A 443539-nucleotide genomic window follows, 5' to 3' on the forward strand; every position below is an offset into this window, starting at 1 on the left:
CGGCGTCATCGATGAGATCGCTTTCCAGACCAACCTGCTGGCGCTGAACGCCGGCGTCGAAGCCGCCCGTGCCGGTGATGCCGGCAAGGGCTTCGCCGTCGTCGCACAGGAGGTTCGTCAGCTTGCCCAGCGCACGGCCGATGCCGCCAAGGAGATCAAGAACCTGATCTCCGAAAGCTCCACGCAGGTGAACGAGGGCGTCAACATCGTCAGCAGCACCGGTGAGGCGCTGAGCGACATGATCAGCCGCATCGACATCATCAACAGCTTCGTTGCCGATATCGCCGCCGCCGCGCGCGATCAGGCGACCGGCGTCAACGAGGTGAGCGTGGCGATCCGCAATATGGACACCATCACCCAGCAGAATTCCGGCATGGTCGAGCGTACGTCCGCCGAAACCCGCAGGCTGAAGGATGAAGTCGAAAACCTCATCGAACTGCTGCAGCGTTTCCGCGCACGCGCCGAAGGCGGTCAGGCCGCGGGTGTCGCTCGCCGCGCAGCCTGACAATCCGGACAAAATCGGGCAGGCGCTGCAAAAAACCGCAATCCCTGCCCGGCGGATGATTCCCTAGTGTGAAAAGATGGGTTATGGGAACGCCATGACCATCAAGCCACTCATCATTCTTCCCGATCCGGTTCTCCGTCAGGTTTCCAAGCCGATCGAGCGAGTCGATGCCGATCTCCAGCGGCTTTCCGACGACATGCTGGAAACCATGTACGACGCACCGGGCATCGGCCTTGCTGCGATCCAGATCGGCATTGCGCGCCGCATGCTCGTCATCGATCTGTCGAAGGAAGGCGAGGATAAACAGCCGCTCGTCTTCATCAATCCGGAGATCGTCAGCTCCTCGGACGACCGGTCCGTCTATGAGGAAGGCTGCCTTTCCATTCCCGACTACTACGCGGAGGTCGAACGCCCTGCGAAAGTCACGGTCAAATATCTGGACCGCGAAGGCAAGGAACAGAGCGTAGAGGCCGATGGGCTTCTGGCGACCTGCCTCCAGCACGAGATCGATCACCTGAACGGCGTGCTCTTCATCGATCATATCTCGCGGCTGAAGCGCGAAATGGTGATCAAGAAGTTCACCAAGGCTTCCAAGTCCAAGGCGCTCTAGGCCGGCTGGCAGCGGCATATACGAAAGATTTCGAGCGGGCTTGATTGTGAGCCGGCAAACCCGTTTGAAGACGGTTGATCCTCAATTGGTGAGATAGAATGTCTCTTCGTATCGTTTTCATGGGAACGCCCGAGTTTTCCGTCCCGACGCTGCGCCTGCTTGTGGAGGCGGGCCACCAGATCGTCGCCGTCTATACCCAGCCGCCGCGTCCCGGTGGACGGCGTGGGCTCGATCTCCAGAAATCGCCGGTACACCAGGCGGCTGAGCTGTTCGGCCTGCCGGTCTTTACGCCGGTCAATTTCAAAGATCCCGAAGAGCGTGAACGTTTCCGCGCGCTTAATGCTGATGTCGGCGTCGTCGTCGCCTATGGCCTGCTACTGCCCGAGGCTATCCTGACCGGCACGCGTTACGGCTGCTATAACGGCCATGCCTCGCTGCTGCCGCGCTGGCGTGGCGCTGCGCCCATCCAGCGGGCGATCATGGCCGGCGATGAAAAGACCGGCATGATGGTCATGAAGATGGATAAGGGTCTCGATACCGGCGACGTCGCGCTGACCCGCGAAGTTGAGATCGGCGTGAACATGACATCGGGCGAACTGCACGATAGACTGATGCATGTTGGCGCAAAGGCGATGGCCGAAGCCATGGTCAAGCTGGAGATGGACGATCTGCCGCTCACCCCCCAGCCGGCCGAAGGCGTGCTCTACGCCGCCAAGATCGACAAGGCGGAAACACGCATCGATTTCAGCCGCGACGCCAAAGACGTTCACAATCATATCCGAGGCCTCGCACCCTTCCCGGGAGCCTGGTTCGAACTCGAGATCAACGGTAAAGCTGAGCGCGTGAAGGTGCTCGGCTCCGAACTTGCGGCGGGTGAGGGGGCGGCCGGCACACTTCTGACCGACGATTTCGTGGTAGCCTGCGGGGCGGGCGCCATCCGCCTTACAAGGCTGCAGAAGGCCGGTGGCAAACCGCTCGCCGCCGGCGACTTCCTTCACGGTACGCCGCTTGCCGCGGGCACGAGGCTCGCCTGATGCCGCGATACCGCATGATCGTCGAATATGACGGCGGCCCCTATGTCGGCTGGCAGCGGCAGGACAACGGCCCATCGGTGCAGGGCGCAATCGAAAAGGCGATCTTTTCGGCAAGTGGCGATACCGTTTCGATTCGCGGTGCGGGACGCACCGATTCCGGCGTTCATGGCATGGGTCAAGTCATCCATGCCGATCTTTCTAAGGACTGGTCGCCTTTCAAGCTTCAGAATGCACTGAATGCTCATCTGAAGCTTGCTCGCGAGAAGGTGGCGATCCTCAGTGTCGAGGTGACGAGCGCGTTCTTCGACGCCCGCTTTTCCGCACTCCGCCGGCACTATCTCTATCGCATCATCAGCCGTCGCGCGCCGCTGGCGCTGGAAGCGGGCAAGGCATGGTGGGTGCCGAAGCTGCTGGATCACGAGGTCATGCATGCCGCAGCCCAGAGGCTCGTCGGCAAGCACGATTTCTCGACGTTCCGTTCGGCCCACTGCCAGGCAAACAGTCCGGTGCGTACGCTCGACCGGCTGGACGTGACCCGCAATGGCGAACTGATCGAAATTCGCGCCACCGCACAGAGCTTTCTGCACAACCAGATCCGCTCCTTCGCCGGAACGCTCAAACTGGCGGGTGAGGGCAAGTGGACGTCAGATGATGTGCGGGCGGCACTCGACGCACGCGATCGCAAGGCCTGCGGTCCCGTGGCGCCGCCGGACGGGCTCTATTTCATGCAGGTGGATTATCCCGAGGTGATCACCGATCGCCGCAAGCCGATGGATGAAAACGATGACGGTGACGATCTGTCATAATCCGGTCTGCGGCGCTCCCGCAACACGCTGGCCACGATCCGCCACTCCGGCGAAGAGCCTGAGACCATCGAATATCTGAAGACGCCGTCGGGGCGAGAAGAGCTTGTCGAGCTGATCGCCGCCATGGGCATGTCCGCCCGCGATCTTCTTCGCCAGAAGGGAACACCTTATGACGAACTCGGGCTCGATAATCCCGAACTGACCGACGAGCGTCTGCTCGACGTAATGATGGCGCATCCAATCCTCATCATCGACCGATCGTCGTGACGGAAAAGGATGCGCGCCTGTGCAGGCCGTCCGAAGCGGTGCTGGAGATTCTGCCCAATCCGGATATCGGAACCTTCACCAAGGAAGAAGGCGAAATCGTCAATCCGCGCTGATCACGCCGGATAGATGCCGAGGAAGTTCTGGAGATATTCCGACAGCATCATCGATGGCACCAGCAGCACCAGCGTGAGCGCTCCGACCATCAGGGCATGGCCATGGCAGATCATCCTAAGGATCCGCGCCAGCACGAAGACCTGCGCCAGCATGAAGACGAGCAGCAGCAGCGATACGACACCAACCGAGCCCGGCAGGAAGAACACGAACGCCAGCAACAGCCCGTTGATATAGGCGAGCGGCACGTTGAGCCAGTTGACGCCGACGACGACAGGCGCGAAACGCTCGCCCATACGGACGGCAAGCAGCAGCAGACCGGCAAAGACCAGCGGCACGAACCAATTCGCAAGTTCTACAAGCCCAAGCCGGAAGTAGAAGGGAAATCCGACATCGGTTTCCGGCGGCATGGAGCGGAGATAGGCATTGCGCCACCAGAGCCACGAAATACCCATTGGTGGCAGGCACCAGATGATCGCCCAGAAGGATCGGTTGACGCCGCGATCCGATATGTCGAGGAAGCGGAAACCACGCGGATCGAGCTTGATCAGCAACCAGATGCCGGCGAGATAATATTGAACCTCTCTAAAGCCCGGCATTCTCAAACCCCGGCATTCTCAAACCAACGTTCGATGAAGGTTTCGTAGATCGCCGTCAGCGTCTCCAGATCCGCAATGGCGACGCGCTCGTCGACCATATGCATGGTCTGGCCGACGAGGCCGAATTCCACGACCGGGCAATAATCCTTGATGAAGCGCGCATCAGACGTGCCGCCCGTCGTCGACAGCGCCGGCGATGCACCGGTGACGCTCTCGACAGCCGAGGACAGTGAGGCGATCAGCGCATTGTTGCGCGTCAGGAAGACGTGGCTCGGCCGGTCGGCCCAGATGATCTCATATTTCACCGGCTCGCGGCCCGGCCGCAATATACCGTCCGCAGCCGCCGCATCGAGGCGCCGGATGATCTCGGCCCGCAGCGTATCTGCCGTCCAGGTATCGTTGAAGCGGATGTTGAAGCTTGCTAGAGCCTTGGCCGGAATGACGTTCGTCGCCGGATTGCCGACATCGATAGTCGTGACTTCGAGGTTGGACGGCTGGAAATTGTCGGTGCCGGCATCGAAGGGCGGATCCATGAGCGCCTGGGTCAGCTGCAGCATGCCGCGCACCGGATTGTCGGCGAGGTGCGGATAGGCGGCATGACCCTGCACGCCATGCACGACAATCTTGCCGGAGAGCGAACCCCGACGGCCGATCTTGATCATGTCGCCGAGCTTGTTCGGATTGGTGGGCTCACCGACGACGCAGGCATCCCACGTCTCGCCGCGTTCGGCGGCCCATTGCAGAACCTTGATCGTACCGTTGATCGACGGGCCTTCCTCGTCGCCCGTGATCAGGAAGGAAATCGAGCCCTTCGGTACGCCATGCTTCTCGACATGCCGGGCAACGGCTGCGGCAAAGCAGGCAATGCCGCCTTTCATGTCGACCGCGCCACGGCCGAAAAGCTCGCCACCGGCGATCTCGGCGGCAAAGGGCGGATGCGTCCAGGCGCCTTCGTCGCCGACAGGCACGACATCGGTATGGCCTGCAAACATCAGATGCGGTCCCTCGGTGCCGAGGCGGGCATAGAGGTTTTCGACGTCGGGCGTGCCGGCCTCTTGCGCAATCATTCGTTCGATCTTGAAACCGAGCGGCGAAAGCATCGCTTCCAGCGCCGAAAGTGCGCCACCTTCTGCCGGCGTCACGGACGGGCAGCGGATCAACTTCTGAAGATTGGCAACAGGATTCGTGGCGGTCATGGTGGTCGAATTATCCGGTGGGAATGGCAAAGACGTGGCAAGGCGCAGACCGCCTTGCCCAAAAAGACGCCGACTGTTTACCGGATCAGTTCCGGGCTGTCATCAATCCCTGAGCAGTTCGTTAATGCCCGTCTTGGAACGGGTCTGCTCGTCGACACGCTTGACGATCACAGCGCAATAGAGGTTCGGCGCCTGCTGACCGTTTGCCATCGTCTTGTCTGACGGCAGCGAGCCGGCGACGACAACGGAATAGGGCGGTACTTCGCCATAGGTGATTTCGCCGGTGGCGCGGTCGACGATCTTGGTCGACTTGCCGATGAAGACGCCCATGCCGAGCACGGAACCTTCACGCACGATGCAGCCCTCGACGACTTCCGACCGGGCGCCGATGAAGCAATTGTCCTCGATGATCGTCGGGCCGGCCTGCATCGGCTCCAGAACGCCGCCGATGCCGACGCCGCCGGAAAGATGCACATGCTTGCCGATCTGCGCGCACGAGCCGACGGTCGCCCAGGTATCGACCATCGTGCCTTCGCCGACATAGGCGCCGAGGTTGACGAAGGACGGCATCAGGATCGCATTCGGAGCGATATAGGCCGAGCGGCGAACGACCGCGTTAGGCACGGCGCGGAAGCCGGCGGCGCGGAACTGGTTTTCGCCCCAGCCTTCGAACTTCGAGGGAACCTTATCCCACCAGGTCGACTGGCCGGGACCGCCCTTGACGACTTCCATGTCGCTGAGACGGAAGGACAGGAGCACGGCCTTCTTCAGCCACTGATTGACTTTCCAGGCACCATCGGCGCCGCGTTCGGCCACGCGTGCCTTGCCTTCATCGAGCAGATTGAGAGCCGCCTCGACTGCATCGCGCACTTCACCCTTCGTCGACGTGTTCACATTGTTGCGATTGTCGAAGGCGGTTTCGATGGTCTTCTCGAGGGATGCTAGGTCGGTGACGCTCATGAGAATTCCTTAAACTTCGATCTTTATCGTGGAGACGACGGAGTCTCCGGAATTGCGGTTGGCGGGTTGTCACCCGATCTACAGCATGCGCCCGTAAAATGGAATGATTTTTCGGACAAGATCATATCTGGATTCAAGGCGTTATAGCGACATATCCGATCACTTGTGACCGGTAATACTGAAAGGCATTTCGATATGGCAAAGGCAAGAAACGGCGGCGGGCGGCGCAGGGACGGCGTCTGGGATCCGTTGAAGAGCAGTTCGAGCGACAGGCAGCGCGCGGAAGCGGTTCCGAAGACGCCGCAGACGCTCTCACCGGCTTATCGCCTTGCCTATGTGGACGAGGATTTCCTCTGCCGCGAGGAGCTGCGCCCGATCCGCCTGCAGCTCGAACTCCTGAAGGTCGAGATGATGATGGCCGAGCGCGGTATCACGTCGACCGTCGTCATGTTCGGAGGCGCCCGCATTCCGGCGCCCGGCCAGAGCGCCTGGGCTGCCCGCAACGAGACCCAGCGTGCGAACCTGGAAGCCGCGTCGGTCTATTATGACGAAGCCCGCAAATTCGCCCGTCTCTGCTCGCGTTACGCAGCCGGCTTCGACTTCCACGAATATGTCGTTGTCACCGGCGGCGGACCTGGCGTCATGGAAGCAGGGAACCGCGGCGCGGCCGATGAAGGCGCCCCCTCGATCGGCTTCAACATCGTGCTGCCGCACGAGCAGGCGCCGAATGCCTATGTGACGCCCGAGCTCAGCTTCAATTTCCACTATTTCGCGATCCGCAAGATGCACTTCATGGTGCGCGCCAAGGCCGTCGCGGTCTTCCCCGGCGGCTTCGGCACGCTCGACGAATTCTTCGAATGCCTGACGCTGATCCAGACCGGCCGCATGGAGCGCATCCCGCTGCTGCTCTTCGGCTCGAAATTCTGGCAGAGCATCATCAACTTCGAGGCGCTTGCCGAATTCGGGACGATCGCGCCTGAGGATGTGAAGTTGATCAGCTTCGTGGATACCGCCGATGAGGCCTGGAAGATCGTGCAGGACTTTTACGAGCATCCCGAATAAGGCAACTCCAGTGCGGCAACGAAAAACCCTCTCCCCGCAAGCGGGAAGAGGGTTCCAGAAGCAAACACCTCGCGATATCCAGGGAAACCGGTCAGCCCCTTATAGGAAGGGCCGGTCCGGCATGTCATCGATCGAGATCACGCCGTCCTTGTTGCGATCCATGCGATCGAAGAACTTGTTGAAGGCGGTTTCCGCCTCCTGCTTGCTGATCTGGCCGTTCTCATCGGTATCGATGCGGTGCATCATCAGCGAGGCGCCCATGATGCGCATGCGCATCCCGTGCCGACCGTCCCGGTCCGGGCGGCGATGATCCTTGTTGTCAGCCGTGTCAGGCGCGGCATTGTCATCCGCATTGTCTTGTTTGGCCGAGGCGGCTTCGCGACGTGCCTTGAATTGCGTCTGACGGTATTCTCGGATTTCGCCCGGAGTGAGAGAACCGTCATGGTTGGTGTCGATGGCAGCAAAGATCTTCTCCATGCCGTCGGTTGCCTCCTGCTTGGAAACCTGTCCATCCTTATTGGCGTCGAACTGCTTCAGCATTCGTACAAAGGCGATTTCGCGGAAGGCGGCGCCGTGCGGTCCGCCCATCATGCCATGCTCCATCTTCCCATGGTGAGGCGGACGATTAGACTGGTCGCCCGGCGCTGCCAAGCTGGCCCCGGTGGCTCCGCCGAGTAGAAGAACAGAAGAAAACGCCGTCAGGATAAGCTTGTTGCGGTACATATCAGTGCGTCCTTTCGTAGGATGTCCCTCGTTACGAAAGGTAGGGCCGAACGGCGCCGCGACCCAGTTAAACATCTGTAAGATGGATGAAACTTTGGTAAGTTAGCCGGTAATCTTCTTCAGGAAATCAGCGAGATCGTCGGTGACGAAATCGATGTGATCGTCCTCGCCGCTTGTCCTCTCCCACCATTCGACAATCGTCTCTTCCAGATTGCGCGGCACGAGCAGAACGGTCTGCATGCCGAGTGCCTTCGGCACCGTCAGATTTCGCGGCAGATCTTCGAACATGGCTGCCTTGCCGGTCTCGACCTTCTTCAGCGCAGTGAACTTGTCATAGGTCGCCTGCGCCGGCTTCGGCAGGTAGTCGGCCGCCACGATATCGAAGATGTCGTCGAAATGATCAAGGATGCCGAGCGCGCCAGCTGTCGCCTGCGCATGCTGGACGCTGCCATTGGTGAAGATGAACTTGCGCCCCGGCAGGGATTTGATGGCTTCGGCGAGCTCCGGCTGTGGGGTCAGTGCCGAATAGTCGATCGCATGCGCCTTTTCGAGAAAGTCGTTGGGATCGACGCCGTGGTGGATCATCAGGCCCTGCAGCGTCGTACCGTGATCATAATAGTACTGTTTCTGCAGCTTGCGGGCCTCTTCCTGCTCCATCTGCAGGAGAGCCGAGACATAGGCCGTCATGTTCTTGTCGATCTGGGCGAAGAGATTGACGTGATGCGGATAGAGCGTGTTGTCGAGGTCGAAGACCCATTCGGTCACATGCTCGAAATCGTGTCTGCTGGGCGTGCGGTCGATCTTTGTCATGGCCGCCCTTATGGCATGGTCGCGGCGCCAAGAAAATCACGAAGAGAAAATAGACGCCTGATTTTCGGCGGACGAGGCAGGCGCGGAGTGCTAGAAAGCGCATATGCTTTTCGAACGCCCCGATGACGATACGCTTTATGATGCCCTGATCGCCCGCAGCGCCGATTACGAGGGCCAGGCCTATGTCTGTGTGAAAACGACAGGCATCTTCTGTCGTCTGACCTGCCCGGCGCGCAAGCCGAAACGGGAAAACACCATCTTCTTCGATACGATCGCCGCCTGCATGCATTCAGGCTTCCGTCCCTGCCTACGCTGCAGGCCGCTGGAACAGCCCGGCCGCGAACCGATTGTCGATGAACTGCTGGCACAGCTCGAGAGTAAACCGGAACTGCGCTGGACCGAGGATGAGCTTGTGCGCCGGGGCCACGATCCCTCGACCGTGCGTCGCGCCTTCAAGCGGGCGCTCGGCATGACTTTCCACGATATTGTCCGCTATCGCCGGCTCGGCGAGGCGGCCCGGCAATTGGCCGATGGTGCGCGTGTCATCGATGCGCAGATCGACGCGGGATATGAATCTCCGAGCGGTTTTCGGGCGGCCTTCCAGCGCCTTGTCGGCAAGGCGCCGGCGCTCTCGCAGAACCGGGAACTGCTGTTTGCTGACTGGTTCGACACGCCGCTCGGACCGATGGTCGCCGTCGCCGACAAGACGCATCTGCATCTTCTCGAATTTCACGACCGCAAGGCACTGCCGACCGAACTCGAAGCCCTGCAGAAGCGTGTTCGTTCCTCGGTCGCGATTGGCCGCACGCCGGCGATCGACCAGATCGAAGCGGAAATCAGAGACTATTTCGAAGGGCGGCTGACCACCTTCAAGACGCCGCTGGCCCTTGGCGGCACGCCTTTCGAAAAACATGTCTGGGCAAAGCTCGTTGACATTCCGATTGGCCAAACGCGCGCCTACGGCGATCTGGCAAGGGAGATGGAACGCCCCGAAGTCGTGCGCGCCGTCGGTCGCGCCAATGGCTCGAACCAGCTCGCCATTATCGTTCCCTGCCATCGGATCCTCGGTGCAGACGGATCGCTGACGGGTTACGGCGGGGGGCTCTGGCGCAAGCAATGGCTGCTGCGGCACGAGGAGAAGATCGGTGCACATAAGATGGAGAAGACAGCATGAACCAGACTGAGAAGGCCGAGCTTTTCGGCACGCTGCATCGCGAGGGTACCCCTGTCATTCTGTACAACATCTGGGATGCCGGAACCGCCAAGGTCGTGACGGAGGCCGGAGCGAGGGCGCTTGCGACCGGAAGCTGGTCTGTGGCTGCCGCCCATGGTTATGGCGACGGTCAGAAGCTGCCGATGGAGGTGCTGATCGAGACCGCCCGCTCGATCACGGCCGTCAACGATTTGCCGCTCTCGGTCGATTTCGAAGGCGGCTATTCGACAGAGCCTGCCGGTGCCGCGGCCAATGTCGCAAAGCTGATCGACGCCGGCGCCGTCGGTATCAATATTGAAGATCAAAAGGTAGGCGGGACCGGCCTTCACCCTGTTGAAGCGCAGGCGGCCCGCATCCGTGCCATCAGGGAAATGGCTGAGGGAAGGGGCATCGACCTCTTCATCAATGCCCGCACCGATCTCTTCCTTCAGGAGGGCGATGGGTCCAGACATGCAAGTCTGGTCGACGCAGCGATCGAGCGCGGCAAGGCCTATGCGGCTGCGGGCGCCAGCGGTTTCTTCGTGCCCGGCCTCATCGAGCCGGCTTTGATCGAGAAGGTCTGCGCGGCTTCCACGCTGCCGGTCAATATCATGATGAAGGCAGGCGCGCCTGATCCAGCTGATCTCGCAAGACTTGGCGTTTCGCGTATCAGTTATGGTCCGGGGCCTTACCGGACCATGATGGCGAAGCTGAAGGAAGCGGCGGCAGCGATCTACACTGCCGCTGGATAGATCAGGGAACGATCAGCGTGCCAACGCCGTGCTCGGTGAAGATTTCGAGCAGCACGGAATGGGCCGTCTTGCCGTTCAGGATGACGACGCCCTGCACGCCCGCCCGGATGGCATCGATGCAGGTCTCCACCTTTGGGATCATGCCACCGGAAATCGTGCCGTCGGCGATCAGCGCATGCGCTTCGGCGACGGAAAGCTCCTTGATGAGCTTGCCCTGCTTGTCGAGCACGCCGGGCACATCCGTCAGGAACAAGAGGCGGGTGGCGTTCAGCGCACCGGCGATCGCGCCAGCGAAAGTGTCGGCGTTGATGTTGTAGGTCGCGCCATCGCGGCCCGGAGCAACCGGAGCGATAACCGGGATCATCTCGGAGCGGGCGAGAAGGTCGAGCAGCGTACGGTCGACCTCGACGACTTCGCCGACAAAGCCGAGATCGAGCACCCGCTCGATGTTGGAATCGGGGTCCTTGACGGTCTTGCGGGCTTTTTCGGCAAAGACCATGTTGCCGTCCTTGCCGCAAAGGCCGATCGCCCATTCGCCGGTCTGGTTGATCAGCGCGACGATTTCCTTGTTGATCGAGCCGGCGAGAACCATTTCGACGATTTCGACCGTCTTCTGGTCGGTAACGCGCAATCCGCCTTCGAATTTGGATTCGATACCCATCTTCGTCAGCATCGCGCCGATCTGCGGGCCGCCGCCATGCACGACGATTGGGTTGACGCCGGACTGCTTCAAAAGTGCGATATCGCTGGCGAAGGCCTTGCCGAGCTCGGGATTACCCATGGCATGGCCACCATACTTCACGACGATCGTCTTGTTTTCGTAACGCTGCATGAAGGGCAGCGCCTGCGCCAGAAGACGTGCCTGGATTTCGCTTTCGGACTCGTTCATGGGGGACCCCGCGGAATTGATCGCGGCCTTTTATCTCAAGTTTTTGACAGATGGAATAATCCGGCACGCAATAGTTTCTCGTATCTAAGGCCGACCTGGGAACCTGCCAGTTCATATTGAAACTATCGAACCGGAAATCGTTCATTAGAGGGCGACATGACTGGCGATTTTGCAGATTTAATCGGCCGCGTAGCGCTGGGTGACCGCAAGGCCTTTGCGGCGCTCTACCATCAGACCAGCCCGAAACTTCTGGCGATCTGCCTTCGTATCCTTGGGAACAGGAACGAGGCCGAAGAGGTGTTGCAGGAGGTCTACATCAAGATATGGCAGCGTGCCGGTGCCTTTACGGCGGGCTCCTCCACATCAGCCGCCTGGATTGCGGCGATTGCACGCAATCAGTCGATTGATGCGTTGAGGGCGCGCAAGCCGGTAGCCGACGAAATCGACAATGCGCTTGATCTCGCCGATGCCGGTCTCGATCCGGAAGCACAAGTCGTGATTAAGGATGAAGGAAGGCGGATTGACACCTGCATGGAAGAGTTGGAAGCTGATCGCGCGGTCGCCGTGAAACGGGCTTATGTCGAAGGGCTGAGCTATCAGGAACTGGCCGATCAGTTTGGTGTCCCGCTGAACACTGTGCGGACATGGCTAAGACGCAGCCTGCTGAAACTGAGAGAGTGCATGGAACGATGACATCGCCCGACAAAAGCAAGGGAGACCGCTCCCGGGATGAGGTTCTCGCCGGCGAATATGTGCTGGGTGTCCTCTCCCTTCAGGATCGCAGGATCGTTGAGGAGCGCATGCGCCGCGACCGGCAGTTTGCTGCCATCGTCAGCCGCTGGGAGGTCAATCTCTCCAGTTTCAATGATGAATACGGCACGGCCGCGCCAAGCCATGAAACCTTCAAGCAGATCGAGGCGCGCCTATTTGCCGATGCAGAAAGCACGCCGCGCTTTTCGCACGGCCTCTGGAATTCGGCCGGTTTCTGGCGCTCACTCACTTTTGCCTCGCTTGCAGTCACCCTGGGCGTCATCGCCTTTGCCTCGGGTCTCGTGCCCCAACCTCCGGCATCGCCGCCGCTGGTGGCCGAGCTCTCGGGACAGAACAACCAGGTCAATCTGACGGCCTCCTACGAAATCCAGAGCGGCCGATTGAAGATCGTGCCGGTTGCGGCCGGCAAGCCGGAGGAGAAATCTCTTGAGCTCTGGCTCATGCCCGGCAGTGGCGCGCCTCGTTCTCTCGGCGTTTTCCAGCCCGGCATGAACGGTGAATTGCTGATTCCGACCGATATGCGCAGCCAGATTGCAGATGGCGCGACGCTGGCCGTCAGCCTGGAGCCATTCGGCGGCTCGCCGACACACCAGCCGACTGGCCATGTCATCGCCAGCGGTTCGATCCACAGGCCGTAAAACAAAAATTACTGTCCTGAAACTCTTCTGCAGCACCTTCCGTAGTTGCTGATATCCGGGCGGCACAGGGCATAAAGCCTTCTGCTGCGACCGGGTGCAGAGGAGAAAATCATGTTCAAGTCCGCCTTGCGCGCAACCGCTCTCGCCGCCGCCTTTTCCGCAATTGCATTTGCCGCCCAGGCAAAGAACCCGATGGTCGGCGGTGCGGCCATGTTCGAAAACAAGAACATCGTCGAGAATGCCGTCAATTCCAAGGATCACACGACCCTCGTCGCAGCCGTGAAGGCTGCCGGGCTCGTCGGCACGCTGGAAGGCAAAGGTCCCTTCACCGTCTTCGCACCGACCAACGAAGCCTTCGCAGCCCTGCCGAAGGGCACCGTCGATACGCTGCTGAAGCCTGAAAACAAAAACAAGCTCGTCAAGATCCTGACCTGCCACGTCATTGCCGCCGATGCCATGTCGAAGACCGTCGCCAAGATGATCAAGGACGACGGCGGCGAGCACGACATCAAGACGGTCGGCGGCTGCGTGCTCAAGGCAAAGGAAAGCATGGGCAAGATCACGCTGACGGATGAAAATGGTGGTGTCGCCCACGTCACCATCGCCGACGTCAAACAGTCGAACGGCGTCATCCACGTCGTCGACGAGGTGTTGCTGCCGAAGATGTAAATTCAAATACTGGCTGTCAGGGGCGCCCTTCTGGGCGCCTCTTTTTATTTCCAGTTGCTGACGCCGACAGTTTCGGCAATCGCCTGCCGCAGCTCGTCCAACCCTTCGTTCTTTTCCGAGGAGGTCGAAAGCACGGCCGGATAGGCGGCGGGACGCTTGCGGATCTTCTCCGATGTTTCGGCCAGCAGCTTTGGCACGGCAGGCGCTTTGATCTTGTCCGTCTTGGTCAGCACGATCTGGTAGGAGACGGCCGCCTTGTCGAGCAGCGTCAGGACGTCATCGTCGTTCTTCTTGATGCCGTGGCGGCTGTCGATCAGCACATAGACGCGTTTCAGCGTCGAGCGGCCGCGCAAATAGTCGAAGACGAGTTTTGTCCAGTTATCCACCTGCTCCTTCGGCGCCTGTGCATAGCCATAGCCCGGCATGTCGACCAGCGCCATCGGCGGCAGGTCGTTGCCTTCGCCGGAATAGCCGTCCGGAACGAAGTAGTTGAGCTCCTGCGTACGGCCTGGCGTATTGGAGGTGCGCGCCAGACCTTTCTGACCGACCAGCGCATTGATCAGCGACGATTTGCCGACATTCGAACGGCCGGCGAAAGCGACTTCCAGGGGACCCTCCGGCGGAAGGAATTTCATGGAAGGCACGCCTCGGATGAAGATCCAGGGGTGGCCGAAGAGCGGCTTTGCGATTTCAGTCATATGAATTCTGCAATCTCCGGGTTCGGTAATGAAACCGGCTTCATGTTTTTAAGACCTATTGTCAAGGTTCGCCTACTGCATAATTCCTTAAATCGGGATCGATTTAAGGATGAAATTAGGCAGCAATTTAAAGTGCTACAGCGTCCTTTGCGCGTCTGAAAAGACGCGCGGCGCTGTAGTTGAGTGCTTCGGTGGCCCGAAACAAAAAGCCCCGCCGAAGCAGGGCTTTTCGACTATTTCGATGGCGCCGGTTTTCGCTTGAACAGGCCTTTCAGATTGTCGAAGAGCTCGATCTTCACCCCGTGACGTTTCATGATCACCGACTGCTGCAGTACCGAGAGTGTGTTGTTCCAGGCCCAGTAAATCACGAGGCCTGCCGGGAAGCTTGCCAGCATGAACGTGAAGACCAGCGGCATCCAGTTGAAGATCATCGCCTGCGTCGGATCCGGCGGGGTCGGGTTCATGCGCATCTGCACGAACATGGTGACACCCATGATCAGCGGCCAGACGCCGAGATGCAGCAAGGCCGGCGCTTCGAAGGGCAGCAGGCCGAAGAGGTTGACGATCGTCGTCGGATCGGGCGCCGAAAGGTCCTTGATCCAGCCGAAGAACGGTGCGTGGCGCATCTCGATAGTGATGTAGATCACTTTGTAGAGCGAGAAAAAGATCGGGATCTGCAGCGCCACCGGCCAGCAGCCGGCAATCGGGTTGATCTTCTCTTCCTTGTAAAGCTGCATCATCGCCTGCTGCAGGCCCATCCGGTCGTCGCCGAACTTGGCCTTCAGCTCCTCCATCTTCGGCTGCACGCGCTTCATGTTCGCCATCGAAGCATACTGCTTGCTGGCGAGCGGGAAGAACAGTGCCTTGACGACGATGGTCGTGCAGAGGATCGCCACGCCGAAATTGCCGAAGTAGCGGAAGAAGAAGTCCATCAGCTTGAACATCGGCTTGGTGATGAAATAGAACCAACCCCAGTCGATCAGCCGGTCGAAGCGCGGGATGTTGTAGCTCGCTTCGTAACCGTCGATGACGGGAACTTCCTTGGCACCGGCAAATACCAGGTTCTTGATTTCGATCGACTGACCCGGCGCAACTGTGAAGGCATCCTGCTTATAGTCTGCCTGGTAGCGCGGCTGCCCGTCGGTGAAGTGCGAGAAACGCGCGTCATAGGCTGATTGCTGCGGCGGGATGATCGTTGCTGCCCAGTATTTGTCGGTAATGCCGAGCCAGCCGCCCGTGGATTTTGCCGGAGCGACGGCTTCCTTCTCGACTGCCGTATATTTGCTCTCGATGAGCCCGTCGTCGCCGATCACGCCGATGAATCCTTCATGCAGAACGTAGACCGATGGCGTCGTCGGCTTGTTGTAGCGCGTCACGCGGCCATAGGAAGAAAGCGAGACAGGTGCCTCGCCGGCATTCAGGATCTTGTCCGTCACCGTGAACATGTAGCGTTCGTCGACGGAGATCGTGCGGGCGAAGGTGATGCCCTTGTCATTGGTATAGGTCAGCGTCACCGGCGTCTTTTCGGTAAGCTTTGCCCCTTCCGGTGCGGTCCAGACCGTGGACGGGCCGGGAACGGAGCCCGTCGCGTCGCTGCCGATATAGCCAAGCTCGGTGAAGTAGCCGTCTGTGGTTTCAGCCGGGGAGAAAAGGGTGATGATCGGGCTCGAGTCGTCGACGGTCTCGTGATAGGCCTTGAGCCTCAGGTCGTCGAGGCGGGCGCCGGCGAGGTTGATGGAGCCGGAAAGTGCAGCGGTGTCGATGGCGACACGCGGCGTCTTTGCAAGTGCTTCTTCGCGGGTCGCCGTTGCTGCGGCCTGGCCTGACGGGGCAGCACCATTGGTCTGGGCGCCCTGGCCGCCGGCGGCAGGCTGCTGTGTCTGCTCGGTTTGCTGCTGTGCCTTCTGGGCCTCCTGAGCCTTGCGCTGAGCTTCGATGCGCGGGTTCATATAGAGGAACTGCCAGCCAAGGACGATCAGCACCGAGAGAGCGATCGCAATGAAGTAATTGCGGTTGTTTTGCATCATACGTTCCTGGGGCGCTCGTCTTTCGAGCGCCGGTGTTTCGGCCTGGTTTCCACGCGGGCTTTCAGTTCCGCGGCCAGTTCATGAAAGGACGCCGTCAACACGTCCCTACGGGCGACAACCACATAGTCGTGTCCGGGCTGCATTGCAAACCCTGCATGAAGCCGCACCGCCTCTTTCAGGCGTCGCCGCATGCGGTTTCTTTCAACCGCGTTGCCATGTTTTTTGGTGACTGTGAAGCCGACGCGGGCTTCGCTCTCTTCCTTGCGGTCCAGAACCTCGAGAAGGAAGAGACTGCCGCGGCGCTTTTCGCCATCGCGGACTGCAAGAAACTGCGGGCGGCTTTTGAGCCGCCCGGCAATCATTTTGTCTTCTTTGGTCTTCGAACCGCCCGTCATTTCTATCGGGCACTTCCGGCCTTAGGCCGAAAGACGCTTGCGGCCGCGAGCGCGGCGAGCAACGATGACCTTGCGGCCGCCCTTAGTGGCCATACGCGCACGGAAACCGTGGCGGCGCTTGCGAACAAGCTTCGAGGGCTGATATGTACGCTTCATTTATTTAAACACCGCGGAGTGCGGCCCTTCTTGAATTGCATGATGCAAGGAGCGTTGTTTTTCGAACGGACGAGGTCGAAAAAGACCTTGAATGACCGGACGTGCGGCGGCTTATACGGATGAAGCCTGCCAAAGTCAATTATGACAGTCAGTTTCCCCGGATGCGCCAGGCAAACAGCAAGATTTCGCACTCAGGTGTTAACCAATGCGGCGCCTCGCTATCTGGTTGCATATTTCCGTAGAGGAGCCCGCAAGCTTGCCACTGCAGCCTCTATTCCCTGGAAATGCTCGATTTTGGACGAAGCAATCGGCCTATTGCGGCGAAATACGGGTAATTTCCTGTAGTTATTATTGTTAATATTCGAAATACAACATTAACGAATTTACCCGATCTTCTACCTATCGGCTGGGGTGCTTTCCAGGCGTTGTGTAAAGCGAGGGAGCGTTCGTTGAAAATCCGCGGCAAAATCAATCTTCTTGTTTCCGTCATGGGCGGCGTTGCGCTTCTGATCGGTGCCACCGCGCTCTCGGCGATGCGCGAATACAATGAGAAGCTCACAGCTTACGAACATGCGGCAGCCCGTGCCTATGCCGGCGAACGCCTTAACCGTTTTGTCACCGCCGTCGTCATGGAAGCGCGCGGCATCTATGCTGCAAAGAGCCTCGAACAGACGCCGGCTTTCGCCAAGGGCTTGATGACCGGTCTGGACGAGATCGACAAGGTCATCGCCGGTTGGGCGCCGCTTGTGCCGGACAGCCAGAGAGATTCCTTCACCAAGCTTGTCGACCGCGCCAAGGAATTTCGCACCTTCCGCACTGAGACGGTGCGCCTCGGCACAGAGGTCAGCCCGCAGGCGGCCAACGAGCAGGGCAACAACGACGCCAACCGTGCCAACCGCAAGGCCTTCCAGGCCGAGATCGACGCGATCGTCAACACCGACAAGGCCGAACTGACGGCCGTGCACGATCAGATCGAAGATTTCCGCAGCTGGATCCTGATGCTGGTGCTCAGCATCACCGGCATCGGCATCGCAGTCGGCGTCGGCATGGGTTTCTATATCGGCACCAGCCACCTCAGCCGACCGATCAAGAAAGTGACGCATGCGATCAAGGAAGTTGCCGACGGCAATTTCCAGGTCGACGTGCCCTTTGCCGGCCGCAAGGATGAAATCGGCGAAATGGCCGCCGCCGTCGCCGTCTTCAAGGAAAACGGTCTCGCCATCCAGCGCATGAGCGCCCAGGAGGCGGCGATGCGGGCAAAAAGCGACGACCTGCAGTCCAGCATGTCCGTCGTCGTGGCGGCTGCTGCCGCCGGCGATTTCAGCCACCGCATCAGCAAGGATTATGAGGACGAGAGCCTCAACCAGTTCGCCGGCAATATCAACACGCTGCTGTCGAGCGTCGATACCGGCGTCAACGAAACCCGCCGGGTCATTGCAAGCCTTGCTGAAGGCGACCTGACGCAGACCATGCGCGGTCAATTCCAGGGCGTCTTTGCCGAGCTGCAGAAAAACGTCAACAACACGTTCGTGACGCTGCAGACGACGATGCGCGAGGTGCGCGAGACGACTGAAGCAATCAACGGCAATACCAACGAGTTGCGCAACGCCAGTGACGATCTGTCCAAGCGCACTGAACAGCAGGCTGCAGCACTTGAGGAAACCTCCGCTGCTCTCGATGAGATCACCGCCGTCGTGCAGAACTCCACTGAACGCGCCCAGGAGGCCACCGTCATGGTCTCTGAGGCAAAAGACAATGCCGGCCGCTCCGGCGTCGTGGTTCGCAATGCAGTCGACGCCATGGGCCGCATCGAGCAGGCCTCCCGCGAGATCAGCCAGATCATCAATGTCATCGACGAGATCGCCTTCCAGACCAACCTGCTGGCGCTGAATGCCGGCGTCGAGGCGGCACGTGCCGGTGAGGCTGGCAAGGGCTTTGCGGTCGTCGCACAGGAAGTGCGTGAGCTTGCCCAGCGCTCGGCGACTGCCGCCAAGGATATCAAGGCACTCATCACCAAGTCGGGCGACGAAGTGCAGGTCGGCGTCAAGCTGGTTCAGGCGACGGGCGAGGCCCTGTCCGAAATCGAGACGCGGGTCATTGCCATCAACGACCATATCCATTCGATCGCAACGGCGGCCAAGGAACAGTCGACCGGCCTCAAGGAAGTCAACACTGCCGTCAACCAGATGGATCAGGTTACCCAGCAGAACGCCGCGATGGTTGAAGAAACCTCGGCTGCGACCCACAAACTGTCAGCCGAAGCCGATGGCCTCGTGCGCCTCATCTCCCGTTTCAAGGTCTCCACCGACGCACAGGCGGCGGTTGTCGTTGCCCGCCAACAGCATCACCAGCCGGTCGCCTCTCCAGCGCGCCGCGCAATCGGCCGCGTTGCCCGCGCCTTCGGCGGCAATGCCGCCGCGGCAGAGCAGAGCTGGGAAGAGTTCTGACAGCGTTCACAAACGTTAACGGAGCGCCGCCTGAGGGCGGCGCTTTCGTTTGTGACGACTTGCCGCTCCTCGCAAAGATTTGAAAGCGGAGCATTCTCGTCTAATATAAGAGCTCATTCTGATGGCGGCCTTTCGCCGCACGGACAAGACGAGATGCCGGTTCAGGACCAGGGCGAGACGTCCCAAACGGAAAATATCGCGGTCGGTGAGGCTGCCAAGGGCTCGTATCCGCGTGCCGGCAAGTTCGGCGGCCTTTCGGGCAAGCTGCTCTGGCTCACCGTCTTCTTCATCATGCTGGCGGAAATCCTGATCTTCTTTCCTTCGATTGCCAGCATGCGCATTCGCTGGCTCGAGGATCGGCTGAATACGGCTGCTGCGGCCGCAATCGTCATCGATGGGCTACAGCCGGTGGAGCTGCCGCGCGCGTTACAGAAGGAGACGCTGGAAGCGACAGGTACAAAAGCGATCGTGCTGCGAAAAGACGGCACCTCCCGGCTACTTGCCATGAGCGAGATGCCGACCTCGGTCGATGAATCCTACGACCTTACGGACATCCCACCGCTAACCGCGATGCGCGACGCGCTGGACACGATGATCTTCGGCGGCAACCGGATGATCCGCGTCTATGGCGCGGTCGGCGAGACCGATACCGGCGTTGAGGTCGTCATGAAAGACAGGCCGCTGCGCAAGGCCATGTTCGGCTATGCCCGCAACGTGCTGCTTCTGTCGATCCTGATTTCGCTTTTTACCGCGACACTGATTTTCTTTGCCATCAACCGCATTCTCATTCGCCCGATCCGCAGGCTGACGGGCAGCATGCAGCAATTTGCGTCCGATCCCGAAAATCCGCAGCATGTCTATGTCGGCGATGGCGGTCGCGACGAGTTGGCCGTTGCGGGGCGTAACCTGACCTCGATGCAGCTCGAACTGCAGAAAACGCTGAAGCAGCAGAAAAATCTCGCCGCCCTCGGTCTCGCGGTCTCGAAGATCAATCACGACATGCGCAACATCCTGGCATCCGCGCAGCTCATGTCGGACCGCCTTGTCGATGTCGACGATCCCATGGTGAAAAGTTTCGCGCCGAAGCTGCTGCGCACCATCGATCGCGCCGTCGGCTATACGACCGAAGTCCTCTCTTATGGCAAAGCAACCGAATCGGCGCCGCGCCGTCGACGCATCCACCTTTACGAGCTTGTGCAGGAGGTCAAAGACATCCTCGCCATCGAGCCACAAAGCGGCGTCGAGTTCATCGAGCAGATGGGGCCGGATCTGGAAGTGGATGCCGACAGCGAGCAGTTGTTCCGCATCATCCACAATCTCTGCCGCAACGCCCTGCAGGCGCTGACCTCGCCGGGCGAGGAGAGGGCCGGGATCGTCAGACGCATCACGGTCGCCGCCCAGCGCGTCGGCAGCGTCGTCAGCATCACGGTGGACGATACAGGCCCCGGCATGCCGCTGAAGGCACGGCAGAACCTCTTTGCGGCCTTCCGCGGCTCGGCCCGTTCCGGCGGCACGGGTCTTGGCCTCACCATCGCCCGGGAACTGGTGCTGGCGCATGGCGGCACCATCGCCCTTGTGGAAAAGCCCTCGGTCGGCACCCAGTTCCGCATCGAAATTCCGGATCGGCCGGTTTCGCTGGACGATTACCGCAGCCGGTCGCATGCCGAAAAGTGATGCAATTTCCGCAAGTGAGCTTTGCCGAACCAAAGTCGCGATTTTTTTCGAATTGCTATTGCATTGCCCGAAAAGACCCTTTAGAGAACCGCCCACGCAAGCGGCACGGCCGCCACTGCAGACGCACCCGTAGCTCAGCTGGATAGAGCACCAGACTACGAATCTGGGGGTCAGGAGTTCGAATCTCTTCGGGTGCGCCATTTCTTCCAATTGCTTTTGAATGCGACTTGTTACTTGGCAACTCTCGTTGTCTCCTAACGTCTGCGCCGCGGCTGGACGATGCGAGATAACCCAGCGCAAGCGCCATGGCGGCGACTGCGATTCCGGTGCTGATCACGCCCGCCGGCGTTATTCTGAAACCGGCGTGCAAGGTCATGTTCTTCCCCAAGCGAAGATCGAAGACCGACTTGATTTCCTCGGGATGCGAGGAGACTGCGGTCGAAGGTTCTTCTTCCTGAATATCTGTCATTTTGAAGCTCCTGTGCAGATGATGCCGCGGCCGGGCGCATATTGAGCCAGCCTCAAGTTTTGCTGAGCGCCACGATACCATGGCTCCGCACCTCCATGCCTAGTTTCGCGCAACCTTCGGCGTCTATCTGCGGAAGCGATGGATTGTGTCGGGCGAGAAGCCGGAGGGTTGGATGATGACGAGAATTGTTGGTGTCGTTGGTCTCGTCGCGATGATGGCTGCTCTGGCAGGCTGTATTGATCGTGCCAATGCGCCGGTGCTCGTGCCGGTCGCGTCACCCGTCAATCCGCCTGGTGTCACTCACAGCCTCTGTATGTCTGATGCCAATGCAATGTATGACGAGGCGAATAAGCAGTACGACCTGCGTGCGCAGATGACCGGCCACCGTGATGCCGTGGAGCGGGAAACCAACGCAAGTGGCGCCGCCCATCGGCAATACCTCTCCTGCGTCGCAAGCCAGGGCTACCGTCCTCTGTATGCCAACTGAGAACAGTGAATTCACATAGCCGATGAATTGTCGCAGCGCCTGCTTGCGCGGCTTTGCAAGATCGTAGTTTTGTTTTTTTGTGACTTCGAGTCACGCCGGATCGCCTGCAATCACGAGTGTAGGAAGCTGCGTGTGATAGCGGAACTTCACGCGCGTAGAGCGCGTTTTTCATGCGTAAATCCACGAAGGAGGGTTTATCATGAAAATGCCCAATCTAGCCCCATCCGCCGTTGCGCTCAGCGCTCTTCTCGCCCTCTCGTCTACCGTTCCTGCGCTGGCGGCTCCCGTTCAGCGGACCAACATTTCGGTCTCTTCGAACATGGAAATGGTGCAATATAAAAGACATGCCGGTTATTGGCATGGCTATCGCGGCTCCCGCACGGAACGTCCCGGTACCCGCCGTCACTCAGATGGCTACTGGTATCCGCTTGCTGCGTTCGGCGTCGAAGCCGGCACCACGGGCTCAATTGTCGCCAAGCCCATGAACCGTCCCGAACCCAAAACAATGTGCAACCCCACGTTTAATGGTTCGATCGGTCCCGGCAGCATGCCGTGTGATAACGGTTATTAAGCCGGCAAAGAAAAAGGCGGCTAAAACCGCCTTTTTCTTGCGCGCAATCGAATCTCACGTATTCGTGATCGTTATTGCAGCGCAGTAGAATATGACAAATCCGGCTCCTAGCTCCTTGGCGTAAATTCCAAACGCTTCCTCCCAAGGAGACAAGATGTGATCAACGTAGTGAAGAATGGCCTCGTGGCCGCAGCCTTTGGCGCAATCGTCAGCGTTTCTGCCTTCGCATCTGCCAACGCAGCCCCGGCTCAACAGCCGCAGCATCAGATCGTCAAGCAGCAGAAGAACACAAACACTCGCCAGGAGCCCCGCACGACCGGTTCGGTCAACGGTGCATCCAGTAGCTCCATGCCCTACCAGTACAGCCCGAAGAAGCCGCTCAACATGGCCTGCGGCCTCCGCTTCAATCCGACAAGCAGCTCGGGCTGCAACTACTAAACGCAGTTCGATAGCATAAGGCGAGGGAAAGGGGACCGGGGTCCCCACCCGCGAAAGAGGGCAGCCTCCACGGCTGCCTTTTTCGTTCCAAGTGTGCTTCGGTCACGCTGTCGAGGGAAAGGCCCGCCCATTTGGTCCAGCATGTCCCTCCCGCCCAGCCAGTCATGGAAGCTCCCATTGTGGAGTTGACGGTTCGCTCCGCTTGCGGGTCTATGCGATACATTGCATTAAATGCAAAAATGCAACAGATACAAAAATACACAAAATGTTGACGAGGAAGACCTGCGAAGAAACGATCGATTGACGGGCCTGCCTTGGAATTGCCATGCTGCGGGAGATCGTCGCATCAACCGTCAATCACGTTTCAGTCAGGTGGGATAATCATGATCGCAAAGAGCGCTTACTCCGATTTCCTGCATTTTTTCCGGTCCTGGTTGAACAACCCGTTGAGGGTTGCCGCGATTGCGCCCTCCGGCGACTCGCTCGCCCGGATCATGACAAGCGAGATCGCTGCGCTGGACGGCCCGATTATCGAGCTCGGGCCAGGCACCGGCGTCTTCACTCGCGCGCTGCTTGCGCGCGGCATCAGCGAATCCGATCTGACGCTCATCGAATATGGTCCGGAATTCATAGGATCGCTCCAGAAGCGTTTCCCCGATGCGCGTATCCTGCAGATGGACGCAGCCCATCTGGCGCAGGCTGATATTTTCGACGGCGAACCCGTCGGCGCTGTCGTCAGCGGTCTGCCACTGCTGTCCATGTCGCCGCGCAAGATCGCCTCGATCCTTGCAGGGGCTTTTGTCTATATGCGGGCCGGCGGCGCTTTCTATCAGTTTACCTACGGGCCGCGCTGTCCCGTGCCGCGCCCGATCCTCGACCGTCTGGGCCTGAAAGCGACGCGCATCGGCGGCACGGTCCGCAACCTGCCGCCAGCGTCCGTCTACCGGATTTCGCGCCGCAAGCCACTTGAGCTCTCCCGTGAGCGTTTCAAATATCGTGCCAGCGGAGTGGATATGGAGATCGCCGCTTTCTCCGAAGCGGATGACTGAATGACACCTGATGGAAATGACTGAGAAGGCCGAGGGCAGGCGCGAGCGCAAGCGGCGCGAGACTCGCGAGCGCATCGAGCAGGCAGCGATGAGCCTCTTTCTGGAGCGCGGGTTCGACGCCACCACCATTGAGGAGATCACTGAAGCTGCCGATGTTTCGAAGCGCAGCTTCTTTGATTATTTCCCGTCAAAGGAAGAGGTCGTCTTCGCCTGGCAGGATTCCTTCGCCGACCGCCTGATGGCGGCGATTGCCGAGCGTCCAGCCAGTGATTCCTCCGTCAAGGCAGTCGAGGAAGCCCTGATCGTCACTGTGACCGCTTCGGCTGACGAGCGCGCCATGGCGCTTGGCGAACTCATCCATCGCACGCCGACCCTCAAGGCCCGCGATCAGCTTAAATATGCCAAGCTGGAGCAGAAGTTGACCGAGGCGCTGATTGCCCGCAAGGGCGGCGATCCGCAGGCGCGGACGCGCATGCGTTTGCTTTCGACAATCGTCATCGGCGCGCTGCGCGTCGGCAGTGAGGTCTGGCAGGCGCGCGCGCCGGATGTTTCGATGGAAGGCTCTTCAATGGAAGCCTTCGCACGCGAGATCTTTGGCGAACTCTGGAAGATGCTGGCCGAATTCGGCGAAGAGACGAAAACCAGCCTCCAAGGCAATTCCATACGCTAGAGCAATTCCAGCAAAAGTGCGTAGCGGTTTTGCGTCCGGAATTGCGTGAAAACAAAGAGATAGAGCATTTCCGTGATTCGGAGATAAACGGAAATGCTCTAGATAATCGCGCTTTCCGTTGCCGGCGGCGCTTCGGATCGATGCTTTCTCAGGAAATCGATGAGCGCGCGCAGCTTTGCAGGCACCCGCCGGCGGTCCGGATAATAGAGCGTCAGGCCCGACAGCGGCGGGCTCCAGTCGGCAAGGATCCGTACCAGCCTGCCGTCTTCGAGAAAACGCTCGATGTAGCCGTTGATCATGTAGGAAATGCCGATCCCATCGAGCGCTGCCTGCGTCAATGCTGCGGAATCGTTGAGGATCAGCCGCGAATGGAGCGTAATATCGATGCGCTCGCCATCCTTCTCGAATTCCCAGCGCTCGACCTGGCCGCTGGTGACGAAGCGGAAGCCGATGCAATCATGCTGCAGCAGGTCGCGCGGATGTTTCGGCATGCCGCGTCGGCCGAGATATTCCGGCGAGGCGATCACATGGGCACGGATCGGCGGGCCGATCGGAATGGCCACCATGTCCTTGGCCACCGTCTCGCCGAAGCGGATGCCGGCATCGAAGCCTTCGGCAACGATGTCGCTCATCGAGGCTTCCATCTTCACCTCGACCTGAATGTCGGGATAGGCCTCCAGGAAATCGCGAAGCAGCGGCTGGATGGCGATCATATAGCCGGCGCGCAGCACATTGAGCCGCAGAAGACCGGCCGGCCGGCCGACATCTGCGTCAAGATCCTTGCTGGCGGCAGCAAGCTCACCCAAAGCGGGAAGTATCCGTTCCAGATAGCGGTTGCCAGCTTCCGTCAAACTCACGCTGCGCGTGGTCCGGTTGAAGAGAGGTTGCCGCAGACGGCTCTCCAGCTTGCTGATCGTCTGGCTGATGGCGGACGGCGACACACCAAGCCGAACGGCAGCGGCCGAAAAGCTCTTTTCCTCGGCGACGACGACAAAAGTCACCATGCCGTCAAGCATATCCTGGCGCATTCGGATCTCCGTTTTCAAGTCCTAGATTAATAAGTTTCTCTAAAAAGGCTATCGTCATTTAATGAGGTTATCGAAATTATCGGATGAGCCTACCTTCGCCTCCATCAAACAGCCCACGGAGTGAAGGCCATGACATCGAAGTCCAAAATCCTTTTCGTAACAGGCGTTTCGACCGGCTTCGGCCGCGCCCTTGCGGAAACCGCTCTCGCTGAAGGTCACAAGGTGGTCGGCACCCTTCGCAATGAAGAAGCTCTCAAGGAGTTCGAGGCGCTGAAGCCCGATTCTGCCTTCGGTAAGCTTCTCGACGTCACCGATACTGCCGCGATTGCGCCTGTTGTCGCCGAGATCGAAAGGGAGATCGGTCCGATCGACGTTCTCGTCAACAATGCCGGCTACGGCCACGAAGGTCTTGTCGAGGAATCGACGATGGACGAGCTGCGCCGCCAGTTCGAGGTCAATGTTTTCGGGCCGGTGGCTGTCATGCAGGCAGTGCTGCCCTATATGCGCAAGCGCCGCAGTGGCCATATCCTCAATATAACCTCGATGGGCGGGATCATCACCATGCCGGGCATCGCTTTCTATCACGGCAGCAAGTTCGCCCTCGAGGGTATTTCCGAAAGCCTCGGCAAGGAGGTCAAGAGCTTCGGCATCCACGTGACCGCCGTCGAACCCGGCGGCTTCCGCACCGACTGGGCTGGCCGCTCGATGGTGCGTGCAGAGCGTTCGATCGCCGATTATGACGAGGTCTTCGAGCCCCTGCGCCAGCGCCGCCTCGAACGCAACGGCAACCAGCCGGGCGACCCGAAAAAGGCTGCTTCAGTAATGCTGAAGCTCATTGCATCCGACAATCCGCCGGCCCATCTCTTGCTCGGGCGTGATGCGATCAGCCTCGTTCGCGAGAAGCTTGGGTCTCTCAAGACCGAATTCGACGCCTGGGAGCAGGTTTCCAGTTCCACTGATTTTGAGTGATTTTATTGACCAAGAGAGGAAAAGACGATGAGCGATTACAATGCAGCGAAATCGGGTACCTTCAAGATCGGCGGCGATATGGAGGTCAACCGTCTCGGCTTCGGCGCCATGCGCGTCACCGGCGACGGTATCTGGGGCAATCCAGCCGATCACGATGAATCGATCCGCACTCTGAAGCGGCTGCCGGAACTCGGCATCAACTTCATCGATACGGCCGATTCTTACGGTCCTGACGTTTCCGAATGGCTGATCAAGGAAGCGCTTCACCCTTATAAGAAAGGCCTCGTCGTCGCCACCAAGGGCGGTCTCACGCGCCACGGACCGAATATCTGGCTTCCGCTCGGTCGTCCGGAATATCTGATCCAGCAGGTGCACAAGAGCCTGCGCAATCTCGGCGTCGAGCAGATCGATCTCTGGCAGCTTCACCGCATAGACCCGAAGGTTCCGGCCAAGGAACAGTTCGACACCATCAAGTCGCTCCTCGATTCCGGCCTGATCCGCCATGCGGGCCTCAGCGAAGTCTCGGTGGCCGATATCGAAGCAGCCTCCAAGGTCTTCAAGGTCGCGACCGTCCAGAACCGTTACAACCTTGTCGACCGCACCAGCGAAGATGTGCTCGACTATTGCGCCAAGCACAATATCGGCTTCATCCCCTGGTATCCGCTGGCTGCCGGCGATCTCGCCAAGCCCGGCTCGCTGCTCGATACGATCGCCAGAAAGCACAATGCTGCCCCGAGCCAGATCGCGCTGGACTGGGTGCTGAAGCGCAGCCCGGTCATGCTGCCGATCCCCGGCACGTCGAAGGTCAAGCATCTCGAAGAAAACGTCGCAGCCGTTGATATCACGCTGTCGGACGAGGAGTTCACCGCCCTCGACGCCGAAGGCAAGAAGCTCTTCAAGGCTGCCTGATCGTCATAAGACAGCACACAACACGGCCGCGGTTTCAGCCTCGGCCGTTCTTCTTTCGCGCTCGTGTCATTTCGCGTGCGACATCCAGGAAGGCGCGCAATGTCGCCGGCACATGCCGGTGGCCGGAATAGTAGAGGCAAAGGCCGGGAAAGGGCGGCGTCCAGTCTTCGAGCACTGTGGTCAGCCGGCCAGCCGCAACATCGGCCTCCACATTCTGGTGGGTCATATAGGCAAGCCCAGCGCCGCCGACCGCCGCTTCCAGCATCAGATCCATGCTCTGCAGCGTCATCGGCCCCTTCACATCGAGCCGGATTTCCTCGCCGTGCCGCTCGAACTCCCAGCGATAGACCGTACCGCTCGGCAACCTCAACCGCAGGCAGGCATGGCGCAGAAGATCGTTCGGCGTCTGCGGCCTTCCATGTTTTTCGAAATAGGAGGGAGCGCCGACAACGAAGAAACGCTCCTCGGCCTTCAGCGGCACGGCGATCATGTCCTGCGGCACGGTTTCGATGAGGCGTATGCCGACATCGAAACTGTCGGCGACGATATCGATCATGCGTCCGTCGCTGACGATATCGACATGCACATCGGGAAAGCGCCTGACATATTCAAGCACGATCGGTATCAGGATCCGCCGTGCGCCGCCCTCCGACGTATTGATGCGCAGCGTCCCTGCCGGCGTGGCGCGCGCCTGCGTCGCCGCTTCCATCGCCGCCGCAATGTCTTTCAGCGCGGGGCCGATCTTGCCGAGAAACTGCTCCCCCGCTTCGGTCAGCGAAACGCTGCGGGTCGTGCGGTTGAACAGCCTGACGCCGATCCGGTTCTCCAATGCCGCCACCGCATGGCTGAGCGCGGAGGTCGACATGCCGAGTTCGGCGGCGGCCGCGCGGAAGTTTCGCGCCGCCGCCACGGCAACGATCGCATTGAGTTCAATCAGCCCAGTCTTCTGCATTATCCTAAATCCCGCAAGAGCTCATCCTTGAATATGTGGATTATAAGGACAATAGGTCGCAACTATCTAGCCTCCGGGATCAATCAAAACCCGTGAGGCAGATTATGAAAAAGACAGTTCTCATCACCGGCGCGTCCTCCGGCATCGGCAAGGCGGCAGGCAGGCTCTTCCATGCCAATGGTTGGAATGTCATCGCCACCATGCGCAGTCCGGAAAAGGAAAGCGAACTGACCGAACTTGCCGATGTCCTCGTTGTCAGGCTCGACGTTCAGGATCGCGGCAGCATCGATACCGCCATCAAGGCCGGCATCGAACAGTTCGGACGCATCGACGTGCTCGTCAACAATGCCGGTTACGGCCAGAACGGTATCTTCGAGGCCACCGCGCGCGAAAAGATCCAGCAGCAGTTCGACGTGAATGTCTTCGGCGTCATGGATGTGACCAGGGCGATCCTGCCGCATTTCCGGGCAAACAAGGCCGGCACGATCATCAATGTCAGCTCGGGCGCCGGTCTCTTTACCCTGCCGACCCTGTCGATCTATTGTGCTTCGAAATTCGCGCTCGAAGGCTTTACCGAGGCGCTGTCTTACGAGCTTCTGGCACTTGGTATTGGCGTGAAGTCGGTGATTCCGCACGGCGGCGTGGCGGAGACCAGTTTCCGTGAGCGCGCCGGCGCCGATTTTGCCATCGATCCCTCGGGCCTGCCTGATTATAATGAATTCCTGCAGCGTGCTCAGCGGGCCTTTGCAGCTATGGTCGCCGCGAAGATGATGACCTCTTCGGATGTTGCCAAGGTAGTCTATGAAGCTGCGACCGATGGCAAAGACCAGCTACGTTATCTCGTCGGTGATGATGCGCGGGGATTCGTGAAAGCGCGCCGGAGCATGGACGATCAGGGCTACGTGGACTTCATGCGGGCGCAATTTGCCGATTAATTTTGATCATCTGGTCAAAGGTGCTGCAAAATGAGGCGTCCCCGTGACGTCTATTAGGCAAGCATTGCGTCCAATGCATTGCTGCATTGCGGTAATTTCGCTATTCTCCATCAAATGAATTGGGTATTAATAATCCCGAAGGCAGCGCACTCCTCCTCCCAGCGCTTCCTTTCATCGGACTGACAACACTCCTCCTCCCAGTTGTCAGTCAGGATCAAGAGCCCGACGCACCTCCTCCCGCGTCGGGCTCTTTTCTTTTCCGGATCAAATCTCTCCTAAAGCATGTCGCGCAAAAGTGTGCAGCGGTTTTGCGACAACGACATGCGTAAAACAAAGACCTAAAGCGCGGCGAGCGGATCTGAAAGATCGCGATGCGCATTAGAACCTTCGTGAAATTGACTTGGCTCACGGGCTCGGACTAACTGGAAGCGCGCGTCAAGCGCATGTCGGTGGCTTGGCGCGATGACGCCTGAACCTGCGGAGATGTCATGATCGGCGGATGCGGCGTTTCTCGCAAAGCCCTCGCAACCCTGCTCGTCCTCTGCGTCGGCCTCGCTTCCTGCGGGCGGCCGATCGGCGTCATGCAGGCGGCCGGCACGGTTCCGCCGGGGACCTCGCGCGTCGACCTGCTGGTGGCGACGACGCGGGCTGCTGACGAAAATCCGGCCGTGCTCTTCTCCGGCGAGCGCGGCACCGGGCTGATGGTCGATGCCGTCGATGTCTCCATTCCGCCGGAAGCCAACCGCAAGGCAGGGCAGGTGCAATGGCCTCGCCGTCTGCCTGCCGACCCCCTCAAGGACTTCGTCACCGTCGCGGTCGATCCGCTGGATGGGGAGAAGGCGGGAGAGAACTGGCTCAGGACGCATATGCCGAAGAGCAAGCGCGTGCTCATCTTCGTGCATGGTTTCAACAATCGCTACGAGGATGCGGTCTATCGTTTCGCGCAGATCGTCCATGATTCGCATGCCGATGTCGCGCCCGTCGTGTTCACCTGGCCATCGCGCGCCAGCATCTTCGACTACAACTACGACAAGGAAAGCACCAACTATTCGCGCGATGCACTCGAAGAGCTGTTGCGGCGCACGGCCAACAATCCAGCCGTCGGCGACATCACCGTCATGGCTCACTCCATGGGCACGTGGCTGACAGTCGAGGCTCTGCGCCAGATGGCGATCCGCGACGGCCACGTTGCCTCGAAGATCAACAATGTCATCCTTGCCTCGCCTGATCTCGATGTCGACGTGTTCGGCCGTCAATTTCAGAGCCTCGGCAAGGACAAGCCGCACTTCACCATCTTCGTATCCCAGGATGATCGCGCGCTCGCACTCTCGCGACGCATCTCTGGCAATGTCGATCGCCTCGGCCAGATCGACCCTTCCGCCGAGCCTTATCGCAGCAAGTTGGAAGCGGCCGGTATCACCGTGCTCGATCTGACCAAGCTGAAGACCGGCGACCGCCTGAACCATGGCAAATTTGCCGAGAGCCCCGAAGTGGTAAAGCTTATTGGCGACCGGTTGATTGCCGGCCAGACTATCACCGATTCCGAAGTCGGGCTCGGCGAAGCGGTCGGTGCGGTTGCCATCGGTGCAGCCCAGACGGCCGGCAGCGCGGTCAGCCTTGCGGTTAGCACGCCGATCGCCATCTTCGATCCCCGCACCCGCCGCAACTACGATGCTCAGGTGCGCCGTCTCGGCCAGTCGATGAACAATACGGTCGGGTCCGTGGGTGACAGCGTCGGCGCCGGGCTGCCGGAAGAGACGCAGTAAAAAATCATAGGCATTCGCCTTGTTGTGATATATCACATCTTGAACGGCAATCGACTCTGCCGTGCGGTGGACAAGACATGGCGAATGAAACGAATAGGACGGTGGCCGTTGTCGGCGCCGGTGTGGTCGGCGCTTCGATTGCTTTCGAGCTGCAGCGGCGCGGCTTTCAGGTAACATTGATCGACAAGGGCGAGCCGGGCAGGGGAACCTCCTACGGCAACATGGCGAGCATCGCGCTCGACTTCGCTGCCGGCTCCGGTCCCTCGACCTGGAAGAAGCTGCCGCGCTGGCTGATCGATCCGGAAGGCCCGGTCTGGCTGCGGCCTTCCTATGCGCCGAAAATCCTGCCCTGGTTCCTGCGCTTCCTCGCCGCCGGCCGTCCCTCGCGCCTGCGGGAGATCGAGGATGCGGGCATGAGCCTCTCCAAGATTGCTCTCGGCGATATCAGCGCCATGCTCGACGCTGTTGGCGCTCCCGAACTGATGACTGAGGAAGGCTGCCTGGCGATCTATGAAACCGAGGCCGAATTCGATGCGGACCGTGGCCACCTCGAATTGATGCGGCGCTATGGCATGGAATTCGAGGTGCTGAGCAACGGTGCGATCCAGTATTACGAGCCGACCCTTTCGCCGAAAATCGCCAAGGCGGTGCTGCTGCCGGACAACAAGTCGATCCGCGATCCCTACAAGCTTGTCGTAAAGCTCGCCGATGCCGCGAAGGCCGCCGGTGCCAGCTTCGTTTCCGGCGAGGTAAAGAGCGTGGAGCGCAGGGCTGACGGGAAAAGCGCCGTCCTTCTCGAAAACGGCGGTCGAATCGAGGCCGATAACGTCATTCTCGCTGCGGGCGTTCATACCCGTTTCCTCGCCGAAGCCCTCGGCGAGCCGATCCCGCTCGAAACCGAGCGCGGCTACCATACGCAGATCATGCAGCCTGGTATTTCCATGCGTTATTCGGTGATCTGGCCGCATCGTGCCTTCATGGTCACGCCGACCGCAGGCGGCATCCGCGTCGGCGGCAATGTCGAGTTGGCCGGGCTCACGGCAGCGCCTGATTTCCGTCGTCCGCGTGTGCTGGTGCGCCATGCGCAACGCATCCTGCCCGATCTGAAGGTTGAGGACACAAGCGAATGGATGGGCCACCGCCCAGCTCTGCCTGATACGATCCCGATCATTTCGCCCTCCTCGAAAATATCAGGCGTTTTCTACGCCACCGGTCACGGCCATCTCGGCCTGACCTATTCGGCAACGACCGCGCGGTTGATCGCCGATATGGTGACGGGCGCCAAAACGCCTGTCGATATCAAGCCATTCCGTATCGATAGATACTAGCAGCAGAGTATCGGCGGCCCCGTCGCCGACCAGAATATCCGCGTTGATGACGGCATCACGCGTTAAGTCTGATGGGAGTTTGCAGATGAGATGGAAGCGCACGATCCAGCTTCTGGATGTTCATGCCGAAGGTGAAATTGGCAAGGTCGCGATTGGCGGCGTGCCGAAGATTCCGGGCGAAACGGTTGCCGCCCAGCTTCACTGGCTGAACACCGATCCGAAGGGCCAGGAACTTCGTCGCTTCCTATGCCTTGAGCCGCGCGGTGCGCCGATCGGCTCGGTCAACCTGCTCCTGCCGCCAAAGCATCCCGATGCCGATGCGGCCTTCATCATCCTGCAGCCGGATCAGGCGCATGCGAGCTCCGGCTCGAATTCCATCTGCGTCACGACCGCTCTTCTCGAATCCGGCATCGTCGAAATGAAGGAGCCGGAAACCATCGTCACGCTGGAAACGGCAGCCGGCCTCGTCAAGGCAACGGCCACCTGCCGGGACGGTCGCTGCGAGAAGGTGAAACTGACCATGGTGCCGTCCTTCGTCCAAGAACTGGATGTCGAGATCGACACGCCGCATTGGGGAAAGATCAAGGCCGACATCTGCTATGGCGGCATCTTCTATGCGCTGGTCGACGTCGGCCAGATCAATCTGACAATCGAGAAGGCCAATGCCGCAGCACTGGTGCAGGCCGGCATGATCCTCAAGGATCTCATCAACCGCAATATGCACGTCGTGCATCCGGAAATCCCGGCAATCTCGGGTGTGGCCTATGTCATGTTCCGTGATCTGGAAGCGGACGGCACGGTTCGCACCTGCACGACCATGTGGCCGGGACGGGCCGATCGTTCACCCTGCGGCACCGGCAATTCGGCCAACCTCGCGACCCTCTACGCACGCGGAAAGGCCAAGGTCGGCGATATCTTCAAGTCGAGGTCGATCATCGGCTCGGAATTCGAAGTCGGCCTGCAGTCGGTGACGCAAGTCGCCGGCAAGCCCGCCGTCATCCCGACGATATCAGGTCGCGGCTTTACCTTCGGCCTGTCGCAGGTCGCACTCGATCCCTTCGATCCGCATCCCCTCGGTTTTGCCCTGACGGATGTCTGGGGACCATCGGCCGGCGAGATCTGATCTCACGTCTCAATAGACGAAAGGATCGACCTCGGCCTTGGCGGGTGCGTCGCTGGCCGCGGGATAGATCACACCCTTACGCAGGATGATGTTGGCATAGAGCCGCGGCTCACCGGTCTGGATGACTGCATGGGCTGCGCGCACGCGGCCATAAAAATCCGGCCCGATCAGCGGAATAACCTGTCGGTCCGGTTCGTGTTTGGCGCAGCGGGCGATCATCTCCTCATGCACGGGGTCGAGCTTGTCGCGTTCGCTCTTCACCGTCGAGCGGAAGATCGCTTCCTCCACGAAGTCGTCGATCGGTAATACGCTCAAAACGGCATCGAGAACCGGAATGAGATGGTGCCCGTCGAGCCGGATCAGCCGCCGTGCATGTTCGATGCCCGGATAGTTGCCGTCGACGATGGCGATTTCGTCGCCATGGCCCATGCCGCGCAATGTCGCGAGCAGGTCCGGGCTCAGCAGCGGGTCAAGCCCTTTCAGCATTGTCGATCTCCTTGAAAAGTACATTCTGGTCGGTGAGATAGCGCGCGAAGATCGGCAGGCTGGCCCCGCCGATGGCGCGTGCCTGCGCGCCGACCATGCCTTCGACGATATCGGGCATGACGACGCCCTGCAGATCGAGCTTTTCGGCCTCGTGGATCGTCGCCTGCACGATGCGCCGGCGTACCCAGTCGGGAAAGCCGCCATCGATGACGGCGGCGCTGAAGTCGACGATCGAGGCCGCAGCTACGATCGCCTGTGCCAGCGCCTTGGCCGTATCCTGTATCCAGGCCTCCATCGGCTCACCGAAATCCACCCAGTCATCGGCCGAATACCAGAGGGGCGAAGGATCTATGCCACGCTCGCGCAGCATGTTTTCCAGCACGAAGATCGAAGCGATCTCGAGAAGCTGCAGTGTCTCGCCGTTCTTGCCACGCACCGGTAGCGGACCGATGGCGCCGGCAGTGCCGGTACGGCCGGAAAAGATCGACGAATTCAGCACGATCCCCCCACCAATGAAGGAGCCGATGAAGAAATAGACGAAGTCCGGATAGGACGGACCAACGCCGAAGACGAGCTCCGCACCGCAGGCGCTGGTCGCGTCGTTCTGCAGGAAGACCTGGTAGGATACCTGCGCGGCGATTTCCGATTGCAGGTCGAAATCACGCCAGACCTCCATGGCTCCCTCGGGCGCCCCCACCTCATCGGCCCAGTTCCATAGTTCGAAAGGGGCCGCGATGCCGAGACCGGCAATGCGGCTGCGTTCGCGCTCGTCGAGCTTTCCTTCCAGCTCCTTGATCCCATGGGTCACGAAGGACAGGATCTCGTCGGGCAGGGGATAGGCGTAGATCCTGTGCAACTGCAGCCGGATCTTGCCGACGAAATCCATCAGCACGAGGTCGGCGCTCCGCCGGCCGATCTTCACGCCGAAGGAATAGACGGCATCCGGATTGAGCCGCATCGGGATGGATGGCTGGCCAACACGGCCGCGAATGGGCTCGCCGCGCGAAAGCAGCCCTTCCTTCTCCAATACCCGCATGATGACGGAGACCGTCTGGGCCGAAAGCCCGCTACGGCGTGCGATATCGGCCTTCGACAGCGCGCCGTATAGGCGCACCAGCGACAGCACGAGCCGTTCGTTATAGGCGCGCACCCTGATCTGGTTCGCACCTCCCGACGGATTCAGAATTGGCGGTGGGACCGGCATGGAATCCGGACCATCCAAGGACGACATTGGCCACTCCTCCCAATCAACGGCCTATGCCCTAATTTTCCTCAGCATGCCACATCGAATTAATAATTCAATTGGATTTATTTATTGACAAGCCGTTTTCTTTCGCTCTTAATTGCCATTGTCAACGGCACGGGACGGCTTTGGGAGGGGCTCATGTCACATCCGCAAGTCTCGCCGTGCATGAATTCCGGCACCGCCTTGGGGGCGGGTCGGCTAATCTCTGGGAGGAGTTCATGAAGAAATCAGTTCTCGCTTTCGGCGCTCTCGCGCTCGGTGTCGCCTTTTCCGCTCCGGCGATGGCGGCAGATGTTTCCGCCTGCCTGATCACCAAGACCGACACCAACCCCTTCTTCGTCAAGATGAAGGAAGGTGCGACCGCCAAGGCCAAGGAACTCGGCGTTTCGCTGAAGTCCTATGCCGGCAAGATCGACGGTGACAGCGAAAGCCAGGTCGCGGCGATCGAAAGCTGCATTGCCGACGGCGCAAAGGGCATCCTGCTCACCGCTTCCGACACCAAGGGCATTGTCTCTTCGGTCAAGAAGGCGCGTGATGCCGGTCTGCTGGTCATCGCGCTCGACACACCGCTCGAGCCGGCCGATGCCGCCGACGCCACCTTCGCCACCGACAACCTGCTCGCCGGCAAGCTGATCGGCCAGTGGGCCAAGGAAACGCTCGGCGATAAGGCCAAGGACGCCAAGGTCGGCTTCCTCGACCTGACGCCGTCGCAGCCGACGGTCGACGTTCTGCGCGACCAGGGCTTCATGATCGGCTTCGGCATCGACCCGAAGAACCCGAACAAGATTGGCGATGAAGATGACAAGCGCATCGTCGGCCATGACGTGACGAACGGCAACGAGGAAGGCGGCCGCAAGGCCATGGAAAACCTCCTGCAGAAGGATCCTGGCATCAACGTCATCCACACGATCAACGAACCGGCTGCAGTCGGTGCCTATCAGGCGCTGAAGGCCGTCGGTATGGAAAAGAACGTACTGATCGTATCGGTCGACGGCGGTTGCCCGGGTGTCAAGTCGGTCAAGGAAGGCGTCATCGGCGCCACCTCGCAGCAATATCCGCTGCTGATGGCGTCGCTCGGTATCGAGGCGATCAAGAAGTTCGCTGATAGCGGTGAGAAGCCGAAGCCGACCGAAGGCAAGTCCTTCTTCGATACGGGCGTCTCGCTCGTCACCGATAAGCCGGTCTCCGGCGTCAAGTCGATCGACACCAAGGAAGGCACGGACAAGTGCTGGGGCTGAGCCCTGCCTGATTGACATCAGAACGGCCGGGGCTTGATCCCCGGCCATTTTGGGCGGACGATATGCCGTCGCCCGACAAACCGGCTGATTAAGACCGGAAGTATATCGGTCGCGGCTTCCGCGTGGGTTTGCCGCGGATGCGAAGGAGGAACAATGACCGGAGCACAGGAATTTGAACGCGTCCTCGACAAGAGCGACAAGAACGTCGCCTCGTTCGAGCACGAGACCGTCTCGCTGATCAAGCGCGCCCAGCATTTTCTGCACTCGACACCGGCCGCCGTGCCGCTGATCGTGCTGGTGCTGGCGATCATCGTCTTCGGGATAACGATTGGCGGACGGTTCTTCTCGTCCTACACCCTGACGCTGATCCTGCAGCAGATCGCCATCGTCGGTATTCTCGGCGCAGCCCAGACGCTGGTCATCCTGACCGCCGGCATCGATCTTTCGATTGGCGTCATCATGGTCATCTCGGCCGTCATCATGGGCAACGTCGCCATAACCTACGGCATACCGACGCCGATCGCGGTCATTGTCGGCCTTCTCGTCGGCGGCCTGTGCGGATTGCTGAACGGCTTTCTCGTCGCCTACATGAAACTGCCGCCCTTCATCGTGACACTTGGCACCTGGAATATCGTCATGGCGACGAATTTCATCTATTCCGCCAATGAGACGATCCGCGACACCGACGTCGACGAACAGGCGCCGCTGCTGCATCTTTTCGCCGCGAGCTTCAAGCTCGGCAGTGCCGTGCTAACGCTCGGCGTCGTCGCCATGGTCCTGCTCGTCCTACTCCTGTGGTATGTGCTCAATCACACCGCCTGGGGCCGGCATGTCTATGCGGTCGGCGACGATCCGGAAGCAGCCAAGCTTTCCGGCATCCAGGCGAAGAAGGTATTGTTGACCGTCTACACCATATCCGGCGTTATCGCCGCTTTCGCGGCCTGGGTCTCGATCGGCCGCAACGGCTCGATCTCCCCGTCCTCGGCCGTCACGGATTATAACCTCCAGGCGATCACCGCGACCGTGATCGGCGGCATCTCGCTGTTCGGCGGCCGCGGCTCCATTCTCGGCACGCTCTTTGGCGCCATGATCGTCGGTGTCGTGTCGATGGGCCTCAACATGCTTGGTGCCGATCCGCAATGGAAAGTCCTGCTGACCGGCGTGCTGATCATCGCCGCCGTCGCCATCGACCAATGGATCAGAAAGGTTTCGGTGTAACCATGGTTGTCGAACCCATTCTCACTGCCCGCGGCCTCGTCAAGCGTTATGGACGCGTGACAGCGCTCGACAATGCCGATTTCGACCTCTACCCGGGTGAAATCCTGGCGGTCATCGGCGATAACGGCGCCGGCAAATCCTCGCTGATCAAGGCGATTTCAGGTGCGGTCACTCCCGACGAGGGCGTGATCACGCTGGAAGGCCGGCAGGTGCAGTTCCGCTCGCCGATGGAAGCGCGCGACGCGGGCATCGAGACCGTCTATCAGAACCTCGCCCTTTCGCCGGCTTTGTCGATCGCCGACAACATGTTCCTCGGTCGCGAGATCCGCAAACCGGGTCCGCTCGGCTCCTGGTTCCGCATGCTCGACCGGCCGACGATGGAAAAGCAGGCGCGCAACAAGCTTTCCGAACTCGGCCTGATGACCATCCAGAATATCAATCAGGCGGTGGAAACGCTCTCCGGCGGCCAGCGCCAAGGCGTCGCCGTTGCCCGAGCGGCCGCCTTCGGCTCCAAGGTCATCATCATGGATGAACCGACCGCCGCCCTCGGCGTCAAGGAAAGCCGCCGCGTGCTGGAGCTCATTCTCGACGTGCGCGCCCGCGGCATTCCGATCGTGCTCATCTCGCACAACATGCCGCATGTCTTCGAGGTAGCCGACCGCATCCATATCCATCGCCTTGGGCGTCGTTTGACGGTCATCAATCCCAAGGAATACACGATGTCCGATGCCGTCGCCTTCATGACCGGCGCCAAGGCAGTCCCTGCGGAGCCCGTCGCTGCATGAATGCGAGAATAGACGACATTGTCGGCGAGGTCTTGAACCGCGCCGGCAACTCCAGGCGCTTCCTGATCGCGATCGCCGGCCCGCCGGGTGCCGGCAAATCCACCATGGCCGACAAAGTCGCCAGCGGCCTCAAGGCGAAGGGCGAGAGCGCTGCGGTGTTGCCCATGGACGGCTTCCACATGGACAATGCGGTCCTTATCGAACGCGGACTGCTGGCCCGTAAGGGCATTCCGGAAACCTTCGACGTGCGCGGCTTCCTCGACATCGTCAGAGCCGTGCGCCCCGCCGATCAGGAAGTTCTTGTTCCCGTCTTCGACCGTTCGCGCGAACTCGCCATCGCCTCTGCCCGGCCGATCGATCCCCAGGACCGCTTCATCATTATCGAGGGCAACTATCTGCTCTTCACGCAGGGCAAATGGGCCGAACTCGACGGCATCTTCGATTACACGATCATGCTCGCCCCGCCGATGGAGGTTCTGGAAGAGCGCCTCTGGGATCGTTGGCGCGGCTACAAGCTGACCGAGGAAGAAGCAAGCGCCAAAGTCTATGGCAACGACCTGCCGAACGGCCGTCTCATTCTCGAAAATCGCCGGCCTGCCGACATCACATTGGAAATCGCGCTGGCCTGAACAGTTGTTTCCGTACCGGTGTTGATGCTATCGAGGCGAAACCCGCATCGCTTCGGAGGCTTCCATGCAATCGATCACCATCCGCCGTCCTGACGACTGGCACCTGCATCTGCGCGACGGCGCCATGCTGGAAGGTGTGATCGGCGATACGAGCCGCACCTTCGCTCGCGCCATCATCATGCCGAACCTGGTGCCACCAGTCGTCACGACCGCGGATGCGACCGCCTATCGCGAGCGCATCATGAAGGCGCTTCCGGCCGGCCATCGTTTCCAGCCGCTGATGACGCTCTATCTGACCGAGGATACGAGCCCCGACGACGTGGAAGAGGGCAAGAAGAGTGGCCTCGTCACGGCCGTCAAACTTTATCCCGCCGGTGCCACGACGAATTCACACGGTGGCGTGCGCGACATGGAAAAGGCGATGCCGGTGCTGGAGCGCATGGCGAAGATCGGCCTGCCGCTCTGCGTCCACGGCGAGGTGACGACGCCTGACGTCGATATCTTCGATCGTGAAGCCGTCTTCATCGAGACGGTGCTCGACCCGCTGCGCAAGCGCCTGCCGGAACTGAAGGTGACGATGGAACATGTCACGACATCAGATGGCATCGACTACATCAAGTCGGCCAAGGCCAATCTCGCCGGTTCCATCACCACCCATCACCTGATCATCAACCGCAACGCCATCCTCGTCGGCGGCATTCGCCCGCATTATTACTGCCTGCCGGTCGCAAAACGCGAAAACCACAGGCTGGCGCTCCGGGCCGCGGCGACGAGCGGCGATAGCAGGTTCTTCCTCGGCACGGATTCTGCCCCGCATGTCGATCCGCTCAAGGAATGCGCCTGCGGCTGCGCGGGGATCTATACCTCGATCAATACGATGAGCTGCCTTGCCCATGTGTTCGAGCAGGATAGTGCGCTCGACAAGCTGGAGGCCTTTGCCTGCCTGAATGGCCCGGCCTGGTATGGGCTGGCGCCCAACGAGGAACGCATCACGCTGGAGCGGCAGGCCGAACCGGTGGTCTTCCCCGCCAGGATTGAGACCGGCGTCGGTCCGGTCACCGTCTTCGATCCGATGTTTGCGCTGCATTGGCGGATCAAAGCCTGAGTAAAGACGTTGCAGGCTTAAATATTATTCCCCTTATAGTTGCCGCCGAATGTGGAATTTGTAACGCTCGGCTGCGAAATCCATGTTTTTTAACGGAATGCGTAAGACATTCGTCAGCAATGACGAGATAGATTTTCAGAACGTTATCGGCGCGGCAGGAGCCGCGGAGATTTAAAGCATGATGCTTGACTATAATTCATTGCTGCTGGCGCTCGGCGTTTCAGCAACCTGCCTTGCCGTGACGCTCATGGGAAGCTGGCTCGTGCGCCGGGCCGAAACCTTTCTTGTCACCGGCGCATTCGGCCTCGTTCTCGTCGTCGCCGGCATTTTTGCCTACGCCTTTTATGTAGAACAGCCCGGGCCTGTGCTCGGCGTCGGCAACTTCGTGCTGTTCCATGCCGGTTTCGCGACCATCTGGGGCGCTGGCTATCAGTTCCGCACCGGCCGGCTCCCGATATCAGGCATCGTCGTCTGTGCACTTGTCGCCATGGCCACATCCGTTCCGCCGATGATCGCCGGGCTGGATGGTCTGGCCTTCATGGCCGATAATCTCGCCATCGCCTTCCTCCTGTTTGCCACCGCCTGGCAATACTGGCTCGACCGCGCCGAAGCACCTGCGCCGATATCAGGCATTACCGCTCTCTATACATTGACGGCGATTTCCTTCGTGCTCTGCGCTGCCGTATTGATCTGGGACGGCAAACTGGTGCTCGGCGCCGCACCCAGCAACTGGGCGGAAGATCTCAGCCTTGCCATATGCATCGCCGGCATGACCGGCATCGGCGCCCTGTCGCTGGCGCTGCATCAATGGCGGCTTGCCGCCCGCCACCGCATCGAGGCGATCACCGACCCACTGACCGGTCTGCTGAACCGCCGCGCCCTGTTCGATCAATATGGCGTCCGCGCCATGGGCGTTTCGACCGCTGTCATCGTCTTCGACATCGATCATTTCAAATCGGTCAACGACCGCTATGGCCATGCGGCCGGCGACCATGTCCTGAGGGTCTTTGCAGGCGAACTCTCGGCCAATTGCCGCAGCGGCGATACGGCCGCCCGCCTCGGCGGTGAGGAATTCGCGCTGGTGCTGAAGGAAATCATGCCCGGCCGCGCCGAGCTTGCCGCTGAGCGCATCCGCAAGGCCTTCGAGGAACGCGACATCTATATCGACGACGAGGTGCTGAAATGCACCGTCAGCGTCGGCGTCGCCCCCGGCCGCTCCAACCCGCTGGATTTCGATGCCATGCTGGGGGAGGCGGACAAGGCGCTCTATGTCGCCAAACGCGCCGGCCGCAATCGTGTCGAACTCGCCAGCCACCTTCATTCGGTGCCGGCAGGGGATGCGCGCTCGGCCTCTTGATCCCTCCCCCGACCTTTCGTAAGCTGACATCGGCCGGATGCAGCCAGCCGCCCCGCGATGCGCAAGCATTATGGTGAATGCATCCAAATCCACCTTCACGTCCTTGTCTCCCAGGCAATCGATGGCGAACGGGTCAGCAGACGCGGGCACTGATCTTCCTGTTTGCCGCTAACGGAGAAGGATGAACTCATGCGCGATTTTCGCGATGCCAAGCTTATGGCAAAAACCCTGCGGCAGGCGCTTGCCGACCGCGATATTTCCCTTACCCATAGTGAAACCCTGGAGATCGTCGCCAGACAATTCGGCTTCGACCAGTGGAATATTCTCTCCGCAAAGCTGGACGAGACGGAAGGGTCAAAGTCCGCAATCGGCATCGAGCCGCCGGTGCCGATCTTCCGCATCTTCTCGGTCGAGAAAGCCATGGAATTCTATTGCGGTTTCCTGGGCTTCACGCTGGATTGGGAGCATCGTTTCGGAGAGAACTTTCCGCTTTATTGCCAGGTCTCGCGTGAAAGCATGCAATTACATCTGAGCGAACATTCCGGCGATGCCAGCCCCGGCGCCCGCGCCTTCGTGCGGGTGAAGGATATCAGGGCCTATCAGGCAGAACTCGCCGCCAGGAACTACCGCTATATGAAGCCTGGCATCGAGGAAGCGCCCTGGGGCCTCGAAATGGGCGTCATCGACCCCTTCAACAACCGCATCACCTTCTGCCAGCAAAACTGATTGGAGGAAGGGCGGAGGGCATTTCCTCCGCCTTTCAGATCAGCATCAGCGCACGAACGAACGCAACCGAGGCCAGCAGCGAGGCGATGGTGCGCACATGGTTCCACCAGGTCCAGTTCCTGAGATAGGTGGTCCAGAACTGTGTCGCGCCCGGCTCGCTGCCGCTGACTTTCGCCAGCGCGTCATTCATCGGCACGTTGAAGACGATGGTCGAGAGAAAGGACGCGATGACATAGAGTGCTGCGCCGGCCAGCATCATCGAAGAGGCGCCGCCGCGCCAGTTCAGGAAGGCCAGCACGGCGATCACGACGCAGAGGAACGCCGTCGGCGCGAAAAGCAGCATGAAGGGCGAGCGGACGATGGTCACGTTGATGGAATTCATCGCAGCAATACCCTGCTCGGCCGGGATGCGCGAAAAGGCGGTCATGATGAAGGTCGAGAAGGCAAAGAAGATGCCGGCGACAAGGCCGCTGCCGATCGCAGCTGCGGTGAGGCATAGGACGAGAATGATCTGCATTTGATAATTCCTCCTCGAGAAATAAGAGAAACTCTCTCATTTGCAAAACGTGATAATCTCTCTTATTTTCCATGTCAATGGGCGAGGAAGGCAGGCCGATGGCGAAAGAGGCGGTTGTAAAACGCAGGCGAAAGCCGGAGCCAACCGGCCAGCCGCGCCGCATTCCCAGCCAGCAGCGCGGCCGCGAACGTTTCGAGAGAATCCTGTCGGTCGCCTCCGATCTCATCCAAAGGAATGGCAGCGACGCGCTGAAAATGAGCGAGATCGTTGAAAAGGCGGAGCTTTCTTTCGGCGCCCTCTATCAGTATTTCCCCGACAAGACCGCGATCATCCGCACGCTCGCCGAACGTTTCAACGAGCAGGGCCGCCAATGCGTGGCCGATGAACTGGCCAAGGTAACGGATGCCGATAGTCTCCGGGTGGCGCTCGGCGTGATCACCGACGAATATTACGCCTTCTTCCGCCGCGAGCCCGTGATGCGCGACATCTGGCACGCCACGCACACCGACAAGCTTCTTCAAGAGGTCGATGCCGAGGACATGGAATTCCATGCGCAGGCCCTGCTTTCGGTGCTGAAACAGCTGTGGCCCGATCGCGCCGAGACGGAGCTTTTGGCCATTGCCCGGCTGACAATGCAGCTTCTGGCGGCGGCTGTCCGTTATGCGGTTTCGCTCGACGAGAAGGAGGGGGCTGAGGCAATCGCGCTCTTCCGGAAGATGCAGGTTGCTGATATCGGCCGTCTGCTCGGCTGATGGCCCTCTTCTATCTGGAAACCGGCCGCTCTTGCTGCTATTGCCGCTAGAACGTCAGCCGAAGGAGAGAGCCGCATGATCCAGACCACATTTCCCGACCGCGCCGTCATGGCAGAGCTGCTGGCAAAGATGCTCTGGGAGATCAAGGCGGTGCATTTCAACGCCGAAACGCCCTATAAATATGCGTCGGGCATCATGAGCCCCGTCTATATCGATTGCCGCAAGCTCCTGTCCTTTCCGCGTGTCCGCTCGACCGTGATGGATTTTGCCGCCAGCACCCTGCTGCGCGATGCCGGGTTCGAGCAGTTTGACTGCATCGCCGGCGGCGAGACCGCAGGCATCCCCTTTGCAGCACTGCTTGCCGATCGCCTCGGCCTGCCGATGATCTATGTCCGCAAAAAGCCGAAGGGTCATGGCCGCAATGCGCAGATTGAAGGCGACATGAAGGACGGCGCCCGGGTGCTCGTTATCGAGGATCTGACGACGGCGGGCGGCAGCATGTTCACCTTCATCGATGCCATCAGAGCCGCCGGCGGCATCGTCGATCACGGCATTGCGCTCTTCTCCTACGGCATTTTCCCGGAAGCGCAGCAGCGCTTTGCCAATGGTAAGGTTCAGTTCCATCATATCGCCACCTGGCGCGAGGTACTGGCGGTTGCCAGGCAGCAGAAGCTCTTCGACGACAGGACGCTGCAGGAGGTCGAGGCCTTCCTCGATGCGCCGCTTGCCTGGTCGGCGAGAAATGGTGGCGTGAGTGAGCTTTCGCTCTAGCCTTTTGACAAAAGCTCGCTTAATCGATTGAAGAATGCGCAAGTTCTTTGGGAGGAATTCGATGATTTTGTGCTGCGGCGAAGCCTTGATCGACATGCTGCCGAGGGACACGACGTTAGGCGAAAAGGGCTTTGCACCCTATGCCGGCGGTGCGATCTTCAATACCGCGATCGCGCTTGGCCGCCTGGGGATTCCCACGGCCTTCTTCACCGGCATCGCCGACGACATGATGGGCGAAATCCTGCTCGATACGCTGAAGGCGAGCAATGTCGATTACAGCCCTTGCGCCATCACCCCGCGCCCTTCGACGATCGCATTCGTCAAGCTGGTCAACGGCCAGGCGACCTATGCCTTTTACGATGAGGGCACGGCCGGTCGCATGATCACCACCGACGACCTGCCAACCCTCGGCGACGACTGCGAGGCCCTGCATTTCGGCGCGATCAGCCTCATCCCGAGCCCCTGCGGCGAAACCTACGAAGCACTGCTCGACCGGGAAGCCGCTAGGCGCGTCATCTCGCTCGACCCGAACATCCGCCCCGGCTTCATCAAGGACAAGGCCGCGCATATGGCTCGCATCAAGCGCATGGCCGCCAAGTCCGACATCGTCAAATTCTCCGATGAGGATCTCGAATGGTTCGGCCTGGAAGGCGACCATGATGCGCTCGCCGCCCATTGGCTGAACCACGGCGCCAAACTCGTCGTCATCACCAAGGGTGCGGAAGGTGCCACCGGCTACACCAGCGCGCGCAAGGTCACGGTGCCGAGCGAGCGCGTCACCGTGGTTGATACGGTCGGCGCAGGCGACACATTCGATGCCGGCGTCCTGGCTTCGCTGAAGATGGATAACCTGCTGACCAAGACCCAGGTCGCCAATCTCGATGAGCAGGCCCTGCGCAATGCTTTGGCTCTTGGCGCCAAGGCGGCAGCCGTCACCGTCTCCCGTGCCGGCGCCAATCCGCCCTGGGCGAAAGAGATCGGTCTCTGAGACCTTGAGCCGAACTCGGCTCGCATCCCTTTCTCGCGCGTGCCGCTAGAGGAGTTGCCTTGAAATTCAGGGCAGTTCCTTCGCATCTTTCTCGCGGGCACGCGCCTGGCTTTCCTTCTTGATCGGCCGGCCGACAGGGCAAACTTCCTGCACGAAGCCGTTGAGCGTGTTGACCAGATTGTTCTCGATCAGGGAATAGTGGACAAACTGGCCCTGTTTCTCCCTTCGGATCAGCCCCGCCGTCTCAAGGACAGAAAGATGCTGAGAAACGGCCGGCTTGGACATGCTGAACCGGTCGGCGATCTCGCCGGCGGTCAGGCCCGATGCCGAGAGATAGGCAAGGATCTTCCGGCGCGGCGCACTGGAAAGCGCCTGGAACACCCGCTGGGCCGCGCTTACGGAGCCATCTGCTCCTGCATCATCGAATGTCTCTTCGTCCAAGTCCTGTCTCCATGGCCGCGGCAGTATCACATCGAGCCGTTAACGATTTAAGCAATTAATGCATTGCTTAATTGCTTCGGTTGATGCAAAGTAATTAGGTAATTCCTTAATTAATGAATTGGCGGGCGATGTTCAAGTGTTGAATGCGCCCGAGGGAAGGAGTTTGCCATGAGCAGTATTTCCACCGGACGCATGATCGATGACAACAGCGATCCCGTGAAGGGCAGGGTGGTGTGGATGCCCGCAAAGTCGATCTGGGTTGCCGCCATGACCCTGATTGCCATCGTCGGCGGGCCGTTGACCTTCACCTGGAGCGCATTCGCCGTCTTCATCCTCCTGACCGGCATCACGATCTGCCTAGGCCATTCGGTCGGCATGCACCGACTGCTGATCCATCGCTCATTCCGTACGCATCTCTGGATCGAGCACTTTCTCGTCTATTTCGGCACGCTGGTCGGCATGGCCGGCCCGTTCGGCATGATCTATGCGCACGATATTCGCGATTGGGCGCAGCGGCAGCGAGACTGCCATGATCTCTATGCCCACAGGCGGTCTTTCTTCGTCGACGCCTTCTGGCAGATGCATTGCGCGGTGCTGTTGGATCACCCGCCGCGTTTCGTTCTCGGAGAAAGGGAGGGCCGCGATCGTTTCTATCGCTTTCTGGAGGCGACATGGATGGCGCAGCAGCTTCCTCTGGCGGTGTTGCTTTTCACGGTCGGCGGAGTGCCGTGGGTGGTCTGGGGCATTGCCGTGCGGGTATCGGTGTGGCTGACCGGACACTGGCTGGTCGGTCATTTTGCCCATCGAGACGGCCATCAGGGCTGGAGTGTCGATGACGTCGCGGTGCAGGGCTATAACCTGCCGCATTTCGGGCTGGTGACCTTCGGCGAGAGTTTCCATGGTAACCATCACGCCTTTCCGGAATCCGCCCGTCTCGGCATCGAGCCGGGTCAGCTGGATCTCGGCTGGTATTTCATCCGGCTGCTGGAGAGGCTCGGGCTGGCCTCTGCAATCAAGCTGCCGCACTCGATCGAGCCGAGGCGAGGCCTGAAGCGCGTCAATGCATCGCAAACTGCCGCTGACGGCGCAGATCAGCCTTGGGCACGCGAAATCCGCCTCTAAGGCCTATTCCATCCGCTGCAGAAAAGCCCGGACCTCGCGATTGAAGAGGTCCGGCTGCTGCAGCGGCGCGAAATGGCTGACATCGGGCATGAGCACGAATTCCGCATCCGGGATCGTCCTTGCCAGATAATCGGCATGTTCCGGCTTGATGAATTCGTCATGCTCGCCGAGCACGATGGAGACCGGTACCTTGATGCCGGCCAGTTGCTCCGCCGAGTAGTTGGGCTCCGTCGCCATCATCTTCGACACATCCGCGACGAAAGCCTCGAACTGATCAGGTGTCGCCGATAGCGCCTGGTAGTCCTTCCTGTGGCGGCTGAAGCAGCGGTCGATAACGGGCGTCATCTTGAATTCCTTGGCGCCGCTGGGGTCCATGTTGCAGGCGAAGAAGAACACACCGCAGACGCGGTCCGGGTGCTGGTCGGCGAGAATCAGGGATGTACAGGCGCCATCGCTCCAGCCGACGAGAGCCGCTTCCTCGATGCCGGCATGATCCATGACTGCCAGCACATCGGATGCCATCAGGTGATAGGTATAGGGACGGTCGTCACGGGTGCTGCGGCCATGTCCACGGCTATCGATCACCACGACCCGATGACCGGCCTCGACAAGATCGGGAACCTGATAGCCCCAGTTGCCGCTATTGCCGAGCCCGCCATGCAGCAGGATGACGGCTGGACCAGCGCCATAACTCGCATACCAGATACGCGCGCCCTTGTTCTCGACGAAGCCCTGCTCGCTCGAGGGCGGCAATGGCAGCGCTCCTTCGGCTTCGAATTTCACCAGCTCATCATCCGTTGCAGTCATCGGCTCCTCCTCTGTCACTCTCTCTATAGACGACGAGATGTTCTGCAATTCGACAGGGTCAAATAAAAAAGCCCACCCGCAGGACGGATGGGCTTCGATAGCAGCGTGGCCGAGATTACTTGGCGAGCTTCGCCAGCGCAGCGACCAACCCCTGCGTCGAGGAATCGTGACCTGCAGCGCTTTCCTTGCCTTCGACGACGGGCAGCAGGCCGGTCGCCAGTTCCTTGCCAAGTTCCACGCCCCACTGGTCAAAGGAGTTGATGCGGAAGAGCACGCCTTCGACGAAGACGCGGTGCTCATAGAGCGCGATCAGGCGGCCGAGCGCATAGGGCGTCAGCTTGTCATAGACGAAGGTGATCGAGGGGCGGTTGCCGGTAAAGACGCGGTGCGGGGCGATGAAGTCGGCCTTCTTGTCGTCCATGCCCTTGTCGGTCAGCTGCTTCTTGGCTTCCGCGAAGGTGCGGCCCTTCATCAGCGCCTCCGACTGGGCGAGAACGTTGGACATCAAGAGCTGGTGCTGGTGGCGCAGTTCCGGCTCGAAGCCGTTGGCGGCGATCATGAATTCGGCCGGGATGATGCTCGTGCCCTGATGGATGAGCTGGTAGAAGGCATGCTGGCCGTTGGTGCCGGGCTCACCCCATACAACAGGGCCGGAATTGTTTTCGACCGGAGTGCCGTCGATGGTGACACCCTTGCCGTTCGATTCCATGTCGAGCTGCTGCAGATAGGCCGGGAAGCGCGATAGGCGCTGGTCATAGGGAAGCACGGCGCGCGTCGGATAACCCAGAACATTGCGATGGTAGAAGCCGATCAGGCCGAGCAGCATCGGCAGGTTTTCGGCAATCGGCGCGTTACGGAAATGGTTGTCGACGGCATGGGCGCCATCGAGGAACTTGCCGAAATTCTCCGGGCCGACAGCGATCATCAGCGGCAGGCCGATGGCCGACCAGATCGAGTAGCGGCCGCCGACCCAATCCCAGAAGCCGAAGACACGTTCGCTTTCGATGCCGAAGGCCGCGACCTTGTCGAGCGCCGTCGAAACTGCGGCGAAGTGGTGCTGAACAGCAGCTTCACCAAGCGCGCTGGCGATGAATTTGCGCGCCGTCTGCGCATTGGTCATCGTCTCGACGGTGGTGAAGGTCTTGGAAGCGACGATGAACAGCGTCGTTTCCGGCTGCACCAGCTTCAGGATGTCGGCAATATGGGCGCCGTCGATATTGGAGACGAAATGGGCGCGCGGGCCGTCATGGAAGGGGGCCAGCGCCAGCGTCGCCATGACCGGGCCGAGATCCGAACCGCCGATGCCGATATTGATGACATCGGTGATCTTCTTGCCGGTTGCACCCTTCAGCGCACCGGCGCGCACGCCGTCGGCAAACTTGCCCATGGCTGTCAGTACGGCGTTGACGTCAGGCATGACATCCTTGCCGTCGACCAGAACGGGCGTGTTGGAGCGGTTGCGCAGCGCCGTGTGCAGCACGGCGCGGTCCTCGGTGAAGTTGATCGCCTTGCCCGAGAACATCTCCTCACGCTTCTTCTCGACGCCGCCTTCTTCGGCGAGCTTCACCAGAAGCTTCAGGATCTCGTCGTTCACGGCCGTCTTGGAATAATCCATCAGCAGGTCGTCAAGCGATACGGAAAAACGCGAGAAGCGCTGCGGGTCGGTTGCGAATGCGGCGCGCAGATCGGTTGCCTTGGTGGCTGCCGCGGTGCTCTTCAGTTGTTCGACGATGGCATTCATGGAAGGCTCCTTTGGAGGCGGAGAGGGTCGCGGAAACTATTCTGTTTCCCGCAGCCAAATCAAGTTCAGCCATGTGTCGAAATATGAAAAAAGCCACCCGCGACAAGCGGATGGCCCTCAATTTCACGAGACCGTCAAATTCAGCCGCGCAGGTCCTTGCGCAGGATCTTGCCGACAGGCGTTTTCGGCAGTTCGGTGCGGAATTCGATGAAGCGCGGCCGCTTGTAATTGGTGAGATTGGCCGCGCAATGGGCCTTCACATCGGCTTCGGTGAGACCAGGATCCTTGCGCACGATGAAGAGTTTTACCGCCTCGCCGGAATGCCCGTCCGGAACGCCGATCGCCGCCGCCTCCAGGATGCCGGGATGCATGGCCGCCACTTCCTCGATCTCGTTCGGATAGACGTTGAAACCGGAGACGAGGATCATGTCCTTCTTGCGGTCGACGATCTTGGTATAGCCGCGCTCGTCCATGAAACCCATGTCACCGCTGCGGAAATAGCCGTCAGGCGTCATCACCTTCGCCGTTTCCTCCGGCTTGTTCCAGTAGCCGGCCATCACCTGCGGGCCGCGGATACAGATCTCGCCGATCTCGCCAAGCGGCAGCGAATTGCCGTCTTCGTCTCTGATGTCGAGTTCCGTCGAGGGTATGGGAAGGCCGATCGAGCCCGTGAACTCGGGCGAATCGAAGCGGTTGGCGGTGGCAACCGGCGAGGTTTCCGAAAGCCCGTAGCCCTCGGTGACATGCGAGCCCGTCACCTTCAGCCAGCGCTCGGCCACCGGCCGCTGCACGGCCATGCCGCCGCCGAGCGACATGACGAGCGAGGAGAAGTCGAGCTTGGCGAAGTCGGCATTGTTGAGCAGCGCGTTGAACAGCGTATTGAGGCCGGGGAAGATGTGGATGTTCGACTTCTGGAATTCCTTCACCAGCCCCGGAATGTCGCGCGGATTGGCGATCAGCACATTATGGGCGCCAAGCGACATGCCCATCAGCGAATTCACGGTCAGCGCGAAGATATGGTAGAGCGGCAGGGCGCAAAGGAAATTCAGGACGTCAGGCTGCTTCTTCTTGTCGAAGGCGGATTTCAGCCACAACTGCAGCTGCATCTTGTTGGCAAGCAGGTTCTGGTGCGTCAGCACCGCACCCTTGGCAATGCCGGTCGTCCCACCCGTATATTGCAGGAAGGCGATGTCGCTGCCGGTGAGGCTGACAGGCGCAAGCGTCTTCTTCGCGCTTTCCGCAAGCACCTGCCCGAAGCTCTTGTGCTGCGGGATTGACCAGGACGGAACCAGTTTCTTCACCCGGCGAACAACGAAATTGATGATATACCCCTTGGGGCCGAGCATTTCGCCGAGAGAGGTGACGATGACATGGCGCAGGTCGGTCTTGTTGATAACCTGCTCGACGGTGCGCGCGAAGTTTTCGAGAACGAAGATCGCCTTGGCGCCGGAATCGTTGAGTTGGTGCTCGAGCTCGCGCGGCGTGTAGAGCGGGTTGACGTTGACCACGACCAGGCCGGCGCGCAGGATGCCATAGACGGCGACGGGATTCTGCAGCACGTTCGGCATCATCACGGCGACACGATCGCCTTTCTGCAGGCCGGTGCTCTGCAGCCAGGCGGCCACCTTGCGGGTCTGCGCTTCGAGCTCCCGATAGGTCATCACCTTGCCCATGCTGGAAAAGGCTTTCCGATCGGCAAAACGCGCGCAGCTCTTTTCCAGTAGATCCGGCAGCGATGCAAATTCCAGTGGGGGAATCTGGGCCGGAACGACATCCGGATAGGTGGCAAGCCATGGTTTTTCCGGTTTCGCACCGCTTGGGTGGACGGAAATGCTGTTCATTTTCTCTCTCCCATTCGGCCGCCGAAACCGGGTTTGCACCGGCATCGATCGGGAGATTCCTCCATCTCCCGTCAAGGCAGCTTATGCCATTGCTTGAAGGGTTCAAGCGGATTGAGGCTACAATAACCTTGACGTAAACGTCAATATCCCGGCCGGTGCGTGCGAACATCGTGCGTGAGGGAACTTTGAAGCACAGGGTACGTTTTGTGGGTGTGGATGAACCACGAGGAAACGACAAAGGAGGTGCACATGCTCAATCAGGATACCGACGCCACTCGCCGTGACCCGAATGTGAAGGATACGCCGACGCTGATCGCCAGCGACCGCGTTGAAGGCACCCGTGTTTATGGTGCCGATGGCAAACATATCGGTTCCATCGAACGTCTCATCCTCGGGAAGCAGGACGGTCGTGTCGCTTACGCCGTCCTGAGCTTCGGCGGCTTCCTCGGCATCGGCAATGATCACTATCCGCTGCCGTGGGAAAAGCTGACCTACGATACCCAGCTGGACGGCTACCGCATCGATCTCACCAAGGACCAGATCGAAGGCGCGCCGAGCTACGCGGATGATGACGACACCTGGTACAACGATAATGGCCGCCGGGTCTATGACTACTACGGCGTGCCGCCCTACTGGATGTAACGTTATCCGCGAGGACGAGCCGGAAGAGGCCCCGCGAGAGCGGGGCCTTTCATTTTGCGGTCACGAGGTCGTTGGCTGAGCGCAGCACCGTGCCGACAACGATATCCTCGACCGAGATCTGCTTGTCGCTTGCCACGCGGAAGACATGGCTTTCGCCGGGCAGAAGAGTTACCAACATCGAATCCACCAAGGCCGCGGGATCAAGCCGATCCGCCATCAGACACAGATCCTTAAGGAAGCTCTTCGCCGCGACGGTAACCTCATAGCCGTCGGCCAACCTTGCCAGCGAAATACCAAGCTCCGGTGCGGGAAGCTTCAAATCGACATCCTCGACAAAATAATGGAAGGCGCGCTTGTCGAGCATCTGCACGACGATGACTTCCTCATTCGCCAAGCCGGCTGTTGCGATATCCTCAGGCAGAGCAAATTCCTTCGCTTCGAAACGATCGCAGAGCAGCCGCCAGAATTCGAATTCCGCCAGCACCGCGCCATCCAGCCGCATACGCTTGCCGCTGATCTTCGAGCGCCAGAACAGGGTCTGTTCGTTGACGGCGACGGCCGAAAGGCCTTTACCGCGTGGCTGGATCGTCAGCAGGCGAGGGTGAAAGGCCTGCTGCATCGCATACCAGAGCGGCTTGCGCCGACCGGCGGAATCGAGTGCTGCCCATGACGTGACCGGCCAGCAGTCGTTGAACTGCCAGACGACCGTGCCCTTGCAGATATCGCGATGCGAACGCATGTGCTCGACGGCGAAGCGGATGGCGCGCGCCTGGTTAAGCTGTGTTGCGAAATGCCAGTCATCCATCGTCTGCGGCACGGGCAGGTGTCCGGCAAGCCCCTTGATGAGCTTGTCATTGCCTTGCGTCGCCTTCTGGTGATGAAAGACGCCGCGCGATTCCGGCGTCAGCGGTTCGTCATGCACGCTCTCCTGGAGCGTCGCCCAGTTCGGCGGGGCCTGCCAACCGAATTCGGAGCAGAAGCGCGGAATGTAGTTGCGGTAGACTTCGTAACCGACATCGTTCCACACGTCCCAGATATGTTTGCAGCCGTGCCGGTCGTCATTGGGCTCGATATCCATGGAGCCGGAATAGGGACTGCCCGGATAATAGGGCCTGATGGGATCGAGTTCGGCGCAAAGCTTCGGCAGCACATCGAGATAATAGCCGAGCCCCCAGCTGACACCGTCCTTGATGATCGGCCGCCAGCCCCACTCGTCAAAGCCCCAGATATTCTCGTTATTGCCGTTCCAGATGATGAGCGATGCATGCGGCATCAGCCGCACGACATTGTCGCGAACCTCGGCGATGATTTCGCTGCGCAACGGCTCCTCCTCCGGATAGGAGGCGCAGGCAAAGAGGAAATCCTGCCAGACGAGCATGCCGGCGCGGTCGCAGGCTTCGTAGAACTCATCCCGCTCGAAGATGCCGCCGCCCCAGACCCGCAGCAGATTGATGTTGGCGGCTTTCGCCTCGTCGATCCGCGCTGCGTAACGCTCCGCCGTCACGCGGGACGGGAAACAATCATCCGGAATCCAGTTGGAGCCGCAGGCAAAGATCGGCACGTCGTTGATGATGAAGGTGAAGGCCGAGCCATGCGTATCCGGTGACGTATCAAGCCGCAGCGAGCGGAAGCCAATCTGCTTCGAATAACGGTCGAGCATATCGCCGCTCTCGTCTTCCAGCCGGATCTCCAGCGGATAGAGCCGCTGAGCGCCGAGATGATGAGGCCACCAGAGTTGCGGCGAGGGGACGCGGACCTCGAACGAAACCTCCTCTGCATCCGCTTCGACTATGACCGTCTGCGTTACGCCGCCGATCTCGGCCGTGAGCGTCGCCGGCGCGGCCTCGCCATGTCGCGCTATCAGCGCATATAGCTTGACCAGCCCATCGCCGCCCGCAAGCGTCGCCGAAACGCGTGTTTCTGCAAGCCGCGCCCGATCCCAACTCTCCAGCCGCACCGGTTTCCAGAGCCCGGCCGTGACCAGCGTCGGACCCCAGTCCCAGCCGAAATTGCAGGCCATCTTCCGCATCAGATTACCTGGCCCCGGATAATTGTTGGGGCGGTAGCCGTAATGTTTCTCCATCTCGGCGCCATAGGCATAGGCGGAATGGAAGGTAATACTGAGCTCGTTGGCCCCGGCGATCAGCAGCGACGAAACGTCGAAGCGATAGGTGCGGTGCATGTTGAAGGTGCGGCCGATCTCCTCGCCGTTCAGGCGGATCGTCGCGATCGTGTCGATCCCGTCGAAGACGAGTTCCTGAACCTTGCCGTCATCGGGCTCGGCTTCGAAGCTCAGCCCGTAGACCCATTCCGTCTTGCCGATCCAGTCATTGGTGATCTCGTTGATGTCGAGATAGGGATCGGGGATCAGCCGGTTTGCGAGCAGGTCGAGATGCACGCAGCCAGGCACCGTTGCTGGAATCGAAGCGGGCAGGCCGGTCCTTCCTGTATCGTTACAGGAAAGCGCCCAGCCGTTATGAAGGTCTCTCCTTCCAATCATGTCAGCCTCTTATGTTTATTGAAAACGGCCGTGGCGCTGCAGCACTTCGATCTTGTAGCCGTCAGGGTCGGTGATGAAGAAGAACAGTCCGAAGAGCTTGCCGTCGCGGTTGAGTTCCACGAGCTTGCCGGGATTGAGGCCGAGATCCGTCAGCCGCTTGTGCTCGACCTGCACTTCCTGGACGGAAACAGCCAGATGCCCATAGGCATCACCGAGATTATAGGGCTCGATACGGCCCTTGTTGATCGTCAGCTCCAGCTCGAAGCCGGTCTCTTCATTGCTCATATAGATCAGCGTGAAGGTCTCGAAATCGACGCGGTCGGCAACCTTCAGCCCGAAGACCTTGCTGTAGAAATCGACCGAGCGCGCCTCGTCCAACACGCGGATCATGGAATGGATCATCTTGGCCAAGGCGGGTCTCCCATTACGACTGTCTCCGCTGCCTTGGTAGCCGCCCTTTCAAGCCGGACGCAAGCCCATTCTGCGCGTGATTGCGCCTTCCAGCATGCCGATGACATCATAGATCAGCACCGCCATCAGGCCGACGATCAGACCGCCCTGCAGGATGAAGGCGGTATTGTCGGAGATCAGGCCGGCAATGATGACCTCGCCAAGACCCTTTGCCGCAACCGTCGAACCGATCGTCGCCGTGCCGATATTGATGACCGTCGCAACCTTCAGCCCTTCGAGGATCAGCGGCAGGGCCAGCGGCAATTCGACCTTGAAGAGACGCTGCGTGCCGTTCATGCCCATCCCGTCGGCGGCATCCAGCACCTGCGGCGACACCTGCTTGAGGCCCGCGACCGTATTCTCGAAGATCGGCAGCAACCCGTAAAGGAAGAGCGCGATCAGCGTCGGCGCAGCACCAAAGCCGGTGGCGGGGACGGCAAGCGCCAGAACGGCGACGGGCGGAAAGGTCTGGCCGGCATTGGCGATGGCGCGCGATAGCGGCAGAAAGTCTGCCCCACTCGGGCGGGTAACGAAAATGCCGCCGAGAACGGCCAACATTGCGCTGCCGATGATGGAGACGAAAACCAGCTCCAGATGGCCGAGCGCCAGCGAAGCAAGACTGTTCTGCATATAGACGGGCGGCGCATTGTTGTTGGTCAGCGGCACCAGCATGAAGGAGAGCCACTCCGTCCTGAAGATCAGGATGAGAAGCAGCACCAATGCCAGCGCGCGAAAGAGGTTGGCGATGATGAATTTCATGCCTTGCGGCCCAGTTCGAGCAGCCGTTCCATCGAGATCGAACCGACCGGCGCCTTGTTGGCGTCCTGCACGGCTGCCTCATCGACGCCCTGCCAGATCATTTCGGCCAGCGCATCGCGCAGGTTCAGCGACTGCGCCAGCGAATAGGGCAATCCGGGCTTGGCAGGCTCCATGCTGTCCTTCAGCGGCGTCAGCGACATCAGTTTCAGCGCCCGGTCGGACGTGCCGGTCAGTTGCTGCACGAAAGGATCGGCAGGCTCCGTCAGGATCTTCTCCGGCGTCGAGCATTGCAGCATCTTGCCGCCGCTCATGACGGCAATCTGGTTGCCGAGATGGAAGGCCTCGTCCATGTCATGCGTGACGAGGACAACGGTCGTCCCGAACTGTTTCTGGATCGCCAAGAGATCGTCCTGCGCCTTGCCGCGGATGACGGGATCGAGCGCCCCGAAAGGCTCATCCATCAACAGCAGTTCCGGCTCGGCGGCCAGTGCTCGGGCGACGCCGACGCGCTGCTGCTGGCCACCCGACAATTGATGCGGATATTTTTCCGCGAAACTGGCTGGGTCGAGATTGAAGAGGCCAAGCAACTCCTTCACTCGGCTGCCGATATGGGCCGTATCCCAGCCGAGAAGCTCCGGTACGGTTGCAATGTTCTGCGCCACAGTCCGGTGCGGAAACAGGCCATGCCCCTGGATCGCATAACCGATCTTGCGGCGCAGCTCCGTCGCGGGCACGTCCATGATATCTTGCCCGCCGACGAAGATCTGTCCTTCGGTGATGGGCACCAGCCGATTGATCATCCGCATCAGCGTCGATTTGCCGGAACCCGACGTGCCGACGATGACGGTAATCGAGCCCTTCTCGACACTGACAGAGACATTGTCGACGACGGTTGCAGAGCCGTAGCGCTTGGTGACGTTCCTGATCTCGATCATGCTCATGCGGCTGGCCCCTGGATGCTTTCGATGACCGCATCGAGGATGACGGCCGAGGAGAAGGCGAAGAAAACGGTCGGCACGGCGCCGAGCAGGACGAGGTCCATGGCTGTCTGGCCAAGCCCCTGGAAGATGAAGATGCCGAAGCCGCCGCCGCCGATCAGCGCGGCGATCGTCACCATGCCGATCGCCTGTACCAGCACGATGCGGATGCCGGTGAGGATGACGGGAAAGGCAAGCGGCAGGTCGATGCCGGTCAGGATCTGCCGGCGCGTCAGCCCCATGCCGGCGGCAGCGTCACGCACCGAGGGATCGACACCCTCGAGGCCGACCACGGTATTGGCGACGATCGGCAGAAGCGAATAGAGCACGAGCGCAATCAGCGCCGGCGCCGTGCCGATGCCGCGAATGCCGATATCGGCGGCAAGCGGTACATGCGTGGCGAGATAACCGAGCGGCAGCATCAATATGCCGAAAAGCGCCAGACTCGGGATGGTCTGGATGAGGCTCAACGTCTGCAGCACGATGGCGCGCAGTTTTGGCACCCAGAAACAGAGGATGCCGAGCGGCAATCCGAGAACGATGGCAATGGCGAGCGAACCGAAGGCGAGAAGCAGATGGGAATAGGCCTCGGTCCAGAACTGTGCCGAGCGCGTGGAGAATTCCCTGAGGATCGACAGGCTGTCGAGCAGGCCGGAGGAGAGGCAGATGGCGAGCAGGGCCGTATAGGCGACAAGGGCCGCAACCCGCATCCACGGCGTCAGCCGGATCTTCACCAGCGCGTCGGAGATGATAAGGCCGATGACCCCGAAGAGCACCCAGAAGCTGCCGCCGGGCGTCATGCGCGCGACGGTGCTGCCGGGCGGGGTTGCAGCCGTCGCTGTCAGCCCGATGGCGGCGATCAGCCCCGCAAGGCAAAGCGTGCCGAGGGCGAGCCGGATGAAAGCGTTGCGGAGGAAGAGCGTTGCCAAGGCTGTGGCAGCCAGCAGAGCCAGCAGGATGAGGACTGATGTCTGAGGAAGAAGCTGCGTCAGCAACATCGGCTTGCCGGCGGCGATCCGGTTTGCCTTCACATAGATGAAAGGCAGAAGGGCTGTTGCCGCAATGCCGCCTGCCACCAGTACCACGCCGAGCCGATCCAGCTTGCGGACCGCTAAGGTTTCTTCCATCGATCCAACCCTGTCCGGAAAGTGCCCCGTCCTGAACGGGCGGGGCGCATCAGCCAATTATTTCAGGAAGCCTTTTTCTTTGAGATAGGCTTCGGCAACGGACTTGGCAGGCTCGCCATCGACCTGGATCTTGGCGTTGAGCTTGCGCAGCTCGTCTGCCGTCAGGCTCTGGAAGATCGGAGCGAGGATCTCCTGGATCTTCGGGTTTGCCTGCAGCACGGCTTCGCGGATGATCGGCGTCGGCGCATAGACCTGCTGCACGCTCTTGTCGTCTTCGAGAACCGTCAGTTCGGCCGCTTCGATAGCACCATCGGTGCCGTAGACCATGGCGGTGTTGACGCCGTTGGTCTGGTCGGCCGCAGCCTTGATCGTCGCAGCCGTATCGCCGCCCGAAAGCACGACTTCCTGGTCAGGCTTCAGCGTGAAGCCATAGGTGGTCTGGAAGGCGGGCAGGGCGCCTGCCGAATTCACGAATTCGGCAGAAGCCGCAAGCTTGGCGGCACCGCCACCCGAAACCCACTTGCCGAAGTCGGACATGGTCTTGAGGTTGTTCGGGCCGGCAACGTCGTTGCGCACGGCGAGCGCCCAGGTGTTGTTGGCCGGCGAGGGCGTCAGCCAGACGATCTTGTTGGCGTCGTAATCGAGCTTCTTGGCTTCCTGGTAACCCTGCTCGAGGTTCTTCCAGGCCGCGTCGTCGGCCTTGTTGAAGAAGAAGCCGGCATTGCCGGTATATTCCGGATAGATGTCGATTTCGCCTGCGGTGATCGCCTTGCGCACGACCGGCGTTGCGCCGAGTGCGATGCGATCCTGCGTCTTGATGCCGTTGGCTTCCAGGGCAAGCGCGATAACATTGCCGAGCAGCGTGCCTTCCGTGTCGATCTTCGACGAAACGACGACGTCTGCGGCGTGGGCCGCGCCGGCCGCAAAAGCGGAAAGCGAAACGGCAAGTGCGATTTTCCTAAACATGATTATCCCCTTGGTTGAACACCGTTAAACGTCGCGAAAGCCCCGGACGCGAAGCCTGCGCGCAATGAATTCTGCCGGCACGTCAGCCATCAGGCCATCATGCCGGAAATACGTGCGTCATGGAAATAGTGTGCCCGCCCGAAAAATCGATGACCGAAAAATCGATGCCCGAACATCGAGGCAGCCCCCTCCAGTATTCGCTCTCGCGGCGCGATTATGGCTGTCAATGCAGGTCCATGCGCGGAATTGCATTCCCTTTTCCAAGGCCGGCGCGATTTGTTTTTGTCCCCTGGCGTGTTTCCACGGTGTTCCGGTGCTTTTGATCGGTTCTGCCGCCGCCCGGATTTCTTATGGAGCGAACGATAGCCTGCACCTTCATGAGCAGGGATATCTTTTTTCACGAACACGTCATATCCTCCGCCTTTTCAGTCGTTTCCGGAGAATGCCTTGCATCTCGGCGCCCTTTTCATCGCAAGTCATGTCCTGTCCTCCGGTTCCATGCGCGAGACGGCGCGCCGCTTCGATATCTCCGTCTCGACCGTGTCGGCAGCGATCGACAGTCTGGAAACGGAGCTGGCTTTGAAGCTTGCTGAGCGTTCCTCGGGCGAACTGGTCATTCTGCTCGCCGGTGGCAGGGTTCAGGAGGGATTGGCCCCGATCCTCGCTGCGACGGAGCAGCTTGGCAACCTGCTCGGCCATCATGAGCCGGAGGCTTACGGACGATGGGCCGCGCGCATCTCCGTCAAGCTCGTCACGATGGAGCGTTACCTGGAAGTCGCCGATCAGGGCAGCATCAACAGAGCCGCCCGCCGTCTGCGCCTCGGTCAGCCGCAGCTTTCATTGCAGATTGCCAATCTTGAGAAATTCTTCGGCCATCGCCTCTTCGAGCGCCAGGCGCAGGGCTCGGCAATGACGGAAGAGGGCCGCTTTGCCTACACCGTCTTTTCGACGATCAGCCTCGCCTGGAACGAGCTGAAATCGGCCGCAGACGAGCGTTATCAGCGCACCGCCCGTTCGCTGCGCATCGGCGCCATCATTCCCACAGGCTCGGAAAGCTGGGTCGCACGCTGCCTGGGTAGCCTCGTTGCCGAGTGGAATGCTGGCCGCAGCAAAAACGCCCTGTCGCTCGTTTCGATGACCGCCGACGATCTGCGCGAAGCGCTCAAATCCGGGCGTATCGACGTCGCAATCCTCGACTCCGTTTTCGGCCTTGAGAGTTTCCGCCATCGCGAATTGCTCCGCACCGAAATGGTGGCGATCGCCCCGCCTGATAGTACGGAAGCGACGGCCGCTGACCTCGTCGCCAGCCATCCGATCTGCACGCCAAGCCCGCGCACCGGCATCGGCCATGCCGCCATGACCTTTGGCTACGACCGCACCCTGCATCGTCGTTTGCGGGATCGCGACATTACCGCAGCGGATTCACTGCCCGTCATCGTCGACCTCGTCGCCAATCACGGCTACGTCTCCTTTCTCGGCCGTGCCAGTGCCATGCCGATCGCCGATAGGGTGCGTATCGTCGAACTCGCCGAGCCGATGCTGATGTCCTATCACGTGGCCTTCAATCATCGGAAAGCGGCGGCTGACGCTTGCGACCTGCTGATCGCGACTGCGGCAAAAATTGTCCCGGAGCCTGTCGCGCAAAATGCCGCCGTTGCATAAATAGGCTGCGACGGAAGAAGAGGGATTCGGGATATGACAGTTTTGCTGGAAGTATGCGTCGATAGCGCTCAAGGCCTTGAGGCTGCAATCGAAGGCGGCGCTGGCCGCATCGAGCTCTGCTCGGCGCTGGAGCTTGGCGGACTGACGCCATTGCCGAGCCTGATGCGAATTGCGGTGCAAGCGCCGATCCCCGTCTATGCGATGATCCGCCCGCATGCCGGCCCCTTCATCTTCGATGCGACGGATGAGAAAGCGATGCTGGCCGATATCGATGCTGTCAGGGCCGCAGGCCTCGCCGGTGTCGTCATCGGCGCTAACCGGCTGGACGGCACGCTCGACATGCCGCTCATTCACCGCCTGAAGGCGCATGCCGCCGGCTTGGGCTCGACCCTGCATCGCGCCTTCGATCTCGTGCCGGACCCGGATGTGGCACTGGAGCAGGCAGTCGAGCTCGGCTGCGAGCGCATTCTCACCTCGGGCTGTGTGCCGAAGGCGCTCGATGGACTGGAAACGCTGAAGCGCATCTCCGCCAAAGCGACCGGCCGCATCTCCATCATGCCGGGCAGCGGCGTGCGCCCGGCCAATGTCGTCGAGATCCTGCGGGCAACGGGCGCACGTGAAGTCCACGGTTCCTGCAGCTCGGTCGTTGCCAGCGCCGATCCGCGCGCCGTCTCCTTCGGCTTCGACGTACCGACCTCGAACCGGACGGACGTCAATGTCGTTCGCCAGATGCGCGCGGCAATCGAGAGTGTTTAAGCCGCGACCTTGATCACGGCCTTGATGAGGCCGCTCTTCTCATGCGCCCAGCGGGCGAGGTCTCGCGGCGCATCGGCAAGCGTTGTGCGGTGGGTTATCAGCTTGTCGACCGGCACGAACCCCCCAGCAATCGAATCCGCAACATGTTCGAAATCGACGCGCGTCGCGTTGCGGCTGCCGATGACCATCATCTCTCGCTTGTGGAATTCCGGATCGGAAAAGCGGATATCGTCCTTCACGACGCTGACCAGCACCAGCGCGCCGCCATGGGCGACAAAGTTGAAGGCTTTCTCCATCGACGGCCCATAGCCCGTCGCATCGAAGACGACGTCGAAACCATCGCCATCCGTTTTTGCCTTCACGGCATCGAGGGTGCCGTCATCAGCGACGATGCCTGATGTGAACCCGAAGCGTTCGGAGGCCATCTGCAGCCGTTCAGCGCTCGTATCGAGCAGGGTCACATCATGACCGGCAATGCGCGAGAAGATCGCCGCCCCGAGGCCGATCGGACCTGCGCCGATCACAAGCGAGCGCGAACCGGCAGGAGCCATGGAGCGGCGCACGGCATGTGCTCCAATCGCCAGGAATTCGGTGGTCGCCGCGGCCTCCAGGCTCAGTCCCTTGGCGGCATAGAGATTGCCGGCCGGCACCACGATCTCCTCGCAGAAGGCGCCGTCGGTATGAACGCCGAGAACCTTGATATTGGTGCAGCAGTTCGGCTTGCCCTGCCGGCAGGCAACACAGTTACCGCAGGAAAGGTAAGGATTGACGATCACAGGCGTACCGACCGCCATCGCCACGCCGTCGCCTGCCTCCAGCACAATCGCCGAGATCTCGTGACCCATGACGCGCGGATATTCGAGGAACGGGTGTTTGCCTTCGAAGATGTGGTAATCCGTGCCGCAGATGCCGACATGGCTGACGGCAAGCCGTACCCAGCCGGGTGCAGGTTTTTCGGGGGAGGGTCGCTCGACGAGATCGAGGACGCCGGGTTCGCGGCAAAGGACTGCTTTCATGACGGTTCTCGCATTGCTGACATGAAGAAAGCCGGCCCTTGGGCCGGCTTCGTTTTGTATCTCGCTTAGCCCGCCCGGCGCCGGCGAAGCTGATCGAAATAGACGATCACGATGATCAGCAGGCCGGTGATGATGCGCTGCCAGAACGAGTTGACGTTCAGGAGGTTTGCGCCGTTGTTGATGGTCGCCAGAATGAAGGCGCCGATCAGCGGACCATGCACGGAGCCGACGGCTCCGAAGAGCGACGTGCCGCCAATGACGGAGGAAGCGATCGCCTGCAGTTCCCAGCCGTCTGCCTGTGTGGCGTTGCCGATGGCGATACGCGAGGCGAGCAGCACGCCGACGAAGGCCGCAAACGAAGCCGAGAGGATATAGGCGAGGTAGATCATGCCCTTGACGTTGACGCCGGAAAGGCGCGCGGCCTCCGCATTCGAACCGACCGCGAAGAGATAGCGGCCCCAGCGGCTCAGATGCAGGAAGACGAAGGAGGGGATCGCCACCAGGATGACCATCCAGAACAGGCTTGGGACGCCAAGGAAATCCGCTCGGGCGAAATTGCTGAAGCTCTCATCGGTGATGCTGATCGTCGAGCCGTTGGTGATCAGCAGGCCGATGCCGCGCAGCGATGTCAGCGTCGCCAGCGTGATGATGAAGGGCGGCAGGCCCATATGCACGATGCCGAAGCCATGGAAAGAGCCGATCGCAACACCGATTGCCAGCGTCAGCAGGATCGCCGCCCAGAGCGGGACGCCCGCCTGCAGCAACCAGGCGATGATGACCGTGCAGAAGCCGACGATGGCGCCGACCGACAGGTCGATGCCGGCGGTTATGATGACGAAGGTCTGGCCGAGCGCCAGGATCGCCGTCATCGCGCCTTGGCGCAGCAGGTTGGAGATGTTGAGCGGCGTCCAGAAGCTGGCTGTCGAGAAGCCGAGCACGACCCAGAGGAAGATCAGCAGCCCGATCAGCGTCAGGCCGAACAGGATGTTCATCTTCCGGCGCGGCGGCGGCGCGACGATTTCGGTGGGGGTGACAGTCATGAATTTTCTCCCTCTTATTCTTCTGGCTCAGACGCCGATCGCTTCGCTGAGCACTTCTTCATGCGTCGCCGCGTGGAAATCATGGCTTGCAACGAGCTTGCCGCTGCGGAAGACGTGCAGCCGGTCGGCCAGTTCGTAGACCTCGGGCAGGTAGGAGGAGATCAGGATGATGCCTGCTCCCTCCTTCAGCAGCTTGGCGAAGAGCCGGTAGATTTCCGCCTTGGTGCCGACGTCGACGCCGACGGTCGGCTCGTCGAAGATGAACAGCCGGGCGCCGTGGCTCAGCCACTTGCCGATGACGATCTTCTGCTGGTTGCCGCCCGACATGCTGGAGGCCGGGACACGCCGGCTCGGCGTCTTGATGCTGAGATCGCGGATCTGCTTGTCGGCATTGGCCGATTCGCGTGTGTGATTGATGACCGGGCCGTTGCTGAGGCGTCCGAAGACCGGCAGGTTGATGTTGAGGCCGATCGGCAGGTTGAGGCAGAGCCCCTGGTCGCGCCGGCTTTCGGGCGCCAGCGCAATGCCGAGCTCCATCGCGGTTCGTTCGTTCCTGATGTCGACACGCTTGCCCATCCAGTGGATTTCGCCCGCGCTTGTCGGCTGGCGTCCGTAGAGCCCGAGCGCAAATTCGCTGCGTCCGGCGCCGATCAGGCCATAGAGCCCGACGATCTGTCCTGCCTTGACGCTGAGCGACACGTCTTCGAAGCCCGGGCCGGTAAGACCCTTGACGTCGAGGATCGTCTCGCCGATCGGAATCTCTTCCTTATGATAGATCTGCTCGATCGAGCGATTGATCATCAGCGCGATCAGCTCGGCCTCATTGGTCTCGCCGATGAGGCGCGTGCCGACATGCGTGCCGTCGCGCAGCACCGAGACACGGTCGGCAAGCTCGAAGACTTCCTCCATGCGGTGGCTGATATAGACGATGGTGACGCCTTCGCCCTGCAGGCGGCGGATCAGCTTGAACAGCTGTGCGGATTCCTGGCGGGTGAGATAGGCGGTCGGCTCGTCGAAGATCAGGAACTGCGTGCCGCGCATGGCCGCGCGCGCGGTGGCGACGAGCTGCTGCTGACCGATCGTCAGCGAGCTCAGAAGCGCACCGGCCGGCAGGCCGAAGCCGAGATCGTCGAGAACGGACTGCGCCATCTTCTCCATCTGCTTCTTGCGCATGATGCCGAAGCGATTGACCTCGTCGCCGAGGAAGAGATTGGCGGCCACCGTCAGGTGCCGGCAGAGCACGACTTCCTGATGGACGGCGTTGATGCCGCGCGCGATTGCCTCGTTCGGCGTCGACAGTCCCACCGGATGGCCGCACCACAGCACCTCGCCGGCCGTGCGTGTGATGACGCCGGTGAGCAATTTGATGAGAGTGGATTTGCCGGCGCCGTTTTCACCGACGATGGCGTGGATTTCGCCGGCAAGGAAGGTCATGGTCGCGGGCTTCAGCGCCTGCACGTGACCGTAATTCTTCTGCAGGCCTTTCAGTTCGAGGATGGGCGATCCGGTGGGAATTCGATTGGTTTCTTTCAGCGTCGTGCTGTCATCGTGGCGATGACTGACCTCTTCCAGTCCGACCATGGACCTCTCCTCCTCTTCTCGCTTCTGCTCCATCCCTGGTGAACAATACCATGGATGAAAAAGGCCGCGCCGGTTTTTGAAGCCGCCGCGGCCACCTGCCGTTTTACTTGATCTTCGGGTTCAAGAGCGCGTCGATCTTCGGATCGGCCATATTCGCCTTGGTGACGAGGTTTGCGCCCGTATCGACATTTTCCGGAACCTTCTCGCCCTTAGACACGGCAAGAGCGGTCTTGATGCCGTCATAACCCATGCGATAGGGGTCCTGAACGACGAGGCCGGCGATCGCGCCGTCCTTGAGGAAGCCGACCGTCTTGTCGTCGCTGTCGAAGCCGATGACCTTGATCTTGTCGCCGAGCTTGTTTTCGGCGATCGCCTGGCCCACACCCTGCGCCATGATGAGGTTCGAGGCGAAGACGCCGACGAGGTTCGGGTTTGCCGTGATCAGGTCGGTCATCATGTTGAGGCCGGTCGTTGCCTGGCCGTCGCCATACTTGTCGGCGATCACCTTCAGGCCGGGATGCTTGGTCTTGATCTGATCCAGGAAGCCTTCGCGGCGCTGTTCCAGGGAGCCGACGCCGGGAAGGTTGGTCAGGATGACGACTTCGCCTTCTTCCTTGCCGGTCGCTTCCTTGATGGCGGCGGCAAGACCGTCGGCAGCGATGCGGCCGCCCTGGACGTTATCGGTCGTCAGGAACGACTTGAATGCCTTGGAGTCGGCGCCGGAGTCGATACCGATGATCGGAACCGACTTGGCGGCTTCATCGATCGGCTTGCCGAGTGCCTTGAACTCGGTCGGCGAGATGACGACAGCGGCCGGCTTGCCGGCAACGGCGTTCTCGAGAATGCTGATCTGGCCGTTGATGTCGGATTCAGCCTGGGCGCCAAGCTCCGGCACGTTGACGCCGAGATCCTTGCCGGCCTTGCGGGCGCCTGCCAGAACGATCTGCCAGTAGAAGGACGTCGTGTCCTTGACGATGATCGGGATCGTCACCTCGGCGGCAAAGGATGCGGCCGGCATTGCCGTGGCGATGACGGCAGCGCCCGCAAGTGCCGTAAAGGCGCGGCGAGACAGAATGGATTTCACGATGCTCATAAGGGTTCTCCTCTCAGGGTGCGTTCTCCTCCAATGAAACCGGACCGCTGAACGCAGGCGGACGATTTTTTATCGATAAAAAACATTTACAGTGGGAAGCTAGCTGAGGCGCAGGCAAATTGCAAGTGTGCCTATTTCGCTTTTTTAGCCGCTAAATTGCCTCCCAAGCAGTTGTTTTCGTTTAAAATACATAAGGACCTAAAATAAGATCCTCAGTCGAATTGCACTTCGTGCGGATGCACGACACCCTTCTTCAAAATCAGGTTGCCATAGAGCCGGAACTCTGTGGTTGCGACGATGTAGGCGGCCTTCCGTGCCATCTCGTAAAAGGCGAAGCGTTCCACCGATGCGATGGAGAAACTACCGGCACGCCGGGTGACGATCTCCTGGAATTCGGCGCAAACCTCCGGCACGGCCTTGGGATCGCCGACCACTTCCATCCGCCATGCCGATTGCGGCACGAACGTATCGAGCGGCATATGGGTGAGGATCGCCTCGGCCATGGCAGTCGCGCTGACGCCATCGGCCCGGATGACGTCTGGTCCCATGCTGCTTGCCGGGAAATTGGCGTCGGCAATGACGATATCGTCGCCATGCCCCATGCTCTTCAGTGCATAGAGCAGATCGGGGCCGAGAAGCGGATGAATACCTTTAAGCATAGTGTCTCCTCAGACCCGTACGGCTTCGTCGCCGAGCGGCGCGGCAACCAGCGTATAGGGTTCGAATTCGGGATAGATGTCGGCGGGAAGCTGCGGTTCGAAGTTCTCCATGTTGCGAACGAGGCTCGAAGGCTTCGCCGTGCCGATCAGCACCGAGGAGACAACGGGGTCGTGCAGCGGAAACTGCAGGGCAGGGGCGGCAAGCGGCACGCCGTGGCGCTTGGCCACCTCTTCCATTGCGCCCACCTTGGCGAGTACTTCCTCGGTTGCCGGCATATAATCGAAATGCGAGCCCGGCACCGGGCCGGTTGCGAGGATGCCGGAATTGAAGACGCCGCCGACGACGAAAGAAGTACCCTTCTGCCGGCAGAGCGGGATCAGTTCGGCAACGGCAGACCGGTCGAGCAGCGTATAGCGGCCGGCCATCAGGATTGTGTCGATATCGGCGTTGCGCATCACGTCGAGGCAGACAGGCACCTCGTTGACGCCGAGGCCGAAAGCCTTGATCGCGCCCGAGGATTTCAGCTGTTCCAGCGCCTTGATGCCGCTATCGAGGAAATTCTTCAGATGCACGGCATTCTTGGCCGCACCATGCGTATAGGCGCCGATATCGTGGACGAAGAGGATATCGATGCGGTTCAGGCCGAGGCGCGCATAGCTGAATTCCACCGAACGCATGATGCCGTCATAGGAATAGTCGTAATCGGCATCGAAGGAGAGCGGATCGACATAGCTGTAGTCGGGAACGGTGCCTGTCGGTACCGGGCGCAACAGACGGCCGACCTTGGTGGAGAGAACATATTCGTTTTCCGGCTTGTCCCGCAGGAAATCGCCGACGCGTCGTTCGGCAAGCCCGAGGCCATACCACGGCGCTACATCGAAATAGCGGATGCCGTGGTCCCATGCGGTTTCCAGCGTTTCCATCGCCTGCTCGCGCGGGCAGGCACGATAAAGGCCGCCGAGGGCTGCGGCGCCGAAGCTGATTTCGGTCACCTCGAGCGCCGTCTTGCCAATTCTCCTCGTCTTCATCATTCCTCCTCGTGAAGACCCAATGTTTTATTTAGAGCGTGGCGCCGAGATGCCACGGGACGAATTCGTTGTCGCCGTAGCCGAAAATCTCACTTTTCGTCTTCTTGCCCGAGGCCGTGTCGACGATCAGGTCGAAGATCTCGCGACCCTTGCCGCTGATCGTCGCGTCACCCGTAACGATCGTGCCGCAATCGATGTCCATATCCTCTTCCATCGAGGTATAAAGCGCCGAATTGCTGGCGAGCTTCAGCGAGGGTGCGGGGCGACAGCCGAAGCAGCTTCCGCGGCCGGTCGTGAACGCAATCATGTTCGCGCCGCCGGCAACCTGGCCGGTAGCCGAAACCGGGTCATAGCCGGGCGTATCCATGAAGACGAGGCCGGGGGCCGTGACGCGCTCGGCATAACCGTAGACGGCGGTCAGCGGCGAGCGGCCGCCCTTGGCGACGGCGCCGAGCGACTTTTCGAGAATGGTCGTCAGCCCGCCGCGCTTGTTGCCCGGAGACGGATTGTTGTCGAGCGAAGCGCCATGCAGGGCGACATAGTCTTCCCACCAGGCGATCTTCTCATCGAGCTTCCTGGCGACCTCTTCGCTGACCGCGCGGCTGCGCAGCAGATGCTCCGCACCATAGATCTCGGAGGTTTCCGAAAGGATTGCCGTGCCGCCGGCAGCCGCCAGCAGGTCGGCCGCGACACCGAGCGCAGGATTGGCGGTAATGCCCGAAAAACCGTCGGAGCCGCCGCATTGCAGCCCGATGATGATCTCGCTGACGGACATCGGCACACGCTTCTCACGGCCGACATCGGCGGCGATTTCGCGCAGCACGCCCATGGCGCGCTCGACCGCGCGGCGCGAACCACCCGCGTCCTGGATGTTGAAATGCCGCTTGGAGGCACCCGCACCACTCTGGCCGTAAAGGGTGAGCTGATTGACCTCGCAGCCGAGGCCGATCATCAGCACGCCGCCGAAATTCACGTGGCGCGTATAGCCGGCAAGTGTGCGGTGCAGCACGTTCATGCCGTCACCTGTCGAGCTCATGCCGCAGCCCTGGTCGTGAACGATCGGCACGAAGCCGTCGATCCCGTCATAATGCGGCAGGATGGTGCGGTTGGCCTCGTCGGCGATTGCCCGACAGACCGTGGTGGAACAGTTCACGCTGGCAATGATGCCGATATAGTTGCGCGTCGCCGCCCGCCCGTCGGCACGGCGATAACCCATAAAGGTCCGCGCCCTGTCTTCAGCGCTCGCTTCTTCTGGCGCCGAGTTGGCGGTTGCAGCAAGGCGGTCGTTTTCGAAATGCAGGTTATGGCTGTGAACATGGTCGCCGGCTTTCACATCTGCCGTGGTGCGGCCGATCGCCTGGCCGTATTTCACGACCGGCATGCCCTGCGGAATATCGGTAAGGGCGATCTTGTGGCCGGGCTCGATCTTCTGCCGTGTCGTGACGCCGGCAACATCAGATCCTTCAGCAATCGGAGCCGTCGCGACCGCGACATTGTCTCCGGCCGACAGGATGATCCAATTCTGTCTGTCCAATTTCATCTCCCTGACGAAACGTTCGCTTCTGCGCCCGTTACATCGACGAATGCGCATTGATTTTGTTTTTTATCTACAATAAACATTTTCAAGTCAACGGGAATATTGATCCTGTGGACGAGGGAGGCAAACGGCCGCAGGCGATCGAAAAACAAGATAAAGGTCGCCTGAAGAGGCTCCTGGTCCGGCTGTACCCGTTGTTGGCAGCGGGGATCATCGCCGTATCGCTTGGGCGGAAAGCAGGGTCTGATGGCAAGGCAGAATACGGTCTTCAAGGAAGCCTATAATCGATATGCAGCAGCGTTGCGCACCGATACCGCGCTGCCCTCCGAGCCGGAGATTGCCGCCCAGCTCGGCGTCAGCCGCAGCACGGCACGCGCCATCCTGACCCGCCTCAGCGATGAGGGCATCATCCGCTGGAACAAGCGCCAGAAGATCGTCCTGCGCCAGCCTGTTGACCGCGACTTCTTCCCCTCGGAAGAGACCGATTCACTGCACGACATCATCGAGCGCAGCTTCATGCAGCGCATTCTTTCGGATGAAGCCGCACCGGGCATGCAGATCAACGAGCTGGAGCTTGCCCGCGAGATCGGCACGGGCACGACGAGCGTGCGCGAATTCCTCATCCGCTTCTCCCGCTTCGGGCTGATCGAAAAGCGGCCGAACAGCCATTGGACGCTGAAGGGCTTTACCCGCGAATTCGCGCTGGAACTTGCCGATGTGCGCGAAATGTTCGAGCTGCATTCGGCTGCCGAATTCGGCAGGCTGCCTGCCGAGCATCAGGCATGGGCCGATCTTGCTGTTATCAAGGAAGATCACCTCTCCATGCTTTCCGATATCAACAACCGCTTCAAGGAATTCTCTGTCCTCGACGAGCGCTTTCACCTTTTGATCCACCGCGCCTCGAAGAACCGCTTCATCGCCGACTTCTACGACGCGATCGCCATCATCTTCCACTATCACTATCAGTGGAACAAGACGGCCGCCCGCCAACGTAACGAGCGCGCGATCCACGAACATCTCGATTACATCGCAGCGCTCGAAGCCCACGATCAGGCAAGGATCGAGGCCGCCTGCCGCATCCACCTTCGCTCGGCCCGCCAGACGCTGCTGCAGTCCATTCCGCAGGCGGCTACGGAAAGTGTCTGAATTATCGTCATGAAGGGCGGATGAGGGGGCCACATCCACCGATCCCAACCGATCAGCATTATCTCTAATGCGAGGCGGCTTCGCTCGCCGCACCTCCCGCACCTTTGCTCTTCACCCCGCGGCCGATCGGAATGAGCCAGGTCGTCGCAAAGGTCAGCACCGCCACGACCACGACACCCCAGAAGCTCCAATGCAGCGCCGCATCGAAGATGCCACGCACCGTCGCATCGCCCGCGAGCTCCGAAAGGCCGGTCGGCTCGTTCAGGACATGATGCAGGCGGTTTGCCACATCCCCCGCCGCATAGTGACTGATCCCGGCATTGAGGATCGCGCCGAGCACGGTGGCGCCCAGCGTATTGCCGAGGCTGCGGGCAAAGATGATCGAGGCGGTGGCGCTGCCGCGCATCGACCATTCGACGCTGTCCTGCACCAGCGCGATGCTGGTGAGGTTGATGAGCCCCATGCCGAAGCCCATGAAGAAGGAACCGGCGCCGGCAACCGCCGGATGGCTGTCCGGCGACAGGAACAAGAGGAAGAAAGCCCCGAAGGGGAACATCAAGCTGCCGACCCTGAGCGTATTGCGGATGCCGAATGCCCTGAAGAAGCGGCTGGACAGCATCACCGACAGCGGCCAGCCGACCACGAGCATGGTCAGCGTGAAGCCGGCCACGATGGGCGAGCGGCCGAGCACGCCCTGCACATACATCGGCAGGATCGTCGAAAGGCCGATCAGCGCCATGCCGGCAAGCAGCATGCAGGCGTTGCTGGTGGCGACAAGCCGCCGGCTCCAGAGCGCGATGGAAATGATCGGCTCCGGCGTGCGCTTTTCCTGCAGCACGAAAAGAATGCCGGTCACGACGAAGACGATCGCCAGCGCGATGAGGATCCAGGCCGGCGCATTCGTTTCCGTCAGGATCGTCAGGAGCGCGATGATGGAAATCGAAAACAGGATGGCGCCGAGATAGTCGATCCTGGCATCTTTGTGCGCCACGTCCTCTTTCAGGAAGAGCAGGAAGGCGATGATCGAGAAGATGCCGATCGGCAGATTGATCCAGAAGATCCAGGCCCATGAGATGGTGTCGACGATGATACCGCCGGCAAGCGGCCCAACGACCGCCGAGGTCGCCCAGACGGTCGCCATCACGCCCTGCACCTTGCCGCGTTCCTCCAGCTTGAACAGGTCGCCGATGATGGTCATCGTCACCGGCTGGATCGCGCCGGCCCCCAGGCCCTGCACCAGACGGAACACGATGAGCGAGGCCATCGACCAGGCAAGCCCGCAGAAGAGTGAACCGACGAGGAAAACCAGGATGCCGCCGATCAGCACCGGCTTGCGGCCGAAAATATCCGAGAGCTTGCCGTAGATGACCGTGGTCGTCGACTGCGCCAGCAGGAAGGCGGAAAAGACCCAGCTGTAATAGGTGAAGCCGCCGAGCTGGCCGACGATCCGCGGCATGGCGGTCGCGACGATCGTGGCCTCGATCGCCACCATGAAGGTCGCGAGCATGATCGTGGCAACGACGAGCGTGCGGTTGGATTGCGTCGATGGTGCGGACATGATGAACCTTTCGGAGCTTTCTCCGTGGCGAGAAAACTGCTCTCGGCTGGCAGGGCAGCTGCAACGCGTGATGTCGGCAGTTCTTTTATGCTCCTGCTGATAGCAGGTAAAGCGCAGGTGACAGGCTTTCTTTTGCGTCGAGGCTTTTAACTGCTTCCGGCCCTGGCGAATTTAAAATACAAGGAGGAAAAGAGATCTGACAGGCTGCGATCCGGCAGTTTGCCGGGGCTCTCGGATGTCAGGATTGCATTTCCGCCAGGTTATTCCCAACTGAAAGCCTGATGCAGGCCTGTGAATCGCTCCATCGCGGGTGCGAAGGGTTCCGGATCCGGGCACGGAAATGGCGAGATATGATGGCGCATGTTTTGGCTGCGAGCGGAGGCGTTAAACAGGTAATCTGCATCAATTGGGGTACGAGATACGGGCCGACTTTCATCAACCGGCTCTATGCGATGGTGGCACGCAACATCACGCCGCCCTTTACCTTCACGTGCTTCACCGACTGCCGGGACGATCTCCACCCCGGCATCCTGTGTGAGGATCTGCCGCCTCTGGATGTCGAAATGCCCGTCAATACGAGGGGCATCTGGCCGAAGGCGAGGCTTTGGGGACCGAAGCTCGGAAGCCTGAGCGGGCCGGTCCTCTATCTGGACCTCGATCTTGTTATCGTCGCCTCCCTCGATGACTTTTTCGAAGTCGGAGGCCCTGACGACGTCGTCATGGCCCGCAACCAGACGACGCCTTTCGAAAGGCTCGGCCAGAGCTCGCTCTTTCGCTTTCCGGTCGGCAAGCTCCTTCCACTGCAGGAAAAGTTCAGGGCCGACCCGCAGAAAGTGGCTGATGAATATCAGTACGAGCAGCGTTTCGTCACCCGCAATGCGCCCGGCGGCGTGAAATTCTTCCGACGAAACTGGGTCCTGCATTTCCGGCAGGACTGCCACTGGGCCTTTCCGCTGAACTACTTTCTCGCCCCCCGCCTGCCGTCCAGCGCTCGCGTGGTCCTCTTCCCGCGCGGCTTCCACCCGCAGAACGCCATCGACGGGAAATTCGGCCCGAAAGGCCGCGCCGAAACGAGGCTCGCTCATATCAAGGGCGTCTTCGATGCCAGCAAACGCAACGGCAAGGCGCCCTTCCGCTACCTGCGCCACTATATATTGCCGACACCCTGGGTGGCCGACCATTGGCATGAGTAGGAACGTTAATTTCGGATCGCAGCGGAACAATTTCCCGCCTTGAATGTTGTCGGCTGAGGAAAACTCCCGGGTGCTACCATGCGTCCTCTTCTATGCGCAGCATTGCTCTCGCTCACAGGCCTCGCCGCCGGCGCAAGCGCGTCCGAGGCGGATTTTCTCAATTCGCTGGAGGGTGACTGGCGCGGAAGCGGCATGGTCCTGGCCAAGATCGGCGGCATGAAGGTCAACGTGTCCTGCAATCTGAAATCCGACGCGAGCGCCACGACAGTTGCGATGAACGGCAATTGTCGCGGTCTCGCCGTCCTTACAAGAAGCTTCTCGGCAAATGTGAAGGCGGCCGGTCAACGCTACACCGGCAACTACACGGGACCATCGGGCCAGCCTTCCAGGCTTGTCGGCAGCAGGAAAGGCGACGCTCTCAACTTCAATGTCACCTGGGCGCGCGTCACCAATGGCGACCGAAGCGCAATCATGATGATCGAAAAGGTGGGCCAGAACGGCCTTCGCCTGCAGACCGTCGATCGCGACCTTGCCTCGGGCCGGTCGGTAGTGACGAGCCGCATCGATCTGCAGCGGCAGTGACCCCTTGTCTCGGATTTGCGATGCGCCAGGCCCGTCGGGCCTACGACCGCTTCCTGATCGTGGCGTAGATGATGTTGCGGTTGGCACCGAACCAGACCGTCTTATCGGTGTCTTCGGCCGCGCTGAGATGGGAGATACGCCACATGTCGGCTTCGGAACGCTGGAGAAGCTCCCAGTTCATGTAGGATTCCATGTACCCGTCGTCGGCCATCTCGTCGGAAAAGTTGGCAAATAGGAAGACGCCGCCCGGCTTCAGCATGTCCATGCAGATCTGCGTCAGCCGGATTGCCACTTTGTCGGTGAGATAATCGTACAGTCCGGCTGCGTAGATCAGATCGAACGTGCCGATCTGATGCTTTCGCGCGAGCAGACCGCGCACGGATCCATTGATGGGTTCGACGGACGTTCCGTGGAACTGGCTCGAGATCGAGCCGATACTTTCCGGATCCTGATCAAGGGCGACCCAGCGTTTGAGGCGACCTTCCGCAAGTGCCTTCGATGCCTCCGCTTCGCGCAGGTGACCGGCAGCGATGGCCAGGACTTCGGTATCCGAACCGGTTCGCTCTGCGGTCTCGTCGACGTAGCGGGTCAGGATGTCGCGACGTTCCCTTACGGCGACCGGGCCGGGGGCGTTTATCGTGTAGTCGAAGATATCAAGACCGAGGCGGGTGGATCTGGCCACTTCATCGGCTACCGCCGGATGCCCATAAATGAAGTCGATGAGACTGGCATCACCGGAATAGCCGCGAGGTTTGTCAAAGGACCAACGGGTGAACGGGCACTGCTGGAGGATCTTTGCCGAAGGATGGGCCTGAATGATCGGGATGAGCCTCTGCCACACGGCAGCGCCGAATTTATGACGGACCTCATGGAGCTGGCCGATCAACCACCGGACTGCATCAGGCAGGTTCTTGCCCGCGGAAAACCTTTGCATTGCAATGTTGATGATGATCGCAAACTCAGCCTCGGCGGTTCGCAGGAGGTCTGTTTTGTCATCTCGGTTGGGTGAGGGAAGCTTATTGCTGAAGGACTGCGGCGTGATCAAGCTTTGGCCATCAAGAGAAAAGAGCGGCTGAGCCACGGAAACCTCGCTGGTGAATAAGAACTTAAAACATCGCGTAAAATCCTCATCATTTTCATCAAGGTCAAGCGTTAAGGTTGGGCAGCGGAGTTAATGCACGCCCTGGCTTTAGAAAATATTAGTGAACCCGAGAGATACCTCGCCCGTTTGGGGATCGTTTGGGCGTTATCGGTTGATGTGGAGTCTGCCTGCGGCTATCCAGCGTCAGTTGGCAGTCTGCGGAGGGCAGCTGCTGCAAGATGTTGGGTGGCAGGGGCATGATGCACGTGTTAGCCGAGACCGCAGCTGCTACCGTGCGGCCGACATTGTCGCCAGAAGAGTTGCGCTGCCTTTATGAGGAGAAGAGCGAGAGCGGCCGGAAGAGCGCGACGCGCAAAGGCCTCTGGACGGCGGTCGCCGCTTACCTTGCATATTCCTTCACGGACTATCTTTTTATCGGCGATGTCGTCCAGTACACGGTCGCCGGCCGGCTGGCGGTTGGCGTCGGTGCACTCTGCGTCCTCGAATTCCTGCTCTACCGCAAGGCAAAGGCCGATACGGTGGACATGGCCGCGGCGCTGTCCGTGCTCGCAGCCTATCTTGTCTGGCTTCTCACCGCCCGGATGACCGTGGCCGGGGATGCCTTCTCTTATTATATGGTGTTCGGCGCGATCTTCATGATGAGCGTCAACCTGTTCTTCAGTTTCCGGTTTCCGGTTGCTCTTGCGGCCTCCGCAACGAACGTGCTCATCTTCACCGGCGCCCTCTATCTGTTCGCGCCCATGTTGCTTCTCCACAAGCTCATCCTCGGCGCGTTCTGTATTTCCTGCTTTGTTTTCACGTCTTACGTGAATCTTCAGCTCAACAGGGAGCGCTACAAAGTCTTTCTCAACGCTCTTGAAGCCAGTTTGCAGCATGCTGCGGCCGACGAAAGAGGCAAGGCTCTTTTGCACCTCTCGAATACGGACTCGTTGACCGGCCTCGAAAATCGCCGGGCCGTCGATCAGCGTCTGCGCGATCATTGGCAGCGCTGGCAGGAGGATAGGGTGCCCTTTGCCGTCCTGCTGATCGATGTGGATTATTTCAAACGCTATAACGACTGCTACGGCCATCAGGAAGGCGACCGCTGTCTTATAGCTGTCTCCGAGCTTCTTCAAAGCGTGGCCGAGTCCTGGGGTTCGCTCATCGGGCGATACGGCGGCGAGGAATTCATCGTCATCACACCAATGCCGGATTCACAGCGTGCGGCCGAGCTCGCGGAAGCAATGTGTGCCGCCATCAGGGCTTTGGCCTGGCCACACGAACACCGGCGAGACGGGACCACTGTCATCACCGTGAGTGTCGGTGTGTCCTATACGCGGGACGAGAGCGGGCAGGTCGAGAAGGTCATCCACGAAGCTGACCGCGCGCTTTACGCCGCCAAGGCCGCGGGCCGCAACACCCTTGTGGTCTTCGATCCCGAAGATCCCGAAAGCAGCGACGACAGCGAGGATATAGCTGCGACCTTGAAGATCGCTCTCGAGCACGGCCTTGTCTCCCTCGTCTACCAGCCGATCCGCAACGTCCAGACGGGCAAGACGGACGCTGTCGAAGCTTTGATGCGTTTGAACATGCTGGATGGAACGCCCGTATCGCCTGATAAATTCATCCCGGTTGCGGAAAGGACGGGCTCGATCGTCGAGCTCGGCCGGTGGGCAATTCGCACCGTTTGCCGAGACTTGTTGGCGACCGACTTCGTGCAGGTTGCCAGCGTCAACGTTTCCCCGATCGAGCTCAAGATGCCGGGTTTCGCCACCTATGTGGCGGCAACACTGGCAGAATTCGGCGTGACTGGCGCTCGGCTTGCTTTCGAGATCACCGAAGGCGTGGAGCTGGAAATCGACCAGGACGTGGTTCGGTGCATCAGCGACCTGAGAGAGCTCGGCGCTCAGGTCTGGCTCGACGATTTTGGCACAGGCTTCGCAGGGCTCTCGTGGCTTCGCCTGATCGAATTCGACACCGTCAAGATCGATCGATCCTTCCTCCATGACTGCAACACGGAGAGAGGCAAGAGGATGTTGCTCGACATCATCAGCCTGCTGCGCAATCGCGGGGTGAGGATCCTCATTGAAGGCGTCGAGACCATCGAACAGCAGCGGCTGATGCAGCAGTACGGAATCAACCAGATCCAGGGATATTTCATTGGAAGGCCCGCGCCGGCAGCTCAGCTTGAAGCTGATAACGTGCTGCCGTTCAGCATGGTCCGGAACCTTGATTCAAAGCGCCTGTTCCGGAATGGGCCATAAGTCCGGCCGCGCATTGCCGCCGGCGCTGACGAGCCGCATTGATCTGCAGCGGCAGTGAAGGCCGCCTGGGCTCGGCCTGTATCGCGTTGAAATACATCGCGTTTATTATCAACAACTGTCGTCGCGCATTCTACCTCTGATCGGAAGCTTAGAGGAATGAGCATGACTGGCAAGACAATCCCCTACACACTTTTAAGTACGAGCGACGTTCAGAAGATTGCGCCGGTTTCGAACGTGACGCTCTGGCGCTGGGTGCGGGACGGCAGGTTTCCCGCTCCCATACGGGTGGCGAAAAACAATTTCTGGCGGTCCGACGAAGTTGGCGCCTGGATGGATGAAATGTCCTTGAGGCGCGCTGCGTCAAATCCGAAAGCCCCTTCTCAGGAACGCGAATAGGCGTCGGCCTCCCCAGTTTCATCGGAAAATCCATGGATAGAATCTCGCAATACGCGCCGTCGCCGGCGGCGGGCGTCTCAGGCTGCGTCGAACGGCTGCGCCGCGACGTGTCCCTGTCTTCGACAGCGGCGCAATACGGCTGCAGGCTCACCCGCAACGGGCAGGAGCTTTCCGCCTGCTGCCCCTTCCACACCGAAGACACCCCGTCATTCACGATCTTTGCCGGTCAGGATGGCGTCGAGCGCTTCCATTGCTTCGGCTGCGGCAGGAAAGGCGATGTCCTCGATTTCGTACAGGAGGTCAGGGGCGTCGATCTTGCCGAAGCGATCCGCATTCTCGGCGGCCGCGACGACATCAAGCCAAACGTCGCTCCCCGGCATGTCCAGGCAGGCAACATCTATGAGGGACTGGTGCCGCTTCCGCCGCCGACCGGTCTGCTTCAGCCCGGCGCCCGCATCACGCTCTATAATCCGAAACGCCGAGGAACGCCCTCGCAGTGGGGCACCTTCGCCCCATCGATGGTGTTTCCCTATCGACATGCCGACGGCTCCCTTCTCGGCTATGTCCTGCGCCGCGATCTGCCTGATGGCGGCAAGGAGACGCCGATGGTCATGTTCGTTCGCCTCCCCGATGGCAAGGAGACCTGGTCGCGTTTCCCCTTCCCGAAGCCGCGGCCGCTCTACCGCCTCGAAACGATCGGTGACCGGAGCCAAGTGGTGATCGTCGAGGGCGAAAAGTGCCGCGACCGCCTGCACATGATATCAGGGCAAACCGTCGTCTCCTGGCCGGGCGGAACCCAGGGCGCAAAGCACACGGACTGGTCGCCGCTTTCGGGTCGGCACGTGCTGATCTGGCCGGATTTCGACGGCCCGGGCCTGGCGGCTGCCGATGATGTCGCCGCCCGCCTGACCGCGCTCGGCGCGCATGTCCAGTGCGTCGGCTTCACGGATGCGGCGCACGCTTCCGATATCGAGCGCTACCGTTTCGACGATTGGCGGGCCGGCCTTTTTCCACGCCGCGGCTGGGACAGCGCCGATGCCGTCGATGCCGGATGGACGCAAAGCCAGCTCGACGCCTTCATGAGCGCCACGCTTCGCGACTGGAGACCGGAGCCCGTTGCGGAGCTGGAAGAGGGGGGCGTCGTGCAGTTCAAGCGGACAGTTTCTGGCGAGGCCTCCATAAGCGCACTTGCCGCACCGGTCCCGGATTCGTTCGAAGGCGATCAGCCGCTGGCGATCACGCCTGCCGGCGCTGCGCCCCGGCATTCCGGTCGGCCGATGGGCGTCGCGCGCTTCGATATCGAACTCGAACAATGGCTGGTCGATCGCCAATGGTTCATCAAGCTCAACCTGCTTTCGGGCGAGCTGGAGCTCCATCGTGAGAGCGGCATCGTTCGCATGAGCGACGCGCGGCTGGCGGAAATTCGCTTCGAGCTCGCCCGCGTCCAGGGCAGGGAGCCATCCAAGGACAACATTTTCGATGCCCTGGTGCTGATCGGCGAGCGGCGGGCCTATCATCCGGTGCACGACTATCTCGCCCGCGTCAAATGGGATGGAAAGCCGCGCATCGACACCTGGCTCGTCGATTATTTCGGCGCCGAGGACACGGCCCTCAACCGCGCCTTCGGCCGCAAGATCCTCTGCGCCGCCGTTCGCCGCGTCAGGGATCCGGGCTGCAAATTCGATCACATGCTCGTCCTCGAGGGACCCCAGGGCATCGGCAAATCCTCGGGGATCCTGGCTCTCTGCCATGACAGAGACTGGTTCACCGACCAGCTCGAAATCGGCGCCGACGCCAAGGTGACCATCGAAAAGACCGCCGGCCGCTGGATCCTGGAAATGCCCGAACTCGACGGCCTGAGCCGCCGCGACACCAACCGCGTCAAATCCTTCATCCCCACGCAGGAAGATAGCGCCAGGCTCTCCTATGGCCGCTTCAGGAGCGACCGCCGCCGGCAATTCGTCCTCTTCGGCACCACCAACGAAAGCCGCTACCTGACCGACACCACCGGCAACCGCCGCTTCTGGATCGTCCGCGCCACGGCTGCCGATCCCGCCGGCATTGCGGCGGCGCGAGACCAGCTCTGGGCCGAGGCTGCGGAGAGGGAGGCGGGTGAGGATATTTCTCTGGATGATCAGGCATTGCGGAAGGCAGCGGCCGGCGTTGCCCATGAATCCTCGGATTTCGGGCCGTGGCTGGAAATCCTTGGCGAGCGCATTCCGGACGGTCCGCTGAAGATCAAGGCCACCGATGTCTGGAAGCTGGTCGGCTTCGATGGCCCGGAAACCATCAACAAGCTGACGAAGGCTCATCACGCCCATATGCGTGCCGCGATGACCGGCCTTGGATTCGAGAAGAGGGACAAGGGTATCCGCTTCTTCGACGGTGAGAAAAAGACGGCCTATGTTCGCGGCGATCCGGACGAGGCTCGGGAATGGAGCCCTGGCAGGTCTGCGCCGGCATATGACTACGGCTCGATCTTCTGACCCACACCGACGTCAGCAAAACCCGGCCACCGAGCCGGGTTTTTTGTTTCCCGACGAATGGCGAACCTCCTCCAGGCAACCTCCTCCGGGCGTGGAACCTCCTCCAGTGAAGGCAGGTTTTGGAGGAGGTTCATAGCGGTGGAGGGGGTTATGGAGGAGGTAACCTCCTCCGGATCAAGCTATTGATTTTAAATTGTTATCAGCTGCTGGAGGAGGTGGAGGAGGTTGTTTGCTGAAAGGTGCCGGAAACGGGTTTTGCCGGCTTGTAAACGGCGAAATACAGGGGGTTTCCGGCTACTCTTGGAAAATGCGGTTTAACCTCCTCCACCTCCTCCACAGATGAATGGCGCGGTTTTTAACGATCCGCCGGATGTCTCGCTCTCGCCGCCTATTGCGGCACTTTATTATCCGAGGGTGGACGTGATCCGCCGCCCCCTCTGCCCAACAGAAAACAATAGCGCGATGGCGAATCTGTCACTTACTCCTTCTGCATTTTAAGTCTCGATATTGCGATAAAAGCCTCGAAGCGCCACTGGCCGGCTTTGTTATTGGATTTTGCAATATCAAGTACCTTTTCAATAATGGACGAGCCGGGGGCGAGAGACTCCATCACACCAGATTTGAACCACTGGATCGGCACCTGAACCAGATTTTTCGTTTCGACAAACTTGCGGATGCTTTTATCCTGAAGTTCGGCAATCTTAGCATCTACATCCGCCTCGATGTCAGCAATCTCTGCGTTACTTAATCGGCTATCTTGGTCGTCTAGCCATTTCCGAAAATGAACGAGGAGGTCGTCATGCCGCAGTTCTTCGATCGAAGGATGATATGGACCATTCTGTGAAATGTAATCGTGTGTTTTGTTTAATCTGATCAGTCGGCTAGCGAGATTCACGTTATCCATTTCGATGACATGGCGACTTTGATCAATTGATCCAAACGGCGCCGCGATCGATGATTCCGTGTTTGGGTTGACGGCAAGGCCAAAATTTAGGTGCGCGAATCGTTCGACCAGCAGTAGATCGGCTGCAATGGATCGAGCAACGAAGTTGTTAGCGATTGACTTACCAAAAAACTTCAGCCCCCGCCCGTGGTTATCAATTAGATACTGTCGATGATCGCCTACATAGCTGTCCATCAGTTGCGGCCAGTCTCCTAAGCCTGGTGTCGGGTCAGCGCCCTCAATCGCCTCAGTAAGAAGCTCAAGCTGATCGTCGAAATCAACGCCGAGTGCCCCGGCTTGCAATTCTTCGTCAAGAAATTTTGCGTACGGCAGGGTTTGCATCGCGCTCGGGCAAAGGTCTCGGGTGGCAAACCAAATTTCATCATATAGAAGAAACAGCCCCATCGACCCATATAGGAATGGGAGCGGCTTTGAATGGTCACGCTGGGAGTTGATATAGCTATACCCAATCGGACTACTGCTGCCGATAAGAACTCTTTTCATACCATCTACCCCTTTGCCATTTGCCGATTACATTATGCCGGTGAGGTTCTTTCGCAAATCGCAAATCATTCAGATTACCAGTAGAATGGGAGCTACCGGAATAGCTACCAACGCAATAATGTTGCTTCCTTAAAGCAATCCGGCAGCACGATCTGCTCTAAAGAACAATCTGAGTTCCGGACATAGCCTTTACTCGTCATGCAATACTCAAGGTGGAGGCCGCGATAGTCTTCACCGACATGCCCCTCGATCGCTCTAGCCTGGCATTCGGAATATGCTTGAAACCGATTTCTGCCCGTCCACGAAGAGTAGATTGCATATGTAATGAATGCCAGGACAACGACGATCGTAATACTCAGCACAATGGCAAGAACAATTTTCACCCCTTGTAAAAACGCCCTCATCTTAGATCTACCAGTGGCGCGATCTCGCGTTCATTGATGATCAGCATTGGGTGGCTGCCGCTGCGTCGAGACACCATGCCGTACCTTGAAATCGAAGCTCGGCGATACATTCAAGAGAATGCCAACAGCGTGCATCAAAGCTATAAAAGCACAGAACGCCACAGGTAGCAGGCTTGGTGCGAATGAAACTTTTAGGCCGAAGAAAATGATGGCCAAATGAAGAATGAGAATACCTGACCATGTCAAAAGCATCAGCATGGTCATCGCGGTATAGAACCCGATGTAGGATTTGCTTGGCTCAAAAAAATCAACACCCCAGACGTTCATCTTCCGGCGAAAAACCTTGAGATAGAGCTCGCTTAAAGAATCCGCCGCAACCAAGAAATCCGGATCAATGCCTTTTACTTTCGCGCGCCTAATCGCGAATTGCTCCACAATCGCAAGATAGAGCTGCGCATTCAGGAAAGACTGGGATAACGTAAAGAACGCTAGGGAAGCCAATGCCGTCAGAACTTGGATAGCCGCCGGGATGTCTTGAATCCCGATGGTTGTACCTGGTATCGCGATGTTCTTGCCGAATAGAAGCATGGCAAGTCCCGCATCTGCAAGTACCAAGGTTTTTAAGGTCGCATCCTGTCTTGAAAGCGCTTGCCGATGCATCCCAAGGTATTTCTGATACAGCTCCTCTGTAAAAATCTTTTCTTCGTCATCTAGCGCCATTTCTTCGGCGACAGTCAGACGCATCCTCACGTTTGGTGATAGATTCAAGAAGAAGTCGTCCATGCGGTTCCACATCCCAGATGAACTTTTAAAACACTATCGGTTCGTCGTCCTGGATGGCGTCCAGTCCGAAATATCATCGGAAATATGCAGGTCAGCAGGATTTGTGGTGCCCGGCCAATCGCAGCTTCCTCCTGCGACTTCTTCCACGGCAACGATCGGTGATGAGTAAATCCCGAGGCGGTCCCCATCACAGTAAGCAACCCACGCAGGCCCACGTGAAGTTTGTTGAAGGCGTATTATGAACGTGCCTATGCGGCTCGGATGTCTGTACTCAATAATCATTTTCGCCCCCGCGTCATTTAGCCAGTCACACGCTGTCCGGACGCGGATGTACGGAGACGCGGACGCCTTCAGCGATGATGCCGCTCGCAAGCTCCATAATTTTCGGGGCATACTTCGACACCTCAACCCTCTCGACAGAAAGGTGGACGCCTAACGTTGGGTACGCGTCCATCGGGACTGCCGAGCCTGTGGTTCCGGCTACCAACAGCACTACAATTCCAGCGTCCGTCATTTCCTGGAGTGGAACGACCAATGTCGCCTGCGCCTTCACCGCAATGTTCAATGCCTCATCAATGTCCATGTTTTATCCTTCATAGGGCGCTTGAGGGCGCGGTTCGCTTTATTTTCGATACCATGCGTTGTCGATTTGAGCCGCCTCGATCTTTACCGACTGAACTTCGAACGGCGCGCACGAGACGACCCTTACGGTTGAGACATCGAATAACGCGATATTCTTTCCAGCATCTCCGAACTGGCTCCGATAACTGACGCCATCAAACCCCGCCTCCCGGAAGAGTTCTGCCAAAATCTGAGTGGGTGCGTATAAAGCGACGTCGACGTCTTCCCTGGAAACGGGCCGGGAAAAGGCTTCATCAATAAAGGCCCAGGTTGCCTTCAGCGCCTCCGCATCTGAAGGCTCCGTAAAGAGGTAGGCGAGCTTCATCGCTTCCTGTCGGTCACCTTCAGCGAGGTCCACGATTTTGAGGGGGCGGGTCACTCGTAGCGTGGCCAGAGAAACTTGAGCTCCAATCCAAGGCCTAACTTCGGATATGGCAGTGATGGGCTGGGTGGCCACGTACAAGACAGGGATGCCCAGAGGGTTTGCTCTCCCCTCAGTGGCTCGGTCATTCCGCGGAAGCATGCGCGCCGTTCCGTACCCTGATATATAGATTCTACCGTCCGCTTCGTCTTCGCGCTCGTCAACGCCCTTCTGGGCGCGATAGACGATGGCGCCCTTTTTAAGTTGCTTGGCGCGGCTCGCTGCGGTTGTCTTCACAATTTCGAGGAACTGGCGGACTTCGGGGGTCCAGACATAGCGCCGCTCACGTGTGACAGCGCGGGCAAACGCCGAATAAGCGCGCCAGGTTAGAGGAGCATCGAAATCGTATGCCATGCGACCTTCCTCGTGCTTCCACTTAATTGCCCTTACCCGGCACAGGTGTTGATACCATCACGGACAACCAGCGCCCACTTCGGCCCGAGGGTATCTCTGGCAGAAAGCGCGTTCTGGCTCCCCGGTTCGCCCTCCTTGAACATGTGAACAGAGAGGTCCTGATTGTGCCCACCTGTCACGAATGTTGGACCGGGGTTATAGACCGTATTCCCGCTGTAGTATCCGGTGTTTCCGTAGACCGTTGCGGTTCCGGTCGTCGTATAGGAACCGGGCATCTGGACAACGCGAGTTGTATCAGCGCCTGCCTGGCCAACGATGATATAACGGTCATAGCCAGCTTTGATTGTTTCGATCGCAGCCTGCTTTGCTGCCACTTTCATCGCGCCGGTGTCGCCACAGATCGGCGCCGCGCGCGTTTTGATGATGATTTCATTCTGAGCCGTACGCATCGAGCTGGACGCCGCACACGATGACAGGGCGCCGGCAGCCAGCGCGAGCAATATCGGTAATCTCATGAGTCTCCCCAAACGTTTTTGGGCAGTTTAAGATCAGGTTGTAATTTGGCAACGGGAAAACATGAAAGGTTGAAAATAAGTCTGGAAAATCGGTGTTGTCACAGGGGAAGCTATGCTTCCTTCGCGATCATTTCGATGAATTCCGCGGCTTTCGTGATCCTTGCTTGCTCGGGTTTTCGTCATCCTTCTTGGTGACGAGCCGAACGCTTGGAATTCCCTGGCTCAGGAACCGATGCCCCGCGCCTCAACAGCTCTCGGCACATCCTGAAAACAAGTCATTGGGAGGAAAAATGGTGCCGCTTACGTGACTCGAACACGTGACCCCATCATTACGAATGATGTGCTCTACCGACTGAGCTAAAGCGGCAATCCGGCGGGAGAAGCGTGTCGCCCGCGATTTGCATGGGGCTGATACAGGCATTGTCTGAAGATTTCAAGCACCCTCTTATGCCCCCGGGCAAAAAAGCTGAAGCCTGTGGAAAGGCCGGCGGTTAGAGCGCCAGCCGGGCGCGGGCGGCGTGATATTCCGCTTCCAGCCGGTCGACCAGCTTTGCCACCGGCTCCACCGCCTTGATCGCGCCGATGCCCTGGCCGCTGCCCCAGATGTCCTTCCAGGCTTTGGCGCCGCCGGCCGCCTGCTCGAAATCCATCTTCGAGGGGTCGGCGTCGGGCAGGTTGTCCGGGTCGAGGCCGGCGGCGCGGATGGAGGGTTTCAGGTAGTTGCCGTGCACGCCGGTAAAATAGTTGGAGTAGACGATATCGGCCGCCGCTCCCTCGACGATCGCCTGCTTGTAGGCCTCGGAGGCGCGGGCTTCCTCGGTCGCGATGAAGGGGGTGCCGATATAGGCCATGTCGGCGCCCATCGCTTGAGCAGCCAGAACGGCGCCGCCGGTCGCAATCGAGCCGGCCAGCAGCAGCGGGCCGTCGAACCAGGAGCGGATCTCCTGCACCAGCGCGAAGGGAGAAAGCGTGCCCGCATGGCCGCCCGCGCCCGCCGCAACCGCGATCAGCCCGTCAGCGCCCTTGCGGATTGCCGAATTGGCGTGGCGGTTGTTGATGATGTCGTGCAGCACGATGCCGCCATAGGAATGCACCGCCGCATTCACCTCCGGCACCGCGCCGAGCGAGGAAATGACAACAGGCACCTTGTATTTCACGCAGAGCATCAGATCGTGCTCCAGCCGCTTGTTCGACATATGGACGATCTGGTTGACCGCGAAGGGGGCTGCCGGCCGCTCCGGATGCCTGGCATTATAATGGGCAAGATCTTCTGACATCATCGCCAGCCATTCGTCGAGCTGGCTTTCCGGCCGCGCGTTGAGCGCCGGAAAGGCGCCGATCACGCCGGCCTTGCATTGCGCCAGCGTCAGCGCCGGATGCGAGACGATGAAAAGCGGCGAGCCGATGACCGGCAGTCTCAGATTATCCTTGAGGATCGGGGGCAGGGCCATGCTTTCACCGTTTTTTGACGTTTACGAAAACGTCAATTTAATATCAGAGCCGGCGCCCGAGGAAAAGATCAAGAGGGGAACGCGCGCTCTTTTCCGTAAACCTGTCCAGTTTCGGACTATCTAGAGCAATCCAGCCAAAGTGTGCAGCGGTTTTGCGTCTGGAATTGCGTAAAAACAAGCAGATAGAGCACTTTCGTGTTTCGAAGAAAAACGAAAGTGCTCTAATGGAGCTCTGGAGCATTGCGCTGCATCGCTTTTCCCCGCCGATGCGCTCTGGAAGGGGTGCAAGGCTTGCGGTTTGCCGCACTTGCCGCTACCCAATTTTGACAGGCATTTTATCTTTTGCGGTGGATGTCTCTGGAAACGTGAAGGACTTGACGTGAGCGGACTAGAAACGGCCATCAGAACTGCCCTCGATAGTTCCGACCGCGACAATGCGGAAGTCCGTGCACGCATCTATCAGTCTGCCCGTCAGGCGCTGGAAGCCGGTCTGCGCAAGCAGGATATCACTGATGCCGATGTCGTGGCCTATCATCGCCATCGTCTGGAAACCACGATCCATACGATCGAGAGCGAGGAGCGCGCCCGTCTGCATCCGCGTCAGGGGCCTCCGGAGGTTCCGGTCCCGCCCGTTGTCGAGATGCCCGAGCCAAGCCATCCCATAGAAGAGCCCGTGCATCACGTGGAAGAGCCCGCCTATCGTGCGCAGGTGCCCGTCCATCGCGAGCACGAGGATGACAGCCTGGCCGTTACAGGTGAAACGCGCGGCTACAAGGCCACTTCCAGGCGTACGGACGATGCGAGCCTGGATGATGTACACGCCAGCAGCGCCGATCAGCTGGGGGCGGCTCCCGAGGCAGAGATGCGGGCAGAGGCGCGCGCGACGCCGGACAGGCGCGGCGGCATGGATTTCCGCCCGGAGCGGGCCGCCGTCCGCCGCAAGCCGCGCAAGTTCTTTTCGCGCCTGCTCGTCTGGTGCGTGGCTCTCGCCTTCATCGGCACGGGTGCCTGGTGGGTCTATACATCCGGCCTGCTGATGACGGCGGCCGAGCGCGACACCAGCGTCGCCAATCCGCCCGCCAGCACCCAGCCGGAAGATTTCAACGGCGAAGACGCAACCGGCAACGGTGCTTCGCCGCATAGCGATGAACCGGTCACCATCGACCCGCAAAACAGCTTCTCGGCAGACTGGATCGAGATCTTCAAGCCCTCGGATGCCGACAAGATCCAGGCTGGTCAGCGTGCGCGCACGGAAAATGTCACCGAAACCGAAGGTCCGGCCGTCCGCCTGACCTCAGAGAGCGCCAACTCGGATGGCAATGTCTCCATCAGCGTTCCCGCCAATGTCCTGCAGCAGCTTGCCGGCAAGTCCTCGACCATCGCGCTGACCCTGCAGTCCACCACCGACGAGCCCACGCAGATCACCGTCGAGTGCGATTTCCAGTCGCTCGGCAATTGCGCCCGCCATCGTTTCAACGTCACGCGTGAAAAATCGGACGCGCTGCTGCAGCTGCGCTTCGACCGGTCGCTGGCGCCGAATTCGCCCGGTCGGCTGATGATCAACAGCGATGTCGACGGCAAGGCCCGCGGCATCAATCTCTTTGCCGTGCGGATCCTGCCGGGCCAGTAAGCGGCCCGGCTGTCTCGGCCCCGGTTATCTCGTGAAGTTTACTTCAGGAAGCCAGGACCCGAGCCGATGATCTTGTCATCAAGCGTGCCGATGGCATCCTTGTCCTTGCCGTCATAATCCATGGTCTTCAGCATGTGGCGGATGAGGTTGAGCCTCGCCCGGCGCTTGTCATTGGCGCGGATCACGGTCCAGGGTGCGAACTGCGTGTGGGTTTCCTTCAGCATGCGGTCGCGCTTCTCGCTGTAGTCGCCCCATTTGGTCAATGCGGCTATATCCATCGAGGAGAGCTTCCAGACGGCGAGCGGATCGTGCCGCCGGTCGTGGAACCGCTTGATCTGCATTTCCCGGCCGATATCGAGATAGAACTTGAAGAAGAATATGCCTTCGTGAGCGATGATCTTTTCGAGCTGCGGCGCCTGGTGCAGAAAATCCTCATACTGTTTCGGCGTGCAGAAGCCCATGACCGGCTCCACGCCGGCACGGTTGTACCAGGAGCGGTCGAAGAGCACGAATTCGCCCGATGTCGGAAACTGCGCGATATAGCGCTGGAAATACCATTGGCCCTGTTCGCGCTCCGTTGGCTTGGAGAGCGCCACCACCCGGGCAAGGCGTGGGTTCATGTGAGCCGAGGATGCCTGGATCGAGCCGCCCTTGCCGGCCGCGTCGCGCCCTTCGAAGAGCGCCATCACCCGTTTGCCCGTCGCCTGCAGCCAGAACTGCACCTTCACGAGCTCGATCTGCAGCTTCCTGAGTTCCCTGAGATACTCGTCTTCCTCAAGCTTCTTCTTGTAGGGGTAGCCGCCGGATTCCAGCGCATGTTCATCCACCCAGTCGGGCAGGGCGGGGTCGTCAATATCGAAGACGTGCTTCTTGCCCCTGATATCCAGCTCTAAAGCTCTGCTTTCGACGTCTTTGGCCATCGTCCTCTCCCGCGCACAATGATTTCGTTTTTCGGCAGGCGAACATATTTATCATTGAAAATCAAATCCGCTGCGTAAGCAAAGCGCAATCCGGTGCCGCGCGGCTGCGGCTTTTCGCGCAAGTTTCTCAAACGGAAAACTTCTGTCATGAAAGCCGGCTATCAGGCAGAGTTTGAATATAAAGAAAACGAATCGATGCCGTGAGGGGCGCTTTGGAAGACGAAACGTCATGGACGAAAAGCCTGTTGGCGCGCATCCGGCGCGAACGCCCGGTTTTGCTGGCAACGCTGCTGAGCGCGCTGGTGGCGCTTGCTGCGGGCATGAACAAATGGATCGTGCTCGCCCTGCTGCTCGTGATGGTCGTCACCGCGCTTTTCAAGGAGGCGCCGGTCATCAGGGCTGATGTCGTCGAGCCGGTCGAACCCGAGCCTGAAGTGCCTCAGAGCCGCCTGCCGGAGGTCTCCGCCACGCTGGCCGGTCTCGATATCCCGGTCATGGTGCTCTCGCAGGATGCCTCGGTGCTGTTCCAGAACCGCGCGGCCGAAAAGGCCTTCGGCGAGGTGACGCTCGGCTCCCATATATCGGCGAGGCTGCGTTCCCCCGGCGTCCTGGACATGGTGCGCGAAACCATCGCCACCAACGCGCCGAACCAGATCGAACATTCCGAGCGCCTGCCCTCCGAGCGTGTCTATATCGTTCGCAGCGCTCCGGTCGAATTCAAGGATGATGACGGCCGCGACGAGCGCTATTACATCCTCTCCTTCCGCGATATTTCCGAGGTGCGCCGTATCGACCGCATGCGCTCGGATTTCGTCGCCAATGCCAGCCATGAGCTGCGCACGCCACTTGCCTCGCTGCGCGGCTTCATCGAAACCATCCAGGGTCCGGCAAAGAACGATCCCAAGGCGCAGGCGCGCTTCCTCGGCATCATGCTCGACCAGGCAACGCGCATGAGCAGGCTTGTCGACGATCTTCTGTCTCTATCCAGGCTCGAACTCAAGTCGCATATCGCCCCCGATGAAAAGGTGGATTTGGTGCCGCTTCTCGGCCATGTCAGGGATTCGCTTGTGCCGCTCGCAAGGGATGTCGGCGTCTCGATCAACCTGCACCTGCCGGAGGGCAGGGTCGAGGTGCTGGGAGATCGTGATGAACTCGTCCAGGTCTTCGAGAACCTGATGGAGAACGCCTGCAAATACGGCCAGGAAGGCGAAGTCGTCGATGTCTGGCTGAAGAACGGGTCGGGCCAGCCGGTGGAGGTCAGTGTCGTCGACAGAGGCCCTGGCATTCCGGCCGAACATGTGCCGCGCCTGACGGAGCGTTTCTATCGCGTCAGCATCGAAGACAGCCGTTCCAAGAAGGGCACGGGCCTCGGGCTTGCCATCGTCAAGCATATTCTGACGCGTCATCGTGCACGGCTGATCGTAAAATCCGAAGTCGGCAAGGGAACGGAGTTTACCGTGCGTTTCTGACGCATTATGTCGCACACGATTTAATACCGCTATATTTTTACGTTTAATATCAATGATTTATACTGTCATAAATGTTTCATCGATCTGACATAAAAGGACGGTGCTTAAGGCGCTAAGAGAGTCCTGCCGATGAAAAAAGGCAATGCGAGGGCCTCTTCGAGGCCGCACTCACACAAGCCCAAATGCCGGGAGATTCAAATGAACACCTTTAAACTTACTGTTGCCGCGCTCGCTGCAACCGCCGCTTTTGCTGGCGTTGCTGTTGCCCGCGACCAGATTCAGGTTGCTGGTTCCTCCACCGTCCTGCCGTACGCAAAGATCGTCGCCGAGTCGTTCGGCGAAACCTTCACCAACTTCAAGACGCCGATCGTCGAATCAGGCGGCTCGAGCGCCGGCCTCAAGGAATTCTGCAAGGGCGTCGGCGAAAACACCATCGACATCGCTAACTCGTCCCGCGCCATCAAAAAAAGCGAGATCGAAGCCTGCCAGGCTGCCGGCGTAACCGACATCCAGGAAGTCAAGATCGGTTATGACGGCATCGTCTTCGCAACCGACGCGTCTAACCCCGATGTCGCTTACGTTCCGGCCGACATTTACAAGGCTGTGGCTGCCCAGGTCGTCGTTGACGGCAAGCTTGTCGCCAACCCCTACAAGAAGTGGTCGGAAGTGAACCCGAAGCTCCCGGCTGTTGATATCGCTGCCTACATCCCCGGCGAAAAGCACGGCACTCGCGAAGTCTTCGAGGAAAAGGTCTTGGCAGCTGGCTGCGAAGCATCGGGCGCCGCAGAAGTCATTAAAACCGCCATCTCGGACAAGGCCGCTCAGGGCAAGGCCTGCATCGCAGTCCGCAAGGACGGCGCTGCAGTCGACATCGACGGCGACTACACCGAAACGCTGTCTCGCATCGCCGCCAACAAGACCGCGGTCGGCGTATTCGGCCTCTCCTTCTATGAAAACAATGCTGACAAGCTCAAGGTCGCGACCATGAGCGGCATCGTTCCGTCGACGGAAACGATCGCCAACGGCACCTACCCGGTTTCCCGTCCGCTGTTCTTCTACGTCAAGAAGGCACATCTCGGCGCCGTTCCGGGCCTGAAGGAATATGTCAACTTCTTCGTATCCGACCAGATGATCGGCCCTGAGGGTCCGCTCGCCGAATACGGCCTCGTTGCCGCTCCGGATGCAGAGCGCGAAGCGATCCGTAAGGACGTAGAGGCTGGCAAGACCATGTAATGACTTTGCCGGCGCGACGCTTGGGGTGTCGCGCCGGCATCGCCTTATCTGCCCGGCACCGTCAGGTGCCGTGCGGATAAAATTCTTCTCCATGATATTGAAGCCGATGGCATGCTCCTGGAGCTGCCGGGCTCTTTGGGGGCTGTGGGCCTGGGGACGTAACGAATGAGCACATCCATCATACTCTTGTGCCTGGTAGTGATCGGCGCCGTTGCCTATGTGGCTGCGCGCAGCCGCGCTGCCGCACTTTCCGGCGGCAGGTCTTCTGCCCTGCATTCGCGGCCGGCCTATTATGGCTCCTATGCCGCGATCTGGGCTGTTCTGCCGTCCCTGATCGTTCTGTGCGTCTGGCTGGCTGTCAGCCCGGGCATCATATCCTCCTCCGTTCGCGGCGCCTTTCCTGAAGACGTGAAGGCCCAGCCGGCCGTCCAGCAGGACCTCGCCTACAGCATGGTCGCCACGGTTGCCCGCGGCATGAACATGCTGACGTCGGATGAGGTTTCTTCCCTCTCCGGCGATCCCGCCGGCCTGCAGGCAAAGCTCAGCGAGAAGGGCGTACCGCTCGCCGGCGAGCCGCAGCCTTACATGATCGATGCCGCAAAGACCCTGAACGCGGAGAGCATGACGAGCCGCCTCTTCATGACGGCGATCGTGCTGCTTATCTCCGTTGCGGGCGCTTTCTACGCGCTTCGTTCCGTTGCTCCGCGTTTCCGCGCCCGTAACCGCGTCGAGCGCGTCATGCTCTGGGCGCTTCTCGGGGCATCCTCCCTCGCCATTCTGACGACGATCGGCATCGTGCTCTCGATGCTGTCGGAAGCGGCCCGCTTCTTCGCGGTCGTTCCCTTTGCCGACTTCTTCTTCGGAACGGTCTGGGATCCGCGCTTTGCCGGTGCAGGCAGCTCCTCCTTCGGCCAGTTCGGCCTCATCCCGCTGCTGCTGGGCACGCTCTATATCGGCTTCGTCGCCATGCTCGTTGCCGTGCCGGTCGGTCTCTTTGCCGCCATCTACATGGCCGAGTATGCCTCTTCGAAGGTCCGCTCGCTTGCCAAGCCGCTTCTCGAAGTGCTGGCCGGCATTCCGACCATCGTCTACGGCTTCTTCGCCCTTGTCACGGTCGGCCCGTTCCTGCGCGATCTCTCGGCGAATGTCAGCGGCCTCCTGAGCGGCAATTATACCAACTTCATCCAGGCGCAGAGCGTCATCACCGCGGGCATCGTCATGGGCATCATGCTGATCCCCTACGTTTCCTCGCTCTCCGATGACATCATCACCGCCGTGCCGCGCTCGCTCCGCGACGGCTCGCTCGGTCTTGGCGCCACGCGTTCCGAGACCATCAAGAAGGTCGTTCTGCCGGCGGCACTTCCCGGCATCGTCGGTGCCCTGCTGATGACGGCGTCCCGCGCCATCGGCGAAACCATGATCGTGGTTCTCGCAGCCGGTGTCGCCGCCCGTATCCAGATCAATCCCTTCGAGCCGATGACGACAGTGACCGTCAAGATCGTCAACCAGCTGACGGGTGACCTCGAGTTCACCTCGCCGCAGACCCTGGTTGCCTTCGCCCTTGGCATCACGCTGTTCTGCATCACGCTCTGCCTGAACATCTACGCGCTCTACATCGTGCGCAAATACCGGGAGCAGTACGAATGACGAATATTGTTTCCCCCGTCGCCGGAGTGACCGTTTCCAAGGCGCCCGCGCGTCGCGACATCGGCATCAAGCGCCGTTATGCCGCCGAGCGCCGCTTCCAGGCCTATGGTATCGCCGCGATCGCCTTCGGCCTGATCTTCCTGTTTATCCTCCTGTGGACGGTCATCGGTAATGGCTATACCGCCTTCCAGCAGACGGCGATCACGCTGCCGATCGAGTTCACTGAGAAGACCATCGACCCGGACAACAAGCGTGCGACCGATTCCTCGGTTCTGATCGCCGCCAACTACCCGGTTCTCCTGCGCGACGCGATCGTCAAGCAGCTTGGCATCAATGCGTCCAGCCGTCCTGACGTGCGCGACGCAACCGCCATGCTGTCCAAGGGCGCGCCGATCCAGCTGCGCGACATGGTCGTCGCCGACCCCCAGATCATCGGCAAGACCGTCAATGTCACGCTACTCGCCGATGCCAATATCGACAGCGCCAACAAGGGCCAGATCGACCTCACCGTCGATGAGAAGAACCGCAAGGTGAACGACAAGCAGCTCGGCTGGATGAACGAGCTGAAGGCGAGCGGTGCTCTCCACAAGCAGTTCAACACCGGCCTCTTCGTCAACGGCAATTCCAGCCGTCCCGAAGCTGCAGGTCTCGGCGTCGCTCTCATCGGCTCGCTCTACCTGATGCTGATCGTTCTTGTCCTTTCGCTGCCGATCGGCGTCGCCGCCTCGATCTACCTCGAGGAATTTGCGCCCAAGAACAAGCTGACGGACCTGATCGAAGTCAACATCAACAACCTCGCAGCCGTTCCGTCGATCGTCTACGGTCTGCTCGGCCTGTCGGTCTTCATCAACTTTGCCGGCCTGCCGCGTTCGGCATCGCTTGTCGGCGGGCTGGTGCTGGCACTGATGACGCTGCCGACGATCATCATCGCGACACGCGCGGCGCTTCGTGCCGTGCCGCCGTCGATCCGCGCAGCCGCACTCGGCCTCGGCGCCTCGAAGATGCAGATGGTGTTCCACCATGTGCTGCCGCTCGCAATGCCCGGCATCCTGACCGGCACGATCATCGGCCTTGCCCACGCACTCGGCGAAACCGCGCCGCTGCTCCTGATCGGCATGGTTGCCTTCGTCGCCCAGGCGCCGACCACGCCGCTCGATCCTTCCACCGCACTTCCGGTGCAGGTCTACATGTGGGCCAACGAAGCCGAACGCGCCTTCGTGGAAAGAACCTCGGGTGCCATCATCGTCCTGCTCCTGTTCCTGATCGTCATGAACCTCGGAGCTATCCTCTTGCGTCGTCGCTTTGAGCGCCGCTGGTAAACGGAGTAAAGATCATGAACATGTTGACGGAAGCTGCAGTCGAGAAGGCGCTGGACCAGAAAATGAACAACGTCCCGTATAAGATGATCGGTCAGGATGTCTCCGTCTATTACGGAGAGAAGCGCGCGCTTTTCGATGTCAATCTGAACATCCGCGAAAACACCGTGACCGCCCTGATCGGCCCGTCTGGCTGCGGCAAGTCCACCTTCCTGCGTTCGCTGAACCGCATGAACGACACGATCGACGGCTGCCGGGTCACCGGCAAGATCACGCTCGACGGCGATGACATCTACGATCCCGATATCGACGTCGTCGAACTTCGCGCCCGCGTCGGCATGGTGTTCCAGAAGCCGAACCCGTTTCCGAAGTCGATCTACGAAAACGTCTCCTACGGCCCGCGCATCCACGGCCTCGCCAAGTCCAAGGCAGACCTCGACCAGATCGTCGAGTCCAGCCTGCAGCGCGCCGGCCTCTGGAACGAAGTCAAGGACCGCGTGCATGAATCGGGTACCGGCCTTTCCGGCGGTCAGCAGCAGCGCCTGTGCATCGCGCGCGCCGTTGCCGTCAGCCCGGAAGTCATCCTGATGGACGAGCCCTGCTCGGCGCTGGACCCGATCGCGACTGCAAAGGTCGAAGAGCTGATCCACGAGCTGCGTGAAAACTACACCATCGTCATCGTGACGCATTCCATGCAGCAGGCCGCCCGCGTCTCACAGCGCACGGCCATGTTCCACCTCGGCAATCTGGTTGAGGAAAACGATACCGACAAGATGTTCACCAATCCGGACGATCCGCGCACCCAGGACTATATCATGGGCCGGTTCGGCTGATTTTGGCGATGTGAAGCCTTCCCGATTTTCGAGGACAAAGCCCCATGGCATCGACACATATTTTTTCCGCCTATGACGACGATCTGAAATTCCTGTCCCGGCGCATTTCCGAGATGGGTGGTCTTGCCGAACAGATGGTCGGCGAGGCCGTCCGTGCGCTGGTCAACGGCGATACGGCGCTCGCCCAGAAGGTCATTTCCGACGACGTCATCCTCGATCACGCCGAGCGTGAGATCAATGACAAGGCGATCGTCACGATCGCCCGTCGCCAGCCGATGGCCTCCGACCTTCGCGAGATCATGGGTTCGATCCGCATCGCCGCCGACCTCGAGCGCGTCGGCGATCTTGGCAAGAACACCGCAAAGCGCGTCATCGCCGTCCAGAGCACCGGCGTTCCCCGCAAGCTTGCCCGCGGTCTCGAGCATCTCTCCGAACTGGCGCTCGTCCAGCTCAAGGAAGTGCTCGACGTCTACACGACGCGTTCCGCTGACAAGGCCAAGTCCATCCGTGAGCGCGACGACGAGATCGACGCGATGTACACCTCGCTGTTCCGCGAACTCCTGACCTACATGATGGAAGATCCGCGCAACATCACGAGCTGCACGCATCTTCTCTTCTGCGCCAAGAACATCGAGCGCATCGGCGACCATGCGACCAATATCGCCGAGACGATCTACTACATGGCAACCGGCGCCCAGCCCGAAGGCGAACGTCCGAAGGACGACAGCTCCAACACCGTTGGCGCCGTCACCGAGTAATCCTGATCTGCCGATTGCATGCGCGCCCGCGCGGGCGCGCATGGGTGCAGCCAATTCCGAGTTCCTGCATGATCCCTGCTTAAATCACCCCCGGTTTAAGGATCATGCATTAGGAGACTGACACGCATGATCCCAAGAGTTGCAGTTGTTGAAGATGAAGAGGCGCTGAGCGTGCTTCTCCGCTACAACCTCGAAGCGGAAGGTTTCGAGGTGGATACGATCCTCCGTGGCGACGAGGCCGAAATCCGGCTTCAGGAGCGCACGCCCGACCTGCTCATCCTCGACTGGATGCTGCCGGGCGTTTCCGGCATCGAGCTCTGCCGCCGGCTGCGCATGCGGCCGGAGACCGAGCGTCTGCCGATCATCATGCTGACGGCGCGCGGCGAAGAGAGCGAACGCGTTCGCGGCCTCTCGACCGGCGCGGACGACTATGTCGTCAAGCCCTTCTCGACGCCGGAACTTGTCGCCCGCGTCAAGGCGATGCTGCGTCGTGCCCGTCCGGAGGTTCTTTCCAGCGTTTTGAAGTGCGGGGATATCGAGCTCGATCGCGAAACCCATCGCGTTCATCGCAAGAGCCGTGAAGTCCGCCTCGGCCCGACCGAGTTTCGCCTGCTCGAATTCCTGATGTCGTCGCCGGGCAGGGTCTTCTCCCGCTCGCAGCTTCTGGATGGCGTCTGGGGCCATGATATCTATGTGGACGAGCGCACCGTCGACGTCCATGTCGGCCGCCTGCGCAAGGCGCTGAACTTCTCCAACATGCAGGATGTCATCCGCACCGTTCGTGGCGCGGGATATTCCATGGAAGCCTGATCCGAGTGATCGGAGGTCCAGACGGGTCGCTCGCTTGCCGGGCGGCCCGTTTGTCTATTCGGCTGCGTTTTTAGGAGTAGGCGTTGCCTCGCTCACACTTTGACCGACATGTTTCTTGCATCGCGAGGGCTGAAGCCATGATGGGGAGGGCTGCTATGCGCCATCAGGAGACGTTGGCTTCGGCTCGCTCGTGCGGCCACCCTTGTCTCCCTTGATGTGATCATGGGGAGCTCAGGTCCAGACCGAGCATGCTGCTAAGGACAAAGGCGAGGAGCCCCACGCCGAGTAGCGCCAGCATGAAGACTGCGGCCATCTTGCCGCCCGTGCGCAGTACCGCTTGCCGCTCCCCCATCTCGCTTCGATCGTAATGCCACTTGATGGCGAAGAACATGGCCGTTCCCAACGCGAGAACCTTGAACGTAACAAAGACTACAGGGACCCAATCCATATCAGAGACTCTCATGTGCACCAGCTACGCGCCTTATGATCCCATCTTAGGCAAACGCATACGTCCTATTGTGCAAGGCTGATATGTAACAGCGGGGGCGGTTTCCTGGCCTGTATCGTCGGGTTCGGGAATGACCGCTTAGGGCCGCCAGAAGGCTTTGAGCACTTATTGCCCCACCGACCAGTTCCACGGCAGGAGTTCTGCGACGGGCAGAAAAATTTCGCCCCCCCTGCGCGTCAGCGAAGAGGGGCGACGAAATGCTGCATTTCTGGGCAAGGCGTGGATCAGGCGACCCGGACAGCCTTGCGGCGTTCGCTCATCGGCTGATAGGCGAGACGCTGGTGGTAGTTGCAATAGGGCGATGAATCCGGGGAGTCGCAGCCGCAGAAGTAGAAATCGTCCTTCATCGGATCGCCGACCGGCCATTTGCAGGTGCGTTCCGTGAGTTCCGTCAGGCCGAGGCGACGGGAGATAGGCACGACCACGTTTTTGGCCGGTACATATTCCATTTCCTCGACAGTTTCGATCTCGATCTCTTCCTTCAGGACAGTTGCGCCCTGCTGACGGGTAACGGTGCGGGTGGTGATGCGAGACGCATAGTTCGGGGCGCGGGGAGCCGAGGTATTGCGCTTCGGTGCACGCGCAGCGGTTGCCGTGCCGCCGGCCTTGGCGCGGCCAGGAAGACTGAGCCGGTGAACCTTGCCGATAACAGCGTTTCTACTGACGCCGCCAAGTTGCGCTGCGATCTGGCTGGCGCTCAGCCCCTCCGACCAAAGCTTCTTGAGCTTTTCGACACGCTCGTCTGTCCAGTTCATGCCCTGTCTCCACCTTTCGCGTTGGTGATGGCAGAATCCCTCACCGTTGCCTCGGAAACTTCCAAAGCAAGAAACGCCCGATCAATTTTGGTGACTAGTTCCGCCGCATGCAGTCTAGTAATTGAACTTTAACCTAGTGTGAGCCTGACTCTGTGACAAGAGTCGCAGGAATCCGATGAATCCGAATTCGTAGTTTTCCCCAACTTGCTTCCCGACAGAGTCATTTCTGCAACATTAGCTGTTGATAGACCTGTAAAGCCGATTACCGGCTTGACGCATGCGCTAAATCCTCAGTTTTGTTGACATTGCAGTGCGAAAAGTAAATAGTGGGCCGGGCCGCCGAAAGGCGGCATTTTTAATTTTTCGGACCTGGTTTTCTTAGCCGGAGTCCGGTGCCCCGGAACCTGATCAGGAGATCGCGCCATGGCTGAAGCCTCGCCGCTTTATGACACCTATTCTCGTGCCCCATTGCGGTTCGAGCGAGGTGAAGGCGTCTGGCTGATCACCGACACCGGCGAGCGATATCTGGATTTCGGCGCGGGCGTTGCCGTCACATCGGTGGGGCATGGCAACCCGCATGTCGTGGCCGCGCTCAAGGATCAGGCTGACAAGGTCTGGCACCTTTCGAACGTCTACGAGATCCCCGGCCAGGAGAAGCTTGCCAAGCGGCTGACGGATGCCACCTTCGCTGACAAGGTGTTCTTCACCAATTCCGGCGCTGAGGCTCTGGAATGCGCGATCAAGACGGCGCGCCGCTACCAGTTCTCCAAGGGCCACCCCGAGCGCTTCCATATCATCACCTTCGAAGGCGCCTTCCACGGCCGGACGCTGGCGACCATCGCCGCCGGTGGCCAGGAGAAATATCTCGAAGGTTTCGGTCCGAAAACCCCTGGATTCGATCAGGTACCCTTCGGCGATATCGAGGCTGTCCGCGCCGCGATCACCGAAAAGACGGCCGCCATCCTCATCGAGCCCGTGCAGGGCGAGGGCGGTGTCCGCCCCGCGACGTCAGAATTCATGAAGGCGCTCCGCCAGCTCTGCGACGAGCATGGCCTGCTGCTGATCCTCGATGAGGTCCAGACAGGTGTCGGCCGCACCGGCAAGCTTTTCGCCCATGAGTGGTCGGGTATCACGCCTGATATCATGGCCATCGCCAAGGGTATCGGCGGCGGTTTCCCGCTCGGTGCCTGCCTTGCAACGGCAGAGGCCGCGTCCGGCATGAAAGCCGGCACGCATGGCTCAACCTATGGCGGCAACCCGCTTGCCATGGCTGTCGGCAGCGCGGTGCTGGATATCATCCTGGCCGACGGCTTCCTGCAGCATGTGCGTGATGTCGCCCTCGTTTTCCGCCAAGGCCTTGCCTCGCTCAAGGATCGTTATCCTGACGTAATCGAGGATGTCAGGGGCGAAGGTCTGCTGCTCGGCATCAAGGCCGCTATTCCCTCGGCTGAGCTGTTACAGGCGATCCGCGCAGCACATCTTCTGGCAATCCCGGCGGGCGACAACGTCATCCGTCTGCTTCCGCCGCTGGTCGTAACCGCAGAGGAGGCGCGCGAAGGGATTTCCCGTATCGAGCATGCCGCCGAAAGCATCCGCGCCGCCAAGGTCAAGAAGACCGCTTGATAGGATATTGCCCCGCCCGCCGGCGGGCGTAGCAGGTAAAGAACATGGCTTCCCCGAAACATTTCCTCGATCTCTCCGCAGTCACCGCATCCGACCTCAGAACCATCATGGAGGATGCCAAGCTGCGAAAGCAGGCATTCAAGGCCGGCACCGCCGACAAGCCGCTCGCCGGCAAGATGCTGGCCATGATCTTCGAGAAGCCGTCGACCCGAACCCGCGTCTCCTTCGATGTCGGCATGCGCCAGCTCGGCGGCGAAACGCTGTTTCTGTCGGGCACCGAAATGCAGCTCGGCCGCGCCGAGACGATCGGTGACACCGCCAAGGTTCTGTCGCGCTATGTCGATGCGATCATGATCCGCACGACCGAGCACAGCCGTATGCTGGAGCTCGCCGAGCATGCCACCGTGCCTGTCATCAACGCGCTGACGGACGATACCCATCCCTGCCAGATCATGGCCGATGTCATGACTTTCGAAGAGCATCGCGGCCCGATCAAGGGCAAGACGATCGCCTGGACGGGCGACGGCAACAACGTGCTGCATTCCCTGGTGGAAGGAGCCGCCCGTTTCGGCTACCGCATGAACATGGCCGTACCCCTTGGTTCCGAGCCGAAGGATCACTATCTGAACTGGGCCCGCAATGAGGGCGCCGAAATCATGCTCTACCATGATGCTGACCGTGCGGTCGCCGGCGTCGATTGCGTGGTGACCGATACCTGGGTCTCCATGAATCAGGAACATCGGGCTCGCGGTCACAATGTCTTCCAGCCTTATCAGGTCAATGCGCATTTGATGGCGCAGGCCGGCAAAGATGCGTTGTTCATGCATTGCCTTCCCGCCCATCGCGGTGAGGAGGTGACGGATGAGGTGATCGATGGCCCGCAATCCGTGGTCTTCGATGAGGCGGAAAACCGTCTTCATGCGCAGAAGTCGATTCTTGCTTGGTGCCTGGGCGCGATCTGAACCATAATCGGATGTCGCGAGTCCAAAACTCGCGGCTGCGCAAGCAGCCGGTGCGCTAGCCGGCTGCTCTGACAAAACAGGAGTGAAAGCCATGGCAGAAGCTGCCGCCGCCCTCGGCGAGTTCGATTTCGCCGGCGATGATCATGTCGTCCCTTTCCAGGTCGAAGGGCTGGATGTGCGCGGTCGCGCCGTCCAGCTCGGCCCGATGCTGGATTCAATCCTCGAACGTCATCATTATCCTGCACCCGTCGCCCGCCTTCTGGCGGAAGTGGTGGTGCTCACGGTGCTGCTCGGCACATCGCTGAAGTTCGACGGCAAATTCACCGTTCAGACCAAGAGCGACGGTCCCGTCGATCTGCTGGTCGCCGATTTCTCGACGCCGGAAAACGTCCGGGCCTATGCCCGATTCGATCAGGCCTCGCTCGACAAGGCGATTGCGGCAGGCGAAACCGAGCCTGAACAGCTTCTTGGCAAGGGTGTGCTCGCCTTTACCATCGACCAGGGCAAGTTCAGCCAGCCCTATCAGGGCATCGTCGCGCTTGACGGTACCTCACTGGAAGATATCGCCGGTGTCTATTTCCGTCAGTCGGAGCAGATCCCGACGCGTGTGCGCCTTGCCGCTGCCGAGCTCTTCGATCGTGACGATCATGGCAAGCCGCGTCACCGCTGGCGGGCAGGGGGCCTCGTTGCCCAGTTTCTGCCGGAAGCGCCGGAGCGTATGCGCCAGGCCGATCTTCACGGCGGCGATGGCGACACGGGCGAACGCGCCCATATCGAGGACGATGCCTGGGCGGAAGCCCGCTCGCTCGTCGAAACCGTGGATGCCGATGAGCTGACCGATCCGCTGGTCGGCACGGAACGCCTGCTGTTCCGCCTCTTCCACGAACGCGGCGTGCGCGTCTACGATCCGCGCGCGGTCTTCGATCGTTGCAGCTGTTCGCGGGAAAAGATCGGCAACGTGCTGAAGGGTTTCAGCGCCGAGGAAGTAGAGGAAAGCCAGGAAAACGGCGAGATCGCCGTAACCTGCGAATTCTGCTCCACGACCTATCGCTTTCCGGTAAACGAGGTTGCACCGGCGGAGTGATCAGTTCAGCACCCTGAGCAGGCCGGGTGAATCCAAGGAGAAGGCGGGGATGTCGACATCGAACAACTCGCCTTCGTCCGTCTCCATCTGGTAGTGGCCGAACATCAGGCCGGATGGCGTATCCAGCGGACAGCCCGATGAATATTCGTAAGTATCGCCTGGCTGCAGCCGCGGCTGTTCGCCAACGACGCCGGGGCCGCTGACCTCGTCGATCTGCCCGTTCTGGTCGGTAATATTCCAGTAGCGGTTGACGAGGCGCACGGCTATGTCGGAGTTGTTGGCGATGACGACGCGGTAACCCCAGACATAACGATCATCGTCCGGATCGGATTGCTCCTCCAGATAAAAGGGTTCGACAACCACTTCGATGTCTCGTGTGAGGGCGCGATACATGCCTTACACCTTAGTCAAGATATGTTACCCGTATCTTATAAGAGGCCCCATCCGTCAAGAAATGGGACAGTGATCGCGGCCTCGCCACCCCGGTTGGGCGGTCTTTCGTTCATTAAGCCTAACTCTCGGTGTTAATTTCAAGGCAAATGCTGCTGTCGCGGCATGATCCCTGGCATTCTACTCTTTGAAACTCATGCATCGGCCCGAAAATCGATCCCGATTTTCGGGCCGATGCATGAAAAGATCAGGCCGAAACCTTGGACAGCGCGCGGGCGAAATCCTCAAGGAGATCGTCCGTGTCTTCGATGCCGGCCGAGAGGCGCACCGTGCCCGGCGAAATGCCGAGTTCGGCGCGGGCCTCATCCGTCAGGTTCTTGTGCGTCGTCGTGGCCGGATGAGTGATCAGGCTCTTGGAGTCGCCGAGATTGTTGGAGATCTTCACGATCTCAAGCGCGTTCTGCAGCGCAAAGGCCGCTTCCTTGCCGCCCTTCAGCTCGAAGCAGACGAGCGTCGAACCGCCCGACATCTGCTTGGCGATGATGTCGGCCTGCGGATGGTCCTTGCGGCCGGGGTAGATGACTTTGGCGACCTTGCCCTGATCGGCCAGGAAATCGGCGATATCAGCCGCGTTCTGCGTCTGCTGCTTGACGCGCAGCGGCAGCGTCTCGATGCCCTTCAGCAGTGTCCAGGCATTGAAGGGCGACATGGCCGGGCCGGTGTGGCGGAAATAGTCATGCAGGTTCTCGTCGATCCATTCCTTGTCGGAGAGAACCACGCCGCCGAGGCAGCGGCCCTGACCGTCAATATGCTTGGTCGCGGAATAGACGACGATATGCGCGCCGAGCTCCAGCGGCTTCTGGAAGAGCGGCGTCGCAAAGACGTTGTCGACCACGACCTTCGCGCCGATCTGGTTGGCGAGCTTGGCCACACCGGCTATATCGACCACTTCCAGTGTCGGGTTGGTCGGGCTTTCCAGGAAGAACACCTTGGTCTTCGGCGTAATCGCCTTTTCCCAGTTCTCCAGATAGCGGCCGTCGACCAGCGTGCAGTCGATGCCGTATTTCGGCGCCAGCGTCTCGACCACCCAGCGGCAGGAGCCGAAGAGCGCACGCGCTGCAACGATATGATCGCCGGCCTTCAGCTGGCAGAGAATGGCGGCGGTGACGGCAGCCATGCCGGAAGCCGTGGCGCGGGCATCTTCAGCGCCTTCGAGAGCGCACATGCGCTTTTCGAACATGTCGTTGGTGGGGCTGCCGTATCGGGCATAGATAAATCCATCCGTCTCGCCCTTGAAGCGCGCCTCTGCTGCCTCGGACGTATCGTAGACGAAGCCCTGCGTGAGATAGATTGCCTCTGACGTCTCGCCATATTGCGAGCGCAGCGTTCCGCTGTGGACGAGTTGGGTTGCCGGGCGCCAAGTCTTGCTCATGCCATCACCACTTTCAAACAACAAAAAAACCGGCCGCAAAAGCAGACCGGTTTCATACCCGGTCTTTTTAGCCACTTGTTTAACGTGGCTGCAAGCCGACCGGCCAAATCACCACGGGATAAATTTGCAATACTGCCGTTCTGCGCTTGCGTCAATTCCCCGACTTTGGTTTTGTCGGCGGCAGATTATGGATGGAGCATGATGGCTCGCGAAACTGGAATTCTGGCCGACCGCGCGATAGCAGCGCTGTTTGAAACGGGGCGTCTTCAAAGCGAACGCGAGCTGGATCGCGACCAGATCCAGCCCGCAAGCCTGGATCTGCGGCTGGGCGCCAAGGCTTTCCGGGTGCGCGCCAGCTTCATGCCCGGCCCTTCTCACCTTGTCGCTGATAAACTTGACCGGCTGAGCCTCCATGTCATCGACCTCTCCGAAGGCGCGGTGCTGGAAACCGGCTGCGTCTACATCGTACCGCTGATGGAGCGCCTCGATCTGCCGGCCGACATGTCGGCTTCGGCCAATCCCAAAAGCTCGACCGGCCGGCTCGATATCTTCACCCGCGTCATCACCGATTACGCGCAGGAGTTCGACAAGATCCCATCAGGTTATTCCGGCCCGCTCTATCTCGAAATCAGCCCGCGCACCTTCCCGATCGTCGTGCGTCGCGGCTCGCGCCTGTCGCAGATCCGCTTCCGCGTCGGCCATTCGGTTCTCGGCGAGCCGGAGCTTTTGAAGTTGCACGCAACGGAAACGCTCGTCGCCGCCAAGCAGCCGAACGTCTCCGGCGGCGGTATTGCGCTGTCGATCGATCTGACAGGCGACGAGGAAGGCCTGATCGGTTATCGCGGCAAACACCACACGGCCGTCGTCGATGTCGACAAGAAGGCCCAGCACGATATCTTCGACTTCTGGGAGCCGCTCTATAGCCGCGGCCGCAATGAGCTGATCCTCGATCCGGACGAATTCTACATTCTCGTCTCACGCGAGGCCGTGCACGTTCCCCCGCATTATGCGGCGGAAATGACGCCCTTCGATCCGCTCGTCGGCGAATTTCGTGTCCATTATGCCGGCTTCTTCGATCCCGGCTTCGGCCATGCGCCCGCCGGCGGGCGCGGCAGCCGGGCCGTGCTGGAAGTACGCAGCCACGAAGTGCCTTTCATCCTCGAAGACGGCCAGATCGTCGGCCGCCTGATCTACGAACACATGCAGGAACAACCATCGAGCCTTTATGGTTCAGGCCTTGGCTCCAACTACCAGGCGCAGGGTCTGAAACTGTCGAAGCATTTCCGCATCTGATATGCGGCGATCCGCGACTTGACAGCGACGGCCATCTGTTGGAAGTCTCAAGTGGTTGGCGGGTGTAGCTCAATGGTAGAGCAGCAGCTTCCCAAGCTGAATACGAGGGTTCGATTCCCTTCACCCGCTCCAGCTACCTTTCTCAGGAATCGAACTGATTTTTGCCCCTATAAGACCTTTTTCAAGACGCTGAAACATCTCTTCTGCAACATCTGGCGCAAACACCATAAGTCCGTTCGCGAACAGGAAGTCGTGAAATACCGGAAAGATTTTTTTACCCATCGCGATTTCTTCGTCTTCGGAAAGAGCTGATGCTCCGGCGCTTCTGGTAAGGTCTATGTATTTCTTCATAATATAGATAAGTTCTTTATCTTCAGAGAAATGTGATATGATATCCTCCAGTTTCTCTGATGATATTTCCACCTCTGTTAAGCCGTTTTCGGTAACGACGCGTTTTTTAAATCTTGGGATAAACGAACCATTATTTGACTGATGCATGTTCACGATCTCGAACTTATTAGAAAATATCTGTTGCTTGCAACGAGTATGCGCCACCCATGAACTTGGCGCCAGCGGCCTTCAGCAGCCGATCTGGAGCATTTAGGCTAATCGTCGATATATCCGGAGCGTATTGCCGCTCCCACGTTGTCATATCGCCGCTGACCGTGACCGTCTCGACCCGTCAGGTATCGGTCTGGCCGTCGCCATCCGCATCCGTCACGATGGTGGTGTTCCGGTGAACCGCTCCAGCTTCCCCTCTCAATCTCTTCCGAAAATGTTGATCGGCCGGTACTGGCGATGAGCAATCGCCAGCGAACGGTCCGGACGGATGATATAGGTCTCCTCGACCTGCCGGCCGTACTGGTCGATGAAATTGTGCGGGAAGGTCGATCCAATTGGCGACTTTGTCAGTTTCGTACGCGGCTGGCCGTTATAGGTGATGCTGCCCGGAATGGGCTCGATGCCGGGGCCGGTATATTCGACGGTGGTGCAGCCGGCGAGCGCCAGCGCGCCGATGAGGCTAAATGCGATCAGTTTCATATCCGGAGCCTTTCTGTCCGCGGCACGGTGTCATTGTACCGCAAATCGCGGAAAGCTCACGACACAAACGGCACGCATGTCTTCAACCCTTCGCGAAGAGCTTTGGTAAGGTCACCGCCGGTCTGACTTCGCTCCTCTGACGTCGCTCGGCCGGCCTTATTGCCGCTTTCGGCTCGATCTGCGGCGGCTGGCTGTTTTATTGCACGGCGCCCGGTAACGTGCTCATCGAGGTCGGCTGGTGGCCGCAAGCCTGAAAAGGCCTGAAACGAAAATGGGCGGCCGGAGCCGCCCATTCTCATTCGATCAGGTTGTCAGCTCAGAATTCCGTCCAGTCGGCTTCCTGGCTGGCGGCCGGGGCAGCACCGCTGTTCGCACCGAAAGCGCTGGCGAGCTTCTGGCCAAGGGCGCGTGCCGGCGAAGCCTTCGGGCGTGCGGTGCTTTCGGCAACGCGGACCGGGGTTCTGGCGGCCGGCCGTGCGGCAGCGCGTGGCGCGGTCGATGCCGTCGAGATCGGTGCGCTTGCAGTGAAGCCGCCGGTGCCCGTCAGGCGGAACTGGCCGAGCAGGTTGTTGAGTGCCGTCGCTTCCGTTGCAAGGCTGTGGCTTGCCGCGGTGGATTCCTCGACCATCGCGGCGTTCTGCTGCGTGCTCTGATCCATGCTGTTGACCGCGGTATTGATCTCCTGCAGGCCGATCGACTGCTCGCGCGAGGCTTCGGCGATCGCGTGGACGTGCTGGTTGATTTCCTGCACCTCGTGGACGATCGCATCAAGCGCCTTGCCCGTTTCGCCGACCAGCGAGACGCCGGTCTGCACATGCGTGCCTGATGTGGTAATCAGCGCCTTGATTTCCTTGGCGGCGTTTGCAGAGCGCTGGGCGAGTTCCCGGACTTCCTGTGCGACGACCGCAAAGCCCTTGCCGGCTTCACCGGCGCGCGCAGCTTCGACACCGGCGTTCAGCGCCAAGAGGTTCGTCTGGAAGGCGATATCGTCGATGACGCCGATGATATTGCTGATCTCGGTAGAGGACTGTTCGATCTGATGCATGGCAGCGACAGCCTTGCGGACGACGTCGCCGGATTTCTCGGCGCCAAGGCGGGTCCGGGCGACGAGTTGGCTTGCCTCTTCGGCCCGCTTTGCTGCGTCCTTTACCGTCGTCGTGATCTCCTCGAGGGCTGCTGCCGTTTCCTCGACGGAAGCGGCCTGCTGCTCGGTGCGCTTCGAAAGCTCGTCGGCGGACGACCGGATCTCGTTAGCGCCGGCGCTGATGGCGCGGGCATTGGAGCCGACCGTGTTCATGGTCTCGTTGAGCTTTTCGACCGAGTTGTTGAAGTCCTGGCGCAGCGCGTCGAGATGCGCGACGAAAGGCGTTTCGATATGCGAGACGAGGTCGCCCGCCGAAAACCGGCGCAGCCCGTCGCCGAGTGCATTGACCGCGCGTTCCAGATCGGCTGCTTCCGCGGCCTTCTGTGCTTCGCGTTCGCGGCGCTCGCTGTCGCTGAGGCTGCGATCGGCTTCGGCGCGGGCTTCGAGCTGGATGCGTTCGATCGCATTGTCGCGGAAGACCGAGACGGCCTCCGCCATTTTGCCGATTTCGTCGCGACGGTCGAGGCCGACGATTTCGCTGTCCGTGTCACCCTCTACCAGGCCGGTCATGCGCTCGCGCAGCTTTGCCATGGGGGTGGTGATGCCAATCTGGGCGACGACGATGCTGAGACCGATGGCGCCGATGACGGCTAGGCCGATCAAGGCAAAGCAGAGGTTGATGCGGTCGTTGACGGAAGCCGAAAGCGCGTCGCCGCCATCGTTGAGCATCGCCATCATCGCATCGTTGTTAGCGATCATCTTCGGCGTCAGCGCGTTGAGCTTGGCATTGATCAGGGCGACGCTCGCAAGGGCGCCGGCGCTGTCCTTGGCCTTGCTCTGCTCGATGATCTTGTTCGCCAGAGTTTCGATTTCATCGATGCCTGCCTGGATTTCATCGACCGCCGCCTTGCGGCTGGGCACAAGCGCCAGCGCCTGCTTCATGCGGTCGCGTGCCTGCGGCAGCTTGCTGGGTGTAGCGAGTGCCGTTTGGAATGCCGGCGTATCGGGTTTCATGTCGGCAAGCAGGCTCACCTGCAGCACCGAGGCGACGACCGATGCGCTGGCGCGCGCGCTCTGCATCGAGGCCAGCGCCTCATGATCGATGAAGGCGCCGTAGGCCGCGTCCGCTCGGCGAAACTCGGAGATGACATAGATCAGTCCGGCTATCGTGATGAGCCCCAGGAGCGCCACGACCGATATGATTTTTGTGCGGATTTTCAGATGTTTCAGCATGGAGTTACCCGATTGGCCGGGCGTGTTGCGAGCCCGGTGCTTTTGAAATCATTTGTTGCAGAACGATTCTTCGGTATTGCGCTGGTGGGGATACCTTAAGAGGTGCGACATGCGCATCATGCAGTCGGCCGGTGAGGTCGATGTCGTCGCGTCGAATAAGATGGGATATTGCTTAATTCCGCGCTAACGGGCTCGGTGGTTGCCCATGAATTTGGACGGGCACGGTAGTTATTTGTGCTCAGGTGTTCGAAGATGCAATTTATGCGGAATTTTTGTGGCTGGTACGGCATCGTACTCGGTGAAAGACCTTGCTTTAAAGGCCGATACGTCGTTCTGACCCCGCCGAGGCGCGGTCTGTCGCCTCGCCGGGCCATATTCCCCGACGGATATGATTCTGTTACATCTCGGCTGAGCGGCAAGCCCCGCGCGTAATCGTCAGGCAGATCAGAATGGTGCAATGTAAACCGGCGTTTCCGGCCTCCAGGTGGATGTCCATCCTCTGCCTGTTTTCAGTTGTACTGCTTTCGGCTTTTTCTTCTTTTGCGCAGCAATCCGGCCCGTCCGTGCCGCTGCTCTTCGATTCCCGTGAACGCCTGGCCAAGCCCGATCTCACTTCGCTCGTGCGCCTGCGTTTCCTGACCTCGGTGGACTTTCCGCCCTTCAATTTTACGGACCAGAACAGCAAGCTCTCCGGCTTCAACGTCGATCTCGCCCGCGAGATCTGTTCCGAGCTGGAGATTGCAGACAAGTGTCAGATCCAGGCGCTGCCCTTCGCCGACCTGCAGAAGGCGCTCGCCGGCTCGCAGGGCGATGCCGTCATCGCAGGCCTTGCCGTCACGCCGGAGCTGCGCCGCGAGTTCCTCTTCTCCCGTCCCTATCTGATGCTGCCGGCCCGCTTCGTGCGCAATACGGCGGCCGCCGTGACCGGAACGACGGCTGCCGGCCTCGCCGGCCATTCCGTCGGCATCGTCAAGGGCACCGTCCACGAGGCGATGCTCGCGGCCTTTTTCCCGGCCATCAAGGCTCAGCCTTTTGACAACAAGGAAGCGCTGTTGACGGCCTTGAAGGAGCGGAAGGTCGATGCTGCCTTTGCCGATGCGCTGCAGCTTTCCTTCTGGGTGGCTTCGCCCGCTTCGGACAAATGCTGTGCCCTGTTCGACGGTCCCTATATGTCGGAGCATTTCCTGGGCGAAGGGATGACGATCATGCTGCGCCAGAACGACAGTGTGCTGACGGCAGCAATCGACCATGCGCTGGCAACGCTCTCGCGCAATGGTCGCCTGCAGGAGATTTATCTGCGTTATTTCCCCTACGGTCTGTACTAAAGCGCGTCGCGATCTCCAAGATTCGCTTGTCGCGCTTTAGGTTCTTGTTTTCGCATGTCGTTATCGCAAAACCGCTGCACACTTTTGCGCGACATGCTTTAACCCTTGCGGAAACGGGCGATCGCGCTGCGCTCGATGGCAGCACAGGTCAGCTTGTCGAGGCCGAGACGGTCGCGCAGCAGGCTGAGCAGCCGCAATTCTTCGGCCTTGACGGAAAGGTCGGCGGAGGCGACTTCGACCGCCAGTGCGTAGGCGGTGTCGTAGAGACGGGCAGGCAGCGTATCGCGAACGGTCTCCAGCACCACATCCAGCCCTTCCGGACCGGCCAGCAGCGAAGCGCAGTCACGGGCGATGGAAATCAGATTGTCGTCGTCGAAATCGCGGAACACCGGCAGGAAGCCGATGAGCTGGCCGATCCTCTCCATTTCCCGGTCGTTCATGGTGCTGTCGACGGCGGATGCCATCACCATCACATAGATCAGCGCGTCATGGGCGGAAAGCGGCTTGTTCATGTCTGATTCCCTCTTGAATGAACGGAGATTAGGAATTGACAGTCGTCATTACAAGGGATCTGCGGGTTCAGGCCGGGGCGTCGCCGCCGGCCTGCGGCGCGGATCCTCGCCGTGAATGCCTTCCTTCGTTTGCTTTGCTTTTTCGCCGGCGGCGGCAAGCGGGGAGCCCGGCTGCGCTTCCGCCCAGCCATTTTCCACCAGCCATGTGCCGATATCCTGCTGCCCCAGCCGGCAGGCGGCGCTTGCCATGTCTTCCCATGCATCGGAAGGCAGGTCGCAATCGATCGCGCGATTGCGCAGGAAAAGCCGCAACGCCGTCTTTGCCATCATGCCGCACGGCCATTGTTTGCCTTCGGAGCCGCAACTCTTGTCTGCGGGCGTCGCAATGATGCCGGCAATCTGTAGCCGGCGTTTGCCGAAGGAAAGGAGGCCGGCGTTTTCCACCGTCGGCCGCAACAGCTCAACACTGTCTTTTCCATCAGCTGTGGCCGGCGGTGTCCCGGCGGGCGCCGGTTCGCTCTGCGCCGTTTCCTTCGCTGTCGCATTTTCGGAAGGAGGCGGGGAGGGGCCTGCCGCAGGCTCTGTTGCCCGGGCAATCAACGCCGCATCCTTGTCTGTGAGCGATGCGGGTGGCTTTGTCCCATCAGTATCCGCATCGGGCAACTCGGCGGTCACGCTTCCGGCATCTGCTCCAGGTGCCGCTCCGTCGCCGCTGTTGAGCCGCGCTTGCCCGGCCAGCAGCAGGCCGGTCACGATCGCCATCCCCGCGATACCTGTGATGAAGGCTGCAGGGCGCATGGATTATTTTCCTATTGGCTGGCCCAGATGATACGAGCAATCCATTCGACGTCGGAAAGCTCGATCGTCCGGTTGGGATGTTCGGGATTGAGAGACAACAGCTCGATGGAGCGCGGGCTCTGGCGCAACAGCACCTTGGCCATGACTTCGCCCTCGCGTGTCTTGACGACGACACGGTCGTTGCGGCGCACCTGCGCGCCGGGCTCCACGATCAGAACATCGCCGTCGCGATAGAGCGGCATCATGCTCTCGCCCTGCACTTCCAGCGCATAGACGCCCGCCTTCTGCGAGGGGCCAGCCGGAAATTCCACCACATCCCAGCCCTGGCCTGCCGGAAAGCCACCATCGTCGAAAAAGCCGCCGGCGCCCGCCTGCGCAAAGCCGAGCAGGGGAATGGAGCTTCCCTGCGACGCAAAAATACCGTCCGGTAAGCTGGCGGCGGCAGCGGCACCCGCCGGCCGCATGAAGCCCATGAACTGCTCCATGCTCGCCCCCGTCGCCTCCAGCACCTTGGCGATGGATTCCGTCGAAGGCCAGCGCAGGCGCCCATCCGCCGAAAGTCGCTTGGATTTATTGAAGGAGGTCGGATCGAGTCCCGCCCGCCGCGCAAGACCCGACGGCGTCAGGTCATGCCGTTCGGCAAGCCCGTCGATCGCCCCCCAGATCTGGTCATGTGACAGCATATGCGTCCGGTTCCGCGGTCCATTGGCCGCTTTCTATCGCCGGCAGATTAACCGAGGCATCTCCCCGAGTAAAGCGCAAATGAGGAATAAAATCCTGTCTGGTGGGTGCCTGAACTCAGGCGACCATCGCCATGTTGATCTTGCCAAGCTGGATCACCGCCTGCGTGCGGCTGTCGACGTTGAGCTTCAGGAGGATCGCCGAGACATGCGCCTTGATCGTCGCTTCGGAAACCCCGAGCTCATAGGCGATCTGCTTGTTCAGCAGGCCTTCACCGAGCATGGTCAGCACCCGGCTCTGCTGCGGTGTCAGCGTGTGAAGGCGGTGGATGAGGTCGGCGACATCGGGGTCCTGCTCCTGTCCGTCGCGATAGCTCTCCGGCGTGGCGATATCGCCTGCCAGCACCGTCTGGATGCCGCGGCGGATATCCTCGATACCTGAGGATTTCGAAATGAAGCCGGAAGCGCCGAGCTCCAGCGCCCGGCGGATTGTCGTGGTGTCATCGGTCGCTGAGATGATGACGATCGGCAGGCTGACGAATTCGGAGCGCAGCGCCATCAGGCCGGAAAAACCGCTGACTCCAGGCATGGCGAGATCGAGCAGCATCAGGTCCGCATCCGGATGCGCCGTCGCTGCCCTCCTTGCCGCGGCAAAATCCCCGGCCTCGACGATTGTCTGCCGGCCTTCCATGCCGAGCACCGCCTGCCGCAGCGCGTCGCGGAACAGCGGATGGTCGTCAGCGATGATGATGGTCTGTTCCTGCATCGAAAACTCCCTCCCAAGAGCTCGATCTCCTCAGTCCTGTCCGGCTCCCCCGCACGAACATGACCCTCTACTTATATGAATATAACCAGATCAACTCCGCTGCGGAAGGGGATTGGCCTCGTCTTCCGCCTGGAATTCCCGAACTATACCCATGAAACTGCGCATCATCCGCTCCATGATGCCGATCGAGCGGTCGACTTCCGCATCCGTCGGCAGGGCGGGTCGGGCGGTTGTACTCTTCTCCAGCGCGCTCACCCGGTCGGCAAGCCGGTCGAGTTCGTCCTCGTAGGCAGCGCGTTCATCGGCGGCCATGCGGCAGACCAACGCCCCGTCCTTCTCGGTGCAGAGCGACATGGCTCCCGTTTGCCGGTCCAAGCGCACGAAATGGTCGCCGCTGCGCTCGAGCTGGAAGCGCGTCGCATCGGGCTCCGCTGCCATCGCCGCAAGCGGCAGAAGACCGGCGGCAAGCGTGATTGCAAATGCCTTCATCGTCTCATCCTCCGCAAAGCATCGTGCCTGTCCGTTTTTGCGCCCTGAGGCGTGGACATCGCCGGCTCTTTGGGGCAAAGCCCTCATCAGGAAGGCCAGCCCCCTTCTCAACAAGACCACTAACGGGATCATCATGACCGCGACACCGACCCTTTACAAGATCGTGCCGGAGGCGCTCTGGCAGGAAGCCAGACAAACCGGCGTTTTTCATGGCGCGGGCATCGATCAGAAGGACGGCTTCATCCATTTCTCGACGGCAGATCAGGTTAAGCAGACCGCAGCCCTGCATTTTGCCGGTCAGACCGGCCTTGTCCTCGTTGCTATCGATGGCCGCAATTTCGGCGACAAACTGCTCTTCGAACCCTCGCGCGGCGGCGCGCTCTTCCCGCATCTTTATGCCGATCTGCCGCTTTCGGCGGTGCTTTGGGAGGCGGCCTTGCCGCTCGATGACGCAGGCGCCCACATCTTTCCGGAGCTCGCACCGTGATCGATCCTTTCAAGCGCATCGCCCGCCGCGGCCTCTTTCTCTTTGATCCCGAAACCGCGCATGGCATGTCGATCGCGGCGCTGAAATCCGGCGTCGTGCCTGCCTGCCGCTTCGCGCCGGACCCGCGCCTGCGCCAGACCGTTGCCAACATCGACTTTCCCAACCCGCTCGGCATGGCTGCGGGCTATGACAAGAATGCCGAAGTGCCGGAAGCCCTGCTGAAGCTTGGCTTCGGTTTCACCGAGATCGGCACCGTCACGCCGAAGCCGCAATCCGGCAATCCACGCCCGCGTATCTTCCGCCTTGTGGAAGATGAAGGCGTCATCAACCGCCTCGGCTTCAACAATGAAGGCCATGAAGCAGCCTTCCGCCGTCTCTCGCAGATCGGCCGCGCCGGCATCGTCGGCGTCAACATCGGCGCCAACAAGGACAGCGATGACCGTATCGCCGATTATGTCGCCGGTATCCGCCGCTTCTATTCCGTCGCCCGTTATTTCACCGCCAATATTTCCTCGCCCAACACGCCGGGCCTGCGCGATCTGCAGGCGCGTGAAAGCCTCGCCGCTCTCCTGTCGGCCGTGCTGGCGGCACGCGACGAGGAAGCTGGAAAGGCCGGTCGAAAAATCCCGGTCTTCCTGAAGATCGCCCCCGATCTGACCGAGGAAGGCATGGATGACATCGCCGCCGAAGCTCTCGCACATGCACTGGACGGTTTGATCGTTTCCAACACGACGCTTTCTCGTGACGGCCTGAAGGACCGGGTCCAGGCGAAGGAAACAGGGGGCCTCTCCGGCGTGCCGCTGTTCGAGAAGTCGACGGTCGTGCTCGCCAAGATGCGCAAGCGTGTCGGTTCGGCCCTGCCGATCATCGGCGTCGGCGGTGTCTCATCGGCCGAAACCGCGCTGGAAAAGGTCAGAGCAGGGGCCGATCTCGTACAGCTCTATTCCTGCATGGTTTATGAAGGTCCGGGCCTTCCCGGCACGATCGTGCGCGGACTGTCGAAACTGCTCGATCGCGAAAAGGTTGCCTCGATCCGCGATCTCAGGGATATCAGCGTCGATTACTGGGCGGCGCGAAACGTCTGAGCTGCGCGCGGCTTCACCAGCACCGCCAGGAAGAAACCACGAAACAGCAGGAAGGCGTTCATCGCCAGCCACAGGCCGTGATTGCCGAAGAGCGGCACGAAGACGGCGAGCATGGCGAGATACCCCGCGAACGACATCAGCATGCGGTTACGCATGTCGACGGACCACGTCGCGCCGATGAAGACGCCGTCCATCAGGAAGGCGAGCGCGCCCGTCAGCCCCGTCACCGCCGCCCAGGGCATATAGGTCTCGGCGGCTGCCTGTACCTCCGGCGAACTCGTCAGCCCGGCAATGAGGGCAGGACCGGCAAAATAGAAGAAGGCGGAAATGATTGCCGCGAGCCCGAAGGACCACAACGTCGTGAGCCTCAGACCGCGGTCGAAGGCCGGCCTACATTGCGCACCGATCGCCCGCCCGGTGATCTGCTCCGCGGCGTTGGCAAGACCGTCGAGATAGTAGCCTGACAACAGGAAGAAGTTCATCAGCACAGCATTGGCCGCAAGGGTAATGGCACCGAAGCTGGTGCCGATGCGGGTCATGATCGCGAAGGAGCCGATCAGCACGAAGGTGCGGATCAGGATATCGCGGTTCAGCGCGAAAAGCTCGGCAAGCTTGGCGCGCGAAAATACCTCCGTCCGATTTGGCCGGTGTGCCCGATCGAAGCTGCGCAGCACGATGAAGAGACCGGCAAGCGCGCCCGCCGTTTCGCCCGCCATCGTGCCCCAGGCGACACCGGAAACACCCCAGTCGAGCGACAGGCCGAGATAGATGGAAAGCAGGATGTTGATGCCGTTGATCAGCGCCTGCAGCAGAAGCCCGGTTTGACCCTGTCCGCGTCCGAGCACGAAGCCGAGCACCGCGTAATTGGCAAGTGCTGCCGGTGCAGCGAGAATGCGGATCGAGAAATAGGTGCTGGTCGCCTCGGCAATACGGCCCTCGGCCCCCATCAGCTTCAGTCCGACAAGGATCAGCAGCGGCGACAGCACGAGAAGGGCCAGGCCGGAGCCGAGCGCCGAGACGATCGCCCGCCAGAAGACGGCCTGCTGCTCATGCGCATCACGCCGCCCAAGCGCCTGCGCCGTCAGGCCGGTCGTAGACGCCCGCAGGAAATTGAAGCTGCCCATGATGAGGTCGAACAGCATGGCGCCGATGGCGAGCCCCGCCAGCGCTTCCGGATCACCCATACGACCGACGACGGCGGTATTGGTAATACCGAGCAGCGGCGTCGTCATGAAGCCGAGCGTCATCGGAATGGCGATCGACAGCACCAACCGGTGCGTCACGTCGAATGCCAATGCGTTTCTGGGTCTGCCGGTATCCATATTCGCCTCTTGGGGAGAGAGGCGGAATCGCCTCAGCTGGAAAGCACCATGGCCCAATAGGGCAGGTTCCTGGAAGACGTATTATGTGCAACGGCAACGCCGAGACCGCTATAGCGCCCGAGCATGTTTTCCAGATGGTGGGGCGAGTTGATCCAGGCGGTGACGACCGCATCGACGCTCTGCTGGCCCGAAGCGATGTTTTCGGCGGCCGGCAGTGCAACGCCGCTCGCCTTCACGCGGGCGCCGAAACTATCCGTCATGCCCATCAGATGCTTCATCCTGCCCGCACTTGCCATGCGCTTGGCCTGGAAGATCGCGGCGGCACTTGCATGCGGATCGACGCTGAGCGGCGGCAGGCCGTTCTTGGCGCGCAGCTGGTTGACGAGCGGCAGGGCCGAAGCGGTCTGGTCCGTGGCGTCGGACGGCGTGCTCGCGAGTTTCGGGGTGGTCGTGCAGCCGGCAACGCCGGCCACCAGTGCAAGACCTGAAAGCTGCAGCAAGCCGCGGCGTGAAAGGATGATTGAAGCCATGTTATTTTCGATAGCTGAAGAGACGGATGATGATGAAGATCGGGATGACGATGGTGGCGCCGAGGATCAGATAGTCGCCGACGCGGCCAAGCGCAGAGAAGCCCTGCTGCCATAGATGGATCACGAAATCACGAAAGTTGTAGATAAGTTCCCAGGGGGTCAGCCCGAAGATGGCCATGACGAAGCCGACGATCAGCGAAACCACCAAGAGCTTGATGATCGTGCGGCCAATGGAATCGCCGAGGAACCTGTTCACCTGATCGGACATGCGCCATCTCCTGTTTGCCTTGAGATACGGTCGCGGCGATTCGCCCGCAAGCCTTTTCCGCCAAGACAGCACCGCCTCTGAAATAGGACTTGAGTTTTTTTGTGGCCGAAGCCAAATGCCGCCAGCCAAAGGGTCCAATCATGCAGCCAAGCCAGCTTTCCTCCGGCGACGTCATCGCCGACCGCCGCGCCGATTACGCCAGGATGCTGGATGAGGGCGGCGAGCCGGAAGCGGCGGCCGAACTGATGGAGCAGGCACTGGAACTGACGCCGGCCTGGGCAGCAGGCTGGTATCGCCTCGCCACATACCGCGAAAAGGCAGGCAAGGCGGACGCTGCCGTCGAAGCCTACCGCCGCACGCTTGAACTCGACTCCGAGGATATTTTCGGCGCTGGCTTGAAGCTCGCCTTGCTCGGCGACACTGAGATGCCAGCCCAGCCGTCGAGCCGCTATGTCGAGCGCCTCTTCGATGACTATGCCGACCGTTTCGAGACATCCCTCGTGGAGAAGCTGGATTATTCCGTCCCGCAGAAGCTTGCAGCACTCGTCGCGTCCACCGGCCGGCAATATCAATACGCTGTCGATCTCGGCTGCGGCACGGGCCTGCTCGGCCCTGAAATCCGTACCCGGGTCGCACAACTCGAAGGCTTCGACCTCTCGCAGAACATGCTGGTGAAGGCTGCCGAAAAGCACGTCTACGATCATCTCGCGCAGGCGGACTTGTCGCTGTCGCCCGAAGCCTCCGGCCTCTTTGCGGATGGCGCCCGGCATCGCGCCGACCTCGTAACCGCCGCCGATGTGCTGATGTATCTCGGCAATCTGGAAAATGTCTTCGCGATCCTCGACGAGCTCCTGGCTCCTGGCGCCGACTTCGCCTTTTCCGCGGAGGACGGTGGCGAAGGAAATGGTTTTCATCTGGCGCCGTCGCTGCGCTATGCCCACTCCGAGACCTATGTCGAAGGGCTTGCCGTCGCCCATCGGCTCCAAATCCTCAAGACGGTCAAAACCACCATTCGCAAAGATGGCGGCAAACCGGTTCTCGGTATTCTATTCCTTACGCGCAAGACCGCCTGAGCGCATATTTCTTGCGATTTTGAAATAGGTCAGCATTGCTTACGTATTTCGCTTGCGCACCACCTTGGAAGGCCTGATAATACGGCCATTCAGCGAGAGGCGACGCGCTCCCCGGAGCGCAACACGCGCCGCATCCACCCAGACATTCCCTTCTCCTCCGGTCGGCCCGGAGCAGCCGCTATCGGAGATCGCGACATGAGCCAGCTCATCAATGCCCTCGGTTTCTGGAACACCACCGCGACACGTCACACGCCGGTCGAGGATGTGCAAGGTGTGTTCTCCGGCAGCCTCGTTTCCGCGCTCGGTCTTTACATTCTTGCCAGCGCCGGCCTTCTCACCGGCAGCACCGCCGGCATTGCCTTCCTGCTGCATTATGCCTTCGGCGTGAATTTCGGTCTCGCCTTCTTCCTGCTCAACCTGCCCTTCTTCTATCTCTCGTGGAAGAGTCTCGGCATGGCCTTCACGATCAAGACCTTCATCGCCATCGGTTTGACCTCGGCATTGACCAGCCTGCAGCCGAAGGTCATGGAAATCGCCGCCATTCATCCGGCCTGGGCAGCTCTCCTTGGCGGCCTGCTACTCGGTTACGGCCTTCTTGCGCTCTATCGCCACCGCGCCAGCCTCGGCGGCGTGGGCATTCTCGGCATCTATATGCAGGAGCGTTTCGGCATCCGCGCCGGCCTCGTACAGCTTGCCATCGACATGTGCGTCTTGGCGGCCGCATTCTTCGTCACCACGCCGCCGGTCGTCTTCTATTCCGTGCTCGGTGCAGTTGTTCTCAATCTCTTCGTTGCGATCAATCACAGGGCCGACCGCTACATTGCGCTCTAGGCAGCTCTAACCTTACAAATCGGTAAGCCATTATAAACAAAACGTAACTTGCCTGTGATCGGCCCCGGCGCGACACTTTTCCTTGCGCCGGATATGATGAGGTAAGCTATGTCAGATTTGGAAAAGCTTGTCAGACGCCGCATGCAGGAAGAATACGCCAAGGGCTCTTCCGCAAAGGAAATCGCCAAGGTCGTTCGTGACATATTCAACAGCATCGACCTCTCGGGCAAATTGCCTGAAGCTGTTGCCATGAGATCCGATACGCACCACGGACGATGAAATATTCAACCGACCCGATCTCTCGGGTCGGTCACCGGACAAAGCTCCCTATCAGCAAAGAGATATCAGGCTGCCTTCTGCGGCGCATCGATCGGATGCTGGCTGCGGAAGCCGACGGCAAGCCGGTTCCAGATATTGATCGTGCCGATCGCAACCGTGATCTTGGTCATTTCCGCTTCCGAGAAATGCGCCTTCAATGCTTCGTAATCGGCATCCGGTGCACCGGTCTCCGCAATCTTCGTCACCGCATCGACCCAGCCGAGCAGGGCGCGTTCACGGGCGTCGTAAACCGGAGATTCCCGCCAGACGCACATCAGGTTGATCCACTGTTCGGAAAGGCCGTGATGGCGTGCTTCCTTCGAATGCATATCGACGCAATAGGCGCAGCCGTTGATCTGCGAAGCGCGAAGCTTGATCAGGTGAATGAAGCGCTTATCCAGTCCGGATTCCTGCACATATTGCTCCAGCGCGACGACGGCCTTGTAGGCATCCGGAGCGGCTTTGCCGAAGTTGAAACGTGCTTGCATGATATGTCTCCTTAGGTTTGGAATTGGGGGTTGGGGTTTGTGTTGCGGCTCAGCGAGCCGTATTTCTCTCGTGTATTTCCATGAAGGCGCAGCCTCTGGCGGCGATCCCGCCGTCATCATCCGCGGAAAGTTCGGCCAGGATGTCGGCGATGCTGGTGTTTGCGAGTTCGGCGCGGTAGGCGCGCTCGGCCCTCAGCATTGCCGCCGTGATCTGGCAGGGTTTGGTGAAATAGCGCTGCGGCAGCGGGTTCGGTCCGCGCTGACGGATCTCCGAACAGCGGAAAGCCGGTGCCGGTCCCTCGACTGCGAGCACGATCTCAAGCAGCGAAATATCCTCCGGCTTCTTCGCCAGCCGGTAACCGCCCTTCGGCCCCGGTACCGTCTCCAGAATTCCGGCTCCCGAAAGCGCCTGCAGGTGCTTCAGCAGATAGCTCGTCGACACGCCATGGAATTCGGCAAGGGCCGCCGCCGAAAGCACGCCGCCAGCCGAAAGCCCTGATAGTACCGCCGTGCAATGAATGCTCTGTTCGACGCCGTCACCAAGTTTCACAGCTGATCTCCTTTAATCGTAGATATTATTTATCCATGATTATCGCGAGGAGTCAATAGCGCTTCTATTCGTCGGCGTTTGAACTACATTTGCCCTGTGGATCAGATCGAAACCGACCTCAGCCTTGACTTGCCCACTCCCTTTCTCCGCTGGTTTGCGGAAAAGGGCTGGCGTCCTCGCGCCCACCAGCTCGAGCTCCTGTCTCGTGCCGAAGCCGGTGAAAGCACGCTGCTGATCGCGCCGACCGGCGCCGGCAAGACGCTCGCCGGTTTCCTGCCGTCGCTGACCGATCTCACGCGACGCGGCAAGATCGCGCCGGGTTCGGCATTTACCGGCATCCATACGCTTTACATCTCGCCGCTGAAGGCGCTGGCCGTCGATATCGAGCGCAACCTCACGAAGCCCGTCACCGAGATGGGCTTGCCGATATCGATCGAGAACCGCACAGGCGATACGCCGAACGCCAAGCGCCAGCGCCAGAAGCTCAATCCGCCCGATATATTGCTGACGACCCCGGAACAGGTGGCGCTGCTCCTGGCAAACCGGGAAGCTGAACGTTTCTTCAGGGATCTGAAATACGTCGTCTTCGATGAGCTGCACTCGCTGGTCACGTCCAAGCGCGGCCACATGCTCTCGCTCGGCCTTGGCCGGTTGCGCCGGCTGGCACCCGATCTGAAAACGATCGGCCTCTCGGCCACCGTCGCCAATCCCCTGGATCTACAGAAATGGCTGGTGGCGCAGGAGGAGGGCAGGGAAAACCATGCCGGCCTCGTTCTCGTCGAAGGTGGCGCCAGGCCCGATATCTCCATTCTCGACACCGAAGAGCGCATTCCCTGGGCGGGCCATTCCGCCAAATACGCAATCCCGGATGTTTATCGCCAACTGATCGACCACAAGACGACGCTGCTCTTCGTCAATACCCGCTCGCAGGCCGAAATGCTCTTTCAGGAGCTCTGGACGGTCAACGAGGAAAACCTGCCGATCGCGCTCCACCACGGTTCGCTCGATGTTGCCCAGCGCCGCAAGGTCGAAGCCGCCATGGCCGCTAACCGGCTGCGGGCCGTTGTCGCCACCTCGACGCTCGATCTCGGCATCGATTGGGGCGATGTCGATCTCGTCATCCATGTCGGCGCGCCCAAGGGAGCCTCGCGCCTTGCCCAGCGCATCGGCCGCGCCAATCACCGCATGGACGAACCATCAAAGGCAATCCTCGTGCCCGCCAACCGCTTCGAGGTCATGGAATGCCAGGCCGCACTCGATGCGAACTATATCGGCGCGCAGGACACGCCGCCCGTCGGCCGCGGTGGGCTTGATGTGCTCGCCCAGCACGTGCTCGGCATGGCCTGCGCTGAGCCCTTCGACATGCTGGAACTCTATGACGAGATCACCAGCGCCTCGCCCTATGCCGACCTTTCGTGGGAAACCTTCGAGCGCGTCGTCGATTTTGTCGCGACCGGCGGTTATGCGCTCCGCACCTACGAGCGTTACGCCCGTATTCGCAAGACCAAGGAGGGTCGCTGGCGCGTCTCCAATCCGCAGGTCGCCCAGCAATATCGCCTGAACCTCGGCACCATCGTCGAGGATCCGATGCTGAATATTCGCATGGCCAAACGCGGCGAGGGCGGCAGGCTCGGTCGCCCCGGCGCCGTGCTTGGAAAAGTCGAGGAATATTTCCTCGAACAGCTCGCTCCCGGCGACACTTTCATCTTCTCCGGCAAGGTTTTACGCTTTGAGGGCATCAGGGAGAACGAGGCACTGGTAAGCCAGGCCTATTCCTTCGATCCGAAAATCCCTTCCTATGCCGGTGGAAAGTTCCCGCTCTCGACCTACCTTGCCGATCAGGTCCGCTTGATGCTGGATGATGCGGATCGCTGGCACCGCCTGCCGGACCAGGTGCGCGACTGGCTCTCGCTGCAGAAGGAAAAATCCTTGCTGCCGAAGCGCGACGAGCTGCTGATCGAGACCTTCCCGCGCGGCAGCCGCGGTTACATGGTCATCTATCCCTTCGAGGGGCGACTGGCGCACCAGACGCTCGGGATGCTGCTCACACGCCGGCTGGACAGGGCAGGGGCAAAACCGCTCGGTTTCGTCGCAACCGATTATTCCCTCGCCATATGGGGTCTGGAGGATCTAGGCCTCAGGATCGCCAATGGCCACCTCGGCCTCTCTGACCTCTTCGACGAGGATATGCTGGGTGACGATCTGGAATCCTGGCTGAACGAATCCTTCCTTTTGAAGCGTACCTTCCGCAACTGCGCCGTGATTGCAGGCTTGATCGAGCGGCGCCATCCGGGCAAGGAAAAGACCGGCCGGCAGATCACCGTCTCCGCCGACTTGATCTACGATGTGCTCCGAAGCCACGAGCCCGATCACATCCTGTTGCAGGCGACGCGGCAGGACGCAGCGACCGGACTTTTGGATATTTCCCGTCTTGGCGATATGCTGAGGCGAATCAGGGGCCACATCACCCACCGGGCGCTGGACCATATTTCGCCGCTCGCCGTCCCGGTCATGTTGGAAATCGGCCGGGAATCGGTGCCGGGTCAGGCCCACGATGCACTGCTTGCCGAAGCCGCGGACGATCTGATCGCCGAGGCCATGTCCTGAGAAATCGGGCCTGAATTATTGGGAATACGAGAGTGATGAACCGCTTGGCGCTCGCGCGCGACATGACTGGTCTTGCCGCAATACCGGGCGTCGAAACCGCCGTTCACGGTGTCGCTGCCGTCTGTGATCCCTTGGGCGCGCTCTATCTGCCGGATGCCGGCATTCTCGTCGTCTCTGACCTGCATCTGGAAAAAGGGGCAGCCTTCGCGCGCCGCGGCATGATGCTGCCGCCCTACGATACGCTGGCGACGCTCACCGTGCTCGCTGCCGTCATTTCCCGCTATGATCCGAAGATCGTCGTTTCGCTCGGCGACAACTTTCACGATCGCGTTGGCTCCGAACATCTGCCGGATTCTTTCCGCACGCTGATCGTCGAAATGGCCCGCAGCCGCGAATGGATCTGGATCAACGGCAACCATGATCCCGATGGCACCGTCGACCTGCCCGGCACCTGTTCGGACGAGCTCTATTATGCCGGCCTGACCTTCCGCCATGAGCCGCGTGACGGCCTGCAAAAAGGCGAGATCGCGGGCCATCTGCATCCTGCGGCTACCGTCCGCCGCCGCGAGAAATCCGTCCGCCGTCCCTGTTTCGCGACAGATGGCGACCGCCTGCTGATGCCTGCCTTCGGCGTCATGAGCGGTGGCCTGGATCTCGGCCATAAGGCCATGAAGGGCCTTTTCGACAAGACCTCGCTGATCGCCCACTTGCTCGGTCGTGATCGGATCTACTCGGTCTGCTATGGCAATTTGCGCGGCTGACACACGCTACCTTCTCACTTGGGGAGAAGGAAGAGGCTCAATTACATCCCTGCAATTGCTGCTGATAGGTCCCGGCCATCCTTGCGAACTTCTGTGCTGTCTGCTGCAACTGACCATTGCTGCGCCAATCGCCGCGCTTGTATCCGGTCGGGCCGGAATAATAGGCGAGGTAAAGGCTGTAGGCGTCGTTGAGCGGAATGCCCGTCGCCTGGGCGTTGCTGTAGTGGTACCAGCCGATGAAATCGATCGCGTCGGCGAAGTTTGTCCGCGTTGCAGACCAGTTGCCTGTGGCGGACTGGTAGTGATCCCAGGTTCCGTTCAGCGCCTGCGAATAGCCATAGGCCGTCGAAGGCCGCGTCCAGGGAATGAAGCCGAAGAGCTTGGTGCGCGGCGGCCGTGCATAGGGCTGGAAGCCGGATTCGACATACATGGTCGCCATCAGGATCGGCACCGGCACGCCGTATTTCTTCTCGGCACGCTCCGCAGCCCGCTGCCAGCTGGTGAAGAGACCATCCTTCTGATCGAAAACAGCGCAAATATTACGCGTCTGGCGCGGCGCCGTCGCACAGCCGGCAAGCAAAGCCAGCCCGACGACCGCAAGCACGGTGGGAGTACGCATGATACAAACCTCTCATTTCCGAGAGATTACTAACTCGTAAACGTTAAAGAGCGGTTTTTATGCAAATACGAGATGTTCCGGTGGTCTTTTGCCGGGCCAGGGATTGGTCCCGTCCCGCAGCCAGAGCAGGGTATCGAGCCAGAAACCGGTGGCGTGGCGCGCATGAAAAAGATCGAAATGCCCGATCCTAGGAAATCCGAGATCTTCCGGCCTCAGCAGCACCTCCTCCACTTGGGCATTGCGATAATGGGAAAACCCGCGGCGAATGGCCTGAACGGTGGCGATCTCGTCGTCCGAAACGGCGAGGCTGAGGACCGGCGCACGAAAGCTGTCGAAGCGATTGAACGCCACTGTCCATTCTCTCGCCGCGTGAGGATCTTTCCATCCCCGCTGAAAAGCCCAGTCGAGCGCGACGTCCTTCGGCAGATCCTCAAGCCAGCCAAGGCGCCGTCCGGGAAAGTAACCGAAGAGCAATGTGGTTGCCGGCATGACGACGTGCCATTTCAGGAACAATCGCCACCGGTGTGCTGCCGCATAGTCCCGCGGATTGCCATATTGGGCGCCGACCGCCAGCATGCGTGTGATACGGCCGGCATGCGCCGAGACACCCGGTAGGAACCCGCCGATACTGTGGCCGACGACGAGAAGCGCTCGACCGGGCCGCCGGCTTTCCATGAAAAGCAGCGCCGCATCGAAATCCAGCTCGCCCCAGTCCTGCCAGCGATAGGCCGATCCCTTTAATCGCTCCGGACGGGACAGGCCGATACCGCGATAGTCATAGGTCAGTACATCAAAACCATGTTCGGCGAGAAAGCGCGCATAATAGTGATAGTAGCGTGCCGCAACCCCGGTCGCCGGATTGATGACGACGCTCCCATTGGCACCACTACGGGCGCCGTTCCAGATATGACCGCGGAGTTCAACTCCGTCACGGCAGTGGATCGAGACGGCTTCCGCTTCTCGTGCGAACTCGCTCTGCCTCCGTTTGCTCTCCGGCATGCGTCATCTCCTCTGCGGATATTTCGGCAGGACGATAGGCAGATGCGTGCGTTGATGACACTCACTAGTCGGTATACATTGGCTGAATGGCAAGATCAGGAATCGATACGCGCGAACGCATCATCGCGGCCGCCGCAAAGCTCTTCTATAGCGAGGGTGTCAGGGCGGTCAGCGTCGATGCCGTGGCCGAGAAGGCTGATGTCACGAAGCGCACCCTCTATTATCATTTCGACAGCAAGGACGACCTGATCGCCGCCTATCTCGAAACCCGCGACCAGCCCAACCTTGCTGTCTATCGGCGGTGGTTTGTGGAGACGGATGGACATTTGCCGGCGAAGATAAAGGGCATTTTCGACAATCTGGCCCGCTCGGCCCGGCATCCGAAATGGAAGGGCTGCGGTTATCTCAGAACATCGGCCGAGCTTGCAAACATGCCTGGCCATCCCGCCATCAAGGTGGGGGCCGCACACAAGAAAAATGTCGAGCAATGGCTGGCGGCTCTCTTCGAGGAACAGCATCTCGCCGCGCCGCCAAAGCTTGCCCGCCAGATCGTTCTGCTGCTCGACGGCTCCTTTGCCGCCGTGCTCCTGCATCGCGATCCGACCTATATGGAAGCTGCAGGAGAAGCGGCCGCAGCCTTGGTGGCTGCGGCCAGCGCAGGCCAAAATGATCAGGCTGCCCTGACCGGCTCGTAGCGCAGGATCACCGCGCCGCTCTTCGTCACCGAGGACTCGAGCAGTTTCAGGGGTTGCTGCGCGTCCGCCGGCTTGAAATGCGGATTGCCGCGGCCGAGGATGACGGGCACCAGGCAGATGCGGATTTCATCCACCAGTCCCGCCTTCAGCAGGGTATCGGCAAGCTCGGCGCTGCCGAAGACGAAGATCGTCTTGCCGTCCCGCTCCTTCAGTCTTCTCAGTTCGGAAACCGGATCGCGAACCACGCGCGTATTGTTCCAGTCCGCCTTTTCCATGCTCCGCGAGACGGCGATCTTGGCAATGCTGTTCATATAGGCCTTGATCTTGTCTTCACTCTCGGCGCTCGGCCAATAGGCCGCCATGCCCTCATAGGTCTTGCGGCCGAAAACCAGCAGATCACCTTCTTCGCCGAACTGCTCAGCATATTTTTCAAGCTCCGGCCCCCAGGCCAGATTGTGGAATTCGATATCCCACGGCTTCGTCCCTTCGAAATAGCCGTCCAGCGTCATCAGGTTCCAGACAACAAGTTTTCTCATCTCCTCCTCCTCCTTCCAGGCCGCGCCTTCTTTAAAACCGGTTGCCATAAACAACTGGTTGTAAAGATAACCAGACTGATAGTGAAATGCAAGCGGTATTCGCGGAAGAAAGTGGAAGAGCCTCACGCTTCAGCTGAATCGAGTTTCTGGACAGGTTTTGCCGCCGGGCACGTATCCGTGCCCGGATATTCGATCGAAGCCTGTCTGAAAGTCGTCGCCGGACGACGGAAACCCGCCGATCAATCCTTGCGGAAGATCAGGCTGGCGCCCCATCCCGTCAGCACGGCCAGCAGCACCGCAAAGCAGCCATAAAAGATTGGCTGCTCATGCGCCGCATCGGTGATCGTCTGTTCGATACCCGTCTTGATGACGCGCAACGGCTGCGACTTCTGCGTCACGAACTTCCCGCTCTTGAACAGGTAGGCGCGTACGGTGTGCACGCCGTTCGGGATGTTCGCCGGCAACCGCAGGCTTGCCTTGAAGAGATTGGAGGAGACGAAGCGAACACCGCTCGGGTCACGCTCGTAAAGCCCGCCTACCTGCTGCAGGCGCCGGAAGGCAGTGCGGAATTCGTTGAGACTGTTGAAGTTGCCGGCAAAATCGATCGGTCGCAGCGGAATATGGTCGATGCCGATACCCTCGCCGGTCAGGTCGAGCGGCGTCGTGATATCGTCGATGGAGCGCGAACTCGACATCGAATAGGAATGCGGCACGTCGGCGAAGGTCATCGACGAGGCATTGATCCAGATGCCGAAGACCCGCTCTTTCCTGCGCACAGTGGCGTCTTCGCGTGGACCTTCCAGAACCACGACAACGTCATACTGGCCGATGGCGAGCAGCAGGTCGTCTGTGTTCGTCACAGCGCCGAAAATCGTCAGGTCCGCGCCGCGGAAATCGGAGGTGATGGCGATTTCGCTGGTAGAGGTGCCGATTTCCAGCCCCTCGCGCTCGACCTGTGTCCCCTGCCCAGGCAGCATCTGCGCCGCCGCCAGCGATGGCAGCAGAAGCGCAAGCAGCAAGGGCAGAACACGCCAGGGCATCAGTTCCCCACTCCCATGACCACCGAATAGATATCTTCCGGCGTCACGACCAGCGCGACGGCGAGACGTAGGCCCACCGCGAGAACCAGGAGACCGAGCAGCGCGCGCAGCTGTTCGCCGCGCAGCCGCTGCCCGACGCGCACGCCATATTGCGCGCCGATGACGCCGGCGAGCATCAGGAAGAAGGCGAGCACGATATCGACGGAGTAGTTGGTCGCCGCCTGCACGATCGTCGTATAGGCGGTCACGAAGATGATCTGGAAGAGCGAGGTTCCGACGACGACATTGGTCGGGATGCGCAACAGGTAGATCATCGCCGGCACCATGATGAAGCCGCCGCCGACGCCCATGACCGAGGTGAGGATGCCGATCGCAAATCCGAGCGTCACGATGGGGATGACAGACAGATAGATCTTCGATTTCTTGAAGCGCACCTTCAGCGGCAGCTTATGCACCCAGTGCTGATGGCCGGGCCGGCGCGGAACCGGTGGCTCGTTGCGGGCGGCGCGGCGCATGGCGTTGACGCTCTCCCACAGCATCAGCCCGCCGACCGCGCCGAGGAAGACGACATAGAGAAGCGAGATGAAGAGGTCGAGCTGGCCGATCGCACGCAGCAGCGAGAAGATCCAGATACCGACTGTCGCCCCCGACAGACCGCCGACGAGAAGCACCGAGCCGAGCTTCAGGTCGAGGGAGCCGCGCCGGAAATGCGTGATCGCCCCCGATATCGAAGAAGCCACCACCTGGTTGGCGCCTGTCGCGACGGCGACGACCGGCGGAATATTGTAGAAGATCAGGAGAGGGGTGATCAGAAAGCCGCCGCCGACGCCGAACATGCCGGACAGGAAGCCGACAGCTGCCCCCATGCCGAGAATGATGAAGATGTTCACCGACAATTCTGCGATGGGCAGATAGATTGTCAAAGCCGACCCCGATTATCGCCGCGCCCGCCGCGGCGGCCTGTGTCACGTTCCCGTTCGAATGGCGCATCCTACTGTGAAATCGTTGCCAGAGGCTTTCGAAGGAAAAAAGCGCGACCAGCCGGATGCAGGCCCCGATATGTCCCGCATAATCCGGCTTTTTTCAGGTTTTGTGACAGCCGGCTCCAAAAGCCGGAAAGCCCGGCGGCGGAGTGCCGCCGAGGTGTCTTAGATGGCCTTGGCGCGCGGTTTGTTGCGCTCCAGAAGCGCCTTCACAGTATCGTCGTTGACCTTGCCGGTCGGTTCCTGGCCGATCGACTTCTGGAAGTTCTTGATGGCGGTCACCGTCTTGGCGCCCATCTCGCCGTCGGGCGGGCCGGCGTCGAAGCCGTTATTGTTCAGGATCGCCTGGATGTTGCGGATCGCCTTCTTCATGTCGACGGTTGCCGTCTTTGGGGCAGCGCCGTTTGCCCAGGTGTCCGGGATTTCGATGCCGTTCGCCTTGTTGTCGAGCGGCTGCGGCTTCCAGAGGTCGGCCTTGGCGCGGGCGCGTTCGAGTTGGCCCGGCTTCATGGCATTGGCCACTTCGTCGCGCTTCTGGGCGGCGTCCTTGTCGCCTGCTTTGGCGGCGATCGCGAACCACTTGTAGGATTCTTCCAGATCGGCCGGAACGCCATTGCCGCGGGCGCAGAGGATGGCGAGGTTGAACTGGCTGTCGGTGATGCCGAGATCGGCCGCCTTCTGGAACCAGGAGGCCGCCGTCGCATAATCCTGCTGGCCGAGCGCGCCGGAGGCGTAAAGCACTGCGAGATTGTGCATGGCGCCGGCATTGCCCTGGCTTGCGGCCTGCTCGTAGAGAGCCTTGGCCTTCTGCACGTCGCGATCGACGCCGTTGCCCTTCTCATACAGGCTGCCGAGGCGGTATTGCGCCGGGGCAAAGCCCTTGTCGGCCGAAAGCTGATACCAGCTCGCTGCCTGCTTCTGATCGGCGGCGAGGCCGTTGCGGCCCTCGGTATAACGCGCGCCGATCTCGAAGAGCGCCAGTGCATCGCCGTTGCGTGCCGCATCGGCTAGCGGCTGTGGCTGGATCGTGTCGGGAACGATGATCGAGGCAGCCGCAGGAGCCGCTGGCGTATTCGCAACGAAGCCGGAGGCATCCTGTGCCGGTGCCTGGTCGAATCCTTCCGCACCTTCGCCGTCGAGCGGCGCGGTGTCGGTCAGGTGATCGGACACTGCGGGAGCAGCCGCCTCGGGAGGAATTGTCTCCGGTGCGATTGCCGGCGGCTGGACGGCCATTTCCGGTGGCGATGCTTCCGGCGCAACCGGCATTGGGGCTGCCATATTGGCCTGCGGTGTTTCGGTGGCGTCGGTCAGGGCCGAGACTTCAGCCGGCGGTGGGGCCTTTTCGCCTGTCGTCAGCGTGCGGGCGAGCGGGAAAGCCATGATGGCGAGCAATACGGCGCCGACTGCCAGCAGGATTGGCCGGCGGAAGCGCTGGAAGGTGCCGCCCTTACCGGTTTTTTCCGGCTTTGCGGCGCGGCGTTCGGCGCGCGTCGCCGGCTTTGCGTTACTGTCGATTTCCATGGCGGCGGCCTGCGCGGCGCGGCGCGCGGCGGCGATATAGTCCGCACGATCGTTCTCGGTGGCCGGCTTGCCGCGCTGGGCATTCTGGCTGGCGCGTACGCGCTCCAGGATCTTCTTCACGTCGGGAGCGCCGGAGCCGGGTTCCAGCAGCTCGTTTGCCGCTTCGGCCGGCACCACATCGACGGGATCGATCGATGGAGCCGGATCGATAACCGTGCGCTCGGCAGCTTTTGTTTCCGTTTTGCGGGCAGGCATCAGCTTGCGGCCGAGGCTTGCGAGCAGGCTGCCTTTGGCGGGAACGGCCGGCTTTTCCGGCTGGATGTTGGCTTCGATTGCGATCGCGCTGGTGCTGTCGGCCAATGCCGCTTCCGATACGCGCCCTGTCGGCTCTTCGGCGATATCAGCCGTATGCAGCACGGGCGAAGCCTTCGACGTTTGCATTACCGGAGCTCTGGCCGGCTCCCTGCCGGCATCGACCAGCGCGTAGGGATCGAAGTCGAAATCGGCATTAGCAGCCGGCATCCTCGCGGCAGGGCGCACCCGCTCTTCCATTGTGTCCAGCCGGTCGGCGATATGCACCAGTGTCTCGTGCAGGGCCTGGAAGGTCTTGTGAGTGCGCTCCTCGCCGTCCCGGCTCAAATCTTCCAGATGCCGCAGATCTTCGGCGAGCGCGGCCAGCGCCGACATATCGGCTGCCGCCGGCGCGGTTCCCTGTGCCCCGCCGTTGCGCGAATAGGCATCGACGACGGCCTCCGCCGCCTGTCGCGCGGCTTCGATGATATATTCGTCGTTCGTCGCGATATAGTCTTCGATAGCGCCCATGCGGCGGTCGAGATCCGCCGATGCCTCGGCGTTTTCGCGCGGCGCGCTCAATAGGTCGGAGAGATTGGCGATCTGGTCTTCGAGGTTCTTCAGCGCGCGCGCGTCGGTTGGCGCAGCCGCCGTGCTTTCCTCCAGCCGAGCGGCGATGTCGCTCAGCCGACCTTCGAGACGATGGAAGGCGCTGTCGTCGATTTCCACTGCCGGGGCAGGGCGGATTTCTATCTCGTCGATACGCCGTGCGAGATAATCGAGCCGCTTGGCGAGCGCATCGTTGACCGAGCCGCTTTCCAGCGCGTCGATCTTGCGGGAGATGTCGGAAAGCGCGCCGGTCAGATCCTGTTGCGGCGCAGCCTTCTGGGTACGCTCGAGCAGGTAGGAAAGATGCTCGAGCCGCTCATCGAGACGCGAAGTCGCCTCGGTCTTGGCAAGATCTTCGACACGCGCCGTCAGCGCCTCCAGCCGGCTTGCCATCTCATCGGCGGGGTTGGGGTGGCTCATGGCGGCCCTGCCCATCAGCTCGATCTGTTCGCCGAGTGCGGAGAGACGATTTTCCAGCCGCTGCATCAGCGCCGGGTCGGTGCCGGCGGAGACACGCCCGCTGGCGGCGATCGCGCGGCTGATCTCGTCGAGCCTCGTGTCCATGGCCGCGAATTGTTCGGACATGATCCGGTCGTGCGGCTGGATCATGTTGCCGAACTGCTCGACGGCAGAGGCAATCGTGATGAGCTTGTCTTCCAGCGCCCGCACTGCCGGGCTTTCGCCCATGCCGCCGAGATGGCGCTTGATGTCATCAAGCCGGTAGGCAAGCGAGACCAGCTCTTCCTGGAGCCCGACCGTATCGAGCTCTGCGAGGCGGCCTTCCACATTGTCCCAGCGCCGTTCAATGTGGCGCAGCGAATCCTCGCGCGCCAGCCCGTCCATCAGCGAACGCAGTTCTTCGAATTCGTTGCGCAGGCCAGCGGCTTCCGGCCCGACCGAGCGGCTGGTGAGCTGCGCGATGCTTTGCGAAAGGCGGCCCATGTCGGCGCGGAGGTCGTCGGCGAAATGCCGGTCCTGTGCACTGGTCTTGATCTCGCGCAGCTCGCTGCGCAGCGCGTTCATTTCGCGCGTCACGCCTTCGGAAATGTCGCGCTTCAGGTCCTGCCGCAGGTTGACGAGCGCCTGGGCGATTTCCGTCATCGTGTCGTCGGATGCGCGGTAGGGCGGTGTTACCGGCTGCGGCGCCGAAGCGCGCTGCGGGGCAGGGACCGATTCACGCAGGAGGGCCGCCGCTGGTTCGCGCGTATAGGCCCGCTCGCGGTTTTCTCTGGTGGCGTCGAGCGCGCGCTGGCGCTGGCGGATTTCCGCAAGTGGATCGGCTGCGCGCGGCGCGGGGGAGCTGGCATAGAGATCGCGTTCGGGCGCCGTGCTGCGTGGCCGCTGCTCGCGCCCGCTGCCCATCAGGCCTTCGATCCGCGCTTCGAGCCCCTCGATGGTGCGGTTCAACGCGTCGAGCGAGGTCCTGTCGGAATGCCGGGAAGAATGTGATCGCGATCCGTTCATGTTCTTGCTCGCTTCGATTGCCCGGTCAGGGCTCGATCAATGCCTTTCCGAAACGCACCAAGGCGCGCGCCAGAGCGCCGTTCTTAAGGAAATAATCAATTAGACTTTCCTCAAGCTGGACGGACTGTTAGCGGCACTCCTGAAACGCGAGACAAAGAAAAGGAATGCAGATCGCCAATGCTCACCGCGCACCTTTTACGAAACGTGGTAAAGAACTCGTTAACCTCGATGAGAATTTTTTAACTTTTGCTTTTTTGGGCCAATTGCGGGCGCCGAAACCTTTAAAGCGGCCGCTTGTACTGCAACTCGATCTTCACGCCCTCAGGCCCGTAGATGAATACCTGTCCGAGATCAGTATCCGGAATATCGCGATATTCGTAGCGATAGCCGCCGGCTTTGATGCGAGCGAGCGCCGGTTCGAATTCGAAGAGGCTGAAGGCCACATGATTGAAGATGCCGGGTGGAAAATCACCTGCCCGCTCTGTCAGGCTCAAATGGATCACCGGCTTGTCGTCGAGATAAAGCCAATGGCCGCGCGAGGAAAAGGGTGGCCGATAGCCTTCCTTCACGCCAAGAATGTTCTCGAAAAAAGCGATCATGGCAGGCGCATCGCGTGTATCGATCGTCACATGGTCCAGACGCAGCATCGTTCCCTCCCAGGCTGTCGAAGCCGGTCCGATCCTACCGGTTTCGACGCCTTCGGGAAAGCATGTATGCTCAATGAGACCGGCTGGATCAGAAGTTCTCCGTCCACGGCCGCAACTCCACCTCCTGCGACCAGGCGCTGCGGTGCTGCAGCAGCACGTCGATATAGGACTGCGCAATCGCATCGGGCGAAAGCGTACCGTCGGGCTTGTCTTCCCTATCCGGCCTTGTGGCGGAGCGCACGGCACCGTCAATGATGAAATGCGCCACATGGATCCCGAGCGGCCCAAGCTCGCGGGCGGCACTCTGCGCCAGTCCGCGCAACGCGAATTTCCCCATGGCAAAAGGCGCCGATTGTGCATAGCCCTTGATGCTGGCCGTCGCCCCTGTCAGCAGGATCGCGCCGCGCCCCCGGGGGATCATGCGTTTTGCAGCCTGTTGCGTGACGAGGAATCCGCCGAAGGCACTCGTCGCAATCGCCTGTTCCACGTCGGCAGGATCCAGATCGGCAATCGGCCCGCGCACGCGACCGCTGGCATTATAGATCACGATATCGGGCTCGCCGATCTCGGCATCGACACGTTCGAACAGTGCCGAAACTGCCGCCGGCTGCGCGGCATCGGTGGCGAAAGCCTTGGCTCCTGTTTCATCGAGCAACGGCCCAAGCTTGCCGATATTGCGCGCCGCAAGGCCGACCTTCACGCCGCGTTCTGAAAGCTTGCGGGCGAGCGAACCACTGATGCCGGAACCGGCGCCGACGATCAGCGCGCTGCGATAGGGAAACTCGGCCATGAGATCTTCTCCTTCGGATGAACCTTTGGGAGAAGTAGGCAGTCCCGGCCTTCCAAAAAACGGCCGGCCTGAAATATTTCACTCCTTGGGGGCGTCGATCGAAAGCCCGCAGATGCGCGAGAGATAGGCGAGCGGCAGTTCCGTTTCCCTGGCCCAGCGGTTGAAGGTCTGCTGGATCAGTTGCTGGTCCTTCTTGCCGGTTCCGGATGCTGAAAGCGGCACGCCCGCATCCCGCAGGCAGGCCAGAACATCTGATGTCATGATGAAGCCGTCGCGGCCGATGCCGCGCAGGAAATATTGACCGGTGGCTCCGCCCAGCCGGTTGCCGCGTTTGTTGAGTATCTCAAGCAGGCCAATATGATCCTCGCGCGGCCAGTCGGCGAAGAAGGCGCCGGCGCTGCCTGCCTCGTTCGCCAATTCTCGCACGAAGGCGGCGTTGGCGCGTACCGACATGATCTTCGCGCCATTCTTGACGATGCGGTCATCAACAGTCAGATCATGCCAGTATTCGTCGGGAGCAATGTTGAGCGCGGCGGGATCGAAGCCATCGAAGGCCTCTTCGAAGCCAGGCCATTTATTGTCGATCACCTTGTGCACGAAGCCGCTGTAGAAAATGCGCCTGGTCATCTGCGACAGTATGCGGTCGTCAGGCAGGACGCGCAGCGCCTCGTCGTCCGGCATTGCCGGCAGCATCGCTTTCAACGCATCGGCGCCGCCTTTTCTCTGCTCGGCACGCTGACGGATGATATCGAAATCGCTCAAGGCTCGGCTCCCGGAATAGAGGTTGCTGGCGCAAACCTATTCCGGGAACTGCCTTTTCTTCAAGATCAATGCTCAGGCGGCGACGGGTTCGCGCACGTCATCGAGCAGGAAATGCACGACCAGATAATCGGTCCTGTAGTGACGACCGCTATCGCCGACCTTCTCTTCTGAGCCGCCATCGGCGGGGTGCCAGGGGTGATAGTGCGGATTGGTGGCGATCAGCGTTATCGCCTTGCCGGCATAGGGGCCTTCGGCCGGCCGGAAGCGCATTTCGGCGAGCGGCCAGATACGCTCATAGGTTTCCATGGGAATGCGCACTCTCAGTGCCTTGCGCGGAGCAGGCGGCTCGTCATGCGCAACCAGCCTTTCGCCTTTGACCGGCTCGACCACCACGGGTTCGATCGTCACTTCCTCCGCCGCATCGAAAATGGAATTGAACTCCGCAGGCCACATTCTTCTCATGAAATAGCTCCTCCCAAGCTGTTTCTGCAGGTCTGGATGAATGTAGCGCGCTTAGCCGGAGAAGAAAACGGGGGCACTAGCATTCTGTTTGAAGCGCTTGCTTTCATCCACTTCACAAAATTGCGCGCATGCAGAATTTGACGTTTACGCAAACGTCAATATTTTGTAAGAGAGTCTCAAGGCCGGAGCAATCCGGTTACCGAATTGGAGGAATTCGAACCATGCCAGTCTACAAGGCCCCGGTGAACGACACGCTCTTCGTGCTGAACGACGTGCTGGGTCTCGAGCGATACAATAATCTCCCGGGTTTTGCCGATGCCACGCCTGATATGGTGGAGGCTATTCTGAGTGAGGCCGCGAAGTTGGCCGAGGAAGTTGCGTTGCCCGTGAATTATTCCGGAGATCAGGAAGGCTGTACGCGCCACGACAACGGCACGGTGTCGACGCCGAAAGGCTTCAGAGAGGCCTATCAGGCCTATCGGGAAGGTGGCTGGATCGGGCTTGCCGTGCCGGAAGAGTTCGGCGGTCAGGGCCTGCCCTATACGCTGCATACCGCGGTCGGCGAATATACTTCTGCCGCCAATATGTCGCTCATGATGTATCCGGGGCTGACGCAGGGTGCCATCGCCGCGATCCTCGCCCACGGCACTGATGAACAGAAAAACACTTATCTGCCGAAGATGGTGGATGGCACGTGGTCCGGCACCATGAACCTCACCGAGCCGCATTGCGGCACCGATCTCGGCATGCTGCGCACCAAGGCGGTGCCGCAGGGCGACGGCAGCTACAGGATCTCTGGCCAGAAGATCTTCATCTCCGCAGGCGAGCACGACCTGACCGACAATATCGTCCACTTGGTCCTGGCTCGCATCGAGGGTGCGCCTGAGGGCACCAAGGGCATCTCGCTCTTCATCGTCCCGAAATTCCTCGTCGGCAAGGACGGCGCGCTCGGCGCCCGCAACGGCGTTTCCTGCGGCGCCATCGAACACAAGATGGGTATCCACGGCAACGCCACCTGCGTCATGAACTACGACGAGGCGACGGGCTTCCTGATCGGCGCAGAGAATCGCGGCCTCAACGCCATGTTCGTGATGATGAACGAGGCTCGTCTGATGGTCGGCCTGCAGGGCATTGCCATTTCCGAGATCGCCTATCAGAACGCTGCCAGCTACGCCCGCGATCGCATCCAGGGCCGCTCGTTGTCAGGCGTCAAGGCGCCGGACAAGAAGGCCGATCCGATCATCGTCCATCCCGATATCCGCCGCGCATTGATGACCATCCGGTCGTTCAACGAGGCCGGCCGCGCTTTCCTGCTTTGGACTGCGCTCAAGTCGGATATCGCCCACCGGGCCACCGATGAGAGGGAGCGCCAGACGGCTGACGATATTCTCGGCCTCGTCACGCCGATTCTCAAGGGCGTCATGACCGACAAGGGCTTCGATCATGCCGTCATGGCTCAGCAGGTCTTCGGCGGCCACGGCTACATTGAAGAGCACGGCATGAGCCAGTATGTGCGCGATGCCCGCATCGCCATGATCTATGAAGGGGCGAACGGCATCCAGGCGCTCGATCTCGTCGGCCGCAAGTTGGCGCTGAACGGTGGCCGCGCTGCCATGGCGCTCTTCAAGGAGATCGGCGATTTCTGCGAGGAAAACCGCAATGACGAGCAGTTGACCTTCTTCACCAAGCACCTGAAGAAGGGCTTGAACGATGTGCAGGGTGCGACCATGTGGTTCATGCAGAATGCCATGGCCAAGCCCGACAATGCCGGCGCCGGCTCCACCGATTACATGCACCTCTTCGGCCTCGTCATCATCGGCTATATGTGGGCGCGCATGGCCAAAGCCGCCAACGAACGTCTTGCCGCTGGCGATGCGCGCGAGGATTATCTGAAGAACAAGCTGATCACGGCGAAATTCTTCATGGAGCGCATCATGCCCGAAACCGCATTGCGCAAGGCCCGCATCGAAACCGGCGCCGACACCATGATGGAACTGGCCGCCGAAGCGTTTTGAGCCGGTTCTCCCTCCCCCTTGTGGGGAGGGCTGGGGATGAAAGGCGGTCGGCGCAGCCGGCGAAACGATCCGGTGGATCGTTTCGAGCGCCGAACGCCCTGAGCTTGAGCGAAGGGCCGGATAGTCTTCGCAGATTTCATAGGCGCGTCTGCGCCGCCAGGGAGATGAGACAATGACCGAGGTTTTCATTTACGATCACGTCCGCACGCCCCGCGGTCGCGGCAAGAAGGATGGCGCGCTTCATGAGGTGCCCTCCGTGCGTCTCGCGGCAAAGACGCTGGAGGCGATCCGCGACCGCAACGGGCTGAATACCGAAACGGTTGACGACATCATCATGGGCTGCGTCGATCCGGTCATGGATGCTGGTGCCGTCATTCCCAAGGCCGCTGCTTTCGAAGCCGGTTATTCGACGAGGGCGCCCGGCATGCAGATCTCCCGCTTCTGCGCCTCAGGCCTGGATGCGGTGAATTTCGCCGCCGGCAAGATTGCACAGGGCGCCGATGACATCGTCATTGCCGGCGGCGTCGAGAGCATGTCCCGCGTCGGCCTCGGCATGTCCGGCGGCGCCTGGTTCATGGACCCCTCAGTCAACTTCCCCGCCTATTTCATGCCGCAGGGCGTCTCGGCCGACCTCATCGCCACCAAATACGGCTTTTCGCGCGATGACGTCGATGCCTATGCCGTCGAAAGCCAGAAGCGCGCGGCCAATGCCTGGAACAATGGCTGGTTCAAGAATTCCGTCATTCCGATCAAGGACCAGAACGGCCTGACCATCCTTGCCCATGACGAACACATGCGACCCGGCACGGATATGCAGGCGCTCGCATCCCTCAATCCCTCCTTCCAGATGCCCGGTGAAATGGGCGGCTTCGAAGCCGTCGCCATTCAGGCCCATCCGGAAGTCGAGCGCGTCAACTATGTCCACCATGCCGGCAATTCCTCTGGCATCGTCGATGGCGCAGCTGCCGTCCTGCTCGGCTCCAAAGCCGGGGGGACGAGCATGGGCCTGAAGCCCCGCGCCCGCATCAAGGCTTTCGCCAATATCGGCTCCGACCCGGCCCTGATGCTGACCGGCCCCGTCGACGTTACCGAAAAGCTCCTGAAACGATCAGGCATGACGCTTGCCGATATCGACCTCTTCGAATTGAACGAAGCCTTCGCCGCCGTCGTGCTGCGCTACATGCAGGCCTTCGATATCGAGCACGACAAGATCAACGTCAATGGCGGCGCGATTGCCATGGGCCATCCGCTCGGCGCCACCGGCGCCATGATCCTCGGCACCGTGCTGGACGAGCTGGAGCGCCGCGATCTCAACACCGCGTTGGTCACCCTCTGCATCGGCGCCGGCATGGGCACGGCAACCGTCATCGAACGCGTCTAAGGGAGAGAGACGATGAGCTACACCAACTTCACCGTCGAGACCGATGCGGATGGTATTGCCCTGGTCACCTGGGACATGCCCGGCAAGTCCATGAACGTCTTCACCGAAGAGGTGATGAACGAACTCGATGCCATCATCGATACGACCGTCGCCGACAGCGCCGTCAAGGGCGTCGTCATCACCTCGGGCAAGTCCGCCTTTTCCGGCGGTGCTGATCTGTCGATGATCAAATCCATGTTCACCCTCTACCAGAAGGAGAAGTCGGCAAACCCTGACGGTGCCGCGCAAAAACTCTTCGATCTCGTCGGCCGCATGACAGGCCTCTTCCGCAAGCTCGAAACCTGCGGCAAGCCCTGGGTCTCGGCCATCAACGGCACCTGCATGGGTGGCGCGCTGGAAATGTCGCTCGCCTGTCACGGCCGCGTCGCTTCCAATGCCAAGAGCGTCAAGATCGCTCTTCCGGAAGTCAAGGTCGGCATCTTTCCCGGTGCCGGTGGCACGCAGCGCATCTCGCGTCTGACGGATGCCCAGTCCGCCTTGCAGATGATGACGACAGGCCAGTCGCTGAACGCTTCGCGCGCCAAGGCCATGAACCTCGTCCATCAGGTGGTCGAGCCGGATCAACTGATCCCCGCCGCAAAGCAGATGATCAAGGATGGCTTGAAGCCTGTTGCCCCCTGGGACGAAAAGGGCTTCAAGGTTCCCGGCGGCGGCATCTGGACACCCGCCGCAGCCCAGCTCTGGCCGGCAGCGCCCGCGATCCTGCGGCGTGAAACATCAGGCAATTATCCGGGTGCCCTCGCCATCCTGAAATGCGTCTATGAAGGCCTGCAGGTACCCTTCGATACGGCGCTCAAGATCGAGCAGCGCTATTTCACGCAGGTGCTGCAGACCACCGAAGCCTTCTCGATGATCCGCTCGCTCTTCATCTCCATGCAGGAACTCAACAAGGGCGCCCGTCGCCCGGCAGGCGTTCCGAAGACGGAGCTGAGGAAGGTCGGCGTCGTCGGCGCCGGTTTCATGGGCGCCTCCATCGCTTACGTCACGGCAGCCGCCGGCTTCGAAGTCATCCTGATCGACCGCGATATCGAGGCTGCCACCAAGGGCAGGGGCGTTGGCGAAGGCCTCGTCAAGGATTCTATCGGTAAGGGTCGTCTTACACAGGACGAGGGTGCCGCGCTGCTTTCCCGCATCACACCCTCGGCGGACTATACCGATTTGAAGGATGCCGATCTCGTTATTGAAGCGGTCTTCGAAGACCGCGCCGTCAAGAAAGCGGTCATCGAACAGGTCGAGGCCGTTATCCCGGAAACCACGATCTTCGCCTCCAACACTTCGACCCTGCCGATCACGGGCCTTGCCGAAAATTCCAAGCGCCCGGAGCAGTTTATCGGCGTGCATTTCTTCTCGCCGGTTGAAAAGATGATGCTGACCGAGGTCATCCTTGGCAAAAACACCGGCGACCGGGCGCTCGCCGTGGCGCTGGATTATGTCGCCGCCATCAAGAAAACGCCGATCGTTGTCAACGATGTCAGGGGCTTCTTCGTCAACCGCTGCGTCTTCCGCTACATCCACGAAGCCTATGACATGCTGATCGAAGGCGTGCCGGCGGCAATGATCGAGAATGCTGCCAAGATGGCCGGCATGCCGGTCGGCCCGCTGTCGCTGAATGACGAAGTGGCGATCGATCTCTCGCAGAAGATCCTCAAGGCCACGGTCGCCGATCTCGGCCCCAAGGCCGTCGACGCGCGCCACCTTGCCCTCATCAACAAGCTGGTCGACGAACTCGACCGCCGAGGCCGCAAGAACGGCAAGGGCTTCTATGAATATCCAGCCAAGCCCGCCAAGAAGTTCCTCTGGCCTGAGCTGAAAACACTCTACCCACAGAAGCCGGCCGACGAGATCGACGTGAACATTCTGAAGCAGCGCTTCCTGGTAACGATCGCGCTCGAAGCTGCCCGCACCATGGAAGAAGGCATCGTCACCGATCCGCGTGAGGCCGACGTCGGCTCCATCCTCGGCTTCGGCTTTGCGCCCTATACGGGCGGTGCGCTGAGCTATATCGACGGCATGGGCGTCAAGGCCTTCGTAGACCTCGCCGAAAAGCTGGCCTCCGCCTATGGCGATCACTTCAGGCCGACACCGCTGCTGAAGGACATGGCCGCCAAGGGCGAAACCTTCTACGGCCGCTTCGATCCCTATCCGGCGACTGACCGGGCTGCATAAGCAACGAGGCGGCAAGGCTCGCTGCAGCCTTAGCCGCGCTCCCGTTCTTGTTAAATCCAGCCCCCTGTGCGATGAGGGGCTTAATGCTGGCAGCAGCGATGATGCGATCCACGCAGATTCGTATGCAGGCATATAAGATCCGTGGAAGTTCTGCCCACGTTGCTTAAACGGCGAGGCGGAAATCTTTTATCTGACTATCGTCAAACATCTGGCGCAGCATCTCCAGGATCACATGGACCTTGTCGGATTTGACCGAGTAGTAGATCGTCTGCGCATCACGCCGCGTCTTGACGAGGTCCTTGCTGCGGAGCTTGGCAAGGTGCTGGGAGAGGGCGGATTGGCTGATGCCGATTATATCGGCAAGATTGTTGACCGCGACCTCACGCTCCGCCAGGGTCTGCAGCACCCTCAGCCGATGGGCATTCGCCATGACCAGCAACAGCTCGGCTTTCTTTTCATAACTGTCGGTATTCATGAGTTTCCCTTCGCAATTGATAAACGGTAATTTCACATAACTAATACAGAATTATCTTAATATGGCAGAAAGGCGTAATTTTCCCTCTCTGCCTTCTAAACGCTTCCGGATAGGCTCGCTCTTTCGAGCAGGCGCTCCTGCCGCATTCATATTTCATCAGGCATTGCGGCTCACAAATCTCTCGCATAGCGCCTATATGCGTATCCGGAATCATGCAAAGAAAAGTGCCACCGCACATTTCAGTTCAAGCGATGGAATCATGAAGAAGATCGGTTTTCTCTCTTTCGGGCATTGGACGCCCTCGCCGCAATCTCAGACGCGCTCGGCAGGTGATACGCTGCTGCAGTCGATCGACCTCGCCGTCGCCGCCGAGGAATTGGGGGCGGATGGCGCCTATTTCCGCGTTCACCACTTCGCCCGCCAGCTTGCCTCGCCATATCCGCTGCTTGCGGCTGTCGGCGCAAGGACGAGCCGCATAGAGATCGGCACGGCCGTTATCGATATGCGCTACGAAAACCCCCTCTACATGGCGGAGGATGCCGGTGCGGCCGATCTGATTTCGCGCGGGCGCCTGCAGCTCGGCATCAGCCGCGGCTCGCCCGAGCAGGTCGTCGATGGCTGGCGCTATTTCGGCTACAATCCGCCGGAAGGCCAGAGCGATGCCGATATGGGCCGCCGCCATGCCGAGGTCTTCCTGGAAGTGCTGAAGGGCGAAGGTTTCGCCGAGCCCAATCCGCGGCCGATGTTCCCCAATCCGCCCGGCCTATTGCGCCTCGAGCCGCACTCCGAAGGCTTGCGTGACCGCATCTGGTGGGGCGCGGGCTCGAACGCCACGGCGGTCTGGGCTGCCAAGCTCGGCATGAATCTCCAGAGCTCGACGCTGAAGGACGATGAGACGGGCGAAGCGTTCCATATCCAGCAGGCCAAGCAGATCCGTGCCTATCGAGATGCCTGGAGGGACGCCGGCCATGCCCGCGAGCCGCGCGTTTCCGTCAGCCGAAGCATCTTCGCGCTGGTGAACGATCGCGACCGCTCGTATTTCGGCTATGGCAATGAAGGGCAGGACAAGATCGGCTTCATCGACGAGAATACCAGGGCGATCTTCGGCCGCTCCTATGCCGCCGAGCCTGATGCTCTCATCGAGGAGTTGAAGAAGGACGAGGCGATTGCCGAGGCCGACACGCTGCTGCTCACCGTGCCCAACCAACTCGGCGTGGAATATAATGCCCACGTCATCGAATCGATCCTGAAATATGTCGCCCCGGCGCTTGGCTGGCGCTGATGATACTGCGCGACGGCGTCATGCCGTCGCCGTTTCTCTGGTGTTCCGCACCGCCATCAGCCCGGCAAGGCTGACGAGGATGATGGCTGTGGCATAGATATCCGTCGTTGCTCCATAGCCGATCGACTTGACGAGGAAGCCGGCAAGGATCGCCGGCAGGCTGAAGGCGAGATAGCTCTGGATGTAGAAGGCCGACAACAGGCCGGCCCGCTCTTCCGGCTTGGCCAGCGGCATGATCGTCCCGATAGAGCCGAGAAAGTTTGTGCCGAAGCCGGCACCGGTCAAAAGCGTGCCGATCAGCAACAGCGGCACGCTGGCGAGATGCACACCTGCCACGACTGTCAGAATGCCGAGCGTCTGTGCACTCACGCCGAAGGCGAGATTGGCCTTCGGGCTGCGGCTGCGACGCAGGAACACGGATACTGCGCCTGACAGCATCAGCGCAGCAACCACCGACCCGCCCGTCAGTGGTGCACGGCTGCCTGTGGTGGAGGCGACCAGCGAAGGCACGAGCGACAGGTAAAAACCACCGAGCGTCCAGTTGGCGATATTGATCGGCGTCACCAGCGACAGCGACCGCTTCACCTGCTGCGGAATGGAAATGGCCGGCTTCAACGATCCGAAGACGCCAGGCCGCGTGCCGCCCGTCTCCCGCGTCAACCACAGCGCAATGGCCTGCACCGCAAAGGCGGCAAGCAGCAGGGCATAGACGAGATGCAACGGTTCCGGTCCGTACTGGATCAGCGCACTGGTGCCGATCGTTCCGATCGCCATGCCGGAAAGCGGCGCGATCGAATTGACGATCTGCCCTTTGGCCCGGTCGATATCGACAAGAGCGGCGCCGAGGGAGGCACCGGCTATACCGGTGGCGATACCCTGCACGATGCGTGCGGCGATCAGCCATTCCGGACCGCTGGCGATGGAAAACAGCGCCATGGCAATGATTTCGAGGATCAGCGCGCCGAAGATCACCGGTCGCCGCCCGAGATGATCGGAGATCGAGCCGGCAATCAGCAATGCTCCGAGCAGCGCGAAGGCGTATACTGCGAAGATGACGGTGATGAGGATGGGAGAAACGGCAAAGGCTTCCTGGTAGACGCGATAGAGCGGCGTGGGCGCCGCCGACGCGCCGAAGAAGACGGCAAGCGTCAGAGCGTGGAAGCTCATGGGCGACGAATTCTTGATGGATTCGGGAGCGGCGACCATATATAAGCCCCTTAAAGCTAAGTCGTTGCGTTAGCTCTATCTAGGCAAGGCAAAACATAAAAGCAAATAATTTGCGTTAATGGATATATGAAAGTTTCTGAACTGTTGATGCTGGAGCAATTCCAGCAAAAGTGTGCAGCGGTTTTGCGTCTGGAATTGCGTGAAAGCAAAGAGAGCAATTCCAGCAAAAGTGTGCATCGGTTTTGTACGACAGGCGAAAAAAACCTGGAGCGTGCCAGGCGAATCTGAAAGATCGCAGCACGCTTTAGGGGGAGGGGGTTGGGTTCGAAATGGCAGTGAAAGAGAATATCCGTCCCGGTGGCAGAAGTGCGCGTGTCCAGGCTTCGGTGCATGCGGCAGTCCGCGAACTCCTGGCAGACATGAGCCGCGCGGAGATCACTGTTCCGCTGATTGCGACACGCGCAGGCGTGACCCCGTCCACCATCTACCGCCGCTGGGGTGACCTGCAGGAATTGCTTGCCGATGTCGCCGTCGAGCGTCTGCGTCCCGACATGGAGCCGGTCGATACCGGCAGTGGCGCCGGTGACCTGGAAGCCTGGGCCGAGCAATATGCGGAGGAAATGTCCTCCGGCCCCGGCCGCGAATATATCCGGGACGTGCTCTCAGCCCAGACAGGTGACAATGCCAATAAATGCTGCAACTTTACCCGCCAGCAGATCGAGACGATTGCCGGCCGGGCGAAGGAGAGGGGTGAGGTCTTTCCCGATGTCGATGTCGTGATGGACCGCGTGGTCGCCCCTATCATGTACCGCATCCTATTCGGCGATGTCCCGACCGCCGCCCGTGTGCAGGAGCTTGTCGGCCACGTCTTCGGCCGGCGTAAGGCCGCCTGATCTTCACTCGGCGGCGGTGCGCTTCAAGCCGGAAATCTGTGTGATGTAGGCGCGCAATGCCGCCGGGCGCACCGGCTTGTGTTGTACCGCGATGCCGTGCTTTTCCGCCTCGGCCCGCACTTCCGGTGTCCGGTCGGCGGTAACGAGCAGGGCTGGAATATCGATGCCGAAATGCTGCCGCAGGTGCAGGATCGCTTCGACCCCGGTTCCGTCAGCGAGATGGTAATCGGCAATGACGAGATCCGGCGGCTGCCGCATCGAGAGCATCCGGACAGCGGAAAGCGAATCCACCGCCTGCGTTTCACAGCCCCATCCGTCGATCAGCAGCCGCATGCCTTCGAGGATCTTCGGTTCGTTGTCGATGCAGAGGATGCGCAGATCCTGCAACGGCTGCGCCGTCCGGTCGACGGGAAGTATGGCTGCAGCGGTTTCCGCACTCTTTGAGATATCGAGCGGAATGAGGATTCGGAATTCCGTACCTTTGCCATGGGTCGAATAAAGCTCGACTTTATGGCTGAGCACGCGGGCGATGCGGTCGACGATGGAGAGCCCGAGCCCCAGGCCCGATGCGGTTTTGGCGCCCTCATCGAGCCTCGCGAATTCCTTGAACACCGTCCGGAATTTCGAGGGCGGAATGCCGATGCCGGAATCCATCACCTGGATCACCACTTGATTGCCACGCCGCCGCGCGCCGACCAGCACCTTGCCGCTGACGGTATATTTGATGGCGTTGGAGACGAGGTTCTGCACCAGCCGCCGCAGCAGGTTCGGGTCGGAGCGAACGCGCAGGGACGTCGGCATCACTTTGAGCTTCAGCTTCTTCTCGCGTGCGATCGGCGCAAAATCGGTCTCAATGCGTTCCAGCAGGTCGGACAGCGGCACGGATGCCAGCCGCGGCCGCATGGCGCCGGTATCGAGGCGGGAAATATCGAGCACGGCGCCGAGAATGCTCTCAACCGATTCCAGCGCAGAATCGATATTGCGCACGATCGGGCTGTTTTCCGATTGCGCCATGCGCTCGACGAGAGCGGAGGAGTAAAGCCGGGCGGCATTGAGCGGCTGCAGGATATCGTGACCGGCAGCGGCAAAGAAGCGGGTCTTGCCGATGTTGGCCTCGTCTGCCGCAGCGCGCGCCTCGCCGAGTTCCCGGTTGACGCGGGTCAGTTCTGCGGTTCGCTCCACGACGCGCTGCTCCAGCGTCTCGTTTGCCTGCTTCAGTGCCCGGTCGGCGGCGACGCGCTGAGTGATGTCGGTAAAGGTCGCGACGATACCTTTGTCCGGCATGGCATTGGAGCGCACTTCGATGATGCGTTCGCCGCCTCCGAGCACGAGCGGGAAGGGCTTGTCGAGCGTCAGGAAGTGCCGCACGGCCTGTGACTGGTCGCCGGGTGCGATATCGCCGCGCTGGCTCAGGATGTTGACGATCTCCGAGAGCGGAAAACCGACCTGACCGGCATTTTCCGGCAGGTCCAGCAATTGCCGGAAACGTCGGTTCCAGATGGTCAGCCGATTGGAACTGTCGAAGACAGCGATGCCCTGGTCCATCTGTGAAAGTGCGGTCTGCAGCATGTCCTGATTATATTGCAGCGCTTCGCTCGCCTGATCGAGCAGCCATGCCGTATCGGACGAGGCATCCTCGATCTTCTGCAGGATCAGGGACAGCACCAGCCGCGCCGAGGAGGAGCCGATGGCGCTGCCGAGAAGCTGCTCGGTGAAATGGATAAGCGCCATGTCGGCCGGCTGGTCGTCCTCCAGTTTGCGCCCGGAACTCTGCTCGTAGGTCGCAAGCGAGCGCTGCATGCGCTCCTCGCCGAGATAGCGGGCGATCGCCGTCTTGAGATCGCCGACGCTGATGCGGGTCTTCCAGCCGCGCGTGGCAAATTGCGAGCGCGAATGCCGCTTGACGAAGATGCCGGCCTGGATGCGTTCCAGTGGTTTGGCGTTGCGTGTCAGCGAGCCGACGATGAAGGCGGCGGTGTTGACGAGCAGGCTCATCGCCGTCGCATTGACAAGCGGATCGGTATCCGGGCCGGTAAAGAGCGTCGTGCCGGGAAAGATGAAGCCGAGGAAGGTGCTTGCCACATAGGAATAATCCGGGCCTCCGAGGGACGGCAGGAACAGCAGGTAGACCCAGATGATGAAGCCCGACGATAGGCCGAGGATGGCGCCGCGCGCATTCGCCCGCCGCCAGATCATGCCGCCGAAGAGCGCCGGTGCAATCTGCGCGATGGCGGCAAAGGAGAGCAGGCCGATCGAAGCAAGCCCTGCCGTGCTGTCCGTCGAGCGATAATAGGCATAACCCAGCAGCAGCACGGCGAAGATGGCGCTGCGGCGGATATTGAGCAGGCTCTTTGCGAAGTCGTCGCGCTGGCTCGCAAGACCCGCGAGCTTCCGGCGCAGGAAGAACGGCATGACGATGTCGTTCGACACCATGATGGAAAGCGCCACGGAATCGACGATCACCATGGCGGTCGCCGCTGAAAAACCGCCGATGAACGTGATCAGCGAGACTGCAGGCATTTGCCCTGCAAGTGGCAGGGTAAGGACATAAAGATCGGCGTTGCCGTTGCCTCCGAAGATGAGCAGCCCGCCGATGGCGACCGGCAGCACGAAGAGATTGATGGCAATCAGATAAAGCGGAAAGAGAATACCCGCGAGCCGGAGCTGCTTTGCCGTGCGGTTTTCGACGACGGTGACATGGAACTGGCGCGGCAGCATGATGATCGCAAAGGCGGAGAGCAGCGTCAGCGTGATCCATCGGCTGAGCGGGGTCTGATAGTCGAGTGCGCCGGTGACCAGGGTGTTCTCCGATCCCTTCTGCCACAGGTCGCTTGGCCCGTCGAACAGGAACCAGATGACGCAGACGCCTGCCGTCAGGAAGGCAACGAGCTTCACCATCGATTCCATCGATACCGCGAGGATGAGCCCGTCCTGATGTTCGGTCGCATCGGTGTGGCGGGTGCCGAACATGATGGCGAAGCAGGTTAGCACCAGCGTGACGATCAGCGGCAGGTCGAGGAAGTAGAGATTGCCGCTGCCGATGCCATAGTCGGATGGATTGACCATGGCCGTGACGGTCGCCGAAATGGATTTCAGCTGCAGCGCGATATAGGGAATGGTGCCGATGAGGCAGATCAGCGCCACGATGGTGGCAACCGTGGAATTTTTGCCGTAGCGCGCGGCAATGAAATCGGCGACGGAGGTCAGCTTCTCGGCCTTGGCGAGTTCGATGATACGCCGGAGCAGCGGCATGCCGAGTGTGAAGACGAGGATCGGCCCGATATAGATGCCGGCAAATTCCAGCCCGTTATGGGCAGCTAAGCCGACGCCGCCGAAATAGGTCCAGGACGTGCAGTAGATCGCCAGGCTGAGTGCATAGACCACCGGCCGGCCGCCTTCCGGCACACCGAATTTCCGGCTCCGGCGATCGCCATAGCTTGCCACTGCGAAAAGCAGCAGAAGATAACCCAAGGCAAACGCAAATATGATCCAGCCTGGAAGCATTGACCCTCCGCCGGCGGACAATCCGCCGTCCTCCGGAACAGTTTGAAGATTAGGGCAATTCAGCAAGTTTGAAAATTGCCGCGGCCTTGGTCTTAAGTTCTACGCGGAAGGGGACAGTGTTCGAATATTTCCAATTGTCGATTGATTAATTGAGATGGAGGTGTAGCTAATGAAAACAACGGCATGTCTTTGAAAATGCATCAAGGGGAGACAGATCTGATGCTCAATGAGTTCAAAGCATTCATCGCCCGCGGCAATGTCATGGATCTTGCTGTCGGCGTTATCATCGGCGGCGCCTTCGGGGGCATCGTCAAATCTCTGGTCGACGATATCATCATGCCGATCGTCGGTGCGATCTTCGGCGGTTTCGACTTCTCCAACTACTTCATTCCGCTGTCATCCAAGGTCACTGAGACGAGCCTTGCCGGCGCCCGCGCTCAGGGCGCCGTTTTCGCGTATGGCAGCTTCATTACCGTCCTCATCAATTTCCTGATCCTCGCGTGGATCATCTTCCTGATGATCAAGGCTGTGAATATTCTGCGCGAGCAGGTCGAGCGCAAGGAAAAGCAAGCGCCGGCAGAGGTTCCGCCGCCGCCGGCGGATGTCGCGCTGCTGACGGAAATCCGCGACCTTCTCGCCAAACGCCCCGCCGTCTGATCTGGTCCCGAGCCCGTCCGCCCCGGCCGGGCTCAATCATCACGAAAATCGATATGCCATCACGCATTATCATGGGATTTGCGCCTGCAAATCCGCTATGAAGGCGTGAACTGGAGATATGCATGTCGATTGTAAGCAGCCTCAGCCCGCGCGCCATTGCAGCGCCAGAAAGCGGGATCGTCGAAGTCGTCAACTATGCCCGCGGCCGTGAAGGCCTCCTGCCGCTCTGGGTCGGCGAGGGTGATCTTCCTACCCCCGATTTCATCAATCAGGCCGCCATGCAGGCGCTCGCCGCCGGCGAGACCTTCTACACCTGGCAGCGCGGCATTCCCGAGTTGCGCCAGGCGCTGTCGGATTATTATTTCAGGCATTTTGGCATCCGCCTTCCGGTCGAGCATTTTTATGTGACCGGTTCGGGCATGCAGGCGATCCAGATTGCCGTTCAGGCAATCACCTCGCCCGGCGATGAATTTGTCTATCTCACCCCAGCTTGGCCGAACATTGCCGCTGCACTCGAAATCGCCGGCGCCCGATCGGTTGGCGTAGAGCTCCAGTTCGAAGGTGGCACCTGGGCGGTTGACCTCAACCGCATCGAGACGGCCATCACGCCGAAGACCCGCGGCCTCTTCATCAACACGCCGTCGAACCCGACTGGCTGGACCGCGACGAAGGACGATCTGGCCGATATCCTGGCGCTGGCCCGCAAGCATGATCTCTGGATCATGGCCGACGAGATCTATGCCCGTTATTTCTACGCTGGTGGCCGGGCGCCCTCTTTCCTTGATGTGATGGAACCGGGCGACAAGGTGATGTTCGTCAACTCCTTCTCCAAGAACTGGTCGATGACCGGTTGGCGCGTCGGCTGGATTGTTGCTCCACCGGAAGCCGGGCAGGTGCTGGAAAACCTGATCCAATATTCCACTTCGGGCGTTGCTCAGTTCATGCAGAAGGGCGCGGTCGCAGCCCTCAACGAGGGTGACGCCTTCGTGCAGACGAACATCGACAAGGCAACCCGCTCCCGCGATATCCTCTGCGATGTACTGATCGCCACCAATCGGGTCGAAACACTGAAGCCCGATGGCGCGCTTTACGCCTTCCTCAAGATCGACGGCGTCACCGACAGCCGCAAGGCTGCGATCGACATCGTCGACAAGACCGGTGTCGGCCTTGCCCCTGGCACGGCCTTCGGACCCGGCGGCGAACTTTTTCTGCGCGCCTGCTTCCTGCGCGATCCGGCGCAGGTGACAGTCGCGGCCGAACGGCTTTGCGACTATATCCTGAAGCTCTAGACGGAGCGACGCATCGCTTCCGGCAGTACTGGTAGCAGCGTCACATTCCGGCCCTCGACGACGATGACTTCGCCGTCTCTCAGCGGCTGAAAGGGCGTGCCGGCTTCTTCAAGGAAGTTGACCGTCTTTTCGGCAGCTTCGGCCTCATCATGGTCAGAGCGGTAATGCGGGACGATGGAGAAATCGACGAGTCCGAGACCGTCCCACAGGATTGCTTCGTCGTAATCAGGTGCAAGCTGCTGCGGATCGTCCATGATGTCGATACCCTTTAGCGATGGCGTTGCAACGACCGCCCCGGCGCTGAAGCCGCCATAGACGAGCGCATCCTGGCGCAGCAATTCCCCGATGATGCGATCGAAGCCGCTCTGCCGCATGGCCCGCCGCAGAAGAAATGCATTGCCGCCGACTGCCCAGACGAGGTCGAAGCCGGCGAGCGCCTTTCTGAGTGTATTCGGCCGTCCAAAATATTGCCGCAAATCCAGTTCTTCCGCCTGGATCCCCCAATCGGCAAGCTCTGCCTTGGGATCATAGATATTGGCCTCATAGGCACGCCGGGCCTTGGTCGGAATGAAGTCCAGCGCGTTCTGGATGACGGCGGCGCGCCGTCCGCCATTGAGAAGTTTCCTCAGCTGGAAGGCGCTGGCGCCGAGCCGGTAGGATGAGAGGTAGAGTCTCATCGTTGCCGCTCCCTGTTTTGGAGAAGCGGGTTACGAACCGGCATTGAGAGAAGATCTTGTGCCACGAGAAGTCCTTTGTATGGGGCGGACATCGGGGCAGAAACAAAAAACCCCGCGCGTGTCCGGCGGGGTTGGATCGGGTAAAGTGAACAGTTTCAGGTCACAAGCCGACACCCCCACCGCAAAGGGTGGTCGTCATGCCCATCGTCATAACCTGAAACGCATAGTTGTTCATGCACCTACCTTGACTTGCCGTGGACGCCTTGTCAACGCGATCGGAAAAGGGGTGGCAAAAGGCGTTTTTGTCCCGAAACCGGCTGTTCGATAAAATTGTAGAAATACCTGAAATCCGCCTCTAACCACATCTCCAAACATACTGGCTGCAAAGGCTTTCCGAGGCCGCTTGATAATAAAATCGGAAAGGAAAAGGCCGTTCTGATGCTCCCGAAAAAACATAAAACAGGGAATGCAGACATGGCGGTTCTGGTGACGGGTGGGGCTGGATATATCGGCAGCCACATGGTTTGGACGCTGCTCGATGCCGGGGAAGATGTGGTCGTGCTCGATCGGCTCTCCACCGGTTTTCGCTGGGCTGTGGCGCCGGCCGCGCGCTTCTATCTCGGCGATGTCGCCGACACGGACGTTCTGAAGAAGATCTTCATCGAGAACGATATCGAAGCGATCATCCATTTCGCCGGCTCTGCTGTCGTCCCTGTATCGGTTACCGATCCGCTCTCCTATTACGATAATAACTCGGGCAAAACGCGCGTGCTTCTGAGCGCCGCCATCAAGGCCGGCATCCGCAACTTCGTCTTCTCCTCGACGGCCGCCGTCTACGGCCAGCAGAAGAGCTCCGCTCCGGTGAAGGAAACGGCGCCGCTCAACCCGGAAAATCCTTACGGTCAGTCCAAGCTGATGACCGAAATGATGCTGCGTGATGCCGCCGCCGCCTACGATTTCGATTATGTGGCGCTGCGCTACTTCAATGTCGCCGGTGCTGATCCGCATCTGCGTACCGGCCAGTCGACCTCCGGCGCGACCCATCTCATCAAGGTCGCCTGCGAGGCAGCGCTTGGAAAGCGCGACAGCATCGCCGTCTACGGCTTCGATTACCCGACCCATGATGGCACCGGCGTGCGTGATTATATCCATGTGAGCGATTTGACGGCGGCGCATTTGAAAGCGCTCCAGCATCTGCGCCAGGGTAGGGGGCCACTCGTCGCCAATTGCGGTTATGGCAACGGCTATTCCGTGCTCGATGTCTTGAACATGGTCACCCGCCTGAACGGCCACTCCTTCAAGATCAATATGGCGCCGCGCCGGCCGGGCGACGCGGCAAGCGTCGTCGCCGATGCGACGCTCGCCCGCCGCGTGCTGAACTGGACGCCGAAACACGATTCGCTGGAATCCATCGTCCGCAGTTCGCTCGATTGGGAACTCTTCCTGATGAACAAGAGCGTCGACGATCTGCACAGCATTCATCGCGCGCTGGCTGCGGCCTCCTTCTGAACTTGCAACCGAGCATTTACCATCCTCGCGCAGATGCGAGGGTCTGACGTTAAGTGAATAAGGAATAATCAAGCTTTCTCTGGCTCTCTTCCGCCAAAGGAAAAGGGATCATGAAGAACTTCATAGCATCATTGCGGCTGCAAAAAGATAATCCGAAGTTTCTGGTGGCGCAGTTCAAGGCTTTGTCATCACAGATTCCGATTTTGTACGTTCTTCTCGTCATCAATGCCCTGGCTGTGGCTATCACGCATATCAAGTCGGCGCCTCTTTGGCTTTCGCTCTACATTCCCGTCAGTCTCAGCATCGTTTGCGTCTTCCGCCTCTGCTGGTGGGAGATAACAGGCAAGGAAAATGTCACGCCGGAGCGTGCGCTGAGGCTGATGAAGGTGACGCTGGTCGGCGCCGTTATCCTCACGATCGGCTTCGGCGGCTGGGCTGTTGCGCTCTATCAATATGGCGATGCCTCGCAGCAGGGTCAGATCGCCTATTTCCTCGTCGTAACCGGCATTTCCTGCGTCTTCTGTCTGATGCACCTGCCGCTCGCAGCGGCGATTACAACGGTCATCACGTTCACAGCGATGATCGTGACCTTCCTGTTTTCCGGTAACCCGGTTTTCGTCGCGACGGCAGTCAGCGGCCTTTTCCTCGTTCTGCCCTTTCTGCGCGTCATAAACAGCTATTTCCAGAATTTCGCCCATCTGGTCTGGCTTGCCGAGGAACTCAAGCAGAAGCAGGCGGAAGCCGAGGAACTGAACCTCGTCAATAGCCGCAATGCCATGCAGGACCAACTGACCGGTCTTGCCAACCGCCGCAGTTTCTTCCTCTCGCTCGAGAAGATGCTGCAGAAGAATCCGGCCGCGCCGCCCGTCATCGGCATCCTCGATCTCGACGGCTTCAAGCCTGTCAACGATGTCTTCGGCCACGCGGCCGGCGATCTCGTGTTGAAGGAGACGGCGCGCCGCTTCGTCTCGCTGGTTGGCGATCAGGGTATCGTCTCACGCCTCGGCGGCGATGAATTCGGCATCATTTTCCCGTCTGATATGACGTTGAGGGGCGTCTCCGACCTCGGTCTGGCGCTGTGTGCCGCCGTGCGTGATCCCTATGAAATTCCGGACGGTTCAGTGCGTGTCTCCGGCTCCTGCGGCATCGTTTATCCTGATGCGGGCGAATACAGCGCCGAAGATCTCTACGAAAAGGCGGACTTCGCGCTCTATCAGGTCAAGAGCAAGCGTACCGGCGGTGTCGAACTCTTCTCGCCGGAGCACGAAAAAATCCTGACGCAGCGCTATCTGATCGAACTGGAGCTGCAGGCGGAGAATTTTGCCAAGGAGTTGAAGCTCGAATATCAGCCGATCATCGAACTGCGCAGCGGCCGTGTCGTGGGTTTTGAGGCGCTTGCGCGTTGGGACAGCGCGCGCTTCGGCCGTATCAGCCCGGATGCCTTCATCCCGGCTGCCGAGCGCACTGCCGTGATCGGCCGCGTGACGCGCATTCTCTTCGGCCAGGCGCTCGACGCGCTGAAGATCATGCCGTCGCACCTGCGCGTTTCCTTCAACCTCTCGGCCCGCGATATCTGCGACCACGAAACATCGATGGTCCTGCTCGCCATGATCACGCGCTCCGGCGTCGATCCCAAACGCATCGAATTCGAGATCACAGAGACGGCGCTGCTGTCGGACTTCGACACCGCCGATCAGGTGATCGGCGTGTTGCGCGCTGCCGGCATCTCGATTGCGCTTGACGATTTCGGTACGGGTTACTCGAGCTTGAGCCACATCCACCGCCTGGCCTTCGACAAGCTGAAGATCGACAAGGCCTTCGTGATGAATTTCGATCGCGATGCGCGCTGCATGAACATCACCCGCTCCGTCGCCAATCTCTGCCAGAACCTTGGCATTGCCTCAGTGGCCGAAGGGGTCGAAAGTGAGGACGTGGCAGAGTCGCTGAAAGGCATCGGTGTGCGCCTGGCGCAGGGCTATTATTTCTCTCGGCCGCTGCCGCTGGAACTGGCAATCGACTACGCGGTCAGGCGCGATGTCAGCGTTTCGCAGTCTCTCTCGGCCTGATTGATCAGCCAGCCACTGGAACCTCGGCCTAACCCCGTTTATTGCTAGGGCAGGAGTGAGGTGGACCATGGACAACGGCAATCAGAGCGAAGTCATAGTTGAACGACGTGGTACGGCAGGTCTTGTCCGGCTGAACCGCCCAAGGGCGCTGAACAGCCTGACCATCCCGATGGTGCGTGCAATTGCCGCCGCACTTGACGATTTCGCCGGTGACCAATCCGTGGCAAGCGTCGTCGTGATGGGCGAGGGTGAGCGCGGCTTCTGCGCCGGCGGCGATATCCGCGCCATTCACCTCAGCGGGCGTACCGGCGACGGCTTGGCGGAAACCTTCTGGCGCGAGGAATTTCGCCTCAATTACCGTATCGCCAACTATCCGAAGCCTTATGTGGCGTTGATGGACGGCATCACCATGGGCGGCGGCGTCGGGCTTTCCAGCCACGGTCGCCACCGTATCGTCACCGAACGCACCCGCCTTGCCATGCCGGAGACCGGCATCGGTTACTTCCCTGATGTCGGCGCCACGTGGCTGCTGCCTCACATGCCAGGCGAAAGCGGTACATGGATGGCCCTGACGGGGCTCGATATCAATGCCGCCGATGCAATCCATGCCGGACTTGCCGATTTCTATATGCCCTTCTCGCGTCTCGAAGAGGCAATTCAGCGTCTCTCGGATCTGCCCGTGGGGAGCTCGTCAGACGATGTCGACGCGGCGCTACGCAATCTATCAGATCAACCGGGCGAAGGCAGACTGCAGGCCAATGCGGCGATGATCGACCGCGCCTTCCACTTCAACAGCGTTGAGGCGATCGTTTCGGCGCTTGCGAGGGAAGAAGGTGAATTTGCCGCCGAGACCCGCCGCGTCATTCTCACCCGCTCACCGACGAGCCTGAAGCTTGCGCTTCGTTTGCTGCGTGCCGGACGCCAGAGCCGTACACTTGCCGAATGCCTCGCCCGTGAGCTTGGCGCCTGCATGCAAATCCTGCATGGCCACGATTTCTACGAGGGCGTACGCGCGGCCGTGGTCGACAAGGATCGCAACCCGAAATGGTCACCGCCGACGATCGCCTTGGTCAACGACGAGATGATCGCCCGGTTTTTCGAACCACCCAAGCCGCCGCTCGCGCTTTAGCGCCATCTGGTCAGGAGAGGCCCTATCTCTTTGTTTTACGCAATTCCGGACGCAAAACCGCTGCGCACTTTTGCTGGAATTGCTCTAACGCCACATGCCGCGCATGCGCGCGCCGACATCGATGCGCACCTGCCGCGCCTGCTGGGCTGCTGCCGTATCGGCTTTCACCTGAGGCCAGCCGCAGACCTCGAAGAATTGCAGCAACGTGGCGGGAATGAAGCGGCTGCGCGACGCATAGACATGCCGGTCGCCCTGCGAATTCTGCCCATAGGTGAAGAAACGCTGCGGCACGACGAGATCGAGGCTGTCCTTGGCGCGTGTCATCGCCACATAGAGCAGCCGTCGCTCCTCCTCTATTTCGGCCGTCGTGCCGACCGCAAGATCTGAAGGAATACAGCCGTCGATGACGTTCAGCATGAAGACCTTTGTCCATTCCTGCCCCTTGGCCGAATGGATGGTCGAAAGGATGAGGTAATCCTCGTCGAGCAGCGGCACACCCGCCTGATCCGAGGTGGCATCGGGCGGATCGAGCGTCAGTTCCGTCAGGAAGCGTTCGCGGGAGGCGTAGCCGCCGGCGATCTGCTCGAGCTGTATGAGATCGGCAAGCCGGGCGCTCGCATCCTCATGCAGCCGTTCCAGATGCGGCTCATACCATTTCCGCACCAGTTCGATCTCGGCAGGCCAGCCGGCCTTGCCGGTTTTCAGTTCCTGCATGGTGGAAACGAACGAAGTCCAGTCATCGCCCGAGCGTGGCGGCGCCGGCATGGCGGCAAGCGCCGTCACCGGGCTCGCGTCTTCCGCCATATGGTCCAGCACCTTTTGTGCCGTGGAAGGGCCAATACCCGGCAAGATCTGCATCAGCCGGAAACCTGCCACCCGGTCGCGCGGATTCTGGGCAAAGCGCAATGCTGCCAGCATGTCTTTCACATGCGCACTGTCGAGAAACTTCAGTCCGCCGAATTTCACGAAGGGAATGTTGCGGCGGGTGAGCTCCACTTCCAGCGGACCGCTGTGATGCGAGGCGCGGAAGAGCACGGCCTGGCTTTTCAGCTTCACGCCCTCTTCGCGATTGTCGAGAACCTTATCGGCCACATAGCGGGCTTGATCATTCTCGTCGCGCACCGTGACCAACCTCGGCCGCTCCGGCGACTCCCGCTCCGTCCAGAGGTTCTTGGTGAAACGCTCCGAGGCAAGGTCGATGACCGCGTTGGCGGCGGCAAGGATCGGCTGCGTCGAGCGATAGTTGCGGTCGAGCGTGACGATGTTGGCGGCCGGGCTGAAGGAGGCCGGAAAATCGAGAATGTTGCGCACCGTCGCGGCCCGGAAGGAATAGATCGACTGCGCATCGTCGCCGACGACGGTCAGTCCGTGCCCGGTGGGTTTAAGGGCAAGCAGGATCGAAGACTGCAGCCTGTTGGTGTCCTGATACTCGTCGACGAGCACATGATCGAAGCGGCTGCCAATATCCTCGGCGATCATGGGCTCGGCCACCATCTGTGCCCAGTAGAGCAGCAGGTCGTCGTAATCGAGCACGTTCTGGCTCTGTTTCGACTCGACATAGCAGGCAAAAAGCTCGCGAAGCTGCTTTTCCCAGGTGGCACACCAGGGGAAGGCGTCGCGCAGCACCAGCGGCAGTTCCGTCTCGGAATTCACCGCACGCGAATAGATCGCCAGACAGGTGCCTTTCGTCGGAAACCGGCTTTCTGTCTTGGAGAAGCCGAGATCGTGGCGCACGAGGTTCATCAGGTCGGCGCTGTCTTCTCGGTCATGGATTGAGAAGGCCGGGTCGATGCCGATCTGTTCGGCATAGTCACGCAGCAGCCGCGCGCCGATGCCATGAAACGTGCCGCTCCAGGCAAGCGCATCGGCCATGATGCCGGAATTCTTGCCGAGAACCTCGCCGCAGATACGTTCGACGCGCCGACCCATTTCGGTGGCCGCCCGGCGCGAAAAGGTCATCAGCAGGATGCGGCGCGGATCGGCGCCCTTGAGGATGAGATGGGCAACGCGATGGGCAAGCGTATTCGTCTTGCCGGAACCGGCGCCGGCGATGACCAGCAGCGGCCCGGCCACATGGCTGCCGTCAGTGAGTGTGCCGTGCTCCACGGCCATGCGCTGCTGGGGATTGAGTCTTTCGAGATACATCCAGCCGTCCGGTTGGGCTTCGTGGGAGAATCAGCGCCCGCGAATAAAATCAGATGTTCCTTGGATGTTCTCGATTGGCGCCGCTGTCAAGCAGGTGCGGACTGCCGTGCACTGCAGCATCGGCTCGCAAATCGACCGATTTTCGGAAAGCCCGATGCGCCAGTTCATAGACGTAGAGCCTCCTCTTTGCGTCTGAATGGACGCACGGCGCTCTACTGCGGAAAGTCCGGTACGATCTGGCGTCGCACCAGTTTCAGGCTGCGGTCGGGCTGGAGGATATAGGTCTCGTAGACGTGCTGGCCCCACTGATTGTAAAAGTCGTTATAGACGGCGCTGCCGATCGGCGACTTCGTCAGCTTCGTGCGCGGCTGACCGCCATAGGTGATGCTGCCGGGAATGGGCTCCAGCGCAGGCGCGTCCGCGGCCGAGCAGCCGGCCAGCAAAGGCGCGGCCAGAAGGGTCGTGGCAAGAAGGGCAGGCACCAGCGCTTTCATCATCGGTTCCTTCGGCTGCAATTGCTTGCGGCGGCTCCTGACGTCTCCTGGCAAGGGCCGGCGTCAGGAGCACCACCACGGCGACTATGCCTCCAGCCGGCAGCCCGTGGCAACAAAACGTCGTGTTCATGCGTTAAATCCCTATTAGCCAATGTCAGGAACGGTCATGGTGCTGCGGTTTCACAGCTTGCCACCCCACGAGGAAGCCCGGATGACGGACCACAATGCGGCCGCCTTGCGCGCGTCCGTAGAAAGCGCCCTGCATGCCGCAGCCGATCTCGACGCGACTGACATCATCGTCATCAGCGTTGGTTCCAGCGTTATTCTCGAAGGTTTCGTTCGGCAATGGGGCGATAGCGTGCGAGCGCTGGCAATTGCCGAGGAGGTTGTCGGAAGCGGTTATGTGCATTGTCGCTTGCTGGTGAGATAAATCCAGGTTCCCTCCAGGAGTTTCCAAGGAACCAACTCTCCGTCTCGCGTGTTGAAAAGCTGATATCAATGCTGGAGACAATAATGCAAACGCTTATACGCCCGTGGGCTGCGGCCCTTCTTCTGGGGGGCGGCGCCTTTGCCGGCTCCGCCTATGCCTCACTCGAAACAGATATGAATTATTCGGCTCTGTCGAAGGACGAGATCGCGTTGAACGAATATACCAGCGCCGCCGTCTGCAACCCCGCCGAACCGCATTTTCTGCCGTCCTTCATCCGCGCCGCGGATGGCACAATCATCGGTGTAGGATATATTCAGGTGAAGGATGGGAATACTTCGAATTGCTGATGGAATATTCGAAGTTTCTTTCGGACGAGGCTCGTCTGCAGTCTCCCGTAGAGGGTGACGAGCCTCTAACCATCATCATGATGGCTGGCGTCGTTCTATGGATGAACAGATGAGCGGCGCAATCTCTTTCGAGACAAAGCCCCGCGCGAGCTCCGCGCAGGGTTACGTGAAAATTAAGCATTGCTCCGTTTCGGAACGGATGGGGCTCTTGTTGTCCGATATCGCCGCCGAAAGTTTAATGCACTTTAAGCTTTGCTTCTTCGGCCGCCGCCATGAACTCTGCGCGAGCCTCTTCGACGCTCTTTCGGCCATCGAGTGCGGCCCGGCAGGCGCTGCGTGCCTTCAAATATTTCAGTCCGCGCACGGCAGGCCAGTGTTCGGCAAGGCATGCCAGGGCATCGAACGGTCCGTTAACCGTGCGCGCCCCTGCCTCTTCGAAACCGACCTTGATCGGACCATTCCATCGTTCAGTCGCCATCGATGCTCCTCCAGCATGTCTCGATAGAAACATTGACGAAGCCTTCGAGTTCCCTCCGTGAAGACTTCAGAATGCTAATATTCTAGCGAGATTTTTACCGGCAGCAATGGCGCCGATTGGTGCAGTGGATAATGCTAAGGGAGAAAACTGGTGCTGCCGAGTGGGATTGAACCACCGACCTCACCCTTACCAAGGGTGTGCTCTACCACTGAGCTACGGCAGCAGGACCAGACGCGTGAAGCGGAAACGCTCAATTCGCGTGAACGGGGCGCCTATTGCCACAGCTTCGGCAGGAGCGCAAGCAGCAAATTCCAACTTCTCTGGGAATAACGGCTGGCCCACTTTTGGAACGGCGCGAATTCGGTTAATTCTGGTGCATGAACGAAGAGACTGAAAAGGGCCGGCAGAGCCGGAAAGAGGCCATAGAGGCCCAGGCGGCATTGCGCCGCGAACGGGCGGCCGAAAAGCTGAGAGAAAATCTTTCCAGACGCAAACAGCAGGTGCGCGCCCGCCGGTCCGGCCAGGTGGACGAGACAGATGGGCTGCCCGCCGCAAAAAAGCCCGCCGCAAAAATGGACGAATCGTAATGTTCGGTCCGCGTCGAATTGAAGCGTCGGGGGATTTGCTCTAAACACCCCCCACTTCTTGCCTTGCCCCCACAGGCAAAACTTTTTAGAAAGGCGGGCCTCGCCCGTAAGTGCACATGGATCGTATCAGAATTGTCGGCGGTAATGAGCTCAATGGCATCATTCCGATTTCCGGCGCCAAGAATGCCGCGCTGCCGCTGATGATCGCCTCGCTTTTGACGAGCGATACGCTGACGCTGGAAAACGTGCCCCACCTTGCCGATGTCGAATTGCTGATGCGCATCCTCGGCAATCACGGCGTCGACGTTGCCGTCAACGGCCGCCGCGAGCGACAGGAAGATTCCTACGCACGCACGATCCATTTCACCTGCCGCACCATCGTCGATACGACCGCTCCCTACGAACTGGTCTCGAAGATGCGCGCCTCCTTCTGGGTCATCGGTCCGCTTCTCGCCCGTGAGGGCCATTGCCGTGTTTCGCTGCCGGGTGGCTGCGCCATCGGCACGCGCCCGGTCGATCTCTTCATCGAGGGCCTGACCGCGCTTGGCGCAACGATGGAAATCGACGGCGGCTACATCAACGCCAAGGCACCGCAGGGCGGCCTCATCGGCACACACTATACCTTCCCGAAAGTATCCGTCGGTGCGACGCATGTGCTGATGATGGCGGCAACGCTCGCCCGCGGCACGACGGTGATCGGCAATGCCGCACGCGAGCCCGAGGTTGTCGACCTCGCCAACTGCCTGAACGCCATGGGTGCCAAGGTTTCCGGCGCCGGCACCTCGACCATCACCATCGAGGGCGTCACCTCGCTGTCCGGCGCGCGCCATCGCGTCCTGCCTGATCGTATCGAGACCGGCACCTATGCCATGGCCGTTGCCATGGCCGGCGGCGATGTCGTGCTCGAAAACACCGATATCGCCCTCCTGGAAACGGCGCTGGAAACATTGCGCCGCGCCGGCGCGGAGATCTCGTCGACCAACAATGGCATGCGCATCAAGCGCAATGGCGCCGGCATCCAGCCGGTGGATATCGTCACCGATCCTTTCCCAGGTTTCCCGACCGACCTGCAGGCGCAGTTCATGGCGCTGATGACCCGCTCTTCCGGTATTTCGCATGTCACGGAAACCATCTTCGAAAACCGCTTCATGCATGTGCAGGAACTCGCCCGCCTCGGCGCGAAGATCTCGCTGTCGGGCCAGACGGCAAAGATCGAGGGTGTCGAGCGGCTGAAGGGCGCCCCTGTCATGGCGACCGATCTTCGCGCCTCCGTTTCCCTCGTCATCGCCGGCCTTGCCGCCGAAGGCGAAACCACGGTTTCCCGCGTTTATCATCTCGATCGCGGCTTTGAGCGGCTGGAAGAGAAGCTGACCCGCTGCGGCGCCATCGTCGAACGCGTCAGCGAGTAAGAAAAGGGCGCTTATGCGCGCTTTATCCCGGTTGCGTATTTGGCCGCCGCGCCTTATTTCCGTTGTCTGACAGATCGCCGCGGCTGCGGCCGAAAGACATGGGATAGAGGCTGGATGACCGACCTGAAGCTCGTTGCGCTCGATAGTGAAGACCTTGCCGTCATTTCCGCGCATATGCAGGACAGCGTCTTCAAGGTCGCCGATATCGACTGGTCGTCGCGCGATAAACAGTTCGCGATCGCCGCCAACCGTTTCGTCTGGGAAGAGGCAGCCCGCAAGCGCAAGGGTTTCGAACGCCACCGCGCGGCCCTCGTTTTTAAGCGGGTGCTTTCCGTCCGCTCGATTGGCATCGATCGTTCGCGGCGCGACGATGTGCTGTCGCTGCTCGCTTTGCGTTTCGAGCAGAAGGGCGAGGGGCCGGAAGGTGCCCTCGAACTCTCGCTCTCAGGCACGGCCTCGATCGTCCTCGATGTCGAATGCATCGAGGTGCAGCTTGCCGATATAGGCGGCGCCTGGGAGACGGGCTCCAAGCCGCGTCATCCCGGCACCTGAGCGCAACAGTTTCGAGTAGAGAAGGAACACCGCCTTGGCAATCTGGCTCAATCAGGCATCCGACGGTTTCGAGCAGCGGTTCGCGGCCTTTCTGATCACCAAGCGTGAGGTCTCCGAAGACGTCAACGCCGTCGTGCGCGCCATCATCGATGACGTGCGCGCCCGCGGTGATGTGGCGCTCGCCGAATATTCGAAGAAGTTCGACAGCATTGACTACGCCACCGTACCGATGCGTGTCACCGAGGCAGAAATCGAAAACGCCGTCGAGGTCGTTCCCTCGGAAGTGCTTGGCGCCCTGAAGGTCGCCGCACTCCGCATCGAATCTCATCATCGCCGCCAGCTTCCGAAGGACGACCTCTACGAGGACGACATGGGCGTCGGTCTCGGTTCACGCTGGACCGCGATCGAAGCTGTTGGTCTCTACGTACCGGGCGGCACGGCGAGCTATCCGAGTTCGGTCCTGATGAATGCCGTGCCGGCAAAGGTCGCAGGCGTCGACCGCATCGTCATCGCCGTGCCGGCGACGGGCGGTTCTGTCAATCCGGCGGTGCTGGCCGCCGCCAAACTCGCCGGCGTGAGTGAAATCTACCGCGTCGGCGGCGCGCAGGCGATTGCTGCCCTGGCCTATGGCACGGAGACGATCGCCCCGGTTGCCAAGATTACTGGCCCAGGCAATGCCTATGTCGCCGCCGCCAAGCGCCAGGTCTTCGGCACTGTGGGTATCGACATGATCGCCGGCCCGTCAGAAGTGCTCGTCATTGCTGACAAGGACAACAATCCCGATTGGGTTGCCGCTGATCTGCTGGCGCAGGCCGAGCATGACGAGAGCTCCCAGGCCATCCTGATCACCGACGACGAGGAATTCGGCAAGGCGGTCGAAGCGGCCGTCGAACGGCAGCTGAAGACGCTGAACCGTGCAGAGACTGCTGCGGCTAGCTGGCGCGATTTTGGCGCAATCATCCTTGTCTCCGATCTCAAGGATGCCATTCCGCTGGCAAACCGTATCGCCGCCGAACATCTGGAACTCGCCGTTGCCGATCCCGATGCCTTCGTGGACAAGATCCGCAATGCCGGCGCGATCTTCATCGGCGCGCATACGCCGGAAGTGATCGGCGATTATGTCGGCGGCTCCAACCACGTGCTGCCGACGGCGCGCTCGGCGCGCTTTTCCTCCGGTCTTTCGGTTCTCGATTTCGTCAAGCGCACCTCGATCCTGCGGCTCGGCCCGCAGCAGCTTCGCGACCTCGGGCCGGCGGCGATTGCGCTTGCCGTTTCCGAAGGCCTCGACGCCCATGCGCGATCGGTCGCGATCCGCCTGAACCTCGAAAGGTGAGGGAATGGCGAAGGGCGACTTCCGGCTCTGCGACGTTGTCCTTGACGATACGATCGGCCGTTCGACACCTGACGTCGAACACGAGCGGGCAGTGGCGATCTTCGATCTGATCGAGGAGAATTCCTTTAAGCCGTCAGGCCATGCCGGCGGTCCCTATCGGCTGAACATCTCACTGGTCGATTCCAAGCTCGTCTTTTCCATCACCACGGAAAAGGGCGAGGATGTCGCGACCCACATTCTCTCGCTGACGCCCTTCCGGCGGATCGTGAAGGATTATTTCATGATCTGTGAGAGCTACTATGAGGCGATCCGCTCTGCCTCGCCAAGCCGCATCGAGGCGATCGATATGGGGCGGCGCGGTATTCATAACGAGGGCTCGCAGACGCTTATGGACCGGCTTTCCGGCAAGATCGACGTCGATTTCGATACGGCCCGGCGCCTTTTCACGCTGGTCTGCGTGCTCTACTGGCGCGGATGACCGCGATGGAGCCGGGCGTCAAAACAGAGGATAGAAAGCGGCCGGGCGCCATCCTCTTCATGTGCGGGCTGAACGTCATCCGCTCGCCCATGGCGGAAGTGATCGCCCGTAGCATTCTGCCTGCCAATACCTATATACGGTCTGCCGGCGTTCGTGCCGGCGAACGCGATCCTTTCGTCGATGTGGTATTGGAAGAAATAGGCCTGTCGCTTGGCCGCCGCCTGCCGCAGACGCTCGAGGAACTCGAAGACGACTATTTCGACCTCATCATCACGCTCTCACCGCAGGCCCATCACGCAGCACTCGAGTTGACCCGCTCCAGCGCCGTCGATGTCGTCTACTGGCCGACCATGGATCCGACGGTCGCAACCGGAACGCGCGAGCAGATATTGGACAGTTATCGCGAGGTTCGCGATCACCTGGCCGGCCTCATCGAAAGCCGGCTACTCAAGAGAAATGGCATCGCCGCGCAATCGGCGTGAAACAAAAGTCAGAAAGCCCGATCTACGAGGTTCACAAATCCCCGTTGATTGTGTAGTTTCCGCGCAAATTTTTGGGCGCCATGCGCCGCTTTATCAACACACAGGAAGAAAACCCTTATATGCCGAAAGAAGAAGTCCTCGAATTCCCGGGTATCGTGACCGAACTTCTGCCGAATGCGACGTTCCGCGTGAAGCTCGAAAACGAGCATGAGATCATAGCTCACACCGCCGGCCGCATGCGCAAGAACCGCATCCGCGTTCTCGCCGGCGACAAGGTTCTGGTCGAAATGACGCCCTACGACCTGACGAAGGGCCGCATCACCTACCGCTTCAAGTAAGCTTGGTCTGCGAAGCTCCCACGAGCTTCCGCTCCCGCCTGCCGATGGTCGAGGTTCCATGGCGCTGAAATACAAGCTCATTCTGGCTTCGGGCTCGCCCCGCCGCGTCGATCTGCTCAATCAGGCCGGCATCGAGCCTTCGCGCCTGATGCCGATGGATATCGACGAGGCGCCGAAGAAGTCGGAGCACCCGCGCTCGCTCGCCCGCCGCCTCTCGGGCGAAAAGGCAGAAGCCGCGCTGGCCGCCATTAAGGGCGACATCACCTGGAAGGGCAGTTATATCCTGTCCGCCGATACGGTTGTCGCCGTTGGCCGCCGCATTCTCGGCAAGGCGGAATTCGCCGATGAGGCATCGAATTCCCTGCACCTGCTCTCCGGCCGCAACCACGTGGTCTATACGGGCATCTGCCTGGTCACGCCTGATCGCAAGGTGCGCCAGAAAATCGTCGAGACGAAGGTGCGCTTCAAGCGCCTGTCGAGTTTCGAGATTGAAAACTACATTGCCTCGGGTCAATGGCGCGGCAAGGCCGGCGCTTACGGGATCCAGGGCCTGGCAGGCACCTTCGTGCAGAAAATGGTGGGGTCCTACACCAATGTCGTAGGGCTGCCGCTTTATGAAACCATCCTGCTTCTGACCGGCGAGGGCTTCGATGTCCACAGCCGTTGGCCCGAGGGCTGATCTCCTGCTAGAGCGCCGTGCGTCCATTCGGACGCACAAAAGACGCTCTACCTTGTTGAATCTACGCATCAGGCTTTGCGAAAATCGGAACGATTTTCGGGCCGATGCTGTAGGAGGAAACCATGTCTGATGAAATGAAGACCGGCGGCAAGGTCGCGCCGTTGCGCAAGACGCGCCCTTGCCCGGAATGCGGCAAGCCGTCGAACCGCGAGCACTATCCCTTCTGTTCCAACCGCTGCCGCGAAGTGGACCTGTCGCGCTGGCTGACGGGCTCCTACGCCATTCCTGTCGCCGACGATGAGACGAAGGCAGATTACCCCGACGAGGAAAACTAGGTTTTCCACCGCGAAGCCCTTATTTTTCCTCGCAAATCGCCAAAGTCAGCAAGACCGTCAAAAAACTATCATTTGATGCTTGCCATGGGCGAACAAGATGCTATAACCCCGCTCGCTTCCGGGGCGAACCAAGGCCCTGACATTCCAACCGGAATGTTTCCATGAAGCATGGCTAGCCCAGGTAGCTCAGTTGGTAGAGCAGCGGATTGAAAATCCGCGTGTCACTGGTTCGATTCCGGTCCTGGGCACCATCACTAAAAATCCACATTGATTTTGTTGATGTTTTTGCCTCTGAGTGTCCAGCTATTTCGCATGAGGCGTTTTCTCTGGACACATTTGTTCATGTTTTGACCGGGCTACTCTCCGTCATCCCCCTTCGAAATTAGCGTGATAGCACCCTTCGCAAGCCGCCTCTGATTGGCGGCTTTTGTGTATCGGTTGACCTCTTTTGAGGTCGTGTGGCCGGTCACCGACATGATCTGTTTCTCGGTCGCTCCGTTGTTCGCCATCCGTGTCGCGGCCACTTTGCGCAAGCCGTGGGCGGTGCAATGGAAAAGTCCTGCCGCATCGCATTGCTTGCGGAACCAGTTGCCGAATCCAGCTGCGGTAAAGGGCTTGTTGAATTCGGTCACCAGGTACGTGAGGTCTCCGCACGCCGTCGCGTCGATTGTCTTCTGAAGCTCGGGGTGGATAGGAAGCTCCAAGGTGACCGGCTTCTTGTTCCGCCCTTTGAACTGGGTGAAGCGGAAACTTCCCTTTGAGGCATGCTGGCGGCCCAGCACGATCGCATCGCTGCGGCGCTGGCTTGTGTAGAGCATGAGGTCGAGGGCCAAGCGGGCCTTTGTGCCGCGAGGGTGGCGCGTTTCATATGCCTCTACCTCGTCCTCGGTCCATGTGTGGAAGCCTTCGGACCCAGTCTTGAAATACGGTACGTCACGCGCCGGGTTTGTGTCAGCAAGCTCAACGCCCGGTTCCGTGGCCCACTTGAAGATTTGCCGAAGGGCCTTCACTCGACCATTGGCAGCCTCAGGGAGGTCAACCTTGCGATCGCGAAGAGTGCGCACGGCCTTGGCATTGAAAGCAGAGAGGGGAACGTCTTCAACAAGGCGATCAGATTTCGGGCTGACTTTTTCAGCCCACATATGCTCGATGATATGTTTGCGAACAAGTTGCGTGCGCGCGTCCAGCCGTTTGTATTCCCCCGACTGGAAATATTCCTGGCAGAGCCAACGAAATGAACCCGGCGCTGCCATCTTTGGGCCGACTGGCTTTTCCTCATCAGCTGGACCGTTCAAAGCTTTGTAGTAGGCTTCGTTGAACTCGTCAGTTCCGGGGATGCCTGGTAGGCGCACCTTCTTTTGTCCGCGCTTGCGGAAATAGAAGCGCAGAACGCCATCCGTCCAATCCTCGACGACATATTTCTTGGCGAACTTCCTGGGCATCAGTTCCCGAAATCCCATTCGCCGCCGGCACTATCGTCATCTCCACCGGGAAGGCGGTCGAAGGCCCGGTCGAGCTGCTGCCGGTCCCAGATCGTGCGTGCATTCGGGCGTTTCGGCTTCGGCATTCTGCCATCCTTGACCATTTCGTCAAACAGGGATGCGGAGACGCCTATGTAAGCCGCCGCTTGCTCACGGCTGAGGCCGCGCGGGGGCAGGGAGATCGGCAGAACTTCGGCGCGCTGAGCGCGGACCATGCTCACCATCTCACGCCTCCTCGCAAACCATCGCCGCGCGCCTGGCTTCCCACTGCCGCAGGATATTGCGCTTTCGGGTGACGAGCTGCAGATGCTCTTCCGAATCGTACCGGACGCAGAGCCGGTTCCTGCAGACGTGATCCAGCTCCTTCTTGCCAGGAATATAGCCGTGCTCGTTCGTCCATAGGACGATGTGCACTGCTACCGTCTGCCCCCCCAGGCTCATGCGCGGATAGCCGGCGCCGCGACCTTCCGTGCCGGAAGTCGGGCCGGTCCAGATCCAGCAGCCGGTCGTCTCGTCGACGCGGACTCGAGCCATGATCTTTTCGCGGATCTTGTCGCGGCGGCTCATTTGCTCTCCTTCGATGCGTAGAAGGAAAGCCTCTGCTCGATCCCCGGTATCAGTCCCTCGTTCAGCATCGCGGCGGCCTTGCGCGGATCGCCGCCCATGCAGGCGAGCAGCACGACAGCGAAGGCGTGCTCTGCGGTAACGAGGATTTTCGAATAATCTGGAGACGACGGATCGCGACCGTCAATGATCGCCTTTGCTGCCGCTAGGGCGCGCTGGGTGTCCATGACGTTGTTTTGGGTCATCGGTCAGCCTCTAGCTTGTCGCTCTCGATCGCCCGGCGGGTCGTTTTCTCGACCAATTTGTGTACGGCCCAGCACGGCCAAAACACGGGCCATACGACGATGCAGATCAGGTCGAGAGTATAGTCTCCCGAGAAGCAATCATCGTAGGTGTTGGGGTTTGCCCACCCGATTTCTCGTTGCGCCGCGTTCGATGCGACGGCGCCGATCAGCCAAACTAAGAACAGGATCGCCAACATCAACTACCCACCTCCCCCTGTGAGGGCGGCAGGGGGTCGCAACCGCGCACGTTGATGCCGGCGACCTTTGGCCCGCGCAGCCACAGTGACCAACTGGACTTGCCATTTCGCAAGCCGCCGATGCGGTGTTCGAAGCTCGGGGCGACAATGCCGACGCGGCCGGGAAACCACGTCTTCCAACGTCCGTCGCCAGTCTCTTCGACGTAGCCGCCCCAGAGGATGATGCGAACCGCCCATGCCGGATGGCTATGAAAGCAGCCGGCGGCATCAGCCTTGACGAACTTATGGATCTGAACGACGCAGCCGAACAGCGTCACGAGCTTCTTGATGAAGAAGACCGGCACGCCGTCGAAGTTGTGGCGGTACTCATCCCACGTCATCGACGCCCTCCAGACTGCGGCGCAGATCGGCCAGCCACTGGTTGCGCATTTCGGTGCGATGGATCTCGTCGGCGATATTCTTTTCGTGATAGCTGATGCTACGAAGAGCCTCGCGACGGGTGGCCGTCAGCCATTCCTCGCCGGTCATCTTCTGCGGCGGTGGCGAAACGTAGTCCGACATCGATATCCGCAGCTGGTCTGACATAAATTCTTTGATGCCCTCTGCCTCGGTGTGCCACGCACTGACCTTTTCCAGCATCGATTTCAGGCGGTCATTCTCGGCCCCGCGCTCATCTTCATACTTCTGGTGAGATGCTAGACGATCCGCGTAGTCCTGTTCGGCGCGCGCATTGCAATCCTCAGATGACAAGCGCTCGATCTCTGCGAGTGTTTCCTTAGCTTTCGCGAGGTTCTCTTCATGATAGCTGGTAGACGGCTCGAAGCGCTCCGGAATTGGCGCATCCCACGGTTCGTCACGCATCATGATTGTTGCGCCCATGCCGCGAGCGCAGCGCAAAGCAAACTGACGAAGAGTGGTGATTTCGCCCGATACAACATCGGCGGTGAAGCCTGTCGGCATTGTCAATTCTCCCGCTTTGTGAGGTTTAGGACAGCTCGAAGCTTGTCCTCGATAAGATCGTAGTCTGCGGCATGCGCAGATGGATGGCTTGAAAACTCGTAGGTATAACCGCGCACGCCATCGACGATTTCGACAGCAAGCGCGCGAACATCGGGCACCATCACATGTTCGGCGGGAGACACTGCTCGATCCCAGCATTCGGCACTGCATACCCATCGACCGTCTGCCAGTTCGCATTCGGTCCCGCCGTCACCTTCCGCCGTCGAGAGGTTTTTCTTGCCGCACATGCAGCACTGAGGACCGATCAATTGATTTGGAGGAGCTTGGCGAGCAGCGATCATCAGGTCGTGACACCCGTTTATGATGGTCTCTCGGTCCTCGCGGCTAACTGTCGAAGACGTTCCGTCTGACTGACGATTGCCAGCAAGACGAGAAAGCGCCACCAAAAGCTCTCCGTAAAACGCCCGCACATGTTCTTTGGGGGAGCCCGCGCCTCCTGGCAGCGTCCGATCATCGACGCGGGCTCCATGCCTCACCTCTGCGCTGTCCGGGATCTGGCTACCGGCAGAGTTTGGCATCTCGGAAAGAACCTTCATTACGGCGTCTGTCTGCCATGTGGTCAGATCACGATCGCCCTTGAAGCCCTCGGCTGCACCGGGGTCGAAGATGGCGAACATGACGCGCTTGCGCAGATCATCACCCCCAAGCACTTGTGACGAGGGCGGTGGGGTGGTACGATAGAACGGGATGACCTCAAAGCCTGAAAGTTCCCACTGCAGGGCGACTTCGGCACTCTCCGTGAAGTGCGTCAATGTCCCGTCGTTCGTGACGGTTCGCCAAGCTGCCGCATCATGTGAAGGCGGGGAGAGGTGACGATCCGCTCCCCTAGCCGTCTCTCCGGTTATGGTACGGGTTCCCGGCGACGGCTGGTCGATGATCGCAATCTCTCCGGCGCAAAAAGCGCGAAGCATCTGATTGCGGGTGTAAAGCGGGTTTCCATCCTCGTCGCTTTCGCAGTGCGGCTGGCGTGAGAGGTAGCGCTCGGCGGCGTCCACGACGTTCTGATTGGTCATGTGCGGATCTCCGGAAATTCGTCATGGGTGATGCCGTCGATCGTGCGGCCGCTCAACTTCTTGCCGACGCGCCTTACGGTCGCGCCGTCGTCGAAACTGAAATGCTCACCTGCGCCGGCGACCTCGGAGACGGAGACCCACTCGCCGTTTTGCTTGTGATGGAAGGAGACGCCGGCGTCCTCGCATTGATCGCGAAGGCTCCTGAACCAGCGAGGATTCGTAGGCCTTGACTTGTGTCCGCCCTGGTCGGTTTCACCGCCAGTGATCACCCAGTCTATTCTTTCGTGCTGCACGAAGGTGTCATCGTCCATGCCGATAACGCCGCGAAGGGCGTCCAGCCCATTCGTTCCGCGCAGGGCAATCCAGTGAAGGTTGATCTGTCCGAGCAAGGGCTCGCACGAGACAAAAGCAAACAGTGGCTTCGTTGCTCGTTTGGCGTTCAGAAGCGCGGGCACATTGATTTCGGTGCGAGCCTGATCCTCGATCGTCGTCCCGATCGCGGCGTTGCTCGGCAGGCCGCCAGCCTCGGACGCAAGCTTGATGATGTTCTGCGGCCGCTTTGTCAGAAGCAGGTAGACGAGGCGCGGCGTCTTGCGCATGACCTCGAAAGCATCGGCGCGCCACTGAGGATCGACCTGATTGTCGAAGATGTCTGCAAGGCTGGCGCAGAAGACGAACGGCCGATCGCCGTCCTGCTCGGCCTGGCGCTGCCAGCGGAACGGATCGTTCCAGGTGTGCTTGCTGGTGCGAACGCGGGGCGCGTTACCCCACTGAACCTTGTGGTAACGCTTGTCCATCAGTGCTTCGGCATAGCATCCATCGCACGCGGGGCTGATCTTGGTGCAGCCCATCCATGGATTCCAAGTGTGGCGGGTCCACGAAATTGCAGAGTTCTCAGCCAAGGGTTTCTTCCTTCATCTCGATCGTGCGCTCAAGCATGCGGCGTAACGGCCGATCGACTGTCCTGCACCCATTCGCGTCGATGACGCTGATCAGGGCGCTGCACAGGCTGATGACGACTTCGTCGCTGATGAGGTCGCCGGGATCTTTGCCATCGCCGAGCGCGGCAACCTTGGCGACCTGCAGGAGGAGGCCTGCGGACATGATGTCTTCGACGGCGTCATCGACAAGGCGGCGGCCAAGGGTGGCGGCTGCTTCGTCGGCAATGTCGCTGATCGCGTCGTGCTCGGTCCCGCCGACGATCTGCAGGGAGATCTGCGGACGGACCTGGCGCATGGGGAATTGGACGAGGTTGTCCATCAGAAATCCTTTCCCAGTTCTTCGGCCTCGGCGCGGTCGGTGCGCTTGAGGCCAGCGGCAAGGCCGGCCGCATAGATGACGGCCAAGAACGCTGCGCCGCAGACGAGCGCAGCCATCAAGCAGACGATGAAAATCGCCTGACCATCGGTGACGAGTGGGCTCGCGAATTCGCTCATGGCGCCATCTGCCAGGCTGTGGCGATCACGAGGCAGAACGGCACGGCAAACAGAAGCCGGATTTCCCAGAGCTGCTGCAACTCGCGGCGCATGCGGGTACGCTCCAGCAGCCGCGTTTCGATGTCGCCATAGTCGTGGCGCTCCTGGAAAGTGTGGATCGCGATCTCGGTCATCGGCAGAAATGGGGTGAAATGGTTCATCGGTTTGCCCTCTCGCATCCGTTTCGGAACCCGCTCCGTTCCTGGTCGGAGCGGTGACCGAAACCGGATCGCTTCAGGCGACGCGGCGGGTAGAAGAGTTCGCGAAAATGCGAGCGGCCTCGTCGGCGTTCCGCTCGATCTGCTCGTCGGTGTAGCCAAGGCGCTTGTATTCGCGATGCGTCAGGCCTTCGCCACGCTCAAGGGCGTGGTTGGCCATCTCGCCAGCGATGTTGCGAACGGTCACGGGGTTATAGGCGGTTGCTGTCTGCATGATCCTGCTCCTGAAAGCCTCCCAGCTCCTGCGCGGCCCGCCGCCGGCCACAAGAGCGTGGACCGGCGGCGTCTCTGCGCGCCTTGCCCCGATGAGGGAGGAGGATCATCGGGAACGAAGGAAGCATTATGCAATTGCGCATATTTGTCAAGCGTATGCGCATAAGGATTTTTGCGCATAACAAAAAAGCCCGCCACAAGGGGCGGGCTGAGTGCTGAAATTAGATCTTATTTTTAGATCGTGAAGCGTCCCACATAGGCACCGACGATCTGTATTTCCTCAAGATCGAGCTCGCGGTCGAGGTGCCGAGGATTGTCTGAAGATACTCTGACGGTGACCTTTTCTGCGCCTGGTCTGGATGTCACTTCAAGGCGCTTCACGATGACGCCTCCGAATTCATCAGCGAGCGCGTAAACTCCAGGTGGGGAAGGAACGCGGTGGCGAGTGTCCACAAAGACCACATCACCATCATCGATCGTTGGCGCCATCGAATCGCCACGGCATGGAAAAGCCGCGACATGGCTCGCTCTCACGTTCATCCGGTTGAGCATCCAATCTGGAAGTCGCCAATGATCGCGCACAACCTCGGTGGCGAATGTAATGCCGTTTGAACTAGAGACTTCTACCGCTGAAATCCCGCCGCCTCCTAATCCGGCAATCAGATCTATTTCCGGGATCTCGTTTTCTGCGCGTGCTTTCTTGAAGTCGGCTAGTGTGTTTCCGCCTTCACCAAGACCAATGATTCCAATATCTTCCGCGGCCCGACGTATCTTTTGGACGGTCTCGTAGTCCGGTTTTGAACCTTTCAGCCATCGAGAGATGGTGGATTGGCTGACGCCGAACATTTCGGCGAGGGTGTCTTGGTTGTGACCCTTGGCAATCAGGGCTTTGAGAAGGCTAACGTGATCCATAGGCATAGGGTTATGGCCGGTATTGGGTTGTGTAAAATGCGTACTCGGATCGAAGGGCTTGCTTTTTCATCCGCATGCGCATATGCAGTTATGCATGAATGCAATTTGGCACATTCGAAAGAACCTCCTGAAGGTCACGCAAGGCGCCATGGCGGATATCGCCGGCGTGCAGCAGACAACTGTGTCCAGATGGGAGTCTGGCGATGCCTCTCCAGATCTCCGGCAACTCACAGCTATCCGCGAAGAGCTTCTGCGGCAGGGCGTCGAATGGGATGACTCATGGTTCTTCAACGTTCCGGAGATCGCCGCATGACCAACCCGTGTCTGATGAGATTCGTTCGGAAGATCTTGCGGTCTCTGCGTCGCACCGACGTGCCGGACGTTGAACGCCTGGCGAAGCTGATGCGCCGCCAATTTATTGAGCGGTATGACGTCGGGGCGAGCCGATGATCTCAGGCATTCGACAATTCCTTGAGCGTTCCAAGCGTGTCCTCGGCGCCGCTCACGAATGCACTCAGGTAAAGATACTTGTCGGTGTCGCCGGAAGCGACGGCCGCATGCATGTCGTCTTCGAAGCGGCTGATCATGGTCTGTACCAGTTCCAGGATTGTTCGCCTCTCCGAAGATTCTTTCAGCAGCATGCCAACGACCAGTTCCAGTACCATGGCAATGCCGGGTGTTCGCCCGTCCGTGGGAAAATCGCTCATCAAGAAATGCTCCGTGTGTCTGACAACTCATCGGAGCATTGCGCGCACTTTGGGTCAAGATCCCGCGGTGCTCGCCAGCGCCGGACTGGCGGACTGCGTTTAGCGTCCGGCGCCTTCTTTCTTTCTGTCGGGTTGGAGGAGTTTGGACGTCCTCGCCGGTCTCATAAGCCGGAGATCGCGGGTTCAAATCCCGCACCCGCAACCAGTTTTGTTTGTGCACCGTCATGCGGTCCTCCGTGATCTGCTGACGAGCTGAGTACTCACATTTTCCGAACCCTTCTTGCGATGGGAAAAACAGCGCCGGTTTCCCGGCGATGACAGTCTTTTGCTTTTTTGAGGGCCCCATGAGTGACGCAATCCACATCCGCCTGAAGGCAGCGCAGCGCGACCTGATCGACGAGGTTGGCGGCATTGAGCGCGCGGCGAAGATCACGGACTATGCCAAGAGCACGGTTGGGCGCTGGCGCAACCCTCGCGATCCGGAGCTTATGCCGATCGTCGCCGTGATCCAACTCGAAGGCGATTGCGGCCGCGCGCTCGTGACGGAAGTCATGGCCGGTGCCAACGGCCGCGATCTGTCCGACAACATCCCCTCTGATGCGGCGATGGTCTCGGATCTGCTCTCTGCATATTCGGACGTGACGATGCGCGTCGCCGAACTCGGCCAGGTGACGGCGCGCGCATTTGCTGACGGCATTGTCACCCCTGCCGAAGCCGACGAGATGGATCGGATGGCGGCGCAGGTCGACGATGCAGTCGAGGAGGAGCGCAAGGTGCTCGCCAGTGTCAAGGCCAAGGGTGGCGCGGCTGCAGCCCTCAAGATCGTCGGGGGCAAGTGATGCGCGGCGTGAAGGCTGAAGGATATGTCGTCGATCCGCCGATCGGGCGCGATGCCCATAACCTGCTTTACCGGGCCAGCCGGTTTTACGGCGTGCACCGCGCTGCCTATCCGCTGGCGCTCGACAGCGATCGGCGGGGCGCCGAAGTCGCGGTTGCCGGCGGCTATGCCGAGCGTATTCCCGACGATCCGCATTTCGTGCGGGTCACGCAGAAGGGCAGGCTCTATCTGCAAGCTGTGATGAGGGCGCACTGATGGCCTCTCATCACCGCCTTGTCGGTATCACAATCAATGTTCCGGAAAAGGCCAAGCAGACGCTCGATCGTCAGGCGAAAGAGCGCGGCATTGCGTCGTCATTTTGGGCCGGACAGGTCTTCGATATGGGGTTTGCTGCCGTCTGCGCACGCGAGAAGAGCATGCCGGTCACGGACGGCGATCTCGACGCCATTGTCGGCGCGACGCTGCTGCTTTGGTCAGGTCACAAATGGTCGACTGCAGATATCGCCAAGGGCCTCGGCGTGCCGGAGCCGACGATCATCCGCATTCTCGACGGCTGGAAGGCATATCGGCGGGGGATGCCGCGATGAATGCTCTCGTCGTCCCCTCGGAGCATGAGCTTATAGCCTCGATCGAAACTGCGCGGGCATTGTTCAATGCAGGTGATCTCGATCTGGCGCTAAAGATCGCATCCGTCACCTACGATCAATCCAAGTCCGTCGCAGGTTCTGCAGAGCGCGTGAAGGCCTCGCGCGAGGTCGTCGACAAAGCGCGGCGAATGCAGGCGGAAGCCCTGAAGATCGAAAGCCTTTGCTATGTCGCGATGGCTGACGCCGTCGACAGCGCGCAGGCAAAAGGCGAGATCTCTCGCGGCGGCCGTCCGAAAACCGTTTCTCAGGAGAACGGTTTTACGCTCGAAGAAATAGGGATAGACCGCAGGCAACTGCATTCCGCGCGGCAGCTGCGCAATGCCGTTCGCGCCGATCCAGAACTCATCGACCGTGTCGTCGAGGCGCGTCTTGCGGAAGGGCTGGAGCCGACGCGGACTGCGCTGAAGAAAGAGGCCGGTCACGCGATCGGCACGAAAACCGCGACCAAGGAAGAGCGCGGCGACGATCTCTACGAGACACCGATCGAGGCCATGCGCACGCTACTTGCGCTGGAAAGCTTCAGTCTGGCCGTATGGGAGCCAAGTGTGGGTCGGGGCGCGATCATGCGACCGCTCGAAGCTGCGGGCTATGACGTGCTGATTTCCGATCTCGTCGACCGCGGCGTCGTCACGGAGCATGGCGAGTGCCAGGGCGTCGGCGACTTCCTCAAATCATCAGGGCCGTCGCAACTGTACGCGGTCGGGCCGGATATCGTCACCAACCCGCCCTACGGCGTCGCCAACGCCTACGCGGCGCATGCGCTGCGCGAGCACAGGCCGGGGAAGATGGCGCTGTTGCTGAACCTGAATTTCCTTGCTGGGTTCGAAGACGCTGACCGCTGCTTCGTCATGGACCGAAACCCGCCAAGCCGCGTGTATGTGTTCACTCGGCGCCTGCCCATGATGCATCGCGACGGCTGGACCGGAAACAAGGCGTCAAGCCAGATGAATACGGCGTGGTTCGTCTGGGAGCGGAACCGCGATGGGAGCTATGGGGACGGTTTCCCGGCGTTGGTCCGCGTGGATTGGGAGCAATACCAGGATGTAGATCCGCTTGCGCCAGGCGAAGGCGTGCACGCGGAGCCGCTCGCTTTCAGCGACCAGGAAGATTTCACGCGTGAGACGCCGCGCAAAACGCTCGACGAGCGGATCGAGGAAGAATTCTCCCGATCGCTGATCTGGATGAAGCACATGGAGCCTTTCGACGACATAGCACTGCGGCGTGGCGTGGGGCTTCGCCCGTCTGTCGCCTCTGCGCTCATCGACGCGTTCGCTGTGAAGGGCCTCATCGAGCGACAGGAAGATGGCAGGTTCCTGCCGACTGGCGCGGGCCTGAACATGATAGCCACGGTCGGCGCGGTCGAGATGACCAGGCAGCTCAAGGCGGGTGTGCCGCTGGAAGAGGTGCTCGCATGATCGAAGGCGCAGATTTCTCATCCGAGATGCTGAAAGGCTTCCTTCGCGCTCGTGTAGAAATGGCCGGATACAACGCTGTATTCCCCGGCCAGCACGCGAGCACCAAGAAACAGCGACCTGCCTTTGATGCCGCGCGCAAGGCGGAAATGGAGCGCATTCGCAAGCGGGCAGGCGTGACGGTCGTGCAGTTCGATCTCGCTTGGATGGGGCGGGCGCTCTCTGTCCAGCCGCGCGAGAAGCTGTGGCGGGCGCTTGGCGTTGATCTCGATCTCTACGGCGTCAAGCTCGTCGATTACGGCAAGTGGGAGAAGATCCAATGACCGGCCTTCAGAACGCACGCGACCCTTCCCGCGCCGACTACGACTTCCGCAAGTTCGCGGCGGCGCTGAAGCGGAAATTCTACTCCGAGCCGAACCTCGCAATGCGGCCGCTCGCCAGTGAGATAGGCGTGACGATCAACGATATTTCGCGCGCGATGGGCGGACAGATGGTTTCGGTGGGCAAGGTGATCGCGCTTTGCCGGTGGCTCGGTGTGCCTGTCGAGCATTTTTACTTGGAACCGGAATTGGATTTGAAATCAACGTGTTCCACTAGATCAAACGTGAAACACGAAGCGCGGGATGGGCGGCATTGAGCGCGCTTCTCCCGATAGTCGAGCAGCTTGCCGATGCGGTCAATCATGCTGAGCGGGCGGAATGGCTCTTTGCCTGCCCGTACGGCGTGATGAACCGAGAGCACATGAGCATACGGGTGATCCTTCAGAAGTCGGGGCTTCTGGCGGGTGTCGCCTATCTCGAAGCCGTCCTGTCGCTGACGAACGCGAAGCGACTGCCGGACGGCACACTTCCACAAACCATCGTCCTGCCGGTGCATATCGCCGCGCTGGATCTGAGGCAGGCGGCGCAGGCGGGCGCCGAGGGGGCGAATTGAGCGGGCCACGGTTCTCGATCATTCCAGCGTGGATCATCACAGACGGTCGGCTGAAGGGCAGCGACCTGCGTGTGCTGTGTCTGCTGGGGACTTACACGAATAAGGAAGGCTGGTGCCGGCGCAGTCAGGTCAAAATGGCCGATCAGCTCGGCTGCGGCCGCTCGACGGTGCAGGATTCGCTGAAGCGGCTCGCCGATATCGGCGTCGTGGAGAAACAGGAAGTTGCCAGCGCGGACGGCCGAGACAGCGCCCATTGGTATCGCGTGGTGCTTGATCGCGTCGTCGAGAGCAATGCATTTGCTGCATGGGACGACGAAGACGAAAAGGAATTCGGTCCTATCGATGGCATCGAAATGGGTACCCCCCCTGCCGGTATACCGGCACCCCCTGCCGGTCCTAGACCGGCACCCCCTGCCGGTTCTGGACCGGCACCTATTAACGACAGTAATTTAACTCCCCCTGTTGAACGAACGGAGAGAGAGCGCGAGCGCGAGGATGAAGGGGAAGAAAATCCCAGGGTGATAGAGCGGCGGTTTAGGGCGTGGTTTGCGAAAATGCCTGGATACCTTGATGACCACGAGGCAAATGCGCGCAGAGAATGGAACGCGCTGACGCCGGCCCAGCGGGCAGAGTGCGAGCGCATGACGCCGGTTTGGCTGGAAGAGCGCAGGAAGCTAGGGCGCACCAAGGCCGTTGCTGCTTCGACCTATCTGACCGAACGCAGATGGGAGCGACTGCCAGAGCAGACGAAGGTGGCTCACGAAAAGGCCAAGGCGCAGGAAGAGCGTGTCACGGTCGCACCTTTCGGCCACATCTGGTCGGCTATGCGCATGCTGTCATTGCTTGACGGGCCGAAGCCCATCGATCTGCCTGATGACCTTATCCCGCTCACTGTCCGCAAATTCGAGATCTACCGCCGAACGAGCGAGAGCACGGCAATGGCCTTCCTGGCTGAGCGTGGCATTCGGATCGACGGCAAGGATCTCATCTTCCCAACTGATTTTCGCCAGCAGGAGTACAGGCGGCGTGTTCAGCAGGAAGGATATCCGGAAGCAATCCGTTTCAATCGCATGGCGACCGAGCGCACCAAGGATCACGTCGACAAGCGCTTCTCGGCCTTGGCGGCTCTATGTGAGTTCGTCCCCTTGGGCTCTCCCACATTCGAGCGGTGGCGCGATTACCACGAGCAGATGCATTGGCCTCCAGTGCCGGAGCCAGATCCGAAGCATCTGGCTGGGGTGTGGTTTCCAAAGGGCGGGCCGGAAGGCCTTGGTGAATTCGAAATGGCCGCACGCGCGGCACTGGGCATGGAGCGGGGCGATGATGATGCAGCATGATAAGTTCGATGGAAGTCCCGTTGCAGTCGGCACAGGCGAGCGCTTTGACGATCGCATGAGGCGAATCAGGGCTGATATGCTTCACTTCGCTTCCAGGAAGGCACGTGACGATTCGCCATGGTTTGCTATCAGGGTGATGTCGGGTCGCGAAAAAGCTGTGAATTCCGCGCTTGAGGGTGCGGATATCGAGGCTCTTGTACCCATGCGAATGGGCCCGGAATATCGTCGTCGCGGACGTGTTATTCCGCCTGTTCCTATCCCCGTAATGACTGGTTATGTGCTCGTTCGGTTTGCCGCTTCAGATGAGGCCTTCCTAGCAATTCGCGGCCTGCAGCATGTCATTGACGTGCTTGGTGGGTGTTCTTCTCCGATGCGGATCGCTGACTGTGAGGTCAAGAGATTCAAGGCTTTGGCCGATGATGGAAGCCTCGATTGGGAGAAGCCGACGATAGTTTTCAGAAAGGGAGAACAGGTGCGTATATCTGCTGGACCTCTGGTATCGTTGCACGGGAGGATCATCACATGCAGGTCGGATGGCAAGGGTGATGCGGTGGTAGAAGTCATGATGTTTGGACGAGAGACGCCGACGCTTGTACCTCTTGCAAATCTCGAAAAGGTATGAATACAAATCTCCTCACGGATGAGCTGATGATCCTGCAGTGAGCCTCTGAGAACACACGAGAGTGTGGGGCAATAGCCCGAGGTCGGTACACCGGTCAGCCCCCGCCCTAAGCGCCTCGAAGCTAGGCGCCGATTCAGGGCAAGTGCTACTGCTATGAGATGACGACAGGCGGCCTTCGGGTCGCCTTTTTTCATCCAAGGGATATGGCACGCAAGCCCAAAGCCTTCCGCATCGGCGGACGCCCCACTGCAGAGCAGAACGAGCGCGAGTATGATCGGAACCGATACCGCAATCAGGCTGGTCGCGATCTCTACACCACTGCACGATGGAAGGCTGAGAGAGCCGACTTCTTGGCGCAGCCAGAGAACCAATTCTGCATAAGGTGCCAAGCAATAGGCATCCTCAATGCAGGTCACCTGACAAAGGATGGCCGACCGCAGACCAACCCGAGGCGCATGTTCCTCGTGGTGCACCACTCGCAGCGCCACTATGGCGATCCCGATGTCTTCTGGGACCGGAGCAAGTGGCAGTCGGTTTGCCCCGACCACCATGACGGCGACATCCAGGCCGAGCAGTCGGCGGAGGCCAAACGCCTGATCGAACGCATGCGGACGGGGGGCGGGTCGAAAGTCTAGGGGTCCGAGGGGCCTTACCGACGGGTGCGCAACCTTTTTTCTCCGCGAAATTGGCGGATTTATTTTTTTCTGGTGCCTGACAAAGGGAGGGCGAGCACATGACACGTGGCCGCAAGCCCGATACCGACGAACAGCAGGCTGCAAAGGGCAACCCTGGCAAGCGCATGTCTCAGAAAGAGGTGGAAACTGTTCGGCAAAAGCCGGCCGCGCCGGTCACGGTCGGCAAGGTGCGCCCGCCTAAGTGGCTGAAGAAGAGCCGCAAGGCCACAGAAGTGTGGAACGAACTGGCACCGCAGCTGGAGCGCCTCAATCTGTTGAGCAATCTCGATGCGAGCCCGTTTGCCCGCTACTGCCGTTATGTCGTCGAGTGGATCGCTGCTGACCTAGCCGTTCAGAAGGAAGGCACCTGGTTCAACGGCAAAGATACCAACGGCAACGACACGAAAAAGCGGCATCCGGCGTTTGTCGCCGTGCAACAGCTCGAAAGGATGCTGACGGATATGGAGGCCAGCTTCGGCATGCGCCCGGATACGCGCTACAAGATCATGCGCGACCAGGCTGCGGCTCACGGTCTCGGCAATTTGCCGCTCTGGGGCGACCAGCAGCCGCTTCAGCCGTCGTCGCCGGCTGCAAATGAGGATGCTCCTACCGCATCTCCTGAGCCGACAGATCTGATTGGCATCCTCCGCGGAATGAATTCGCCGCCGCCGGAGCGGATGAATTGACCGATGGAAAGTGTTTCCGCCGGCGCAATTCAGGCGGCCGCCGGTGCGCTCCTTTGGCCTAAGCCGGAATGGGTCAAAGAGGCGGTCGCGAAAGGCTGGGAATGGGTAGGAACTGCGTGGGATCGCTGTTCTCGTGTTCCCGGCGCATGGTTTGACGAGGCCAAGGCGGAGAAGGCGGTTCAGCTTTTCCCGCAGGTCTTCCGCTTAACCGACGACCGCTTCGCTGGAAAGCCATTCAAACTTGCCTCCTGGCAGCAATGCATCGTTCGTCTTCTGGTTGGTTGGAAAGCTCCGATCGATATCATAGACGAGCAGACCGGGGAGACTAAGTACGAGCATGTGCGGATCTTCCGCCGCCTCATGCTATGGATACCGCGAAAGAACGGAAAATCGGAGTTCTTGGCGGCTCTTGCGCTGCTGTTCTTCATTCTCGACGGCGTGATTGGCGGACAGGGTTTCGTCTTTGCGAAGAACGAGGATCAGGCCAAGATCATCTTCAACAAGATGAAGGCCATGATCAGCATGTCGCCGCAGCTCGGCGATACGCAGGTGTTCAAGAAGTCGATTTATATCCCGAAAATCCGGGCGCTCTTTGAGCTTCTATCAGGTAAGCCTGAGGGCAAACACGGCAAATCGCCTACCGTCATTGCCGGCGACGAGATGCACGAGTGGGAAACGCCGGACGTGGCGAACTTCCTGCGCCAGGGCACGGGTACGCGCCTAGAACCGATCGAGCTCTACGCATCGACTGCGGGTGTGAAGTCGAACCGGACAGGATGGGATCTCTGGGAAGAGAGCGTTTCGATACTTGAAGGTCGCATCGACGATCCTACCACCCTCGTCGTTATCTTCGCCCTCGATCCTGACGATGATTGGGCAGATGAAGCAAACTGGCTGAAGGCGAACCCGTCTCTCGGTATCTCGCCCACGGTACAGTTTCTGAGGCGCGAAGCCGCAATAGCGAAAGATAACCCTCGGGCAGAGGCGCATTTCCGTTGCTACCACGCCAATCAGTGGATTGATGCGGTTGTCCGTTGGTTGAACCTAAAGAAATGGGATGCCTGCGCCGCTGACAAGAAGATCTGGCGTCAGTGGCGAGACGGAGAAGGCCTCAAAGGCAGAAAATGCTTCGCCGCGCTCGATGTGTCGTCGAGCGATGACTTGACCGCCCTGGTGCTGGCCTTTCCGCCAGACGAAACGTGTGATCGCTGGATTATAACGGCTCGCTTTTGGGTTCCTGAGGACACCGTTGCGCGGCGCTCGAAGCAGGATCGGGTCTCTTACGACCGATGGGTCAAAGACGAGGCGCTGGAAGTTACGCCTGGCGACTACGTCGACCAAAGCTTCGTTCAACATGCGCTCGAAGATGCTGTGTCTAAGTTCGATGTGGCGCTCATCGGGTACGATCCGTGGAATGCGACTAAGCTCTACACCGACATGGTGAAAGACGGCGTTGACGAAGAACGTTTCCTGAAAATGAGACAAGGCATCCCCACCCTCGGCGAGCCCACGAAGCTCTTCGAGCGCCTGGTAGTCTCTGGAAAGCTCGATCACGGCGGCCATCCCATCCTGCGCTGGATGGCGGGCAACGTGGCCGTAAAGTTCGACGACAATCTGAACTATGCTCCGACCAAGAAAAAGAGCGCCGAGAAAATCGACGGCATTGTCGCCGGCGTAATGGCGGTTGGTCTGACCCTCGCCGACGACGTCTATGTGCCCGACATGGGCGAATACCTCAAGAAACCGGTGATGTCTGCATGACGATCTTCGACGGGATATTTGGCCGAAGGAAAGTGAAGCTCACCGAGCCCGCGAGCTGGCATACGGACACGGGAACATGGTCAGGAAAGGCTACCTCTCCTGACGCGGTTCTGCAGCTGGCAACGGCTTGGGCCTGCATCAGGCTCAACGCGAGAACGATGAGTTCTTTGCCGTTGAAGGTGCATTCGAAGAAGACAGGGGAGGTTGACACCTCTCATGTCCTCTACCCGCTGCTCCATGACACACCAAACGCCGACCAGACGGCAATGGAATTCTGGGAGGGCATCTACGCGTGTCTGAACCTTCGTGGCAATGCCTATGCTGAAAAGGTCTTTAGCGGAGATACGCTGATTGCGCTCGATCCGATGGACCCGGATTGCACGACGGTCTATCGCTCATATGACGGAGCAAGGCGATATCGCTACACCAACCAGAAGACCGGGGTGCAGTCGGACTGGGGTGAAGACAAGGTATTTCATCTGCGCGGCTTTGGTGCGGGCGGGATGATGGGGCTTTCGCCCATTGAGTATGGCCGGCAGACTTTGGGGACAGCTCTTGCCGCTGATGAAGTCGCAGGCCGAACCTTTGGCGAGGGACTTCATATTTCTGGCTTCGCTGAAGATCAGCCAGGCGCGAAAACTACGCAGGAACAGCGTGAGCAGCTGGTTTCGCTGTTTGACAAGTTTTCCGGCTCTAAGCGGACGGGAAAGGTTATGCCTTTGCCTCCCGGATTCAGCTTCAAGGCGCTGAACATGAACCCGGAAGACGCGCAATTGCTTCAGACGCGCGGCTTTCACGTTGAGGAAATATGCAGATGGTTCGGCACTTTTCCTATCCTGATCGGTCACGCCGCCCAAGGCCAAACGATGTGGGGAACGGGTGTTGAACAGATCAACCTTGCATGGTTGACGCTATACCTTGGCCCCGAGCTTCAGCGGGTCGAGCAGGCCATCGAAAAGCAGCTTATGACGCCTGAGCAAAGAACGAAGGCGTACGTCGAGCACAACGTTGATGCCCTGCTGCGTGCTGACAGTGCCGGCCGTGCCGCAATCATGTCCGTCCAAGCGCAGAACGGTCTCAAGACGCGAAACGAGCTGCGCAAGAAGGAAAACGATCCGCCACTGCCAGGCGGCGACATCCTGACAGTGCAATCGAACCTCGTTCCGCTCGAAATGCTAGGCAAGATTCCAGCGGCGCCGACACCGGATGGCTTTGGCACCATGAAGCCCAAGCCCAAGCCTCAACCTGCTGACGATAAGTAGGAGCCTTCTCATGCACTACCTTCGTATTTTGGCGGCCTTCGCGGGCCAGCCATGGGCGATGCAACCTGAGAAGTTGGAGATCGTCTCCAGTTTTCTCATGTTCAAGGCGCGCGGCGGATCTTTTACCGCTGACGAGGTTCAGGCCAGGATAGGCGATTCCCGTAATCCGGATCGCGCTGAACCGCAGGCCGGCATCGCGATATTGCCTGTGCACGGTGTCATCTCGCAGCGCATGGCAATGATGCAGGACGTGAGCGGTGGCGGTGGAACCTCGACAGAGGCTCTCTCGCAGCTCTTCAGGGCGGCTTTGGCCGATGAGAGTGTGAAAGCAATCGTGTTTTCACATGATAGCCCTGGTGGCGGCACGTACGGCGTTGATGAGCTCGCCACCGAGATCCGCAACGCCAGGGGCGTCAAGCCGATTATCGCTCAGGTGGACAGCCTTTCAGCCTCGGCATCGTATTACCTCGCCTCTCAGGCAGACGAGATTGTTGTTACACCAGGCGGTGAAGCGGGATCGATCGGCGTCTATTCTGTGCACGAGGATATCTCGAGGCTGCTGGAAAAAGAGGGCGTGAAACCCACGCTTATTCGAGCGCAGCACGGGATTTACAAGGCTGAGACTGCAAATATCAGTCCGCTTTCGACCGACGCGCGCGACTACCTCCAACAGCGCGTCAATCTCGCCGAGGAAGCATTCATCAATGCGGTGGCGGCCGGCAGACGCGTTTCGGCGGCCACGGTTCGCGATAACTTCGGCAAGGGCCGGATGTTTGGCGCGCAAGAGCTGGTGAAGCGTGGCATGGCCGATCGGATCGGTACGATGCAGGACACTTTGCAGCGCCTAGGTGTCTCGTCACCCAAGATGGGCGCGTCTGCAAATTCCCGGCGCATGTTTGCCGCTGGCGAGACGCCGCCGCTTTCACAGATCGAGGATGTCCTGCGTGAGGCAGGCTTCCCCAACGCACTTGCGACCGCATTCGTCTCTCGCGGCAAGGGCGCGCTCCAGAGTGATTCTGGGCCGGAGACGCGGACACTGTCACCCGATGCAAAAGCATCTCTCGATCAATTCCTCTCCCGACTGGGCAAATAGGAAACTCCACCATGGATAAAGAATTTCAGGATCTGCTCGCGAAGCTGACGGTTCGCGATGAAGAGCTTAAGGCGCTTGTCGAAAAGGCGAACAGCGAGGCCAAGGCGGCCGGCAGTGTCGCGGCCGACACCAAGAGCGCAATTGAAAAGATCGTCGAAGGCAACGCCGCCATGCATGCGCGGCTGCTCGAACTGGAGCAGAAGGCGGCGCGCCGTGCCGGCGGTGACTTTGACCTGCTGAAGTCGACAGGTGAAAGCTTCACCGACAGTGAAGCATTCAAGAAACTTGCCGCAGACCAGCGCGGCACGGCTCGCATGGCGTTCAAGTCCATCACCATGAACGCGGCGGTTACGAGCATTACCAGCTCGCCGACAGGTACTGGTGGCGTCGGAAACGCCATCGCTCCGGATCGCCTCGCTGGAGTTATCGCGCCTCCGAACCGGCGCATGACGATCCGTAGCCTGCTTATGCAAGGCCGCACGAGTTCCAACCTGATCCAATACGTTCAGGAAACGGGCTTCCAGAATATGGCTGCGCCGGTTGCTGAAGCCGCGCTGAAGCCGCAGTCGGATCTGTCGCTCGATCTTGTCGATACGCCGGTTCGGACCATCGCGCACTGGTTCAAGGCGTCGGTTCAGGTTCTCGCGGATATCCCTCTCCTGCAGTCCTATATCGATGGACGCGCTCGCTATGGCCTGGAATATCAGGAGGAAGTACAGCTTCTTGCTGGCGACGGCACTGGCCAGAACCTTGAGGGTCTCATTCCTCAGGCGACGGCCTTCGATACCAACCTCGTCAAGGCCGACGACCAGCAGGTCGACATTTTGCGCCGTGCTATCCTGCAGGTTCGCATCGCCGAGTACGCAGCATCCGGAATTGTGCTCAATCCGAACGACTGGGCTGATATCGAAACACTGAAGGATATGAACGGCCGTTACATCTTCGGCAATCCAGGCACCAATCTCCAGCCTCGCATGTGGGGCTTGCCTGTCGTCGACACCAACGCCATGCCGGCAGGACACTTCATGGTGGGCGCCTTCAACATGGCGGCGCAGGTGTTCGACCGCGAAGACGCGAACGTTCAGGTATCAACCGAAGACGGCGACAACTTCGTCAAGAACATGGTGACGATCCGCGCTGAAGAGCGCCTCGCGCTGGCGGTCTTCCGTCCGCAGAGCTTCGTCTACGGCGCGTTCTAAGCTGTGCTTGAGGGCCGGCGTGTGTCGGCCCTTCTTTCCCACGGGAGTTTTCGGCCATGTCCAAGACTATCGAGACCACTGTCCTAAAGCCACATCTGGCGCCTAACGGCGTGATCGTGCAGCGGGGCGAAACCATCACCGTTGACGAGAAGCGATACAAGCAGCTCGTCAAGAAAGGCTATGTTCCGAACCCCGACTCCCCTGACGAAGAGGAAGTCGACGAGCCCGAGGGCGAGCCTGGAGCAATCACCAACAAGAGGTTCGAGAAGCGGCGGTCGAAGATCGTCGGCAAGAGCATCGACGAATAACCCTCTCGCGGCTGTGGGCCGCCAATGGAGATGAACATGCGACGTTTTAAGGTTCCCGTCACGACCGACGGAAGCGGCAACGCCACGGCTTACAGCCCACGCATTGCCGGCAAGATCCATAGCATCCAATATGTGAAGGATGGCGCGAACGCCTATACGGATGGCGTCGACTTCGCAATTACTGCCAATGATACCGGCGAAAACGTTTGGACTGAGTCCAACGTCAATGCATCTGCCGTTCGCTATCCGCGTGCAGCCACGCATACGCAGGCCGGTGTCGCAGCTCTTTATGCGGCCGGCGGGACAGCCATTCTCGATAAGATTGGCGTGGTCGACAAGCTGAAGATCGTTCTCGCTCAGGGCGGGGCGAACAAAACCGGCCTGTTCCATATCCTCGTCGACTGAGGTCTTGCCATGCTCGTTCGGGTCGTTATCCCCCCAAGTCCGATTGTTTTGCCTGAGGACATTGCTGGTGTTGATGCCGGCGACACGTTCGTCGAGGCTATGATCGCTGCTGTGACGGGGGAACTCGACGGCCCGGACGGATGGCTTGGCCGCTGCCTCGGAGAGCAGACACTTGAGGTTGCGCTTGATTGTTGGCCGTGTGCGCCATTACGTCTTCCGTACCCTCCCTTCATAGAGGTTGAGGAAGTCCGCTATTTTTCCCAAGGCGGCACCGAAGAACTTCTCGCAGATGGAGACTTTCAGTCTTCGAATGGCCTCTTTTGGCTACTCGATGGCTTTTCCATGCCATCGCTCGCCTCGCGTCCGGACCCGATCGTAATCAGGTATCGAGCAGGATACGATGAAAACGCGGTTGATGAGGGCGGAACTGGAAAGGTTCCTGCTCAGGTGAGGCAGGCAATCATACTCTCCGTTCAGCATCTTCGCTCACTTGGCAAAGATGACCTATTCCTTCGCGCCGAAGAGGTCGAGGGCGTCGGCCGGACGGAATACACAGTTTCAGAGCAGGCTGGAAATATCATCCGGCAGGCTTCGGATCGGTTGCTCTCTGGCTTGCGGATTTACGCATGACGCCCGAACACGCCATCGTGCAGCTCGACGACCAGTTGCTGAAGCACGGGGAAGATATTCTCCTGCGTCGCAGGGTTAGCGGCGGTCCTGATGCGGAAGTGACGTGTCGCGCCTTGGTGCGTGGCGTGAAGGCGGAAAAGATCGTCGGGACGATCACGCAGCTCGACCTGGAGGTCATCATTTCGCCGACGCAGATCCTTGCGGCGGGTTGGCCTGGAGGCGGTCAACCCTCTGTGGCGGTTGATCCGCGGTTGCCAAAAGTAACGGATTTCATGGTGATTAAGGGTCGAGAACGCCAGGTGAAGATGTCCGACCCGATCTTCCTTCATGGGCAGTGGATTCGCTGCAATCTCGTGGTGGCGGGCTGATGGCATCGTCCTTCGACATCTTCGATCGCGAGCTGAAGCTTGCGACGCAGGATCTTGAGCCGGCGGCGATCAAGACGGCGCTGGCGAGCTTTGCCAAGCGGAGCGTTGCAGAAGTGATCGCTTCCGGGCGTGCCTCTCCGACTTACAACAGGTACGTCAATGGGCGGCCGGGGCTGAAAGAAGAGGCCGTCGAGCTGCCGGGGCCGATTGTCTATGAGTTTGCGCTCTGGGATGCGGTGATCAAGTTCGCGCTGAACGAGCTGCGCATGCGGTCGCCGGTGAAGAGCGGAAGGTTCCGGGAGTCGTTCATCGTCCTGGCAAATCAGAAGCCGGTCACCGACTTCGACACCATCGATCCTGACGCCGAGGTCATCATCACGAACTTTCAGCCGTACATCCGCAAGGTAGAGGCTGGCGTGATCGGAAATAGGAAGCGCAACCAGGTGTTTGATGCAGCTAAGCGCGCGGTCGCCAGTGCATTCGGCGCAGGCGGCGGCCGGAACTCGGCGGGCGCCTTCGTCTTCGAAACGCGGTGGCTCGATGTGCGTTCGGGCGTTCATGCCGGGATGCCGTATGTTCTGAGGGGCTCACAGGGTCGCCGCAAAGACCGGCAGGCCGGTCAGTCGATCACCTATCCGTCAATCATCATCAACCAGGCGGCCTGATGTCCAGCTTTGCCACGTTCGATGCGTTCCATACTCGGCTTGCCGACTGGACCGCGACGCCTGTCATATTTGAAAACGAGTTCGCGCAGGAACTGCTGGAAAATAACACGCCAGCTTTCGTCTATGTCGAGATCTTCGGCGACAGCTACGATCAGGAGAGTTTCGGCGCCGCAGGCAGCAATATGTTCCTCGAAGAGGGCGTCACATGGATGCATGTAATGACCCCGTCGGGGAAAGGGAGTGCGCTGGCGCGTCAATACGCCGACCAGCTGTTGAACCTGTTTCGCGAACAGCCGATCGGCGAGCTGTTCATGCCGCAAATGTCGATCGGCGCAGGTGATCCAGGGCAGGATTTTCCGAACTACTTTTCGATCGCGGCCATCATCCGGTGGCGTCGCCGAGACATCACCGGGTCATAGGAGCCTCAATGTTCGATAGATCAAATTACGGTCGCTCCGACGACTATAGCCCTCCGGATGCAGAATGGCGTTCCTGCACAAGGGCTGGTTCTTCCTTTGAGGAAGAAATCGACGTCCGGCGTGCGGATCATTTCCGGCACAGAAACACATTTGAGCGCGGACCTTGGAAAAGGGGGCCGGCTCCAGATCGCCGCACTGCTTAAGTCGGCGTCACGAATTCCGGCTCTGCCGGTTGCCTTATCCGCGCCTTAGGCAAGCGCGCCCGCCAACGTCTGTGACGTGGGCAATCCCTTGGATGGAGCCTTTAAAATGACGGTAGCTGACGGCAGTCAGGTACGGCTGGCCGATGTCTCGGAAGCGACCATCGGCACGACGCCTGCCAATCCTGTTTTCCAGATCATGCGCTATGTGAACTCAGAAGTTCGCATCAGCAAGCAGACGGATACGCCGAACGAGATCCGCGCCGACCGCAACGTCGCCTCGATCGTCGATGTCGGCCGCTCCGTGCAGGGTCCGATCAACACGTTCCTGTCGTTCGGCACGTTCGACACGTGGCTGCAGCGGCTGCTCTGCTCGACGTGGAATGCCGACGTCCTCAAGAACGGCGTGGTGCAGCAGGCGGCGACGCTTGAATTCTTCTACGAGCAGGGCGCGACGGACAGCTACATCCGTTACCAGGCCTGCCGCTGGGATACTCTGGCGCTCACGCTGCGCGCCCGCCAGTCGGTGCAGGCAAACTGGGGCATCAGGGGTATCCGTTCGCCGGACCCGACGAATGCGATCATTGCCGGCGCCACCTATACACCGGCGACGACAACACCCGTCTTCAATGCCGGCCTGAACGTCTCGGCGCTTTCGTTTACTGGTCTTGCCAATGCGCCGAAGGTGCAGGCGATGACCATGAACATCGCCAACAACGTCTATCAGAACGACATTCTCGGCGCGTACGAGCCCTACAGCCATGGCCTCGGCCGCTTCGAGGTGACCGGTTCGCTGACCACATATTTCGAGACGATCGACGCCTATCAGGCGATCCTCGATCATGACGATGTCGCCATCTCGACGACGCTCGCCGATGCGCTGGGCAATTCCTACGTCATCGAGCTTCCGAAGACGAAATTCCTTGACGGCGGCCCCACGGTCGCGGGCAACGGCCAGGCGGTCATGATCGATGTCCCCTATCAGGGCTACTTCGACCAGACGGCCGGCGCCTCGATCGTGATCACACGCGACGCGGCATAAGCAGATCGCCTGCGCCCCTTCCGCGCTGGCGTAACGAGCGGTGGGCAATATCGGGGCTGTCCACCGCTCACCTTCCCCGAAACCCCGATCCATGGAGACCCGAATGAGTGTTGTGAAGATTGCCTCCCTGCGCGCGGACCTGAAGCGCGAGGCAGAAGGCGATTGGGTACCTTTCCCGGACTGGGGCGGCGGTGTGCAGTTCAACGTGTCGTCTTTGCATCTGCCGGCGTTTCAGACGGCGCGCGACGACCTCCTGATGCGGGTCGCCCGGCAGGCCAACCAGCCGAAGCCGAAGGTTGGCGAGGAAGCCCCGCCGAAGCTCGATCTGAAGGTCGAGCTTGGCAAGCTCTACGCGACGCATATCCTCCATGACTGGAGCGGCCTCGATCTCGAATATTCGCCTGCGACGGCCATGGAGATCCTCTCCGATCCGGAATACCGGAACATCGTCGCCGCCGTCGAGTGGTGCGCAGCCAAGCTCTCCGAAGTGAATGTCGAGTTCATCGAGGACGAAGCAAAAAACTCCGCAAAGCCTTCCGCAGCCGCATAAGCGGGCCGAAGGCGCCACCTGAGATGCTCGAATGGCTTGCCGAGCTGTTCGAGCAGGAACCGGACAAGGAATGGCTGAGGCCACGCCAGCCGACCGTCTCTGACGATTTCGACCCGCAGGCCTGGCATGCGATGTACTTCGAGGCCTTCGACGCGCTGCAATATGATCGCTTCTACGGGGCGATGGGCGGTGAAGGGCCGATCTACTACACGGCGCTAAGCCAGTATGCTCGCGACCACGACATTTCAGGCGATCGGCTGAAGCGGTTCCATGTCTTCATGAATGCGATCGACGGCGAATGGCTGAAGATCCAGCGCGAGCGCTCCGAGGCGGCCGAAGCCGAGCGCAAGAAAAAAGCGGCGCAGCAATAGGGCTGCGCCACCCTTTCACGAGGCATTGTCTTGGCTAACGTTGAAGTCCGTACGCTGCGCGTCTCGGCAGAGATGGATGCGAGCAAGTATACTGCCGGCGCGCAGGAAGTCTCCAATGCCAATGATCGCTTGAGGCAGGCCGGCAAGGGCCTCGGTGATTCCTTCACCGAAAACGAGCAGAAGATCAGCAATTCCGGAAATGTGCTGTCGAAGCTCTCCCGGCAGTATATCGACGGCTACGCCAATGCGCAGCGCTTCAACCAGGCGATCAACCAGCTGACGCGCGGTGTCGAGACCGGCAAGATCCAGATGACGGAAGCATCCGCCATCCTCGACGGCGTCTATCGCAAATACGGCCTCATGGCTGATGCTGCGAGAATCGCCGAGCGCGGGCAGACGGATCTGGCAAAGGCTGTTCAGTTGGCGAATGCTCGCCTTGAACAGCAGACCAAGGTCAATGTGAGTGGCGCCGCCAACGACAATGAGGCGCAGTACCGCCGCCAGAACCTCGGTTTCCAGCTACAGGACATCGGCGTTTCGCTTTACGGCGGCATGCCGGTGACAACGGTTCTTGCGCAGCAGGGCTCGCAGATCGTCGGTCTCTATAGTGGCGCCGGTGGCGTCAACGCTGCCTTGCGGGATTTTCAGGCTATCCTTGCCGGTCTGGTGAGGTATGTCGCGCCGTTCGCGGCGGCCGGCGTTGTCGCCTATGGTGCTTACAAGATCTTCGCAGCCAACACCGTCGAGGCAAAGCTTGCCGTCGACGACATGACGAAGGCGCTTGCGGCGCAGGCGCAGCCCATGAGCGCTGTCGAGTCGCAGCTCACCGAATTGCAGAAGCTCCAGAGCGAATATGCCAAGGCGCTCAACACCACCGCGCGCACGCATGATGTCGCCTCAGCTGCGATCGTCGCCGGCACTCAGAAAGAGTATGAGGCCAAGCGCGCGCTTCTTGAGTTGGAGCTGAAGCGACAGGAGGCAGCTCGCGCCGTCGCGCAGTCCGAACTGGAAATCACGGGCCTGCGGCTCAAGAGCGCTATTGCCCAGCAGGTGACGACGAACATGGATCTGGAGCGGCAGGGCTTCTCCGATCCGCGTATCGGCCGTTTCGTCCAGGTGCCGGATAGCGTCACGGGTCTGGAAAAGACGCGTGATGTCCTGGCGAACAATGAACTCACCGACAAGGTGAAGGAGCTTCGGGCAAATCTCAGCCTGACCGATATCGCCCTGCAGAAACTGCGCGAAGGGCTTGGCTTGGTGGGGCCGTCCGCATCCGGCCAGGTCAGTGGGATCAATGAGCTGACCAAGGCTCTCAAGGAATTGCAGGAGGTCGGCAAGGCTGCGCTTTCGCCGGCCGATGAGGCGGCGCGCCGCGCCATGGCTGCAATTCCTGTCGTCAACGGCATTCTCGACGAGGAATCCCGCCGCAGGGTGCTTGCTGCGCAGCGTGCGGCACAGCAGCGGCTGGATAACCAGAACCCGACGATCACCAACGGCGACGGCGTTCGCGTCGGCGTTCCTGTGCCGACACAGCGGCCGAATGTCGAGCTTGAAGGCCTGCCAGGCGATGCCAAGACGCAGAAATCAAGCGCTGAGGCCTATCGCGACCTGGTGAAGAGCGCGAACGACCGTATCGAGCAAATGCAGCTCGAGGCGAAGGTTGCCGGCGAGACCGGTATTGCCGCCGAAAAGATGCGCCTGCAGTTGGACCTTCTGCAACAGGCGCAGGACAAGGGGCGCACTGTCACGGCGGCACAGCGGGCGGAGATCGAAAAACTTGCCGAAGCCTATGGCAGGGCGGCGACTGAGGCGGCCAAGGTTCGTCTGAATGCCGATCTGCGATTCGAGCGCGAGCAGCTCTTTCGATCCTCTGGCGATCAGGAAATAGCATCCCGCCTTCGTGGTTCTGGCCTGCCCGTCGATCTCAATTCGCAGGAAGCGCAGATCATGCGCGACAACATGCGGATCGAGGAACTGCGCGCAGGCGTGAAGGGCTTCTTCACCGATTTCCGTGACGGCCTGACGCAGGGTGACAGTTTCGGCAAGGCGCTCGGCGACGCTGTCATCAATGCGCTCACCAATGCCGTGAACAAGATGAGCGAGCGCTGGATCGATCAGCTGGTCAACTCGCTGCTTGGGGGTGTCTCGGGCGGCGGCCTGCTGTCGAAGATTGGCGTCGGCTCGCTGGCTGCGAATGACAATTTCACGGCCAATACGACACTGAGCAAGCTTCTCGGCGCGAATGACAATATTGGAAGGGCACCGGTTACTCCGGTAACCAGCGCGCCGCTCGGTGATGTCGCATCCTTCATCAGCGCGCGTGCGCCGCTATACGGTGTCGATCCGAATATCGCCTTGAAAGTTGCCCGGTCTGAAGGTGGTCTCAGCAGCTGGAACCTGCAGTCGGGCTATGTCAAAAATGGCATTCAAGAGCAATCGTTCGGGCCTTTCCAGCTCTACAAGGGCGGCGGCCTTGGCAATCTGTTCATGCGTCAGACAGGCCTGGATCCGGCGCTCGCGGCGAATGGGCCGGCCGCAACAGACTGGTCTCTCCGGTATGCTTCGCAGAACGGCTGGGGCTCGTGGTATGGCGCTGCCAAGGCCGGTGTCGGCAATTGGGACGGTATCGGCGGCAGAGGCACCAATGCGGCCGTCGAGGCTGTCAACAAGCTGGGAACGTCGGCGGATCTGGCGACGAAGGGTGTAACTTCCCTTGGCGGCGGCCTCGGGAACCTCACGCCAGCGGTCGGATCTGCGGCGCAGGGCCTCAATCAGTTTGGCAGCGGTGTCGGGACGTTTGGGCAGAAGCTTGCAAACGCGTTTCCCGCAGCACCGTCATCTGGCGGTGGCGGCCTGTTCAGCAAGCTATTCGGTGGCCTCTTCGGCGGCGGCCTGAACGCCTTCGGTACCTCGGTGCTTGGCTCGTCAGCCCAGTTTGCCGGCGCATGGGCGGGCGGCGGGATCGGGCTCTATGCCAGCGGCACGGACTATGCGCCTGGGGGTCTTGCAGTCGTCGGCGAAGGCGGTCGCGAGCTGGTCAACCTGCCGCGCGGCTCTCAGGTCATCCCGAACCACAGGACGGAAGCCATGCTTTCTGGTGTCGGCGGGGGATCGCCGACGACCGTCATTTTCAAGCCGAACATCATCAACAACAACGGATCGAACGTGCGGACAGAGCGGCGCGACACGAACGACGGACCTCAGTTCGATATCATCATCGACGAGGCAGTCGCCAACAATATGAGCACGCCCGGATCTCGCTCGCGGCGCGCGGTGAAGTCGCAGTTCGGCCTCTCTGAATCGTTGGCGCGCCGATGACCGTTCCCGTATGGCCCGCCACCCTGCCGCAGGTTTTCCTGCGCGATGGCTATGACGCGCAGGGCGCCGACAACCTGATTGCCTCCAGCGTCTCCATCGGTCCAGCCAAGGTTCGCCGGCGCACGACGGCGGCCGTTAAACCGCTGTCCGGGTCGATGATCATGTCGAGCGCGCAGTTTCAGGTGCTGATCGATTTCATCGAAAACGACATTGCCGACCGTGCGAAGGCCTTCACCTTCCCTGATCCGCATGGCGGCTCGCCGCTGCTGGCGCGGATGACGCAGCCGATCAAGGAGGCGTCTGTCGGCGCGGACTGGCGCATCCAGATCGTGCTGGAGGTGTTGCCGTGAGCCGTAATGTCAGCAACCGCTTCCGCAGTGCGGTCTACGCCCAGGAGACGGACGAGGTTCCGATCTGCCTGTTGACCGTGACGCATGAAAGCCTCGACGAGCCGATCTTCATCTCAAGCGATCCGACCACTCGGCTTTCCGATGATCCGTTGCTCTATGGGACGGAAAGCAGGGGTGAGCAGTATATCTTTCTGCCGTTCGAATTCACCCTCGCAGATGATGTGAGCGACAGCGCGCCGAAGGTTGCGTTGACGATGGACAGCATCGACCGGACGCTTGTTCCGATCCTGCGTTCCTTTACGACGCCACCCAGCGTCAAGCTGGAAATCGTCCTGGCATCCGATCCCGATGTTGTCGAGATCACCATGCCGGTGCTGCAGATGTCAGACGCGACAATCGAGGAAAAGTATATCTCGACGAATGTCGTTGCCGATGGCCTCATCAATGAACCGCATCCGGCCGGGCAATTCACGCCCGGAAGTTTTCCGGGGCTGTTCTGATGGAGCGGTTCATTGGCGTTCCCTATCAGCCGCACGGCCGGGATTACGACGGCGCGGATTGCTGGGGTATCCTCTACCTCTATTACCGGGATGTTCTCGGCCGGCAGATCCCGTCCTATTCCGCCGAAATGCGGGAACTGGAGTTTCACCGGCGCGAGATCTCGCAGTTGATCATTGCCGAGCGAGGCAACCACTGGACCGAGGTTGATGCGCCGGAGCCTGGTGATTGCGTGCTGATGCGCGTCGGGCGCGATGAAAGCCATGTCGGCGTGTTCATCGGTGGCGGGCGCATGCTTCATTCCGAGGGGCCGCACCCCTCACAGATCGAACTGATGAGCGATATGCGCTGGCGCAATCGCATCGTCGGCTTTTTCAGGTATCTCCCATGCTGACAGTCCGCAATGCGGATGCCCAGATCATCGCTCCCGGCGAGCGCGTCGATGTCTATCTGCGTCGATCGCCGCTCCGCCAGCAGCGCGATCACATTCAGGTACCGGCCGGCCTCTCGATCGACGAGATCATCGGCTGCTGCGGGATTGAGCCCGTGCGCCTGCATGTCAGTATCAACGGCCATGTGATCGAGCAGCACAATTGGGCGCGTGTGCGCGTCAAGCCTGGCGTCTCGGTGGTTATCGTCAGGGTGCCTGGCAAGGGAGCGCTGCGCGCGATCGCCGGCCTCGTCGTGGCGCTTTTTGCCGCGGTTGTCGCCCCATGGCTGGCGGCGACAGTGTTTGGTCTTTTGCCTGGAACCACCGCTTTCGCCGTTGCCACCGGTCTCATTGGTGCCGGTATATCGATTGTCGGCTCGCTGCTGATCAATGCGCTGTTTCCGGTCGCCAAGCCGGATTCCCTGCCGGACACGAAGCCGCTCTATTCGATCGGCGGCGCGCAGAACCAGGCGGCGCAATATGGTGCGATACCGGAGATATCAGGTGTTCACCGGATCTCGCCGCCCTATGCGGCCGGCGCCTATACCGAGCTTGTCGGTGACGACCAGTATCTCTGCATGCTCTTCGTCGTCGGCTATGGCCCGATCAGCATCTCCGACCTGAAGATCGGCGAAACCGCGATCAACAAGTTCGATGACGTCAAATACGAGATCATCGCCGACCATACGGTCACGCCCGTCACCCTCTACACCAAGCCTGTCTATCAGGAGGATGTTTCCGTCCTTCTCGATGGCCCGACCGGCTGGGTGCAGCGCACGACGGCCGACAATGTCGATGTCATCTCGGTGGATGTCAGCGCGCCGAATGGCGTCTACCGGGTGAAGGCGAAGGACGGCTCGCGCGTCAATTACACGGTTACCGTGGCGGTGCAATACAAACTCTCATCCGGCTCTGCCTGGGTGAATATGGGCACGATCGACCTGACGTCGAATTCGCCGCAGGCCGTTCGCCGCACGCTGGCTGTGTCCGTCGCTCGCGGCAAATACGACGTCCGTCTCAGCAAGTCATCGCCTGACGATAGCGGTGGCAAGGATACCGTGTCCGAAACCGTGTACTGGACGGCCGTTCGCGGCCGCCGCAACGAGCCGGTTATCAGCTTCCCGAAGCCGCTGACGCTGATCGCCATGCGCATCCGCGCCACCGGCCAGTTGAACGGCACGGTCAATACGCTGAATTGCATCGCCAGCCCAAAAATACGAGCCTGGAATGGCACATCGTGGGTTCCGGGTCAGGTCACGCGTAATCCGGCCGACCACTTCCGGCAGGTGCTGCAGGGCAACGCCAATGCTCGCCCGGTTGCCGATGCCATGATCGACCTTGCGAGCCTGCAGGATTGGCACGCTTACTGCGCGGCGAACGGTTTCACGTTCGACTTCGTCGCAAGCGAGCAGGTGTCGGTCTATGATCGGCTGACGCAGATCGCCGCGGCCGGCCGTGGCGCCGTATCGTTCCGCGACGGGCGATGGGGTGTTGTCTGGGATATCGCAGACTCGCCGATCGTCCAGCATTTCACGCCGCGCAACTCGAAGAACTTCTCATCGGTGCGGGCCTATGCGGATCTGCCGCATGGCTGGCGGGTCAAATTCATTAACGGCAAGAACGGCTACCTCAACGACGAGCGCGTCGTCTATGACGATGGCTATACGGTGAGCAATGCCACCAAGTTCGAAGGGATTGATTTTCCCGGTGTCACGGACCCGGACCTGATCTGGAAACACGGGCGATACCATATCGCGCAGCTGCGCCTGCAGCGCGAGACCTATACGCTCGATACCGATTTTGAACACCTTGTCTGCACGCGCGGCGATCGCGTGCGCGTCAACCATGATGTCGTGCTCTGGGGTGCCGGTGCGGCGCGCGTGAAATCGGTCATCGCTTCGCCTGCCGGCGTCGTGCTCGACGACACGATGACGATGCAGGCGGGAAAGACATACTCGATGCGGTTTCGTGCCGCCGACGGTTCCTCGATCGTTCGCCAGATCGCTGGCATTGATGGCGAATTCACGTCGTTCACCTTCGCTGATACGGGCGTGCCGCCCTCTCCTGGTGATCTTGCCCTTTTTGGCGAGAACGGGTTCGAAAGCGTGGTGCTGCGCGTCAAGAGCATCATGGCGCGGCAGGATCTTTCCGCGCGGCTGGAGCTGGTCGACGACGCGCCCGGTATCATGCAGGCCGACAAGGGAACGATACCGCCGTTCCAGACCGGCATTGCGCCGATACCGGACTATCGCGCGTCCGCGCCAACGGGCCTCACCTATTCGGAGACGATATGGACAACCAATCCGGCGACCTCGGAAATCGACCTCGTCTGGCAGGCGCCGGTGATTGGCGCCGCCGCCTCCTACATCGTGCAGTTTCGCCGGTCTGGCGATGATGTCTGGATTACAGCGCCAAGCGTCAGTGCGCCGGCCGCCAAGCTTGTCGATCTTGCGGCCGGCGTCTATGACGTGCGTGTCAGGGCGATCTTCGCCAACGGCGATCTTTCCGGCTTTGCGACGGGCTCGTTCGTCTGTGCGATCTTTGCGTCCAATCCCGCCGATGTCAGCGATTTCCGCGTTGCCATCAGTGGCGATGTCGCGATGCTGCAGTGGGCCGCGCAGACCGATCAGGCGGTTTCACACTTCGAGATCCGGTTCTCGCCGGCGCTTAGCGGCGTGACCTGGCAGGCCGCGTCGCAGCTCCGTGAGCGTGTCCTCGGTTCGCAGGCGCAGGTTCCTGCCATGGTCGGGACATACCTCATCAAGGCAGTGAGTTTTGCGGGACTGATGTCGATCAACGCCGCGCTGATCGTCAGCTCGGTCAATCCGCTGACCGCGTTCAACGCCATCGAGGCGCTCGATGAGGCGCCGACTTTCGCCGGCAGCAAAGACGGGGTTATCGAGGTCGCCGGCGAGCTGCGGCTCGACACGGCAACCGACCTGTTCGCGCTTGTCGACTGGTTTTCTGTCGAGGATTATTTCCTGTCTCTCGGCGGCTTCCTGAGCGAGGGCGTCTACGACTTCGCCGATATCATCGATCTCGGTGAAGTCTACACCTCGCGCGTCAGCGCAAGCATTTCCGCCGTTGGGGAGGTCGCGAGCCTCGATCTGTTCAATCGTGCCGACTGGTTCGATGTTCCGGATTATTTTGGCCTGGCGTCGGATGCCCTATGGAACGTGCGTGTCGAGGTGTCCTCGACGACGGACGATCCAACCGGTTCGCCGGTCTGGACCGATTGGGCGCAGCTCGTCACGGCTGACGTCTCGGCGCGCGCCTATCGTTTCCGTGCCCGGCTGATCTCGTATCAGTTCGATGTCACGCCTGTCGTTCATGGGCTGTCGGTGACGGTCGACATGCCGGATCGGGTGATCGCCGAAAACGACTTGGTCGTGACGACTGCCGGCCGCTCGATTGGCTTCTCGCCGCCCTATTACGAATTGAGCGGCGTGTCGATCGCCGCGCAGAACATGGCGACCGGCGACTATTACGAGATTACCGGCAAGACCAATGCCGGCTTCACCATCATCTTCAAGAACGCGTCGGGCGCTCCGGTTGAGCGGACGTTCGACTATGTTGCTAAGGGATACGGATACGTTCAATGACACAGGCGACAATCTTCAGTGTCCCTCTCGTCGGCCCGGTTTCACCGCCAGTCATGGCTGGGCGCATCGACGACAATTTCAAAGCCGCACTAAGCGCCCATTCGGGAACGGGGCGGCCTTCTTATGCCGTTGCCGGAACGACCTGGATTTCGACGGCGGAAGCCGGAAAGCTGAAGTGGTACGATTTCGACGGCACTGTCGATCACCTCTTCAAGACGCTCGATACTGCCACTGGTGAAATCACCTATGGCGACGGCACCAACGATGACGGAATTGCGGCTGCGATTGCGGCCGCGCTCGCCGATCCCTCCTATCTGCAGGTCATGAAGTGGCGATCGAAAGGCATCGGCGAACTTTACATCGTCGACACAAGCAAGGCCGGCGTCGATATACCGCCATCGTCTACCGCTGACACAGTCTGGATCGAGCTGACCGCAGGCCTGACGGGTGTCGGCGGCTTCAACAATGGCAAGCTGACGAGCGAAAGCATCTCGGGTGCCGCGCCGCTCGTCCTCGCCACAGCAGTTGTGACCTTCGGTGCATCCCCGATCAATGGGCGAACCATCGATCTGCTGAACACGGAAGGCCGCATCGTCAGGCCGTCGACGTCTCCTGGAACGAAACAGGACGATGCGATGCAGGGTCACGTTCACGTTGCTGGCATAGGCTCATCGGCAGGTAGCATTTATAACGTTTCACCTCGACAAGAGGGCGCAACAGGCAATACGGGCGTACCGATTTCAGATGGGACTAATGGCACGCCGCGCACTGCAGCTGAAACCCGCATGAAAAACGTCGGCGTCAAAGCCTACATGAGGATTGCCTAATGCCCTTTGCAGCAAATGGACGCGTCGCCCAGGATGCCTTTCCCGGCGCCATCGAAATCAACGAGCAGCAATATGCCGCCGCGATCGACGGCATAATCAACGGCCTGACAATCTCGATCGACGGCGGGTTCGCGGTCAAGCAGCCAGAGAAGCCAGCCGAGCCGGAGCCGCAGGAGCCTGTTCTCGCCGAGGTCAAGGCGCAACTGCGCGCACGGCTGGACTTTGCGGCCGAGGCCGAACGCCTCAAGTACATCACCCAAGGCGCCGGGCAGGCGATGACCTATCAGGCGAAGGCGGCCGAGGCGAAGGCCTTCCTTGCGTCCGGCGCAGGCGACTTCCCGCTGCTATCGGCCGAAGTCGGCATTACTGCCGACACTATCGAAGGCGTTGCCCAGATCGTCGCCGGCGCCTATGCGCAGTGGCTGCTGATCGGCGCTGCGATCGAGGCGGCCCGCCTCGGCGGAAAAGCTGCGATCGAAGCGGCCAATGACGCCGGCGCAGCGCAGGCCGCATTCGATGCCGTGACCTGGCCGTCGCCGGCAAGCTGATCGCCCAATCTGCGCCTTAGGCAAGCGCATCCGCCAACGTCTGACGACGTGGGCAATCCCTAGGAGATGGAGCCCTTCAATGACGGTAGCTGACGGCAGTCAGGTACGGCTTGCCGACGTCTCGGAAGTGACGGCCGGCACGACGCCACCCAACCCTGCTTTCCAGATCATGCGCTATGTGAGCTCCGAAGTTCGCATCAGCAAGCAGACGGATATTCCAAACGAAATCCGCGCAGACCGCAACGTCGCCTCGATCGTCGATGTCGGCCGATCGGTGCAGGGTCCGATCAATACGTTCCTGTCCTACGGCACGTTCGATACCTGGCTGCAGCGGTTGCTCTGCTCGACATGGAGCGGAAACGTCCTGAAGAACGGCGTGGTCCAGCAGGCCGCGACGCTGGAATTTCTCTACGAGCAGGGAGCGGCGGACAGCTATGTCCGCTACCAGGCCTGCCGGTGGAACACGCTGGCCTTGACGCTGCGCGCGCGGCAATCGGTGCAGGCGAACTGGGGCATCATGGGTATCCGCTCGCCGGACCCGACAAATGCCATTCTGGCCGGCGCCACCTATGCCGACCCGACGACGACGCCGGTGTTCAACGCTGGCCTCAACGTCTCCGACATTTCCTTCGACGGTCTCGACAACGCGCCGAAGGTGCAGTCGCTGGTGATGAACATCGCCAACAACATCTATCAGAATGACGTCGTCGGCCGATATGAGCCCTATAGCCACGGCTTCGGCCGCTTCGAGGTGACGGGCACGATCAGCACCTATTTCGAGAACAACGACGCCTATCAGGCGATCCTCGATCATGCCGACGTCGGGATCTCCACGACGATCGTCGATGCGCTCGGCAATTCCTACGTCATCAACCTGCCGCGCACGAAATTTCTCGACGGCGGCCCGACCGTTGGTGGCAACGGCCAGGCGGTCATGATCGAGGTGCCGTTCCAGGCCTATTTCGACGTGACCGCCGGCGCGACGATCGTCATCACGCGCTCCGGCGGCGGCGCGCCCGCCGCTCCTTCTCTCGACTTCTCTTCCTCCAGCAACTCCCAATACATCGGACAGGTGGTTTAAATGGCACAGGTGGATCAAGCTACAATTCTCGACGCCAACGGCAACCCGATTGACGTTGCGACGTTGACCGCGCTCATCAAGCTTATCGGCGACACGACGGGGAATCCTCCAGCAAATACGGTGCTCGATCGCCTGCAGACGATCGGCGACGCGCTGGCCGGGTCGCTCAGCGTCAACCAGGTGAGCGTCGCGCATGATGTCACCGCAACCTTCACCCGCCAGGCAAACGCGACGCCTTACAATGCCGGCGCAGTGGTCGGTGCTGCAGCGGCTGCTTTGACCTTCACGGCGGCCGGCAAGGCTGGAGGTGCTGCGGTGATGATCAACAGTGTTTCGCTTGAGATCGATAACTCGACCTCGCCGGCGACCGCGTGGCGGCTGCATCTCTATTCGGTCACGCCGCCATCTGCGCCGGCCGATGCGGCGGGGTTCGATCTGGTATCCGGCGACCGCGCCTCCTATCTCGACTACATCGATATTCCGGCTGCGGTCGACCTTGGCTCGACCTGCTTCGTCAGCGTCAACAATATCGGCAAGCAGCTGCTGCTCGCGTCCGGCAACTGCTACGGCATCCTGCAGGCCATCTCCGGCTTCACGCCGGGTTCCGGCGACGTCTACAAGATCAAGCTGCACACGATCGAGGTCTGATCCATGGCGATCAACAATCGAAAACTGCGCCTTATACAGGCCGCCGCCGCAAAGGGCGGTGGGGTACCTGTCGTCGATGAACTTGTCGCCATCGCCGGCCAAAGCAACGCGGGTGTTCAAGGCGTTTCCGGCACTCCATCCGGATGGACCGATACGCCGCGCGTCAAGATGTGGAATAATTCCACGAACGTTTTTGAGACCTACAGCCCTGCTGCTGCCACGGCATGGGGGCCGGAAGCAGGTTTTGCGCTCTCCTGGCTTGCTGACCACCCGAGTGGCACGCTTTACATCGTCAAGAATTATCTTGGTGGTTCGCAGCTCGGGGCGGCATCAATCTACGGCAATCTGGGCGGGGCCGCAAAAGATTGGTCACAGACTGCGGCGCAACTCTTTCCAGAGACAACGGCAATTGTCGCAGCGGCAAGAGCGGCGTGCGGCCTTCCACTGAAGTATGTGATATGGGCGCAAGGCGAGGCGGATGCGCAGAACACGTCGGCTACTGCTGACTATGCGACAAACGCCCTTGAGCTTTACACGCATATCCGATCCGACTGGGGTGACGCGAACACAAAGATTTGCGCTCACATGGTCAGCAATCGTTTCGGCGGCTATAACTTTGAAGCTATGGTTGCCAAGCAGCGCCAGGTTGTCGACAACAATCCGTTGAATTTCCTCGTCGACACCAGAGGGTTCGCTTACTACACGGATAACATCCACCTGGTGGCGGCAGGTTCGCTTGAGTTCGGGCGAGCAGCGTATTTCAAACTGACCACCGCCCAGACGTGGTTCGATAAACACGCAGTGCTCGATCTTGATTTCACCAACAGCCGCTTCTTTTATCGGAACCTCGTCTACAACAGCATCGCTGAATTGACGGCGGCAGGCTATTACATATCGGCCGCCGTCGAGAGCATGCCGGTTGATAGGCTTCTCTCATCGCAATTTTCCATCTTCGTGAGCGGTACGAATCCGAACGTCGACAGCGCTACAGCGCAATATGCTGTTTGCATTGATGACGGTAACGATGGCGTCCCGACAGACGAATTCGTTGCGGTATCGCGTGTGGGCACATCAACAAAGTCGTGGGGCATCGTCGTCTTCCATACGTCAACAGCCTCGGTGCCAGGTGGCTCAGGCTCCGTCAATGTGGGCGCCGCCAATGGGACAGACTTTAAAACGGCCGTCCGCGCTCGCACTAATGACATGAATGCCGGTTCTGGTGGTTCGGTCGGGACAACGGCCAGCTCCAGCGCCCCGATGGCAACGGGACTGACCAATTTGGTTCTGAAGAATAGAACGGATGGCACCCGACCATGGGCGGGGACGCTCAAGAGAGTGCAAATTCTGGATTATCTTCTCGATAATGCAGCGATTGCCAGCGTCACTGCATGACTACCAAGCGGTTCGCCGAAGATAGTCTTCGTACTCTTCATCGGTCATCGCTCGGTAAGCCCATCGGCCATCGATGATCTTGCACATGACGTAGCCTTTGATTGGCTGCCTGGTGTTAATATCTGTAACCCACGATGTGACGTGTTCAGGCTGCCACCAATCTTCGCTCCCGCTCAACAGATGAAGCATAAAAAAGCGCCGTAAAGACGCCCAAAGGGAGGTGAGAAAATATCGGGAAGCATCAGAAAAAGGGCCAGCGCGCATTCGTAACCTCCGAGCGTTCTGGCATCATTATCACAACCGAAGTTACTGCGCGATACCCACCGCCCCATCATCAAAGGATAGGGGCCTGATCCCCTTCTGAGCCGCCTCTCGCAGGCGGCATTTTCATATCCAACATCGGAGATAGACATGATCGTGCCTAACTGGCGGCGAGTGATCGCCCTTTCCTTGAGTTTCTGGATGCAGATCGCGGGGCTTTTCGTCCTGATCTATCCGGAGCTGAAATACCGCCTTACCGAGCAGGATTCCGACCCCGTCCTTTTCTGGTGGCTCGGCATTCTGCTCTTGCTGGCTGGCATCGCCGGCCGGCTTTACGAGCAGAGCGAATCCACGTGGCGCGAATGGGTGCGCATTGGTGGCGTGGTCGTCATCCTGTTCCTGCTGGCCTTCCTGTTTACGTCGACAGTCCGAGCCGCCGAGGCGGCTCCGCCGATCACTTCCGCCACCGAGCAGCAAACGCTTGATGTTGCGGTGCCCTTCATCCTAAAGAAGGAGGGTATCCGCCTCGTTGCCTATCTCGACGGCGGGGGCGTGGCGACGATCTGCGGCGGTCTTACTACGGCGTCCGGCATCAAGGTCTATATCGGCATGCCGCCGATGACGATGGAGGAATGCCTCCGCCACATGCGCGTGAAGGTGGCTGAGTATCGCCGTGGCCTGCATCGCTATTTCAACGCAACGACACGTCAGACCCGTCTCCCGGCGACCAGGGACACAGCCTACACCTCGCTCGCCTTCAACGTTGGGATCGGGACAGCGGGTAACAGCACGGCGGTGCGAAGGCTCAATGCCGGTCAGATCGCCGCTGGCTGCGAGGCCATCACCTGGTTCAACAAGGACGGCGGCCGGGTGATCCGGGGCCTATTCGAGCGGCGGAAGGAAGAGAAAGCCCTTTGCCTGATGGGGACGTAATGTTCACCGGATCTGCAGTGTTGAAAATTGTCGTCGAGCTGGTGAAGGCGATCGGAGCCGTTGGCATAACGATCATCGTCATGCTCGGCTACTACGAGGGTGTGCCAGGCCTTCGGGACATTCCCTTCATCAGCCACGTACCCGTCATCCGTGAATTCATCGTCGGACGCGTCCAGTCGGAACGGTCGAAGGCGGCGGAAGCGGCGGCGGAAGGCGTCGTCAGTCGATCAGAGCTGACGGCGGCGCGAGCCGAGGCTGACAGATACCGCAAGCAGGCAACCGAGAACGCGATCTTTGCCGCCGAAGCCCGCCAGCAGGCGCAGGACGCATCCACCAGGCTTGCCCAACAACTCGCCCAACAGGAGAAAGAGAGTGCCGATGATACGGACCCTGATGTCAGTCGCTGGCGTCAGTATGATCTTGACCGCCTGCGCGGGAAGGCAGGCACAGCAGCTCGCGCGCATTGACAGCGCGGCTGCGCAGATCGGCGCACAGCGCGCCGGCGACAATCTTCCCGACTATCCGCCTTACTGTCGCGAGTTAATGCCGGCGGTTGAACCCAAGCTCAACGAACCAATCGACGGCCCACAGAGGCGCTGGATGATCGTTCGTCAGAACATCAACGACAAGATCGAGTGGTGTGCCGACCACTACGATCAGCTTCAGAAATCGCGCCGGGCGGGAGGCATGCAAGGAAATGACGCCAACAAGGACGTCGAACGATGACATCATGCGTGCGCTCGGCAACATAGAGGCCAAGCTCGATGCAGTAGCAGACAGGCAGGATCGCGCCGACGAGATCTTCGCCGTCGAACAGCAACAAGCCCACCGCAGCCGGGCGACGATCCATCAGCGCCTTGATCAGCAGCAACAGCAGATTTCGAAAATGGAAACCACCGTTGCGATCAGCGGTCAGGTCGACGCGCAATTGCGCGACAGCATCGCGGCACTGAAGCATACCGTGACGAGCGAAATTTCTCCGACGATCGACGAATGGAAGCGTATCAAATTCCTCGGCGGTGTCCTTTCGGGCGGATTGATCGCGCTCGGCGTGACGGCGGCCACTGCTGTTGCGTGGCTTTATGACTGGCTGGCGATCGTCATAAGGTATTTTGGCAAGGGGCACTAATCCTCGCGCTCATGCGGTGGTCAATGCCGTCTATATTGTCACGTCGAATTGGACGGCATTGAAGCGATCGGCGACCATCCGGCCGGAATTCAGCCTCGGATGCACATAGATGCCGAGGAAGACAGAAGCGCTCTTCCAGTCGCCAGCTTCCATCGCTGTCCTGATATCGGCGCCCAGCTCGATCGCCGTCGTGGCGAAGGTGTGCCGCCCGCAAAGGTGGCTGGATTTATAGCTGATCTCCGCCCGCCGGCAGACTGCCTTGATCCGCTCGTTGACCGAATGGCGGTTCGTGAAGCGGAAAACACGGTCATCATCTCCTGCCTCTCCCCTCAGATCTCGAAGCCGCGCCGCCAGCTCGTCCGTGAGATGGCGCACCGAGTTGCGGCCAGTCTTGGTCTTCGCGAGCAATGCTCGACGAGACGCGAGATCGACATCTCTCCACCTTAATTCGATCGCCTCGCTCACCCTGGCGGCCGTCTGCGCCATGAACAGCACAAGCGCGGCTAGATGCGGCAGGCGGTCTTTTGTGCATCGCCGGATGAAGGCGTGCATCCACACGGCCGACGCCGGCTGTCTCGGCTTTGCCGGATCTTCCTTCAGCTTCTTGATCCTTATGAGGTTGCACCATCCGCGCTCGTAGCCGTGGTTGATGACGGCCCGCGCCGGCGTGAGCGCCTGGCGGTTTCGTGTCGCGTTGCTCTGTGTCGGGAAGAGCGTGAGCGCCATCTGCCTAACGTCGAACGGATAGATTGAGGCGAGCGGCCTGTTTCCGAAATATTCGATGATAGGATCGATGAAGCGGACATCGCCGCCATGCTCGATGTAGCTGGCGGCGGCTTCGGCGAACGTCTTCTCGCTGAGAATCGGCGCCGCAGTCGGCGCCCATGTCTGAACAGTCTGATGCGTCATGCATCCCTCCAACTCGCTACTTCTGGAGATTTTTCGGCTGGACACATCGCCGAAAAATATAACAAATACGTGGGAACGTTCGTGGTCCAGAGCGGACCTAACCATATTGATTTATAACGCTTTCCGCTTCCCGGTCCTGGGCACCATTCCTAATCCACGCTTATCAAGGACATTGAGTTCCCCAGCGCTGACGTCTTCGCCTGTCGGGTCACCGTGTTCCGCTTTTCCGGTCTGCATCATTCAGACGGGAATGTCGCGCGGTCTGTCAACTGGCGGAAATTCCGGTGGGTGAGGGAATGACGGAGGTCCGAGGTCGAAGCTTGAGAACCAGCCCGGTGACCCGTATTTGCTCTCGTCGTGCAGATCCGGTGGCGGAAATAGTCCGGTGAACTTTGCGTAGGATATGATCACGCCAAAGAACAGCGTGAGGATAAGAGCGAGTTTTTTCGCGCGCGATACATCTTCTTTTAGCATCTGATTGCCTGATAACTGCGACATCGAACCAGTTGGTACGAAATCATGTCAGTAAGTTGTCGAAACGGATATCCGCTTACCTTCCGTGGCTTCTAGCCATCACATCCCGTTGAAATCTGCGTGTCGGGCCCGGATTCCTCTCAGGCGAGCCGCACCGAGCGGAACCTCCCGCCTCAATCGTCGTTTATGGCGCATGGCCCGTCAAACATTCTGGAAAGGCTACCTCAAGCTCTCGCTTGTCACCGCGTCCGTTTCATTGACGCCGGCGACGACGGAGTCGAGCAAGGTGCGGTTTCATGTGCTGAACCGTGCGACGAAAAACCGTGTCGAAAGCCGGTATGTCGATAGCGTCACGCATAAACCTGTTTCCGAGAGGGATCAGGTGAAGGGTTACCCGCGTGGCGAGGATGACTATGTCATGCTCGAGGATGAGGAGATCGAGGAAGTGGGGTTGGAGAGCACCCGCACGATCGATATCGACAGTTTCGTGCCGAGCGGATCGATCGACTGGATCTGGTACGACAAGCCGCATTTCCTGGCGCCGGAAGACAAGGTTGGAATGGAAGCTTTCTGCGTGATCCGCGAGGCCATGAGAGCCAACAATGTCGTCGGCATTGCCAGACTGGTGCTCTACCGGCGCGAGCGCGCCGTACTCCTGGAGCCGCAGGGCAAGGGCATTGTTCTGTGGACGCTGCGCTACGGTGACGAGGTGCGCGAACCGGCAGCCGAACTGGACATGAAGGCAAAGGTCGATAGCGAGTTGCTGGCCTTGATGAAGAAGCTTGTCAAGGAAGAGACGAAGGAGTGGACCCCCTCGATGGTGCAGGATCCGGTTCAGAAACGTTTGAAAGCGCTGATCCGCGGCAAGGAGAAGAGCCTCAAGAAAGCCGCTCCGGCCCGTAAGCCCGCGCCGGTCAAATCGACGGGTAATGTCATAAACATCATGGATGCGCTGAAGAAGAGCCTGGCCGCTGAAGGCGGGCGCGGCAAGCCGCGTTGATCTCCGGCGAGCAGCGCACCAATCATCACGACTTCGACTTGCGCTTCTGCAACGGCTTGGCCGCTGCAAAGAACCCATCCCATGGATCCTTGCTAAGAGCATCGAGGCGCGCAGGCGTGTTGTCGACGGTGAAATAAGCAGGGCCGATCTCGGTTGTCAGTTCACTCCATTCCAGCGGCATGGAGACGGCGGCACCTGGCCGGGCGCGCGTGGAATAGGCGGCAACAGCAGTGTTGCCGCGGCCGTTCCGGAGGTAGTCGATGAAGATCTTGCCGCTGCGCTTCGCCTTGGTTGCGGTTGCAAGATAGCGATTGGGATCATCTTTCGACATGCTGTCGGCCAGCCACTTCGCAAAGCCTTTCACATCCACCCAACCGGCTTTCGGCTCAAGCGGAGTCACCACATGCAGGCCTTTGCCGCCGGAGGTCTTGACGAACGCCGCAAGGCCCTCGCCCTCGATACGCTCCTTCAGTTCGTAAGCTGCCGCTATCACATTTTCCCATGGCACGTCCTCGCCGGGGTCGAGGTCCATGGTGATCATGTCGGGCTTTTCCCAATTGTCGGTGGTCGTGCCCCAGGGATGGATTTCCAGCACCGCCGATTGCACCAGCGCTACGACGCCATCGAAATCGGTAACACGCAGCAGCTTCTCGCCGCTCTTGTCCTTGGGGTCGGTGATTTGCGCGATATGCTCGTTCATACCTTTCCAGGCGTGCTTCTGGAAAAAGCGCTGATGGCCGGAAATACCGTCGGGCAGGCGCAACAGGGCAAGCGGCCGATTGACCACATAGGGGGCCATGAAGCGCCAGACCTGCGCATAATAATTGGCGAGACCTTCCTTGGTGACGCCTTCGTCCGGCCAGTAGATGCGGTCGGGATGCGTTAGTGTCACAGCCGATTTCGGCAGGTTTTTCGCGGTCGTCTTTTCCATCTCGCGCACAACATCCTTTGCCGGCTTGTCCTCCCGCAATCCCCGGAAGGCCGCATGGCGCAGATTACCATCGGCCGACCATGCGCGGAACTCCACTTCGGCAACGAGCTGCGGCTTGACGTAATGCAGGCCGCGCCGCTCCTCGGCGGTCAGCTTGTCGTCGAAGGAATTCTCCTTCATCTCCATCGCCGACAGCCGCTCGTAAAGCATCTGCGCCGTCGCCACCGTGTACCCAGTGCCGACGCGGCCGACATGCTTCAGCGAGCCATCCTCGTAGTAGCCCATGGCGAGCGAGCCGATGGCATTCTTCATCGCGGTCGAGGGTACGTAGCCGCCGATCACGAATTCCTGCCGCTGCGAACATTTGGATTTGATCCATTCACCCTTACGGCCGGAGACATATTTGCTGTCACGCTGCTTGGAGACGACGCCTTCGAGACTGAGCCTGCAGGCATGGTTCAGCACCAGGCCGCCATTTTCATTGAAATGCGTGCTGTAGCGCAGCTTGGCGCTGTCTTTGGGAAGCAGCTTTTCCAGCAGGTGTTTGCGTTCGAGAAGGCTTACATTTAGCAGACTGTATCCATCGAGATAGAGCAGGTCGAAAGCATAGAAAACGAAGCGGTCGTAGCGACCTTGGCTGAGATCGTGCTGCAGGGCGGAGAAATCCGATGCGCCGGTATCGCGCTCCACCACGAGCTCGCCATCGATGATGGCCATTTCGGCCTGCAAAGATGCAAAGGCATCAACGACGTCCTTGCCGAATTTCTCTGTCCAGTCGAGACCGCCGCGTGTCAGCATTGTCACGCGCCCGTCCTCGATCTTCACCTGCAGCCGGTAGCCATCGAACTTAATCTCGTGGATCCACCGCTCGCCGGCCGGCGGTTTCGGCTTGAGCTTAGCAAGCTCCGGCTCGGTGAAGTGAGGCATGGGCGCCTTTTTTGCACCTTTCGGCCAATCCCGATCCGGTGCCGGGGGTTTTGCCTTCCGCGCCGCCGCCTTGGTCTTTGTGGCGATAGCCTTGCCGCCATCCGGTCTGGAGTGCCAGGTAGCGTCGGGATTCTCCGCCACTTCTTCGATTTGCCGACCGGTTTTGGCTGATTCGGAGCGCTCTTCGAGAATATCGGCACCGCCCTCATGGCGGGCTTCTGCGTCGTCGCCCTTGATGAGCAACCAGTTCTCGCGCTTCTCGCCGGGCTTTCCATGCATGCGCACCAAATGCCAACGTCCCTTCAGCTTCTCGCCGTCGAGTTCGAATTCCATATGCCCTTTGCGGTAGGCCTTGTGCGGATCGCCTGTTGGCGTCCAGGTGCCGCGATCCCAGATGATGACCGTGCCGCCGCCATACTGGCCCTTTGGAATGATGCCTTCGAAATCGCCATAAGCGAGAGGATGGTCCTCGACATGGACGGCCAGGCGCTTATCCTCGGGATTGAGGCTCGGTCCCTTGGTGACGGCCCAGCTTTTCAGAACGCCGTCCATCTCCAGCCGAAAATCATAATGCAGCCGCGTGGCATCGTGCTTCTGGATCACGAAGCTGTTGCCCTTGGCGCGGCCCTTCTTTCCACGCGGTTCCGACGTGATCTCGAAATCGCGTTTTGCCTGATAGGTCTCGAGCGCCATGATCAGCTCGCCTTCCTGCTGCTTCTATCGGAGGTCTTGCGTGCGGCAGGTTTTTTCGCGGGTGCTTTGCCGCCCATTTTCGCACTTTGGCGCAGGGCCTCCATGAGATCGACCACCTTGCGCTCGGGCTCGCGCTTGCGTTTCGGCGGTGCGCGACCTTCGATCTTGGCTTTCACCAGTTCGACGAGCGCGGCTTCGTAGCGGTCGTGATATTCACTTGGATCGAAACGGCCCTCTTTGGTCGCAATGATATGGCCGGCGAGATCCAGCATCTCCTTGTCGAACTTGATATCGGGAATGTCCTTGAAGACAGAGCTTGCTGAGCGCACCTCATAATCGAAGTTCAGCATGGTCGCGATGATGTGGTTGTCATGCGCGCGGATGAGTAGCGTGCGGTTGCGGCGGAAGAGCACGGCTTCGGCAAGGGCTGCCACTTTGCCGTCAAGCATGCCCCTGGCAATCAATGCGAGGGCTTCCGCATCATGTTCGTCGACTGGTGCCAGATAGTAGGGACGGTCGAAATAGAGCTTGTCGATCCCATCGCAGGGAATGAAGCCTTGTACATCAAGCACCTTGTCGCTTACGGGCATGATCTCCGAGATCTCATTACCTTCGATGAGGATGTAGTCGCCACTTTCCATCCTGTAGCCCTTGACCTGGTCGTCGCGTTCCACCGGCTTGCCGGTTTCGCTGTCGACGAACTGCCGCTCGACGCGATGGCCGGTCCTGCGGTTGATGATGTTGAAGGAGACACGGTCGGAAGAGGAAACGGCCGTATAGAGGCCAACGGCGCAAGCAAGGTCGCCGACCTTAAGATGGCCCTTCCAGCTCGCGCGTGCTCCCATCGTCTCCTCCTTTCAGAGCCTGCTGTTGCTTTTGTCGGTTTCGATCGGCTGGAATTTCCAGCCGCTTCCATCCGGCGCCGGATAGGCGAGCAGCGCATCGCCGCCGCCGATTTTCTGACGCGCAGCTGCGTTTCTTGCGCGATCCATTGCCTGTTCTGCCGTGGCGTAGGGTTCGGACAATGTATCGCCGAGCTTGTAGGCCCAGCCATTGTCGTGCGGAACGATCTGATAGGTGATGTCGGCCATGTGCTTCCTCCTCGTCAGCCGTTCTGGTCATTCATTGCCGGGGCGAGCGACTGCGCCCGTCAAGCGCGATGATCTTTTCAAGCGATGCGATATCCTCGCTGGTGACGACCGGAACCGGGTCGGCGGCGATCGCTTCCAGTACTTCCTTGGATACCGCACCGTTGCGGATTGCCCATTCCAACGTCTCGCGTGTCTCCCGCTCGGCCTTGAGCTGCGCATAGAGCGCGACGATCAGCCGGTCGCGGGCATCCATACTTTTGTGCTTGCGGTCGATGTGGCGGACATTGGGCATGAGAAAAACGTGCCTCTTCATGAGGTTGCTCACGAAAAAACCGCTGAAGGGTAGAAAGGTTCCGTTCAGCAGCGCTCAGCGAAAATCAAATCATCGCATTGCGGCTTTGAGCCGGAAACACTATCTGAAACCTCTATTCGATAGAGGATTTCAAATGGCCGATCTCAAGGCTCGTCCCCGTCCCACAGGTGCAAATGCCGTTCTCGGACGTACTGGTTTCCCGCACGTCACGTCGGTCACTGGCGGCGAGATCGATATCGTCACCAGCCCATCACAGCCAGGCTTTAACCCGCTCGACCTGCTGTATTCCTCGCTTTCGGCATGTCTTGTGCTGAGCGCCCGCATGGCGGCAAGCCAGCTCGGCATTCTCGACAAGATCACCGAGATCACCGCCGATGTAACCGGCGAGAAGGCAGCGGAAGGGCTGTCGCGTGTCGTGAAATTCAACATCGCTTTCTCCATCAAGGGCGATATCGACGAGGAAACGCGCCGCAAGATCGCGCATATGGCCGAAGACGAGATCTGCACGGTCAGCAACACCATCAGAGGCACGCCGGAATTCGCAACCACGATCTCCGGTTGATCGGGCCGCGGCAGGTCTCTACATAAAAATTAGACCATTGGATCGGAGCATTGCGTGGCCTTCATGCTCCACCTATGCTCCGGCATCGATTGAAATAACGCCGGCTGAGATGCAGTCCCAGACACAAGCTCCGACCGAACGGAAATCCCAGCGGCCGCTTGTCGCCATCATCGGCGGCGGCGTTTCCGGGGCGGGTGTCGCCTATCATCTGCTGAAGCTTGCCGGCGAGGATGCACCCGATATCGTGGTCTTCGAGCCGCGTCCCATGCTGGGCCGCGGCCTGGCATACGACACCGTCGATCCGGCGCACCGCATCAATGTGCCGGCCGCCAAGATGAGCCTGCAGCCCGATGATGTGGAAGAATTTCAGCGCTGGATCGAGGCGAACAATGCTGTGCGCGACGATCCCGAAGCCGCACGCGAGAACGGTCAGCTTTTCCCGCGCCGGCGCGTATTCGGCGATTACGTCGGATCGCTTCTCCAGCCCTTCCTGAAATCGGGTGCCATTAGCCATCGCCGGGCGACCGTGACCGGCATCCGCCGCCGGGGTAATGGCTGGGCGATCCTCGATGACAAGGGCGGGCTGACGGAGGCCGATATCGTCGCCATCGCCACCAGCCATCCGCCACCGGTGGCGCCGGGCAGGCTGGCGGCCATTCTTGGAGAGCACCCACGCTTCATTGCCGACACCACGAAATCGGGTGCGCTCGAAGTCGTGCGGCCGCATGACAGGGTTCTCGTCATCGGCAACGGGTTGACGGCGGCAGACGTGATCGCCTCCCTTTCACGAAACGGCCACGACGGCTCGGTTACCGCAATTTCCCGCCGCGGCCTTCGTTCGCGCGGTCATGCTGCCGTCCCGCAGGAGGCGTTCGGTGATTTCATCTCCGAGCCGGCATTGTCAGCCGTCACGCTGCTGCGCCTTATCCGGCAGACGATCCGCCAGGCGACCGAACGTGGCCAGAGTTGGCATGCCGTGATTGATCAGGTGCGCGGCCAGGGCCACGATCTCTGGCGTAGTTTGCCGGTTGTCGAGCGGCGCCGGATCGTTCGGCATCTGCGGCCTTATTGGGACGTTCACCGCTTCCGCATCGCGCCGCAGGTGGAGGAAGTGCTCGATGCCGCAATCGAAGCCGGTAGGCTGGAAATCCTTGCGGCATCCGTGGCCGATGCGAAGGCCGAGGGTGAGGCGATCCACATCACATTCCAGCCACGCCATGCACGCGAAAAATTGGAGAGGACGTTCGATGCCGTCGTCGTCACGACCGGTCCTGCGCATGGCGGCATTTTGCAGACGCAGCCCTGGCTCGGCGAACTCGCCAGGGAGGGCTATCTCGCCCTCGACCCGACCGGGCTCGGGCTTGCCTGCAGCGAGCACTCCGAGGCTCTCGGACCGGAAGGCAGGGTGATCTCGTCGCTGCTCATTTCAGGCCCGCTTGCACGCGGCACGTTCGGGGAGTTGATGGGGTTGCCGCAGATAACGGAACATACAGTCTTCGTCGCACGTGAGATCGCTGAGAAGCTGAAAGCGGCATCCGCGGGATAATTCGCGAACTATTTCTGATCGATCTGTCGTTCTCTGACTGTCATCGGCCCGCGACTCCTGATAATCGCAGCGTAGCGGCCTGACCGAAAGGTCGCGCAGAAAGCATCGAGATCATGTCGCAGGCTGCTTCCGCCGTTTCCGAAACTCCCTCTTCCAGTCGTCTTCCGCTTGTCGCCCTCATCCTCGGCGGCGCGGCGATCGGCGGATCACCGATCTTCGTGCGGCTTTCCGAAGTCGGGCCGATGGCGACGGCCTTCTGGCGTGTGGCGCTGGCGCTGATCCCGATCTTCATCTTTTCGCTTTTGCGCAAGGATACCGGCCCCAAACCGAAGAGCCTTGCCGATTACGGTATGCTGATCCTGCCCGGCGCCGTGCTGGCGCTTGATCTCTCCGCCTGGCATCTTTCGATCACCATGACCTCGGTCGCCAATGCGACGCTGCTCGCAAACCTCGCGCCGGTCTTCGTCACCGCCATCGGCTTCCTGTTCTTCGGCGCCAAGGTTACCCGCATCTTCGTGCTCGGCCTCGTCCTGGCATTGGCCGGCGTGGTCGTGCTGAAGGGCGGACCTACCGCATTCGGCAATGGCGACCTGCGCGGCGATGGTGTCGCCATGATCGCCGCCTTCTTCTACGCCTGCTACATCCTGGCGATCGGCGCGCTGCGCAGCCGTTTCGATACGATCCGCATCATGCTGTGGAGCACCGCCTCTGCCGCAGTCGGCGTCTTCCCGCTCGCTTTCTTCTTCGAAGGCCACATGCTGCCGGCAAGCCTTTATGGCTGGTCGGTGGTATCAGGCCTCGCCTTTGTCAGCCATGCAGGCGGGCAGGTGGCGATTGCCTATGCGCTTGCCTATCTGCCAGCGGCCTTCTCCTCGCTGACATTGCTCCTACAGCCGGTCGTGGCGGCCATTCTCGCCTGGGCTCTGCTCAACGAGCACATCACGATAATGCAAGCCCTGGGCGGCTTGATCGTTCTTGCCGGTATCATGATCGCAAGGCGAGGGTGATCCCGCTTAAAGGAAGCTTGACCATTGGCTGTTAGACCTGTCCCGCAGTTCGGACAGGATTGGCGATGGCGAACCTTGATCAGATATTTTCAACGGAAGTCCATAGGGCGGAAAAGCCGCAGGACGTCGTTGTCCGGCAGGCGTCGACGGCGCCTCTGCTCGTCTTCATGGTCCTTGTCGCCATCCTTGTCGGCCTCTTCAAATTTCCGCCGCTCCTCGATTATGCGAACCATTATGCCCGCATGTGGCTGCTCGCCGGCGGCATAGAGGAAGCACCATTCCCCGAAATCTACACGATCGAGTGGAACCGCACCTTCACCAATGTTGGCATCGACCTGCTCGCCCGCTGCATCGGTCCCGTCATCGGCGTCTCGCTGCTCGCCCGCGCCCTGCTGTTCCTGGCGATTGTCCTGCCTCCATCAGGCGCCATCGTGCTGCATCGGCGCCTGTTCGGCGGCAGCTACTATTGGCAGATCGGCATGCTGTATCTCGCCTGGTGCGCCACGCTGATCGGCGGTTTCATCAATTTCCAGATCGGCCTCGGCCTTGCATTGCTGTTTGCAACGGTGGATCACCGACTGCAGTCCGGGTCTGCAGTCAGGCTCTTCCTGTGGCGGGTGGCCGTGTCGCTGCTTCTCACCGTCGTCCATATATTCTCTGTCGGCTTCTTTCTGGCGATCGTCTGCGGGCTGGAATTTTCCTGGCGCTTTGATGTTCTCACATCCCGTACGGCGGTGTTGCGTCTTGTCGGCAGGCTTGCGGCCGCAATAATCGCCTGCCTGTTGCCACCGCTTGCGCTTGCGCTGACTGCTGCCGACCTTCCCGGAAGCCAGGCTGGTGATATCATGGCGGTCTGGAACGACAGCCCGATACTGCTGATTTCCAATCTGCTCTCGGCCGTCTGCACCTATGTTGCACTCGTCGATGTAATTTTCCTTGTGCCGATCCTGCTCGTTTGCAGCAGGGCGATTGCCGCAAAAAACCTGCGCATCCATGCAGGTCTTGTGGTCACGGCCGCAGGCTTGCTCGCCCTGTCCATCCTTTCGCCGCTTCATGCCTTTGGCACCGGTTGGATAAGCTGGCGCTTTCCCATTATGGCCGCCCTTGTTGGCATGGTGATGATCTGCCCTTTTCAAAAGGTCGGCCGGCGTCAGGCTGTCATCGTGTTCCTCGCGTTGAATGTCGTGGTCTTTGGCCGGACTGCCTGGATTGGTTTCAACTGGTGGCGGGGTCAGACCGATGTTGCGAGCGTCGAGAAGGTGCTTGAAGCCGTTCCCGCGGGCGCTGCGATCCTGCCGCTGCAGCACGAGCCTGCCCTTGGTGACATAAAGCCGGATCAGCGGCATTATGCATTCAGCCAGGATACGTTCCGGCACCTGCCGACGATGGCCGTCCCGCTGGCCCATGCCTTCGTTCCGACGCTCTTCAGCGCACAGGGCAAGCAACCGCTCGCCGTGCTTCCCGCCTGGTCGGAGAAATCGGTACCGGAAGGAAATCTCTTTTCAACCGGCGTGCTGTCCTGTCCAGGTCTGATGGCGGAAGCCGCCAGCTTCACGCCCTATCTGGTCAATTGGCGCAGCAAGTTCGATTTCATCCTGGTCGTCAACGCCGACGTCGTTGATCAGTATGTCGGCGACGTCATGCCGGCGGGTGCCCATCTCCTGAAAGACGCCGGTTTTGCAAGGCTTTATGGGATCGATCGCAACGCAACGCCGGTATTGGACGCCGTTCCGGCATCATGCCCAGATAGCTTCCACTGGTAGGCTATTGGGTTTCCTGCAGTTTGTTTTTCTGCAGCAGCCATTTTTGAATGATCGGCACGTCGGCATCGCCCAGATCGTGGCCGCCGGGGATGATGTCGGAATCGACGGTCGCCCCCGACGTCTTCAGCCGCTCTTCCAACTCGCTCGCATATTTGCCGTAAGCGTCCATCTTGCCGCTGATGACAAGCAGGTCCGTGCCTTTCAGGTCAGCATGCGGGTAAGCGGTGAGCACCGGCATGGAACGTAGCAACACGGCCTTGTGCACCAGGTTGGGGTGCAGGTAGAGCAGCGAATTCAGAAGATTGGCGCCATTCGAGTAGCCGACATAGACGACCTTCTTCGGATCGAGGCCATAGGATTTGACAGCGCCTTCAATGAAGGCGGCGAAAGCTTCTGCTTCGTTCTTGATGTCGTCCTGGTCGAAGGAGAACGGCGTGATGCGCTTGTACCAGCGCGGGAAGCCTTCCTCGGTCGCGCGGCCGCGCACGCCGAGAAGGGTGGCGCGCGGAGCAACCTTGTTCAGCAGCGGCATCAGCGTCGTCTCGTTGCCGCCTGAGCCGTGCAGCAGCACAAAGACGCTGCCGTCTGGATCGGGCGGTGTATAGAAACGATGGACGAAGGGCAGATCGCGATAATTGATGCGCGGTTTGCCGGGCATGGAAAACTGCGGCAGCACGACCTTCAGATCACTGAGATTGGTGATCGAATCCATCGGCGGCACGAAGAGCTTGGTTCCGAGTGTGGTCTTCGGCTCATCCACCATCATGCCCGGCTGGTTGGTGGCAAGCTCTATAAGCGTGCCTCCGGGCTCACGGGCATAGAGCGAGCGAAAGTATTTGCGATCGTGCAGATTGGTCGCCGAAGCGTTTTCGTTTTCAAGCGCCTTGTGAACGGCGAGCACGGCATCCTCATCATCTGCGCGGAAAGCCACGTGGTCGATTGTGCCGGTACCCGGAGCGCCGGACCAGAAACCGCGCGCATCGCGCACGTCGACGATGTCTCCTGACTGCGAGACGAGGCGGTCGATCGTGCCGCGATTTGCCTGGAACCGGTAGCCGAAATAGCTTTCGATGAAATGACGGCTTTCGGCCGGCTTTTCGGTCAGCATGGTCGCACCGCGCACGCGCTGCACGGCATGCTCGATCGGCACATCGCCGCCATCCCAGGCAGCCGGCGATTTCAGATCCTTGGCGCCGGCAAGCTTGACGATGATATTGTCGGGGTCCTTCAACCGCAGCACCGGCTCGCCGAATTCATCCGCGGGGCCTTCCGAGCGGAAGCCGAAGCGCATGGCACGCGTCAGCCAGTAACCGATACTGGTCGGATCGATCGCCAGCGACACTTCGTTGATCTGGCCGTAGCCGGCGCGGCCCGGCGCACCGTCCTCCCAGACGAGGAACGTGACGAGCGACCCCGGAGTGCCCTCGGCATCGCCATAGAAGAGATGAAGCTGTGTGGCGTCTTCGAACCCGGCCGTTTGTTTGACGAGCCGCATGCCGAGGAATCCGGCGTAGAAATCCACATTCGCCTGCACCTTGCGGGTGATCAGCGTGATATGGTGTATGCCTGAAGCCATGGATGAAAGCCCGAATTGAAAAGAGGCCAGGAGCGAGAGTATGAGGGTCGTTGCTAGCGTCATGCCGTTGCCAATGGTCTTTTCCCTAATTTTGTTCCGCAAAAAGCACAAGTGCGTCACCGCGCGGCAGGAGCTCCAGCGTGTCGACCTCCTCCAATGCTTCTTCGAGTTGTTGCCGCGTCGGCGGCTTGACCATATAGGCGAGCGCGCCGAGGTTTTTTGCCCGTTGCATGTCGCTTTCGTCGCTAGACGTGCTGAGCACACAGACCGGAATCCGGTTCAGCCGCTGATCGGCTGAGAGCGCATTCAGCACTTCGAAACCATCCATGATCGGCATGTTGATATCGAGCAGCATCAGGTCGATCTGCGGCTCATCCGGAACGCCGGCGCGCTGTTCCAGAAGCCGCATCGCCTCGCGGCCGTTGGTCGCCACATGCAGGTTGAAATTCACCTTCTCGCGCCGCATCAACTTGATCTTCAGAAGCTGGATGTCGGCCGGACTGTCTTCCACCAGCAGCACTTCGGCGAGCCTGCCGCGGCTCTCGTTCAGGTGGTCGGATGCCTTTGCCGTCTGCGGCTGTCCGCGAATGACCGGTTGATCGCCTGATATCGTCGCGAGCGGTACTTCGAGCAGGAAGGTCGCACCCCTTCCGGTCTTCGCCTCGCACCAGATTGAGCCGCCATGCAACTGCGCGATGCGACGGCATATGGCAAGTCCAAGCCCTGTGCCTTCGATGCCGCGGCCGACGAGACGCTTGAAGGGTTGGAAGATAAGCTCACGATGATCAGGGTCGATGCCCGGCCCGTTGTCACCGACCGTCAGGCGGCATATCCCCCTGTCTACTATGGCCGAAACGCGCACTTCCGGAACGGTATCCTCACAATAGCGGATCGCATTGGAGACGAGGTTCTGTAAAAGCTGGATCAGCAGCGTCGCGTCACCCATCACCTCCGGCAGCCGCCCGCGGATGATGATCGCCTGCCGGCTTTCGATCTGCTGGTGCAGATTGTGCTCCACCTGATCGAGCACGGCCGACAGCGAAACCGGCTTGAGCTCGAGCTCGCTCGAAACCTCCAGCCTCGTGAAGCCCGATACCTTGACGATCAGGTCTTCCATATGATCGGCGGCGCTCAGGATATAATCGAGCAGCTCGCGGTCTTCGCTCGGCAGTTCGGCTGAGCCGTGCAGGATGCGGCTGAAGGATTTGATCGTTCGCAGCGGCTCCTTGAGATCATGTGCCATCGCGCGGGTGAAGATCTCCAGCGATTGCCGTTTCTGCTCCAGTTTTGCCTCCAGCGCGCCATGCATGAGGGCGTTCTGGATGCAGCGATGCAGCGTCTCGGGTGACAACGAATCCTTGGTGAGGTAGTCACGCGCGCCGCCCTTCATAACCTCGACTGCGACAGTCTCGTTGCCCTGGCCGGTCAGCATTACGACATTGGTGGCGGCATCTTGGGCGAGGATCTCGGAGAGCACGCCAAGGCCGTCGCGGCCGGGAAGCGAATAGTCGAGCAAGATACAGTGAGGGCGCCTCTGGCTGATGAGGGTAAGACCCTCATCACCACTCTCGGCCTCGATGACGGTATAGTTCGTGCCGGAAACGCGCCCCAGCATGCGGCGATAGGCTTCCCGGTCGTCTATGCTGTCATCGATGATCAGAACGCTGCAGTCTTCCGCCAAACGTCAGTCCTCTAAAGGCAGGATCGCGATTTCGAACCAGTATTCCTTGAGCCGCTGGATGGCGGCAAACAGCCCGTCGAGATCGACCGGCTTCTGTACATACGTATTGGCGCCGAGCGCATAGCAGCCTTCGATGTCGCGCTCGTCGTCCGATGTCGTGAGGATCACGACCGGGATTTTGCGCCAATGCGCGTTGGACTTGATCGCCTCCAGCGTCTTGCGCCCGTCGAGGCCCGGCATGTTGAGGTCGAGCAGGATGAGGCCGGGTTTCGGCGCCATGGTTGCGAGTATATCGAGTGCTTCCTGGCCGGAAGCGGCCCGGCGGATGGGGTTGCGCAGATTGGTGCGCTTGAAGGCGCGCATCGTCGCTTCGAAATCGTCCTCGCTGTCCTCGACGATGAGGATCGGTTGCGTGTCACGCTGCTGCATTCTGACCCTCGCGCTTCCTTCCCAGAGTGAAATAAAATGTCGTGCCGATGCCGACTTCGGATTCCAACCATATCTCGCCATTGTGACGCCCGATGATCTTGCGCACGAAAGTGAGCCCAGCACCGGTGCCGTCGTCGGAATCCTGCGATTTTTCAAGCCGTTTGAAAATGCGGAAAATATCATCGTAGAACTGTTGGGGTATGCCTTTGCCATTGTCTTTCACATAGAAGACGTCGCGTGCCGTCGTTCCATCCTTGCCGGCATAATGTTCCAGATAGCCGATGCTGACGAGCGGCAGGGGCTTGTCGTTATATTTGACGGCATTTGTGATGAGGTTGCGAAACACCTCGGTCACACGAGGGGCATCGCAGATGACCTCTGGCAGCACGCCGCCGATGACGACTTTCGCATGCCGCTCCTCCAGAAGAAGCTCCATGGTGGACACGACGTCGCGGACGATCGAACCGATATCGGTTCGCTTGACGGCGAGTTGCTGGCGGCCGAGGCGCGAAAAATAGAGGAGATCGTTGACGAGCTTTTCCATGCGCTGGCTGAGGCGGACCAGTCGGTTGAGCCGGCGCACGCCGTCTTCGTCAAGCTTGTCTTCATAATCTTCCAGCAAGAAACGGGAATGATTGTGCAGGCCGCGCAGCGGCTCCTTGAGATCGTGCGAGGCAATATAAGCAAATTCGTCGAGATCGTGATTGGAGCGTTCGAGATCGGCCGTGTACTCCTCGAGCTGCGCAAGCGTCGTCTTCATCCGCTCTTCCTGTCGCACGCGTTCGCTGATGTCGCGCACGACGCCGACGAAAGTCTTGCTGGAGCCGGTGACGATGGCGCTGACCGAGAGGTCGATAGGGAAGACCACGCCGTTCTTGCGCCGGCCGGAAACCATGCGCGTCGTGCCGATAATGCGTTCCTCGCCCGTGCGCCGATAATTGCCGAGATAGGCGTCATGTTCGGAATGATAGGGTTCCGGCATCAGCATCTTGATGTTGTTGCCGATTGCCTCCAGCGGTGTGTAGCCGAACATGATCTCGGCGGCGGGATTGAAGCTCGTGATCCGCCCCGCCTCGTCGATGGCGATCACTGCATCAGGCGTATTGCGGACAAGCGCGCTGAAACGGATGCGCTCGGTCTCAAGATGCTGGCTGTTGCGCATGAAATAGAAAACGAAGATGGCAACAAGCCAGAGCGTCGCTGACGTGATCGAGCGGTTGGTGGCCTCCCGCCAATATTCGTCCTGTAAATGGTTGACGGCAAAGAAGCCGAGCAAGATCAGGACAGTGCAGACGAAAGCGAAAAAGATCGGCGCGTTGCGATTGCCGAACCAGAGTGCCGTCAGTACGAGCGGGACATAGAGAATGCCGTTTGCGACGCCGAGGGGCGTATAGAGATCAACGATGAGGCCGGTAAAACAGATCGTTGCCGGTATCCAGAGTGGGATCTGCGCCCTGTTGGTCGGCAACATCCACCAGGATCTGGCCAAAAGCCCGCAGCCGAAAGCTACCAGGCCGATAGCCGTATGCAGCGCCATCGCGGCATAGGGACCCCAGCGATACCCCTGTTCGGCATCGGTAATGTATCCGGCGAGCGCGATCATGCCGAGCGTGATCACGATATAGCTGGTGAGTTCCTGTACGAGCTGACCGCGCGACTCCCTCCCATAGAGGGCAAAAAGAATGGAAAGATTTGATATCAGGAAGATCAGCGCCGTGTTCGGCCCCATGCCGCCGCCGATCTGTTCGGCAAAGCTTGGAGAAATGAGAAACCGCGTCAGGAACACATCGACATTGTGAATCGTGCGACCGAGCGTGATGATCTCCATCAGGCGCACCGCGGAAAGAAGGGCCGCAAGGCTGCAGGCAATGACGGGCACGAAGCGATAGCGCTTGCCTTTCCCCATCGACGTGGCAAGCCCGATACCCGACAGCACGAAACAGATGGCAGTATTGAACGCCATGGACGGAAAGCCCGGCACGATCGAGATGATGATCTCGACCTCAAGCAGCCACCCGGTCAGCGCGGTCAGACCGAGCAGGACCAGCAGGCAGCCGATGACGAGCGCGACCATGCGGTAACGTCCGCTTTCGTTCCCGTCCCATCCTGATGTAGCGGTATCCCGCACGTGCACCACCTCCCGATCATGTCCTTCCTGGCGAGCCATCTTTTCCGAAATCGCCGAATACTCAATAGGCAGACTGTTGCGCGAAACGCGCTTTTTCGACAGCAAATCCCTGAAGGTCGGTATCGAATTTTAGTGAAGTGGCGTTAATGTCCCAGCGAAGGACAGTGCAGGACGAGCGAAACAAAATCCGGATTGTGGTGTCAGATGCCGACCTTGTTTTACGTCGACGATAGCAGGGATGACCTCTTCTATCTCGACTATATCCGAAAGAAACAGCAGGTGGATGTCGATCTATTCTGCTTTTCCACCGCGCAGGCTGCATTCGAGGCGCTCGAGGGGCGTCTGGCAGCAGGTGAGGGCGCGCCGGATATACTGGTCGCCGATCTCTACATGCCACTCGACAGCGGCAGCGGGCTGATCGCCCGTCTGCGGCGGGACGACCGCTTTTCAGCCATGCAGCTCGGCATCTGCAGCGGTTCGGATGCGGTGGAGGACCGTGAACGGGCGCTTGCTGCCGGTGCCGATTTCTATCTTGTGAAACCACTGGATTTTGTCGGAATGATCATCAATCTATGATTGCGGCAAATGCGACGTGAATGCACGCATGGCGCGTTATGTGCATGCAAGAAAGCGCAATTGACAAGCTTGACAGTGCATTTCAAGATGCAACCGAACAGAAGAAAACCAAAAAAAGCGCTGAGAGAGCCGGCCGATCCGTGTTCGCCGCCACGAACGTCAGCCAACCCCTTAGCTGAATGGGCCGACCGGCTCTCCGCGCTTACTTCTGGCACTGTCTTCCGCATCCATGGATGTTGAATACGGAAAGATTAGGACACCTAGGTAAGAGCTACTATTCGCGTAAACTGTCCTGTGCATCACCTGTAGTTGAGATGTTTCCGCCCGACATATCGGAAAGCCCCTGTTTCGTCGTCGGTCATCAACTGTCTCGCAATTTTTGTAACCGTTCGCGTTAAGGACGTATATCCCAAGATTTCGGGACCGGTGGACTGAGAATTGGGGAAAGAGGAAGATTGGGAATGACCAGTGCTGCCGCAGTTCCTTTTCATGCCGGTCCGGAACTTAGCCGGGCCATCAATCGCACGGATTTTTTTCGCCTGCTGAAGGCGGCCGCACAGCATTACAATTTCGATAATTTTACCCTGGCGCGCATCTCGGAAGCCGCAGCTCCCTTCGGAGAACGCGAGGTTGTCATCACCAATGTCGCCGAACGGCGCATGAGCCTCTTTGTCAAGACCCTCAAGGAAGCGCTCGGAACTGCCAAGGCACGGACGGCTCAGTTTTTGACGACCCCAGTTCATGGGAAAAGTGCTGTAATAGAAGGCTATCCGTCGGACCTCGTCTTCAATGAATTCAGCGGCAGCACATTCCTTTTCATCCCGCTGTTCACGCCGGAGGGGCGTCGCTACTGTCTGGTGCTCAGTGGCCAGCGCCAGGAGCCGGACCAGGGCGAGGTGGCGGATGTTCTGCTCGACGCCATGCGCATCTTCGATAAGCTGTATGAGGAAATCCTGACGCAGGAGATGTCCGGTCGGCTCACGCAGCGCGAAACCGAAATCGTCAAATGGACGAGCGAGGGCAAGACCTCCGCGGAGATCGCCATCATCCTCGGCCTCTCGGAACATACGGTCAATTCGCATATCACGGCTGCAGTCCGGAAACTTGATGCCGTCAACCGTGTTCATATGGTGGCGATTGCGCTGCGAAACGGTCTGGTTTCGTGAACTGGTTTCATTTCGGGGAAAGCTGAAACGATGAGTGCGGAAGCAACGCGCAGGAATGCGGTAAAGGTATTATTCGTCGATGACGAGTTTATCGAATTCCGTTCGCTCAAAAAAAAGATCGCCGATCTCTCCGAACCGCGTGTCGACGTCGAATATTCTCAATCGATCGGCGATGCGCTGGACAAAGTGAGGGCCGCTCGCTTCGATCTCATCCTTCTCGACAACCGCTTGTTGCCGAATGCGGATTTTCGTGAGACCGTACCTGAGCTCAGGGGCATCGGCTATACCGGCCCGATCGGTGTGGTCTCGACCGATATATCAGGTAACTATTTCCAGGAATTCCCCGATTACGGCGTCGACTTCCGCATCGGCAAGGATGAGATCGACGTCCAGACGCTACAGCATATCATCCGAGAATACGTGACCTATGATGTCCCGGATTTCTGGAAGGATGATTACAGCATCTGACTAGAGCCTTTCCTGGTTAGATTGAAGCATTCTGTTGGCTCAAACGGAGTCGGATGGTCGACCGGCCGGCGCGCGTCGTAGCCCAGATCTACGGCCAAGCCGGCCGGTCGATCAGGCGGCCCGTTTCAGCCAACCCCGGTGGTTTGCTTGCAAACCAGCTAGGGCCGGGCATCTTTGCGCCAGGATCAAAGGCGATCGGCTCGGACGTACCTTGGGATATGCCCTTCGCCAATCGCCTTTGCCCTGACACAAACCTGCGCCGGCAGAATGCTTCAATCTAACCAGGAAAGGCTCTAGGGCGCTCTAAGCCGGCAGGCGGATCGCAAAGCGACTGCCGCTCTCATCGGAATGGTCGAGCTTGATATCGCCGCCGAACGCGCCGAGCAGGTCCCGCGTGGTCGTAAGGCCAAGCCCTGGTCCTGGCACGCTGCCGGCTTTCGGCAGCTTCCAGAAGGCATCGAAGATCTTCTCCTGATAGGCAGGTTCGATGCCGCAGCCGTTGTCGGCAATGAAGATGCGCCAGTCCGCACCTTCCCGTGCGGCCGTCACGGTGACATGCGGCGGTGCGGCACCATGATATGTCAGCGCATTGGAGAAAAGATGCCTGAGAACAATGGTCAGAAGTGCGGCATCACTGCGGATGAGAGGCAGATTGTCCGCATCAAGTGTTGCGCCGCTCACCGGAAATTCCTCCAGTGACTGCTTCCAGGCCTCTTGCGCAATGTCGGTGAGGCGCACGTCGCTGATGGTGGTCTGCGGCGTCGTTCCCGCAAGGCTCATCAATGCCTTGGTCAGCCGCTGCGCCGTCAGGGCCTTGTCCATGATCATCCTGAGGCTCTGCAGTTGTTCACTGTCGAGCGTCGGCTCCAGATCGTCGAGCAGCATTTCCGCATACATGGCGATATGGCGGAGCGGCGATTGCAGGTCGTGCGAGGCGGTCGCGAGGAAGCGTTTGATACGCTCCTCCTGATCCCCAGTGGAACTGGTTTCCGGCTTTTTGACCGTCGGGTTGGAAGACATGTGGCTGTGCTCCCGATCTCTTTGAATTTAACATAGAAAGAGGGCGCCGGCTGTGCAACCGGCGCCCTCTCCAAGTCCACCTTAAATATAGACGGTTTAGCCTGCCGTTTTACGTGGCTGGCCTGCATCCGGCGGGATGATTTCCACGGCTGCATCGTTCGAAGCTGCCACTGCCTTGGCATGGCGGCGGCGCCAATCGCCAAGGAAGAGCAGGATCGGGGCTGCAATGAAGATCGAGGATGCAGCCGCAACGAGGATGCCGAATGCCATCGGAATAGCGAAGCTCTCGACCGCGCTGCCACCCCAGATCGCCATCGGCAACAGCGAGAGGAAAGCCGTCGCATTGGTGTAGAGGCTTCGAGCCAGCGTCTCGTTGATCGACTTGTCGATGATTTCGCGCAGCGGCATCGACTTGTAGAGGCGCATGTTTTCACGCATGCGGTCGTAGACGACGACCTTGTCGTTCACCGAATAACCGACCAGCGTCAGGATCGCCGCGATGGCCGTCAGGTTGAAGTCCAGCCCCGTCAGCGCGAAGAAGCCGATCGCCTTGGTCACATCGAGTATGAGGGTGACGATGGCGCCGACCGCGAACGGCCATTCGAAGCGGTACCAGATGTAGAACAGCATCGCGAGGCTGGCGATGACGACCGACAGGATACCGGCCCAGGCAAGCTCGCCGCTGACCTTCGGACCGATGACATCGGTGCCGGTGACGGTCGCCGACGGGTCGATCTTGACGATCTCGGCCTTGAGCTTGGTGACCGCCGCGGTCTGCGCCTCTTCACCACCCTCCTGGCGCTGCGCGCGTACCAGCATGGTGTTGTTGTCGCCGAAGGACTGAAGTGCCACTTCGCCGAGGCCGAGGCCGTTCAGGTCCTCGCGGAAGCGGCCGAGATCGGCAGCGTCCTGCGTCTTCACCGACATCTGGATACCGCCACGGAAGTCGACGCCGTAGTTGAGGCCCGGATAGATGAAGAGGGCGATCGAAGCGATCGACAGCAGCGCGGAGACGGTTACGCCGAAGAAGCGCGCCTTCATGAATTGGATATGCTTGTCGTAGGGGCTGAAGGGGATCAGCGGCTTGATGTTCAGGACCTTCATCTTTCGGCGACGGGTGATCTCGATCATCGTGACGCGCACGAAAGCGACCGAGGTGAACATCGAGATGATCAGGCCGAGCGCCATGGTCACGGCAAAACCGCGAACCGGGCCGGATCCGAACCAGAACAGGATGGCGGCAGCGATGAGCGCCGTCATGTTACCGTCGATGATGGTCGAGTAGGCGCGGCGGAAGCCGGTATCGATCGCCGCAAAGGCGCTCTTGCCTTTGCGGGTTTCTTCACGGATGCGCTCGTTGATCAGGACGTTCGCATCGACCGCAAGGCCGATGCCGAGTACGACGCCGGCGATGCCGGGCAGCGTCAGCGTTGCGCCGACGAGCGTCAGTGCCGAGAAGGTCAAGATCGTGTGGATAAGAAGTGCGATATTCGCCAGGATACCCCAGGTTCCGTAGAGCACGAAGATGAAGGCGGCGACGAGCACGAAGCCGACGACGCCGGCATAGAGGCCCATGCGAATCGCATCCGCGCCGAGGTCGGCGCCGACGGTGCGTTCTTCGATCACGGTCAGCTTGGCAGGCAGGGCGCCGGCACGCAGCATGGCCGCCAGCGTGTTGGCGCTGTCGGTGGTGAAGTTGCCGGAGATCTGGCCCGAACCACCGGTGATCGGCTCGCGGATGACGGGCGCGCTCAGCACCTTATCATCAAGCACGATGGCGAAGGGATTGCCGACGTTCTGGCGGGTGATATCGGCAAAGCGGGTCGCACCGGCGCTGTCGAAGCGGAAGGTGACGACCGGCTGCTGGCTCTGGTCGAAGCTGACGCGGGCATCCGAGAGACGGTCGCCGGAAATTTCGACGCGGTCGAGGACAGGATAGGAGTTACCTTCGGCGTCCTTCATGATCGTCACGCCCGGGCCGGCCTGTCCGTTCGGGGCGAGCATGTGGAAGGACATCTTGGCGGTGGAGCCCAGAAGTTCGCGAAGGCGGGACGGATCCTGCGCTCCCGGAAGCTGCACGAGAATGCGGTTGGCGCCGATGCGTTGGATCGTCGGCTCGGCAACGCCGACCTGGTCGACGCGCTGACGGATGACTTCAAGACTCTGCGCGACCGCATTGTCGACATTGGTTGCAATGCCGGCCGGCGAGAAGCCGATGGTGATATTCCCGCCGTCGGCCGTGACCGCGAGGTCGGACTGGCCGGCACTGATGCCGCTGGCGATCACATTGCCGAGCGTGCGAAGCTGGGTGACGGCCGCATCGCTCTGCGACGGATCGGCAAGCGAAACAACGATATTGTTATTGTTGCGGACAACCGACTTCGGCTGGATGTTCTTTTCGCGCAGCACGCGTCGTGTGTCCTGCAGGAGCGAATTCAGGCGCTCCTTGGTGAGGTCGGCTTCGTCCACCTCAAGCACGAGATGCGAGCCGCCGCGAAGGTCGAGGCCGAGGGAGACCTGGCTGTGCGGCAGCCAGGAGGGGATGCGCTGCAGCACGCTCTGCGGCAGCGCGTTCGGCAGGGCGATCAACAGGCCGAGCACGATGATCACCGTATAGGTGAACACCAGCCATGGTGAATTGCGCATGTTTTAAGTCCTTGGATAATGCTTGGCCGGCGCAACCGCGCTGCGGCATGTCTACATGTCTATTGGATCAGAAGCACCCGAAGGCGACGTGATTCAGGTAACCTGCGGCGGTGCGCGGGGCTGATGGGCCTGGGCAGCGACAGGGCGCAGCGGGGCCCCGAATTCAGGGGCCGGAGCGGCGTGGCGCCAGTTGGCGAATTGCAGTGCGGGTGCGGCATTCCACAATGCCGGGCCGGCATCGTGGAGCTGCTGCTTCGGCGCCACCTTGCGGTCGCTGATCAGCAGGCCGCGAATGGCATCGCGCGCAGTCACCTGCGTCTGCTGCGAATCCCGGCTGGAGGAAGACAGGCTGTTCGGCGCCGATGAAGGGCCGATGACGATATTGCCACCGAAGAGCAGGCCGAGATAGGCGACGATTGCAACGACGACGGAAGCGGCAATACGGCTTGCCAGACGGCGCTCTTCCAGCACCGTCTCCCCTGTCTCTGCGATTTCACTCCCAAATCGGCTCAAAGGCGCGGCAATCTCTCATTCTCTTCCAGGCGGAGGCTCCACCGACGGCACGATTGTACCAGCCGAAGGTCCGTCTTCATAGGGTCCACTGTCATGATGCACTTGAGCGAGCCGGTCAACCATGCCAAGCGCAATTTCCCGCTCGCCCATGATCACCGTATCGGCACCATATTCCTGCAGCTCATCAACCTCGGCATCGGAGTGGGCGCGTGCAACGATCAGGATCTGTGGGTTGATGGCCCGACCTTGCTCGGCAATACGGCAGGCTTCGAAGGCGTTTGGAATGGCGATGACAAGACTGCGGGCGCCAGCAACGTTGGCGAGATCAAGCGTTTCGCGCGCCACGGCATTGCCTGAGAGCACTTCGATGCCCTGGGCATGCAGTTCCGCAATGCGTTTGTCGGAATCCTCGATGACGAGGAAGGGGGTACCTGACGCTTTGAGGTTCTGGCCGACGATGCTGCCGACACGGCCATAGCCGACGAGGATCGCATGGCCGCTGAGTTCCGTCGGGTGAACCTCGTCCGCGTCAGCAAGTTCCTCCGTATGCGCTGGGACTGTATCCGTTGCCGGAACTGCCGTTTCCGCTGGTTCTTCTCGCTTCGCGCTCTCGAGCAGCGGTCGCAGACGGTCGCAGGCGAAGAAGAGCAGCGGATTGAGGATGATCGAAATGATCGCTCCGGCAAGGATCAGGTCGCGGCCTTCCTCGGGCAGCAGGCCGAGATCGACGCCAAGTGCCGCGAGAATGAAGGAGAATTCGCCAATCTGCCCGAGGCTTGCGGAGATCGTCAGCGCCGTTCCGACAGGCTTCTTGAAAAGAAGCACGATCAGGAAGGCGGCAACAGACTTGCCGATGACGATGATGAAGACGGTGGCAAGCACCGGCAGCGGCCGCTCGATCAGGATGTTCGGATCGAACAACATGCCGACCGAGACGAAGAACAGCACCGCGAAGGCATCGCGAAGCGGCAGGCTTTCTTGCGCGGCGCGATGGCTGAGCTCGCTTTCGGCGAGAACCATGCCGGCAAAGAAGGCGCCAAGTGCCAGTGACACGCCGAAAAGCTTGGACGCGCCGAAGGCAACACCGAGCGCGATCGCCAGCACGCCGAGGCGGAAGAGTTCGCGCGAACCGGTGTGAGCGATGCGGTGCATGGTCCAAGGGATGAGCTTGCGGCCGAAGACCAGCATCAGGGCGACGAACAGGGCCACTTTGACCAGTGTCATGGCGATAATGCCGCCGACGCCGAGATCGAGGCCGAAAAGCCGGTTGAGGCCCGCCGAGAGAGGCTCGACCGGGCCATGGCCATCGCCGGTAATGCTGGCGGCTGCCGGGATGAGAACCAGCGCGAGCACCATGGCAAGGTCTTCGACGATCAGCCATCCGACGGCGATACGCCCACGCTCTGTCTCGATGAGACGCCGCTCCTGCAGGGCTTTCAGGAGCACGACCGTCGAGGCGACTGAAAGCGCCAGGCCGAACACGAGGCTGCCGCCCGTCGGCCACCCCATGAAAGCGCCAAGACCCCAGCCGAGCAGTGTGGCAAAGCCGATCTGCACGACCGCACCTGGCACCGCGATACCGCGGACGGAAAGCAGGTCCTTGAGGGAGAAATGCAGGCCGACGCCGAACATAAGCAGGATGACGCCGATTTCCGCAAGCTCAGGCGCAAGGCTCTGATCTGCAACGAAACCCGGCGTATGCGGACCGACGAGAACGCCTGCGACGAGATATCCGACGAGAGGAGGCAGGCGCAGGCGATTGGCGATCGCGCCCAGGATAAATGCCAGCACAAGGCCGCCTACGATCGTCGAAATCAAAGGCGTATCGTGGGGCATCGCTCTCTCCCGATCTGGAAATCCTGTTCAAAACATGACATATATGAATTATATTGACCAATATGGGTGGTTTGAAATTATGGGTCAAGGCGCAAAAGAAACAATTCTGACGCCCGCTTTGTGCCGCGCGGCTCGTGGTCTGCTTGATTGGACGCAGGCGGACCTCGCCGAGAAGGCTGCCGTCTCCCGTAGCACGATACGCGACTATGAAGGCCGTCACCACGAAATCCATCGTGCTACGGAAGCGCAGCTGCGCCTTGCCTTCGAGGAGGGCGGCGTAAAATTTATCGAAATAGAAGGCGGCGGAACAGGCCTCTGCCTGCCTGGTCCCGTGAACTAAGCCGCCTTAGGGCTGCATCAGGCAGGCCGCACCGACCTTATAGACATAGATCGTATCGCCCCTGTAGTTGCCTTTTTCCGGCTGCCAGGTTTTCAGCATTTCCGGCGTTTCGTTCGCGCAACTCAGCGGCTTGGAGGTCAGGAACAGAACCTGCCCCGCGGTATCGGCCGGGAGAGCAAATTCCTGTTCGTAATAGCTGTCCGGCAGGCCGGCCGGCGGGCGGGCATAGATCCTGTAGGGTGCGGCTCTCAGCGTGTGGAAGAGATCGGCGACCATGTCCCTGTTGTCGGTGACGATGATGCCGGCACCAGCCTGTGCGGCAAGATCGGCAGCCTCGCGGCTTACTTCGGCCCGGCCGAGATAGCGTTCCATGACTTCCTTGCCGTTGGGCAGCACCAGTTGATGCGAGAAGACCGTCGCGAAAGGGAAGAGCAGGCAGGCGACGCCATTGATGGTGAGCGAGGTTCTAAGACCTTTTGGCCACAGGCGGTGAAGCAGCCAGACCGCCAGCACGATGCCGGCCACATAGGCCGTGACGGCCCAATTGGCATAGGCCTTGGCGACGGTCGCCTGCAGGGTAATGAGCAGCACGACCGGGATCGAGAGCCAGACGAGCATCTTCTCACGCGGCTCGCTGCGGCCGCGGATCATGTTCCAGACGGCCCAGAGCATGGCGAAGAAGACGATCGGGCCGACCACGCCGAACTGCGCGGAGAAGAATTCCAGCCCGCCGCGGATATTGCTGCCGAGATCATTCCAGTGGGCGATATCCTGCGTGTGGCGCACCGTCGTATTGTTGTTCTGGAGGTTCCACCACAGATTCGGGAACGCGATGACCGCGGAGGTGCCGACCGCGATGATGAAATCGCGCACCGAAATCCGCGCCGCCGGAATGAGCAGCATTGCGATCGCTCCGCCGGGCACAAGGAAGAGCACGGCATATTTCGTAAGAAATGCCAGCCCAACACCGACGCCCATGAGAAGTGCAAGCCCGACGGAGTGGCGCCGCGTCAACCCGAAATAGGCAGCGAGCGCAACGGCGATGAAGAAGAGCAAAATGACGTCGGTGGAGAAGAAGACCGAAGAAAGCGCGACTGCCGGCAGCGTGATATAGGTCGCGCCGACCCAGCCTTCGATCTCGGGTCCGATGAAGCGCTTCGCCATCTTCATCAGCACCAGTGCGGTTGCCATGTGGAAGAGGGGACCGGGAAGCCGCAGCCAGTAGATGTCGCTGGAGCCGGCAAGCTCTGTAAAAATCCTGAGCACCCACGCGATCATCGGCGGCTTGGAATAATAGCCGAAATCGAGATTCTGCGACCAGAACCAGTATTGCGCCTCATCGACGAACAGGTCCGTCGTATCGAAATGCAGCGTCACGATGCGGAAGATCGTAAACGCCATGATGATGATGAGGCCGGTCCGAGCTGACATAAATTGCTGACTTCCGCTGACACAGGAGCGGGTGTCGATACACCAACGGTACCGGACTCCCAACGGGAAAGGTAAACGGAGGCTTGAGGCGCGGTGGCCTCTCAGAAGACGCGAAGCGTGCGGTTGTCGCGATGTGCAGAGATCACATCGAGGAGGGCAACGGCTGCGGCGATCGTGATGGCGATCAGGCAGGAACCCATTCCGAGAACTATCATTTCTCTTTCCTTATTGACGTCATGTCAGGCTCTATAAAACGGGTCTATAACATAGAGCTTGCGCGTGCCTTGTAGCAGCGATGCAACTCCCCGCCAGTATTTACTATGTGAAGTCTGCCTAATTGTTTCAAAAGCTATCGGCAGGAACGGGTTATTAACCTTCAAGCAAGGAATTAACCATAAACATTGGGTTACACGTCGGAATGGGAAGATGCACTCGTTCCCACCAGGCATGACGCCGTCCCGCCGTACCGGGTTGATCCGGTATCCATCTCTTCAGGCAGCTCCGAAACAGAATTGCTGATCAGGAGGCTTTAGCCCATCGGTCGTGACCGATGGCGAAGACCGTCCCTGCGTCTTGCATTCTTCGGAAGCGTCAAAAGTTTTTGGCCGGGTTTCGCCCGGAACGTGGTTGGGGACAGGCGTTGAGGCAGGATATGCCATCAGATCAGGCTCGGGGGACACAGGCAGGCAGCCTGCGCGACCGCCTGCGTTTTGCCGGCCTCGATCCAGACCAGTGCGAGATGGTCCGCCGCAACCGGCCGGCTCTCGAAGCCTATCTGAAGGCGGGCCTGCGCGATCTTTTCCATCGTTTCCAGTCCTTTCCGGATGCCGCCCGTAATTTCGAAAGCGAACGCCAGATCGAGCGGCTGCACGACCTGCAATCCTCGCACTGGGATGTGCTGACGGATGCGCGTTTCGACAGCCTCTATGCGGAGCGGGTCAAGGTTCTCTCCGACACCGAAAGCAAGATCGGCCTTGACCCCCGCTGGCACGTGGCCGGCCACGGGGTCATGCTGGAACACGTGATTACCGGTCTGGTCGACGAGCTCGCCGGCCGCCCGGTACTGCCGTCGGCCAAGCGCCGCGCCCGTGAGATCACCGACCTTATGACCTCCATCATCCGCATCGTCATGGTCGATGTGGAAATCGCCGTCTCGCTGCGCTTCAACGCACTTCGCTCCACCCACCAGCGCGCACTCGCCGATCAGCGTGCCGAAGGCGAGGCGGAAGTCGCCCGCATCTTCAGCGATGTCATAGAAGGGCTGTCGGCCCGCGACTTGACGCCGCGCGCACCGGTCGATGGCGCTCATACCGAAATCGCCGCCGCGCTGAACGCAGCGCTCGACAATCTTCAGACGGAATTTGCCGCGATCGCCGAGCGCAACGCCAAGGCAGAGGCTGCAACGCAGTCGCTCGCTGGCGCTTCCCGCAATTTCGCCGGTAATGCTGCCGGTCAGGCGGATCGCCTGCAGCTTTCCGCCGCCACCCTTGCCGGCATCGCCGAGCGGGTCCGCGAGGGTGCAGCCGGCAGCCGTGCTGCCGAACAGGCCGCGGCCGCCACGCGTGCGGCCGTCGAGGAAAGCGGCGAGGTCGTCGGCCGCGCCATCAGCGCCATGGCTGATATCGAACAGTCTGCGGAGAAGATCGGCCAGATCATCGGCGCGATCGACGAGATTGCCTTCCAGACGAACCTGCTTGCTTTGAACGCCGGCATCGAAGCCGCCCGCGCCGGCGAATCCGGCCGCGGCTTTGCCGTTGTGGCGCAGGAAGTGCGAGCGCTCGCCCAGCGCTCCGCCGAAGCCGCCCGTGAAATCAAGACGCTGGTGACCACCACCAAGACGCAGGTGGATGCCGGCGTACAGATGGTCGGCCGCACACAGGATTCGATTGCCAGCATCGTCCGCCAGGTAACCGACATCAACGCCGCAATCGCGGGCATTGCGGGCGAAACGGGTGAACATGCCGCCGGTCTCGAAGCCGTGACAGCAGACGTTAAGGGCCTCGGCAGCGAAGTGGCCAACAACGCCGGATTTGCGGAGCGTTCGGCCGAGGGCGCCGATCATCTCCACACAGTCATTCTGGAACTCGGCCAGACGATCCGCGAATTCCGCATCGCGCGGGAAAATACCTACGCAACCGGGCCTCATCAGGTGCGTGTTTCCGCCTCCCGGACGGTTGCAATCGCAGCTCGTCCGGAAGCGGTCGATTACGAAAATGACGATTTCGGCATGCCTCAGCCTCTCGCAAGTGCCGGAGGTGGGCGGAATGTTTACTAACCTATCGGATTATGACGTCGGCTCGCTTTCGCGGGTCGGGGACAAGGGAACAAGGAAAAGCTGATGGCAGCAAAGAAGAGTGCCAAGACGCTGGAGTTGCCAGCGGTTCTTGATCTCAATGAGGCTTCCGCATTGCGCGACAAGCTTCTCTCGATGCGAGGAAACCCTCTGGCGATCGATGCTTCAGCAGTCGAACGCGTCGGCGCTCTTTGCGCCCAGGTTCTGATGGCCGCCGAGAAGACCTGGGACCAGGACAAGCAGTCGATCACGTTTTCGAAAGTGTCCGACGCATTTCAAAAAACCATGCAGCTGGTTGGCGTCGATATCGACCACCTGCTTGCCAAGGAGATCCGGCAATGAAGAAAAAAGTACTGACGGTGGACGATTCCCGCACCATCCGAAACATGCTTCTCGTAACGCTGAACAATGCGGGTTTCGAGACGATCCAGGCTGAAGACGGTGTTGAAGGCCTCGAGGTTCTCGAGGAATCCAATCCCGACGTCATCGTCACCGACATCAACATGCCGCGCCTCGACGGTTTCGGCTTCATCGAAGGTGTGCGCCGCAACGAGAAGTACCGTGCGATTCCGATCCTGGTGCTGACGACCGAAAGCGACGCGGAAAAGAAGAACCGTGCCCGTCAGGCCGGTGCCACCGGCTGGATCGTCAAGCCCTTCGACCCCGCCAAGCTGATCGATGCCATCGAGCGTGTAACCGCTTAAGCCCAGGATTTGCTCCTATGGATATGAACGAAATCAAAGAGATCTTTTTCCAGGAGTGCGAGGAACAGCTCGCTGAGCTGGAATCCGGTCTTCTGAAAATGAATGATGGCGATCGCGATCCGGAAACCGTCAATGCGGTATTCCGCGCGGTGCATTCGATCAAGGGCGGTGCAGGCGCCTTTGGCTTGGATGACCTCGTCGCTTTCGCCCACGTCTTTGAGACTACACTTGATTGCGTTCGTTCCAACAAGCTCGAGCCTACCCAGGACGTCCTGAAGGTTATGCTGAAGTCGGCTGACGTGCTCGCCGACCTGACCAATGCTGCCCGTGACGGCGGCAGTGTCGACGAAAGCAGGAGCCGCGGCCTCGTCAAGGAACTGGAAGCGCTCGCCAATGGTGAGCTGCCGTCTCCCTCGGCAGTCTCCGAGGCGCCCGCGCCGAAGTCGGCCCCGAAGGCCGCTCCCGCTGCGGTTGCCGCAACACCGGCTCCCAAGCCGACCGACGACAGCGGCTTCCAGCCAATTCCCTTCTCCTTCGACGATTTCGGCGGCGAAGAGAAGCCGGTCGATCTGCCGGCTTACGAGATCACCTTCAAGCCGCGCTTCGAGCTCTATTCGAAGGGCAACGACGCCACTCTCCTGCTGCGCGATCTCTCCCGCCTCGGCGAGATGAGCATCTATTGCAACACCGACGCCCTGCCGGGCCTCGACGAGCTCGATCCGGAAGGCGCCTATTTCTTCTGGAACATCACGATCAAGACGGACAAGGGCGAAGACGCGATCCGCTCGGTCTTCGAATTCGCCGAATGGGATTGCGATCTGACCGTGAAGCCGGCGGAGGACAGCAAGCCGGGCGAGACCAACGATGAACTGCCGATGATCCCGGTTCCGTTCGATCTCTCGATCCTGGACGATGGCGGTGCCGCCGAAGTGCCGGCCGCTGTCGAGACCAAGGCTGACGACACAGCTGCTGCCGTTGCCGCCGCTGAAACGGCGACGAATGTCACGCAGATGGCCGCCGCCGCTGCCCGCGTCGAAAAGAAGGAATCGGCCGCCGCCGCTGCCGCTGCCGCGGCAAGTGCCGCAGCCCAGAACAATGCCGCTGCCGGTGCCGGTCAGACGATCCGCGTCGATCTCGATCGCGTCGACCGCCTGATCAACCTCGTCGGCGAGCTCGTCATCAACCAGGCGATGCTATCCCAGAGCGTCATCGAAAACGACACGACCGGCACCTCCTCGATCAACATGGGTCTCGAAGAGCTGCAGCAGCTCACCCGCGAGATCCAGGACTCGGTCATGGCGATCCGTGCCCAGCCCGTGAAGCCGGTCTTCCAGCGCATGTCGCGTATCGTTCGCGAAATCGCTGACATGACCGGCAAGTCGATCCGCCTGATCACCGAAGGTGAAAACACCGAAGTGGACAAGACGGTCATCGACAAGCTGGCCGAACCGCTGACCCACATGATCCGCAACGCCGTCGACCACGGTATCGAAACGCCTGAAAAGCGTGCCGCCGCCGGCAAGAACACCGAAGGTACGGTCCGCCTCACGGCTAAGCATCGTTCGGGTCGCATCCTCATCGAGCTCGCCGACGACGGCGCCGGCATCAACCGCGAGAAGGTCCGCCAGAAGGCGATCCAGAATGACCTCATCCCGGCCGACGCCAATCTGTCGGACGAGGAAATCGACAACCTGATCTTCCTGCCGGGCTTCTCCACGGCGGACAAGATCTCGGACATCTCCGGTCGTGGTGTCGGCATGGACGTCGTCAAGCGCTCTATCCAGGCGCTCGGTGGCCGCATCAACATCACATCGAGGCCGGGTCAGGGCTCGGTCTTCACGATGAGCCTGCCGCTGACGCTCGCCGTTCTCGACGGCATGGTGGTCACGGTCGCCGGCCAGACTCTGGTCGTGCCGCTGACGGCCATCGTCGAAACGCTGCAGCCGGAAGCCGCCGCGATCCACTCCTTCGGTGCGAACCATCGACTGATTTCGATCCGCAACAGCTTCTGCCCGCTGGTCGATGTCGGTCGCATCCTGAACTTCCGCGCCACCCAGGCCAATCCGGTCGAGGGTGTCGCCCTTCTCGTCGAATCCGAAGGCGGCGGTCAGCGCGCGCTCATGGTCGATGCGATCCAGGGTCAGCGTCAGGTCGTCATCAAGAGCCTCGAGGCCAACTACACCCACGTTCCGGGGATCGCCGCGGCGACCATCCTCGGCGACGGTCGCGTGGCGCTCATCCTCGATGTGGATGCGGTCGTCGGCGCATCGCGCGGTCAGTCCCTCAAGGCGGAAATGTCTTTGGCGGCAGCAGGGTAAAGTGCAATGTCGTACACGGCAAAAAATCTGACCCTGGGCGGAAGCGAACTCATCGCATTTCGTGTTGGCGATCAGGAATTCTGCGTGAACATCATGTCGGTTCGCGAAATCCGGGGCTGGACCCCGGCAACCGCGATGCCGCACTCGCCATCCCATATGATAGGTGTGATCAACCTGCGTGGTGCGGTGTTGCCGATCGTCGATCTTTCGGGCCGACTCGGCATGAAGCCGACAGATCCGACTGCCCGCCACGTCATCATCGTCGCCCAGGTCCGTCGCAAGGTGGTGGGTCTCCTGGTCGACGCGGTGTCCGACATTCTGACCGTCACCGATGACGACATCCAGTCCACGCCCGAGGTTTCCTCCGACCTTGAGCGCCAGTTCGCTCGGGGCATTCTCGCCATCGATAAGCGAATGATCTGCCTGATCGAACTCGAAGCTCTGTTCCCCGAGACTGAAAGCGAAGCCGCATGAATGTACTGGGCGTAAAAGATCATCGGCAGTCGACCGATGAGGTGCTGGCGAGCGGGGAATACCCGCTGACACGCCGCGACCTCTCGGAAATCGCCGCCATGATCTATGCGGATGCCGGAATCTATCTCAACGAGACGAAAGCCTCGCTGGTCTATTCGCGTCTGTCGAAGCACATCCGCAACCTTGGCCTTTCAGGGTTTCGCGAATATTGCGAGCTTGTCGCCTCGCCGGCAGGTGCTGCCGCCCGGCGCGAGATGCTGTCGCACCTGACGACGAACTTCACGCGCTTCTTCCGTGAAAACCATCATTTCGAGCACTTGCGCGACCATGTGCTGCCCGATCTCCTGAACCGGGCACGCGCCGGCGGCCGTGTCAGGATCTGGTCGGCCGCGTCCTCGGATGGGCAGGAGCCCTATTCGATCGCACTCACCGTTCTGTCAATGATGCCGAACGTTGCCGACTACGACTTCAAGATTCTCGCGACCGATATCGACCCGAAGATCCTCGCAATCGCCCGGGCCGGCGCTTACGACGAGAGCGCGCTGGAAACCGTCTCGCCTGCCATGCGTAAGCAATGGTTTACCGAGGTTGAGATTCAGGGGCGCCGCAAGTTCCAGGTCGACGACCGCGTGAAGCGCCTCATCACTTACAACGAGCTGAACCTGATGGCCCAATGGCCATTCAAGGGCAAGTTCGACGTCATCTTCTGTCGCAACGTCGTCATCTACTTCGACGAACCGACGCAGATGAAGATCTGGCAGCGCTTCGCCGGCCTGCTGCCGGAGGGCGGCCATCTCTATATCGGCCACTCCGAGCGCGTCTCTGGCGAGGCCAAGCACGTCTTCGACAATATCGGTATCACCACCTACCGCTATACCACCAAGGGTCTCGGGAGGAAGGCATGAGCGCCCCGGCAAGAGTACTCGTTGTTGACGACTCGCCGACCATGCGCGGCCTGATCGCGGCCGTCCTGAGTTCGGATCCCGACGTCAACGTCATAGGCCAGGCCGGCGACGCCCTGGAGGCGCGCGAGGCGATCAAGCGGCTGAACCCCGATGTCCTCACCCTGGATATCGAGATGCCGAATATGAACGGACTCGACTTCCTCGAAAAGATCATGCGCCTGCGGCCCATGCCGGTGATCATGGTTTCGACCATGACGCATCGCGGCGCGGAGGCGACACTCGCAGCTCTCGAAATCGGTGCCTTCGATTGCGTCGGCAAGCCGCAGCCGGGCGAGCCGCGCCCCTTCGGCGACCTTGCCGAGAAGGTAAAGGCTGCCGCCCGCACGCAGCGCAACTTCGCTCAACCGGCCAAGCCTGCCGCCGTCACGCCGCCACCCGCCGTTGCCGACTTCCGCGTCGGCCGCAAGATCGTGGCGATCGGTTCTTCGACCGGCGGCGTGGAAGCCCTGATCGCCGTGCTGCAGAAATTCCCGGCGAATTGCCCGCCGACCGTCATTACCCAGCATATGCCGCCGACCTTCACCAAGAGCTTTGCCGAACGGCTGAACCGGCTCTGTGCGCCGGTCGTGGAGGAAGCGACCGACGGCGCCCGTCTGGAGATCGGCAAGGTCTACCTCGCGCCTGGTGGTGAGCGCCATCTGCAGGTTTCGAATACATCGGCGCCCTGCTGCCGATTGGTCGAGCGGGGGCCAGTCAATGGCCATCGCCCGTCGGTCGATGTGCTCTTCGATTCGGTTGCCGAACTCGCCGGGCGCAATGCCGTCGGTGTGATCCTAACCGGCATGGGTCGCGATGGGGCTGCCGGGTTGTTGAAAATGCGACACGCAGGGGCAAGAACGCTCGGTCAGAACGAAAAAACCTGCGTTGTTTACGGAATGCCAAGAGTTGCCTACGAACTTGGCGCAGTTGAGCAGCAGCTTCCGCTGGCTGCCATCGGCGAGGAAATATTGAAAATGACAGCCGCCCGAAAGGAAGGGACCGAATAATGTCGATCGCGGAGAAAATCAAAGTTCTGATCGTTGACGATCAGGTGACCAGCCGCCTGCTGCTCAGCGACGCACTGACGCAGCTCGGCTTCAAGCAGATCACCGCTGCCGGTGACGGCGAGCAGGGTATGAAGATCATGACGGAGCAGCCCCACCACCTCGTGATCTCGGACTTCAATATGCCGAAGATGGACGGCATCGGCTTCCTGCAGGCCGTGCGCAGCAATCCGAACACCAAAAAGGCGGCCTTCATCATCCTTACTGCACAGGGCGACCGTGCGTTGGTGACGAAAGCTGCCCAGCTTGGCGCAAACAACGTTCTGGCGAAGCCCTTCACCATCGAAAAGATGAAGGCGGCTATCGAAGCCGTGTTTGGAGCCCTGAAATGATCACTGAGGGTGCGGCCCGCCGCGTGCACATCATTCAGGGTGAATACAAGGTCTTGAGCGACCCGGATGCGGTGCTTTCGACCATCCTTGGCTCGTGCGTGGCAGCCTGCCTCAGAGATCCCGTCGCAGGTGTCGGCGGCATGAACCACTTCCTGTTGCCGGGGACAGGCAACACCCCGATGACCGGCGGCGATGCCACGCGCTACGGCGTGCATCTCATGGAACTGCTGATCAACGGCCTCCTGAAAAAGGGCGCGCGGCGCGACCGGCTGGAGGCCAAGATATTCGGAGGAGCGAAGACGATCTCGACATTCTCGAATGTTGGCGAGCAGAACGCGGCCTTCGCCATGCAGTTCCTTCGGGATGAAGGCATTCCGGTGGTCAGCTCCAGCACCGGCGGTGAGCATGGACGAAAGATCGAATATTGGCCGGTGTCCGGCCGTGCCCGACAATACCCCCTGACCGGTGCCGAAACCCAGAGAACCGTCGCTCTCGAGCAGCGTCCCGCTGCTCCGCAGAAGCCCGCCGAGACCAGTATCGAATTCTTTTGATGGCGAGGATTTTTATATGAGTTTTACACCGATCATCGAGCCGCCATCGCCTGTAGAGGCGCTAAGCGACGTATTGATGCGCATTGTCTCCGAGCTTCACGACGTTGCCTACCTGATCGAGCGGATCGAACCCCAGCTGATCGAACTGGGCGGCTCGGAAATCCTGAATTCCCCTGACAGCATGAAGGTGATGCAGGGTATCGATCTCGCCGTACAGAAATCGCGCGGTCTCGCCGAATTCATCGACACCATCACCGGTGAAATTCCGCAGAACTGGTCGATCGATGTCGCCACCGCCCTCAGCCTCGTCAAGCTTGCCGAAATGCAGAAAGCTCTCGGTGGCGGTACCCGCCACGGCCATTCCCAGCCGCTCAGCAAGGCGGCCGGCGACTTCGATTTCTTCTAGCATCGCAATTCATTCCCGCATGCGCCGAACGAAACGCTCGCACAAGTTTCGGCGTCTATTCGTCAAATGAGGCAATAAGCCTGCTTTGTCTTTGACGGATCGTGCGAGAACAGAATGAATCTGTTAAATCAATTAGTTCAGATTATTAAGAACTTTGGTTCACTTGGGCGGACGCGTTTGATGATCCTTGGTGGGGTCGGCGCCGCTTCCATCGCAATCATCCTGGCGGCGGCCATTTTCGTCAACAAACCGGCCCAGGAAACGCTTTATGTCGGCCTGGAGACGCCCGATCTCAACCAGATCAGCATGGCGCTCGCCGAAAGCAACATCGATTTTCAGGTCGGAACGGACGGTTCAAGTATCACCGTACCGGCCGGCATGACGGGCAAGGCCCGTCTGTTGCTTGCCGAACGCGGCCTGCCGAACAGCGCTAACGCCGGTTACGAGCTCTTCGACAATGTCGGTTCGCTCGGCCTCACCTCCTTCATGCAGGAAGTGACCCGCGTCCGTGCTCTCGAAGGTGAAATCGGCCGCACGATTCAGTCGATCTCCGGCATCACCGCCGCACGTGTCCACATCGTCATGCCCGAGGTCGGCAATTTCCGTAAAGCCGAACAAAAGCCCACGGCATCCGTCATGATTCGCGCCAGTGCCGCGACGGGGCGAAACGCTGCCACCTCGATCCGTCACCTCGTCGCCTCGGCCGTGCCGGGGCTTGATGTCGATGATGTGACGATCCTCGATTCCGCTGGCCAGCTTCTTGCTTCCGGCGACGAAGCCAGCAACAGTATGCTGAACCGCTCGCTCAGCATCGTCCAGAACGTCCAGCAGGAAGTCGAATCGAATATCGACAAGGCGCTCGCACCCTTCCTCGGAATGGATAACTTCCGCTCCAGCGTAACGGCCAACCTCAACACCGACGCCCAGCAGATCCAGGAAACTACCTACGATCCGGAATCCAAGGTCGAGCGCTCGGTCCGCTCCACGAAGGAAAACGCCCAGTCCCAGCAGCGTCAATCTGACAATGCGACGACGGTCGAGCAGAACATTCCACAAGCAGCACCTGATGCGGGTGGCGCGAATGGTCCGCAGTCTGAGGACAAGTCCGACAAGCGCGAAGAGCAGACCAACTACGAAATCAACAGCAAGACCACGGCCACGACGCGCAGCGCATACCGGGTCGAAAAGCTCTCGGTTGCCGTTGTCGTCAACAAGGGCCGCATCGCCAAGATGGTCGGCGAACCGGCTGATCAGGCCAAGATCGACGCCTACCTCGCTGAAATGCAGAAAATCGTTACTTCGGCCGCTGGTCTCGACACGAACCGCGGCGATGTGGTTACCGTCACGGCGATGGACTTCCTTGAGAACCAGCTTCTCGACGATGCGAATGGCGGCGTCCATGTCATGGATATTCTGAGCCGCAACCTCGCCGGTATCATCAACTCGCTGGCCTTCGTTGCAGTTGCCTTCGTGGTGGTCTGGCTGGGCGTGCGTCCCCTCATCCGCACCGTCAACGGCTCGGGCTCCTCCTCCGCAATGCTTGGCGACGCCACTCCCGAATCGGCGGGCCTCGAATTGCCGGACTTCGCACCGGCGGGCGCCTCCCCGGGCGGCGCGCTCATGGATGGCTTCGGCTCCGACTTCGGCTTCGACAGCACCGAGGATCTGCTCAGCCTCGGCGACGACGACGGCAACTTCAACCGCCGCGTCAAGGAAGGTCCGGAACGCAAGCTTGCTCGCATGGTGGAGATCAACGAGGAGCGTGCCGCGAAGATCCTCAGGAAATGGGCCATCGACGAAGCAGCATGATGAAAAGGCCGGGAAACCGGCCTTTTTCTTTCTTATCGGTGGATAGATCAATCGGTAACAAGAACGTGACCCATCGTCGCAGCCGGCTTGTAAAGAGCCGGTTTTTCATTGCAGAGAATTCGGATGTATAGATCGCCGGGCAGCGGGATGGCGTCGTGCGTCCGAGGCTCAAACCTTGCATAGGTCGGACGATATGAGTATTTCTATAGTAGAACGATAGTGCGTTGCTTTTGTGCGTTGGAGATTTGTTTTCCCCGGGCATTCGATTGCGGCACTTCCCTGGTCGGAACTGTGACAATTACGTCATTCAGACCGATAATTCCGCTCAGCATCGCTCGCGCATAAGGCGAGGAACGTTGCGGCCAATGCCAGAATCATCCTAGTTTATATATCTCCGCGAGAGTGGAGTGGTGATCGAATCACTGCATGGAAGGTCGCAAAAGTAAATCCCCAGAAGTCGGAGATGGTGATTTACGATGGTTGGCTTACCCTCAAGTGATTCGAAGTGGGATTCGCGTGGGGCATGTGTTTGAATCCCTTTCATAAAAACAGAACTTCTTTGCGAGAACCGACAGTTTCTCAGCCGCAGGTCACTGCCAATGGATATGGACATATTTCAGGCGAATAAAGGCGAGAAGCAGATGGCGAACTTCCTAGGCGCCAATGTGCCGGATCTTCAGCCGCGCGACGAACTGATCGATCGCCTGCGAGTCATCGCCGAAACCGGCAAGTTGCATGCCGGCTTGCGGGCGCTGACCGAGTATGTCGGCGCCATGCACTATCTGATGGCGCGCTGCGATCTCATCCAGGAAAGCGGTCTGGACTTTATCGTTTCGTCCGACTGGCCCTTCGATCTGGTGAAAGATGTCGCCAATGACTTGGTTGCCGGTTATGCGCGCTCGACGGAGTTCGAGAAGTGCATGCAGGTATTGCAGCCGGGCTTTGCGCTTCTGCCCGAGAGCGCCGAAGTGCCGCATGGCGCCAGCCGGCAATATTGCTCTCTGACCCTCAATGTCGGCCGCTCTCGCTTGGTGCTGATGTTCCTGTTCAGGGAAGGCGTCGTTCTGTCGCCGGAACGTCTTCGGGACGTAGGCCTCCTGGCGGGCTATTTCGCAAGTTTCCTTCGCTGCGGAGGCACGAAGGTCGATCGCGATTTCGAACTGACGGACCGAGAGTTGGAATGCCTCTTCTGGATTGCGGAAGGCAAGACGAGCGACGAGATCGCCATGATCCTCGGTATCTCCCGGAATACCATCAATAATTACATCACCAGTGTGATGCGGAAGACTGCAACGAAGACTCGTTCCGAGGCGATAGCCTTCGCCGTTCGCAACAATCTCGTTTGAGGGGAATTATGGGGCATCAACCAGGCAGGGTGATAAGCAATACGGACCAGATGCGCATGGTACGTGTGAACAGGATTTCCAGCCGGTCTGACCTTTTCCCGCGCCTGATTGCCATGCAGAAGCTGGCGGATACCCAGGGTTTCGCCGTCTTTCGTGTCAGCGGTTCCGGTGTGCCGGCAAAGCAGCGACTGATCTGCGAGTTGGAGAACTGGGGTCCCTCGAATGCCGGCTTCGGCAAGGCCTTCATCGACGCCTATGGTGAGGCGTTGCTCGACCATATCGATCGTTCGCTGCTGCCGTTGTTCTGGGCCGGTAGCCACGACAGCGCGGCTCCAGGCCCTACCGACTTCTCACCTTTCATGGTGAGGCTGAAAGATGGCATGGTGCCTTTCTCCGGTCTTGCTTTTCCGGTGCGCCTCGGCGCCATCGGCAACGGCTTTGTGCTCTTCACCGGCGATGAAATCGACCCCCCGAGTGATACGATCATCGAGCTGCACGGCCGGTGCTGCAATGTCATGATGGATCTGCTGTCGCTCGATGAGCGGCGTGCGGCGGCGAGTGAGGCACTGAGTGAGCGCGAGATCGCCTGCCTTCAGCTCGCTGGTGATGGTCGTATCAGCGAAGAAATCGCCGACAAGCTCGGCCTGTCCGTCCATACGGTGAACGCCTATCTCGGCTCGGCAACCATCAAGCTCGATTCGGTCAACCGCATCCAGGCGATCGCCAAGGCGATACGTTTGGGTTACATTAGCTGACACAGCAAGGCCCGGTGCCTTGCGGACCGGGCCTGATATTCGCAAGCGGAAAAATGCTTTAGCCGGCGAGCGCCTGCGGCTTCGCCACGATATAGCGCGCTTCGTGCAGGCTCCTTTGGAGAAAAGCCGTGTTTGCGTCCGGATCGCTGGAAGCGTTCTGGAAGGAAATATGATTGATCTCGATGCCGGCGTGGTCTTCTGCCAGCGTCAGTTGCGCATAGACGGTCACGCCGCGCGGCTTGATTTCGAGATCGAGCACAACTTCGGGCTTGCCACCCCATTCCAGCGTATAATTTCCACCCAGGCCGAAGTTGACGGTGCCGGGATGGAAAAACAGTTCTGCCGCGGAAGCGACGAGATCGGCGAGATTGCCGTAATACTCGAAACGCAGCAGAGAAATGAGATCGGATGCGTCCAGAAGCCTGAGCTCGGTTGCGACCGGGCTGATCGCTTCTGCAAGGATTTTTTCACGCTGGGCAGAGTAGGGGCATTTTTTCATTCGACTTATCTTACCCGTTTGTTCTTGGCCTCCGCGGCGTAAACCCGATGAATGAGTTCCGCGACGGCCTTATAGAAGACTGACGGTATGACACTATCCACCGAGACTTGCGCAAACATGGAGCGTGCGAGAGGTGGATCCTCGAACACGGGGATGTTGTTCTCTTCGGCGATCTCCCTGATTTTCAACGCAATAAGGTCCTGGCCCTTGGCAAGGACGACCGGCGCATCGTTTTCCTCGCGTACGTAACGCAGTGCCACGGCATAGTGGGTCGGGTTGGCGATGACGAGGGTGGCGCGCTGGACGCTGGAGATCATGCGTCGGCGGGCGCGGTCACGCATGACGGAGCGCTGCCTGCTCTTGACGAAGGGGTCGCCCTGCGACTGCTTGTTTTCTTCCTTCACCTCGTGCTTCGTCATCTTCAGCTCGGTGAACCAATGATACCGCGTCCAGAAGACATCGGCGATGGCGACGATAGCGGTGGCGACCAGCATGACGATGATGATCTTGCGCATCGCCGTCATCATGCGAACCATGATCGTCTGCGGATCGGAGAACATCGCATCGATCGAGCCGAAATATTCGCTTCTGAGGACGAAGAAGAGAATCACTCCGACGACGACGACCTTGAAGAGCGATTTACCAAATTCGACGAGGCCCTGGAGGCTGAAGAGCCGTGACCATCCCTTGATCGCTGAAATACGCGAGGCCTGCGGACGGATGCGTTCGAGAACCGGCGTCGGCAGGTTCTGAAAGACGGACGAGGCGATACCGAACGCCATGAACATGATGAAGGCTGGGGCCAGAAACGCAGCCACGGCCCAACCGAGCTTCGCAAAGAGCGAGAGGACGTCAGGCCCGGTTTCGATTTTCCACTGGTCCGGCTGCTCAAAGATGTCGCGCAGGGTTTCGGCCATGTGTGACGTTGCGTTTGGAAGGAAGAAGACGAGATAGATGAAGGTCGCCAGAATCGTCGCGAAAATCGAGATTTCACGCGAGTGGGGGGTATTACCTTTTTCGGCGGCATCCGACCGCTTCTTCGCGGTCGGGGCTTCTGTTTTGCTGTCCTTGTCTTCATCGGCCAAATGCGCGGCCCTCCGTCAAAGAAAAAGGCCGCTGCTGGAGTGCGGCCTGTTTCCATGAAGGGTAGTCTTGTGCCTGCTGCCGATCAACCGCTGCCTTGCCGGCGAAGGGTCTTGTCAACAACTGCGACGGCTTTAGGCAGCTGCCGGACCGCCTTCCTTTTCCTTGAGTTCGATCTGGCCGGCATTGGCCAGACGGATCGCTTCCTGCGCGACAGCGCGCCGGGCAATCGCGATTTCGCGCGGATTGACGCCGGCCATGCCGCTTTGCAGATCCGATTCGATCATGCGGCGCTGGCGCGGACTGATGGCTGACAGGACCGACTCGCGGATTTCCGCCGATGCGCCGCGCAGCGCGACGGTGAGAACGTCGGACGAGATATCGTTGAGCAGCATGACGCGGCTGCGCTGAGGCATGAACATGAGGTCTTCGAAGAGGAAGATCTTCGGACGGACCTTGTTGACCGCTTCGCGGCTGATCGATTCGAGCGAGGTGAGGAGCGTGTCGACCTGCGGCTTGTCCATTTCGTTCATCAGGTCGGCGACCTTGGTCGAGCCGGATGCGTTGCGTTCCGCATCGACCTCGGCAAGCAGCGTCATCACCTGGTTTTCAATGATCTGCGCAGCCTTCGGGCTGACGCTCTTCATGTTAACCGTCCGGTTCATGATGTCTGCGCGGCGGTTGTCGGGAAGCTGTAGCAGCACCTTCGCGCCGAAGGACGAGGGCATCATGGACAGAATATAAGCAACGGTCTGCGGATGCTCGCGCAGCAGGAACTGGGCGACGAAGGCAGGTTCCGCCTCGGCGAGACGGTCCCAGATGGAGGTCTCGTAGGCCTGGAAGGCGGTACGGCGGCCGAGCAGGCTGTCGACTTCGTCCGGCGTCAGGCCTTCCTCGAGGATGGCTTCGATCGCCTTGGCGTTGTCCATCAGACCGGCGCCTTCGGTGAAGAGATCTTCGAATTCGCCGACGAGCTGAAGAAGCTCGTCCGGCGGGATGGCGCGAAGCGCCTGGGCAGATCCGATGATGGTCTGCAACTCGGCCTGCGTGAAATATTTCAGCAGCCGGCCGGCGACCCCCTTCCCCATAGCGAGAAGAACTGCCGCCGCCTTTTCAGCCTGGGTCAACGGTTTCCCGGCAAGTGCGCCGCCGAAATCGTCAAAGTCCATCATGGTCTAACCTCTCCGTCCCGCACAGGGATCAGGCTTTTTTCGTGCTCAAAACTTCTATCAGTTTTACACCGAACCGCGTGTCGTCGTTATCAAGGACCGTAATCTCGCCGCGCGCAATCCTGCGGCCGTTCACCATTATTTCGACCGGCTCGCCGATCTTCTTGTCGAGCGCGATGGTGGCACCCTCAGTGAGGTTCATCAGGCCGGAAACCTGCATGCGGCTTGTCCCGAGCACGATCTGGACATCGATAGGAATATCCATGATCAGGTCGAAATTCGAGTTCAGTGCGCTGCCGAGCGGTGCCGGAGCGGACTGGAAGGAATTGCCGCCGAAGCCCGGCGCGGCGTCAAGGCTGGAGACGCCTGCCGTACCCATGCCCGCAGCATTGCCCCCGAAATCGTCGCCCCCAAAATCGCTGCCCGCGAAGTCGGTGCCGCCGAAGGAGGTTTCGCCGGCATCGCCGCCGAAAGGCGAGAGGTCCGTTCCTGCTGCGAAAGCATCATTCTGCAGGTCGTCGCCGAACTGTGGAAGGTCGCCGTCGGAATCTTTCTTCAGCACGCCGCGCAGGTCGTCGATAGCCTGATCCAGATCGGCTTCACTGCCCGGCATGTCCAGGGAGAGGTCACTGTTCTGCTGTGTCTTCTTCGTAGCCATGAAATCACTATTCCAGTTGAAACTTGCCTCAAACTGCCTTTGCAGCGCTGAAAGCGAGAGAACCGATTAATTCATTAAGTGCCGGATCAGCTCGTCATCCGAATTCATGGTGTCCTTCACGCGCACCATGTAGTTGTCGCCTGAACGCCCAAACTCGCACACATACAATTCCCGGCTGTTGGCGCTGACTTCGACGCGCACGTCGCCGCTGTCGCGGAAAGGAATGACGTCGCCGGCCATCAGCTTGGAAATCGTCCTGAGCGTCAGATCCTGCAGACGAATCTTCGCTTCGAGGGTCACCTGCGACCGGCGAACCTGGTCGCCGATCTGCTCCGTCCACTCCGGCGACTTGCTCGGCTGCTTCTTTGGCTTCGGCGCAGAAACCTTGGTCTTGAGCAGTGCGGCCTGAGGAACGATCAGACTGAATTCGGAAGCGATGCCGGCAAGCGTGATCGACATGTTGATCGCAGCCGCGAATTCATCCGGACGATCTTCCGGCGGACGGATGCGTGCTTCAAGAGCGAAGGGAGCCGACAGACTGGGCTCGAATCCGCCCGGCGCGTTGACGGCCGAACGTAGTACCTTGGCAATCTTGTCGAATACCATGCCGGCGAGATCGAGCTCGATAACGGAGAGAAGCCGGTCGGCCGGCTCCTCGATCGTTTCAGCGGTAGCGCCAAGCAGATGTTCCATCAGCGTAATGACGAAACCGTTGCCGCAGCCAATCGTGATGTTCTGGGACCAATTACGCAGCGTCGCATCGACCAGCGTCATGTTGGTGCTGAGATCGTCGATCAGATGATTCTTGTAGCCGATCTCGCAGCCGAGATAGCCGACTGTCACGTCGAGGCCGGTCTCGCTCTTCAGGATGTCAGGAAGGAATTCGCCGTAGATCTCGCCGAAGGAACTGCAGAGCTTGGCAACCCTGCCCTTGTCGCCAAGACCGCCGGTCAATTTGGCAAGGAGGGCAGGATCCATCGTCTGGTTGTCATGCGAAGCATTGCTCATAGTCATTTAAGCTGCCTTGTTTTCGCCACCTGGGTTCATCATTTCCTGCTCCACTGCGTCGATCGACGGGCGTTCATATGCCGAGATCGTCTTGCGGCCGTATTCGAGGGCGACCTGCGGCACCGAGCCGTTCATGTAGGCAAGCAAGGTCTGCTTGACGACGACGTAGAGGCGGTGCTGCTTGGAGCGGACGACCTTGATCTGCGAGACCAGGGGGGAGCAGACGCAGTAGGAAAGCAGAATTCCGAGGAATGTGCCGACGAGTGCCGAACCGATGAGGTGGCCGAGCACTTCCGGCGAGTCGTTGATGTGCGCCATGGCCTTGATGACGCCGAGAACCGCCGCAACGATACCAATGGCCGGGAACGAATCGCCCATGATCTGGATCGCGTGGTACGGCTTCATCTTGTCATGAAGGATGGTGTTGATTTCTTCGTCCATCAGCGCCTCGATCTCGTGGGAGCGGGCGTTGCCGATGATGATCAGGCGCACGTAGTCGCAGATGAAGGCCGTCAGTTCCTTGTTCTTCAGAACCGTCGGGGCCGACTGGAAGATCGTCGATTCGGCCGGGTTGTCGATATGCGCTTCGATTTCGTTGCGCGACTTCGTGCGCAGGTCGCGCATCAGCGAATAGAGCACGCCGAGCGTATCGAGATAGTTGCGCTCCTTGGGGACGGCGTGCTTGAAGGCCTCGCCGAGCGCCTTACCGGAGTCCTTCACAACCTTCATGGGGTTCGCCATGATGAAGCTGCCGAGACCGGCGCCGCCGATGATCAGAAATTCGAAGGGCTGAAAAAGAGCATCGACTTCGCCGCCCATGGCCATGAAGCTACCGACGATACAGCCGCAGACAACTACAAATCCGATAATAATATTCATCGTCAGCCCAATCTGAACGTTGCTTTTCTTTGCGACGGATAGGGTTTGTGCCTTGCGTGAGGCTGATGAAAGCGGCTTTTGCGCGTTCGTTTGCGCTGCCAGCTTCGCGCAAGGATTTGCCTTCATATTGAACGTGACGAGTGGGCCTATGCGCGCCCATGTCTGAGATGCCGCTCAGCGGAACCCCGTGGCCGAACGAAAAGGAGCCCGGTGTTTCGTCCCGTTTATCGCCAATGTGGAGCTTACCGACATGCAATCCGGTCTTTACGTTTCCCTGTCGTCGCAGATGGCCCTCGAAAAACGCCTGACGACGATCGCCGACAACATGGCCAACGTGAACACGACCGGGTTTCGCGGCACCGAGGTAAAGTTCGATGAAATGATGGCGAACAACCAGAACAAGACGAACACCAAGGTCGCCTTCGTCTCCCAGGGCAACGACTACCTGGACACCACCCATGGCGAAATGCAGCACACCGGCAACATGCTCGACTTCGCCATTAAGGGCGATGCCTGGTTCTCTCTGGACACGCCGGCCGGCCGCGTTCTGACGAGGGATGGCCGCTTCACGATACGCGATACCGGCGAACTGGTTTCCACCCGCGGCTATCCGGTTCTCGATGCAGGCGGTGCGCCGATCGTACTCAACGCCGCCGGTGGCGAACCGAAGGTCGGTACGGACGGCATCATCTACCAGAATGACCGCCAGGTCGCTTCACTCGGCCTCTTCGAAGCCGATATCGACAAGGGTTACCTCCGCTACGAAAACAGCGGCATCATGACGACCGAACCGCCGCGCGCCGTCGTCGACCGTTTCAATGTTGGCGTCGAGCAGGGCTATCTCGAAAATTCCAACGTCAATGCGATGCATGAGATGACCCAGCTTATCGAGGTGAATCGCGCCTTCGATAGCGTATCGTCGCTGATGCGCGATAGCGAAGACTCCTTCAAGGAAGCAGTACAGACGCTGGGCGGCAGCCGCTAAGGCATGTGTGAAGCATGAACACCACACTGTTGACCGAGGACGCGCTCTCGCCGAAGCTTACACATCTCGGCGACCTGGCAAAACGCTATGCCTCGCCAGAATTCTCGGTGACGCATGGCGGTCGTGTACACACGATCGCCGCCGGCCACTATACCGTGCGCGGCCTTTCCCGGCATGTGCGCCTCGGCGAGTTCGTCGCGCATAAATCCGCGACGGGCGTCCATCTCGGCGAAGTGGTCAGGGTGGAGCCGGATTTGGTTTATGTCTGCCCTATCGAACCGGGCGAGCCGATCGGCATCCATGACGTCGTCATCCGCAAGGGTGCCTTCCGTATCTCCCCGTCGGATAGCTGGTGCGGCCGAACCATCAATTCCCTCTGCGAGCCGATCGACGGTCTCGGCCCGATCGCCGAAGGCCTGGATCGCCGTTCGATCTCAAACACCGCGCCGCCTTCGATGACGCGTCAGCGCGTCGAAAGCGGATTCAAGACCGGCGTACGCGCGATCGATATCTTCTCTCCGCTCTGCCTCGGCCAGCGTCTCGGCATTTTCGCCGGCTCGGGTGTCGGCAAGTCGACGCTGCTGTCGATGCTGGCCCGCGCCGACGCTTTCGACAAGGTGGTGATTGCGCTCGTCGGCGAACGCGGCCGTGAAGTGCGCGAATTCATCGAGGATACGCTCGGCAGCAACATGAAGAAGGCGGTTGCGATCGTCGCCACCAGCGACGAGAGCCCGATGCTGCGCAAGATGGCGCCGCTGACGGCCATCACGATCGCCGAGCATTTCCGCGACAAGGGCGAAAACGTTCTTTTCATTGTCGATAGCGTGACGCGTTTCGCCCATGCGATTCGTGAAGTGGCGACCGCTGCAGGCGAGCCGCCGATCGCACGCGGTTATCCGGCCTCCGTCTTTACCGAGCTGCCGCGTCTCCTTGAGCGCGCCGGTCCAGGTGCGGAAGGGACTGGTACCATCACCGCGATCATCTCCATCCTCGTCGATGGCGACAATCATAACGATCCGATCGCCGACTCCACGCGCGGTATTCTGGATGGCCATATCGTTCTCCAGCGCAGCCTGGCGGAGGAGGGGCGCTACCCGCCGATCGATCCGCTCGCATCCATCTCGCGTCTTGCCCGCAAGGCCTGGACTCCGGATCAGGAGAAGCTGGTTTCCCGCCTCAAGGTGCTGATCCACCGCTTCGAGGAAACGCGCGATCTGCGTCTCATCGGCGGCTACCGTCCTGGCGCCGATCCCGATCTCGACATGGCGGTCAAGCAGGTGCCGATCATCTATGACGTCCTGAAACAATCTCCGGGAGATCGCGAATCGCTTGATGCCTTCGCCGATCTTGCCGGTGCTCTCAAGGCCGCCGCCGGCGTACCCACTCCGAGTGCGCCTATTCAAAGGAGGGCCTGATCATGGCCGATTTCGAAGACGAACGGATCGCCGCGCTGAAAGAGCGCAACAAGGGAGCGCTACTCGACCGCGCGCTGACCTTCTTGGGTCTGGCACTTGCCGGCGCTTCCGCCTTTTTCCCCTGGTACGTCTTCTTCAACGAGGACAAGTTCGGCATCAGCGTCGCCGATAGCAATGCCTCTCGTGAATTGCCGGACTGGCCGGCGCGCAACGTCTTCAGCGTTTCACCGCTCGCCATGGTCAACAAGAACGATGAAGGTAAGAAAGTCCCACCAATCGACAACATGACGACGGCAACCGTTTCCGAGCTCGGCAAGGAGCGCAACGGCGATGCCTCGATGGAGGATCAGCCTTTCCCCGGCAAAGGCTCTTTCCGCCTGCTGCATGTGGCCAACGGCCGGGCGCTGATCGAAGATCCCTCGGGCATGTATGTCGTGCGCGTCGGCTCGATCCTGCCTGACGAAAGCCGCCTTGCCACATTGGAACAGCGCGACGGCAAGTGGGTGATCATCACCTCCAAGGGTGAAATCTACCAGAACAACTAGTTGAGGTAAAAAGCGAATCGCTGCGAGGCCCTGTCCGAGAAACGGTTGGGCGACGGCGGTCGGTGTCTGCAAGTAATCTCGAAGAATGGCTTGTAAAGCCTGCATTTACCGTAAGTCCCACGCAAGATTACCGCCCTAGGTTCGGCGTAGTAAAAACGGAGAGTTCTCATGCAACCGATTCAACTTTTCGACTTGGCTTCAAAGCAGGCGGAATGGCTGACGATTCGTCAGGAGGTTGTTGCCGGCAACATCGCGAATGCAAACACGCCGAAGTTCCGTGCGAAGGACGTGACGCCTTTTCAGGCAGTGCTCGACCAGTCGGACGTGACGATGGCGCGCACCAATCCGATGCATCTGAGCGGCAACGATTTCAGCACGAGCGGCGACATCGACGTGAAGGATGCCGCGCTCGATCAGGAAATCGGCGTTCAGGAATCCGGCAACACCGTCGGTGTGGCCGAAGAACTTTCCAAGTCCGGCGAGATCAAGCGTCAGTACGACCTGAACACCTCGCTGGTCAGTTCCTTTCATCGAATGATGTTGATGACGGTAAGGAAGTAGCCTCATGGATCCGCTTTCAGCAGCAATGAAAATCGCAGGTTCCGGGCTCGAGTCGCAGTCGACACGTCTGCGTATCGTCTCGGAAAACATCGCCAACGCCCGTTCGACCGGCGATACGCCCGGTGCCGATCCCTATCGCCGCAAGACGATCACCTTCGGCCAGCAACTTGATCGCGCGAGCGGCGTCGAGACCGTCAACGTCAAGAAGATCGGGACGGACGAAGGCGATTTCACCAAGGAATACGACCCGAGCAATCCTGCTGCGGACGAGAAGGGTATCGTCAAGATGCCGAACGTCAACATCCTGATCGAGATGGCCGACATGCGCGAAGCCAATCGCTCGTATGACGCCAATCTGCAGACGATCAAGCAGACTCGCGACCTCATTTCCTCGACGATCGATCTCCTGAAGAGCGGACAATAATGATCAGCAGCGTACAGAATGTCAGCAATCTCTCGATGACCCGCGCGCTCGGCGCCATCGACACCGAAAACTCCGCTTCCTCCACGACCGCAACCTCATCTGCTGCGGCCGGTGCGTCCAGCGGCCCGAGCTTCGCCTCCGTCATGGGCAACATGGCGACCGAAGCCGTCAGCAGCCTGAAGGGCGCGGAAAACATGTCTTTCGCCGGCATCAAGGGCACGGCTTCCACGCGCGAAGTCGTCGATTCCATGCTGCAGGCCGAGCAGACCCTTCAGACTGCAATCGCCATTCGCGACAAGGTCGTCTCGGCCTTCCTCGAAGTCACCAAGATGCAGATGTAACTGATTTGAGGACGAACACATGAGAGCGCTCGCCATCGCAGCAACGGGCATGGATGCCCAGCAGACCAACCTGGAAGTTATCGCGAACAACATCGCGAACATCAATACGACCGGTTTCAAGCGCGCCCGCGCCGAGTTCACCGACCTTCTCTACCAGACCGAACGCGCCAAGGGTGTCGCCAACCGTGCCAACCAGGCTGTCGTCCCGGAAGGCGCCAATATCGGTCTTGGCGTCCAGACTTCGGCCGTGCGCAATCTGCATCTCCAGGGTGAATTGACCCAGACCGGTAACGACCTCGACGTCGCAATCGTCGGCAAGGGCTTCTTCCAGATCCAGTCGACCGATGGCACGACGCTTTATAGCCGCGCCGGTGCGCTCAACAAGAACGACCAGGGCCAGCTCGTCACCATCGACGGTTATGAAGTCATTCCGGGGATCACCATCCCACAGGGGTCGACCGAACTGACGATCAGCCGCTCCGGCGAAGTCACCGCCAAGCTGCCTGGCCAGACGGATCCGACGACGCTCGGCCAGATTACGCTCGCCGACTTCGTCAATGAGGCAGGCCTGCAGCCGATCGGCGACAACCTCTTCCAGGAAACGCCGGCATCGGGCGATGCAGTCGTCGGCAATCCCGGCGAAGACAACATGGGTTACCTCAAGCAGGGTTACCTGGAATCCTCGAACGTCGATCCGGTCAAGGAAATCACCGAGCTGATTTCCGCCCAGCGCGCATATGAAATGAATTCCAAGGTGATCACGACAGCTGATGAAATGGCATCCATCGTCAGCAAGAACCTGAAGTAAGAGGGAAGGGCCGAACATGACGTTTCGCCGGGCAGGACACATCCAAGGATGGGTGGCTGCGGCCACGATCGCAATCGCCGGCATGGTCGTGCCGGCAGCGGCGGATGCCGGCATGGGTTATGCCGTCGTCCCGACGACGATCATCTATCCCGGCGACACGATTTCGAGCGCCCAGCTTCAGGAAGTCGAGGTCACCAACCCCAACCTCTCCGGAGACTATGCAAAGTCGGTCTCCCAGGTCGAGGGGCTGGTCTCCAAGCGCACGCTCCTGCCGGGCCGGACGATTTCGGTCTCCGCCCTGCGCGAGCCCTACACGGTCACACGCGGTTCCAATATCCGCCTGGTCTTCCAGCTTGGCCAGATGACCATTTCCGCTGCCGGCTCACCTCTCGAAGATGGTGCGACCGGCCAGATGATCCGTGCACGCAATATGGATTCCGGCGTTATCGTCAGCGGCACCGTGCTCGCCGACGGTACGGTCCATGTGAGGGCAAAATGAAGTTCTTCTTTCGCATCCTCAGCCTGGTTGCGGTTTTGGCGATGAGCCTGACCGATGTCGCGCCCGCCTGGGCGCTGACATCCCGCATCAAGGACATTGCCTCGCTGCAGGCCGGCCGTGACAACCAGCTCATCGGCTACGGCCTCATCGTCGGCCTGCAGGGCACCGGTGACGGTTTCCGTGCTTCGCCCTTCACCGAGCAGTCCATGCGCGCGATGCTGCAGAACCTCGGCATCTCCACGCAGGGCAGCCAGTCGAATGCCAAGAATACGGCGGCCGTCATGGTCACCGCCAACCTGCCGCCCTTCGCAAGCCCGGGCAGCCGCATCGATGTAACGGTCAGTTCGCTCGGCGATGCGACCTCGCTGCGTGGCGGTACGCTCATCATGACCTCGCTGTCGGGCGCCGACGGCCAGATCTATGCCGTTGCCCAGGGCGCCGCGATCGTCACCGGCTTTCAGGCCCAGGGACAGGCGGCGACCTTAACCGAAGGTGTGACGACAGCCGGTCGCGTGCCGGGCGGCGCGATCATCGAGCGCGAATTGCCGTCCCGCTTCAAGGATTCGGTCAACCTCGTCCTGCAGCTCCGCAACCCCGATTTCTCTACGGCGATCCGCATCGCCGATATCGTCAACGGCTATGCCAAGGCACGCTTTGGCGGTCCGGTTGCCGAAGCCAAAGATTCGCAGGAAGTCATCATCGAGAAGCCGCGCGAGGCCGATCTGACGCGTCTGATGGCCGATATCGAAAATCTCGTGGTCGAGACCGATACACCGGCCAAGGTCGTCATTAACGAACGCACCGGCACGATCGTCATCGGCTCGGATGTTCGCGTCTCGCCGGTCGCCGTCAGCTACGGTACATTGACCGTGCAGGTCACCGAAACGCCGCAGATCATCCAGCCCGAGCCCTTCTCGCGCGGTGAGACCGCTGTTCAGCCGCAGACGGATATCCAGGCGCAGAAAACCGGCGGGCGGGTTGCGATCATCGACGGTCCTGACCTGCGCACTCTCGTAGCCGGTCTCAACAATATCGGTGTCAAACCGGATGGCATCATCGCCATTCTCCAGGGCATTAAATCTGCGGGCGCCCTGCAGGCGGAGCTTGTGCTGCAATGAGCAAGATCACGAACCCGATCGTCGAACTTTTGCGCCGGATGGCATTGCCGGCCGCAGGCCTCGTGCTGCTTTCCATTCCCGGCGCTTTCGCCCAGGAAGTGGTGCCGGCGGGCGACATCACCTCGACGGACGAGGTCAAGCAGTTCTGCACGAATATCGCCGATCCAGCCCGCGATCAGCGCTATCTCCTGCAGAAGCAGGAGCTCGAGAAGCTGCGCGCAGATATCGACAGCCGCATTGCCGAGATGGATAAGCGCAAGGCTGAATATCAGGACTGGCTGAAGCGGCGCGACGATTTCCTCAAGCAGGCTGAGGCCGGCCTGACAGATATCTACAAGAAGATGAAGCCGGATGCGGCGGCACTGCAACTGCAGGACGTCAGGCCCGAACTGGCCGCCGCCGTCATCATGCGGCTCGGGCCGCGCCAGTCGAGCCTGATCCTGAATGAGATGGATTCCACCAAGGCTGCCAACATCGCCGGCATCATCGCAAGTGCGTCTGATCCCAATACCTCGAAGGATCCTTCATGAATAAGCGTTTACCGGCTGCGATCGCCGCCGTCGCCCTCCTTGCAGGCTGCCAGTCCACGGCAGTCAACGAGATCGGCCGCGCGCCTGCCATGAGCCCGATCGGCAGCGGTCTCGCCTACGGCCAGACGCCGCAGATGGGACTCTATCCGAAGCAGCCGCGTGCGGTGGCCCAGGGTTATTCGCTGTGGAGCGATTCGCAGGCCGCGCTCTTCAAGGATGCGCGCGCGCTCAACGTCGGCGATATCCTGACGGTCGATATCCAGATCAATGACAAGGGATCCTTCGACAACGAGACCAATCGCAGCCGCAAGAATTCGAGTGGCATGGCCTGGGATGTCAACGCCCAGATCTTCGGTTGGACGCCACAATCCAAGACGGATCTGACCTACGGTTCCGACACGAGCACGGACGGCAAGGGCAAGATCGAGCGTACCGACAAGCTCAACCTTCTGGTTGCCGCCGTTGTCACCGGCATTCTCGAAAACGGCAATTTGGTTATCAGCGGTTCGCAGGAAGTTCGCCTGAACCAGGAACTGCGTATCCTCAACGTCGCCGGCATCGTGCGTCCGCAGGACGTTAATTCCGACAACCAGATCTCCTACGACAAGATCGCCGAGGCCCGCATTTCCTACGGTGGCCGCGGCCGCCTGATGGAAGTGCAGCAGCCGCCGCGCGGCCAGCAGGCCGTCGATCTCTTCTCGCCGCTTTGAGGCTGAACCAAGATGGCAGACAACGAAAAAGGCGAAGGCAAAAAGAAGTCGGGCGGCATGGTGATGACGATCATCGGCCTTGCCGTGCTGACGCTCGTCGGCGCCGGTGGCGGCTGGGCCGTCGGCAACATGGTGGCCCCGAATATCCGCAGTGCCGCGGAGGCCGAACAGGCGAAGGAGGCCGAGGCCAAGAAGAAGGCCGAGGGCGGTCTTCCGAAAATCGCCAACGAAGCCAACAACATCGTGCTGCTCGACCCCATCACGTCGAACCTCGCTTATCCCTCGGAAAACTGGATCCGACTCGAGGTGGCGCTGATGTTCAACGGGCCGCCGGATGTCAAGGTCGCCGAGGATATTCACCAGGATATCCTCGCTTACGTCAGGACCGTTTCCCTTCAGCAGATCGAAGGGCCGCGCGGCTTTCAATATCTCAAGGATGACATCCAGGAACGTGTTGACCTTCGCTCTCAAGGGCGCGTATCGAAGGTCATGTTCAGGACCTTTGTCATCGAATGATTCGACTTATAGCTTTCCTTGCTGCCATGATGGCGGTGCCGGAACTGGCGGTGGCCCAGCAGCTGCCGACTGACTTATTGAACATTCCGGTCGACGGCTCCGTCGCCGCCTGGATCATCAGGACATTCGGCCTCCTGACCGTGCTTTCGGTCGCGCCGGGCATCCTCATCATGGTGACGAGCTTCCCGCGCTTCATCATTGCCTTTTCGATCCTGCGTTCGGGCATGGGTCTCTCTTCGACCCCATCGAACATGATCCTTCTCTCGCTCTCGCTGTTCATGACCTTCTATGTCATGTCGCCGACCTTCGACCGGGCCTGGCAGGACGGCGTTCAGCCGCTGCTTGCCAACCAGATCGACGAGGCAACGGCAGTTCAGCGCATTGCCGAGCCGTTCCGCACGTTCATGTCGGCCAATACGCGCGACAAGGATCTCGCGCTCTTCGCCGACCTTGCCCGCGAGCGTGGCCAGAATATCCAGACGACCGAGCCTATCGACTACCGCATCCTGCTGCCCGCATTCATGATCTCGGAGATCCGGCGAGGCTTCGAAATCGGCTTCCTCATCGTCCTGCCCTTCCTCGTCATCGATCTGATCGTTGCGACGATCACCATGGCCATGGGTATGATGATGCTGCCGCCGACCTCGATCTCGCTGCCATTCAAGATCCTGTTCTTCGTGCTGATCGACGGCTGGAACCTTCTGGTCGGCAGTCTTGTGCGTTCCTTCAGCTGACGAGTAGAAGCCAGGCCACCGTCTCGCAGATTTCCTCCTCACAAACGCATAGCCCACCGGATCGCTCCGGTGGGCTATGCGTTTGTGGATGTGACTGAGCAGTCTTAGCTATTCGAACCGAAGGGCTCGGTGCGCGGCGGCAGCGCGGGAACGTCGATATGGTCGGGGCCGAGGCCCTGCTTGGCCCGCTCAGCCATCAGCTCGTAGGCGCGTTCGAGGTGATGGCAGAAGCGCTCGGCATCGAAGAGCGGCGCGATGTAACGCTTCTCCCGCAGATGCGCCTTGTAGCCGGCGACGCGTTGCGGGTTGAGCGCGAGCTCGACAGCCAGGTCCTCGTAGGCCTGCAGGTCGTCGGCGACGAGTTCCGGCAGATCGATTGCCCTGAGCAGGCTTTCGCTGACGCGGGAGGCGAAGTTGGTGCCCTTCACTGTCAGAACCGGCAGGCCGCCCCAGAGCTGTTCCGAGGTGGTGGTGTGACCATTGACGGGGAAGGTATCGACACCGAGGTCGGCCGCCTGCTGACGGCTGATGTGTTGTTCATAAGGCGCACGCGGGCAGAAGATGATCCGTTTCGCCGAGACACCATTGGCCTGGAAGCGCGCCAGCAGGTTCTCCTTGTTGCGGGATGTGTTTGCCATCAGCCAGAGCACGCTGTCGGGAGCTCGCTTGAGAATTCTGCACCAACTATCGACCACTTGCGAGGTAATCTTACGGTTACCGTTGAAGGATGCGAAAATGAAGGCATCCTCCGGAAGACCGAGCTGCTCGCGCGTGACCGGCTGCGGCCGAGGGCGGTTCGCCGGATCGTTCGGCTGATAGCTTTCCGGCATGCGCAGGAATTTCTCATGGTAGAAGGGCTTGGCGACATCGGGCAGCACCGAATGGTCGCCAATGACATAGTCGAGATCGATATTGACCGTGCTGCCTGGGAAACCCAGCCAGGCGACCTGGATCGGCGCGAGGGGCTGATTGAAGGACGAGGCGCGGCTTCCCGAGGTGTGACCCTTGAGGTCGACCATGATGTCGATGTTCTCGGCACGAACGGCATTCAGGACAGCTGCGTCAGACAGGCCGTATGTATCGACGATCTTGCCCCACCGGCTGCGATCGGTGACGTTCTTCTCCAGAAATTCGGGCTGGGTGTGATCGAAGAGCGTAATTTCGAACCGGTTGCGATCATGAAGCTCGAGAACCCGCTGCAGCAGCTTCATCGTCGCGTGACCGTCCCACAAGTCCGAGGACATATAGCCGATGCGGATCTTGTCGGACCAAGTATGCGGCAGACCGCGTCGATAGCCCACGCGCACCGGGTCCAGCGGCTGCGTACCGATCGTCGCATAGCGATTGAGGTCCTCGTTGCCGCACCAATGCAGATGATAAAACGGGTTGTCCTTCCTCAGCGTATCGACCTCGCCCTTTGCAAGGGCGGCGTCGATAGGCGCCTGATGTTTGTTCGCCTCGTCGAATTCGTTGAATTCGCGCACGCAGACGAGATACAGAAAACGGAAGGCAAGGTTGCCCGGGAAGCGCCGGAAGAGGTTGCGGGCAAGTTGCTGGTTCGTCTCGTCCATGAGGTCGTCGCTGAGCAGCAGCGCGGCGAGACGCATATGATCCGGGTTCATGCTTTCGGACAGGATCTTCTTGAAGGGGCGCAGCAGATCCCGTCGCTGCCGGCGTACATAGATCGTCGCGATAATGTACGCGAGTTCCGCATCCTCCTGCGCCTTGCCGAGATTGCGCATCGCGATCAGCAGGGCATCGTCGTCGTTGCCGGCCTCCAGATGCAGCTTTGCGGCAGTCTTCAGGAATTCGAAGGCGCCTTGGGGAGCGCAGTCGGCCGCCAGGCCAAAAGCCTTGGCCGCGTCGGATTTGAAGCCGAGTTGCAGCAGGTTCTTGGCCAGGAGACCATAGGTCTTGGCATCCTTCTGGGTATCGATGAGTTGGTTGAGTGTCGCGAGGGACTGTGTATAGCGGCCCGCCTGATAATCCCGGGATGCCGCCGAGAACGAAACTTTGCTGTTCAAAACCTAACTCCGTGAGGAAATGTTCCGGCATGAAATGGTGACCGACGGGACGCGTGCAATCAGGCCTTCCCGCAGAATGCAGGTTGCCCGATGATACTATCCCGGCTTCTGCCACATTGGCATTCGAAGCTTGCTTGAAACCGGTGCAGCCGAATGCCCGCTCTCCGGGAAAGCTGCGGCTTCGAAGACGGATTCAAGCAACGTTAACCATGCAATTGAAGCGACTTGGCCGGGAGCCCCGCTTTTAAGAAGTTGGCAAGTATTGGCTGCGAGATTGCCCTGGACATGACGGGTTTGGGCCAAGAAACAAAGGCACCGAGTGGCATGAAGCTGGTCCGTCATCGCCGGTATTTATAGTCCGGTATGTCCTCCTTTTTTGTATCTAGTTTTCTAGGGGACACACTTATGACGAGCATTAACACGAACTCTTCCGCCCAGGCCGCTCTCCAGACGCTGCGCAACGTCAACCAGGGCCTCAACAGCACGCAGAACCACGTTTCCACGGGTTACCGCGTCGGCAAGGCGTCCGACAACGCTGCCTACTGGTCGATTGCAACGACCATGCGTTCGGACAACAAGGCTCTTTCGGCCGTTTCCGACGCTCTCGGCCTCGGCGCTGCCAAGGTTGACACCGGTTACACCGCCATGGACAGCGCCATCGACGTCGTCGGCGAAATCAAGGCCAAGCTCGTTGCCGCGACTGAAAACGGCGTCGACAAGGCGAAGGTCCAGGAAGAAATCAAACAGCTGCAGGACCAGCTGGTAAGCGTCGCTCAGTCGGCTTCCTTCTCCGGTGAAAACTGGGTTGCCGGTGCTAACGGCACGACGAAGAGCGTTGTTTCTTCCTTCGTTCGCGACGGTTCGAACGGCGTTTCCGTCAAGATGACCGACTACGTCCTGAACAACACCTCGGTCGGCAACGTTCTGTTCGGCATGAGCGGTGGCCAGATCGAAACCTCTACGGGTATCCTTGGTACGTCCTACGGCGCGACCGGTTCGGTCTACGGCATGGACATCACCAACTTTACCCAGGGTCAGCTCGCAACGGCTCTGACCACTGTTGAAAACGCCCTGAAGGCCATGACCTCTGCCGGTGCAAAGCTCGGCTCGATCTCGACCCGCATCACGATGCAGGACGATTTCGTTTCCGCTCTGTCCGACTCGCTCGACTCCGGTATCGGCCGCCTCGTCGACGCCAACATGGAAGAAGAGTCCTCCAGGCTCTCGGCTCTGCAGACGCAGCAGCAGCTGGCGATCCAGTCGCTCTCGATCGCCAACTCCTCTTCGCAGAACATCCTGTCGCTCTTCCGCTAACAGCGGCTCAGCCACATCGCGAAAAACGTCGAGGCCGGGTAATTCCCGGCCTCGAATGTTTTAACATAAGGTTAATGGAAATGTTTCTAAGTATCAGATATTTTTACGAAATTTCCTTTTAGAATTTAGTTTTCCTTAACCATCTTGCTGTTTTCTAGGCCCATCGAAACGGCGAGTTAACCCTAACGAGAATGGTTAACAGGCATGATGCTGATCGCTGTGGGCCGGCCCAAATCCGGAATGTCCCTTCTTAACATCTGCCAAAAGGGGCAAGCAAACTATGACGAGCATCAACACCAATAACGCTGCAATGGCAGCTCTCCAGACGCTGCGTGGCATCAACCAGGGCCTCAACAAGACCCAGGATCATGTGTCCTCCGGTTTCCGCATCGGCAAGGCTGCCGACAACGCTGCCTACTGGTCGATCGCAACGACCATGCGTTCGGACAACAAGGCTCTTTCGGCCGTTTCCGACGCTCTCGGCCTCGGCGCTGCCAAGGTTGACACTGCCTACACCGCCATGGACAGCGCCATCGACGTCGTCGGCGAAATCAAGGCCAAGCTCGTTGCCGCGACTGAAAACGGCGTCGACAAGGCGAAGGTCCAGGAAGAAATCGATCAGCTGCAGGACCAGCTGGTCAGCATCGCTCAGTCGGCTGCCTTCTCCGGTGAAAACTGGGTTGCTGGTGTCAACGGCACCACGAAGAGCGTTGTTTCTTCCTTCGTTCGCGACGGTTCGAACGGCGTTTCCGTCAAGATGACCGACTACGTCCTGAACAACACCTCGGTCGGCAACGTTATGTTCGGCATGAGTGGTGGCCAGGTCGAAACCTCCACGGGTATCCTTGGTACGTCCTACGGCGCGACCGGTTCGGTCTACGGCATGGACATCACCAACTTTACCCAGGGTCAGCTCGCAACGGCTCTGACCACTGTTGAAAACGCCCTGAAGGCCATGACCTCTGCCGGTGCAAAGCTTGGCTCGATCACCACCCGCATCCAGATGCAGGACGACTTCGTTTCCGCTTTGAGCGATTCGATCGACTCCGGTATCGGCCGCCTCGTCGACGCCAACATGGAAGAAGAGTCCTCCAAGCTCTCTGCCCTGCAGACGCAGCAGCAGCTCGCGATCCAGTCGCTCTCGATCGCCAACTCCTCTTCGCAGAACATCCTGTCGCTCTTCCGCGGCTGATAGGATCGCCAAACATAACCCGTCGGGTAACCGGCGGGCCTATACAAATCGAGCCGCGCTCCGATGGAGCGCGGCTTTTTTAATTTACGTTAACGATTGATTAACCATATTGCTGTCATCTGCGTCTCAACGAGACGGCGAGTTAACCAAATTTAAGAATGGGTTAACAGGCATGAAAGCTGATCGCCGTTCCCGGGCGCTATTCCGGAATGTCCCTTTTATTAACGCCTGCCAGCAAGGGGCAATCATTTCATGACAAGCATTTTGACGAACGTCGCGGCTATGGCCGCCCTCCAGACCCTCCGCGGTATCAGCAACAATCTTCAGGATACTCAAGGTCGCGTATCTTCCGGCTATCGCGTTGAAAAGGCAGCAGATAACGCAGCCTATTGGTCGATCGCAACGACCATGCGTTCGGACAACAAGGCCCTCTCGGCCGTCTCCGACGCCCTCGGCCTCGGTGCTGCAAAGGTCGACACGGCTTATACGGCCATGGATAACGCCATCGATGTCGTCAGCGAAATCAAGTCCAAGATCGTCGCCGCAACTGAAAAGGGTGTCGACAAGACCAAGGTCCAGGAAGAAATCAGCCAGCTCCAGGCTCAGCTCATGAGCATCTCGCAGTCGGCTTCCTTCTCCGGTGAGAACTGGGTCGCAGGAAACTCGACCAAGAGCGTCGTTTCCACCTTCGTCCGCGACGGCAACGGCAATGTCTCGGTCAAGACGACCGACTACGTCCTGAACGCGGCTTCCAACGGTAACGTCCTGTTCGGCATGACCACGACCGGCACCATCGATTCGAGCACCGGCATCATCGGCAGTTCCAACGGTACGATCGGCTCGATCTACACCATGAACATCACCTCCTTTGGTCAGACGGAAATCGCTATGGCACTGACGGCAATCGAAGCGGGCCTGGAGGCGATGACGAAGGCAGCCTCTCAGCTTGGCTCCATCTCCAACCGCATCGAGCTGCAGGAGAACTTCGTCGCGGCTCTCGGCGACTCGATCGACTCGGGTGTCGGCCGTCTCGTCGACGCCGACATGGAAGAGGAATCGAGCAGGCTCACGGCACTACAGACGCAGCAGCAGCTGGCGATCCAGTCGCTCTCGATTGCAAACTCCAGCGCTCAGAACGTCCTCACGCTCTTCCGCAGCTAAGCCGGCGGTTGAAGCTGGACCAAACCTTGTGCCGCCAATTTGCGGCAGCCTGGAAACCGCGTCGTTTCGGCGCGGTTTTCCTTTTATTTCAATCATTTGCAAGGCCACCGGTGGCGTTGTCTTAATCCCTGTTTCCGCTCTTGCGAAACTGGTTGATATCAGGTTAACGTTACCGCGAGTTGATTTGTTTTGCGACGCACCGGTGTGGGGGACCCGCCGGAGGCATGAAGCCAGTTCAGTCGCTGCCGGTAAAAACCGGCCTGCCCCTTCATCTTTCCGAGACCATGTCGATGACCGTCAAGATTACCAACGCGGCCGCGGTGAGTGCGCTGGCAGTGCTGCGCAGCATCACTAAAGAATCAACCGACGTACAGCAGCAGATTTCGACGGCGAAGCGGGTCGCGACTGCGGCCGACGATGCGACCTATTGGTCGATCGCGAGCGTCATGCGCGCCGACAGCACCAATCTCGGCACCATCGGCGATGCCCTTGGCCTCGGCGCCGCAAAGGTCGATTCGACCTATACGGCGATGAATTCCGCCATCGATCTCCTCGGCGATCTCAGAGCCAAGCTGGTCGCGGCGCGTGAGCCCGGCGCCGACAAGGACAAGATCAATGCGGAAATCACGGAGTACAAGAACCAGCTGCAGACGATGGTCGAAGGAACGGCATTCGCCGGCGAAAACTGGCTGTTGAACGGCGAGCCCGCGGCACCCCCGCAGTGGAAGATCATCGGCAGCTTCGTGCGCGCCCCGACAGGCGAGTATCAGGCGCAGACCATCGACTTTCCGTCGTCCCAGACCATTCTGATAGACAGGAACAATGCCAATGGCGGCCTGTTCACCAAGGAGATCAACGGCAATGCCGATGGCACGCCCGTCCGCAATTATTATCTGCTGAACGTAAACTCCGCGACGCCGGCGACCGGCACGGAAATCTCCATCAGCAAGTCGACCACCGACTCGCAGCTTACGGATATGCTGACGGCAACGGACGCCATACTGAAGCAGCTTACGAATTCGGCAGCAGGGATTGGTATCATGAAGGCCCGTATCGACGATCAGATCGACTATACCGCAGACCTGTCCGACGCTGTCGACAAGAGCGTCGGTGCCCTCGTCGACACTGATATGGACGAGGCTTCGACCCGCCAGAAGGCTATCGAAACGCAGAAGCAGATGGCCGTTGAAGCGATCTCCATCCTCAATACATCCGCCAGTAAAATTCTCATCCTGCTCGAATAATGATCGGCGCGAGGGCGGCACCATTCATCCTCGCGCAAGTTTGGGTTTCTAGTTTCCGGCATGAAGGCAGCGTCCGAATCCATGCCGGCGACAGGCCCTGAGCCTCTCCCGAACCGGAACGGCATGCCGGCAGGACGATGGTCATTTTTCAAGCGGGGGCATGCCGCGTGCTTCCCGAATACTGGACGGTTTTTTATGAGCATTATGCTTTCCCGGTATTTGAAGGATTTCGGTGAGCCGAGTCCCTCGGCGCCGATCATCGATGTAGATGATTTCGCGGCCGAAACCGCCTCCGCATTTGCGGAGCTGCCGCAGGAGCCTGAAATCGATGTCGAGGCGGCGCGGCGCGAGGCCTATTCCGAAGGCTTCGCGGCGGCAACCATGGAACTGACCGAAAAATACGAAGGCGAAGCCCAGGCTGCCGCCGAAGCGCATGCCCGTGAGATCGAGGAGCTGAAACTCCGCTACGAGATCGAAGCGGCTGCGGTCATTGCTTCCCGTATCCGCGACATGGCCGAAGAGGTCGCCACGGTCGTCAGCGAAGTGACTGCGACGGCCATCGCACCCATCATGACCGAAGCGCTCTCGAAAAAAGCAGCCGAAAATCTCGCCGTCCTGCTGCGCGAGGCAATTCTCGACGGCGCTGCGGCCCCAATCACCGTGCGTGGTCCGGCCAAGCTTTTCGGTATTCTCAAGGATGAACTCGGAGAGCACGCCGCATTGGTCCGCCATCATGAGGCTGATGACGTCGACCTTGCTGCCGAGATTGGCGAAACTGTACTCGTGACCCGTATTTCCGCCTGGGCGGCTAGCTTGAAGAAAGTTTCCGAATGAGCGACGGCGAGAACCATCACCACGGTAAGAACGAGATCATCATCGTCAAGAAACATGGCGGTGGAGATCACGATGGCGCCCATGGCGGTGCATGGAAAATTGCCTATGCCGACTTCATGACGGCAATGATGGCCTTCTTCCTCGTCATGTGGCTCGTCAACGCCGCCAACGAGGAAACCAAGGCCTCGATCGCGACCTATTTCAACCCGATCAAACTGTCAGATGAAAAGCCGACCGAGAAGGGTTTGAAGAAGCCTGTCGATCAGGCCGAGGGCGAGCAGAATCAGGAAAAATCGAAGAACAAGGAAGAGAACCCGAACCAGGGCAAGTCTGCAGCCGATGGCGAAGACCAGACCTCGACCTCCGGCGACAAGACCAATTATTCGGAAGCCGATTTCTTCGAAAACCCCTATTCGGTTCTCGCTGAGATTGCCCAGGAAGTCGGCCAGCAGGCGAATGTCAGCGCCAAGGGTGATGGCGGAGCGGCGGATTCAGGCCCGGCGACCGGCGCCGATGGCGGCGAAGCCTATCGCGACCCCTTCGATCCGGATTTCTGGACCAAGCAGGTCGAGGTTACAACCGCCGGCAAGCCGCAGCAGCCTTCGACGCTCGATTCGCAGGCCGAGCCGAATGAGCTCGCCAACGCCGAAAATAGCCAGCCCTCCACTCTGCTGAGCAAGGATCCCAATAGCGCTGCCGTCGCCGCCTCGGCAGAAAAGCAGGCCGACAAGAAGCAGGACAAGACTAAAGACAAGCAGGCGGACAAGACCAGGGACGCCGACAAGGCCGAAGATAAAGAGGAAGAGGCCAAGCAGGCCGAAGAAAAGCAGCAAGCCAAGGAATTGCAGCAGGAGATTGCCCAGCAGATCGCGGGTGTCGCCGGCAAGCTCGCTGAAGGCCTGACGGTTACGGCGTCCGAAGGCGGCCTGCTGGTGAGCATCTCCGACCAGAACGACGACTCCATGTTCAACATCGGCTCTGCGGTGCCGCGGCAGGAAATGGTCCTCGCGATGCAGAAGATCGGTGCGATCCTGAAGCAGAGGGGAGGGGCTGTCGCCATCCGCGGCCATACGGACGGCCGGCAGTTCAAGGGCGATCTCAACGAGAACTGGCGTCTTTCGATGGATCGTGCCCAGAGCGCCTACTACATGCTTGTTCGCGGCGGCCTTGACGAGAAGCGTATTTCCCAGGTCTCCGGCTTCGCCGACCGTCGTCTGAAGCTGCCCGAGGCCCCCTACGACGCGTCAAACCGCCGGATCGAGATTCTCGTGCAGGCAGATCAAGGATAGTCGCATGACGCGCAGGCAGCATCGCTATTTCAGATATGCGGTCTTCGGTCTGGCGATGATGTCGCCCGCCGTCGGTCGTGCCGCGGATGCGGACGATCTCGCGCCATACAAGATGCTGCGGTCCCTGCAGTTCGTTCAGGACTCGGTTGTAACAGGCGATCACTCCGCCGGTGAAATGCAGCGCTTCATGCTTGGCAAGATCGATCAGCGCCTGCGAACCGTCGATCCGTCCGTCTACGACGACGACCGCAATGTCGATGCGGCATTGATCTACGTGATGAGCGGCGGTAATCCGCAGACGCTGGAATATCTCGTTTCTCATGACATCAACGGTTACTTCGACAATCGCGTCACCGACGTGTTGCGGAAATATCTGAGCGGCAAGGGCCTGCTCGTCTCCAGGACGCTGGAAGAAACCGCCAAGGAATATGACGGCAAGAAGATCGGCCCCTATCTGGCGCTGATCGGTGGCAACGTGCTGATCGCCACAAAGCCAGCCGACGCCCTAACCATGTATGACAGGGCGCGGCTCAATGCGCCCGGCACCATCGTGGAAGAGGCAGCACTTCGCCGCTCGCTTGCCATCTGCGTGGAAATCGGAGATGTCGACAAGGGGCTTGCCTATTCGCAGCGCTATGTCCGACGCTTTCTTCATTCGCCCTATGCCAGCCAGTTTGCTGATCTCTTCGTGAAGCTGATCGTCAGCCACGACCATGATGTCAATCCGCAGACGGTTGTCGATATTCTGTCCTTCATGGATGCGCCGCGCCAGCGCGAGGTCTATCTGCGTGTCGCGCGCGCTGCCGCGATTGCCGGAAAGCCCGATCTCGCCCGTATGGCCGCCCAGCGCGTTCAGTCGCTGGGCGAGGGGACGGACAATCCTTTCGGACCGCTCGCCGATTTCTACAACGGTATGGCGAACGTTCCTACCGACGACATCGATCAGGCTGCCAAATATATCGCCAACATCTCCGGGGCGTCGCTCTCGCCACAGGACCAGGCGCTGCAGGCTGCTGCAAGATCCGTTGCCGAGCAGATATTGCGGGCTCCGGATCCGGCAAGCCTGACACAAGGCTCCACCCCTAATAGTACTAATCAAGAAATCACTTCTGAACAGGCTGCAGCCGCCACGGCTGCGCAACCGGAAAGAGCGCAGGCCACTGCTCCGGAACCTGTTGTCGAAGGCACGGCTTCTGCTGGCTCGGGAGGCCAGGATGTCGATCCTTCATTCACCTCGTTCGTGACGACCAATCGATCCAAGCTCGACGAAATCGACGGTCTCCTGGCCCAAGAAGGCAAGTAAGATGATGATGGATATCAGCGTCTCGGGCGGAGCGCCCGGCACGGGTGCGTCTGCGTCCGTAGGAACCGGTAGGCAGGCCGGCAAGGGCGAGGTTGCCGATCGGAACGGTGGCTTCTCCGATGTCCTCTCCAAGGCCGGCAATGCCGATCAGGATGCAGATACCGTTGATACGTCCGACCCGCAGGCCGCTGACGAGACCGCCGCGCACAACCTGCGCGGCCGCAATCCGAAGCCGCTGATCGATCTGAACGACGCCTCGCTCAAGGGACAGGTAAACGTCCAGCCCGAAATTGTCGCAGACGCCGGCAAGATGCCTGTGAAGTCCGAAAAGGACCAGGGTAAGAACAATGCCGTCTTTGGGTTGGGCAAGCCGGGCGCCAAGGAGCAGGCAGCCGAGACCGTCGCGCAAACGGTGGTCAAGCCCGCCAAGCACACCAAGACTGATGAGCTTGATGGCGATACCGATATCGATGCAGGTGTGGCTAGCGAAGCCGGCGACGGCAATATCACCGATGTCCTCGGCCTTTTGAAGCAGGAGCCCGGTAATGCCGCGGCTGTCCTCCAGGCTTCCGCTCACCATGCCGTCGCGAAGGCGGACAACGCTGCGGCCGGCAAGAAAGACGCCAAGGCCGAAAGCGTAAACGGTGCCAAGGCTGATGCGCATGTGTCGGACGCATTGGCAGCCGTTGCCTCGCATGGCAATGACGTGCATCTGCCGGGAACGGAGAATGCTGAAGGTGTCGACGGCAAAACGTTCAGGATCAGCCGCGCCGATGGCCGTGGCCAGACGATGGACATGCAGATCGGCGCTGAACAGCCGGGCTCCGAGAAATCGACAAAGACGAGCGTTGAAAATGTTTCCGTTCTGGAATCTCGCCGCTATCTCGGCCTGGTGCAGAATCCGAATTCCGCAACCGTGACAGCGGCACTTTCGGGCGACAGCGAATGGGCGCACGCCATGCAGCCGAGTTCTGCCCTGTCGAACGCCGCCGAATGGACGAGCACCGGCAAGGTGGTGAACACCCTCAAGATCCAGATGAGCCCGATCGATCTCGGCCTCGTCACGGCCACGATGCGTCTGTCAGGCGATACGCTGAACGTCGACCTCAAGGTCGAAACCGGCCAGGCTTACCGCCAACTCAAGGAAGATCACGGCAAGATTCTCGAGGCGCTGCGCAGCCAGGGCTACGCGGTCGATAACGTGACCATCAGCATGGCCCCCGTCGAGCGAACCGATGCCGGTAATCAGGCAAACAGCCAGGGACAAGCTTCCCAGCAGCAATCGCTTGCCCAGCAGGGGCAGGGCCAAGGTGGCGAGGCGCGCGAGCGCCAGAACCAGACAGGACAGCAGACGGATGGAGGCTTCAATGGTGTGGGCGGGAACGGTGTTGAGAACGCTTCTGTTGTCGATGCTGGCGGCAGCCGCTCTGGCAGCGTCTACCTCTAGCGTATCGGCCTCCACAGGCGCCTGTGAGCGTGAAATTCAGTCTGCAGCGGCCAAATACGGGATTCCCGAGGGAATTCTCTATTCGGTCGGATTGACGGAAACCGGGCGCAAGGGATCGCTCTATCCCTATGCCATGAACGTGGAAGGGAAGGCTCTGTTTCCATCCTCCGAGCAGGCCGCGCTGCGGCAGTTCGACACCGCCAGCAGAGGCGGCGCGAAGCTCATCGATATCGGATGTATGCAGATCAATCACTATTTTCACGGCGAAAACTTCAGTTCCGTGGAGGAAATGTTCGATCCTCATCGCAACGTGGAATATGCCGCAAAGTTCTTGCGCAACCTTCACGACCGCCATGAGACATGGACGATGGCGGTAGCAAGGTACCACGCAGGACCGAACAACAATCCGGCGCAGAAGCAGTATGTCTGCCGCGTCATCGCAAATCTGGTTGCCACCGGCTACGGCAAGTGGACTCCCAATGCGAGCAATTTCTGCGAAAATTAATTCAATTAATAATTGAATCGGCCAATTATGACCGAACTGTGTCAGAGTGTGGCAGGAATTCGGCATGAAACCCGTTTGCAAGATGTAATTAAGTGGACGTTAACTTTTCCACGAACTTTTTGTGTGCATAACGACGTCGACCTACTACATCTAGATCAAATCGGCACCCAATTCTTAATCAATTATTAATTTCTGCCATTAACTTTCACGAGTAGCCGCTGATTCGCGCGATTCGTATCCATAGATCATCGATGTGCCACACTGATTCGGAGGCGGACGAATGATCGTAGTGGTTGATGAGCGTGAGCTCGTGAAGGATGGTTACACTTCTCTGTTTGGCCGTGAGGGTATTCCCTCGACCGGCTTTGATCCCAATGAATTCGGCGAATGGGTACAGACGGCGGCTGATTCGGATATCGCTGCGGTCGAGGCCTTCCTGATCGGCCAGGGCCAGCGCGCCCTCGAGTTGCCGCGCGCGATCAGGGATCGCTCGATGGCGCCTGTGATCGCTGTCAGCGACCAGCCGTCGCTCGAAAACACGCTTGCCCTTTTCGACTGCGGCGTAGACGACGTTGTACGTAAACCGGTGCATCCGCGTGAGATTCTCGCGCGTGCCGCTGCAATCCGTCGTCGTCTGAAGGCGATCGCCAACCATACCGACATCGGTGCCATCCGCGTCTTCTCCGATGGGCGCGATCCGGAAATCAACGGCGAGGTCTTTGCTCTGCCGCGCCGCGAGCGCCGCATCCTCGAATACTTGATTGCCAATCGTGGCCGTCGCGTCACCAAGACCCAGATCTTCAATGCGATCTACGGCATTTTCGACGAGGAAGTCGAAGAAAACGTCGTCGAAAGCCACATCTCCAAGCTGCGCAAGAAGTTGCGCAAGAAGCTCGGTGTCGATCCGGTCGATTCCAAGCGCTTCCTTGGCTATTGCATTGATTGGAATTGATTTTTTCGGCGCGGGTCGTGCCGCGCGGGAAAGCCGGAATATTTCGATCGGCGACCCGGCATAACAGACAGCTTCACGCAAGGCCCGCCAAATACTGTTGTATTTAACAGGTAAAACGAGGTTTTCAGATGAGCATTTTCGGCAGCATGAAGACGGCAGTATCGGGGATGAACGCGCAGGCAAACCGCCTCAGCACCGTCTCCGATAACATCGCGAACGTTAACACCACCGGTTACAAAGCTGTTTCGACCGCGTTCTCGTCGCTGGTCCTGCCATCAGGCGCCGGCAACTACAACTCGGGCGGTGTTTCAACGACGGTTCGCCAGGCCGTTTCCGACCAGGGTGATATCTCCTACACGACCTCGGGCTACGACCTCGCCATTTCCGGCGACGGCTTCTTCATCGTTCAGGGTGCCGATAACGTTCCGGTCCTGACGCGCGCCGGCGACTTCACCAAGGACGACAACGGCAACCTCGTCAACTCGGCCGGCTTCACGCTGATGGGCTATCCGTGGGGCGCTTCGGCTCCGGCCGTCGTCGTCAACGGCTTTGACGGCCTCGTTCCGATCAACGTTCTCGGCGACCAGAAGCTGGAAGCGGTTCCGACTGCGAACGGTACATGGACCGGCAACCTGAAGCCCGGCGCAAAGATTGTGACGGTTCCGGCCAACCTGCCAAGCGCAAACGCCGCTACGGCGACCACGGACACGCAGAAGTATTCGATAGTCACCTATGACAAGCTCGGCAGCAAGGTGATGTACGACATCTACTATACGAGGGTTCCCGATCCCGCAGCGGGCACGACCCAGTGGGAAATGGCGGTCTACCGCAATGCCGATAAGGCGACGACGGGCACCAGCTCGTTCCCCTATTCCTCGGCGGCGGTCAATGTCACCACTATCCAGTTCAACGACAAAGGTCAGATGACGGTCCCGGCGGCTCCGTCGACGACAAACATCGTCGATCCGACGACGGGCCTCACCATCAGCATGAAGCTCGATCTCTCCCAGGTCGGCGACAATTTCTCGGGTTCGGGTAATGTCGACGGACAGGGCGCGAATTCGCCGGTCGATATCACAATCGATGCCGACGGTATCGTCTACTCCAAGTATGACGATGGCAGCACCAAGCCGGTCTTCCAGATTCCGCTCGCCAACGTTCCAAGCCCGGACCTGCTGACGCTGATGTCGGGGAACGTTTACTCCGCCAACGGCAAGTCGGGCGTGACTGTCACCGGTTTCCCGCAGACCAGCGGCTTCGGCAAGATTCAGTCGGGCGCCCTCGAAGGCTCGAACGTCGACCTCGCCGGTGAGCTGACCGAAATGATCGAATCCCAGCGCAGCTACACCGCCAACTCCAAGGTGTTCCAGACGGGTTCCGATCTCATGGACGTTCTCGTCAACCTCAAGCGTTAATAAGGGTAGCGGGTAAGCCATGTCGCTCACTTCAGCACTTAACACCGCGCAGAGCATATTCAACAATACGGGCGCGCAGAGCAGCATCGTATCGAACAATATCTCGAACGCCGGCAACAAGGACTATGTGCGCCGGCAGGCGATGCTCTCCACCTCGCTGGGTGGCGCTCAGGTGGTCAAGATCAGCCGCGCGCAGGAAGATGCACTGCTGAAACAGTATCTCAAGGCGGCCTCACAGGACAGCGCCCAGCAGACTCTGCTGGGCGGCCTTGAAGATCTGAAATCGATCATGGGCGGCAACGATAACGAAACGTCGCCAGAAACTGCTCTCCGCACCTTCCGCGACAAGCTTGGAACCTTCCGCGCTACCCCCGGCGATCTGATCGCCGCCCAGGGTGCGATCACGGCGGCACAGGATGTTGTGACGTCGCTGAACAATGCTTCCAAGGCAGTGCAGCAGCAGCGCGCCGATGCCGACAAGCAGATCAAGAACCAGGTCGACTCGCTGAACAGCCTGCTCAAGCAGTTCGAGACGGCCAACAATGCCGTCAAGAAGGCGACGGCCGGCAACGAAGATCCTTCGAGCGCTCTCGATGAGCGCGAAAAGGTTCTCAAGCAGATTTCCCAGATCGTTGGCGTGTCGACAGTACAGCGCCCCAACAACGATATGGCGCTCTACACTGCTGACGGCACGACCCTGTTCGAGACGATCCCGCGCGCGGTGAGCTTCGAGCCGACGCAGTCCTATGCGGCAAGCACAGTTGGCAACAAGGTCTATATCGACGGTGTCGCGGTCAATATGGGATCGGGTTCGACGACCAATGCGCAAGGCAGCATGGCCTCGCTCCTGCAGATCCGTGACGACATCGCGCCGACCTTCCAGAGCCAGCTCGATGAAGTCGCCCGCGGTCTGGTCAACCTCTATCAGGAAGACGGCAATCCCGGCCTCTTCGTCTGGACTCAGGCGAACGGCACTGCTGGCGGTGTTCCTCCTGCCGGTACGGTGATCGACGGCATTGCGGGGACGATTGCGATCAATGATCGTGTCGTTACCTCCAAGGGCGGGGATCCGATGCGGCTGCGCGACGGTAGCATCAATGCGGCCAGCACGCCTGCGAACCCGACGGGTTCGAGCGGTTATACTGCGGAACTCGATCGTCTTTATACGGCGATGGATTCAGGGATCGCGTTCGATCCGACGACGGGTCTCGACTCGAATGTCAGCATTCTGACCTATGCCACCAATTCCCTCGGCTGGCTTGAGCAGAACCGCAGCAACGCGACGACCGCAGCGGAAAACACTTCGGCGGCCGCAGCGCGAACCGATGAAGCTTATTCCAATGAAACGGGCGTCAACCTCGATGAGGAACTGACGCTCCTTCTCGACATAGAGCAGTCCTATAAGGCGGCGACCAAGATTTTGAATGCCGTTGACGAAATGTTGAAAGCACTGCTGGATATTGCGAGTTAAGCCATGAAGAGCTCATTTATTTCAAGTTCGGCCATCCAGAATGCCATGCGGTTGACGATCCGCCAGGCGCAGAACCAGATGACGAAGGCGACGATGGAAGCGACCACCGGCACCTACGCCGATATTGGTGTGTCGCTTGGCGGTTACGCAGCCAAGAGCATCGATTTTACGCGCGAAGTCGACCGGATCAAATCGATCAAGCTGAGCAACGCTCTCGTTGATGCTCGCATGGAATCGGCTCAAACCGGGCTCGATAAAATGAAGAAGGCGGGCGACAGCTTCCTGTCCAAGCTGACCGCTCTGCAGAGCAGCCATGATCCGGGCAGCATCACGGTCGCAATCCAGTCGGCCACGAGCGCGCTTTCCACGATGATGGATACGTCGAATTCCATGGTGAATGGCGAGTATCTCTTCGCCGGCATCAACACCGACATCCAGCCATTGACCGACAAGACGACGGCAACGTCTGCAGCGATCGTTACCGAGCTGAACGCCTATGCTGTGACTCTCGGCAAGCCGGTGAAGGAGATCACCAGCGATGAGATGAAGACCTTCATCGAGACCAAGGTCGAGCCGATGTTCAGCGAAGCGGCCTGGACGGACCCGACGACCGGCTGGTCCAAGGCGTCGAGCCAGAACATGACGAGCCGTATCAGCAATTCGGAAGTCGTTGAATCCTCGACCAGTGCCAATTCCGAAGGCATGCGTTACTTCGCTCTGGCGACGGTAGTGACCTCCGCGCTGATGGGCCAGGATCTCAGCACGGACGCGATGAGCGCGGTCTCTTCAAAGGCGATCACCTACACGACCAGAGCCACCACGGGTATCGTTACCCAGGCGAGCCAGCTCGGTCTGTCGCAGGAGCGTGTCGAGAAAGCGAACGACGCCCTCGATGCCCAGTCGAACATCATGCAGACCAAGCTCGTCGATATCCAGGGCGTCGATCCCTATGAGGCCTCGACCCTTGTCAAGACTTTGGAAACCCAACTCGAAACCGCCTACACGATCGTATCGAAGATCCAGCAGTTGAGTCTCGTGAACTACCTTTGATGAGCAAAGGCGCGCAATATAAAGAAGGATGCATGAATGTATCAGTTCTCGTATGCCGAGGTCATGCAAGACTCGGTTGCCGACGCGAAAGAGCGGGAATGGCAGGTTCTCGAACGTTCGATCGAACTGCTTTCGGTGGCGCGCGACAAGGAGAAGTATACCCGGGAGGCTATTGAAGCTCTCTTCTATACACGCAGAGTGTGGATCAGCTTCGTTGAGGATTTGAAACATCCCGACAACCAGTTGGAAGTCGAGCTCAGGGCGAACCTCATCTCGATTGCGATCTGGATATTGAAGGAATGCGACAGAATTAGAAAACGTCAGTCGAATAACTACCAGGGCATCATCGACGTTACCACCATCATCAGGGATGGACTTAAATGAAAAGTACACTTCGCATTTCTCTGAAAGCCGGGGAAAGAATCTTCATCAACGGCGCTGTCCTGCGTGTCGACCGTAAGGTCGCACTGGAATTCCTGAATGATGTGACGTTCCTTCTCGAAAACCACGTGCTGCAGCCGGAAGGCGCGACTACGCCGCTTCGCCAGCTCTACTTCATTGCCCAGATGATCCTCATCAATCCCGAGGGCAAGGAACATTCGACGGCGATGTTCCGCAAGTCGATCACGATGCTGCTCACGTGCTTCAAGAACGAGGAAATCCTCGCCGAACTGAAGCGTATCGACGCACTCGTTTCGACCGGTCGCGCCTTTGACGCGCTGAAGGCGATCCGCGGTCTCTACGCGATCGAAGACAGCATTCTCAACAATCACGAGCTGCCCCCGACCATGGTCGAGCAGATTCGCAGGGAGATCGCACCATGGCGGTAGACGGAACCCAGAGCGTAGGCGGTGGCAGCAGCACGTATGGCTCGTCCAATACCGCGCAGCAGAAGGCGACGCTGAACTACGACAACTTCCTTCAGCTGCTGATCGCGCAGTTGAAGAATCAGGATCCGACCGATCCGATGGATGCCAGCGAGCAGATGTCGCAGCTTGCGAGCTTCTCGCAGGTCGAGCAGACGATCCAGACGAACTCGAAGCTCGACACGCTGTTGACGAGCTCCAGCCTGACCCAGGCGAGCGGTTATATCGGCAAATACATGGAAAGCGCCGACGGCAGCACCAAGGGTACGGTCGAATCTGTCAAGGTTTATTCCGACGGCCTCATTGCAACGCTGGACAATGGCGGTAAAATTCTTATCCAGCCGGGCATCTCCCTTGCCGATTCGGCGCCGACCAACACTTCGGGCGACGATAGCGGTTCGGATGATACCTGAAGTGACGACGGCGCCGACGTCGGGGCCTGGCGCTCTTGCGTTTGGATGATACCTGAAAATACCAGTCCGGTTAAGGGCGGGCTGGCTGCTTTCAAGGCGATATGAGGTTGCCTGAGGATGAATGAAGCTGATGCACTCGACCTGTTCCAGGCTGCGATCTGGACCGTTCTTATTGCCGCGGGTCCTGCGGTCATTGCGGCAATGGTCGTCGGTCTCGTGATCGCGCTTATCCAGGCGCTCACCCAGGTTCAGGAGGCGACGCTCACCTTCGTCCCGAAGATCGTCGCCGTGCTGGTCACGATCGGTATTTCCGCCCCCTTCGTGGGCTCCCAGGTTTCCATTTTCACCAATCTGGTATTCTCGCGCATCCAGTCCGGCTTCTGAGCCAACTTCGCGCAAGCTTCGCCATTTAACTGTCGATCCGAACTGGGCGGATTCTGATGTCCGCCTCCTCTCATGAAGAGACGGAATCGCTATGGCGCAACCTCCTGCACTACCCCTTCCGAAAGTCGCTCCGAGCCTACGTGATGTCGGCTTTGCCATGGGCATCATCGGCATCATCTGCATCCTCTTCCTGCCGATCCCGCCGTTCCTGATCGATATGGGACTGGCATTCTCGATCGCCTTCTCGGTGCTGATCCTCATGGTCGCGCTGTGGATTCAGAAGCCTCTCGATTTCTCGTCCTTCCCAACCATCTTGCTGATCGCGACGATGACGCGGCTGGCGCTGAACATCGCGACGACGCGCGTCATCCTTTCTCATGGCAACGAGGGGCATGATGCTGCAGGGGGCGTCATTGCCGGTTTTGCAAGCCTGGTCATGTCCGGTGACTTCGTTATCGGTCTGATCGTCTTCCTGATCCTCATCACCATCAACTTCATCGTCATCACCAAGGGTGCGACGCGTATCGCGGAAGTCGGCGCGCGTTTCACCTTGGACGCCATCCCCGGCAAGCAGATGTCTATCGATGCCGACCTCTCGGCCGGCATTATCGACGAGAAGGAAGCCCAGCGCCGCCGCAAGGAACTGGAAGAAGAAAGCTCCTTCTTCGGGGCCATGGACGGTGCGTCGAAATTCGTTCGCGGTGACGCGGTCGCAGGCCTTCTGATTACCGCCATCAACGTCTTTGGTGGCATCATTATCGGCTATTTCCGTCACGGCATGCCGATTGGCGAAGCGGCTGACGTTTTCGTCAAGCTGTCGGTCGGTGATGGTCTTGTCTCGCAGATGCCGGCTCTCATAGTCTCGCTCGCCGCCGGCCTTCTCGTTTCGCGCGGCGGCACCACCGGCTCCACCGACCAGGCGGTCGTCAATCAGCTGAGCGGCTATCCCCGCGCGCTCTCCGTCTCGGCCGTGCTGATGTTCGTCCTGGCCCTGATGCCGGGTCTGCCGTTTGTCCCCTTCGTGATCCTCGGCAGTCTTCTCGCCTTCGGCGCATGGTTCATCCCGCGTCAGGTCGAAGCGGAAAACAAGATCCGCCGCGAAGCCGAGGAAAAGAAGGTCGTCCAGACCAAGGAGCTCGAAAAGGATTCGGTCAAGTCGGTTCTCCGCACCTCTGAAATCGAGCTTGCTCTCGGCAAGATGGTTTCGACCCGTCTGCTTGGCGCCCATCAGGAACTCGCCTTCCGCGTCGGCAAGATGCGCAAGAAGTTTGCGACCCAGTATGGTTTCGTCGTGCCGGAAATCAAGGTGACGGACGATATCGGCATCCCCGAGAAGTCGTATCAGATCCGCATTCACGGCACGACAGTCGCCTCGAACCTGCTGCGTGTCGGCGAAGTCCTCGTCGTCACGGGGGCCGGTCGCAAGCCGAGCATTCCGGGTGACGAAATCCGCGAACCCGCTTTCGGCATGCCGGCAGTTTCGATCCTCGAAAACTTCGCCGAAGATTTGAAGCGCGAAGGCTTCCAGCCGATCGACAACGTCTCGGTTGTGCTGACGCATATGAGCGAGGTTATCAGAAACAACCTGCCGCAGCTTCTGTCCTACAAGGACGTGAAGATCCTGATCGATCGTCTCGACCCCGAATACAAGAAGCTCGCCGATGAGATCTGCTCGTCCCACATGTCCTATTCGGGCCTGCAGGCGGTGCTGAAGCTGCTTCTTGCGGAGCGCGTCTCGATCCGCAACCTGCACCTCATTCTGGAAGCGGTCGCCGAACTCGCCCCGCATGTCAGGAAGACGGAGCAGATCGTCGAGCACGTCCGCATCCGCATGGCTCAGCAGCTCTGCGGCGACCTTGCCGACAATGGCGTGCTGCGCGTGCTGCGGCTCGGCAGCAAGTGGGATCTGGCCTTCCATCAGGCTCTCAAGCGTGATGCCAAGGGCGAAGTCGTCGAATTCGACATCGATCCCCGCACGCTCGAAGAGTTCAGCGAACAGGCGACGAAAGTTATCCGTGAATTCATGGACAGGGGCCTGCCTTTCGCCCTTGTCACCTCACCGGAAACACGCTCATATGTCCGCATGATCATCGAGCGACTCTTCGCAACGCTTCCCGTTCTCTCGCATGTGGAACTGGCCAAGGGCATCGAAATCAAGATCTTGGGCTCGATTTCATGATTTCAGACCCGCAAGGGACAGTTCTGGCGCTGTTTCTGGTTTTCTGCCGGATCGGTGGCTGTGTGCTGACCCTTCCGGGTTTCTCTTCCGCCCGTGTGCCGGAGCAATTGCGCGTCTTCATCGCAGCCGGACTTTCGCTTGCGGTGCTGCCGGTGCTCTGGGACACGGTCTATCCTTCCGTTCACACCAGTTCCGGGACTTATATCGGCCTGATTTTCAGCGAATCGCTGATCGGTGTTATGTACGGCATGCTTGCCCGCCTCTATACGCTCGGGCTGCAATTTTCGGCCTCGATCGTGTCCATGATGGTCGGCTACACGCAGCCGAGCACGAGTGATATCGTCGAAGACTCGGCCGAAATCAGCCTGACGGCCTTCATCACTATGACCGGTCTGATGGTTCTCTTCATCATGGACTTCCATCACATCGTTTTCCGCGCGCTGATCGATTCCTATACGACCATGCCCTTCGGCGGCTTGATGCAGATGCGTTCCACGCTCATCACCTTCACTGATACGCTGGAGCAGACCACCTACATCATGCTGCGGCTGGCGAGCCCCTATCTGATTTACGGGCTGATCTTCAACATCTCGATCGGCTTCATCAACAAGCTCGCGCCGCAGATTCCAGTCTACTTCATCTCCACGCCTTATCTGCTGATGGGCGGCCTCTTCCTGCTCTATTTCTCGATCGCTGCAATGATCAGCCAGTTCGGCCAATCCTTCGCCGCAATATTCGTGGGGAGGTGAGGGGCGGTGATCGAGAAGAAGCGCTCCGACAAGCTCAAGCGCCTGGTCGCGGTGCAGCGGCATCTTGAAAAGATGGCCGAATACGATCTCGCCGAAACCAGCCGTCAGCGTGCTGAGGTCAATGCAGCCATGGATGTCGCCATTCTTGCGCTCGGCTCGCTGGACCCGATCCATCGTGCTTTTTCGCAGAGTTATGCCGACCGATTCGGCCGGCTGAGCATCAAGGACCAGCAGTTGACCGGCATGCAGCAGGTGCATGAAATGCGCCTGACGCGCGAGCGCGCCAAAGGTGACCGGCTGGAAGAAAACATGCTCGATGCCCTCCAGGCTGAGCGTCGCGAGGCAGATGACAACGCTGTCTACGACGTAATCGATCAGCAATTCGCAACGCCAGCCTCCAGCAAGCTTCAAAAATAATAATCGCCACGATCTTACATTAGAGGATTGTAACGTGGCTATTTCACCCCCCAGCGATCTGGTGATGGACGTCGTGAAGGCTGCCGACCCCATGGAGGTTCAGGCTGCCCAGGAAAAACTGAAGGCCAACCGCGCGGCCTTTGCTGCGACAAGCCTGGCCGACAGCGGTAACGGCTTTTCTTCCGCAGTCGACATTCTCGACCACGTCAAGCAGAAGACTGGCCTGCACAATATCCAGAACCGTACCAAGACCGAGGACGTGCCGGAAACCTACCGGAAGTTCGAGGCTATGGTTCTGCAGAACTTTGTGAAGTCCATGCTGCCGAGCGATGCCGAGAATGTCTTCGGCAAGGGCGCGACGGGTGACATCTGGAAGGGCATGATGGCCGAGCAACTCGGCAACGTCATGGCCAAGGGCGATGGCATCGGCATTGCCAAGCAGATGTATTCCGAGCAGTTGCGTCGCCAGGAAGGCAAGATCGTCAACGCCTCCACGGATGAAGACGACCGCAAGGCGGCCATCAGCATGATCGACGATTTTCAGCGCAAGACCTTCGGCACTCCGACTGCCGACAATAAGTCCGCAACAAGCGACGCATAATCGAGGATAAAATGGAAATAGTTTCGAACGAATACAGGATCAAATCCGTTCTCGGGCGCCTCGAAATGATAATCGACAACGAGAACAATCGGATCGGCAGCGATCCGCAGTTCGATCTCAAGGTCTCCAATGCGCATAAGAGCCGGTGCCTGTATGAGCTCTCGATGCTCTTTCGCGATACCGATCCGGCCGAACTTGCCGCTTCGCATCTGGACCAGCTTCACGGTCTCAAGAAGAAGCTGGTGTTGAACGCCCGTCGCGTCGAAGCGCATCTGGAGGCGGTTCGCGCCGTTGCCGATCTTCTAAAGAATGCCGTGCAGGATGCTGACGCCGATGGCACCTATTCCCAGGAACAGTTTGTCGCGCGGGACGCCTGATGATCAAGCTCGTCCTCACAGGTGTTTGGGTCTGCGCCGTCACGCTGGCATCGGTCTATTTCTCGGTGAACATGGCAACCGCGCCGGCGCCGGCTGTTGCGGATACTAAACAAAGCGCACTCGAGCTGGTGAAGGGCGAGACGATCACCGTACCTGTTATCGGCAACGGTGCGGTCAACGGTTATTTTCTCGGCCGCATCTCCTTCATGATGCACAAGGACATGATCGCGGGCCTCAATCTGCCGATCATGGAGATGACGACCGACGAACTCTTCAGCCTGCTCGTCGGCAACAAGATGATCGATGTTTCCAACATCAAGGCCTTCGATCCCGGTGCTTTCCGCCAGGAGATCAAGAAGGGCATGAACGAGCGTCTCGGCGGCGAATATGTTGCCGAAGTCATGCTGGAACAGCTTGACTACCTCCCGAAGGAAGATGTGAAGGAGACCGCCGGCGGCAAACCGGCAAAGGTCGGCGCGCCGGTCAAGATCGTCGAGACCGCGCCGGCTTCCGAAACGCCGGCTCCGCCCTCTGCTCACTGATTACCATCTGCAGTTATTTGAAAACGGCGCCGAAAGGCGCCGTTTTTGCGTTCTCGCCTTGGTTAACAAACCACTTATGCGAGTATGAAAATCCGCCCCTTTTTCCTAAGGGTTGTTTGAAACCGAACTGATACAAACACGGCACAAGCTTGGGAAGATACCGCCACGGGTTGGAGGAGGTCGTTCCGGGCAGGACGCTGCTGGTCTTTACAAGACCTCCGCTGCGGAAATGTGGGCTTATTTTCCGGGATGTCGGGCGCATGGCGCACCCTCGGCAGGAGGTAGGAATGAATCTGATTGCAAACTTCGCGGTGCTTGCATCGCGGCGGACGATTTTCGATCTGCCGGTCTGCGATCTCGGCTGGGACGATGCGCTGGTTTTCATCAACGAACTGGCTTCCATTCCCGTCGGGCAGACCGTGGTTTGCTTCGTCAACGCCCACAACATGCTGACGGCCCTGCGCGACGATGAGTACCATCAGATCATGTCGCACAACCTCGTGCTGCCTGATGGCATCGGTCTCAATATCGCATCCCAGGTCACGCATGGTTCGCCGTTTCCCGCCAATCTGAACGGCACCGATTTCGTGCCGGCCCTCCTGACGTTCATGGAAACGCCGCGTCGTATCGGCCTCATTGGTGGCACACGGGCGGTTGTCGAGAAGGCGGCCGAGAACTTTTCCAGGCACGCGCCGTGGCACGAGTTCTTCGTGATCTCCGATGGCTTCTTCGACAAGGCCAATCCAGAAGCCGTTACCGACGAGGTGGAGCGCCAGAAACTCGATATCCTGATCGTCGGCATGGGCACGCCGCTGCAGGAAAAATGGGTTTACCAGAATATCCGCGCGGATCATGCGCGGCTCGTTCTGACGGTCGGTGCACTTTTCGATTTCGTCTCGGGCACTGTGCCACGCGCACCGAAGACGGTGCGCATGATGCGTCTGGAATGGGCCTATCGGCTAGTTCAGGAGCCGGCGCGCCTCTGGCGCCGCTATATCATCGGTATTCCGGTCTTCCTCTTCCGCGTGTTCCAGTATCGCTTCAGCCGCCATGCGCGGATTCTTGGTCAGCCGGATGAACCGGCGGCTGCGGCGCACGCTGCGGGCGAACCGAAGAGAATCGAGCAGACGAAAAAAGCCGGTTGATTACAGATTTCTGCAGGCTCCGGTTAACCATTTCTTTGCCATGTATATTTAGAGTAGCTTAATCATCCGCGTCGGCGCGGTTGAACGAACTCGGCCATCATGCGCGTGAGATGTGACGCCAATGCACGATTCCAGGGCGAAAAACAGTTTCCATGATCGCGCAAACACCTCGTCGCGCGGCCAGCGGCAAAGTCATGCCGAAAAGAGCCCTCCGCCCGGAAAAAGCCCTCCGCCGGAGATGCGCCCTTCCGAGGCCGAACTGTTGCGCGCCATAGGCCGGCTGCTCGACGAACAGCGTGCGAAAACGCGGCTGACTGAACCGCTGGTGGACCGGATCGAGACGATCCTCGGCTCGCGTCTGCAGGCTGCAAACGATATCGCCGCCGCGCCCGCTCCTGAACCCTCTCGCCCTGCGCCGGAGCCAACGACGCAATTCGCCCGGGTTCGCGAAGTCGCTCCCGTTGAAAAAGCGTCCATTTCGACGGTTTCGCGCGAAGTTCGGCTCCCGAACTGGATCAGAAGCGCTCTCATAGTGGCTGTCCTCTCGTTCGGCGGTGCTGCCGCCCCCATCCTGACCCCATCCTCACCAGCGCTTTACACCGCAGAGGCGACACTTGCCGTGGATGCAGACGCAGGCAACCGGACCGCCCTGGTTGGCGATACCGTCAAAAGGCTCTCATCGGTACCTGTCATCGCCTCTGCCGTTACGGCACTGAAGCTGGACCGCGATCCGGAATTTGCCGGCAGCAGCGCCGATGCGCTTGGTGTTGCCTTCGATCTGCTCTCCGGCAATGGTGCAGCCGCCGATCCGGCATCGCGCGCAGAGGCCGCGCTGAAATCTGCCGTGGCGGTTATTCCCGACGACCGCACCGGCACGATCCGTCTGATGGTAACGACGGGCGATGCCGACAAGTCGACGCGTATCGCCATGCGGTTGTCCGATACCGTGACCGGCGGCAGCGCCGCAGGCAAGGCGGCCGAGACGGCCACCGCCCTGAGGAAGGAAAATGATCAGGCTCAGGCAGAGCTCACGGCCTTCAGTCAGAAAAACGGGGAGGGCAACGTCAAGGTTGCGACGCAACTGCAGCGCCAGATCACCGGGCTCGATGCCGATCTGAAGAATGCCGACGACAATATCCTGACCGCCAAGGAGCAAGCCGACAGACTGAAGGCCGCCAAGCTCGCGGACGTGCTGGACGGCTCGCTCGCTCCAGATATGATCTCGCCCGCCCTGCAGGATTTGCGTGACAGATACGCAATCGCCAAGACCGCATTGGCACAGCTCTCGGCAGACCTAGGCCCACGCCATCCGCGCCTGCTCCAACAGCAGTCCGAGGTCGATGGTCTGAAGGACAACATCGGCAAGGAGCTGGCGCGCCTCGCCCAGAACGCATATGCAGCAGCCAAGACTGCCGTCGATGCGCGCAAGCAGATTAGCGATCGTCGCAACGCGCTCATTGCCCAGAGCCGTGATACCGGCGTCGATCTCGCCAAGCTGACCGAACTGCGGGAAAAAGCGTCTGCCGCCCGCTCGCGCCTGGAAGAGGAGGTCTCCACGACAGGTGCCATCGGCGATGGCCGAGTCACGGTTCGCAAACCCGCCCTCGCGCTGCCGGCTTCCGGCGACGACGGTTTCGGTATCCATTCGCTGATTGGTGGCCTTGCCGGTTTGGCGGTGGGCCTCGGCCTCACTTACTTGTCGCGTCTCCTCCGCCGGCAGCCCGAACAGGCGCCGCTCCAAGTTTCCATCCAAGCTCCAATCCTCGCCCCTGTGCCCGAACTTGTGCAGGGTCCAGAGCGGGCGCCGCTCCCGCAGGCAGTTGACGAAGTTGATGTGCTGCGCTCGCAGATCGCCAGTTTGCGCGATCGCTTTCACGCTCACCAGACTTCACGGTAAGCGAACGTCCCGACCGCAGATTGCCCTTGCATTTGCCGTTTTTAAACGGGATAGGGCGTTATCGGGAAATCATTCCTGCCGCGGGCGAATAGACTGGCGCGAAATTGGGCGGAGAAGACGCGTGACGACAGTAATCGACGGCAAGCAGGTTGCCGCTTCCGTAATCGAAACCGTGAAATCGGCAAATGCTGCGCTGGAGGCCGCCAAAGGCATCCAGACGGGGCTTGCCGTCATCATCGTCGGCGATGATCCGGCGAGCCACACCTATGTCAGCTCCAAGAGCCGCATGGCCAAGGAATGCGGCTTCAAGTCCGTCCAGCACACGCTGCCAGGTGAGACCAGCCAGGAGGAGCTTGCAGCCCTTGTCGCGTCGCTTAATACCGATCCCTCGATCCATGGCATTCTCGTGCAGCTGCCGTTGCCGAAACATCTCGACAGCGAGCCGATCATCCAGTCGATCCTGCCGCAAAAGGATGTCGACGGCCTGAGCGTCGTCAATGCCGGCAAGCTTGCGACCGGCGATCTGAAGACCGGCCTCGTCTCCTGCACGCCGGCCGGCGCCATGGTGTTCGTGCGCCGCACCCATGGCGAGGACCTATCGGGCCTCAACGCTGTCGTCATCGGTCGCTCCAACCTGTTCGGCAAGCCGATGGCGCAGCTTCTGCTCAATGCCAATGCGACGGTCACCATCGCCCATTCGCGCACGAAGAACCTGGCCGACATCTGCCGCAATGCCGATATTCTGGTGGCGGCCGTCGGCCGGCCGGAAATGGTCAAGGCCGACTGGGTCAAGCCCGGCGCCACCGTCGTCGACGTCGGCATCAACCGCATCGCGGCCCCCGAACGCGGCGAGGGCAAGACCCGCCTCGTCGGCGATGTCGCCTTTGCCGAGGTCGCCCCGGTTGCCGCCGTCATCACCCCGGTGCCGGGTGGCGTCGGCCCGATGACGATCGCCATGCTGATGGCCAATACGGTGATTGCCGCCCATCGCTCGGCAGGACTGACGCCGCCGGCATTCTGATCAGCTTTGCGGGGCAGGGCCTGTTGAGGCCCTGACGATCAGCTCCGTCTTCCAGAGTTCCTGCTCCGGGAAGGGGCCAGCCTGCTTGACCGTGCCGATGAGCCGTTGCGCAATACGCACGCCCGCAGCGCGCAGTGACGACCGGGTGGTTGTCAGCGGCACCGAGAAGTTTTCGGGCTTCAGCAGCGGCAGCACGTCGTCGTGGGCGATTAGCGAGATATCCTCACCAAGTTTTAGTCCGGCCTGATTGACGGCCCGGATCGCGCCTAGCGCAAGCACCGTACTTGAGCATAGAACTGCGGTCGGCCGCTCGGCAAGCTGCAGGAAACGCTCCATGGCGATCAGCCCTTCTTCATCCGACATCACAGTATGACTCGTACATTCTTCCGTAAGCTCCAGCCCGCGTTCGCCAAGTGCGCCAATGAGGCCGTTCCTGCGGCGAATGGCGAAATCGAGATGCGCCGGCCCGTTCATCAGCGCAAAACGCGTGTGGCCGAGCTGCAGGAGAAGCCGCGCCGCATCGTAGAAAGCGGCCTCGTTGTCGATATCGAGATAAGGATAGTCGGGCTCGGTACCGAAGGAACGTCCATGCACCACGAAGGGCATGGAGAGCGACTTCAGCATGGCGAGACGCGGGTCGTGGCCGCGCATATAGGCTACGAAGAGTGCATCCACATTGCCGCTGATCGCGAGGCGCCGCAGTGCTGCGACCTCATCGTCCGGGTCCGCCGGCATGATGACGAAGTGAAAGTCATGGCGCACCGCTTCCTCGCCGAGGCCTGTCAGGAACTCGCCGAAATGCACGTCCGACTGATGGCCGGGCGCGGTCGGCATGACGAGGCCGATCGACCCGGCTTTGCCAGTCGCCAGCCGCTGGGCTGCCTTATTCGGCCGGTATCCTGTTTCCTTGACTGCCCGGAGCACGCGTTCCCGGGTCGCCTCGTTGACCTCGGGATAACCGTTGAGCGCGCGGCTCACAGTCGTCTGCGAAAGCCCCAGCAATTCCGATAGCTGTTTGAGATTCACCTGCTATGCTTCCTCCCGGCCTGCCCTGTGGCCGTCAAATAATGGCCGCCGCCTCCCAATAGCTCCCAAAGCGCTTTAAAGTATGTAGCATCTGCTGCGCTTGACTCAAGAAAAATCGCTCCATATTCCCCAGCAAGCCTTGCTGCAACGCGATATCAGGCCCGTATTCCAGCCGTTCTCGTGAAATGGCTTGACTTCATTCCACCGAAAGTGAATGAGTTGCGTTGTCAAAGCGCTTTGAGATTTCCTTTGAATGAAATTCTGCGCTATCGGATTGTGATGGGAGGTTGATCACATGAAAAAGTCATTCTTGATGGGTGTTGCAGTTGCTGCGCTTTTTGCCGGCGCTGCGTCGGCCGCGGATCTGAAATTCCCGCCCGGCCAGGATTCTAAGTTCAACTGGAAGAGCTATGATGACTTCAAGTCTGCCCATGCCGACCTGAAGGGACAGCAGCTGACGATCTTCGGTCCCTGGCGCGGCGAAGACGAAGCCTTCTTCCAGAGCATTCTCGCCTACTTCGTCGAGGCCACCGGCGTCGACGCCAAGTATTCCTCCTCTGAAAATTACGAGCAGCAGATCGTCATCGATACACAGGCAGGCTCCCCGCCGAATATCGCCATCCTGCCGCAGCCCGGTCTGCTGGCCGATCTCGCCAGCAAAGGTTATCTGACGCCGCTTGGCGACGATACCTCCAAGTGGGTCAAGGACAACTACGGCGCCGGCGACAGCTGGGTTGGTTACGGCACCTACAAGGGCAAGGACGGCAAGGACGCCTTCTTCGCTTTCCCTTACAAGGCCGACGTGAAGTCGCTCGTCTGGTATGTTCCTGAAAACTTCGAGGAAGCAGGCTACAAGATCCCGACATCAATGGAAGAGTTGCACGCCCTGACAGACCAGATCGTCAAGGATGGCGGGGTTCCGTGGTGCATCGGCCTCGGTTCCGGCGGCGCGACCGGCTGGCCGGCAACCGACTGGGTCGAAGATATCATGTTGCGCATGCAGAAGCCTGATGTCTACGACAAGTGGACCACCAACGAAGTGAAATTCACCGATCCAGCCGTCGTTGCTGCGATCGACGAATTCGGCAAGTTCGCCAAGAACGAAAAGTATGTTGATGGCGGTGTTGCAGCCGTTGCTTCGACCGACTTCCGCGACAGCCCGAAGGGTCTCTTCGCCGTTCCGCCGAAGTGCTACCTGCACCACCAGGCTTCGTTCATCCCGTCCTTCTTCCCTGAAGGCACGAAGCTCGGCGCCGATGCAGACTTCTTCTACATGCCGACCTATGCCGCACATGCCGATCTCGGCAAGCCGGTTCTGGGTGCCGGTACGCTTGTCACCATCGCCAAGGATTCTCCGACGGCCCGCGCCTTCATCGACTTCCTGAAGACGCCGGTTGCTCATGAACTCTGGATGGCGCAGTCGAGCTTCCTGACCCCCTATAAGGGCGTCAACGTCGATGCTTACGCCAACGAACAGATGAAGAAGGAAGGCGAGATCCTGACCTCGGCCACCACCTTCCGCTTCGACGGTTCGGACCTGATGCCCGGCAAGATTGGCGCCGGCGCCTTTTGGACCGGCATGGTCGATTTCGTCGGCGGCAAGTCCGCTCAGGACGCCGCAGCCGAAATCCAGAGCGCCTGGGACGGCATCAAGTAATCTCCTGACACTTCATGCCGCCGGGCAGCCGGCGGCATCACCTGAATCAGCGGCCGGGTTCCAGAGGGGGAGTCCGGTCGAGCCGGATCCTGTGGTCAAACACACAAGCTCTATTGACGATATCCGGCGTTAACCCTTCAAAATAAGACAGGGAAGCAGGGGAGGGACGAAATGCTGTCGCAGATAGTGTCCGCTTTGGGCGTCGTGGTCGCCGCCGTTTTTGCATGCTCGGCCTATTTCTTTTTCTCGAACAAGATCCTCGATCTCGCTTTGCCGGTGAAGGACGGTGATATCCGTCAGGCCTCGCGCAATCTGAACCGGCGCGCGATGATCCGCCCCTGGCTGTTTCTCTTCCCGGCGCTCTTCCTGCTGATCGTCTACCTCGTCTATCCTGTTGTCGCGACCTTCATTCTGTCCTTCTACGACCGGTCGGGCAACGAGTTCGTCGGCGCCCAGAACTACCTGTGGGCCTTGAATGACCGCGAATTCCGCCAGTCGATCTTCAACAACATTCTCTGGTTAGCCGTCGTGCCCGCCTGCTGCACCTTCTTCGGCCTCGTCATCGCCGTCATGACCGACCGCATCTGGTGGGGCAATATCGCCAAGAGCATCGTCTTCATGCCGATGGCGATCTCCTTCGTCGGTGCTTCCGTCATCTGGAAGTTCATCTATGAGTATCGTGGCGGCAACGATGTGCAGATCGGCCTTCTGAACGCTATCGTCCAGACATTCGGCGGCACGCCGGAGGTCTGGATCTCCGTTCCCTTCTGGAACAATTTCTTCCTGATGGTGATCCTGGTCTGGATCCAGACCGGCTTTGCCATGGTCATCCTCTCGGCCGCCCTGCGCGGCATCCCGGAAGAAACGATCGAGGCGGCTGTCATCGACGGCGCCAATGGCTGGCAGATCTTCTGGCGCATCATGGTGCCGCAGATCTGGGGCACGATCGCCGTCGTCTGGACGACGATCACCATCCTTGTCCTCAAGGTCTTCGATATCGTGCTCACCATGACCAACGGTCAGTGGCAGACCATGGTGCTGGCGAACCTGATGTTCAACTGGCTGTTCCGCGGCGGCGGCGATTCCGGCCGAAGCGCTGTTATCGCCATCATCATCATGCTCGCCGTCACGCCGATCATGGTGTGGAACGTGCGCCGTGCCAATGCCGAACTGAGGGGACGCTGAGATGACGACAGCCATGCGCTACTTCAAGATCGGACCCGCCCGTCTTTTCGTCCACTTCTGTGTTCTCGTCATTGTCATCGTGTGGCTTGTGCCCACACTCGGCATCTTCGTCAGCGCGCTCCGCGACAGGGACCAGATCACCGTTTCCGGCTGGTGGACCGCCTTTGCCGGCTCCACGCAGACGGTCGCCGCACGCCTCGGCACGCCCGACCAGCAGAAGCAGGAAGGCGATATCTTCGTTATCACGGGCAATGTGCTGGCAGACCAGCCGGGCCGCTCGGTCAAGGCCTTCGGCATACGCGTGCAACAGCCTTCGGCCTTCGAGGCCGGTCAGACCGCCGATCTCGGTGACGGCGCAAGCCTGGTCATCAACAGCGACGGCAGCTACCGTTACATGAAGAACGTCGCCTTCGCGCCCGACGAACGCCCGCGTCGCATCTATGTCGCGGCATCGGCTCCACCGGAATTCACACTGGCGAACTATAAAACCGTTCTGACGAGCGAAGGCATCGGTCAGTCCTTCATCAATTCGCTGACGGTGACCATTCCGGCGACCATTATCCCGATCCTGATCGCCGCCTTCGCAGCCTATGCGCTGAGCTGGATGGAGTTTCCGGGCCGCGCGCTGCTGATCGCACTCGTCGTCGGCCTCATCGTCGTGCCTCTGCAGATGTCGCTCATCCCGCTGCTGCGCCTCTATAACGAGATCGGTACAGCGATCGGCCAGCCGTCGAAGACCTATCCCGGCATCTGGTTGGCACATACGGCTTTCGGCATGCCGCTCGCCATCTATCTGCTCCGGGCCTATATTGCCGGCCTGCCCAAGGAGATCATCGAATCCGCCCGCGTCGATGGCGCCAGCGACTTCGAGATCTTCACTCGCATCGTATTGCCTCTGTCCTTCCCCGCGCTCGCCTCCTTCGCGATCTTCCAGTTCCTGTGGGTGTGGAACGACCTGCTCGTCGCCATGGTCTTCCTCGGCACCGACAAGGATCACCTCGTGCTGACGGGAGCGCTGAATGCGCTGCTCGGTTCGCGCGGCGGCAACTGGGAAATCCTGACGGCGTCGGCCTTCGTTACCATCATCATACCGCTGCTCGTCTTCTTCGGACTGCAGCGCTATCTGGTGCGCGGCCTGCTGGCGGGATCGGTCAAGGGAGGCTGATCAATCCCAAGACGTAGTTTCAAACAGGATATTCCATGAGTGTGGCTTCCCAATCCATTCTGACCGCCGACAAGGACTGGTGGCGCGGCGCGGTGATCTATCAGATCTATCCGCGCTCCTACCAGGATTCGAACGGCGACGGCATCGGCGACCTCAAGGGCATCACCGCCCGCCTGCCGCATATCGCAAGCCTCGGGGCCGACGCCATCTGGATTTCGCCCTTCTTCACCTCGCCGATGCGCGATTTCGGCTATGACGTTTCGGACTACGAAAACGTCGATGCGATCTTCGGCACGCTTGTCGATTTCGACACGCTGATTGCTGAAGCCCATCGCCTGGGTATTCGCGTGATGATCGACCTTGTCATCTCGCACTCGTCCGATCAGCATCCGTGGTTTGTCGAAAGCCGCTCAAGCAAGACCAATGCCAAAGCCGATTGGTATGTCTGGGCCGACGCCAAGCCGGATGGTACGCCGCCGAACAACTGGCTGTCGATCTTCGGCGGCTCCGCATGGGCGTGGGATCCGACGCGCATGCAGTATTACATGCACAATTTCCTGACCTCGCAGCCGGACATGAACCTGCACAATCCGGAAGTGCAGGATCGCCTGCTCGATGTCGTCCGTTTCTGGCTGAAGCGCGGCGTCGACGGCTTCCGCCTCGATACGATCAACTTCTATTTTCACGACAAGCTCTTACGCGACAATCCGGCGCTCGCTCCGGAACGCCGCAATGCATCGACGGCTCCGGCCGTGAACCCCTATAACTTCCAGGAGCATCTCTACGATAAGAACCGCCCTGAAAACCTCGAATTCCTGAAGCGCTTCCGCGCGGTTTTGGAAGAGTTCCCGGCCATTGCCGCCGTCGGCGAAGTGGGTGACAGCCAGCGTGGTCTGGAAATCGTCGGCGAATATACGTCCGGCAATGACAAGATGCACATGTGCTACGCCTTCGAATTCCTGGCGCCCGATCCGCTTTCGCCGGAGCGCGTCGAGGAAGTCATGAAGGATTTCGGTGCGGCGGCTCCCGATGGCTGGGCCTGCTGGGCCTTCTCGAATCATGACGTCATGCGCCATGTCAGCCGCTGGGGTTCGCTGGTCGCCGATCACGATTCCTTTGCCAAGCTCTATGCCTCGCTGCTGATGACGTTGCGCGGTTCTGTCTGCCTCTATCAGGGTGAGGAACTCGCCCTCACCGAAGCCGATCTCGCCTATCAGGACCTGCAGGATCCCTACGGCATCCAGTTCTGGCCGGAATTCAAGGGACGTGATGGTTGCCGCACGCCCATGGTCTGGGACAGCCAGGTCGCCCAGGGCGGTTTCTCGACGGTGAAGCCCTGGCTGCCGGTGCCGGTCGAGCACATCCTGCGCGCCGTCAGCGTTCAGCAGGGCGACGAGAACTCGGTGCTGGAGCACTACCGCCGCTTTATCGCCTTCCGCAAGCAGCACCCGGCTTTCGCCAAGGGCGAGATCGAGTTCGAGGATCCGCAGGGCGACGCGCTGGTCTTCACCCGCGAATACGGCAACGAGACGTTGCTCTGCATCTTCAACATGGGGCCGACGGAAACCAATGTGACGCTGCCGGTGGGCGAGTGGCAGGCTTTGACGGGGCACGGCTTTAACAGCAACAATTACGGCGACAAGATCGATATTCCGGCCTGGGGGGCGTATTTCGCCCGCCTCGCTTAAGGATCAGGAGGGGAGAGGAAAATGACTGGACTGACGCTTAAGGATATCCGCAAATCCTATGGCTCCGTGGACGTGCTCCACGGCATCGACCTGGAAATCAACCAGGGCGAATTCATCGTTTTCGTCGGCCCCTCCGGCTGTGGCAAATCCACGCTTCTGCGGATGATCGCCGGCTTGGAGAACATCACGGGCGGAGAGATGTATATCGATGGCATGCTCGTCAATGACGTGCCGCCCTCCAAGCGAGGCATTGCCATGGTGTTCCAGTCCTATGCGCTCTATCCGCACATGACGGTCTTCGACAACATGGCCTTCGGCATGAAGATCGCGGGCGAAAGCAAGCAGGAGATCGACCGTCGCGTGCGGGCAGCGGCAGATAGCCTGCAACTCACCAAATATCTCGACCGCCTGCCCAAGGCGCTCTCCGGCGGCCAGCGGCAGCGCGTGGCGATCGGCCGTGCCATCTGCCGCAATCCGAAGGTCTTTCTCTTTGACGAGCCGCTCTCGAACCTCGATGCGGCACTGCGCGTCGCAACCCGCATCGAGATCGCCCGCCTGAACGAGCAGATGGCCGATACGACGATGATCTATGTCACGCACGACCAGGTCGAGGCGATGACCCTCGCTGATCGCATCGTCGTTCTCTCGGCCGGCAATATCGAGCAGGTGGGAGCGCCGCTGGAGCTTTACGAACGGCCGGCGAACCTTTTCGTCGCCAAGTTCATCGGCTCTCCGGCCATGAACGTCATCCCCGCAACGATCACCGATGCCGGTGAGAACACAACGGTGACGCTGACTGGCGGAAAGTCTGTGACGCTGGATATTGCCACAGCGGCCTCCGAGAAGGGCAAGCAGGCAAGCTTCGGCGTTCGCCCGGAGGATCTGCGCGTAGCAGACCCCAACGAGGACTACCTGTTCGAGGGCGAAGTCTCGATCGTCGAGGCGCTCGGTGAAGTGACGCTGCTTTATATCGAGGGCCTGGTTCAGGGGGAGCCGATCATCGTCAAGCTGCCCGGCATCTATGATGTGAAGAGGGGCCAGAAAATGCATTTCGTGGCTGACAGGCAGAAGCTGCACCTCTTCGACGCGGCGGGCCACACCTATAGGAAATGACCATCCATTTTTGGTGGAATCCTTCTTCCTGAGGCTGTGGAGGGGACGGATTCTTACTTTCTGTTAAACATGCGGTGCTAGCCTTTTCCCGATCAAGACTGAGGGAACCAGGGCCGTGGCCGCATCCAATCCAACACCACCGAAATCGCATTTCCTGGCCAAGGAAGAGTCTTTCATGTACGACCGCGAATCGCGGTTCAAGATGGAAGACACGATGAACGCCGCGCGCATCGAATATACGGAAAAGGGTGTCATGCACGCCGCCTCGCGCCGCTGCGATATCGTCCGTATCTCGATGAGCAGCGCGATCCTCGCGATCCTCACGCAGTACACGCTGCCCAAGCAGTTCTATCTGGACATTCCGGATGCCCGCATCACCAAGGTAGGCTGCCTGCTGATGAAGACTTTCCCGAACAATACGATCGAAGTTCGTTTCCTGCGTCTGCTGACGCAGAAGGAACTGAACAAGATCTTCGTTTACAGCACGCACCCGGCTCACAAGGACTACGTCCTCGATATCCGCGCGTAACAGTCTCGCGTCTCGCTGGATATGAAAAACCCGCGGTTCACCTTGCCGCGGGATTTTCTTTTGCATTGATGAGGAGATGTCAGTAGGCGTGGAAGAGCACGCTGGCGCCCTGGTCGGAGGGACCGACCGCGTGGCGGAACGGCGCGAAGAGCTCGCGGCCCATGCCGAATTCATTGTCCGAAAGATCGATCGTCACAGGTTCGCGTTCGGCCATATCGGCGGCATCGACGAGAACTTCCAGCGTGCCCCTGATCGCATCCAGACGGATGATATCGCCATCCTTGATGCGGGCGATCGGGCCGCCGTCGACAGCTTCGGGCGTGACATGGATTGCCGCCGGAACCTTGCCGGAAGCACCGGACATGCGCCCGTCGGTCAGCAATGCCACGCGGAAACCGCGGTCCTGAAGTACGCCGAGTGGTGGGGTCAGCTTGTGCAATTCCGGCATGCCGTTGGCCTTCGGTCCCTGGAAGCGCACGACAGCGACGAAATCGCGGTTGAGCTTGCCTTCCTTGAAGGCATCCTGCAGCTCCTGCTGGCTATGGAACACGATGGCTGGCGCCTCGATGATATGGCGCTCTGCCTTGACGGCGGAGATCTTGATGACCGCCTTGCCTAGATTGCCGCGCAGCATCTTCAGGCCACCATTGGCCTGGAAGGGCGTCTCGATGCTGGCCAGCACCTTGGGATCGTGGCTCTTTTCCGGCGAAGGCTGACGGACGACCGCGCCGTTTTCGCCGAGCTGCGCATCGACCGTATAGGCTTCGAGACCCTGGCCGAAGACGGTGCGCACGTCGTCATGTACGAGTCCCTGCTTCAACAGTTCCTTGATGAGGAAGCCCATGCCGCCGGCTGCCTGGAAATGGTTCACGTCGGCAAGACCGTTCGGATAGACACGGGCGAGCAGCGGGATCAGTTCCGAAAGCTCGGCAATGTCCTGCCAGGTGAGCACGATGCCGCCGGCGCGCGCCATGGCGACGAGGTGCATCGTGTGGTTCGTCGATCCGCCGGTCGCATGCAGGCCCACAACGCCATTGACAACAGAGCGTTCGTCGATCATCTCGCCGGCCGGTGTGAATTCGTTGCCGAGCGCGGTAATGGCGAGCGCCCGCTTGGCTGCCTCGCGCGTAAGCGCTTCGCGCAGCGGCGTGCCGGGATTGACGAAGGAGGAGCCCGGCATATGGAAGCCCATGATCTCCATCAGCATCTGGTTGGAATTGGCCGTGCCGTAGAAGGTGCAGGTGCCGGGACCGTGATAGGACTTGGATTCGGCTTCCAGCAGCTCGGCGCGGCCGACCTTGCCCTCAGCAAAGAGCTGACGCACGCGCGACTTCTCGTCATTCGGCAGGCCCGAGGTCATCGGCCCGGCCGGAATGAAGATCGCCGGCAGATGGCCGAAGGAAAGCGCTGCGATGACGAGGCCGGGCACGATCTTGTCGCAGACGCCGAGGAAGAGGGCGGCATCGAACATGTTGTGCGATAAGCCGACACCGGCTGCCATCGCGATCAGGTCGCGCGAGAAGAGCGACAGCTCCATGCCTGGCTGTCCCTGGGTGACGCCATCGCACATGGCCGGCACGCCGCCGGCGACCTGGGCGATACCGCCGGCTTGCGCAGCCGCCTCGCGGATAACAGCTGGATAGGTCTCGAACGGCTGATGCGCCGAGAGCATATCGTTATAGGCGGTGATGATGCCGAGATTGGGCACGCGGTCGCCCGCAAGTGCATCCTTCTCGGCGGGGGAACAGACGGCGAAGCCGTGGGCGAGATTGGCGCAGCCGAGAACCGAACGGTTGACGCCTTGAGAGGCGGCGGCGCGCAGGCGCTCCAGATAGCGCTCGCGGGTCGGCTTCGAGCGTTCGACAATGCGATTCGTAATCGCAGCAATGCGTGCGTGAGCGGACATGGAAAATCCCTGCCTTGTTCTGGTTCGTCTGTATCTGTTCGCCGGCTCCGGCGGCCTATCAGGCCGTGTCAGGGAGCCCAGTAAATCTCGACCGGGGAAGTGGCCCGGCGCAGAATGGCGCGGATCGGCATCTCTGCCTCTTCGCCTGTACCTTCTGCCTTGGCGAGAACGTCTTTTTTGCCTTCGCCCTCAATGTGGAGAATGAGCAGTTTGGCATCTTCGAGAGCGGAAAAGGTGAAAGTCAGGCGCGGTTCGCCCGCTCCTTCCGCGTCCATGGTGATGATGCCACGCGGCGTCTTTGCGTCGAGCGCGACGCTCAAATTGTTGCCGCCCGGGAAGAATGAGGCCGTATGGCCGTCGCCGCCCATGCCGAGAATGACGACATCGAAGGGGATGCCGATCTCCGCACTCTTTACCGTCGCAAGCTTTGCAGCCTCCTCGACCGAGGCCGCCGGCTGGTAAAGCGGCACGAAACGCGCCGCCTTCGCCTTGTTCTGGAGAAGATTGGCATCGACCAGCAGATGGTTCGAGCGCGGATTGTCGGCAGGTACGAAGCGTTCGTCGACAAGCGTGATCGTCACCTTGGCCCAGTCGATATTGCGCGTCGAAAGCGCCTGGAAGAAGGCCTTCGGCGTGGAACCGCCGGAAACGGCAATGCTTGCCGCTCCGCGAGCTGCGATGGCTGCCGAGAGAGTTCCGGAAACCTTGTCAGCAAGGTTGGCGGCGAGTTCGGCGGCGTTCGCGAAGGAATGCAGTGTCGATGCCATATCTTCAGACCTCAGGCTAGATGTCGTCGTGCCAGGTGCGGCCGTCGCGTTCGATCAGCGCGATGGCCTGGCTCGGACCCCATGTGCCCGCCGTGTAGCCCTGCACCTGCTGGCCGGTCGATTCCCAACCCTTGAGGATCGGATCGACCCACTGCCATGCAGCTTCGACTTCGTCGCGGCGCATGAACAGCGTCTGGTTGGAGCGGATGACGTCCATCAGCAGACGTTCGTAAGCGTCCGGATTGCGGACGTTGAAGGCCTGGGCGAAGCTCATGTCGAGTGAGACGTTGCGCAGGCGCATGCCGCCCGGACCCGGATCCTTGATCATCAGCGACTGCTTGACGCCTTCGTCCGGCTGCAGGCGAATGATCAGCTGGTTCTGGCTGATGCGGCCGGCGGCCTGATCGAAGATCGCATGCGGGATCGGCTTGAAGGTGATGACGATTTCCGACATGCGTCCGGCGAGGCGCTTGCCGGTGCGGATGTAGAAGGGAACGCCCGCCCAGCGCCAGTTGTTGATCTCGGCCTTGATGGCGACGAAGGTTTCCGTATTGGAAACGCCGCCTTCGAGCTCTTCCAGATAGCCCTTGACCGGGCCGCTGCCGGAAGCGCCGGCGCGGTACTGGCCGCGAACGGTGGCCTGCTCGACGTTGGAGGCGTTGATCGGCTTTAGTGCGCGCAGAACTTTCAGCTTTTCGTCGCGGACGGCTTCCGAATCCATGGAGGAGGGCACTTCCATCGCGGTGAGGCAGAGGAGCTGCAGGATGTGGTTCTGCACCATGTCGCGCAGCGCACCGGCCGTATCGTAGTAACCGGCGCGGCCTTCGAGGCCGACGGCTTCGGCAACGGTGATCTGCACGTGGTCGATATAATTGGCGTTCCACAGCGGCTCATAGAGCGCGTTGGCAAAGCGCAGCGCCATCAGGTTCTGCACCGTTTCCTTGCCGAGATAGTGGTCAATGCGGAAGATCTGCTCTTCCTTGAAGACGCGGCCGATATTGTCGTTGAGCTGCAGGGCCGAAGCCAGATCACGGCCGATCGGCTTTTCGACGACGATGCGGGTCGATTTGGTGATCAGCTTGTGCTCATGGATCTTCTGCGAGATGTCGCCGAAGATGCCGGGAGCGACGGCGAGGTAGAAGGCGCGAACGCGGTCCTTACCGTCGTCGAGCAGCTTCTTCAGATGATCCCAACCGGTGTCGGTGCGGGCGTCGACAGAAACGTAGTAGAGACGGGCGCAGAACTTCTCAACTTCGGCTTCGTCATATTCGCCCTTCTTCAGGTGCTCCTTGAGCGCGTCCTTGGCGAATTTGCGATATTCCTCATGTGACAGCGGGCTGCGCGAAGCGCCTATGATGCGGGTCGGTTCCGAGAACTGGCCCTCGATCTGGCGGTGATACAGCGCCGGCAGAAGCTTGCGCTCGGCAAGGTCGCCGCTGCCGCCGAAGACGACACAATCAAAAGGATCAACGGGAATGATCTGGCTGCTCATGAGCTTGTCTCTCAATCAGGCTTGGTTGCGGCCGTTTTAATCTAATCGATTTAAAAAAGCCAGTGTGCGGTGCAATGAATCTGTCAGTCGTCGGTTTTAAAGCGAATTGCCTGGAGAGGAAATCCGCAATCGAATTAAAACTTGTCGCGAAGGGCAAACCACGACAAAGCAAGGAAAAGCAGCGGCGCCCGCATGCGCACGCCGCCCGGAAAGGCGGGAATATCGAGCGCCTTGAAGAGATCGAGATCGGCCGATTTGCCCAGCACCATTTCTGCGTAAAGCTTGCCACAGTAATTTGACAGCATGACGCCGTGGCCGGAATAACCGCCGATCGACGTGACGCCAGGCATCACCTCGCGCACGAACGGCTGGCGCGGCATGGTGATGCCGACCGACCCACCCCAGGCATGGGTGATTTCGATATCCTTCAAGGCGGGATAGATCTCGGCGATCTGCCGGCGGATATGCTGTGAAATGTCCCGCGGATTGTCCGAAGTATAGGCCTCACGCCCGCCGAAGAGCAGCCGCCCGTCCTTCGACTTGCGGAAATAGCGCACGACGAACCGCGAATCCGCCACCGCCTCGCCGCCCGGCAGCACATCGGGAAACCGCTCAAGCGGCACGGTCGCACCAATGAAGGAGCGAATCGGCATCACATGGCTTGCTGTGACCGGTTCCAGATTGCCGATATACCCGTTGCAGGCAATCAGCGCCCGGTTGGCGGTGATCGTGCCTCGTTCGGTCTCGATCATGACCTTGCTGCTGCCCTGGCTGATCGATTTCGCCTTCGTCATTTCGAAGATGTCTGCACCGGCATTGGCCGCCACCCTGCCAAGGCCGACCAGCAGCTTCAGCGGATGGATATGGCCGGTGCCGACGTCGCGAACGCCGCAGTAGAATCGTTTCGAGCCGAGGCGTTCCTGAGTCTCGTCACGGTCCATGAAACGCAGGTGCGGGTAGTCGTAGCGAAAGGCTGCGATTTCCGCATTCTCGTAATAGGCCCGCTTGTAGCTTTCCTTGTGGGAGACGTTGAGCTGGCCGGGCATATAGTCGATGTCGATCTGATGCTCGGCCGCAAAATCTAGAAGATGTCGCTTGGCACCTTCTGCAAGATCGAAGAGTGCCTTGGAGCGCTCATAACCGAACTTCTCCTCGATCTCCTCCGGCCACCAGCGCTGGCCGGTGCCGAGCTGGCCGCCATTGCGCCCCGATGCGCCGTCGCCAAGCCTGACGGCCTCGATGAGCGTTACCGAGACTCCCGCTCTGGCGAGATTATAGGCCGCCTGAAGGCCGGTATAGCCGCCGCCGACGATGGCGACGTCACATTGCCTCGAGCCGTCGAGCGCCGGATAATCCGGGCGCTCGTCAACTGTTGCCTGATACCAGGATACGCCGGGTGCGATGGGGCTCTGCCATGTCTCTTTCGTCATGGCGGTCCCTTATACGTTCAGAAGGAGGAATTCCCGCTCCCAGGGGCTGATCACCTGCATGAAGGTTTCGAACTCACCCCGCTTCACGCCGGCATAAAGCCCGATGAACTCCTTGCCGAAGACTTCCGCGAATGCCGGCTCGTCTTCAAGCAGCGCCACGGCTTCCAGAAGGCCGCGCGGCAAATCGATAGAGCCTTCATTGGCCGAATCCTCGGTCGGCGCCGTCGGCTCGATCTCTTTCTGGATGCCGAGTAGGCCTGAGGCCAGCGAGGCGGCGAGCGCGAGGTAGGGATTGGCATCCGAGCTTGGCAGCCGGTTTTCCACGCGCCGGGCCTGCGGATCGGAAACCGGCACGCGGAAGGCCGTCGTGCGGTTGTCGTAACCCCAGGCATTGTTGACCGGGCACGACATGTCCGGCTGCAGGCGGCGGTAGGAATTCACATAGGGCGCCAGCATGGCAAGCGCGCTCGGCACGTATTTCTGCATGCCACCGATGAAATGGAAGAATTCCTTTGAGGCAGAACCGTCATTGTTTGAAAAGACGTTCTTGCCGGTGTTGATGTCCACCACGGACTGGTGGATATGCATCGCCGAACCCGGCTGGCCCTGCATCGGCTTGGCCATGAAGGTGGCGTAGATGTCGTGCTTCAGCGCTGCCTCGCGGATCGTGCGCTTGAAGAGAAACACCTGGTCGGCAAGTTCGATCGGATTGCCGTGACGGAGGTTGATTTCGAGCTGCGCCGGTCCTTCCTCGTGGATCAGCGTATCGATCTCGAGGCCCTGCTTTTCCGAGAAGTGGTAGATGTCGTCGATCAGTTCATCGAACTCGTTGATGCCGGCGATCGAATAGCCTTGGCCGCCGAGGATCGAACGACCCGAACGTCCCTTGGGGGGATGCAGCGGATAGTCCGGGTCGTCATTCGTGGCGACCAGGTAGAATTCGATTTCCGGCGCCACGATCGGCTTCCAGCCGCGCTCGGCATAGAGGCTGAGAATGCGCTTCAATACGTTGCGCGGTGTATAGGGAACTTCCTGTCCGTCGGAGTTGACGATGTCGCAAATGACCTGCGCGGTCGGGTCGGTTTCCCAAGGCACCACGGACAGGGTGGAAAGGTCGGGCACGAGCTTCAGGTCGCTGTCGCGCGGCTCGTAGCGGAAGCTTTCGGTCTCCTCTGGATATTCGCCTGATATCGTGTGGCGGTAGATCGCCGAAGGCAGTGCGAGCGACGTGTTGGAGGTAAACTTGGAGGACGGCATCATCTTGCCGCGCGGCACGCCGGCAAGGTCCGGCGTGATGCATTCAATGTCTTCGATCCCGCGTGCCCTCAGCCACTGCGCCGCTTCCTTCCAATTCGCAACACCGCGCAGAGATCCGGGATCGGGAGGGGATTTCTTTGAGGCGGGTACGTTTCTGGCAGGCTTCAGCGTCGTCTTTTTTGGGGACATGACACACCGGTTTGTGTTGATCGTAACGCCATCATAACCGGAGTTTGGCAATTGGCGAGGGGGTGGAAGGCGTTGACATCAGCCCTTTGATGGAAAAAGAAGACGCGACTTCAGCGGGGGAAAATAGATTTTGCAGCGCAAGAGCGATGTGATCGTCATCGGTGCGGGTGCCGCGGGCATGATGTGCGCCATTCGCGCCGGCCAGCGCGGCCGTTCGGTCACCGTGCTCGACCATGCGCGCGCACCGGGTGAGAAGATCCGTATCTCCGGCGGCGGCCGCTGCAATTTCACCAATATCAATGCCGGCCCGAAGAACTTCCTCTCCGCCAATCCGCATTTCTGCAAGTCGGCGCTTGCCCGTTTCACGCCGGCGGATTTCATTGCCATGGTCGACCGTCATGGGATCGCCTGGCATGAAAAGACGCTCGGGCAGCTCTTCTGCGACAACAGCGCCAAGGACATCATCTTCATGCTTCTCGACGAAATGCGCGCGGCGGGTGCCGCCTGGCATCTCGGCGTCGAAATCTCGGGCGTGGAGAAGACCGAAAACGGCTTCCGTGTCTCCACATCGGAAAGCCTCTTCGAAGCTTCCTCGCTCGTCATCGCAACCGGCGGAAAATCCATTCCCAAGATGGGGGCGACGGGCTTTGCTTATCGCATTGCCGAGCAGTTCGGTCTTGCTCTCACCGAAACGCGCCCCGGTCTCGTGCCCGTGACGCTCGACCCGATCCTGCTTGAAAGCATTGCGCCGCTGTCAGGCATTTCCGCGCCAGCCGAGATCCGCCACGGAAAGACTGCCTTCCGCGAAGCCCTGCTCTTCACCCACCGCGGTCTCAGCGGCCCCGCCATCCTGCAGATTTCCTCTTACTGGCGCGAAGGCGATGCCATCACGATCGATATCGAACCGGATGTCGATATCGCCGCCCATCTGAAGAGGGCCAAGCAGGCGAACGGACGCCAGTCGGCGCGGACAGCACTCGGCGAAATCCTGCCGAAGCGCCTGGCGCAGTATATTGTCGAACGCGAAGCGATCGGCGGCAATATGGCCGACCTCTCCGACAAGCTGCTGACCAGGCTTGCCGACGCGGCGCAGAACTGGTCCGTCAGGCCCTCCGGTTCCGAAGGCTACCGCACGGCGGAAGTCACGCTCGGCGGCATCGACACGACGGCGCTCGACTCCCGCAGCATGCAGGCCAAGGCCGTTCCCGGTCTTTATTTCATCGGCGAATGCGTGGATGTAACCGGCTGGCTCGGCGGCTATAATTTCCAGTGGGCCTGGGCATCCGGTTTTGCGGCCGGTGAGACATTGTAAACGCTAATATTTATAGACGCGAAACCTCTGGGGCGATTCAAGACTTCTTAAGGTTGGCTGCGCCATCCTGTCTCAATGGCAGGTTGGCAAAGCCGTTCCTAAATTAAGCTTTACCGGCAAGCTGTTTTGTTGGATTGTTGTAGTTAGACAGAAGTGAGGTTTCGCAATGAACAGAAACACTCGACGCGCCCGCGCCATCGCAATCGCCCAGGCAAAGCCTGATGCAAAGCTCGTAACTCTGCGCTATCTGATGCTCGCCGCCGGCGCGACCGCCGCCAGCATTGCTGTTCTTCTTTCCCACTTCATCTGATCTTTCAGCAGTTGAAATGGAAGTTTTCGGTCTCGCGGCTGATCTGTCGCGTTCCGGCAGCGCGCAATTTGCAACTATTGCGCGGCATTGGCTAATCGAGTCTCACCGTTTATCCGAAAATTAACATCTAATCTGACACATTGTAGACTAATATTTGGGTGTTTCCGGTCTTGCCGGAAATGAACTGGCAATGATTGCCGCCCGCTCCAGGGTTTCCCCAACTGTCAGTAAATCAGCTCGATATGCACCCGGCTGGCGCCAGAAGGCTGCCGGCGGGAGGAGTGGTGTATGAAAGGCACGGCGCGCTATGTTCATTGACAAGATTCTTTCTCGTTTCAAGATCCAGACCAAGGTTCTGATTTTTGTCCTGCCATTCGTCATCACCATTTCCGCCGTTGGTCTGACCGGTCTTTATGCCTCCGGTCTGCTGCAGGGCCGGATGGAGATTTCCAACAGCGTTCTCCAGTCGCTGAGCGGGTTCAAGGATCTCTACGCGTCGATGGACGACTTCCTGCAGACGACCAACGAGCAGGCGCGCGATAAGCTCTACGCCGATATCAAGACCCAGGGGCAGACGCTGAACGCCACCATGGCACAGATCGGCGACAATGCCGGTCATGACAACCTGCAGGCTGCAATCGAGGGCACGAACGGCATTTCGGATACGGTCGGCAAGCTATGGACCCTGCACGAGCAGGAAGTGGCCCTCCGCAAGCAGATCGACGACGCCCAGAAAGTGATGATCACCAACCGCTTCAACGTCAGCTACGACGCCAAGCAGTTGGAAGAGAACGTCCGCACCGACGAAGGCAACGCGACGGCGACCCTGCGCGCAGCCGACCGTCTGCTGAAGGGTGGCGATACACTGGCAAATGCCATGAACGATTTCAGCAAGGCGCAGGCTCCGGCTGACAAGCTGAAGGTCGTGACCGATGCGCTTCCCGCGATCGTCAAGGCGCAGCGCATGATCGAAATCTCCGTGCCGCAGAACCAGAAGAGCATGACCCAGTCGATGGCGCAGACCGTCATCGATCTGAAGGCTCAGGCGGCAGCACCCGATGCCGGCACGGATGACGGCGTTGCCAATCTCGGCCGTCTCGTCTCCCGCTTCCGCCAGATGTCGACCTACACCCAGCTCACCGCCACGCAGATGATGCGTGAGGCAACGACGACTTTCGTGGAGCTCGACAGCCGTATCGCTCAGACCAACTCGGTGCTGGAGGATACGCGGCGGCTTGAAAGCTCCATCTATTCGCTGCAGCTCGTGCTTGCCGATTTCAATGCCAAGCCGAACAAGGAAAATCGCGTTCGCCTGAACCAGGAAATCGCCACGCTCAACACCATGCTGAACACCCTTCAGGCAAGTGCCAAGGGTATGAATTTCGCCGGTGACATTGTCGACGCGATCTCGCCGGCTCTCGTCTCGATGGATAAGGGTGCACAATCCCTCGTCGATGTGATCAATCAGCGCACGAGCGATTATGTCGCCGCGCGACAGCAACTCGACGGCGTCTGGCGCCAATTGACGAGCTTTGCGGAAGTGCAGAAGCAGACCGCCGGCACTGAGCGCGACCAGGCCAACAGCATCTCCGTCGGCACGACTGCGCTCGGCATCCTCGTGTCCATCGTCGGCGGCATCGCTCTGGTGCTGACGCTGCAGCGGCCGATCGCCCAGATCACCGCAGCCATGCGCCGTATCGCGGAAGGTGCGCTCGACACCAATATCTCCGGCGAGAAGCGTGCCGATGAAATCGGCGACATTGCCCGCGCGCTCGGCATCTTCAAGGAAAATGCCATCTCCAAGATCCGTATCGAGGAGCAGAGTGACGAAGAGCGTCAGGCGGCCGAGCATGAACGCCAGCGCAACGATGCTGAAAAGCGCGAGATGGACAGGCAGATCGAATATGCCGTCAACCAGCTTGCCGCCGGTCTTGAGCGCATGTCTCAGGGCGATATCTCGACGACGATCGATACGCCCTTCATCGGTCGCCTCGAACAGCTCCGTCAGGATTTCAACGGCTCGATGATGCGCCTGCAGGCCACGATGAGCCAGATCCGCGACAACGTCCAGATGATCCAGGGCAACGGCAACCAGATGGCCCAGTCCGCCGAGGATCTCTCCAAGCGCACCGAGCAGCAGGCTGCGTCGCTGGAAGAAACCGCCGCCGCCGTCGACCAGATCACCGTCACCGTCCGCTCGTCTGCCGAGCGCGCCAAGGATGCCGACCAGATCGTTCGTCAGGCCAAGCGCAGTGCCGATGACTCGGCTGTCGTCGTCAACAATGCGATCGACGCCATGGGCCGCATCGAGGATGCGTCGCGCCAGATCGAGCAGATCATCGGCGTCATCGACGAGATCGCCTTCCAGACCAACCTCCTGGCGCTCAATGCCGGCATCGAAGCCGCCCGTGCTGGTGAAGCCGGCAAGGGTTTTGCCGTCGTCGCCATGGAGGTCCGCGAGCTTGCCCAGCGCTCGGCCGCTGCCGCGCAGGAGATCAAGGGCCTCATCAACAAATCGACGAACGAGGTCAATTCCGGTTCGCAGTTCGTACAGGAAACCGGAACGGTTCTCGCCAAGATCAGCGCTCAGATCGTCACGATCAGCCAGCACGTCGAAATGATCGCCCGCGCCAGCCACGACCAGTCGAGCGCGCTGCAGGGGGTCAATTCCACCGTCAACCAGATGGACCAGATGACCCAGCAGAATGCTGCGATGGTAGAAGAGACCACTGCCGCAAGCCGCGAGCTGGCAAACGAGGCTGACGCGCTGCTGCATCTCGTGCAGCAGTTTAAGATCGACGGCGGCAGCGACATGCACATCTACCGCGCAGCCTGATTCCAGCCTTCCATCCGCAATGCAAATGGCCCCATTTTTCGGGGCCGTTTTTATTTGCCGATTAAAACATGCTGAGGTTGTGAAAAAGGAGACGGATTGAAATTTTTCCGCCTTGATGACGGATGATGCACGCATGAAGTCATACTAGATTTGAAAAAAGACAAGAAAAGAGGCAGCGCGAACCCTGTGTTAAGAGAAAATTTTCCCTAACGCAGTCTTATGAACGTCATAGAGGTTGTGTTCGCCAGAGGTTCCAGATGCGTTTCTTTTCGACATCCATTGTGCGGCAGATCGTTGCTATCACGCTGCTTCTGCTTGCGGTCAGCACCGCAGCGATTGTCGGCGTGACCTATTACAATCTCGGCAGCTATGTCATGGACAGCGCGGTATCCGACGCGAAGGATGCAAGCCGCTCGATGGCGGTTCTCTATGGCGCAAGCGATGCTGACGCCCGCATCGATCTGAAGGACAACGTTCTGTCCGGCGTCACCGAAGACAAGATCCCGGCCTTCGGCGACTATTCGCTTGTTGATCGCACGGCGCAATCGATCGCCGGCGTCGCCACCATCTTTGAAAAGCAGGGAGGCGATTACGTCCGCGTCTCCACCAATGTGAAGAAGGAAAATGGCGACCGTGCCGTCGGCACCAAGCTTGCCGCGGATCATCCCGCCCAGCCTGTGCTCGCACAGGGTAATGCCTATTACGGTCCGGCGGACCTGTTCAGCCGCAAGTTCATGACGGGTTATTTCCCGGTCAAGAATCCCTCGGGCGCCACAATCGGCATCCTCTTCATCGGCATACCCATGGAAGTCTATTACCAGCGTATGAACGAACTGCAGACGCTGGTTCTCAGTGTCGGCGCCGTGGTGATGCTGCTCGTCGGCGTGCTCGCTTTCTATGCGATCCGTCGTTCCGTCAGGCCGATGCAGGCGCTGACATCAAGCGTGCGTGCCATTTCGTCGGGCGATCTCGTCAGCGCCGTTCCCTGTGTCGAAAAGAAGAACGAATTCGGCGACATCGGCCGTGCCCTCGCTCTCTTCCGCGACAGCGCGGTAGCACGCCAGGAACTGGAAACGCAGGCCGCCGAACAGCGCGCCCTGAACGATGCCGAGCGCAGCCGCAACGATGCGGAGAAGCGCACGCTGGACGGCCAGATCGATTTTGCCGTCAATCAGCTTGCCGCCGGTCTCGGACGCCTGTCGCAGGGCGATGTCTCGCAGACCATCGAAACGCCTTTCGTCGGCCGGCTCGAACAACTCCGCATGGACTTCAACACCTCGCTGCTGCGCCTCCAGGATACGCTCACGCGCATTCGGGCGAGCGCTGCTTCTATTCAACGCAACAGCGGTTCGGTTTCGGCTTCGGCTGACGAGCTTTCCAAGCGCACTGAATCCCAGGCCGCGAGCCTTGAGGAAACGGCAGCCGCCGTCGAAGAGATCACCGTCACCGTCCGCTCCTCGGCTGAGCGCGCGCACGAGGCAAACAATGTCGTCGCCGCGACCAAACGGACGGCGGACAGTTCCGGTACTGTCGTCAATGATGCGGTTGCTGCCATGGGCCGCATTGAAGACGCCTCGCAACGGATCGAACAGATCATCGTCGTCATCGATGACATTGCCTTCCAGACCAACCTTCTGGCACTGAATGCCGGCGTCGAGGCAGCACGTGCCGGTGAGGCCGGTAAGGGCTTTGCGGTCGTCGCCCAGGAAGTGCGTGAGCTTGCCCAGCGCTCCGCAACCGCCGCCAAGGAAATCAAGGCGCTGATCGACCAGTCGACGCGCGAGGTCAATGCCGGTTCGGAGCTTGTACAGAAGACGGGCAGCGTGCTCGCCTCGATCAGCCATGAGATCATCGCGATCAGCGGTCATGTCGAAACCATCGCCACGGCAAGCCGTGACCAATCGGCCGCCCTCCAGGATGTCAACAGCTCCGTCAACGCCATGGACCAGATGACCCAGAAGAACGCCTCCATGGTTGCGGAAGCCACGCAGGCAAGCCGCCAGCTGGCGGAAGAGGCAGATATGCTGATGGCGCTCATCGAGCAGTTCCGCCTCGCCGAAGGCGCTGCCAGTCATGGCCGCGTGAGACAGGCGGCTTGATATTTGCATTCATTTTTGCCGGGCTGCACTTTCGTGTGCCCGGCGCCTCGATTTCTCGGCTCTGTTAGCCAGGCGGCAAATCGCACCAAGGGGCTGCTTGCGACCGTATTGTAAAACGCGTCTTCGTCTTTAATCTGGTCGCGTCTCGTTCGCTGCAGCAATCTTGCCCGCTGCATCCGGCCAGCAATGTCGGCGATCAGGAAACTTTCGATCATCGTGATGTCCTTTCGTTTGTGGACATCAATTGATCTACACATCAAAAAACGCTTCTTAAACAGGCGAAATCCCATTATGTTTTTCACTCATGAAAAACAGTAATTGGGATTCCTATCAACTTTTTCTGCAGGTCGCCCGCACTGGCGGCCTGACGGGCGCCAGCGCTACCACTGCTTTGAGCCCGGCTACGATCGGCCGGCGCATGCTTGATCTGGAGCAGGAACTCGGCCGCACGCTCTTTCACCGCAGCCAGACAGGCTACCGCCTGACATCAGATGGCCAGATCCTCGTCGATCATCTGCAGGAAATGGAGGCTGCCGCCCGCAAGGTCGACGCATGGCGGCAATCGTCCGAGGGTGGGGGCACCGTCAGGATCACGGCCGGCACATGGATCTCCTGGCTGTTGACGGAGAATTTTTCGGCAATCCGCATGCCGACGGACACGTTTGCCATTTCCCTTGTTATCGGCGAAGCGCGGGCGAACCTGAACTACCGGGAGAGCGATATTGGCATCCGCGCCTTCGAGCCGGAGGAAAGCAACCTCGCCGCCCGTCAGCTCGGCGAAGTCGCCTATGCCGTCTACATCAGACGCAATGCCAGCCAGGACGACACCAGATGGATCGCCGTCGGCGAAGAGGATGCGATCTCCGCCTACCTGCGCTGGCCATATCAGCATGCTCGAGCCGCGATCGTCGCGACGGTCAATCGCCCGCGCTCCCTGCCGGATCTGGTGCGCACGGGTGCGGGCAAGGCGGTGCTGCCTTGCTTCGTCGGTGATCTCGATCCCGAACTGGAACGGTGCGGTGGCGAACTGCCGGAGCTGCGTCACCGCCAATGGATCGTGATGAATGCGGAGGATCGCCATCGCCCCGAAATCCGCACGGTTGCCGACCGCATGACGAAACTCTTGAAAAGCTACACCGACCTCTTCGCCGGCAAGCGCGCCACTCGCGGATAGTCGGAAATGTTCTACGGCATCAGCCGCCGCACGAGCCCCACCTGGCTGTTCACTCCGAGCTTCGAATAGATGTTCTTGAGATGCGAGCGCGCCGTCTCGTAGCTCACATCGTTCGTCCGCGCGACTTCGCGCAGCGACAGTCCCGCCGCGATGCCGGCGGCGATCCGCATTTCCGCCGCCGTTAGCTGGTCGATACGCAGCAGGGCATCATTGAGATCGGGGCGCAACGGCAGGCTCGCCCGCTCAATGATCATCGCCACCGTCGGTCCCTCGAGAAATTCGGTGATGAAATCCGACTGCATTTTCACCAGCGTGCATTTGAAGCTGGTGTTCTTCATCCCAATCAGCGTGCTCGCCGGCGAAGCTGCCTGCAAGCGGTTGTGCAGCAGAGCAGACAGGCGGGAGGCGAGTTCTCCGTCATTGATCATGATCCGCCCGGTCGAGGTCGCACCGATCGCCTCGCCCTCGGCGATCATCCGCTCCGCCGCGCTGTTCATCGAGCGGATATTCTGATCCTCGCCGATATAGACGATACCAACGCCGATCGCATCGAAGAGTGCCAATCCGTTTTCATTGTTATGGGGGTCGCTGTGCTCGCGGCGGATGAAATCGAAGGCGCGGCGCAGATGCGGTGCGAGCTCGCTGAGCAACTCGGCATTGCTGCGGTTGAAATCCGGATCTGCGGACGAGGTCAGCGTCGAAAGATTAAAGGAGCGTCCGCGTTCCCGCATGATCGTCACGCCGACACTGCTTTCGCAGCCTATCCATCTGATGTAATCGTTGTAGAATTCCGTCTTCAAAAGCTGCTCGCGCGGCAGCATCTGATCAGCGATCACGCCAAGGCCGATCGGCCGGGTGGTGGCGCGCGGCATCCATGGATTGATGGCCGCGTAATAGCGGTTATAGGCCTCGGTTTCCGCGTTTTCGAGACCTGAGGACAGCGAGAGCCCGCCTGTTTTCGCGACGGCATCGTGGAAAAACAGCGTGGATTTGGCGTCCGGCATCGTCGCTGCCAGCGCATCGAGAAAGGCTTGCCACGACGTCTCGCCAAAAAGCGCGCCGTAGATCAGATCGGTCAGAACTTCGAGTTTTGCGTGCGGCGAACCGGGCATATGCAGTTCCGTTCGAAGAGATGCTCAATTATGCCGCGACTCCGCTGTGGTGACAATTGCGTCAAATAGCGTAGGTCCAGCGGCTTGTGCCGCCGGACCTACGGTGTCAGTTCCTGTTGGCGACGATCACGGGTATCAGCAGATCGCCCCAGTTTCCGTCACCACCGTGATGCCGGGCAGAGCGCACCAGCTCGACCGAAACACCGGCTTCGACCGCCGTCATCACCGACTGGTTCAGCCTGTGCAGGTCGTTGGCGAGCATGCGGATCACCGTCTGTTGATTGTCCGTCATGCTGCTTGCCTGTTCTTCCGTCCGTTCACGGACGCGTGCAATGGATGCCATATCGTTTCCTCCTCTATTCGGCAGCCGGTTTGAACTGCGCATGTTCGGTCGATTCCCCCATGGCCGTGGTCGAAGCCCGGCCGCCGGTGATTGCCAGCGACACGGCGTCGAAATAGCCCGTGCCGACTTCACGCTGATGCTTGGTTGCGGTATAGCCGCGCGCCTCGGCGGAGAATTCCGCCTGCTGCAGCTCGCAATAGGCTTCCATCTGCCGCTCGCGATAGCCGCTGGCCAGTTCATACATGCCGTAATTCAGCTGGTGGAAACCGGCGAGCGTGATGAATTGAAACTTGTAGCCCATGGCACCGAGTTCGCGCTGGAACTTGGCGATGGTCGCATCGTCGAGGTTTTTCTTCCAGTTGAAGGACGGCGAGCAATTATAGGCGAGCAGCTTGCCGGGATGCACCTTGTGTACGCCTTCGGCAAAGCGGCGCGCCTGCTCCAGATCCGGCTTCGACGTTTCGCACCAGATGAGGTCGCAATGCGGCGCGTAGGCAACGGCGCGTGCGATACAGGGCTCCAGCCCATTGCGTACCTGATAGAAGCCCTCGACCGTCCGCCCGGCATCATAGTCGACGAAAGGCTGGTCACGTTCGTCGATATCGGATGTCAGGAGCTTCGCCGCCTCGGCATCCGTGCGGGCAATCACGAGTGTTGCAACGCCCATGACATCGGCCGCAAGCCGTGCGGCATCGAGGTTGCGGATATGGGCTGCGGTCGGGATCAGGACCTTGCCGCCGAGATGGCCGCATTTCTTCTCGGACGCCAGTTGATCCTCGAAGTGAACGCCGGCTGCCCCCGCTTCAATATAGGCCTTCATGATCTCGAAAGCGTTGAGCGGACCGCCGAAGCCGGCCTCGGCATCGGCGACGATGGGCGCGAACCAGGTCGCGACCGAAAGCCCGTTGCCTTCAGCCGTCTCGATCTGATCAGCGCGCTGCAGCGTGCGGTTGATGCGCTTTGCAAGCTCCGGCCCGGCATCGGCCGGATAGAGCGATTGGTCCGGATACATTGATGACGCCGTGTTGGCGTCGGCAGCGACCTGCCAGCCGGAGAGATAGATCGCCTTCAGCCCGGCGCGCACCATCTGCATGGCCTGGTTGCCCGAGAGCGCGCCGAGCGCGTTGACGAAATTCTCCTCATGCAGAAGCTGCCAGAGGCGCTGAGCTCCCATCTCTGCCAGTGTGTGGCGTAGCGTCACCGAGCCGCGCAGCCGTTCGACATCATCAGCGGAATAGGGCCGCTCGATGCCGTCGAAACGGTTAGACGGTGCATTGCGGATGAGTTTGTCAAAATCTGTCATGTCAATCTCCTCATTGCTTTCCCAACGCTTGAGCGCTGATGACAGGATTTACAAAATCGGACGATTTATCCAGGAAAACCTTTGATTTAAGGCGAAGAAAGAGGTTAGGATGAGGAGAATTTACAGGCTATGTCTGTAATTTTGTAAAGGCTTGTCAATCGCATGGTGTAAAGGATGTGACATGGTGGAACGGAAGATATTTGCGGGGCCGAAAGTCCGGCGCATCCGCAATGCGCTGGCACTGACGCAGACCGCCATGGCCGAGGCGCTGGAAATTTCCCCCTCCTACCTGAACCTCATCGAACGCAACCAGCGCCCGTTGACAGTACAGTTGCTGCTGAAGCTCTCAGCCGTTTACCGTATCGACCTGGAGGAGTTGCAGGGCGAAACCGCCGGCGGCCTTGGCCAGTTGAAGGAGGTGTTTGCCGATCCGTTGCTGTCAGGTGAGCTGCCGGGCGATCAGGAGCTTGTCGAAGTGGCCGATGCCGCGCCAAATGCGGCAAGCGGCATGATCAAGCTCTATCGCGCCTATCGCGAACAGGCCGCCCGGCTTTCCGATCTGACGGCCCTGATGGTCGGGGAGGGGGGTGCACCTGTCGCTCCCGGCCGCTTGCCTCTGGACGAGGTTAGGGAGGTGCTGGAGCGCCGCTCCGCCTATTTCGCGGATATCGAGGCGGCGGCGGAAAGCTTCACCAACGGACTTGTCGCGGGAGCCAGTCTGAAGGATTGGCTGAAAAGCGAGCGCGGCATCAGTGTCCGCGTCCTGCCCGTTCATGTCATGCCGGATCTGCGTCGTCGTTTCGATCGCCACTCGATGCGTCTTTTCCTCTCCGAACGGCTTTCGGCGACCGATCAGGAGCAGGAAATCGCGATCGAGGTGGCAAGGCTCGCTCTGCGCCAGCAGATCGAAGCCGAACTCGAGGATCTGCCGCTGTCATCCGACGAGGCGCGGCGCATTGCCCGTTTCGAGCTGACGCGCAATGCCGCTCTGGCCTTGACGATGCCCTATGGCGCCTTTCTTCTGGCGGCGCAAAACACCCGCTATGATATCGATCTGATCCGCGCCCGTTTCAGCGTGTCCTTCGCGCAGGCTGCGGCGCGCCTCGTCATGCTGCAGCGTGCCGGTGCCGGCGGCATTCCATTTTTCCTCGTGGAGATCGATGCGGCAGGCCATGTCATCCGCAGGGCTGGAGCGCAGGGTTTTCCGCAGGCGCGCTTCGGCGGCAACTGTCCGAAGCTCAATATTCACGCGGCCTTTCTGGAGCCGGGCAGGATATTGTCCGAGACGGTCGCCATGCCTGACGGTTCAACCTTTCTGACGGTGGCGCGCACGCTTGAAGGGCCAGTTGTGGAATTCGGCGAACGGGTGCGGCGCACGGCATTGCTGCTCGGCTGCGATGCCGCCCTGCGCGACAGTCTGGTCTACGGCCGAAGCGATGCTTCGCCGATCATGGTCGGCCCCGCCTGCCGCCTCTGCGAGAGGCGTGGTTGCCTTTCGCGCGCCGAGCCGCCGCTCACCCGTCCGCTCGCTTTGGACGAGACTTCTGCCGGCCTTGGAGCCTTCGATTTTCAGTGATTGTGAAATCATTGACACTGCAGGATTTTGCGCTTGTAGGCGCTGAAAATCCTTCTTAGTCTGCGACGTAACCAGAGGGAAGAAGAGGCGTGCGGGCGCGCGATGCCTTTAAAAAACAGGAGATATCATGAGGTCAAGAATAGCCAATCTGACGGCGGTTGCCGTTGTTGCTCTCCTTGCCGCCGCGCCGGCTTTCGCCCAGGAGCGCGTCGTCAACGTCTACAACTGGTCCGATTATATCGACAACTCGATCCTTGAGGACTTCACCAAGGAAACCGGCATCAAGGTTGTGTACGACACGTTCGATTCCAACGAAACCGTAGAAACCAAGCTGCTTGCCGGTGGCACCGGTTATGACGTCGTCGTTCCGACCGCCGACTTCCTGCAGCGCCAGATCCAAGCCGGCGTCTTCCAGAAGCTCGACAAGTCCAAGCTGCCGAACCTTTCCAATATGTGGGACGTGATTCAGCAGCGCACCGGCGAATATGATCCGGGCAATGAATATGCTGTCGACTACATGTGGGGTACCGACGGTATCGGCTACAATGTCAAGAAGGTCGCCGAAATCCTCGGTCCCGATGTCAAGCCCGGCCTCGAAGTGATCTTCGATCCGAAGGTGGCCGAAAAGTTCAAGGACTGCGGCATCTACGTGCTCGACACGCCGAAGGATGTAATGACGACGGCGCTGCGTTATCTCGGCCTCGACCCGAACTCCACCAAGCCGGAGGATTTCAAGAAGGTTGAGGATCTTCTGACGGCCGTTCGTCCCTATATCCGCAAGTTTCACTCGTCCGAATATATCAACGCCCTTGCCAATGGCGATATTTGCATCGCCTTTGGTTATTCCGGCGACATGCTTCAGGCCCGCGATCGTGCAGCCGAAGCCAAAAACGGCGTCGAGGTGAACTATTCGATCCCGACACAGGGTGCGCAGATGTGGTTCGACATGATGGCGATCCCTGCCGATTCCAAGCATGTGGCCGAAGCACATGAATTCCTGAATTACATGATGAAGCCGGAAGTCATCGCCAAGGCGAGCGATTTCACATTCTATGCCAACGGCAACAAGGCCTCGCAGCAATTCGTCAGCAAGGACGTGCTGGAGGATCCGGCCATCTATCCGACGGATGAGGTGATGAAGGGTCTTTTCACGGTGCGGCCGTGGGATCCGAAGACCCAGCGCACGGCGACGCGAATCTGGACCAAGGTCGTCACTGGCCAGTAAGTCGATACCAGGCCCGGACGGAAACGTCCGGGCCTTTCAATTCCCGGCCCGGGTGGAGGCCGGCTGAAACCTGTATTCGGGGAATAATATGAAGTCTCTCGGCAATATCCGCCGCGCTTTTGCGCCTTGGACCGATCCGTCTGCAAAACCCTTTATCGCTTTCAAGAATGTCACCAAGCGCTTCGGTGATTTTACCGCCGTCAACGATCTGTCGTTGAATATCTATCATCGCGAATTCTTCGCACTGCTCGGCGCGTCCGGCTGCGGCAAGTCCACGCTGTTGCGCATGCTCGCCGGATTCGAACAGCCGACGGCGGGCGAGATCGTTCTCGACGGCACCGACCTCGCCGGTACGCCGCCCTACAAGCGGCCTGTCAACATGATGTTCCAGTCCTACGCTCTTTTCCCGCATATGACGGTCGAGAAGAACATTGCCTTCGGCCTGAGGCAGGACGGCATGCAGAAGGACGAGATCACTGAACGCGTGTCGCAGATGCTGAAACTCGTGAAACTCGAGCAATTCGCCTCCCGCAAGCCGAACCAGCTCTCGGGCGGTCAGCGCCAGCGCGTGGCGCTCGCACGCTCGCTCGCCAAGCGCCCGAAAGTGCTGCTGCTCGACGAACCGCTCGGTGCGCTCGACAAGAAACTGCGCGAGGAAACCCAGTTCGAACTGATGGACCTGCAGCAGAACCTTGGCCTCACCTTTGTCGTCGTCACGCACGACCAGGAAGAGGCGATGACCATGGCCGATCGTATCGCCGTCATGAGCCATGGCAAGGTGGTGCAGGTGGCAACGCCTGCCGAGATCTATGAGGCGCCGAATTCACGCTTCGTGGCCGATTTCATCGGCGACGTGAACATCTTCGACGGCAAGGCGACAAGCACAGGAAGCGGCGCACTTGAGATATCAGTCGAAAGCGGCTTCTCGATCCGCATCGCCACCACCGAGGCGCTTGCTGTCGGCGACACGGTCGGCTTTGCCATTCGCCCGGAAAAGATCCGCGTCACGCGCGCAGCACCAGCCAATGCCTCGTTCAATGCTGCCAAAGGCGAGATCTGGGATATCGGCTATCTCGGCGACATGACCGTCTTCCATATCAAGCTGCCGAGCGGCAAATTCGTCAGAGCTTCCTCTCTTAACGCACAGCGTTCCGTCGACGACCCCTTCACCTATGATCAGGAAGTCTGGGTCTCTTTCGACGAGGATGCCGGCGTGCTGCTGAAGGATTGAGCCGATGGAAACATTTGCCTCACGCTTCTACAGCCGTCTTGTCATCATCATTCCCTATGCTTGGCTGCTGCTCTTTTTCCTGGCGCCGTTCTTCATCGTCTTTCGGATTTCGCTGTCGACGACGGCGATCGCCATACCGCCTTACGAGCCGGTGTTTTCACTTGCCGATGGCTGGAGCGGTTTCTGGAGCAAAGTGGCGACCTTCTCCTTCGATAATTACGGCTATCTGACGGACGATCCGCTTTACTTCAACGCCTATCTGTCGAGCGTCATCATTGCTGGGATTTCCACTTTCCTGATGCTGTTGATCGCCTATCCGATCGCCTACGGCATGGCGCAGGCGCCGCGTACTATCAGACCAACGCTGCTGATGCTCGTCATCCTGCCCTTCTGGACAAGCTTCCTGATCCGCGTCTATTCCTGGATCGCAATCCTGAAGCCGGAGGGATTGCTCAATCAGCTTCTCCTGTCGCTACACATCATCGATAGCCCGCTGATCATCCTCAACACCAATACGGCCGTCTATATCGGCATCGTCTATTCCTATCTGCCCTTCATGGTGCTGCCGCTCTATTCGGCTCTCGAAAAGATGGATGGCACGCTGATCGAGGCGGCGCAGGACCTCGGCTGCACGCCGATCCGGGCCTTCTGGCGCGTCACTTTCCCACTATCGATCCCCGGTGTGATTGCCGGCTGCATGCTGGTCTTCATCCCGGCTGTCGGTGAGTTCGTCATCCCTGATCTTCTCGGCGGCTCGCAGACGCTGATGATCGGTAAGACACTCTGGAGCGAATTCAATTCCAACCGCGACTGGCCGGTCTCTTCGGCCGTAGCAACGATCCTGCTGCTGATCCTGGTGATCCCGATAGTCTTCTTCCAGAACGCGCAGGCCAAAGCCGAAGAGCGGGGGAGATAAGTCATGCTGAGGTGGACCCGCTTCAATATCATCTCCGTGGCGCTCGGCTTTGCCTTCCTCTACCTGCCGATCGTGCTTCTTGTCGTCTTCTCGTTCAATGAGTCGAAGCTCGTCACCGTCTGGGGTGGCTTCTCTACCAAATGGTATGTCTCGCTGCTCTCAAACCAAGCTTTGCTCGATGCCGCATGGGTGACGATCCGTGTCGGTCTGCTATCGGCCACGTTCGCGACCGTCCTCGGCACGATGGCGGCGCTGACGCTGGTGCGCTACACGCGCTTCCGGGGCCGCATGCTTTTCTCAGGAATGGTCTATGCGCCGCTTGTCATGCCCGAAGTCATCACCGGCCTGTCGCTGTTGCTCCTCTTTGTGGCAATCGGCCTTGACCGCGGCTTCTGGACCATCACGCTGGCGCACACCACGCTGACCATGTGCTTCGTTGCCGTCGTCGTGCAGTCACGGCTTCTGAGCTTCGACCAGTCGATCGAGGAAGCTGCTCAGGATCTCGGCGCCCCACCGGTCAGGACCTTCTTCGAGGTGACGCTGCCGATCATCTCGCCGGCCGTCTTTTCCGGCTGGGTCCTGGCCTTCACCTTATCGCTCGATGACCTTGTGATCGCGAGCTTCACATCGGGACCGGGCGCAACCACGCTGCCGATGAAGATCTACAGCCAGGTGCGTCTTGGCGTCACGCCCGAAATCAACGCGGTCTGCACCATCCTGATTGCAATCGTGGCGATAGGCGTCATCTGCGCATCTGTCGTCACCAAGCGCCGCGAAGTGCAGCGCGAGCGCGATGAGAGGGCTGCGGCCGCGACCGCATAGAACTGAGCGGGAAAGGTTTTAAGGCTGGAGTTTCGTCGGCGCGTTGAGCAGCGGCACCGGCGAAATGACCGGGTTCGGCCATGAACCGCCGATGAAGAAGGGCAGGAGCGGCAGATCGACCGCTCTTGCCGGATCGGTCGCTTCCAGCGAGCCGGAGAGCGCAAGTCCGTTCGACTGATAGGTGATGACGCCTGACAGCGTCAGTGTCTGGTCGGAGCCGGCAAATCGCGCATCGTGGATTTCCGCAGTACCATTGGCAAAATCGGCTTGAAGATCGAGCTTGCTGAAGGCGAAGGATCCGTTTGCGGCGGCACTTAGCGGGAAGAACGGCTTCTGCGCTGCCTGCGTGCGAAGTGCGTAGATATCGACGCCGGGAAGGGAGCCGGCTGTCGTCCAGAATCTGAGCTTGCCGGTCACATCGGCAAGTCCCGTCGTCCAGATCGCTTTCGGCGTTTCCAGCGAAAGATCGAGTGAGCCGCTCGCATGCGGCAGCGGTCCCTTGAGCTGCAGCTTTTCGGCAAGTGCATTGAAATCCGCATCACGGATCGAAAGCTGCAATTTGCCGCCACCATCGAAATCGCGGCGGGTCGCCTCCAGATGGGCAGTCATTTCGCCGCCCTCGAACTGGCTGTCGCCGATATCGAACTTCGCTTCCTCGCCGGCGACGATCACGCTGGCGCCGACATCCGCAAGCGAGAAGATACCCATCTGCGCCTGTCGCGCGGAAAGCCGCACATCGAGATCGAGAAGTTGCAGCGGTCCGAGAGGGCTCGGTAGCAGCATGTCGCCCAGGCCGCCGGCGGCAAGCCTGAGCGCAAAGGCATCGAGGAACGGCTTGAGGTTCATCTGGTCGAAGGCAAGCGTCCCGCCGATCTTCGGCCGCTTGCCGGGTGCGACGGTGAAATCCATCACACCGGTGGCGCTCGCATCGTTCAGCGTCATGCTGACGTTGTTGAAGCGGAAGCCGTTTGATACCGACGACACATCCGAGGTCATCGAGGCACTCTTCAGCGACTCGATCCCCGGGATCGATCTGCCGGACCATTTCAGAAGGGCCGGCACATCCGGAAAGCTGGCGTTGATATTGCCTGAGACCGAGGAAAGGCTCACCATGCTGCCGACACCCTGAAAACGCGCGGTCATCAGATTGGAAGCGATCGAGGCCTTCATCTCGGCATTCCTGCCGGCGAAGACGAGCAGTGGTGCGGCCGAGGCAAAATCGACCTTCAGGTCCTCACCGTTGAAACGGGCGATGAGGACAGCCGAAATTGGTCTCGACAGCTTCGGCCAGGTGATGTCGGCTGCGACGCTGTCGAAGTGGTAGATATTGCCCGTCCGTGTATCGGTCAGGGTCAGCGTGCCGTCTTCGACCGTCACGGCGCCGATATCGGCGTCGAACTTCGGAGCAAGAATCTCGGTGCCGTTGCTGTCCTGCACACCTGCGATGGCCCGCGCCAGAAGGCCGGCATAGCTCCAGTCGATCAGGCCGTTCTCATCGCGCGTCAGCGAGAGGCTGGGCCGCAGCAGGTGAAATTCGTGGAAGCGAGTGCGGCCGCGCAGCGCATCGATCAGGCTGAAATCGGCTGAAAGGCTCTCGATGCGGCCGAGCAGTTTGTCGCCGCTTCCGCGCGGCTGGCGAATGGTGACGTCGTTGAGCGTGATACGCGGTGTCGGCCAGAATTCGAGGACCGGATTACCCTTGATCTCGGCGTGATAGCCTGTCCACTTCGACAGGGCATCCTCCATGCCGGAGCGCACGAAGCCGGTTGAGATGAGATAGGGGGCGGCGAGCCTGAGCGAGAGGAAGAAGGCAAGCCCGATCAGCAGCACGATAGTGGAGATACGGGCAAATGCCGGCAGCCAGCGCGAGACGGGGCCGATCCTTTTTCGCCATCTGCCTTGTCTTGACGTACCCATGAGCTCCGCCGGAACTTCAGCCGGTTACCCGTTATTTTCTGATTTTGCCGGATATATGAAATACCGGGCATATGCAAATCCCACGCGTGGCGGATCGCGTCGCTGCACACTTTATAATGCAATGCAGCATGCTATAAGTTCCGCATTGGGGAGGAGGATTGAATGCAGGAAAATCAGCCGCTTTGGAAGCCCACGGAAGATGGGATCGAAAATAGCCCGATCCACGCCTTTATGCAGCACTGCAACCGGGACTTCGGTCTCGCCTTGAAAGGCTTTGAGGATCTGCATGCCTGGTCGATCGCAGATCGGGAGAGCTTCTGGTCGGCCTTGTGGAAGTTCTGTGGCGTGAAGGGAGAGCGCGGCGCGGATATTCTCGTGAATGGGAACCGCATGCTGGAAGCGCGCTTCTTTCCCGAGGCGCGCCTGAACTTCGCCGAAAACCTGCTGAGCGGAAGCGGGCCAGGCGATGCCATCGTTTTCCGCGGTGAGGACAAGGTCGAAGACCGCTGGTCGTGGGATCGCCTGCGCGCGCTTGTATCACAGCTCCAGCAGGGCTTTCGCGCCCTCGGCATCGGCGAGGGCGACCGTGTTGCGGCCATGATGCCCAATATGCCGGAAACGATAGCTGCCATGCTCGCGGCAACCTCGATCGGCGCCATCTGGTCGTCCTGTTCGCCCGATTTCGGCGAGCAGGGCGTGCTGGACCGCTTCGGCCAGATCGCGCCGAAGCTTTTCATCGCCTGCGATGCCTATTGGTATAACGGCAAGCTGCAGGACGTGAAGTCGAAGGTGGCTAACGTTGCAAAGAGCCTCGGTGTGCCGACCATTGTCGTTCACTATGCCGGCGATGCCGGAGAGGTCGCGCGCGAAACCGCCGGTGGCAAGACGCTTGCCGAATTCATCGCTCCCTACGAGCCGAAGCAGATCGACTTCGTCCAGCTGCCCTTCGCCCATCCGGCCTATATCCTGTTTTCCTCAGGCACGACAGGCGTACCGAAATGCATCGTGCATTCGGCCGGCGGCACACTTCTTCAGCATCTGAAGGAGCATCGCCTTCACTGCGGGCTGCAGCCGGGGGACAAGCTCTTCTACTTCACCACCTGCGGCTGGATGATGTGGAACTGGCTTGCAAGCGGCCTTGCCTCCGGCGCCACGCTCTGCCTTTTCGACGGATCGCCTTTCGCGCCTGATGGCAATGTGCTCTTCGACTATGCGGCCGCGGAGAAATTCGCGATTTTCGGGACCTCGGCCAAATATATCGACGCCGTGCGCAAGAGCGGACTGACGCCGCGCACGAGCCATGATCTGTCGAGCTTGCGGCTGATCACGTCCACCGGTTCGCCGCTGTCGCCTGAAGGTTTCGCCTTCGTCTACGAGGGTATCAAGGAAGATGTCCAACTTGCCTCGATTTCCGGCGGCACGGATATCGTGTCCTGCTTCGTGCTCGGCAATCCCCTGCAGCCCGTCTGGCGCGGTGAGATCCAGGGAGCTGGCCTCGGCCTTGCCGTCGACGTCTGGAATGACGAAGGCAAGCCGGTCCGTCAGGAAAAGGGCGAGCTGGTCTGCACCAAGGCCTTCCCGTCAATGCCGGTCATGTTCTGGAACGATCCTGATGGCGCCAAGTATCGCGCCGCCTATTTCGAGCGCTTCGACAATGTCTGGTGCCACGGCGATTTTGCTGAATGGACCGAACATGGCGGCCTGATCATTCACGGCCGTTCGGATGCGACGCTCAATCCAGGCGGCGTGCGCATCGGCACGGCGGAAATCTACAATCAGGTCGAGCAGATGGGTGAAGTCGCCGAAGCGCTCTGCATCGGTCAGGACTGGGATGACGACGTGCGCGTCGTGCTCTTCGTCCGCCTGGCGCCCGGCGTCACGCTCACCGAGGACCTGGTGAAGGCGATCAAGACCCGCATTCGCGTCGGCGCCTCTCCCCGCCACGTGCCTGCTAAGATCATTGCGGTTGCCGATATCCCGCGCACCAAGTCCGGCAAGATCGTCGAACTTGCCGTGCGCGAGGTCGTTCATGGCCGGCCAGTGAAAAATCAGGAGGCGCTCGCAAACCCCGAGGCGCTGAAGCTTTTTGCCGGGCTGGAAGAGCTGAAGGTTTGACAGAGGACGCTAAACTACAAGCTTTTGCCGTTGATCAATTCTGTCTCTTGGAAACCTTTCGTTAAGAAAGGTTTGTCAAAGGTGAAGCCAACTTGGAGACCATACATGAAGAGATGGTCTGGAACTGCGGTTCCCGAAACATGACGTTCTCAGACTAAGCTCTTGTTTTACCAGCACCAACTCTCGAAGGCAGCCACTGGCTGCCTTTTCTTTGGCGAGCAATTCCGGCAAAAATGTCCAGCGGTTTTGCGTCCGGAAGCGCCTGGAAACAAATGCCTTAGCCAGCAAGCACCCGCTGTGACGGAAAAGTGATCTCCACCAGCGTGCCCTCGTTCGGTGCCGAATTGATCGAGAAGATCGCCCTGTTGGCGTCGACCATCGCCTTGGTCAGCGGCAGGCCAAGACCGGTGCCGTCGCCGCGATGGCGTGACTGCGTGGACGACACCTGGCGGAATGGTTTCATCGCCTGGTCGAGCTCGCTGCGCGTCATGCCAATGCCGGTATCCCGCACCCGCATCGCCACGCTGCCGTTCGCCTCATAGGAGGTGGAAACGACGATTTGCCCGCCCGACGGCGTGAAGCGGATGGCGTTCGACAGGATGTTCAGTGCGATCTGCTTGATCGAACGCAAGTCGGCAACGACATCGGGCACCGACTGCGACAGGGCAGTGCGGATGATGACACGCTGGCTGTTGGCCTGCGGCTGCACCAGTGCAACCGCTTCCGAGATCGCCTCGTTGAGGCCGACGGAGGCGAAGTCGAGATCCATCTCGCCCGCCTCGATCTTGGAAATATCGAGGAGGTCGTTGACGATATCGAGAACATGCCGTCCGGAACGGCCGATGTCGTTTGCATATTCGATATAGCGCGGATGGCCGATCGGCCCGAAGCGTTCGCTCGCCATCATATCCGAAAAGCCGATGATGGCGTTGAGCGGCGTGCGGATCTCATGGCTGACACGCGCAAGGAAATCAGTCTTATGCGCGTTGGCGGTTTCAGCCGCACCCTTGGCGTTGCGCAATTCGTCTTCGGTGCGCTTCCACTGGGTGATGTCGCGGATGACAGCGCAATAGCCGTTGGATGACGTCAGGCGGCCCATGGTCATGAACAGCGGCACGAAACCGCCGGCAGCCTCGCGGCCGATCACCTCGCGTCCGTCGTTCAGCACGCTTGCCACACCATGACCGGAAAGCCCATGCAGATAGTCGAGCACCGCCTTCTGGCTCTCATGGGCAAACAGCATGACGAAGGGTTTGCCGCGCGTTTCCTGTTCGTCGTAGTTGAAGAGGGCGCTTGCCGAGCGGTTCATCGAGCGGATATCGCCTTCCGTGCCGATGACGACGACACCATCGGTTGCCGTCTCCAGAATCGAGCGCAATTCCTCCACCTCGACCTGCAGCTTGGCGACCTTTTCCACCATCCGGTCGGAGCGCTGGTCGAGCCGGATAACCTCGCCTCGGCCTTCTTCCCGGTTTTCGACTGGCATCAGCGCCAGCATGAGGGCATTGGAATCTTCCCAGCGAACCGATTGCAGGCGGGCCGTGACCGGCACAAGCCTGTCGTCGGCTTTGACGAGCATCATCGTGCCCGAACCGTTTTCGAGGTCGTGGCGCTGCAGCAATGCATCGATGCCGCCGACTTCGGAGAGGGCCTCGACGGAATCGTAGCCCGTCAGCCGCAGGAATTCCGGATTGCCATGGATCAGCTGATCGCCGGCATGGATCAGCACGGCAACAGGCAGCAGATCGACGGTCGCAGCCGAGAGCCCGTCCGTCATCTTCACGCGCGGCGGAATGAAACTGGTCAGAACCTCGATCTGGCTGACCGTCTCCTGCAGACCCTCGGTTACGTCGTCTTCGGCTAGGGGGATCTCCCCGGCCTTTGCATCAGCCTCCTCCGCGACCTCGAAAATCGTCTCTTGGGGAACTGTCTGCTCGGCGACAGGCGTTTCGGCAACGGTCTCTTCCGCGACCGGCGGCTTCTCGACATCAGATTCCGTCTGCGATGTGGCCGGCTCTTCGCCGCGCGCACCGAAGGCTTCGAGGCGTTTGGCGATCTCGCGGAAATTCGCCTGCTCGGCAGCCGTCAGGCCGTTGCCGGCGCCGTGAAGCTGCACGATCTTGTCGGTGGAGCGGCGGTTCGGCGTTTCGGAAATGCGAAGCGCCGGCGGTTCGTCCTGTGTGTCGCGCGGCTGCAGTTCTTCCTGCTGTTCAGCGACATCGGGCTCGAAGGCGGACTGCTCTTCGGCGACAGGTTCCGGAGCTATCGTCTCTTCCGGAACGGTTACTTCCGTCGCCGCTTTCACTTCCGACACGGTGTCGTCTTCGACATCCGGCTCCGGATTCACCGCTTCTTCGGCCTGCGGCGCAGCTTCAGTCTGCTCCTCCGGCTGTTCAGGCGGTCTCTGTGCCATTTCTTCCGGAGCGGTTTCATTGGCCGGGCCGAGATAGGAGGCATCGTGGCCGATGCCGTCAGGTCCGAGCGTCAGGCCGAGAGCAAGGGGATCTTCCTGGGCGTCCGACAGGCGCACCACGCCGAAGCCGCGGAAACCATCGAAGTCGCGGTTGCGCGTATAGGTCGGCAGGGCGGCCAGATCGACGGGTACGACGAGGCTTGTACCCTCGATCGGCCAGTAGATCGTCTTTCCGGACCAGGTATCGCGCCGCGCTAAGGCCTCGGAAAGCTTGGCTTCCGGATCGAGGTTGAAGAGGGCGGCGACATCGGAAAAAGCGCTGCCGATGATGTTACTCGCGTGCGGGCCGACGGCCTCGGCAAATTCATGAGAAACTTCGCTGAAGCGGCCTTCCGCGTCGATCTTCCAGACGAAGCGGGTGGCACGGCTGTTCGGTTTGAAGACGAAGCTGCTCTTCCTCGGGGCGGCTGCAGACTCTCCGGGCGCGACAGGAGTTGCCGCGAAGTTTTCGGCGGCGGAGGCGGCCGGCTGCTCCACCTGTTCGTCGACCGAAGCCCCTGCGTTTGCCTCTACGGTTTCTTCCTCGGCAACAGACGCTTCGGTCGGCTGCTCGACTTGCTCGCTGGCGCCCTCGACGACGACTGCTTCTGGTTCGGAAATGCTCTGATTTGCCGGCTGCTCGGACTGGGCTTCGACTGGTTCGCTCACCTCAACGGTGTCCCCGGTCTCGCCGGTGATCTCCTCCAGCGTCTCCTCAACCTCTTCAATGCCGGAGACTGCGTCGATGGCCTCCGCTTCCGTAAAGCCTGCCACAGGTGCTGCAACATCAGGAATTTCACGCGCTGCGGCTTCTGCTGGCGCAGTTTCCTGCGGCGCAGTCTCTTCAGTATTGGCAGAGGGTTCGATCGGGTCGAGGTGACCGATCGCCGTTTCGACCGCGAAGAGAAGATGGAGTGCCGGATCGTCGTGGAGTTTACCAACGGCAGCCGGCAAATAACCACGGCCGGTCGCAACCGGGCGCTTCACCAGGCGGTCCGGTTGGGCGCCGGCAAGCCTGATGAGTGTCCTTGCCGCCTGCTGTGTGATGCCGAGCGAGGCAAAACTTGGCGAAGCGGCAATGACTTCGCCTTCCGCTCCGATCACGGCCATATGCGTATCCGGGTCATCGAGGCCCTGAAGCATCTGCGCAGCACTTGCGCCGGCCGTCAGCGAGTGCGCGGAGACCGGAACGGAAAACAGGATGGCCTTCTCGCCTGAAGCGAGACGGATGAGCTCCGATGACGCCGGCGCCTGAACGCGCTGGAAGCCCTTGGCGATGCGGATGATGAAGGTTTTCTGGTCGCCGACCTCGCCAAGCTGGCGGGCAGCCGCCTCGAGCTGGCGGAAGGTGATGTCGGCATGGCCGACGCCCTGATCGAGCAGGTCATAAACCTCTGCATGGCCAAACAGCTCGGCGCCGGCACCATTCGCCCAGAGCAAACGTGTGAGATCTGCAGAGAAAAGCACCATGGCCTCGCCACGCGAGAATCGTTCACGCACCCGCGCATGCACAGCAATGTCGATGAACGGATACTGGACTGCGGGCATGATCGAACCTGTCGCTTTCGGCCTCTTGAAATTAACTGCTTATTAATAACTGCAGGTCTGCGACCGGTCCAGAAGAGTGGAGAGCTTTCGGCCGGCAAGGTTAACGTATTGTGCAGTGCACAATGATGTTGCAATGCACAATAAGATGCGCTATATAAGACTTATCCAATTTATCGCGGCAGGAGATCTGCCCATCTCAAAGGACGCTATCCGATGGCTACCATAAAGACCGACGACGTTTTTTCAATTGCCTCTTTCGACCCGAGCAAGCTGGCTGAGTCCTTCCGTGACTTCGCCGAAAAGGGTGCTCAGCAGTCCAAGGAAGCTTATGCCAAGCTGAAGTCTGCAGGCGAAGAAGCCGGCAAGACGCTGGAAGCTACGGTGCAGACCGCGCAGGCCGGCAGCGTTGAAATCGGCCTCAAGGCGATCGACGCGCTCCGCGTCAATGCAGAAAGCTCGCTCTCCCACATGGAAGCGCTTCTCGGTGTTAAGTCCGTCGCCGAGTTCTTTGAACTGCAGACCTCTTTTCTGCGCAAGCAGGCTGAACTGACCGTCGAACAGGCGAAGTCGCTGCAGGAAACCACCAAGCAGGTTGCCGAGAAGGTTGCAAAGCCTTCCAAGGAAGCTGCTGAAAAGGCCATGGCATCCTTCAAGGTTGCCTGATCTCCTATGCTCGGTACGCAACAAAGGCTGGACTGCGCGTTCAGCCTTTTTGTATACTGAGTGCAAATCGGGGCTTGAATTAAAGTTCAAGTCCTCGTATGTGACCCCCGTCGCGCCGAGCGCGGCATTGTGCGGTTGTAGCTCAGTTGGTTAGAGCGCAGGTTTGTGGCACCTGAGGTCGGAGGTTCGAGACCCCCCAACCGTACCATTCTCTCCCATAAGTTGGTTTTCCTCTTCGGCAATGCACGGCATCGGCGCTTTTTGATGCCAAAATGATGCCTGCTCGCATTTTGCTATTGCCGTTAACATTCGTTTACCTATTTATGTGCGGTGCGATGCAGCAATTGCCCAATGTTTTCGTTGCATTGCGAAATGCTGGCGGCCTGCCGCCTGGGGGTAGGGACAATCCACCGAGGCATTAAGGAGAATTTGATGTCCATTTCTGTTCAGAACATAGAGGAATCGACCGCTGTTTCCCCGATCGACGTGGCAGCTGCGGTTAAGGGCGCGCGCAGTGCGGTTGGCTACAGCATTGAAGATCTCGCAGTGACCTGCGGTCTGGCCAATGGCGAAATCCTTGAAATCGAAAATGGCGAAAGTGCCGATCCAGCAAAGCTGAGGCGTATTGCTGCGGCCCTGCAGGTTCCGATTTCCGCCTTTCTGCATATCTGACGAGGCGACAGGGCCGATCGGCATTTTCTGATCGGCCGTCGTCCCCTTTTTACGGGACATGGTTGGAACTCTTGCGCCTGCCGCGCCGTTCAACGTGTATGTCCAAGACCCTTCTCTACGGCGCGACGAAGATCGATGAGACGAATGCCGTCTATGCGGCTGTCGCAAGTCTCGAACAGTTCCAATGTAAGAGCCGCGTCTTCATTGTGATTGCCGATCGGGACAATTCCCGCGCCGCTCTTGAGGAGCGGGATATGGTTATTCTCAGGTTTGCCGGATCGAGCATAAAGCCGCTCTTCGGAAGCGGCGATGAACTGGACGGCAAGGCGATCCGACAAGAGCTGGACGCGCCGGACACGGGCGAATTTGCCCCCTTCCTGCTTGGCAAGGATGGCACCGTGAAGCTGAAGGCCAGCGAGCCAATCAGTGCAGGCGAACTTTTCGCCATCATCGACAGCATGCCGGTGCGCGCTGCCGAAGCCATCAGGCAAGACCAGTAATTCAATATTGCACTCGTAAAGGAGCCGGTCATGTCCGTCCCGAACGAACCTATCCCCGACCAGCCGCCGATGCCCCCGCCAGGCTGGAAACCGGAGCCGCCGATCAAGGAGCCGGAACCTGATCGCCTGCCGGATGAAACGCCGCTTCCCAATCCTGATGAGAACGAGGAACCGGCAAGACATCTCTAAAGCAATTCCAGCAAAAGTGTGCAGCGGTTTTGGGTCCGGAATTGCGTAAAACATATGTGCTAAAGGAAGATCTGTCTTTCCTCATCGACGAGTTCCCGAAGGAAATCGATGACGCTGTGCACGCGCACCAGGTCGCGGGCGCTTTCGTGGTAGGTCGTCCAATAGGCGCGGCGAATGGACACCTGCGGCAGGATGCGCACCAGTTCCTGGTATTGCCGGGCGATATAGTCGTGCAGGATACCGATGCCGGCGCCGGAGCGTACGGCCTCGGTCTGGCCGATCGCCGTCGAGATTTCGAAACCCGCATCCCAGCTGCGCATCACCTCGCCAGAGAAATTCAGGGAAGCAGTGAAGATCAGGTCTTCCACGTAGCCAATGCGCGGATGGGCCTTCAAGGCGTCGATATCCTCGGGCTTTCCATGCCGCGCCAGGTAATCCCCCGATGCGTAGAGGCCGAGCGTATAGTCGGTGAGCTTGGACGAGACGAGCCGTCCCTGTTCCGGCCGTTCCAGCGTGATGGCGATATCCGCCTCACGCTGCGACAGCGAGAAGGAGCGCGGTACCGGCACGAGCTGGATCTTCAATTCCGGATGGCGCTCGATCAGCCGGCCCATGCGCGGCGCAAGAAAGGAGACTCCGAACCCATCGGGTGCGCCGACGCGCACCGTTCCGGCAATGGCCGTATCCGTTTGGCCGAGATTGGCCTGCGCGGCGAGCATTTCCGTTTCCATCCGTTCTGCCGACGCAAGAAAGACTGCGCCTTCGGCGGTGAGTTCGCAGCCATTCGTCCGGCGGATGAAAAGCCGCGTCTTCAGCGCCTCTTCCAGTGACGTCAGCCGGCGCGAGAGCGTGGCGTGATTAAGCCCCAGCCTCTTCGACGCAGCGAGGATCTGCCCGGTGCGGGCAACCGCCAGGAAAATGCGGACGTCATCCCAGTTCATAGCTTTGAATGCATCGCAATCGGATCGACGTCGATGAGGGTCAGTGATGTCACCATGCCTGATGTTTCGTTTTTATATTTGAGGAAATGCGGTGTCTGCAGATGAGTTTCATATGCTTCCTTATTGGCATAGACTTCGAGAATGCGGATCCTGTTCGGATGATCCCTGATGGAGACGGCATTCAGCGAAAGGACACCGTCTTCCAGCCTGATGGATGCTTCGATTTCCTCGGTCAGCAGCGCGCGATAAGTTTCGATCGTGCCCGGATCGATCTCCAGTTCCGCCATCCTGACGACAGGTTTCCCGCTCATCGATTTGACCTCCCTTTGACTTGTCCGCGTGCCGTTTTAGTTTTGATGCAGGAGCGCAGGTTATCGCGGCAGAACTATAATATACGCACAACGGTTGCTTATTCCAGCGCATTGATTTGTGCAAATTGAAGTGCGATGGTTGAGCCATTCAAAAGATCAGGAGGAACACCCATGCGTGAGATTGGTCATTTCATCGGCGGCAAGAAGGTTGCAGGCACCAGCGGCCGCACCAGCGATGTCTTCAACCCGGCGACCGGAGAAGTGCAGGCAAAGGTCGCGCTCGCAAGCGTCGAGGAACTGCGCGCCGCTGTCGAAAACGCCAAGGCGGCGCAGCCGAAGTGGGCGGCCACCAACCCGCAGCGCCGCGCCCGCGTCTTCTTCAAGTTCGTCGATCTCCTGAACCAGCACATGGATGAGCTTGCGACGCTGCTTTCCAGCGAGCATGGCAAGACGGTCGAGGATTCCAAGGGCGATGTCATCCGCGGCCTCGAAGTCTGCGAATTCGTCTGCGGCATCCCGCATCTTGCCAAGGGTGAGTTTACCGAGGGTGCCGGCCCGGCCATCGATATGTATTCTATCCGTCAGCCGGTCGGTATCGGCGCCGGCATCACGCCCTTCAACTTCCCGGGCATGATCCCGATGTGGATGTTTGCCCCTGCAATCGCCTGCGGCAACGCTTTCATCCTCAAGCCTTCCGAGCGCGATCCGTCTCTGCCGATCCGTCTTGCCGAACTGATGATCGAGGCCGGTCTGCCGGCTGGCATCCTCAATGTCGTCAACGGCGACAAGACCGCCGTCGATGCGATCCTCACTGATCCCGATATCGGCGCTGTCTCCTTCGTTGGCTCCACGCCGATTGCCCGCTACGTCTACGGCACGGCTGCCATGAACGGCAAGCGCGCCCAGTGCTTCGGCGGCGCCAAGAACCACATGATCATCATGCCCGATGCCGATATGGACCAGGCCGTCAACGCCCTTATGGGTGCGGGCTACGGTTCGGCTGGCGAGCGCTGCATGGCTGTCTCGGTTGCCGTGCCGGTCGGCGAGGAAACCGCTAACCGTCTCGTCGAGAAGCTGGTACCGAAGATCGAATCCCTGCGCATCGGTCCTTACACCGACGACAAGGCAGACATGGGTCCTGTGGTCACCAAGGACGCCTATAACCGCATTCAGGGCCTGATCAACAAGGGCATCGAAGAAGGCGCCAAGCTCGTCGTCGACGGCCGCGATTTCAAGCTTCAGGGTTATGAGGACGGCTATTTCGTCGGCGGCTGCCTGTTCGATCACGTCACGCCGGAGATGGAAATCTACAAGACCGAGATCTTCGGGCCGGTCCTGTCGGTTGTTCGCGCCCATAATTATGAGGAAGCGCTCTCCCTGCCGATGAAGCATGAATATGGCAATGGTGTTGCGATCTTCACCCGTGACGGCGACGCCGCCCGCGACTTCGCCTCCCGCATCAATATCGGCATGATCGGCATCAATGTTCCGATCCCGGTGCCGCTCGCCTACCATTCCTTTGGCGGCTGGAAAGCCTCGAGCTTCGGCGACCTCAACCAGCATGGCACTGACGCCATCAAGTTCTGGACCCGGACCAAGACCATTACCGCGCGCTGGCCGTCCGGCATCAAGGGCGGCGCCGAATTCGTCATGCCGACGATGAAGTGATCCGAATAACCTTCCCCATTGTGGAAACGGGCCTGAGAAGGGCCCGTTTTCGTTTTAAATGCTGCGGCGAGCAGTCGCGGGAAACGTGAATGTGAATTTCATATTTTGGAATTGTTCAAAACTGCGAAAGCCACTATATACGCTTTGTAAAGACGATTCAGGAGATTGGCATGCGGTTGACGAAGCAGACCAACTATGCGGTTCGCATGTTGATGTATTGTGCAGCCAATGAAGGACATTTGAGCCGGATTCCGGAAATTGCCAGGGCATACGGAGTTTCCGAGCTCTTCCTTTTCAAGATTTTGCAGCCGCTCAACAAGGCGGGCCTTGTCGAAACCGTGCGCGGCCGCAATGGCGGTGTGCGCCTTGGCAAGCCAGCTACAGATATCAGCCTCTTCGACGTGGTGAGGGTTACCGAAGACAGCTTCGCCATGGCGGAGTGTTTTGAAGACGGCGCGAACGAGTGCCCGCTGGTTGACAGCTGCGGCCTGAACTCGGCATTGCGCAAGGCGTTGAATGCTTTCTTCGATGTGCTGACCGAATATTCGATCGACGACCTGGTCAAGGCGCGGCCGCAGATCAATTTCCTGCTCGGCCTTACCGGCGACCACGATTATCGCAAGCCCGCTGTTCCGGCACCGGCCGCCTGATATCGGAATGCTCTGATAGCCTCGTAGGCCACGGTCATTTTCGATGGCCGTGGTTTTTCATAGGTGCCCACGTGTGCTGATATATCAGAGGGCCTTGAAACCGTTTTCAAGGTCGTTTCATGGCGCGAAATTATACCAAAAGCGACGAGAATCGGATTAAATCTGCCTCAATCTTGCAAATTTTGGCCTATTTTTGACCGAAAATTTCTAAAATTGCTTTTCTGGAAAAATTTTCTGCGGATCCCGTTGCTTTCAGCAAATAAATATCGTTCCATCGGCCCGCTGATCGGGGTAATGAGCGCCCGATCTCTAAAGATCAAAAAAGAACAAACCTGGGAAACGACATCATGAAAAAGTTCTCTGTCCTGCTCGCAGCGACAGCCCTGGCTTCGGTCATGGCTACCGCCGCGTATTCCAAGACGCTTGTCTATTGCGCCGAAGGATCGCCGGAAGGCTTCGATCCGAGCCTTTACACGGCAGGCACGACCTTCGACGCGTCTTCGCGTACGGTCTATAGCCGCCTCGTTGAATTCAAGCACGGTGGTACGGAGATCGAGCCGGGTGTCGCCGACAGTTGGACGGTTTCTCCCGACGGCAAGGAATACACCTTCAAGCTGCATCCCGGCGTGAAGTTCCAGACGACCGACTTCTTCACCCCCTCGCGTGATCTCACCGCCGACGACGTTGTTTTCTCGTTCGAGCGCCAGATCAAGTCGGACAATCCGTGGAACAAATATGTCGAAGGCGGCTCCTATGAATATGCTGCCGGCATGGGCTTCCCTGACCTCATCAAGTCGGTCGAGAAAGTTGACGATCTGACCGTCAAGTTCACGCTGAACAATCCGGAAGCGCCGTTCTTGGCCGACCTCGCCATGGACTTCGCCTCCATCGTTTCCAAGGAATATGCCGACAAGCTCGCTGCTGACGGCAAGATGGCTCAGCTCAACCAGCAGCCGCTCGGCACCGGCCCGTTCACTTTCGTTGCCTACCAGACGGATGCCGTCATCCGCTACAAGGCGAACGAAAGCTACTTCAAGGGCAAGGAAAAGATCGACGATCTCGTTTTCGCGATCACCCCGGACGCCGCTGTCCGTGCCCAGAAGCTGAAGGCCGGCGAATGCCACCTCGTCCCGTATCCGAACGCTGCTGACGTTGCCGACCTCAAGAAGGATCCGAACCTCACGGTCATGGAACAGGCTGGCCTGAACGTCGGCTTCCTCGCCTACAACACCCAGCAGGCTCCGTTCGACAAGCCGGAAGTCCGCCGCGCACTGAACATGGCGATCAACAAGCAGGCGATCATCGACGCCGTCTTCCAGGGCGCCGCCCAGGTTGCCAAGAACCCGATCCCGCCGACCATGTGGTCCTATAACGACAAGATCCAGGACGACAAGTACGATCCGGAAGGTGCAAAGAAGGCTCTCGAAGCCGCTGGCGTCAAGGACCTGTCGATGAAGGTCTGGGCAATGCCGGTTTCGCGTCCGTACATGCTCAACGCTCGCCGCGCCGCTGAACTGATCCAGGCAGACTTTGCCAAGGTTGGCGTCAACGTCGAGATCGTCACCCATGAATGGGCCGAATACCTGAAGCTCTCCTCCGACGTGAAGCGAGATGGCGCCGTCATCCTCGGCTGGACGGGCGACAATGGCGACCCGGACAACTTCATGGACACGCTGCTCGGCTGCGACGCTGTCGGCGGTAACAACCGCGCTCAGTGGTGCAACAAGGACTACGACGCGCTGATGACGAAGGCCAAGGAAACGGCTGACGTTGCTGCCCGCACGAAATTCTACGAAGAAGCACAGGAAATCTTCAAGAAGGAAGCTCCCTGGGCTCCGCTCGACCACTCGCTGGTCTTCGTTCCGGTCAGCAAGAAGGTGTCGGGCTTCCACATGGACCCGCTCGGCATACATCGCTTCGACGGCGTTGATATCGCCGAATAAGAAAAATGATAAACTGCCCGGCTGAAACCGGGCTTGACCGGCGGTCAGGTTCCACCTGACCGCCGGAAACTATTGGACAACCTGCTATGTTGCGATTTTTCATCGGGCGCCTCGCGGTCCTGATACCGACCTTCCTAGGCGTTTCGCTCATTGCCTTCTCGTTCATCCGCCTGCTTCCCGGCGATCCCGTCATGCTGTTGTCGGGCGAACGAACGATGGCACCCGAACGTCACGCCCAGATCATGCATGATCTCGGTTTCGACCGGCCCATGTATGTGCAGTATTTCGATTATCTCGGCAAAGTGCTGCACGGCGATCTCGGCACCTCGATCGTCACCAAGCGCCCCGTTCTCGGCGAATTCTTCACGCTTTTCCCGGCAACGCTTGAGCTTTCGCTCTGCGCCATCCTCTTGGCAATCCTTCTCGGCGTGCCGGCCGGCGTCTTCGCTGCCGTCAAGCGCGGAACCTGGTTCGATCAGAGCGTGATGGGCGTCGCCCTGATCGGCTACTCGATGCCGATTTTCTGGTGGGGCCTGCTGCTCATCATCTTCTTCTCCGGCTATCTTGGCTGGACGCCCGTTTCCGGCCGCATCTCGCTGATGTATTTCTTCAAGCCGGTCACCGGCCTCATGCTGATCGACAGTCTTCTCTCCGGCCAGAAGGGCGCCTTCGCCTCGGCCGTCAGCTATCTCATCCTGCCGACCGTGGTGCTCGCCACCATTCCGCTTGCCGTCATCGCCCGCCAGACGCGCTCGGCCATGCTCGAAGTGCTTGGCGAGGACTATGTGCGCACGGCCCGCTCCAAGGGTCTCTCACCACTGCGCGTCGTCGGCGTTCATGCGCTCAGAAACGCCATGATCCCGGTCATCACCACGATCGGCCTGCAGGTCGGCGTGTTGCTCGCAGGCGCCATTCTTACCGAAACGATCTTCTCCTGGCCGGGTATCGGCAAGTGGATGGTCGATGCGGTCTTCAAGCGCGACTATGCAGTCGTACAGGGCGGTCTTCTCCTGATCGCCGGCATTATCATGCTGGTGAATCTGATCGTCGACCTGACCTACGGCTTCATCAATCCGCGTATCAGGCACTAGGAGCGGTCCATGAGCACGGTTACTGCAAAATCCGACCAGCCCTCCGCCCTGACGGAATTCTGGTACTACTTTTCACGAAACAAAGGCGCCGTCATCGGTCTCTTCGTTTTCCTCATCATCCTTCTGGTAGCGATCTTCGCACCGCTCGTCTCGCCGCACGCGCCGACCGAGCAGAACCGACAGCTTCTCCTGTCCGTCCCTTTCTGGATGGATGGCGGCAGTCTCTCCTATCCGCTCGGAACGGATGCCGTCGGCCGCGATATTCTCTCGCGTCTGATCTTTGGTGCACGCTTCTCGCTGTTCATCGGTCTCGTGGTCGTCACGCTGTCGGTGGTTGCGGGTGTCTTGATCGGCCTCGTTGCCGGCTATTTCCGTGGCCGCGTCGATATCGTCATCATGCGTCTCATGGATATCATCCTGGCCTTCCCGTCGCTGCTTCTGGCGCTCGTGCTCGTCGCGGTGCTGGGGCCTGGCCTGCTCAATGCCATGATCGCGATCTCGATCGTCAACCAGCCGCATTTCGTGCGCCTGACACGCGCCGCCGTGATGGGCGAGCGTGAGAAGGAATATGTCGTGGCCTCCCGCGTTGCCGGTGCCGGTACCTTCCGGCTGATGTTCAAGACGATCCTGCCGAACTGCCTCGGACCGCTGATCGTCCAGGCAACGCTCGCCTTCTCCGCAGCGATCCTCGATGCAGCCGCCCTCGGCTTCCTCGGTATGGGCGCTCAACCGCCAACACCTGAATGGGGCACGATGCTTGCCGAATCCCGCGAGTTCATATCGCGCGCCTGGTGGGTTGTTACATTTCCGGGTCTTGCCATTCTCATCACCGTTCTCGCCATCAACCTGATGGGCGATGGGCTGCGTGATGCGCTTGACCCCAAGATGAAGAGGTCCTGAGATGGCGCTTCTCGAAATTGAAAATCTCGTCGTCGAATTTCAGACCTCGACCGGACCTTTCCGCGCCGTCGATGGCGTTTCGCTGAAGGTCGATGCCGGCGAGGTTCTGGCGATCGTCGGCGAATCCGGTTCCGGCAAGTCGGTCTCGATGCTCGCTGCCATGGGCCTTCTGCCCTGGACGGCGAAGGTGACCGCCGACAAGATGGTCTTTGACGGCCAGAACCTGCTCGGCATGTCCGGCGCCAAGCGGCGAGAAATCATCGGCAAGGATATGTCGATGATCTTCCAGGAGCCAATCGCGAGCCTCAATCCCTGCTTCACCGTCGGCTTCCAGATCGAAGAGGTGCTGAGAATTCATCTCGGTCTCGACAAGGCGGCGCGGCGCAAGCGCGCAATCGAGCTTTTCCAGGCGGTCGGCATTCCCGATCCTGCCGAGCGGCTGGGCCACTTCCCGCATCAGATGTCGGGCGGCCAGTGCCAGCGCGTCATGATCGCCATCGCGATTTCCTGCAACCCGAAGCTCCTGATCGCCGACGAACCGACCACGGCACTCGACGTGACCATCCAGAAGCAGATCCTCGATCTGCTGATGCGCCTGCAGACGGAGCATCGCATGGGCCTGATCATGATCACGCACAATATGGGTGTGGTCGCCGAAACGGCCGACCGGGTGATTGTCCAGTACAAGGGCCGCAAGATGGAAGAGGCCGACGTGCTGTCGCTCTTCGAATCCCCGAAGAGCGATTACACGCGGGCACTGCTCGCCGCCCTTCCGGAAAACGCGACGGGCGACCGGCTGCCGACCATCGGCGAGCTTTTCAATCCGAACAAGACTGTGGAGGGAGCGGCCTGATGACGCCAGTTCTCGAAGGAAAGAACATCGTCCGCGACTATTACCTGCCGGGCGGCCTCTTCAAGAAGGCGCGAACGGTCCATGCTGTCAAGGGTGTGAGCTTCAGCGTGGAAGAGGGCAAGACGCTTGCGATCGTCGGCGAAAGCGGCTGCGGCAAGTCGACGCTTGCCCGTATCGTGACGATGATCGACCCGGCCACATCAGGCGAACTCTTCATCGACGGCAAGAAGGTCGATATCTTCGAGGGCGATTTGACGCCGGAAATTCGCCGGAAGGTCCAGATCGTCTTCCAGAATCCCTACGGATCTCTGAACCCGCGCAAGAAGATCGGCGACATCCTGATGGAACCGCTGATCATCAACACCAATACGCCGGCTGCCGAGCGGCGCGACCTGGCGATGGCGATGCTGAAGAAGGTCGGCCTGCAGGACGTTCACTTCAACCGCTTTCCGCATATGTTCTCGGGCGGTCAGCGCCAGCGTATCGCCATTGCGCGCGCACTGATGCTGAAGCCCCGGCTTCTGGTTCTCGACGAGCCGGTCTCCGCACTTGATCTGTCGGTGCAGGCGCAGGTGCTGAACCTGCTCGCGGACCTGCAGGACGAACTGAACCTCACCTATGTCTTCATCAGCCACGACCTTTCGGTCGTTCGCTACATGGCAGACGAGGTAATGGTGATGTATTTCGGCGAAGCGGTCGAATACGGCACGCGCGACCAGGTTTTCAACGATCCGCAGCACAGCTATACGAAGACCCTGTTTGCAGCGACGCCGCGTGCGGATGTCGATACCATCAAGGCACGCCTTGCACGCAAGAATGCTGCCCTGTCTGCGGCCTCCTGAGGCCGCAGATTTCCAGTGCCGGAACGATCAGCGAGATGAGCAATGACAGAGCATAACGGAACTCTCCATGCGATCATCGTCATGGGCGTCAGCGGTTCCGGTAAATCCTCTATCGGCGAAGAGATAGCCAGGGGCTTGCGCCTTCAGTTTGTCGAGGGTGATGCTCTTCACCCCGCATCCAACGTCGAGAAAATGTCGAAGGGTATTCCGCTCACTGATGAGGACCGGATGCCCTGGCTCGACCGCATCGGCGAGACAATGAAGGCCTCGCTTGCAAAGGGCGAAGGCATCATCGTTTCCTGCTCGGCGCTGAGGCGCATCTATCGTGAAAGGCTGCGCTCTGCTGTCGGCGGCAACCTCTATTTTGTCTATCTCGAAGGCTCGAAAGAACTGCTGACGGACCGCATGGCGCACCGCAAGGGCCATTTCATGCCCACCTCGCTGCTCGAGAGCCAACTGCAGACGCTGGAAGTACCGACAGGCGAAAAGGGCGTCGTCACAGTCGATATCGACAACACCGTTGAGAGGATCGCGGCGGAAGCCTTGAAGGATCTCGCCGCTCTCGGTGTTACGGGTTGAACCTGTTGGGCGAATAGGCCGCGATATTGATGAAAGGCGTCTCGCCGGTCATCAACTCCGCCAGCACTCGTCCCGTTACCGGTCCAAGAGTCAGCCCATGGTGGGCATGGCCGAAGGCAAACCACAGTCCTTGATGGCGCGGCGCTTTACCGATGATGGGCATCATGTCGGGCGTGCAGGGGCGGGCGCCCATCCACGGTTCCGGATCGAGCCTCTCTCCCAGCGGAAATATCGTGCGTGCCACGGCTTCGGCCCGGTCTAGCTGCACCGGGGTCTTCGGCGCGTCCAGCGCTGCGAATTCCGCACCCGTCGTCAGGCGCACACCCCGGTTCATAGGCGCCAGGAAATAGCCGCGCTCGGAATCGAGCGTCCAGTTGTTGAGCACCGCATTGCCCTGGATACCGTAATGCATGTGGTAGCCGCGCTTGACGCCGAGCGGGAAGGAATAGCCGAGGCGACGGGTCGCGACTGCCGCCCAGGGACCGAGCGCCATGACGGCGTCGTCGGCCTCCAGCGATCCCTCTGCCGTCATGATCTTCCAGCCGGAGCCGGCCTGCCCGAGCGAAGCTGCATCCCCGGTCACGAATCTGCCGCCGAGGCTTTCGAAATAGCTGCGGTAGGCGCGCGTCAGCGCATGCGGATCGAGAACCGACCACGGGTCGATCCAGCGCAGGCCGCCGACGAAATCGCCCATGATGTTTGGTTCCAGGCGAGCGATATCAGATGAGGTCAGGCTCTCGTAGCTGACGCCGAACTGATCCTTCCAGAGGGCCGCTTCCGCAAAGGCCTCGTCACGCTTGGCTTCTGTGCGGAAGATCTTCATCCAGCCGTCCTTGCGGATCAGTGCTTCGGCGTGCGAGGCCTCGATCAGGTCCTTGTGCTCGCTGATCGAATTCTCGATCAGCGGCGCATAGGCCTTGGTGATCATCTCATGCCGCTTCGGATTGGAGTTCCACCAGTAGCGGGCGAGGAAGGCAAGCTGGCTCGGCAATGCCTTCAGGTGATAATGCGCATCGATGCGGTTGTTCAGCGCGTAGCGCAGCAAAAGGCCGAGCTGCTGCGGAAAACCGTAGGGCATGACGCCTTCGCGCTGGATCAGACCGGCATTGCCGAAAGAGGTCTCGTTACCCGGCTCCCTGCGGTCGATAAGCGTCACCTGACGGCCGCGGCGTTGAAGATGGATGGCCGTCGAAACCCCGACGATACCGGCGCCGAGCACGATTGCGTTTTTCGTCATTTTCCCCTGCATTCCGCTATGTCTTAGGCCCTAAAATGCCCATCTCAATGCTGCGGTGCAAACGAAAAATCGCATTTCATTTCAAAATCATTGCGCTTTTCAGTGCGGCATTTTCGGCCCTGATGCGGATCGTCAGAATGGCGGCATTGAGGAGCGAAAAGACCAGCGCATAAAGCGGCATGCCGAAGGCAAGCGGCAGGGCGGCGATCTCGCCTGTCACGATCATGTAGTTCGGATGTTTGAAGAAGCGGTAGGGGCCGTCTTCGACGAGCGGGGCGCCGGGAAGGATGATGATACGCGTCGTCCAGCGCGGCCCGAGCGTCATCAGCACCCATAGCCGCAACACTTGCAACAGCATGAAGAGACCGAACCAGAAGAGCTGGATCGGCTGTCCGGCGGCCAGCATCCAGAGCCCAACGAGCCAGCCCGTATGGAGCGCCACCATATAGGGATAATGATCGGGCGCGATTTCGCGCGCCCCTTTTGCAAAAAGCGCCATCGTGTTGCGGCGCGCGATCACCAGTTCGGAGAGCCGCTGGGCGGTCACGAAGGCGAGAAGGGCGATGGAGGGCCACATCATGCGACCCTCCGCAATGTCACGCAGCTTGCTGTAAAGCCCGGACCCATGGCGATCATCGCCGCGCGGTCCGGCAGTCCTGCGCGGATGGCCCGCTCCAGAACGAAAAGCACTGTTGGCGAGGACATATTGCCATAATCTGCAAGCACCGACCTCTCGATGTCGAGTGTATCAGGCGCCATGGAAAGCGTGCTCTCCATCGCCGCCAGTACCTTGGTGCCGCCGGGATGGCAGATGAAACGGTCGATATCGTTGCGCTCGAGCCCGCTGCGCGCCAGAATGCCGTCAATTGCCGGGCCAAGCTCCTTTTCCGCAAAGGGCGGCAGCCCCTGCGCCAGCTGGATGCCGAGCCCGGTATCGTCGATCTTCCAGCCCATGATGTCGAGCGTATCCGGAAACAGGTGATCGCCCGCCGATTCCACTTCTGCCATGCCGCCTTGGCCTGATCGCATCACACAGGCTGCAGCCCCGTCGCCGAAAAGTGCGGTAGCGATGATGTTCGGCTTGGTCAGCTCATCCAGCCGGAAGGCCAGCGTGCAGAGCTCGATGGCGACGAAGAGCACCACAGCGCCCGGACGGCTGCGCGCCAGCCGCGAAGCGATGCCGAAGCCGGAAACGCCTGCAGCGCACCCAAGCCCGAAGACGGGCACGCGCTCGATATCCGCGCGAAACCCGAGCCGACCGGCGAGCCGCGCATCGATGCTCGGCGTGGTGATGCCGGTAGAGGAAACCGCAACGACGCAATCGACTTCACCAGCCGTCAGCCCGGCCTGCTCGAGCGCCCGGGTTGCCGTCTCGACAAACAGCAAACCGGCGACCTCCTCATAGGCCTTCATCCTGTCTTGCCAGCCATGCGTCTCTTCGAACCAGGAGAGGGGACGGGCGGCATGCCGCTTTCCGATACCGGCATTGTCGAACACGCGCGCGAGGTGGCGGAATTCCTTGAAGCGATCGGCAAAGAGGCGCGCGGAGGCCTCGGCGGCTTGGCTCTGGGTGATGATATGGTCAGGCACTGCAGTGGCGAGACTTAAAAGTCTGACGGATTGAGTCACGGTATGCTCCTTGTCGTTCCCGGCGGAACGAGTGGAAAACACGCGGGCGCGAAAGTTTATTCGGCGCCGCTCTTCACGAAGCAGTGATCAGAAAAAATGTGAAAGCCCGTCGAATAAAGCTGGAGGCAGCGGTGTTCACTCCTCGCAACGTCATTTTCTGAGGAGTTATCCCATGACGACCAAGACTGTCCGCATCGCTTCCCTCGTGCTCGGCAGCTGCATTGCCGCCTCCGTCTTCTCCAGCCCCGTCTTCGCGATTGGCGATGATAGCAGCACCATGCCGGTCTGCAAGAAGGGTGAGATCTACGACAAGAAGGCAAAGAAGTGCGTCAAGCAGCAGAGCGCCAACATAACAGACGAAAATCGTACCGATTACGCCTACTCGCTCGCCAAGGCCGGCCGCTATGAAGAAGCGCTCGCCGTGCTCGACACCGTCAAGGATCAGAACAATGCCGAATGGCTGAACTATCGCGGTTACGCCACCCGCAAGCTCGGCCGCACGGATGAAGGCATCTCCTACTATCTGCAGTCGGTCAAGCTCGATCCGCAATATGCCAAGGTCCGCGAATATCTCGGCGAAGCCTATGTCATCAAGGGCGAGCTCGACCTCGCCAAGGAGCAGTTGACCACCATCAAGGCGATCTGCGGCACCGGCTGCGAGGAATATCAGGACCTCAACGCCGCGATCCTCGATCCGTCGAAGATCTAGAGCAATTCCCAGCAAAAGTGTGCAGCGGTTTTGCGTCCGGATTGCGTGAAACAAAACTGTACAGCTGCGTGGGGCGGGAGAGAGATAAGGTTGATTGAAGGGTATTTCCGGATGTCGGTCGCACACACCACATTTCCTGCCTATAGTCGCGCCAGAACGGAATCGCCGGCCCGGCCGGCGGTTCCGAAACAGCCAATACGCGCGGAGGCGGCCATCGCGAGCGAAGCGGATATCAGGAGCGGCCTGACGGAACATCTTGCCCGTCTGTGGCGCTATGGCCTCGTTCTTTCGCATCAGCGCGATGTGGCCGACGATCTCGTACAGGCGACCTGCGTTCGCGCGCTGGAACGGGCCGATCAATTTGTCGCAGGCACGCGGCTAGACCGCTGGCTGTTTTCGATCCTGCATTCGATCTGGCTGAATGAGATCCGCGCCCGCCGCGTCCGCCAGGGGCAGGGCTTCGTCGATGCCCAGGATACGCTGAGTTTCGATGGCGCCCGCGACACCGAAACGCATGTCATGGCGAACCAGGTCTTGAAAGAGGTGAATGCGCTGCCGGAAGCGCAGCGATCGGCGGTTTTCCTCGCCTATGTGGAAGGGCTTTCCTATCGCGAGGTCGCCATCATACTGGATGTTCCGATCGGCACCGTGATGAGCCGGCTGGCAGCCGCCCGCGCGAAGCTCTCCGAAACTGTATCGGCAGGAGGATTTGAATGAGCACGAAGCACATTATGCCCTCCGACGAGGAATTGACCGCCTTCATCGATGGTGAACTCGGCGCGGAAGAGACTGCCCGCATCGAGGCGATGATCGAAGCCGATGGGGCTGTCGCCGAACGGCTGGAGTTTCTGGCGCGTGCAAGCCTGCCTTACAAGCAAGCCTTCGCGCCGCTGCTTGATGCCGCTCCGCAGGCAAAGCTCGAGGCCATGCTGTCGGCCATTCCCGCCGCCCGGTCTGCAAGACCGGCTGCCTTCATGAGCCGTCGAGGCTTTTTCGGCGCGCTTGCCGCTTCGGTCGTTGCCGGCATCGCCGTCGATCGCGCCATGATCGGTGTCGGTGCAAGTTTCTCGGGCAAGGATGAAAACAGCGAATGGCGCGCCGTCGTTGCCGAATATATCTCGCTCTATACACCGGAGACGCTCGCCGGTCCCGTCCCGCCCAGAGATGTGCAGGCAGCGCAGCTCGCCAGTCTGGATGGCGACCTTCGCCTGCAACTCTCGCCAGAGCAGGTCGCCCTGCCGGATATCGATTTCAAGCGCGCCCAGATCCTGCAATATGATGGCAAGCCGCTCGCACAGATCGCCTATCTGGATCCCGAGACCGGCCCCATGGCGCTCTGCATCGTCGCCTCCGACGGCGGCCCCAAGGCCCCCGATATCGAAGGCCGCAAGGGCATGAATGTCGTCTACTGGGCAAACGCCACCCACGCCTTCATGCTGATCGGCCACGCCCCGGTCGACCGTATGACGGAGATCGCAGACGCGGTGCGGAGCAAGATTTCCGTTTAGAACGGCTGGGTCTTATCGGAAACCGGGCTGACCTGATTGGCAGGAACGAGGCGGTTCAGGCAATTGACATAGGTCGTATACATCTGCTGAAGCCGCGAGAGCGGCACCACCCAATGCCCTTCATTTCCGGCAAAATCCAGTTCCATATCCGGTGTGCCGACAAAGGAATTCTTGAGGATCTTCTTGATCTGCGCCACACCCGTCTTCTCGGCGGCTGGCAAGATGCGAAGCGTCTTGCCGTCGAAGAATTCGGCCGGTACGGCCTTGGTGCCGGAATAGCCGACGAGCGTTACCTTGGTCGTGGTACCCTCGGGGATCTCCCAGCCATCCTTCGAGACGAGCCACATGACGCTGTCGAGGCTCTGGCGGAATTCGACCGTCTTCCCGAGCTCATCGTTCCAGATCAGCCGGCAGTAGGACGGCTTCTCGCCGACGAACCCGACCGACCACTGCCGCGCATCGCCCATCCATTCCGTCCCGCCAGGGGCCGTCTCGCTCCGTGCGGTTGCCGGAATGAGGAGTGCCGTCAGCAACAGGGCAGAAAAGGTCTTCATGGCTCGAATCATCTCCAGGGAGCTGAGGTGATTCTAGCGGCGGAAGATTGAGGTTTTGCTACCACGGCGGGTCAAAGCCATGTTCATTTCATCGTGCAACCCTCTGGATCGGCGAAGAAGATCGCAGGGAACGAAGGAATTCTTCGGCATCGACAGTTTCCAGAGCGCCGGCGACGTCCCTGAAATACGGCATGGCTTCCCAAAAGCTCCGGTCCGCAACGATATGAAAACGCCGCTGGGCGCGGGTTAGAGCTACGTTCAGCAGATTGGGCTTTGATGAAGCCCAGGCGGCTGCGCCGGCGTGTGCCTTGTCGGCGCCAAGGATCATGAAGACCGTGTCTCTTTCCTTGCCCTGAAAGGTATGAACAGTCCCGACCCTGTCTTTCAGCCACTTCTTCAGTTGCGGAGGCGATGTACGAGGAGAGCCGGTGTCATTGACCCATCTTGCCTTTCCCAGCGCCGTCTTCAGCGCATTCTTGATCTCCTTGAATGGAGAAATGACATAAAGGTCCGGCAGTGCTCCGTCCCGGCGGTAAGTCGCGACCAGGACATCGACGATGAATTCGATCTGTTCGGGAACGCGCTGCCGGCCGGAAACCTTGCCCCCAACGTCGATCCAGACGCTGTCGCCATAAAATGGCGGAGCATCGTCGGCCGGCCATCGTTCCTTCAATCCGAATACCATCTTGTCCCGATAGGCGATCCGGTTAGCGAGTGAGAACATCGGGTCGATGCAGCGGCGGTGCACACGCAGCGGACTGCCGATCCAAAGTCCATTGCCATCTTCCGACGGCAGCGCCGTTCCATAGCAGTTTGCTGCGTCGGCGAGCCCCTGTACTGAAACGCGGTTGGGCGAATAACTCTCCGCGGAGGTGTATGGCGACAGGCGACTGAGGGCCCTTATGAGCGCGCCGGGCAGGGTAAAAACCGGCTCGATCTGCAAGGGGTCGCCGATCGCCATCAGGCGGCGTGCCCGCATCAGGGCGCCGACGGCTGCCTGCGGCACGGCCTGACCGGCCTCATCGACGAAAACCCAGCCGATCGACGCCGGTCCGAGGCCTGCGAACTGACGAGCGAAAGAGGCAAACGTCGTTGAAACGACGGGAACGATCATGAAGAGGCTCTGCCATACGGGCGGGATATCCGCCCCATGGTCAGGAGCATTTCCGGAGAGCAGCTTCGTGATGGCGACGATGTTTCCGCCGAAACCTCCGCTCGACCTGCTGACTTCCGCCAGCCACGCCTCATGCAGCGTCAGCGCCGTCTCCAGCAAGGCGGAGCGCAGGCCAGCCAGCTTGTCGGAGTGCCAGAGCCCTTCGATCTGAAAACGGTCGGTTTCGAGATCGTCAAGGTTTGCGGGCAGGGCCGGCCCGTCCAGTCTCTGCCGCAGCTCTTCGAACCTTGCGGATTTCTCGGACCAGGTTTCCTGTCTCGCATGCAGTTCTCGTTCGGCCTGCTCCCGGTGCCGCAGAGCCTTCTCCAGGGAAAGCCGGTGCCTTCCCGCAAGATCTCGTTCGCAGTTGGCGAGCGTCTTGCGGAGGGCGATTTGCTCCCGGGCATTCGATTTCACATTGTCCCTGTGCCGTTGGTTTTCGCTGTTCGGCAGCATCCTTTTCCACCAGGCCGGCATCGAACGGTCGAGAAGCCGCTCCTCTTCCCTGAGCCGGTCCAATTCGGTACGGACGGCGAGGGTTTCGGCCTCAGCAGCAGCATATTGATCCCGAGCCGACCCAACTGCCGTCTCCGCTGTCTCCAGTGCCTCACGCGCCAGGGCACAGAAAGCGTCGAATGAGGTCAAGGCGATTTCGCCGTACAGATCGGCGAAATGTCCGTATTCGTCGATCATGGAGCGAACCGCTTCGTCGGCGTTGCGAAATCGCTCGCCTGCCTCGGCGAATGTTGGCCCGCCGTAGCTGTCTCGCCATTCCCAGATCGTCTGAGGCCTGTCGAGACCGGACCAGTCGGGCTTCGCCCTATCTTCCCTGGCCTTGTCTTCCTTGGCCGGCATGAAGGCGAAGCGCTCCTTGAACGCTCGCCGGTTCCCGCTTTTTCCGAGTGCACAGGCGATCAATCCCCACGGGCGGTTTTCGTCCGTCAACGCGGTGAAGCTGCCATTGTCTTTTTGCGCGGCGATCTTGTGGGCAACGGTCTGCAAATAGCCGAATGACTTGCCTTTCATGATCGAGCTTTGCTTGGGAAGGTCGCGCGAGATATTCTCCACGGCAGCGTTGTTGGACGAGGCGACGACCATCTCGAAGCCGGTGAGGCTGGCGTTCAGGCTCGATATCCACGCGGTGCTGCCGTCCTTGAAATTGACCTTTCTCGATGCGCCGTCGAAGGCATCCCGCGCTGTTCTCAAGGCGGCGAGCACCCGCGCCCGCCGGACGATATTGTCCGCAAAGATATCACGCAGCAGTGTCGTCTTGCCGGTGCCCGGTGGACCGTTGACCGAAAAGAGCCCGGTTTCCGAGAGGGTTTCCAGGGCGGTATTGATCGCGAATTGCTGCATCAGGCTCATGGCATGATGGGCTTCTGCCAGCCAGCGTCCGGCATTGAGGTTTCGCGGATGCAGTGACCGGATGAGGGCGCGGCGGCCTGTCTCCGTATAAAGGTCGATCCGCGCGTCGGAAGCGAGCGGCGTCAGATATTTCCGCAGCGGTTCGGGGATCGTGCCGCTGCGAACGCAGCCCATCGCCTTTTCGATGTCCTCGATGAAGAAGCTGTTCAGAATCCCGATTTCCTGTTCGGGAGTATCATCTTCCTCGTCATCGTCGTCACCCGCCGCGTTATGCTGAAGCGGCGCAGGCAGGAGCTTTGCCGTCGGCCTCGACGGCTTGTCCCTATAGCGGATTTCAACAAGAGCGACGGGCCGGTCTGCATCAGGCGCAAAGCGTGCCCAGTCGCAAAGCAAGGCATGAAGGGCGAGAATTTCAGCAGGCGTGAGCGGCTGGTCGTCGGTATCCTCAGATTTTTGATGGTGCAGACGTCGCTGGGCTTGGAAATTTCCCAGCAATTCCTGCAGGCGCTGTCTGCCATCGGCAAATGCTTCCGAGCTCAGCGCGGCAAGGCCACGTTTCCGGACTTGCCCAAGCGCCCAGGGAAGCGTCGAGATGGAAAACGCCGTGAAAATCGGATTGCCCTGCGGGTCGAGTTCCAGGCTTGCAAAGCAGGTGTCGCCATCCAGATCGCCCCGCTCTGCATCCTCGAAATCCGTCATGCCGTTGGTGGCGCCGGCGAAATTCCTGCTGACCTTGGAGATCTCCGATTTGCTGAAAACGCCGAGGAAAAGGGTAAGTCCGGTGATCTCCTTGTGCTCGGGGACGATCGGACGCCTCACGGCGTCGCTGTCATCCTCAAGTGTTTCGGCATGCAACCAAAAAGCTCTCTTGTTTTCGTCTTCCGTTGCCCGCTTGGAAAGGTCATATGGGATGAAGAACTCGATCTTGTGCCAGAGATCGAGGATTGCCAGCAGCCGCTCGCGTTCGTTACCTGTAGGGATCTGCATGGCGTCTCTCGGCACAGATAAATTCGCTGAATGTTCTATCAACGATCACCCGTCCGGGAAACCCGGTGCCGGAAACTCGGTCTATGCCGGGAGCCTTCGGTGCCGCTGGACTGGCATGTCCGCGGCAATGTGGGCGGCAGCCTTGGGCGAGATGGGCGGATGTCGCCGCGAGTTCGGGCATGCCGGCGGGGGCGGGAGCGGGTCTTCTAAGGTGTGTGAGCGCACGGTCCGAGAGAACCGGGCCTTCCGGCGGTTTCCTTTGTGGCCGACCGGCAGAATTGCTTACGGCGATTACGATTGATTACACACGTTCTGTAATCGGATTTCCATAATGATTTCAGTTTCTTATTGTTGTTATTACCGAATTACCAATATAATGGTGAAACTCAGATGGAGAGACAGCGGTATTTCAACGAGCTGTGGGCTATCCCCATAAGAGTTTGAAACAGGCCGTAATTTCGTAATTCTGTAATTTCTTCCGTTAAGTATATGATATTATTATTTTATTTAGGTTACGCAATTTACAGGCGAATGGCAGCGATTATAAATTTGAGGCACTGATCAGTTCGGTCATGGCGTTCTCGACTGAGCAGTCGCTACCTCTCCCGGAACGCTGCCGTGGACTGTCTCTTTTTTCCACCTTGCGTTTGTGGCTTTGGCTCAGGAACTCGATACTTCCGCTTTTTAATCAGAAGCTGTTATTTTTGTTTGAAATGACGGCATAGCTCTTTAACGCTACACCTCTCTTTGGCGCAATTTCGTGCCGATGCGGGGGTTTTCCCCCTCACCCTTTTTCAAAAAACTAACGTTTGTGGCTGACTTAGTTTCCTCAGCTGAACAGTTTTTGCTTTCTAGAGTTTAAAATTGTCAACAATAGAGGGGTTAGCTATGTCACTTTCCGCAGTTCTCCTGCCTGAAATTCAGAATCCACAGTATTCGTCCAACCATCGTGATGATGTTGTCCTTCCTCGCGAGGAGAGAAAGCGTGTTTTCATCAACGGCGTGGAATTCGATGCAGAGCGCATCTCCGGAAGAGTTGTCGGCTCAAGAATAAAGCAGCACAATAAAATCTATACAACGCATCACAACAACTACATGGCTAACGGTGATAATCACGTATATTCTACGGTTCAAAGCGAACAATGGGAAACGAGCGAAGTCCGGTTAAGGTTTGAGAACGGGAAAGAAAGGCTCTTCAAGCTGCCGTTCGCCGTCAGCGTCGGTGAAGACGATATGATGAGCATCATCAGTCTCTACAGGGTAGGCGGAGACGGATACACGGCCGCGGCTCAAAACCATAATATCGGCCAATCGTTCACACAGGACCGTAATGGCTTGCAGCATGTATGTGCACGCCTTGGCGTATTCAAGCCGTCGGTATTCCTCAACAACAAGGCATTTCTGATTGTCCTCGCATTGCTGGCGGTTTCACTTTACGGCCTGTCTGGCAGTGTCTTGCTGGCGCTGATCGGCGGCGTCCTTCTGTCCGGGCTTTTCGTCCTCGCGTTTCAATATCTGGTTCTCCTGCCCTATGTCATCGCCGTGTGGCCCAAGACAAATCGGCAGCTCCAGGCGTTTTTTGACGATTTTTCTGCGTGGTAGCCATCCAAGAGGAACGCGCTTCGCCGGCTTGAAGGCGAGGCATTGTGCTGAATGCAGTAACTGATTGCGCCGGGTGTTTTATGTCGTTTTTATCTTCTCTTGCTCTTCTCGCCTCCACCATTCCTTCAATGCCGCCGCCGCCCATCGGTGACGAATTTCCATGGAATTCCAAAGCGGTCGCTCCGATAATATTCGAATTCTCTGACTACGGCGGCAAAAACTCGACGATGAAGGCGAAGATCACACCTGAATCCATTCAGAGTTGGTGTGCTAACTGGCGTCCGGGAGATGCCTCATGTGCTGCGTCGCGAGAAGTCGACGGAAAGGTGTATGAAGCCCGCGCAGACTGCGAAACGGGTGATCTATGGACGGAGGGCAAGCACTACCGTTTTGACGGCCCGGAAACCGAAAACAAGGACTTCTACGGCTACATCAGCATGAAAGATACCGAGACGGGTAAACGCGTCGGAATGTCAAATGCAGATCGTGGCCGCGAATTCGGAGCTATGTGGCTCAAGCTGTGTCCGGTGGGATGGCCTTACAATGATATCCCCGTTCAGCGGACATTCGCGACTGAGGATCGCTACGGTGAGTCCATGGGCCACAACGGATCTCTGATGTTCCATCATCAGAAGCAGCACGTCATCGTCTATTCGCAACCCAAGGCTTCGATCGCCGGATCCATCGAACCCGAGACCGTCCTTTTCCGTGGCTGGAGTGTTCCGAACGAGTGGATTTCTGGCGTCGCATACACATTCAAGAAGGGCTGCGATCCGGCACCGTACCTCGTCAGCGGATACGACAATGGCTCACTGCAGTTGACATTGCAGGGCAAGGCACCGGTCCGTGATGGATGCAATGTCGTCGGGTACAGCGACAAGAGTCCCAATGCAAAACTTGTTTTTGATCGTGGTGAATAATGGATAGTAATAAATTTCCACACCACAGAGCCGCGAACTCCAAAGGAAATTTCGGATGCTGCGCAGCAGCTAGCATTCGTGGATGTCGTGCGTCAGGGCAATCATCTCCATGAAAACGAGGGATTGGCCAATGTTCGCGTTCTGGCAATCATTTGATAACAAATACTCGATGTATATGCAGATGAAACAAATAGAAGTTTCTCCTGCTCCTGCCGAAGAATATGAGTTCATTCAATACGATTTCCCAAGACCTCATCGATGTGTGGCTACGGTCCGATGAGATGACAAACCCGGAGAGCCTGTATGCCGGGATCATCAACAGATTGACCATCAAAATGGCGCTCTCCGTCGTTACGACGGTAGCCGACGATCCTTATGACTGGCGGTTCCGTCGGGTAAAGGATTTCGGCTTCAAGAGCAGCCTACTGAACCGGATGAAGCAGCAATTTCCCGATGCCGCGCTGCGCGACCTCGATCGACGCTTCATTGATGATGCGATCGTTGCCGCCTATTTGCGGGCTCTGGAGGTGAAGCGCCCCGCGATTGACCTCGTAAGGACGAAGCTCCTCGGTGTCCGGATCGGCTACGAGCGCCTTATTCTGCCGCAGAAATGCGATGGAAAGCCTGGCTGGTGCATCAGCCTGATTGAAGGGCGTTTCTTCATCTCTCCGATGCAGGAGGCGAAGACCGATATCACGGACGACAATATCATCCAGCTCCTCATTGAGGGGCAGAGTACGAAAGAAATCGCTGAGTTCCTGCATCTGTCTCCGAGGACGATCGAGCATCGGATAGACAGGCTGAAGGACCGATTTGAAGCGAAGAACCTCGTTCATCTGGTGGCGAAACTCGTCGCCACCCAGGTTGGCCGCCGGGAGAAGGAGAGCACCTAGGCTACTTCACCGTCTTCCTGCTGGCAGCAGCCCGCGCCTGAAGTGCTTCCATAGATAGGCCAGTGCTTGCCGATGCGATGTTGTAAAGCGCGGCGGTGATGTCCTTCGTCTTGAAGGCCACGCTATTGTCTCCGAGACACTTATCGAAGCCGAGGAGGTTTCCATCGCGGTCAAGATGAGATGGGGCCGAAGAACATCTGGTCGAAATCCCGGCTGCGGGGCCTGTAGAGGTTCGCAGCTCCGGTGGTGGTGTCGAGATCGCCGTCGAAGTTCGCGATGAATATTTGCGTGACTGCGAAGGCATCCGGGCGACATCTCATCTATGATTTTGAGGCGCTGCTGCCAGGCACTCGTGTCCAGCCAGATTCGCACGGCGGCGCGGATGTCGTCATCCGTCAGTGGGAACTCATCATCGGCATCTTCCAGCATCCGGAACAACCTCTCTGTGCCTATAAAGAGGTGCGCGGCTCGCGCTCTGGTGTTCTTCGCACGGTGGTCTTTAGAGCGGGATGATTTTAGATGGAATCGAAAAGGGGATTCCCTTTTTCCCGCAAATCAGATTCACCATTGAGACCGGTAAAGGAGGCCGGTCTTTATGGCAAAACCTTTTTCCGATGATTTGCGGGAACGCGTTGTCGGCGCGGTGACGCGCGAAGGATTGTCCTGCCGGGCAGCGGCGAAGCGCTTCGGGATTGGCATCAGCACCGCGATCGATTGGGTGCGGCGCTTTCGCCAGACGGGCAGCGCAGCCCCCGGTCAGATGGGCGGGCACAAGCCACGGGCGATTTGCGATACGCATCGGGAGTGGCTGCTCGAGCGCTGCCGCACACGGGCTTTTACCCTGCGCGGGCTGGTCGCGGAACTGGGCGAGCGTGGCCTGAAGGTCGATTACCGCTCCGTGTGGACCTTCGTGCATGATGAAGGGTTGAGTTATAAAAAAAGACAATGGTCGCCGACGAGCGCGAGCGGCCCGATGTCGCCGCCCGACGGAACCGCTGGCTGAAGCATCGCTATCACGTCGATCCGGCCCGCCTCGTCTTCATCGATGAAACCTGGACGAAGACGAATATGGCGCCGCTCCGGGGCTGGGCGCCGCGCGGCGAACGGTTGCCCGGTCAGGCGCCCTTCGGCCATTGGAACACCATGACGTTCATTGCCGCCCTGCGCGCCGACCGCGTCAGCGCGCCATGGATCATCGACGGCCCGATCAATGGCGAGCGGTTCCTGATCTATGTGGAAAAGGTGCTGGTCCCCGAACTCAAGCCAGACGATATCGTCGTGATGGACAATCTGGGCTCACACAAGGCAAAAGCAATCCGCACCGCGATCCGCAAGGCTGGGGCCAAACTGTTCTTCCTGCCCAAATACTCCCCTGACCTCAATCCCATCGAAAAGCTCTTTGCCAAGATCAAGCATTGGCTACGCGAGGCACAGGCCAGAACTCGCCACGCGATCGACGAGGCCATCGCAGCCATCCTCAAGACAGTTTCACCACAGGAATGCCAAAACTACTTCAAGGAAGCCGGATATGAACGGACTTAAAATCATCCCGCTCTAATGACCTGTATATCTCGGTCTGTCCGAGTAGGGCCTGGAGAGGGGCGGGCACGCGCCGCCGGAAGACAAAGGAATCGGCTTCGCGCCGCAGGTAAGTTGACATCGCCAAATGCGCCCTTTGTGGGGGTGCAGTGTGGGGGTATTCCCTGCACTGGCGACATGAAGCTAAGTTATTGAATTATAACAGGGAAAGTAGCTGGTGAACCTGGATTCCCACATGATTTCAAAGGCTTATCGAAATTACCTTTGAATTCCCTCTGTTTTTCCGATCGCGAGCGACCATGGATGCCACCTTTGTGCTCTGGCTTTGGGTCCCAGTCAACAGGGGCGAAGCGGCAGTTATTTCCGCGAAATGTCTCCTTCAATTCGTCCGCCATCTCAGGGCCATCAGCAGGCAGTATTCTTTCGGCTGCGCATGTCGCGCTTATCATTGGCGAAGATGCCACATCCTGTTCCGCCTGGCTGGCCGTGCCACAGGAAGAGTACGGAGAGGCTCAGCTTTTCCGCTAATTTCAATCCTTCCTGTTCGCCAAGAACCATCATCGCCGTCGCCCAGGCATCGGCACTCATGCAATCGCGAGCGATTACTGTGGCCGAGGCGGGCGGTTTTCTGAGCGGCATGCCGAGACGCGGATCTATGGTATGGGAGAGGCGGTGTCCGCCGATATCCACCCAGTGGCGGTAATCCCCGGACGTCGCGATGGCTGAATCCTCGAGCTCGATGATGGAATGCGGCGCGCGTTCGTGAAGATCGGGTTTCTCGACCGCAATCGCCCAGCCCGAGCCGTCCGGCTGCGCGCCGAGTGCGCGCAGCTCGCCGTCGATAGCGAAGAGGCCCGCTTCGATGCTGTGCAGACCTGCGGTTTCCGCCAGCCGATCGACACCGTAGCCCTTGGCGATGCCGTTAAGGTCGAAGCGCATGTCGGCATGCTTTCGTGCTCTCCCATTGGCGGGATCAAGCTCAAGGATGTCATGAGCCGAGTTGCGGCGTGCGAGGCGGGCAGCCCTTATTGCCGCCTCGTCGGCTTCCACAGCACCGAAACCCCAGGCGGCGACGGCGTCGCCCATACCGATGTCAAAGGCTCCGCACGAGGCTTCGCCGATGGCAAGGCCTGCCTGGAGCACCTTCATCAGTTGTTCAGGAAGGACGATCCATTCGCCGGGACAGGCGGCGTTCAGGCGATTGAGATCGCTTTGGGGCTTCCATGTGGACATCTGCTGATCGACCTCTGCGACGGCGTCCGCCATGGCGGCGTGGACCCTCACGGTTTCGAAATCGCCTCGCATGTGGAAGAGCGCGGACCAGCGTGTGCCCATGGTGGGACCGTTCAGGGCATGGCGGGTGAGATCAGTAAACGTCCTCGGCATAGCGGCCCTCTAACTTGAGTGTCGCAAGACTCACGCCCTGCGGTATGAGAATGTCGGAGAGAGCGGCGGCCACACCCGCCGCCATGTCACGGCCGCCGCAGACGAGGATCTGGCTGCCTGCCGCGATGAGTTTGCCGATCCTGGCGGCATCCTCGCGCAGGATGTCCTGGACATAGGCCGGGTTTGCCGTTCGCGAGAAAGCTGTGGAGACGCCGGCCAGTCGACCGTCCTCCTTCCAGTCCGACAATTCCTCCGCATAGAGTGCGTCGCTCTCCGGATGGCGGGTCCCGAAATAGAGATACATGGGTTGGTGTGCCTTATTCGCGCGGGCGAATCCCGCAAGGGGGCCGATGCCGGTGCCCGCGCCGATCAGGATGACGGGCTTGCCGCTGTGGGCAGGCCGGAAGCGCGGATTGGAGCGAACGAAGGCCGTCACCGCTTGTCCGGGCTCGAGAGCCGTGAGCTGCCCGGAGCAGAGCCCGCCCGGTTGCTTGCGGACGCAGATTTCGACGAACCCGTCCTTCGTGCTCGAAGCGAGCGAATAGAAGCGCGGCACTTGCGAACCTTCGGGCAATATGCCGACCAGGTCGCCCGCTTCGAACTGCGGAAATGCGTTTCCGGTCAGACGCTGCCAGAAGGACATCTTCGGCAGGGCGAAGCGCAGGATCACAGTCGTGGCCTGAACGCTTGCGCCATAGTCGCGGCGCGAGATCAGTGAAAGCTCCCAGGTCTTCGGTCTGGTCGGCAGGTGGTTGAGTTCGAAGGCGAGCCCGAGCGTCTCCGCCAGATCACGACCCCAGCGGGCAAAGTCCTGCGGCGACTGGCGATCCACGGTGTCGTACGGCAGCAGCGCAACCCAGCCCCTTTCTTCCGCCAGCCGTGCGACGTCAGCGGCGAAACCGCAATAGGCGGGGAAGCTGCGGTCGCCGAAGCCGAGCACGGCAAGCGAAGGACCCCGCTTTACAGGAGTGCGCCGGAAGCGTTCCAGAAAGCCTTGCGCGGATGCCGGGGCTTCGCCGTCGCCATAGGTCGCGGCAAGCAGGATGAGCCGTTGCGCCATGGGCCAACGTGCGGGGTCGAAGCCCGACATCGGACCGACATGGACACGCATGCCCTGTTCGCAGAGCGATTTTCTCAGCGTCTCGGCAAAGCCCCAGGTCGTGCCGCCCTCGCTGCCGACAAGGACGATGGTGTCAGCCTCGCCTGCGGGAACAGAACGCCCCTTCTTCACGCCACGACCCCTGAACCAGACGGCGAGGCCGGTCCAGCTCATGACGGGAACGGCAAGTGCGGAAACACCGAGAAACAGGCCGAGCCATGCGATGCCCCGACCAGTGTGCAGCATGGTGAGGAAGTCCGTCAGGCGGTCGACCCAGTTTGAAGCCTTCCAAGCGAGCAGGTCGCCGTTGCCCTGGTCGATGTAGCCCTGGCCAGCGTCCGTCTTGAGGGTAAACGCGTCGGTTGCATCTGCGGCAGCCGGAAAGCTGAGCGAGCGAAGTCTGTCGACCGGGGTCTCTCGCAGAACGGTTATGGAGGCGACCTGGACGCCCGAAGCGCCGCTGACCTCCGAGGGGAAGAGCGGGACGCCGGCACCTTCGGGTAAAATGTCGTACGTTGCGGCGATCATCCAGAGCGCGGTCAGCGACGACAGAAGTAGGCCGGGCAAGGCAAGGCGCGAGATGATAGCATGAAGGCGTGCACCGCCCGTGCCTTTTGCAGGCTTCAGGATGGAGCGCCAGCCGCCCGCCCGGCGCGCCAGCAGGAAGAGACCGGAGAGGGTCAACGCCAGCATGGCGCCCGCGCCGCCGGCGACGATGAGGCGGCCGCTGTCGTCGAGGAGCAGCGAACGATGAAGATTGGTGAGCCAACGCTCGACGGCCGACGTGTCAGCGCTGCCGACGGGCGTGCCCGTTGCCGGATCGATGATGGAAGATGCCGGCTGGTCGCCCTCGAAATAATATGCCGTAATCCGGCCGGACGGCGCGCGCCTGATCTGCTCCACCGAGGGTTCCGCCGACTGGATCCGTGCCGCGAGTTCCGCGACACTGATGTCCTGTGCCACAGGGATGGTGAGCCCCTCGGAGGCCGGGAAGACCGAGAGGGCTGTACCGCTCAGGGCGATGACGGTGAGAAGCGCAGCGGCGATCAGCCCAAACCAGCGGTGGAGCGACCGGATCATGGTAATTTTCCTTGGTGATCAACGTGCATAGATGAAGTCGGCGATGTAGCGGCTACCCGTGGCCGCCTGGCCGGAGCCGGCAGAGGTGAGCGGTACGACGATTTCGTTGGGGCTGTCGCGCATGTCTTCGACGGCCGAGTCGATGTGCAGCTCATAGCCGGCATCAAAGAGGGTATCGGCAAGGTCGAGTGTGATCTTGAGCGAGCGGCCGGAACCGACGCTGGCCCCGGTAATGCCGTTGATTTCGCCGGTGTCGCCACCTGTGGCCCGATACCAGCCGCTCAGATGCTCGTAGTAGCGCGCCTTGCCGCCCGCCATCCACAGACTGCCGACATATTTGCCCTGCGCATCGGTCACGTAATAGGCAAGATAGGCTCCATCTCCACCATAGTTGCGCAGGTTGGTGGTGAAGGTCACTTCGCTTGCGAGTGCAAGACCGGGCACCGTCAGTGCCGTCGTGACGGCCAGCATGGCCAAGAAGGACTTCATCCTCATTGTTCATCTCCTTTTCTGGTGCGGTCAGTTCATCTGGGCGCGCGGCTTGCTGCCGGGCGTGAACAGGCTGTTGGTCGGGGGCGATCCGTTCTGTGGCATGGGGCCATTGCGATCGCCGCACCCACCGCGGCCATCATCGTCGTCGTCATCGTCGCCTTGCCCGCCACAGCCGTTAGCAGCGTAGCGGCCATCCTCGTCGCCACGACGGTGATGTCCTTCGCGATGGCCTTTGCCCTCATGTTCGCGGTAATTTGCCTTCACGATATCGGTGCCACCGAGCTTCGGGGGATCGAGCGGTAAGGCCATACTGGCGAAGGCGGCGAGAATGCCGGTGCCGGCAACCGCGGTGAGAAGAAGCTTGCGGTGTTTCATGGGTGTGTCTCCTTTGGGATTGGCAAGAGGGGATTGGCGAGGGTGAGGATCACCGATGGTTGTGGTGTTCCTCGATTTCGATGACATCGAGTGTCACGGGGTCGATCTTCGCTTCGAAGCGACGTCCGGTTTCATCCGTCCCGTAGACTTCGTAGCAACCGTCATCGATCTTGATGCGTCTCAGCCTCCAGCCGCGCTCCTCGGCAAGCGCGCGAACCGCCTCGCGCCCTTTCCAGTCACGGATCGGAGCGTTGCAGTCTTCCTCTGCCTGGGCAGATGTTACCGCCATGATCACAAGGGCCAGGGTTGGCAGGATGCCGGTCTTCATCAATCGTTTCCTCTCGTCGTCGGACCGTAAACTCATGCCGCAGACTGACCTCCACCTGACAGACGCGGAGACTTTGCTTCAGCTTCCCGTAAGCTGGCGGGTGGACTACAGAAGAGGGCAAAGGGAGAAATCATGAGAGTTCTGCTGATCGAGGACGACACGGCACTCGGGGCGGCGATCCGCGACCAGATCGCCGCGGATGGTCATTCCGTCGATTGGATGAATCGGCTCGACAAGGCGCGCGACGCGCTCGCCTCGGCCGCCTACGATCTCGTGCTGCTCGACTTGATGTTGCCCGACGGCCTCGGCATTCCCTTCCTCAAGGCCTTGAGGGCGCGTGGCGACGCGACGCCCGTCATCATATTGACGGCGCTGGATCAGGTTTCCGACCGGATCGCCGGGCTGAACGCCGGCGCGGACGACTACATGGTCAAGCCCTTCGACCTTGCCGAGCTTTCTGCACGGATCGGCTCTGTCGCCCGTCGCTACACGGGCAACCCGAACCCGATCGTTACGCTTGGACCATTGGAGATCGACCTTGCCGCCCGCAGCGTCAGGTTTAACGGCAAGCCGGTCGTCCTGACGGCGCGCGAATGGGTGCTGTTCGAGGCTTTCGTCCAGCGTCCTGGCCAGCTGCTTTCCAAGGCGCAGCTTGAGGAACGGCTCTATTCGTTCGATCAGGAAGTCGACAGCAATGCCATCGAGGTTCATGTGAGCCGGCTGCGCAAGAAGCTGGGTGCGCATGTGATCGAAACCGAGCGCGGACTGGGCTATCGATTGGGACGGCCATGAAGATCAGCAAGGTGATGTCTTCGCTTCAGGCGCGGCTGGCAATCGCGGTCGGCGTTTCCGTAACCATCCTGTGGCTCGCGGCCGCCGTCGCCACCGCGCACCGCCTCGGACGAGAGCTGGAGCAGGTCTATGACGACGGGCTGAAAGCCACTGCGGAGCGTATCCTGCCGATCGCTCGGCATGACCTGCGCGAGGGAAATCCGAGACGTGAACGAGCCGATGATGATGAGGACGAAGACGACGTCCGCCGTGAAGCGCGGCCTGTACGCGAGGCTCGCTATGGTGAGGATGTCACGTTTATTCTGCGTGATAAACAAGGCGGCGTGCTGCTGAGTTCGAAGGGAGCGGACGTCGCGATCTTCCCTCCGTTCGAGAAGACGGGGTTTTCCCGCACCGACACGCATCGGCTCTATTATGCGACAAGCGCCGACGGAAATCTGGTCATCGCCGTGGCCGAACCGCTGGATCACCGCCAGGAGCTGTCGAACAAGATGCTGCTCGGTCTGTTGTTGCCGCTGCTGGTTGTCATTCCGCTGAGCCTTGTGGTGATTGCGTTCGCGGTCCGGTATTCGCTGCGTCCGGTCCGCGCTCTTCAGCAGGGGCTTTCCCATCGCGGCGCGCAGGATCTGTCACCTTTGCCGGACAGCGGCTTGCCGAGTGAACTCCGGCCGATTTCCGCGGGGATCAATCAGCTTCTCGGCCGCCTCACGGCCGCGTTCGACGCGGAGCGGGCCTTTGCCGCACACGCGGCGCATGAACTCCGCACGCCCGTTGCCGGTGCGATTGCACAGGCGCAACGCATTCGCTCCGAGACGAAGGAAGAACTGACGGCACAGCGCACAAATGAGATCGAGATGACGCTCAAGCGGCTGATGCGCATGTCGGAAAAGCTGATGCAACTCGCCCGCGCCGAAGGCGCACGGCTGCGCGCCGACGAACCGTCCGATCTGAGGACGGTCCTGCGCATGATTGTCCAGGATTTCGAACGCACCGGAGAGCGGAAAGTTGAACTGACCATGCCGGAAAAGCCAGTCTATTCGCCGCTCGACCCCGATGCGGTCGGGATTCTCTCCCGCAATCTCATCGAAAACGCGTTGAAGCACGGGGCACAAGGCAGCCCAGTCGAGGTGGTTCTTGATCCTGAAGGGGTTCTTTGTGTTGCCAACGAGGGGGCGACGCTGCCGCCAGAGGCGATGGACCGTCTGATGCGCCAGTTCGAGCGAGGCAACGTCAAGATTGGCGGATCGGGTCTTGGACTCGCCATCGTCAAGGCGATTGCAGACCGTGTCGGAGCCGCTGTAGAAGTCGTGTCTCCTCGTTCCGGGAGGAGTGAAGGGGTCGAGGTGCGCGTACGCTTGCCTATCACGTAGGAGTTCGACCTTGTATACGGATCAACTTGCGATCCTAGCTCTGTGCCCATGACGAATGCCCTGTCATTTCCCGGAGGATCGTCCATCGCGCTCGATCGGCGTGGTCATCACCTTCGGGCATAAGGTCTGGGCATCAGGTCGCCAATGATGCCAAAACGGGATGCGGCACGACTGGAAAATCAAGGAATTGAGGGAATTTAGCGAGAATTGGCTGGGGAACCTGGATTCGAACCAAGATCGACGGAGTCAGAGTCCGCTGTTCTACCATTGAACTATTCCCCAGCAGCTGTGAACCCAAGTTGGCTCGGCTGGTGTGCGGCGCTTATAAACAAAAGCTGGCGGATTGCAAATACCCGTTTTGAAAAAATTCGACCCTTCCGATCCGGATGAAAATTTCAGATTTAAAATGTGGAATCAAAAAGAATTTGGTGATTTCGCCGGTCGCTGATATTCTCGCCGCAACGCAAAAATCGAATGAGCGCCTGCTGCATACCTTTCTGGACTTGCGCGGCGCGGTGGAAAAAGAACGTGGAAGACCCCGAAGGCGGCGCAAGGCCGCAATTTGACGGGGCGTCGGCGGCAGGGCGCAAGGACGGCAAGAAGTCCAGGCGCCGCAAGGGCAAGCGAGGCGGACAATCCCGCAGCGCCGCTCATCCCGCTTCGCATGATCTCTCCGGCCATGCCGGCGAGGCAGCGCGCCCGAAGGAAGACACGGAAAGCCCGGCCCGCAAGCGGAAACGCCGCCGGCGTGGGGGGCATGGTTCATCACAGACGGATATTGCTGCGCAGTCTCAGGCTGCCGTTCAGATCGGCAATCATGTTCAAGCGTCGCGTCCGGACGGCGATTCGCCCTCCAGCCGCCGCAACCGGCGCAAGCATCGCAACAAGCGAGGTCTGCAGGGCAGGCCGCTTGCCCCCGTCCAGTCGCCACCATCCGCCAGGCCCGAACACCGGGCCGATACGGCTCCGCGTTCTGTCCCGCAGCAAGTGCAAGACGCCGAAGCGGCAAATCGCAGGAACCGCCAGGCTGGGCATGAGGAGGAGCGGGCAGGCAGTGAACACCCCTGGTCGGATGAGTTCTATGCCGCGCTCGATCTCGGCACCAACAATTGCCGCCTGCTGATCGCCCAGCCGACGCGCCCCGGCCAGTTTCGTGTCGTCGATGCCTTTTCCCGTATCGTGCGTCTTGGCGAAGGGCTTGCCGCCAGCGGCAGGCTGTCGGACGAGGCGATGGAAAGGGCGGTCGATGCGCTCAGGATCTGTGCCTCCAAGCTCCGGAACCGTGAAATCCGCCGCATGCGGCTGATTGCGACCGAGGCCTGCCGTCAGGCGGCCAATGGCGAGGAATTCCTGAAGCGGGTCGTGGCCGAGACCGGGCTGGAGCTCGAAATCATCGATCGCGAAACCGAGGCGCGGCTTGCAGTTTCCGGCTGTTCCTCGCTGGTCGGCCGCGAGACGCGCTCCGTCGTCCTCTTCGATATCGGCGGCGGTTCCTCGGAAATTGCCGTCATCCGCATCGGTGATAGCCGTTTCGCCCGTCTCGCCAATCACATCACGCACTGGACCTCATTGCCCGTCGGTGTGGTCACCTTGTCGGAGCGCCATGGCGGCCGCGATGTGACGCCGGAGGTTTTCGAGGGCATGGTGAGCGAAGTCGCGGGCATGTTGTCGAGTTTCGATTGCCCTGAAATCGAGATTGCCGAGGATGGCGATTTCCATCTGATCGGCACGTCAGGCACGGTGACGACGCTTGCCGGCGTGCACCTCGATCTGCCGCGTTACGACCGCCGCAAGGTCGATGGCATATGGCTGTCGGATGATGAAGTCTCCGCCATGCAGGCGAAGCTTCTCTCCTGGAATTTCGAGAGCCGCGCCGCCAATCCCTGCATCGGGCCGGATCGTGCCGATCTGGTGCTGGCCGGCTGCGCCATTCTGGAGGCAATCCGCCGCCGCTGGCCAAGCCCGCGCATGCGTGTCGCCGATCGTGGCTTGAGAGAAGGCCTGCTCACCGACATGATGGCCGATGACGGCGTCTGGCGGCGGCATCGCAATCGCCGCGGCCAGCGGGGAAACAAGGGGTAGGCATGACCAAGCCAACGATCGCGGGAAACCGTACCGGCCGCAAGCTCGGCCAGCGCGTCAAGAAAAAGAAAATGAAGGCCTCGTCACGCCAGTGGCTGGAGCGCCATATCAACGATCCCTATGTGCAGCGCGCCCAACTCGAAGGTTATCGCGCCCGCGCGGCCTTCAAGCTGCTGGAGATCGACGAGAAGCACCACATCCTGAAGGGCGCCAGGCGCATCATTGACCTCGGGGCCGCTCCCGGAAGCTGGTCGCAGATCGCCGCGAAGGTGACGGGGTCGACGGATGAGGATGTCCGCGTTGCAGCAATCGACTTTCTGGAAATGACGCAGCTACCCGGCGTCACGGTACTGCAGCTCGATTTCCTTGATCCCACAGCCCCGGAAAAGCTGATGGCGGCCGTCGGCGGCACGCCGGATCTGGTGCTCTCGGACATGGCGGCACCGACGACCGGCCATCATCGCACCGATCACCTGCGCACCATGCATCTCTGCGAGGTTGCGGCCCATTTCGCCGTCGAGGTGCTGGGTGAGGGTGGGCATTTCCTGGCCAAGACCTTCCAGGGCGGCACCGAGCGGGATCTGCTCGCCATGCTGAAGCAGCACTTCCGTCAGGTCGTGCACGTCAAGCCTGCCTCGTCGCGCGCCGAATCGGTGGAGATGTTTCTGCTCGCAAAGGGTTTCAAAGGCCGCAAGGCCGAGGCGGAGCCCGAGGACGCTTGATCTTTGCGCCAGTCCTGCGGATGATGATTTCCCAGGACTGGATACCATCGATCCCATGCTTCTTTACGTTACACTCGGAACCAACGATCTCTATCGCGCCCCGCATTTCTATGATGCCGTTCTGCCGGTGCTCGGCTACCGCGGCCAGCGCTATTCGGAGGAGGAGATCGGCTATGCTGCCGATGGCGATACGCGCTGCCGCTTCTGGGTCGTAACCCCGTTCAACAGGCGCCGGGCGACGAATGGCAACGGCTCCATGGTCGCCTTTGAGGCGGAAACGCGGGCGGCGGTCGATGCCTTCCATGCAGCGGCGATTGCGGCCGGCGCTGTCGATGAAGGCAAGCCGGGACTGCGCTCCTATCACGCGCATTTCTACGCAGCCTATGTCAGGGATCTCGACGGCAACAAACTATGCGCCGTCTGCGAGAAGGCCGAAGAACCGCCCTTTATTTGACCGGCTGTTGTTCGGCGTTGATCGCCGTCGGCGGCACGCGCTTGGCACGGTGGCCGGACACGGAAGCACCGGCGTCCTTGGCCATGCGGACGAAGGGGATGGTGGCGATGACAGTCAACCCGGCAATGACGAAGAAGGCAATGTGGAAATCGATAACCTGCAGCTCGGCTCCGCGGAAATAGATCGAGGTTTCCAGGATTGAGGCGGCAAGGGCGACGCCGAGCGCCAGGCTGATCTGCTGCATGACCGAGGCCATGGATGTCGCCTGGCTTGCCTGCGCATCGTCGATATCCGCAAAGGCCAGCGCATTGACGCCGGTGAACATGAAGGAGCGGGAGAAGCCGCCGAGCAGCAGCACGCCGATGATGACAAGATGGGGCGTATCCGGCGTGAAGAGGCCGGTCACGGCGGTAACGACCGTCGTCACCGCACCGGCGCAGAGAAGCGTGGTGCGGAAGCCGATCGCCTTATAGACGCGCCGCGCGATGAACTTCGTTGTGATCGCGCCGATCGCGCCCCCAAACGTAATGAGGCCTGACTGAAAAGGCGTAAGCCCAAATCCGAGTTGCAGCATCAGCGGCGTCAGAAACGGCATGGCGCCGACACAGATGCGAAACAGCGTGCCGCCGCTCGTCGAGGCCCGGAAGGTCGAATTCTTGAACAGGTTGAGATCGAGGATCGGCGTCGGGTAACGCCTGGCGTGGAGCACATAGAGCACGCCGCAGAGGATGCCGATGGCGGTGGCCGCAATGCCGATGATCGGCGGCAGGGCCGGAAGGCTGACGACCGAGAGGCCGAAGACGACGCCGGCCGCCGCCAGGCTGGTCAGGATAAAACCGTTGAAGTCGAGTTTCGGCGGGGCTGTCGCGTCTATTTCTGGCAGATAGATCGTCGCGAGCCACACGCCGGCGACGCCGACCGGCACGTTGATCAGGAAGATCCAGTGCCAGCTGAAATAGGTGGTGATGAAGCCGCCAAGTGGCGGGCCGGCAAGCGGGCCGACAAGGGCCGGGATCGTCAAGAGCGCCATGGCCGAGACCAGTTCGCTCTTCTGCGTCGTTCGTACCAGCACAAGGCGTCCGACGGGCGTCATCATAGCGCCGCCCATGCCCTGCAGGAAACGTGCGAAGACAAATTCGATGAGATTGGACGAGAAGGCGCAGAAGATAGAGCCGACGACGAAGACGCAGATTGCAAGCCGGAAGATATTCTTGGCGCCGAAGCGGTCCGCCATCCAGCCGCTGATCGGAATGAACACTGCGAGCGCCACCATGTAGGACGTAAGCGCCAGTTTCAGAGTGATTGGCCCGACATGCAGATCGGCCGCAATCGCCGGCAGGGCCGTCGCGATCACGGTCGAGTCCATCTGTTCCATGAAGAGGGCGACGGCGAGGATCAGCGGGACAATGCGATTCATAGGCGAATGCCGTGATGGATGCGGATGGGGCTTGGGAAGCCCGTGCTGTGTAGTCCCAGTTACAGGATCTGCCAATCCCCCATTCGGGTTCCATTAGAGCGCCGTGCGTCCATTCGGACGCACAAAGGACGCTCTAACTCTTTGAATCTACGCATCAGGCTTCCGAAAATCGATTTCGATTTTCGGGTCGATGCTTTAGACGTTTGGATCACGACTGCGTGAGACGGCTTGCCCGATACTTTTGTCTCTCAAGATTGGAATATGCTTACCCGGCCTGAGGCGAGAAATCCGGCTACGCCGGGTTCGACGATAAGCGGCTGGTCACGGGCGGCGACACGGCAAGCCGCGCCATCCTACCGGTTCGACATTTGAGCCATGCGCATGGCTCCTATACCGAGCCCGGCCATGTGCTAGGCCTTTTTGCTATTTCCTTCCTGTCATAGACGTGTTACCAGCCCTCGCCAACTTCCACAAACTCATGCACACCGCCGGTGCGGACGATTCGTACCGGGTGGGTCGCATTTTTCTTTCTTGAAGGAATTTGGCCATGGCTCGCATCATAGAAACGCCGACCGGACTGGACGCACTCACCTTCGATGACGTGCTGCTGCAACCCGGTCATTCCGAAGTCCTGCCGGGTCAGACGAGTGTTGCAACGCGCCTCGCACCCGACTTCGAGCTGAATATCCCGATCATATCAGCTGCTATGGATACGGTGACCGAGGGCCGTCTGGCGATCGCCATGGCACAAGCGGGTGGCCTTGGCGTCATTCACAAGAACCTGACACCGATCGAGCAGGCCGAGCAGGTCCGCCAGGTCAAGAAGTTCGAAAGCGGCATGGTCATCAATCCGGTGACGATCGGTCCGGACGCAACGCTCGCCGACGCCCTGGCGCTGATGAAGATGCATGGCATCTCCGGCATTCCTGTCGTCGAAAAATCCGGCCGGCTCGTCGGCATTCTCACCAATCGCGACGTCCGCTTCGCATCCGATCCGACGCAGAAGATCTACGAGCTCATGACCCGCGAGAATCTCGTGACGGTCAAGGAAAGCGTCGATCAGCAGGAGGCCAAGCGCCTGCTGCACTCTCACCGCATCGAGAAGCTGCTGGTAGTGGACGGCGAAGGCCGCTGCGTCGGTCTCATCACAGTCAAGGACATCGAAAAGGCGCAGCTCAACCCGAACGCCTCCAAGGATGCGCAGGGTCGCCTGCGTGCTGCTGCTGCCGTCGGCGTCGGTGACGACGGTTTCGAGCGTGCCGAACGGTTGATCGATGCCGGCGTCGACCTGCTCGTCGTCGATACCGCACACGGGCACTCGGCTCGCGTTCTGGAAGCGGTCGCCCGCGTCAAGAAGCTCTCCAACTCCGTTCGCATCATGGCCGGCAACGTTGCGACGGGCGACGGCACCAAGGCGCTGATCGATGCCGGTGCTGACGCCGTCAAGGTCGGGATCGGTCCGGGTTCGATCTGCACGACGCGCGTCGTTGCCGGCGTCGGCGTTCCGCAGCTTGCCGCCATCATGTCGGCAGTCGAGGCTGCACGGGATCAGGATATTCCTGTTATCGCCGATGGCGGCATCAAGTTCTCGGGCGACGTGGCCAAGGCCATCGCGTCAGGAGCTTCGGCCGTCATGGTCGGCTCGCTGCTGGCAGGCACCGATGAAAGCCCGGGCGAGGTCTATCTCTATCAGGGCCGCTCTTTCAAGGCCTATCGCGGCATGGGTTCCGTTGGCGCTATGGCGCGCGGTTCGGCAGACCGCTACTTCCAGGCTGAGGTGCGCGATACACTGAAGCTCGTGCCCGAAGGCATCGAAGGCCAGGTGCCGTACAAGGGTCCGGTTTCCGGCGTCCTGCATCAGCTTGCAGGCGGCCTCAAGGCTGCCATGGGTTATGTCGGCGGCAAGGATATCAAGGAGTTCCAGGAGCGCGCCACCTTCGTGCGCATCTCCAGCGCCGGCCTGCGCGAAAGCCATCCGCATGACGTGACGATCACCCGCGAAAGCCCGAACTATCCGGGCGTCGGCGTCTGATCATGAAAGCGCGCAGCTCGATTCCGCTATGGATCATCGCGCTGCTCGCAGCCCTCTGCCTCGTCGTTCTCGGCTGGACCACCTTCGGTTTCACCATGCCCTTCGAACACGAGACGGGGCAGGCGGTACTCGATACCTATTTCGCAGGCTATGATGAGTCTGCAGTATTTCACATGCAGACGCTGCTCGACCAGAACGAGACGGCAAGCCATATTCTCCGGGCCATGTATTTCGGCCCGGAACTCATCTTTCCGGGTCTGCTGACCGCACTTCTCCTTTTGATTTTCCTGCGGCTCGGGCCGATCGAGACATGGCACGGCCGGCAGGCTCCCCGCCTGCTCGGTCGGATCACCTATGTCCTGCCTTTCATCTATGGTTTTGCCGATTATGCCGAAAACCTGTCGAGCCTCGTCGCCTTCAGCGACAGCGGTGCGGCAGGATTTGCCGCGCAGATCCTGCCGTGGATGACGAAGCTGAAATTCGCAAGTCTCGCCGTCTGCGCCATCCTCATCGTCCGAGGCGCAATTCTCCATCAAACGCGCGAGGATTGAGCGCTTACTGCGGCCAGCGCCATGTCGGGTGTGAAAGCCTGGCCGAGAGGAAGTCCCCGAGTGCTTCCACCTTTGCTGGCCGGGCACGCGCCGTTGGCGTTACGAAATAAAGCGCGCCCTTCGGCAGGCTCCAATCGGTCAGGATCGCTTTCAGGCGCGCGTCGGCAAGATATTCATGGGCCATGAATTCCGGCAGTTCGACGATACCGAGGCCGCGCAATGCCATCGGGATCAGTGCTTCCGAATTGGTCGCCCTGAGTGGCCCGGTCGGTACGACGATCTCCTCTTCTCCCGCATTGTTGCTGAAGCGCCAGATATCCTGCCGCGGCCGATAGGCGTAACCGAGGCAATGATGGGCGGCAAGCTCGCGCGGATGCTGCGGGCAGCCGTATTTCTCGAGATAGGAGGGGGCGGCGAGAATGAAGGGTGCGACTGGCGTTAGCTTCTTCGCCACGAGCGAGGAATCCGGCAGCACCGCAATGCGCAGCGCCGCGTCGAAGCCGTCGCCCACAAGGTCGACGACCGCATCGCTCATATGCATGTCGATCGAAACTTCGGGATAGAGTTCGAAGAAGTCGGGCAGGATCGGTGCCAGCCATTGCCGCCCGAAAACCATGGGCACGGCAAGGCGGATCAGCCCGCGCGGCTGGCTGGAAAGTTCGCGCGCCGCATTCTCGGCAGCTTCCGCCTCCGCATAGATGCGCTGGGCGCGGTCCACGAGCCGCAGCCCGAAATCGGTGAGTGCGAGCTGCCGCGACGTGCGATTGAAGAGGCGCGCGCCAAGCCGGTCTTCCAGCCGGCTGACCGCCCGCGATACCGTCGGCACGGAAACGCCGAGCGTCTTGGCTGCCCGGGCGAAGGAGCGCTCCTCCGCCACCTTGGCGAACATGGCGAGACCCTCGAAATCCGGAAAACTCATTGTTTCATTCCTGCAATGATATCTTTCATTTCTTTCTATTCAGAAACGAAAGACCCGTCCACATCTTCAGTTCAGTCGAACACAACAGGAGACGACGACAATGACCCAGAAAGTGAATGGGACGCAGAGGCTGAATGGAAAGATCGCGGTTATCACCGGTGCCACTTCGGGCATCGGCCTTGCCACCGCAAAGCGCTTCGCAGCCGAAGGCGCACGCCTATTCATCACCGGCCGCCGCAGGCAAGTGCTGGATGCGGCAGTCGCCGAAATCGGCGGAAACGTCACCGGCATCCAGGCGGACTCGGCAAAGCTTGCCGATCTCGACCGCCTCTATGATGAGGTGAAGGCTGAAGCAGGCCGCATCGACGTGCTCTTCGTCAATGCCGGCGGCGGCTCGTTTGCGCCGCTCGGCGCCATCACCGAAGAGCAGTATGACGATACCTTCGGCCGCAATGTGAAGGGCGTGCTCTTTACCGTGCAGAAGGCTCTGCCGCTCCTGAGCCAAGGTGCCTCGGTCATCCTGACGGGCTCCACGGCGGGCGCATCAGGCACGCCGGCCTTCAGCGTCTATGCCGCTTCGAAGGCAGCAATTCGCAACTTTTCCCGCAACTGGATCCTCGATTTGAAGGATCGCGGCATCCGCATCAACACGCTGAGCCCCGGCCCGACGGAAACCACCGGTCTCGTCGAGCTTGCAGGCCGGGATAAGGCGCAGCAGCAGGGGCTGCTGGATTATATGGCATCGCAGGTTCCGATGGGCCGCGTCGGCCGCCCGGAAGAAATCGCTGCAACGGCCCTGTTCCTCGCGTCGGAAGATTCGAGCTTCATCACCGGCGCCGAAATCTTCGTCGATGGTGGCATCGCCCAGGTCTGACCCTGAAGACGGCCCGCTCCATAGCGGGCCGTCCTGGCTCTGGCATCCGCCTGGTCTTTCCGCTACTGCTCCCGCAGTCGCCGAAACGAAGGGAATGATTGATGACCGGCTTTGAGATGTTCTGGCCTCTGCTTGCCCACGTCCTGCTAGTCTATATCCTTTACGGGCTGCTTGGTCTGCGCCGCGGCAAGGCGGTTCGGGAAGGCCGAATGAAGAAATCCGGCTATCGCGAGAACCGCGACGAACCGCCCGAATGCCTTTTCGTCAAGAACAGCCTTGCCAACCAGTTCGAACTGCCGGTGCTCTTCTATGCCTGCTGCATCCTTCTATATATAACCGAGGCGGATAATCTTGTGGCCGTCGTGCTGGCCTGGCTGTTTGTCATCCTGCGCTATGCCCATGCCTATGTGCATGTCACCACCAACGATTTGCGCTCCCGCAGCCCGCTCTTCGCCGCCGGTTTTGGTGTGCTCGGTGCCATGTGGGCCTGGCTTGCCGGATGGATGATGTTCTCCTGACCGGACGATTTTCTTGATCCAGGTAGGCCGGTAACACAGTTTTGTTCCTCCGTTATCGGGCGCTGACCTATGTTCCCTCTTGCCGATTGGGCATGGGGTAGGGAACAGAGGAGGTCTGTCATGGAAAAGCCCGTCATTACGCAGGCAATGATCAACGCCTATGATGAATATACGCATCTGACGCTGGATCGCCGCAGCTTCATGGACAAGCTGACCAAGCTTGCCGGCTCGGCAACCGCGGCCGCGGCAATCGCGCCGCTCTTGGCCGCCAACAAGGCCGCCGCCGAGGTTGTCGCCGAAAACGACGATCGTCTGACCGGCCAGGATATCACCTATCCCGGCAGCGGCGGCGACATGAAGGGCTATCTGGTTCAGCCGAAGAATGCATCCGGCAAGCTCGGCGCCGTCATCGTCATCCATGAGAACCGCGGCCTCAATCCGCATATCCGCGATGTCGCTCGCCGCGTGGCACTGGAAGGCTTCGTGGCGCTCGCTCCGGACTTCCTCTCGCCGCAGGGCGGCACGCCGGAAAATGAGGATAAGGCGCGCGACATGTTCGGCAAGCTCGATGCCGCGACGACCGTCGCAAACGGCGAGGCGACCGTCGCCTATCTTTCCAAGCTCGAGGCTACGAACGGCAATGTCGGCGCGATCGGCTTTTGCTGGGGCGGCGGCGCGGTCAACAATCTTGCGGTCAAATCGCCGGAGTTGAAGGCAGGCGTGGCCTACTACGGCGCGCAGCCACCGGCCTCGGAAGTCGCCAATATCAAGGCGGCGCTGTTGCTCCACTATGCTGGCCTCGACGACCGCATCAATGCCGGCATCGATGCCTATAAGAAGGCGCTGGAGGAGAATGGCAAAAAATTTGAGATCTACATCTATGACGGCGCCAACCACGCCTTCAACAACGACACGTCCGCTGCCCGCTATGACAAGGCGGCAGCCGATCTCGCCTGGGGCCGAACGGTCGCGTTCCTGAAACAGAACCTCGCCTGACCCGCCTTTGCAATGTGCCGAAAGGCCCAAAGGCGGGCCGCCAGGTGCTCAACCTGCTTGCTGAATGAGGTGTTAAGAAGCCATTTACACAGGCCAAAAACGGGGCATAACGCCCCGTTTTCGATAAGCTCTTGCCATTGCTTAAAATCCGACCATTTCCCTTTACGACGGATGAATACCTGCATGTCATATCGGCCCGACGCGCCGGTATGACACATTATTTCCGCTGCGCAATAACGAGACAGATGGGAACCACATGGGCGCGGACATTTCGGATCGTATTGCTCTTCGCAGGAAGCCGAAACAGGAGCGCAGCATCCAGCGGCTGGATCTCATCCTGAACGCTGCAGCCACCATCATCGCCGAAAAGGGCGTCAGCGCCATGCGGATGACCGAGCTTGCGGTCGCGGCAAAGGTCCCGATCGGCTCGGTCTATCAGTATTTTCCCGAAAAGGCGGCGATCGTCAAAGCGCTCTTCGATCGTCACGCCCAGGCGATCCAGCAGAAGACGGCCGAGATGTTCGCGGACGTTCGGTCCTTCGACGAGGCGCTCGATCTCATCTCCAGGGTGATCGACTGGTACTATGCCGAATATCGTAACGACGCCGCCTATCTCGGTGTCTGGATGGGCACGGAGACTGATCAGGATCTCCTACGCCTGAACATCGAGCATAGCAGTCAGATTGCTGCGATCTTTCAGGAGGCCGTGCGCCGCCTCTCGCCGGAACTCTGCGATGAGCAGATGAAGGCACGCACTTACCTTTTCAGCCACCTGATCGGTGCTGCAATCCGCCTTGCGGTCTTGAGCGAAGATGGTTTCGGCGAGCGCATCCTCGGGGAATGGAAGCGCGTCATCCGCGCCTCCTTATTTGCTCCGACGTCCGCTTCAGCAGCGTAAGACTTGCCTACCAGCTGGGCATCATGCTGGCCGCAGCCTTCAGCCGCGGATAGTGACGGGCGTAACCCGTCTTCACATCCTGCTCCAATCCATCTTCGATGACGGTCGGCGTGATGTTGTCGAGGCAGGCCGTGATATGTGCCGTAATGGCATTCATCAGCGACAGGGAAACGCCCGGCCGTTTCATGATGCCGATCTGCACCGGCGGCAGCGCCGGGAAACCGTCTGCCTGGCTCAATACCTTCATGCCTGTGCGGAGCGCCGATTCCGGCATGACCGAAACCGCCATGCCGGCTAACACGGCCGAAGCAACCACGGTGCAGGACCAGCTCGTGAACAGGATCTGATACTCGCGGCCGACAGCATCGAGCGCCGAGCAGGCGAGCTGCCGCCACTGGCAGTCGCGCCGACCGACGGCAAGCGGCACCGGTGCATCGTCGCGGATCGGATGGTTGGCCGAACTCACCCAGCAGAGCGGTTCCGTTCGCACCACATCCGAAATACGCTCGCGCGGATTGTGGGTGACGAGCGCGATATCGAGTTCGCCCTTGTGCATGCGTTCCGCGAGGTCGACCGAGGGCTCGCAGACGATGTAGAGCTCGACATTCGGATGCGTCTTGGCGAACCGGCCGATGATCTCGGGCATATAACGGTCGGCATAATCATCGGGCGTGCCGATGCGCAGCGTGCCTTCCAGCCTGTTGTCATCGAATGCGGCGATCGCCTCATTGTTCAGGCGGATGATGCGGCGCGCATAATTGAGCAGCTTTTCGCCTTCGACCGTCAGCCGGTTGCCGCGGCCGTCCTTGATGAAGAGCTGCTTGCCGATACGCTCTTCCAGGCGCCGCATCTGCATGGAGACGGCAGACTGTGTCTTGTAGACCTTGTCGGCAGCCTTGGTGAAACTGCCGGAATCCACGATCGCGATGAAGGTCTGCAACTGGTCGATATCAAGCGGCGCCGACATGATCTTGTCCATCCATAAAGATCTCTGATGTTAATCATTAGAAACATTCGTTGGACTGATCAATAGGTCTTTGGCATCTTCGGGATGCAAATCAAGCAAAGTGAAGGACAGACACCCTGCCTGTCCAACCTGTGACCAGCTTCACCCTTCCTGCACGACCTCGCAGGCGGGGCGGGCTGTTCTGCGCCCCGAAGAAAGGAGAGTTCGATGCGCACTCATGAACAGACACTAGAACTCGACTGCGGCAAGCTCGCCCCGACGTTTACCCAGCGTCTCATGGCCGCTTTCGCGCCGCTGGCAGCCGCCCTTCGCATTGTGCGCAATCGCTCGCAGGTGAATGGGTTGCACGACCTTGATGACAATCAGTTGCGGGATATCGGCCTGACGCGGGCCGATGTCACCTCCGCCTTCCTCGCTTCGACCTTCTTTGAAGATCCATCGGAGCATCTGACGCAGGCGGCCAAGCGCCGCCGGCACATTGCGGTCATGCGCCCCTACAGGGACTGAACGCACGCGTTTCCCCGCAGGGTGATAGCCAATAGCCCTGCTGCTTAACCCGGTGATCGGCTTTCCCAAGCCATCTCCGGGTTTTTTTATTTCTTGCCCGTTGCAGAGGGGCCTGAGGGGGTGGGATCTTCGGGAGAGGGTGTGGGTTTCGGCCGATAGGCTTCGAAGATCGCTTCGAGGCTCTTCTGATAGCTCTTCTGCACCTCGAGACCACTGTCGAACATGGCGTTCAGCATCTGGGTATAGCTGTCGCTTTCGGCTTTCGGTTCTTCTTTCGGCTGTTCCGGAGCCTTTGCCGCCGGCTGCTGAAGCCCTGTCATCATCTCCTGGAATGCCTTGGCGAAAGGATTGTCGAGGAATGGATTAACGGGCTGCGGCTGCGGCGCCGGCTTCGGCATGCTGAACATCAGCTGCATGGCCTGGGTGAACGGATTATCGAAAATGCTGGGTTCGGGTGCTGCCTTCGGCTTCGGCGCGAAGCCGGTACTCTCAAGCCATTTCTGGATCGTCTCGCCCATGGCGGTATTGACGAAGGGGTTGGCTGGCGAGGCCATTTGCCCGGTCGACTGCTTGAAGAGCCCTCCCATCAGCGTACCGGCCATGACGGGCAGCATCTGTTTGTAGATTTCCTGGCCGATGCCGGTCATCTGCGCCGCCTGCGCAGCAATGGCGCGCGAGACCTCCTTGGAGCCGAAGAGCTGGGAGAGGATGTTATTGCCGTCGGAAATGCCTTCGGGCGTGAACGCCTTGCTCATGTCCTCGAAATATTTGGCATAATTACCCGACGCGACCGCTTGCATCAGGCCGACGAAATCGTAGGGGTTGCTGGTGCTGCGCTTGAGGCCGGCGGAAAAGGCCGGCGTCAGCGCGGCCATCGCCTTCGTCGCCTGTTCCTGCGCGAGGTTGAACTGCTTGGCAACGGCATCCATCGCCGCCCCGTTCTGCGCCTGCATCATCATATCGAAGAGTGGCAGCATGAAAGTCCCTTTCCCGGATAGCGGCGCATATTCGCGCTACTATAGCTCGAAATGGGATTGCGCAAACGGCTTTTTGGAAGCGGTACTTGCCTCTTAGTATTGATATTCCTGGAAGACTGGTTCGACCGAGCCGTTCCAGCGACCGTGATAGAGTGCCAGCAGGTCTTCGGCGAGCGTCGCCTTCTTGGCCAGAACCTCGTCGAGCGGCTGGAGAAAGATGCTTTCATCGACGCCGTCGCCGTTCAGTCTGTTGCGCGCCTTGAGGCCGGTCCGGGAAATATTGACGGCTTCGCGCGCCGTGTCGATCAGTGCATGACCGCGGAACTGAGCCTTGAGGCCTTCCTCCGGCACCGCGTTGCGCAGCACATTCACTTCGTCGAAGGCCCAGTCCTTCGTCAGTTCGTCGGCAGCCTGAAGAGCGGTGTCATCATAGAGCAGCCCGACCCAGAAGGCAGGCAGAGCACAGATGCGCCGCCAAGGGCCGCCATCAGCACCGCGCATTTCGAGGAAACGCTTCAGGCGCACATCGGGGAAGAGCGTCGAAAGATGGTTCGTCCAGTCGCCCATCGTCGGTTCATAGGCGGCAATCTCGCCCTTCAGTGCGCCATTCATGAACTGGCGGAAGGTGACATGGGTCGCCCGGTGATAGTGGCCGTCGCGCATGACGAAATACATGGGCACGTCGAGCGCCCATTCGACATAATCCTTGAAACCGAAATCGTCTCGGAAGGTGAAATCCAGGAGGCCGCTGCGCCTGTTGTCCACGTCGCGCCAGACATCGCCGCGCCAGGAGAGCATGCCATTCGGCTTGCCTTCGGTGAAGGGTGAGGAGGCGAAGAGCGCGGTTGCCAGCGACTGCAGCTTCATCGACACGCGCATCTTGCGGCGCATGTCATCTTCCGACGAGAAGTCGAGGTTTACCTGGATCGTGCAGGTGCGGTACATCATGTCGAGACCGCGGGTGCCGACCTCGGGCATGTAGCTGGTCATGATCTCGTAGCGCGACTTCGGCATATGCGGGGTTTCCGCATAGGTCCATGTCGGGCTGCCGCCGATGCCAAGGAAGCCGATGCCCATAGGCTCCGCGATCTCACGCACTTGCGCCAGATGCTGGTTGGATTCCTTGCAGGTCTGGTGAATGTTTTCGAGCGGTGCGCCTGAGAGCTCGAACTGGCCGCCGGGCTCGATCGAGATGGCGCCCATGCCGCTCTGCTCGCCGAGGCCGATAATGTTGTCACCGTCCATGATCGGCTCCCAGCCGCTCTTGGCCTGCAGGCCCCTCAGGAGCGCCGAGATGCTGGCATCGCCGAAATAAGGAACGGGGCTGTTGTCCTTGCGGAAGAACACAAACTTCTCGTGCTCGGTGCCGATGCGGAAACGCTCCTTCGGCTTGTTGCCCGCAGCCAGGTAATCGGTCAGCTCTTGAACCGAAGAGATCGGCGTCTGGTCGGTAGTATCGCGAGCCATGAAAGTACCTGTATTCGGGAAGGCCGGAGCCGGGGCAATTGGAAGGGTGATTAGTGCCCAAGCCAGCTAAGTTGCAAGTGAAATTGTTTCAACAGGTCATCAAAAAAATAGCAGGCCTTTCCAGAGAGCCGATGTGCAAAAGTCAATTCCAATCGCCGATTGCAGCCTGTATCACCGCCATCGCTGCGACCGCGGCCGTGTCGGCGCGCAGGATGCGTGGACCGAGCGGGATTGCGGTCACGAAGTCGAGGCTGCGCAGGCGTGTCCGCTCCTCTTCGGAGAAGCCGCCTTCCGGGCCGACCAGAAGCGCAAGCTTCCTTTCCGTCACCCTGGAAAGCAGCGGCAGCGGGTTCTGCCCGGCATCGCCCTCATCGCAATAGATGATGCGCCGGTCCGAAGGCCAGTGGTCGAGCAGATCGGCAAGCCGCACGGGCTTGGCGACATCGGGAATGCCGAGAATGCCGCACTGTTCGGCTGCCTCGATGACGTTGGCGCGGATCTTGTCGAGATTGGTGATCTTGCCCTGCACATGCTGGGTCATGACCGGCTGCAGCAGGCCGGCGCCCATTTCCACTGCCTTTTGCACCAGATAATCCATGCGGCCGACCTTCAGCGGCGCGAAAAGATAGTGCAGGTCGGAGGGTGCGGGCTGCGGCCGGGTCTCCTCGGTGGCTGACAGCAGGATGCGCTTGCGGGTCGGGAAGGAGAGGCTCGCCTTCCATTCGCCGTCGTGGCCGTTGAAGAGAAGGATGTCCGCACCCTCTTCCATGCGCAGGACATTGGCGAGATAGTTGAACTGGTCGGCATTGGCCTCGATGGCAGCGCCCTTTGACAAGGGGGCATCGATGAAAAGCCGCTGCATCCGGAAATTGGCGCGCATCCTGGAACCCTGACTCATAGGAAGAGCGCGAACATAACCCAATAAATCATGGCCGCAAGCGCAGCCGAAACCGGCACGGTGATGACCCAGGCTGCGACGATCGTCATGACGTGCGAACGGCGGACGAGATAGCGCCGACGGGCTTCGTGGACGTTCGGCTCAGGCTCGTCGATCTCGAAGCTTTCGGCCTTGCGGCGTATGAATTCGATACGACGCTTCGAATGGCGCGTGTACCATTCGCGGAAGAAGCCGACGCCGAAGACCGAGCCGACGGCAATATGCGTGGTGCTGACTGGCAGGCCGAGCCAGGAGGCGAAGATGACGGTGAAGGCGGTCGACAGGGCCACGCAATAAGCGCGCATCGGGTTGAGCTTGGTGATCTCCTCACCGACGAGTCGGATGAGGCGCGGCCCGAAAAGCAGGAGGCCGACCGAGATTCCAAAAGCGCCGATCAGCATGACCCAGAGCGGCGGATGACCGGTCATGCTGTTGTCGGCGATACCAGCCGAGTGAACGATGGCCGAGAGTGGGCCGACCGCATTCGAAACGTCGTTTGCGCCATGCGCGAAGGAGAGCAACGCGGCTGAGCCGATCAGTGGAAAGTGGAACAGCGTGCGAAGTGAGCTGTTGCGGTTTTCGAGGTTCTCCGCCTGCCGCAGGATGAGCGGCCGCACGACAAGCCAGCTGACGAGCCCGATGCCGATGCCGATCAGAAGGATCGTCAGCGACGAATATCGTCCCTGCGGCGCAAGCTGCAGCACCATATAGGCCGTGAAGCCGCCGGCCATGACGGCGATCATCACGGGCACCCACTGCCGGGCGGCAGCGATCTTGTCCTCGCGATAGACGATGAGGGTCTTCACCAGATAGAGCAGCCCGGCAGCGATCAGCCCGCCGATCAATGGCGACGTTATCCAGCTTGCGGTGATTTCCAACATCACCCGCCAGTTGACGGGCTCCGGTCCTGCAGCGCCGAAGCCTGCCCCGATCACAGCACCGACGATTGCGTGCGTCGTCGAAACCGGTGCCTTCATCCATGTGGCGAGGTTGATCCAGAGCGCGGCAGCCGTTAGCGCCGCCATCATGATCCAGCCGAGTGTAGCGGGAGGGACCTGCACCGTATCGATGATGCTGGAGGAAATCGTCTTGACGACCTCGCCGCCCGCGATCGCCGCACCCAGCACCTCGAAGATTGCGGCGGTGATCAGCGCCTGCTTCATGGTGATGGCACGCGCGCCGACGGCCGCGCCGACATTGTTCGTCACGTCGTTGGCGCCGATGTTCATGGCCATGTAGGCGGCAAGTGCTGAGGCAGCAATGACCAGCACTGCGCCCGGCCTGTCGAACACGTAGACGCCGGCAAAAAGCATGGCGAGGCCGAGAAAGATCAGGCCAAGTCCCGGCGTCACCAACCGTCGCGAGACATGCTTGGCCGCATCCTCGACATGAGTAAATTTGTCGAGATCCTTATCAAGCGTGCGTTTCGTGAGGACGGCGTTGCGTTGCGGCATTCTGTTTCCTGGCTAAGTCCTGCTTTTGCGCCGCCTTTTCTAGCAGCACAAGATGGCAAGACTCATTCCGCCGGAATTTGTTTCGGAATGCCGCTGGAAGGTTTTTCGGCCATGCGCCGTTTAAAGGCGAGGAACAGGTTGCGCAATTCGGGCTCCTGGACGCGCTTGACCGCTTCGTCGCAGGAAACCCACTCGATGGTTCGCTCGCCCTTTTCCTTGAAATTCTTCGTCGCACCGGTCACTTCGAGGGCGTAGACCTGAACCTTGCAGTTCACCTTAAGGCCGTCGCGCAAAACCTTCTGGTAGGTATAGTGGCCAAGCGTTTCGGTCTCCACCGTGCCGCGCACGCCAGCTTCTTCCAGGGCTTCCTGCGCCGCAACTTCATAGGCACATTTGCGGTTCATCGGCCAGCCCTTGGGGATCACCCAGCGCCCGGTATCACGACTGGTCATCAGCAGAACTTCGAGCTCACCCGACTTCTTTTTCACCCGGTAACAGAGCGCAGCATATTGCTGTCGCGGCGGACGCCGAAACATGAGTTGCACATCAGAAGCCAGGCGGGCAAGAAGGGTCAATTGTCGGGTCACCTTTACGATCGTTGATCTGAGTCGTTATTATTTTAGTATCCTATGAAAAGCTTGCGCGATCCATACGTGCAAAACGAGGCGGAACACGATTTGATTCATTGTACATAGGAAAAATCGAAGCTGGGCAGGTTCGGAAATTCCGTCATTTCCTGTCCCGAATGCGACGTCTTGCACAGCTGTACAATATGGTCTGATCTTGCATTCCGTTCAATGCCGCGATCATGTGATCCACCGCGATATTCGACAATGTGGTAATTATGCGACTTCCGCCTCTCAATGCGATCCGTGCCTTCGAAGCCGTCTGTCGCCACGGCAGCATCTTGAAGGCGGCCGAAGAGCTGGGCGTGGTACGCGGCGCCGTGCGCCAGCAGATTGCGACAATCGAAGACCACCTCGGCGGGAAGCTTTTCACGCGCGACGGCCGCAGGCTGGTGCCGACCGAGAAGGCGAGCGCTTTTGCCGAGGCCGCCGGTACTGCCCTTACCATATTGAAGCGTGCGGCCGATGAATTTGAGGAAGCGGACAGGAAGCGCATCCGCCTCGGCGTACCCTCGGCTTTTGCCATCTGGTGGCTGATGCCGCGTGCGGTCGACATGCAGGCAAGCCTTGGCGCTATTGAGGTCGATATCGTACCCATGACCGTCGTCGAGCCGCTGTCCCAACATCCGGATTTCGATGCAGTCATTATGGGCGGCGAGCAGCGCTCCTCTGTCGGGATGACGGAAACGCGTTTCATGGAGGATGAGTTCGGACCGGTCGTCACACCGGCACTTGCTGCCGGACTTTCAGGTGACCCCGAAGCAATGGCGGATATGACTGTTCTCGTCAGCCGTAGCGCGCCGAAGCTCTGGGCCGAATGGTTCGCCGAAAGCGGCACGCTGCCGGTTGCCTTTTCCCGCCGGCGCGAATTCGAGGATCTGCTGCTGGCGCTGGGTGCAGCCCGATCCGGCCTCGGCATTGCGCTGGCGCCGAAAGCCTCGATCGAGGAGGATCTCAGCCGCGGCATCCTGGTTGCCCCCTATGGCTTCATCCGCCGCCCGGCAGGCTATAGCCTCTGCTGCCGGACAGCAGATGCGAAACGGCCTGCCTTTACTGCGCTTCGAAACTGGCTGCTGCGCTCCGGCAGCGCATCCTGAAGGGGCAGTTTTTCTACCCTTTCATCAGAAATATCTCCATGCCGGCCCTATCTCCGCCTCGCTAGATTAGAGGGAGCGAAAGGGCATATGATGGAAAAGCTTGCAACACGCATCGACTGGATCGGCAACAGCTGCCGCCTGCTGAAGGCAACGGCAGTGGAATTCGAAAGGACGCGGCCTTTTGATGGCCTGTCCATCGGCACCGGAATCCATCTGGAGCCGAAGACCGTGGCTCTGCTCATGACCTTGCGGGCCGGCGGCGCGCACCTCGTCTGCACCGGCAACCTGAACAGCACACAGCCGGCGACGGTAGAATTCCTGCGCGCCCAGGGCTTCACCGTCTTCGCAACCCGGACGACCGACCCCGTCGCCCACCACCAGAGCCTTGAGGCCGTCGTCGCCGAAAAGCCCGATCTGCTGCTGGACAATGGCGGCGATCTTTTCGCCATCGCGGCCGAGAGGCCCTATGCCAATCTGCTCGGCGGCACGGAAGAGACGACCTCCGGCCGCACCCGGCTGCTGCCGATGCGCGAGAAACTCGCGATGCCGATCCTCGTTATCAATGACAGTCCGATCAAGCAATTCGCAGAAAACAAGCATGCCGTCGGCCAGAGCCTGTTCGAAAGCTACATGCGGTTCACCAACCGCTCCACCAATGGCAAGCGCGTGACGGTCTTCGGTTACGGCGCCTGCGGCAAGGGCACGGCGGCCTGCTTCCGCAATGCCTTTTCGACGGTCAGTGTCGTCGATATCGACCCGGTCACCAGCCTCGAGGCGCATCTCGACGGTTTCGTCACGCCGTTGCGCGAACAGGCGATCCGTTCTGCTGATATCATCGCCACGGTGACCGGCTTCCCCGATATCGTCACGTCAGCTGATCTGCCGCTGATTAGGGACGGCGCGATCCTGATGAATGGCGGTCATTTCCCGCATGAGATCGATGTCGCAGCCTTCCGCAGCCATCCCGATGTCATTGATATCGACTGCTACGAGGCAGATCATATCGAGACCTTCCACCTGAAGGACGGCCGGTCCTTCCACGTACTCGGCGGCGGCCATATGGCCAATCTCGCCGGTCCGCGCCCGCTCGGCAACTCGGTCGAGTCGATGGACCTCGGCTTCACTTTGCAGGCCCGCTGCCTGGAGCGGGTCGCAAAGCGCGGTGTCGGCGCAGAATCCTGCATCGTGCCGGTGCCGGCGGATATCGACGCGATGGTCGCGAGCGCCTATCTCGATCTAGCGCGCTAGATCTCTACGACGACCTTGCCTTCGGCCTCCCGGCTTTCCAGCAGCCGGTAGGCGTCGCCTACCTCCGCGAGAGAGAACGGCCGCGGGTCGAGATTCGGCATCAGCGTTCCGGCTTCGACGCGTGTGGCTATATGCCTGAGGATATCGCCATGATGGGCGCGGTCCTCGCCGGTCAGGAGCGGTGCCAGCGTGAAGACGCCGGAATAGGTGGCGCCCTTGAAGGACAGCGGCGCCAGCGAATGCGTACCCCAGCCGAGGCTCGTGACCACATGGCCGGACTTGGCGACGGCTTGGAAGGCGGCATCGAGACCCTTGCCGCCGATTGTGTCGTAGACGATGTCGAAGCCTCTGCCGTCCGTATATCGGGCAACATAATCATCGACCGTCTCGACCGCATAGTCGATCGGTGTCGCACCGATACTGCTGATATAGTCGGCCTTCGAACCGCCATCGACGGCATAGACCTCGGCACCGGCGGCAACGGCCATCTGCACGGCGATATGGCCGACGCCACCGCCGCCGCCGATGACCAGCACCTTGTGGCCCGCTCTCACCTGTGTGCGTTCCTCGAGACCTTCCCAGGCGGTGATCGCGATCAGCGGCAGCGCAGCGGCCCCGCGCATGGAAAGATTGCGCGGCTTCAGCGCGACGAGATCGGCATCGACGGCTGCGAATTCGGCAAGCGATCCCTGCAACCCGCCCACGCCGCCGGTCATGCCATAGACCTCGTCACCGGGGCGAAAGCCTGTCACACCGGGGCCGACCGCTTCGACGATCCCGGCCATGTCGATGCCGAGAATGGCGGGCAGCGGGTGACGGGCATGTGCGGCTTCGCCCGCTCTGATCTTCAGATCCAGCGGATTGAGCGCCGCGGCCTTGATGCGGACGAGCATCTGGCCCGCCCGGGCAACAGGCTTTGCGATCTCGGCAATAGTGAATTCGGCATTCTGTGCTTCGACAAGTGCTGCTTTCATCGTGCTCATGGAACTCTCCTTGGTTTGTTGGCCGCAGAATGCCGCATTGAATTATGAATGGAAATCAAAGATAACGAATGAAAACCATGCATTTTTGTTTGAAGCCAACCCTGGAATTAAGCACTTGGAATGGAGCGACCTGAAACTCTTCCTGGCTATTGCCCGGCTTGGAACGCTGGGCGCCGCCGCCCGCAGCCTCGGCCTGACCCAACCGACCATGGGACGCCGGCTGCGGGCGCTTGAGGCTTCGCTTGGCCAGACGCTTTTCCAGCGCACGGCCGAAGGCTTCGTGCTGACGGATGAAGGAGCGACGGTCTTTGCCCATGCCGAACGCATGGAGGAGGAAGCACTCGGGTTGGAACGAGAGCTCGCCGGCCAGAACAGGCAGCTTGACGGCTTGCTGCGGCTCTCTTCTTCGGACTGGTTCGGCGCCCATGTCCTGTCGCCAGTTCTGGCGGAATTTTCGGCCGCCTATCCCAAGGTCGTCATCGAACTCCTGACCGACAGCCGGCTTCTCAGCCTCTCACGACGCGAGGCCGATATCGTCTTCCGGATTGCGCCTTTCGCTGAGACGGAGGTCATATCCCGCAAGCTCCTGCATATCGATTATGGTCTCTACATCCGCCGCGGCTTGCCGCATCCGGAGGCGGGTGATGGCACGGGCTCCCGGTTCGTCACCATGGACGAGGCCTTCGGCGGCATGCCCGATGTCGGCTGGCTGCGGCGGCTGTTGCCGAAGGCCGATATCACCATGCGCAGCAACAACAGGGATGTGCAGGCGACCCTCTGTGCCAGAGGCGCCGGTCTTGCCGTCCTGCCGCGGCCGCTTGGCGATGCCATTCCGGCCATCGAGCCGGTCGATCTTGGCGAAGCGCCGCCCGGACGCGACACATGGGTCGGCTATCACCGTGACATGCGGCGGCTGGCACGGCTGAGGGCGCTGCTCGATCTCGTCATCGAACGGCTGGCGGATTAGCGCTCAGCGCTCCCAGTAGGGAACCGGGCCGTAGAGCTCGGCCAGAAAATCGATGAACAGCCGAACCTTGGCCGGCAGGAACTGCCGGCTCGGATAGACCGCCGAGAGCGTGACATTGTGCGAGCCCTCATAGGCCGGCAGCACCTGCACCAGCTTGCCGTTCTTCAGCTCCTCGCCGATATCCCAGGTGGAGCGCAGCGCAATGCCGAGGCCGGCAATCACCGTTTCGCGGATTACCTCGCTGGAATTGGTGATCAGCATGCCCTCCGGTCGCAGGCTGAAGGCCCCATCCGGGCCGTCGAGCCGCCAGACGTCGTTGTTGTGAGCCGGCAGGCAGCGGTGCTGTTTCAACTCTTCGATATGTTTTGGCATGCCATGGGCGGCGACATAATCAGGTGAGGCGCAGAGCACGCGGCGCACGGGCGCCAGCCGACGTGCGACAAGGCTGGAATCGGTCAGCTCCGCAATGCGGATGGCGAGGTCGAAGCCGCCGCCTATGATATCGCTGAACTCATCCGTCAGCGCCAGGTTGATGACGAGCTCTGGATGCGCCTCCATAAAGGCCTTCAGATGCGGCGCGATATGCATCCGCCCGAAGGAGGTGGGGGCGGAGATCTTCAGCGTACCGTGCATCTGCGCCGAGCGGCCGGAAATATAGAATTCCGCCTCTTCCAGCCCCGCCAGAATGCCGAGTACGCGGTCGTAAAAGCCCTGGCCGGCTTCCGTCAGCGAGATCTGCCGCGTTGTACGCTGCAGAAGCCGTGTGCCGAGCCGGTCTTCCAGCCGCTTGATGCGCTTGGAAACGACAGCAGGGGAAAAGCCGAGCGCGCGGCCGGCGAGCGACATGCTGCCGGTCGAAACGACCTTGGCAAAGATTTCGAGATCACCCAGATTGGTCATAAGCTTTTATAACTTTTTCCCTTTTGGCATAAGTGCTTAACATTTGCGCCGGTTTCGGGAAAGTGCTAAGCCGAAGGAACCGTTCGCAGGGAGGATTTGCGGCCGGTTTCCGTGATGCCGGCCGAGGGAGAACGCCATGTCCGACGCCATTTCGTTTCTCGCTCCACGTCCCGATGTCCTGGCGCGCCGCAAGGAAATCGTTGCCGATCTCATCGATCTCCTGCCGCCGGAATGTCTGATCCATGAAGTGCGCGAACTCGTGCCCTTCGAGACGGATGCCTTCGTTTCTTACCGCCGCCTGCCGCTCGCCGTCGCCCTGCCACGCTCGACGGCGGAAGTGGCAACCGTTATGAAATACTGTCATCGCTACGGCATTCCGGTTGTCCCGCGCGGCGCCGGCACCTCGCTTTCGGGCGGTGCGATCCCGCAGGAAGATGCGGTTGTGCTCGGCCTGTCGAAGATGAACCGCATCCTCGAAGTCGACTTCGCCAATCGCTGCGCCGTCGTTCAGGCCGGTGTCACCAATCTCAACATTTCGGAAGCCGTCTCTGCGGATGGTTTCTTCTATGCGCCGGACCCGAGCTCCCAGCTCGCCTGCACGATCGGCGGCAATATCGGCATGAATTCCGGCGGCGCACACTGTCTGAAATATGGCGTGACGACCAACAACCTGCTCGGTGTCAAGATGGTGCTGACCGACGGCACGGTGATCGAGCTCGGCGGCAAGGCGCTGGATGCAGCAGGCTACGATCTGCTCGGCCTCGTCTGCGGCCATGAGGGCCAGCTCGGCATCGTCACCGAAGCGACCGTGCGTCTCATCGCCAAGCCGGAGGGTGCCCGCCCGGTGCTGTTCGGTTTCGAAAGCTCCGAGGAAGCCGGCCGCTGCGTGGCCGATGTCATCGCCGCCGGCATCATTCCCGTAGCCATCGAATTCATGGACAAGCCGGCGATCGAAATCTGCGAGGCCTTCGCCCATGCCGGCTACCCGCTCGATGTCGGCGCGTTGCTGATCGTCGAGGTCGAAGGCTCGGAAGCGGAAATGGACGACATGCTGAAGAGCATCGTCGATATCGCCCGCACCCATGGGGTCAAGACGGTGCGCGAATGTCAGTCGGCGACTGAGGCAGCACTCATCTGGAAGGGCCGCAAGTCTGCTTTCGGCGCCACCGGCCGCATCGCCGATTACATTTGCATGGATGGCACTGTGCCGCTGAGCCAGCTTTCGCATGTGCTGCAGCGGACGTCGGAGATCGTCGCAAGTTACGGCCTGCGCGTCGCCAATGTCTTCCATGCCGGCGACGGCAACATGCATCCGCTGATCCTCTTCAATGCCAATGATCCCGAGGATGCCGCCAAGGCCGAAGCGGCCGGCAACGATATCCTGAAGCTCTGTGTCGATGCTGGCGGCTGCCTGACCGGCGAACACGGCGTCGGTATCGAGAAACGTGACCTGATGCGCCATCAATATTCCGAGGCCGATCTTGCCCAGCAGATGGCGGCACGCGCCGCCTTCGATCCGCAATGGCTGCTGAACCCTTCCAAGGTCTTCCCGCTCGAGGGGCGTTCGGCCGCATGATCGATCTGGTGCCGGCAAGCGAAGAGGAAGCCGCAGCAATCATCCGTGCACATGCACAAGAGGGCCGTGCGCTCGCCATCAGCGGCGGCGACACGCGCTCGGGCTTCGGCAATGCCGTCGAGGCGGAGGATCGCCTGCGCTCGACCGGCCTTTCCGGCATTGTTGCCTATAATCCCGGTGAAATGGTGATGACCGCAAAGGCGGGCACGCCGCTTGCCGAAGTCCAGGCATCGCTGGCCGAAAACAGCCAGATGCTTGCCTTCGAGCCCATGGATCACCGCGCCCTGATGGGCACGTCGGGTGAACCGACCATCGGCGGCGTCTTTGCCGCCAATGTCTCCGGTCCGCGCCGCTTCGTGGCGGGTGCGGCGCGCGACAGCCTGCTCGGCATCCGCTTCGTCAATGGCAAAGGCGAGATCATCAAGGCCGGCGGCCGGGTGATGAAGAACGTCACCGGTCTCGATCTGGTGAAGCTGCTGTCCGGCTCGCACGGCACGCTCGGTTTGATGACAGAGGTGACTTTCCGCGTGCCGCCGCGCCCCAAGACTGAGGAAACCATCGTCATCTCCGGTCTCAGCGATGCCGAGGCCGCAAATGCCATGGCCGCAGCCATGGCTCTGCCGGTGGAAGTCTCGGGTGCCGCCCATCTGCCGTTGACCGTGACCTGGAAATTCCTCGGCGGCAAGCTGCCGGAGGGGGAGGCGACAGTGCTGCGCATCGAAGGCCTGCCCGGTTCGGTTGACTCACGCGCGGCAAAGCTTCTGTCGTCGATGGGGTCGTTCGGTCAGGCCACGAGGCTCGATGCGGCTGCCAGCCGGCAGATCTGGCAGGAGATCCGCGACGTGGCACCCTATGCCGATGGAACCGCACGGCCTGTCTGGCGCGTGTCCATGGCGCCGAACACCGGCCATCAGCTTGTTGCGGCCTTGAGGCTCGAAGCCGGCGTCGATGCCTTCTATGACTGGCAGGGTGGCCTCATCTGGATGCGCATGGAAGCCGATCCGGAGGCCGATCTCGTGCGCCGCTTCGTCAAGGCGCTTGGCGGCGGTCATGCGACGCTGGTCCGTGCGCCCGCCAATGCGAGGGCGGCGATATCGGCCTTCCATCCCGCGGAAGAGGCCGTGGCATTATTGTCGCGTCGTGTGAAGGAAAAGTTCGATCCGGCGGGGATATTCAATCCGGGCAAGATGGGATGATGGAGATGCTTGTTCCAGAGTATTCACGATCGGCGTCCTTTGTCTCCCCTTCGCCCCGGGAGATCGCGTGAATGCAGACCAACTTCACGCTCGCCCAGCTTGCCGATCCGCATGTGGCCGAATCCGAGCAGATCCTTCGCAAATGCGTACATTGCGGATTCTGCACCGCCACCTGTCCGACCTACGTCACCCTTGGCAACGAGCTCGACAGTCCGCGCGGGCGCATCTACCTCATCAAGGACATGCTGGAAAACGACCGTGCGGCCGATACCGAGGTCGTCACCCATATCGACCGCTGTCTCTCCTGCCTCGCTTGCACCACGACCTGTCCTTCCGGCGTCGATTACATGCATCTGGTCGACCACGCCCGGGTTCACATCGAAAAGACCTATAAGCGGCCGTTGATGAACCGGCTGACGCGGGCCATCCTGGCAGCGGTGCTGCCCTATCCCGGCCGCTTTCGGGCAGCGCTTGCGCTGGCCCGTATCGGCCGTCCCTTTGCCGGCCTGATGCGCGGACCCGCACTGAAACCCTTTGCCGCCATGCTGGCGCTTGCACCATCAAGCATCCCGGCGCCATCGCCTTTCGCCAAACCCGGCCGCCATGAGCCACAGGCCGAACGCCGCGGCCGCGTGGCGATCCTCACCGGCTGCGCGCAGCCCGTTCTCGATCCCGCCATCAACGAGGCGACCATCCGGTTGCTGACGCGCCTTGGTATAGAGGTCGTCGTTCCCGAGGGCGAGGCCTGCTGCGGTTCCTTGGTCCATCACATGGGACGCGAGGAACAGGCCTTGGTTTCGGCCCGCGCCAATGTCGATGTCTGGACCCGCGAGATCGAGGCCGGCGGCCTCGACGCGATCATCATCACTGCGTCCGGCTGCGGCACGACGATCAAGGATTATGGCCATATGCTGCGCCTTGACGCGGCCTATGCCGGTAAGGCGGCGCGCGTCTCGGCTCTTGCCAAGGACATCACCGAATATCTTGTTGGACTCGAACTGCCTGCGCACATGCCGAGGGGCATTACGGTTGCCTATCATTCCGCCTGCTCCATGCAGCACGGCCAGAAGATCACCATGGCGCCGAAGCATCTGCTCAAGGCGGCAGGTTTTACCGTTCGCGATCCGGCGGAAGGCCATCTCTGCTGCGGCTCGGCCGGCACCTACAACATCATGCAGCCGGATATTTCCGCAGCCCTGAAGACCCGCAAGGTCAAGAACATCGAGGCCACAAAGGCGGATCTCATCGCGACAGGCAATATCGGCTGCATCACCCAGATCAGATCGGGCACATCAACGCCGATCCTGCATACGATCGAACTCCTGGATTGGGCTTACGGGGGCTCTGTGCCTGAAAAATTAAGAGGTTTGCCGCTAGCCTGAAAGTACCGATTCATTGGCGGATCGCAGGGAGTTTTGGCTATGTGGCGCGGATTGATGGTGCTTGGCGTGTTGCTCGGCGCGGCTGGTGTGGCGCACGCCGATGTCAGATATTTCTGTTCTGCCGATGACAAGGACGTGCGCTTTACCCTAGAAAGCGCGTTTGAAGACGGCGGTGGCCACAAGCTCATCCATTTTCGCGGTGCGCTGATGCTCAAGGATGCTTCCAAATCCCAAAGCTTCAACAAGCGGATATTCGAATCGAAGGATCTCACGAACCGCTGGTCGCGCGATGGCGACCTGCGCCTGGAAGTCTTCGACACGGAACGTGATGATACTGGAAGCGAGACGCTGGATCTTGCGGTTCTCGCGGGCGAGCATGGCAAGCCTTCGCCGAATTTCGGTGGCACCTACGCGCTGCGGATCGAAAGCGGCGCCAGCTTCTTCGTTGTGGAAGGCAAGGTGAGCTGCGGCACGAAATAGTCGCGCAGCTCGAATTCTACCAGTGGTACGAGATACCGACGTTGACCGCGTTGGTGACGATGTTCGTCTTCAGGCGGTCGCCGCTGTCGATCGGAACGTCGACGCGCGAATAGGTGCCCTTGTATTCGACGAAGGTCGACCAGTGGTCGGTGACGCGTAAGTCGACGCCGGCCTGCGCCTGGAAGGTCACGCCGCCGAATTCGTAGTCGAAGGTCGTGCCCTGGGGACGGGTGACTTCGACATGCGGAATGTTCACGCCGACACCGGCACCGAGATAGGGTGTCCAGGGCCGCGCCGGGTCCTTGAAGCGGTAAAGGCCGTTGACCGTCACAAGGTTCAGGCCGTCGGTGAATTCGAAATGCGTCCAGCCCGGCGAACGCGCCATGGTTTCGTCGTCGGCATAGACCTTGTCATGGGTGTAGTCGAGCGACACGCCCCAGTTCGGCAGGTTGAAGTCGCCGAGCCACCAGGTGACACGGCCGCCGTAATAAGGCGGGCTGCCGAAGGACTTGCCTTCCCAGCCGGCGCTGAAGGAGGTGCCGTCGGAAACGTCGACGTGGCTGTGCGGTGCCGTCTGGTAACCGCCGTAAATGGAAAATTCCAGATCTTCGGCGGAAGCCGTGCCGGCAATCGATGCAAGAGCGGAAAACGCAATGCCTGCCAGAAGCGAGGTGGAAAGGCGCAATGCATATGACATTGAATATCCCCGAACGACCAAAAGGTTATCGGTTCGATTCATTGGCAGAGTTCTGTGTCACAATTTTAAAGAATAGAAAGGCGCATCCGAGTGCGCCTTTCATTTTTACCAGAAGCGTTGCTCAACCGCCGAACATGGTGCGCAGGATGTCGATGCCCTTGTCCTGGAAAGCGACGCTGCCCTGCTTGTTGCCGGGGCCGACGACGATGACCTTGGTGCCGACGGAAACGCGTTTGTAAAGATGCGACACGTCGTCGTTCATCATGCGAATGCAGCCGGAGGACATGTTGAGGCCGATCGTCCAGGGCTGGTTCGTGCCGTGAATGCGGAAGATCGTGTCGCGGCCGCCCTTGTAGAGATACATGGCGCGCGCGCCGAGCGGATTGTCCGGGCCGCCGGGCTGAACGGCGGGAAGATTGTGACCCGCACGCGCCTCGCGGGCACGCATCTCAGCTGGAGGCGTCCAACTCGGCCATTCGGCCATGCGCCCGACCGTCACAACGCCAGACCAACCGAAGCCGTCACGGCCGACGCCGATACCGTAGCGCGTGGCACGGTTATTACCTTCTACGAGGTAGAGAAACTTGTTGTTGGTGTCGACGATAACAGTGCCGGGCTTCTCGCTGGTGGTAAGGCGAACCACGCGCTTGCGGAACTGCGGCTTGATCTCGCGGGTCTGTTTGACGCCCCGCACGGCGTCAGTCGCGGTCATGACCGGCTCTGCGCTGACAGTCACTACCGTACAGGACAACGCAACGGCAGCCGCCGCCGCGAGCCTAAGAAATTGCTTCATTTTCGATACCCTCTCCTTCAGGACCGCTAGAGGCTAGTCAAATCGGTTTGAATTTCAAGTCGGAGAGGTGAGGGATACGATTTTTTGCAGGCCAGCGGTCGGCTGTTCTTGCCGCCCGCTGACCGTTATTTGCTCTTACATCACGATAACGCGGGTGCCGACGTTGACGCGATCGTAAAGGTCGACCACGTCTTCGTTGCGCATGCGGATGCAGCCGGAGGAGACGGCGCTGCCGATTGTCCAGGGCGCATTCGTGCCGTGAATGCGGTAGAGGGTGGAGCCGAGATACATGGCGCGGGCGCCGAGCGGATTTTCCGGGCCGCCATCCATGCGGGCAGGAAGATAATGGCCCTTGGCTGCTTCACGGCTCACCATTTCCGAGGGTGGCGTCCAGTCCGGCCACTCCGACTTGCGGGTGATCTTGTGGGCGCCGGCCCATTCGAAACCAGGCTTGCCGACACCGACGCCATAGCGGCGGGCCTTGCCACCATCCATAACGAGGTAAAGGAAGCGGTTGTTGGTGTCGATGACAAGCGTACCGGGCCTTTCCTTCGTGTCGTAGTCGACCATCTGCGGCAGGAACTGCGGCTCGACCTGTCCGCGGATGACGGGAACGCCGGGGCGGATGGCAGACACGGTCTGCGGCGCCGGCTGCGGCGCGCGCTGGATGACCGTGCGACGCTGCTGGAAAAGGCCGCGTTGCTGGTAGACGACCGGCCGCTGGTAGACGACGGGACGAACCCGGCCGCCGCCGAGCTGGTTGATCCAGGGAGCGGTGAGGTCAGGGCTCAGCACGACGGGTGGACGGGAGGCGTAGCGGTCGTCTGCAAGGGCGGCCGTGGACAGAATGCCGAGCATGGCTGCGGCAAGGACAAGGGGTTTCATCATCGGGCGGACTCTCTACAAATGACCGAAAATGCACTGGCGGAATTGTCCGCCTGCGATCATGCTGCCATTGCGCCCGCCAGCGAATGGTAAATGCGGATTCATGAAAAGACGAAGGACCGAATAAACTTTTCGTCAGGGTTATCGTTCGGTTTGGAAAGAAGGTTTGCAAATGGTAAAGCCGTGTTCGCAGGCAGCAAACGAGAAAAAATATGAGCGAAACCGGCATCATCATCGGCGAGGACGGCAAGAGCCGCTGCCACTGGCATGCGAATCTGCCTGATTATCTACGGTACCATGACGAGGAGTGGGGCAGGCCTGTCACCAATGATATCAGGCTCTTCGAGAAGATCTGCCTCGAAGGCTTCCAGTCCGGTCTTTCCTGGCTGACGATCCTGCGCAAGCGCGAGAATTTCCGCGCCGCTTTCGCCGCTTTCGATTTCGAGAAGGTGGCGCGCTTCGGCGACGAGGATATCGCCCGCTGCCTCGCCGATACCGGAATCATTCGCCATCGCGGCAAGATCGTCTCGACGATCAACAATGCCCGGCGCGCGATCGATCTGCGCAGTGAATTCGGCTCCCTGGCGCGCTATTTCTGGAGTTACGAACCTCGCCCCGAGGATCGGCCAGATATCGTCGACAGGGAGCATATCGTCGCCAACCCGACGACCGCCACGTCAGTCAGGATATCGAAGGATCTGAAGAAGCGCGGCTGGACGTTTGTCGGACCGACCACAGTTTATGCCTTCATGCAGGCTATGGGTCTCGTCAACGATCATCTCGAAGGCTGCTTCTGCCGCGCGGAAGTGGAGGCGATGCGCGCAGCATTGGTGCGCCCATGAAATCGCCCGTGAAATCAATTACCACCCTTGCCGCAGCACTTTTTCTGTCCGCCTCCGCAGCCCTTGCGCAGACGCCGCAGCTCGACCCCGGTGAGAAGCTCGAAAAGCTGCAGTTTCCGGCCGTGACCATGCAGCTGAAAGGCTGGACCAAGTTCGGCAACAGCCATGTCTATACGCTGCCGGTGCGCACCGGCCAGCATGTGAAGATCAGCTTCGAGACGAAGAGCAAATATGCCTTTCTCGCGATCTTCGACCTGTCGAAGCCCGATGACGAAGCCTTTTTCGGCACCGATGAGGACGGTACGAGCTACGAGACGACGGTCAAGGAAAACGCCACCTGGCTGCTGCGTCCCTATTATTCCAAGGTCTCCCCGCGCCGCGGGCTAGGCGCCCCCTATAGTATCCTGATCGAACCGCTTGCCGCAGCACCCCAGCCGACGCAACCGGCACCTGCCCAGCAGGAGCAGCCGTCCCTCTTTCCGAAGCGGAAATAGACCAGCAATTTCAGCAGCAAAACTGTGCAGCGGTTTTACGTTCGGAATTGCGCGGGAATAAGGAGCTTAATGTAATCCGTCGATCAGCCCGTGCAGTTCGCCGAGATGGCCGATCTTGCGGAAGCGCGGCGCCTCCTTTGGCTCCTCGACCCGCTCCAGCACCCAGGTCAGCTCATGCGGCACGAAGACGCCGTAGCTCCCGGCGGCGATGGCCGGCACGATATCGGACTTCAACGAATTGCCGACCATCATCGCACGCTCCGGCCCGTCGCCGACCTTTGAGAAGATGCGCCGATAAGTGACGGCCGTCTTGTCGGAAACGATCTCGACCGCATCGAAGTAGTCGCCAAGCCCGGATTGAGCGAGCTTGCGCTCCTGGTCGAAGAGGTCGCCCTTGGTGATCAGCACCAGTAGATATTTCCCCGCAAGCGTCTCCAGCGTATCGCGCACATGCGGCAGGGTCTCGACCGGATGGGACAGAAGGTCGCGTCCAGTATCGAGGATTTTGGCGATCACGCTGGACGGCACCTTGCCCTCGGTGACCTCGATCGCCGTCTCGATCATCGACAGCGTGAAGCCTTTGATGCCGAAGCCGTAATGGGCAAGATTGCGTTTCTCCGCCTCGAGAAGCCGTTCGGAAATCTTCGCTCCGTCGGCGAAATCGGTAAGAAGCCTGGTAAAATGCTCTTCCGTCAGCCGGTAATAATGTTCGTTCTGCCAGAGCGTATCATCGGCATCGAAGCCGATCGTCGTTAATGGTCGGGCGGTCATATGCGGACCTCTTGAAATGGCCCTGTGGAAAATAAAGAGATAATCTATTCTCGGCCTGTGTCGAGACAAGGGCGTTGCCCACGGGTCCGCACGATGCCGTGTTCCGTTGAAAAACGCCGGGTCGCGACCTACATGTAAGGTGCCTCACCTCGCAGCCAGCCCCGGCTGTTCCTGTCACGCGCAGGCCAATAATCAAAAAATAGAGTTCAGCGGTCCGCAAGCCCCATAGCGGCAGACACAAGGGATTTTCTCGACATGCGTTACAATCAACTCGGAAATACCGGACTTTTCGTATCTGAAATCTGCCTTGGCACCATGACCTTCGGTGAAGCCAAGGAAGGTACTCCTTGGGGTGCCATCGCCGATGTCGACCAGAAGGCAGCCGATGAGATCGTCCAGCGCTCGCTGGAGGCTGGCGTCAATTTCATCGATACTGCTGACGTTTATTCCTTCGGCGAATCCGAGCGGCTGCTCGGTCAGGCGCTGAAGAACCTCAACGTGCCGCGCAAGGATGTCGTCATCGCCACCAAGGTCTATGGCGTCATGGGCGACAAGCCGAACGACCGCGGCGCCTCGCGCGGCCACATCATGGACTCCGTCGAGGCCAGCCTGAAACGCCTGCAGACGGATCATATCGATCTCTACCAGATCCATGCGACCGACCCGGTGACGCCGATCGACGAGACGCTGCGCGCACTCGACGATCTCGTCGCCCGCGGCATGGTGCGTTACGTCGGCGTCTCCAACTGGCAGGCCTGGCGCATCGCCAAGGCGCTCGGCATTTCCGAGCGCAGGGATTATGCCCGTTTCGAGACTGTGCAGGCCTATTATTCGATCGCCGGCCGTGACCTCGAACGCGATATCGTTCCGCTGCTGCAGGAAGAAAAACTCGGCCTCATGGTCTGGTCGCCGCTCGCCGGCGGTCTTCTCTCGGGCAAATATGGTCCGGGCGCACCGGGCAATGGCGAAGGCCGCCGTGCCAATTTCGATTTCCCGCCAGTCGATAAGGACCGGGCCTGGGCCTGCGTCGCTGTCATGCGCGAAATTGCCGAAAAGCATGGCGTGAGCGTCGCCACCGTGGCGCTCGCCTATATCCTCGCCAAGCCCTTCGTCACGACCGTCATCATCGGCGCCAAGCGTGTCGAGCAGCTCGACCAGAACCTTGCCGCCGTCAAGCTGAAACTCGATGCCGACGAGATCAAGCGGCTTGATGAAGTCAGTGCGCTGGCTCCGGAATATCCGGGCTGGATGCTCTCCCGCCAGGCAGCCGGCCGCCGCCCGGCTGATTTCGAACCCAAAGCCTGATCAAAAAAAGGGCCGCTGCTCTGACGGCGGCCCTCGCATTTCTCGCGATGAGCTTACTTGGCGTGCTTCTTCAGCCAGGCATTCATCTCGGTGATTTCAGCCTCCTGTGCCTTGATGACGCTTTCGGCGAGCTTGCGGATCTCGGGATCTTTTCCGTATTGCAGCTCGATCTTTGCCATGTCGATCGCGCCCTGATGGTGAGGGATCATGCTGCGGACGAAATCCTCATCGGTATCGCCGCTCAATTTGATCATCATGTCCTTGTGCATCTTGTCATTGGCCTCTGTGAAGGCCTGGCTGGATGGATCATGGCCGCCCATGTGCTTGGACATGTCCATCGTTGACATATCCTCGGCAAAGGCCGGCGCTGCAAAGGCGATGAGTGCGGAAAGGGTCGTGATTTTCAGAGACATGAGAGTTCCTTCCTCTGTCTGACAATAGCTTGGAGTAACAGCTCACAGCTGCCGTTCTGTGAAAGAAATCGTCAGATAAAACGAGGAGGAGGCGCCTGCGGCGCGGGCCCGTTATCTCTGAGCGCGCGGTCGAGTGCGGGAGAAGGGTAGGCGAAAACCAGTTTACCGCCGGCGGCAATCAGATCAGCGACCGGCAGCACCATGCAGGCGGCACAGAGCGGCATATGCGCAGCGCTCGTGGAGCAGGGATCTTTCGCGGAATCGCTTTTGGCTGCCATATCGGGCTTGGCCATGCCTACCATATGATGGTGCGACGTGGTTTCTGGCTGGACCGCCATATTCATCGATGCGCAGGTCGGACAGCCCGCCCATGCCGACATGGTGCTGTAGACCAGCCAACCGAAGAACATTGTCATGAGGGCCAAAGCGCGCATGGGAAAAACATAGGCAGGTACAGGCAAAAAGCCAAGGACCTCACCAGGTGGCAATGACCTTGTGAACGATCTGGTAGTCGCGGCTTTCCTCGCCGAGCGGTGCGACGGGCCAGTCCCAGCCGGCCTTTGCCTTGGGCGGCGCAATGCCATGCAGCAGATCCGCGTCCTCATGCACTTTGCCGGTGCGGTCGATAACGGCATAGGAAATGTCCGTCAGCAGGCAGGTGCGGCAGGGCAGGTCTGCCACCCCTCGAAGATGTGCTGCGATCAGCCGTTCCACAGTATCCGCGGGCATCCCGGATGAGGCCTCCGCCTCGTATCGCCGCTTTACGCCGAGTCCGATCTGCGAGAGCAGATTGGCCGAGACGACGAAATCGAGATAGGGCACGCTGCGCAGGAAGCCGAGCGGTTCCGCTGCCTCTTTGGCTGCAAGCGCCTCATAGCCGGAAAGATCGCGTTCGATCAGCCGGACGTTCCGCGTGCCCTTGGTTTTCAGCCACAGGCGTACCGATGCCAGATGTACGAGATCGACCAAAACCACTGTGTCGAAGCTCTTCGCCAGCTCCTCGACCGGCACATCCCGGAGCAGTCCGGAGCCGAGCACGACGGCAGTCCGCCGCTGTGAAAGGCCCGCCATTGCAGTGCGAATGGCATTCTTGCAGCTCTCTTCATGCGCGGCCCAGTCCTTGCTGCAGCGACCGGCGCGTGACCAGAGATTGACCGAATAGCGGATATAGCGGCGGTGCGGGTTGCCCGTGAGCGCAAGTGTGGTGAGATACTGCAGGGCTTCCGCGATCATGGTGATATCCTGATATCTGGTCCTTTCCGCATCGATCAATCGATTCTGGTCGCCATATCAAGGCCCTTGCCCTTGCCGCTCCCCGCCCAATCCGCTAGGAAACCGCCACTATCACATAGGTGGAACTCCCCCGAAATGAACGACAGGCAGAAGAAACCACAAAAGCTCAAGGCCCGTCTTCCGCGCGGCTTCGTTGACCGGTCGGCAGCCGATATCCGAGCCGTCAACGAAATGACTGCGAAGATCCGTGAGGTCTATGAGCATTATGGTTTCGATCCGGTCGAAACGCCGCTGTTTGAATATACCGATGCGCTCGGCAAGTTCCTGCCGGACAGCGACCGCCCCAACGAAGGCGTCTTCTCGCTGCAGGACGATGACGAGCAGTGGATGTCGCTGCGTTACGACCTGACGGCGCCGCTCGCCCGCCATGTCGCTGAGAATTTCAACGAGATCCAGCTTCCCTACCGCACCTATCGCGCCGGCTACGTCTTCCGCAACGAGAAGCCGGGTCCGGGCCGCTTCCGTCAGTTCATGCAGTTCGATGCCGATACGGTCGGCGCACCGGGCGTTCAGGCCGATGCCGAAATGTGCATGATGATGGCTGATACGCTGGAAGCGCTCGGCATCAAGCGCGGCGACTATGTCATTCGCGTCAACAACCGCAAGGTTCTGGACGGCGTGCTCGAAGCAATCGGCCTCGGCGGCGACGACAAGGCCGGCCAGCGTCTCAACGTGCTGCGGGCCATCGACAAGCTCGACAAGTTCGGCCCTGATGGGGTGCGCCTGCTGCTTGGCGAAGGCCGCAAGGACGAATCCGGTGACTTCACCAAGGGCGCGAAACTCAACGACGATCAGATCGAGAAGGTCCTCTTCTTCGTCGGCATCAAGAACTATGCCGAAAGCGCCGTCCGGCTCGCCGAGCTGGTTGCCGGCACCGAGAAGGGCAGCGAAGGCGTCGAGGAACTGAATTTCATCGGCGCACTCGTCACCAGCGCCGGCTATCAGTCCGACCGCATCAAGATCGATCCCTCTGTCGTCCGCGGCCTCGAATATTACACCGGCCCGGTTTACGAGGCCGAACTGCTCTTCGACGTCACCAACGAAAAGGGCGAGAAGGTCGTTTTCGGTTCCGTTGGCGGTGGCGGTCGTTACGATGGTCTCGTGTCCCGCTTCATGGGCCAGCCCGTTCCGGCAACAGGCTTCTCCATCGGCGTCTCGCGCCTGATGACGGCGCTGAAGAACCTCGGCAAGCTCGGCCAGCAGGATGTCATCGAGCCGGTGCTCGTTACCGTCATGGATGGCGATGTCGAGGCCATGGGCCGCTATCAGCGCTTCACGCAGGAGCTTCGCGCCGCCGGCATCCGCGCCGAGATGTTCCAGGGCAACTGGAAGAAGTTCGGCAACCAGCTGAAATATGCCGACCGCCGCGGCTGCCCGATCGCCATCATCCAGGGTGGCGACGAGCGTGCGCAGGGCGTCGTCCAGATCAAGGATCTCATCGAGGGCAAGCGCCTCTCCGGCGAGATCGAGGACAACACGACCTGGCGCGAGGCGCGTGTGGCGCAGGAAACCGTTGCGGAAACCGATCTCGTCGCCAAGGTGAAGGAAATCCTCGCCGCGCAGGCGGAGGACCGGAAGAGGGCGGGCTGATATGGCCCTCATCAACCTTCCCGAATTCTCCGGCGAGCTTCTGGACGAATTCGCCGCCCGCAAGGCGGAGCGGATAGACACGCCGGTCATCCAGCCGGCCGAACCCTTTCTCGATATCGCCGGCGAGGATCTTCGCAGGCGCATCTTCATGACGGAAAGCGAAACCGGCGCCAGCCTGTGCCTGCGCCCGGAATTCACCATTCCTGTCTGTCTGCGCCATATCGAGAGCGCGACAGGCACGCCGAAGCGTTACTCCTATCTCGGCGAAGTCTTCCGCCAGCGCCGCGATGGCAGCAATGAATTCTATCAGGCCGGCATTGAAGATCTCGGCGATATTAACCTTGCGAGCGCCGATGCCCGCGCGATTGGCGATGCGGTTGGCATCCTGTCCCGCCTGCTGCCCGGCCGGCATCTCTCGGTGACAATAGGCGATCAGGCCGTGTTCGAAGCCGTCGTGCAGGCGCTCGGCCTGCCGCTTGGCTGGCAGAAGCGGCTGATCCATGCCTTCGGCAACATGATCCAACTGGAGACGCTGCTGGCGCGTCTCGTCAGCCCGCAATTCGTGACCGGCCTTGATGATGATGTCGCCCGGCTTGTCGGTGAGGATGATGAGGCGGCACTGGTTTCCTATATCGACGAGACGATGCAGGCGACCGGCTATTCCACAAACGCCAGCCGCTCGCCGCAGGAGATTGCCCGCCGCCTGAAGGAAAAGCTCGTCCTGTCCGAGACCCGGCTGGATGACGCCGCTTTCCAAGTGCTGGAGCAGTTCCTGTCGCTCAACGTGCCGCTTGTCAATGCATCAGCGGCACTTTCGCATTTCGCCGACGCGGCCGGACTGAAGCTCGGCAATGCGCTGGCGCGTTTCGATGGTCGCGTCGCAGCGATCGCCAATGCCGGCGTCGATCTGTCGCTTATCGAATACCGCGCCGCTTTCGGCCGTCCGCTCGATTATTATACCGGCCTCGTCTTCGAGGTGATGGTTGAAGGCTCCTCGGCGGTTCTGGCCGGCGGCGGCCGTTTCGACAGGCTGATGACCTTCCTTGGCGCCAAGGACCGCATTCCCGCCGTCGGCTTCTCCCTCTGGCTCGACCGTATCGAAACCGAAAGGGCCGCCGCATGACGATCACCATTGCGCTTCCCTCCAAGGGCCGCATGAAGGATGACGCCTCTGCGATCTTCGAGCGTGCCGGCATGAAAATCTACGCAGTCGGCAACGATCGCTCCTATCGCGGCCGTGTCGAAGGTTGGGACGATGTGGAAATCGCCTTCCTCTCGGCCTCGGAAATTTCCCGCGAGCTCGGCAACGGCTCGATCGATTTCGGCGTCACCGGCGAAGACCTCGTGCGCGAGGGACTGGCTGAAGCCGACAGACGGGTGGAATTCTGCGCCCGCCTCGGCTTCGGCCATGCCGATGTTGTCGTCGCCGTGCCGGAAATCTGGCTGGATGTCGATACGATGGCCGATCTGGTGGATGTCGCTGCCGATTTCCGCGCCCGTCACGGCCGGCGTCTCGCAATCGCCACGAAATACTGGCGCTTGACCCAGCAGTTCTTCTCCAGCCAGCACGGCATCCAGCTCTACCGCATCGTCGAGAGCCTGGGCGCCACGGAAGGCGCGCCGGCCTCCGGCTCGGCCGATATCATCGTCGATATCACCTCGACCGGTTCGACGCTGCGCGCCAATCACCTCAAGGTGCTCTCCGATGGCGTCATCTTGCGCTCGGAAGCCTGCCTGGTGCGTGCCCGCAAGGATACGCATGCCGATACGCCGACGGTGACGGCGATTGCCGAGGCTGTCCGCGCGGTTCTCTGAACCAAATTACTGAACATGCAAAACCCGCCGTCAGCAGACGGCGGGTTTTGCATTTTGGGAGGAGATGGAATTAGCGGGCAGCGACGGCCTGCAGGCCGCGGCGTGCATCAATCGAATAGGCACCGGCACCGACGGTGGCGAGCAGGATGTATGCGCCGGCCAGTGTGATGTTCTTCATGACCATGATCTGGTTGAGGATATTCACGAGTTCCGCGCCACTTGCGTAGGGCAGATGGAAGACAACGGCTGTAAATACGCAGAAGCCTGCGAGCAGCCAGCCGACGATGCGAACCTGGAAGCCTGTGAGAACCGCAAGGCCGGCCAGCAGTTCGAAGAGGCCTGCAGCATAGGCCAGGAGGGTTGCTGCCGGCAGGCCGGCACCGGCGATCATGCCCGCAGTACCGGCAGCATCGGTTATCTTGCCGAAGCCGGCAAGGATGAACATGAAGGACAGAAGAATGCGGGCGAGAAGGATGAGGGCGTTGTTCGTATTCGACATGGACGTTGCTCCGTTGAATGACTTTTGAGGTCTTGATGCCCCGGCACCGTGTTGGACCTCGGATGCCCTCTATCTCGCCTTTTTCTGACGTCAGGGAAAGATAAACGCCAGCGGACAGTTTGTTCACTAATACGAAACGATCGGGTGACTTGCCTTGCGGTGCAGGCGTCTTCTATGGTCGCCTCCTCACTATGGAGAACCCCGATGGCAGATCTTTCCGCATTCCCGATCACCAGCCGCTGGCCGGCGAAAAACCCTGATATTATTCAGCTTTATTCCCTTCAGACGCCGAATGGCGTGAAGATCTCTGTGGCGCTGGAGGAGCTCGGTCTGCCCTATGAGGCTCACTATGTTTCCTTCGCGACCACCGATCAGAAGACGGCTGAATTCGTCTCGCTGAACCCGAACGGCCGCATTCCCGCAATCATCGACCCCAATGGCCCGGACGGAAAGCCGATCGGCCTTTTCGAATCTGGAGCCATCCTGCTCTATCTGGCGGAAAAGACCGGCAAGCTGATCCCGGCTGATGCCGCGGGCCGCTATGAAACCATCCAGTGGGTCTTTTTCCAGATGGCCGGCATCGGCCCGATGTTCGGCCAGTTCGGCCATTTCTATAAATTCGCCGCTGACAAGGTCGCCAACAATTCCTATCCGGTGGAGCGCTATCGCGACGAATCCAAGCGCCTGCTCGGCGTGCTGGAAAGCCGCCTGCAGGGTCGCCAATGGATCATGGGCGACGAGTACACCATCGCCGACATCACCACATTCCCGTGGCTCCGCGGCGCCGACATCTTCTATGGTGGCCGCGAGGTGCTGGAATATGCGAAATTCCCTGCCGTCATGGATTGGCTGCAGCGCTGCATCGCCCGACCGGCGAGCGAGAAGGGCCTCAGCATTCCGGTGAAGCCCGCCTGACGGTCTTAGGATTGAAACAGAAAAGGCCGGTCGCGAGACCGGCCTTTTCTTGTGTCCATGCAGGCAGATTACTGCCGGCTGGCGATCTGGCTGGTACCTTCCAGCTTGAAGCGCGGGAAGATGAAAACGCCGACCATGCTGCCGCTGTATTTTTCCTCCAGCCCATTGGATTCGCCCATGCAAAAGAGCGGCTGACGGAAACCGTTCGGCATGATGATGGTCGTCGAGAAACAGAAGGATGAGGAAAGCGTCGCCGCCTGCTCGAAGAGCTGCAGGACGTGGTTGCGATCCCTGGTGTTATAGCAGCGCACCAGGCTCAACAGGCCGCATTCCTGCGCCGAGAGACCGTGCAGCATCGCGCTCCATTCTCCGAGCCTGATCACGCCTGTCGAAAAATCTCCGATCCAGCTTTCGGACACGGAAAACTGCGCCAACATTTCGTGATTATGATTGTTGTAGTCCAGCGAGCCAGGCATCAAGGGTGCGGCAGCATTGGCTTTGGCGATCTTAAACAAGGCGTTCCCCAATTCGGGTGCGGCTGCCCCGCCGCACACTCGGCAAACACAAAGAAACAGGATCACGTAGCGGCAGGCATCATGCCTGTGCTTGATCTCGCGGCAACAGTTGCTCGGCGGCACCTCAGATGGTCGCCGCACGAATGCCTTCCGCAAGATTTACTCTCGTATGTTCGCGGAGACCTTCGAAGCCCGAATGTTCACGCATTGGCCTTTGGCGTGCTCCGGTCTCGTCTGCGGCGAGTATTCTTCCGGGCTGGAACGTCAATTGCAGCGCGGATTTATAGGAGCTTTTGCGCAAACGGCAACGGCTTTTTCCGGGCGTTAGGCTGGCGTTATGACAAGGGTTTTCTGCAGATTTGTGGGTTTCACACTAATTTTGCGGCTGGAACTCAGCTTTTCATGCTGTGGAAACGGTTCCACTCTCCGCACAGCATGCAATCTTCGTAGGTTATGAGCTTTGCATCCGAATTCTTCGCAATTGAAAAATGTACCGTGGCGCAAGCTTCGCGAAAGCCTCGATCAAAAAATCACGCTTTCTGCCGCAGATTAAACGTTCAAGCGACTTATTAAACAAGGTGTTCTTCGAATCGCTTGAATAAAAGAAAGGGCGGCCCGAAGACCGCCCTTTCCTGAACTGAACCGGATGGCCCAGATGGATGACCAGAGCCTTACATCATGTCCATACCGCCTGTTCAGCGCGCTTGACGCGCTGAACCATCTTGGATGATGGGCGGTTTTACGGACGACGCTGTGAAAGGCCTTCGGCCTATCACATCATGTCCATACCGCCCATGCCGCCCATGCCGCCCGGCATTGCCGGAGCGTCCTTCTTCGGCAGCTCGGCGATCATGGCTTCCGTGGTGATCAGCAGCGAAGCAACCGAAGCCGCGTTCTGCAGAGCCGTACGGACAACCTTGACCGGGTCGACGATGCCGAGCTGGATCAGGTCGCCATATTCGCCGGTCTGGGCGTTGTAGCCGTAGTTGTCTTCGTTCTTGTCGAGGATCTTGCCGACAACGATCGAAGCTTCGTCGCCTGCGTTTTCAGCGATCTGGCGAACCAGAGCCTGGAGAGCGCGGCGAACGATGTTGATACCAGCTTCCTGGTCGTCGTTTTCGCCCTTGGCCTTGATCTTTGTGGAAGAGCGCAGCAGAGCGACGCCGCCGCCCGGTACGATACCTTCCTGAACAGCAGCGCGCGTCGCGTTAAGGGCGTCGTCGATGCGGTCCTTCTTTTCCTTCACTTCGACTTCCGTCGAACCGCCGACGCGGATGACGGCAACACCGCCAGCGAGCTTGGCAAGACGTTCCTGCAGCTTTTCACGGTCGTAGTCGGAGGTGGTTTCTTCGATCTGGGCCTTGATCTGGGCAACACGGCCTTCGATGTCGGACTTGGCGCCAGCGCCGTCGACGATCGTGGTGTTTTCCTTGGAGATCGAAACCTTCTTGGTGCGGCCGAGCATGTCGAGGGTAACAGACTCGAGCTTGATGCCGAGGTCTTCGGAGATGACAGTGCCGCCCGTGAGGATAGCGATGTCTTCCAGCATGGCCTTGCGGCGGTCGCCGAAGCCCGGAGCCTTGACAGCAGCAATCTTCAGGCCGCCACGCAGCTTGTTGACGACGAGGGTCGCAAGAGCTTCGCCTTCGACGTCTTCAGCGATGATGAGGAGCGGCTTGCCGGTTTGAACGACAGCTTCGAGAACCGGGAGCATGGACTGCAGGTTCGAGAGCTTCTTTTCGTGCAGGAGGATGAAGGCGTCTTCGAGATCAGCAACCATCTTTTCCGGGTTGGTGACGAAGTAGGGGCTCAGGTAGCCGCGGTCGAACTGCATGCCTTCGACGACTTCGAGTTCGGTTTCAGCGGTCTTGGCTTCTTCGACGGTGATAACGCCTTCGTTGCCGACCTTCTGCATCGCTTCAGCAATGTCGAGACCGATCTGCTTTTCGCCGTTTGCGGAGATCGTGCCGACCTGGGCAACTTCTTCCGACGTGTTGATCTTCTTGGCCTTAGCCTGGAGATCCTTGACGACTTCAGCAACAGCGAGGTCGATACCGCGCTTCAGGTCCATCGGGTTCATGCCGGCAGCAACTGCCTTTGCGCCTTCGCGAACGATGGCCTGTGCGAGAACCGTTGCAGTCGTGGTGCCGTCGCCGGCGACGTCGTTGGTCTTCGAAGCAACTTCGCGGACCATCTGGGCGCCCATGTTTTCGAACTTGTCTTCGAGTTCGATTTCCTTGGCGACCGAAACACCGTCCTTGGTGATGCGCGGAGCGCCGAAGGACTTGTCGATAACGACGTTGCGGCCCTTGGGACCGAGGGTGACCTTCACTGCGTCAGCGAGGATATCGACGCCACGCAGCATCTTTTCGCGCGCGCCGCGGCCGAATTTTACTTCTTTAGCTGCCATTTTGAGAACTCCTGAAAAGGGGTGTCAACGATATCGGGTAAAAGGCGAACGGCTGGATCAGCCGATGATGCCCATGATGTCGGCTTCCTTCATGATGAGAAGGTCTTCGCCGTTGATCTTGACTTCGGTGCCCGACCACTTGCCGAACAGAACGCGGTCGCCAGCCTTGACGTCGAGTGCTACGACCTTGCCGGATTCGTCACGGGCGCCGGAGCCGACAGCGACGATTTCGCCTTCCTGCGGCTTTTCCTTGGCGGTGTCCGGGATGATGATGCCGCCCTTGGTCTTCTCTTCGGATTCAACGCGACGGACGACGACGCGATCGTGAAGCGGGCGGAAATTGGTGCTTGCCATTGTCTAATCCCTCGATCAAATGACATTCGCGGACCGGGGTGGCCCACAAGGTGGATGTTAGCACTCAACTCCTGTGAGTGCTAGCGCCGTGCATTTAGGGATGGCTCCTGAAGGAGTCAAGAAGAGCCTTCACGGATTTTTGTGCCGGAATTGTGAAGACAGGCGGGATTTGTCCGGCGTGGTTACCGAGCTTTGCTCACGTCCAGCTTTTGAGCCTCCGGCGTTCTTGGCCTAATATAGAAAATGCCTTGCCATTGAAGCCCGCCTTTGCAATGTCACCGGTGACCGAAAGCGAAGCAGGAAAGCGGAATGGCAAAGCGGATTGCGAATTTCTCCGAGATCACCGATCGATATGACGTAGTGCTCTGCGATGTCTGGGGTGTCGTGCATAATGGCGTCGATCCGTTTCCGAAGGCTGGTGAGGCGCTGCAGGCGGCCCGCGCCGCAGGTCTGGCCGTCGTTCTCATCACCAATTCGCCGCGCGTTTCCTGGCAGGTCGTCGAGCAGTTGCGCCAGATCGGCGTGCCCGACGGCGCTTATGACCGCATCGTCACCTCGGGCGATGTCACGCGGACATTGATCGCCGAAGGTCCACGCGAGATCTTCCTGCTTGGTCCCGAGCGCGACAGCCCGATCCTCGAAGGCCTCGATATCGAGCGCGCTGCCGCCGGCGAAGCCACCTCGGTCGTCTGCACTGGCTTCTTCGATGACGAGACGCAGACGCCCGAGGACTACACGGACATGCTGCAGGAGTTCAAATCCCGCAACGTGCCGATGATCTGCGCCAATCCCGATCTAGTGGTCGAGCGCGGCCACCGCATCATTCCCTGCGCCGGCGCCATGGCCGCCTATTATGAGCAGCTCGGCGGCTCCACCCGCATCGCCGGCAAGCCGCATCGGCCGATCTATGAGGCAACCCTTGCCGCTGCCCGCGAGGTCCGCGGTGATTTCCCCATCGACCGTGTGCTGGCGATCGGCGACGGCATGCCGACGGATGTTCGTGGCGCCTTGAATTATGGGCTCGACCTTCTCTACATCAGCGGCGGCATCCACGCGAAGGAATATACGTTGAACGGCGAGACCGACGAGGCGATCCTCAACGCCTATCTCGAACGGGAAAAAGCCGCACCCAAGTGGTGGATGCCGCGCCTCGCATAAGAGAAAACAAATCGATGACCGTGTTCCACCGCAATGAAACCCGCGATCCGCTACCCGAGCATCTGAAAGGCGGCGTCATCGCCATCGGCAATTTCGACGGCGTTCATCGCGGCCATCAATCGGTGCTGAACCGGGCACTCGATATCGCACGGGAGCGCGGCATACCCGCCCTGGTGCTGACCTTCGAGCCGCATCCGCGCACCGTTTTCAAGCCGGATGCGCCGGTCTTCCGCCTGACGCCGGCGCCCTTCAAGGCACGCATCCTGGAGGAGCTGGGCTTCAACGCGGTCATCGAATATCCTTTCGACTACGAATTCTCGCAACGCTCGGCGGATGATTTCATCCATTCCATCCTGAAGGACTGGCTCGGCGCCTCCGAAGTTGTGACCGGGTTCGACTTCCATTTCGGCCGCGGCCGGGAAGGTGGACCTGCCTTCCTGATGGATGCCGGCAACAAATATGGTTTCGGCGTCACTCTGATCGACGCATTCCGCGACGAGAACACGGATGTCGTCTCATCGAGCCATGTCCGTGCGCTGCTGAAGGAAGGTGATGTCTCCTCCGTCGCCGCCATGCTCGGCTATCACTATACGGTGCAGGCGAAGGTGATCGATGGCGAGAAGCTCGGCCGCCAGCTCGGCTTCCCGACCGCCAATATGCAGCTGCCGCCGGAGGCGGAACTCGCAGCCGGCATTTACGCCGTTCGTTTCCGCCTCGAAAACGGCAGGCTGTATGATGCGGTGGCAAGCTACGGCCGGCGCCCGACGGTGACGGAAAACGGCGTGCCGTTGCTCGAAACCTATCTCTTCGATTTCAGCGGCGATCTCTACGGCCAGACTTGTTCGGTCTCCTTCTTCGGCTATCTGCGCCCTGAACTGAAGTTCGATGGGCTCGATCCGCTCGTCGCGCAGATCAAGCGCGACGAGGAGGAGGCGAGGGCGCTTCTCGAAGGTGTGAGACCGCTCGGCGAGCTCGACCGGAAGCTCTGTTTCGACTGAGCAATTCCAGCAAAAGCGCTTGAGCGTTTTGCGTCCGGAATTGCGTAAAAACAAAGAAACGCTCAGGACAGATTGAGCGCAGGCTGCGCCTTCTGCCGCGGCAACGGCGGGAAGGCGAGTGCGATTGCCGCCGCACCGAGTCCGACAAGCGCGGAGCCGATGAACAGCCACGAGTAGTTGGCATAGGTATCGTAGATCCAGCCGCCGATCAGCGGGCCGAAGGCCATGCCGATGCTGGAGAGCATTGTCGCGGCCCCGAACACCGTGCCGATGATGCGCGGGCCGAAATATTCACGCGCCAGTACGGCATAGAGCGGCATCACCCCGCCATAGGCGCTGCCGAAGATGACGGCGAGCGCGTAGAATTCCCCAAGCTTGCTGACGGCGAGGTAGGTGGCAAGGGCTGCCGCCTGCACCAGCAGGCCTGCGATGATGACTGGCTTGACGCCGATCCGGTCCGCCAGCGTGCCGTAAAGCAGGCGCCCGCCGAGGCCGGCGAGACCCTCGACACTGTAGATACTGACAGCAGCCATCGGTGCAACGCCGCAGAGTGTGGCGTAGCTCACCATATGGAAGATCGGCCCGGAATGAGCCGCACAGCAGGCGAAGAAGGTAAGCCCAAGCACGATGAACTGCGGCGAGCGGAACACCTTCCAGAGATCAGGGCCGCTGCCTTCGGCTGAAAGGGTGACGTCATGTGCATCGACAGGCGGCGACGGCCGGCGGCGCACGAGAAGGGCGGCCGGGATCATCAGGATGAGAGCGCCGATGCCGATGATCATCATCGCCGGGCGCCATTCATATGATGTGATGAGCCAGCGCGCGAAGGGCGAGATCGTCATCGGCGCAACGCCCATACCGGCCGAAACCAAGGAGACGGCAAGGCCGCGGTTCTCGTCGAACCACTCCGTCGTCGCGGCGATCATCGGTGCGAAAAAGGCGCTGGCCGAGAGACCGACGAGCACGCCATAGGTCAGCTGGAACTGCAGAAGCGTTTCCGCGCGGCTGGCAAGCATCAGCGCCAACCCAAGGATGACGGAGCCGATCAGCACGACCGGGCGCGGTCCGTATCGGTCGCTGGCAGCGCCCCAGAAGAAGCCGCCTATGCCCATGACGATGAAATTCAGCGTCATGGCGCTGGCGATGCCGGCATGCGACCAGCCGGTCGCGGTTGCGATCGGCTGCTGGAAAATGGCGAGAGAAAACATGGCGCCGAGGGCAACGCACGTCATCAGTGCGCCGGCCGCGACGATAACCCAACGATAGGAACTGCTCATATCCACATCACTCCTTGCGGGCGGGTTTGATCGGCATGATGAATTTCCCATGCCTGCGAGTCAAAGACGTTCGGGCGATCGGGAATTCGACAGGCGCTTTGGATTTTTGTATTGGGAGCAACAAAATCGCAGCCATGGCATGTTGCGGGCGTTTGCCGACCTGTCGCTGGCAGGCGCCCTTCGTGAAGCCGAGGGACTGAAATCCCTCTTCCTTTTCCGCTTAAAAGCGCCTATGAACCGGCGCGATGAGTAAATTCCGGCTGGCGCATTCGATACGAATTATCGGCCCGGTCTTCCGCGCGCGCTGAGCGGCCGGAAGGTCCGGGTTTTCGGCGCTTGGATTGAACGAGCGCTCTCCGTCACCACAGATTTCACGTCCGCGCGCCCTGTCCGGGCCGCCAGAAACGATTGTCACACATGACCGACACAGCCGAAAAGATCGATTACTCGAAGACCCTCTATCTGCCTGAGACGGATTTCCCGATGCGCGCCGGACTGCCGCAGAAGGAGCCGGAGCTCGTTGCCCGCTGGCAGCAGATGGATCTCTACAAGAAGCTGCGTGCTTCCGCCGCCGGCCGCGAAAAATTCGTCCTGCACGATGGCCCTCCCTATGCCAACGGCAATATCCATATCGGCCACGCGCTGAACAAGATCCTCAAGGACGTCATCACCCGCTCCTTCCAGATGCGCGGCTATGACTCCAACTATGTTCCCGGCTGGGACTGCCACGGCCTGCCGATCGAATGGAAGATCGAGGAAGAGAACTACCGCGCCAAGGGCAAGGCCAAGCCTGACCTGACCGAGCCGTCGGCGATGATCGAATTCCGCCGCGAATGCCGTGCCTATGCCGAAAAATGGATCGCCATCCAGGGCGGCGAATTCCAGCGTCTCGGCATCGTCGGCGACTTCGAAAACCCGTATCTGACGATGAACTTCCACGCCGAAAGCCGCATCGCCGGCGAACTCCTGAAGATCGCCAGGAGCGGCCAGCTCTATCGCGGCTCCAAGCCGATCATGTGGTCGGTCGTCGAACGCACCGCGCTGGCGGAAGCCGAAGTCGAATATCACGACTATGAGAGCGACACGATCTGGGTGAAATTTCCGGTCGCAAAGGGCTCTGGTGGCCTCAAGGATGCCTTCGTCGTCATCTGGACCACCACGCCCTGGACGATCCCCGGTAACCGGGCGATCGCCTATTCGTCGCGCGTGGCATATGGCCTTTACGAAGTGACAGCCGCCGAGAACGATTTCGGCCCGCGCCCGGGCGAAAAGCTTGTGTTCGCCGACAAGCTCGCCGAAGAATCCTTCGCCAAGGCAAAACTGCAGTACAAGCGCCTCTCTGACGTCAGCGCTGCCGATCTCGCCAGCATCACCTGTGCCCATCCGCTCAAGGGTGTCGGCGGTGGCTATGAATTCACTGTGCCGCTGCTCGATGGCGACCACGTCACCGACGATGCCGGTACTGGCTTCGTGCACACTGCACCCAGCCATGGCCGCGAAGACTTTGATGCCTGGATGTCAGCTGCCCGCTCACTTGAGGCGCGGGGTATCGACACCAAGATCCCGTTCCCGGTTGACGATGGCGGCTTCTACACGGCTGACGCACCCGGCTTCGAGGGCGCGCGCGTGATCGACGACAACGGCAAGAAGGGCGATGCCAACGACCGCGTCATCAAGGCGCTGATCGAACGTAATGCGCTCTTTGCCCGTGGCCGCCTGAAGCATCAGTATCCGCATTCCTGGCGCTCCAAGAAGCCTGTCATCTTCCGCAACACGCCACAGTGGTTCGTCTATATGGACAAGACGCTGGCGGACGGCACGACGCTGCGCACCCGGGCGCTGAAGGCGATCGACGACACCCGCTTCGTGCCCGCCGCCGGCCAGAACCGCCTGCGCGCCATGATCGAACAGCGCCCGGACTGGGTTCTGTCCCGTCAGCGCGCCTGGGGCGTGCCGATCTGCGTCTTCGTCGACGAGCAGGGCCAGGTGCTGCAGGACGATGCCGTCAACCAGCGTATCCTTGATGCTTTCGATGCCGAAGGTGCCGATGCCTGGTTTGCCGAAGGCGCCAAGGAGCGTTTCCTCGGCAACGAGCATGACCCGGCCAAGTGGTCGCAGGTCATGGACATCCTCGATGTCTGGTTCGACTCGGGCTCCACGCACACTTTCACGCTGGAAGACCGCCCCGACCTGAAGTGGCCGGCCGATCTTTATCTTGAGGGTTCCGACCAGCATCGCGGCTGGTTCCATTCATCGCTGCTGGAATCGGCTGCGACGCGTGGCCGTGCGCCTTATAACGCCGTCCTCACCCATGGTTTCACCATGGACGAGAAGGGCGAGAAGATGTCGAAGTCGAAGGGCAACGTCACCTCGCCGCAGGAAGTGATGAAGGATGCCGGTGCCGATATTCTTCGCCTCTGGGTTATGACCTCGGACTACGCGGACGATCTGCGCGTCGGCAAGACGATCATCCAGACCAATGTCGATGCCTATCGCAAGCTGCGCAACACGATCCGCTGGATGCTCGGAACGCTTGCCCACGACAAGGGCGAGGTCATCACGCTCGCCGATTTGCCGGAGCTGGAGCAGCTGATGCTGCACCGCCTCTCCGAACTCGATCAGCTCGTGCGCGAAAACTACGACGCCTTCGACTTCAAGAAGATCGCCCGTGCGCTCATCGACTTCGCCAATGTCGAGCTCTCGGCCTTCTACTTCGACATCCGCAAGGATGCGCTCTACTGCGATGCGCCCTCCAGCCTTCGCCGCCGCTCGGCGCTCTATGTCATCCGTATGATCTTCGATTGCATGGTGACCTGGCTTGCACCGATGCTGCCCTTCACGACCGAAGAGGCTTGGCTCTCGCGTAACCCGTCGGCCGTCTCGGTACACCTGGAGCAGTTCGCCCCGGTTGCCGGGGAATGGCGCAACGATGCGCTGGCCGAAAAGTGGAAGAAGATCCGCGCGATCCGCGGTGTCGTGACCGGTGCGCTCGAAATCGAGCGCAAGGACAAGCGCATCGGCTCGTCGCTGGAAGCTGCTCCCGTCGTCTACGTTGCCGATGCGGAACTTCTCAAGGCGCTCGATGGGCAGGATTTCAGCGAAGTCTGCATCACCTCGGGTATCGCAGTCGAGGCGAGCGCCGGCCCGGCTGACGCGTTCCGTCTGCCGGAGGTGCCTGAAGTCGCTGTCGTTCCGAAGCTTGCCGAAGGCGTAAAATGTGCCCGTTCCTGGCGCATCACCACCGATGTCGGTTCCGATCCTGATTATCCCGACGTTTCGGCGCGTGACGCTGCAGCACTTCGCGAACTCGGCATCCGTGCCTGAAGATATTTGCCGGGTGAATTGCCTTTATGGCGTTCATCCGGTAAAAGCTGCCTGAAAATGGCCGGATTTTTGCGTCAGGGGGACGATTGTCCGGTGGGCAGTACTGATTCCGGCATGCGGGAAGGGTTTTCATGTTAGCGACGCATTGGTTCCGTTTGGGCGCCTGCCTGTCTCTTGTTCTGGCGGCAAGCTCCACGATGTCCGGCTGCGCCAGCAGCCCGACCTACGGCACCGACAAGACCGCCATGGAACAGCTTGCCGACGATCTCGGCCAGTCCGTTTCGCTGACCGGTCCGGGTCCCAAGAATACCGGCGTGAAATACACCCCGCGCCCGACGCTGGTCATGCCCGCGCAAGACCAGAAGGAAACCCTCGTTCAGCCGCAGCAGACGGTGGCCAACAAGGACAATCCCCAGTGGGTTGAATCGCCGGAAGAAGCCCGTAAGCGCCTCGTCAAGGAAGCCGACGAGAATTCGGACAATCCGAGCTATCGTTCGCCGCTCGCAAGTTCCGCCATCGAAGGCGGTCGCCAGACGACCGAAGCCCAGACCAAGGCCTATCGCGAAGCCCGCGCCCTGCAGAAGGGTGCCTATATCGACCAGCGCCGCTACATTTCCGATCCGCCGACCGAATATCGCGCCGTGGATGATCCGGCAAAGCTCGACGACCTCGGTACACCGGAGCAGAAGAAGGCGAAGCAGCGTAAGAAGGATGCAGCGGTCGCAAACAGCGGCACCAAGTGGTGGCAGATCCTTCAGTAAGACTTTAGCGGCGTCGCGTCGATCAACTGCGTCGCGTCAGCATAGCGGCGGTCCTCGCAACCGGCACGACTATGTGCCTCTTCTCTCCGAAAAGAATGCCCTCAGCATGTCTGCCGATTCCGTCTCGTTGAAGCCGGAATAGACGTCCGGCGCGTGATGGCAGGTCGGCTGTGCATAGAAGCGCACGCCATTGTCTACCGCACCGCCCTTCGGGTCTTCTGCCCCGTAATAGAGCCTGCGGATGCGGGCGAAGGAAATGGCGGCCGCACACATGGTGCAGGGTTCCAAGGTGACATAGAGATCGGCGCCGGCAAGCCGCTCCTGGCCGAGCTTGTCCGAGGCCATGCGGATGACGGCGATCTCGGCATGGGCGGTGACGTCGTTGAGCTCCCGCGTACGGTTTCCGGAGGCAGCGACCACGGCACCATCGACGACGAGGACGGCGCCGATCGGCACTTCGCCGCGCTCTCCGGCGGTGCGTGCTTCTTCAAGTGCCATCTCCATAAATCGATTTGTCTTCACGTTCGCAAGAATTTCCACTTAACCGCAGGTGCATGACCTGATAGACAGGCCGGAAAAGGCAGGCAAACAACAAATGACACCCAAAGACAAGCCAAAACGCCCAGGCACCAAGGCTCCCCCGCGCGAAGCCCGGTCAAAAAGCGGCCCGAAGACCGGCGGCGAGAAGCCGTTCAAGGCTGCGGTCGGGAAAGCTGCTGCGAACGAAGCGGATGGCGACAGCAAGGCGGAACGCATCTCCAAGGTGATGGCACGCGCCGGCGTCGCCTCCCGTCGCGATATCGAACGCATGATCATGGACGGTCGCGTCACGCTGAACGGCAAGCTCCTGGACACGCCCGTCGTCAACGTAACGCTCGAAGACAAGATCGAGGTCGATGGCGTGCCGATCCGCGGCATCGAGCGCACGCGCCTCTGGCTCTATCATAAGCCGCCGGGCCTCGTGACGACGAATTCCGATCCCGAGGGGCGCCCGACCGTCTTCGACAATCTGCCGGAAGAGCTTCCGCGCGTCATGTCGATCGGCCGTCTCGACATCAATACCGAAGGCCTGCTGCTGCTCACCAATGATGGCGGTCTCGCCCGAGCGCTGGAACTGCCGACCACCGGCTGGCTGCGCCGCTACCGCGTGCGTGCGCATGGCGATATCGATCAGGATGCACTGGACAAGCTGAAAGAGGGCATTGCTGTCGACGGCGTCCTCTATGGCTCCATCGAAGCGACGCTCGACCGCACGCAAGGGGCCAACGTCTGGATCACCATGGGTCTGCGCGAAGGCAAGAACCGCGAAATCAAGAACGTGCTCGGCGCGCTTGGTCTCGAGGTCAACCGTCTAATCCGCATTTCCTACGGCCCCTTTCAGCTCGGTGAACTGCCCGAGGGGCATGTCATCGAGGTGCGCGGCCGTACGCTGCGCGACCAGCTCGGTCCGCGCCTCATCGAAGATGCCAAGGCGAATTTCGATGCGCCGCTCTATAATGCGCCTGCCGTTGCCGCCGAAGAGGCTGAGGAACCGGCGACGCCCGAGCGCCGCGAACGTCCGCGTCGCGACGAAGACAAGCGCGAACGTGCGCTGAGCCGCCTCGACACCAAGCGCGATGACCGCCGGGATGACCGTAAGAACGATCGTCGGGACAATCGCCGCGCAGACGACCGCCATGGCGATGAAGATCGTCCGAAGCGCCCGGCTCTCGGTAGCCGGCGTAACGCCAATGTGTGGATGGCGCCTGGCGCTCGCCCGCTCGGCGAGAAGGCTGCGGCCAAGGCTGCAAAGAACGCCCAGACCGCGCGCCGTCGCGGTGAAACGGCTCCGGTGAAGGAGCCCCGCTTCGATCGCGCAGCCGATCGGCCGCGTGCGCAGATCAATCGCGTCCACGAAGAGGATGGCGAGTGGATCCGCTCCAGCGAGACGCCTCGCAAGCGCGACGAGGATGAGGGTTTCGACCGCAAGCGTTCTTTTGGCGACAAGCCGCGTTCCTTTCGCGATCGTCCGCGCGAGGAAGGTGGTGAACGTTCTCCCCGCCCAGCCAGAAGCTTCGGCGGCGAAGGCCGCTCCGATCGTCCGCGTGGCGACAGACCCTTCGGCGATAAGCCTCGCGGCGAACGTCGTCCGCGCACGGAAGGCGAAGAGGGTTCTCGTCCGTTCCGTAGCCGCTCGCATGATGAAGGCAGCGAACGTTCTTCCCGTCCAGCCAGAAGCTTCGGCGGCCAAGGCCGCTCCGATCGTCCGCGTGGCGACAAGCCTTTCGGCGACAAGCCGCGTGGCGAACGTCGTCCACGGACCGAGGGAGAGGAGCGTCCGCGTTCCTTCCGCGATCGTCCGCGCGAGGAAGGTGGCGAACGCTCTCAGCGTCCGGCGAGGAGCTTTGGCGGCGAAGGCCGCTCCGAGCGCCCGCGCAGCGACAAGCCATTCGGGGATAAGCCCCGTGGCGCAAAGAGTTTCTCCGGCAAGCCGAAGGGCGATCGGCCGGGTGGCGGCAAGCCTTCCGGCGGGCCGTCCAGAGGTGGTGCGAAAGGCAAGGGAATGACGCGCGGTGCGGATCGTCGGCGGTGAGTTTCGCGGACGGCCGCTTGCCGTACCAAAATCCAACGACATCCGGCCGACTGCGGACCGGACGCGTGAGAGCCTGTTCAACATTCTGAGCCATGCCTATCCGGAGTGCATCGATGGCACCCGGATTCTCGATCTTTTCGCCGGCACCGGGGCTGTCGGCCTCGAAGCCGTCTCGCGCGGCTGTCGCCATGCGCTGTTCGTCGAAAACAGCGTGGAGGGCAGGGCGCTTCTCTGGGAAAATATCGATGCGCTCGGTCTGCACGGCCGTACGCGTATCCTGCGTCGTGATGCGACCGATCTCGGCAGTGTCGGCAATCTCGAACCTTTTGACATGCTTTTCGCCGACCCGCCCTATGGCAAGGGTCTGGGCGAGAAGGCGCTTGCGGCTGCTGCCGACGGTGGCTGGCTGAAGCCTGGCGCGATCGTCGTTCTGGAAGAACGTGCGGAGGTTGCCGTTTCGGTGCATCCCTCCTATGTTTTCCTCGAAAGCCGAATATTCGGCGACACCAGAGTGCATTTCTTCCGGTATCAGCCGCAGTAGCCGGCGCGTTGGGAGCAGATCGTGCCGCAGGCGGAAATCATCAGTCCGAAATCGCCTGCGATCAGCGATCTCCCGACGGTGGCCGTCGCCTTCGGCGGCGGCGGTGCCCGCGGCCTCTCGCATATCCACATCATCGAAACGCTGGATGAACTCGGCATTCGCCCGGTGGCGATATCCGGCTCGTCCATCGGCGCCATCATGGGATCCGGTATGGCGGCCGGCATGTCCGGCGCGGAAATTCGCGAACATGCGCTGGCGACAGTGGGCAACAAGGCTGCCGTCGTCAGCCGCATCTGGGGGCTGCGCCCGACGACCGTGCGCGATGCCGTGGCCAAGGGCATTCGCATCGGCCAGTTCAATCTCGAACGCATTCTGAAGGCTTTCCTGCCGTCGGAACTTCCCCAGAAATTCGAGGATCTCCTGGTGCCGATGAAGGTGATCACCACGGATTATTACGGTCAGGCCGAGGTGATAATCGAGCATGGCCAGCTCTTTCCCGCACTCGCCGCATCATCGGCCATTCCCGCCGTCTTCATGCCGGTCAGACTGCACGGCCGGGTGATGATCGATGGCGGCATCGCCAATCCCGTGCCTTACGAATGCCTGATGGATCTTGCCGATATCGTCATCGGCATCGATGTCGTCGGCGCACCCGAAGGCGACGGCACCCATATCCCGAACCGCATGGAAAGCATCTTCGGCTCGGGACAACTGATGATGCAGGCGGCGATTTCCCTGAAACTGAAGCTCCTACGGCCGCACATCTTCCTGCGTCCCACGGTGGGCCGCACCGGTGTCATGGATTTCCTGAAGGCGCGCGACGTGCTCGCTATGTCCGTCGGTGTGAAGGACGAATTGAAATATGCTCTCGATCGGGAAATCGAAGCGCGGCTGAAGCGCTAGTTCGGGATGTCGCGCTGAAGTTTAGGCATCGGCCGTCACGTCTGATCTGTTTGCCAGCGGATCGCTGTCGAAAGGATCCGGCGTACGCTTCGGCTTGACCAGCGGTTCCGGCTTGATCGGCGTTGAAAATAAGAGATCTTGTCCCGCCTGCAACCCCTCGGAGACCTGCAGTACCAGCCGCGCCTCGTCGCGCTTGCGGATGTCCTCGCCGATCTCATAGGCATCGACTTCGGCAACGCCAAGCGCTTCCAGCGTGCGCCGGCCGAACAGCAGGCCGGATTCGAGCGTTTCGCGCAGCTCATAATCGACGCCCTTGTTGCGCAGCTCGATGGAGTGAATGCGATCATAGGAACGAACGAAGAGTGTCGTGTGGGGATAATCGGCCTGCACCAGCTCGACCACTTTGTCGGTAATCTCTTTCTTCTGGGTGCAGACGAGCACGATCTTCGCCCTATCGATACCCGCCGAGCGCAGCACGTCCTTGCGGGTGCCATCGCCAAAATAGATGCGGAAACCAAAGGACGATGCCTGCCGGATACGGTCGGCGGAAAAATCGATGACGGTGACGCTGCGGCCGCCGGCGAGCAGGATCTGTGCGGCGATCTGGCCGAAACGTGAGAAGCCGACCATCAGCACATCCGCACCGGCTCCCTCAAAATCCTCGTCCAGTTCCTCGTGCTCGTCTCCCGTCAGCATCCGCTTGGAGAGGGCAGACCCCAGGGGCGTCAGCGCCATGGAAAGGGTGACGATCGCAACAAGCAGTGAGGCGGTGCTGCTTGGCATCAAGCCGCTGACGGCCGCCGCGGTAAAGAGGACGAAGCCGAATTCGCCGCCCTGCGGCAGCAGGAAGGCGATGCGTATGGCATCATCATGCGAGGAGCGCGCCAGGCGGCAGAGCGCATAGATGATCAGCGCCTTCACGGCCATGATAACAGGCACGGCGATGATGATGAACAGCGCGTTGTCGACGAGTACCGGGAGTTCGAGCGACAGGCCGACGGCAATGAAGAAGATAGCGAGCAGCACGCCACGGAAGGGTTCGATATCGGCTTCCAGTTCATGGCGATAGGAGGATTCCGCCAGCATGACGCCGGAGAGGAAGGCGCCCATCGCCATTGAAAGCCCGGCAAGCTGCATCAGGCTCGCTGATCCCATGACGACGAAAAGCGCTGCTGCGATCATCGCCTCGCGTGCGCCGGTGCGGGCGATGATCTGGAAGAGCGGTGTCAGCAGGTATCTTCCCATGACGATCATCCCGGCGACGGCTGCAACCGAGATGCCGAAGTCCACAAGCGGACTGCCGCTGCCCTTGTCACTGTCGAGAATGGTGACGACAGCCAGAAGCGGCACGATCGCAAGATCCTGGAACAGCAGCATGGAGAAGGAGCGCTGCCCGTAGCGGGTGTTCACGTCGCCATCGCCTTCGAGGATCTGCATGGCGAAGGCCGTGGAGGAAAGTGCCAGCCCGAAGCCGGCGACGATGCTGCCGCGCCATTCGAGCACGCCGGAGGCCCAGGCAAGTGCCGTCAACGCCAGACCTGTCACCACCACCTGCGCCGTACCGAGACCGAAGATGTCGCGGCGCATCTGCCAGAGGCGCGATGGTTTCAGCTCAAGCCCGATGATGAAGAGCAGGAAGACGACGCCGAGTTCTGCGACATTGAGGATCTGTTCGCCATCGGTGATGCCGTGAAAGATCGGCCCGATGACGATACCCGCCGCCAGATAACCGAGAACCGTACCGAGCCCGAGCTTCTTGAAAATCGGTGCGGCAACGACCGCGCCGCCGAGCAGCAGGATCATTTCGGTGAAAAGCGCGTTGGGTGCGGACATGCTTCATTTCTTTCGGGTGGCGGGGCAAGCAGGCAGCCAGGAAAAGAATCGGCATCCACGGCCTTGATGCTTTCGGGAGTGCACAATAAATGGAACTGGAAGGAAAGGCCAAATCATGTCCTCTGAAATCGATTCCTCGACACTTCTTTCCCGTGCAAGTCAACTGATCGATCTGGCGAAAAAGGCAGGTGCCGACGCTGCCGACGCAGTCGTCGTCCGCTCGCGTGCGCAATCGGTCAGCGTTCGCTTAGGCAAGGTCGAAGGAACCGAGTCTTCCGAAAGCGACGACTTTTCGCTCCGTGTCTTCGTCGGCAAGCGAGTAGCAAGCGTTTCCGCCAATCCGGGCTTCGACCTGCAGGCGCTGGCCGAACGCGCCGTCGCCATGGCCAAGGTTTCGCCGGAAGATCCGTTCGCCTGCCTCGCCGATGAGAACCGGCTGGCAAAAACCTATCCCGATCTGCAGCTTCTCGACACGACCGAAGTCAGCGCCGATCAGTTGCGGGAGGCGGCTCTTGCTGCCGAAGCCGCAGCGCTTGCGGTAAAAGGCATCACCAACTCGTCCGGCGCCGGCGCTTCGGCTGGCATGGGCGGGCTCGTGCTCGCCACCTCGCATGGTTTCGAAGGCAGCTATATGGCTTCGCGCTTCGGCAACTCCGTCAGCGTGATCGCCGGTGAGGGCACCGGCATGGAACGCGACTACGATTTCGACAGCCGCCTCTATTATTCCGAACTGGATGATCCCGCCGAAATTGGCCGCCGGGCCGGCGAGCGCGCCATCAAACGCGTCAATCCCAGGCAGGTGCCGACCGGCAAGGGCGTCACCGTCATCTTTGATCCCCGCATTGCCCGTGGTTTCGTCGGCCATATCGCCGGCGCCATCAACGGAGCGTCCGTTGCCCGCAAGACGAGTTTTCTGCGTGACAAGATGGGTGAGCAGGTTCTGAAGGCCGGCCTGTCGATCACGGACGATCCGCTGATCGTGCGTGGCCCGTCCTCGCGTCCCTTCGACGGCGAAGGCGTTTCCGGAGAGCGGCTCGTGATGATCGAAGACGGCGTGCTCAAGCACTGGTTCCTGTCCACCTCCACCGCAAATGAAATCGGCGGTTTCGAAACCAACGGCCGCGGCGTGCGTGGCGGCACCTCGGTTACACCCGCCTCCACCAATCTGGCTCTGGAGCCTGGCGACATCTCGCCCGAAGAATTGATCCGCAGCGTCGGCAACGGCTTCTACGTAACCGAGTTGATCGGCCAGGGCGTCAACATGATAACCGGCGAATATAGCCGAGGCGCGACTGGTTTCTGGATCGAGAATGGCGAACTCACCTTCCCGGTATCGGAGGTGACGATCGCATCGAACCTCAAGGACATGTTCATGCGGCTGACGCTCGCCAACGACATCGACCGCAAGTTCGGTGTGGCGGCTCCGACCTTCGCCATTGAAGGTATGACGCTTGCCGGCCGCTGACGAACGGATCGACGCGATGAGCGACACGGACAACCGTTGGCAGAGCGATCTTGCACTGATCGCCGATGCTGCAAAACAGGCGGGCGCCGTCGCACTTGGTTTCTTCAACAAGTCACCGGAAGTCTGGTGGAAGAACGAGGAACGCTCGCCCGTCAGCGCCGCCGATTTTGCCGCCAATGAAACGCTCGAAACCATCCTGCGCGGGGCGCGGCCGGACTATGGTTGGCTGTCGGAAGAGACCGACGACGATGCCGGCCGCCTGCAATATGAGACACTGTTCATCGTCGATCCGATCGATGGCACAAGGGCATTTCTGGCCGGCAAGGATCTCTGGTGCGTGAGCGTGGGCATCGTCCATCGCGGCCGTCCCGTTGCCGGCGTGCTCTATGCACCTGCACTGGACGAACTCTACGAGGCTGTGGAAGCTGGTCCGGCGCTGAAAAACGGCAAGCCGATCGCTGTTTCCATGCGCGGTGAAGGCGATATCAGCCAGCTTGCCGTCAGCGAGGAACTGTTCAAGATCCTGCCGGCAGCGGTCCGCGAGCGCAGTGAGCGCGTCAAACATATCCCTTCGCTTGCCTACCGTATCGCCATGGTAGCCGATGGACGTCTGGACGCGACATTTGTCGGGCGCAACGCGCACGACTGGGATATTGCCGCTGCCGATCTCATTCTGGATCGCGCCGGTGGCCGCCTTGTCGATCTCTTGGGTCGTGAGGCAACCTATAATAGAGAAAAAATCAGCCACGACGCTCTTTGTGCCGCGCCAACAACCCGTCTCCAGGAATATCTGGACTTCCTCACTCAGCTAAGAGACGGTTGACGTTTTCGTCAAAATCCCTCAGATGAGGGGCCGGAGGAGAATAGGCAGAAAAGAGAATAAAAATGACGGACTCCGGCGGTAAAAAGCAGCTCCTGCACCTCGTATTCGGTGGCGAACTCGAAAACCTCGAAGGTATCCAGTTTCGGGATCTCAAGGATCTCGATATTGTCGGTATTTTCCCCGATTATGCTACGGCACTGACGGCCTGGAAGGGCAAGGCGCAACAGACGGTCGACAATGCGCATATGCGATATTTCATCGTCCACATGCATCGTCTGCTCGACCCGCAGGATACGACTGGGAGCAAGTGAGCCTCGTAGCAATCTTTTGGCCATCCGCTGACCACAGCGGAGGCCTTTGCGTATCGGTTCCTCGCCGTCGATCGACGCATTCTGGACAAATTAATCGGTCATTGCGGCCGCAACGATAATTAGGGAATTGGATTGATGTCGATCTGCATGGATCGGAGGTCTGCCGAATGAGCTCCCGGATGGCGCGGATCGGTCTGAACGCGTACCGTCTGGCGGGAATTGTGGCGTCGCCGGTCGTCGGCCTCTACATCACCTACCGCACGGCCAAGGGCAAGGAAGACCGTGCCCGCCGGCTGGAACGGTTCGGCTATGCGAGCGCCAACCGGCCGCAAGGCCCGCTCGTCTGGTTCCATGCCGCAAGCGTAGGCGAAACCACTGCCGTCATTCCCCTGATCCGTGAGATTCGCCGCCGTGACATCAACGTCATCCTGACAACCGGCACCATCACCTCGGCAAAGCTTGCCGCCGAACGTCTCGGCAACGAAGCGATCCATCAATATGTGCCGCTCGACCTGAAGCCCGCCGTCGGTCGTTTCCTCGATTACTGGCAGCCGGATTGTGCCATCATCGCCGAGTCCGAGATCTGGCCCGCGACGGTGCTGGAACTCGGCCGTCGCCGCATTCCGCAGATCCTCGTCAATGCCCGCATGTCGGATCGTTCCTTCGCCCGCTGGCGCCGCCGTCCGGCGATTGCCGAGGCGCTGTTCGAAAATCTGGCGCTCGTGATTGCCCAGTCGGATGTCGATGCCGAACGTTTCCGCGATCTCGGCGCCGTACCGGTCATCACCTCCGGCAATCTCAAGGTCGATACGGACGCGCCGCCCTATGACAGCGCTGTCTTCGCCCGCTACAAGAAGCAGATCGGCGACCGCAAGACATGGGCGGCGATCTCCACCTTCGACGGCGAGGAGAATGCTGCCGGAATCGTTCATCGGGCGCTCCGCGACCGCGACAGGCAATTGACGATCATCGTGCCGCGCCATCCCGAGCGCGGTGACGAGATCGAGGCTGCTCTCGTCAAGCAGGGACTGAAGGTCGCCCGCCGTACGCGCGATGATGTACTTTCTCCCGATATCGATATCTTCCTCGGCGATACGATCGGCGAAATGGGCCTTTATCTGCGCCTGACGGAAGTCGCCTTCGTCGGCCGCTCGCTTTTTGCCGAAGGCGGCCAGAACCCGCTGGAGCCGGCCATGCTCGGCTGTGCCATCCTTTCGGGCGGCAACGTGCAGAACTTCCGCGAGGCCTATCAGAAGCTCGCCCGCAGCGGCAGCGCCCGCATGGTGCGCGATACCGAGATGCTGGCGAAGGGCGTGCACTATCTGCTGACCAATGACGAGGCGCGGGGCAATATGATCCAGGCTGGCATTGCCACCGTGCACGAAATGCGCGGTGCACTCACCGCCACCCTGAAGGGACTGGAGCCCTACATCAATCCGCTGACGGTCAAGGCGCGCCTGCTGCCGAAGGCCGTGGCGCAGGCCTGAGGAGCGATCATGTCGGCAGAGGTGAAGATCAAGGGCATCCTCTTCGACAAGGACGGTACGCTGCTCGATTATGACGAAAGCTGGCTGCCGGTGAACCGCGAGCTGGCCCGCATCGCCGCCGAAGGCGACACAGCTCTGGCCGACCATCTGCTTGCCACATGCGGAATGGATCCCGTGACGGGTCATATCGTTCCCGACAGCCTGCTTGCCGCAGGCAATACCCGTCAGATCGCCGAAGGCCTCGTCGCTGCCGGCTCGAAGGTCGAGGTCATCGAGCTGACGATCAAGCTCGACGATCTCTTTGCCAATGCCGCCGAATTCTCCGTGCCGGTCACCGATCTCTCGGTCTTTTTCGGCCGCTTGCACAAACGCGGTTTCAAGCTCGGCATCGCCTCCAGCGACAACGAACGCTCGATTCGCCAGACGGCCCAGCGCTTCGGTATTTCCGAATATGTTGATTACATCGCCGGTTATGACAGTGGTTTCGGCAGCAAGCCGGAGCCCGGCATGGTGCTCGGTTTCTGCGCTGCGACCGGCCTGTCGCCGGAAGAGGTCGCCATGGTCGGCGACAACAACCACGATCTCCATATGGGCAGGAATGCGAAAGCGGGCCTGACGATAGCGGTTCTGACAGGCACCGGCTCGCGTGAATCCCTGTCTGGTGCAGCCGATCATGTCTTCGACGACATCACCGGCATCGAGGCCCTGCTGTCGGATCTTCAGCTGGCCTGACGCGCAAAGACTTGCATTTTCATGCGTTTTGGCTTCTCAATCCGCCCGGTCGATTTTGGAGGACCCTGTCATGAAGGGCGGGGCAAGGGAAACAGGACGGCATCATGATATCCGAAGCGCCGCCTTTCTGGTGGAGGCGGGCAGGTTGGCAAGCTTGGGTTCTATCGCCCCTTTCTTTCCTCTATGGCCGCGTGGCGGGTTACCGCATGGCCCATGCGCGCCGCGCCTCGGTTCCGATCCCCATCATCTGCGTCGGTAATTTCACCGTCGGCGGCGCTGGCAAGACGCCGACCGCGATTGCGATTGCCCGTGCCGCGAAGGCCAGGGGTCTGAAGCCCGGTTTCCTGAGCCGCGGCCATGGCGGCTCCCTTGATGTGACTGTCGTTGTCGATCCCGCACACCATCGCGCCGTTGCCGTCGGCGACGAGCCGCTGCTGCTGGCGCAGGAAGCACTGACCGTGATCTCCCGCCGGCGTGTCGATGGTGCGGTCAGACTGGTCGAGGAAGGCGCCGATTTCATCATCATGGATGATGGCTTCCAGAGTGCGCGCCTCGCGATCGACTATGCACTTCTGGTGATCGATGCGACGCGGGGTCTCGGCAATGGCTATATCGTGCCAAGCGGGCCGGTGCGTGCACCGGTGCGCCTGCAACTGCGCCAGGCGACCGCACTTCTGAAGGTCGGAGATGGCAATGCGGCCGACCGCATCGTCCGTATCGCAGCCCGCGCGGCAAAGCCCTATTTCACGGCTGCGCTGAAAGTGCCGGGCGAGAACCATCTCGAAGGCCTGAAGGTGCTCGCTTTTGCCGGCATTGCCGATCCCGAGAAGTTCTTCCGCACCGTACGTTCGCTCGGCGCAACCATCGAGGTCGCAACCTCCTTCGGCGATCACGAGCACCTCAGCGAAGAGGAGATCGACGGTCTCCTGACGACCGCGGACCAGCAGAACCTGACGATCGTTACGACCTCAAAGGACTTCGTGCGCCTTGCAGGTCATCACGGCAAGGCGGAACAACTTGCGGCCCGCTGCCGCGTGGTGGAGGTGGAAATGGCCTTCACGGACCCACTTGCCCCCGACCTCATCATCGACCGGGCTTTCGAGGCCTGCCGGGAAAGACGACTGAGAGAGGCGAAGGCGACTTAGCGTCGGGTTGGCAGAACGCCGGAGCGCCGGTCGGCTTCGAGTGCCGAAGCGACGTCGGAATAGGGTTCCTGTCGCGCTACGCTCCAGTAGCGAAGCTCGTCGAGCGGGACCTGCTTGCCGGTGAGCGCGCAGACAACATAAGAGCCGGGTGACAGAATCTGGAAGTCGCCGTCGAGATAACGGATCTTCGCTTCGCGGCTCCCGTGTCCTTCGAACAAGTTCATGCGCTCCATTCCCTGTGGTCTGTCATCCGTCTGCCATACTCTCCGAGAGGCAGTTTTTCCAGCTTTTTCAGCTCCGGCCGAACAGCCGCTCGATATCGGCAAGTTTGAGTTCGATATAGGTCGGGCGTCCATGATTACATTGGCCTGAACCCGGAGTGACTTCCATTTGACGCAAGAGTGCGTTCATTTCTTCCGGCCGCATCCTCCGCCCTGACCGCACTGAGCCATGGCAGGCCATCGTCGCCGCCACATATTCGAGCTTGGCGGAAAGGCCGGAGGCCGTATCCCATTCGGCGATCTCGTCGGCAAGCTGGCGGATGAGGCCTGACGCATCCACTTCGCCCAGCATAGCCGGCGTCTCGCGCACGGCAATGGCGCCCGGCCCGAAGCGTTCGATCGCAAGGCCGAGCTCGGAAAGTTCTGCCGCATGTACCATCAGCCGGTCGCAATCCTCCTCGGGAATGTCGACGATTTCAGGGATCAGCAGCACCTGCGAGGCGAGCCGCTTGGAATGCAGCGCCTTGCGCATCGCCTCGAACACCAGCCGCTCATGGGCTGCATGCTGATCGACGATGACGATGCCGTCATCCGTCTGGGCAACGATATAGTTTTCGTGGATCTGCGCCCTTGCTGCTCCGAGCGGATAACGCGCCATCGGTTCGGCGGCCGCCGCCTGCGCTTGCGGTGCCGGCTCGAAAACCGGTTCCGAACGCGCCGTCGGGTGGACGAGCCCATCGAAGAAAGCCTGCGGCCTCTCGCCGAAACCGGCAGTCGCCTGGTATGGCCGGGAAGGCGAGGTTGCGGCGGACCACGGCGCCTGCGGCCGCTGCGGTGTCGCCTGGAAGCCTGGGCGGAAGGCGCGCAGCATGTCGCTTGCATCAGTCGTCGCAGCGCGGCTGCCGTCTCGCGCCAGTGCCTCGCGGACAGCGCCGACGATCAACCCGCGCACCAGTCCCGGATCGCGGAAACGGACGTCGGATTTCGCCGGATGCACGTTGACGTCCACCAGTGCCGGATCGAGCGTGATCGACAGCACCGCGACCGCATAACGGCCCGCCGGTATTGTTTCGGCATAGGCGCCGCGGATGGCCGAGAGGATGAGTTTGTCCTGCACGGGGCGGCCGTTGACGAAAGCATATTGATGGGCCGAGTTGCCCCGGTTGAAGGTCGGTACGCCGGCAAAGCCGGTCAATTGAACGTCCTCGCGTTCGGCGTCGATGGCGATCGCATTGTCACGGAAATCCTTGCCGAGCACCTGCGCCATGCGCGCCAGATGATCCTCGCCGGTTGCCGGAAATTCCAACGTCGAACGATCGGGACCCGACAGCACGAAACGCACGCCCGGAAAGGCGATCGCCATGCGCTTGACGATCTCGGTGATGGCCGCCGCTTCGGCCTTCTCCGTTTTCAGGAATTTCAGCCGCGCCGGTGTGGCGAAGAACAGGTCGCGCACTTCGACGATGGTTCCCGGATTGGCCGCTGCCGGGCGCAGATGCACGACCTTACCGCCGGCAACCGAAATTTCGTTGCCTGCGGTACTGTCACGTCTGCGGCTCGAAATGCTGAGCCGCGCCACCGAGCCGATCGAGGGCAACGCTTCGCCCCGAAAGCCGAGCGTGCGGATATCGTCGAGCGTTTCCGATATCTTCGAGGTGCAGTGCCGCCGCACGGCAAGCTCAAGATCGGCAGCATCCATGCCGGAACCGTTATCGCTGACACGCAGCAGCGCCTTGCCACCGCCGGCGGTTGCGATTTCGATGCGTGTGGCGCCCGCATCGAGCGCGTTTTCAATCAGCTCCTTGGCAGCACTCGCCGGCCGTTCGATGACTTCGCCGGCGGCAATCTGGTTAATGAGCGTTTCGGAGAGCTGTCTGATGGCCATATGCCCATTTTCCAGGATTCGCGGTCAGGAGGAAAGGGTTTTCATCGGGCCTCGGGAGGTGCTGGAGGCCTCTCCCCCAATTTTGGGGGTCACTACTGTTAAGCGGCTTTTAAGACAAAAACGGCATTTTATTCATATACCTCCGAAACTGCGAAAATCGGACAGATGTGGGATGTGAATGAATGAGTGCCGGCTTCGAAAAGGCGGACACATCATCTGCCAGTGACGCGCTGCCGCCTGAGGTTGATCTTCAGACGGTGCTTTTCGACGCGGTATGCGACAGTCTTTCTGCTGCATTCGTCATCTATGATCGCAACGATCTTCTTATTTTCGCCAGCCGCCAGGTCATGGAATTCTTTCCGGTACCCGACGATGTACTGCGGCCGGGCACCCGGCTCCGTGATTTCCTGAGTGCGGTCTACGATACCGGCATCCGCGAGCAGACCCTTGCGCACCAAGCGGTTTCGCTCAGCCGCGAGGACTGGTTGTCCCAGCGCATCGCCTCCCATTGGCGCGAACGTTTCGAATCCGTCGAGCGCCACGGTGCCGACCGTTGGGTGCGCTTTTTGAAGCGCCGCCTGCCGAACGGCTACGGCGTGACCATCATCTCCGATATTTCGGAGGCGCGTAGGCGCGAGGAACAGTGGCGCTACGATCTGGAGCGTGTGCAGCTCACCGAGGACATTCTCGACCATCTGCCGTTCCCGCTCTTCGTCAAGGATCGCAACCTCACCTATGTCGCCGTCAACAAGGCCTTCTGCGAGAAATACCAGACGGCAGCGGACGAGGTTCTCGGCCGCAAGAGCGGTGATCTGTTTTCGCCTGACATCGCCAAGCGCTTCGAGGAAAGCGACCGCCACGTGCTGGAAACCGGTGAAATGTCGGTCGCCCGCCAGCGCCAGATCGCCCGCGATGGCACGGAGCGTGACATCGTCAGCCGCAAGCACAGGATCGGCAAGCCTGGACGCTATTTCCTGGTCTCGACCATGCAGGACTTGCCGAGCGATGGCGGCGATCTCGACGAATTCAATCAGGCCTCAGAGATCACCACCTCCAGCAACCAGACCTATCGCCGCGCCTATGTGCCGGTGCCGAATGCATCTCAGCGCCGCGAGCCGGCGGCGATGGAGGCGATCGTTCCGGAGAACTTCTCCGGCCGAAAGATACTTGTCGTCACCGCGGATCTCGCCGCCGAGACTGCCGCACTGCGCACGCTTGCCAAATACGGCTTCGAATCCTGCTCCGTCCGCGGCGAGGACGAGGAGGAAAGCTTCCTCGAGATCGCCAGCTACTCCGGCATCTCGCTCGATCTCCTGATCATCGATAACCAGATGGGCATGCGCTGTCTGGAGCTCGCCGAACGATACGGCATTCCCGCCCTTGTCATGGATGGCTTTCAGATCGCCAACGAGTTGACCTTCCAGATCGCCCGCCACTTCAACCGCAACGGACGCGGCGGGGGCACTGAAGGCGACTGGGAAATCACCACGAGTGAAGAAAACGTAGGCCTCCAGGTTCTCGTCGCCGAGGATAACGACATCAACCAGATCGTCTTCACGCAGATCCTCGAAGGTCTCGGTTACCGCCATCGGATCGCGACGACCGGCGAAGAGGTTGTTCGCCTCTGGGCCGAACATCGGCCGCAGATCGTGCTGATGGATATTTCGCTGCCGGTCTTCAACGGCTTTGAAGCCTCGCGCCTCATTCGCCAGATGGAAGAGGGACAGGGCACGCGGACTCCTGTTATCGGTGTGCTGACACAGGCCTTCGAGCGCGATCGGGCTGAATGCGCCAAGGCCGGCATGGATGACGTCATCATGAAACCGGTCAGCCCGGATATCCTTGAAACGGTATTTCAGAAATACCTGATGGACGAGCCGATCAAGGTTCGAAGCTAAATACAGGTCAACCCCCCAGTTTTTGGGAATGCTTCGGGTTGTATCGCGGACGATTTACTATCGAATTGTTAAGATTTGCCGGTCATTCTTCCCCAGGGTGTGGAGGAAAATCTCGGGTTTGGAGTGATGGCGTCGGCAGAAATACCATTCATGACCGTAAGTCAGAACGACCTCCAGGCGATGGCTTATACCGATCCGCTGACCGGGTTGGGAAACCGGCATCGCATGCGGGACAAGGTGATGCAGATTTCTGCCGAGCGTGCCAGCGATCCGGCACCTTTCACCATCGGCATTGCCAATCTCGACAGTTTCAAGCCGATCAACGATCTCTTCGGCTCTGCCGCCGGCGATGAAATCCTGTGCCAGGTCGCCCATCGCCTGAAGGCCTGCATTCCGGATGGCGCGCTGGTGACGCGTCATGACGGCGATGAATTTGCTTTCGTCCTGCCGCTGATTTTTGAGCGCGCCAGTGCTGAGAAATTCGGTCAGATGATCCGCGAGGTCCTGTCGGCCCCCTATGATCTCGGCGACCGCAACGTCCGCCTTTCGGCTTCCTTCGGTTTTGCGATCTATCCTTTTGCCGGCGAGGATTGCGAAGAGTTGCTGAAGAGCGCCGAAACCGCGCTCTACCGCTCCAAGCGCCGCGGCCGCGGGCAGATCACTGTCTATTCACGCGAGATCGCGCAGGAGATGAAACGAGCGACCCAACTCGAACAGGCGCTCAGAAACGCTATCATATCAGATGCGATCGACGTGCATTTCCAGCCGATCGTCTCGCTCGCCAACAATCAGGTGGTGGGCTTCGAGGCGCTGGCTCGCTGGAATGATCCCGATCTCGGCTTCGTCTCGCCCGGTGTCTTCGTGCCGCTCGCCGAGGAGCGCGGTTTTATCGACGCCCTGTCGGAAGCGCTGCTGCGCAAGGCTGCGGAAACGGCACTTTCCTGGCCGCGCGAATTGTTCCTGTCCTTCAACCTGTCTTCGGCCCAGCTCATGGATCCGGGAACGAGCGGCAGCATTCTCTCGATCCTCGGTCGCGTCGGTTTCGACCCGCACCGTCTCGAGCTCGAGATCACCGAAACGGCTGTCATGAGTTCCGCCGACACGGCGCACCGGATTATTGCTGATCTGAGAGCTGCGGGTGTCCGCATCTCGCTGGACGATTTCGGCACCGGCCAGTCGAGCCTCGGGCGTCTGCGTGATTTCATCTTCGATAAGATCAAGATCGATCGCGCTTTCGTCTCTCGCATCAATTCCGACCGTGCCTCCGAACACATCATCAAGGCGATCCTTGCCATGTGCGAGGGCCTCGAGTTGGAAGTCGTGGCTGAAGGCATCGAGGATTATTCGGAAGCGGTTAAGCTGCGCATGCTCGGCTGCGGCATGGGTCAGGGCTATCATTTCGGCCGGCCGGCCGATGGCATCGCCACGCTGCGCTTCCTGCACGAGAATTATTGCTACGATACAAGTGCGACGGAACGCGCCAGCGCATAACGGCAGACACAAAAACGATGGCGCCCCATGGGACGCCATCGCCTACGCTCTACTCTCCGTACGAATTACTTGTTGGTCGTGGATCCCGTCGAGGTGGTGTCCGTCGGCATGGCTGTGCCGGTTGCTGCCGGAGCCTTTTCAGCCGACTGCATTGCCAGCGTCTTGAATTCCGGAGCCGCCTTCAGCGATTCCGCGGTTTCCGTGGTCGTCAGCTTGACGGAGCCGTCCTGCGTGTTCTGAGCGACGGTGATCTTCTGCATCGGGACGGCGACATTCTTTTCGCCGATGCCCAGGAAGCCGCCGACGCCGATGATAGCTGCGACGAGACCGCCATCCTTCCTCATGATGAGGTCGTTGACGCTGCCGATGCTCTCGTTGTTGCCGTTATAGACCGACTGGCCAATATAGGTATTGGCGCTGATCTGGTCCGAGGCCTGCTGCGTCAGATAGCTGTCGCCACCTGCTTGAGCCGTATCGGTGCTCGGCGCCGGGGCCGGAGCCTGGGCGGCATCACCTGCGGGCGCCATCGGCTTGACCGGCTCTGCCGGTGCGGGGGCTGAGGGATCGGCGGGCGCAGACTGCGTCGGGGCAGCAGGGCTCGCCGGCTGCGGAGTCGTCTGCGAAAATGCCGCCGGTGCAAAAGCCGTGGCAAACAGTGCGCCAGCGGCAACGGTCGTCAGGAGTTTGCGTGTCATTTCGAACCTACTTTCGTTCCTTGAGTGATCCCTGGCACAGCAGCGCCTGTTTTTCAGGCATTCCTGCCGCGCCGGTTCAAGAATGAAATGACCGGTGCGCTTATTGGTTCCGGCCGAAGACACGGAAAATTTTGCGGTTTTCACCGAACCTTGATCGGAAAACGATCCAAAAGAGAAAAGGCACCCTGCAACAGAGTGCCTCTGTAAATGCGGGCTTCGGCGTTCAGATCACATAGGCAGGATCGAAAACACCCTTCACCGTGATGCCGAGCTCGAGCAGCGCGCCTGCGCTCGGCTGGGCGGAGCGGGCATCCTCGTCCAACCCCTCCCAGGCCGTCGTTACCACAAGCCGGTCGGCATTGGCACCGATGAAGGCCGGGCATGAAGGCTGTGCGGCCGGCACCTTGTAACGGGCGATGCGCAGTCCATCAGGGCTGTAGCGGTCGACGACGCCGGCACCCCAGCGCGCGTTCCAGATATAGCCGTCGGCATCGCAGACTGAACCGTCCAGTCCGCCGGGTTCGTCCATGCTGTCGACCATCACGATCGGTTCGCCCGAGGGAAGGCCGGTCTGCGGATCGACCATGACCCGCATCAGGCGGCTGATGCGGGTATCAGTGAAATAGCCGATCGTACCGTCGGGCGAAAAGCAGATGGAGTTCGGAATGCTGATACCACCGAAGATCTTCGTCACCTTGCCGGCAGCCACGTGATAGATCGCACCCGCCTGCTGCTCGGCGCGCTTGCTCATCGTACTGATCCACAATGCGCCTGAGGGATGCGTGCGCCCGTCGTTGGAGCGGTTTTCCGGCTTGTCGTTTTCGAGCGCCGCATAGAAGGTCAGGTTGCCGCTTGCGATATTCCGCACGAAAAGCCCTTCTTCGGTCGCCAGCAGCTGACGATCGGAATCGATGCGGGCAAGCACGCTCGCCATCATTGGCAGCGGATGCATCTTCTTCTCGTCCGTCGAAAGATTGAGCTCGTGCAGTTCCTTGCCGAGAATGTTGAACCACCAGACGGTGTTGGAAACAGGATCGTAAGTGGGGCCCTCACCGAGAACCGAATTGGTATTGCAAAGTGTTTTGCCCTCGAATTCATAAATATCAGTCATATGCCTATGCTCCTATGGCTGCGTCATAGGCTAAGATGGTTGCCTTGGCGCGCTCGGCAACCTCTGCAGCAGTCATTCTGGGCTTGTAAATGCTGGTGCCGAGGCCGAAGGCGAGAATGCCGGCTTTGGTGTAGTCGGAGAAGTTCTTGTCCGACACACCGCCGACCGCCGCAATCACGAGTTCCGGCGGCAGGATGGCGCGGATTGCGGTGATGCCGGAAGGGCCGAGAACGCTGGCAGGGAAGAACTTGAGGCCCGTCGCGCCCGCGCGGGCCGCCTGCAGCGCCTCTGTGGGCGTGAAAACGCCCGGCATTGTCACCATGCCATAGTCGCGGGCACGGATGATGACGTCGGGCTCGACATTCGGCGTCACCAGCAGCTTGCCGCCAGCGGCATGCAGGCTGTCGACGGCCTCTGTGGTTAACACGGTGCCGGCACCGATCAGCACATCAGCCGGCGCCATCTTGGCGGCAATCTCGATCGATTTGAAAGGCTCAGGCGAGTTGAGCGGGATCTCGATCGCCGTCAGGCCGTTTTCGATCAGCGCGCCGACCACGGCTTCTGTTTCCGCAGGCTCGATGCCGCGCAAAATGGCAATCAGCGGACGCTTCATATCGGGGAAAGGGATGCGGTTCATAGGAGTGTCTTTCTCGGTTCGGCCAGATGGCTCAATTTGGCCAGATGGCTTGGGCAGCAGCCGAAAGTCCGCCGCGAACGGCGGCATCGGCATCGATGGCGGTGAAGGAAAGGGAAAGTGTGCGGAAGGCCTGCTCGTAAAGGGCCTGGAGGCGTCCGGACGCGACGAGTGTAATGGCCGTGCCCTTGCCGGCATCCTGCAGCGCACCGGCGATTTCGAGGCCGATCAGGATGCCCGAGAGCTTAGCTTGTGCGGCAGCGGCCGAAATGCCGTGCAGAAGCTGGCCGGAGCGGGCGGTGAAAATCAGGTTGGAGGCGAGCGCCGGCCGTTTGAAGGCCGCTGCGACCGCAGCCTCGAAGGCGGCTGCATCGGCCGGCTGATCCTCGGCGCCGGCAACGGCATGCATAAGAATCGTATGCTTGGTAATCGCGTCGAAAAGCTCGCCCGTCATGAAGGTGGCAAAGCCGGTCACTCTGCCGTCTTCTACATGCACCCACTTGGAATGCGTGCCGGGCATGCAGACGGCTTGTGCGCCGCGGCTCGCAGGGCCGAGCGCGCCGAGAAGCTGCGTTTCCTCACCGCGCATGACATCGGGTATTGCCGCATCGCGCTGGGCAAGGCCGGGCAGGATACGCACATCGCGATTTTCGCCCGGCACGGACACTGCGCCTGATAGGATCGAGGAAAGCGAAGCCGGCACGTCGATGTAACCGGCCTCCACCCAGCCCTGCCGTGCGCCCGCCATGCCGCAGACGATGACCGGCAGGTCATCAGGCGCTTCGACGGCTGCGAGATGTCCAGCCAGAACTTGGGAAAAGCCGGTCTTGGCGGCCGTCGTCATACCTTCGCCGCTGCGGCGCTCGGCAAGAACGCTGCCGTCGGCACCGATAAGCCAGAGCCGGAAGCTGCTGGTGCCCCAGTCCACCGCGACATAAGCGGGATTTGCCATTAGAGAACGCCTCCATCGACGATTAGGGATTGCGCGGTCATGCCGGCTGCGCAGTCGGATGCAAGAAACAGAGCCGGACCGACAATTGCGTCCGCCTTCAATACGATCTTCAGGCATTGCCCCTGTACGGAGCGGGCAATGCTTTCCTCCGTCAGCCACAGCTTCATCTGCCGCTCGGTCACCACCATGCCCGGCAGGATGCAGTTGACGCGGATATTCTCAGGTCCCAGCCTTCCGGCCATGCTCTTCGTCAGACCGATCACTGCCGCCTTGGCGGCGGCATAGGCGGGGAAAACGCCCATGTTCAATTTGAAGGCGATGGACGACATGTTGATAATCGCCCCGCCGCCGGCCGTCCGCATCGAAGGCACAACTGCCTGCGACGTAAAGAAGACATGGCGCAGGTTTACCGCCTGGTTATTGTCCCAATAGTCCTCGGTCACATCGTCGAATTCGTGCCTGTCATCCCAGGCTGCATTGTTGACGAGCACCCGGATCGGCCCGGACTTTTCGACAACCTCGTTCACCGTGCGCCTGATGGCGTCGATATCGCGCAGGTCGGTGTGGTAGAAGCTGACCGGATGCGCGGCGTCTCCGGAAAGCCGTTCCGCCAGTTCCCGGCTTTCAGCCTCGGCGATGTCGAGGAAGGAAACCTTTGCGCCCTGCCTTGCGAAACCCTCGACGAGCGCAGCACCGATGCCGGAGCCGCCCCCACTCACCAGCACCGCGCGACCCCTGAATTCGGGAAATTGTGCAGACATAGCGCTCACCGTCTTTCTCCTCCGGCATGCGGTAAATTCCATTATTTGGAACTTAATTTGACTATATGGAATTATTCGATTAGGCTGCCTTGCCTGTCAAGGGTGGTAGGTGATGATATCAGGCGGCGACAGCATGGCGCAGGCAAATGACAAGGGGGCGACCGGCACGCCGCGTGACACCGGCACGCTCGGCAAGCTGATGGTCGTGCTCGATCTCGTCACCCACGCTGATGCTCCCTTGCGCTTCACCGATATCCTCGCGCTTGCTAGCCAGCCGCGCGGTACGCTGCACCGCCAGCTCGGCCATCTCGTGGAGGAGGGGCTGCTCGAAATCGATGCGGAGGGACGTTATGCGCCTGGCTTGCGATTGCTCGATTTCGCCTCACGGAGCTGGGCACGCAACGAATTCCGCCTGATTGCTGCGCCGCATCTCGCCGCCCTGCATCGGGAGACAGGCGAGACCGTCCATCTCGGCGTGCTGCGCGGCTCCTCCATCATTTATCTCGACAAGGTCGAAGGACACCAGCCGGTACGCATGTATTCACAGATCGGCAATGCCTCGCCCTGCTATTGCACTGGTGTCGGCAAGGCGGCCCTTTCGGTTCTGCCGGCCGACAAACTCCGCGAATTGCTTCCCAGCCTGCGCTTCAACCGCTTCACGCCTTCGACGCATGTGAGCGGTGAAACCCTGTTGACGGAAATCGGCGATATTGTTTCTGCCGGTCATGCCTACGACCGGGAAGAGCACGAGGCGGGAATCCGCTGCGTCGCCGCCCCCATCTGGTCGGACGACCGTTCGTTCATCGGCGGGGTCTCTGTCACCGGTCCTGCTTACCGCCTGTCGATGGAACTTCTCCACGAATGGGCCATTCCGGTTCAGGTGACGGCGCGGAAGATCATGGACGAAATGCGCATCCGCCTCGGGCCGAGGCGTTGAAAGCGATTTGACGGTGGTCATTGCTGGACGTCGTATACATAGCATGCTTATGATGAGTGCGTTATTGAGATTTGACGGCGAATCACGCCAACTGGGGTCGTCCGCGAAATCATCGACAATTCACCGGCCGAACGCGCTGCGCGCCGAGGCTGAATCCTATTGATCTGACGGGCGTTGTGTAACCCACCCTGCACCTGACCGTTTTTCCACACAGGCTGCCAGCGGTTTACCCAAAGCCCGGTTCGAAGGCGAAAAAATCTGATGGCAAGCTTACCGCAAACTTCGGTGGAAGACGCCTATGTCCAGGAGGTCGCCAGTCTAAAGACGCAGTTCGACATCTTTCGCTTCATGAAGCGGGTGACGGAGACCTATCGCAGCCGAGCCTTCATGGTCCTGAACCTGCCGCCGATCACCTCCTTCGATCTGCAGGGCAACACGATTATCACGAGCTGGCCAGCCGAACTGCTGTCGATTTATGATCAGGAAGGACTGATGATGAACAGTCCGGTCCTGCGGCGGCTGCGCACCTCGACCCTGCCGTTCTGCTACGATACGGCACGCACCAACTGGCCGCGCGATGATGGCAAGTCAGGCATGGTAGCCACCCTTTTCGAACGCTTCAAGATGATGCGCAGCGCCTATTTTCCGACGCATGAACCGTCTGGTGCACGCGGTGCGGTCTCCTTCGCCGGCGATCGCGAACCTTATACGCCCACCGAGATGCGTGAGCTCAGCTACATCGCCATCCACATCTTCGACCGGCTCGCCGAGATCCGTAATCTCGATACACGCATGACCGATACGCTGACGGACCGCGAGATCGACTGCCTCAACTGGACTGCCGCAGGCAAGACCAGCGCCGAGATCGCCGAAATCCTCGATCTCTCGGAGCACACGGTCAATCATTACCTGAACCGCGCCACCAAGAAGCTGGATACGGTCAACCGCACGCAGGCCGTTGCCAAGGCGCTGCGCATCGGTCTCATCAAGTAACGTCACCAGCCTAAAATAACGTCAGGCGCTGCCGGGCTGCTCAATATGTGAGCGCCGTTTTCGTTGCTCGCTGTCCAAATTGACAATTGTCATCCCTTTTCGTCAATTTCGCAGTTGGCACGCTTCCTGCATTCTTATGGGCAGAGGTCCAGAGGGGACTTTGATAACAGCGCCAGCTCAATGGTGCGACCGACACGCCGCCGCCTGATATCGTTGCCGCTTTTCTCCCGGCCCTACGATGTCGGGGGCGGTTGTTGCGTTTAGGCAACCGCCTTTTGCCGCTGTTCCGAAACCGGACGATTTCCTTTAGTTTTTTCTGGCCTTTTTTTTCGCTTGCGCTAATTCGCCCCGAATTGCGTCGGTTCTCGGGGAGGCCGTTGCGGCCATCAGGGCGAAAGCCCAGCGGACTTGATGGCCGCAACGGAGAGAGAACCCGCTGCCTTTCCTTTGATATGAGATGTGCCTGCTGCCCGATTTTGTTTGGCGAAGCTGCGGACCTCCACTATTTACAGACAAAGAAAAGCAGTGAGGGCGGAATGACCGAGGTCACTAAGGAACAGGTTCTGGAGACGCTGAAGACCGTGCGCGGGCCGGATCTGGAGCACAGTATCGTCGAACTCGGCATGGTTTCCGACGTCTTCATCTCCGACGGCAAGGTCTATTTCTCCATTACCGTGCCGGCGGAACGCGCCAAGGAACTGGAGCCGATGCGGCTTGCCGCAGAGCGTGTCATCAAGGAAATGCCGGGTGTGAAAGGCGCACTTGTAGCGCTGACGGCAGACAAGAAGGCTGCCGCAAATGCACCTGCAGCGCGCCCGGCCCCACAGGCTGACCACAGCCATCACGGCCACTCCCATGCGCCGCAGCAACCGCCGCCGCACACGGCCAAGATCGGCGTTCCCGGTATCGGCGCCATCATCGCCGTCGCATCGGGCAAGGGCGGTGTCGGCAAATCGACGACGGCGGTCAATCTGGCGCTCGGCCTGCTGGCCAACGGTCTTCGCGTCGGCATTCTCGATGCCGATATCTACGGTCCCTCCATGCCGCGCCTCCTCAAGATTTCCGGCCGCCCGACGCAGATCGATGGCCGCATCATCAATCCCATGGAGAATTACGGCCTCAAGGTCATGTCCATGGGCTTCCTCGTCGATGAGGAAACGGCGATGATCTGGCGCGGCCCGATGGTTCAGTCCGCCCTCCTGCAGATGCTGCGTGAAGTCGCCTGGGGTGAACTCGATGTTCTCGTCGTCGACATGCCGCCCGGCACCGGCGACGCCCAGCTCACCATGGCCCAGCAGGTACCGCTTGCCGGCGCCGTCATCGTTTCCACGCCGCAGGATCTGGCGTTGATCGATGCCCGTAAGGGTCTCAACATGTTCCGTAAGGTCGAGGTGCCGGTTCTCGGCATCGTCGAGAACATGAGCTATTTCGTCGCGCCCGATACAGGCACGCGCTACGACATCTTCGGCCACGGCGGTGCCCGCAAGGAAGCCGAGCGCATCGGCGTACCCTTCCTCGGCGAAGTGCCGTTGACTATGAATATCCGCGAGACCTCGGATGCCGGAACGCCGCTCGTTGCCTCCGATCCGAATGGCATCGTGGCTGGAATCTACCGTGCCATCGCCGCCAGGGTCTGGGAACAGGTCGGCCAAAAGCCGCAGCGCGCCGCACCTGCCATCGTCTTCGAATAGCGCGAATCACCTGGCTGCTCACCCCGAATTGTGGGGGAAATGAGATGAAAGGGCGCGGTTCAGGTAAGATGTCTTGATTATTTTCCGGCTTTGCTTCATATGCGCGCCGGCGCCATGATGGCGCGTCTGCAAATGCTCTGCGACGGCCGCCTGTCGATGAAGGTTCGGCCCTCTGCATGTTCGGAGTTGACTTGTCGATCGAAGGATTGGTGACTGCGATGCGGTGGAGCAACCCGGCCGGAAAGGCCGTACATGGCCGGAGTTGCATGAACTCTTTTTATCCACTTCCGCTACGATCAATGACGAGTACGCCTGGCGTCACCGCGCTCGCGTGGAAGGGGTTTCGATGAAAAGAGCTAGGATCGCCGGGTATTGCCGGCGCCGGAGATGCAGACTGTGATCACCGCATACTGTTCCAACTGCAAATCGATCGAGATTCGCGATCTTGCGAACCCTCCTGAGTTTCCGGCGGATGTGGTATGGATCGACATGGTCGAACCGACCCGCGAGGAGGAACTGCATGTCGAAAAGCTCCTTGGCATCGAAGTGCCGACCCGTGACGATCTCAGGGCGATCGAGCCGTCTGCGCGCCTTTACGTCGAAAACAACGCAGTTTATATGACAGCTTCGCTGATATGGAAGGCAGAGACGGAAGCCCCGACCTTGACGGATGTCGCCTTCATTCTGGCCGGCGACCGGCTGGTGACCATCCGCTATGCCCATCCGAAGTCTTTCGCGCTTTTCATCGCTGCCCTGCACCGCATACCGGAGCAATGGCGCAGTGGCGCTGCCCTTCTCGCCAAGCTCCTGGAAACGATCGTCGACCGCACGGCAGAAGTCCTGGAGGTCTCGGTGTCCCGGCTGGACATCCTGTCGGTCCACGTCTTCGGCGATCGCGCCAAGAAGGTGCGCAAGCCCTCGAACTATCTGGAAGAGAAACTGAAGGACATTGCCGGTCATCACCGCATGATCAGCAAGCTGCGCGACAGCCTCGGCTCGCTCTCGCGCCTGCTCACCTTCTTCTATACGATCCCGGTCGTCCAGCACGATCAGGAAACCAAGGAACTCTGCCGAACGATCTCGCGTGACATCCAGTCCCTTTCGGAACACGCTGCCTTCGTCGCCGCCAACATCACCTTCCTGCTCGACGCCTCCCTCGGCCTCATCAATATCGAGCAGAACGCCATCATCAAGATTTTCTCGATCGCTTCGGTTGTGTTCTTGCCGCCGACGCTGGTCGCCTCCATCTATGGCATGAATTTCGAATTCATGCCGGAGTTGCACCTGACCGCGGGTTATCCCTACTCGCTGGGCCTCATGGTGATCTCCGCCGTCATCCCATTCTTCTTTTTTCGCTGGAAAGGCTGGCTCTGAGGAGCCTGTAATTGCTTCATGTCTGAAGAAAGCCATTCTCACGAACGTCACCTTGGGCCGCGCAAGCTCTTTTATCTCGCGCTGGGTTCGGTAGGCGTCGTTTACGGGGATATCGGCACGAGCCCGCTTTATGCCTTCCGCGAAGCGCTGAAGCCGGTCGCCCATGATGGTCTCACCCGTTTCGAGGTCATCAGCCTCATTTCCCTTATGATCTGGGCGCTGACCATCATCGTCACCATCAAATATGTGCTCTTCCTGCTGCGTGCCGACAACGACGGCGAAGGCGGCACGCTGTCGCTGCTCGCCCTCCTGATGAAGACCGCCAACGGCCATACTGCGCTCTTGATGCTGCTCGGCCTGATGGGCGCAGCACTCTTCCTGGGCGATGCCATGATCACCCCGGCGCTTTCGGTCCTCTCGGCCGTCGAAGGTCTGAAGCTCGTGACCCCGAGCCTGTCGGAATATATCGTGCCCATATCCGTGGCGATCCTGGCGTTGCTATTTGTCGTGCAGTCGCATGGCACGGGGGCCGTCGCCCGCTTCTTCGGCCCGATCACGGCGCTGTGGTTCCTCGTCATGGCTGCCGCCGGCATCGCTCATATTTCGGATGATTACGGCATCCTCGCCGCTTTCAATCCCTATTATGCCGTCAGCTTTCTGCTGCATGAGGGTTTTTACGGCGTTGTCGTTCTCGGCGCCGTCTTCCTGACCGTCACCGGCGCGGAAGCGCTTTATGCAGATCTCGGCCATTTCGGTCGGCGTCCGATCCAGTGGGCGTGGTTTGTGCTGGTTTTCCCGTCACTGACGCTGAACTATCTGGGGCAGGGCGCGCTCGTTCTCGGCAATCCTGCGACGATGTCTGATCCGTTCTACCTCATGTACCCACAATGGGCGCTGCTGCCGGTCGTTATCCTCGCGACCTGCGCCACCATCATTGCCAGCCAGGCCGTCATTACCGGCGCCTTCTCGCTGGTGCGCCAGGGGATCAATCTAGGCTTCCTGCCGCGCATGGAAATTCTCTTCACGTCAGAGACCAATACCGGTCAGATCTTTGTGCCCTCGGTCAACGCGGTGCTGTTCTTCGGCGTCATCTTCCTCGTGCTCGGCTTCAAGACCTCGGATGCGCTGGCGACCGCCTACGGCATCTCGGTCACCGGAGCGATGGTCGTCACCTCGATCATGGCCTTCGAATTCGTCCGCGTCCGTTGGAACTGGTCGCTTCCGGTTGCCATCATCGCGCTGCTGCCGCTGGTCATTCTCGAACTGATCTTCCTGGGCGCCAATCTCTTGAAGATCCACGACGGCGGCTACATCCCGATCATGATTGCGACCGCCTTCACTGTCATCATGTGGACCTGGCGCCGCGGTACGGCGATCCTGACGGAAAAGACCCGCCATACCGACATTCCGCTCGCCTCTTTCGTCAGCTCCATCGAGCGCAAGAGCGAGCATTCTCCGGCCCATGTTCCGGGCACCGCGATTTTCCTGACCAGCGATCCGGATTCCGCACCCGCCGCACTGCTGCACAATCTCAAGCACAATCACGTGCTCCATGACCGCAACGTCATCCTGACGATCCGCACGGTGAACAAACCGCGTGTCTCGCCGCAGGAGCGTTACAAGGTCGAGCAGATCTCCGAGCGTTTCTCGCGTGTTGAACTGCTCTTCGGCTTCATGGAATCGCAGAACGTCTCGCAGGCGCTGGCGGCATTGCGCAAGACCGGCCTGAAGTTCGACATCATGACGACGTCTTTCTATCTCGGCCGCCGCAAGCTGGTGCCCGATGCCAAGTCCGGCATGCCTTACTGGCAGGACCGCCTTTACATCGCGCTCGCAAACGCTGCCGCCAACCCCTCCGACTACTTCCGTCTGCCGGCCAACCGCGTGGTGGAATTGGGTTCGCACGTCATCATCTGATGGGAGCAAGGAGAGGGCACCATCTCGCCCTCTCCCAGTTCTGTGACGGGCACGCGAATGAGCGGGGCGAATGCTCCATTTCACGAAAATGTCAGCCGCATTAGAACATGCAAAAATCCTCATGGGCATATTCCGGGGCAGGTCGTTAACCAGCTATCAAGGTTAATGCGGGATTTTCTTGGGACTGTTCCTGCGTCCCATGCCCGGAGTCCGCGTTGCGTCGAATTGGCCGCTTCCGCAGCAAGCTGCGTCTCTTGCCCCAGAACTGGGTCTCTCCCGCGATCTTCGGCGTGGCCGGATGGCTGATCTTTCCGAGCGTCGCCTCTCATGCCGATCTCGCCACCATGCTCGCCGGTCTCGACAATGATGGCGAAAGCTGGCGCATGGTTCTGACAAATTCGCCGGCTGGCTCCATTCACCAGGCCGAACTCGCCTTTGCCGATCCCGCTGCCACCGGCTCGATCGCGGCCGGTGCCGGCATGGTGCTGCCCGATGGCCGCAAGGTTGCCTTCGTCTCCGGTGAGAAGGGCAGTGACGCTAGCCCGGACGAGGATCGCGTGAACAGAAGCGCCAAGAAGGGCCGCGTCGTTGCCGTGGAAAAAGTGCAGCCGCCAAAGGATTTCTCGGCCGGCTCCATCCTCGAACGTACCAGGCTGCTCTTCCGCCCGGTCTTCGACCTCAAGGAGAAATCCGCCTTCGTGAAGCCGGCGATCAAGGGCAAGGAGATCGAGATTGCCCAGGCCTTCTATAAGAAGCAGCCGGTTCCGCAGCAGGACAATGCTATGCCGGCCTTGCTGGCAGGCCTCGTGACCAGTGACAAGGCGGATGTGCTGGCGGCGGCCTATGCGCCTTCCGCGCCGGATTATTCCCGTCAGTCGCCTTTCGATTCGATCCTGACCGACAAGGACGAAGGCCGTTTCGTGCCGCAGATCGGCCCGAAGGACCATGCCTGGGCCGCAAGCATCCTGCCGCCCAGTGTCTTTTCCGCCCGCGAACAGCAGTGCCTGGCATCGGGCATCTATTTCGAGGCGCGCGGTGAATCCTTGAAGGGGCAGGCGGCCGTCGCGCAGGTCATCCTCAACCGGGTCCGCAACCCGGCCTATCCGAAGACCATCTGCGGTGTCGTCTACCAGAACGAAGACTGGCGCAACCGCTGCCAGTTTTCCTTCGCCTGCGACAACATCAAGGACCGGGTAAATTCGCAATATCACTGGCGCGTCGCCCGCGATGTCGCCATGGCCGTGACCGCCGGCAGGATCTGGCTGCCGCAGGTAGGCTCCGCCACGCATTACCATGCCGTCTATGTCCGGCCGAACTGGGCCAGGACCATGGAAAAGGTCGGCCGCATCGGCATGCATGTCTTCTACCGCACCTATGGCGGCGGCTGGAGCTGAAGCGTGTCCGCGAAAGCGTGCGGCGGTTTTGCGACAACGACATGCGGGAAACAAAAGCGTAAAGCGTGGCGAGCGATCCGAAAGATCGCGACATGCTTTAGGCAAAAGGGCTGCTGATTGCCGATTTTTCACCGTCCGGCGCCGTTCGAGCACGGATTCTTTCGGTGAAATCGGGTCCGAGTAGCCGAATTCGGCTTAAATCCTTGATTCTTCGCGGCTATTTTATGGCTGGACACAAGCTCTCTACGCCTTGACTATGCTAATCCCTAAAACTATGTTGCGCGCGACTTCAGAACGGGCCGGGAGGTTCTTTAACCTTCGCGTCCGTGGTTCGGAAAACCGGGGTAGCGGGATTGCGGGCGACGGGAGCGGAGGAGAGCACGATGGCGGATGACCGCGAAGAAAGTCTTGAGCAGCGCCGTCGGCAGCTGGAAGCGGAACTTGCCTCCAAGCGTGTCGATGACAGGAAGGAAGAAGCGCGGGAGGCCAGCGCCGAGCAGAGCCGTAAAGGTTATGCCCAGGCGATGAAGCTTTCGAGCGAATTCATTTCCGCCATCGTTGTCGGTGCTGTGCTCGGCTGGCTCTTCGACCATTTTGTTGGCACGACGCCTTGGGGGTTGATTGTTCTTCTGCTTCTTGGATTCTGTGCCGGCGTTTTGAATGTTCTGCGCGCTGCGGGGAAGGTCGCCCAACCCCTGGATCGTCAGAACACTGATAAATAGGGCCGTCTGGCCAGTGCAATTTCCGCCTCTTGGGCGGGCCAAAGAGAGAGAGCAACCGGTGTCAAACGATCCGACCCATCAGTTCCAGATCTTCAAGATTGTGCCGATCGAGATCGGCGGGATTGATTTTTCGTTTACCAACGCATCGCTCTTCATGGTGGCTTCGGCTGCTGTTGCCGCTGGCTTCCTTTATTTCTCGACCTCGAACCGCGCCGTCGTTCCCGGTCGTTCGCAGTCGCTCGCCGAAATGTCCTACGAGTTCATTGCCGGCATGCTGAAGGAAGGGGCGGGCACAAAGGGAATGAAGTTCTTCCCGTTGGTCTTCTCGCTCTTCATGTTCGTGCTGACGGCAAACCTGCTCGGCATGTTCCCGTATTTCTTCACGGTTACCAGTCAGATCATCGTCACCTTCGCGCTGGCGATCCTCGTCATCGGCACGGTGCTCGTCTACGGCTTCTATAAGCACGGCTTCCACTTCTTCAATGTCTTCGTGCCCTCGGGCGTGCCGGGCATTCTATTGCCGCTGGTCGTCGCGATCGAAATCATTTCCTTCCTGTCCCGTCCGATTTCACTCTCTGTTCGTCTTTTCGCCAACATGCTCGCCGGTCACATCACGCTGAAGGTGTTCGCAGGCTTCGTCGCCTCGCTTGGAGCCCTCGGTGCAGTCGGTGTCGGCGGAGCCGTTCTTCCTCTGATCATGACCGTCGCCCTGACCGGTCTCGAGTTCCTCGTTGCCTTCCTCCAGGCTTACGTCTTTGCGGTGCTGACTTGCATGTACCTCAACGACGCGATCCATCCGGGCGGGCACTAAGGATAACGACATCGACGTCAAAGGGCGTCAGTCATTCGCCGCAACAACCATTTAAAGGAGTTCAACATGGACGCGGAAGCAGCAAAGTTCATCGGTGCAGGTCTGGCTTGCTTTGGTATGGCCGGTACGGCTCTCGGCCTCGGCAACATCTTCGGCAGCTACCTCTCCGGCGCTCTGCGCAATCCGTCTGCTGCTGACAGCCAGTTCGGCCGTCTGGTATTCGGCTTCGCCGTTACGGAAGCTCTGGGCATCTTCTCGCTGCTCGTCGCTCTTCTCCTCCTCTTCGCCGTTTAATATCGGTGGATTGACGGATCACGGCCTGCGAACAGCAGGCCGTGATCCTTTGCATTTGCAGTACACCTGGAGGTGAGCATGTATTTTGTGACCCCGGCCTACGCTGAAGAGGTCCCGGCGGGAACCGCGACGGATGCGCATGCCGCTCCGGCTGCCGGCGAGGTCCATACCGAGACCGGCGTTGCCGAAGGCGAGCACGCGCGTGGGCCTTTCCCGCCTTTCGATTCGTCGACCTACGCATCCCAGCTTCTCTGGCTGGTGATTACGTTCGTCATTTTCTACCTGCTCATGCAAAAGGTCATCGCACCGCGCATTGGCTCGATCCTCGAGCAGCGTCACAACCGCATCTCGCAGGATGTCGAAGAGGCCGGGCGCCTGAAGGCTGAGGCTGATGCCGCTGTCGCAACCTACGAAGGCGAACTCGCCGCTGCCCGCGCCAAGGCAAATTCGATCGGCACTGCCGCTCGCGACGCCGCCAAGGTAAAGGCTGAGGGTGATCGTCGCGCTGTCGAGGCAAGCCTGACCGAAAAGCTGAAGGCTGCCGAGGCTCGTATCGCCGATGTGAAGGCAAAGGCTTTTGCCGATGTCGGCGCCATCGCCGAGGAAACCGCAGCGGCCGTTGTCGAACAGCTCATCGGC

The 443539-nt window shown here is 60.1% G+C and carries 445 protein-coding genes, 8 tRNA genes, 2 pseudogenes and 1 riboswitch (2 of these 456 only partly in view); of the genes and pseudogenes, 283 read left to right on the forward strand and 172 right to left on the reverse strand.

Features of this window, described 5'->3' with window-relative positions; genetic code table 11:
• The 5 genes and pseudogenes from ACK9YZ_RS00285 to arsC form a co-directional block, all read left to right on the forward strand.
• Window positions 1-505: the 3' end of a globin-coupled sensor protein gene (locus ACK9YZ_RS00285; protein ID WP_216756851.1), read on the forward strand. The gene continues 995 nt to the left of window position 1, outside the view; the window shows 505 of its 1500 coding nt (coding positions 996-1500); the start codon falls outside the window, past its left edge; it ends in the stop codon at window positions 503-505.
• A 94-nt stretch (window positions 506-599) separates the two neighbouring features.
• The gene (gene def / locus ACK9YZ_RS00290; RefSeq protein ID WP_183727998.1) at window positions 600-1115 is read left to right on the forward strand and encodes a peptide deformylase; all 516 of its coding nucleotides are present in this window, start codon (window positions 600-602) and stop codon (window positions 1113-1115) included.
• A 98-nt stretch (window positions 1116-1213) separates the two neighbouring features.
• On the forward strand, window positions 1214-2149 hold the full coding sequence (gene fmt, locus ACK9YZ_RS00295; protein WP_416065277.1) for a methionyl-tRNA formyltransferase: 936 nt from the start codon (window positions 1214-1216) through the stop codon (window positions 2147-2149).
• Entirely contained in the window at window positions 2149-2955 is an 807-nt protein-coding gene (gene truA / locus ACK9YZ_RS00300) for a tRNA pseudouridine(38-40) synthase TruA (RefSeq protein ID WP_416065278.1), read from the forward strand. The genes fmt and truA overlap by 1 nt, the downstream gene beginning before the upstream one ends.
• Window positions 2933-3335 (forward strand): annotated as a pseudogene (arsC, locus tag ACK9YZ_RS00305) (arsenate reductase (glutaredoxin)). The gene truA and the pseudogene arsC overlap by 23 nt, the downstream one beginning before the upstream one ends.
• On the opposite strand, the gene ACK9YZ_RS00310 reads toward arsC, so the two are convergent.
• The 3 genes from ACK9YZ_RS00310 to dapD form a co-directional block, all read right to left on the reverse strand.
• The gene (locus ACK9YZ_RS00310) at window positions 3336-3932 is read right to left on the reverse strand and encodes a hypothetical protein (protein WP_216756854.1); all 597 of its coding nucleotides are present in this window, start codon (window positions 3930-3932) and stop codon (window positions 3336-3338) included. It abuts the pseudogene before it with no gap.
• Window positions 3933-3934: 2 nt separating this feature from the next.
• A complete protein-coding gene (dapE, locus tag ACK9YZ_RS00315) occupies window positions 3935-5128 on the reverse strand; it encodes a succinyl-diaminopimelate desuccinylase (protein ID WP_216756855.1) in 1194 nt (397 codons plus the stop codon).
• 102 nt (window positions 5129-5230) lie between these two features.
• Window positions 5231-6088: a 2,3,4,5-tetrahydropyridine-2,6-dicarboxylate N-succinyltransferase gene (gene dapD, locus ACK9YZ_RS00320; protein WP_416065279.1), complete on the reverse strand. Its 858-nt coding sequence runs from the start codon at window positions 6086-6088 to the stop codon at window positions 5231-5233.
• Window positions 6089-6283: 195 nt separating this feature from the next.
• Here dapD and ACK9YZ_RS00325 point away from each other — a divergent pair, with 195 nt between their 5' ends.
• Window positions 6284-7150 carry an LOG family protein gene (locus ACK9YZ_RS00325; RefSeq protein ID WP_216756857.1) on the forward strand — a complete coding sequence of 289 codons (867 nt, stop codon included), beginning with the start codon at window positions 6284-6286 and terminating at the stop codon, window positions 7148-7150.
• Window positions 7151-7249: 99 nt separating this feature from the next.
• Here ACK9YZ_RS00325 and ACK9YZ_RS00330 read toward each other — a convergent pair whose 3' ends face one another.
• Entirely contained in the window at window positions 7250-7873 is a 624-nt protein-coding gene (locus tag ACK9YZ_RS00330; RefSeq protein WP_216756858.1) for an EF-hand domain-containing protein, read from the reverse strand.
• Between the two features lie 102 nt (window positions 7874-7975).
• A complete protein-coding gene (locus ACK9YZ_RS00335; RefSeq protein WP_416065280.1) occupies window positions 7976-8683 on the reverse strand; it encodes a pyrimidine 5'-nucleotidase in 708 nt (235 codons plus the stop codon).
• A gap of 103 nt (window positions 8684-8786) precedes the next feature.
• On the opposite strand from ACK9YZ_RS00335, the gene ACK9YZ_RS00340 reads away from it, so the two are divergent.
• Both ACK9YZ_RS00340 and ACK9YZ_RS00345 read left to right on the forward strand, forming a co-directional pair.
• On the forward strand, window positions 8787-9857 hold the full coding sequence (locus ACK9YZ_RS00340) for a bifunctional transcriptional activator/DNA repair enzyme AdaA (protein WP_416065281.1): 1071 nt from the start codon (window positions 8787-8789) through the stop codon (window positions 9855-9857).
• A complete protein-coding gene (locus ACK9YZ_RS00345; protein WP_416065282.1) occupies window positions 9854-10627 on the forward strand; it encodes an isocitrate lyase/PEP mutase family protein in 774 nt (257 codons plus the stop codon). Before ACK9YZ_RS00340 ends, ACK9YZ_RS00345 begins: the two co-directional genes overlap by 4 nt.
• 1 nt (window position 10628) lies before the next feature.
• Here the strand turns inward: ACK9YZ_RS00345 and argB are convergent, their stop codons facing one another.
• Window positions 10629-11516: an acetylglutamate kinase gene (gene argB, locus ACK9YZ_RS00350; protein WP_183728030.1), complete on the reverse strand. Its 888-nt coding sequence runs from the start codon at window positions 11514-11516 to the stop codon at window positions 10629-10631.
• Between the two features lie 156 nt (window positions 11517-11672).
• Between argB and ACK9YZ_RS00355 the strand changes: the two genes are divergently transcribed.
• The 3 genes from ACK9YZ_RS00355 (at window position 11673) to ACK9YZ_RS00365 (ending at window position 13594) form a co-directional block, all read left to right on the forward strand.
• On the forward strand, window positions 11673-12209 hold the full coding sequence (locus ACK9YZ_RS00355) for a sigma-70 family RNA polymerase sigma factor (protein WP_216756862.1): 537 nt from the start codon (window positions 11673-11675) through the stop codon (window positions 12207-12209).
• A complete protein-coding gene (locus ACK9YZ_RS00360) occupies window positions 12206-12925 on the forward strand; it encodes an anti-sigma factor domain-containing protein (RefSeq protein ID WP_416065283.1) in 720 nt (239 codons plus the stop codon). Before ACK9YZ_RS00355 ends, ACK9YZ_RS00360 begins: the two co-directional genes overlap by 4 nt.
• 111 nt (window positions 12926-13036) lie before the next feature.
• Window positions 13037-13594, forward strand: coding sequence for a fasciclin domain-containing protein (locus ACK9YZ_RS00365; RefSeq protein WP_416065284.1), 558 nt, complete (start codon window positions 13037-13039; stop codon window positions 13592-13594).
• Window positions 13595-13638: 44 nt separating this feature from the next.
• Here ACK9YZ_RS00365 and yihA read toward each other — a convergent pair whose 3' ends face one another.
• From yihA to rpmH, 4 genes are all read right to left on the reverse strand, one after another.
• Window positions 13639-14292 carry a ribosome biogenesis GTP-binding protein YihA/YsxC gene (gene yihA / locus ACK9YZ_RS00370; RefSeq protein ID WP_007815033.1) on the reverse strand — a complete coding sequence of 218 codons (654 nt, stop codon included), beginning with the start codon at window positions 14290-14292 and terminating at the stop codon, window positions 13639-13641.
• 233 nt (window positions 14293-14525) lie between these two features.
• Window positions 14526-16316, reverse strand: a complete 1791-nt coding sequence (yidC, locus tag ACK9YZ_RS00375) for a membrane protein insertase YidC (protein ID WP_216756865.1) — start codon at window positions 16314-16316, stop codon at window positions 14526-14528.
• The gene (gene rnpA, locus ACK9YZ_RS00380) at window positions 16316-16714 is read right to left on the reverse strand and encodes a ribonuclease P protein component (protein WP_216756866.1); all 399 of its coding nucleotides are present in this window, start codon (window positions 16712-16714) and stop codon (window positions 16316-16318) included. Before rnpA ends, yidC begins: the two co-directional genes overlap by 1 nt.
• A gap of 21 nt (window positions 16715-16735) precedes the next feature.
• Window positions 16736-16870 carry a 50S ribosomal protein L34 gene (rpmH, locus tag ACK9YZ_RS00385; protein ID WP_016552555.1) on the reverse strand — a complete coding sequence of 45 codons (135 nt, stop codon included), beginning with the start codon at window positions 16868-16870 and terminating at the stop codon, window positions 16736-16738.
• Between the two features lie 449 nt (window positions 16871-17319).
• On the opposite strand from rpmH, the gene ACK9YZ_RS00390 reads away from it, so the two are divergent.
• The 8 genes from ACK9YZ_RS00390 (at window position 17320) to ACK9YZ_RS00425 (ending at window position 24675) form a co-directional block, all read left to right on the forward strand.
• Entirely contained in the window at window positions 17320-19317 is a 1998-nt protein-coding gene (locus tag ACK9YZ_RS00390) for a methyl-accepting chemotaxis protein (protein ID WP_416065285.1), read from the forward strand.
• Window positions 19318-19470: 153 nt separating this feature from the next.
• Window positions 19471-20991, forward strand: coding sequence for an ATP-binding protein (locus tag ACK9YZ_RS00395; protein ID WP_416065286.1), 1521 nt, complete (start codon window positions 19471-19473; stop codon window positions 20989-20991).
• 123 nt (window positions 20992-21114) lie between these two features.
• Window positions 21115-21191, forward strand: a tRNA-Arg gene (locus ACK9YZ_RS00400).
• Between the two features lie 441 nt (window positions 21192-21632).
• A complete protein-coding gene (locus tag ACK9YZ_RS00405; protein ID WP_416065287.1) occupies window positions 21633-21947 on the forward strand; it encodes a hypothetical protein in 315 nt (104 codons plus the stop codon).
• A 199-nt stretch (window positions 21948-22146) separates the two neighbouring features.
• Complete coding sequence (locus ACK9YZ_RS00410; RefSeq protein WP_416065288.1) at window positions 22147-22518, forward strand: cell surface protein; 372 nt, start codon at window positions 22147-22149, stop codon at window positions 22516-22518.
• Between the two features lie 156 nt (window positions 22519-22674).
• A complete protein-coding gene (locus tag ACK9YZ_RS00415) occupies window positions 22675-22956 on the forward strand; it encodes a hypothetical protein (protein WP_416065289.1) in 282 nt (93 codons plus the stop codon).
• A 383-nt stretch (window positions 22957-23339) separates the two neighbouring features.
• Window positions 23340-24005, forward strand: coding sequence for a class I SAM-dependent methyltransferase (locus ACK9YZ_RS00420; RefSeq protein ID WP_416065290.1), 666 nt, complete (start codon window positions 23340-23342; stop codon window positions 24003-24005).
• Between the two features lie 10 nt (window positions 24006-24015).
• Complete coding sequence (locus tag ACK9YZ_RS00425) at window positions 24016-24675, forward strand: TetR family transcriptional regulator (protein WP_416065291.1); 660 nt, start codon at window positions 24016-24018, stop codon at window positions 24673-24675.
• 98 nt (window positions 24676-24773) lie between these two features.
• Here ACK9YZ_RS00425 and ACK9YZ_RS00430 read toward each other — a convergent pair whose 3' ends face one another.
• Window positions 24774-25703 carry a LysR family transcriptional regulator gene (locus tag ACK9YZ_RS00430; protein WP_416065292.1) on the reverse strand — a complete coding sequence of 310 codons (930 nt, stop codon included), beginning with the start codon at window positions 25701-25703 and terminating at the stop codon, window positions 24774-24776.
• A gap of 129 nt (window positions 25704-25832) precedes the next feature.
• On the opposite strand from ACK9YZ_RS00430, the gene ACK9YZ_RS00435 reads away from it, so the two are divergent.
• Together ACK9YZ_RS00435 and ACK9YZ_RS00440 are read left to right on the forward strand one after the other, a co-directional pair.
• Window positions 25833-26672 (forward strand): oxidoreductase, encoded by an 840-nt coding sequence (locus ACK9YZ_RS00435; RefSeq protein WP_416065293.1) that lies wholly within the window; start codon window positions 25833-25835, stop codon window positions 26670-26672.
• Between the two features lie 27 nt (window positions 26673-26699).
• Complete coding sequence (locus ACK9YZ_RS00440) at window positions 26700-27581, forward strand: aldo/keto reductase (RefSeq protein ID WP_416065294.1); 882 nt, start codon at window positions 26700-26702, stop codon at window positions 27579-27581.
• Between the two features lie 34 nt (window positions 27582-27615).
• Here the strand turns inward: ACK9YZ_RS00440 and ACK9YZ_RS00445 are convergent, their stop codons facing one another.
• Window positions 27616-28533, reverse strand: coding sequence for a LysR family transcriptional regulator (locus ACK9YZ_RS00445; protein ID WP_416065295.1), 918 nt, complete (start codon window positions 28531-28533; stop codon window positions 27616-27618).
• A gap of 104 nt (window positions 28534-28637) precedes the next feature.
• Between ACK9YZ_RS00445 and ACK9YZ_RS00450 the strand changes: the two genes are divergently transcribed.
• The 4 genes from ACK9YZ_RS00450 to ACK9YZ_RS00465 all read left to right on the forward strand — a co-directional run bounded on the left by ACK9YZ_RS00450 (window position 28638) and on the right by ACK9YZ_RS00465 (window position 33685).
• The gene (locus ACK9YZ_RS00450; protein ID WP_416065296.1) at window positions 28638-29468 is read left to right on the forward strand and encodes an SDR family oxidoreductase; all 831 of its coding nucleotides are present in this window, start codon (window positions 28638-28640) and stop codon (window positions 29466-29468) included.
• A gap of 488 nt (window positions 29469-29956) precedes the next feature.
• A complete protein-coding gene (locus tag ACK9YZ_RS00455; RefSeq protein ID WP_216756879.1) occupies window positions 29957-31234 on the forward strand; it encodes an alpha/beta hydrolase in 1278 nt (425 codons plus the stop codon).
• Window positions 31235-31311: 77 nt separating this feature from the next.
• On the forward strand, window positions 31312-32562 hold the full coding sequence (locus tag ACK9YZ_RS00460) for an NAD(P)/FAD-dependent oxidoreductase (protein ID WP_416065297.1): 1251 nt from the start codon (window positions 31312-31314) through the stop codon (window positions 32560-32562).
• An 85-nt stretch (window positions 32563-32647) separates the two neighbouring features.
• On the forward strand, window positions 32648-33685 hold the full coding sequence (locus tag ACK9YZ_RS00465) for a 4-hydroxyproline epimerase (RefSeq protein ID WP_416065298.1): 1038 nt from the start codon (window positions 32648-32650) through the stop codon (window positions 33683-33685).
• A 9-nt stretch (window positions 33686-33694) separates the two neighbouring features.
• Here ACK9YZ_RS00465 and ACK9YZ_RS00470 read toward each other — a convergent pair whose 3' ends face one another.
• Window positions 33695-34171, reverse strand: coding sequence for an RbsD/FucU family protein (locus ACK9YZ_RS00470; RefSeq protein WP_416065299.1), 477 nt, complete (start codon window positions 34169-34171; stop codon window positions 33695-33697).
• Window positions 34155-35402: an ROK family transcriptional regulator gene (locus ACK9YZ_RS00475; protein ID WP_416065300.1), complete on the reverse strand. Its 1248-nt coding sequence runs from the start codon at window positions 35400-35402 to the stop codon at window positions 34155-34157. Before ACK9YZ_RS00475 ends, ACK9YZ_RS00470 begins: the two co-directional genes overlap by 17 nt.
• 233 nt (window positions 35403-35635) lie before the next feature.
• On the opposite strand from ACK9YZ_RS00475, the gene ACK9YZ_RS00480 reads away from it, so the two are divergent.
• The 7 genes from ACK9YZ_RS00480 to ACK9YZ_RS00510 all read left to right on the forward strand — a co-directional run bounded on the left by ACK9YZ_RS00480 (window position 35636) and on the right by ACK9YZ_RS00510 (window position 42475).
• Window positions 35636-36655, forward strand: coding sequence for a sugar ABC transporter substrate-binding protein (locus ACK9YZ_RS00480; protein WP_037071865.1), 1020 nt, complete (start codon window positions 35636-35638; stop codon window positions 36653-36655).
• 153 nt (window positions 36656-36808) lie between these two features.
• Window positions 36809-37873 (forward strand): ABC transporter permease, encoded by a 1065-nt coding sequence (locus ACK9YZ_RS00485; RefSeq protein ID WP_216756884.1) that lies wholly within the window; start codon window positions 36809-36811, stop codon window positions 37871-37873.
• A 2-nt stretch (window positions 37874-37875) separates the two neighbouring features.
• Window positions 37876-38658: an ATP-binding cassette domain-containing protein gene (locus tag ACK9YZ_RS00490; RefSeq protein WP_216756885.1), complete on the forward strand. Its 783-nt coding sequence runs from the start codon at window positions 37876-37878 to the stop codon at window positions 38656-38658.
• On the forward strand, window positions 38655-39287 hold the full coding sequence (locus ACK9YZ_RS00495) for a nucleoside triphosphate hydrolase (protein WP_216756886.1): 633 nt from the start codon (window positions 38655-38657) through the stop codon (window positions 39285-39287). The genes ACK9YZ_RS00490 and ACK9YZ_RS00495 overlap by 4 nt, the downstream gene beginning before the upstream one ends.
• A gap of 64 nt (window positions 39288-39351) precedes the next feature.
• Complete coding sequence (gene pyrC, locus ACK9YZ_RS00500; protein WP_416065301.1) at window positions 39352-40392, forward strand: dihydroorotase; 1041 nt, start codon at window positions 39352-39354, stop codon at window positions 40390-40392.
• A gap of 178 nt (window positions 40393-40570) precedes the next feature.
• Window positions 40571-41749, forward strand: coding sequence for a GGDEF domain-containing protein (locus ACK9YZ_RS00505; RefSeq protein ID WP_216756888.1), 1179 nt, complete (start codon window positions 40571-40573; stop codon window positions 41747-41749).
• 189 nt (window positions 41750-41938) lie between these two features.
• Window positions 41939-42475, forward strand: a complete 537-nt coding sequence (locus tag ACK9YZ_RS00510) for a glyoxalase superfamily protein (protein WP_216756889.1) — start codon at window positions 41939-41941, stop codon at window positions 42473-42475.
• Between the two features lie 34 nt (window positions 42476-42509).
• Here ACK9YZ_RS00510 and ACK9YZ_RS00515 read toward each other — a convergent pair whose 3' ends face one another.
• Window positions 42510-42992, reverse strand: coding sequence for a DUF1772 domain-containing protein (locus ACK9YZ_RS00515; RefSeq protein WP_416065302.1), 483 nt, complete (start codon window positions 42990-42992; stop codon window positions 42510-42512).
• 98 nt (window positions 42993-43090) lie between these two features.
• Between ACK9YZ_RS00515 and ACK9YZ_RS00520 the strand changes: the two genes are divergently transcribed.
• The 3 genes from ACK9YZ_RS00520 (at window position 43091) to ACK9YZ_RS00530 (ending at window position 45503) form a co-directional block, all read left to right on the forward strand.
• The gene (locus ACK9YZ_RS00520) at window positions 43091-43744 is read left to right on the forward strand and encodes a TetR family transcriptional regulator (RefSeq protein WP_416065303.1); all 654 of its coding nucleotides are present in this window, start codon (window positions 43091-43093) and stop codon (window positions 43742-43744) included.
• A 75-nt stretch (window positions 43745-43819) separates the two neighbouring features.
• The gene (locus ACK9YZ_RS00525) at window positions 43820-44515 is read left to right on the forward strand and encodes an orotate phosphoribosyltransferase (protein WP_216756892.1); all 696 of its coding nucleotides are present in this window, start codon (window positions 43820-43822) and stop codon (window positions 44513-44515) included.
• A 61-nt stretch (window positions 44516-44576) separates the two neighbouring features.
• A complete protein-coding gene (locus ACK9YZ_RS00530; RefSeq protein WP_416065304.1) occupies window positions 44577-45503 on the forward strand; it encodes a carbohydrate kinase family protein in 927 nt (308 codons plus the stop codon).
• A gap of 66 nt (window positions 45504-45569) precedes the next feature.
• Here the strand turns inward: ACK9YZ_RS00530 and ACK9YZ_RS00535 are convergent, their stop codons facing one another.
• Window positions 45570-45944, reverse strand: coding sequence for a metalloregulator ArsR/SmtB family transcription factor (locus ACK9YZ_RS00535; RefSeq protein WP_416065305.1), 375 nt, complete (start codon window positions 45942-45944; stop codon window positions 45570-45572).
• A gap of 168 nt (window positions 45945-46112) precedes the next feature.
• Here ACK9YZ_RS00535 and ACK9YZ_RS00540 point away from each other — a divergent pair, with 168 nt between their 5' ends.
• Window positions 46113-47066, forward strand: a complete 954-nt coding sequence (locus ACK9YZ_RS00540; protein WP_416065306.1) for an acyl-CoA desaturase — start codon at window positions 46113-46115, stop codon at window positions 47064-47066.
• Window positions 47067-47069: 3 nt separating this feature from the next.
• Here the strand turns inward: ACK9YZ_RS00540 and ACK9YZ_RS00545 are convergent, their stop codons facing one another.
• From ACK9YZ_RS00545 to ACK9YZ_RS00555, 3 genes are all read right to left on the reverse strand, one after another.
• On the reverse strand, window positions 47070-47873 hold the full coding sequence (locus ACK9YZ_RS00545; protein WP_416065307.1) for an alpha/beta fold hydrolase: 804 nt from the start codon (window positions 47871-47873) through the stop codon (window positions 47070-47072).
• A gap of 115 nt (window positions 47874-47988) precedes the next feature.
• A complete protein-coding gene (gene pgi / locus ACK9YZ_RS00550; protein ID WP_416065308.1) occupies window positions 47989-49614 on the reverse strand; it encodes a glucose-6-phosphate isomerase in 1626 nt (541 codons plus the stop codon).
• Between the two features lie 140 nt (window positions 49615-49754).
• Window positions 49755-51455, reverse strand: a complete 1701-nt coding sequence (locus tag ACK9YZ_RS00555; protein WP_416065309.1) for a long-chain fatty acid--CoA ligase — start codon at window positions 51453-51455, stop codon at window positions 49755-49757.
• Window positions 51456-51704: 249 nt separating this feature from the next.
• On the opposite strand from ACK9YZ_RS00555, the gene ACK9YZ_RS00560 reads away from it, so the two are divergent.
• The gene (locus ACK9YZ_RS00560; protein WP_416065310.1) at window positions 51705-52097 is read left to right on the forward strand and encodes a PRC-barrel domain-containing protein; all 393 of its coding nucleotides are present in this window, start codon (window positions 51705-51707) and stop codon (window positions 52095-52097) included.
• Window positions 52098-52146: 49 nt separating this feature from the next.
• Here the strand turns inward: ACK9YZ_RS00560 and ACK9YZ_RS00565 are convergent, their stop codons facing one another.
• From ACK9YZ_RS00565 to ACK9YZ_RS00595, 7 genes are all read right to left on the reverse strand, one after another.
• On the reverse strand, window positions 52147-54597 hold the full coding sequence (locus tag ACK9YZ_RS00565) for a glycoside hydrolase family 2 protein (RefSeq protein WP_416065311.1): 2451 nt from the start codon (window positions 54595-54597) through the stop codon (window positions 52147-52149).
• A gap of 15 nt (window positions 54598-54612) precedes the next feature.
• The gene (locus ACK9YZ_RS00570; protein ID WP_416065312.1) at window positions 54613-55008 is read right to left on the reverse strand and encodes a VOC family protein; all 396 of its coding nucleotides are present in this window, start codon (window positions 55006-55008) and stop codon (window positions 54613-54615) included.
• A 48-nt stretch (window positions 55009-55056) separates the two neighbouring features.
• Complete coding sequence (locus tag ACK9YZ_RS00575) at window positions 55057-55806, reverse strand: ABC transporter permease (RefSeq protein WP_216756899.1); 750 nt, start codon at window positions 55804-55806, stop codon at window positions 55057-55059.
• Window positions 55803-56747, reverse strand: a complete 945-nt coding sequence (locus ACK9YZ_RS00580) for an ABC transporter ATP-binding protein (RefSeq protein WP_416065313.1) — start codon at window positions 56745-56747, stop codon at window positions 55803-55805. The genes ACK9YZ_RS00575 and ACK9YZ_RS00580 overlap by 4 nt, the downstream gene beginning before the upstream one ends.
• Window positions 56744-57910: an ABC transporter permease gene (locus tag ACK9YZ_RS00585; protein WP_416065314.1), complete on the reverse strand. Its 1167-nt coding sequence runs from the start codon at window positions 57908-57910 to the stop codon at window positions 56744-56746. The genes ACK9YZ_RS00580 and ACK9YZ_RS00585 overlap by 4 nt, the downstream gene beginning before the upstream one ends.
• A 57-nt stretch (window positions 57911-57967) precedes the next feature.
• The gene (locus ACK9YZ_RS00590) at window positions 57968-58876 is read right to left on the reverse strand and encodes an ABC transporter substrate-binding protein (RefSeq protein WP_216756902.1); all 909 of its coding nucleotides are present in this window, start codon (window positions 58874-58876) and stop codon (window positions 57968-57970) included.
• Window positions 58877-58965: 89 nt separating this feature from the next.
• Complete coding sequence (locus tag ACK9YZ_RS00595) at window positions 58966-59277, reverse strand: hypothetical protein (protein ID WP_416065315.1); 312 nt, start codon at window positions 59275-59277, stop codon at window positions 58966-58968.
• 46 nt (window positions 59278-59323) lie between these two features.
• Here ACK9YZ_RS00595 and ACK9YZ_RS00600 point away from each other — a divergent pair, with 46 nt between their 5' ends.
• Together ACK9YZ_RS00600 and ACK9YZ_RS00605 are read left to right on the forward strand one after the other, a co-directional pair.
• The gene (locus tag ACK9YZ_RS00600) at window positions 59324-60538 is read left to right on the forward strand and encodes a LysR family transcriptional regulator (RefSeq protein WP_416065316.1); all 1215 of its coding nucleotides are present in this window, start codon (window positions 59324-59326) and stop codon (window positions 60536-60538) included.
• A 33-nt stretch (window positions 60539-60571) separates the two neighbouring features.
• The gene (locus ACK9YZ_RS00605; RefSeq protein WP_416065317.1) at window positions 60572-61294 is read left to right on the forward strand and encodes a copper homeostasis protein CutC; all 723 of its coding nucleotides are present in this window, start codon (window positions 60572-60574) and stop codon (window positions 61292-61294) included.
• On the opposite strand, the gene ACK9YZ_RS00610 is transcribed toward ACK9YZ_RS00605, so the two are convergent.
• The 7 genes from ACK9YZ_RS00610 to ACK9YZ_RS00640 form a co-directional block, all read right to left on the reverse strand.
• On the reverse strand, window positions 61291-62310 hold the full coding sequence (locus tag ACK9YZ_RS00610) for a zinc-binding alcohol dehydrogenase family protein (protein ID WP_416065318.1): 1020 nt from the start codon (window positions 62308-62310) through the stop codon (window positions 61291-61293). The genes ACK9YZ_RS00605 and ACK9YZ_RS00610 overlap by 4 nt on opposite strands.
• Before the next feature lie 65 nt (window positions 62311-62375).
• Entirely contained in the window at window positions 62376-63350 is a 975-nt protein-coding gene (locus ACK9YZ_RS00615; protein ID WP_216756907.1) for an ABC transporter permease, read from the reverse strand.
• A 27-nt stretch (window positions 63351-63377) separates the two neighbouring features.
• Window positions 63378-64931 carry a sugar ABC transporter ATP-binding protein gene (locus ACK9YZ_RS00620; protein WP_416065319.1) on the reverse strand — a complete coding sequence of 518 codons (1554 nt, stop codon included), beginning with the start codon at window positions 64929-64931 and terminating at the stop codon, window positions 63378-63380.
• A gap of 103 nt (window positions 64932-65034) precedes the next feature.
• Window positions 65035-66024 (reverse strand): ABC transporter substrate-binding protein, encoded by a 990-nt coding sequence (locus ACK9YZ_RS00625; protein ID WP_416065320.1) that lies wholly within the window; start codon window positions 66022-66024, stop codon window positions 65035-65037.
• A 212-nt stretch (window positions 66025-66236) separates the two neighbouring features.
• Window positions 66237-66683 carry an RbsD/FucU family protein gene (locus ACK9YZ_RS00630; RefSeq protein ID WP_416065321.1) on the reverse strand — a complete coding sequence of 149 codons (447 nt, stop codon included), beginning with the start codon at window positions 66681-66683 and terminating at the stop codon, window positions 66237-66239.
• A 9-nt stretch (window positions 66684-66692) separates the two neighbouring features.
• Entirely contained in the window at window positions 66693-67712 is a 1020-nt protein-coding gene (locus tag ACK9YZ_RS00635; RefSeq protein WP_416066792.1) for an aldo/keto reductase, read from the reverse strand.
• 31 nt (window positions 67713-67743) lie between these two features.
• The gene (locus ACK9YZ_RS00640) at window positions 67744-69246 is read right to left on the reverse strand and encodes a UxaA family hydrolase (protein WP_416065322.1); all 1503 of its coding nucleotides are present in this window, start codon (window positions 69244-69246) and stop codon (window positions 67744-67746) included.
• Window positions 69247-69302: 56 nt separating this feature from the next.
• Between ACK9YZ_RS00640 and ACK9YZ_RS00645 the strand changes: the two genes are divergently transcribed.
• Entirely contained in the window at window positions 69303-69533 is a 231-nt protein-coding gene (locus ACK9YZ_RS00645; RefSeq protein WP_416065323.1) for a hypothetical protein, read from the forward strand.
• Window positions 69496-70395: a GntR family transcriptional regulator gene (locus ACK9YZ_RS00650; protein ID WP_416065324.1), complete on the forward strand. Its 900-nt coding sequence runs from the start codon at window positions 69496-69498 to the stop codon at window positions 70393-70395. Before ACK9YZ_RS00645 ends, ACK9YZ_RS00650 begins: the two co-directional genes overlap by 38 nt.
• 64 nt (window positions 70396-70459) lie before the next feature.
• Here ACK9YZ_RS00650 and ACK9YZ_RS00655 read toward each other — a convergent pair whose 3' ends face one another.
• Window positions 70460-71953: an MDR family MFS transporter gene (locus ACK9YZ_RS00655; protein ID WP_416065325.1), complete on the reverse strand. Its 1494-nt coding sequence runs from the start codon at window positions 71951-71953 to the stop codon at window positions 70460-70462.
• A 350-nt stretch (window positions 71954-72303) separates the two neighbouring features.
• On the opposite strand from ACK9YZ_RS00655, the gene ACK9YZ_RS00660 reads away from it, so the two are divergent.
• Together ACK9YZ_RS00660 and ACK9YZ_RS00665 are read left to right on the forward strand one after the other, a co-directional pair.
• Complete coding sequence (locus ACK9YZ_RS00660) at window positions 72304-73146, forward strand: glycosyl transferase (RefSeq protein WP_216756914.1); 843 nt, start codon at window positions 72304-72306, stop codon at window positions 73144-73146.
• 78 nt (window positions 73147-73224) lie between these two features.
• A complete protein-coding gene (locus ACK9YZ_RS00665; RefSeq protein WP_416065326.1) occupies window positions 73225-73728 on the forward strand; it encodes a hypothetical protein in 504 nt (167 codons plus the stop codon).
• Between the two features lie 40 nt (window positions 73729-73768).
• Here ACK9YZ_RS00665 and ACK9YZ_RS00670 read toward each other — a convergent pair whose 3' ends face one another.
• On the reverse strand, window positions 73769-74809 hold the full coding sequence (locus ACK9YZ_RS00670; RefSeq protein WP_416065327.1) for a class I SAM-dependent methyltransferase: 1041 nt from the start codon (window positions 74807-74809) through the stop codon (window positions 73769-73771).
• A gap of 260 nt (window positions 74810-75069) precedes the next feature.
• On the opposite strand from ACK9YZ_RS00670, the gene ACK9YZ_RS00675 reads away from it, so the two are divergent.
• The 3 genes from ACK9YZ_RS00675 (at window position 75070) to ACK9YZ_RS00685 (ending at window position 79955) form a co-directional block, all read left to right on the forward strand.
• Window positions 75070-77073 carry a putative bifunctional diguanylate cyclase/phosphodiesterase gene (locus ACK9YZ_RS00675; protein ID WP_416066793.1) on the forward strand — a complete coding sequence of 668 codons (2004 nt, stop codon included), beginning with the start codon at window positions 75070-75072 and terminating at the stop codon, window positions 77071-77073.
• A gap of 162 nt (window positions 77074-77235) precedes the next feature.
• A complete protein-coding gene (locus ACK9YZ_RS00680; protein WP_216756918.1) occupies window positions 77236-77469 on the forward strand; it encodes a helix-turn-helix transcriptional regulator in 234 nt (77 codons plus the stop codon).
• 32 nt (window positions 77470-77501) lie between these two features.
• Window positions 77502-79955: a VapE domain-containing protein gene (locus ACK9YZ_RS00685; protein WP_416065328.1), complete on the forward strand. Its 2454-nt coding sequence runs from the start codon at window positions 77502-77504 to the stop codon at window positions 79953-79955.
• Between the two features lie 478 nt (window positions 79956-80433).
• Here ACK9YZ_RS00685 and ACK9YZ_RS00690 read toward each other — a convergent pair whose 3' ends face one another.
• From ACK9YZ_RS00690 to ACK9YZ_RS00720, 7 genes are all read right to left on the reverse strand, one after another.
• A complete protein-coding gene (locus ACK9YZ_RS00690; protein WP_416065329.1) occupies window positions 80434-81402 on the reverse strand; it encodes a hypothetical protein in 969 nt (322 codons plus the stop codon).
• A gap of 434 nt (window positions 81403-81836) precedes the next feature.
• Window positions 81837-82589, reverse strand: a complete 753-nt coding sequence (locus ACK9YZ_RS00695; RefSeq protein WP_416065330.1) for a hypothetical protein — start codon at window positions 82587-82589, stop codon at window positions 81837-81839.
• Between the two features lie 307 nt (window positions 82590-82896).
• Window positions 82897-83172, reverse strand: a complete 276-nt coding sequence (locus ACK9YZ_RS00700) for a hypothetical protein (RefSeq protein WP_416065331.1) — start codon at window positions 83170-83172, stop codon at window positions 82897-82899.
• Window positions 83173-83211: 39 nt separating this feature from the next.
• Window positions 83212-83985, reverse strand: coding sequence for an RES family NAD+ phosphorylase (locus ACK9YZ_RS00705; protein WP_416065332.1), 774 nt, complete (start codon window positions 83983-83985; stop codon window positions 83212-83214).
• A gap of 32 nt (window positions 83986-84017) precedes the next feature.
• Entirely contained in the window at window positions 84018-84434 is a 417-nt protein-coding gene (locus tag ACK9YZ_RS00710; protein WP_416065333.1) for a hypothetical protein, read from the reverse strand.
• A gap of 357 nt (window positions 84435-84791) precedes the next feature.
• Window positions 84792-84867 (reverse strand) — tRNA-Thr (locus ACK9YZ_RS00715).
• 124 nt (window positions 84868-84991) lie between these two features.
• Window positions 84992-85951 (reverse strand): NAD(P)H-dependent flavin oxidoreductase, encoded by a 960-nt coding sequence (locus ACK9YZ_RS00720; protein ID WP_416065334.1) that lies wholly within the window; start codon window positions 85949-85951, stop codon window positions 84992-84994.
• Between the two features lie 379 nt (window positions 85952-86330).
• On the opposite strand from ACK9YZ_RS00720, the gene ACK9YZ_RS00725 reads away from it, so the two are divergent.
• Window positions 86331-87581 carry a hypothetical protein gene (locus tag ACK9YZ_RS00725; RefSeq protein WP_416065335.1) on the forward strand — a complete coding sequence of 417 codons (1251 nt, stop codon included), beginning with the start codon at window positions 86331-86333 and terminating at the stop codon, window positions 87579-87581.
• Between the two features lie 38 nt (window positions 87582-87619).
• Here the strand turns inward: ACK9YZ_RS00725 and ppk2 are convergent, their stop codons facing one another.
• On the reverse strand, window positions 87620-88501 hold the full coding sequence (ppk2, locus tag ACK9YZ_RS00730) for a polyphosphate kinase 2 (protein ID WP_416065336.1): 882 nt from the start codon (window positions 88499-88501) through the stop codon (window positions 87620-87622).
• Window positions 88471-88650, reverse strand: coding sequence for a hypothetical protein (locus ACK9YZ_RS00735; RefSeq protein WP_416065337.1), 180 nt, complete (start codon window positions 88648-88650; stop codon window positions 88471-88473). The genes ppk2 and ACK9YZ_RS00735 overlap by 31 nt, the downstream gene beginning before the upstream one ends.
• Window positions 88651-88746: 96 nt before the next feature.
• Between ACK9YZ_RS00735 and phoR the strand changes: the two genes are divergently transcribed.
• The 7 genes from phoR to phoB all read left to right on the forward strand — a co-directional run bounded on the left by phoR (window position 88747) and on the right by phoB (window position 96567).
• Window positions 88747-89970, forward strand: coding sequence for a phosphate regulon sensor histidine kinase PhoR (phoR, locus tag ACK9YZ_RS00740; RefSeq protein WP_216756926.1), 1224 nt, complete (start codon window positions 88747-88749; stop codon window positions 89968-89970).
• A gap of 198 nt (window positions 89971-90168) precedes the next feature.
• Window positions 90169-91203 carry a substrate-binding domain-containing protein gene (locus ACK9YZ_RS00745; RefSeq protein WP_416065338.1) on the forward strand — a complete coding sequence of 345 codons (1035 nt, stop codon included), beginning with the start codon at window positions 90169-90171 and terminating at the stop codon, window positions 91201-91203.
• 165 nt (window positions 91204-91368) lie between these two features.
• The gene (gene pstC, locus ACK9YZ_RS00750; protein ID WP_416065339.1) at window positions 91369-92850 is read left to right on the forward strand and encodes a phosphate ABC transporter permease subunit PstC; all 1482 of its coding nucleotides are present in this window, start codon (window positions 91369-91371) and stop codon (window positions 92848-92850) included.
• Window positions 92847-94169 (forward strand): phosphate ABC transporter permease PstA, encoded by a 1323-nt coding sequence (pstA, locus tag ACK9YZ_RS00755; protein ID WP_416065340.1) that lies wholly within the window; start codon window positions 92847-92849, stop codon window positions 94167-94169. The genes pstC and pstA overlap by 4 nt, the downstream gene beginning before the upstream one ends.
• A 14-nt stretch (window positions 94170-94183) precedes the next feature.
• Window positions 94184-94999 carry a phosphate ABC transporter ATP-binding protein PstB gene (pstB, locus tag ACK9YZ_RS00760; protein ID WP_216756930.1) on the forward strand — a complete coding sequence of 272 codons (816 nt, stop codon included), beginning with the start codon at window positions 94184-94186 and terminating at the stop codon, window positions 94997-94999.
• Between the two features lie 44 nt (window positions 95000-95043).
• Window positions 95044-95757, forward strand: coding sequence for a phosphate signaling complex protein PhoU (gene phoU, locus ACK9YZ_RS00765; protein WP_007821274.1), 714 nt, complete (start codon window positions 95044-95046; stop codon window positions 95755-95757).
• A 126-nt stretch (window positions 95758-95883) separates the two neighbouring features.
• Window positions 95884-96567, forward strand: a complete 684-nt coding sequence (gene phoB, locus ACK9YZ_RS00770; protein WP_004672768.1) for a phosphate regulon transcriptional regulator PhoB — start codon at window positions 95884-95886, stop codon at window positions 96565-96567.
• Window positions 96568-96787: 220 nt separating this feature from the next.
• On the opposite strand, the gene ACK9YZ_RS00775 is transcribed toward phoB, so the two are convergent.
• Window positions 96788-96958 (reverse strand): hypothetical protein, encoded by a 171-nt coding sequence (locus ACK9YZ_RS00775; protein ID WP_416065341.1) that lies wholly within the window; start codon window positions 96956-96958, stop codon window positions 96788-96790.
• 341 nt (window positions 96959-97299) lie between these two features.
• Window positions 97300-97830: a GcrA family cell cycle regulator gene (locus ACK9YZ_RS00780; protein ID WP_216756932.1), complete on the reverse strand. Its 531-nt coding sequence runs from the start codon at window positions 97828-97830 to the stop codon at window positions 97300-97302.
• A 423-nt stretch (window positions 97831-98253) separates the two neighbouring features.
• Here ACK9YZ_RS00780 and ACK9YZ_RS00785 point away from each other — a divergent pair, with 423 nt between their 5' ends.
• From ACK9YZ_RS00785 to ACK9YZ_RS00795, 3 genes are all read left to right on the forward strand, one after another.
• Window positions 98254-99453 carry an aspartate aminotransferase family protein gene (locus tag ACK9YZ_RS00785; protein WP_216756933.1) on the forward strand — a complete coding sequence of 400 codons (1200 nt, stop codon included), beginning with the start codon at window positions 98254-98256 and terminating at the stop codon, window positions 99451-99453.
• A 44-nt stretch (window positions 99454-99497) separates the two neighbouring features.
• Window positions 99498-100415, forward strand: a complete 918-nt coding sequence (argF, locus tag ACK9YZ_RS00790) for an ornithine carbamoyltransferase (protein ID WP_216756934.1) — start codon at window positions 99498-99500, stop codon at window positions 100413-100415.
• 91 nt (window positions 100416-100506) lie between these two features.
• Window positions 100507-101499: an Hsp33 family molecular chaperone gene (locus tag ACK9YZ_RS00795; protein WP_416065342.1), complete on the forward strand. Its 993-nt coding sequence runs from the start codon at window positions 100507-100509 to the stop codon at window positions 101497-101499.
• Here ACK9YZ_RS00795 and apaG read toward each other — a convergent pair whose 3' ends face one another.
• Window positions 101500-101892 carry a Co2+/Mg2+ efflux protein ApaG gene (gene apaG, locus ACK9YZ_RS00800; RefSeq protein ID WP_183728254.1) on the reverse strand — a complete coding sequence of 131 codons (393 nt, stop codon included), beginning with the start codon at window positions 101890-101892 and terminating at the stop codon, window positions 101500-101502.
• Window positions 101893-102136: 244 nt separating this feature from the next.
• Window positions 102137-103321, reverse strand: coding sequence for an O-succinylhomoserine sulfhydrylase (locus ACK9YZ_RS00805; protein WP_416065343.1), 1185 nt, complete (start codon window positions 103319-103321; stop codon window positions 102137-102139).
• Window positions 103322-103367: 46 nt separating this feature from the next.
• Window positions 103368-103446, reverse strand: a riboswitch (SAM riboswitch).
• Window positions 103447-103519: 73 nt separating this feature from the next.
• On the opposite strand from ACK9YZ_RS00805, the gene ACK9YZ_RS00810 reads away from it, so the two are divergent.
• Window positions 103520-104614: a 2'-deoxycytidine 5'-triphosphate deaminase gene (locus tag ACK9YZ_RS00810; protein ID WP_416065344.1), complete on the forward strand. Its 1095-nt coding sequence runs from the start codon at window positions 103520-103522 to the stop codon at window positions 104612-104614.
• A 58-nt stretch (window positions 104615-104672) separates the two neighbouring features.
• Window positions 104673-104746 (forward strand) — tRNA-Gly (locus ACK9YZ_RS00815).
• Here the strand turns inward: ACK9YZ_RS00815 and ACK9YZ_RS00820 are convergent.
• Both ACK9YZ_RS00820 and ACK9YZ_RS00825 read right to left on the reverse strand, forming a co-directional pair.
• On the reverse strand, window positions 104735-105112 hold the full coding sequence (locus ACK9YZ_RS00820) for a hypothetical protein (protein ID WP_416065345.1): 378 nt from the start codon (window positions 105110-105112) through the stop codon (window positions 104735-104737). The genes ACK9YZ_RS00815 and ACK9YZ_RS00820 overlap by 12 nt on opposite strands.
• Window positions 105113-105373: 261 nt before the next feature.
• Window positions 105374-105655, reverse strand: coding sequence for a hypothetical protein (locus tag ACK9YZ_RS00825; protein WP_416065346.1), 282 nt, complete (start codon window positions 105653-105655; stop codon window positions 105374-105376).
• A 140-nt stretch (window positions 105656-105795) separates the two neighbouring features.
• On the opposite strand from ACK9YZ_RS00825, the pseudogene ACK9YZ_RS00830 reads away from it, so the two are divergent.
• A pseudogene (locus tag ACK9YZ_RS00830) lies at window positions 105796-105909 on the forward strand (VOC family protein); the annotation flags it as partial.
• Window positions 105910-105971: 62 nt separating this feature from the next.
• Here the strand turns inward: ACK9YZ_RS00830 and ACK9YZ_RS00835 are convergent.
• Window positions 105972-107972 carry a methyl-accepting chemotaxis protein gene (locus ACK9YZ_RS00835; protein ID WP_416065347.1) on the reverse strand — a complete coding sequence of 667 codons (2001 nt, stop codon included), beginning with the start codon at window positions 107970-107972 and terminating at the stop codon, window positions 105972-105974.
• Window positions 107973-108421: 449 nt separating this feature from the next.
• On the opposite strand from ACK9YZ_RS00835, the gene ACK9YZ_RS00840 reads away from it, so the two are divergent.
• The gene (locus ACK9YZ_RS00840) at window positions 108422-109297 is read left to right on the forward strand and encodes a transporter substrate-binding domain-containing protein (protein WP_416065348.1); all 876 of its coding nucleotides are present in this window, start codon (window positions 108422-108424) and stop codon (window positions 109295-109297) included.
• A gap of 98 nt (window positions 109298-109395) precedes the next feature.
• Here ACK9YZ_RS00840 and ACK9YZ_RS00845 read toward each other — a convergent pair whose 3' ends face one another.
• The 5 genes from ACK9YZ_RS00845 to ACK9YZ_RS00865 form a co-directional block, all read right to left on the reverse strand.
• Window positions 109396-109809 carry a tellurite resistance TerB family protein gene (locus ACK9YZ_RS00845; protein WP_007821246.1) on the reverse strand — a complete coding sequence of 138 codons (414 nt, stop codon included), beginning with the start codon at window positions 109807-109809 and terminating at the stop codon, window positions 109396-109398.
• Window positions 109810-109857: 48 nt separating this feature from the next.
• Window positions 109858-110607: a thermonuclease family protein gene (locus ACK9YZ_RS00850; protein ID WP_416065349.1), complete on the reverse strand. Its 750-nt coding sequence runs from the start codon at window positions 110605-110607 to the stop codon at window positions 109858-109860.
• An 11-nt stretch (window positions 110608-110618) separates the two neighbouring features.
• A complete protein-coding gene (locus ACK9YZ_RS00855; protein WP_416065350.1) occupies window positions 110619-111290 on the reverse strand; it encodes a S24 family peptidase in 672 nt (223 codons plus the stop codon).
• 115 nt (window positions 111291-111405) lie between these two features.
• The gene (locus tag ACK9YZ_RS00860; protein WP_216756943.1) at window positions 111406-112053 is read right to left on the reverse strand and encodes a response regulator; all 648 of its coding nucleotides are present in this window, start codon (window positions 112051-112053) and stop codon (window positions 111406-111408) included.
• 90 nt (window positions 112054-112143) lie between these two features.
• Complete coding sequence (locus ACK9YZ_RS00865; RefSeq protein WP_183728290.1) at window positions 112144-112542, reverse strand: hypothetical protein; 399 nt, start codon at window positions 112540-112542, stop codon at window positions 112144-112146.
• A 133-nt stretch (window positions 112543-112675) separates the two neighbouring features.
• Here ACK9YZ_RS00865 and ACK9YZ_RS00870 point away from each other — a divergent pair, with 133 nt between their 5' ends.
• Both ACK9YZ_RS00870 and ACK9YZ_RS00875 read left to right on the forward strand, forming a co-directional pair.
• The gene (locus ACK9YZ_RS00870; protein ID WP_216756945.1) at window positions 112676-113029 is read left to right on the forward strand and encodes a DUF952 domain-containing protein; all 354 of its coding nucleotides are present in this window, start codon (window positions 112676-112678) and stop codon (window positions 113027-113029) included.
• Window positions 113026-114114 (forward strand): quinone-dependent dihydroorotate dehydrogenase, encoded by a 1089-nt coding sequence (locus tag ACK9YZ_RS00875; RefSeq protein ID WP_416065351.1) that lies wholly within the window; start codon window positions 113026-113028, stop codon window positions 114112-114114. Before ACK9YZ_RS00870 ends, ACK9YZ_RS00875 begins: the two co-directional genes overlap by 4 nt.
• On the opposite strand, the gene ACK9YZ_RS00880 is transcribed toward ACK9YZ_RS00875, so the two are convergent.
• The 3 genes from ACK9YZ_RS00880 to ACK9YZ_RS00890 are packed head-to-tail and all read right to left on the reverse strand — an operon-like array spanning window position 114090 to window position 116234.
• Window positions 114090-115436 carry an MATE family efflux transporter gene (locus tag ACK9YZ_RS00880; protein WP_416065352.1) on the reverse strand — a complete coding sequence of 449 codons (1347 nt, stop codon included), beginning with the start codon at window positions 115434-115436 and terminating at the stop codon, window positions 114090-114092. The two genes, ACK9YZ_RS00875 and ACK9YZ_RS00880, sit on opposite strands and share 25 nt — an antisense overlap.
• Window positions 115437-115468: 32 nt before the next feature.
• Window positions 115469-115966: a CAP domain-containing protein gene (locus ACK9YZ_RS00885; RefSeq protein ID WP_416065353.1), complete on the reverse strand. Its 498-nt coding sequence runs from the start codon at window positions 115964-115966 to the stop codon at window positions 115469-115471.
• A gap of 1 nt (window position 115967) precedes the next feature.
• Window positions 115968-116234, reverse strand: coding sequence for a DUF6460 domain-containing protein (locus tag ACK9YZ_RS00890; RefSeq protein ID WP_416065354.1), 267 nt, complete (start codon window positions 116232-116234; stop codon window positions 115968-115970).
• A 140-nt stretch (window positions 116235-116374) separates the two neighbouring features.
• Here ACK9YZ_RS00890 and ACK9YZ_RS00895 point away from each other — a divergent pair, with 140 nt between their 5' ends.
• The 3 genes from ACK9YZ_RS00895 to ACK9YZ_RS00905 all read left to right on the forward strand — a co-directional run bounded on the left by ACK9YZ_RS00895 (window position 116375) and on the right by ACK9YZ_RS00905 (window position 118417).
• Complete coding sequence (locus ACK9YZ_RS00895) at window positions 116375-117307, forward strand: methyltransferase (RefSeq protein ID WP_416065355.1); 933 nt, start codon at window positions 116375-116377, stop codon at window positions 117305-117307.
• Between the two features lie 195 nt (window positions 117308-117502).
• Entirely contained in the window at window positions 117503-118138 is a 636-nt protein-coding gene (locus tag ACK9YZ_RS00900; protein ID WP_416065356.1) for a YitT family protein, read from the forward strand.
• Between the two features lie 108 nt (window positions 118139-118246).
• Window positions 118247-118417: a hypothetical protein gene (locus ACK9YZ_RS00905; RefSeq protein ID WP_183729246.1), complete on the forward strand. Its 171-nt coding sequence runs from the start codon at window positions 118247-118249 to the stop codon at window positions 118415-118417.
• A 65-nt stretch (window positions 118418-118482) separates the two neighbouring features.
• Here ACK9YZ_RS00905 and ACK9YZ_RS00910 read toward each other — a convergent pair whose 3' ends face one another.
• Complete coding sequence (locus ACK9YZ_RS00910) at window positions 118483-118944, reverse strand: carboxymuconolactone decarboxylase family protein (protein WP_216756951.1); 462 nt, start codon at window positions 118942-118944, stop codon at window positions 118483-118485.
• Between the two features lie 49 nt (window positions 118945-118993).
• Window positions 118994-119494 (reverse strand): RrF2 family transcriptional regulator, encoded by a 501-nt coding sequence (locus ACK9YZ_RS00915; protein WP_216756952.1) that lies wholly within the window; start codon window positions 119492-119494, stop codon window positions 118994-118996.
• Window positions 119495-119590: 96 nt separating this feature from the next.
• Between ACK9YZ_RS00915 and ACK9YZ_RS00920 the strand changes: the two genes are divergently transcribed.
• Window positions 119591-122101, forward strand: a complete 2511-nt coding sequence (locus ACK9YZ_RS00920) for a ligase-associated DNA damage response DEXH box helicase (protein WP_416065357.1) — start codon at window positions 119591-119593, stop codon at window positions 122099-122101.
• A 35-nt stretch (window positions 122102-122136) separates the two neighbouring features.
• A complete protein-coding gene (gene pdeM / locus ACK9YZ_RS00925; RefSeq protein WP_416066794.1) occupies window positions 122137-122862 on the forward strand; it encodes a ligase-associated DNA damage response endonuclease PdeM in 726 nt (241 codons plus the stop codon).
• A gap of 37 nt (window positions 122863-122899) precedes the next feature.
• On the opposite strand, the gene ACK9YZ_RS00930 is transcribed toward pdeM, so the two are convergent.
• Window positions 122900-123481, reverse strand: a complete 582-nt coding sequence (locus ACK9YZ_RS00930; protein WP_416065358.1) for a transglycosylase SLT domain-containing protein — start codon at window positions 123479-123481, stop codon at window positions 122900-122902.
• A 57-nt stretch (window positions 123482-123538) separates the two neighbouring features.
• The gene (locus tag ACK9YZ_RS00935) at window positions 123539-124480 is read right to left on the reverse strand and encodes an alpha/beta fold hydrolase (RefSeq protein ID WP_416065359.1); all 942 of its coding nucleotides are present in this window, start codon (window positions 124478-124480) and stop codon (window positions 123539-123541) included.
• 86 nt (window positions 124481-124566) lie between these two features.
• Between ACK9YZ_RS00935 and ACK9YZ_RS00940 the strand changes: the two genes are divergently transcribed.
• Window positions 124567-125175, forward strand: a complete 609-nt coding sequence (locus tag ACK9YZ_RS00940) for a TetR/AcrR family transcriptional regulator (protein WP_416065360.1) — start codon at window positions 124567-124569, stop codon at window positions 125173-125175.
• Here ACK9YZ_RS00940 and ACK9YZ_RS00945 read toward each other — a convergent pair.
• The 8 genes from ACK9YZ_RS00945 to ACK9YZ_RS00980 all read right to left on the reverse strand — a co-directional run bounded on the left by ACK9YZ_RS00945 (window position 125151) and on the right by ACK9YZ_RS00980 (window position 134280).
• Entirely contained in the window at window positions 125151-125711 is a 561-nt protein-coding gene (locus tag ACK9YZ_RS00945; RefSeq protein WP_416065361.1) for a dihydrofolate reductase family protein, read from the reverse strand. The two genes, ACK9YZ_RS00940 and ACK9YZ_RS00945, sit on opposite strands and share 25 nt — an antisense overlap.
• 239 nt (window positions 125712-125950) lie before the next feature.
• Window positions 125951-126751: a TIGR02186 family protein gene (locus tag ACK9YZ_RS00950; RefSeq protein ID WP_416065362.1), complete on the reverse strand. Its 801-nt coding sequence runs from the start codon at window positions 126749-126751 to the stop codon at window positions 125951-125953.
• On the reverse strand, window positions 126751-127674 hold the full coding sequence (locus ACK9YZ_RS00955) for a sulfite exporter TauE/SafE family protein (protein WP_216756959.1): 924 nt from the start codon (window positions 127672-127674) through the stop codon (window positions 126751-126753). The genes ACK9YZ_RS00950 and ACK9YZ_RS00955 overlap by 1 nt, the downstream gene beginning before the upstream one ends.
• Before the next feature lie 225 nt (window positions 127675-127899).
• Entirely contained in the window at window positions 127900-131619 is a 3720-nt protein-coding gene (locus ACK9YZ_RS00960) for a peptidoglycan-binding protein (RefSeq protein WP_416065363.1), read from the reverse strand.
• Between the two features lie 281 nt (window positions 131620-131900).
• The gene (locus ACK9YZ_RS00965; protein ID WP_216756961.1) at window positions 131901-132266 is read right to left on the reverse strand and encodes a VOC family protein; all 366 of its coding nucleotides are present in this window, start codon (window positions 132264-132266) and stop codon (window positions 131901-131903) included.
• Between the two features lie 88 nt (window positions 132267-132354).
• The gene (locus ACK9YZ_RS00970; protein ID WP_416065364.1) at window positions 132355-133056 is read right to left on the reverse strand and encodes an SDR family NAD(P)-dependent oxidoreductase; all 702 of its coding nucleotides are present in this window, start codon (window positions 133054-133056) and stop codon (window positions 132355-132357) included.
• A gap of 78 nt (window positions 133057-133134) precedes the next feature.
• Window positions 133135-133818: a DNA-3-methyladenine glycosylase I gene (locus tag ACK9YZ_RS00975; protein ID WP_416065365.1), complete on the reverse strand. Its 684-nt coding sequence runs from the start codon at window positions 133816-133818 to the stop codon at window positions 133135-133137.
• 72 nt (window positions 133819-133890) lie between these two features.
• Window positions 133891-134280 (reverse strand): hypothetical protein, encoded by a 390-nt coding sequence (locus ACK9YZ_RS00980; RefSeq protein WP_216756964.1) that lies wholly within the window; start codon window positions 134278-134280, stop codon window positions 133891-133893.
• Window positions 134281-134501: 221 nt separating this feature from the next.
• Between ACK9YZ_RS00980 and ACK9YZ_RS00985 the strand changes: the two genes are divergently transcribed.
• The 3 genes from ACK9YZ_RS00985 to ACK9YZ_RS00995 all read left to right on the forward strand — a co-directional run bounded on the left by ACK9YZ_RS00985 (window position 134502) and on the right by ACK9YZ_RS00995 (window position 139902).
• The gene (locus ACK9YZ_RS00985) at window positions 134502-136295 is read left to right on the forward strand and encodes an acyl-CoA dehydrogenase C-terminal domain-containing protein (RefSeq protein WP_416065366.1); all 1794 of its coding nucleotides are present in this window, start codon (window positions 134502-134504) and stop codon (window positions 136293-136295) included.
• 172 nt (window positions 136296-136467) lie between these two features.
• Window positions 136468-137676, forward strand: coding sequence for an acetyl-CoA C-acetyltransferase (locus ACK9YZ_RS00990; RefSeq protein ID WP_416065367.1), 1209 nt, complete (start codon window positions 136468-136470; stop codon window positions 137674-137676).
• Window positions 137677-137688: 12 nt separating this feature from the next.
• Complete coding sequence (locus ACK9YZ_RS00995) at window positions 137689-139902, forward strand: 3-hydroxyacyl-CoA dehydrogenase NAD-binding domain-containing protein (RefSeq protein WP_416065368.1); 2214 nt, start codon at window positions 137689-137691, stop codon at window positions 139900-139902.
• 163 nt (window positions 139903-140065) lie between these two features.
• Here ACK9YZ_RS00995 and ACK9YZ_RS01000 read toward each other — a convergent pair whose 3' ends face one another.
• Window positions 140066-140377 (reverse strand): ArsR/SmtB family transcription factor, encoded by a 312-nt coding sequence (locus ACK9YZ_RS01000; protein WP_416065369.1) that lies wholly within the window; start codon window positions 140375-140377, stop codon window positions 140066-140068.
• Between the two features lie 259 nt (window positions 140378-140636).
• Between ACK9YZ_RS01000 and ACK9YZ_RS01005 the strand changes: the two genes are divergently transcribed.
• Window positions 140637-141659, forward strand: a complete 1023-nt coding sequence (locus tag ACK9YZ_RS01005; RefSeq protein WP_416065370.1) for an LLM class flavin-dependent oxidoreductase — start codon at window positions 140637-140639, stop codon at window positions 141657-141659.
• An 18-nt stretch (window positions 141660-141677) separates the two neighbouring features.
• Here ACK9YZ_RS01005 and ACK9YZ_RS01010 read toward each other — a convergent pair whose 3' ends face one another.
• Window positions 141678-142865: an MFS transporter gene (locus ACK9YZ_RS01010; protein WP_416065371.1), complete on the reverse strand. Its 1188-nt coding sequence runs from the start codon at window positions 142863-142865 to the stop codon at window positions 141678-141680.
• 290 nt (window positions 142866-143155) lie between these two features.
• Here ACK9YZ_RS01010 and ACK9YZ_RS01015 point away from each other — a divergent pair, with 290 nt between their 5' ends.
• A complete protein-coding gene (locus ACK9YZ_RS01015) occupies window positions 143156-143719 on the forward strand; it encodes a TetR/AcrR family transcriptional regulator (RefSeq protein ID WP_216756971.1) in 564 nt (187 codons plus the stop codon).
• Between the two features lie 3 nt (window positions 143720-143722).
• Here ACK9YZ_RS01015 and ACK9YZ_RS01020 read toward each other — a convergent pair whose 3' ends face one another.
• On the reverse strand, window positions 143723-147223 hold the full coding sequence (locus tag ACK9YZ_RS01020; RefSeq protein ID WP_216756972.1) for a PAS domain-containing hybrid sensor histidine kinase/response regulator: 3501 nt from the start codon (window positions 147221-147223) through the stop codon (window positions 143723-143725).
• Between the two features lie 219 nt (window positions 147224-147442).
• On the opposite strand from ACK9YZ_RS01020, the gene mscL reads away from it, so the two are divergent.
• Together mscL and ACK9YZ_RS01030 are read left to right on the forward strand one after the other, a co-directional pair.
• Complete coding sequence (mscL, locus tag ACK9YZ_RS01025) at window positions 147443-147880, forward strand: large conductance mechanosensitive channel protein MscL (RefSeq protein ID WP_183728382.1); 438 nt, start codon at window positions 147443-147445, stop codon at window positions 147878-147880.
• 122 nt (window positions 147881-148002) lie between these two features.
• Window positions 148003-149169, forward strand: coding sequence for a pyridoxal phosphate-dependent aminotransferase (locus ACK9YZ_RS01030; RefSeq protein WP_416065372.1), 1167 nt, complete (start codon window positions 148003-148005; stop codon window positions 149167-149169).
• Here the strand turns inward: ACK9YZ_RS01030 and ACK9YZ_RS01035 are convergent.
• Window positions 149166-149846, reverse strand: a complete 681-nt coding sequence (locus ACK9YZ_RS01035; RefSeq protein ID WP_416065373.1) for a Type 1 glutamine amidotransferase-like domain-containing protein — start codon at window positions 149844-149846, stop codon at window positions 149166-149168. The genes ACK9YZ_RS01030 and ACK9YZ_RS01035 overlap by 4 nt on opposite strands.
• A 474-nt stretch (window positions 149847-150320) precedes the next feature.
• Between ACK9YZ_RS01035 and galE the strand changes: the two genes are divergently transcribed.
• The 3 genes from galE (at window position 150321) to ACK9YZ_RS01050 (ending at window position 154550) form a co-directional block, all read left to right on the forward strand.
• Window positions 150321-151355, forward strand: coding sequence for a UDP-glucose 4-epimerase GalE (gene galE, locus ACK9YZ_RS01040; RefSeq protein ID WP_416065374.1), 1035 nt, complete (start codon window positions 150321-150323; stop codon window positions 151353-151355).
• Between the two features lie 110 nt (window positions 151356-151465).
• Entirely contained in the window at window positions 151466-153421 is a 1956-nt protein-coding gene (locus ACK9YZ_RS01045; protein ID WP_216756976.1) for a putative bifunctional diguanylate cyclase/phosphodiesterase, read from the forward strand.
• Between the two features lie 67 nt (window positions 153422-153488).
• Complete coding sequence (locus ACK9YZ_RS01050; RefSeq protein ID WP_416065375.1) at window positions 153489-154550, forward strand: enoyl-CoA hydratase/isomerase family protein; 1062 nt, start codon at window positions 153489-153491, stop codon at window positions 154548-154550.
• Between the two features lie 84 nt (window positions 154551-154634).
• On the opposite strand, the gene ACK9YZ_RS01055 is transcribed toward ACK9YZ_RS01050, so the two are convergent.
• The gene (locus ACK9YZ_RS01055) at window positions 154635-156695 is read right to left on the reverse strand and encodes an ATP-dependent helicase (protein WP_416065376.1); all 2061 of its coding nucleotides are present in this window, start codon (window positions 156693-156695) and stop codon (window positions 154635-154637) included.
• Between the two features lie 212 nt (window positions 156696-156907).
• Window positions 156908-157189: a hypothetical protein gene (locus ACK9YZ_RS01060; protein WP_416066795.1), complete on the reverse strand. Its 282-nt coding sequence runs from the start codon at window positions 157187-157189 to the stop codon at window positions 156908-156910.
• Window positions 157190-157358: 169 nt separating this feature from the next.
• Between ACK9YZ_RS01060 and ACK9YZ_RS01065 the strand changes: the two genes are divergently transcribed.
• On the forward strand, window positions 157359-157619 hold the full coding sequence (locus ACK9YZ_RS01065; protein WP_416066796.1) for a BON domain-containing protein: 261 nt from the start codon (window positions 157359-157361) through the stop codon (window positions 157617-157619).
• Window positions 157620-157702: 83 nt separating this feature from the next.
• Complete coding sequence (locus ACK9YZ_RS01070) at window positions 157703-157966, forward strand: hypothetical protein (RefSeq protein WP_416065377.1); 264 nt, start codon at window positions 157703-157705, stop codon at window positions 157964-157966.
• A gap of 235 nt (window positions 157967-158201) precedes the next feature.
• On the opposite strand, the gene ACK9YZ_RS01075 is transcribed toward ACK9YZ_RS01070, so the two are convergent.
• Both ACK9YZ_RS01075 and ACK9YZ_RS01080 read right to left on the reverse strand, forming a co-directional pair.
• On the reverse strand, window positions 158202-158444 hold the full coding sequence (locus ACK9YZ_RS01075) for a DUF982 domain-containing protein (protein WP_416065378.1): 243 nt from the start codon (window positions 158442-158444) through the stop codon (window positions 158202-158204).
• Window positions 158445-158592: 148 nt separating this feature from the next.
• Window positions 158593-158667: transfer RNA gene (locus ACK9YZ_RS01080), tRNA-Thr, on the reverse strand.
• A gap of 154 nt (window positions 158668-158821) precedes the next feature.
• Between ACK9YZ_RS01080 and ACK9YZ_RS01085 the strand changes: the two genes are divergently transcribed.
• The 10 genes from ACK9YZ_RS01085 to ACK9YZ_RS01130 all read left to right on the forward strand — a co-directional run bounded on the left by ACK9YZ_RS01085 (window position 158822) and on the right by ACK9YZ_RS01130 (window position 164888).
• Window positions 158822-159031 (forward strand): hypothetical protein, encoded by a 210-nt coding sequence (locus ACK9YZ_RS01085; RefSeq protein WP_416065379.1) that lies wholly within the window; start codon window positions 158822-158824, stop codon window positions 159029-159031.
• A 116-nt stretch (window positions 159032-159147) separates the two neighbouring features.
• The gene (gene murA, locus ACK9YZ_RS01090; RefSeq protein ID WP_216756983.1) at window positions 159148-160440 is read left to right on the forward strand and encodes a UDP-N-acetylglucosamine 1-carboxyvinyltransferase; all 1293 of its coding nucleotides are present in this window, start codon (window positions 159148-159150) and stop codon (window positions 160438-160440) included.
• Between the two features lie 114 nt (window positions 160441-160554).
• A complete protein-coding gene (locus tag ACK9YZ_RS01095; RefSeq protein ID WP_216756984.1) occupies window positions 160555-160992 on the forward strand; it encodes a DUF2948 family protein in 438 nt (145 codons plus the stop codon).
• 34 nt (window positions 160993-161026) lie between these two features.
• Entirely contained in the window at window positions 161027-162325 is a 1299-nt protein-coding gene (hisD, locus tag ACK9YZ_RS01100) for a histidinol dehydrogenase (protein ID WP_416065380.1), read from the forward strand.
• 4 nt (window positions 162326-162329) lie between these two features.
• Window positions 162330-162803, forward strand: coding sequence for a UPF0262 family protein (locus ACK9YZ_RS01105; RefSeq protein ID WP_216756986.1), 474 nt, complete (start codon window positions 162330-162332; stop codon window positions 162801-162803).
• Window positions 162800-163285, forward strand: a complete 486-nt coding sequence (locus tag ACK9YZ_RS01110) for a low molecular weight phosphatase family protein (protein ID WP_416065381.1) — start codon at window positions 162800-162802, stop codon at window positions 163283-163285. Before ACK9YZ_RS01105 ends, ACK9YZ_RS01110 begins: the two co-directional genes overlap by 4 nt.
• 119 nt (window positions 163286-163404) lie before the next feature.
• The gene (infA, locus tag ACK9YZ_RS01115; RefSeq protein WP_003545338.1) at window positions 163405-163623 is read left to right on the forward strand and encodes a translation initiation factor IF-1; all 219 of its coding nucleotides are present in this window, start codon (window positions 163405-163407) and stop codon (window positions 163621-163623) included.
• Between the two features lie 58 nt (window positions 163624-163681).
• Entirely contained in the window at window positions 163682-164302 is a 621-nt protein-coding gene (locus ACK9YZ_RS01120) for a Maf-like protein (protein WP_216756988.1), read from the forward strand.
• Between the two features lie 122 nt (window positions 164303-164424).
• Window positions 164425-164637, forward strand: a complete 213-nt coding sequence (gene yacG, locus ACK9YZ_RS01125; RefSeq protein WP_183728446.1) for a DNA gyrase inhibitor YacG — start codon at window positions 164425-164427, stop codon at window positions 164635-164637.
• A 175-nt stretch (window positions 164638-164812) separates the two neighbouring features.
• Window positions 164813-164888, forward strand: a tRNA-Phe gene (locus tag ACK9YZ_RS01130).
• Window positions 164889-164993: 105 nt separating this feature from the next.
• On the opposite strand, the gene ACK9YZ_RS01135 is transcribed toward ACK9YZ_RS01130, so the two are convergent.
• The 14 genes from ACK9YZ_RS01135 to ACK9YZ_RS01200 all read right to left on the reverse strand — a co-directional run bounded on the left by ACK9YZ_RS01135 (window position 164994) and on the right by ACK9YZ_RS01200 (window position 172020).
• Window positions 164994-166079, reverse strand: coding sequence for a tyrosine-type recombinase/integrase (locus ACK9YZ_RS01135; protein ID WP_416065382.1), 1086 nt, complete (start codon window positions 166077-166079; stop codon window positions 164994-164996).
• Window positions 166079-166333, reverse strand: a complete 255-nt coding sequence (locus ACK9YZ_RS01140; protein WP_113114878.1) for a hypothetical protein — start codon at window positions 166331-166333, stop codon at window positions 166079-166081. Before ACK9YZ_RS01140 ends, ACK9YZ_RS01135 begins: the two co-directional genes overlap by 1 nt.
• Window positions 166334-166343: 10 nt before the next feature.
• Entirely contained in the window at window positions 166344-166685 is a 342-nt protein-coding gene (locus tag ACK9YZ_RS01145) for an HNH endonuclease signature motif containing protein (RefSeq protein ID WP_416065383.1), read from the reverse strand.
• Complete coding sequence (locus tag ACK9YZ_RS01150) at window positions 166682-166927, reverse strand: hypothetical protein (RefSeq protein ID WP_416065384.1); 246 nt, start codon at window positions 166925-166927, stop codon at window positions 166682-166684. The genes ACK9YZ_RS01145 and ACK9YZ_RS01150 overlap by 4 nt, the downstream gene beginning before the upstream one ends.
• Entirely contained in the window at window positions 166924-167166 is a 243-nt protein-coding gene (locus tag ACK9YZ_RS01155) for a hypothetical protein (RefSeq protein WP_416065385.1), read from the reverse strand. Before ACK9YZ_RS01155 ends, ACK9YZ_RS01150 begins: the two co-directional genes overlap by 4 nt.
• A complete protein-coding gene (locus ACK9YZ_RS01160) occupies window positions 167163-167543 on the reverse strand; it encodes a hypothetical protein (RefSeq protein ID WP_416065386.1) in 381 nt (126 codons plus the stop codon). Before ACK9YZ_RS01160 ends, ACK9YZ_RS01155 begins: the two co-directional genes overlap by 4 nt.
• The gene (locus ACK9YZ_RS01165; RefSeq protein WP_416065387.1) at window positions 167530-168123 is read right to left on the reverse strand and encodes a hypothetical protein; all 594 of its coding nucleotides are present in this window, start codon (window positions 168121-168123) and stop codon (window positions 167530-167532) included. The genes ACK9YZ_RS01160 and ACK9YZ_RS01165 overlap by 14 nt, the downstream gene beginning before the upstream one ends.
• Before the next feature lie 2 nt (window positions 168124-168125).
• Window positions 168126-169196 (reverse strand): hypothetical protein, encoded by a 1071-nt coding sequence (locus ACK9YZ_RS01170; protein ID WP_416065388.1) that lies wholly within the window; start codon window positions 169194-169196, stop codon window positions 168126-168128.
• A complete protein-coding gene (locus tag ACK9YZ_RS01175) occupies window positions 169193-170098 on the reverse strand; it encodes a DUF5131 family protein (protein WP_416065389.1) in 906 nt (301 codons plus the stop codon). The genes ACK9YZ_RS01170 and ACK9YZ_RS01175 overlap by 4 nt, the downstream gene beginning before the upstream one ends.
• On the reverse strand, window positions 170091-170456 hold the full coding sequence (locus tag ACK9YZ_RS01180; RefSeq protein ID WP_416065390.1) for a hypothetical protein: 366 nt from the start codon (window positions 170454-170456) through the stop codon (window positions 170091-170093). Before ACK9YZ_RS01180 ends, ACK9YZ_RS01175 begins: the two co-directional genes overlap by 8 nt.
• Window positions 170456-170632, reverse strand: coding sequence for a hypothetical protein (locus ACK9YZ_RS01185; RefSeq protein ID WP_162738721.1), 177 nt, complete (start codon window positions 170630-170632; stop codon window positions 170456-170458). The genes ACK9YZ_RS01180 and ACK9YZ_RS01185 overlap by 1 nt, the downstream gene beginning before the upstream one ends.
• Window positions 170629-170832 (reverse strand): hypothetical protein, encoded by a 204-nt coding sequence (locus tag ACK9YZ_RS01190; RefSeq protein WP_416065391.1) that lies wholly within the window; start codon window positions 170830-170832, stop codon window positions 170629-170631. Before ACK9YZ_RS01190 ends, ACK9YZ_RS01185 begins: the two co-directional genes overlap by 4 nt.
• Before the next feature lie 73 nt (window positions 170833-170905).
• The gene (locus ACK9YZ_RS01195) at window positions 170906-171103 is read right to left on the reverse strand and encodes a hypothetical protein (protein WP_416065392.1); all 198 of its coding nucleotides are present in this window, start codon (window positions 171101-171103) and stop codon (window positions 170906-170908) included.
• A gap of 233 nt (window positions 171104-171336) precedes the next feature.
• Window positions 171337-172020, reverse strand: a complete 684-nt coding sequence (locus tag ACK9YZ_RS01200; RefSeq protein ID WP_416065393.1) for a S24 family peptidase — start codon at window positions 172018-172020, stop codon at window positions 171337-171339.
• Window positions 172021-172108: 88 nt separating this feature from the next.
• Here ACK9YZ_RS01200 and ACK9YZ_RS01205 point away from each other — a divergent pair, with 88 nt between their 5' ends.
• On the forward strand, window positions 172109-172327 hold the full coding sequence (locus ACK9YZ_RS01205) for a helix-turn-helix transcriptional regulator (RefSeq protein ID WP_416065394.1): 219 nt from the start codon (window positions 172109-172111) through the stop codon (window positions 172325-172327).
• A gap of 139 nt (window positions 172328-172466) precedes the next feature.
• Here ACK9YZ_RS01205 and ACK9YZ_RS01210 read toward each other — a convergent pair whose 3' ends face one another.
• Window positions 172467-172721 carry a hypothetical protein gene (locus tag ACK9YZ_RS01210; RefSeq protein WP_416065395.1) on the reverse strand — a complete coding sequence of 85 codons (255 nt, stop codon included), beginning with the start codon at window positions 172719-172721 and terminating at the stop codon, window positions 172467-172469.
• A 125-nt stretch (window positions 172722-172846) separates the two neighbouring features.
• On the opposite strand from ACK9YZ_RS01210, the gene ACK9YZ_RS01215 reads away from it, so the two are divergent.
• From ACK9YZ_RS01215 to ACK9YZ_RS01405, 39 genes are all read left to right on the forward strand, one after another.
• A tRNA-Met gene (locus tag ACK9YZ_RS01215) sits at window positions 172847-172926 on the forward strand.
• Between the two features lie 139 nt (window positions 172927-173065).
• Complete coding sequence (locus ACK9YZ_RS01220) at window positions 173066-173560, forward strand: hypothetical protein (RefSeq protein ID WP_416065396.1); 495 nt, start codon at window positions 173066-173068, stop codon at window positions 173558-173560.
• Complete coding sequence (locus tag ACK9YZ_RS01225; RefSeq protein WP_416065397.1) at window positions 173560-173814, forward strand: hypothetical protein; 255 nt, start codon at window positions 173560-173562, stop codon at window positions 173812-173814. Before ACK9YZ_RS01220 ends, ACK9YZ_RS01225 begins: the two co-directional genes overlap by 1 nt.
• Window positions 173814-174146: a hypothetical protein gene (locus ACK9YZ_RS01230; RefSeq protein WP_416065398.1), complete on the forward strand. Its 333-nt coding sequence runs from the start codon at window positions 173814-173816 to the stop codon at window positions 174144-174146. Before ACK9YZ_RS01225 ends, ACK9YZ_RS01230 begins: the two co-directional genes overlap by 1 nt.
• Window positions 174143-175621: a hypothetical protein gene (locus ACK9YZ_RS01235; protein ID WP_416065399.1), complete on the forward strand. Its 1479-nt coding sequence runs from the start codon at window positions 174143-174145 to the stop codon at window positions 175619-175621. The genes ACK9YZ_RS01230 and ACK9YZ_RS01235 overlap by 4 nt, the downstream gene beginning before the upstream one ends.
• Window positions 175618-175941, forward strand: a complete 324-nt coding sequence (locus ACK9YZ_RS01240) for a hypothetical protein (RefSeq protein WP_416065400.1) — start codon at window positions 175618-175620, stop codon at window positions 175939-175941. The genes ACK9YZ_RS01235 and ACK9YZ_RS01240 overlap by 4 nt, the downstream gene beginning before the upstream one ends.
• Complete coding sequence (locus ACK9YZ_RS01245) at window positions 175938-176255, forward strand: hypothetical protein (protein WP_416065401.1); 318 nt, start codon at window positions 175938-175940, stop codon at window positions 176253-176255. The genes ACK9YZ_RS01240 and ACK9YZ_RS01245 overlap by 4 nt, the downstream gene beginning before the upstream one ends.
• On the forward strand, window positions 176252-176551 hold the full coding sequence (locus tag ACK9YZ_RS01250; protein WP_416065402.1) for a hypothetical protein: 300 nt from the start codon (window positions 176252-176254) through the stop codon (window positions 176549-176551). The genes ACK9YZ_RS01245 and ACK9YZ_RS01250 overlap by 4 nt, the downstream gene beginning before the upstream one ends.
• A complete protein-coding gene (locus ACK9YZ_RS01255; RefSeq protein WP_416065403.1) occupies window positions 176548-177888 on the forward strand; it encodes a helix-turn-helix domain-containing protein in 1341 nt (446 codons plus the stop codon). Before ACK9YZ_RS01250 ends, ACK9YZ_RS01255 begins: the two co-directional genes overlap by 4 nt.
• Window positions 177872-178510 (forward strand): transcription termination/antitermination protein NusG, encoded by a 639-nt coding sequence (nusG, locus tag ACK9YZ_RS01260; RefSeq protein ID WP_416065404.1) that lies wholly within the window; start codon window positions 177872-177874, stop codon window positions 178508-178510. The genes ACK9YZ_RS01255 and nusG overlap by 17 nt, the downstream gene beginning before the upstream one ends.
• 203 nt (window positions 178511-178713) lie before the next feature.
• Complete coding sequence (locus ACK9YZ_RS01265; RefSeq protein WP_416065405.1) at window positions 178714-179145, forward strand: hypothetical protein; 432 nt, start codon at window positions 178714-178716, stop codon at window positions 179143-179145.
• 98 nt (window positions 179146-179243) lie between these two features.
• Complete coding sequence (locus ACK9YZ_RS01270; RefSeq protein WP_416065406.1) at window positions 179244-179870, forward strand: phage terminase small subunit P27 family; 627 nt, start codon at window positions 179244-179246, stop codon at window positions 179868-179870.
• A gap of 3 nt (window positions 179871-179873) precedes the next feature.
• Complete coding sequence (locus tag ACK9YZ_RS01275) at window positions 179874-181631, forward strand: terminase large subunit (protein ID WP_416065407.1); 1758 nt, start codon at window positions 179874-179876, stop codon at window positions 181629-181631.
• A complete protein-coding gene (locus tag ACK9YZ_RS01280) occupies window positions 181628-182893 on the forward strand; it encodes a phage portal protein (RefSeq protein ID WP_416065408.1) in 1266 nt (421 codons plus the stop codon). Before ACK9YZ_RS01275 ends, ACK9YZ_RS01280 begins: the two co-directional genes overlap by 4 nt.
• Before the next feature lie 10 nt (window positions 182894-182903).
• Window positions 182904-183986: a S49 family peptidase gene (locus ACK9YZ_RS01285; protein ID WP_416065409.1), complete on the forward strand. Its 1083-nt coding sequence runs from the start codon at window positions 182904-182906 to the stop codon at window positions 183984-183986.
• Between the two features lie 11 nt (window positions 183987-183997).
• Entirely contained in the window at window positions 183998-185185 is a 1188-nt protein-coding gene (locus ACK9YZ_RS01290) for a phage major capsid protein (protein WP_416065410.1), read from the forward strand.
• A gap of 56 nt (window positions 185186-185241) precedes the next feature.
• Entirely contained in the window at window positions 185242-185493 is a 252-nt protein-coding gene (locus tag ACK9YZ_RS01295) for a hypothetical protein (protein ID WP_416065411.1), read from the forward strand.
• Between the two features lie 36 nt (window positions 185494-185529).
• On the forward strand, window positions 185530-185898 hold the full coding sequence (locus ACK9YZ_RS01300; protein ID WP_416065412.1) for a hypothetical protein: 369 nt from the start codon (window positions 185530-185532) through the stop codon (window positions 185896-185898).
• Window positions 185899-185907: 9 nt separating this feature from the next.
• Entirely contained in the window at window positions 185908-186528 is a 621-nt protein-coding gene (locus ACK9YZ_RS01305) for a hypothetical protein (protein WP_416065413.1), read from the forward strand.
• Entirely contained in the window at window positions 186525-186896 is a 372-nt protein-coding gene (locus tag ACK9YZ_RS01310) for a hypothetical protein (RefSeq protein ID WP_416065414.1), read from the forward strand. The genes ACK9YZ_RS01305 and ACK9YZ_RS01310 overlap by 4 nt, the downstream gene beginning before the upstream one ends.
• Window positions 186863-187561 (forward strand): hypothetical protein, encoded by a 699-nt coding sequence (locus ACK9YZ_RS01315; protein ID WP_416065415.1) that lies wholly within the window; start codon window positions 186863-186865, stop codon window positions 187559-187561. The genes ACK9YZ_RS01310 and ACK9YZ_RS01315 overlap by 34 nt, the downstream gene beginning before the upstream one ends.
• Window positions 187561-187980, forward strand: a complete 420-nt coding sequence (locus tag ACK9YZ_RS01320) for a hypothetical protein (RefSeq protein ID WP_416065416.1) — start codon at window positions 187561-187563, stop codon at window positions 187978-187980. The genes ACK9YZ_RS01315 and ACK9YZ_RS01320 overlap by 1 nt, the downstream gene beginning before the upstream one ends.
• Window positions 187981-188289: 309 nt before the next feature.
• Window positions 188290-189222, forward strand: a complete 933-nt coding sequence (locus ACK9YZ_RS01325; protein WP_416065417.1) for a phage tail tube protein — start codon at window positions 188290-188292, stop codon at window positions 189220-189222.
• Between the two features lie 103 nt (window positions 189223-189325).
• On the forward strand, window positions 189326-189772 hold the full coding sequence (locus tag ACK9YZ_RS01330; RefSeq protein WP_416065418.1) for a hypothetical protein: 447 nt from the start codon (window positions 189326-189328) through the stop codon (window positions 189770-189772).
• A gap of 23 nt (window positions 189773-189795) precedes the next feature.
• On the forward strand, window positions 189796-190143 hold the full coding sequence (locus tag ACK9YZ_RS01335) for a hypothetical protein (protein WP_416065419.1): 348 nt from the start codon (window positions 189796-189798) through the stop codon (window positions 190141-190143).
• 30 nt (window positions 190144-190173) lie between these two features.
• The gene (locus ACK9YZ_RS01340; protein WP_416065420.1) at window positions 190174-193461 is read left to right on the forward strand and encodes a phage tail length tape measure family protein; all 3288 of its coding nucleotides are present in this window, start codon (window positions 190174-190176) and stop codon (window positions 193459-193461) included.
• On the forward strand, window positions 193458-193811 hold the full coding sequence (locus ACK9YZ_RS01345) for a hypothetical protein (RefSeq protein WP_416065421.1): 354 nt from the start codon (window positions 193458-193460) through the stop codon (window positions 193809-193811). The genes ACK9YZ_RS01340 and ACK9YZ_RS01345 overlap by 4 nt, the downstream gene beginning before the upstream one ends.
• The gene (locus ACK9YZ_RS01350; RefSeq protein ID WP_416065422.1) at window positions 193808-194311 is read left to right on the forward strand and encodes a DUF1833 family protein; all 504 of its coding nucleotides are present in this window, start codon (window positions 193808-193810) and stop codon (window positions 194309-194311) included. The genes ACK9YZ_RS01345 and ACK9YZ_RS01350 overlap by 4 nt, the downstream gene beginning before the upstream one ends.
• Entirely contained in the window at window positions 194311-194703 is a 393-nt protein-coding gene (locus tag ACK9YZ_RS01355; protein ID WP_416065423.1) for a C40 family peptidase, read from the forward strand. The genes ACK9YZ_RS01350 and ACK9YZ_RS01355 overlap by 1 nt, the downstream gene beginning before the upstream one ends.
• Window positions 194697-198341 carry a host specificity factor TipJ family phage tail protein gene (locus tag ACK9YZ_RS01360; protein WP_416065424.1) on the forward strand — a complete coding sequence of 1215 codons (3645 nt, stop codon included), beginning with the start codon at window positions 194697-194699 and terminating at the stop codon, window positions 198339-198341. The genes ACK9YZ_RS01355 and ACK9YZ_RS01360 overlap by 7 nt, the downstream gene beginning before the upstream one ends.
• On the forward strand, window positions 198338-199168 hold the full coding sequence (locus ACK9YZ_RS01365; RefSeq protein ID WP_416065425.1) for a hypothetical protein: 831 nt from the start codon (window positions 198338-198340) through the stop codon (window positions 199166-199168). The genes ACK9YZ_RS01360 and ACK9YZ_RS01365 overlap by 4 nt, the downstream gene beginning before the upstream one ends.
• On the forward strand, window positions 199168-199716 hold the full coding sequence (locus ACK9YZ_RS01370) for a hypothetical protein (protein WP_416065426.1): 549 nt from the start codon (window positions 199168-199170) through the stop codon (window positions 199714-199716). The genes ACK9YZ_RS01365 and ACK9YZ_RS01370 overlap by 1 nt, the downstream gene beginning before the upstream one ends.
• A 79-nt stretch (window positions 199717-199795) precedes the next feature.
• A complete protein-coding gene (locus ACK9YZ_RS01375) occupies window positions 199796-200797 on the forward strand; it encodes a phage tail tube protein (protein ID WP_416065427.1) in 1002 nt (333 codons plus the stop codon).
• Window positions 200798-201445 (forward strand): hypothetical protein, encoded by a 648-nt coding sequence (locus tag ACK9YZ_RS01380; protein ID WP_416065428.1) that lies wholly within the window; start codon window positions 200798-200800, stop codon window positions 201443-201445.
• Between the two features lie 3 nt (window positions 201446-201448).
• Window positions 201449-202837 carry a sialate O-acetylesterase gene (locus tag ACK9YZ_RS01385; protein WP_416065429.1) on the forward strand — a complete coding sequence of 463 codons (1389 nt, stop codon included), beginning with the start codon at window positions 201449-201451 and terminating at the stop codon, window positions 202835-202837.
• A gap of 411 nt (window positions 202838-203248) precedes the next feature.
• Window positions 203249-204031, forward strand: a complete 783-nt coding sequence (locus tag ACK9YZ_RS01390; RefSeq protein WP_416065430.1) for a lysozyme — start codon at window positions 203249-203251, stop codon at window positions 204029-204031.
• Complete coding sequence (locus ACK9YZ_RS01395) at window positions 204031-204498, forward strand: hypothetical protein (RefSeq protein WP_416065431.1); 468 nt, start codon at window positions 204031-204033, stop codon at window positions 204496-204498. The genes ACK9YZ_RS01390 and ACK9YZ_RS01395 overlap by 1 nt, the downstream gene beginning before the upstream one ends.
• Window positions 204446-204757, forward strand: a complete 312-nt coding sequence (locus ACK9YZ_RS01400; protein ID WP_416065432.1) for a hypothetical protein — start codon at window positions 204446-204448, stop codon at window positions 204755-204757. The genes ACK9YZ_RS01395 and ACK9YZ_RS01400 overlap by 53 nt, the downstream gene beginning before the upstream one ends.
• Window positions 204729-205160 carry a DUF1515 domain-containing protein gene (locus tag ACK9YZ_RS01405; protein WP_416065433.1) on the forward strand — a complete coding sequence of 144 codons (432 nt, stop codon included), beginning with the start codon at window positions 204729-204731 and terminating at the stop codon, window positions 205158-205160. Before ACK9YZ_RS01400 ends, ACK9YZ_RS01405 begins: the two co-directional genes overlap by 29 nt.
• 30 nt (window positions 205161-205190) lie before the next feature.
• On the opposite strand, the gene ACK9YZ_RS01410 is transcribed toward ACK9YZ_RS01405, so the two are convergent.
• On the reverse strand, window positions 205191-206069 hold the full coding sequence (locus ACK9YZ_RS01410) for a tyrosine-type recombinase/integrase (protein ID WP_416065434.1): 879 nt from the start codon (window positions 206067-206069) through the stop codon (window positions 205191-205193).
• Between the two features lie 667 nt (window positions 206070-206736).
• Here ACK9YZ_RS01410 and ACK9YZ_RS01415 point away from each other — a divergent pair.
• Window positions 206737-207543: a Ku protein gene (locus ACK9YZ_RS01415; protein WP_416065435.1), complete on the forward strand. Its 807-nt coding sequence runs from the start codon at window positions 206737-206739 to the stop codon at window positions 207541-207543.
• A 25-nt stretch (window positions 207544-207568) separates the two neighbouring features.
• Here the strand turns inward: ACK9YZ_RS01415 and ligD are convergent, their stop codons facing one another.
• From ligD to ACK9YZ_RS01435, 4 genes are read right to left on the reverse strand one after another with little or no spacing between them, the layout of a single operon-like run.
• Window positions 207569-210094, reverse strand: a complete 2526-nt coding sequence (gene ligD / locus ACK9YZ_RS01420) for a DNA ligase D (protein WP_416065436.1) — start codon at window positions 210092-210094, stop codon at window positions 207569-207571.
• A gap of 2 nt (window positions 210095-210096) precedes the next feature.
• Window positions 210097-210939: a Ku protein gene (locus ACK9YZ_RS01425; protein WP_416065437.1), complete on the reverse strand. Its 843-nt coding sequence runs from the start codon at window positions 210937-210939 to the stop codon at window positions 210097-210099.
• A gap of 12 nt (window positions 210940-210951) precedes the next feature.
• Complete coding sequence (locus ACK9YZ_RS01430; RefSeq protein WP_416065438.1) at window positions 210952-211185, reverse strand: DUF2188 domain-containing protein; 234 nt, start codon at window positions 211183-211185, stop codon at window positions 210952-210954.
• A gap of 31 nt (window positions 211186-211216) precedes the next feature.
• A complete protein-coding gene (locus ACK9YZ_RS01435; protein ID WP_216756994.1) occupies window positions 211217-211477 on the reverse strand; it encodes a hypothetical protein in 261 nt (86 codons plus the stop codon).
• A 154-nt stretch (window positions 211478-211631) separates the two neighbouring features.
• On the opposite strand from ACK9YZ_RS01435, the gene ACK9YZ_RS01440 reads away from it, so the two are divergent.
• From ACK9YZ_RS01440 to ACK9YZ_RS01455, 4 genes are all read left to right on the forward strand, one after another.
• Window positions 211632-212060, forward strand: coding sequence for an OsmC family protein (locus ACK9YZ_RS01440; protein ID WP_416065439.1), 429 nt, complete (start codon window positions 211632-211634; stop codon window positions 212058-212060).
• A 109-nt stretch (window positions 212061-212169) separates the two neighbouring features.
• A complete protein-coding gene (locus tag ACK9YZ_RS01445; protein WP_416065440.1) occupies window positions 212170-213606 on the forward strand; it encodes an FAD/NAD(P)-binding protein in 1437 nt (478 codons plus the stop codon).
• A 113-nt stretch (window positions 213607-213719) separates the two neighbouring features.
• Complete coding sequence (locus ACK9YZ_RS01450; protein WP_416065441.1) at window positions 213720-214613, forward strand: DMT family transporter; 894 nt, start codon at window positions 213720-213722, stop codon at window positions 214611-214613.
• A 65-nt stretch (window positions 214614-214678) separates the two neighbouring features.
• Entirely contained in the window at window positions 214679-216376 is a 1698-nt protein-coding gene (locus ACK9YZ_RS01455; RefSeq protein ID WP_416065442.1) for a hypothetical protein, read from the forward strand.
• A gap of 1 nt (window position 216377) precedes the next feature.
• Here the strand turns inward: ACK9YZ_RS01455 and ACK9YZ_RS01460 are convergent, their stop codons facing one another.
• From ACK9YZ_RS01460 to ACK9YZ_RS01475, 4 genes are all read right to left on the reverse strand, one after another.
• Complete coding sequence (locus tag ACK9YZ_RS01460) at window positions 216378-217952, reverse strand: VOC family protein (protein ID WP_416065443.1); 1575 nt, start codon at window positions 217950-217952, stop codon at window positions 216378-216380.
• Between the two features lie 85 nt (window positions 217953-218037).
• The gene (locus ACK9YZ_RS01465) at window positions 218038-219633 is read right to left on the reverse strand and encodes a response regulator (RefSeq protein WP_416065444.1); all 1596 of its coding nucleotides are present in this window, start codon (window positions 219631-219633) and stop codon (window positions 218038-218040) included.
• 3 nt (window positions 219634-219636) lie between these two features.
• Window positions 219637-220062 carry a response regulator gene (locus ACK9YZ_RS01470; RefSeq protein ID WP_216757001.1) on the reverse strand — a complete coding sequence of 142 codons (426 nt, stop codon included), beginning with the start codon at window positions 220060-220062 and terminating at the stop codon, window positions 219637-219639.
• Window positions 220049-222136, reverse strand: coding sequence for a sensor histidine kinase (locus ACK9YZ_RS01475; protein ID WP_416066797.1), 2088 nt, complete (start codon window positions 222134-222136; stop codon window positions 220049-220051). The genes ACK9YZ_RS01470 and ACK9YZ_RS01475 overlap by 14 nt, the downstream gene beginning before the upstream one ends.
• Before the next feature lie 258 nt (window positions 222137-222394).
• Here ACK9YZ_RS01475 and ACK9YZ_RS01480 point away from each other — a divergent pair, with 258 nt between their 5' ends.
• From ACK9YZ_RS01480 to ACK9YZ_RS01495, 4 genes are all read left to right on the forward strand, one after another.
• Window positions 222395-222766, forward strand: coding sequence for a response regulator (locus ACK9YZ_RS01480; protein WP_216757003.1), 372 nt, complete (start codon window positions 222395-222397; stop codon window positions 222764-222766).
• Window positions 222767-223227: 461 nt separating this feature from the next.
• Complete coding sequence (locus ACK9YZ_RS01485; protein ID WP_216757004.1) at window positions 223228-223932, forward strand: response regulator transcription factor; 705 nt, start codon at window positions 223228-223230, stop codon at window positions 223930-223932.
• 30 nt (window positions 223933-223962) lie between these two features.
• Window positions 223963-224400, forward strand: a complete 438-nt coding sequence (locus ACK9YZ_RS01490) for a response regulator (RefSeq protein ID WP_416065445.1) — start codon at window positions 223963-223965, stop codon at window positions 224398-224400.
• 53 nt (window positions 224401-224453) lie between these two features.
• On the forward strand, window positions 224454-224681 hold the full coding sequence (locus tag ACK9YZ_RS01495) for a hypothetical protein (RefSeq protein ID WP_416065446.1): 228 nt from the start codon (window positions 224454-224456) through the stop codon (window positions 224679-224681).
• 22 nt (window positions 224682-224703) lie between these two features.
• On the opposite strand, the gene ACK9YZ_RS01500 is transcribed toward ACK9YZ_RS01495, so the two are convergent.
• The 4 genes from ACK9YZ_RS01500 to ybaL all read right to left on the reverse strand — a co-directional run bounded on the left by ACK9YZ_RS01500 (window position 224704) and on the right by ybaL (window position 230415).
• On the reverse strand, window positions 224704-225420 hold the full coding sequence (locus tag ACK9YZ_RS01500; protein ID WP_416065447.1) for a sensor histidine kinase: 717 nt from the start codon (window positions 225418-225420) through the stop codon (window positions 224704-224706).
• Between the two features lie 96 nt (window positions 225421-225516).
• Window positions 225517-228066 carry a protein translocase subunit SecD gene (gene secD, locus ACK9YZ_RS01505; protein ID WP_416065448.1) on the reverse strand — a complete coding sequence of 850 codons (2550 nt, stop codon included), beginning with the start codon at window positions 228064-228066 and terminating at the stop codon, window positions 225517-225519.
• 93 nt (window positions 228067-228159) lie between these two features.
• Window positions 228160-228579 (reverse strand): hypothetical protein, encoded by a 420-nt coding sequence (locus tag ACK9YZ_RS01510; protein WP_216757008.1) that lies wholly within the window; start codon window positions 228577-228579, stop codon window positions 228160-228162.
• A gap of 15 nt (window positions 228580-228594) precedes the next feature.
• Window positions 228595-230415, reverse strand: coding sequence for a YbaL family putative K(+) efflux transporter (ybaL, locus tag ACK9YZ_RS01515; RefSeq protein WP_416065449.1), 1821 nt, complete (start codon window positions 230413-230415; stop codon window positions 228595-228597).
• Window positions 230416-230449: 34 nt separating this feature from the next.
• Between ybaL and ACK9YZ_RS01520 the strand changes: the two genes are divergently transcribed.
• A complete protein-coding gene (locus ACK9YZ_RS01520) occupies window positions 230450-230755 on the forward strand; it encodes a helix-turn-helix domain-containing protein (protein WP_216757010.1) in 306 nt (101 codons plus the stop codon).
• Window positions 230756-230761: 6 nt separating this feature from the next.
• Here the strand turns inward: ACK9YZ_RS01520 and ACK9YZ_RS01525 are convergent, their stop codons facing one another.
• Window positions 230762-232186, reverse strand: coding sequence for an ArnT family glycosyltransferase (locus tag ACK9YZ_RS01525; protein ID WP_416065450.1), 1425 nt, complete (start codon window positions 232184-232186; stop codon window positions 230762-230764).
• Window positions 232187-232838: 652 nt separating this feature from the next.
• Between ACK9YZ_RS01525 and ACK9YZ_RS01530 the strand changes: the two genes are divergently transcribed.
• The 13 genes from ACK9YZ_RS01530 (at window position 232839) to visR (ending at window position 245182) form a co-directional block, all read left to right on the forward strand.
• Complete coding sequence (locus tag ACK9YZ_RS01530; protein WP_416065451.1) at window positions 232839-234461, forward strand: globin-coupled sensor protein; 1623 nt, start codon at window positions 232839-232841, stop codon at window positions 234459-234461.
• Between the two features lie 63 nt (window positions 234462-234524).
• Window positions 234525-234821 (forward strand): STAS domain-containing protein, encoded by a 297-nt coding sequence (locus ACK9YZ_RS01535; protein WP_216757013.1) that lies wholly within the window; start codon window positions 234525-234527, stop codon window positions 234819-234821.
• On the forward strand, window positions 234818-235183 hold the full coding sequence (gene cheY1 / locus ACK9YZ_RS01540) for a chemotaxis response regulator CheY1 (RefSeq protein WP_003570362.1): 366 nt from the start codon (window positions 234818-234820) through the stop codon (window positions 235181-235183). The genes ACK9YZ_RS01535 and cheY1 overlap by 4 nt, the downstream gene beginning before the upstream one ends.
• A gap of 17 nt (window positions 235184-235200) precedes the next feature.
• Complete coding sequence (locus tag ACK9YZ_RS01545) at window positions 235201-237501, forward strand: chemotaxis protein CheA (RefSeq protein ID WP_416065452.1); 2301 nt, start codon at window positions 235201-235203, stop codon at window positions 237499-237501.
• Window positions 237502-237507: 6 nt separating this feature from the next.
• Complete coding sequence (locus ACK9YZ_RS01550; RefSeq protein ID WP_216757015.1) at window positions 237508-237975, forward strand: chemotaxis protein CheW; 468 nt, start codon at window positions 237508-237510, stop codon at window positions 237973-237975.
• Window positions 237972-238880 (forward strand): protein-glutamate O-methyltransferase CheR, encoded by a 909-nt coding sequence (gene cheR, locus ACK9YZ_RS01555; protein ID WP_416065453.1) that lies wholly within the window; start codon window positions 237972-237974, stop codon window positions 238878-238880. Before ACK9YZ_RS01550 ends, cheR begins: the two co-directional genes overlap by 4 nt.
• Complete coding sequence (cheB, locus tag ACK9YZ_RS01560) at window positions 238877-239926, forward strand: protein-glutamate O-methylesterase CheB (protein WP_416065454.1); 1050 nt, start codon at window positions 238877-238879, stop codon at window positions 239924-239926. Before cheR ends, cheB begins: the two co-directional genes overlap by 4 nt.
• Window positions 239926-240315, forward strand: a complete 390-nt coding sequence (locus ACK9YZ_RS01565) for a response regulator (RefSeq protein WP_183728521.1) — start codon at window positions 239926-239928, stop codon at window positions 240313-240315. Before cheB ends, ACK9YZ_RS01565 begins: the two co-directional genes overlap by 1 nt.
• Window positions 240312-240866 (forward strand): chemoreceptor glutamine deamidase CheD, encoded by a 555-nt coding sequence (gene cheD, locus ACK9YZ_RS01570; RefSeq protein ID WP_112541540.1) that lies wholly within the window; start codon window positions 240312-240314, stop codon window positions 240864-240866. Before ACK9YZ_RS01565 ends, cheD begins: the two co-directional genes overlap by 4 nt.
• A 16-nt stretch (window positions 240867-240882) precedes the next feature.
• Window positions 240883-241272 (forward strand): chemotaxis protein CheT, encoded by a 390-nt coding sequence (gene cheT / locus ACK9YZ_RS01575; RefSeq protein WP_416065455.1) that lies wholly within the window; start codon window positions 240883-240885, stop codon window positions 241270-241272.
• 114 nt (window positions 241273-241386) lie between these two features.
• Entirely contained in the window at window positions 241387-243081 is a 1695-nt protein-coding gene (gene fliF, locus ACK9YZ_RS01580; protein WP_216757019.1) for a flagellar basal-body MS-ring/collar protein FliF, read from the forward strand.
• Window positions 243082-243680: 599 nt separating this feature from the next.
• Window positions 243681-244427, forward strand: coding sequence for a transcriptional regulator VisN (gene visN / locus ACK9YZ_RS01585; protein WP_416065456.1), 747 nt, complete (start codon window positions 243681-243683; stop codon window positions 244425-244427).
• 8 nt (window positions 244428-244435) lie between these two features.
• The gene (gene visR / locus ACK9YZ_RS01590) at window positions 244436-245182 is read left to right on the forward strand and encodes a transcriptional regulator VisR (protein ID WP_216757021.1); all 747 of its coding nucleotides are present in this window, start codon (window positions 244436-244438) and stop codon (window positions 245180-245182) included.
• A 58-nt stretch (window positions 245183-245240) separates the two neighbouring features.
• On the opposite strand, the gene ACK9YZ_RS01595 is transcribed toward visR, so the two are convergent.
• The 6 genes from ACK9YZ_RS01595 to motA all read right to left on the reverse strand — a co-directional run bounded on the left by ACK9YZ_RS01595 (window position 245241) and on the right by motA (window position 250478).
• Window positions 245241-245681, reverse strand: coding sequence for a hypothetical protein (locus ACK9YZ_RS01595; protein WP_112541535.1), 441 nt, complete (start codon window positions 245679-245681; stop codon window positions 245241-245243).
• A gap of 5 nt (window positions 245682-245686) precedes the next feature.
• The gene (gene flhB / locus ACK9YZ_RS01600) at window positions 245687-246766 is read right to left on the reverse strand and encodes a flagellar biosynthesis protein FlhB (protein WP_216757022.1); all 1080 of its coding nucleotides are present in this window, start codon (window positions 246764-246766) and stop codon (window positions 245687-245689) included.
• 132 nt (window positions 246767-246898) lie between these two features.
• Window positions 246899-247936 carry a flagellar motor switch protein FliG gene (fliG, locus tag ACK9YZ_RS01605; protein ID WP_183728538.1) on the reverse strand — a complete coding sequence of 346 codons (1038 nt, stop codon included), beginning with the start codon at window positions 247934-247936 and terminating at the stop codon, window positions 246899-246901.
• 28 nt (window positions 247937-247964) lie between these two features.
• A complete protein-coding gene (gene fliN / locus ACK9YZ_RS01610) occupies window positions 247965-248591 on the reverse strand; it encodes a flagellar motor switch protein FliN (protein WP_216757023.1) in 627 nt (208 codons plus the stop codon).
• Between the two features lie 66 nt (window positions 248592-248657).
• Window positions 248658-249605: a FliM/FliN family flagellar motor switch protein gene (locus ACK9YZ_RS01615; protein WP_416065457.1), complete on the reverse strand. Its 948-nt coding sequence runs from the start codon at window positions 249603-249605 to the stop codon at window positions 248658-248660.
• Window positions 249606-250478, reverse strand: coding sequence for a flagellar motor stator protein MotA (gene motA / locus ACK9YZ_RS01620; protein ID WP_216757025.1), 873 nt, complete (start codon window positions 250476-250478; stop codon window positions 249606-249608).
• Window positions 250479-250728: 250 nt separating this feature from the next.
• Between motA and flgF the strand changes: the two genes are divergently transcribed.
• The 13 genes from flgF (at window position 250729) to fliP (ending at window position 259664) form a co-directional block, all read left to right on the forward strand.
• Entirely contained in the window at window positions 250729-251463 is a 735-nt protein-coding gene (gene flgF, locus ACK9YZ_RS01625; RefSeq protein WP_416065458.1) for a flagellar basal-body rod protein FlgF, read from the forward strand.
• 14 nt (window positions 251464-251477) lie between these two features.
• Entirely contained in the window at window positions 251478-252878 is a 1401-nt protein-coding gene (gene fliI, locus ACK9YZ_RS01630; protein WP_216757027.1) for a flagellar protein export ATPase FliI, read from the forward strand.
• A gap of 2 nt (window positions 252879-252880) precedes the next feature.
• Entirely contained in the window at window positions 252881-253423 is a 543-nt protein-coding gene (locus ACK9YZ_RS01635; RefSeq protein ID WP_216757028.1) for a flagellar protein, read from the forward strand.
• A gap of 168 nt (window positions 253424-253591) precedes the next feature.
• Window positions 253592-253984 carry a flagellar basal body rod protein FlgB gene (flgB, locus tag ACK9YZ_RS01640; RefSeq protein WP_007816099.1) on the forward strand — a complete coding sequence of 131 codons (393 nt, stop codon included), beginning with the start codon at window positions 253592-253594 and terminating at the stop codon, window positions 253982-253984.
• Window positions 253985-253988: 4 nt separating this feature from the next.
• Window positions 253989-254408, forward strand: a complete 420-nt coding sequence (flgC, locus tag ACK9YZ_RS01645) for a flagellar basal body rod protein FlgC (RefSeq protein WP_007816097.1) — start codon at window positions 253989-253991, stop codon at window positions 254406-254408.
• Window positions 254408-254749 (forward strand): flagellar hook-basal body complex protein FliE, encoded by a 342-nt coding sequence (locus ACK9YZ_RS01650; RefSeq protein WP_416065459.1) that lies wholly within the window; start codon window positions 254408-254410, stop codon window positions 254747-254749. Before flgC ends, ACK9YZ_RS01650 begins: the two co-directional genes overlap by 1 nt.
• Window positions 254750-254768: 19 nt before the next feature.
• Window positions 254769-255557, forward strand: a complete 789-nt coding sequence (gene flgG / locus ACK9YZ_RS01655) for a flagellar basal-body rod protein FlgG (RefSeq protein WP_183748964.1) — start codon at window positions 254769-254771, stop codon at window positions 255555-255557.
• Between the two features lie 16 nt (window positions 255558-255573).
• A complete protein-coding gene (gene flgA, locus ACK9YZ_RS01660) occupies window positions 255574-256056 on the forward strand; it encodes a flagellar basal body P-ring formation chaperone FlgA (protein WP_216757030.1) in 483 nt (160 codons plus the stop codon).
• Entirely contained in the window at window positions 256053-257174 is a 1122-nt protein-coding gene (locus tag ACK9YZ_RS01665) for a flagellar basal body P-ring protein FlgI (protein WP_216757031.1), read from the forward strand. Before flgA ends, ACK9YZ_RS01665 begins: the two co-directional genes overlap by 4 nt.
• Complete coding sequence (locus tag ACK9YZ_RS01670; RefSeq protein ID WP_416065460.1) at window positions 257171-257704, forward strand: MotE family protein; 534 nt, start codon at window positions 257171-257173, stop codon at window positions 257702-257704. The genes ACK9YZ_RS01665 and ACK9YZ_RS01670 overlap by 4 nt, the downstream gene beginning before the upstream one ends.
• Complete coding sequence (gene flgH / locus ACK9YZ_RS01675; RefSeq protein ID WP_216757033.1) at window positions 257701-258414, forward strand: flagellar basal body L-ring protein FlgH; 714 nt, start codon at window positions 257701-257703, stop codon at window positions 258412-258414. Before ACK9YZ_RS01670 ends, flgH begins: the two co-directional genes overlap by 4 nt.
• Window positions 258415-258426: 12 nt before the next feature.
• Window positions 258427-258930 carry a flagellar basal body-associated FliL family protein gene (locus ACK9YZ_RS01680; protein ID WP_416065461.1) on the forward strand — a complete coding sequence of 168 codons (504 nt, stop codon included), beginning with the start codon at window positions 258427-258429 and terminating at the stop codon, window positions 258928-258930.
• A complete protein-coding gene (gene fliP, locus ACK9YZ_RS01685) occupies window positions 258927-259664 on the forward strand; it encodes a flagellar type III secretion system pore protein FliP (protein ID WP_183728579.1) in 738 nt (245 codons plus the stop codon). Before ACK9YZ_RS01680 ends, fliP begins: the two co-directional genes overlap by 4 nt.
• Before the next feature lie 104 nt (window positions 259665-259768).
• Here fliP and ACK9YZ_RS01690 read toward each other — a convergent pair whose 3' ends face one another.
• On the reverse strand, window positions 259769-261688 hold the full coding sequence (locus ACK9YZ_RS01690) for a glycosyl transferase (RefSeq protein ID WP_416065462.1): 1920 nt from the start codon (window positions 261686-261688) through the stop codon (window positions 259769-259771).
• A 405-nt stretch (window positions 261689-262093) separates the two neighbouring features.
• On the opposite strand from ACK9YZ_RS01690, the gene ACK9YZ_RS01695 reads away from it, so the two are divergent.
• From ACK9YZ_RS01695 to folD, 26 genes are all read left to right on the forward strand, one after another.
• Entirely contained in the window at window positions 262094-263002 is a 909-nt protein-coding gene (locus ACK9YZ_RS01695; protein ID WP_416065463.1) for a flagellin, read from the forward strand.
• Window positions 263003-263282: 280 nt separating this feature from the next.
• Window positions 263283-264194, forward strand: a complete 912-nt coding sequence (locus ACK9YZ_RS01700) for a flagellin (protein ID WP_216757037.1) — start codon at window positions 263283-263285, stop codon at window positions 264192-264194.
• A 252-nt stretch (window positions 264195-264446) separates the two neighbouring features.
• Window positions 264447-265355, forward strand: a complete 909-nt coding sequence (locus ACK9YZ_RS01705; RefSeq protein ID WP_216757038.1) for a flagellin — start codon at window positions 264447-264449, stop codon at window positions 265353-265355.
• A 290-nt stretch (window positions 265356-265645) separates the two neighbouring features.
• Window positions 265646-266599, forward strand: coding sequence for a flagellin (locus ACK9YZ_RS01710; protein ID WP_216758803.1), 954 nt, complete (start codon window positions 265646-265648; stop codon window positions 266597-266599).
• Window positions 266600-266794: 195 nt separating this feature from the next.
• Entirely contained in the window at window positions 266795-267433 is a 639-nt protein-coding gene (locus tag ACK9YZ_RS01715; RefSeq protein ID WP_416065464.1) for a hypothetical protein, read from the forward strand.
• Window positions 267430-268722 carry a MotB family protein gene (locus ACK9YZ_RS01720; RefSeq protein ID WP_416065465.1) on the forward strand — a complete coding sequence of 431 codons (1293 nt, stop codon included), beginning with the start codon at window positions 267430-267432 and terminating at the stop codon, window positions 268720-268722. The genes ACK9YZ_RS01715 and ACK9YZ_RS01720 overlap by 4 nt, the downstream gene beginning before the upstream one ends.
• A 4-nt stretch (window positions 268723-268726) precedes the next feature.
• The gene (gene motC, locus ACK9YZ_RS01725) at window positions 268727-270025 is read left to right on the forward strand and encodes a chemotaxis protein MotC (protein ID WP_416065466.1); all 1299 of its coding nucleotides are present in this window, start codon (window positions 268727-268729) and stop codon (window positions 270023-270025) included.
• 4 nt (window positions 270026-270029) lie between these two features.
• Complete coding sequence (locus ACK9YZ_RS01730; protein WP_416066798.1) at window positions 270030-271472, forward strand: flagellar hook-length control protein FliK; 1443 nt, start codon at window positions 270030-270032, stop codon at window positions 271470-271472.
• Window positions 271414-271977, forward strand: coding sequence for a lytic transglycosylase domain-containing protein (locus ACK9YZ_RS01735; protein ID WP_216757042.1), 564 nt, complete (start codon window positions 271414-271416; stop codon window positions 271975-271977). The genes ACK9YZ_RS01730 and ACK9YZ_RS01735 overlap by 59 nt, the downstream gene beginning before the upstream one ends.
• Window positions 271978-272257: 280 nt before the next feature.
• A complete protein-coding gene (gene rem / locus ACK9YZ_RS01740) occupies window positions 272258-272929 on the forward strand; it encodes a transcriptional activator Rem (protein ID WP_216757043.1) in 672 nt (223 codons plus the stop codon).
• Window positions 272930-273057: 128 nt separating this feature from the next.
• A complete protein-coding gene (locus ACK9YZ_RS01745; RefSeq protein ID WP_216757044.1) occupies window positions 273058-274344 on the forward strand; it encodes a flagellar hook protein FlgE in 1287 nt (428 codons plus the stop codon).
• A 19-nt stretch (window positions 274345-274363) separates the two neighbouring features.
• Window positions 274364-275815 (forward strand): flagellar hook-associated protein FlgK, encoded by a 1452-nt coding sequence (flgK, locus tag ACK9YZ_RS01750; RefSeq protein ID WP_216757045.1) that lies wholly within the window; start codon window positions 274364-274366, stop codon window positions 275813-275815.
• Window positions 275816-275818: 3 nt separating this feature from the next.
• Window positions 275819-276865, forward strand: a complete 1047-nt coding sequence (locus tag ACK9YZ_RS01755; RefSeq protein ID WP_216757046.1) for a flagellar hook-associated family protein — start codon at window positions 275819-275821, stop codon at window positions 276863-276865.
• A 36-nt stretch (window positions 276866-276901) separates the two neighbouring features.
• Window positions 276902-277249: a flagellar biosynthesis regulator FlaF gene (gene flaF / locus ACK9YZ_RS01760; protein ID WP_216757047.1), complete on the forward strand. Its 348-nt coding sequence runs from the start codon at window positions 276902-276904 to the stop codon at window positions 277247-277249.
• Complete coding sequence (gene flbT, locus ACK9YZ_RS01765; RefSeq protein WP_132652630.1) at window positions 277246-277695, forward strand: flagellar biosynthesis repressor FlbT; 450 nt, start codon at window positions 277246-277248, stop codon at window positions 277693-277695. The genes flaF and flbT overlap by 4 nt, the downstream gene beginning before the upstream one ends.
• Entirely contained in the window at window positions 277686-278144 is a 459-nt protein-coding gene (flgD, locus tag ACK9YZ_RS01770) for a flagellar hook assembly protein FlgD (protein WP_216757048.1), read from the forward strand. The genes flbT and flgD overlap by 10 nt, the downstream gene beginning before the upstream one ends.
• 117 nt (window positions 278145-278261) lie before the next feature.
• Window positions 278262-278528 carry a flagellar biosynthesis protein FliQ gene (gene fliQ / locus ACK9YZ_RS01775; RefSeq protein ID WP_183801896.1) on the forward strand — a complete coding sequence of 89 codons (267 nt, stop codon included), beginning with the start codon at window positions 278262-278264 and terminating at the stop codon, window positions 278526-278528.
• Between the two features lie 91 nt (window positions 278529-278619).
• Complete coding sequence (flhA, locus tag ACK9YZ_RS01780; protein WP_216757049.1) at window positions 278620-280707, forward strand: flagellar biosynthesis protein FlhA; 2088 nt, start codon at window positions 278620-278622, stop codon at window positions 280705-280707.
• Window positions 280704-281456 (forward strand): flagellar biosynthetic protein FliR, encoded by a 753-nt coding sequence (locus ACK9YZ_RS01785; RefSeq protein ID WP_416065467.1) that lies wholly within the window; start codon window positions 280704-280706, stop codon window positions 281454-281456. Before flhA ends, ACK9YZ_RS01785 begins: the two co-directional genes overlap by 4 nt.
• Window positions 281457-281462: 6 nt before the next feature.
• Entirely contained in the window at window positions 281463-281873 is a 411-nt protein-coding gene (locus ACK9YZ_RS01790) for a hypothetical protein (RefSeq protein ID WP_183728627.1), read from the forward strand.
• Window positions 281874-281907: 34 nt separating this feature from the next.
• The gene (locus tag ACK9YZ_RS01795; RefSeq protein WP_416065468.1) at window positions 281908-282474 is read left to right on the forward strand and encodes a rod-binding protein; all 567 of its coding nucleotides are present in this window, start codon (window positions 281908-281910) and stop codon (window positions 282472-282474) included.
• 11 nt (window positions 282475-282485) lie between these two features.
• A complete protein-coding gene (locus ACK9YZ_RS01800; RefSeq protein WP_216757052.1) occupies window positions 282486-282851 on the forward strand; it encodes a hypothetical protein in 366 nt (121 codons plus the stop codon).
• Window positions 282851-283393 carry a hypothetical protein gene (locus ACK9YZ_RS01805; protein ID WP_416065469.1) on the forward strand — a complete coding sequence of 181 codons (543 nt, stop codon included), beginning with the start codon at window positions 282851-282853 and terminating at the stop codon, window positions 283391-283393. Before ACK9YZ_RS01800 ends, ACK9YZ_RS01805 begins: the two co-directional genes overlap by 1 nt.
• A 287-nt stretch (window positions 283394-283680) precedes the next feature.
• Complete coding sequence (locus ACK9YZ_RS01810) at window positions 283681-284538, forward strand: WecB/TagA/CpsF family glycosyltransferase (RefSeq protein ID WP_416065470.1); 858 nt, start codon at window positions 283681-283683, stop codon at window positions 284536-284538.
• Between the two features lie 121 nt (window positions 284539-284659).
• Window positions 284660-286435 (forward strand): succinoglycan biosynthesis protein exop, encoded by a 1776-nt coding sequence (locus tag ACK9YZ_RS01815; RefSeq protein ID WP_416065471.1) that lies wholly within the window; start codon window positions 284660-284662, stop codon window positions 286433-286435.
• 121 nt (window positions 286436-286556) lie between these two features.
• Entirely contained in the window at window positions 286557-287456 is a 900-nt protein-coding gene (gene folD / locus ACK9YZ_RS01820; RefSeq protein WP_416065472.1) for a bifunctional methylenetetrahydrofolate dehydrogenase/methenyltetrahydrofolate cyclohydrolase FolD, read from the forward strand.
• On the opposite strand, the gene ACK9YZ_RS01825 is transcribed toward folD, so the two are convergent.
• On the reverse strand, window positions 287457-288482 hold the full coding sequence (locus ACK9YZ_RS01825; protein ID WP_416065473.1) for a LacI family DNA-binding transcriptional regulator: 1026 nt from the start codon (window positions 288480-288482) through the stop codon (window positions 287457-287459).
• 295 nt (window positions 288483-288777) lie between these two features.
• Between ACK9YZ_RS01825 and ACK9YZ_RS01830 the strand changes: the two genes are divergently transcribed.
• The 6 genes from ACK9YZ_RS01830 to ACK9YZ_RS01855 all read left to right on the forward strand — a co-directional run bounded on the left by ACK9YZ_RS01830 (window position 288778) and on the right by ACK9YZ_RS01855 (window position 295819).
• Window positions 288778-290139, forward strand: a complete 1362-nt coding sequence (locus ACK9YZ_RS01830) for an ABC transporter substrate-binding protein (RefSeq protein ID WP_416065474.1) — start codon at window positions 288778-288780, stop codon at window positions 290137-290139.
• Between the two features lie 171 nt (window positions 290140-290310).
• Complete coding sequence (locus tag ACK9YZ_RS01835) at window positions 290311-291324, forward strand: carbohydrate ABC transporter permease (protein WP_216757059.1); 1014 nt, start codon at window positions 290311-290313, stop codon at window positions 291322-291324.
• 1 nt (window position 291325) lies between these two features.
• Window positions 291326-292489 carry a carbohydrate ABC transporter permease gene (locus ACK9YZ_RS01840; protein WP_416065475.1) on the forward strand — a complete coding sequence of 388 codons (1164 nt, stop codon included), beginning with the start codon at window positions 291326-291328 and terminating at the stop codon, window positions 292487-292489.
• A gap of 35 nt (window positions 292490-292524) precedes the next feature.
• The gene (locus tag ACK9YZ_RS01845; protein WP_416065476.1) at window positions 292525-294177 is read left to right on the forward strand and encodes an alpha-glucosidase; all 1653 of its coding nucleotides are present in this window, start codon (window positions 292525-292527) and stop codon (window positions 294175-294177) included.
• A 21-nt stretch (window positions 294178-294198) separates the two neighbouring features.
• The gene (locus tag ACK9YZ_RS01850; RefSeq protein WP_216757062.1) at window positions 294199-295290 is read left to right on the forward strand and encodes an ABC transporter ATP-binding protein; all 1092 of its coding nucleotides are present in this window, start codon (window positions 294199-294201) and stop codon (window positions 295288-295290) included.
• Window positions 295291-295465: 175 nt separating this feature from the next.
• Window positions 295466-295819 (forward strand): hypothetical protein, encoded by a 354-nt coding sequence (locus tag ACK9YZ_RS01855; RefSeq protein ID WP_007819340.1) that lies wholly within the window; start codon window positions 295466-295468, stop codon window positions 295817-295819.
• 79 nt (window positions 295820-295898) lie between these two features.
• Here the strand turns inward: ACK9YZ_RS01855 and edd are convergent, their stop codons facing one another.
• From edd to ACK9YZ_RS01880, 5 genes are all read right to left on the reverse strand, one after another.
• Entirely contained in the window at window positions 295899-297725 is a 1827-nt protein-coding gene (gene edd, locus ACK9YZ_RS01860) for a phosphogluconate dehydratase (protein ID WP_416065477.1), read from the reverse strand.
• Window positions 297726-297793: 68 nt separating this feature from the next.
• The gene (gene pgl / locus ACK9YZ_RS01865; RefSeq protein ID WP_416065478.1) at window positions 297794-298492 is read right to left on the reverse strand and encodes a 6-phosphogluconolactonase; all 699 of its coding nucleotides are present in this window, start codon (window positions 298490-298492) and stop codon (window positions 297794-297796) included.
• Between the two features lie 16 nt (window positions 298493-298508).
• Window positions 298509-299984 (reverse strand): glucose-6-phosphate dehydrogenase, encoded by a 1476-nt coding sequence (zwf, locus tag ACK9YZ_RS01870; protein ID WP_216757065.1) that lies wholly within the window; start codon window positions 299982-299984, stop codon window positions 298509-298511.
• 134 nt (window positions 299985-300118) lie between these two features.
• The gene (locus tag ACK9YZ_RS01875; protein ID WP_416065479.1) at window positions 300119-301414 is read right to left on the reverse strand and encodes an NAD(P)/FAD-dependent oxidoreductase; all 1296 of its coding nucleotides are present in this window, start codon (window positions 301412-301414) and stop codon (window positions 300119-300121) included.
• A gap of 9 nt (window positions 301415-301423) precedes the next feature.
• Window positions 301424-302860: a glutamine synthetase family protein gene (locus ACK9YZ_RS01880; protein ID WP_216757067.1), complete on the reverse strand. Its 1437-nt coding sequence runs from the start codon at window positions 302858-302860 to the stop codon at window positions 301424-301426.
• 130 nt (window positions 302861-302990) lie between these two features.
• Here ACK9YZ_RS01880 and ACK9YZ_RS01885 point away from each other — a divergent pair, with 130 nt between their 5' ends.
• The 4 genes from ACK9YZ_RS01885 to ACK9YZ_RS01900 all read left to right on the forward strand — a co-directional run bounded on the left by ACK9YZ_RS01885 (window position 302991) and on the right by ACK9YZ_RS01900 (window position 309417).
• On the forward strand, window positions 302991-304172 hold the full coding sequence (locus ACK9YZ_RS01885) for an NAD(P)/FAD-dependent oxidoreductase (RefSeq protein ID WP_416065480.1): 1182 nt from the start codon (window positions 302991-302993) through the stop codon (window positions 304170-304172).
• A 166-nt stretch (window positions 304173-304338) separates the two neighbouring features.
• Window positions 304339-304482, forward strand: a complete 144-nt coding sequence (locus tag ACK9YZ_RS01890; RefSeq protein WP_183728701.1) for a hypothetical protein — start codon at window positions 304339-304341, stop codon at window positions 304480-304482.
• Between the two features lie 307 nt (window positions 304483-304789).
• Entirely contained in the window at window positions 304790-307318 is a 2529-nt protein-coding gene (locus ACK9YZ_RS01895; RefSeq protein WP_416065481.1) for a methyl-accepting chemotaxis protein, read from the forward strand.
• A gap of 257 nt (window positions 307319-307575) precedes the next feature.
• Window positions 307576-309417, forward strand: a complete 1842-nt coding sequence (locus tag ACK9YZ_RS01900) for a methyl-accepting chemotaxis protein (RefSeq protein WP_416065482.1) — start codon at window positions 307576-307578, stop codon at window positions 309415-309417.
• Here the strand turns inward: ACK9YZ_RS01900 and ACK9YZ_RS01905 are convergent.
• Window positions 309390-309707 (reverse strand): hypothetical protein, encoded by a 318-nt coding sequence (locus tag ACK9YZ_RS01905; RefSeq protein WP_416065483.1) that lies wholly within the window; start codon window positions 309705-309707, stop codon window positions 309390-309392. The genes ACK9YZ_RS01900 and ACK9YZ_RS01905 overlap by 28 nt on opposite strands.
• Window positions 309708-309721: 14 nt before the next feature.
• On the opposite strand from ACK9YZ_RS01905, the gene ACK9YZ_RS01910 reads away from it, so the two are divergent.
• Window positions 309722-310591, forward strand: coding sequence for a LysR family transcriptional regulator (locus ACK9YZ_RS01910; protein WP_416065484.1), 870 nt, complete (start codon window positions 309722-309724; stop codon window positions 310589-310591).
• 11 nt (window positions 310592-310602) lie between these two features.
• Here the strand turns inward: ACK9YZ_RS01910 and ACK9YZ_RS01915 are convergent, their stop codons facing one another.
• The 3 genes from ACK9YZ_RS01915 to aceA form a co-directional block, all read right to left on the reverse strand.
• The gene (locus ACK9YZ_RS01915) at window positions 310603-311703 is read right to left on the reverse strand and encodes a helix-turn-helix transcriptional regulator (protein WP_416065485.1); all 1101 of its coding nucleotides are present in this window, start codon (window positions 311701-311703) and stop codon (window positions 310603-310605) included.
• Window positions 311704-311809: 106 nt separating this feature from the next.
• Window positions 311810-312046 carry a hypothetical protein gene (locus ACK9YZ_RS01920; RefSeq protein ID WP_416065486.1) on the reverse strand — a complete coding sequence of 79 codons (237 nt, stop codon included), beginning with the start codon at window positions 312044-312046 and terminating at the stop codon, window positions 311810-311812.
• A gap of 13 nt (window positions 312047-312059) precedes the next feature.
• The gene (aceA, locus tag ACK9YZ_RS01925; protein ID WP_416065487.1) at window positions 312060-313349 is read right to left on the reverse strand and encodes an isocitrate lyase; all 1290 of its coding nucleotides are present in this window, start codon (window positions 313347-313349) and stop codon (window positions 312060-312062) included.
• A gap of 181 nt (window positions 313350-313530) precedes the next feature.
• On the opposite strand from aceA, the gene ACK9YZ_RS01930 reads away from it, so the two are divergent.
• The 5 genes from ACK9YZ_RS01930 (at window position 313531) to ACK9YZ_RS01950 (ending at window position 319119) form a co-directional block, all read left to right on the forward strand.
• The gene (locus ACK9YZ_RS01930; protein WP_416065488.1) at window positions 313531-314925 is read left to right on the forward strand and encodes a helix-turn-helix domain-containing protein; all 1395 of its coding nucleotides are present in this window, start codon (window positions 313531-313533) and stop codon (window positions 314923-314925) included.
• Window positions 314926-315052: 127 nt separating this feature from the next.
• The gene (locus ACK9YZ_RS01935; protein ID WP_416065489.1) at window positions 315053-316150 is read left to right on the forward strand and encodes a polyamine ABC transporter substrate-binding protein; all 1098 of its coding nucleotides are present in this window, start codon (window positions 315053-315055) and stop codon (window positions 316148-316150) included.
• 88 nt (window positions 316151-316238) lie between these two features.
• Window positions 316239-317381: an ABC transporter ATP-binding protein gene (locus ACK9YZ_RS01940; RefSeq protein WP_416065490.1), complete on the forward strand. Its 1143-nt coding sequence runs from the start codon at window positions 316239-316241 to the stop codon at window positions 317379-317381.
• A gap of 4 nt (window positions 317382-317385) precedes the next feature.
• A complete protein-coding gene (locus tag ACK9YZ_RS01945; protein ID WP_216757078.1) occupies window positions 317386-318297 on the forward strand; it encodes an ABC transporter permease subunit in 912 nt (303 codons plus the stop codon).
• A 3-nt stretch (window positions 318298-318300) separates the two neighbouring features.
• On the forward strand, window positions 318301-319119 hold the full coding sequence (locus ACK9YZ_RS01950; protein WP_416065491.1) for an ABC transporter permease: 819 nt from the start codon (window positions 318301-318303) through the stop codon (window positions 319117-319119).
• Window positions 319120-319137: 18 nt separating this feature from the next.
• Here the strand turns inward: ACK9YZ_RS01950 and ACK9YZ_RS01955 are convergent, their stop codons facing one another.
• Window positions 319138-321036, reverse strand: a complete 1899-nt coding sequence (locus ACK9YZ_RS01955; protein ID WP_416065492.1) for an AsmA-like C-terminal region-containing protein — start codon at window positions 321034-321036, stop codon at window positions 319138-319140.
• 162 nt (window positions 321037-321198) lie between these two features.
• On the opposite strand from ACK9YZ_RS01955, the gene ACK9YZ_RS01960 reads away from it, so the two are divergent.
• A complete protein-coding gene (locus ACK9YZ_RS01960; RefSeq protein ID WP_416065493.1) occupies window positions 321199-323151 on the forward strand; it encodes an acetoacetate--CoA ligase in 1953 nt (650 codons plus the stop codon).
• A 277-nt stretch (window positions 323152-323428) separates the two neighbouring features.
• On the opposite strand, the gene ACK9YZ_RS01965 is transcribed toward ACK9YZ_RS01960, so the two are convergent.
• Window positions 323429-327151 carry an ATP-binding protein gene (locus tag ACK9YZ_RS01965; protein WP_416065494.1) on the reverse strand — a complete coding sequence of 1241 codons (3723 nt, stop codon included), beginning with the start codon at window positions 327149-327151 and terminating at the stop codon, window positions 323429-323431.
• A gap of 213 nt (window positions 327152-327364) precedes the next feature.
• On the opposite strand from ACK9YZ_RS01965, the gene ACK9YZ_RS01970 reads away from it, so the two are divergent.
• The 5 genes from ACK9YZ_RS01970 (at window position 327365) to ACK9YZ_RS01990 (ending at window position 329175) form a co-directional block, all read left to right on the forward strand.
• On the forward strand, window positions 327365-327814 hold the full coding sequence (locus ACK9YZ_RS01970) for a phasin (RefSeq protein WP_037109051.1): 450 nt from the start codon (window positions 327365-327367) through the stop codon (window positions 327812-327814).
• Window positions 327815-327945: 131 nt separating this feature from the next.
• Window positions 327946-328022: transfer RNA gene (locus tag ACK9YZ_RS01975), tRNA-His, on the forward strand.
• Between the two features lie 224 nt (window positions 328023-328246).
• The gene (locus tag ACK9YZ_RS01980) at window positions 328247-328486 is read left to right on the forward strand and encodes a helix-turn-helix domain-containing protein (protein ID WP_183728749.1); all 240 of its coding nucleotides are present in this window, start codon (window positions 328247-328249) and stop codon (window positions 328484-328486) included.
• Between the two features lie 98 nt (window positions 328487-328584).
• Window positions 328585-328986 carry a DUF4174 domain-containing protein gene (locus ACK9YZ_RS01985; RefSeq protein WP_416065495.1) on the forward strand — a complete coding sequence of 134 codons (402 nt, stop codon included), beginning with the start codon at window positions 328585-328587 and terminating at the stop codon, window positions 328984-328986.
• A 30-nt stretch (window positions 328987-329016) separates the two neighbouring features.
• Complete coding sequence (locus ACK9YZ_RS01990; protein ID WP_416065496.1) at window positions 329017-329175, forward strand: hypothetical protein; 159 nt, start codon at window positions 329017-329019, stop codon at window positions 329173-329175.
• A 59-nt stretch (window positions 329176-329234) separates the two neighbouring features.
• Here the strand turns inward: ACK9YZ_RS01990 and ACK9YZ_RS01995 are convergent, their stop codons facing one another.
• Both ACK9YZ_RS01995 and ACK9YZ_RS02000 read right to left on the reverse strand, forming a co-directional pair.
• Window positions 329235-330116: a LysR family transcriptional regulator gene (locus ACK9YZ_RS01995; RefSeq protein WP_416065497.1), complete on the reverse strand. Its 882-nt coding sequence runs from the start codon at window positions 330114-330116 to the stop codon at window positions 329235-329237.
• Window positions 330113-330427, reverse strand: coding sequence for a putative quinol monooxygenase (locus tag ACK9YZ_RS02000; protein ID WP_416065498.1), 315 nt, complete (start codon window positions 330425-330427; stop codon window positions 330113-330115). The genes ACK9YZ_RS01995 and ACK9YZ_RS02000 overlap by 4 nt, the downstream gene beginning before the upstream one ends.
• A gap of 171 nt (window positions 330428-330598) precedes the next feature.
• On the opposite strand from ACK9YZ_RS02000, the gene ACK9YZ_RS02005 reads away from it, so the two are divergent.
• The 8 genes from ACK9YZ_RS02005 to ACK9YZ_RS02040 all read left to right on the forward strand — a co-directional run bounded on the left by ACK9YZ_RS02005 (window position 330599) and on the right by ACK9YZ_RS02040 (window position 338953).
• Window positions 330599-332095, forward strand: coding sequence for a CoA-acylating methylmalonate-semialdehyde dehydrogenase (locus tag ACK9YZ_RS02005; RefSeq protein ID WP_216757088.1), 1497 nt, complete (start codon window positions 330599-330601; stop codon window positions 332093-332095).
• Window positions 332096-332265: 170 nt separating this feature from the next.
• Window positions 332266-332745, forward strand: coding sequence for an iron-responsive transcriptional regulator RirA (gene rirA / locus ACK9YZ_RS02010; protein ID WP_416065499.1), 480 nt, complete (start codon window positions 332266-332268; stop codon window positions 332743-332745).
• Between the two features lie 347 nt (window positions 332746-333092).
• Entirely contained in the window at window positions 333093-334688 is a 1596-nt protein-coding gene (locus ACK9YZ_RS02015; RefSeq protein WP_416065500.1) for an ABC transporter substrate-binding protein, read from the forward strand.
• A gap of 86 nt (window positions 334689-334774) precedes the next feature.
• Window positions 334775-335779 carry an ABC transporter permease subunit gene (locus tag ACK9YZ_RS02020; RefSeq protein WP_216757091.1) on the forward strand — a complete coding sequence of 335 codons (1005 nt, stop codon included), beginning with the start codon at window positions 334775-334777 and terminating at the stop codon, window positions 335777-335779.
• A 9-nt stretch (window positions 335780-335788) separates the two neighbouring features.
• Window positions 335789-336679: an ABC transporter permease subunit gene (locus ACK9YZ_RS02025; RefSeq protein ID WP_216757092.1), complete on the forward strand. Its 891-nt coding sequence runs from the start codon at window positions 335789-335791 to the stop codon at window positions 336677-336679.
• A gap of 1 nt (window position 336680) precedes the next feature.
• A complete protein-coding gene (locus tag ACK9YZ_RS02030) occupies window positions 336681-337532 on the forward strand; it encodes an ABC transporter ATP-binding protein (protein WP_416065501.1) in 852 nt (283 codons plus the stop codon).
• A complete protein-coding gene (locus tag ACK9YZ_RS02035; RefSeq protein ID WP_416065502.1) occupies window positions 337532-338374 on the forward strand; it encodes a dipeptide ABC transporter ATP-binding protein in 843 nt (280 codons plus the stop codon). Before ACK9YZ_RS02030 ends, ACK9YZ_RS02035 begins: the two co-directional genes overlap by 1 nt.
• 42 nt (window positions 338375-338416) lie before the next feature.
• Window positions 338417-338953 (forward strand): gluconokinase, encoded by a 537-nt coding sequence (locus ACK9YZ_RS02040; RefSeq protein ID WP_216757095.1) that lies wholly within the window; start codon window positions 338417-338419, stop codon window positions 338951-338953.
• Here the strand turns inward: ACK9YZ_RS02040 and ACK9YZ_RS02045 are convergent.
• From ACK9YZ_RS02045 to ACK9YZ_RS02055, 3 genes are all read right to left on the reverse strand, one after another.
• Entirely contained in the window at window positions 338943-340190 is a 1248-nt protein-coding gene (locus ACK9YZ_RS02045; RefSeq protein ID WP_416065503.1) for an NAD(P)/FAD-dependent oxidoreductase, read from the reverse strand. The two genes, ACK9YZ_RS02040 and ACK9YZ_RS02045, sit on opposite strands and share 11 nt — an antisense overlap.
• A gap of 76 nt (window positions 340191-340266) precedes the next feature.
• A complete protein-coding gene (locus ACK9YZ_RS02050; RefSeq protein WP_216757097.1) occupies window positions 340267-340770 on the reverse strand; it encodes an isoprenylcysteine carboxyl methyltransferase family protein in 504 nt (167 codons plus the stop codon).
• Window positions 340767-341819, reverse strand: a complete 1053-nt coding sequence (locus ACK9YZ_RS02055; RefSeq protein WP_416065504.1) for a type III polyketide synthase — start codon at window positions 341817-341819, stop codon at window positions 340767-340769. Before ACK9YZ_RS02055 ends, ACK9YZ_RS02050 begins: the two co-directional genes overlap by 4 nt.
• Before the next feature lie 172 nt (window positions 341820-341991).
• Between ACK9YZ_RS02055 and ACK9YZ_RS02060 the strand changes: the two genes are divergently transcribed.
• From ACK9YZ_RS02060 to ACK9YZ_RS02070, 3 genes are all read left to right on the forward strand, one after another.
• Window positions 341992-342528: a tetratricopeptide repeat protein gene (locus ACK9YZ_RS02060; protein ID WP_416065505.1), complete on the forward strand. Its 537-nt coding sequence runs from the start codon at window positions 341992-341994 to the stop codon at window positions 342526-342528.
• Between the two features lie 111 nt (window positions 342529-342639).
• Window positions 342640-343245, forward strand: coding sequence for an RNA polymerase sigma factor (locus tag ACK9YZ_RS02065; protein ID WP_416065506.1), 606 nt, complete (start codon window positions 342640-342642; stop codon window positions 343243-343245).
• On the forward strand, window positions 343242-344036 hold the full coding sequence (locus ACK9YZ_RS02070; RefSeq protein WP_216757101.1) for an anti-sigma factor family protein: 795 nt from the start codon (window positions 343242-343244) through the stop codon (window positions 344034-344036). The genes ACK9YZ_RS02065 and ACK9YZ_RS02070 overlap by 4 nt, the downstream gene beginning before the upstream one ends.
• Here the strand turns inward: ACK9YZ_RS02070 and ACK9YZ_RS02075 are convergent.
• Both ACK9YZ_RS02075 and ACK9YZ_RS02080 read right to left on the reverse strand, forming a co-directional pair.
• Window positions 344033-344590 (reverse strand): hypothetical protein, encoded by a 558-nt coding sequence (locus ACK9YZ_RS02075; RefSeq protein ID WP_416065507.1) that lies wholly within the window; start codon window positions 344588-344590, stop codon window positions 344033-344035. The genes ACK9YZ_RS02070 and ACK9YZ_RS02075 overlap by 4 nt on opposite strands.
• Window positions 344591-344678: 88 nt before the next feature.
• Complete coding sequence (locus ACK9YZ_RS02080; protein WP_416065508.1) at window positions 344679-348095, reverse strand: DEAD/DEAH box helicase; 3417 nt, start codon at window positions 348093-348095, stop codon at window positions 344679-344681.
• Window positions 348096-348983: 888 nt separating this feature from the next.
• Here ACK9YZ_RS02080 and ACK9YZ_RS02085 point away from each other — a divergent pair.
• The 5 genes from ACK9YZ_RS02085 to ACK9YZ_RS02105 all read left to right on the forward strand — a co-directional run bounded on the left by ACK9YZ_RS02085 (window position 348984) and on the right by ACK9YZ_RS02105 (window position 353052).
• Window positions 348984-349697 (forward strand): hypothetical protein, encoded by a 714-nt coding sequence (locus ACK9YZ_RS02085; RefSeq protein ID WP_416065509.1) that lies wholly within the window; start codon window positions 348984-348986, stop codon window positions 349695-349697.
• A gap of 44 nt (window positions 349698-349741) precedes the next feature.
• Complete coding sequence (locus ACK9YZ_RS02090; RefSeq protein ID WP_416065510.1) at window positions 349742-350617, forward strand: hypothetical protein; 876 nt, start codon at window positions 349742-349744, stop codon at window positions 350615-350617.
• A gap of 221 nt (window positions 350618-350838) precedes the next feature.
• A complete protein-coding gene (locus ACK9YZ_RS02095; RefSeq protein ID WP_416065511.1) occupies window positions 350839-351510 on the forward strand; it encodes a helix-turn-helix transcriptional regulator in 672 nt (223 codons plus the stop codon).
• A gap of 288 nt (window positions 351511-351798) precedes the next feature.
• A complete protein-coding gene (locus ACK9YZ_RS02100; protein ID WP_416065512.1) occupies window positions 351799-352023 on the forward strand; it encodes a hypothetical protein in 225 nt (74 codons plus the stop codon).
• 82 nt (window positions 352024-352105) lie between these two features.
• A protein-coding gene (locus ACK9YZ_RS02105) for an IS630 family transposase (RefSeq protein ID WP_416064054.1) occupies window positions 352106-353052 on the forward strand; the annotation gives its coding sequence in 2 pieces (ribosomal slippage) (window positions 352106-352444 and window positions 352447-353052; 945 coding nt in all).
• Here the strand turns inward: ACK9YZ_RS02105 and ACK9YZ_RS02110 are convergent.
• The 6 genes from ACK9YZ_RS02110 to ACK9YZ_RS02135 all read right to left on the reverse strand — a co-directional run bounded on the left by ACK9YZ_RS02110 (window position 353024) and on the right by ACK9YZ_RS02135 (window position 357809).
• Window positions 353024-353170: a DUF6538 domain-containing protein gene (locus tag ACK9YZ_RS02110; RefSeq protein WP_416065513.1), complete on the reverse strand. Its 147-nt coding sequence runs from the start codon at window positions 353168-353170 to the stop codon at window positions 353024-353026. The two genes, ACK9YZ_RS02105 and ACK9YZ_RS02110, sit on opposite strands and share 29 nt — an antisense overlap.
• 284 nt (window positions 353171-353454) lie before the next feature.
• Window positions 353455-354435, reverse strand: coding sequence for an FAD:protein FMN transferase (locus ACK9YZ_RS02115; protein WP_416065514.1), 981 nt, complete (start codon window positions 354433-354435; stop codon window positions 353455-353457).
• Window positions 354416-356614 carry a PepSY domain-containing protein gene (locus ACK9YZ_RS02120; protein ID WP_416065515.1) on the reverse strand — a complete coding sequence of 733 codons (2199 nt, stop codon included), beginning with the start codon at window positions 356612-356614 and terminating at the stop codon, window positions 354416-354418. The genes ACK9YZ_RS02115 and ACK9YZ_RS02120 overlap by 20 nt, the downstream gene beginning before the upstream one ends.
• A gap of 18 nt (window positions 356615-356632) precedes the next feature.
• Window positions 356633-357103: a DUF2271 domain-containing protein gene (locus tag ACK9YZ_RS02125; RefSeq protein ID WP_416065516.1), complete on the reverse strand. Its 471-nt coding sequence runs from the start codon at window positions 357101-357103 to the stop codon at window positions 356633-356635.
• A gap of 30 nt (window positions 357104-357133) precedes the next feature.
• Entirely contained in the window at window positions 357134-357481 is a 348-nt protein-coding gene (locus ACK9YZ_RS02130; RefSeq protein WP_216757108.1) for a hypothetical protein, read from the reverse strand.
• Window positions 357482-357530: 49 nt separating this feature from the next.
• Window positions 357531-357809 carry a PepSY domain-containing protein gene (locus ACK9YZ_RS02135; protein ID WP_216757109.1) on the reverse strand — a complete coding sequence of 93 codons (279 nt, stop codon included), beginning with the start codon at window positions 357807-357809 and terminating at the stop codon, window positions 357531-357533.
• 132 nt (window positions 357810-357941) lie between these two features.
• Between ACK9YZ_RS02135 and ACK9YZ_RS02140 the strand changes: the two genes are divergently transcribed.
• Together ACK9YZ_RS02140 and ACK9YZ_RS02145 are read left to right on the forward strand one after the other, a co-directional pair.
• On the forward strand, window positions 357942-358601 hold the full coding sequence (locus ACK9YZ_RS02140; protein ID WP_216757110.1) for a response regulator transcription factor: 660 nt from the start codon (window positions 357942-357944) through the stop codon (window positions 358599-358601).
• Window positions 358598-359971 carry an ATP-binding protein gene (locus ACK9YZ_RS02145; protein ID WP_416065517.1) on the forward strand — a complete coding sequence of 458 codons (1374 nt, stop codon included), beginning with the start codon at window positions 358598-358600 and terminating at the stop codon, window positions 359969-359971. The genes ACK9YZ_RS02140 and ACK9YZ_RS02145 overlap by 4 nt, the downstream gene beginning before the upstream one ends.
• 208 nt (window positions 359972-360179) lie before the next feature.
• Here the strand turns inward: ACK9YZ_RS02145 and ACK9YZ_RS02150 are convergent.
• Window positions 360180-360253, reverse strand: a tRNA-Gln gene (locus ACK9YZ_RS02150).
• Window positions 360254-360499: 246 nt separating this feature from the next.
• Between ACK9YZ_RS02150 and ACK9YZ_RS02155 the strand changes: the two genes are divergently transcribed.
• The 3 genes from ACK9YZ_RS02155 to ACK9YZ_RS02165 are packed head-to-tail and all read left to right on the forward strand — an operon-like array spanning window position 360500 to window position 363229.
• Entirely contained in the window at window positions 360500-362053 is a 1554-nt protein-coding gene (locus ACK9YZ_RS02155; RefSeq protein WP_416065518.1) for an exopolyphosphatase, read from the forward strand.
• 2 nt (window positions 362054-362055) lie between these two features.
• Window positions 362056-362775 carry an RlmE family RNA methyltransferase gene (locus tag ACK9YZ_RS02160; RefSeq protein WP_416065519.1) on the forward strand — a complete coding sequence of 240 codons (720 nt, stop codon included), beginning with the start codon at window positions 362056-362058 and terminating at the stop codon, window positions 362773-362775.
• A 55-nt stretch (window positions 362776-362830) separates the two neighbouring features.
• Complete coding sequence (locus ACK9YZ_RS02165) at window positions 362831-363229, forward strand: VOC family protein (RefSeq protein ID WP_416065520.1); 399 nt, start codon at window positions 362831-362833, stop codon at window positions 363227-363229.
• Here the strand turns inward: ACK9YZ_RS02165 and ACK9YZ_RS02170 are convergent.
• The gene (locus ACK9YZ_RS02170; protein ID WP_416065521.1) at window positions 363222-364646 is read right to left on the reverse strand and encodes a DHA2 family efflux MFS transporter permease subunit; all 1425 of its coding nucleotides are present in this window, start codon (window positions 364644-364646) and stop codon (window positions 363222-363224) included. The genes ACK9YZ_RS02165 and ACK9YZ_RS02170 overlap by 8 nt on opposite strands.
• 547 nt (window positions 364647-365193) lie before the next feature.
• Here ACK9YZ_RS02170 and guaB point away from each other — a divergent pair.
• Window positions 365194-366678 (forward strand): IMP dehydrogenase, encoded by a 1485-nt coding sequence (guaB, locus tag ACK9YZ_RS02175; protein WP_416065522.1) that lies wholly within the window; start codon window positions 365194-365196, stop codon window positions 366676-366678.
• A gap of 2 nt (window positions 366679-366680) precedes the next feature.
• Complete coding sequence (locus ACK9YZ_RS02180) at window positions 366681-367229, forward strand: hypothetical protein (RefSeq protein WP_416065523.1); 549 nt, start codon at window positions 366681-366683, stop codon at window positions 367227-367229.
• Between the two features lie 4 nt (window positions 367230-367233).
• Here the strand turns inward: ACK9YZ_RS02180 and ACK9YZ_RS02185 are convergent, their stop codons facing one another.
• Entirely contained in the window at window positions 367234-368148 is a 915-nt protein-coding gene (locus ACK9YZ_RS02185; RefSeq protein ID WP_416065524.1) for a LysR family transcriptional regulator, read from the reverse strand.
• 100 nt (window positions 368149-368248) lie between these two features.
• Between ACK9YZ_RS02185 and ACK9YZ_RS02190 the strand changes: the two genes are divergently transcribed.
• From ACK9YZ_RS02190 to ACK9YZ_RS02205, 4 genes are all read left to right on the forward strand, one after another.
• Complete coding sequence (locus ACK9YZ_RS02190) at window positions 368249-369022, forward strand: SDR family oxidoreductase (protein ID WP_416065525.1); 774 nt, start codon at window positions 368249-368251, stop codon at window positions 369020-369022.
• Window positions 369023-369123: 101 nt separating this feature from the next.
• Complete coding sequence (locus tag ACK9YZ_RS02195; protein ID WP_416065526.1) at window positions 369124-369540, forward strand: MAPEG family protein; 417 nt, start codon at window positions 369124-369126, stop codon at window positions 369538-369540.
• 120 nt (window positions 369541-369660) lie between these two features.
• Window positions 369661-370536, forward strand: a complete 876-nt coding sequence (locus ACK9YZ_RS02200; RefSeq protein WP_416065527.1) for a dienelactone hydrolase family protein — start codon at window positions 369661-369663, stop codon at window positions 370534-370536.
• A gap of 256 nt (window positions 370537-370792) precedes the next feature.
• A complete protein-coding gene (locus tag ACK9YZ_RS02205) occupies window positions 370793-371434 on the forward strand; it encodes a TetR family transcriptional regulator (protein WP_416065528.1) in 642 nt (213 codons plus the stop codon).
• A gap of 7 nt (window positions 371435-371441) precedes the next feature.
• Here ACK9YZ_RS02205 and ACK9YZ_RS02210 read toward each other — a convergent pair whose 3' ends face one another.
• On the reverse strand, window positions 371442-372401 hold the full coding sequence (locus ACK9YZ_RS02210; RefSeq protein ID WP_132652560.1) for a LysR substrate-binding domain-containing protein: 960 nt from the start codon (window positions 372399-372401) through the stop codon (window positions 371442-371444).
• A 207-nt stretch (window positions 372402-372608) separates the two neighbouring features.
• Between ACK9YZ_RS02210 and ACK9YZ_RS02215 the strand changes: the two genes are divergently transcribed.
• Window positions 372609-372908 (forward strand): DUF1127 domain-containing protein, encoded by a 300-nt coding sequence (locus ACK9YZ_RS02215; protein WP_416065529.1) that lies wholly within the window; start codon window positions 372609-372611, stop codon window positions 372906-372908.
• Between the two features lie 86 nt (window positions 372909-372994).
• Here the strand turns inward: ACK9YZ_RS02215 and ACK9YZ_RS02220 are convergent, their stop codons facing one another.
• The 5 genes from ACK9YZ_RS02220 to ACK9YZ_RS02240 form a co-directional block, all read right to left on the reverse strand.
• Window positions 372995-373885: a DUF937 domain-containing protein gene (locus tag ACK9YZ_RS02220; protein ID WP_416065530.1), complete on the reverse strand. Its 891-nt coding sequence runs from the start codon at window positions 373883-373885 to the stop codon at window positions 372995-372997.
• Window positions 373886-373978: 93 nt separating this feature from the next.
• Window positions 373979-375352 carry a glutamate--cysteine ligase gene (locus ACK9YZ_RS02225; protein ID WP_416065531.1) on the reverse strand — a complete coding sequence of 458 codons (1374 nt, stop codon included), beginning with the start codon at window positions 375350-375352 and terminating at the stop codon, window positions 373979-373981.
• Window positions 375353-375494: 142 nt separating this feature from the next.
• Complete coding sequence (locus ACK9YZ_RS02230) at window positions 375495-376232, reverse strand: 16S rRNA (uracil(1498)-N(3))-methyltransferase (protein ID WP_216757126.1); 738 nt, start codon at window positions 376230-376232, stop codon at window positions 375495-375497.
• A gap of 14 nt (window positions 376233-376246) precedes the next feature.
• The gene (locus tag ACK9YZ_RS02235) at window positions 376247-377743 is read right to left on the reverse strand and encodes an inorganic phosphate transporter (protein WP_416065532.1); all 1497 of its coding nucleotides are present in this window, start codon (window positions 377741-377743) and stop codon (window positions 376247-376249) included.
• 62 nt (window positions 377744-377805) lie between these two features.
• Window positions 377806-378318: an NUDIX hydrolase gene (locus ACK9YZ_RS02240; protein WP_216757128.1), complete on the reverse strand. Its 513-nt coding sequence runs from the start codon at window positions 378316-378318 to the stop codon at window positions 377806-377808.
• A 269-nt stretch (window positions 378319-378587) separates the two neighbouring features.
• On the opposite strand from ACK9YZ_RS02240, the gene ACK9YZ_RS02245 reads away from it, so the two are divergent.
• Both ACK9YZ_RS02245 and ACK9YZ_RS02250 read left to right on the forward strand, forming a co-directional pair.
• Window positions 378588-379466 (forward strand): LysR substrate-binding domain-containing protein, encoded by an 879-nt coding sequence (locus tag ACK9YZ_RS02245; protein ID WP_416065533.1) that lies wholly within the window; start codon window positions 378588-378590, stop codon window positions 379464-379466.
• A 90-nt stretch (window positions 379467-379556) separates the two neighbouring features.
• Window positions 379557-380714, forward strand: a complete 1158-nt coding sequence (locus tag ACK9YZ_RS02250; RefSeq protein ID WP_416066799.1) for an adenosylhomocysteinase — start codon at window positions 379557-379559, stop codon at window positions 380712-380714.
• On the opposite strand, the gene ACK9YZ_RS02255 is transcribed toward ACK9YZ_RS02250, so the two are convergent.
• Entirely contained in the window at window positions 380711-381697 is a 987-nt protein-coding gene (locus ACK9YZ_RS02255; RefSeq protein WP_416065534.1) for a zinc-dependent alcohol dehydrogenase family protein, read from the reverse strand. The two genes, ACK9YZ_RS02250 and ACK9YZ_RS02255, sit on opposite strands and share 4 nt — an antisense overlap.
• Before the next feature lie 115 nt (window positions 381698-381812).
• Here ACK9YZ_RS02255 and ACK9YZ_RS02260 point away from each other — a divergent pair, with 115 nt between their 5' ends.
• The gene (locus ACK9YZ_RS02260) at window positions 381813-382664 is read left to right on the forward strand and encodes a LysR family transcriptional regulator (RefSeq protein ID WP_416065535.1); all 852 of its coding nucleotides are present in this window, start codon (window positions 381813-381815) and stop codon (window positions 382662-382664) included.
• A gap of 3 nt (window positions 382665-382667) precedes the next feature.
• On the opposite strand, the gene ACK9YZ_RS02265 is transcribed toward ACK9YZ_RS02260, so the two are convergent.
• Entirely contained in the window at window positions 382668-383564 is an 897-nt protein-coding gene (locus tag ACK9YZ_RS02265) for a LysR family transcriptional regulator (protein WP_416065536.1), read from the reverse strand.
• 136 nt (window positions 383565-383700) lie between these two features.
• Between ACK9YZ_RS02265 and ACK9YZ_RS02270 the strand changes: the two genes are divergently transcribed.
• From ACK9YZ_RS02270 to ACK9YZ_RS02285, 4 genes are all read left to right on the forward strand, one after another.
• The gene (locus tag ACK9YZ_RS02270) at window positions 383701-385140 is read left to right on the forward strand and encodes an FAD-linked oxidase C-terminal domain-containing protein (protein ID WP_416065537.1); all 1440 of its coding nucleotides are present in this window, start codon (window positions 383701-383703) and stop codon (window positions 385138-385140) included.
• Window positions 385137-386336 (forward strand): FAD-binding protein, encoded by a 1200-nt coding sequence (locus ACK9YZ_RS02275; protein WP_416065538.1) that lies wholly within the window; start codon window positions 385137-385139, stop codon window positions 386334-386336. The genes ACK9YZ_RS02270 and ACK9YZ_RS02275 overlap by 4 nt, the downstream gene beginning before the upstream one ends.
• A 71-nt stretch (window positions 386337-386407) precedes the next feature.
• Window positions 386408-387718 (forward strand): glycolate oxidase subunit GlcF, encoded by a 1311-nt coding sequence (glcF, locus tag ACK9YZ_RS02280; protein WP_416065539.1) that lies wholly within the window; start codon window positions 386408-386410, stop codon window positions 387716-387718.
• Window positions 387719-387757: 39 nt separating this feature from the next.
• Entirely contained in the window at window positions 387758-388198 is a 441-nt protein-coding gene (locus ACK9YZ_RS02285) for a hypothetical protein (protein WP_216757136.1), read from the forward strand.
• Window positions 388199-388214: 16 nt separating this feature from the next.
• Here ACK9YZ_RS02285 and ACK9YZ_RS02290 read toward each other — a convergent pair whose 3' ends face one another.
• The 3 genes from ACK9YZ_RS02290 to ACK9YZ_RS02300 all read right to left on the reverse strand — a co-directional run bounded on the left by ACK9YZ_RS02290 (window position 388215) and on the right by ACK9YZ_RS02300 (window position 390576).
• Window positions 388215-388895: an outer membrane protein gene (locus tag ACK9YZ_RS02290; RefSeq protein WP_416065540.1), complete on the reverse strand. Its 681-nt coding sequence runs from the start codon at window positions 388893-388895 to the stop codon at window positions 388215-388217.
• 121 nt (window positions 388896-389016) lie between these two features.
• The gene (locus tag ACK9YZ_RS02295; protein ID WP_216757138.1) at window positions 389017-389688 is read right to left on the reverse strand and encodes a L,D-transpeptidase; all 672 of its coding nucleotides are present in this window, start codon (window positions 389686-389688) and stop codon (window positions 389017-389019) included.
• A 135-nt stretch (window positions 389689-389823) separates the two neighbouring features.
• Window positions 389824-390576, reverse strand: coding sequence for a L,D-transpeptidase (locus ACK9YZ_RS02300; RefSeq protein WP_416065541.1), 753 nt, complete (start codon window positions 390574-390576; stop codon window positions 389824-389826).
• A gap of 209 nt (window positions 390577-390785) precedes the next feature.
• On the opposite strand from ACK9YZ_RS02300, the gene ACK9YZ_RS02305 reads away from it, so the two are divergent.
• A complete protein-coding gene (locus tag ACK9YZ_RS02305; protein ID WP_216757140.1) occupies window positions 390786-391415 on the forward strand; it encodes a DNA-3-methyladenine glycosylase I in 630 nt (209 codons plus the stop codon).
• Window positions 391412-391909, forward strand: coding sequence for a hypothetical protein (locus tag ACK9YZ_RS02310; RefSeq protein WP_216757141.1), 498 nt, complete (start codon window positions 391412-391414; stop codon window positions 391907-391909). Before ACK9YZ_RS02305 ends, ACK9YZ_RS02310 begins: the two co-directional genes overlap by 4 nt.
• 66 nt (window positions 391910-391975) lie before the next feature.
• On the opposite strand, the gene ACK9YZ_RS02315 is transcribed toward ACK9YZ_RS02310, so the two are convergent.
• Window positions 391976-392680 (reverse strand): HAD family hydrolase, encoded by a 705-nt coding sequence (locus ACK9YZ_RS02315; RefSeq protein WP_183728933.1) that lies wholly within the window; start codon window positions 392678-392680, stop codon window positions 391976-391978.
• 255 nt (window positions 392681-392935) lie between these two features.
• Here ACK9YZ_RS02315 and ACK9YZ_RS02320 point away from each other — a divergent pair, with 255 nt between their 5' ends.
• Entirely contained in the window at window positions 392936-393985 is a 1050-nt protein-coding gene (locus tag ACK9YZ_RS02320) for an aldo/keto reductase (RefSeq protein WP_416065542.1), read from the forward strand.
• A gap of 53 nt (window positions 393986-394038) precedes the next feature.
• Here the strand turns inward: ACK9YZ_RS02320 and ACK9YZ_RS02325 are convergent, their stop codons facing one another.
• The 3 genes from ACK9YZ_RS02325 to ACK9YZ_RS02335 all read right to left on the reverse strand — a co-directional run bounded on the left by ACK9YZ_RS02325 (window position 394039) and on the right by ACK9YZ_RS02335 (window position 395631).
• Window positions 394039-394398, reverse strand: a complete 360-nt coding sequence (locus tag ACK9YZ_RS02325; protein ID WP_416065543.1) for a DUF305 domain-containing protein — start codon at window positions 394396-394398, stop codon at window positions 394039-394041.
• A 71-nt stretch (window positions 394399-394469) separates the two neighbouring features.
• Entirely contained in the window at window positions 394470-394832 is a 363-nt protein-coding gene (locus ACK9YZ_RS02330; protein ID WP_416065544.1) for a hypothetical protein, read from the reverse strand.
• A gap of 40 nt (window positions 394833-394872) precedes the next feature.
• Window positions 394873-395631, reverse strand: a complete 759-nt coding sequence (locus ACK9YZ_RS02335; protein ID WP_416065545.1) for a hypothetical protein — start codon at window positions 395629-395631, stop codon at window positions 394873-394875.
• A gap of 135 nt (window positions 395632-395766) precedes the next feature.
• Between ACK9YZ_RS02335 and hisS the strand changes: the two genes are divergently transcribed.
• From hisS to hisG, 3 genes are read left to right on the forward strand one after another with little or no spacing between them, the layout of a single operon-like run.
• Window positions 395767-397281: a histidine--tRNA ligase gene (hisS, locus tag ACK9YZ_RS02340; protein WP_416065546.1), complete on the forward strand. Its 1515-nt coding sequence runs from the start codon at window positions 395767-395769 to the stop codon at window positions 397279-397281.
• A gap of 1 nt (window position 397282) precedes the next feature.
• Window positions 397283-398404: an ATP phosphoribosyltransferase regulatory subunit gene (locus tag ACK9YZ_RS02345; RefSeq protein WP_183728951.1), complete on the forward strand. Its 1122-nt coding sequence runs from the start codon at window positions 397283-397285 to the stop codon at window positions 398402-398404.
• On the forward strand, window positions 398401-399096 hold the full coding sequence (hisG, locus tag ACK9YZ_RS02350) for an ATP phosphoribosyltransferase (protein WP_416065547.1): 696 nt from the start codon (window positions 398401-398403) through the stop codon (window positions 399094-399096). The genes ACK9YZ_RS02345 and hisG overlap by 4 nt, the downstream gene beginning before the upstream one ends.
• Before the next feature lie 70 nt (window positions 399097-399166).
• On the opposite strand, the gene ACK9YZ_RS02355 is transcribed toward hisG, so the two are convergent.
• A complete protein-coding gene (locus ACK9YZ_RS02355; RefSeq protein WP_416065548.1) occupies window positions 399167-399595 on the reverse strand; it encodes a DoxX family protein in 429 nt (142 codons plus the stop codon).
• Between the two features lie 204 nt (window positions 399596-399799).
• Between ACK9YZ_RS02355 and ACK9YZ_RS02360 the strand changes: the two genes are divergently transcribed.
• Window positions 399800-400510, forward strand: coding sequence for a glutathione binding-like protein (locus tag ACK9YZ_RS02360; protein WP_416065549.1), 711 nt, complete (start codon window positions 399800-399802; stop codon window positions 400508-400510).
• Window positions 400511-400578: 68 nt separating this feature from the next.
• On the opposite strand, the gene ACK9YZ_RS02365 is transcribed toward ACK9YZ_RS02360, so the two are convergent.
• The 3 genes from ACK9YZ_RS02365 to groES form a co-directional block, all read right to left on the reverse strand.
• Complete coding sequence (locus ACK9YZ_RS02365; protein WP_183802127.1) at window positions 400579-401025, reverse strand: hypothetical protein; 447 nt, start codon at window positions 401023-401025, stop codon at window positions 400579-400581.
• 772 nt (window positions 401026-401797) lie between these two features.
• Window positions 401798-403435, reverse strand: coding sequence for a chaperonin GroEL (gene groL / locus ACK9YZ_RS02370; RefSeq protein WP_183749093.1), 1638 nt, complete (start codon window positions 403433-403435; stop codon window positions 401798-401800).
• A gap of 57 nt (window positions 403436-403492) precedes the next feature.
• Entirely contained in the window at window positions 403493-403789 is a 297-nt protein-coding gene (groES, locus tag ACK9YZ_RS02375; RefSeq protein WP_004675403.1) for a co-chaperone GroES, read from the reverse strand.
• A 309-nt stretch (window positions 403790-404098) separates the two neighbouring features.
• On the opposite strand from groES, the gene ACK9YZ_RS02380 reads away from it, so the two are divergent.
• Together ACK9YZ_RS02380 and ACK9YZ_RS02385 are read left to right on the forward strand one after the other, a co-directional pair.
• Entirely contained in the window at window positions 404099-404947 is an 849-nt protein-coding gene (locus tag ACK9YZ_RS02380; protein WP_416065550.1) for a TIGR01459 family HAD-type hydrolase, read from the forward strand.
• 14 nt (window positions 404948-404961) lie between these two features.
• On the forward strand, window positions 404962-405945 hold the full coding sequence (locus ACK9YZ_RS02385; protein ID WP_216757155.1) for a bifunctional riboflavin kinase/FAD synthetase: 984 nt from the start codon (window positions 404962-404964) through the stop codon (window positions 405943-405945).
• A 62-nt stretch (window positions 405946-406007) separates the two neighbouring features.
• On the opposite strand, the gene ACK9YZ_RS02390 is transcribed toward ACK9YZ_RS02385, so the two are convergent.
• Window positions 406008-407222 carry an MFS transporter gene (locus ACK9YZ_RS02390; protein WP_416065551.1) on the reverse strand — a complete coding sequence of 405 codons (1215 nt, stop codon included), beginning with the start codon at window positions 407220-407222 and terminating at the stop codon, window positions 406008-406010.
• Window positions 407223-407271: 49 nt separating this feature from the next.
• Here ACK9YZ_RS02390 and ACK9YZ_RS02395 point away from each other — a divergent pair, with 49 nt between their 5' ends.
• The 3 genes from ACK9YZ_RS02395 (at window position 407272) to ACK9YZ_RS02405 (ending at window position 411307) form a co-directional block, all read left to right on the forward strand.
• On the forward strand, window positions 407272-407475 hold the full coding sequence (locus ACK9YZ_RS02395; RefSeq protein ID WP_416065552.1) for a hypothetical protein: 204 nt from the start codon (window positions 407272-407274) through the stop codon (window positions 407473-407475).
• A 164-nt stretch (window positions 407476-407639) separates the two neighbouring features.
• Window positions 407640-410546 (forward strand): isoleucine--tRNA ligase, encoded by a 2907-nt coding sequence (gene ileS / locus ACK9YZ_RS02400; protein WP_416065553.1) that lies wholly within the window; start codon window positions 407640-407642, stop codon window positions 410544-410546.
• A gap of 131 nt (window positions 410547-410677) precedes the next feature.
• On the forward strand, window positions 410678-411307 hold the full coding sequence (locus tag ACK9YZ_RS02405; protein ID WP_216757158.1) for a hypothetical protein: 630 nt from the start codon (window positions 410678-410680) through the stop codon (window positions 411305-411307).
• Window positions 411308-411376: 69 nt separating this feature from the next.
• On the opposite strand, the gene ACK9YZ_RS02410 is transcribed toward ACK9YZ_RS02405, so the two are convergent.
• Window positions 411377-411811 (reverse strand): nucleoside deaminase, encoded by a 435-nt coding sequence (locus ACK9YZ_RS02410; protein ID WP_216758807.1) that lies wholly within the window; start codon window positions 411809-411811, stop codon window positions 411377-411379.
• A 91-nt stretch (window positions 411812-411902) separates the two neighbouring features.
• Here ACK9YZ_RS02410 and ACK9YZ_RS02415 point away from each other — a divergent pair, with 91 nt between their 5' ends.
• From ACK9YZ_RS02415 to ACK9YZ_RS02425, 3 genes are read left to right on the forward strand one after another with little or no spacing between them, the layout of a single operon-like run.
• Window positions 411903-413879, forward strand: a complete 1977-nt coding sequence (locus ACK9YZ_RS02415) for a pseudouridine synthase (protein ID WP_416065554.1) — start codon at window positions 411903-411905, stop codon at window positions 413877-413879.
• Complete coding sequence (gene rsmD, locus ACK9YZ_RS02420) at window positions 413860-414420, forward strand: 16S rRNA (guanine(966)-N(2))-methyltransferase RsmD (RefSeq protein ID WP_416065555.1); 561 nt, start codon at window positions 413860-413862, stop codon at window positions 414418-414420. The genes ACK9YZ_RS02415 and rsmD overlap by 20 nt, the downstream gene beginning before the upstream one ends.
• A gap of 21 nt (window positions 414421-414441) precedes the next feature.
• Entirely contained in the window at window positions 414442-415323 is an 882-nt protein-coding gene (locus ACK9YZ_RS02425) for a patatin-like phospholipase family protein (RefSeq protein WP_216757161.1), read from the forward strand.
• Window positions 415324-415344: 21 nt separating this feature from the next.
• Here ACK9YZ_RS02425 and ACK9YZ_RS02430 read toward each other — a convergent pair whose 3' ends face one another.
• A complete protein-coding gene (locus ACK9YZ_RS02430) occupies window positions 415345-417156 on the reverse strand; it encodes a monovalent cation:proton antiporter-2 (CPA2) family protein (protein ID WP_416065556.1) in 1812 nt (603 codons plus the stop codon).
• 115 nt (window positions 417157-417271) lie between these two features.
• Between ACK9YZ_RS02430 and ACK9YZ_RS02435 the strand changes: the two genes are divergently transcribed.
• The 6 genes from ACK9YZ_RS02435 (at window position 417272) to lpxK (ending at window position 423119) form a co-directional block, all read left to right on the forward strand.
• Window positions 417272-418621 carry a TldD/PmbA family protein gene (locus ACK9YZ_RS02435; protein ID WP_416065557.1) on the forward strand — a complete coding sequence of 450 codons (1350 nt, stop codon included), beginning with the start codon at window positions 417272-417274 and terminating at the stop codon, window positions 418619-418621.
• A 16-nt stretch (window positions 418622-418637) separates the two neighbouring features.
• Window positions 418638-419444 (forward strand): 3'(2'),5'-bisphosphate nucleotidase CysQ, encoded by an 807-nt coding sequence (locus tag ACK9YZ_RS02440; RefSeq protein ID WP_416065558.1) that lies wholly within the window; start codon window positions 418638-418640, stop codon window positions 419442-419444.
• Window positions 419445-419506: 62 nt separating this feature from the next.
• Entirely contained in the window at window positions 419507-419755 is a 249-nt protein-coding gene (locus tag ACK9YZ_RS02445) for a DUF4170 domain-containing protein (RefSeq protein ID WP_183729006.1), read from the forward strand.
• 167 nt (window positions 419756-419922) lie between these two features.
• Window positions 419923-421242 (forward strand): lipid IV(A) 3-deoxy-D-manno-octulosonic acid transferase, encoded by a 1320-nt coding sequence (gene waaA / locus ACK9YZ_RS02450; protein ID WP_416065559.1) that lies wholly within the window; start codon window positions 419923-419925, stop codon window positions 421240-421242.
• A gap of 9 nt (window positions 421243-421251) precedes the next feature.
• The gene (locus ACK9YZ_RS02455) at window positions 421252-421974 is read left to right on the forward strand and encodes an HAD family hydrolase (protein WP_416065560.1); all 723 of its coding nucleotides are present in this window, start codon (window positions 421252-421254) and stop codon (window positions 421972-421974) included.
• Window positions 421975-422078: 104 nt separating this feature from the next.
• Window positions 422079-423119: a tetraacyldisaccharide 4'-kinase gene (lpxK, locus tag ACK9YZ_RS02460; protein ID WP_416065561.1), complete on the forward strand. Its 1041-nt coding sequence runs from the start codon at window positions 422079-422081 to the stop codon at window positions 423117-423119.
• On the opposite strand, the gene ACK9YZ_RS02465 is transcribed toward lpxK, so the two are convergent.
• The gene (locus ACK9YZ_RS02465; RefSeq protein WP_416065562.1) at window positions 423116-423343 is read right to left on the reverse strand and encodes a DUF2093 domain-containing protein; all 228 of its coding nucleotides are present in this window, start codon (window positions 423341-423343) and stop codon (window positions 423116-423118) included. The genes lpxK and ACK9YZ_RS02465 overlap by 4 nt on opposite strands.
• A 67-nt stretch (window positions 423344-423410) precedes the next feature.
• Window positions 423411-425225, reverse strand: a complete 1815-nt coding sequence (gene mutL, locus ACK9YZ_RS02470) for a DNA mismatch repair endonuclease MutL (RefSeq protein ID WP_416065563.1) — start codon at window positions 425223-425225, stop codon at window positions 423411-423413.
• Between the two features lie 182 nt (window positions 425226-425407).
• On the opposite strand from mutL, the gene ACK9YZ_RS02475 reads away from it, so the two are divergent.
• The gene (locus ACK9YZ_RS02475) at window positions 425408-427123 is read left to right on the forward strand and encodes a response regulator (RefSeq protein WP_416065564.1); all 1716 of its coding nucleotides are present in this window, start codon (window positions 425408-425410) and stop codon (window positions 427121-427123) included.
• A 123-nt stretch (window positions 427124-427246) separates the two neighbouring features.
• Window positions 427247-428614 carry a putative bifunctional diguanylate cyclase/phosphodiesterase gene (locus ACK9YZ_RS02480; RefSeq protein ID WP_216757170.1) on the forward strand — a complete coding sequence of 456 codons (1368 nt, stop codon included), beginning with the start codon at window positions 427247-427249 and terminating at the stop codon, window positions 428612-428614.
• A 65-nt stretch (window positions 428615-428679) separates the two neighbouring features.
• Here the strand turns inward: ACK9YZ_RS02480 and ACK9YZ_RS02485 are convergent, their stop codons facing one another.
• The 5 genes from ACK9YZ_RS02485 to ACK9YZ_RS02505 all read right to left on the reverse strand — a co-directional run bounded on the left by ACK9YZ_RS02485 (window position 428680) and on the right by ACK9YZ_RS02505 (window position 432767).
• Window positions 428680-429309, reverse strand: a complete 630-nt coding sequence (locus ACK9YZ_RS02485) for a PRC-barrel domain-containing protein (protein WP_416065565.1) — start codon at window positions 429307-429309, stop codon at window positions 428680-428682.
• A 223-nt stretch (window positions 429310-429532) separates the two neighbouring features.
• Window positions 429533-430420 (reverse strand): SMP-30/gluconolactonase/LRE family protein, encoded by an 888-nt coding sequence (locus ACK9YZ_RS02490; protein WP_216757172.1) that lies wholly within the window; start codon window positions 430418-430420, stop codon window positions 429533-429535.
• 4 nt (window positions 430421-430424) lie between these two features.
• The gene (locus tag ACK9YZ_RS02495) at window positions 430425-431057 is read right to left on the reverse strand and encodes a 2-dehydro-3-deoxy-6-phosphogalactonate aldolase (protein ID WP_216757173.1); all 633 of its coding nucleotides are present in this window, start codon (window positions 431055-431057) and stop codon (window positions 430425-430427) included.
• Between the two features lie 31 nt (window positions 431058-431088).
• Window positions 431089-432006: a 2-dehydro-3-deoxygalactonokinase gene (locus tag ACK9YZ_RS02500; protein WP_216757174.1), complete on the reverse strand. Its 918-nt coding sequence runs from the start codon at window positions 432004-432006 to the stop codon at window positions 431089-431091.
• The gene (locus tag ACK9YZ_RS02505; RefSeq protein WP_216758808.1) at window positions 432006-432767 is read right to left on the reverse strand and encodes an SDR family NAD(P)-dependent oxidoreductase; all 762 of its coding nucleotides are present in this window, start codon (window positions 432765-432767) and stop codon (window positions 432006-432008) included. The genes ACK9YZ_RS02500 and ACK9YZ_RS02505 overlap by 1 nt, the downstream gene beginning before the upstream one ends.
• A 112-nt stretch (window positions 432768-432879) precedes the next feature.
• Between ACK9YZ_RS02505 and ACK9YZ_RS02510 the strand changes: the two genes are divergently transcribed.
• The 10 genes from ACK9YZ_RS02510 to ACK9YZ_RS02555 all read left to right on the forward strand — a co-directional run.
• Window positions 432880-433704 (forward strand): IclR family transcriptional regulator, encoded by an 825-nt coding sequence (locus tag ACK9YZ_RS02510; RefSeq protein ID WP_416066800.1) that lies wholly within the window; start codon window positions 432880-432882, stop codon window positions 433702-433704.
• Window positions 433705-433965: 261 nt separating this feature from the next.
• A complete protein-coding gene (locus ACK9YZ_RS02515) occupies window positions 433966-434697 on the forward strand; it encodes a LuxR family transcriptional regulator (protein WP_216757175.1) in 732 nt (243 codons plus the stop codon).
• A 536-nt stretch (window positions 434698-435233) separates the two neighbouring features.
• The gene (locus ACK9YZ_RS02520) at window positions 435234-436388 is read left to right on the forward strand and encodes an Mrp/NBP35 family ATP-binding protein (RefSeq protein WP_416065566.1); all 1155 of its coding nucleotides are present in this window, start codon (window positions 435234-435236) and stop codon (window positions 436386-436388) included.
• Between the two features lie 396 nt (window positions 436389-436784).
• Window positions 436785-437762: a magnesium transporter CorA family protein gene (locus tag ACK9YZ_RS02525; RefSeq protein WP_416065567.1), complete on the forward strand. Its 978-nt coding sequence runs from the start codon at window positions 436785-436787 to the stop codon at window positions 437760-437762.
• A gap of 18 nt (window positions 437763-437780) precedes the next feature.
• Window positions 437781-439679 carry a potassium transporter Kup gene (locus ACK9YZ_RS02530; RefSeq protein WP_216757177.1) on the forward strand — a complete coding sequence of 633 codons (1899 nt, stop codon included), beginning with the start codon at window positions 437781-437783 and terminating at the stop codon, window positions 439677-439679.
• Window positions 439680-439894: 215 nt separating this feature from the next.
• Entirely contained in the window at window positions 439895-441073 is a 1179-nt protein-coding gene (locus ACK9YZ_RS02535; RefSeq protein WP_416065568.1) for a cell wall hydrolase, read from the forward strand.
• A 383-nt stretch (window positions 441074-441456) separates the two neighbouring features.
• Window positions 441457-441795 (forward strand): AtpZ/AtpI family protein, encoded by a 339-nt coding sequence (locus tag ACK9YZ_RS02540; RefSeq protein WP_037105792.1) that lies wholly within the window; start codon window positions 441457-441459, stop codon window positions 441793-441795.
• A 58-nt stretch (window positions 441796-441853) separates the two neighbouring features.
• Window positions 441854-442606 carry a F0F1 ATP synthase subunit A gene (locus tag ACK9YZ_RS02545; RefSeq protein WP_216757179.1) on the forward strand — a complete coding sequence of 251 codons (753 nt, stop codon included), beginning with the start codon at window positions 441854-441856 and terminating at the stop codon, window positions 442604-442606.
• Window positions 442607-442672: 66 nt separating this feature from the next.
• Window positions 442673-442900, forward strand: a complete 228-nt coding sequence (locus tag ACK9YZ_RS02550) for a F0F1 ATP synthase subunit C (RefSeq protein WP_015338972.1) — start codon at window positions 442673-442675, stop codon at window positions 442898-442900.
• A 78-nt stretch (window positions 442901-442978) separates the two neighbouring features.
• Window positions 442979-443539 carry the 5' portion of a F0F1 ATP synthase subunit B gene (locus ACK9YZ_RS02555; protein WP_416065569.1) on the forward strand. The gene runs 60 nt beyond the window's last position, so 561 of the gene's 621 nt are visible here — the first part of the coding sequence; its start codon is at window positions 442979-442981; its stop codon lies off the right edge, out of view.

Origin of the sequence: Rhizobium sp. ZK1 (genome assembly GCF_047782645.1) — a bacterium.
Classification (GTDB): Bacteria; Pseudomonadota; Alphaproteobacteria; order Rhizobiales; family Rhizobiaceae; genus Rhizobium.

What these genes read in the sequence shown, in the direction of transcription:
- def (WP_183727998.1), top strand. Translation starts at nt 600, where the DNA reads ATGACCATCAAGCCACTCATCATTCTTCCCGATCCGGTTCTCCGTCAG.
- fmt (WP_416065277.1), top strand. Translation starts at nt 1,214, where the DNA reads ATGTCTCTTCGTATCGTTTTCATGGGAACGCCCGAGTTTTCCGTCCCG.
- truA (WP_416065278.1), top strand. Translation starts at nt 2,149, where the DNA reads ATGCCGCGATACCGCATGATCGTCGAATATGACGGCGGCCCCTATGTC.
- ACK9YZ_RS00310 (WP_216756854.1), bottom strand. Translation starts at nt 3,932, where the DNA reads ATGCCGGGCTTTAGAGAGGTTCAATATTATCTCGCCGGCATCTGGTTG.
- dapE (WP_216756855.1), bottom strand. Translation starts at nt 5,128, where the DNA reads ATGACCGCCACGAATCCTGTTGCCAATCTTCAGAAGTTGATCCGCTGC.
- dapD (WP_416065279.1), bottom strand. Translation starts at nt 6,088, where the DNA reads ATGAGCGTCACCGACCTAGCATCCCTCGAGAAGACCATCGAAACCGCC.
- ACK9YZ_RS00325 (WP_216756857.1), top strand. Translation starts at nt 6,284, where the DNA reads ATGGCAAAGGCAAGAAACGGCGGCGGGCGGCGCAGGGACGGCGTCTGG.
- ACK9YZ_RS00330 (WP_216756858.1), bottom strand. Translation starts at nt 7,873, where the DNA reads ATGTACCGCAACAAGCTTATCCTGACGGCGTTTTCTTCTGTTCTTCTA.
- ACK9YZ_RS00335 (WP_416065280.1), bottom strand. Translation starts at nt 8,683, where the DNA reads ATGACAAAGATCGACCGCACGCCCAGCAGACACGATTTCGAGCATGTG.
- ACK9YZ_RS00340 (WP_416065281.1), top strand. Translation starts at nt 8,787, where the DNA reads ATGCTTTTCGAACGCCCCGATGACGATACGCTTTATGATGCCCTGATC.
- ACK9YZ_RS00345 (WP_416065282.1), top strand. Translation starts at nt 9,854, where the DNA reads ATGAACCAGACTGAGAAGGCCGAGCTTTTCGGCACGCTGCATCGCGAG.
- argB (WP_183728030.1), bottom strand. Translation starts at nt 11,516, where the DNA reads ATGAACGAGTCCGAAAGCGAAATCCAGGCACGTCTTCTGGCGCAGGCG.
- ACK9YZ_RS00355 (WP_216756862.1), top strand. Translation starts at nt 11,673, where the DNA reads ATGACTGGCGATTTTGCAGATTTAATCGGCCGCGTAGCGCTGGGTGAC.
- ACK9YZ_RS00360 (WP_416065283.1), top strand. Translation starts at nt 12,206, where the DNA reads ATGACATCGCCCGACAAAAGCAAGGGAGACCGCTCCCGGGATGAGGTT.
- ACK9YZ_RS00365 (WP_416065284.1), top strand. Translation starts at nt 13,037, where the DNA reads ATGTTCAAGTCCGCCTTGCGCGCAACCGCTCTCGCCGCCGCCTTTTCC.
- yihA (WP_007815033.1), bottom strand. Translation starts at nt 14,292, where the DNA reads ATGACTGAAATCGCAAAGCCGCTCTTCGGCCACCCCTGGATCTTCATC.
- yidC (WP_216756865.1), bottom strand. Translation starts at nt 16,316, where the DNA reads ATGCAAAACAACCGCAATTACTTCATTGCGATCGCTCTCTCGGTGCTG.
- rnpA (WP_216756866.1), bottom strand. Translation starts at nt 16,714, where the DNA reads ATGACGGGCGGTTCGAAGACCAAAGAAGACAAAATGATTGCCGGGCGG.
- rpmH (WP_016552555.1), bottom strand. Translation starts at nt 16,870, where the DNA reads ATGAAGCGTACATATCAGCCCTCGAAGCTTGTTCGCAAGCGCCGCCAC.
- ACK9YZ_RS00395 (WP_416065286.1), top strand. Translation starts at nt 19,471, where the DNA reads ATGCCGGTTCAGGACCAGGGCGAGACGTCCCAAACGGAAAATATCGCG.
- ACK9YZ_RS00405 (WP_416065287.1), top strand. Translation starts at nt 21,633, where the DNA reads ATGATGACGAGAATTGTTGGTGTCGTTGGTCTCGTCGCGATGATGGCT.
- ACK9YZ_RS00410 (WP_416065288.1), top strand. Translation starts at nt 22,147, where the DNA reads ATGAAAATGCCCAATCTAGCCCCATCCGCCGTTGCGCTCAGCGCTCTT.
- ACK9YZ_RS00420 (WP_416065290.1), top strand. Translation starts at nt 23,340, where the DNA reads ATGATCGCAAAGAGCGCTTACTCCGATTTCCTGCATTTTTTCCGGTCC.
- ACK9YZ_RS00425 (WP_416065291.1), top strand. Translation starts at nt 24,016, where the DNA reads ATGGAAATGACTGAGAAGGCCGAGGGCAGGCGCGAGCGCAAGCGGCGC.
- ACK9YZ_RS00430 (WP_416065292.1), bottom strand. Translation starts at nt 25,703, where the DNA reads ATGCGCCAGGATATGCTTGACGGCATGGTGACTTTTGTCGTCGTCGCC.
- ACK9YZ_RS00435 (WP_416065293.1), top strand. Translation starts at nt 25,833, where the DNA reads ATGACATCGAAGTCCAAAATCCTTTTCGTAACAGGCGTTTCGACCGGC.
- ACK9YZ_RS00440 (WP_416065294.1), top strand. Translation starts at nt 26,700, where the DNA reads ATGAGCGATTACAATGCAGCGAAATCGGGTACCTTCAAGATCGGCGGC.
- ACK9YZ_RS00445 (WP_416065295.1), bottom strand. Translation starts at nt 28,533, where the DNA reads ATGCAGAAGACTGGGCTGATTGAACTCAATGCGATCGTTGCCGTGGCG.
- ACK9YZ_RS00450 (WP_416065296.1), top strand. Translation starts at nt 28,638, where the DNA reads ATGAAAAAGACAGTTCTCATCACCGGCGCGTCCTCCGGCATCGGCAAG.
- ACK9YZ_RS00455 (WP_216756879.1), top strand. Translation starts at nt 29,957, where the DNA reads ATGATCGGCGGATGCGGCGTTTCTCGCAAAGCCCTCGCAACCCTGCTC.
- ACK9YZ_RS00460 (WP_416065297.1), top strand. Translation starts at nt 31,312, where the DNA reads ATGGCGAATGAAACGAATAGGACGGTGGCCGTTGTCGGCGCCGGTGTG.
- ACK9YZ_RS00465 (WP_416065298.1), top strand. Translation starts at nt 32,648, where the DNA reads ATGAGATGGAAGCGCACGATCCAGCTTCTGGATGTTCATGCCGAAGGT.
- ACK9YZ_RS00470 (WP_416065299.1), bottom strand. Translation starts at nt 34,171, where the DNA reads ATGCTGAAAGGGCTTGACCCGCTGCTGAGCCCGGACCTGCTCGCGACA.
- ACK9YZ_RS00475 (WP_416065300.1), bottom strand. Translation starts at nt 35,402, where the DNA reads ATGTCGTCCTTGGATGGTCCGGATTCCATGCCGGTCCCACCGCCAATT.
- ACK9YZ_RS00480 (WP_037071865.1), top strand. Translation starts at nt 35,636, where the DNA reads ATGAAGAAATCAGTTCTCGCTTTCGGCGCTCTCGCGCTCGGTGTCGCC.
- ACK9YZ_RS00485 (WP_216756884.1), top strand. Translation starts at nt 36,809, where the DNA reads ATGACCGGAGCACAGGAATTTGAACGCGTCCTCGACAAGAGCGACAAG.
- ACK9YZ_RS00490 (WP_216756885.1), top strand. Translation starts at nt 37,876, where the DNA reads ATGGTTGTCGAACCCATTCTCACTGCCCGCGGCCTCGTCAAGCGTTAT.
- ACK9YZ_RS00495 (WP_216756886.1), top strand. Translation starts at nt 38,655, where the DNA reads ATGAATGCGAGAATAGACGACATTGTCGGCGAGGTCTTGAACCGCGCC.
- pyrC (WP_416065301.1), top strand. Translation starts at nt 39,352, where the DNA reads ATGCAATCGATCACCATCCGCCGTCCTGACGACTGGCACCTGCATCTG.
- ACK9YZ_RS00505 (WP_216756888.1), top strand. Translation starts at nt 40,571, where the DNA reads ATGATGCTTGACTATAATTCATTGCTGCTGGCGCTCGGCGTTTCAGCA.
- ACK9YZ_RS00510 (WP_216756889.1), top strand. Translation starts at nt 41,939, where the DNA reads ATGCGCGATTTTCGCGATGCCAAGCTTATGGCAAAAACCCTGCGGCAG.
- ACK9YZ_RS00515 (WP_416065302.1), bottom strand. Translation starts at nt 42,992, where the DNA reads ATGCAGATCATTCTCGTCCTATGCCTCACCGCAGCTGCGATCGGCAGC.
- ACK9YZ_RS00520 (WP_416065303.1), top strand. Translation starts at nt 43,091, where the DNA reads ATGGCGAAAGAGGCGGTTGTAAAACGCAGGCGAAAGCCGGAGCCAACC.
- ACK9YZ_RS00525 (WP_216756892.1), top strand. Translation starts at nt 43,820, where the DNA reads ATGATCCAGACCACATTTCCCGACCGCGCCGTCATGGCAGAGCTGCTG.
- ACK9YZ_RS00530 (WP_416065304.1), top strand. Translation starts at nt 44,577, where the DNA reads ATGATTTTGTGCTGCGGCGAAGCCTTGATCGACATGCTGCCGAGGGAC.
- ACK9YZ_RS00540 (WP_416065306.1), top strand. Translation starts at nt 46,113, where the DNA reads ATGAGCAGTATTTCCACCGGACGCATGATCGATGACAACAGCGATCCC.
- ACK9YZ_RS00545 (WP_416065307.1), bottom strand. Translation starts at nt 47,873, where the DNA reads ATGACTGCAACGGATGATGAGCTGGTGAAATTCGAAGCCGAAGGAGCG.
- pgi (WP_416065308.1), bottom strand. Translation starts at nt 49,614, where the DNA reads ATGAATGCCATCGTCGAACAACTGAAGAGCACCGCGGCAGCCACCAAG.
- ACK9YZ_RS00555 (WP_416065309.1), bottom strand. Translation starts at nt 51,455, where the DNA reads ATGAACAGCATTTCCGTCCACCCAAGCGGTGCGAAACCGGAAAAACCA.
- ACK9YZ_RS00560 (WP_416065310.1), top strand. Translation starts at nt 51,705, where the DNA reads ATGCTCAATCAGGATACCGACGCCACTCGCCGTGACCCGAATGTGAAG.
- ACK9YZ_RS00565 (WP_416065311.1), bottom strand. Translation starts at nt 54,597, where the DNA reads ATGATTGGAAGGAGAGACCTTCATAACGGCTGGGCGCTTTCCTGTAAC.
- ACK9YZ_RS00575 (WP_216756899.1), bottom strand. Translation starts at nt 55,806, where the DNA reads ATGAAATTCATCATCGCCAACCTCTTTCGCGCGCTGGCATTGGTGCTG.
- ACK9YZ_RS00580 (WP_416065313.1), bottom strand. Translation starts at nt 56,747, where the DNA reads ATGAGCATGATCGAGATCAGGAACGTCACCAAGCGCTACGGCTCTGCA.
- ACK9YZ_RS00585 (WP_416065314.1), bottom strand. Translation starts at nt 57,910, where the DNA reads ATGGAAGAAACCTTAGCGGTCCGCAAGCTGGATCGGCTCGGCGTGGTA.
- ACK9YZ_RS00590 (WP_216756902.1), bottom strand. Translation starts at nt 58,876, where the DNA reads ATGTTTAGGAAAATCGCACTTGCCGTTTCGCTTTCCGCTTTTGCGGCC.
- ACK9YZ_RS00605 (WP_416065317.1), top strand. Translation starts at nt 60,572, where the DNA reads ATGACAGTTTTGCTGGAAGTATGCGTCGATAGCGCTCAAGGCCTTGAG.
- ACK9YZ_RS00610 (WP_416065318.1), bottom strand. Translation starts at nt 62,310, where the DNA reads ATGAAAGCAGTCCTTTGCCGCGAACCCGGCGTCCTCGATCTCGTCGAG.
- ACK9YZ_RS00615 (WP_216756907.1), bottom strand. Translation starts at nt 63,350, where the DNA reads ATGACTGTCACCCCCACCGAAATCGTCGCGCCGCCGCCGCGCCGGAAG.
- ACK9YZ_RS00620 (WP_416065319.1), bottom strand. Translation starts at nt 64,931, where the DNA reads ATGGTCGGACTGGAAGAGGTCAGTCATCGCCACGATGACAGCACGACG.
- ACK9YZ_RS00625 (WP_416065320.1), bottom strand. Translation starts at nt 66,024, where the DNA reads ATGAGCATCGTGAAATCCATTCTGTCTCGCCGCGCCTTTACGGCACTT.
- ACK9YZ_RS00630 (WP_416065321.1), bottom strand. Translation starts at nt 66,683, where the DNA reads ATGCTTAAAGGTATTCATCCGCTTCTCGGCCCCGATCTGCTCTATGCA.
- ACK9YZ_RS00635 (WP_416066792.1), bottom strand. Translation starts at nt 67,712, where the DNA reads ATGAAGACGAGGAGAATTGGCAAGACGGCGCTCGAGGTGACCGAAATC.
- ACK9YZ_RS00650 (WP_416065324.1), top strand. Translation starts at nt 69,496, where the DNA reads ATGGCAAGGCAGAATACGGTCTTCAAGGAAGCCTATAATCGATATGCA.
- ACK9YZ_RS00655 (WP_416065325.1), bottom strand. Translation starts at nt 71,953, where the DNA reads ATGTCCGCACCATCGACGCAATCCAACCGCACGCTCGTCGTTGCCACG.
- ACK9YZ_RS00660 (WP_216756914.1), top strand. Translation starts at nt 72,304, where the DNA reads ATGATGGCGCATGTTTTGGCTGCGAGCGGAGGCGTTAAACAGGTAATC.
- ACK9YZ_RS00665 (WP_416065326.1), top strand. Translation starts at nt 73,225, where the DNA reads ATGCGTCCTCTTCTATGCGCAGCATTGCTCTCGCTCACAGGCCTCGCC.
- ACK9YZ_RS00675 (WP_416066793.1), top strand. Translation starts at nt 75,070, where the DNA reads ATGCACGTGTTAGCCGAGACCGCAGCTGCTACCGTGCGGCCGACATTG.
- ACK9YZ_RS00680 (WP_216756918.1), top strand. Translation starts at nt 77,236, where the DNA reads ATGACTGGCAAGACAATCCCCTACACACTTTTAAGTACGAGCGACGTT.
- ACK9YZ_RS00685 (WP_416065328.1), top strand. Translation starts at nt 77,502, where the DNA reads ATGGATAGAATCTCGCAATACGCGCCGTCGCCGGCGGCGGGCGTCTCA.
- ACK9YZ_RS00690 (WP_416065329.1), bottom strand. Translation starts at nt 81,402, where the DNA reads ATGAAAAGAGTTCTTATCGGCAGCAGTAGTCCGATTGGGTATAGCTAT.
- ACK9YZ_RS00695 (WP_416065330.1), bottom strand. Translation starts at nt 82,589, where the DNA reads ATGGACGACTTCTTCTTGAATCTATCACCAAACGTGAGGATGCGTCTG.
- ACK9YZ_RS00700 (WP_416065331.1), bottom strand. Translation starts at nt 83,172, where the DNA reads ATGGACATTGATGAGGCATTGAACATTGCGGTGAAGGCGCAGGCGACA.
- ACK9YZ_RS00705 (WP_416065332.1), bottom strand. Translation starts at nt 83,985, where the DNA reads ATGGCATACGATTTCGATGCTCCTCTAACCTGGCGCGCTTATTCGGCG.
- ACK9YZ_RS00710 (WP_416065333.1), bottom strand. Translation starts at nt 84,434, where the DNA reads ATGCGTACGGCTCAGAATGAAATCATCATCAAAACGCGCGCGGCGCCG.
- ACK9YZ_RS00720 (WP_416065334.1), bottom strand. Translation starts at nt 85,951, where the DNA reads ATGGCCCTGCCCCCGATCCTCAAGGATAATCTGAGACTGCCGGTCATC.
- ppk2 (WP_416065336.1), bottom strand. Translation starts at nt 88,501, where the DNA reads ATGGCCAAAGACGTCGAAAGCAGAGCTTTAGAGCTGGATATCAGGGGC.
- ACK9YZ_RS00735 (WP_416065337.1), bottom strand. Translation starts at nt 88,650, where the DNA reads ATGACAGAAGTTTTCCGTTTGAGAAACTTGCGCGAAAAGCCGCAGCCG.
- ACK9YZ_RS00745 (WP_416065338.1), top strand. Translation starts at nt 90,169, where the DNA reads ATGAACACCTTTAAACTTACTGTTGCCGCGCTCGCTGCAACCGCCGCT.
- pstC (WP_416065339.1), top strand. Translation starts at nt 91,369, where the DNA reads ATGAGCACATCCATCATACTCTTGTGCCTGGTAGTGATCGGCGCCGTT.
- pstA (WP_416065340.1), top strand. Translation starts at nt 92,847, where the DNA reads ATGACGAATATTGTTTCCCCCGTCGCCGGAGTGACCGTTTCCAAGGCG.
- pstB (WP_216756930.1), top strand. Translation starts at nt 94,184, where the DNA reads ATGAACATGTTGACGGAAGCTGCAGTCGAGAAGGCGCTGGACCAGAAA.
- phoU (WP_007821274.1), top strand. Translation starts at nt 95,044, where the DNA reads ATGGCATCGACACATATTTTTTCCGCCTATGACGACGATCTGAAATTC.
- phoB (WP_004672768.1), top strand. Translation starts at nt 95,884, where the DNA reads ATGATCCCAAGAGTTGCAGTTGTTGAAGATGAAGAGGCGCTGAGCGTG.
- ACK9YZ_RS00775 (WP_416065341.1), bottom strand. Translation starts at nt 96,958, where the DNA reads ATGTTCTTCGCCATCAAGTGGCATTACGATCGAAGCGAGATGGGGGAG.
- ACK9YZ_RS00780 (WP_216756932.1), bottom strand. Translation starts at nt 97,830, where the DNA reads ATGAACTGGACAGACGAGCGTGTCGAAAAGCTCAAGAAGCTTTGGTCG.
- ACK9YZ_RS00785 (WP_216756933.1), top strand. Translation starts at nt 98,254, where the DNA reads ATGGCTGAAGCCTCGCCGCTTTATGACACCTATTCTCGTGCCCCATTG.
- argF (WP_216756934.1), top strand. Translation starts at nt 99,498, where the DNA reads ATGGCTTCCCCGAAACATTTCCTCGATCTCTCCGCAGTCACCGCATCC.
- ACK9YZ_RS00795 (WP_416065342.1), top strand. Translation starts at nt 100,507, where the DNA reads ATGGCAGAAGCTGCCGCCGCCCTCGGCGAGTTCGATTTCGCCGGCGAT.
- apaG (WP_183728254.1), bottom strand. Translation starts at nt 101,892, where the DNA reads ATGTATCGCGCCCTCACACGAGACATCGAAGTGGTTGTCGAACCCTTT.
- ACK9YZ_RS00805 (WP_416065343.1), bottom strand. Translation starts at nt 103,321, where the DNA reads ATGAGCAAGACTTGGCGCCCGGCAACCCAACTCGTCCACAGCGGAACG.
- ACK9YZ_RS00810 (WP_416065344.1), top strand. Translation starts at nt 103,520, where the DNA reads ATGATGGCTCGCGAAACTGGAATTCTGGCCGACCGCGCGATAGCAGCG.
- ACK9YZ_RS00820 (WP_416065345.1), bottom strand. Translation starts at nt 105,112, where the DNA reads ATGCATCAGTCAAATAATGGTTCGTTTATCCCAAGATTTAAAAAACGC.
- ACK9YZ_RS00825 (WP_416065346.1), bottom strand. Translation starts at nt 105,655, where the DNA reads ATGAAACTGATCGCATTTAGCCTCATCGGCGCGCTGGCGCTCGCCGGC.
- ACK9YZ_RS00835 (WP_416065347.1), bottom strand. Translation starts at nt 107,972, where the DNA reads ATGCTGAAACATCTGAAAATCCGCACAAAAATCATATCGGTCGTGGCG.
- ACK9YZ_RS00840 (WP_416065348.1), top strand. Translation starts at nt 108,422, where the DNA reads ATGGTGCAATGTAAACCGGCGTTTCCGGCCTCCAGGTGGATGTCCATC.
- ACK9YZ_RS00845 (WP_007821246.1), bottom strand. Translation starts at nt 109,809, where the DNA reads ATGAACAAGCCGCTTTCCGCCCATGACGCGCTGATCTATGTGATGGTG.
- ACK9YZ_RS00850 (WP_416065349.1), bottom strand. Translation starts at nt 110,607, where the DNA reads ATGCGCCCTGCAGCCTTCATCACAGGTATCGCGGGGATGGCGATCGTG.
- ACK9YZ_RS00855 (WP_416065350.1), bottom strand. Translation starts at nt 111,290, where the DNA reads ATGCTGTCACATGACCAGATCTGGGGGGCGATCGACGGGCTTGCCGAA.
- ACK9YZ_RS00860 (WP_216756943.1), bottom strand. Translation starts at nt 112,053, where the DNA reads ATGCAGGAACAGACCATCATCATCGCTGACGACCATCCGCTGTTCCGC.
- ACK9YZ_RS00865 (WP_183728290.1), bottom strand. Translation starts at nt 112,542, where the DNA reads ATGAAGGCATTTGCAATCACGCTTGCCGCCGGTCTTCTGCCGCTTGCG.
- ACK9YZ_RS00870 (WP_216756945.1), top strand. Translation starts at nt 112,676, where the DNA reads ATGACCGCGACACCGACCCTTTACAAGATCGTGCCGGAGGCGCTCTGG.
- ACK9YZ_RS00880 (WP_416065352.1), bottom strand. Translation starts at nt 115,436, where the DNA reads ATGGATACCGGCAGACCCAGAAACGCATTGGCATTCGACGTGACGCAC.
- ACK9YZ_RS00885 (WP_416065353.1), bottom strand. Translation starts at nt 115,966, where the DNA reads ATGGCTTCAATCATCCTTTCACGCCGCGGCTTGCTGCAGCTTTCAGGT.
- ACK9YZ_RS00890 (WP_416065354.1), bottom strand. Translation starts at nt 116,234, where the DNA reads ATGTCCGATCAGGTGAACAGGTTCCTCGGCGATTCCATTGGCCGCACG.
- ACK9YZ_RS00895 (WP_416065355.1), top strand. Translation starts at nt 116,375, where the DNA reads ATGCAGCCAAGCCAGCTTTCCTCCGGCGACGTCATCGCCGACCGCCGC.
- ACK9YZ_RS00900 (WP_416065356.1), top strand. Translation starts at nt 117,503, where the DNA reads ATGAGCCAGCTCATCAATGCCCTCGGTTTCTGGAACACCACCGCGACA.
- ACK9YZ_RS00905 (WP_183729246.1), top strand. Translation starts at nt 118,247, where the DNA reads ATGTCAGATTTGGAAAAGCTTGTCAGACGCCGCATGCAGGAAGAATAC.
- ACK9YZ_RS00910 (WP_216756951.1), bottom strand. Translation starts at nt 118,944, where the DNA reads ATGCAAGCACGTTTCAACTTCGGCAAAGCCGCTCCGGATGCCTACAAG.
- pdeM (WP_416066794.1), top strand. Translation starts at nt 122,137, where the DNA reads ATGAACCGCTTGGCGCTCGCGCGCGACATGACTGGTCTTGCCGCAATA.
- ACK9YZ_RS00930 (WP_416065358.1), bottom strand. Translation starts at nt 123,481, where the DNA reads ATGCGTACTCCCACCGTGCTTGCGGTCGTCGGGCTGGCTTTGCTTGCC.
- ACK9YZ_RS00935 (WP_416065359.1), bottom strand. Translation starts at nt 124,480, where the DNA reads ATGCCGGAGAGCAAACGGAGGCAGAGCGAGTTCGCACGAGAAGCGGAA.
- ACK9YZ_RS00940 (WP_416065360.1), top strand. Translation starts at nt 124,567, where the DNA reads ATGGCAAGATCAGGAATCGATACGCGCGAACGCATCATCGCGGCCGCC.
- ACK9YZ_RS00945 (WP_416065361.1), bottom strand. Translation starts at nt 125,711, where the DNA reads ATGAGAAAACTTGTTGTCTGGAACCTGATGACGCTGGACGGCTATTTC.
- ACK9YZ_RS00950 (WP_416065362.1), bottom strand. Translation starts at nt 126,751, where the DNA reads ATGCCCTGGCGTGTTCTGCCCTTGCTGCTTGCGCTTCTGCTGCCATCG.
- ACK9YZ_RS00960 (WP_416065363.1), bottom strand. Translation starts at nt 131,619, where the DNA reads ATGAACGGATCGCGATCACATTCTTCCCGGCATTCCGACAGGACCTCG.
- ACK9YZ_RS00965 (WP_216756961.1), bottom strand. Translation starts at nt 132,266, where the DNA reads ATGCTGCGTCTGGACCATGTGACGATCGATACACGCGATGCGCCTGCC.
- ACK9YZ_RS00970 (WP_416065364.1), bottom strand. Translation starts at nt 133,056, where the DNA reads ATGGCCGAGTTTCCCTATCGCAGCGCGCTGATCGTCGGCGCCGGTTCC.
- ACK9YZ_RS00980 (WP_216756964.1), bottom strand. Translation starts at nt 134,280, where the DNA reads ATGAGAAGAATGTGGCCTGCGGAGTTCAATTCCATTTTCGATGCGGCG.
- ACK9YZ_RS00985 (WP_416065366.1), top strand. Translation starts at nt 134,502, where the DNA reads ATGCCAGTCTACAAGGCCCCGGTGAACGACACGCTCTTCGTGCTGAAC.
- ACK9YZ_RS00990 (WP_416065367.1), top strand. Translation starts at nt 136,468, where the DNA reads ATGACCGAGGTTTTCATTTACGATCACGTCCGCACGCCCCGCGGTCGC.
- ACK9YZ_RS00995 (WP_416065368.1), top strand. Translation starts at nt 137,689, where the DNA reads ATGAGCTACACCAACTTCACCGTCGAGACCGATGCGGATGGTATTGCC.
- ACK9YZ_RS01000 (WP_416065369.1), bottom strand. Translation starts at nt 140,377, where the DNA reads ATGAATACCGACAGTTATGAAAAGAAAGCCGAGCTGTTGCTGGTCATG.
- ACK9YZ_RS01005 (WP_416065370.1), top strand. Translation starts at nt 140,637, where the DNA reads ATGAAGAAGATCGGTTTTCTCTCTTTCGGGCATTGGACGCCCTCGCCG.
- ACK9YZ_RS01010 (WP_416065371.1), bottom strand. Translation starts at nt 142,865, where the DNA reads ATGGTCGCCGCTCCCGAATCCATCAAGAATTCGTCGCCCATGAGCTTC.
- ACK9YZ_RS01015 (WP_216756971.1), top strand. Translation starts at nt 143,156, where the DNA reads ATGGCAGTGAAAGAGAATATCCGTCCCGGTGGCAGAAGTGCGCGTGTC.
- ACK9YZ_RS01020 (WP_216756972.1), bottom strand. Translation starts at nt 147,223, where the DNA reads ATGCTTCCAGGCTGGATCATATTTGCGTTTGCCTTGGGTTATCTTCTG.
- mscL (WP_183728382.1), top strand. Translation starts at nt 147,443, where the DNA reads ATGCTCAATGAGTTCAAAGCATTCATCGCCCGCGGCAATGTCATGGAT.
- ACK9YZ_RS01030 (WP_416065372.1), top strand. Translation starts at nt 148,003, where the DNA reads ATGTCGATTGTAAGCAGCCTCAGCCCGCGCGCCATTGCAGCGCCAGAA.
- ACK9YZ_RS01035 (WP_416065373.1), bottom strand. Translation starts at nt 149,846, where the DNA reads ATGAGACTCTACCTCTCATCCTACCGGCTCGGCGCCAGCGCCTTCCAG.
- galE (WP_416065374.1), top strand. Translation starts at nt 150,321, where the DNA reads ATGGCGGTTCTGGTGACGGGTGGGGCTGGATATATCGGCAGCCACATG.
- ACK9YZ_RS01045 (WP_216756976.1), top strand. Translation starts at nt 151,466, where the DNA reads ATGAAGAACTTCATAGCATCATTGCGGCTGCAAAAAGATAATCCGAAG.
- ACK9YZ_RS01050 (WP_416065375.1), top strand. Translation starts at nt 153,489, where the DNA reads ATGGACAACGGCAATCAGAGCGAAGTCATAGTTGAACGACGTGGTACG.
- ACK9YZ_RS01055 (WP_416065376.1), bottom strand. Translation starts at nt 156,695, where the DNA reads ATGTATCTCGAAAGACTCAATCCCCAGCAGCGCATGGCCGTGGAGCAC.
- ACK9YZ_RS01060 (WP_416066795.1), bottom strand. Translation starts at nt 157,189, where the DNA reads ATGAAAGCGCTGGTGCCTGCCCTTCTTGCCACGACCCTTCTGGCCGCG.
- ACK9YZ_RS01070 (WP_416065377.1), top strand. Translation starts at nt 157,703, where the DNA reads ATGCAAACGCTTATACGCCCGTGGGCTGCGGCCCTTCTTCTGGGGGGC.
- ACK9YZ_RS01075 (WP_416065378.1), bottom strand. Translation starts at nt 158,444, where the DNA reads ATGGCGACTGAACGATGGAATGGTCCGATCAAGGTCGGTTTCGAAGAG.
- ACK9YZ_RS01085 (WP_416065379.1), top strand. Translation starts at nt 158,822, where the DNA reads ATGAACGAAGAGACTGAAAAGGGCCGGCAGAGCCGGAAAGAGGCCATA.
- murA (WP_216756983.1), top strand. Translation starts at nt 159,148, where the DNA reads ATGGATCGTATCAGAATTGTCGGCGGTAATGAGCTCAATGGCATCATT.
- ACK9YZ_RS01095 (WP_216756984.1), top strand. Translation starts at nt 160,555, where the DNA reads ATGACCGACCTGAAGCTCGTTGCGCTCGATAGTGAAGACCTTGCCGTC.
- ACK9YZ_RS01105 (WP_216756986.1), top strand. Translation starts at nt 162,330, where the DNA reads ATGGCGAAGGGCGACTTCCGGCTCTGCGACGTTGTCCTTGACGATACG.
- ACK9YZ_RS01110 (WP_416065381.1), top strand. Translation starts at nt 162,800, where the DNA reads ATGACCGCGATGGAGCCGGGCGTCAAAACAGAGGATAGAAAGCGGCCG.
- infA (WP_003545338.1), top strand. Translation starts at nt 163,405, where the DNA reads ATGCCGAAAGAAGAAGTCCTCGAATTCCCGGGTATCGTGACCGAACTT.
- ACK9YZ_RS01120 (WP_216756988.1), top strand. Translation starts at nt 163,682, where the DNA reads ATGGCGCTGAAATACAAGCTCATTCTGGCTTCGGGCTCGCCCCGCCGC.
- yacG (WP_183728446.1), top strand. Translation starts at nt 164,425, where the DNA reads ATGTCTGATGAAATGAAGACCGGCGGCAAGGTCGCGCCGTTGCGCAAG.
- ACK9YZ_RS01135 (WP_416065382.1), bottom strand. Translation starts at nt 166,079, where the DNA reads ATGCCCAGGAAGTTCGCCAAGAAATATGTCGTCGAGGATTGGACGGAT.
- ACK9YZ_RS01140 (WP_113114878.1), bottom strand. Translation starts at nt 166,333, where the DNA reads ATGGTCCGCGCTCAGCGCGCCGAAGTTCTGCCGATCTCCCTGCCCCCG.
- ACK9YZ_RS01145 (WP_416065383.1), bottom strand. Translation starts at nt 166,685, where the DNA reads ATGAGCCGCCGCGACAAGATCCGCGAAAAGATCATGGCTCGAGTCCGC.
- ACK9YZ_RS01150 (WP_416065384.1), bottom strand. Translation starts at nt 166,927, where the DNA reads ATGACCCAAAACAACGTCATGGACACCCAGCGCGCCCTAGCGGCAGCA.
- ACK9YZ_RS01160 (WP_416065386.1), bottom strand. Translation starts at nt 167,543, where the DNA reads ATGACGTGGGATGAGTACCGCCACAACTTCGACGGCGTGCCGGTCTTC.
- ACK9YZ_RS01165 (WP_416065387.1), bottom strand. Translation starts at nt 168,123, where the DNA reads ATGCCGACAGGCTTCACCGCCGATGTTGTATCGGGCGAAATCACCACT.
- ACK9YZ_RS01170 (WP_416065388.1), bottom strand. Translation starts at nt 169,196, where the DNA reads ATGACCAATCAGAACGTCGTGGACGCCGCCGAGCGCTACCTCTCACGC.
- ACK9YZ_RS01180 (WP_416065390.1), bottom strand. Translation starts at nt 170,456, where the DNA reads ATGGACAACCTCGTCCAATTCCCCATGCGCCAGGTCCGTCCGCAGATC.
- ACK9YZ_RS01185 (WP_162738721.1), bottom strand. Translation starts at nt 170,632, where the DNA reads ATGAGCGAATTCGCGAGCCCACTCGTCACCGATGGTCAGGCGATTTTC.
- ACK9YZ_RS01190 (WP_416065391.1), bottom strand. Translation starts at nt 170,832, where the DNA reads ATGAACCATTTCACCCCATTTCTGCCGATGACCGAGATCGCGATCCAC.
- ACK9YZ_RS01195 (WP_416065392.1), bottom strand. Translation starts at nt 171,103, where the DNA reads ATGCAGACAGCAACCGCCTATAACCCCGTGACCGTTCGCAACATCGCT.
- ACK9YZ_RS01200 (WP_416065393.1), bottom strand. Translation starts at nt 172,020, where the DNA reads ATGCCTATGGATCACGTTAGCCTTCTCAAAGCCCTGATTGCCAAGGGT.
- ACK9YZ_RS01205 (WP_416065394.1), top strand. Translation starts at nt 172,109, where the DNA reads ATGAATGCAATTTGGCACATTCGAAAGAACCTCCTGAAGGTCACGCAA.
- ACK9YZ_RS01210 (WP_416065395.1), bottom strand. Translation starts at nt 172,721, where the DNA reads ATGAGCGATTTTCCCACGGACGGGCGAACACCCGGCATTGCCATGGTA.
- ACK9YZ_RS01220 (WP_416065396.1), top strand. Translation starts at nt 173,066, where the DNA reads ATGAGTGACGCAATCCACATCCGCCTGAAGGCAGCGCAGCGCGACCTG.
- ACK9YZ_RS01225 (WP_416065397.1), top strand. Translation starts at nt 173,560, where the DNA reads ATGCGCGGCGTGAAGGCTGAAGGATATGTCGTCGATCCGCCGATCGGG.
- ACK9YZ_RS01230 (WP_416065398.1), top strand. Translation starts at nt 173,814, where the DNA reads ATGGCCTCTCATCACCGCCTTGTCGGTATCACAATCAATGTTCCGGAA.
- ACK9YZ_RS01235 (WP_416065399.1), top strand. Translation starts at nt 174,143, where the DNA reads ATGAATGCTCTCGTCGTCCCCTCGGAGCATGAGCTTATAGCCTCGATC.
- ACK9YZ_RS01240 (WP_416065400.1), top strand. Translation starts at nt 175,618, where the DNA reads ATGATCGAAGGCGCAGATTTCTCATCCGAGATGCTGAAAGGCTTCCTT.
- ACK9YZ_RS01245 (WP_416065401.1), top strand. Translation starts at nt 175,938, where the DNA reads ATGACCGGCCTTCAGAACGCACGCGACCCTTCCCGCGCCGACTACGAC.
- nusG (WP_416065404.1), top strand. Translation starts at nt 177,872, where the DNA reads ATGATGATGCAGCATGATAAGTTCGATGGAAGTCCCGTTGCAGTCGGC.
- ACK9YZ_RS01265 (WP_416065405.1), top strand. Translation starts at nt 178,714, where the DNA reads ATGGCACGCAAGCCCAAAGCCTTCCGCATCGGCGGACGCCCCACTGCA.
- ACK9YZ_RS01270 (WP_416065406.1), top strand. Translation starts at nt 179,244, where the DNA reads ATGACACGTGGCCGCAAGCCCGATACCGACGAACAGCAGGCTGCAAAG.
- ACK9YZ_RS01275 (WP_416065407.1), top strand. Translation starts at nt 179,874, where the DNA reads ATGGAAAGTGTTTCCGCCGGCGCAATTCAGGCGGCCGCCGGTGCGCTC.
- ACK9YZ_RS01280 (WP_416065408.1), top strand. Translation starts at nt 181,628, where the DNA reads ATGACGATCTTCGACGGGATATTTGGCCGAAGGAAAGTGAAGCTCACC.
- ACK9YZ_RS01285 (WP_416065409.1), top strand. Translation starts at nt 182,904, where the DNA reads ATGCACTACCTTCGTATTTTGGCGGCCTTCGCGGGCCAGCCATGGGCG.
- ACK9YZ_RS01290 (WP_416065410.1), top strand. Translation starts at nt 183,998, where the DNA reads ATGGATAAAGAATTTCAGGATCTGCTCGCGAAGCTGACGGTTCGCGAT.
- ACK9YZ_RS01295 (WP_416065411.1), top strand. Translation starts at nt 185,242, where the DNA reads ATGTCCAAGACTATCGAGACCACTGTCCTAAAGCCACATCTGGCGCCT.
- ACK9YZ_RS01300 (WP_416065412.1), top strand. Translation starts at nt 185,530, where the DNA reads ATGCGACGTTTTAAGGTTCCCGTCACGACCGACGGAAGCGGCAACGCC.
- ACK9YZ_RS01305 (WP_416065413.1), top strand. Translation starts at nt 185,908, where the DNA reads ATGCTCGTTCGGGTCGTTATCCCCCCAAGTCCGATTGTTTTGCCTGAG.
- ACK9YZ_RS01310 (WP_416065414.1), top strand. Translation starts at nt 186,525, where the DNA reads ATGACGCCCGAACACGCCATCGTGCAGCTCGACGACCAGTTGCTGAAG.
- ACK9YZ_RS01320 (WP_416065416.1), top strand. Translation starts at nt 187,561, where the DNA reads ATGTCCAGCTTTGCCACGTTCGATGCGTTCCATACTCGGCTTGCCGAC.
- ACK9YZ_RS01325 (WP_416065417.1), top strand. Translation starts at nt 188,290, where the DNA reads ATGACGGTAGCTGACGGCAGTCAGGTACGGCTGGCCGATGTCTCGGAA.
- ACK9YZ_RS01330 (WP_416065418.1), top strand. Translation starts at nt 189,326, where the DNA reads ATGAGTGTTGTGAAGATTGCCTCCCTGCGCGCGGACCTGAAGCGCGAG.
- ACK9YZ_RS01335 (WP_416065419.1), top strand. Translation starts at nt 189,796, where the DNA reads ATGCTCGAATGGCTTGCCGAGCTGTTCGAGCAGGAACCGGACAAGGAA.
- ACK9YZ_RS01345 (WP_416065421.1), top strand. Translation starts at nt 193,458, where the DNA reads ATGACCGTTCCCGTATGGCCCGCCACCCTGCCGCAGGTTTTCCTGCGC.
- ACK9YZ_RS01355 (WP_416065423.1), top strand. Translation starts at nt 194,311, where the DNA reads ATGGAGCGGTTCATTGGCGTTCCCTATCAGCCGCACGGCCGGGATTAC.
- ACK9YZ_RS01360 (WP_416065424.1), top strand. Translation starts at nt 194,697, where the DNA reads ATGCTGACAGTCCGCAATGCGGATGCCCAGATCATCGCTCCCGGCGAG.
- ACK9YZ_RS01365 (WP_416065425.1), top strand. Translation starts at nt 198,338, where the DNA reads ATGACACAGGCGACAATCTTCAGTGTCCCTCTCGTCGGCCCGGTTTCA.
- ACK9YZ_RS01370 (WP_416065426.1), top strand. Translation starts at nt 199,168, where the DNA reads ATGCCCTTTGCAGCAAATGGACGCGTCGCCCAGGATGCCTTTCCCGGC.
- ACK9YZ_RS01375 (WP_416065427.1), top strand. Translation starts at nt 199,796, where the DNA reads ATGACGGTAGCTGACGGCAGTCAGGTACGGCTTGCCGACGTCTCGGAA.
- ACK9YZ_RS01380 (WP_416065428.1), top strand. Translation starts at nt 200,798, where the DNA reads ATGGCACAGGTGGATCAAGCTACAATTCTCGACGCCAACGGCAACCCG.
- ACK9YZ_RS01385 (WP_416065429.1), top strand. Translation starts at nt 201,449, where the DNA reads ATGGCGATCAACAATCGAAAACTGCGCCTTATACAGGCCGCCGCCGCA.
- ACK9YZ_RS01390 (WP_416065430.1), top strand. Translation starts at nt 203,249, where the DNA reads ATGATCGTGCCTAACTGGCGGCGAGTGATCGCCCTTTCCTTGAGTTTC.
- ACK9YZ_RS01395 (WP_416065431.1), top strand. Translation starts at nt 204,031, where the DNA reads ATGTTCACCGGATCTGCAGTGTTGAAAATTGTCGTCGAGCTGGTGAAG.
- ACK9YZ_RS01400 (WP_416065432.1), top strand. Translation starts at nt 204,446, where the DNA reads ATGATCTTGACCGCCTGCGCGGGAAGGCAGGCACAGCAGCTCGCGCGC.
- ACK9YZ_RS01405 (WP_416065433.1), top strand. Translation starts at nt 204,729, where the DNA reads ATGACGCCAACAAGGACGTCGAACGATGACATCATGCGTGCGCTCGGC.
- ACK9YZ_RS01410 (WP_416065434.1), bottom strand. Translation starts at nt 206,069, where the DNA reads ATGACGCATCAGACTGTTCAGACATGGGCGCCGACTGCGGCGCCGATT.
- ACK9YZ_RS01415 (WP_416065435.1), top strand. Translation starts at nt 206,737, where the DNA reads ATGGCCCGTCAAACATTCTGGAAAGGCTACCTCAAGCTCTCGCTTGTC.
- ligD (WP_416065436.1), bottom strand. Translation starts at nt 210,094, where the DNA reads ATGGCGCTCGAGACCTATCAGGCAAAACGCGATTTCGAGATCACGTCG.
- ACK9YZ_RS01425 (WP_416065437.1), bottom strand. Translation starts at nt 210,939, where the DNA reads ATGGGAGCACGCGCGAGCTGGAAGGGCCATCTTAAGGTCGGCGACCTT.
- ACK9YZ_RS01430 (WP_416065438.1), bottom strand. Translation starts at nt 211,185, where the DNA reads ATGGCCGACATCACCTATCAGATCGTTCCGCACGACAATGGCTGGGCC.
- ACK9YZ_RS01435 (WP_216756994.1), bottom strand. Translation starts at nt 211,477, where the DNA reads ATGCCCAATGTCCGCCACATCGACCGCAAGCACAAAAGTATGGATGCC.
- ACK9YZ_RS01440 (WP_416065439.1), top strand. Translation starts at nt 211,632, where the DNA reads ATGGCCGATCTCAAGGCTCGTCCCCGTCCCACAGGTGCAAATGCCGTT.
- ACK9YZ_RS01445 (WP_416065440.1), top strand. Translation starts at nt 212,170, where the DNA reads ATGCAGTCCCAGACACAAGCTCCGACCGAACGGAAATCCCAGCGGCCG.
- ACK9YZ_RS01450 (WP_416065441.1), top strand. Translation starts at nt 213,720, where the DNA reads ATGTCGCAGGCTGCTTCCGCCGTTTCCGAAACTCCCTCTTCCAGTCGT.
- ACK9YZ_RS01455 (WP_416065442.1), top strand. Translation starts at nt 214,679, where the DNA reads ATGGCGAACCTTGATCAGATATTTTCAACGGAAGTCCATAGGGCGGAA.
- ACK9YZ_RS01460 (WP_416065443.1), bottom strand. Translation starts at nt 217,952, where the DNA reads ATGGCTTCAGGCATACACCATATCACGCTGATCACCCGCAAGGTGCAG.
- ACK9YZ_RS01470 (WP_216757001.1), bottom strand. Translation starts at nt 220,062, where the DNA reads ATGCAGCAGCGTGACACGCAACCGATCCTCATCGTCGAGGACAGCGAG.
- ACK9YZ_RS01475 (WP_416066797.1), bottom strand. Translation starts at nt 222,136, where the DNA reads ATGGTCGCGCTCGTCATCGGCTGCCTGCTGGTCCTGCTCGGTCTGACC.
- ACK9YZ_RS01480 (WP_216757003.1), top strand. Translation starts at nt 222,395, where the DNA reads ATGCCGACCTTGTTTTACGTCGACGATAGCAGGGATGACCTCTTCTAT.
- ACK9YZ_RS01485 (WP_216757004.1), top strand. Translation starts at nt 223,228, where the DNA reads ATGACCAGTGCTGCCGCAGTTCCTTTTCATGCCGGTCCGGAACTTAGC.
- ACK9YZ_RS01490 (WP_416065445.1), top strand. Translation starts at nt 223,963, where the DNA reads ATGAGTGCGGAAGCAACGCGCAGGAATGCGGTAAAGGTATTATTCGTC.
- ACK9YZ_RS01495 (WP_416065446.1), top strand. Translation starts at nt 224,454, where the DNA reads ATGGTCGACCGGCCGGCGCGCGTCGTAGCCCAGATCTACGGCCAAGCC.
- ACK9YZ_RS01500 (WP_416065447.1), bottom strand. Translation starts at nt 225,420, where the DNA reads ATGTCTTCCAACCCGACGGTCAAAAAGCCGGAAACCAGTTCCACTGGG.
- secD (WP_416065448.1), bottom strand. Translation starts at nt 228,066, where the DNA reads ATGCGCAATTCACCATGGCTGGTGTTCACCTATACGGTGATCATCGTG.
- ybaL (WP_416065449.1), bottom strand. Translation starts at nt 230,415, where the DNA reads ATGCCCCACGATACGCCTTTGATTTCGACGATCGTAGGCGGCCTTGTG.
- ACK9YZ_RS01520 (WP_216757010.1), top strand. Translation starts at nt 230,450, where the DNA reads ATGACATATATGAATTATATTGACCAATATGGGTGGTTTGAAATTATG.
- ACK9YZ_RS01525 (WP_416065450.1), bottom strand. Translation starts at nt 232,186, where the DNA reads ATGTCAGCTCGGACCGGCCTCATCATCATCATGGCGTTTACGATCTTC.
- ACK9YZ_RS01530 (WP_416065451.1), top strand. Translation starts at nt 232,839, where the DNA reads ATGCCATCAGATCAGGCTCGGGGGACACAGGCAGGCAGCCTGCGCGAC.
- ACK9YZ_RS01535 (WP_216757013.1), top strand. Translation starts at nt 234,525, where the DNA reads ATGGCAGCAAAGAAGAGTGCCAAGACGCTGGAGTTGCCAGCGGTTCTT.
- cheY1 (WP_003570362.1), top strand. Translation starts at nt 234,818, where the DNA reads ATGAAGAAAAAAGTACTGACGGTGGACGATTCCCGCACCATCCGAAAC.
- ACK9YZ_RS01545 (WP_416065452.1), top strand. Translation starts at nt 235,201, where the DNA reads ATGGATATGAACGAAATCAAAGAGATCTTTTTCCAGGAGTGCGAGGAA.
- ACK9YZ_RS01550 (WP_216757015.1), top strand. Translation starts at nt 237,508, where the DNA reads ATGTCGTACACGGCAAAAAATCTGACCCTGGGCGGAAGCGAACTCATC.
- cheR (WP_416065453.1), top strand. Translation starts at nt 237,972, where the DNA reads ATGAATGTACTGGGCGTAAAAGATCATCGGCAGTCGACCGATGAGGTG.
- cheB (WP_416065454.1), top strand. Translation starts at nt 238,877, where the DNA reads ATGAGCGCCCCGGCAAGAGTACTCGTTGTTGACGACTCGCCGACCATG.
- ACK9YZ_RS01565 (WP_183728521.1), top strand. Translation starts at nt 239,926, where the DNA reads ATGTCGATCGCGGAGAAAATCAAAGTTCTGATCGTTGACGATCAGGTG.
- cheD (WP_112541540.1), top strand. Translation starts at nt 240,312, where the DNA reads ATGATCACTGAGGGTGCGGCCCGCCGCGTGCACATCATTCAGGGTGAA.
- cheT (WP_416065455.1), top strand. Translation starts at nt 240,883, where the DNA reads ATGAGTTTTACACCGATCATCGAGCCGCCATCGCCTGTAGAGGCGCTA.
- fliF (WP_216757019.1), top strand. Translation starts at nt 241,387, where the DNA reads ATGAATCTGTTAAATCAATTAGTTCAGATTATTAAGAACTTTGGTTCA.
- visN (WP_416065456.1), top strand. Translation starts at nt 243,681, where the DNA reads ATGGATATGGACATATTTCAGGCGAATAAAGGCGAGAAGCAGATGGCG.
- visR (WP_216757021.1), top strand. Translation starts at nt 244,436, where the DNA reads ATGGGGCATCAACCAGGCAGGGTGATAAGCAATACGGACCAGATGCGC.
- ACK9YZ_RS01595 (WP_112541535.1), bottom strand. Translation starts at nt 245,681, where the DNA reads ATGAAAAAATGCCCCTACTCTGCCCAGCGTGAAAAAATCCTTGCAGAA.
- fliG (WP_183728538.1), bottom strand. Translation starts at nt 247,936, where the DNA reads ATGATGGACTTTGACGATTTCGGCGGCGCACTTGCCGGGAAACCGTTG.
- fliN (WP_216757023.1), bottom strand. Translation starts at nt 248,591, where the DNA reads ATGGCTACGAAGAAGACACAGCAGAACAGTGACCTCTCCCTGGACATG.
- ACK9YZ_RS01615 (WP_416065457.1), bottom strand. Translation starts at nt 249,605, where the DNA reads ATGACTATGAGCAATGCTTCGCATGACAACCAGACGATGGATCCTGCC.
- motA (WP_216757025.1), bottom strand. Translation starts at nt 250,478, where the DNA reads ATGAATATTATTATCGGATTTGTAGTTGTCTGCGGCTGTATCGTCGGT.
- flgF (WP_416065458.1), top strand. Translation starts at nt 250,729, where the DNA reads ATGCAATCCGGTCTTTACGTTTCCCTGTCGTCGCAGATGGCCCTCGAA.
- fliI (WP_216757027.1), top strand. Translation starts at nt 251,478, where the DNA reads ATGAACACCACACTGTTGACCGAGGACGCGCTCTCGCCGAAGCTTACA.
- ACK9YZ_RS01635 (WP_216757028.1), top strand. Translation starts at nt 252,881, where the DNA reads ATGGCCGATTTCGAAGACGAACGGATCGCCGCGCTGAAAGAGCGCAAC.
- flgB (WP_007816099.1), top strand. Translation starts at nt 253,592, where the DNA reads ATGCAACCGATTCAACTTTTCGACTTGGCTTCAAAGCAGGCGGAATGG.
- flgC (WP_007816097.1), top strand. Translation starts at nt 253,989, where the DNA reads ATGGATCCGCTTTCAGCAGCAATGAAAATCGCAGGTTCCGGGCTCGAG.
- ACK9YZ_RS01650 (WP_416065459.1), top strand. Translation starts at nt 254,408, where the DNA reads ATGATCAGCAGCGTACAGAATGTCAGCAATCTCTCGATGACCCGCGCG.
- flgG (WP_183748964.1), top strand. Translation starts at nt 254,769, where the DNA reads ATGAGAGCGCTCGCCATCGCAGCAACGGGCATGGATGCCCAGCAGACC.
- flgA (WP_216757030.1), top strand. Translation starts at nt 255,574, where the DNA reads ATGACGTTTCGCCGGGCAGGACACATCCAAGGATGGGTGGCTGCGGCC.
- ACK9YZ_RS01665 (WP_216757031.1), top strand. Translation starts at nt 256,053, where the DNA reads ATGAAGTTCTTCTTTCGCATCCTCAGCCTGGTTGCGGTTTTGGCGATG.
- ACK9YZ_RS01670 (WP_416065460.1), top strand. Translation starts at nt 257,171, where the DNA reads ATGAGCAAGATCACGAACCCGATCGTCGAACTTTTGCGCCGGATGGCA.
- flgH (WP_216757033.1), top strand. Translation starts at nt 257,701, where the DNA reads ATGAATAAGCGTTTACCGGCTGCGATCGCCGCCGTCGCCCTCCTTGCA.
- ACK9YZ_RS01680 (WP_416065461.1), top strand. Translation starts at nt 258,427, where the DNA reads ATGGCAGACAACGAAAAAGGCGAAGGCAAAAAGAAGTCGGGCGGCATG.
- fliP (WP_183728579.1), top strand. Translation starts at nt 258,927, where the DNA reads ATGATTCGACTTATAGCTTTCCTTGCTGCCATGATGGCGGTGCCGGAA.
- ACK9YZ_RS01695 (WP_416065463.1), top strand. Translation starts at nt 262,094, where the DNA reads ATGACGAGCATTAACACGAACTCTTCCGCCCAGGCCGCTCTCCAGACG.
- ACK9YZ_RS01700 (WP_216757037.1), top strand. Translation starts at nt 263,283, where the DNA reads ATGACGAGCATCAACACCAATAACGCTGCAATGGCAGCTCTCCAGACG.
- ACK9YZ_RS01705 (WP_216757038.1), top strand. Translation starts at nt 264,447, where the DNA reads ATGACAAGCATTTTGACGAACGTCGCGGCTATGGCCGCCCTCCAGACC.
- ACK9YZ_RS01710 (WP_216758803.1), top strand. Translation starts at nt 265,646, where the DNA reads ATGACCGTCAAGATTACCAACGCGGCCGCGGTGAGTGCGCTGGCAGTG.
- ACK9YZ_RS01715 (WP_416065464.1), top strand. Translation starts at nt 266,795, where the DNA reads ATGAGCATTATGCTTTCCCGGTATTTGAAGGATTTCGGTGAGCCGAGT.
- ACK9YZ_RS01720 (WP_416065465.1), top strand. Translation starts at nt 267,430, where the DNA reads ATGAGCGACGGCGAGAACCATCACCACGGTAAGAACGAGATCATCATC.
- motC (WP_416065466.1), top strand. Translation starts at nt 268,727, where the DNA reads ATGACGCGCAGGCAGCATCGCTATTTCAGATATGCGGTCTTCGGTCTG.
- ACK9YZ_RS01730 (WP_416066798.1), top strand. Translation starts at nt 270,030, where the DNA reads ATGATGGATATCAGCGTCTCGGGCGGAGCGCCCGGCACGGGTGCGTCT.
- rem (WP_216757043.1), top strand. Translation starts at nt 272,258, where the DNA reads ATGATCGTAGTGGTTGATGAGCGTGAGCTCGTGAAGGATGGTTACACT.
- ACK9YZ_RS01745 (WP_216757044.1), top strand. Translation starts at nt 273,058, where the DNA reads ATGAGCATTTTCGGCAGCATGAAGACGGCAGTATCGGGGATGAACGCG.
- flgK (WP_216757045.1), top strand. Translation starts at nt 274,364, where the DNA reads ATGTCGCTCACTTCAGCACTTAACACCGCGCAGAGCATATTCAACAAT.
- ACK9YZ_RS01755 (WP_216757046.1), top strand. Translation starts at nt 275,819, where the DNA reads ATGAAGAGCTCATTTATTTCAAGTTCGGCCATCCAGAATGCCATGCGG.
- flaF (WP_216757047.1), top strand. Translation starts at nt 276,902, where the DNA reads ATGTATCAGTTCTCGTATGCCGAGGTCATGCAAGACTCGGTTGCCGAC.
- flbT (WP_132652630.1), top strand. Translation starts at nt 277,246, where the DNA reads ATGAAAAGTACACTTCGCATTTCTCTGAAAGCCGGGGAAAGAATCTTC.
- flgD (WP_216757048.1), top strand. Translation starts at nt 277,686, where the DNA reads ATGGCGGTAGACGGAACCCAGAGCGTAGGCGGTGGCAGCAGCACGTAT.
- fliQ (WP_183801896.1), top strand. Translation starts at nt 278,262, where the DNA reads ATGAATGAAGCTGATGCACTCGACCTGTTCCAGGCTGCGATCTGGACC.
- flhA (WP_216757049.1), top strand. Translation starts at nt 278,620, where the DNA reads ATGGCGCAACCTCCTGCACTACCCCTTCCGAAAGTCGCTCCGAGCCTA.
- ACK9YZ_RS01785 (WP_416065467.1), top strand. Translation starts at nt 280,704, where the DNA reads ATGATTTCAGACCCGCAAGGGACAGTTCTGGCGCTGTTTCTGGTTTTC.
- ACK9YZ_RS01800 (WP_216757052.1), top strand. Translation starts at nt 282,486, where the DNA reads ATGGAAATAGTTTCGAACGAATACAGGATCAAATCCGTTCTCGGGCGC.
- ACK9YZ_RS01805 (WP_416065469.1), top strand. Translation starts at nt 282,851, where the DNA reads ATGATCAAGCTCGTCCTCACAGGTGTTTGGGTCTGCGCCGTCACGCTG.
- ACK9YZ_RS01810 (WP_416065470.1), top strand. Translation starts at nt 283,681, where the DNA reads ATGAATCTGATTGCAAACTTCGCGGTGCTTGCATCGCGGCGGACGATT.
- ACK9YZ_RS01815 (WP_416065471.1), top strand. Translation starts at nt 284,660, where the DNA reads ATGCACGATTCCAGGGCGAAAAACAGTTTCCATGATCGCGCAAACACC.
- ACK9YZ_RS01830 (WP_416065474.1), top strand. Translation starts at nt 288,778, where the DNA reads ATGAAAAAGTCATTCTTGATGGGTGTTGCAGTTGCTGCGCTTTTTGCC.
- ACK9YZ_RS01835 (WP_216757059.1), top strand. Translation starts at nt 290,311, where the DNA reads ATGCTGTCGCAGATAGTGTCCGCTTTGGGCGTCGTGGTCGCCGCCGTT.
- ACK9YZ_RS01840 (WP_416065475.1), top strand. Translation starts at nt 291,326, where the DNA reads ATGACGACAGCCATGCGCTACTTCAAGATCGGACCCGCCCGTCTTTTC.
- ACK9YZ_RS01845 (WP_416065476.1), top strand. Translation starts at nt 292,525, where the DNA reads ATGAGTGTGGCTTCCCAATCCATTCTGACCGCCGACAAGGACTGGTGG.
- ACK9YZ_RS01850 (WP_216757062.1), top strand. Translation starts at nt 294,199, where the DNA reads ATGACTGGACTGACGCTTAAGGATATCCGCAAATCCTATGGCTCCGTG.
- ACK9YZ_RS01855 (WP_007819340.1), top strand. Translation starts at nt 295,466, where the DNA reads ATGTACGACCGCGAATCGCGGTTCAAGATGGAAGACACGATGAACGCC.
- edd (WP_416065477.1), bottom strand. Translation starts at nt 297,725, where the DNA reads ATGTCCGCTCACGCACGCATTGCTGCGATTACGAATCGCATTGTCGAA.
- pgl (WP_416065478.1), bottom strand. Translation starts at nt 298,492, where the DNA reads ATGGCATCGACACTGCATTCCTTCGCGAACGCCGCCGAACTCGCCGCC.
- zwf (WP_216757065.1), bottom strand. Translation starts at nt 299,984, where the DNA reads ATGAGCAGCCAGATCATTCCCGTTGATCCTTTTGATTGTGTCGTCTTC.
- ACK9YZ_RS01875 (WP_416065479.1), bottom strand. Translation starts at nt 301,414, where the DNA reads ATGACGAAAGAGACATGGCAGAGCCCCATCGCACCCGGCGTATCCTGG.
- ACK9YZ_RS01880 (WP_216757067.1), bottom strand. Translation starts at nt 302,860, where the DNA reads ATGTCCCCAAAAAAGACGACGCTGAAGCCTGCCAGAAACGTACCCGCC.
- ACK9YZ_RS01890 (WP_183728701.1), top strand. Translation starts at nt 304,339, where the DNA reads ATGAACAGAAACACTCGACGCGCCCGCGCCATCGCAATCGCCCAGGCA.
- ACK9YZ_RS01895 (WP_416065481.1), top strand. Translation starts at nt 304,790, where the DNA reads ATGTTCATTGACAAGATTCTTTCTCGTTTCAAGATCCAGACCAAGGTT.
- ACK9YZ_RS01900 (WP_416065482.1), top strand. Translation starts at nt 307,576, where the DNA reads ATGCGTTTCTTTTCGACATCCATTGTGCGGCAGATCGTTGCTATCACG.
- ACK9YZ_RS01905 (WP_416065483.1), bottom strand. Translation starts at nt 309,707, where the DNA reads ATGGGATTTCGCCTGTTTAAGAAGCGTTTTTTGATGTGTAGATCAATT.
- ACK9YZ_RS01910 (WP_416065484.1), top strand. Translation starts at nt 309,722, where the DNA reads ATGAAAAACAGTAATTGGGATTCCTATCAACTTTTTCTGCAGGTCGCC.
- ACK9YZ_RS01915 (WP_416065485.1), bottom strand. Translation starts at nt 311,703, where the DNA reads ATGCCCGGTTCGCCGCACGCAAAACTCGAAGTTCTGACCGATCTGATC.
- ACK9YZ_RS01920 (WP_416065486.1), bottom strand. Translation starts at nt 312,046, where the DNA reads ATGGCATCCATTGCACGCGTCCGTGAACGGACGGAAGAACAGGCAAGC.
- aceA (WP_416065487.1), bottom strand. Translation starts at nt 313,349, where the DNA reads ATGACAGATTTTGACAAACTCATCCGCAATGCACCGTCTAACCGTTTC.
- ACK9YZ_RS01930 (WP_416065488.1), top strand. Translation starts at nt 313,531, where the DNA reads ATGGTGGAACGGAAGATATTTGCGGGGCCGAAAGTCCGGCGCATCCGC.
- ACK9YZ_RS01935 (WP_416065489.1), top strand. Translation starts at nt 315,053, where the DNA reads ATGAGGTCAAGAATAGCCAATCTGACGGCGGTTGCCGTTGTTGCTCTC.
- ACK9YZ_RS01940 (WP_416065490.1), top strand. Translation starts at nt 316,239, where the DNA reads ATGAAGTCTCTCGGCAATATCCGCCGCGCTTTTGCGCCTTGGACCGAT.
- ACK9YZ_RS01945 (WP_216757078.1), top strand. Translation starts at nt 317,386, where the DNA reads ATGGAAACATTTGCCTCACGCTTCTACAGCCGTCTTGTCATCATCATT.
- ACK9YZ_RS01950 (WP_416065491.1), top strand. Translation starts at nt 318,301, where the DNA reads ATGCTGAGGTGGACCCGCTTCAATATCATCTCCGTGGCGCTCGGCTTT.
- ACK9YZ_RS01955 (WP_416065492.1), bottom strand. Translation starts at nt 321,036, where the DNA reads ATGGGTACGTCAAGACAAGGCAGATGGCGAAAAAGGATCGGCCCCGTC.
- ACK9YZ_RS01960 (WP_416065493.1), top strand. Translation starts at nt 321,199, where the DNA reads ATGCAGGAAAATCAGCCGCTTTGGAAGCCCACGGAAGATGGGATCGAA.
- ACK9YZ_RS01965 (WP_416065494.1), bottom strand. Translation starts at nt 327,151, where the DNA reads ATGCCCGCAGTCCAGTATCCGTTCATCGACATTGCTGTGCATGCGCGG.
- ACK9YZ_RS01970 (WP_037109051.1), top strand. Translation starts at nt 327,365, where the DNA reads ATGGCTACCATAAAGACCGACGACGTTTTTTCAATTGCCTCTTTCGAC.
- ACK9YZ_RS01980 (WP_183728749.1), top strand. Translation starts at nt 328,247, where the DNA reads ATGTCCATTTCTGTTCAGAACATAGAGGAATCGACCGCTGTTTCCCCG.
- ACK9YZ_RS01985 (WP_416065495.1), top strand. Translation starts at nt 328,585, where the DNA reads ATGTCCAAGACCCTTCTCTACGGCGCGACGAAGATCGATGAGACGAAT.
- ACK9YZ_RS01990 (WP_416065496.1), top strand. Translation starts at nt 329,017, where the DNA reads ATGTCCGTCCCGAACGAACCTATCCCCGACCAGCCGCCGATGCCCCCG.
- ACK9YZ_RS01995 (WP_416065497.1), bottom strand. Translation starts at nt 330,116, where the DNA reads ATGAACTGGGATGACGTCCGCATTTTCCTGGCGGTTGCCCGCACCGGG.
- ACK9YZ_RS02000 (WP_416065498.1), bottom strand. Translation starts at nt 330,427, where the DNA reads ATGAGCGGGAAACCTGTCGTCAGGATGGCGGAACTGGAGATCGATCCG.
- ACK9YZ_RS02005 (WP_216757088.1), top strand. Translation starts at nt 330,599, where the DNA reads ATGCGTGAGATTGGTCATTTCATCGGCGGCAAGAAGGTTGCAGGCACC.
- rirA (WP_416065499.1), top strand. Translation starts at nt 332,266, where the DNA reads ATGCGGTTGACGAAGCAGACCAACTATGCGGTTCGCATGTTGATGTAT.
- ACK9YZ_RS02015 (WP_416065500.1), top strand. Translation starts at nt 333,093, where the DNA reads ATGAAAAAGTTCTCTGTCCTGCTCGCAGCGACAGCCCTGGCTTCGGTC.
- ACK9YZ_RS02020 (WP_216757091.1), top strand. Translation starts at nt 334,775, where the DNA reads ATGTTGCGATTTTTCATCGGGCGCCTCGCGGTCCTGATACCGACCTTC.
- ACK9YZ_RS02025 (WP_216757092.1), top strand. Translation starts at nt 335,789, where the DNA reads ATGAGCACGGTTACTGCAAAATCCGACCAGCCCTCCGCCCTGACGGAA.
- ACK9YZ_RS02030 (WP_416065501.1), top strand. Translation starts at nt 336,681, where the DNA reads ATGGCGCTTCTCGAAATTGAAAATCTCGTCGTCGAATTTCAGACCTCG.
- ACK9YZ_RS02035 (WP_416065502.1), top strand. Translation starts at nt 337,532, where the DNA reads ATGACGCCAGTTCTCGAAGGAAAGAACATCGTCCGCGACTATTACCTG.
- ACK9YZ_RS02040 (WP_216757095.1), top strand. Translation starts at nt 338,417, where the DNA reads ATGACAGAGCATAACGGAACTCTCCATGCGATCATCGTCATGGGCGTC.
- ACK9YZ_RS02045 (WP_416065503.1), bottom strand. Translation starts at nt 340,190, where the DNA reads ATGACGAAAAACGCAATCGTGCTCGGCGCCGGTATCGTCGGGGTTTCG.
- ACK9YZ_RS02050 (WP_216757097.1), bottom strand. Translation starts at nt 340,770, where the DNA reads ATGATGTGGCCCTCCATCGCCCTTCTCGCCTTCGTGACCGCCCAGCGG.
- ACK9YZ_RS02060 (WP_416065505.1), top strand. Translation starts at nt 341,992, where the DNA reads ATGACGACCAAGACTGTCCGCATCGCTTCCCTCGTGCTCGGCAGCTGC.
- ACK9YZ_RS02065 (WP_416065506.1), top strand. Translation starts at nt 342,640, where the DNA reads ATGTCGGTCGCACACACCACATTTCCTGCCTATAGTCGCGCCAGAACG.
- ACK9YZ_RS02070 (WP_216757101.1), top strand. Translation starts at nt 343,242, where the DNA reads ATGAGCACGAAGCACATTATGCCCTCCGACGAGGAATTGACCGCCTTC.
- ACK9YZ_RS02075 (WP_416065507.1), bottom strand. Translation starts at nt 344,590, where the DNA reads ATGAAGACCTTTTCTGCCCTGTTGCTGACGGCACTCCTCATTCCGGCA.
- ACK9YZ_RS02080 (WP_416065508.1), bottom strand. Translation starts at nt 348,095, where the DNA reads ATGCAGATCCCTACAGGTAACGAACGCGAGCGGCTGCTGGCAATCCTC.
- ACK9YZ_RS02085 (WP_416065509.1), top strand. Translation starts at nt 348,984, where the DNA reads ATGTCACTTTCCGCAGTTCTCCTGCCTGAAATTCAGAATCCACAGTAT.
- ACK9YZ_RS02095 (WP_416065511.1), top strand. Translation starts at nt 350,839, where the DNA reads ATGAGTTCATTCAATACGATTTCCCAAGACCTCATCGATGTGTGGCTA.
- ACK9YZ_RS02110 (WP_416065513.1), bottom strand. Translation starts at nt 353,170, where the DNA reads ATGTCAACTTACCTGCGGCGCGAAGCCGATTCCTTTGTCTTCCGGCGG.
- ACK9YZ_RS02115 (WP_416065514.1), bottom strand. Translation starts at nt 354,435, where the DNA reads ATGCCGAGGACGTTTACTGATCTCACCCGCCATGCCCTGAACGGTCCC.
- ACK9YZ_RS02120 (WP_416065515.1), bottom strand. Translation starts at nt 356,614, where the DNA reads ATGATCCGGTCGCTCCACCGCTGGTTTGGGCTGATCGCCGCTGCGCTT.
- ACK9YZ_RS02125 (WP_416065516.1), bottom strand. Translation starts at nt 357,103, where the DNA reads ATGAAGTCCTTCTTGGCCATGCTGGCCGTCACGACGGCACTGACGGTG.
- ACK9YZ_RS02130 (WP_216757108.1), bottom strand. Translation starts at nt 357,481, where the DNA reads ATGAAACACCGCAAGCTTCTTCTCACCGCGGTTGCCGGCACCGGCATT.
- ACK9YZ_RS02135 (WP_216757109.1), bottom strand. Translation starts at nt 357,809, where the DNA reads ATGAAGACCGGCATCCTGCCAACCCTGGCCCTTGTGATCATGGCGGTA.
- ACK9YZ_RS02140 (WP_216757110.1), top strand. Translation starts at nt 357,942, where the DNA reads ATGAGAGTTCTGCTGATCGAGGACGACACGGCACTCGGGGCGGCGATC.
- ACK9YZ_RS02145 (WP_416065517.1), top strand. Translation starts at nt 358,598, where the DNA reads ATGAAGATCAGCAAGGTGATGTCTTCGCTTCAGGCGCGGCTGGCAATC.
- ACK9YZ_RS02160 (WP_416065519.1), top strand. Translation starts at nt 362,056, where the DNA reads ATGACCAAGCCAACGATCGCGGGAAACCGTACCGGCCGCAAGCTCGGC.
- ACK9YZ_RS02165 (WP_416065520.1), top strand. Translation starts at nt 362,831, where the DNA reads ATGCTTCTTTACGTTACACTCGGAACCAACGATCTCTATCGCGCCCCG.
- ACK9YZ_RS02170 (WP_416065521.1), bottom strand. Translation starts at nt 364,646, where the DNA reads ATGAATCGCATTGTCCCGCTGATCCTCGCCGTCGCCCTCTTCATGGAA.
- guaB (WP_416065522.1), top strand. Translation starts at nt 365,194, where the DNA reads ATGGCTCGCATCATAGAAACGCCGACCGGACTGGACGCACTCACCTTC.
- ACK9YZ_RS02180 (WP_416065523.1), top strand. Translation starts at nt 366,681, where the DNA reads ATGAAAGCGCGCAGCTCGATTCCGCTATGGATCATCGCGCTGCTCGCA.
- ACK9YZ_RS02185 (WP_416065524.1), bottom strand. Translation starts at nt 368,148, where the DNA reads ATGAGTTTTCCGGATTTCGAGGGTCTCGCCATGTTCGCCAAGGTGGCG.
- ACK9YZ_RS02190 (WP_416065525.1), top strand. Translation starts at nt 368,249, where the DNA reads ATGACCCAGAAAGTGAATGGGACGCAGAGGCTGAATGGAAAGATCGCG.
- ACK9YZ_RS02195 (WP_416065526.1), top strand. Translation starts at nt 369,124, where the DNA reads ATGACCGGCTTTGAGATGTTCTGGCCTCTGCTTGCCCACGTCCTGCTA.
- ACK9YZ_RS02200 (WP_416065527.1), top strand. Translation starts at nt 369,661, where the DNA reads ATGGAAAAGCCCGTCATTACGCAGGCAATGATCAACGCCTATGATGAA.
- ACK9YZ_RS02205 (WP_416065528.1), top strand. Translation starts at nt 370,793, where the DNA reads ATGGGCGCGGACATTTCGGATCGTATTGCTCTTCGCAGGAAGCCGAAA.
- ACK9YZ_RS02210 (WP_132652560.1), bottom strand. Translation starts at nt 372,401, where the DNA reads ATGTCGGCGCCGCTTGATATCGACCAGTTGCAGACCTTCATCGCGATC.
- ACK9YZ_RS02215 (WP_416065529.1), top strand. Translation starts at nt 372,609, where the DNA reads ATGCGCACTCATGAACAGACACTAGAACTCGACTGCGGCAAGCTCGCC.
- ACK9YZ_RS02220 (WP_416065530.1), bottom strand. Translation starts at nt 373,885, where the DNA reads ATGCTGCCACTCTTCGATATGATGATGCAGGCGCAGAACGGGGCGGCG.
- ACK9YZ_RS02225 (WP_416065531.1), bottom strand. Translation starts at nt 375,352, where the DNA reads ATGGCTCGCGATACTACCGACCAGACGCCGATCTCTTCGGTTCAAGAG.
- ACK9YZ_RS02230 (WP_216757126.1), bottom strand. Translation starts at nt 376,232, where the DNA reads ATGCGCGCCAATTTCCGGATGCAGCGGCTTTTCATCGATGCCCCCTTG.
- ACK9YZ_RS02235 (WP_416065532.1), bottom strand. Translation starts at nt 377,743, where the DNA reads ATGCCGCAACGCAACGCCGTCCTCACGAAACGCACGCTTGATAAGGAT.
- ACK9YZ_RS02245 (WP_416065533.1), top strand. Translation starts at nt 378,588, where the DNA reads ATGCGACTTCCGCCTCTCAATGCGATCCGTGCCTTCGAAGCCGTCTGT.
- ACK9YZ_RS02250 (WP_416066799.1), top strand. Translation starts at nt 379,557, where the DNA reads ATGGAAAAGCTTGCAACACGCATCGACTGGATCGGCAACAGCTGCCGC.
- ACK9YZ_RS02255 (WP_416065534.1), bottom strand. Translation starts at nt 381,697, where the DNA reads ATGAGCACGATGAAAGCAGCACTTGTCGAAGCACAGAATGCCGAATTC.
- ACK9YZ_RS02265 (WP_416065536.1), bottom strand. Translation starts at nt 383,564, where the DNA reads ATGACCAATCTGGGTGATCTCGAAATCTTTGCCAAGGTCGTTTCGACC.
- ACK9YZ_RS02270 (WP_416065537.1), top strand. Translation starts at nt 383,701, where the DNA reads ATGTCCGACGCCATTTCGTTTCTCGCTCCACGTCCCGATGTCCTGGCG.
- ACK9YZ_RS02275 (WP_416065538.1), top strand. Translation starts at nt 385,137, where the DNA reads ATGATCGATCTGGTGCCGGCAAGCGAAGAGGAAGCCGCAGCAATCATC.
- glcF (WP_416065539.1), top strand. Translation starts at nt 386,408, where the DNA reads ATGCAGACCAACTTCACGCTCGCCCAGCTTGCCGATCCGCATGTGGCC.
- ACK9YZ_RS02285 (WP_216757136.1), top strand. Translation starts at nt 387,758, where the DNA reads ATGTGGCGCGGATTGATGGTGCTTGGCGTGTTGCTCGGCGCGGCTGGT.
- ACK9YZ_RS02290 (WP_416065540.1), bottom strand. Translation starts at nt 388,895, where the DNA reads ATGTCATATGCATTGCGCCTTTCCACCTCGCTTCTGGCAGGCATTGCG.
- ACK9YZ_RS02295 (WP_216757138.1), bottom strand. Translation starts at nt 389,688, where the DNA reads ATGAAGCAATTTCTTAGGCTCGCGGCGGCGGCTGCCGTTGCGTTGTCC.
- ACK9YZ_RS02300 (WP_416065541.1), bottom strand. Translation starts at nt 390,576, where the DNA reads ATGATGAAACCCCTTGTCCTTGCCGCAGCCATGCTCGGCATTCTGTCC.
- ACK9YZ_RS02305 (WP_216757140.1), top strand. Translation starts at nt 390,786, where the DNA reads ATGAGCGAAACCGGCATCATCATCGGCGAGGACGGCAAGAGCCGCTGC.
- ACK9YZ_RS02310 (WP_216757141.1), top strand. Translation starts at nt 391,412, where the DNA reads ATGAAATCGCCCGTGAAATCAATTACCACCCTTGCCGCAGCACTTTTT.
- ACK9YZ_RS02315 (WP_183728933.1), bottom strand. Translation starts at nt 392,680, where the DNA reads ATGACCGCCCGACCATTAACGACGATCGGCTTCGATGCCGATGATACG.
- ACK9YZ_RS02320 (WP_416065542.1), top strand. Translation starts at nt 392,936, where the DNA reads ATGCGTTACAATCAACTCGGAAATACCGGACTTTTCGTATCTGAAATC.
- ACK9YZ_RS02325 (WP_416065543.1), bottom strand. Translation starts at nt 394,398, where the DNA reads ATGTCTCTGAAAATCACGACCCTTTCCGCACTCATCGCCTTTGCAGCG.
- ACK9YZ_RS02330 (WP_416065544.1), bottom strand. Translation starts at nt 394,832, where the DNA reads ATGCGCGCTTTGGCCCTCATGACAATGTTCTTCGGTTGGCTGGTCTAC.
- ACK9YZ_RS02335 (WP_416065545.1), bottom strand. Translation starts at nt 395,631, where the DNA reads ATGATCGCGGAAGCCCTGCAGTATCTCACCACACTTGCGCTCACGGGC.
- hisS (WP_416065546.1), top strand. Translation starts at nt 395,767, where the DNA reads ATGAACGACAGGCAGAAGAAACCACAAAAGCTCAAGGCCCGTCTTCCG.
- ACK9YZ_RS02345 (WP_183728951.1), top strand. Translation starts at nt 397,283, where the DNA reads ATGGCCCTCATCAACCTTCCCGAATTCTCCGGCGAGCTTCTGGACGAA.
- hisG (WP_416065547.1), top strand. Translation starts at nt 398,401, where the DNA reads ATGACGATCACCATTGCGCTTCCCTCCAAGGGCCGCATGAAGGATGAC.
- ACK9YZ_RS02355 (WP_416065548.1), bottom strand. Translation starts at nt 399,595, where the DNA reads ATGTCGAATACGAACAACGCCCTCATCCTTCTCGCCCGCATTCTTCTG.
- ACK9YZ_RS02360 (WP_416065549.1), top strand. Translation starts at nt 399,800, where the DNA reads ATGGCAGATCTTTCCGCATTCCCGATCACCAGCCGCTGGCCGGCGAAA.
- groL (WP_183749093.1), bottom strand. Translation starts at nt 403,435, where the DNA reads ATGGCAGCTAAAGAAGTAAAATTCGGCCGCGGCGCGCGCGAAAAGATG.
- groES (WP_004675403.1), bottom strand. Translation starts at nt 403,789, where the DNA reads ATGGCAAGCACCAATTTCCGCCCGCTTCACGATCGCGTCGTCGTCCGT.
- ACK9YZ_RS02380 (WP_416065550.1), top strand. Translation starts at nt 404,099, where the DNA reads ATGGCAAAGCGGATTGCGAATTTCTCCGAGATCACCGATCGATATGAC.
- ACK9YZ_RS02385 (WP_216757155.1), top strand. Translation starts at nt 404,962, where the DNA reads ATGACCGTGTTCCACCGCAATGAAACCCGCGATCCGCTACCCGAGCAT.
- ACK9YZ_RS02390 (WP_416065551.1), bottom strand. Translation starts at nt 407,222, where the DNA reads ATGAGCAGTTCCTATCGTTGGGTTATCGTCGCGGCCGGCGCACTGATG.
- ACK9YZ_RS02395 (WP_416065552.1), top strand. Translation starts at nt 407,272, where the DNA reads ATGCCTGCGAGTCAAAGACGTTCGGGCGATCGGGAATTCGACAGGCGC.
- ileS (WP_416065553.1), top strand. Translation starts at nt 407,640, where the DNA reads ATGACCGACACAGCCGAAAAGATCGATTACTCGAAGACCCTCTATCTG.
- ACK9YZ_RS02405 (WP_216757158.1), top strand. Translation starts at nt 410,678, where the DNA reads ATGTTAGCGACGCATTGGTTCCGTTTGGGCGCCTGCCTGTCTCTTGTT.
- ACK9YZ_RS02410 (WP_216758807.1), bottom strand. Translation starts at nt 411,811, where the DNA reads ATGGAGATGGCACTTGAAGAAGCACGCACCGCCGGAGAGCGCGGCGAA.
- ACK9YZ_RS02415 (WP_416065554.1), top strand. Translation starts at nt 411,903, where the DNA reads ATGACACCCAAAGACAAGCCAAAACGCCCAGGCACCAAGGCTCCCCCG.
- ACK9YZ_RS02430 (WP_416065556.1), bottom strand. Translation starts at nt 417,156, where the DNA reads ATGTCCGCACCCAACGCGCTTTTCACCGAAATGATCCTGCTGCTCGGC.
- ACK9YZ_RS02435 (WP_416065557.1), top strand. Translation starts at nt 417,272, where the DNA reads ATGTCCTCTGAAATCGATTCCTCGACACTTCTTTCCCGTGCAAGTCAA.
- ACK9YZ_RS02440 (WP_416065558.1), top strand. Translation starts at nt 418,638, where the DNA reads ATGAGCGACACGGACAACCGTTGGCAGAGCGATCTTGCACTGATCGCC.
- ACK9YZ_RS02445 (WP_183729006.1), top strand. Translation starts at nt 419,507, where the DNA reads ATGACGGACTCCGGCGGTAAAAAGCAGCTCCTGCACCTCGTATTCGGT.
- waaA (WP_416065559.1), top strand. Translation starts at nt 419,923, where the DNA reads ATGAGCTCCCGGATGGCGCGGATCGGTCTGAACGCGTACCGTCTGGCG.
- ACK9YZ_RS02455 (WP_416065560.1), top strand. Translation starts at nt 421,252, where the DNA reads ATGTCGGCAGAGGTGAAGATCAAGGGCATCCTCTTCGACAAGGACGGT.
- lpxK (WP_416065561.1), top strand. Translation starts at nt 422,079, where the DNA reads ATGATATCCGAAGCGCCGCCTTTCTGGTGGAGGCGGGCAGGTTGGCAA.
- ACK9YZ_RS02465 (WP_416065562.1), bottom strand. Translation starts at nt 423,343, where the DNA reads ATGAACTTGTTCGAAGGACACGGGAGCCGCGAAGCGAAGATCCGTTAT.
- mutL (WP_416065563.1), bottom strand. Translation starts at nt 425,225, where the DNA reads ATGGCCATCAGACAGCTCTCCGAAACGCTCATTAACCAGATTGCCGCC.
- ACK9YZ_RS02475 (WP_416065564.1), top strand. Translation starts at nt 425,408, where the DNA reads ATGAGTGCCGGCTTCGAAAAGGCGGACACATCATCTGCCAGTGACGCG.
- ACK9YZ_RS02485 (WP_416065565.1), bottom strand. Translation starts at nt 429,309, where the DNA reads ATGACACGCAAACTCCTGACGACCGTTGCCGCTGGCGCACTGTTTGCC.
- ACK9YZ_RS02490 (WP_216757172.1), bottom strand. Translation starts at nt 430,420, where the DNA reads ATGACTGATATTTATGAATTCGAGGGCAAAACACTTTGCAATACCAAT.
- ACK9YZ_RS02495 (WP_216757173.1), bottom strand. Translation starts at nt 431,057, where the DNA reads ATGAACCGCATCCCTTTCCCCGATATGAAGCGTCCGCTGATTGCCATT.
- ACK9YZ_RS02500 (WP_216757174.1), bottom strand. Translation starts at nt 432,006, where the DNA reads ATGGCAAATCCCGCTTATGTCGCGGTGGACTGGGGCACCAGCAGCTTC.
- ACK9YZ_RS02505 (WP_216758808.1), bottom strand. Translation starts at nt 432,767, where the DNA reads ATGTCTGCACAATTTCCCGAATTCAGGGGTCGCGCGGTGCTGGTGAGT.
- ACK9YZ_RS02510 (WP_416066800.1), top strand. Translation starts at nt 432,880, where the DNA reads ATGATATCAGGCGGCGACAGCATGGCGCAGGCAAATGACAAGGGGGCG.
- ACK9YZ_RS02515 (WP_216757175.1), top strand. Translation starts at nt 433,966, where the DNA reads ATGGCAAGCTTACCGCAAACTTCGGTGGAAGACGCCTATGTCCAGGAG.
- ACK9YZ_RS02520 (WP_416065566.1), top strand. Translation starts at nt 435,234, where the DNA reads ATGACCGAGGTCACTAAGGAACAGGTTCTGGAGACGCTGAAGACCGTG.
- ACK9YZ_RS02530 (WP_216757177.1), top strand. Translation starts at nt 437,781, where the DNA reads ATGTCTGAAGAAAGCCATTCTCACGAACGTCACCTTGGGCCGCGCAAG.
- ACK9YZ_RS02540 (WP_037105792.1), top strand. Translation starts at nt 441,457, where the DNA reads ATGGCGGATGACCGCGAAGAAAGTCTTGAGCAGCGCCGTCGGCAGCTG.
- ACK9YZ_RS02550 (WP_015338972.1), top strand. Translation starts at nt 442,673, where the DNA reads ATGGACGCGGAAGCAGCAAAGTTCATCGGTGCAGGTCTGGCTTGCTTT.